This is a genomic window from Methylophilus sp. DW102 (assembly GCF_037076555.1).
Lineage (GTDB): Bacteria > Pseudomonadota > Gammaproteobacteria > Burkholderiales > Methylophilaceae > Methylophilus > Methylophilus glucosoxydans.
In genome coordinates this window covers 2,243,947-2,705,319 of sequence record NZ_AP029023.1, presented here as the reverse complement: position 1 = coordinate 2,705,319, position 461,373 = coordinate 2,243,947, and the positions used below count along the sequence as shown (strand labels likewise).

The 461,373-nt window shown below is 51.4% G+C and carries 456 protein-coding genes, 9 tRNA genes and 3 riboswitches (2 of these 468 cut by a window edge); of the genes, 300 read left to right on the top strand and 165 right to left on the bottom strand.

All coding sequences use genetic code 11. The annotated features are described in order from the left end of the window. Positions 1-527 carry the start of a TonB-dependent receptor gene (locus AACH41_RS12855; protein ID WP_338655523.1) on the bottom strand. 1,405 nt of this gene lie to the left of the window's left edge, so only the first 527 of its 1,932 coding nucleotides appear in the window; the start codon lies at positions 525-527; its stop codon lies beyond the left edge, outside the window. 136 nt (positions 528-663) lie between these two features. Continuing rightward, positions 664-876: riboswitch (cobalamin riboswitch) on the bottom strand. Positions 877-966: 90 nt separating this feature from the next. On the opposite strand from AACH41_RS12855, the gene AACH41_RS12850 reads away from it, so the two are divergent. Next, complete coding sequence (locus AACH41_RS12850) at positions 967-1,203, top strand: hypothetical protein (protein WP_194748837.1); 237 nt, start codon at positions 967-969, stop codon at positions 1,201-1,203. Positions 1,204-1,205: 2 nt separating this feature from the next. Then, complete coding sequence (locus AACH41_RS12845; protein WP_338655521.1) at positions 1,206-1,508, top strand: cell division protein ZapA; 303 nt, start codon at positions 1,206-1,208, stop codon at positions 1,506-1,508. 283 nt (positions 1,509-1,791) lie between these two features. On the opposite strand, the gene AACH41_RS12840 is transcribed toward AACH41_RS12845, so the two are convergent. Further along, a complete protein-coding gene (locus tag AACH41_RS12840; RefSeq protein WP_275357727.1) occupies positions 1,792-2,151 on the bottom strand; it encodes a DUF2237 domain-containing protein in 360 nt (119 codons plus the stop codon). A 68-nt stretch (positions 2,152-2,219) separates the two neighbouring features. On the opposite strand from AACH41_RS12840, the gene AACH41_RS12835 reads away from it, so the two are divergent. The 5 genes from AACH41_RS12835 to AACH41_RS12815 all read left to right on the top strand — a co-directional run bounded on the left by AACH41_RS12835 (position 2,220) and on the right by AACH41_RS12815 (position 7,764). After that, complete coding sequence (locus tag AACH41_RS12835; RefSeq protein WP_194748834.1) at positions 2,220-2,684, top strand: EVE domain-containing protein; 465 nt, start codon at positions 2,220-2,222, stop codon at positions 2,682-2,684. Between the two features lie 34 nt (positions 2,685-2,718). Continuing rightward, the gene (locus AACH41_RS12830) at positions 2,719-3,891 is read left to right on the top strand and encodes a diguanylate cyclase (protein ID WP_338655518.1); all 1,173 of its coding nucleotides are present in this window, start codon (positions 2,719-2,721) and stop codon (positions 3,889-3,891) included. A 58-nt stretch (positions 3,892-3,949) separates the two neighbouring features. After that, positions 3,950-4,828: an alpha/beta hydrolase gene (locus AACH41_RS12825; protein ID WP_338655516.1), complete on the top strand. Its 879-nt coding sequence runs from the start codon at positions 3,950-3,952 to the stop codon at positions 4,826-4,828. After that, on the top strand, positions 4,815-6,389 hold the full coding sequence (locus tag AACH41_RS12820) for an FAD-binding domain-containing protein (RefSeq protein ID WP_338655514.1): 1,575 nt from the start codon (positions 4,815-4,817) through the stop codon (positions 6,387-6,389). The genes AACH41_RS12825 and AACH41_RS12820 overlap by 14 nt, the downstream gene beginning before the upstream one ends. 367 nt (positions 6,390-6,756) lie before the next feature. Continuing rightward, positions 6,757-7,764 (top strand): serine protease, encoded by a 1,008-nt coding sequence (locus AACH41_RS12815; protein ID WP_228518842.1) that lies wholly within the window; start codon positions 6,757-6,759, stop codon positions 7,762-7,764. An 83-nt stretch (positions 7,765-7,847) separates the two neighbouring features. On the opposite strand, the gene AACH41_RS12810 is transcribed toward AACH41_RS12815, so the two are convergent. Continuing rightward, positions 7,848-7,997 carry a hypothetical protein gene (locus tag AACH41_RS12810; RefSeq protein ID WP_194749138.1) on the bottom strand — a complete coding sequence of 50 codons (150 nt, stop codon included), beginning with the start codon at positions 7,995-7,997 and terminating at the stop codon, positions 7,848-7,850. 226 nt (positions 7,998-8,223) lie between these two features. Further along, a riboswitch (S-adenosyl-L-homocysteine riboswitch) is annotated at positions 8,224-8,306 on the top strand. A gap of 93 nt (positions 8,307-8,399) precedes the next feature. Between AACH41_RS12810 and ahcY the strand changes: the two genes are divergently transcribed. The 3 genes from ahcY to metF all read left to right on the top strand — a co-directional run bounded on the left by ahcY (position 8,400) and on the right by metF (position 11,148). Beyond that, the gene (gene ahcY, locus AACH41_RS12805; RefSeq protein WP_194748830.1) at positions 8,400-9,809 is read left to right on the top strand and encodes an adenosylhomocysteinase; all 1,410 of its coding nucleotides are present in this window, start codon (positions 8,400-8,402) and stop codon (positions 9,807-9,809) included. A 102-nt stretch (positions 9,810-9,911) separates the two neighbouring features. Beyond that, a complete protein-coding gene (locus AACH41_RS12800; protein WP_338655505.1) occupies positions 9,912-10,262 on the top strand; it encodes a phage holin family protein in 351 nt (116 codons plus the stop codon). A gap of 58 nt (positions 10,263-10,320) precedes the next feature. Beyond that, positions 10,321-11,148 carry a methylenetetrahydrofolate reductase [NAD(P)H] gene (gene metF, locus AACH41_RS12795; RefSeq protein WP_194748828.1) on the top strand — a complete coding sequence of 276 codons (828 nt, stop codon included), beginning with the start codon at positions 10,321-10,323 and terminating at the stop codon, positions 11,146-11,148. Positions 11,149-11,219: 71 nt separating this feature from the next. On the opposite strand, the gene AACH41_RS12790 is transcribed toward metF, so the two are convergent. The 3 genes from AACH41_RS12790 to AACH41_RS12780 form a co-directional block, all read right to left on the bottom strand. Further along, positions 11,220-11,687 carry a DUF494 domain-containing protein gene (locus AACH41_RS12790; protein ID WP_338655503.1) on the bottom strand — a complete coding sequence of 156 codons (468 nt, stop codon included), beginning with the start codon at positions 11,685-11,687 and terminating at the stop codon, positions 11,220-11,222. Positions 11,688-11,765: 78 nt separating this feature from the next. Further along, the gene (gene dprA, locus AACH41_RS12785; protein WP_338655501.1) at positions 11,766-12,878 is read right to left on the bottom strand and encodes a DNA-processing protein DprA; all 1,113 of its coding nucleotides are present in this window, start codon (positions 12,876-12,878) and stop codon (positions 11,766-11,768) included. A gap of 11 nt (positions 12,879-12,889) precedes the next feature. Beyond that, positions 12,890-13,927 (bottom strand): LysM domain-containing protein, encoded by a 1,038-nt coding sequence (locus AACH41_RS12780; RefSeq protein ID WP_194748825.1) that lies wholly within the window; start codon positions 13,925-13,927, stop codon positions 12,890-12,892. Positions 13,928-14,093: 166 nt separating this feature from the next. Here AACH41_RS12780 and def point away from each other — a divergent pair, with 166 nt between their 5' ends. The 7 genes from def to AACH41_RS12745 all read left to right on the top strand — a co-directional run bounded on the left by def (position 14,094) and on the right by AACH41_RS12745 (position 21,899). Continuing rightward, on the top strand, positions 14,094-14,609 hold the full coding sequence (def, locus tag AACH41_RS12775; RefSeq protein WP_194748824.1) for a peptide deformylase: 516 nt from the start codon (positions 14,094-14,096) through the stop codon (positions 14,607-14,609). 14 nt (positions 14,610-14,623) lie between these two features. Further along, positions 14,624-15,544, top strand: a complete 921-nt coding sequence (gene fmt, locus AACH41_RS12770) for a methionyl-tRNA formyltransferase (RefSeq protein ID WP_338655500.1) — start codon at positions 14,624-14,626, stop codon at positions 15,542-15,544. Between the two features lie 84 nt (positions 15,545-15,628). Beyond that, positions 15,629-16,498, top strand: a complete 870-nt coding sequence (htpX, locus tag AACH41_RS12765) for a zinc metalloprotease HtpX (protein WP_194748822.1) — start codon at positions 15,629-15,631, stop codon at positions 16,496-16,498. Between the two features lie 119 nt (positions 16,499-16,617). Next, entirely contained in the window at positions 16,618-17,907 is a 1,290-nt protein-coding gene (gene rsmB / locus AACH41_RS12760) for a 16S rRNA (cytosine(967)-C(5))-methyltransferase RsmB (protein WP_338655497.1), read from the top strand. Then, entirely contained in the window at positions 17,885-18,460 is a 576-nt protein-coding gene (locus AACH41_RS12755; RefSeq protein ID WP_194748820.1) for a DUF4390 domain-containing protein, read from the top strand. Before rsmB ends, AACH41_RS12755 begins: the two co-directional genes overlap by 23 nt. Before the next feature lie 4 nt (positions 18,461-18,464). Continuing rightward, positions 18,465-20,627 (top strand): ATP-binding protein, encoded by a 2,163-nt coding sequence (locus AACH41_RS12750; RefSeq protein WP_313985275.1) that lies wholly within the window; start codon positions 18,465-18,467, stop codon positions 20,625-20,627. Positions 20,628-20,636: 9 nt separating this feature from the next. Further along, on the top strand, positions 20,637-21,899 hold the full coding sequence (locus AACH41_RS12745) for a response regulator (RefSeq protein ID WP_194748818.1): 1,263 nt from the start codon (positions 20,637-20,639) through the stop codon (positions 21,897-21,899). 39 nt (positions 21,900-21,938) lie between these two features. Here AACH41_RS12745 and AACH41_RS12740 read toward each other — a convergent pair whose 3' ends face one another. Next, positions 21,939-22,319 (bottom strand): DoxX family membrane protein, encoded by a 381-nt coding sequence (locus AACH41_RS12740; RefSeq protein WP_338655491.1) that lies wholly within the window; start codon positions 22,317-22,319, stop codon positions 21,939-21,941. 84 nt (positions 22,320-22,403) lie between these two features. Here AACH41_RS12740 and AACH41_RS12735 point away from each other — a divergent pair, with 84 nt between their 5' ends. The 3 genes from AACH41_RS12735 to AACH41_RS12725 all read left to right on the top strand — a co-directional run bounded on the left by AACH41_RS12735 (position 22,404) and on the right by AACH41_RS12725 (position 23,920). Continuing rightward, on the top strand, positions 22,404-22,844 hold the full coding sequence (locus AACH41_RS12735) for a GNAT family N-acetyltransferase (protein WP_338655489.1): 441 nt from the start codon (positions 22,404-22,406) through the stop codon (positions 22,842-22,844). Positions 22,845-22,891: 47 nt separating this feature from the next. Next, positions 22,892-23,434: a formaldehyde-activating enzyme gene (gene fae, locus AACH41_RS12730; RefSeq protein WP_313985285.1), complete on the top strand. Its 543-nt coding sequence runs from the start codon at positions 22,892-22,894 to the stop codon at positions 23,432-23,434. A gap of 84 nt (positions 23,435-23,518) precedes the next feature. After that, positions 23,519-23,920 carry an RDD family protein gene (locus AACH41_RS12725; protein WP_338655486.1) on the top strand — a complete coding sequence of 134 codons (402 nt, stop codon included), beginning with the start codon at positions 23,519-23,521 and terminating at the stop codon, positions 23,918-23,920. Positions 23,921-23,938: 18 nt separating this feature from the next. Here AACH41_RS12725 and lptG read toward each other — a convergent pair whose 3' ends face one another. Together lptG and lptF are read right to left on the bottom strand one after the other, a co-directional pair. Beyond that, positions 23,939-25,033: an LPS export ABC transporter permease LptG gene (gene lptG, locus AACH41_RS12720; protein ID WP_338655485.1), complete on the bottom strand. Its 1,095-nt coding sequence runs from the start codon at positions 25,031-25,033 to the stop codon at positions 23,939-23,941. Beyond that, the gene (gene lptF, locus AACH41_RS12715) at positions 25,030-26,139 is read right to left on the bottom strand and encodes an LPS export ABC transporter permease LptF (protein ID WP_194748808.1); all 1,110 of its coding nucleotides are present in this window, start codon (positions 26,137-26,139) and stop codon (positions 25,030-25,032) included. Before lptF ends, lptG begins: the two co-directional genes overlap by 4 nt. 88 nt (positions 26,140-26,227) lie before the next feature. Between lptF and AACH41_RS12710 the strand changes: the two genes are divergently transcribed. From AACH41_RS12710 to AACH41_RS12700, 3 genes are read left to right on the top strand one after another with little or no spacing between them, the layout of a single operon-like run. Beyond that, positions 26,228-27,709: a leucyl aminopeptidase gene (locus tag AACH41_RS12710; RefSeq protein ID WP_194748807.1), complete on the top strand. Its 1,482-nt coding sequence runs from the start codon at positions 26,228-26,230 to the stop codon at positions 27,707-27,709. 5 nt (positions 27,710-27,714) lie between these two features. Then, positions 27,715-28,143, top strand: a complete 429-nt coding sequence (locus AACH41_RS12705) for a DNA polymerase III subunit chi (protein WP_194748806.1) — start codon at positions 27,715-27,717, stop codon at positions 28,141-28,143. A 12-nt stretch (positions 28,144-28,155) separates the two neighbouring features. Beyond that, positions 28,156-29,109, top strand: a complete 954-nt coding sequence (locus AACH41_RS12700; RefSeq protein WP_338655482.1) for a hypothetical protein — start codon at positions 28,156-28,158, stop codon at positions 29,107-29,109. Here AACH41_RS12700 and xth read toward each other — a convergent pair. Then, a complete protein-coding gene (xth, locus tag AACH41_RS12695; protein WP_338655481.1) occupies positions 29,106-29,882 on the bottom strand; it encodes an exodeoxyribonuclease III in 777 nt (258 codons plus the stop codon). The genes AACH41_RS12700 and xth overlap by 4 nt on opposite strands. Before the next feature lie 277 nt (positions 29,883-30,159). Here xth and AACH41_RS12690 point away from each other — a divergent pair, with 277 nt between their 5' ends. Then, entirely contained in the window at positions 30,160-33,849 is a 3,690-nt protein-coding gene (locus tag AACH41_RS12690; RefSeq protein WP_338655480.1) for an EAL domain-containing protein, read from the top strand. Between the two features lie 164 nt (positions 33,850-34,013). On the opposite strand, the gene AACH41_RS12685 is transcribed toward AACH41_RS12690, so the two are convergent. Then, positions 34,014-34,904: a TorF family putative porin gene (locus AACH41_RS12685; protein WP_338655479.1), complete on the bottom strand. Its 891-nt coding sequence runs from the start codon at positions 34,902-34,904 to the stop codon at positions 34,014-34,016. Between the two features lie 385 nt (positions 34,905-35,289). Between AACH41_RS12685 and AACH41_RS12680 the strand changes: the two genes are divergently transcribed. Continuing rightward, positions 35,290-36,276: a helix-turn-helix domain-containing protein gene (locus tag AACH41_RS12680; protein ID WP_338655478.1), complete on the top strand. Its 987-nt coding sequence runs from the start codon at positions 35,290-35,292 to the stop codon at positions 36,274-36,276. 15 nt (positions 36,277-36,291) lie between these two features. On the opposite strand, the gene eutC is transcribed toward AACH41_RS12680, so the two are convergent. From eutC to dapF, 15 genes are all read right to left on the bottom strand, one after another. Beyond that, positions 36,292-37,092 carry an ethanolamine ammonia-lyase subunit EutC gene (eutC, locus tag AACH41_RS12675; protein ID WP_338655477.1) on the bottom strand — a complete coding sequence of 267 codons (801 nt, stop codon included), beginning with the start codon at positions 37,090-37,092 and terminating at the stop codon, positions 36,292-36,294. A 1-nt stretch (position 37,093) separates the two neighbouring features. Continuing rightward, positions 37,094-38,491, bottom strand: a complete 1,398-nt coding sequence (locus tag AACH41_RS12670) for an ethanolamine ammonia-lyase subunit EutB (RefSeq protein ID WP_338655476.1) — start codon at positions 38,489-38,491, stop codon at positions 37,094-37,096. Positions 38,492-38,557: 66 nt separating this feature from the next. Then, positions 38,558-39,904 (bottom strand): ethanolamine permease, encoded by a 1,347-nt coding sequence (gene eat, locus AACH41_RS12665; protein ID WP_338655474.1) that lies wholly within the window; start codon positions 39,902-39,904, stop codon positions 38,558-38,560. Positions 39,905-40,178: 274 nt separating this feature from the next. Further along, the gene (locus AACH41_RS12660) at positions 40,179-40,496 is read right to left on the bottom strand and encodes a multidrug efflux SMR transporter (RefSeq protein WP_049637670.1); all 318 of its coding nucleotides are present in this window, start codon (positions 40,494-40,496) and stop codon (positions 40,179-40,181) included. Between the two features lie 405 nt (positions 40,497-40,901). Next, positions 40,902-42,704, bottom strand: a complete 1,803-nt coding sequence (gene atzF, locus AACH41_RS12655) for an allophanate hydrolase (protein ID WP_338655472.1) — start codon at positions 42,702-42,704, stop codon at positions 40,902-40,904. A gap of 11 nt (positions 42,705-42,715) precedes the next feature. After that, positions 42,716-46,315, bottom strand: a complete 3,600-nt coding sequence (gene uca, locus AACH41_RS12650; protein ID WP_338655470.1) for an urea carboxylase — start codon at positions 46,313-46,315, stop codon at positions 42,716-42,718. A 209-nt stretch (positions 46,316-46,524) separates the two neighbouring features. Beyond that, the gene (locus tag AACH41_RS12645; RefSeq protein ID WP_049637673.1) at positions 46,525-47,160 is read right to left on the bottom strand and encodes an urea amidolyase associated protein UAAP2; all 636 of its coding nucleotides are present in this window, start codon (positions 47,158-47,160) and stop codon (positions 46,525-46,527) included. Between the two features lie 13 nt (positions 47,161-47,173). Then, entirely contained in the window at positions 47,174-47,902 is a 729-nt protein-coding gene (locus AACH41_RS12640) for an urea amidolyase associated protein UAAP1 (protein WP_338655467.1), read from the bottom strand. An 11-nt stretch (positions 47,903-47,913) separates the two neighbouring features. Further along, on the bottom strand, positions 47,914-48,696 hold the full coding sequence (locus AACH41_RS12635) for an ABC transporter ATP-binding protein (protein WP_338655465.1): 783 nt from the start codon (positions 48,694-48,696) through the stop codon (positions 47,914-47,916). Further along, positions 48,693-49,508, bottom strand: coding sequence for an ABC transporter permease subunit (locus tag AACH41_RS12630; protein WP_313985328.1), 816 nt, complete (start codon positions 49,506-49,508; stop codon positions 48,693-48,695). The genes AACH41_RS12635 and AACH41_RS12630 overlap by 4 nt, the downstream gene beginning before the upstream one ends. An 11-nt stretch (positions 49,509-49,519) precedes the next feature. After that, a complete protein-coding gene (locus AACH41_RS12625) occupies positions 49,520-50,581 on the bottom strand; it encodes a putative urea ABC transporter substrate-binding protein (RefSeq protein ID WP_338655462.1) in 1,062 nt (353 codons plus the stop codon). Positions 50,582-50,638: 57 nt separating this feature from the next. Next, positions 50,639-50,736: riboswitch (guanidine-I (ykkC/yxkD leader) on the bottom strand. A gap of 403 nt (positions 50,737-51,139) precedes the next feature. Further along, positions 51,140-51,721, bottom strand: coding sequence for a Fe-Mn family superoxide dismutase (locus AACH41_RS12620; RefSeq protein ID WP_194748789.1), 582 nt, complete (start codon positions 51,719-51,721; stop codon positions 51,140-51,142). A gap of 184 nt (positions 51,722-51,905) precedes the next feature. Continuing rightward, positions 51,906-52,787 (bottom strand): tyrosine recombinase XerC, encoded by an 882-nt coding sequence (gene xerC, locus AACH41_RS12615; RefSeq protein WP_194748788.1) that lies wholly within the window; start codon positions 52,785-52,787, stop codon positions 51,906-51,908. Between the two features lie 189 nt (positions 52,788-52,976). After that, on the bottom strand, positions 52,977-53,630 hold the full coding sequence (locus tag AACH41_RS12610) for a DUF484 family protein (RefSeq protein ID WP_194748787.1): 654 nt from the start codon (positions 53,628-53,630) through the stop codon (positions 52,977-52,979). Between the two features lie 33 nt (positions 53,631-53,663). Then, positions 53,664-54,494, bottom strand: a complete 831-nt coding sequence (gene dapF, locus AACH41_RS12605) for a diaminopimelate epimerase (RefSeq protein WP_338655459.1) — start codon at positions 54,492-54,494, stop codon at positions 53,664-53,666. A 165-nt stretch (positions 54,495-54,659) separates the two neighbouring features. Here dapF and metK point away from each other — a divergent pair, with 165 nt between their 5' ends. Together metK and AACH41_RS12595 are read left to right on the top strand one after the other, a co-directional pair. Next, the gene (metK, locus tag AACH41_RS12600; protein ID WP_194748785.1) at positions 54,660-55,823 is read left to right on the top strand and encodes a methionine adenosyltransferase; all 1,164 of its coding nucleotides are present in this window, start codon (positions 54,660-54,662) and stop codon (positions 55,821-55,823) included. Between the two features lie 113 nt (positions 55,824-55,936). Further along, complete coding sequence (locus AACH41_RS12595; protein ID WP_338655456.1) at positions 55,937-57,190, top strand: HD-GYP domain-containing protein; 1,254 nt, start codon at positions 55,937-55,939, stop codon at positions 57,188-57,190. Between the two features lie 49 nt (positions 57,191-57,239). Here AACH41_RS12595 and topA read toward each other — a convergent pair whose 3' ends face one another. From topA to AACH41_RS12575, 4 genes are all read right to left on the bottom strand, one after another. Next, entirely contained in the window at positions 57,240-59,792 is a 2,553-nt protein-coding gene (gene topA, locus AACH41_RS12590; RefSeq protein WP_338655455.1) for a type I DNA topoisomerase, read from the bottom strand. 111 nt (positions 59,793-59,903) lie between these two features. After that, the gene (ttcA, locus tag AACH41_RS12585; RefSeq protein ID WP_275357675.1) at positions 59,904-60,845 is read right to left on the bottom strand and encodes a tRNA 2-thiocytidine(32) synthetase TtcA; all 942 of its coding nucleotides are present in this window, start codon (positions 60,843-60,845) and stop codon (positions 59,904-59,906) included. Between the two features lie 68 nt (positions 60,846-60,913). Beyond that, positions 60,914-61,234 (bottom strand): hypothetical protein, encoded by a 321-nt coding sequence (locus tag AACH41_RS12580; RefSeq protein ID WP_338655454.1) that lies wholly within the window; start codon positions 61,232-61,234, stop codon positions 60,914-60,916. A gap of 7 nt (positions 61,235-61,241) precedes the next feature. Then, a complete protein-coding gene (locus AACH41_RS12575; RefSeq protein WP_338655453.1) occupies positions 61,242-61,994 on the bottom strand; it encodes a pteridine reductase in 753 nt (250 codons plus the stop codon). A gap of 40 nt (positions 61,995-62,034) precedes the next feature. Here AACH41_RS12575 and AACH41_RS12570 point away from each other — a divergent pair, with 40 nt between their 5' ends. Then, entirely contained in the window at positions 62,035-63,204 is a 1,170-nt protein-coding gene (locus AACH41_RS12570) for an SAM-dependent methyltransferase (RefSeq protein WP_338655452.1), read from the top strand. Positions 63,205-63,377: 173 nt separating this feature from the next. Then, positions 63,378-64,088, top strand: a complete 711-nt coding sequence (gene trmB, locus AACH41_RS12565; protein WP_313985367.1) for a tRNA (guanosine(46)-N7)-methyltransferase TrmB — start codon at positions 63,378-63,380, stop codon at positions 64,086-64,088. Between the two features lie 36 nt (positions 64,089-64,124). Here trmB and yihA read toward each other — a convergent pair whose 3' ends face one another. Continuing rightward, complete coding sequence (gene yihA / locus AACH41_RS12560; RefSeq protein ID WP_194748777.1) at positions 64,125-64,760, bottom strand: ribosome biogenesis GTP-binding protein YihA/YsxC; 636 nt, start codon at positions 64,758-64,760, stop codon at positions 64,125-64,127. A 110-nt stretch (positions 64,761-64,870) separates the two neighbouring features. On the opposite strand from yihA, the gene AACH41_RS12555 reads away from it, so the two are divergent. From AACH41_RS12555 to tatC, 28 genes are all read left to right on the top strand, one after another. Next, positions 64,871-65,497 (top strand): c-type cytochrome, encoded by a 627-nt coding sequence (locus AACH41_RS12555; protein ID WP_338655451.1) that lies wholly within the window; start codon positions 64,871-64,873, stop codon positions 65,495-65,497. 203 nt (positions 65,498-65,700) lie between these two features. Continuing rightward, positions 65,701-67,620, top strand: a complete 1,920-nt coding sequence (locus tag AACH41_RS12550) for a cytochrome c biogenesis protein ResB (RefSeq protein WP_338655450.1) — start codon at positions 65,701-65,703, stop codon at positions 67,618-67,620. 24 nt (positions 67,621-67,644) lie between these two features. Further along, positions 67,645-68,787: a c-type cytochrome biogenesis protein CcsB gene (gene ccsB, locus AACH41_RS12545; RefSeq protein ID WP_194748774.1), complete on the top strand. Its 1,143-nt coding sequence runs from the start codon at positions 67,645-67,647 to the stop codon at positions 68,785-68,787. A 204-nt stretch (positions 68,788-68,991) separates the two neighbouring features. Next, a complete protein-coding gene (locus AACH41_RS12540; RefSeq protein ID WP_338655448.1) occupies positions 68,992-69,630 on the top strand; it encodes a prepilin-type N-terminal cleavage/methylation domain-containing protein in 639 nt (212 codons plus the stop codon). Between the two features lie 129 nt (positions 69,631-69,759). Continuing rightward, positions 69,760-70,563 carry an ABC transporter ATP-binding protein gene (locus AACH41_RS12535; RefSeq protein WP_194748772.1) on the top strand — a complete coding sequence of 268 codons (804 nt, stop codon included), beginning with the start codon at positions 69,760-69,762 and terminating at the stop codon, positions 70,561-70,563. Next, positions 70,563-71,357, top strand: a complete 795-nt coding sequence (gene mlaE / locus AACH41_RS12530; protein ID WP_194748771.1) for a lipid asymmetry maintenance ABC transporter permease subunit MlaE — start codon at positions 70,563-70,565, stop codon at positions 71,355-71,357. Before AACH41_RS12535 ends, mlaE begins: the two co-directional genes overlap by 1 nt. 34 nt (positions 71,358-71,391) lie before the next feature. Next, positions 71,392-71,937 (top strand): outer membrane lipid asymmetry maintenance protein MlaD, encoded by a 546-nt coding sequence (gene mlaD / locus AACH41_RS12525; protein ID WP_338655445.1) that lies wholly within the window; start codon positions 71,392-71,394, stop codon positions 71,935-71,937. A gap of 24 nt (positions 71,938-71,961) precedes the next feature. Then, positions 71,962-72,564: an ABC transporter substrate-binding protein gene (locus tag AACH41_RS12520; RefSeq protein WP_275357659.1), complete on the top strand. Its 603-nt coding sequence runs from the start codon at positions 71,962-71,964 to the stop codon at positions 72,562-72,564. A 31-nt stretch (positions 72,565-72,595) separates the two neighbouring features. Next, the gene (locus AACH41_RS12515; protein ID WP_313985385.1) at positions 72,596-72,889 is read left to right on the top strand and encodes an STAS domain-containing protein; all 294 of its coding nucleotides are present in this window, start codon (positions 72,596-72,598) and stop codon (positions 72,887-72,889) included. A gap of 69 nt (positions 72,890-72,958) precedes the next feature. Then, positions 72,959-73,879, top strand: a complete 921-nt coding sequence (locus tag AACH41_RS12510) for an ABC transporter ATP-binding protein (protein ID WP_338657609.1) — start codon at positions 72,959-72,961, stop codon at positions 73,877-73,879. Then, a complete protein-coding gene (locus AACH41_RS12505; protein ID WP_194748767.1) occupies positions 73,876-74,682 on the top strand; it encodes an ABC transporter permease in 807 nt (268 codons plus the stop codon). The genes AACH41_RS12510 and AACH41_RS12505 overlap by 4 nt, the downstream gene beginning before the upstream one ends. 54 nt (positions 74,683-74,736) lie before the next feature. Then, positions 74,737-74,982 (top strand): BolA family protein, encoded by a 246-nt coding sequence (locus AACH41_RS12500; RefSeq protein ID WP_338655442.1) that lies wholly within the window; start codon positions 74,737-74,739, stop codon positions 74,980-74,982. 30 nt (positions 74,983-75,012) lie between these two features. After that, positions 75,013-75,321, top strand: coding sequence for a Grx4 family monothiol glutaredoxin (grxD, locus tag AACH41_RS12495; RefSeq protein WP_194748765.1), 309 nt, complete (start codon positions 75,013-75,015; stop codon positions 75,319-75,321). Between the two features lie 2 nt (positions 75,322-75,323). Then, positions 75,324-76,589 carry a UDP-N-acetylglucosamine 1-carboxyvinyltransferase gene (gene murA, locus AACH41_RS12490; RefSeq protein ID WP_275357654.1) on the top strand — a complete coding sequence of 422 codons (1,266 nt, stop codon included), beginning with the start codon at positions 75,324-75,326 and terminating at the stop codon, positions 76,587-76,589. Positions 76,590-76,591: 2 nt separating this feature from the next. Continuing rightward, positions 76,592-77,233 (top strand): ATP phosphoribosyltransferase, encoded by a 642-nt coding sequence (hisG, locus tag AACH41_RS12485; protein ID WP_275357652.1) that lies wholly within the window; start codon positions 76,592-76,594, stop codon positions 77,231-77,233. 13 nt (positions 77,234-77,246) lie between these two features. Beyond that, positions 77,247-78,542: a histidinol dehydrogenase gene (hisD, locus tag AACH41_RS12480; RefSeq protein ID WP_338657608.1), complete on the top strand. Its 1,296-nt coding sequence runs from the start codon at positions 77,247-77,249 to the stop codon at positions 78,540-78,542. 9 nt (positions 78,543-78,551) lie between these two features. Further along, positions 78,552-79,616, top strand: coding sequence for a histidinol-phosphate transaminase (hisC, locus tag AACH41_RS12475; protein ID WP_338655437.1), 1,065 nt, complete (start codon positions 78,552-78,554; stop codon positions 79,614-79,616). Positions 79,617-79,832: 216 nt separating this feature from the next. Beyond that, on the top strand, positions 79,833-80,717 hold the full coding sequence (gene hxlA / locus AACH41_RS12470) for a 3-hexulose-6-phosphate synthase (protein ID WP_194748761.1): 885 nt from the start codon (positions 79,833-79,835) through the stop codon (positions 80,715-80,717). Positions 80,718-80,869: 152 nt separating this feature from the next. Continuing rightward, the gene (gene hisB, locus AACH41_RS12465; RefSeq protein WP_194748760.1) at positions 80,870-81,460 is read left to right on the top strand and encodes an imidazoleglycerol-phosphate dehydratase HisB; all 591 of its coding nucleotides are present in this window, start codon (positions 80,870-80,872) and stop codon (positions 81,458-81,460) included. Positions 81,461-81,474: 14 nt separating this feature from the next. Further along, on the top strand, positions 81,475-82,119 hold the full coding sequence (hisH, locus tag AACH41_RS12460; RefSeq protein ID WP_338657607.1) for an imidazole glycerol phosphate synthase subunit HisH: 645 nt from the start codon (positions 81,475-81,477) through the stop codon (positions 82,117-82,119). A 53-nt stretch (positions 82,120-82,172) separates the two neighbouring features. Then, positions 82,173-82,916: a 1-(5-phosphoribosyl)-5-[(5-phosphoribosylamino)methylideneamino]imidazole-4-carboxamide isomerase gene (gene hisA / locus AACH41_RS12455; RefSeq protein ID WP_194748759.1), complete on the top strand. Its 744-nt coding sequence runs from the start codon at positions 82,173-82,175 to the stop codon at positions 82,914-82,916. Positions 82,917-82,918: 2 nt separating this feature from the next. Further along, a complete protein-coding gene (hisF, locus tag AACH41_RS12450) occupies positions 82,919-83,683 on the top strand; it encodes an imidazole glycerol phosphate synthase subunit HisF (protein ID WP_338655434.1) in 765 nt (254 codons plus the stop codon). Continuing rightward, positions 83,680-84,063 (top strand): phosphoribosyl-AMP cyclohydrolase, encoded by a 384-nt coding sequence (gene hisI / locus AACH41_RS12445; RefSeq protein ID WP_338655432.1) that lies wholly within the window; start codon positions 83,680-83,682, stop codon positions 84,061-84,063. The genes hisF and hisI overlap by 4 nt, the downstream gene beginning before the upstream one ends. Next, positions 84,056-84,376, top strand: coding sequence for a phosphoribosyl-ATP diphosphatase (locus tag AACH41_RS12440; RefSeq protein WP_194748756.1), 321 nt, complete (start codon positions 84,056-84,058; stop codon positions 84,374-84,376). Before hisI ends, AACH41_RS12440 begins: the two co-directional genes overlap by 8 nt. Beyond that, positions 84,373-84,702, top strand: a complete 330-nt coding sequence (locus tag AACH41_RS12435) for a histidine triad nucleotide-binding protein (RefSeq protein ID WP_194748755.1) — start codon at positions 84,373-84,375, stop codon at positions 84,700-84,702. Before AACH41_RS12440 ends, AACH41_RS12435 begins: the two co-directional genes overlap by 4 nt. A 25-nt stretch (positions 84,703-84,727) precedes the next feature. Next, a complete protein-coding gene (gene tatA / locus AACH41_RS12430; protein WP_194748754.1) occupies positions 84,728-84,910 on the top strand; it encodes a Sec-independent protein translocase subunit TatA in 183 nt (60 codons plus the stop codon). Between the two features lie 13 nt (positions 84,911-84,923). Further along, on the top strand, positions 84,924-85,445 hold the full coding sequence (gene tatB / locus AACH41_RS12425; RefSeq protein ID WP_338655429.1) for a Sec-independent protein translocase protein TatB: 522 nt from the start codon (positions 84,924-84,926) through the stop codon (positions 85,443-85,445). A gap of 31 nt (positions 85,446-85,476) precedes the next feature. Continuing rightward, on the top strand, positions 85,477-86,214 hold the full coding sequence (tatC, locus tag AACH41_RS12420) for a twin-arginine translocase subunit TatC (RefSeq protein ID WP_275357640.1): 738 nt from the start codon (positions 85,477-85,479) through the stop codon (positions 86,212-86,214). Positions 86,215-86,227: 13 nt separating this feature from the next. Here tatC and AACH41_RS12415 read toward each other — a convergent pair whose 3' ends face one another. Next, positions 86,228-87,385, bottom strand: coding sequence for a Do family serine endopeptidase (locus tag AACH41_RS12415; protein WP_338655425.1), 1,158 nt, complete (start codon positions 87,383-87,385; stop codon positions 86,228-86,230). A gap of 68 nt (positions 87,386-87,453) precedes the next feature. Between AACH41_RS12415 and AACH41_RS12410 the strand changes: the two genes are divergently transcribed. The 53 genes from AACH41_RS12410 to rplQ all read left to right on the top strand — a co-directional run bounded on the left by AACH41_RS12410 (position 87,454) and on the right by rplQ (position 124,867). Continuing rightward, positions 87,454-88,200: a Nif3-like dinuclear metal center hexameric protein gene (locus tag AACH41_RS12410; RefSeq protein WP_338655423.1), complete on the top strand. Its 747-nt coding sequence runs from the start codon at positions 87,454-87,456 to the stop codon at positions 88,198-88,200. A 116-nt stretch (positions 88,201-88,316) separates the two neighbouring features. Beyond that, positions 88,317-88,937, top strand: coding sequence for a ubiquinol-cytochrome c reductase iron-sulfur subunit (gene petA / locus AACH41_RS12405; protein ID WP_275357634.1), 621 nt, complete (start codon positions 88,317-88,319; stop codon positions 88,935-88,937). Between the two features lie 5 nt (positions 88,938-88,942). Next, on the top strand, positions 88,943-90,229 hold the full coding sequence (locus AACH41_RS12400) for a cytochrome b N-terminal domain-containing protein (protein ID WP_275357632.1): 1,287 nt from the start codon (positions 88,943-88,945) through the stop codon (positions 90,227-90,229). Then, positions 90,229-90,939, top strand: coding sequence for a cytochrome c1 (locus AACH41_RS12395; protein ID WP_194748747.1), 711 nt, complete (start codon positions 90,229-90,231; stop codon positions 90,937-90,939). Before AACH41_RS12400 ends, AACH41_RS12395 begins: the two co-directional genes overlap by 1 nt. 65 nt (positions 90,940-91,004) lie before the next feature. Beyond that, on the top strand, positions 91,005-91,604 hold the full coding sequence (locus AACH41_RS12390) for a glutathione S-transferase N-terminal domain-containing protein (RefSeq protein WP_194748746.1): 600 nt from the start codon (positions 91,005-91,007) through the stop codon (positions 91,602-91,604). Positions 91,605-91,664: 60 nt separating this feature from the next. Next, positions 91,665-92,072 (top strand): ClpXP protease specificity-enhancing factor, encoded by a 408-nt coding sequence (locus AACH41_RS12385; RefSeq protein WP_194748745.1) that lies wholly within the window; start codon positions 91,665-91,667, stop codon positions 92,070-92,072. 128 nt (positions 92,073-92,200) lie between these two features. Further along, a tRNA-Thr gene (locus tag AACH41_RS12380) sits at positions 92,201-92,276 on the top strand. A 62-nt stretch (positions 92,277-92,338) separates the two neighbouring features. Further along, positions 92,339-92,423: transfer RNA gene (locus AACH41_RS12375), tRNA-Tyr, on the top strand. Positions 92,424-92,493: 70 nt separating this feature from the next. Continuing rightward, positions 92,494-92,569 (top strand) — tRNA-Gly (locus AACH41_RS12370). 20 nt (positions 92,570-92,589) lie between these two features. Further along, positions 92,590-92,664: transfer RNA gene (locus AACH41_RS12365), tRNA-Thr, on the top strand. 122 nt (positions 92,665-92,786) lie between these two features. Further along, on the top strand, positions 92,787-93,977 hold the full coding sequence (gene tuf / locus AACH41_RS12360; protein WP_194748734.1) for an elongation factor Tu: 1,191 nt from the start codon (positions 92,787-92,789) through the stop codon (positions 93,975-93,977). A 58-nt stretch (positions 93,978-94,035) separates the two neighbouring features. Further along, a tRNA-Trp gene (locus AACH41_RS12355) sits at positions 94,036-94,111 on the top strand. 43 nt (positions 94,112-94,154) lie between these two features. Then, positions 94,155-94,502 (top strand): preprotein translocase subunit SecE, encoded by a 348-nt coding sequence (secE, locus tag AACH41_RS12350; protein ID WP_275357986.1) that lies wholly within the window; start codon positions 94,155-94,157, stop codon positions 94,500-94,502. Continuing rightward, a complete protein-coding gene (nusG, locus tag AACH41_RS12345; protein ID WP_194748743.1) occupies positions 94,502-95,038 on the top strand; it encodes a transcription termination/antitermination protein NusG in 537 nt (178 codons plus the stop codon). The genes secE and nusG overlap by 1 nt, the downstream gene beginning before the upstream one ends. A 90-nt stretch (positions 95,039-95,128) precedes the next feature. Then, positions 95,129-95,560, top strand: a complete 432-nt coding sequence (rplK, locus tag AACH41_RS12340) for a 50S ribosomal protein L11 (RefSeq protein ID WP_338655418.1) — start codon at positions 95,129-95,131, stop codon at positions 95,558-95,560. Position 95,561: 1 nt separating this feature from the next. Then, the gene (gene rplA, locus AACH41_RS12335) at positions 95,562-96,248 is read left to right on the top strand and encodes a 50S ribosomal protein L1 (RefSeq protein WP_194748742.1); all 687 of its coding nucleotides are present in this window, start codon (positions 95,562-95,564) and stop codon (positions 96,246-96,248) included. Positions 96,249-96,524: 276 nt separating this feature from the next. Continuing rightward, on the top strand, positions 96,525-97,022 hold the full coding sequence (gene rplJ / locus AACH41_RS12330; protein WP_194748741.1) for a 50S ribosomal protein L10: 498 nt from the start codon (positions 96,525-96,527) through the stop codon (positions 97,020-97,022). A 33-nt stretch (positions 97,023-97,055) separates the two neighbouring features. Further along, complete coding sequence (rplL, locus tag AACH41_RS12325; protein ID WP_194748740.1) at positions 97,056-97,433, top strand: 50S ribosomal protein L7/L12; 378 nt, start codon at positions 97,056-97,058, stop codon at positions 97,431-97,433. 243 nt (positions 97,434-97,676) lie between these two features. Next, on the top strand, positions 97,677-101,849 hold the full coding sequence (rpoB, locus tag AACH41_RS12320; protein ID WP_194748739.1) for a DNA-directed RNA polymerase subunit beta: 4,173 nt from the start codon (positions 97,677-97,679) through the stop codon (positions 101,847-101,849). 23 nt (positions 101,850-101,872) lie between these two features. After that, entirely contained in the window at positions 101,873-106,132 is a 4,260-nt protein-coding gene (gene rpoC / locus AACH41_RS12315) for a DNA-directed RNA polymerase subunit beta' (protein ID WP_194748738.1), read from the top strand. Between the two features lie 207 nt (positions 106,133-106,339). Continuing rightward, positions 106,340-106,723 (top strand): 30S ribosomal protein S12, encoded by a 384-nt coding sequence (rpsL, locus tag AACH41_RS12310; RefSeq protein WP_194748737.1) that lies wholly within the window; start codon positions 106,340-106,342, stop codon positions 106,721-106,723. 98 nt (positions 106,724-106,821) lie between these two features. Beyond that, the gene (gene rpsG, locus AACH41_RS12305) at positions 106,822-107,292 is read left to right on the top strand and encodes a 30S ribosomal protein S7 (protein ID WP_194748736.1); all 471 of its coding nucleotides are present in this window, start codon (positions 106,822-106,824) and stop codon (positions 107,290-107,292) included. Positions 107,293-107,347: 55 nt separating this feature from the next. Next, a complete protein-coding gene (gene fusA, locus AACH41_RS12300) occupies positions 107,348-109,441 on the top strand; it encodes an elongation factor G (protein WP_194748735.1) in 2,094 nt (697 codons plus the stop codon). A gap of 36 nt (positions 109,442-109,477) precedes the next feature. Further along, positions 109,478-110,668: an elongation factor Tu gene (tuf, locus tag AACH41_RS12295; RefSeq protein ID WP_194748734.1), complete on the top strand. Its 1,191-nt coding sequence runs from the start codon at positions 109,478-109,480 to the stop codon at positions 110,666-110,668. Positions 110,669-110,726: 58 nt separating this feature from the next. Further along, the gene (gene rpsJ / locus AACH41_RS12290) at positions 110,727-111,035 is read left to right on the top strand and encodes a 30S ribosomal protein S10 (RefSeq protein WP_018986280.1); all 309 of its coding nucleotides are present in this window, start codon (positions 110,727-110,729) and stop codon (positions 111,033-111,035) included. A gap of 137 nt (positions 111,036-111,172) precedes the next feature. Next, complete coding sequence (gene rplC / locus AACH41_RS12285) at positions 111,173-111,823, top strand: 50S ribosomal protein L3 (protein ID WP_049637763.1); 651 nt, start codon at positions 111,173-111,175, stop codon at positions 111,821-111,823. Further along, positions 111,823-112,449, top strand: a complete 627-nt coding sequence (gene rplD / locus AACH41_RS12280) for a 50S ribosomal protein L4 (RefSeq protein ID WP_194748733.1) — start codon at positions 111,823-111,825, stop codon at positions 112,447-112,449. Before rplC ends, rplD begins: the two co-directional genes overlap by 1 nt. After that, the gene (gene rplW, locus AACH41_RS12275; RefSeq protein WP_018986277.1) at positions 112,446-112,760 is read left to right on the top strand and encodes a 50S ribosomal protein L23; all 315 of its coding nucleotides are present in this window, start codon (positions 112,446-112,448) and stop codon (positions 112,758-112,760) included. Before rplD ends, rplW begins: the two co-directional genes overlap by 4 nt. A gap of 11 nt (positions 112,761-112,771) precedes the next feature. Next, entirely contained in the window at positions 112,772-113,605 is an 834-nt protein-coding gene (rplB, locus tag AACH41_RS12270; RefSeq protein WP_194748732.1) for a 50S ribosomal protein L2, read from the top strand. Between the two features lie 5 nt (positions 113,606-113,610). Next, complete coding sequence (rpsS, locus tag AACH41_RS12265; RefSeq protein ID WP_018986275.1) at positions 113,611-113,886, top strand: 30S ribosomal protein S19; 276 nt, start codon at positions 113,611-113,613, stop codon at positions 113,884-113,886. A 10-nt stretch (positions 113,887-113,896) separates the two neighbouring features. Then, positions 113,897-114,235, top strand: coding sequence for a 50S ribosomal protein L22 (gene rplV / locus AACH41_RS12260; protein WP_194748731.1), 339 nt, complete (start codon positions 113,897-113,899; stop codon positions 114,233-114,235). A 1-nt stretch (position 114,236) separates the two neighbouring features. Then, entirely contained in the window at positions 114,237-114,953 is a 717-nt protein-coding gene (rpsC, locus tag AACH41_RS12255; RefSeq protein ID WP_194748730.1) for a 30S ribosomal protein S3, read from the top strand. Next, positions 114,937-115,353, top strand: coding sequence for a 50S ribosomal protein L16 (gene rplP / locus AACH41_RS12250; protein WP_055827127.1), 417 nt, complete (start codon positions 114,937-114,939; stop codon positions 115,351-115,353). Before rpsC ends, rplP begins: the two co-directional genes overlap by 17 nt. An 11-nt stretch (positions 115,354-115,364) precedes the next feature. Beyond that, positions 115,365-115,559 (top strand): 50S ribosomal protein L29, encoded by a 195-nt coding sequence (rpmC, locus tag AACH41_RS12245; RefSeq protein ID WP_194748729.1) that lies wholly within the window; start codon positions 115,365-115,367, stop codon positions 115,557-115,559. Next, complete coding sequence (gene rpsQ, locus AACH41_RS12240; protein WP_275356359.1) at positions 115,556-115,813, top strand: 30S ribosomal protein S17; 258 nt, start codon at positions 115,556-115,558, stop codon at positions 115,811-115,813. The genes rpmC and rpsQ overlap by 4 nt, the downstream gene beginning before the upstream one ends. Before the next feature lie 211 nt (positions 115,814-116,024). Continuing rightward, positions 116,025-116,393: a 50S ribosomal protein L14 gene (gene rplN / locus AACH41_RS12235; RefSeq protein ID WP_018986269.1), complete on the top strand. Its 369-nt coding sequence runs from the start codon at positions 116,025-116,027 to the stop codon at positions 116,391-116,393. Positions 116,394-116,410: 17 nt separating this feature from the next. Beyond that, positions 116,411-116,728, top strand: a complete 318-nt coding sequence (gene rplX, locus AACH41_RS12230; RefSeq protein WP_194748728.1) for a 50S ribosomal protein L24 — start codon at positions 116,411-116,413, stop codon at positions 116,726-116,728. 8 nt (positions 116,729-116,736) lie between these two features. Further along, entirely contained in the window at positions 116,737-117,276 is a 540-nt protein-coding gene (gene rplE / locus AACH41_RS12225) for a 50S ribosomal protein L5 (RefSeq protein ID WP_194748727.1), read from the top strand. Between the two features lie 3 nt (positions 117,277-117,279). Next, positions 117,280-117,585, top strand: a complete 306-nt coding sequence (gene rpsN, locus AACH41_RS12220) for a 30S ribosomal protein S14 (protein ID WP_194748726.1) — start codon at positions 117,280-117,282, stop codon at positions 117,583-117,585. Between the two features lie 14 nt (positions 117,586-117,599). Further along, complete coding sequence (gene rpsH / locus AACH41_RS12215) at positions 117,600-117,995, top strand: 30S ribosomal protein S8 (protein ID WP_194748725.1); 396 nt, start codon at positions 117,600-117,602, stop codon at positions 117,993-117,995. An 11-nt stretch (positions 117,996-118,006) separates the two neighbouring features. After that, complete coding sequence (gene rplF / locus AACH41_RS12210) at positions 118,007-118,540, top strand: 50S ribosomal protein L6 (protein ID WP_338655403.1); 534 nt, start codon at positions 118,007-118,009, stop codon at positions 118,538-118,540. A gap of 74 nt (positions 118,541-118,614) precedes the next feature. Beyond that, a complete protein-coding gene (rplR, locus tag AACH41_RS12205) occupies positions 118,615-118,968 on the top strand; it encodes a 50S ribosomal protein L18 (protein WP_194748723.1) in 354 nt (117 codons plus the stop codon). 14 nt (positions 118,969-118,982) lie between these two features. Then, complete coding sequence (rpsE, locus tag AACH41_RS12200; protein ID WP_018986262.1) at positions 118,983-119,492, top strand: 30S ribosomal protein S5; 510 nt, start codon at positions 118,983-118,985, stop codon at positions 119,490-119,492. A gap of 2 nt (positions 119,493-119,494) precedes the next feature. Beyond that, positions 119,495-119,689 carry a 50S ribosomal protein L30 gene (gene rpmD, locus AACH41_RS12195; RefSeq protein WP_019881237.1) on the top strand — a complete coding sequence of 65 codons (195 nt, stop codon included), beginning with the start codon at positions 119,495-119,497 and terminating at the stop codon, positions 119,687-119,689. A gap of 2 nt (positions 119,690-119,691) precedes the next feature. Then, positions 119,692-120,129, top strand: coding sequence for a 50S ribosomal protein L15 (rplO, locus tag AACH41_RS12190; RefSeq protein ID WP_275356358.1), 438 nt, complete (start codon positions 119,692-119,694; stop codon positions 120,127-120,129). Between the two features lie 24 nt (positions 120,130-120,153). Then, a complete protein-coding gene (gene secY / locus AACH41_RS12185) occupies positions 120,154-121,467 on the top strand; it encodes a preprotein translocase subunit SecY (protein ID WP_018986259.1) in 1,314 nt (437 codons plus the stop codon). 3 nt (positions 121,468-121,470) lie between these two features. Beyond that, positions 121,471-121,689: a translation initiation factor IF-1 gene (gene infA, locus AACH41_RS12180; RefSeq protein WP_194748721.1), complete on the top strand. Its 219-nt coding sequence runs from the start codon at positions 121,471-121,473 to the stop codon at positions 121,687-121,689. 24 nt (positions 121,690-121,713) lie between these two features. Next, positions 121,714-121,827, top strand: coding sequence for a 50S ribosomal protein L36 (gene rpmJ, locus AACH41_RS12175; protein WP_081620790.1), 114 nt, complete (start codon positions 121,714-121,716; stop codon positions 121,825-121,827). Positions 121,828-121,935: 108 nt separating this feature from the next. After that, positions 121,936-122,298 carry a 30S ribosomal protein S13 gene (gene rpsM / locus AACH41_RS12170; RefSeq protein ID WP_194748720.1) on the top strand — a complete coding sequence of 121 codons (363 nt, stop codon included), beginning with the start codon at positions 121,936-121,938 and terminating at the stop codon, positions 122,296-122,298. A gap of 39 nt (positions 122,299-122,337) precedes the next feature. After that, a complete protein-coding gene (gene rpsK / locus AACH41_RS12165) occupies positions 122,338-122,727 on the top strand; it encodes a 30S ribosomal protein S11 (protein WP_018986256.1) in 390 nt (129 codons plus the stop codon). 47 nt (positions 122,728-122,774) lie between these two features. After that, on the top strand, positions 122,775-123,404 hold the full coding sequence (gene rpsD, locus AACH41_RS12160) for a 30S ribosomal protein S4 (protein WP_194748719.1): 630 nt from the start codon (positions 122,775-122,777) through the stop codon (positions 123,402-123,404). 56 nt (positions 123,405-123,460) lie between these two features. Beyond that, complete coding sequence (rpoA, locus tag AACH41_RS12155) at positions 123,461-124,447, top strand: DNA-directed RNA polymerase subunit alpha (RefSeq protein ID WP_194748718.1); 987 nt, start codon at positions 123,461-123,463, stop codon at positions 124,445-124,447. A 33-nt stretch (positions 124,448-124,480) separates the two neighbouring features. Beyond that, positions 124,481-124,867 (top strand): 50S ribosomal protein L17, encoded by a 387-nt coding sequence (gene rplQ / locus AACH41_RS12150; protein WP_194748717.1) that lies wholly within the window; start codon positions 124,481-124,483, stop codon positions 124,865-124,867. Positions 124,868-124,909: 42 nt separating this feature from the next. Here the strand turns inward: rplQ and AACH41_RS12145 are convergent, their stop codons facing one another. Then, entirely contained in the window at positions 124,910-125,158 is a 249-nt protein-coding gene (locus AACH41_RS12145; RefSeq protein WP_338655395.1) for a glutaredoxin family protein, read from the bottom strand. A 78-nt stretch (positions 125,159-125,236) separates the two neighbouring features. On the opposite strand from AACH41_RS12145, the gene mgtE reads away from it, so the two are divergent. Together mgtE and AACH41_RS12135 are read left to right on the top strand one after the other, a co-directional pair. Beyond that, on the top strand, positions 125,237-126,694 hold the full coding sequence (mgtE, locus tag AACH41_RS12140) for a magnesium transporter (RefSeq protein WP_338655394.1): 1,458 nt from the start codon (positions 125,237-125,239) through the stop codon (positions 126,692-126,694). 10 nt (positions 126,695-126,704) lie between these two features. Next, entirely contained in the window at positions 126,705-127,997 is a 1,293-nt protein-coding gene (locus AACH41_RS12135; RefSeq protein ID WP_338655391.1) for a mechanosensitive ion channel domain-containing protein, read from the top strand. Positions 127,998-128,065: 68 nt separating this feature from the next. Here the strand turns inward: AACH41_RS12135 and rpmG are convergent, their stop codons facing one another. From rpmG to coaBC, 5 genes are all read right to left on the bottom strand, one after another. Continuing rightward, positions 128,066-128,221 carry a 50S ribosomal protein L33 gene (gene rpmG, locus AACH41_RS12130; RefSeq protein WP_013441158.1) on the bottom strand — a complete coding sequence of 52 codons (156 nt, stop codon included), beginning with the start codon at positions 128,219-128,221 and terminating at the stop codon, positions 128,066-128,068. A 31-nt stretch (positions 128,222-128,252) separates the two neighbouring features. Then, the gene (gene rpmB / locus AACH41_RS12125) at positions 128,253-128,489 is read right to left on the bottom strand and encodes a 50S ribosomal protein L28 (protein WP_018986249.1); all 237 of its coding nucleotides are present in this window, start codon (positions 128,487-128,489) and stop codon (positions 128,253-128,255) included. Positions 128,490-128,584: 95 nt separating this feature from the next. Continuing rightward, positions 128,585-129,037, bottom strand: coding sequence for a dUTP diphosphatase (dut, locus tag AACH41_RS12120; protein WP_194748713.1), 453 nt, complete (start codon positions 129,035-129,037; stop codon positions 128,585-128,587). Between the two features lie 122 nt (positions 129,038-129,159). After that, positions 129,160-131,232: a TonB-dependent receptor gene (locus AACH41_RS12115; protein WP_338655374.1), complete on the bottom strand. Its 2,073-nt coding sequence runs from the start codon at positions 131,230-131,232 to the stop codon at positions 129,160-129,162. A gap of 102 nt (positions 131,233-131,334) precedes the next feature. After that, on the bottom strand, positions 131,335-132,531 hold the full coding sequence (coaBC, locus tag AACH41_RS12110; RefSeq protein ID WP_338655372.1) for a bifunctional phosphopantothenoylcysteine decarboxylase/phosphopantothenate--cysteine ligase CoaBC: 1,197 nt from the start codon (positions 132,529-132,531) through the stop codon (positions 131,335-131,337). A 100-nt stretch (positions 132,532-132,631) separates the two neighbouring features. Between coaBC and AACH41_RS12105 the strand changes: the two genes are divergently transcribed. Further along, complete coding sequence (locus AACH41_RS12105; protein WP_338655369.1) at positions 132,632-133,399, top strand: hypothetical protein; 768 nt, start codon at positions 132,632-132,634, stop codon at positions 133,397-133,399. Positions 133,400-133,417: 18 nt separating this feature from the next. Continuing rightward, positions 133,418-134,092 carry a DNA repair protein RadC gene (gene radC, locus AACH41_RS12100; RefSeq protein ID WP_338655367.1) on the top strand — a complete coding sequence of 225 codons (675 nt, stop codon included), beginning with the start codon at positions 133,418-133,420 and terminating at the stop codon, positions 134,090-134,092. A 24-nt stretch (positions 134,093-134,116) separates the two neighbouring features. Here radC and AACH41_RS12095 read toward each other — a convergent pair. Together AACH41_RS12095 and AACH41_RS12090 are read right to left on the bottom strand one after the other, a co-directional pair. Next, positions 134,117-134,192: transfer RNA gene (locus tag AACH41_RS12095), tRNA-Val, on the bottom strand. Positions 134,193-134,339: 147 nt separating this feature from the next. Beyond that, a complete protein-coding gene (locus tag AACH41_RS12090) occupies positions 134,340-134,540 on the bottom strand; it encodes an ANTAR domain-containing protein (protein ID WP_228518840.1) in 201 nt (66 codons plus the stop codon). 286 nt (positions 134,541-134,826) lie between these two features. Between AACH41_RS12090 and AACH41_RS12085 the strand changes: the two genes are divergently transcribed. The 6 genes from AACH41_RS12085 to AACH41_RS12060 all read left to right on the top strand — a co-directional run bounded on the left by AACH41_RS12085 (position 134,827) and on the right by AACH41_RS12060 (position 140,762). Further along, positions 134,827-136,881 carry a carbon starvation CstA family protein gene (locus AACH41_RS12085; protein WP_338655365.1) on the top strand — a complete coding sequence of 685 codons (2,055 nt, stop codon included), beginning with the start codon at positions 134,827-134,829 and terminating at the stop codon, positions 136,879-136,881. Between the two features lie 12 nt (positions 136,882-136,893). Beyond that, positions 136,894-137,082 (top strand): YbdD/YjiX family protein, encoded by a 189-nt coding sequence (locus AACH41_RS12080; RefSeq protein ID WP_275356349.1) that lies wholly within the window; start codon positions 136,894-136,896, stop codon positions 137,080-137,082. Further along, a complete protein-coding gene (locus AACH41_RS12075; protein WP_228518839.1) occupies positions 137,055-137,339 on the top strand; it encodes a TIGR03643 family protein in 285 nt (94 codons plus the stop codon). The genes AACH41_RS12080 and AACH41_RS12075 overlap by 28 nt, the downstream gene beginning before the upstream one ends. A gap of 103 nt (positions 137,340-137,442) precedes the next feature. Beyond that, positions 137,443-139,299: a dihydroxy-acid dehydratase gene (gene ilvD / locus AACH41_RS12070; protein ID WP_338655363.1), complete on the top strand. Its 1,857-nt coding sequence runs from the start codon at positions 137,443-137,445 to the stop codon at positions 139,297-139,299. After that, the gene (locus AACH41_RS12065; protein ID WP_194748705.1) at positions 139,299-140,234 is read left to right on the top strand and encodes a D-hexose-6-phosphate mutarotase; all 936 of its coding nucleotides are present in this window, start codon (positions 139,299-139,301) and stop codon (positions 140,232-140,234) included. Before ilvD ends, AACH41_RS12065 begins: the two co-directional genes overlap by 1 nt. A gap of 204 nt (positions 140,235-140,438) precedes the next feature. After that, positions 140,439-140,762, top strand: coding sequence for a c-type cytochrome (locus tag AACH41_RS12060; RefSeq protein ID WP_194748704.1), 324 nt, complete (start codon positions 140,439-140,441; stop codon positions 140,760-140,762). 75 nt (positions 140,763-140,837) lie between these two features. On the opposite strand, the gene AACH41_RS12055 is transcribed toward AACH41_RS12060, so the two are convergent. From AACH41_RS12055 to AACH41_RS12020, 8 genes are all read right to left on the bottom strand, one after another. Continuing rightward, on the bottom strand, positions 140,838-142,232 hold the full coding sequence (locus tag AACH41_RS12055) for an amino acid permease (protein ID WP_275356348.1): 1,395 nt from the start codon (positions 142,230-142,232) through the stop codon (positions 140,838-140,840). Between the two features lie 68 nt (positions 142,233-142,300). Then, positions 142,301-143,605 carry a M18 family aminopeptidase gene (locus tag AACH41_RS12050; RefSeq protein ID WP_313985528.1) on the bottom strand — a complete coding sequence of 435 codons (1,305 nt, stop codon included), beginning with the start codon at positions 143,603-143,605 and terminating at the stop codon, positions 142,301-142,303. Position 143,606: 1 nt separating this feature from the next. Further along, complete coding sequence (hemF, locus tag AACH41_RS12045; protein WP_194748701.1) at positions 143,607-144,521, bottom strand: oxygen-dependent coproporphyrinogen oxidase; 915 nt, start codon at positions 144,519-144,521, stop codon at positions 143,607-143,609. 6 nt (positions 144,522-144,527) lie between these two features. Beyond that, positions 144,528-145,796, bottom strand: a complete 1,269-nt coding sequence (purD, locus tag AACH41_RS12040) for a phosphoribosylamine--glycine ligase (RefSeq protein WP_338655361.1) — start codon at positions 145,794-145,796, stop codon at positions 144,528-144,530. 110 nt (positions 145,797-145,906) lie between these two features. Continuing rightward, entirely contained in the window at positions 145,907-147,511 is a 1,605-nt protein-coding gene (gene purH, locus AACH41_RS12035) for a bifunctional phosphoribosylaminoimidazolecarboxamide formyltransferase/IMP cyclohydrolase (RefSeq protein WP_338655360.1), read from the bottom strand. Between the two features lie 93 nt (positions 147,512-147,604). Next, a complete protein-coding gene (locus tag AACH41_RS12030; RefSeq protein ID WP_194748698.1) occupies positions 147,605-147,841 on the bottom strand; it encodes a helix-turn-helix domain-containing protein in 237 nt (78 codons plus the stop codon). Next, positions 147,841-148,884: a tRNA dihydrouridine synthase DusB gene (dusB, locus tag AACH41_RS12025; RefSeq protein ID WP_194748697.1), complete on the bottom strand. Its 1,044-nt coding sequence runs from the start codon at positions 148,882-148,884 to the stop codon at positions 147,841-147,843. Before dusB ends, AACH41_RS12030 begins: the two co-directional genes overlap by 1 nt. Positions 148,885-148,963: 79 nt before the next feature. After that, a complete protein-coding gene (locus AACH41_RS12020) occupies positions 148,964-149,590 on the bottom strand; it encodes a TetR family transcriptional regulator (protein ID WP_194748696.1) in 627 nt (208 codons plus the stop codon). Positions 149,591-149,788: 198 nt separating this feature from the next. Here AACH41_RS12020 and AACH41_RS12015 point away from each other — a divergent pair, with 198 nt between their 5' ends. The 5 genes from AACH41_RS12015 (at position 149,789) to lgt (ending at position 157,915) form a co-directional block, all read left to right on the top strand. Continuing rightward, positions 149,789-150,967, top strand: coding sequence for an efflux RND transporter periplasmic adaptor subunit (locus AACH41_RS12015; protein WP_338655354.1), 1,179 nt, complete (start codon positions 149,789-149,791; stop codon positions 150,965-150,967). An 82-nt stretch (positions 150,968-151,049) separates the two neighbouring features. Continuing rightward, positions 151,050-154,187, top strand: coding sequence for a multidrug efflux RND transporter permease subunit (locus tag AACH41_RS12010; RefSeq protein WP_313985541.1), 3,138 nt, complete (start codon positions 151,050-151,052; stop codon positions 154,185-154,187). Next, complete coding sequence (locus AACH41_RS12005) at positions 154,184-155,644, top strand: efflux transporter outer membrane subunit (RefSeq protein WP_275356342.1); 1,461 nt, start codon at positions 154,184-154,186, stop codon at positions 155,642-155,644. The genes AACH41_RS12010 and AACH41_RS12005 overlap by 4 nt, the downstream gene beginning before the upstream one ends. Positions 155,645-155,755: 111 nt before the next feature. Continuing rightward, the gene (locus AACH41_RS12000; protein WP_338655352.1) at positions 155,756-157,021 is read left to right on the top strand and encodes an MFS transporter; all 1,266 of its coding nucleotides are present in this window, start codon (positions 155,756-155,758) and stop codon (positions 157,019-157,021) included. A 99-nt stretch (positions 157,022-157,120) separates the two neighbouring features. Continuing rightward, entirely contained in the window at positions 157,121-157,915 is a 795-nt protein-coding gene (gene lgt / locus AACH41_RS11995; protein ID WP_338655351.1) for a prolipoprotein diacylglyceryl transferase, read from the top strand. 24 nt (positions 157,916-157,939) lie between these two features. Here the strand turns inward: lgt and AACH41_RS11990 are convergent, their stop codons facing one another. The 7 genes from AACH41_RS11990 to AACH41_RS11960 form a co-directional block, all read right to left on the bottom strand. Further along, positions 157,940-161,056 (bottom strand): DEAD/DEAH box helicase family protein, encoded by a 3,117-nt coding sequence (locus tag AACH41_RS11990; RefSeq protein ID WP_338655349.1) that lies wholly within the window; start codon positions 161,054-161,056, stop codon positions 157,940-157,942. Continuing rightward, positions 161,053-161,736, bottom strand: a complete 684-nt coding sequence (locus tag AACH41_RS11985; RefSeq protein WP_338655347.1) for a hypothetical protein — start codon at positions 161,734-161,736, stop codon at positions 161,053-161,055. The genes AACH41_RS11990 and AACH41_RS11985 overlap by 4 nt, the downstream gene beginning before the upstream one ends. Positions 161,737-161,751: 15 nt before the next feature. Beyond that, complete coding sequence (locus AACH41_RS11980) at positions 161,752-162,294, bottom strand: hypothetical protein (protein ID WP_338655345.1); 543 nt, start codon at positions 162,292-162,294, stop codon at positions 161,752-161,754. 141 nt (positions 162,295-162,435) lie between these two features. Next, on the bottom strand, positions 162,436-163,755 hold the full coding sequence (locus AACH41_RS11975) for a restriction endonuclease subunit S (RefSeq protein ID WP_338655344.1): 1,320 nt from the start codon (positions 163,753-163,755) through the stop codon (positions 162,436-162,438). Between the two features lie 17 nt (positions 163,756-163,772). Next, complete coding sequence (locus AACH41_RS11970; RefSeq protein ID WP_338655342.1) at positions 163,773-165,614, bottom strand: class I SAM-dependent DNA methyltransferase; 1,842 nt, start codon at positions 165,612-165,614, stop codon at positions 163,773-163,775. Between the two features lie 72 nt (positions 165,615-165,686). Further along, on the bottom strand, positions 165,687-165,944 hold the full coding sequence (locus AACH41_RS11965; protein ID WP_338655340.1) for a YkgJ family cysteine cluster protein: 258 nt from the start codon (positions 165,942-165,944) through the stop codon (positions 165,687-165,689). 6 nt (positions 165,945-165,950) lie between these two features. Beyond that, positions 165,951-166,691: a molybdopterin-binding protein gene (locus tag AACH41_RS11960; RefSeq protein WP_338655338.1), complete on the bottom strand. Its 741-nt coding sequence runs from the start codon at positions 166,689-166,691 to the stop codon at positions 165,951-165,953. A 212-nt stretch (positions 166,692-166,903) separates the two neighbouring features. On the opposite strand from AACH41_RS11960, the gene AACH41_RS11955 reads away from it, so the two are divergent. Continuing rightward, on the top strand, positions 166,904-168,577 hold the full coding sequence (locus AACH41_RS11955; protein WP_338655337.1) for an MHYT domain-containing protein: 1,674 nt from the start codon (positions 166,904-166,906) through the stop codon (positions 168,575-168,577). A gap of 29 nt (positions 168,578-168,606) precedes the next feature. On the opposite strand, the gene AACH41_RS11950 is transcribed toward AACH41_RS11955, so the two are convergent. The 3 genes from AACH41_RS11950 to polA all read right to left on the bottom strand — a co-directional run bounded on the left by AACH41_RS11950 (position 168,607) and on the right by polA (position 172,040). After that, complete coding sequence (locus AACH41_RS11950) at positions 168,607-168,846, bottom strand: GlsB/YeaQ/YmgE family stress response membrane protein (protein WP_194748688.1); 240 nt, start codon at positions 168,844-168,846, stop codon at positions 168,607-168,609. A gap of 151 nt (positions 168,847-168,997) precedes the next feature. Further along, positions 168,998-169,216, bottom strand: a complete 219-nt coding sequence (locus AACH41_RS11945) for a hypothetical protein (protein ID WP_228518837.1) — start codon at positions 169,214-169,216, stop codon at positions 168,998-169,000. 58 nt (positions 169,217-169,274) lie between these two features. After that, positions 169,275-172,040, bottom strand: a complete 2,766-nt coding sequence (gene polA / locus AACH41_RS11940) for a DNA polymerase I (protein ID WP_338655334.1) — start codon at positions 172,038-172,040, stop codon at positions 169,275-169,277. Between the two features lie 96 nt (positions 172,041-172,136). Here polA and AACH41_RS11935 point away from each other — a divergent pair, with 96 nt between their 5' ends. The 4 genes from AACH41_RS11935 to AACH41_RS11920 all read left to right on the top strand — a co-directional run bounded on the left by AACH41_RS11935 (position 172,137) and on the right by AACH41_RS11920 (position 175,097). Further along, entirely contained in the window at positions 172,137-172,862 is a 726-nt protein-coding gene (locus AACH41_RS11935; protein ID WP_194749104.1) for a TIGR00730 family Rossman fold protein, read from the top strand. A gap of 103 nt (positions 172,863-172,965) precedes the next feature. Continuing rightward, entirely contained in the window at positions 172,966-173,310 is a 345-nt protein-coding gene (locus tag AACH41_RS11930) for a DUF2782 domain-containing protein (protein WP_194748686.1), read from the top strand. Between the two features lie 40 nt (positions 173,311-173,350). Further along, a complete protein-coding gene (locus AACH41_RS11925) occupies positions 173,351-174,277 on the top strand; it encodes a homoserine kinase (RefSeq protein ID WP_313985567.1) in 927 nt (308 codons plus the stop codon). A gap of 22 nt (positions 174,278-174,299) precedes the next feature. Beyond that, on the top strand, positions 174,300-175,097 hold the full coding sequence (locus tag AACH41_RS11920) for a BPSS1780 family membrane protein (RefSeq protein ID WP_275356333.1): 798 nt from the start codon (positions 174,300-174,302) through the stop codon (positions 175,095-175,097). A 19-nt stretch (positions 175,098-175,116) separates the two neighbouring features. Here AACH41_RS11920 and AACH41_RS11915 read toward each other — a convergent pair whose 3' ends face one another. The 4 genes from AACH41_RS11915 to trmL form a co-directional block, all read right to left on the bottom strand. Further along, a complete protein-coding gene (locus tag AACH41_RS11915; protein ID WP_194748683.1) occupies positions 175,117-176,886 on the bottom strand; it encodes a GGDEF domain-containing protein in 1,770 nt (589 codons plus the stop codon). A gap of 84 nt (positions 176,887-176,970) precedes the next feature. Then, positions 176,971-178,752 (bottom strand): Wzy polymerase domain-containing protein, encoded by a 1,782-nt coding sequence (locus AACH41_RS11910; RefSeq protein ID WP_338655329.1) that lies wholly within the window; start codon positions 178,750-178,752, stop codon positions 176,971-176,973. Positions 178,753-178,765: 13 nt separating this feature from the next. Next, a complete protein-coding gene (gene uvrD / locus AACH41_RS11905; protein ID WP_338655327.1) occupies positions 178,766-180,946 on the bottom strand; it encodes a DNA helicase II in 2,181 nt (726 codons plus the stop codon). A gap of 245 nt (positions 180,947-181,191) precedes the next feature. Then, entirely contained in the window at positions 181,192-181,656 is a 465-nt protein-coding gene (gene trmL / locus AACH41_RS11900) for a tRNA (uridine(34)/cytosine(34)/5-carboxymethylaminomethyluridine(34)-2'-O)-methyltransferase TrmL (protein ID WP_194748681.1), read from the bottom strand. 141 nt (positions 181,657-181,797) lie between these two features. Between trmL and AACH41_RS11895 the strand changes: the two genes are divergently transcribed. From AACH41_RS11895 to AACH41_RS11825, 15 genes are all read left to right on the top strand, one after another. Continuing rightward, the gene (locus tag AACH41_RS11895) at positions 181,798-183,450 is read left to right on the top strand and encodes a GspE/PulE family protein (protein WP_338655325.1); all 1,653 of its coding nucleotides are present in this window, start codon (positions 181,798-181,800) and stop codon (positions 183,448-183,450) included. Between the two features lie 5 nt (positions 183,451-183,455). Next, the gene (locus AACH41_RS11890) at positions 183,456-184,670 is read left to right on the top strand and encodes a type II secretion system F family protein (RefSeq protein WP_338655323.1); all 1,215 of its coding nucleotides are present in this window, start codon (positions 183,456-183,458) and stop codon (positions 184,668-184,670) included. 122 nt (positions 184,671-184,792) lie between these two features. Then, positions 184,793-185,236 (top strand): type II secretion system protein, encoded by a 444-nt coding sequence (locus AACH41_RS11885; protein WP_194748678.1) that lies wholly within the window; start codon positions 184,793-184,795, stop codon positions 185,234-185,236. A 12-nt stretch (positions 185,237-185,248) separates the two neighbouring features. Next, the gene (locus AACH41_RS11880; protein ID WP_338655321.1) at positions 185,249-185,707 is read left to right on the top strand and encodes a GspH/FimT family pseudopilin; all 459 of its coding nucleotides are present in this window, start codon (positions 185,249-185,251) and stop codon (positions 185,705-185,707) included. Between the two features lie 80 nt (positions 185,708-185,787). Continuing rightward, positions 185,788-186,363, top strand: coding sequence for a type II secretion system protein (locus AACH41_RS11875; protein ID WP_338655319.1), 576 nt, complete (start codon positions 185,788-185,790; stop codon positions 186,361-186,363). Further along, positions 186,347-187,138, top strand: coding sequence for a prepilin-type N-terminal cleavage/methylation domain-containing protein (locus AACH41_RS11870; protein WP_338655317.1), 792 nt, complete (start codon positions 186,347-186,349; stop codon positions 187,136-187,138). The genes AACH41_RS11875 and AACH41_RS11870 overlap by 17 nt, the downstream gene beginning before the upstream one ends. Positions 187,139-187,224: 86 nt before the next feature. Next, positions 187,225-187,584: a hypothetical protein gene (locus AACH41_RS11865; RefSeq protein WP_275356325.1), complete on the top strand. Its 360-nt coding sequence runs from the start codon at positions 187,225-187,227 to the stop codon at positions 187,582-187,584. A gap of 6 nt (positions 187,585-187,590) precedes the next feature. Continuing rightward, complete coding sequence (locus AACH41_RS11860; protein WP_338655314.1) at positions 187,591-190,641, top strand: DUF6701 domain-containing protein; 3,051 nt, start codon at positions 187,591-187,593, stop codon at positions 190,639-190,641. A 296-nt stretch (positions 190,642-190,937) separates the two neighbouring features. Beyond that, complete coding sequence (locus tag AACH41_RS11855; protein WP_194748675.1) at positions 190,938-191,876, top strand: hypothetical protein; 939 nt, start codon at positions 190,938-190,940, stop codon at positions 191,874-191,876. Further along, positions 191,873-192,739 carry a PilN domain-containing protein gene (locus AACH41_RS11850; protein WP_338655312.1) on the top strand — a complete coding sequence of 289 codons (867 nt, stop codon included), beginning with the start codon at positions 191,873-191,875 and terminating at the stop codon, positions 192,737-192,739. Before AACH41_RS11855 ends, AACH41_RS11850 begins: the two co-directional genes overlap by 4 nt. Before the next feature lie 3 nt (positions 192,740-192,742). Continuing rightward, entirely contained in the window at positions 192,743-193,456 is a 714-nt protein-coding gene (gspM, locus tag AACH41_RS11845) for a type II secretion system protein GspM (RefSeq protein WP_338655311.1), read from the top strand. 13 nt (positions 193,457-193,469) lie between these two features. After that, positions 193,470-193,841, top strand: a complete 372-nt coding sequence (locus tag AACH41_RS11840) for a hypothetical protein (protein ID WP_338655310.1) — start codon at positions 193,470-193,472, stop codon at positions 193,839-193,841. 61 nt (positions 193,842-193,902) lie between these two features. After that, a complete protein-coding gene (gene mshL / locus AACH41_RS11835; protein WP_194748671.1) occupies positions 193,903-195,681 on the top strand; it encodes a pilus (MSHA type) biogenesis protein MshL in 1,779 nt (592 codons plus the stop codon). An 8-nt stretch (positions 195,682-195,689) separates the two neighbouring features. Then, the gene (locus tag AACH41_RS11830) at positions 195,690-196,580 is read left to right on the top strand and encodes an AAA family ATPase (protein ID WP_194748670.1); all 891 of its coding nucleotides are present in this window, start codon (positions 195,690-195,692) and stop codon (positions 196,578-196,580) included. Between the two features lie 19 nt (positions 196,581-196,599). Further along, complete coding sequence (locus tag AACH41_RS11825; protein ID WP_338655306.1) at positions 196,600-197,784, top strand: tetratricopeptide repeat protein; 1,185 nt, start codon at positions 196,600-196,602, stop codon at positions 197,782-197,784. A gap of 10 nt (positions 197,785-197,794) precedes the next feature. Here the strand turns inward: AACH41_RS11825 and AACH41_RS11820 are convergent, their stop codons facing one another. Then, entirely contained in the window at positions 197,795-198,574 is a 780-nt protein-coding gene (locus AACH41_RS11820; RefSeq protein ID WP_338655304.1) for a ComF family protein, read from the bottom strand. A 103-nt stretch (positions 198,575-198,677) separates the two neighbouring features. Here AACH41_RS11820 and bioB point away from each other — a divergent pair, with 103 nt between their 5' ends. From bioB to AACH41_RS11790, 6 genes are read left to right on the top strand one after another with little or no spacing between them, the layout of a single operon-like run. Next, on the top strand, positions 198,678-199,670 hold the full coding sequence (bioB, locus tag AACH41_RS11815; RefSeq protein WP_275356401.1) for a biotin synthase BioB: 993 nt from the start codon (positions 198,678-198,680) through the stop codon (positions 199,668-199,670). Then, entirely contained in the window at positions 199,671-200,855 is a 1,185-nt protein-coding gene (gene bioF / locus AACH41_RS11810; protein ID WP_275356317.1) for an 8-amino-7-oxononanoate synthase, read from the top strand. It abuts the gene before it with no gap. Further along, a complete protein-coding gene (bioH, locus tag AACH41_RS11805) occupies positions 200,852-201,643 on the top strand; it encodes a pimeloyl-ACP methyl ester esterase BioH (RefSeq protein WP_338655302.1) in 792 nt (263 codons plus the stop codon). The genes bioF and bioH overlap by 4 nt, the downstream gene beginning before the upstream one ends. Beyond that, positions 201,644-202,522: a malonyl-ACP O-methyltransferase BioC gene (gene bioC, locus AACH41_RS11800; RefSeq protein ID WP_338655300.1), complete on the top strand. Its 879-nt coding sequence runs from the start codon at positions 201,644-201,646 to the stop codon at positions 202,520-202,522. Continuing rightward, positions 202,522-203,166, top strand: a complete 645-nt coding sequence (gene bioD / locus AACH41_RS11795) for a dethiobiotin synthase (protein WP_338657606.1) — start codon at positions 202,522-202,524, stop codon at positions 203,164-203,166. Before bioC ends, bioD begins: the two co-directional genes overlap by 1 nt. Next, positions 203,167-204,219 carry a rhomboid family intramembrane serine protease gene (locus AACH41_RS11790; protein ID WP_338655298.1) on the top strand — a complete coding sequence of 351 codons (1,053 nt, stop codon included), beginning with the start codon at positions 203,167-203,169 and terminating at the stop codon, positions 204,217-204,219. A gap of 4 nt (positions 204,220-204,223) precedes the next feature. Here the strand turns inward: AACH41_RS11790 and AACH41_RS11785 are convergent, their stop codons facing one another. After that, entirely contained in the window at positions 204,224-205,354 is a 1,131-nt protein-coding gene (locus AACH41_RS11785) for a glycosyltransferase family 4 protein (RefSeq protein WP_338655296.1), read from the bottom strand. 30 nt (positions 205,355-205,384) lie between these two features. Between AACH41_RS11785 and waaC the strand changes: the two genes are divergently transcribed. Further along, positions 205,385-206,335: a lipopolysaccharide heptosyltransferase I gene (gene waaC, locus AACH41_RS11780; RefSeq protein ID WP_338655294.1), complete on the top strand. Its 951-nt coding sequence runs from the start codon at positions 205,385-205,387 to the stop codon at positions 206,333-206,335. Positions 206,336-206,374: 39 nt separating this feature from the next. Here waaC and AACH41_RS11775 read toward each other — a convergent pair whose 3' ends face one another. Then, the gene (locus tag AACH41_RS11775; protein ID WP_313985624.1) at positions 206,375-206,881 is read right to left on the bottom strand and encodes a type II secretion system protein; all 507 of its coding nucleotides are present in this window, start codon (positions 206,879-206,881) and stop codon (positions 206,375-206,377) included. A gap of 250 nt (positions 206,882-207,131) precedes the next feature. Between AACH41_RS11775 and grpE the strand changes: the two genes are divergently transcribed. From grpE to AACH41_RS11755, 4 genes are all read left to right on the top strand, one after another. Continuing rightward, positions 207,132-207,668 (top strand): nucleotide exchange factor GrpE, encoded by a 537-nt coding sequence (grpE, locus tag AACH41_RS11770; protein WP_275356311.1) that lies wholly within the window; start codon positions 207,132-207,134, stop codon positions 207,666-207,668. A 100-nt stretch (positions 207,669-207,768) separates the two neighbouring features. Beyond that, on the top strand, positions 207,769-209,685 hold the full coding sequence (gene dnaK, locus AACH41_RS11765) for a molecular chaperone DnaK (RefSeq protein WP_338655290.1): 1,917 nt from the start codon (positions 207,769-207,771) through the stop codon (positions 209,683-209,685). 94 nt (positions 209,686-209,779) lie between these two features. Then, positions 209,780-210,910, top strand: a complete 1,131-nt coding sequence (gene dnaJ, locus AACH41_RS11760; RefSeq protein ID WP_338655288.1) for a molecular chaperone DnaJ — start codon at positions 209,780-209,782, stop codon at positions 210,908-210,910. 496 nt (positions 210,911-211,406) lie between these two features. Then, positions 211,407-212,201 carry a ParA family protein gene (locus AACH41_RS11755; RefSeq protein WP_338655286.1) on the top strand — a complete coding sequence of 265 codons (795 nt, stop codon included), beginning with the start codon at positions 211,407-211,409 and terminating at the stop codon, positions 212,199-212,201. A 6-nt stretch (positions 212,202-212,207) separates the two neighbouring features. Here the strand turns inward: AACH41_RS11755 and corA are convergent, their stop codons facing one another. Next, positions 212,208-213,296 (bottom strand): magnesium/cobalt transporter CorA, encoded by a 1,089-nt coding sequence (gene corA / locus AACH41_RS11750; protein ID WP_338657605.1) that lies wholly within the window; start codon positions 213,294-213,296, stop codon positions 212,208-212,210. A gap of 119 nt (positions 213,297-213,415) precedes the next feature. Between corA and aroC the strand changes: the two genes are divergently transcribed. Then, a complete protein-coding gene (aroC, locus tag AACH41_RS11745; protein ID WP_275356308.1) occupies positions 213,416-214,507 on the top strand; it encodes a chorismate synthase in 1,092 nt (363 codons plus the stop codon). 55 nt (positions 214,508-214,562) lie between these two features. Beyond that, complete coding sequence (locus tag AACH41_RS11740) at positions 214,563-215,735, top strand: MFS transporter (protein ID WP_338655283.1); 1,173 nt, start codon at positions 214,563-214,565, stop codon at positions 215,733-215,735. Between the two features lie 65 nt (positions 215,736-215,800). On the opposite strand, the gene folE2 is transcribed toward AACH41_RS11740, so the two are convergent. From folE2 to AACH41_RS11695, 9 genes are all read right to left on the bottom strand, one after another. Then, positions 215,801-216,607 carry a GTP cyclohydrolase FolE2 gene (folE2, locus tag AACH41_RS11735; RefSeq protein ID WP_275356307.1) on the bottom strand — a complete coding sequence of 269 codons (807 nt, stop codon included), beginning with the start codon at positions 216,605-216,607 and terminating at the stop codon, positions 215,801-215,803. Positions 216,608-216,656: 49 nt separating this feature from the next. After that, positions 216,657-218,501 (bottom strand): 1-deoxy-D-xylulose-5-phosphate synthase, encoded by a 1,845-nt coding sequence (gene dxs, locus AACH41_RS11730; protein ID WP_275356306.1) that lies wholly within the window; start codon positions 218,499-218,501, stop codon positions 216,657-216,659. A gap of 2 nt (positions 218,502-218,503) precedes the next feature. Further along, a complete protein-coding gene (locus tag AACH41_RS11725; RefSeq protein WP_338655281.1) occupies positions 218,504-219,394 on the bottom strand; it encodes a farnesyl diphosphate synthase in 891 nt (296 codons plus the stop codon). Between the two features lie 26 nt (positions 219,395-219,420). Next, positions 219,421-219,666 carry an exodeoxyribonuclease VII small subunit gene (locus AACH41_RS11720; RefSeq protein ID WP_194748651.1) on the bottom strand — a complete coding sequence of 82 codons (246 nt, stop codon included), beginning with the start codon at positions 219,664-219,666 and terminating at the stop codon, positions 219,421-219,423. 74 nt (positions 219,667-219,740) lie between these two features. Next, entirely contained in the window at positions 219,741-220,403 is a 663-nt protein-coding gene (locus AACH41_RS11715; RefSeq protein ID WP_338657604.1) for a dienelactone hydrolase family protein, read from the bottom strand. A 56-nt stretch (positions 220,404-220,459) separates the two neighbouring features. Then, positions 220,460-220,816 carry a prepilin-type N-terminal cleavage/methylation domain-containing protein gene (locus AACH41_RS11710; protein WP_338655279.1) on the bottom strand — a complete coding sequence of 119 codons (357 nt, stop codon included), beginning with the start codon at positions 220,814-220,816 and terminating at the stop codon, positions 220,460-220,462. 87 nt (positions 220,817-220,903) lie between these two features. Then, on the bottom strand, positions 220,904-221,245 hold the full coding sequence (locus AACH41_RS11705; protein ID WP_338655277.1) for a prepilin-type N-terminal cleavage/methylation domain-containing protein: 342 nt from the start codon (positions 221,243-221,245) through the stop codon (positions 220,904-220,906). Positions 221,246-221,690: 445 nt separating this feature from the next. Next, positions 221,691-222,236 carry an SRPBCC family protein gene (locus AACH41_RS11700; RefSeq protein ID WP_275356303.1) on the bottom strand — a complete coding sequence of 182 codons (546 nt, stop codon included), beginning with the start codon at positions 222,234-222,236 and terminating at the stop codon, positions 221,691-221,693. 187 nt (positions 222,237-222,423) lie between these two features. Beyond that, positions 222,424-223,482, bottom strand: a complete 1,059-nt coding sequence (locus tag AACH41_RS11695; protein WP_338655275.1) for a YncE family protein — start codon at positions 223,480-223,482, stop codon at positions 222,424-222,426. Between the two features lie 138 nt (positions 223,483-223,620). On the opposite strand from AACH41_RS11695, the gene AACH41_RS11690 reads away from it, so the two are divergent. Next, complete coding sequence (locus AACH41_RS11690) at positions 223,621-224,169, top strand: RNA pyrophosphohydrolase (protein WP_275356300.1); 549 nt, start codon at positions 223,621-223,623, stop codon at positions 224,167-224,169. A 14-nt stretch (positions 224,170-224,183) separates the two neighbouring features. On the opposite strand, the gene msrA is transcribed toward AACH41_RS11690, so the two are convergent. Continuing rightward, positions 224,184-224,699: a peptide-methionine (S)-S-oxide reductase MsrA gene (gene msrA / locus AACH41_RS11685; protein ID WP_338655273.1), complete on the bottom strand. Its 516-nt coding sequence runs from the start codon at positions 224,697-224,699 to the stop codon at positions 224,184-224,186. A gap of 163 nt (positions 224,700-224,862) precedes the next feature. Between msrA and gap (AACH41_RS11680) the strand changes: the two genes are divergently transcribed. Next, a complete protein-coding gene (gap, locus tag AACH41_RS11680; RefSeq protein ID WP_338655272.1) occupies positions 224,863-225,864 on the top strand; it encodes a type I glyceraldehyde-3-phosphate dehydrogenase in 1,002 nt (333 codons plus the stop codon). Between the two features lie 99 nt (positions 225,865-225,963). Next, complete coding sequence (locus AACH41_RS11675) at positions 225,964-227,157, top strand: phosphoglycerate kinase (RefSeq protein WP_338655270.1); 1,194 nt, start codon at positions 225,964-225,966, stop codon at positions 227,155-227,157. A gap of 48 nt (positions 227,158-227,205) precedes the next feature. Here the strand turns inward: AACH41_RS11675 and AACH41_RS11670 are convergent, their stop codons facing one another. Next, positions 227,206-228,198, bottom strand: a complete 993-nt coding sequence (locus tag AACH41_RS11670) for a GGDEF domain-containing protein (RefSeq protein WP_338655268.1) — start codon at positions 228,196-228,198, stop codon at positions 227,206-227,208. A 149-nt stretch (positions 228,199-228,347) separates the two neighbouring features. Here AACH41_RS11670 and gap (AACH41_RS11665) point away from each other — a divergent pair, with 149 nt between their 5' ends. From gap (AACH41_RS11665) to ppa, 4 genes are all read left to right on the top strand, one after another. Next, positions 228,348-229,409, top strand: a complete 1,062-nt coding sequence (gap, locus tag AACH41_RS11665) for a type I glyceraldehyde-3-phosphate dehydrogenase (RefSeq protein ID WP_194748644.1) — start codon at positions 228,348-228,350, stop codon at positions 229,407-229,409. 103 nt (positions 229,410-229,512) lie between these two features. Further along, complete coding sequence (locus AACH41_RS11660; RefSeq protein ID WP_338655266.1) at positions 229,513-230,412, top strand: phosphoribosylaminoimidazolesuccinocarboxamide synthase; 900 nt, start codon at positions 229,513-229,515, stop codon at positions 230,410-230,412. Positions 230,413-230,433: 21 nt separating this feature from the next. Next, complete coding sequence (locus tag AACH41_RS11655; RefSeq protein ID WP_194748642.1) at positions 230,434-230,730, top strand: DUF1232 domain-containing protein; 297 nt, start codon at positions 230,434-230,436, stop codon at positions 230,728-230,730. A 72-nt stretch (positions 230,731-230,802) separates the two neighbouring features. Continuing rightward, positions 230,803-231,351: an inorganic diphosphatase gene (gene ppa, locus AACH41_RS11650; protein WP_194748641.1), complete on the top strand. Its 549-nt coding sequence runs from the start codon at positions 230,803-230,805 to the stop codon at positions 231,349-231,351. A gap of 92 nt (positions 231,352-231,443) precedes the next feature. On the opposite strand, the gene AACH41_RS11645 is transcribed toward ppa, so the two are convergent. Both AACH41_RS11645 and AACH41_RS11640 read right to left on the bottom strand, forming a co-directional pair. Then, positions 231,444-233,474, bottom strand: a complete 2,031-nt coding sequence (locus tag AACH41_RS11645) for a sodium-translocating pyrophosphatase (protein WP_338655263.1) — start codon at positions 233,472-233,474, stop codon at positions 231,444-231,446. Positions 233,475-233,670: 196 nt separating this feature from the next. After that, complete coding sequence (locus AACH41_RS11640) at positions 233,671-234,171, bottom strand: DUF721 domain-containing protein (RefSeq protein ID WP_228518830.1); 501 nt, start codon at positions 234,169-234,171, stop codon at positions 233,671-233,673. 42 nt (positions 234,172-234,213) lie between these two features. On the opposite strand from AACH41_RS11640, the gene AACH41_RS11635 reads away from it, so the two are divergent. From AACH41_RS11635 to AACH41_RS11625, 3 genes are all read left to right on the top strand, one after another. After that, positions 234,214-235,116, top strand: a complete 903-nt coding sequence (locus AACH41_RS11635) for a M23 family metallopeptidase (protein ID WP_194748639.1) — start codon at positions 234,214-234,216, stop codon at positions 235,114-235,116. 101 nt (positions 235,117-235,217) lie between these two features. Continuing rightward, positions 235,218-237,950, top strand: coding sequence for a preprotein translocase subunit SecA (gene secA / locus AACH41_RS11630; RefSeq protein ID WP_338655259.1), 2,733 nt, complete (start codon positions 235,218-235,220; stop codon positions 237,948-237,950). 23 nt (positions 237,951-237,973) lie between these two features. Next, complete coding sequence (locus AACH41_RS11625; RefSeq protein ID WP_194748637.1) at positions 237,974-238,159, top strand: DUF1289 domain-containing protein; 186 nt, start codon at positions 237,974-237,976, stop codon at positions 238,157-238,159. 164 nt (positions 238,160-238,323) lie between these two features. Here AACH41_RS11625 and AACH41_RS11620 read toward each other — a convergent pair whose 3' ends face one another. From AACH41_RS11620 to rsxB, 10 genes are all read right to left on the bottom strand, one after another. Continuing rightward, positions 238,324-238,791, bottom strand: coding sequence for a MarR family transcriptional regulator (locus tag AACH41_RS11620; protein ID WP_194748636.1), 468 nt, complete (start codon positions 238,789-238,791; stop codon positions 238,324-238,326). A 196-nt stretch (positions 238,792-238,987) separates the two neighbouring features. After that, positions 238,988-239,740 (bottom strand): putative DNA-binding domain-containing protein, encoded by a 753-nt coding sequence (locus AACH41_RS11615; RefSeq protein ID WP_338655256.1) that lies wholly within the window; start codon positions 239,738-239,740, stop codon positions 238,988-238,990. Continuing rightward, positions 239,740-240,618, bottom strand: coding sequence for a DUF692 domain-containing protein (locus AACH41_RS11610; protein WP_194748634.1), 879 nt, complete (start codon positions 240,616-240,618; stop codon positions 239,740-239,742). The genes AACH41_RS11615 and AACH41_RS11610 overlap by 1 nt, the downstream gene beginning before the upstream one ends. Positions 240,619-240,631: 13 nt before the next feature. Next, positions 240,632-240,979 (bottom strand): hypothetical protein, encoded by a 348-nt coding sequence (locus AACH41_RS11605; protein WP_275356287.1) that lies wholly within the window; start codon positions 240,977-240,979, stop codon positions 240,632-240,634. Between the two features lie 36 nt (positions 240,980-241,015). After that, positions 241,016-241,264 (bottom strand): zf-HC2 domain-containing protein, encoded by a 249-nt coding sequence (locus AACH41_RS11600; RefSeq protein ID WP_338655253.1) that lies wholly within the window; start codon positions 241,262-241,264, stop codon positions 241,016-241,018. A 22-nt stretch (positions 241,265-241,286) separates the two neighbouring features. Then, the gene (locus AACH41_RS11595) at positions 241,287-241,829 is read right to left on the bottom strand and encodes a sigma-70 family RNA polymerase sigma factor (RefSeq protein ID WP_338655251.1); all 543 of its coding nucleotides are present in this window, start codon (positions 241,827-241,829) and stop codon (positions 241,287-241,289) included. Positions 241,830-241,912: 83 nt separating this feature from the next. Further along, positions 241,913-242,560: an MOSC domain-containing protein gene (locus AACH41_RS11590; protein ID WP_338655249.1), complete on the bottom strand. Its 648-nt coding sequence runs from the start codon at positions 242,558-242,560 to the stop codon at positions 241,913-241,915. Between the two features lie 105 nt (positions 242,561-242,665). Continuing rightward, a complete protein-coding gene (locus AACH41_RS11585) occupies positions 242,666-243,115 on the bottom strand; it encodes a DUF1841 family protein (protein ID WP_275356285.1) in 450 nt (149 codons plus the stop codon). 2 nt (positions 243,116-243,117) lie between these two features. Beyond that, positions 243,118-243,777: an endonuclease III gene (gene nth / locus AACH41_RS11580; RefSeq protein ID WP_338655247.1), complete on the bottom strand. Its 660-nt coding sequence runs from the start codon at positions 243,775-243,777 to the stop codon at positions 243,118-243,120. Between the two features lie 28 nt (positions 243,778-243,805). Next, positions 243,806-244,525, bottom strand: coding sequence for an electron transport complex subunit RsxB (rsxB, locus tag AACH41_RS11575; RefSeq protein WP_338655245.1), 720 nt, complete (start codon positions 244,523-244,525; stop codon positions 243,806-243,808). 200 nt (positions 244,526-244,725) lie between these two features. Here rsxB and dapA point away from each other — a divergent pair, with 200 nt between their 5' ends. Genes dapA through AACH41_RS11560 form a run of 3 tightly spaced genes read left to right on the top strand, consistent with a single transcriptional unit; the run spans position 244,726 to position 247,683 of the window. Continuing rightward, the gene (gene dapA / locus AACH41_RS11570) at positions 244,726-245,607 is read left to right on the top strand and encodes a 4-hydroxy-tetrahydrodipicolinate synthase (protein ID WP_194748626.1); all 882 of its coding nucleotides are present in this window, start codon (positions 244,726-244,728) and stop codon (positions 245,605-245,607) included. A 39-nt stretch (positions 245,608-245,646) separates the two neighbouring features. Continuing rightward, positions 245,647-246,903, top strand: a complete 1,257-nt coding sequence (bamC, locus tag AACH41_RS11565; protein WP_338655242.1) for an outer membrane protein assembly factor BamC — start codon at positions 245,647-245,649, stop codon at positions 246,901-246,903. Between the two features lie 12 nt (positions 246,904-246,915). Continuing rightward, the gene (locus tag AACH41_RS11560) at positions 246,916-247,683 is read left to right on the top strand and encodes an MBL fold metallo-hydrolase (RefSeq protein ID WP_275356280.1); all 768 of its coding nucleotides are present in this window, start codon (positions 246,916-246,918) and stop codon (positions 247,681-247,683) included. Between the two features lie 42 nt (positions 247,684-247,725). Here the strand turns inward: AACH41_RS11560 and AACH41_RS11555 are convergent, their stop codons facing one another. From AACH41_RS11555 to AACH41_RS11500, 12 genes are all read right to left on the bottom strand, one after another. Further along, positions 247,726-248,058, bottom strand: a complete 333-nt coding sequence (locus AACH41_RS11555) for a P-II family nitrogen regulator (RefSeq protein ID WP_275356279.1) — start codon at positions 248,056-248,058, stop codon at positions 247,726-247,728. Between the two features lie 45 nt (positions 248,059-248,103). Continuing rightward, positions 248,104-251,205 (bottom strand): efflux RND transporter permease subunit, encoded by a 3,102-nt coding sequence (locus AACH41_RS11550; RefSeq protein WP_313985728.1) that lies wholly within the window; start codon positions 251,203-251,205, stop codon positions 248,104-248,106. 3 nt (positions 251,206-251,208) lie between these two features. Further along, entirely contained in the window at positions 251,209-252,360 is a 1,152-nt protein-coding gene (locus AACH41_RS11545) for an efflux RND transporter periplasmic adaptor subunit (RefSeq protein ID WP_338655236.1), read from the bottom strand. A gap of 10 nt (positions 252,361-252,370) precedes the next feature. Then, positions 252,371-253,615: a TolC family protein gene (locus AACH41_RS11540; RefSeq protein ID WP_194748620.1), complete on the bottom strand. Its 1,245-nt coding sequence runs from the start codon at positions 253,613-253,615 to the stop codon at positions 252,371-252,373. 93 nt (positions 253,616-253,708) lie between these two features. After that, positions 253,709-254,062, bottom strand: coding sequence for a hypothetical protein (locus AACH41_RS11535; RefSeq protein WP_194748619.1), 354 nt, complete (start codon positions 254,060-254,062; stop codon positions 253,709-253,711). A 220-nt stretch (positions 254,063-254,282) separates the two neighbouring features. Further along, the gene (gene clpA / locus AACH41_RS11530; protein WP_194748618.1) at positions 254,283-256,538 is read right to left on the bottom strand and encodes an ATP-dependent Clp protease ATP-binding subunit ClpA; all 2,256 of its coding nucleotides are present in this window, start codon (positions 256,536-256,538) and stop codon (positions 254,283-254,285) included. Positions 256,539-256,812: 274 nt separating this feature from the next. After that, positions 256,813-257,124: an ATP-dependent Clp protease adapter ClpS gene (gene clpS, locus AACH41_RS11525; RefSeq protein WP_194748617.1), complete on the bottom strand. Its 312-nt coding sequence runs from the start codon at positions 257,122-257,124 to the stop codon at positions 256,813-256,815. An 81-nt stretch (positions 257,125-257,205) separates the two neighbouring features. Next, positions 257,206-258,477 (bottom strand): CNNM domain-containing protein, encoded by a 1,272-nt coding sequence (locus AACH41_RS11520; RefSeq protein ID WP_338655231.1) that lies wholly within the window; start codon positions 258,475-258,477, stop codon positions 257,206-257,208. An 81-nt stretch (positions 258,478-258,558) separates the two neighbouring features. After that, a complete protein-coding gene (gene secF / locus AACH41_RS11515) occupies positions 258,559-259,503 on the bottom strand; it encodes a protein translocase subunit SecF (protein ID WP_194748615.1) in 945 nt (314 codons plus the stop codon). A 44-nt stretch (positions 259,504-259,547) separates the two neighbouring features. Then, on the bottom strand, positions 259,548-261,377 hold the full coding sequence (gene secD / locus AACH41_RS11510) for a protein translocase subunit SecD (protein WP_194748614.1): 1,830 nt from the start codon (positions 261,375-261,377) through the stop codon (positions 259,548-259,550). 60 nt (positions 261,378-261,437) lie between these two features. Next, positions 261,438-261,752: a preprotein translocase subunit YajC gene (yajC, locus tag AACH41_RS11505; RefSeq protein WP_194748613.1), complete on the bottom strand. Its 315-nt coding sequence runs from the start codon at positions 261,750-261,752 to the stop codon at positions 261,438-261,440. Positions 261,753-262,197: 445 nt separating this feature from the next. After that, positions 262,198-263,388 carry a tRNA guanosine(34) transglycosylase Tgt gene (locus AACH41_RS11500; RefSeq protein ID WP_338655228.1) on the bottom strand — a complete coding sequence of 397 codons (1,191 nt, stop codon included), beginning with the start codon at positions 263,386-263,388 and terminating at the stop codon, positions 262,198-262,200. Positions 263,389-263,544: 156 nt separating this feature from the next. Between AACH41_RS11500 and pssA the strand changes: the two genes are divergently transcribed. From pssA to AACH41_RS11480, 4 genes are all read left to right on the top strand, one after another. Further along, positions 263,545-264,333, top strand: a complete 789-nt coding sequence (gene pssA, locus AACH41_RS11495; RefSeq protein WP_275356274.1) for a CDP-diacylglycerol--serine O-phosphatidyltransferase — start codon at positions 263,545-263,547, stop codon at positions 264,331-264,333. 125 nt (positions 264,334-264,458) lie between these two features. Continuing rightward, complete coding sequence (locus AACH41_RS11490) at positions 264,459-265,991, top strand: 2-isopropylmalate synthase (protein ID WP_194748610.1); 1,533 nt, start codon at positions 264,459-264,461, stop codon at positions 265,989-265,991. An 83-nt stretch (positions 265,992-266,074) separates the two neighbouring features. After that, entirely contained in the window at positions 266,075-266,968 is an 894-nt protein-coding gene (gene yedA, locus AACH41_RS11485) for a drug/metabolite exporter YedA (RefSeq protein ID WP_338655220.1), read from the top strand. A gap of 24 nt (positions 266,969-266,992) precedes the next feature. Further along, the gene (locus tag AACH41_RS11480; RefSeq protein WP_338655218.1) at positions 266,993-267,664 is read left to right on the top strand and encodes an HAD family hydrolase; all 672 of its coding nucleotides are present in this window, start codon (positions 266,993-266,995) and stop codon (positions 267,662-267,664) included. Between the two features lie 34 nt (positions 267,665-267,698). Here the strand turns inward: AACH41_RS11480 and ccsA are convergent, their stop codons facing one another. Beyond that, the gene (ccsA, locus tag AACH41_RS11475; protein WP_313985825.1) at positions 267,699-268,532 is read right to left on the bottom strand and encodes a cytochrome c biogenesis protein CcsA; all 834 of its coding nucleotides are present in this window, start codon (positions 268,530-268,532) and stop codon (positions 267,699-267,701) included. 138 nt (positions 268,533-268,670) lie between these two features. Between ccsA and ffh the strand changes: the two genes are divergently transcribed. Both ffh and AACH41_RS11465 read left to right on the top strand, forming a co-directional pair. After that, positions 268,671-270,032, top strand: coding sequence for a signal recognition particle protein (gene ffh, locus AACH41_RS11470; protein WP_338657603.1), 1,362 nt, complete (start codon positions 268,671-268,673; stop codon positions 270,030-270,032). Positions 270,033-270,171: 139 nt separating this feature from the next. Beyond that, positions 270,172-270,247, top strand: a tRNA-Lys gene (locus AACH41_RS11465). 319 nt (positions 270,248-270,566) lie between these two features. Here the strand turns inward: AACH41_RS11465 and AACH41_RS11460 are convergent. After that, a complete protein-coding gene (locus tag AACH41_RS11460) occupies positions 270,567-271,226 on the bottom strand; it encodes a hypothetical protein (protein ID WP_338655216.1) in 660 nt (219 codons plus the stop codon). Positions 271,227-271,518: 292 nt separating this feature from the next. Here AACH41_RS11460 and AACH41_RS11455 point away from each other — a divergent pair, with 292 nt between their 5' ends. From AACH41_RS11455 to AACH41_RS11440, 4 genes are all read left to right on the top strand, one after another. After that, positions 271,519-271,986, top strand: a complete 468-nt coding sequence (locus tag AACH41_RS11455) for a hypothetical protein (RefSeq protein WP_338655214.1) — start codon at positions 271,519-271,521, stop codon at positions 271,984-271,986. Between the two features lie 416 nt (positions 271,987-272,402). Further along, positions 272,403-273,515, top strand: a complete 1,113-nt coding sequence (locus AACH41_RS11450) for a hypothetical protein (RefSeq protein WP_338655212.1) — start codon at positions 272,403-272,405, stop codon at positions 273,513-273,515. A gap of 374 nt (positions 273,516-273,889) precedes the next feature. After that, positions 273,890-274,714 (top strand): hypothetical protein, encoded by an 825-nt coding sequence (locus AACH41_RS11445; RefSeq protein ID WP_338655210.1) that lies wholly within the window; start codon positions 273,890-273,892, stop codon positions 274,712-274,714. Positions 274,715-274,919: 205 nt separating this feature from the next. After that, a complete protein-coding gene (locus AACH41_RS11440) occupies positions 274,920-275,261 on the top strand; it encodes a PilZ domain-containing protein (RefSeq protein WP_194748605.1) in 342 nt (113 codons plus the stop codon). A 74-nt stretch (positions 275,262-275,335) separates the two neighbouring features. Here the strand turns inward: AACH41_RS11440 and AACH41_RS11435 are convergent, their stop codons facing one another. After that, the gene (locus AACH41_RS11435; protein WP_313987427.1) at positions 275,336-275,572 is read right to left on the bottom strand and encodes a hypothetical protein; all 237 of its coding nucleotides are present in this window, start codon (positions 275,570-275,572) and stop codon (positions 275,336-275,338) included. Positions 275,573-276,055: 483 nt separating this feature from the next. On the opposite strand from AACH41_RS11435, the gene AACH41_RS11430 reads away from it, so the two are divergent. The 4 genes from AACH41_RS11430 (at position 276,056) to AACH41_RS11415 (ending at position 279,317) form a co-directional block, all read left to right on the top strand. Then, the gene (locus AACH41_RS11430; protein WP_338655205.1) at positions 276,056-278,410 is read left to right on the top strand and encodes an EAL domain-containing protein; all 2,355 of its coding nucleotides are present in this window, start codon (positions 276,056-276,058) and stop codon (positions 278,408-278,410) included. Between the two features lie 121 nt (positions 278,411-278,531). Further along, complete coding sequence (locus AACH41_RS11425; protein WP_194748602.1) at positions 278,532-278,741, top strand: hypothetical protein; 210 nt, start codon at positions 278,532-278,534, stop codon at positions 278,739-278,741. A 15-nt stretch (positions 278,742-278,756) separates the two neighbouring features. Then, positions 278,757-279,029 carry a hypothetical protein gene (locus AACH41_RS11420; protein WP_275356208.1) on the top strand — a complete coding sequence of 91 codons (273 nt, stop codon included), beginning with the start codon at positions 278,757-278,759 and terminating at the stop codon, positions 279,027-279,029. A 57-nt stretch (positions 279,030-279,086) separates the two neighbouring features. Then, a complete protein-coding gene (locus tag AACH41_RS11415) occupies positions 279,087-279,317 on the top strand; it encodes a hypothetical protein (protein WP_338655202.1) in 231 nt (76 codons plus the stop codon). Between the two features lie 81 nt (positions 279,318-279,398). On the opposite strand, the gene AACH41_RS11410 is transcribed toward AACH41_RS11415, so the two are convergent. Continuing rightward, positions 279,399-279,773 carry a MarR family transcriptional regulator gene (locus AACH41_RS11410; protein WP_228518828.1) on the bottom strand — a complete coding sequence of 125 codons (375 nt, stop codon included), beginning with the start codon at positions 279,771-279,773 and terminating at the stop codon, positions 279,399-279,401. A 306-nt stretch (positions 279,774-280,079) separates the two neighbouring features. Here AACH41_RS11410 and AACH41_RS11405 point away from each other — a divergent pair, with 306 nt between their 5' ends. After that, positions 280,080-281,471: an exonuclease domain-containing protein gene (locus tag AACH41_RS11405; RefSeq protein ID WP_338655201.1), complete on the top strand. Its 1,392-nt coding sequence runs from the start codon at positions 280,080-280,082 to the stop codon at positions 281,469-281,471. A gap of 48 nt (positions 281,472-281,519) precedes the next feature. Here AACH41_RS11405 and ccoG read toward each other — a convergent pair whose 3' ends face one another. Both ccoG and AACH41_RS11395 read right to left on the bottom strand, forming a co-directional pair. Next, complete coding sequence (gene ccoG / locus AACH41_RS11400; RefSeq protein ID WP_338655200.1) at positions 281,520-282,929, bottom strand: cytochrome c oxidase accessory protein CcoG; 1,410 nt, start codon at positions 282,927-282,929, stop codon at positions 281,520-281,522. Positions 282,930-283,041: 112 nt separating this feature from the next. Beyond that, complete coding sequence (locus tag AACH41_RS11395; protein ID WP_338655198.1) at positions 283,042-284,445, bottom strand: PLP-dependent aminotransferase family protein; 1,404 nt, start codon at positions 284,443-284,445, stop codon at positions 283,042-283,044. A gap of 112 nt (positions 284,446-284,557) precedes the next feature. Here AACH41_RS11395 and AACH41_RS11390 point away from each other — a divergent pair, with 112 nt between their 5' ends. The 7 genes from AACH41_RS11390 (at position 284,558) to AACH41_RS11360 (ending at position 289,755) form a co-directional block, all read left to right on the top strand. Continuing rightward, complete coding sequence (locus tag AACH41_RS11390; protein WP_338655196.1) at positions 284,558-284,902, top strand: hypothetical protein; 345 nt, start codon at positions 284,558-284,560, stop codon at positions 284,900-284,902. Positions 284,903-285,036: 134 nt separating this feature from the next. Further along, entirely contained in the window at positions 285,037-285,351 is a 315-nt protein-coding gene (rplU, locus tag AACH41_RS11385; RefSeq protein ID WP_018986099.1) for a 50S ribosomal protein L21, read from the top strand. A gap of 47 nt (positions 285,352-285,398) precedes the next feature. Next, on the top strand, positions 285,399-285,656 hold the full coding sequence (gene rpmA / locus AACH41_RS11380) for a 50S ribosomal protein L27 (protein ID WP_049637894.1): 258 nt from the start codon (positions 285,399-285,401) through the stop codon (positions 285,654-285,656). A 212-nt stretch (positions 285,657-285,868) separates the two neighbouring features. Then, positions 285,869-286,921, top strand: a complete 1,053-nt coding sequence (cgtA, locus tag AACH41_RS11375) for an Obg family GTPase CgtA (protein WP_338655190.1) — start codon at positions 285,869-285,871, stop codon at positions 286,919-286,921. A 4-nt stretch (positions 286,922-286,925) separates the two neighbouring features. After that, positions 286,926-288,047 (top strand): glutamate 5-kinase, encoded by a 1,122-nt coding sequence (proB, locus tag AACH41_RS11370; RefSeq protein ID WP_338655188.1) that lies wholly within the window; start codon positions 286,926-286,928, stop codon positions 288,045-288,047. Positions 288,048-288,115: 68 nt separating this feature from the next. Continuing rightward, positions 288,116-288,610 (top strand): 5-(carboxyamino)imidazole ribonucleotide mutase, encoded by a 495-nt coding sequence (gene purE, locus AACH41_RS11365; RefSeq protein ID WP_338655186.1) that lies wholly within the window; start codon positions 288,116-288,118, stop codon positions 288,608-288,610. Continuing rightward, positions 288,607-289,755 (top strand): 5-(carboxyamino)imidazole ribonucleotide synthase, encoded by a 1,149-nt coding sequence (locus tag AACH41_RS11360; RefSeq protein WP_338655184.1) that lies wholly within the window; start codon positions 288,607-288,609, stop codon positions 289,753-289,755. The genes purE and AACH41_RS11360 overlap by 4 nt, the downstream gene beginning before the upstream one ends. A gap of 65 nt (positions 289,756-289,820) precedes the next feature. Here AACH41_RS11360 and AACH41_RS11355 read toward each other — a convergent pair whose 3' ends face one another. Further along, positions 289,821-290,285 (bottom strand): PH domain-containing protein, encoded by a 465-nt coding sequence (locus AACH41_RS11355; protein WP_338655182.1) that lies wholly within the window; start codon positions 290,283-290,285, stop codon positions 289,821-289,823. A gap of 151 nt (positions 290,286-290,436) precedes the next feature. After that, positions 290,437-290,808, bottom strand: a complete 372-nt coding sequence (rpsT, locus tag AACH41_RS11350; RefSeq protein WP_338655180.1) for a 30S ribosomal protein S20 — start codon at positions 290,806-290,808, stop codon at positions 290,437-290,439. Positions 290,809-291,017: 209 nt separating this feature from the next. Between rpsT and murJ the strand changes: the two genes are divergently transcribed. The 5 genes from murJ (at position 291,018) to AACH41_RS11325 (ending at position 297,294) form a co-directional block, all read left to right on the top strand. Then, on the top strand, positions 291,018-292,562 hold the full coding sequence (murJ, locus tag AACH41_RS11345; RefSeq protein ID WP_338655178.1) for a murein biosynthesis integral membrane protein MurJ: 1,545 nt from the start codon (positions 291,018-291,020) through the stop codon (positions 292,560-292,562). Next, positions 292,562-293,464 carry a bifunctional riboflavin kinase/FAD synthetase gene (locus AACH41_RS11340; protein ID WP_338655176.1) on the top strand — a complete coding sequence of 301 codons (903 nt, stop codon included), beginning with the start codon at positions 292,562-292,564 and terminating at the stop codon, positions 293,462-293,464. The genes murJ and AACH41_RS11340 overlap by 1 nt, the downstream gene beginning before the upstream one ends. 94 nt (positions 293,465-293,558) lie before the next feature. Next, entirely contained in the window at positions 293,559-296,417 is a 2,859-nt protein-coding gene (gene ileS / locus AACH41_RS11335; protein WP_338655174.1) for an isoleucine--tRNA ligase, read from the top strand. Continuing rightward, positions 296,410-296,889: a signal peptidase II gene (gene lspA, locus AACH41_RS11330; RefSeq protein WP_338655172.1), complete on the top strand. Its 480-nt coding sequence runs from the start codon at positions 296,410-296,412 to the stop codon at positions 296,887-296,889. Before ileS ends, lspA begins: the two co-directional genes overlap by 8 nt. A 45-nt stretch (positions 296,890-296,934) precedes the next feature. Next, entirely contained in the window at positions 296,935-297,294 is a 360-nt protein-coding gene (locus AACH41_RS11325; protein WP_338655170.1) for a DUF1905 domain-containing protein, read from the top strand. 24 nt (positions 297,295-297,318) lie between these two features. On the opposite strand, the gene AACH41_RS11320 is transcribed toward AACH41_RS11325, so the two are convergent. Beyond that, entirely contained in the window at positions 297,319-299,532 is a 2,214-nt protein-coding gene (locus AACH41_RS11320) for a bifunctional diguanylate cyclase/phosphodiesterase (RefSeq protein WP_313987373.1), read from the bottom strand. 131 nt (positions 299,533-299,663) lie between these two features. Beyond that, entirely contained in the window at positions 299,664-300,560 is an 897-nt protein-coding gene (locus tag AACH41_RS11315; RefSeq protein ID WP_338655167.1) for a DUF808 domain-containing protein, read from the bottom strand. Between the two features lie 64 nt (positions 300,561-300,624). On the opposite strand from AACH41_RS11315, the gene AACH41_RS11310 reads away from it, so the two are divergent. The 6 genes from AACH41_RS11310 to AACH41_RS11285 all read left to right on the top strand — a co-directional run bounded on the left by AACH41_RS11310 (position 300,625) and on the right by AACH41_RS11285 (position 307,671). Beyond that, on the top strand, positions 300,625-301,059 hold the full coding sequence (locus tag AACH41_RS11310) for a DUF2946 domain-containing protein (RefSeq protein ID WP_313987366.1): 435 nt from the start codon (positions 300,625-300,627) through the stop codon (positions 301,057-301,059). A 64-nt stretch (positions 301,060-301,123) separates the two neighbouring features. Then, a complete protein-coding gene (locus tag AACH41_RS11305) occupies positions 301,124-301,372 on the top strand; it encodes a helix-turn-helix transcriptional regulator (protein ID WP_194748582.1) in 249 nt (82 codons plus the stop codon). Between the two features lie 77 nt (positions 301,373-301,449). Next, positions 301,450-302,199 (top strand): FxDxF family PEP-CTERM protein, encoded by a 750-nt coding sequence (locus tag AACH41_RS11300; protein ID WP_338655162.1) that lies wholly within the window; start codon positions 301,450-301,452, stop codon positions 302,197-302,199. Between the two features lie 63 nt (positions 302,200-302,262). Continuing rightward, positions 302,263-302,982: a PEP-CTERM sorting domain-containing protein gene (locus AACH41_RS11295; RefSeq protein ID WP_338655160.1), complete on the top strand. Its 720-nt coding sequence runs from the start codon at positions 302,263-302,265 to the stop codon at positions 302,980-302,982. 45 nt (positions 302,983-303,027) lie between these two features. After that, entirely contained in the window at positions 303,028-305,289 is a 2,262-nt protein-coding gene (locus AACH41_RS11290; RefSeq protein WP_338655158.1) for a TonB-dependent receptor, read from the top strand. Between the two features lie 30 nt (positions 305,290-305,319). Further along, the gene (locus tag AACH41_RS11285; RefSeq protein WP_338655156.1) at positions 305,320-307,671 is read left to right on the top strand and encodes a TonB-dependent receptor; all 2,352 of its coding nucleotides are present in this window, start codon (positions 305,320-305,322) and stop codon (positions 307,669-307,671) included. A 38-nt stretch (positions 307,672-307,709) separates the two neighbouring features. Here AACH41_RS11285 and AACH41_RS11280 read toward each other — a convergent pair whose 3' ends face one another. Together AACH41_RS11280 and AACH41_RS11275 are read right to left on the bottom strand one after the other, a co-directional pair. Further along, positions 307,710-308,987: an HD domain-containing phosphohydrolase gene (locus AACH41_RS11280; protein WP_313987350.1), complete on the bottom strand. Its 1,278-nt coding sequence runs from the start codon at positions 308,985-308,987 to the stop codon at positions 307,710-307,712. Next, entirely contained in the window at positions 308,980-311,919 is a 2,940-nt protein-coding gene (locus tag AACH41_RS11275; protein WP_338655151.1) for an EAL domain-containing protein, read from the bottom strand. The genes AACH41_RS11280 and AACH41_RS11275 overlap by 8 nt, the downstream gene beginning before the upstream one ends. Positions 311,920-312,014: 95 nt before the next feature. Here AACH41_RS11275 and AACH41_RS11270 point away from each other — a divergent pair, with 95 nt between their 5' ends. The 5 genes from AACH41_RS11270 (at position 312,015) to AACH41_RS11250 (ending at position 317,391) form a co-directional block, all read left to right on the top strand. Then, positions 312,015-313,247 carry a sialidase family protein gene (locus tag AACH41_RS11270; RefSeq protein ID WP_338655150.1) on the top strand — a complete coding sequence of 411 codons (1,233 nt, stop codon included), beginning with the start codon at positions 312,015-312,017 and terminating at the stop codon, positions 313,245-313,247. Positions 313,248-313,364: 117 nt separating this feature from the next. Continuing rightward, a complete protein-coding gene (gene clpB, locus AACH41_RS11265) occupies positions 313,365-315,947 on the top strand; it encodes an ATP-dependent chaperone ClpB (protein WP_338655148.1) in 2,583 nt (860 codons plus the stop codon). A 122-nt stretch (positions 315,948-316,069) separates the two neighbouring features. Continuing rightward, positions 316,070-316,606 (top strand): hypothetical protein, encoded by a 537-nt coding sequence (locus AACH41_RS11260; protein WP_194748574.1) that lies wholly within the window; start codon positions 316,070-316,072, stop codon positions 316,604-316,606. Between the two features lie 30 nt (positions 316,607-316,636). Next, positions 316,637-317,056 (top strand): secondary thiamine-phosphate synthase enzyme YjbQ, encoded by a 420-nt coding sequence (locus AACH41_RS11255; RefSeq protein ID WP_194740530.1) that lies wholly within the window; start codon positions 316,637-316,639, stop codon positions 317,054-317,056. A 35-nt stretch (positions 317,057-317,091) separates the two neighbouring features. Then, positions 317,092-317,391, top strand: coding sequence for a hypothetical protein (locus tag AACH41_RS11250; RefSeq protein ID WP_338655140.1), 300 nt, complete (start codon positions 317,092-317,094; stop codon positions 317,389-317,391). Positions 317,392-317,438: 47 nt separating this feature from the next. Here AACH41_RS11250 and AACH41_RS11245 read toward each other — a convergent pair whose 3' ends face one another. Together AACH41_RS11245 and gpmI are read right to left on the bottom strand one after the other, a co-directional pair. Then, positions 317,439-318,818, bottom strand: a complete 1,380-nt coding sequence (locus AACH41_RS11245) for a peptidoglycan DD-metalloendopeptidase family protein (RefSeq protein WP_338655138.1) — start codon at positions 318,816-318,818, stop codon at positions 317,439-317,441. A 16-nt stretch (positions 318,819-318,834) separates the two neighbouring features. Then, positions 318,835-320,385: a 2,3-bisphosphoglycerate-independent phosphoglycerate mutase gene (gpmI, locus tag AACH41_RS11240; protein ID WP_338655136.1), complete on the bottom strand. Its 1,551-nt coding sequence runs from the start codon at positions 320,383-320,385 to the stop codon at positions 318,835-318,837. 146 nt (positions 320,386-320,531) lie between these two features. On the opposite strand from gpmI, the gene AACH41_RS11235 reads away from it, so the two are divergent. The 4 genes from AACH41_RS11235 to AACH41_RS11220 all read left to right on the top strand — a co-directional run bounded on the left by AACH41_RS11235 (position 320,532) and on the right by AACH41_RS11220 (position 322,846). Beyond that, positions 320,532-320,951 (top strand): rhodanese-like domain-containing protein, encoded by a 420-nt coding sequence (locus AACH41_RS11235; RefSeq protein WP_194748570.1) that lies wholly within the window; start codon positions 320,532-320,534, stop codon positions 320,949-320,951. 11 nt (positions 320,952-320,962) lie between these two features. Further along, the gene (grxC, locus tag AACH41_RS11230; RefSeq protein ID WP_194748569.1) at positions 320,963-321,220 is read left to right on the top strand and encodes a glutaredoxin 3; all 258 of its coding nucleotides are present in this window, start codon (positions 320,963-320,965) and stop codon (positions 321,218-321,220) included. A 95-nt stretch (positions 321,221-321,315) separates the two neighbouring features. Beyond that, positions 321,316-321,792, top strand: coding sequence for a protein-export chaperone SecB (gene secB, locus AACH41_RS11225; RefSeq protein WP_194748568.1), 477 nt, complete (start codon positions 321,316-321,318; stop codon positions 321,790-321,792). Positions 321,793-321,853: 61 nt separating this feature from the next. Next, positions 321,854-322,846, top strand: coding sequence for an NAD(P)H-dependent glycerol-3-phosphate dehydrogenase (locus tag AACH41_RS11220; RefSeq protein WP_338655133.1), 993 nt, complete (start codon positions 321,854-321,856; stop codon positions 322,844-322,846). 20 nt (positions 322,847-322,866) lie between these two features. Here the strand turns inward: AACH41_RS11220 and AACH41_RS11215 are convergent, their stop codons facing one another. The 5 genes from AACH41_RS11215 to AACH41_RS11195 form a co-directional block, all read right to left on the bottom strand. Continuing rightward, complete coding sequence (locus AACH41_RS11215) at positions 322,867-323,289, bottom strand: cupin domain-containing protein (RefSeq protein WP_275356177.1); 423 nt, start codon at positions 323,287-323,289, stop codon at positions 322,867-322,869. 148 nt (positions 323,290-323,437) lie between these two features. After that, complete coding sequence (locus AACH41_RS11210) at positions 323,438-324,049, bottom strand: FKBP-type peptidyl-prolyl cis-trans isomerase (RefSeq protein ID WP_275356176.1); 612 nt, start codon at positions 324,047-324,049, stop codon at positions 323,438-323,440. A gap of 155 nt (positions 324,050-324,204) precedes the next feature. Beyond that, positions 324,205-325,056, bottom strand: a complete 852-nt coding sequence (locus AACH41_RS11205) for a hypothetical protein (RefSeq protein WP_338655131.1) — start codon at positions 325,054-325,056, stop codon at positions 324,205-324,207. Between the two features lie 201 nt (positions 325,057-325,257). Further along, on the bottom strand, positions 325,258-326,898 hold the full coding sequence (gene groL / locus AACH41_RS11200) for a chaperonin GroEL (protein WP_194748563.1): 1,641 nt from the start codon (positions 326,896-326,898) through the stop codon (positions 325,258-325,260). A gap of 46 nt (positions 326,899-326,944) precedes the next feature. Continuing rightward, on the bottom strand, positions 326,945-327,232 hold the full coding sequence (locus tag AACH41_RS11195) for a co-chaperone GroES (protein WP_194748562.1): 288 nt from the start codon (positions 327,230-327,232) through the stop codon (positions 326,945-326,947). A 467-nt stretch (positions 327,233-327,699) separates the two neighbouring features. Here AACH41_RS11195 and AACH41_RS11190 point away from each other — a divergent pair, with 467 nt between their 5' ends. Continuing rightward, positions 327,700-328,593, top strand: a complete 894-nt coding sequence (locus AACH41_RS11190) for a choice-of-anchor A family protein (RefSeq protein ID WP_338655127.1) — start codon at positions 327,700-327,702, stop codon at positions 328,591-328,593. 253 nt (positions 328,594-328,846) lie between these two features. On the opposite strand, the gene AACH41_RS11185 is transcribed toward AACH41_RS11190, so the two are convergent. Beyond that, on the bottom strand, positions 328,847-329,455 hold the full coding sequence (locus tag AACH41_RS11185) for a TetR/AcrR family transcriptional regulator (protein WP_275356174.1): 609 nt from the start codon (positions 329,453-329,455) through the stop codon (positions 328,847-328,849). 134 nt (positions 329,456-329,589) lie between these two features. Between AACH41_RS11185 and AACH41_RS11180 the strand changes: the two genes are divergently transcribed. From AACH41_RS11180 to AACH41_RS11160, 5 genes are all read left to right on the top strand, one after another. Continuing rightward, on the top strand, positions 329,590-330,387 hold the full coding sequence (locus AACH41_RS11180; RefSeq protein WP_313986945.1) for an SDR family oxidoreductase: 798 nt from the start codon (positions 329,590-329,592) through the stop codon (positions 330,385-330,387). 48 nt (positions 330,388-330,435) lie between these two features. Further along, positions 330,436-331,341 carry an alpha/beta hydrolase gene (locus AACH41_RS11175; RefSeq protein ID WP_338655122.1) on the top strand — a complete coding sequence of 302 codons (906 nt, stop codon included), beginning with the start codon at positions 330,436-330,438 and terminating at the stop codon, positions 331,339-331,341. A gap of 75 nt (positions 331,342-331,416) precedes the next feature. Then, positions 331,417-332,832, top strand: a complete 1,416-nt coding sequence (locus AACH41_RS11170) for a DHA2 family efflux MFS transporter permease subunit (protein ID WP_338655121.1) — start codon at positions 331,417-331,419, stop codon at positions 332,830-332,832. A gap of 16 nt (positions 332,833-332,848) precedes the next feature. After that, complete coding sequence (fabF, locus tag AACH41_RS11165) at positions 332,849-334,123, top strand: beta-ketoacyl-ACP synthase II (protein WP_338655120.1); 1,275 nt, start codon at positions 332,849-332,851, stop codon at positions 334,121-334,123. A gap of 88 nt (positions 334,124-334,211) precedes the next feature. After that, positions 334,212-335,087, top strand: a complete 876-nt coding sequence (locus AACH41_RS11160; protein ID WP_338655118.1) for an alpha/beta hydrolase — start codon at positions 334,212-334,214, stop codon at positions 335,085-335,087. 89 nt (positions 335,088-335,176) lie between these two features. On the opposite strand, the gene AACH41_RS11155 is transcribed toward AACH41_RS11160, so the two are convergent. Next, positions 335,177-335,485 (bottom strand): hypothetical protein, encoded by a 309-nt coding sequence (locus AACH41_RS11155; RefSeq protein ID WP_338655116.1) that lies wholly within the window; start codon positions 335,483-335,485, stop codon positions 335,177-335,179. Positions 335,486-335,645: 160 nt separating this feature from the next. On the opposite strand from AACH41_RS11155, the gene AACH41_RS11150 reads away from it, so the two are divergent. From AACH41_RS11150 to AACH41_RS11120, 7 genes are all read left to right on the top strand, one after another. Further along, positions 335,646-336,260 (top strand): TetR/AcrR family transcriptional regulator, encoded by a 615-nt coding sequence (locus AACH41_RS11150; RefSeq protein ID WP_338655114.1) that lies wholly within the window; start codon positions 335,646-335,648, stop codon positions 336,258-336,260. Between the two features lie 453 nt (positions 336,261-336,713). Continuing rightward, a complete protein-coding gene (locus tag AACH41_RS11145; protein ID WP_194748555.1) occupies positions 336,714-337,646 on the top strand; it encodes an NAD(P)-dependent alcohol dehydrogenase in 933 nt (310 codons plus the stop codon). A gap of 2 nt (positions 337,647-337,648) precedes the next feature. Further along, on the top strand, positions 337,649-338,350 hold the full coding sequence (locus AACH41_RS11140; RefSeq protein ID WP_275356162.1) for a YafY family protein: 702 nt from the start codon (positions 337,649-337,651) through the stop codon (positions 338,348-338,350). A 241-nt stretch (positions 338,351-338,591) separates the two neighbouring features. Next, positions 338,592-338,762: a hypothetical protein gene (locus AACH41_RS11135; RefSeq protein WP_228518818.1), complete on the top strand. Its 171-nt coding sequence runs from the start codon at positions 338,592-338,594 to the stop codon at positions 338,760-338,762. Positions 338,763-339,123: 361 nt separating this feature from the next. Continuing rightward, positions 339,124-339,291 carry a hypothetical protein gene (locus tag AACH41_RS11130; RefSeq protein WP_194748553.1) on the top strand — a complete coding sequence of 56 codons (168 nt, stop codon included), beginning with the start codon at positions 339,124-339,126 and terminating at the stop codon, positions 339,289-339,291. A 116-nt stretch (positions 339,292-339,407) separates the two neighbouring features. Continuing rightward, positions 339,408-339,611: a hypothetical protein gene (locus AACH41_RS11125; RefSeq protein ID WP_194748552.1), complete on the top strand. Its 204-nt coding sequence runs from the start codon at positions 339,408-339,410 to the stop codon at positions 339,609-339,611. A 138-nt stretch (positions 339,612-339,749) separates the two neighbouring features. Further along, the gene (locus AACH41_RS11120; protein WP_194748551.1) at positions 339,750-339,968 is read left to right on the top strand and encodes a hypothetical protein; all 219 of its coding nucleotides are present in this window, start codon (positions 339,750-339,752) and stop codon (positions 339,966-339,968) included. 103 nt (positions 339,969-340,071) lie between these two features. Here the strand turns inward: AACH41_RS11120 and AACH41_RS11115 are convergent, their stop codons facing one another. The 8 genes from AACH41_RS11115 to AACH41_RS11080 all read right to left on the bottom strand — a co-directional run bounded on the left by AACH41_RS11115 (position 340,072) and on the right by AACH41_RS11080 (position 347,097). After that, positions 340,072-340,479, bottom strand: coding sequence for an amidase (locus tag AACH41_RS11115; protein ID WP_228518817.1), 408 nt, complete (start codon positions 340,477-340,479; stop codon positions 340,072-340,074). A gap of 28 nt (positions 340,480-340,507) precedes the next feature. Next, entirely contained in the window at positions 340,508-341,836 is a 1,329-nt protein-coding gene (gene atzF, locus AACH41_RS11110; RefSeq protein WP_338655107.1) for an allophanate hydrolase, read from the bottom strand. 44 nt (positions 341,837-341,880) lie between these two features. Continuing rightward, positions 341,881-343,443 carry a hypothetical protein gene (locus AACH41_RS11105; RefSeq protein ID WP_338655105.1) on the bottom strand — a complete coding sequence of 521 codons (1,563 nt, stop codon included), beginning with the start codon at positions 343,441-343,443 and terminating at the stop codon, positions 341,881-341,883. 34 nt (positions 343,444-343,477) lie between these two features. Beyond that, the gene (locus tag AACH41_RS11100; RefSeq protein ID WP_338655103.1) at positions 343,478-344,161 is read right to left on the bottom strand and encodes an isochorismatase family cysteine hydrolase; all 684 of its coding nucleotides are present in this window, start codon (positions 344,159-344,161) and stop codon (positions 343,478-343,480) included. Between the two features lie 185 nt (positions 344,162-344,346). Next, a complete protein-coding gene (hpxZ, locus tag AACH41_RS11095) occupies positions 344,347-344,715 on the bottom strand; it encodes an oxalurate catabolism protein HpxZ (RefSeq protein ID WP_194748548.1) in 369 nt (122 codons plus the stop codon). 14 nt (positions 344,716-344,729) lie between these two features. Continuing rightward, entirely contained in the window at positions 344,730-346,079 is a 1,350-nt protein-coding gene (locus tag AACH41_RS11090) for an AtzE family amidohydrolase (RefSeq protein ID WP_338655099.1), read from the bottom strand. 5 nt (positions 346,080-346,084) lie between these two features. Beyond that, positions 346,085-346,354, bottom strand: coding sequence for a hypothetical protein (locus AACH41_RS11085; RefSeq protein ID WP_338655097.1), 270 nt, complete (start codon positions 346,352-346,354; stop codon positions 346,085-346,087). A 44-nt stretch (positions 346,355-346,398) separates the two neighbouring features. Then, entirely contained in the window at positions 346,399-347,097 is a 699-nt protein-coding gene (locus tag AACH41_RS11080) for a GntR family transcriptional regulator (protein ID WP_313986852.1), read from the bottom strand. A gap of 498 nt (positions 347,098-347,595) precedes the next feature. On the opposite strand from AACH41_RS11080, the gene AACH41_RS11075 reads away from it, so the two are divergent. Next, the gene (locus AACH41_RS11075) at positions 347,596-349,503 is read left to right on the top strand and encodes an EAL domain-containing protein (RefSeq protein ID WP_338655094.1); all 1,908 of its coding nucleotides are present in this window, start codon (positions 347,596-347,598) and stop codon (positions 349,501-349,503) included. 53 nt (positions 349,504-349,556) lie between these two features. Here AACH41_RS11075 and AACH41_RS11070 read toward each other — a convergent pair whose 3' ends face one another. Further along, a complete protein-coding gene (locus tag AACH41_RS11070) occupies positions 349,557-350,738 on the bottom strand; it encodes an EAL domain-containing response regulator (protein WP_338655092.1) in 1,182 nt (393 codons plus the stop codon). A 326-nt stretch (positions 350,739-351,064) separates the two neighbouring features. Further along, the gene (locus tag AACH41_RS11065; protein WP_338655090.1) at positions 351,065-352,207 is read right to left on the bottom strand and encodes a diguanylate cyclase; all 1,143 of its coding nucleotides are present in this window, start codon (positions 352,205-352,207) and stop codon (positions 351,065-351,067) included. 578 nt (positions 352,208-352,785) lie between these two features. Here AACH41_RS11065 and AACH41_RS11060 point away from each other — a divergent pair. The 32 genes from AACH41_RS11060 to AACH41_RS10905 all read left to right on the top strand — a co-directional run bounded on the left by AACH41_RS11060 (position 352,786) and on the right by AACH41_RS10905 (position 392,885). Beyond that, entirely contained in the window at positions 352,786-353,289 is a 504-nt protein-coding gene (locus AACH41_RS11060; RefSeq protein WP_194748541.1) for a sigma-70 family RNA polymerase sigma factor, read from the top strand. Between the two features lie 25 nt (positions 353,290-353,314). Beyond that, positions 353,315-354,367 carry a FecR domain-containing protein gene (locus AACH41_RS11055; RefSeq protein ID WP_338655087.1) on the top strand — a complete coding sequence of 351 codons (1,053 nt, stop codon included), beginning with the start codon at positions 353,315-353,317 and terminating at the stop codon, positions 354,365-354,367. A 345-nt stretch (positions 354,368-354,712) separates the two neighbouring features. Beyond that, on the top strand, positions 354,713-358,153 hold the full coding sequence (locus AACH41_RS11050) for a TonB-dependent receptor (protein WP_338657602.1): 3,441 nt from the start codon (positions 354,713-354,715) through the stop codon (positions 358,151-358,153). A gap of 230 nt (positions 358,154-358,383) precedes the next feature. After that, positions 358,384-359,382 (top strand): hypothetical protein, encoded by a 999-nt coding sequence (locus AACH41_RS11045; protein ID WP_338655086.1) that lies wholly within the window; start codon positions 358,384-358,386, stop codon positions 359,380-359,382. Between the two features lie 160 nt (positions 359,383-359,542). Beyond that, a complete protein-coding gene (locus tag AACH41_RS11040) occupies positions 359,543-360,544 on the top strand; it encodes a hypothetical protein (protein ID WP_338655085.1) in 1,002 nt (333 codons plus the stop codon). 76 nt (positions 360,545-360,620) lie between these two features. Further along, positions 360,621-362,780, top strand: a complete 2,160-nt coding sequence (locus AACH41_RS11035) for a calcium-binding protein (RefSeq protein ID WP_338655084.1) — start codon at positions 360,621-360,623, stop codon at positions 362,778-362,780. A 66-nt stretch (positions 362,781-362,846) separates the two neighbouring features. Further along, entirely contained in the window at positions 362,847-364,562 is a 1,716-nt protein-coding gene (locus AACH41_RS11030; protein WP_338655082.1) for a type I secretion system permease/ATPase, read from the top strand. Further along, the gene (locus AACH41_RS11025) at positions 364,559-366,295 is read left to right on the top strand and encodes an ATP-binding cassette domain-containing protein (protein WP_338655080.1); all 1,737 of its coding nucleotides are present in this window, start codon (positions 364,559-364,561) and stop codon (positions 366,293-366,295) included. The genes AACH41_RS11030 and AACH41_RS11025 overlap by 4 nt, the downstream gene beginning before the upstream one ends. Positions 366,296-366,297: 2 nt before the next feature. Continuing rightward, positions 366,298-367,647: an HlyD family type I secretion periplasmic adaptor subunit gene (locus tag AACH41_RS11020; protein WP_338655078.1), complete on the top strand. Its 1,350-nt coding sequence runs from the start codon at positions 366,298-366,300 to the stop codon at positions 367,645-367,647. 2 nt (positions 367,648-367,649) lie between these two features. Continuing rightward, positions 367,650-369,059, top strand: coding sequence for a TolC family outer membrane protein (locus tag AACH41_RS11015; protein WP_338655076.1), 1,410 nt, complete (start codon positions 367,650-367,652; stop codon positions 369,057-369,059). A 13-nt stretch (positions 369,060-369,072) separates the two neighbouring features. Next, positions 369,073-369,528 carry a type II secretion system major pseudopilin GspG gene (gene gspG, locus AACH41_RS11010; RefSeq protein WP_338655074.1) on the top strand — a complete coding sequence of 152 codons (456 nt, stop codon included), beginning with the start codon at positions 369,073-369,075 and terminating at the stop codon, positions 369,526-369,528. Positions 369,529-369,559: 31 nt separating this feature from the next. Further along, a complete protein-coding gene (locus AACH41_RS11005; protein ID WP_338655072.1) occupies positions 369,560-370,753 on the top strand; it encodes a type II secretion system F family protein in 1,194 nt (397 codons plus the stop codon). Positions 370,754-370,899: 146 nt separating this feature from the next. Then, on the top strand, positions 370,900-372,588 hold the full coding sequence (locus AACH41_RS11000; RefSeq protein ID WP_228518812.1) for a GspE/PulE family protein: 1,689 nt from the start codon (positions 370,900-370,902) through the stop codon (positions 372,586-372,588). Then, the gene (locus AACH41_RS10995) at positions 372,569-373,477 is read left to right on the top strand and encodes a hypothetical protein (RefSeq protein ID WP_338655069.1); all 909 of its coding nucleotides are present in this window, start codon (positions 372,569-372,571) and stop codon (positions 373,475-373,477) included. The genes AACH41_RS11000 and AACH41_RS10995 overlap by 20 nt, the downstream gene beginning before the upstream one ends. 11 nt (positions 373,478-373,488) lie before the next feature. Then, positions 373,489-374,001, top strand: a complete 513-nt coding sequence (locus AACH41_RS10990; RefSeq protein WP_338655067.1) for a hypothetical protein — start codon at positions 373,489-373,491, stop codon at positions 373,999-374,001. Then, entirely contained in the window at positions 373,989-374,591 is a 603-nt protein-coding gene (locus tag AACH41_RS10985) for a hypothetical protein (RefSeq protein WP_338655065.1), read from the top strand. Before AACH41_RS10990 ends, AACH41_RS10985 begins: the two co-directional genes overlap by 13 nt. Further along, positions 374,588-375,157 (top strand): hypothetical protein, encoded by a 570-nt coding sequence (locus AACH41_RS10980; protein ID WP_338655063.1) that lies wholly within the window; start codon positions 374,588-374,590, stop codon positions 375,155-375,157. The genes AACH41_RS10985 and AACH41_RS10980 overlap by 4 nt, the downstream gene beginning before the upstream one ends. An 8-nt stretch (positions 375,158-375,165) precedes the next feature. Next, positions 375,166-377,118: a type II and III secretion system protein gene (locus tag AACH41_RS10975; RefSeq protein ID WP_338655061.1), complete on the top strand. Its 1,953-nt coding sequence runs from the start codon at positions 375,166-375,168 to the stop codon at positions 377,116-377,118. A 21-nt stretch (positions 377,119-377,139) separates the two neighbouring features. Next, a complete protein-coding gene (locus AACH41_RS10970; protein WP_313986796.1) occupies positions 377,140-377,646 on the top strand; it encodes a prepilin-type N-terminal cleavage/methylation domain-containing protein in 507 nt (168 codons plus the stop codon). A gap of 3 nt (positions 377,647-377,649) precedes the next feature. Next, complete coding sequence (locus tag AACH41_RS10965; protein WP_194748526.1) at positions 377,650-378,021, top strand: prepilin-type N-terminal cleavage/methylation domain-containing protein; 372 nt, start codon at positions 377,650-377,652, stop codon at positions 378,019-378,021. Continuing rightward, entirely contained in the window at positions 378,008-378,496 is a 489-nt protein-coding gene (locus tag AACH41_RS10960; protein WP_313986792.1) for a type II secretion system protein, read from the top strand. The genes AACH41_RS10965 and AACH41_RS10960 overlap by 14 nt, the downstream gene beginning before the upstream one ends. Before the next feature lie 169 nt (positions 378,497-378,665). Beyond that, positions 378,666-379,190 (top strand): sigma-70 family RNA polymerase sigma factor, encoded by a 525-nt coding sequence (locus tag AACH41_RS10955; RefSeq protein WP_275356135.1) that lies wholly within the window; start codon positions 378,666-378,668, stop codon positions 379,188-379,190. Beyond that, positions 379,180-380,157, top strand: a complete 978-nt coding sequence (locus tag AACH41_RS10950; protein WP_338655057.1) for a FecR domain-containing protein — start codon at positions 379,180-379,182, stop codon at positions 380,155-380,157. The genes AACH41_RS10955 and AACH41_RS10950 overlap by 11 nt, the downstream gene beginning before the upstream one ends. A 159-nt stretch (positions 380,158-380,316) precedes the next feature. Continuing rightward, positions 380,317-383,910 (top strand): TonB-dependent receptor, encoded by a 3,594-nt coding sequence (locus AACH41_RS10945; RefSeq protein WP_338655055.1) that lies wholly within the window; start codon positions 380,317-380,319, stop codon positions 383,908-383,910. Positions 383,911-384,145: 235 nt separating this feature from the next. Further along, positions 384,146-384,784, top strand: coding sequence for a MotA/TolQ/ExbB proton channel family protein (locus AACH41_RS10940; RefSeq protein WP_313986782.1), 639 nt, complete (start codon positions 384,146-384,148; stop codon positions 384,782-384,784). A 4-nt stretch (positions 384,785-384,788) separates the two neighbouring features. Further along, entirely contained in the window at positions 384,789-385,202 is a 414-nt protein-coding gene (locus AACH41_RS10935; RefSeq protein WP_194748521.1) for a biopolymer transporter ExbD, read from the top strand. A 6-nt stretch (positions 385,203-385,208) separates the two neighbouring features. Beyond that, positions 385,209-386,027 (top strand): TonB family protein, encoded by an 819-nt coding sequence (locus AACH41_RS10930; protein ID WP_338655052.1) that lies wholly within the window; start codon positions 385,209-385,211, stop codon positions 386,025-386,027. 395 nt (positions 386,028-386,422) lie between these two features. Further along, positions 386,423-386,983 carry a hypothetical protein gene (locus AACH41_RS10925; RefSeq protein WP_338655051.1) on the top strand — a complete coding sequence of 187 codons (561 nt, stop codon included), beginning with the start codon at positions 386,423-386,425 and terminating at the stop codon, positions 386,981-386,983. 9 nt (positions 386,984-386,992) lie between these two features. Beyond that, the gene (locus AACH41_RS10920) at positions 386,993-387,589 is read left to right on the top strand and encodes a hypothetical protein (protein WP_338655050.1); all 597 of its coding nucleotides are present in this window, start codon (positions 386,993-386,995) and stop codon (positions 387,587-387,589) included. Positions 387,590-387,723: 134 nt separating this feature from the next. Next, a complete protein-coding gene (locus AACH41_RS10915) occupies positions 387,724-388,233 on the top strand; it encodes a sigma-70 family RNA polymerase sigma factor (RefSeq protein ID WP_338655048.1) in 510 nt (169 codons plus the stop codon). Then, positions 388,233-389,213: a FecR domain-containing protein gene (locus tag AACH41_RS10910; protein ID WP_338655046.1), complete on the top strand. Its 981-nt coding sequence runs from the start codon at positions 388,233-388,235 to the stop codon at positions 389,211-389,213. Before AACH41_RS10915 ends, AACH41_RS10910 begins: the two co-directional genes overlap by 1 nt. Positions 389,214-389,303: 90 nt before the next feature. Beyond that, positions 389,304-392,885, top strand: a complete 3,582-nt coding sequence (locus AACH41_RS10905; protein ID WP_338655044.1) for a TonB-dependent receptor — start codon at positions 389,304-389,306, stop codon at positions 392,883-392,885. Between the two features lie 101 nt (positions 392,886-392,986). Here AACH41_RS10905 and AACH41_RS10900 read toward each other — a convergent pair whose 3' ends face one another. The 4 genes from AACH41_RS10900 to AACH41_RS10885 form a co-directional block, all read right to left on the bottom strand. Continuing rightward, positions 392,987-393,844, bottom strand: a complete 858-nt coding sequence (locus tag AACH41_RS10900) for a DUF6279 family lipoprotein (protein ID WP_338655042.1) — start codon at positions 393,842-393,844, stop codon at positions 392,987-392,989. Between the two features lie 163 nt (positions 393,845-394,007). After that, positions 394,008-394,535, bottom strand: coding sequence for a YMGG-like glycine zipper-containing protein (locus tag AACH41_RS10895; RefSeq protein WP_338655040.1), 528 nt, complete (start codon positions 394,533-394,535; stop codon positions 394,008-394,010). 9 nt (positions 394,536-394,544) lie between these two features. Next, a complete protein-coding gene (locus AACH41_RS10890) occupies positions 394,545-394,982 on the bottom strand; it encodes a hypothetical protein (RefSeq protein WP_338655038.1) in 438 nt (145 codons plus the stop codon). Positions 394,983-395,098: 116 nt separating this feature from the next. After that, positions 395,099-396,535, bottom strand: a complete 1,437-nt coding sequence (locus tag AACH41_RS10885; RefSeq protein WP_338655036.1) for a diguanylate cyclase — start codon at positions 396,533-396,535, stop codon at positions 395,099-395,101. Positions 396,536-396,833: 298 nt separating this feature from the next. Between AACH41_RS10885 and AACH41_RS10880 the strand changes: the two genes are divergently transcribed. From AACH41_RS10880 to pqqA (AACH41_RS10860), 5 genes are all read left to right on the top strand, one after another. After that, entirely contained in the window at positions 396,834-397,391 is a 558-nt protein-coding gene (locus AACH41_RS10880) for a hypothetical protein (RefSeq protein ID WP_338655034.1), read from the top strand. Further along, a complete protein-coding gene (locus AACH41_RS10875; protein ID WP_338655032.1) occupies positions 397,391-398,449 on the top strand; it encodes an aldo/keto reductase in 1,059 nt (352 codons plus the stop codon). The genes AACH41_RS10880 and AACH41_RS10875 overlap by 1 nt, the downstream gene beginning before the upstream one ends. Positions 398,450-398,474: 25 nt before the next feature. Then, the gene (locus AACH41_RS10870) at positions 398,475-399,590 is read left to right on the top strand and encodes a phospholipase A (protein ID WP_338655030.1); all 1,116 of its coding nucleotides are present in this window, start codon (positions 398,475-398,477) and stop codon (positions 399,588-399,590) included. A 43-nt stretch (positions 399,591-399,633) separates the two neighbouring features. After that, positions 399,634-400,791, top strand: coding sequence for a Na+/H+ antiporter NhaA (gene nhaA / locus AACH41_RS10865; protein WP_338655028.1), 1,158 nt, complete (start codon positions 399,634-399,636; stop codon positions 400,789-400,791). Positions 400,792-400,929: 138 nt separating this feature from the next. Continuing rightward, complete coding sequence (pqqA, locus tag AACH41_RS10860; protein WP_081624291.1) at positions 400,930-401,001, top strand: pyrroloquinoline quinone precursor peptide PqqA; 72 nt, start codon at positions 400,930-400,932, stop codon at positions 400,999-401,001. A gap of 117 nt (positions 401,002-401,118) precedes the next feature. Here the strand turns inward: pqqA (AACH41_RS10860) and AACH41_RS10855 are convergent, their stop codons facing one another. Next, positions 401,119-401,322: a hypothetical protein gene (locus AACH41_RS10855; protein ID WP_194748506.1), complete on the bottom strand. Its 204-nt coding sequence runs from the start codon at positions 401,320-401,322 to the stop codon at positions 401,119-401,121. Between the two features lie 297 nt (positions 401,323-401,619). Between AACH41_RS10855 and AACH41_RS10850 the strand changes: the two genes are divergently transcribed. Next, complete coding sequence (locus AACH41_RS10850) at positions 401,620-401,856, top strand: DUF2171 domain-containing protein (RefSeq protein WP_194748505.1); 237 nt, start codon at positions 401,620-401,622, stop codon at positions 401,854-401,856. Between the two features lie 201 nt (positions 401,857-402,057). Here the strand turns inward: AACH41_RS10850 and AACH41_RS10845 are convergent, their stop codons facing one another. After that, entirely contained in the window at positions 402,058-402,525 is a 468-nt protein-coding gene (locus AACH41_RS10845) for a PA2169 family four-helix-bundle protein (protein WP_338655027.1), read from the bottom strand. Positions 402,526-402,807: 282 nt separating this feature from the next. On the opposite strand from AACH41_RS10845, the gene AACH41_RS10840 reads away from it, so the two are divergent. Then, a complete protein-coding gene (locus AACH41_RS10840) occupies positions 402,808-403,407 on the top strand; it encodes a Yip1 family protein (protein WP_338655026.1) in 600 nt (199 codons plus the stop codon). Here the strand turns inward: AACH41_RS10840 and AACH41_RS10835 are convergent. From AACH41_RS10835 to AACH41_RS10820, 4 genes are all read right to left on the bottom strand, one after another. After that, a complete protein-coding gene (locus tag AACH41_RS10835) occupies positions 403,394-403,681 on the bottom strand; it encodes a LuxR C-terminal-related transcriptional regulator (RefSeq protein WP_338655025.1) in 288 nt (95 codons plus the stop codon). The genes AACH41_RS10840 and AACH41_RS10835 overlap by 14 nt on opposite strands. Beyond that, entirely contained in the window at positions 403,671-404,099 is a 429-nt protein-coding gene (locus AACH41_RS10830) for a response regulator (RefSeq protein WP_338655023.1), read from the bottom strand. Before AACH41_RS10830 ends, AACH41_RS10835 begins: the two co-directional genes overlap by 11 nt. A gap of 92 nt (positions 404,100-404,191) precedes the next feature. Then, entirely contained in the window at positions 404,192-405,604 is a 1,413-nt protein-coding gene (locus tag AACH41_RS10825) for a sorbosone dehydrogenase family protein (protein WP_338655021.1), read from the bottom strand. A gap of 74 nt (positions 405,605-405,678) precedes the next feature. After that, positions 405,679-406,956, bottom strand: coding sequence for a cyclopropane-fatty-acyl-phospholipid synthase family protein (locus AACH41_RS10820; RefSeq protein WP_338655019.1), 1,278 nt, complete (start codon positions 406,954-406,956; stop codon positions 405,679-405,681). Positions 406,957-407,414: 458 nt separating this feature from the next. Here AACH41_RS10820 and AACH41_RS10815 point away from each other — a divergent pair, with 458 nt between their 5' ends. Beyond that, complete coding sequence (locus AACH41_RS10815; RefSeq protein WP_338657601.1) at positions 407,415-407,999, top strand: cytochrome c; 585 nt, start codon at positions 407,415-407,417, stop codon at positions 407,997-407,999. Between the two features lie 116 nt (positions 408,000-408,115). Next, positions 408,116-408,418 carry a hypothetical protein gene (locus tag AACH41_RS10810; RefSeq protein WP_313986739.1) on the top strand — a complete coding sequence of 101 codons (303 nt, stop codon included), beginning with the start codon at positions 408,116-408,118 and terminating at the stop codon, positions 408,416-408,418. Between the two features lie 159 nt (positions 408,419-408,577). Here AACH41_RS10810 and AACH41_RS10805 read toward each other — a convergent pair whose 3' ends face one another. Next, positions 408,578-408,886: a BON domain-containing protein gene (locus tag AACH41_RS10805; protein WP_194748498.1), complete on the bottom strand. Its 309-nt coding sequence runs from the start codon at positions 408,884-408,886 to the stop codon at positions 408,578-408,580. A gap of 161 nt (positions 408,887-409,047) precedes the next feature. Between AACH41_RS10805 and AACH41_RS10800 the strand changes: the two genes are divergently transcribed. Together AACH41_RS10800 and pqqA (AACH41_RS10795) are read left to right on the top strand one after the other, a co-directional pair. Next, complete coding sequence (locus AACH41_RS10800) at positions 409,048-409,842, top strand: alpha/beta fold hydrolase (protein WP_338655014.1); 795 nt, start codon at positions 409,048-409,050, stop codon at positions 409,840-409,842. Between the two features lie 123 nt (positions 409,843-409,965). After that, entirely contained in the window at positions 409,966-410,037 is a 72-nt protein-coding gene (gene pqqA, locus AACH41_RS10795) for a pyrroloquinoline quinone precursor peptide PqqA (protein ID WP_081624291.1), read from the top strand. Positions 410,038-410,103: 66 nt separating this feature from the next. Here the strand turns inward: pqqA (AACH41_RS10795) and AACH41_RS10790 are convergent, their stop codons facing one another. Further along, the gene (locus tag AACH41_RS10790; RefSeq protein WP_338655012.1) at positions 410,104-410,637 is read right to left on the bottom strand and encodes a carboxymuconolactone decarboxylase family protein; all 534 of its coding nucleotides are present in this window, start codon (positions 410,635-410,637) and stop codon (positions 410,104-410,106) included. Positions 410,638-410,741: 104 nt separating this feature from the next. On the opposite strand from AACH41_RS10790, the gene AACH41_RS10785 reads away from it, so the two are divergent. From AACH41_RS10785 to pqqA (AACH41_RS10750), 8 genes are all read left to right on the top strand, one after another. Next, the gene (locus tag AACH41_RS10785) at positions 410,742-411,560 is read left to right on the top strand and encodes an AraC family transcriptional regulator (protein ID WP_338655010.1); all 819 of its coding nucleotides are present in this window, start codon (positions 410,742-410,744) and stop codon (positions 411,558-411,560) included. A 181-nt stretch (positions 411,561-411,741) separates the two neighbouring features. Continuing rightward, a complete protein-coding gene (locus AACH41_RS10780) occupies positions 411,742-412,290 on the top strand; it encodes an RNA polymerase sigma factor (RefSeq protein ID WP_338655008.1) in 549 nt (182 codons plus the stop codon). Between the two features lie 8 nt (positions 412,291-412,298). Then, positions 412,299-412,736 (top strand): cupin domain-containing protein, encoded by a 438-nt coding sequence (locus AACH41_RS10775; protein WP_049638005.1) that lies wholly within the window; start codon positions 412,299-412,301, stop codon positions 412,734-412,736. Then, positions 412,736-413,860 carry an alpha/beta fold hydrolase gene (locus AACH41_RS10770; protein WP_338655002.1) on the top strand — a complete coding sequence of 375 codons (1,125 nt, stop codon included), beginning with the start codon at positions 412,736-412,738 and terminating at the stop codon, positions 413,858-413,860. Before AACH41_RS10775 ends, AACH41_RS10770 begins: the two co-directional genes overlap by 1 nt. 429 nt (positions 413,861-414,289) lie before the next feature. Then, complete coding sequence (locus AACH41_RS10765; RefSeq protein WP_338655000.1) at positions 414,290-415,177, top strand: DUF4394 domain-containing protein; 888 nt, start codon at positions 414,290-414,292, stop codon at positions 415,175-415,177. 325 nt (positions 415,178-415,502) lie between these two features. Beyond that, positions 415,503-415,862 (top strand): DUF6516 family protein, encoded by a 360-nt coding sequence (locus tag AACH41_RS10760; RefSeq protein WP_275356113.1) that lies wholly within the window; start codon positions 415,503-415,505, stop codon positions 415,860-415,862. Continuing rightward, entirely contained in the window at positions 415,859-416,212 is a 354-nt protein-coding gene (locus tag AACH41_RS10755; protein WP_338654998.1) for a helix-turn-helix domain-containing protein, read from the top strand. The genes AACH41_RS10760 and AACH41_RS10755 overlap by 4 nt, the downstream gene beginning before the upstream one ends. A 130-nt stretch (positions 416,213-416,342) precedes the next feature. Next, entirely contained in the window at positions 416,343-416,414 is a 72-nt protein-coding gene (pqqA, locus tag AACH41_RS10750; RefSeq protein ID WP_081624291.1) for a pyrroloquinoline quinone precursor peptide PqqA, read from the top strand. Between the two features lie 369 nt (positions 416,415-416,783). Here pqqA (AACH41_RS10750) and AACH41_RS10745 read toward each other — a convergent pair whose 3' ends face one another. Then, positions 416,784-418,751 (bottom strand): NB-ARC domain-containing protein, encoded by a 1,968-nt coding sequence (locus tag AACH41_RS10745; protein WP_338654996.1) that lies wholly within the window; start codon positions 418,749-418,751, stop codon positions 416,784-416,786. Positions 418,752-418,888: 137 nt separating this feature from the next. Then, positions 418,889-418,965: transfer RNA gene (locus tag AACH41_RS10740), tRNA-Met, on the bottom strand. A gap of 164 nt (positions 418,966-419,129) precedes the next feature. On the opposite strand from AACH41_RS10740, the gene AACH41_RS10735 reads away from it, so the two are divergent. Further along, positions 419,130-419,741 carry an HD domain-containing phosphohydrolase gene (locus AACH41_RS10735; protein ID WP_338654994.1) on the top strand — a complete coding sequence of 204 codons (612 nt, stop codon included), beginning with the start codon at positions 419,130-419,132 and terminating at the stop codon, positions 419,739-419,741. Between the two features lie 53 nt (positions 419,742-419,794). Here AACH41_RS10735 and ychF read toward each other — a convergent pair whose 3' ends face one another. Further along, positions 419,795-420,880 carry a redox-regulated ATPase YchF gene (ychF, locus tag AACH41_RS10730; protein ID WP_194748399.1) on the bottom strand — a complete coding sequence of 362 codons (1,086 nt, stop codon included), beginning with the start codon at positions 420,878-420,880 and terminating at the stop codon, positions 419,795-419,797. A 217-nt stretch (positions 420,881-421,097) separates the two neighbouring features. On the opposite strand from ychF, the gene AACH41_RS10725 reads away from it, so the two are divergent. Beyond that, a complete protein-coding gene (locus AACH41_RS10725) occupies positions 421,098-423,872 on the top strand; it encodes an EAL domain-containing protein (protein WP_338654992.1) in 2,775 nt (924 codons plus the stop codon). 13 nt (positions 423,873-423,885) lie between these two features. Here the strand turns inward: AACH41_RS10725 and pth are convergent, their stop codons facing one another. The 8 genes from pth to AACH41_RS10685 form a co-directional block, all read right to left on the bottom strand. Continuing rightward, positions 423,886-424,458, bottom strand: coding sequence for an aminoacyl-tRNA hydrolase (pth, locus tag AACH41_RS10720; RefSeq protein ID WP_338654989.1), 573 nt, complete (start codon positions 424,456-424,458; stop codon positions 423,886-423,888). A 99-nt stretch (positions 424,459-424,557) separates the two neighbouring features. Beyond that, the gene (locus tag AACH41_RS10715) at positions 424,558-425,166 is read right to left on the bottom strand and encodes a 50S ribosomal protein L25/general stress protein Ctc (protein ID WP_338654987.1); all 609 of its coding nucleotides are present in this window, start codon (positions 425,164-425,166) and stop codon (positions 424,558-424,560) included. A 112-nt stretch (positions 425,167-425,278) separates the two neighbouring features. Then, entirely contained in the window at positions 425,279-426,214 is a 936-nt protein-coding gene (locus AACH41_RS10710) for a ribose-phosphate pyrophosphokinase (RefSeq protein WP_194748486.1), read from the bottom strand. A gap of 124 nt (positions 426,215-426,338) precedes the next feature. Then, positions 426,339-426,415, bottom strand: a tRNA-Gln gene (locus AACH41_RS10705). Positions 426,416-426,427: 12 nt separating this feature from the next. Further along, positions 426,428-427,330: a 4-(cytidine 5'-diphospho)-2-C-methyl-D-erythritol kinase gene (gene ispE / locus AACH41_RS10700; RefSeq protein ID WP_338654985.1), complete on the bottom strand. Its 903-nt coding sequence runs from the start codon at positions 427,328-427,330 to the stop codon at positions 426,428-426,430. Between the two features lie 38 nt (positions 427,331-427,368). After that, positions 427,369-428,802 (bottom strand): carbonic anhydrase family protein, encoded by a 1,434-nt coding sequence (locus AACH41_RS10695; protein ID WP_338654984.1) that lies wholly within the window; start codon positions 428,800-428,802, stop codon positions 427,369-427,371. A 116-nt stretch (positions 428,803-428,918) separates the two neighbouring features. After that, complete coding sequence (gene lolB, locus AACH41_RS10690) at positions 428,919-429,545, bottom strand: lipoprotein insertase outer membrane protein LolB (protein WP_338654982.1); 627 nt, start codon at positions 429,543-429,545, stop codon at positions 428,919-428,921. A 7-nt stretch (positions 429,546-429,552) separates the two neighbouring features. Beyond that, a complete protein-coding gene (locus AACH41_RS10685) occupies positions 429,553-431,259 on the bottom strand; it encodes a tetratricopeptide repeat protein (RefSeq protein ID WP_338654981.1) in 1,707 nt (568 codons plus the stop codon). Between the two features lie 284 nt (positions 431,260-431,543). Between AACH41_RS10685 and AACH41_RS10680 the strand changes: the two genes are divergently transcribed. From AACH41_RS10680 to mutM, 5 genes are read left to right on the top strand one after another with little or no spacing between them, the layout of a single operon-like run. Beyond that, positions 431,544-432,485, top strand: a complete 942-nt coding sequence (locus tag AACH41_RS10680) for an ATP-binding cassette domain-containing protein (protein WP_313986673.1) — start codon at positions 431,544-431,546, stop codon at positions 432,483-432,485. 22 nt (positions 432,486-432,507) lie between these two features. Further along, positions 432,508-433,251 carry an ABC transporter permease subunit gene (locus tag AACH41_RS10675; protein ID WP_194748387.1) on the top strand — a complete coding sequence of 248 codons (744 nt, stop codon included), beginning with the start codon at positions 432,508-432,510 and terminating at the stop codon, positions 433,249-433,251. Positions 433,252-433,281: 30 nt separating this feature from the next. Beyond that, on the top strand, positions 433,282-434,676 hold the full coding sequence (locus tag AACH41_RS10670) for a GldG family protein (protein WP_194748386.1): 1,395 nt from the start codon (positions 433,282-433,284) through the stop codon (positions 434,674-434,676). 33 nt (positions 434,677-434,709) lie between these two features. After that, on the top strand, positions 434,710-435,606 hold the full coding sequence (locus AACH41_RS10665) for a DUF4340 domain-containing protein (protein ID WP_338654978.1): 897 nt from the start codon (positions 434,710-434,712) through the stop codon (positions 435,604-435,606). Position 435,607: 1 nt separating this feature from the next. Then, positions 435,608-436,462, top strand: a complete 855-nt coding sequence (gene mutM, locus AACH41_RS10660; protein WP_338654977.1) for a bifunctional DNA-formamidopyrimidine glycosylase/DNA-(apurinic or apyrimidinic site) lyase — start codon at positions 435,608-435,610, stop codon at positions 436,460-436,462. A gap of 10 nt (positions 436,463-436,472) precedes the next feature. On the opposite strand, the gene AACH41_RS10655 is transcribed toward mutM, so the two are convergent. The 7 genes from AACH41_RS10655 to AACH41_RS10625 form a co-directional block, all read right to left on the bottom strand. Further along, positions 436,473-437,930, bottom strand: a complete 1,458-nt coding sequence (locus AACH41_RS10655) for a diguanylate cyclase (RefSeq protein ID WP_338654975.1) — start codon at positions 437,928-437,930, stop codon at positions 436,473-436,475. 155 nt (positions 437,931-438,085) lie between these two features. Further along, a complete protein-coding gene (locus AACH41_RS10650; protein ID WP_338654973.1) occupies positions 438,086-439,552 on the bottom strand; it encodes a sodium:solute symporter family protein in 1,467 nt (488 codons plus the stop codon). Between the two features lie 137 nt (positions 439,553-439,689). Further along, positions 439,690-440,133, bottom strand: a complete 444-nt coding sequence (locus tag AACH41_RS10645; RefSeq protein WP_338654972.1) for a DUF2147 domain-containing protein — start codon at positions 440,131-440,133, stop codon at positions 439,690-439,692. 11 nt (positions 440,134-440,144) lie between these two features. Then, positions 440,145-441,692 carry a ubiquinone biosynthesis regulatory protein kinase UbiB gene (gene ubiB / locus AACH41_RS10640; RefSeq protein ID WP_338654970.1) on the bottom strand — a complete coding sequence of 516 codons (1,548 nt, stop codon included), beginning with the start codon at positions 441,690-441,692 and terminating at the stop codon, positions 440,145-440,147. Further along, a complete protein-coding gene (locus tag AACH41_RS10635; RefSeq protein ID WP_338654969.1) occupies positions 441,692-442,249 on the bottom strand; it encodes a hypothetical protein in 558 nt (185 codons plus the stop codon). The genes ubiB and AACH41_RS10635 overlap by 1 nt, the downstream gene beginning before the upstream one ends. A 43-nt stretch (positions 442,250-442,292) precedes the next feature. Continuing rightward, complete coding sequence (ubiE, locus tag AACH41_RS10630) at positions 442,293-443,060, bottom strand: bifunctional demethylmenaquinone methyltransferase/2-methoxy-6-polyprenyl-1,4-benzoquinol methylase UbiE (protein ID WP_194748378.1); 768 nt, start codon at positions 443,058-443,060, stop codon at positions 442,293-442,295. Next, positions 443,044-443,439, bottom strand: a complete 396-nt coding sequence (locus AACH41_RS10625; protein WP_194748377.1) for a DUF971 domain-containing protein — start codon at positions 443,437-443,439, stop codon at positions 443,044-443,046. Before AACH41_RS10625 ends, ubiE begins: the two co-directional genes overlap by 17 nt. Before the next feature lie 230 nt (positions 443,440-443,669). Between AACH41_RS10625 and AACH41_RS10620 the strand changes: the two genes are divergently transcribed. Continuing rightward, the gene (locus AACH41_RS10620; protein WP_194748376.1) at positions 443,670-445,625 is read left to right on the top strand and encodes a dynamin family protein; all 1,956 of its coding nucleotides are present in this window, start codon (positions 443,670-443,672) and stop codon (positions 445,623-445,625) included. A gap of 86 nt (positions 445,626-445,711) precedes the next feature. Here the strand turns inward: AACH41_RS10620 and rpoH are convergent, their stop codons facing one another. The 3 genes from rpoH to AACH41_RS10605 all read right to left on the bottom strand — a co-directional run bounded on the left by rpoH (position 445,712) and on the right by AACH41_RS10605 (position 448,544). Continuing rightward, positions 445,712-446,566 (bottom strand): RNA polymerase sigma factor RpoH, encoded by an 855-nt coding sequence (gene rpoH, locus AACH41_RS10615; protein ID WP_194748485.1) that lies wholly within the window; start codon positions 446,564-446,566, stop codon positions 445,712-445,714. A gap of 545 nt (positions 446,567-447,111) precedes the next feature. Beyond that, a complete protein-coding gene (locus AACH41_RS10610) occupies positions 447,112-447,561 on the bottom strand; it encodes a hypothetical protein (RefSeq protein ID WP_194748375.1) in 450 nt (149 codons plus the stop codon). Positions 447,562-447,917: 356 nt separating this feature from the next. Next, positions 447,918-448,544: a hypothetical protein gene (locus AACH41_RS10605; protein ID WP_338654965.1), complete on the bottom strand. Its 627-nt coding sequence runs from the start codon at positions 448,542-448,544 to the stop codon at positions 447,918-447,920. A 158-nt stretch (positions 448,545-448,702) separates the two neighbouring features. Here AACH41_RS10605 and AACH41_RS10600 point away from each other — a divergent pair, with 158 nt between their 5' ends. The 14 genes from AACH41_RS10600 to AACH41_RS10535 form a co-directional block, all read left to right on the top strand. After that, positions 448,703-449,887: a porin gene (locus AACH41_RS10600; RefSeq protein WP_194748373.1), complete on the top strand. Its 1,185-nt coding sequence runs from the start codon at positions 448,703-448,705 to the stop codon at positions 449,885-449,887. 41 nt (positions 449,888-449,928) lie between these two features. Next, positions 449,929-451,152, top strand: a complete 1,224-nt coding sequence (gene fmdA, locus AACH41_RS10595; protein WP_194748372.1) for a formamidase — start codon at positions 449,929-449,931, stop codon at positions 451,150-451,152. A 54-nt stretch (positions 451,153-451,206) separates the two neighbouring features. Next, on the top strand, positions 451,207-451,545 hold the full coding sequence (locus AACH41_RS10590) for a zinc ribbon domain-containing protein (protein ID WP_275356083.1): 339 nt from the start codon (positions 451,207-451,209) through the stop codon (positions 451,543-451,545). Between the two features lie 61 nt (positions 451,546-451,606). After that, positions 451,607-452,845: an urea ABC transporter substrate-binding protein gene (gene urtA, locus AACH41_RS10585; protein WP_194748370.1), complete on the top strand. Its 1,239-nt coding sequence runs from the start codon at positions 451,607-451,609 to the stop codon at positions 452,843-452,845. Between the two features lie 130 nt (positions 452,846-452,975). Then, on the top strand, positions 452,976-453,893 hold the full coding sequence (gene urtB, locus AACH41_RS10580; RefSeq protein WP_194748369.1) for an urea ABC transporter permease subunit UrtB: 918 nt from the start codon (positions 452,976-452,978) through the stop codon (positions 453,891-453,893). Positions 453,894-454,005: 112 nt separating this feature from the next. Continuing rightward, positions 454,006-455,295 carry an urea ABC transporter permease subunit UrtC gene (gene urtC / locus AACH41_RS10575; protein WP_194748368.1) on the top strand — a complete coding sequence of 430 codons (1,290 nt, stop codon included), beginning with the start codon at positions 454,006-454,008 and terminating at the stop codon, positions 455,293-455,295. Continuing rightward, entirely contained in the window at positions 455,292-456,035 is a 744-nt protein-coding gene (gene urtD / locus AACH41_RS10570) for an urea ABC transporter ATP-binding protein UrtD (RefSeq protein ID WP_194748367.1), read from the top strand. Before urtC ends, urtD begins: the two co-directional genes overlap by 4 nt. Positions 456,036-456,063: 28 nt before the next feature. Then, entirely contained in the window at positions 456,064-456,753 is a 690-nt protein-coding gene (urtE, locus tag AACH41_RS10565) for an urea ABC transporter ATP-binding subunit UrtE (protein WP_194748366.1), read from the top strand. A gap of 130 nt (positions 456,754-456,883) precedes the next feature. Beyond that, a complete protein-coding gene (locus AACH41_RS10560; protein ID WP_338654963.1) occupies positions 456,884-457,750 on the top strand; it encodes an urease accessory protein UreD in 867 nt (288 codons plus the stop codon). Between the two features lie 36 nt (positions 457,751-457,786). Beyond that, positions 457,787-458,089, top strand: a complete 303-nt coding sequence (ureA, locus tag AACH41_RS10555) for an urease subunit gamma (protein WP_018985924.1) — start codon at positions 457,787-457,789, stop codon at positions 458,087-458,089. Positions 458,090-458,290: 201 nt separating this feature from the next. Then, complete coding sequence (locus AACH41_RS10550) at positions 458,291-458,599, top strand: urease subunit beta (RefSeq protein WP_275356077.1); 309 nt, start codon at positions 458,291-458,293, stop codon at positions 458,597-458,599. A 9-nt stretch (positions 458,600-458,608) separates the two neighbouring features. Then, the gene (gene ureC / locus AACH41_RS10545; RefSeq protein WP_338654962.1) at positions 458,609-460,312 is read left to right on the top strand and encodes an urease subunit alpha; all 1,704 of its coding nucleotides are present in this window, start codon (positions 458,609-458,611) and stop codon (positions 460,310-460,312) included. Between the two features lie 43 nt (positions 460,313-460,355). Next, positions 460,356-460,856: an urease accessory protein UreE gene (gene ureE / locus AACH41_RS10540; RefSeq protein ID WP_338654960.1), complete on the top strand. Its 501-nt coding sequence runs from the start codon at positions 460,356-460,358 to the stop codon at positions 460,854-460,856. After that, positions 460,853-461,373 carry the 5' portion of an urease accessory protein UreF gene (locus AACH41_RS10535; protein ID WP_275356074.1) on the top strand. It continues 178 nt past the right edge of the window, so only the first 521 of its 699 coding nucleotides appear in the window; its start codon is at positions 460,853-460,855; the stop codon falls past the right edge of the window. The genes ureE and AACH41_RS10535 overlap by 4 nt, the downstream gene beginning before the upstream one ends.

The following is a 461,373-nucleotide window of genomic DNA, read 5'->3' as shown; positions in this document are numbered from 1 at the left end:
ATAGCATGATTGCGTTGCCCATAATTACCAGCACTGGTCATGACAGAGGCCCCGTTTCGGCTTTTCGTGTAAATCTGTATGGCGCCTGCTGTTGCGCCATCACCGTAAAGTACTGACCCACTCCCTTTGCTGATCTCTATTCTTTCAATGTTTGCAAGAGGAATGCCAACCAATAGTTGTGGGCTCATGTCGATATTATTTAAGCGTTGACCATCAACGGTAATCACTACATTTTGATAGCCATTTTCACTCCCATAGCCGCGTAAGTTTATGCTTGGTGTGGCTTTGCTACCGAAGTTGGAGCTAATGTTCAATGAGCTCTGTTGTGCAAGATAGTCGAAGAGAGTACTGGCTCCTGATGCTGCAATTTGTTTTGCTGTATGAATTTCGCTGGCATAAGTGGTTTGTGATTCTTTGCGCTCAAAGCCCGAAGATTTAACACTCACTGAGTCTAGTTCTAAATCTTCAGCAAAGACGGGTGATGCGAATAGCGTAGCCATGACGCTATAAAAAAGCTTTTTTTTCATTTTCTTATCCCTGTATCACATGCGACCCCGCATGTGGGTTTACTTTCAATACCGGGGAATCGACAGAAAATGAATAAATGCATCGCTTGTTGGCAAGCCATGCATTCATTATGATCAGACACCGTCACCCCGCGGTATTGCAATTGGGTTGTAAGGCCGGTCTCCGGGCTGGCAAGTCTTGGTCTATCGCCTTCCCAAGTTTTTACTCAGTGGCATATGGATAGACCCGCACTTGCTTACCGTTGCGGGGGCAGCACAGGCATTGCGAACGAGGTTCGCGCACCTGTTTCCCAGTTTCACCCTTGTCTGCAAGAACGCAGACGCAGGCACCTGACAACTGTTCGGCATTCTAGTCTAAAGCAGTGACTTTGACCAGTTGCATGGTATCTTGCGAGGGGCTTCAAATTCTTAATTTACTTTGAAAAAATGCGCTTAGCTATTGACCACACTCGTTTTTTTAAAAGATAATGGACTGATGGATGCCGATTTGAAAAGTCTTGAAGAGCGTGTGACGAAGCTGATTGCTTTGTGCAGCCAGCTGCGTGACGAAAACGTGGAGTTACGTCAGGAGGTCACGCGTTTGCATCAGGAGTCACAATCTCTAAAGCTGAACATGACGCAAGCCAGTGTACAGCTGGAGCGGTTGTTGTCGGCATTGCCTGAGGAAGGTCGTTAGTCATGGCCAAGCAGCCGATTGATATCGAGATCATGGGCCGCGCGTTTAGCGTGACCTGTACCGACGAAGAGCGCGACATTTTATTGCAGGCGGTGGGTTACCTTGATGGTAAAATGCGCGAAATTCGTGATGTGGGCAAGATGGTGAGTGTGGAGCGCATTGCGATCATGGCCGCGCTGAACATTACCCATGAGTTGTTGAATACGCGTAGCGGCGGGGTTGATGTGGGCGATGTGAAAAAGCGCATTTCTACCATGCAGCAGCAGATCGATGATGTTTTGTCCGGCCAGCACAAATTATTGTAATCCGCTTCATTTCACAAAATTTTAACCGTCATTAGTATTAAATGACGTATCATAAAAGTGGTGTGCTAAGGCGTTGCCTGAGTCCAAAATTCCTTGAACTAGTCTTTGTTATAGGTTTCGGCTCATCAGGTGCGGTGCGATCGCACTAAGTTGGGCGGTCTTTTAAGACGCCCTTGGCGTGCGAACCTAATGTACCTTAGGCTGTTACCACCTGAACTTTTTTGGTTCAGGATTAGCGGCTCAGGTAACCCCTTAGCACATCCCCTCTCGCACCTTTGTCTTGTTATCTTAAGGCATGGTATTTCAAGTCCGCCAGGCTAATGATTTCCAGGCAGTTTTCGTGGCAAGACTCCAGAATCACTGGCGGCGCGTAACCGGCTTCACTGGCTTCCAGCCATCTTCTCGCACACAGGCACCACCGATCACCAGCCTTGAGCCCGGGAAATGCATAGTCTGGTCTGGGGGTGGACAAGTCATTGCCTTGCGCTTGCGAAAACGCCAGAAACTCATCTGTCATTTCTGCGCAGACGGTATGTTTACCTAAATCTTCCGGGTGGTGACTGCAACAACCATCACGCATAAAGCCTGTGACTGGTTGCATACTGCAAGGGATCAGAAGAGTGCCTAAAACGTTTTTTGTCATGATTTTCAACTGTGCTCTAACTTGGTTTATGATACTGGCATTTGGATGTGTAAAGAAAGTTTTCAGGCATGGCGCGTTACTGGTTAATGAAATCCGAACCCTCGGATGTCTCCATTGATGATTTGGCGGGATTCCCCAATCAAACTGTAGACTGGTATGGGATACGCAATTATCAGGCGCGAAATTTCATGCGTGACCAGATGAAGGTGGGCGATGGCGTGTTGTTTTATCACTCCAATTGTGCTGAGCCTGGCATCGTCGGCATTTGCGAGGTCAGCACCTTGGCCTATCCCGACCGTTTTCAGTTTGTGCAAGGGCACAAGTATTTTGATCCCAAGTCTACACCGGAAAGTCCACGCTGGGTGAACGTAGATGTCAAGCTCGTGCGCAAAACGCGATTGCTGAGTTTGAAAGAGATGCGGGAAACGCCTGCCCTGGCCACCATGCGTGTCTTGCAAAAAGGGAACCGCTTGTCTATTACCCCGGTCGATCCCAAAGAGTGGGCGTTTATCACGGCTCTGCTCAGCACTTAACCTTTTCTTTGGCGACTTTGGTGGCGTACATGATATGAGTATCAGGCGTAGAAAAGCAGTCTTGTATATCCTTGTCGCCGGTTTTATGATCGTTCTGATCGGTGTGCTGCTGTTCCTCTGGATTTATTTTTCCAGTATGCGGGAGATGCACCAGACCACTCGCAATTTCTATGAGCAGTCTTTTACGGTTTCCAACGCTGCGCAGGCGCTGGAGTCTCAGCTGCATCAGATCCGAAGCGATTTGCTCTATGCCACGCTGATTCAGGCAGACAGCGTGCATTTGATCAATACCGTGGCGGCGATTAAGGGGCATGAGGCTGCTGCCCAACAAAAAATCGCCAGCATAGAACATAATTATTCGGGAGATCGCGCGCCATTACCGCTGCTCAAGCAGAATATTCAAGCGCTGGACGAAATGACAGCCTCGGTAATCAAGCAATTGGCTGAGGGACAGTATGCCGAAGCAAGCACCCTGATTGAGACGGCCTGGAATGCGCGCTTTGCCAAGGTGGCAAAACTCAACGAAGCCATCCTCGCGCATGCGGACTTGCGCGCCAATGAGTATGTGGCCGAGAGTGAAAAGCGCATGGAGCGGCACACCCATCAAGGCATCACTTACGCAGCGCTGCTGGTGACCCTGTTTTTGCTGGTAGGCCTCTTTGTTGGGGGCCGCATATACCATTTGCATCTTGAAGCAGACAAATTTGCCTTTACTGACTTTTTAACCGGGATCGCCAACCGGCGGCACTTCATTCATGAGTTGGAGTCCGAAATCCGGCGCTATCAGCGTTACGGCTCCTCGTTTTCATTTGCCATGGTGGACATCGATTTTTTTAAAAAGATTAATGATCAATACGGTCATCATGCTGGAGACCTGGTTTTGCAGAATTTTTGCCTGCGCTGCGTGAGTGCCTTGCGCACCAGCGATATGGTTGGGCGTCTGGGGGGCGAAGAGTTTGGCATTCTGATGCCGATGACGGATCTGCATGAAGCGGCACATGTGATTGAGCGCTTGCGCTCGGAAATCGATCACAGTGTGATGAGTGAGCAAGGAGAGCAAATTCACTACACGGCCTCTTTTGGCTTGGTATCTACCGCGCAATTGGGGACGCAGGATGGCTTGACGCAGCTGATGAAAATGGCAGATTTTGCTTTGTACACGGCCAAGCAGCAGGGCCGTAACCGCGTCTATATTGCCAATCATTAACGATAGCGATCATTATTGCGACGGGAATTTTCTATCTTGGGCATGGTCATCAATGCCTATGAATCTGCAAAATCCTCAATTGACGCGGCGTAGCTGGTTGACTGGCTTGGCCGGTCTGCTGCTTTCGGCCTGTCGGCCAGTCACTTTGTTAAACGCGGTGATTCCCGATAAAGGTATGCGCATCCATCGCGATATCGCTTTTGGGCCGCACAGCAGGCAGCGCCTGGATATTTATCAGCCACGTGACCATGCTGCAACACCACGCCCTGTGGTGTTGTTTTTTTATGGCGGTAGCTGGGAGTCTGGCAGCAAGCAAGATTACCTGTTTGTGGCGGAGGCGTTGACGTCACAAGGCATGCTGGTTGTGATTGCCGATTACAGGCTCTATCCCGAACTTAAGTTTCCGCAATTGATGCAAGACCCCGCTCTGGCATTGCAATGGGTCAAGCAACACGTGGTCGAGTATCAAGGCGATGCGTCGCGTGTCTTCTTGATGGGGCATTCTGCTGGCGCACATCTGGCCGTTATGCTGACCTTGAATGCTGCCTATCTGGCGGCTGTCGGATTATCACCCGCCGCGATTAAAGGCACCATAGGCCTGGCCGGACCTTATGACTTTTTGCCGCTCACCTCGGATACCTTGCGCGCGATTTTTGCACCTGCTGAGCAGGAGTGGCAATCACAGCCTATCCATTTTGTCAGCGGCCAACATCCGCCTTTACTACTGCTGGCCGGCCTGAAAGACCAAACTGTTTGGCCTAGAAACTCGATCAATCTGGCGCGTGCGCTTGAGGCGCAAGGCAGCGAGGTCAAGTTGCTGACTTATGCCAACTACAACCATGTGGATATGGTCGCCAAGCTGGCCAGACCCCTGCGCGGCAACAGTCCATTGCTGCAAGATATTTGCGACTGGATTGGCCAGCATGCCTCTGCGTGATGTGCATGTGGTCTGGTTTAAGCGCGATTTACGTGTCGCGGATCATGCCGCGCTGTCTGCCGCCTGTGAGGCTGGGCCGGTTTTGCCGCTCTTTATCTGGGCTCCACAAGTGTGGTCGGCAGAGGATGCCAGCCTCAGTCAGGCCATGTTCGTGCGCGACTGTTTGCAGGACCTTGCACATGCCTTGCAACAGCTGGGATTGCATTTGCATGTCTATCATCACGACCCCTTGACGCTGTTACAGAGGCTGCATGCAAAATTCGGGATCGCCGGACTGTATAGCCATGAAGAAACCGGGAATCAACACACCTACACCATCGACCAGCAGGTACAAGCGTGGTGCAGGATGCAAGGAATCGTCTGGCAGGAATGGCCTCAGAATGGGGTGGTGAGACGCCTGTCAGACCGGCAACAGTGGCAAGCGCAGTGGGCGTTACGCATGCAGGCCCCTGTCATTGCGGTGCCTGCATCCGGACTTGCTGTTCGGTTACCGGATCATGGCTTGGAGCGGTTGCCAGCAGTGGCTGGCCACGCGCAAGCGGAACGTCAGGTTGGCGGTATAGTAGTGGCTGAGGCGGTGATGGCGGATTTTTTGACGCGCCGCGTACATGGTTATCAGCGGGGGATTTCCAGCCCGCTCAGTGCTGTCCAAGCCTGTAGCCGCCTGTCACCTTATCTGGCATGGGGCGCTGTGAGCCTGCGTACCGTGGTACAGGCTACCCGGGCCCGTGCGCAGCAGACTGAAAACGTGCAACAGCGCCGTCAGCTGCACAGTTTTGAAAGCCGCTTGCACTGGCATTGCCATTTTATGCAAAAGCTTGAAAGCGAACCACGGATTGAACACCAGAGTTTTTACCGGGGCTTCGAGGCACTACAGTCCCGGTTACCCGATGCTGGGGTCGCCTTACGTTTACAAGCCTGGCAGGCTGCCCAGACTGGCTGGCCACTGGTAGATGCCTGCATGCAGATGCTCAATCAAAGCGGGTGGCTGAATTTTCGCATGCGCGCCATGCTCATGAGTACCGCCAGCTATTTGTTGCAACTGCCCTGGCGGCCAAGCGGGTTGCATCTGGCCAGAGCTTTTGTTGATTACGAGCCGGGGATTCATTGGCCGCAAGTGCAAATGCAGTCTGGCACGACCGGCATCAATACATTGCGCATTTACCATCCGGTTAAACAAGCCTTGACTCAGGACCCTCAGGGGGTGTTTGTCCGCCAGTGGCTGCCTGTTTTGCGACAGGTGCCAGACAGCTGGATTTTTGAACCCTGGCGCATGCCTCCGAGTTTACAGCGGCGGTATGGCTGCCTGATTGGCCGCGACTATCCTGCGCCCATGGTTGATATTGGCGAGGCCATCCAGACAGCCAAGCAGGATTGGTTTGCAATCAGGCAGACCATGCCAGCGCATGCTGTCGCAGATATTTTGCAGCGGCATGCTTCGCGCAAATCGCGCCATTTTCCCAAGGTAGACCGTGGCAGTCTCCGCAAAAAATCAAATCGGAGTACGGCTTCCGTGAGTGCACAAAGCCCGGCAGCATCCCAGCTTTCACTGCAGTTTTAGCCTTTCACCCGTTGCTGATGTTTGCGAAACCGATAAGGCGTGCGACTCGGTAGTGCATGCACTGATTTTGCGCACTGATTTTGTGCGTGTGCTGAGCGGTCTGCTGCGGCACTTCTGGCCGCTCGCTCAAGCAGTCGACTGAGCGACTACAGTGATACGACAGTTATTTTTCCGTATCTAATTGATTTTTATATATAAATATAAAATCTCTCCTTTCTTTCTCATGGTCTCCCCATGGTCTGGCGGTAAATGAGGCCGCATTCTCCAGCTTGGAATACGTTTTGCTATTAACAGTTTAAGAAGCTTTCCAAAACGTATTACAGGTAGTGCATTCCTTGTTGCCTACCTTCGCAGATTGGAGCAAGACATGGCAAAATGGTTGATCGGATGTTTGTTAGGTTGCCTGGCAATCCCATTGATGGCAGAGCCTTCTGCCGAGCTCATGCAGGCGTTGAACAGCCGCGTGCTACGTGTGCAGGTCGGCCTGAAAAATGGGCAATACGGGCTGGGTTCAGGCGTCGTGGTGGCTGAAAATCAGGTCGTGACCAACTGCCATGTGGTCGCCAATGCCACCAGTATCAGCGTGGTCAGTGGCGGGGCGGCTTACCATGCCGTGGGTGTCAAACCGGACTGGAAGCATGATGTTTGCATGCTGCAAATGGATGACCTGCCGATTAGCCCAGTCACTATGAAGTCCAGCCGCGATCTCAAATACGAGCAAGCAGTGTTTAATATCGGCTATCCGAGTTTTGTCGCCGCGCCTGTAAGCAGCCAAGGGGTGGTGAAGGGGCTGTTTGCCATGGATGACTCCGTGATTGTGCGTGCGACCAGCAGCTTCAGGCAAGGCGCCAGTGGTGGCGGTCTGTTTGATGAGACGGGCGCATTGGTCGGCCTGATTACACTCAAGAGCCCTGGTAAAGATGCCTACTACTATTACATGTCGATTGATTGGGTTCAGGCTTTGATCGCGCAGCCAGCGGGCCCGATTGTGGTCAAAAGCGAGCTGCCTTTCTGGGGCAAGCCGGCAGCTGAATGGCCTTATTTCATGAAAGTGGTGTTTCCTTACCTGCACAAGGACTGGGATGGCCTGAAAGCGATTGCCCAGCAATGGACGACTCAGGAACCTCATAATACAGAAGCCTGGTTTTATCTGGCTGCAGCTGAATATGAAACCAAGGATCTCACCATGGCTGAGCAACACTTGCACCGTGTCGTCAGCATGAACGATCAGCATAGTCAGGCTTTTTATTACCTGGGACTGATTGCGGAGTCCAACGGTAAACATATCGAAGCCTTGGCCAATGTGGATACACTGACACAGTTGGATGCCGAAAAGGCTGAAGAGCTCAAAGTGGCGATGAAAACCTTGCCTTGATGCGAGGCTGGCGGTGTTGTGTCAGCCCCAATAAAAAAGCGCCTTAACTGGCGCTTTTTTCTTTTGATGTCGGGACGGTTTGCTTAGGCGACGGCCAGATCCAGCTCTTCGACATGATAGTAATGTTCATCATCCCACAGGGTGAAGTCTTGTGCGGTATACATGGCTTCCTGAAAATGATGAAAGGTTGCGATGCAATGATTTTCTTCATCCATTACTTGATACATGGTCATAGTAATCACCTTTCTATACTAAATGAGGATATTTGAGAACGTGATGTCATCATGGCACAGGCGGGTGAAACTGATTTGACAGAGTAGCAGCATGTAATTCGGTCAATTTAATGAATCGGTAAAGAGGGTATTTCTAGGCAGCTATTTGAGCAGGTTTTCAGTGGTTGTTCTTTGATTGCTCAGGATTTGTTTTTTGTAAAATCCTTGGGTTCGCGTATAATTCGCAACTTCTGAGGAACGCTGCGAGAGTCACTCGACTCCCAGGCTCAGAGCATTTGCTGTAAAGCATCTCAACGGCGTTCACTTTTCACTGTGCGAGCACGGAAAAAAGGTGAACAACGTTGCCACCGGTTCTTATCGAACTTTTCCTGCTCAGTTTTCATTTTTTTAAGGATTTGAAACATGAATACTGTAGCTGATATCAAAGATTATGTAGTCGCAGACATGGGCCTGGCCGCCTGGGGTCGCAAGGAAATTGCGATTGCCGAGACTGAAATGCCTGGCCTGATGGCAATTCGTGAAGAATATGCTGCTCAACAACCGCTCAAAGGCGCCCGTATCACTGGCTCCTTGCATATGACTATCCAGACCGCTGTACTGATTGAAACCCTGAAGGATTTGGGTGCTGAAGTGCGCTGGGCTTCTTGCAATATTTTCTCAACCCAGGACCATGCCGCCGCTGCGATTGCCGCGACGGGCACTGCCGTGTTTGCCGTGAAAGGCGAAACGCTGGAAGAGTATTGGGATTACACCCACCGTATTTTTGAGTGGACGGATGGTGGCTACTCCAACATGATTCTGGATGATGGTGGCGATGCGACCCTGTTACTGCATTTGGGTAGCCGTGCCGAAAAAGATTTGTCTGTGGTGGCGAACCCCACTTCAGAAGAAGAAATCTGTCTGTTCAACGCCATCAAGGCCAAGCTGAAAACAGACCCGACCTGGTACTCCGTACGTTTGGCCGCGATTAAAGGTGTGACTGAAGAAACCACCACGGGCGTGCACCGTTTGTATCAAATGCATAAAGAAGGCAAGTTGGCTTTCCCTGCGATTAACGTGAATGACTCTGTGACCAAGTCCAAGTTTGATAACTTGTATGGTTGCCGTGAGTCTCTGGTGGATGGCATCAAGCGTGCGACCGATGTCATGATTGCAGGCAAGATTGCCGTTGTTGCCGGTTACGGTGACGTGGGTAAAGGGTCTGCACAAGCGTTGCGTGCTTTGTCAGCCCAGGTTTGGGTGACCGAGATTGACCCGATTTGTGCCCTGCAAGCCGCGATGGAAGGCTACCGCGTTGTGACCATGGATTATGCGGCTGAACATGCGGACATTTTTGTCACAGCGACGGGTAACTACCATGTGATTACGCATGAGCACATGGCCAAAATGAAGGATCAGGCGATTGTGTGTAACATTGGTCACTTCGACAATGAAATCGATGTTGCCAGCATCGAAAAATACCAGTGGGAAGAGATCAAGCCACAAGTCGATCACGTGATTTTCCCGGACGGTAAGCGCATCATCTTGCTGGCCAAGGGCCGTCTGGTCAATTTGGGCTGCGGCACAGGTCATCCAAGCTATGTGATGAGCTCCAGCTTTGCCAACCAGACCATTGCGCAGATTGAGTTGTTTACCCAGACCGACAAGTATCCGGTTGGCGTTTACACCCTGCCTAAACATCTGGATGAAAAAGTGGCGATCTTGCAGTTGAAGAAACTCAATGCGCAATTGACCACCTTGACCGATGCACAAGCAGCCTATATTGGCGTAAGCAAAACCGGCCCATTCAAACCTGAGCATTATCGCTATTAATCACGCGCTTTTCAGCGTGCGCTAAACCATGCCGCCCTGCGCCAGATGTTCTGGCGCAGATTTGGTGTACACTTTGCCTCATCTTTCATCCAAGGAGGCGGCATGTTTAAACTACTGGTTGTTTGGGTACTCAATGCATTGGCACTGATGGCCGTGGCTTATCTGGTCCCAGGCATTCAAGTGGCCAATTTCAGCGCTGCGCTGGTGGCTGCTGTCGTGATTGGTCTGGCCAATATGCTGGTGAAGCCGATTCTGGTGCTGTTGACCTTGCCGATTACCTTGCTGACGTTGGGATTGTTTCTGTTAGTCATCAATGGCCTGCTATTCTGGTTTGTCGGCCACCTGTTGCAAGGCTTTGTCGTCAGTAGTGTGATGACTGGCGTCATAGGCGCCCTGGTGTATAGCGTGATTGCCTGGATCCTGAGTGCGATTGTGTTCAACGAAAAAGACTGACACCTGACCATCCCCGCATCTGCCTGAAATCAAGCGTTTAGAAATAAAAGAGAAAACAGTGAATCAAAAAATCGCTTACAGTTTTGAGTTTTTTCCGCCTAAAACGGCGGAAGGCATGGCGAACCTGCGTCAAGTACGCAAAGAGCTGGCCGTATTTTCTCCCGAGTTTTTCTCCGTCACGTTTGGTGCGGGGGGCTCAACCCGCGACCGTACCATGGACAGTGTGCTCGAAATCCAGGCTGAAGGCCATGGTGCAGCCCCACATATCTCCTGTATTTCTTCCAGCAAAGAAGAAATCCGCGAATTGCTGCAAGCCTATCAGGCGAAAGGCATCAACAGACTGGTGACCTTGCGTGGCGATATTCCTTCAGGCGAAGTGAGTGCGGGGGACTTTAAATATGCCAATGAGCTGGTGAGTTTTATCCGCGCCGAGACCGGCGACTGGTTTCACCTGGAGGTGGCGGCTTACCCCGAGTTTCACCCGGAAGCCGGCTCGGCACAAAAAGACCTTGAAAACTTCAAGCGTAAAATCGATGCTGGCGCAGATTCGGCCATTACACAGTATTTTTACAATGTGGATGCCTATTTCCGTTTTGTAGAAGCGGCGCAGAAGCTGGGTGTCACTGCACCGATTATTCCCGGCATCATGCCGATTTATAACTACACGCAACTGGCGCGCTTCTCCAGTGTCTGTGGTGCCGAGATTCCACGCTGGCTGCGTATGCGGCTGGAAGCCTATGGCGATGATATGGCTTCATTGCGCGCTTTTGGCGCAGAGGTGGTCACTGATATCTGTACCAAACTGATTGAGGCAGGCGTAGATAAAATGCACTTCTACACCCTGAACCAGGCGGGCATTATTGGCCAGATTATTCGGCAACTGTAGTCGTAACAATACGGGCAAACAAAAAAGCGCGGACTGAATCAGCCGCGCTTTTTTTGTGTCGCTCTGTTGGGTTATTGCAATGACAAACCTTGCGGGTTAAACAAGGCATCTTCAACAAACAGGTAATCCTGCTTGCGCGTTTCGTCCCACAGCACCATCATGGTGATCCAGCGGATATCTTCCATGCTCAAGGTTTCTTGCGGCAAGACCATGGCACGATCAATAATCAGGTCGCGCTCATAAGCCGTGATGATGTCGCTTCTTTGTAGCAAGCCCAGAAAGTTCAGACTGTCGTCACTAATCTTGTTGCGTTCCATCTCGCAAAATACGCGAATCGCAAACGGGTCGTGCTGGTATTGCGGCTGTTGCACCGAGCGACGCAGGTCTTTCACCCAGCCCACGGCGTGTAAAATATCCTGGTGGTTAAACCCGGCCTGGGAGAGCTCATAGGCCATGATGGTTTCGTCTGTTTCTTTCAGCTCAAGCGCATCATGCTTATCCCAATAATTTTGATAGATAAATATCAGTACTTCCAACATGTCTAAATTCTCCTCAAACACGCTGCTCCGCTATTAGTAGTGAATAGCAGCGATACTGGGGTGGGTCTGAACCGAGCTTTAAACCAATCGCTGGAATTGGCCGTTGGCGAGATGGCTGACCACACCTTCTAATTCAAGTAGTGTTAGCATGGTGGAAACTTGTTCGGGCGTCAACCCGGCGCGGGCCGCAATGAGCTCTGCAAAGATGGGGTCAAACCCCATGCAAGCCAGGACAGGACTGGCTTCGGCGGGTAGATTAGTCCAATCGGGTAGTGACCCATTCGGGCTAATCGAAAGTGCGGGGTTGGGCAGGCGGACATGCTTCAATTCGCTGACAATGTCCTCGGTGGACTCGACAAGCTTTGCCCCTTGTTTGATCAGCGCATGGCACCCTTTGGACACCGGCGAGTGAATAGAGCCCGGAATGGCGAAGACTTCACGGCCCTGTTCGATCGCTAGTCGAGCAGTGATGAGTGAGCCGCTATCAATATTGGCCTCTACCACCAGACAGCCTTCAGACAGGCCGCTGATAATACGGTTGCGTCTGGGAAAGTTGTGCGTCAAAGATGGCGTCCCTAGCGGGTACTCGGAGAGCAACAAGCCATACTGCACAATCTGGTGGGCCAGGGCTTTATGCCGTGCCGGATAGACAATATCCAGCCCGGTGCCGACCACGGCAATCGTGGCACCATCTGCTTTGAGCGCGCCTCTGTGTGCGGCGCCGTCTATGCCTAATGCTAGCCCGCTGACCACGGCAAATCCGGCCCGGCACAAGCTTTCGGCAAACTGCTCGGCGGTAGACTCGCCCGGCGGTGTGGCGTGGCGGCTGCCGACAATGGCCAGGCCAGGCCGCTTGAGCATTTGCAGGTTGCCTTTGGCATAGAGCACGGGCGGCGGCTGGTCTATGCTGAGCAGGCGTTGCGGATAGTAGGCATCCGCCAGTGTGATCAGGTGGTTATCTGGTTGTGAGAGCCAGTCTAGTGTCTTGGCAATATGCGGGTCTTCTGGCGCTTTTTGTATCCCTTCGGCGACGTCTTTGCTGACCAGTTCGCACAAGCTGCTGTAGGAGGCGGCCAGAATCGCCTGCGGGGTTTTAAAGTGCAGCAACAGCTGGCAATAGGTGACACTGCCCAGCCCTTCGACCAGGCTTAAGGCAATCCAGGCTGCGCTCTCTTCAGGATCTGTGACCATCAGTGCGGAGATCAGGGGGTACGCACCACGTCTTCCACATGGATAGGTTGCGAGGCCTGCATGACGAGCGCGTATGACAGTTTGGGAAAGGTTTTGAAGACCATCACCAAGCCGACAGGCTCATCCGGCAACTGGATCATGACCGGATGTTTAGGGTCTGCTGATTCGGGGTCTACCATGCTGGCGCCTTTGCGCAGCACCGAAAGCACGTGACCGCGCTCCAGGCCTTGCGCTTCGCCGCGATTGAGCACCACCACACGGCCATAGCCAGTCTCGTTGATGCCTTCGCTCACGCGTGCAATCTGGCCTTCAATCTGGCCTTCGGGCGCATGTGGCAGATAAGGCGGGCTAAGGGAGTCTTCCATCGCAATCAGTTTGTCTTTAACCGCAATTTCCTCTTTGGCCTGGGTTACGGTCAAGGTGGCAGGCTGGCCTGAGCGCAGCAGTTTGGCCTCCCCCAGATAATGCGCTTCTGTGCCCAGCAGCTCACCATTTTCAGGGTTTTTGATCGCCTCCCCCTCGCGGTAGATTGCCCAGGCGTTGCGTGGAGCGTCTGGCAGGCCCTGCACATAAATGCGTGTGCCTGGGCTCAGAATCTCACGTTCTTCCTGCGCCGCCACAATTCTGGGTGCTGACTTGAGCGCCTCTGGCGCAATCAGCATGGGCTTGGTCAAAAACGGCTGGATGATGTTGGGTTGTATGGCGGGGATGGCATCGCCTTTGATTGGCGTGACGATCATGCCAGGCTCCAGGGTGACAGATTCGCGCACCAGTTTGAGTACGGGTTGCCCGCTGCTGGTGTCGAGCACGATGATATCCCCCGGATAAATCCAGTGCGGATTTTTAATGCTAGACCGGTTTAATTGCCAAATCTGTGGCCATTGCCATGGATTTTTCAGAAACTTGGCCGAAATATCCCACAAGGTATCGCCTTTGACGACGACATGCCGGTCGGGGTGCTGCGGCCGCAACGGAATTTCTTCTGCCTGTAACAATAAGCTGCTACAAGCCAGCGCAAGCGAGGTTATAATTTGAACAATTTTCGTCATGTGGCGTCTCTGTTTTATGCGACACAAATGGATGGGCTGTACCTGCGCACAGCCACTGCGCAATATCAACCAATCTAGCATGGCTTTAAAGTTCTGATCAAGGTGAAAAAGCAGGCGTTTTGCCCTGTTTTTGCACAAACTATTTGAATGGAAAGATTTGTAGAGCATGGCACTACTTCCAATTTTGCAATATCCGGATCCACGCCTGCATACGGTGGCCAAACCGGTGCAAGTATTTGATGAGGCATTACAGCAACTGGTCAGCGATATGGCTGAGACCATGTATGATGCGCCAGGCATAGGCTTGGCTGCTACGCAGGTCGACCAGCACATCCAGTTGATCGTGATTGACTTGAGCAAGGAAAAAGACGATTTGCTGGTGCTGATCAATCCTAAAATCATTGCCCAGTCAGGTAGCCAGGATTATGAAGAGGGTTGCCTGTCAGTGCCCGGCATCTATGAAAGTGTGACGCGCGCTGAATTTATTACCGTCGAAGCGAAAGATGTGCATGGCAACACTTTCAGGTTGGATGCGGATGGTTTGCTGAGCGTCTGTATCCAGCATGAAATGGATCATTTGCTGGGCAAGGTGTTTGTGGAGTATCTCTCCACGCTCAAACGTAACCGTATCCGGACCAGAATGGTCAAGCACGCGCGCGAAATCGAGCGCAACAGTTATTAAGTCAGGAAGGTTGCATGCGTATTATTTATGCCGGGACCCCGGAGTTTGCAGTACCGGCTTTGCAAGGACTCATAGACGCGGGCCATGACATTGTCATGGTGTTGACGCAACCAGACCGCCCCGCGGGCCGTGGCATGCAGTTAAAAGCGAGTCCGGTCAAACAGCTCGCCTTGCAACACGGCTTACGTGTTTTTCAGCCAGAAAGCCTTAAGCCCGCCGAGGTGCAGTCCGAGATTGCAGCGGTCAACGCCGAGGTGCTGATCGTTGCGGCCTATGGCCTGATTATTCCGACCGCGGTGCTGAACATCCCGACGCGAGGCTGTTACAACATCCATGGCTCCTTGCTGCCACGCTGGCGCGGGGCTGCGCCCATCCACCGGGCCATTCTGGCCGGGGACACCGAGACGGGTGTCACCATCATGGAGGTGGTGCCCAAGCTGGATGCCGGCAATATGATCAGTAAATGGTCGGTGGCGATTACTGCGGCAGATACCACGCAGACCTTGCATGATGCGATCAGTCGCGAAGGCGCGCGCTTGATGGTCGAGGCGATGCAGACCTTGCAAGATACCGGTTGCCTGGCCTCTGAAGTACAGGACGAGACGCTGGTGACCTATGCGCACAAGCTGGAAAAAGCCGAGTCTGCCATTGACTGGACGCAATCTGCCCAGCAACTGTCTCGTCAGGTTCGTGCATTTAATCCCTTTCCGGTGGCTACAGCCAAATTTAATGATCAAGTCTGCAAACTGTGGTTTGCTCAAGCCGTGGCGGGTCAAGGCGAGCCAGGCACTGTGTTGCAGACACATCCGCTACAGGTGGCCTGTGGCGAAGGCGCATTAGAACTGCATGAGTTGCAGATGCCGGGTGGCAAGCGCCAAACGGCACAACAGTTTGTGCAAGGTCAGCATGTGCAAGTGGGCGACCGCTTTTTCTAGTCAATCTGGTGCAGGCATTGAAAAATGCCTGTCATCCCCGCATATTAAAGTCGATATTACTCACCGAATTGTGAAGGAGTCACTATGTTAGGTAACTGGACCAAAACCTTTGTGTTGATGGCCGCGATTACTGCCCTGTTTGTTGCGGTGGGCGGCGCGCTGGGTGGCCAGGGCGGCATGTTGCTGGCGCTGTTACTGGCAGGCGGCATGAACTTCTATGCCTACTGGTTTAGCGACCAGGCGGTGCTGAAAATGTATGGCGCAGTTGAGATCAATGCTGAAAATAATTTTGGTAATGGGCAGTTCCGCAACTATTACAACATGGTCAAAGAGCTGGCCGAGCGGGCCCAACTACCCATGCCGCGTGTGTTCGTGATCAATGAAAGCCAGCCGAATGCGTTTGCTACCGGCCGCAACCCCGAGAACGCTGCCGTGGCAGCTACTACCGGCATCATGCAGATTTTGAGTGAGCGCGAATTGCGCGGTGTGATGGCACATGAGCTGGCGCACGTGAAACACCGCGATACCTTGATCTCTACTATTTCCGCCACCGTGGCCGGGGCCATTTCATCGATTGCGCAATTTGGTCTGATGTTTGGCGGGCATCGGGAGGGCGAAGACCGACCCAATCCCATTATTGGTATTTTGATTATGATTCTGGCACCGTTGGCCGCTTCGCTGATCCAGATGGCGATTTCACGGTCGCGCGAATATGAAGCAGACCGCATGGGGGCTGAGATCAGCCGCGACCCGAAAGCCTTGGCAGCCGCGCTGGAGAAAATCCACAATTATGCGCACCAGATTCCCAATATGACTGCCGAGCAACACCCGGAAACCGGGCAGATGATGATTATCAACCCCTTATCAGGCGCAGACCTGGCGGGGTTGTTCAGCACCCACCCGCAGACCGAAGAGCGGATCCGCCGTTTGCTGGCGTTGGCTAACCAGTATTAAACGCGATTTCAACAGACAAAAAAGGCTTTCGCAAGAAAGCCTTTTTTATTGCGTGAGTTTTTGTCTGTGTATTTTGGGCGCATCAAGTAGAATAGTCTTTTTTTCACCAGAGTATTCTTTTGCAAGTTGCCCAGCTCATAGCCGCATCTGCGGTGGCCGAAGTGTTGGCCGGACATAACCTGACTGTTTCCATGCCCAAGGCATTGCGCAGGGTCAAGTCGGCGACGCCGCAACAGCAGGCGGCTGCACAGGATTACAGCTACCTCACCTTGCGCTTGTATGCCGAAGCCGCGGCTTATTTGCAGGCGCTGACGGCCAAGCCAGTGACGGATGCACGTGTACATGCGCTGTTGCTGGTTGCCCTGTCGCAGCTGTTGCATGGGGCAGAAGATGATTTTACGGTGGTCAATCAGGCTGTGGAAGCTGCGGGCAAAACCGGGCTGCGCTGGGCAAAAGGGCTGGTCAATGCGGTATTGCGTAATTTTTTGCGCCAACGGTCAACCTTGCAGGCGCAAGTGAGCCAGTCGGAAACGGTGCAATTTAACTATCCGCAATGGTGGATTGATACCCTCAAACAACAATATCCTCAGCATTGGCAGTCGATTCTGACCGTAGGCAACAGCCACCCACCCATGACATTACGCATTAATCAGCGCAAAACGGATGTCGCCAGCTACATGCAGGCGCTGGATGATGCGGGGATTGCGGCGCAAGCGTTGGGCGGTACGGCGATTCAGTTGCAGCAGCCGTTGCCGGTGCACAAGCTGCCGCATTTTGATCAAGGCTGGCTCAGTGTGCAGGATGCCGGCGCACAGTGGGCGGTTCCTTTGCTGGATGTGCAAGCAGGCATGCGCGTGCTGGATGCCTGTAGCGCGCCGGGCGGTAAAACTTGTCACTTGCTTGAAGCCAGTGATATTGACTTGCTTGCCCTGGATGTGGAGGCAGAGCGCCTGCGCCGCGTCCACGACAACCTGCAGCGTCTGGGCTTGCAAGCCAAGGTCAGGACAGGCGATGCGGCAAAAGCCGACTGGTTTGATGGTCAGTTATTTGACCGCATTCTGGCTGATGTGCCCTGCAGCGCCTCAGGCATCGTGCGCAGGCATGTCGATATGAAATGGTTGCGTCGGCCACAGGATTTGACGGTATTTGCCCAGATGCAACAGCAAATATTATTGAATTTGTGGCATATGCTGGCAAAAGGCGGTAAATTGCTGTACGTCACCTGTTCGATTTTTCAACAAGAAAATGAAATGCAGATTCAACAGTTTTTAACCATGCATGCAGATGCGGTCAGGTTGCCAGTGCAGTTTGATGCCTCGGGCCTCCCTTGCCAGCAGTCAATTGGCGGGCAATTGCTGCCCACTGCCGCGCATGACGGATTGTTTTATGCGCTTTTACAAAAACATTAAATATTATTCGGCGCTTTTTTTTCTGCTGACCATGACAGCATTGGCACTGGCTGCCAATAACAATCATGCCCATGTCAAAAGTGCCGAGCTGGTATTGCGTGAAGATACCTGGGCGCTGGATGCGGATCTGGACATCCATTTTGGCCGCGCGCTTGAGGAAGCGTTGAGTAAGGGCATCGCCCTGACGTTTTTGTATGAATGCCAGATCATCAAACCCATGAAGTACTGGTTTGATGATGAGGTGGTGACCGAGCGTCGCGCCGTCACGCTCAACTATCACGCGCTGACCAAGCAATATCTGCTTAATTATCCGCAACAGCAAAAAGGATTCGACAGCCTGGCTGAAGCCAGGCGTGAGTTGGGCCTGATCCGCGACTGGCGCTTGACGCCGCATGCCACACTAGAAAAAAATCAGCCCTATCAGGCGGCGCTGAAAATGCATCTGGATACCAGCAAGCTGCCTAAAGCCTTGCAGCTGGATGCCCTGGGCGAAAGTGACTGGGAGCTGGTCACGCCGACGTTTAGCTGGTGGGTAAAGGACACCCAGCGTTAGCCCTATGCGGTATGTCCTGATTTTGTCCATTCTACTGGCGGCAGCCCTGCTGTACCTGCTGTCTCTCGCCAGTGCCAACACCGCCATCAGTGGGGATTATTACCTGATCCTGCTGTATATCAATGCTGGCCTCGCCGTGTTGTTGCTGGGGGTGATTGCCTATCAGTTACGCCATCTTTACCAGACCACCAAAGCCAAACAGGTAGGCAGCAAGCTGAATTTCAGATTGCTGGTGTCTTTTGCCCTGATGGCGTTGATTCCAGGCATGATCGTTTATCTGGTTTCCGTGAATTTTCTATCACGCTCGATTGAGTCTTGGTTTAACGTCAAAGTCGAATCCGCACTCGATGGGGGGCTGAATTTGGGGCAACGGGCGCTGGATATCATGCTGGAGGACGTCAAGGAAAAGGCGCAAAGCATGGCGGTCTCGCTATCACTGCAAACGGCCCGCTCACATTATGGACAACTGAACGATCTGCGTGAAAAAGCCGGCGTTCAGGACGCGGCATTACTGACCCCGCAAGGTGCGATTCTGGCTGTCAGCAGCTCTGACCCCAGCAGCTTTTTACCTGAGCTGCCTTCTGTGCCGCAGTTGCGCCAGGCACGTAGCCGTATCTACGGCAAAATCGAGCCTATCCCCGGCAAAGGCCTGTACATGCGTGTGCTGATTCCGGTGGAGTCCTTGGGGATCACGGGCGAGATGCGGATTCTGCAATTGATGCAACCGGTGCCCAAGGCGCTCTCGAATACTGCCGAATCGGTGCAGGAGGTCTACCGCGAGTACCAGACCTTGTCGTACAGCCGGCAGTCACTCAAAGACATTTTCATGCTGACGCTGACCATGATTTTGCTGCTGTCCATGCTGGGCGCATTGACCATCGCATTTGCACTGAGTCGGCGCATGGCGCAACCCTTGACGGTGCTGGCAGAAGGGACGCGGCTGATTGCCAGTGGCGATTATTCGCAGCAGCTGCCCTCATTTGGCAAGGATGAGCTTAGTGTGCTGGTGAAGTCGTTCAACAGCATGACGCGACAGTTGCAGGAAGCGAAAAATGCCTCCGAACAGAGCCGTCAGCATGTGGAGTCTGCACGTGCCTACCTGGAAGCTATTTTGTCGCACCTGAGCTCAGGCGTGATGACCATTAATGAACAGGCGGAGCTGCGTGTTTACAATCTGGCTGCCACCAATATTTTGGGGATTTCGCTGGTGGGCTTTAAAAACAAAGTCTTTACCGACATTGCGGCCGAAAATGATTACCTCACGCCTTTTACAGCGTTGGTGATGCAGCACTATGAAGATACGTTGCAATTTGACCACCATGAGCGGCATTTAAGCAGCCAGATCGAAATTGAAGGGGTGCATGGCAAGCAGATGCTGATGCTGCGGGTGACGCGGTTGCCGGAAGGGGCGGGGCACGGCCTGGTAGTGGTGTTTGATGATGTGACCGCCATGGCGCAAGCCCAGCGCGATGCCGCCTGGGCCGAGGTAGCCAGACGGCTGGCGCACGAAATCAAGAATCCGCTGACACCGATACAGCTGTCTGCCGAGCGCTTGCAGCTGAAGCTGCGCGACAAACTGGAAGAAAAGGATGCGGAGATGCTGTTTAAGTCTACCGATACCATCGTCAACCAGGTGCAGGCGATGAAGAATATGGTCAACGAATTTAGTGAGTATGCCAGAACGCCTGCCGCCCAACTGGTAAGGCTGGATTTGAATGCCTTGATCCGCGATGTGAGCCGCCTTTATAACGCCTCTGTGGTCAAGCTGGTACTGTCCCTGCATGAGCAGCTGCCCGAGATTTATGCCGATGCCACCATGATGCGCCAAATCCTGCATAACCTGCTGCAAAATGCCCAGGATGCATTGGTGCAAACTGAACAACCGCAAATTGTGATCTTGACCGATTATGATGGCGAGCGTATAAAATTGTCAGTGACGGATAACGGCAGTGGTTTTCCAACCGAGGTGATGGCGAGGGTGTTTGAACCTTACGTCACAACCAAGTCACACGGTACCGGGTTGGGATTAGCCATTGTCAAAAAAATGATAGAAGAGCAGCGTGGACAGATACGCATTGATAATCTGCCACAAGGGGGCGCCAGCGTCACCATCAGCTTGCCGGTCGATAAACAACAACAACGTCGGCGCGTTGAGCGCATCGTGTAAGGAAGTACCATGGCTTCACGTAATATTTTGGTCGTCGATGATGAAATCGGCATCAGGGAGTTATTAAGCGATATCTTGCGGGATGAGGGGCACGTCGTGCGCCTGGCAGAAAATGCACAAATTGCCAGGGACGAGCGGCTCAAGCAGCGACCGGATCTGGTGTTGCTTGACATCTGGATGCCCGATTGCGATGGCATCAGCCTGCTTAAAGAATGGGCCAATGCCGGCTTGCTGACCATGCCGGTGATCATGATGTCAGGGCATGGCACCATAGATACCGCGGTCGAGGCCACTCGACTCGGAGCGTTCGACTTCCTCGAAAAACCGATTGCCTTGCAAAAGCTGCTCAAAACCGTAGGCGCAGCGATCAAACATACCGAGCATCTGGCGCATACCGAAATTAACCTGTCCAGCTTTGGCAAAAGTGCCGTCATTCAGGAGCTCAAGCAGCGCTTGGAGCAGCTGGCGCGCCATAAAAACACCTTGTTCCTGATTGGTAAAAAAGGTGGCAGCGTGCCATTGTGCGCCAAGTTTTTGCGTCCGCAGAATACGCCGTGGGTGGCCTTGACCGAGTATGAGAAGCTGGTCACCGCACCGATGGAAATTCTCGAGCAGGCCCGTGAAGGCGTGGTGTTTGTCGATGAAGTCACCAGACTGGGCAAGACCGAACAAAAAGGCCTGCACCTGCTCATCAATAAATCCGAAAAATACGGGGTACGCGTGATTTGCGCCAGTGAGCATGGCTTGCCGCAACTGATTGAAAAAGCCATGCTGGAGCAGGCCTTGCTGCAAACGCTGGCCGGGTCAGCGGTGAAGGTGCCTTGCCTGGATGAGCACAAAGAGGATATTCCCGATCTGGTCAATGCGATGGCGACCCTGATGGTTGAAGCCAGCAAGATTGACTACAAGGCGTTTGATGTGGCGGCGCTGAATGCGCTGCGCAATGCTGACTGGCCAGGTGATTTGGACGAGCTGGAGTCCGTGGTACAGAACCTGCTCATGACGAGTTTGGGTGAAAGCATTACCCAGACCGATGTGCAGCGTGTTCTGGCCAATTTTCAAGGACAGCGCGGCGAGTCGTCCGAGCAGCATATGCCGCTTAATCTGGATCAGCCCTTGCGTGAAGCGCGCGATGACTTTGAGCGTTTTTACTTCCAGTACCACATGCGGCTGGTCAAAAATAATATGAGCCGGTTGTCAGAAATTTCGGGGCTGGAGCGGACACACCTCTATCGCAAGCTCAAACAGCTGGGGATCAAAATCAAGGGATAAAAAAAGCCGGGCTAACCCGGCTTTTTACGACTGAATCGTTTATTTTTTGCGGTTATCCAGACTGCAAGCAGTTTGCGGATAAATACTCAACAACCACATGCCACCGGCGATGCCCAGGTAGGCAAAAAACGCGTCCAGCGAAGCCTGGCCCAGCACCAGTGCCATAAATACCGCCAACACGCCTAAAACGCGCGCAGAGAGTTGGGTTTTGTACCCCACGATCAGCAACAGGCCAAACACAAACTGAATGAAAATCAGCAGTGGTGCAAAGACGGCTGGCAGGCCAAATTGCCCTAACATCATTTGGTATTGCAGATAACCATCAGGCGTATTTAAAATGGCCATCAGCTTTAAAATCACCACCCCAAAAAACACCAGCCCCAGTAAAATTCTGGCCGCTGCGGTTTGAAAACGACACATAACTTTTCCTCAAATCCTGTTTTAATAAAGGATGTATGATGCCTGCGGGCTGTGACAATTGCAATATTTGCTCTGGAGACTGTCATGTCTGTAAAGCGCGTTGAGCTCCGAATCAGTACACTGAGTAAGCAAGATCCTTTATGGGCAGACTGTAGCCGGATACGGCAACAGGTCTTCATAGATGAACAACAGGTGCCCGAAGCGCTGGAGTGGGATGCTGCGGATGACACTGCAGTGCATCTGTTAGCGCATTACGCGCATGATGCCGTGGCGTGCGCCCGCGTTCTGCCCGGGGGCTATATAGGCCGCATGGCGGTATTGCCCGCATGGCGGCGGCGAGGAATTGGCGAGGCCATGCTGTTGCAGGCAATACAGATCTGTCGGCAATGGGAGCTCAGCGATGTGCGCTTGTCGGCGCAGAGGCATGCAATTGGTTTTTATGAGCAAGCCGGGTTTGTTGTTTGCAGCGAGCCGTATCTGGATGCCAATATCCTGCATGTCGATATGCAGCTTGAACTGATATAATCACGGTTTGAATTTTCTCCAACATCCAGACATACAAAGGAATTCTCATGTCAAAAATCGTATTTAAAGCGGGTGAAGCTACCGTGTTTTCCGAAGGCAAGGACGTGACTGCCGCGATGCCAGAAATCGTGATCGGTGCCGTGGACGGCCCAGTGGGTACGGCTTTCGCGAACATGATGGCGCAAACCAAAGGCCACACAGCCATGTTTGCCGTGCGTGACATCAACCAGATGGTGCGCCCAGCGACCATGATGGTGCCAAAAGTCACCTTGAAAGACTCCTTGAATATCGAACTGTTCGGTGGTGTGGTGCAAGCCGGTGTGGCTGATGGCATTACCGATGCAGTGATCGAAGGCATTGTTCCTAAAGAGCTGGTCAATGATCTGTGCATTATTGCCTTGCTGTGGATTGATCCGGGCTGTGCCAAAGAAGCCAATCTGGACAAAGCCGATCTGTACAAAAACAACTACGAAGCGATCAAGCTGGCCTTGAAACGCGCGTTGAACGACGAGCCTAGCATTGATGAGCTGATTGCTAACCGTCACAAAATCAAGCACTGCATGTGGGAAGATAGCTGGGATCAGAAATAAGTCAGGATCCCCCGTTTATCCTGTGTGAGATAGGCCCCGCATGTGCGGGGTTTTTGTTATCCGGCGAAAGTGGGCAGACGCGCAATGAAATATTTAATTAAACGATATCTGGCCGTGATTTATGAAGCCTTGTTGATGCTGGCCTTGGCCTTGGCACTGACCGCCGCTTATGTGCTGGTGGTGGGGGATGCCAGTCATGGCTGGCGGCGTTTAGGTTTGCAGATGCTGTTGTGGCTGTCGATAGGCGCTTACTTTGTGCGCTGTTGGGTGGTGACCGGCCAAACGCTGGCCAGCCAGACCTGGAAGCTGAAAGTGGTAGATGCCGAGGGCCGTTTGCTGGACTGGCGCGTGGCTTTGCTGCGCTATGGGGTGGCAACACTGTTGTTGCTCCCGGCTGGGCTGACATTGTGGTGGGCAGTACTGGATCGCGAGCAGCAGTTTTTGCATGACCGGCTGCTAGGCACGCGGATAATCCGCATCACATAAGCACGAGTCAGGCGCGTTTTAACGCCGCTCTACGTAGTAAAGCATGCCCAGGCCGACCAGCAAAAACAGTAGCGTCGGGCTGATGGCACTCACCAGCGGTGGCCAGTCATTGAGCACACCCAAATGCACGAACACGCGGTTCATGATCTGGTAGACCACGCCCAGAAAAATACCGGCAAAGATTTTGGCGCTGATGCCACCGGCACGCTGTTGCAAAAAGCCAAATGGTAAGGCCAGTACCACCATCACCAAACAGGCCAGTGGATAGACCAGCTTAGCCCACAGTGCGACCTGATAGCGGGTACTGCGTTGTCCATTTTGATGTAAGTATTGAATGAAGCTATACAGGTTCCAGGCCGACATTTTTTCTGGCAATACCAGCAGCACATTCAACAGTTCTGGCCGGATCAGTGACTCCCAGCGCGTCTGCTTGAAAAACTGTGAGGTGATCGAGTTATCCTGAATCTGTTTGCTGTGATTGATATTGGTCTGGGTGACGTTAGACAGCACCCAGTGGTCATCCTGAAAGTAGCCTTTCTCTGCATGGCTGATGTGCTTTAACTTAAACTGGGGGTCGAAATCATAAATGCGGATATCGACCAGGCTGGTGTCTGGCATGACCGAGCTGACATTGACAAAACTGCTGCCGTCTTTAATCCAGAGGCCGGATTGAAAGTCCTGCGCGACGACGGAATCAGTGGCTTGAATACGGATGCGCTGCGCCAGTTTTTCACTGATGGGTGCAATGATCTCGCCAATCAGAAAGGTCACAAATGCAAACACTAGGCCGATTTTAAGCAGAATCATGGCAATCGATTGCAATGAAATGCCGCTGGTGCGCATGACAATCAGCTCCGAGTTCCCGGCCATCGCGCCCAAGGTGTAAACGATGCCCAGCAACACGGCGACTGGTGCCACCTCATATATATGGCCAGGGATACTGAGGGCGACATAGGTGAGCATGCTGTTGATGCCATAGTGACCTCGTCCCAGGCTGTCCAGCTCCTGTAGCAGGTCAAAGAACGAAAACATGGCAAGCAGGCCCAACAGCACCAGCATGATGCTGAAGCTGATCTCTTGCCAGAAATAACGGTTTAAACGGGTCAGGGTCATGGCTTAGCGATTTTTGGAGTGCGTTTGAGCCAGCCCGGCATCAACGGTTTCAGATGTTTGCGTCGGTGGTAAAGATACCAGCCGAGCAGGATAAAACTCAGATGCACGGGCCACAATCCCACCAGTACCGAGATTTTTCCTTGCGTAATCCAGGCCTGAAAAATGCTGAGCAGGTTGTTGTAGATGATAAAGATCAGGATCGCAAACATGATGTTGAGCGAGCGGCCTGCGCGTGGATCGACAAAACTGAGCGGGATGGCAAGCAGGACCATGACGATGGTTGAGATCGGAATCGCCATGCGCCAGTGCAGCTCGGCATGGTCTGCGGCGCTGGCATCGCTCAGCAGCGATTGCGTGGACTTAATCTGCGCGGTGGTGGTGGCGGGCGCAGTCTCTTTGGCTTCGACCCGGATATCATAGCGCTCAAACTCTGTGGTCATGACCTCCAGACTGTTGGGCGTGGTTTCATAGCGTCGGCCATGTTCCAGCCGTAAAAAATTATCACCGTTGCTGGCTTTGTAGCGGCTGCCACGATTCGCAGTAATAATGCCAATTTTGCCGTTTTGTTTGGATTGGACGAACACGTTTTTGACTTCGTAGCCAAGCTTGTCAAAGCTCTCAATAAAGTAAATGCGATCGCCCGCGCTCGACTCCTTAAAGGTCCCGGGGCTGATTGATGACAGTTCATCCCGTTTTTTGAGCTGCTCGCGGTAGCTGTCAGCCTTGCCACTGGCCCAAGGCATAATTATCAGGCTGAACAGACTGATGATGAGCACAATCGGCGCCAGAAACCGCATGATAGGCAAGACCCATTGTCTTAAACTCAGCCCTGCGGACATCCAGATCACCATTTCTGAGTCGCGGTGCCAGCGTGTCAGCGTCAATAGCACGGCCAGAAAAACGGCGAGCGACATCATCATGGGCATGAATTGCACCAGGCTAAAGGTCAGGATGGTGCCAATGGCATCGTTAGGTAAAATGCCTCTGGAGACCTGGCGTACGATATTGCCAGCGCGCTGAGCGACAACGATGCCGAGGATAATCAGGAAGATGGCAGAGGCAGAAGACATGAGCTCTGCAGACAATGCACGTTTGAAAATTTTCAATTTAAATGCACCGCTTTGAAATCAGCATAAAACACTAGATAATACAACCATCACTTAAGCTAGTTGCATGGAACCAAAAAGGATAAAGATGGAATTTAGCATAAAAAGCACTTCCCCGGAAAAATTGCGTACAGATTGCTTGCTGGTGGGCATTTTTGAAGGCCGTAAACTCAGCGATTTAGCCAAGCTGCTGGATGGCGCCACTGAGAAAGCCATCTCGGCGGCCGTCAAGTCTGGCGATATGGAAGGTAAGGCTGGTACCACTCTGATGTTGCGCCAGTTGGCAGGCGTCGCGGCGCCCAGGGTGCTGCTGGTCGGCCTGGGTAAAGCCGATGAGCTGAATCTCAAAGGATTGCGTGCCAGTTTCCGCGCCGCGATTAAAGCGTTGCCAGCAGGCGTAGACCATCTCGCCACTGACTTTGCCGCGCTTGCGTTGAAAAAAGTCAGTGTGCAGCAAAAAACGGCAGCTTTGGCCGAGGTGGCGCTCGATGCCACTTACAAAGTGAATGCGGTCAAAGAGAAATCGGTGGAGCCGCATCCGCTGCAATCCGTCAGCGTGTTGCTTGAAAAATCCGCACAAGCCGAGGCTGAGCTGGGGCTGAAACAAGGGCAGAGCGTTGGCCAGGGCGTGGCGTTGGCCAAAGATCTGGGCAATTTGCCACCAAATATCTGTACGCCCAGCTATTTGGGCAAGCAGGCTGAAAAGTTAGCCAAGGAATATGGCTTCAAGGTCGAAGTGCTGGATCAGGCTGCGATTGAAAAACTCAATATGGGCTCATTTTTAGGCGTGACCCGTGGCAGCGAAGAGCCGCCGCGCTTTATTGTCATGCAGCATTTGCACGGTAAAAAATCGCAAAAACCGGTGGTGCTGGTGGGTAAAGGCATTACGTTTGATACTGGCGGCATTTCACTCAAGCCAGGGGCTGAGATGGATGAGATGAAGTATGACATGTGCGGCGCGGCATCCGTGTTTGGCGTGTTCAAGGCCTTGGGTGAGTTGAAGCTGCCACTCAACGTGGTTGGCTTGATCCCGACCTGTGAGAATATGCCAAGCGGCCGCGCGACCAAACCTGGCGATATTTTGACCAGTATGTCTGGCCAAACAATAGAAGTATTGAATACCGACGCCGAAGGCCGTTTGATTCTGTGTGATGCCTTGACCTATGCCGAGCGCTTTGAGCCTGCCGCGGTGATTGATATTGCAACCTTGACCGGTGCCTGCGTGATTGCACTCGGCCATCATGTCAGTGGCTTGTTTGCCAATAATGACCAGCTGGCCAAAGCGTTGCTGGAGGCGGGTGAGCAAGCCGGTGACCGTGCCTGGCAAATGCCGCTGTGGGATGACTATCAAGCGCAACTGGACAGTAATTTTGCAGACATGGCCAATATTGGCGGGCGCGCCGCCGGCAGTATTACTGCCGCCTGCTTCCTGTCGCGCTATACCAAAAAGTATGACTGGGCACATCTGGATATCGCAGGGACTGCCTGGAAATCTGGCAAGGAAAAAGGCGGCACTGGCCGGCCAGTGCCTTTGCTCATGAGTTATCTGTTGGCGCAAGCCGCACAATAAAAGGCATGACCAAAATTCGTTTTTATACGGATGTGCCGGATACGCCTGCATTGATGCAACATTTAATATCGCAGGCGTTTTCCAGGCAGCGCAGTGTCACCGTCTATTTGTCAGATCGTCAGCAGGCTGAGCAGTTGAGTACTCAGCTTTGGCAGCAGCCGGTTGAAGGCTTTTTACCGCATGTGCTCGCCGATGCCGACCATGCAGCGCTGACGCCTGTGCAGATTGCCTGGGCGCCTGAGCAGATCCGGCAGGATGATTTATTGTTTAACTGCCAAACAGCATTGCCCAAGTTTTTTAGCCGTTTTCGGCATGTGTTCGAAATCATTGGGCAAGACGAAACTGAAAAAGCGGCTGGTCGCCAGCGCTGGGCGTTTTACCGTGATCGGGGCTATGAGATTCAGCATATCAAGTCCATGCAGTCACAAGCATAACGGGGAGGGTGTGTGGAAACTTCAGAAATTCCGGTGTTAACCAAAGTTGTTCAAAAATCTGCGGCGCCAGTGGCCGAGGTGGTGATGCCAGACATGAACGAACTGGTGGCACAGCTCAAACAGGCTTTATTGCCTGAGATCACGCAACTCATCACGACGCAGTTGGCCGAGCAGTCCAGTGAGTCGCTCGCGCAGCACCAGCAAGGGCTGACCCAGTATGCCAACGCGTTGCAACAGACCGTGTTGTCACAGGCACAAACCCAAATCGGCGAAAGCATACAGTCGATTGAGCAAGCTTTTCGTGAAGCGATGGGCAATGTCAGCAAGCAACAGGTGGACGGTTTGGAGGCGCGCCTGAGCGCGCTGACAGAGGGGCAGCTCGCGCAGATGCAACAACGTGAACAAGCGTTTACCGAGGCGCTGGAAAGTCAGTCCGAGCAACAGTTGCAGGTGGTCGAAGATAAGCTGGTCCAGCTGAATGCGTCGCAGCAGGCCACATTTGCCGCTACCGAACAAACACTGCTTGAGCGGTTGGAGGCCAATAGCCAGCAATGGCTGGATGAACGGCTCGCCAGTTTGTTGGCGCAACAACAAACCGAACTCGAAAGCAGAGTATTGGCATTGCGTAGCCAACTGGAAGCAGCGTTGGAGACGCATTTGCAGCAATTACAGGAACAAGCCAAGTCTCGCTTGTCCGCCAGCCATGAGCTGGCTGCGGCGACTCTGGCTGCAGACTATAAACAATCGTTGCAGCAAGTGTTTAACGAACTGTCTGCACAACAACTGGAGGCCTTCAAGCAGGGCATGCAGGACGACTTGTCGGTCAATGCTGCCAGCATGCAAGAAAAAGTCGCTGCCTTGGTGGCGATGCAACTGCAGGCGATGGAAGGCGACATGAACAAACGGCTTAAGTCACGCATTCTGGAGGTGTTGCAGGGCATCAAGTTTGTGATGCCAACGGTTTAAGGGATTGCGTTGGCCAGGGTCAGCACCACGGGCGTATGGTCGCTGGGGCGTTCGAGCTTGCGTGGTGTTTTATCTATCACACAGCTTTCGCAGTGTGGTTTGAGGGCGTTGCTGACGAGAATGTGATCAATCCGCATGCCCATATTGCGGCGAAAGGCGGCCATGCGGTAATCCCACCAGCTAAACTCGCCTGCCTGATCATTAAACAACCTGAAGCTATCATGCAAGCCTAAGGCCAGCAATTGCTGAAAGGCGGCCCGCTCCGCCGGGCTTACCAGCACCTGGCCCAGCCAGGCCTGCGGGTCGTGGCAGTCACGGTCGTCTGGTGCAATATTGTAATCGCCAAGAACTATCAGTTTTTCATGTTGACTCAGTTCTGCTTGAAGCCAGCTTTGCAGTCCATTAAGCCATGCCAGCTTGTAATGGTATTTGTCCGAGTCTACTGCCTGGCCATTGACGACATAGGCGCAAATCACCCGAATGCCTTGTATGGTGGCCGCAATAATGCGTTTTTGCGTGTCAGCATAGTCTGGCAAGTCCAGGTGAACAGCCTCTATTGCATGCGGGCTTAGGATCGCCACGCCATTATAGGTTTTCTGGCCGTTATGCACGGCATTGTAGCCAGCCTCTTTGAGCGCCGCATACGGAAACTTGCTATCTTCCTGTTTGGTTTCCTGCAAGCACAGTACATCCGGTTGATTCGCACTGAGCCAGTCCAGCACATGCGGCAAACGCACGGTCAGCGAGTTAACATTCCAAGTAGCGAGTTTCAACCATCTTCCCCTTAAATTCAGTGCAACAAGCCGTGCTGGCGTTGATTTGCCGCTATTTTACACGAGCAACTGAGATCACAGGCAATGCCTGCATGTCGGTCTAAACCGGCTTGTTAACTCACACCCAGAGCATTGATGAGATCAATTCTCCGGATACCTCATGGATTCTGTGTTTATTTCTGCAATCTGTTTGCATATCACTGCCGTATAAATACAGTTGGGCCTGACAGAACACCTCGCATCCAGTCAGGATATCTTTCATGTTGTCTGGATCCGCATGACACGCCGATGGATTGTTTTAGTCTGCACCGCGCTGCTGGCCATGGTTTGGTCAGCATTCGCCTATGCGGCACCCCCGACTGCGCCTATCCGCTTACAACTCAAATGGCATCACCAGTTTCAATTCGCCGGTTATTACGCTGCCTTGCAACAGGGTTACTACCGTGATGAAGGATTGGCGGTCGAGATTATCGAGGGTAACCAGTCCATCGATCCCTTAAAGCAGGTCTTGTCTGATCAAGCAGATTACGCCATCGGCGATTCCGAAATTCTGATTTCACGCTTGTCTGGCCAGCCGCTAATCGCACTGGCCGCCATTTTTCAGCACTCCCCGTATGTGTTACTGAGTTTGCAAAACAGCGGAATCAAGCGGCCTCAAGACCTGATCGGCAAACGTATTATGCTTTCGGGTGAACATGGCCGTTTGCAATTTCAGGCCATGCTATTCAAGCAACATCTGGATATTCATCAAATGACCCTTCTGCCTTATCGCTCAAATCTGGATGATTTGATTGAGGGGCGCGTGGACGCCATGATGGCCTATGCGATGGATGAGCCCATGCAATTACAGCAAAGAGGCTATGCCCCCGCTATTCTTAGCAACCAGGCCTATGGCGCAGATTTTTATGGCGATGTACTGTTCACGACTGAACAGGAGCTGTTGCAACATCCCGCACGGGTTGAGGCTTTTTTGCGCGCCACCAAAAAAGGCTGGAAGTACGCGTTCAATCATCAAGAGGCCATGGCCAATGCGATAGCCAGCATGCCTGGCGTTGCGCAACGCGACATCAATCAACAGTCTCTGTTGCAGGAGGCGCGTTTAATGGCGCCTTATGTGTTGTCTGAGGTGGTGCCCTGGGGACATATGAATGAAGAGCGCTGGCAGTCGATTGCCCAGACCTATGCCGCGCTGGGGCTGGTTCCTGCCAATGCGCAACTACAAGGCTTTATCTACCACCATGATGTTTCTATAGAACGCCCCTATGTGAACTGGCTAATACGCGGGGTGTTTACACTCGTGCTGGTGGTGGCTGTCACCGTGTTGTGGAACCTGCAAATGCGCAGGCAGGTCTCTGAGCGAACGCGGGCCTTGCAAGAGGAAATAGATCAGCGGCGCCAGACTGAGTATTTGCTCAAAGTGGCGGGCAATGTGGCAAAAATCGGTGGCTGGGTCATAGACCTGCCCACAAAGCGCATGCGCTGGTCTGACGAAGTGGCAGCCTTACATGAATTGCCACCTGGATACTCTCCCAGCCTTGAGGAAGGCATGGGCCTTTTTGTGCCAGCCTATCGGGCGATCATGTCCAGCGCGCTTGAGAAATGCATGTCGGAGGGAACCCCCTATGATCTGGAGCTGGAAAAGGTCACCGTGCATGGCCGCCGGTTCTGGGTGCGCGCAATGGGGCAGGCGTTGCGCGATGAGCACGGCCGGATTGTTCAGGTGCAAGGCTCGTTACAGGATATTACGGCACAAAAACAACTCGAAGCGATCAAGCAGGGACAAGACAAAATACAGGCGATGCTACTGGCAGATATCCCGTTACCTGAAATTTTGCATGCGGCCGTGCAGCTCATCGAGGCGCATTTTTCCGAGGTCTATTGTGTGATTTTACAGATGGACCAGGATGGGCGGCATCTGCATCATGCTGCCTCGCACCGCTTGCCAGCCAGCTACGCACAAGCGATGAGCCAGCTGCCTGTTGCAGGCTATGGCATGCTCAGTTTGACCCAGAACCGGGTGATAGCCGAAGACATCAGCACGCATCCGCTATGGGCCGACTATGCGGACCTTGCGCTGAAACATGGCTTGCGTGCCTGCTGGAGTTTGCCCATCTTCTCACGCAGCCAACGGGTGCTTGGCATGCTGGCGATGTATCGTCAGTCTCGCCACCTGCCAGAGACAGCCGAGCTGGACATGGTCGAGAGTTATGCCCATATTCTGGGGTTGGCGATTGAGCGCGAGCAGGCCGATGAACAATTGAAGCTGTTACAAAGCGGTGTGTCACGGCTGAATGATATGGTGATGATTACTGAGGCGCCGGTACACACCCCTTTACAGCAAAAAATTGTCTTTTTAAATGAAGCGTTTACACGTATCACCGGCTTGGCCGTGGACCAGTACAATCATCTTTCGCCGTTTGAGCTGTTTAAAAACAGTACGCCTGCCAACGATTTGCAACGCATTAAGGAAGCCTGGCAACAGCAATTACCGATTAAAACGGAAGTGGTGACTGTCGACCATCAAGGCAACGGCATTTCATTGGAAATGGATGCCTTGCCGCTGCATGACAAGCGTGGCCGTGTGACGCATTGGGTGGCTGTACTCAGGGACATCAGCGAACGCAAGCGCACCGATGCGCAAATTCGCCAATTGGCCTACTACGACACCATGACCGGCCTCCCCAACCGGCTGTTGCTGCAAGACAGGCTGGCGGCCCATATCCATAAATCCCAACTTAAAAAAACCGGCGGCGCCTTGATGTTTATCGATATTGATAACTTCAAAACACTCAACGATACCCATGGGCATGCGGTAGGTGATGCCTTGCTGATTGAGGTCGCCAAACGCATTAAACACTCTGTGCGGCGGCAGGATACGGTTAGCCGCCTGGGCGGCGACGAGTTTGTGGTCGTGCTCGATAGTTTGGCATCCGCGACGGACCAAGCGGAAAAGCAGGCGCGCAAAATTTGTGAAAAAATCGTAGGCGCCTTTAAAAAGCCGTTCAAACTCAATCACTACCAGCATTACACGACCCCCAGCATTGGCGTCGTCTTGTTTGATCCTGACATGAGTCAGACCGATGAGCTGCTCAGACGCGCCGATATGGCCATGTATAAAGCCAAAGAGGCCGGCAGAAATGGCTACCGGTTTTTTGATGCGCAGATGGAAATCGAGCTCCGTCAGCGCGTGGCGCTGGAGGCGGAGTTGCATGAGGCCATAGAAAAACAGGAGTTTGTCTTGCATTTGCAGCCACAATATAACAGACAGCACCAGATGGTCGGTGCAGAAGCACTGTTGCGCTGGCAACATCCTGAACGTGGCCTGATCATGCCCGGTGAGTTTATTGCCCTCGCCGAGTCTAGCGGACAAATTGTCGCCCTGGGACGCTGGGTCTTACAGCAGGCCTGTGCCTTATTGCAGCAGTGGGCATTTCATCCGCAACTCAGTCAAATGGTGCTGGCCGTGAATGTCAGCCCCAAGCAGTACCTGCAATCAGCATTTGTCACGGAGGTGCAGCAGTTGCTGACGGAGGCCAATATTGCCCCGGGCCGACTGCAACTTGAGTTGACGGAAAGCATGTTGATCGACAATGTGGAAGATATCATCGCCAAAATGACCGCGCTCAAAGCGGCGGGTGTCAGTTTTTCGCTGGATGATTTTGGCACGGGCTATTCTTCCCTGTCTTATCTCAAGCGCTTCCCGTTTGATCAGCTCAAGATCGACCAGTCGTTTGTACGCGACATGTTGCAGGGCCAGGATCATCAAAGTATCGTCAATGCCATTATTTCACTAGGGATCAGCCTGCAACTCGACGTATTGGCCGAAGGGGTGGAGACCGAGGCGCAGCTCGACCTTCTCACCCGTTTGGGATGTAATACGTTCCAAGGCTATTATTTCTCAGTCCCGCAGCGTACGCAGGATTTTGAACGTTTAGTCGCAACCGGACGGTCTGTCATGACAGGCTGATGCTTAGCAGCGCCAGCATCTAACGCACCTTACATAAAAAAACTCCCGGTCAACCGGGAGTATGAGAGAGGACTGTGTGTGGTCGCTAACGGCCTGGAGTGGCGCTCCAGGCTGCGCCAGTCGCATCAGACTGACGCGCGACCACGGATCAAACGCGGCGTTGATCAGAAGGTAGAACTTACTGTGACCATCCAGCGATTATCAGTCAGGTCTTTGGATTTTGTGCCGCCATTAAAGCTGGAGCCACCAAATCCGCGGCTGCTCCAGTAACCGGTATCATCCGCGCCAACGTAGTAAAGACCCAAGTTAATGCCATTGGTATTCGCAATTGCGATATTCTTGCTCAAGCCGATTTTATAGTCTTTGTTATCCGGCACTCCTTTGCCTGCGTCATAGGTACCATATGCGCCTGGCGTTACCCTGGTTGACACATCCAGGATGCCAATATGCCCAACAAGTATCAAATCATAAAATGGCAGTGGATAATTTGCATTCAACTCTAGATAGGTCGTACCTTTGCTCCCACTTTCAAAGCCGGTATTTCTATTAGCACCAAACCAGTCGGTCAGTGTGACCGAGGCTTTTGCACTGATCCAGTCATAGCTGAGTCCCACGTTTGCCTCAACTGTTTCAAATCCCTGATTGGCTGTGACTTTGGTAGTGCCATCACTTAAGGTACAAGTGGGACATTTGTTCCAGTTCCCGCCTGGATAGACATAGCCAATTACACCCGCTGACCAGGCGAGCTTTTCAACTGCAGCAAAACTGCCGTTGTAGCCCGTGTAAATATCAATTTCAGTTGTACTATCGACATAGGTTTGTGGCGAAATACTTGAGCCCCAAACGCCTGCATAAAAGCCGCTCTCATGGGCAATATCAATCCCCGCCTGCACGGCAGGCATGTGCCATGACTGAGAAATACCCCGGGAATAGTAGTCCGACACAAAGGCAATATTTCTGGACAATGTCCAGGCAGATTTTTCTTCTGCTTGGCTAAGCGTGGAGACGAAACTTGCAGAGACGAGTGCAAGAGCAAAAAGGATAGATTTACGCATAAATAGGGTCCCTGTTAATAAATAATGTGAGCTCATTCTGCGGATTGCAGTGCCCTGCGGCTATCCCAAATCGGCAAAGATGCCTATAAAAATGGTGATGCGAGGTTTGAGGATTAGGTGAGCAACCGCATGCGCAGACAGTGCTTTTTGCGCCCATGCAATGCACTAAAAATAGGCGCAGTATGCCTAATTGCACCTGGATTGATAACTTTGTGATGGGGGTAACCACTGCTACGAAATAAAAGCGCACAGGAAATGCTTTGTAAACCTGCATGGCAAGCTGAATGCTGGGCGGTGTGCTAAAACAGGAGAGTTGGAATGTTATTTGCTAACACAGCACTACAGTTAGCTCACACAATAATAAAGCAGACTCAGGGATACCATAATGTTAGAACACTGCGCGCGCACTGCGGCATTATTGACGCTGCCACAGTCAAACTATTTGCATAGGGAAAGTCAGGATTTTGATGAGCAGTCTCAGTTCCTGCAAGGCTGGCATCAGGATTACTCACAGCTCTCGGCCGGGCACTTTAATGGCTTTTTGACCCATGTACACTTGCCTGAGGTGTCATTATTCCTTGAGTTTACTAATCAGCAACTCCATCAACAAGGCTATCTGGATGAAGAGAAAATCTCCATCGGGGTGCCGATGAATAGCATTGAAAAGGGCATGTTTTGTGGCAGCCTCTGCGAGCAGCAGGCAGTGCATATTTTTTCTGGCAGAAACGGTTTTGAGTTTGTCTCGCCCGCAAAACTCACCATCGGCCTGATTGTGATTTCGAGAAAATTTCTGATGCAGTACTTGTCAGATGACGATCAGGAGCGACTGGACCAGCAGTGCAAGAGTGCCAAGATTTTATATTTGAGCCAAACAAAGTATCAGAACCTGGTCCGATTTGTGCGTTCTGTTTTCACGACGCTCAAGGCCCTGCCTGGCTTTATTCAATACCCTACGCTGGTGCAAGAAACACAAATGATGGCTTTGCAAATGGTAGCCGATACATTGCTCTGTGACGATTCGGCGCCAAGGACGGTTTATTATCAGAATCAATCCTGGCAAGTGGTCACCAAAACCAGAAAAATCGTGCGTGAACGCCAGGATGATCCTATCACTGTCGTCGAGTTGTGCGAGTCTTTGGCCATGAGCCACCGTACCTTGCAATATCACTTTCAAAGAACCCTGGAGAAAAGTCCGATCGTCTACCTGCGCACCGAGCGGCTTAATGGTGTCCGCCAAATGCTGAGGCACGCCAATTCTGTGACGGAGGCAGCCACTTCATGGGGCTTCTGGCATTTTGGACATTTTTCGCAGGAGTATAAAAAGATGTTTGGTGAAGCGCCCTCTACCACCTTCAAGCGCTTTCATGGATGAGGTGGCAGTTTAGCGTCATTGGCCGGAAGGCGCGTCTTGAACCATAACGACATCGCTTTCATCTTTGAGTGCAACGCCGGACAATTTTAAACGGTTGGCTTCTTTTGCCAGCCATAACAATTTTTTTGCGGCGGCAGCATAACCCAGGCCATCTGGCCTGACATTGGAAATACAGTTCCTGTCCGCATCACTCCGGCCACGCCGTGGCTGATGCGTCAAATAAATCCCCAGACTATCCGGCGAGCTGAGTCCAGGCCGCTCACCAATCAGCATGGCTACCATGTTTGCGCCAAGCATTTCGCCCACTTCATCGGCCAGTGCAACCCTGGCCTGGGAGGCAATCACCACCGGCCCCAGATGCCATTCCGCAGGGGCTTGCGCATGAATTTCTTGCAATAACGGCAGCGCGTGATTTTTGATTGCCAGTGAAGACAAGCCATCCGCCACCACCAGTAATAAATCAATCGCTTGTTTTGGTTTGGCTGCTTTGAGGAGTAGCCCGCTGTCTTCACTCAGTTGACGGCCCCAATCGGGCCTTAATAAATAAGAAGCCCGGTCTGGTGCCTTGCTCTGAACCTGATGGACATCGACTGACAATGTCGCTTGAATTTGCGCCATCAACGCCTGGGTATCCAGGCCAAGATGAACCGCATCCCTGGCCAATGCATGGCTCAAGCTGAAATCCAGGACTTCTTGCGTAGGCAGGCTGCTACCTACCCTGCCGAGTGCAATCCGCGCTTGCGTAAAGCTTTTAAGCTGTGACCAGGGATCTTCGCTGACGATGCCTGTGCTAGGGGCTGCAGGAGGCTGATGCATATTAAGGGGCACTCATTAATTGCTTGGGTTTATTTTGTAACAAGGCATGGCTATTGTCTACCGGGCGGATCATGCCGGTGTGATCCATCAGGTTCATGCGTTGTAGCCACTGCTCAAACTCCGGTGCTGGCTTCAGGTTGAGTGTTTTACGCAAATAGAGGGCGTCGTGAAAGGAGGTGGTCTGATAATTAAGCATGATGTCATCCGCCCCTGGAATGCCCATGATGAAGGTAATACCAGCCACAGACAGCAAGGTCATCAAGGTGTCCATGTCGTCTTGATCTGCCTCGGCATGGTTGGTATAGCAGACATCACACCCCAACGGCAGGCCCAGCAACTTACCGCAGAAATGGTCTTCCAGACCGGCGCGGATGATCTGTTTGCCATCGTACAGGTATTCAGGCCCGATAAAGCCCACCACCGTATTGGTGAGTAAGGGAGAAAAGTGGCGGGCGACGGCATAGGCACGTGCCTCGCAGGTTTGCTGGTCCATGCCAAAATTGGCGTTGGCCGACAGTGCCGAGCCCTGGCCGGTTTCAAAATACATGACGTTTTGGCCTACCGTGCCGCGTTGCAGTGACAAGGCTGCAGAATAAGCTTCATCTAGAATGGAAAGATTAATGCCAAACGTTTTATTGGCTTGCTCGGTGCCGGCAATCGATTGAAACACCAAATCAATCGGCGCGCCTTTTTCAATGAGTTGAATCTGGTTGGTAACATGGGTCAGGATGCACGACTGGGTGGGAATCTCATATTGGTTAATGACTTCATCAACCAGGTAATATAAGTTCATCAAGCCAGGAATGCTATCGGTGGCCGGGTTGATGCCGATCACCGCATCCCCGGAGCCATACAGTAATCCGTCTAGCAGAGAAGCGGCAATGCCGCGGGCATCGTCGGTCGGGTGGTTGGGCTGCAAGCGCACAGACAGCCGACCCGGCAGACCGATGGTATTTCGGAATGCGGTCGTCACTTGGCATTTTTTGGCGACCAGGATCAAGTCCTGGTTGCGCATTAGTTTGCTGACCGCTGCCGCCATTTCCGGCGTGATGCCTTTGGCAACCCGTGTCAGCGTGGCGGTATCCGTGGTATCCAGCAATAGCCAATCTCGAAAGTCGCCTACGGTGAGATGGCTGATTTCACTAAATGCCTGCGCATCATGCGTATCAATGATCAAGCGCGTCACTTCGTCTTGTTCATAAGGCAGCAACAACTCCTCTAAAAAGCGTTTGAGCGGCACACTGGCGAGGCACATTCTGGCGGCCATCCGTTCGACATAAGTCTCTGCAGCCACGCCTGCGAGAAAGTCGCCAGAGCGCGGCGGTGAGGCTTTTGCCATCACTTCTTTCAAGTCTTTAAACTGATACTGGTGTACGCCGACGCTGTAACTGTAAGCCATCTTTTTCTCACTCTCCAAGGAATCAACAGGGGACTCCTTTACGTACCTTGCATGGATTGTCCGCGTTTAATGGTCAGTCGCGGTGTCGCGTTGCCCTTTTGTCAGGCTGAAATAAATATAGCCCACTGCCATCAGCACGGCAAACACCAGCGCCAATGCCTGATTGTAGTAGACCATGGTCAGCAAACTGATCACGGCAAGGCTCAAGGCAATGGCCGGAAACAGCGGATAACCCATGGTACGGAACGGGCGATCCAGCGCAGGCTCGTTTTTTCTTAGCGCAAAAAAGCTCAGCATCGAAACGATATACATGACGATGGCCCCGAATACCGCCATCGTGATCAAGTTTGCCGTGAGCGTCATGCCATTAAACTGTAAGTCATCACTCAAAATAGCTGCCAGGCCGACCACGGCCCCAGCGATCAACGCGCGATGTGGGGTTCTAAAGCGCGCATGCGTGGCTTCAAAGTATTTGGGCATAAATCCGGCGCGTGCCAGGGCAAAAATCTGCCGTGAGCAACCAAGCAAAATTCCGTGAAAAGAGGCAATCAATCCTAGCAAGCCAATCCAAACCAGCATATGTAACCAGCCACTGTTCTCACCCACCACCACTTTCATTGCCTGTGGAATAGGATCGTTGACATTGGCCAGGGTTCTCCAGTCACCTACGCCACCTGCATATAACATCACGCCTATGGCCAGAAACACCAGCGTCAGAATCCCGGCAATATAGGCTTTGGGGATCGTTCTTCTCGGATCTTTGGCTTCTTCTGCCGCCATGGCCACGCCTTCAATGGCGAGAAAAAACCAAATGGCAAATGGAATCGCCGCCACCATGCCTGGAATCGCTGCGCTGCTAAAAACGTCATTACCTGCCCAGCCATGTGCGACAAAGTTTGTCATCGAGAAACCGGGGGCAACCACGCCCATAAACACCAATAACTCAATAATCGCGAGCAAGGTGACCAGCAGTTCAAAGGTGGCCGCGATATGCACCCCAACAATATTCAAACTGACAAATACAATATAAGCACCCACGGCAAAAAGCTTGGGGTCTATGCCCGGATATTGCACATTCAGATAGGCGCCAATCGCCATCGCAATGGCCGGCGGTGCGAATAAAAACTCAATCAAGGTGGCATAACCGGCAACATACGCCATCTTAGGACCAAAAGCCCGTCTGGCGTAAGCAAACGGCCCACCGGCATGTGGAATAGAAGTAGTGAGTTCGGTAAAACTGAAAATAAAGGTGGTGTACATCAGCGCGATAAAGAGCGTGGTCACCAAAAAACCCAAGGTTCCCGCTTTATCCCAGCCGTAACTCCAGCCAAAATATTCGCCAGAAATCACCAGCCCGACGGCCAGTCCCCATAAATGCCAACCATTCAGCGTTGGCTTTAACGATACGCTCATGACAGCTTCCCCTAGCAATTAAAAATCATGGTCGTATCATGCGAGTTTCGTGTGAATTCAACTATCCCATTTTCGCAATGATGGGTTGCGCGCTGTAGATTGCCTAAGGTTGGGCTTGAATCGTATAAGCTTGGGCAATGGCAACGAAGTAAGCTACATCAGCAAAGTCTGCTTGATCACAGACGTGCTGTTAAAAGAATAAATACGTCGTCTCACGCAAGGTGAGCGTTAAGTGAGCGACCCTTTAGGGCGAGTGCTGTTGCCATTTCATGGTTTATGATCCGGCAACTTTCATGAGTATCAGCCCAGAAATGATTAAGGTTGCCGCAAGCAATCGCAACATTGTGATGGGTTCAGAGAGCACCGTGATGCCAACGATAAATGCACCAACGCCACCAATCCCCGTCCAAACAGTGTAAGCAGTGCCCATGGGGATGGTGCGCATCGCTGAAGACAGCAACCAAAAGCTTCCTATCACTGTAAGCAGCGTCATAAGTGATGGTAGCAGTTTTGAAAAACCATCCGACTCTTTGATCGCGTAAGCGAAGATGATTTCCAGAATGCCAGCGGCGAAAAGTTGTAACCAAGCCATAAACTATCCTAAAGTGAAGCCAAGCTGTCTTGTGAAAACGCAATGGCTGGAGGGCCTCCCCACTGCGCGTGATTACTACAGTACTTTGCCTGGACGATTGTGTACCCTCTGATCAAGCTGGGTACTTTTTTATAATATTGAATACAGCGTCCAGCGCTTTTGCAGAGTGCTCTGCTCAAAGCGAAAACCATTCGACTGTCATTCAAGTTCTTAACCTCCCAAAGCCCGTTGCTGTTAGTTCTGCCGGCGCTTGAACTTCTCCCCAACGTTGAGGCTGAAACGAGGGCGCTTAGCCACGCTGCTCTAAAAATAGTCATCTTTTTGTGTAACATCCTTATTAAAAGCAAAAAAGATTTTTGAATGGATAAGGGAAACGTCAGTGGTCAGCTGACAGACCCAGCAAAGCTATTGGTGTTGCAAGTAATCTCGCCATCCAGAAAACTGAGAGATTTGATCTGCCGTTTCCAGTGCGTAGTCCTCACAAATAAAGCCGGTGACCCACGACCCATCCATCAGTTCAACCTTGCCGAGTCCTAATGGTGCCGGAATATCATTTAGAAAGGCACCTAGCTCTTGGGTGGGGATTTCCCAGATTTCCACCTCAAATGACCGGCCCCCTGTTGCAACTCTTCTTAACCCTGGTCGTTTGGGTGGTGAGCCCGCCAAGGCATAAAACTGGTAAGCAGAGGAGGTCTGTGTTTTCTTGAGCAATTGCCCGCCTTTGTCTTTTAATTGCCAATTCAAGGGCAAACCGTCTAAATGTGCGCCACACACCAGCAGCTGTGAGCGATCATTTTTTGCCAAGGTGGTTGGGGGCGCGGCCATGTGTTCGAATTGACCAATCAGCGGTAGTTTTGAGGTGCGCTGAAAACTGTCAGCAATACTTAAAAGATATTGGTCACAGAATGCCCGCCCAAACAAAGTCACCCCTGAAGGCAGGCCATTCCGCATGAATCCAGCCGGAACCGCTACCGCCGCATAGTCCAGCAGATTCATGAAGTTGGTGTAAGTCCCCAAATCAGAGTTGCGTTTCACAGGCTCTGCCGCTAGCTCAGCCAAGGTGACCGGGCGCGGATAGGCTGGCGTGATAATAAAATCCAGATTGGCAAGAATGGCATCCGTCTTGACTTTTAGCGCTTGTAATTTGTATTGTGCTCTAAACGCTTGCACCGCTGTAGCAGTTGGTGCTTTCTGTAGCACATCTCTGATGACGGGCAGCACCGCTTCAGGAGTGTTCTCAATCAACTCGCCAACGACGCTGTATCTTTCAGCGACCCAAGGGCCCTCGTAAAGAAGCTTCGCAGCCTCCAGAAAGGCACTGAAGTCTATTTCAATGGCGATGCCTCCCATGGTCTCAAGGGTGGAGACTGAGCGCTCAAAGAGGGCCTGACTTTCAGCGCAACCTAGAAACTCTAATTGTTTAGGGACGCCAAACTTAAATCCAGTGGCGGGGATGCCAAACGATCTGCCCGTGTTCCAGCCAACATTGGCACGACTGTATTCGTCATCTGGATCCTTATGCGCAGTGAGTGCTAGCAGTTTGCTTGCTTCCAATGCAGTCGCGGTAAAAAAGGTCGTGCAATCCAGTGTGCGACAAGCTGGCACCACGCCAGCTGTTGAAATTAAGCCCTTGGTGGCTTTCAATCCAATCAGGTTGTTGAGCGTTGCCGGAACACGCCCGCTGCCTGCGGTATCCGTCCCGAGTGCAAACGATGCCAGTCCCAATGCCACTGCCAGCGCGGAGCCTGCACTGGAGCCGCCACTGGGATATTCAGCAAGGACGCTATTGCGGCAGAGTCCATAGGGGGAGCGGGTGCCGTTCAGGCCAGTTGCAAACTGATCAAGATTCGTTTTACCGATGGGGATCGCGCCTAGTGCGATCAACTGCGCAACAATGGTGGCATTTTTTGCCGGGATGTAACTAAACGCAGGACATGCCGCCGTGGTCGGGACACCGGCCAGGTCGATGTTATCCTTGACCGCAAATGGGACGCCATACAGCGGTAAGCTTTCCGGCCCGGTTGCCTCTAGATTTGCCAGATAAGGCGCTAATTCTTCTTCGGTCAGAATGTGGATGAAGAGCTTGTATTCTGGATTTAACTGGAGGGCTCTTTCGCGCAATGCTTGAATGAGTTCACGGGGTGAGAGTGCATGGTTGGCATACGCACTTTTAAGGGCATCCAATTGCAGGTTATATGGGTGTTTCATTTCAATGTCCTTTAAGCTTCGTTAATCACGACCACACACTGCCCGGCTTTGACTGGTGAGCCAGGGGAGACACGTATCTCTGCCACGACACCATCGACAGGTGCTTGGATTTCAATTTCCATTTTCATGGATTCAAGAATGACTAAAGATTCGCCAGCGGTCACCTGTTGCCCAATCTGCACAACGACTTGCCACAAATTCCCAGCAATATGACTCTCCACGCCGATCTGCCCCTCGGCCAAAGTGGATTCTTCAGTATCACTGGCTAAATTTTCATCTATTTCAAAATGGGCCTGGCCAGTGTCAATCCAGCGCTGACGCTCCGCATCGAATGCGGTTTTTTGATGGGTCCTGAACGCTTGAATCGATGATGCTTCCCGCGCCAAGAAGGACTGATATTGCGAAAGATTGAGGCTGGTCTCTTCAATCTTTAATGGATAGCGACCGAGTGGAAAATCACGCCGGATGACAAGTAATTCTTCGGCCGACACTGGGTAAAAGCGAATCTGGTCAAAGAAATTCAATAACCATGGCTTTCCTTCAAACGCAGCTACCTTTTTATAGCGACTCCACATTTGCAGGGTGCGGCCCACAAACTGGTAACCCCCTGGGCCCTCCATACCGTAAACGCACATGTAAGCGCCGCCAATGCCGACGGAGTTCTCGGCCGTCCAGGTTCTGGCCGGGTTGTATTTGGTAGTGACTAATCGGTGCCTTGGATCCAAGGGGGTGGCGACTGGCGCGCCAAGGTAAACATCACCCAGCCCCATGACCAGGTAACTGGCGTCAAAAACGATTTCCTGCACTTTTTGAATATCCGGCAATTCATTAATGCGGCGGATGAACTCCAGGTTGCTCGGGCACCAAGGCGCATCTTTACGCACGGTGGTCATATATTTTTCGATCGCCAATTGGCAAGCGGGATCGTCCCAGGACAATGGCAAATGCACTACCCTGGATGGCACGGTAATGTCTTGCGTTGAACTGAGTTTGCCCCAAATTTCTTGGATCAACGCCAATAATGTTTTTAATGGCAGCTGTTCAGGCTGGTAATGCACTTGCAAGGAGCGTATGCCAGGGGTGAGGTCAATAATGCCGGCAGGATTACTTTGTTCGATGGCTTGCATCAAAGCATGCGCTTTGAATCGCAAAACAAGGTCTAGCTCAGGCGCGCCGATCTCAATCAACAAGTGCGTATCGCCAGATAGTCTTGCGACGAGCTTGGCATCCTTTTCCCCAATTTCCAGCACGATAGGGGTCTGCAGTTCTGCCGCCTGCCAAGATGCAGTGATTGGACTCAGGCCTGCGATTTGTTGCTGTTGTTCTTTAAAAGCCTGTCTGGCGGTGGCGATGGTCACCGGGATAAAGCGAACTTTGTCACCTGCCTTGAGTTGTCCCAAGTGCCATAAATCTGCTTCAATCATCGTCACCGGGCAGACAAAGCCGCCCAGGCTGGGCCCATCAGGCCCGAGAATCACCGGCATGTCACCGGTGAAATCAACCGCACCAATCGCATAGGGGTTGTCGTGAATATTGGATGGGTGTAAACCCGCTTCACCGCCACTCTCTCTGACCCACTCAGGTTTCGGTCCAATCAGGCGAACACCGGTTCTGCTGGAGTTGAAATGCACTTCCCAATCTGTGTTTAAAAACTGATCGATGTAGCGCTGGGTGAAATATTCCGGGGCGCCATGCGGCCCATAAATGACTCGGATCTGTCTGGTCTCAGCAAGGGGAGGGTAGAGGTCTGGCGGTAGCGCGATGCCCGCAGCAGCATCCTCTAATGCTGGCAGGTGGATGACATCCCCGGCCCTTAAAGCGCGCCCCGCATGCCCGCCGAATTGGCCCAGCGTAAACGTACTTTTACTGCCCAAATATTCAGGAATCTCCAGGCCGCCCCTGAAAAGCAAATAGCTGCGGGCGCCTGTTTCGGCAATTTTGCCTAAGGTTAACGTTGACCCTCGCTTGATGTGGAGAGAAACATGTTGTGGCGCCTGCTCGCCATCCACTTTTACCGGGATGTTTGCACCCGTGATAGCGACAACGGCATCCGTATTGAAGCGCAAGGTGGGACCACTCATGGTGATTTCCAATCCGGCGGCACGTTCTTCGTTCCCCAGCAAACGATTCCCCAAACGGAAAGCCAGGCTATCCATTGGGCCTGATGGCGGAACACCGACGGCCCAATATCCCTGGCGACCAGGATAATCCTGAATGGTGGTTTGCGTGCCTGGAACAAGGACTTCAAATGTGTGAGATTGATAGGCTAAACCCTCAAGACAGCGCGTCCAGGGATGGCCTTCTGAAAATGGCTGGTCGGATAATATTTGTCTGAGGTAGTCACGGTTGGTCTCTACGCCGTATAGCACGGTCTCTGCGAGCGCGTCATCCAGACGCTTTCTGGCCTCCTCCCTGGTGGTTGACCAGCTAATCACTTTTGCAATCATGGGGTCAAAATAGGGCGGCACTTCGCAGCCTGCCTCAACCCATGTGTCTACACGCAATGCTTTTCCATCCGCATGTGGAAACGCAACATTGGTCAACAAACCAGGGCTGGGTTGAAAGTCTTTTCCAGGATCTTCCGCATACAGGCGGGCTTGTATTGCGTGGCCATGGGGTTGCAGTGTTTGGCGAATGTCTGACAAAGGCGGTAAGTCGCCAGCCGCCAATTCAATCATCCAACGCACCAGGTCAACACCCCATACTTGCTCGGTAACACCATGCTCTACCTGTAAGCGGGTATTCACTTCGAGGAAATAAAATTGCTCGGCAAGGCTGTCATACACAAATTCTACGGTGCCCGCACTGCGGTAATTAACCGCTTTTGCTAATTTAATCGCCGCTTCACATAGCGCCTGCGCCATGCCGTCCGGCAAGTTGGGCGCCGGGGTTTCTTCTAATACTTTTTGGTTTCTGCGCTGCACAGAGCAATCACGCACCCCCAAGGCAATGACCTCACCTTTGCCATCCCCAAACACCTGAACCTCTAAGTGTCTGGCGCGTTCAATGTATTTTTCAATAAACACGCCAGAGTCACTAAAGTTGTTCTGTCCCAAGCGCCTTACGGCTTCAAACGCTTCGGCAAGGTCGCGTTCGTTCCAGCACACGCGCATACCTATGCCACCACCCCCTGCGGTACTTTTCAGCATGACCGGGTAACCTACCTGCTTGGCTGCAGCGGTCGCCTCGTGCACGCTCTCCAACAACTCAGTGCCCTCCAGCATGGGCACCTGATGGGCTTTTGCAATGGCCCTTGCCGTGTGCTTAAGCCCGAAAACGCGTAATTGTTCCGGGGTTGGGCCAATAAAGGCGATGCCTGCTTGTTCGCAGGCTTCTGCGAACGCTGCATTCTCAGATAAAAAACCATACCCAGGATGAATGGCAGTCGCCCCTGTGGTTTTTGCGACTTCAAGTATTCGCGCTACATTGAGATAAGTATTTGCAGCGGGGCCATCACCTAGGCTAATCGCCTCGTCGGCCTGCTGAATATGTAAACTGGCAATATCCGATTCTAAATAAACCGCCACCCCTTTCACGTTCAGGGCTTTTAGGGTGCGGAGGATGCGGCAAGCAATCGCCCCTCGATTTGCAATCAGTAGTTTATTGAACATACAAATGATCTTCTGAGGGCGGGTCGTCCCGCATGTAAGAAACCACGCTGAGGTCGTCCACAGCGGGATCCACTGGCTAGGTGATCGTTTGGGTAGCCGGCGTGACTTGCTAAAAGCGCACTATTTGGAAAAGTCTGCTCTTGCAACCATTCCTTGATAGAGCGTCGTGAGCATTTTTCTAAAGACAGTGCGCATACTTTTTTTCAGCCTTAATTCCATACAAACACCTCCGCTTGGGTTGGGTTCCATCCATTACATGGGTTGTTAAGTTGTGGGCAATTCGAGATCAACACAATTAGATCCTGGTGCGCTTTTAATTCCACATATTTGCCTGGTGCTGAAATGCCATCTGCAAAGGTCAAGCCGCCCTCCGGAGTGACCGGAACGTTCATGAAGAAGTTAATATTTGCGCCAATATCCCGCTTGTTCAATCTGCCATCATGCAAACATGCACACATGAAATTGTCTCTGCAACTATGCATGTAGCGCTTGTCGAGTGAATAACGCACGGTGTTGCTTTCCTGAGCGCATGCGCCTCCCAGCGTGTCGTGGCGACCGCAGGTATCTGCCACAATCGTGGCTAATGGATTGCCCAGGTTTGAGTACAGCGTTGTACCCGTCGTCAGGTAAACCTTATTCTGATTGCGCATGGTCCGTTGCGCGTCATAACGCTCTCTTGGATTGCTCGCGCTATAAAAAAGGGTATCCACGGCCTGGTTACCTTCACTGTCTAACAGCCTGAATGTCTGTCCTGCTTTGACTTCAAACAAGTAAGGTTCGCCTGCCGGAATGACATGGTGGAAAAAGGCGTTTTCAGCAACTAATTGGCTTGAGATGATGTTCATATTCATTCCTTCCTCACAGGTAGAAGCGTTCAGTGTTATGAAAAGCTCTACCGTTTTCCGGCCGAGACTGTCGACACACTTCACTGATACTTTCACTCTCCGCGTTGCGCCATGACAGTTGCACAGGGCGGGGGTGGTATTCAGGATTGGGATCCAATGGATGTTGAATGGCGGTCAGAATCACCAAGGTGTCCATCGGGGCATACAACTCAACGTAATTGCCTGCACTAGAATGGTTGGGCTCAAAGAACAGGGATCCCTCGTCATCCACGGTCACTTTGCTAAAAAAGTTGACGACCATGAGCAAGTCTTGAAGATCAAGGTTCCATTTACCCATCTCAACCAAAAGATTATCCGTGCCATTGCGATAGAAATTATTTCTGAGTTCCTGATAGCGGCCAACGCCATATTTCGTTAGGACTTCTTGAGCGTTTAATACCCCGCCCAAACTGTCATGCCAGCCGCATGTATCTTCTGTGATGGCGGCGAGTACTCTCCCCATGTCCGAGTAAAAGCAATGTCCTTTTGTGAGCTTGGCCGTGTGTTGTGCTTTTAAGGTGTCTGGTAAGTTCAGCCGCTCGCTGTGTTGATGTGCATTCAACATCATGAGGCTGACATTGGCGTGACCTTCGACGTCTGTCATGCGCAAAACCTGGTCTTTTTTCAGAATGAAGGAGGTGTGACCGCCGCCTGGAACAAGCTCTTCATAGAGGATGTTGGATGTATTTATATCGTTGTTCATGGGTAAACCTTTTAATTCGTTTGATTAAGCACATGGGTGGGCAAGGTCGCCACCTGTGCTTGTTGCTGGTGTCTGTCCTGATTGAGCTTGATGTCGTAGGTGATACGCGCACCGTAGGCTTTGGGTGCATGTGGATCGACTCTGACCTTATCAAATACCATCAATCGGGTGCCCAAATGAAAGCCCTCAGACAAGTCATGGGTGACCATGAAGACCGTCAATTTTGTCTCTTTGCATAGCTCTAACATGAGTGCATGCATATCTTTGCGAATGCCGGGATCCAGCGCGCCAAAGGGTTCGTCCAGCAACAGGATGCGAGGTTGAGCAATCAATGCCTGCGCGATGGCGAGGCGTTGCTGCATGCCGCCCGATAGCGCAGAAGGGTATTGATGTAAATGGTGATCCAGACCGACACGGGTGAGTATTTGCGTGGCCCTCAGTCTTGCTTCTTTCTTTTTAGCTCCCCACAGGCGCCCCCAAAAAGGCGATGCTAAAAACTCCATACCTATGACTACATTTTCCAGAACCGTCAGGTGCGGGAACACCGAGTATTTTTGGAATACCACCCCGCGGGATGGGTCTGGCTCTGCCCGGAGTTTTTGCCCATCCAAAAGAATCTCACCTTTGGTGGGGGTTTCCTGGCCCAGCAACATGCGCAGGAATGTAGATTTTCCGCATCCGGAAGCGCCTACCAGCGTGCAAAACTCGCCTTCTTCAACCTTCAGATTCAGGCCTTCTAAAACGACATGGTCTCCGTAGCTTCGCCACACATTCTTAAACTCTATAAAACTCATGCGTCCGCTCCTTCAGCCCAAGGAAAGCAGACTTGATGCAGTTTTTTGAGGGCATAATCTGTCAGCCAAGCGAGCAAGGTGATCCACAAAACATAGGGCAAGATCACATCCATTGCCAGATATCTACGCACTAGAAAGATGCGATATCCCAGGCCTTCTGTGGATGAGATAGCTTCCGCAGAAATCAGAAACAACCAGGCTGAGCCCATCAGTAAGCGCAGGGAAGTCATCAGTCTAGCCAGCAATTGCGGTAGTACCACCCGTATCATTAACGTCCATGAGTTAGCGCCTAATGTCTGTGCTTTAATGATGATTTCCTTGGGCAATTCTCGTGCCCGTTGTTCGAGGTCGCGCGCCAGCATGGGCGTGAGTCCGATCACGATCAGCATGACTTTAGAGAGCTCATCCAGGCCAAACACGATAAACAGGATGGGAAGAATCGCCAGCGGCGGCACCATGGAGATGATCGCGACCAAGGGGGAGAGTGATGCCCGTAACAACGGGATCGACCCTAATAAAATACCGAGCGTTAACCCAAGCGATGCAACAATGGCTAAGCTCATCCCTAGTCGCTTCAAACTGGACAAGGTGTCATCCAGCATCAGAAAGGTCCCTGTGGAGGGATCTTCTGTAAAGGCCATCAGCTTCAGGGCTTCCCACATTTGAGAAACACTAGGCAGGAGCTTGTCCTCTGGATTTTCAACCAGGCGAAGATGTGAGTTCACCAAATACACAACAATGATCAAGATCATTGGTATTGCGGCAAGCATCCATCTCGTCCCCCTGCTGGGGTGTTGATTAATTAATCTCATGATTGACCTGTTTAGAGCTTGCCATCAACCGCCATTTGCAGATACGTGTCAGTGAATCTGAGTTTGATATTTTTGCTATTACCGATGACGACGCCGTTGGGATATTCAATGCCAATGGCGGTTGCGGATTTTGCTGCAGGCCCCAGCAATCCATTCTCGAAAGAAAAACTAGAGACCTTTTGCATCACCGTTGGCAGTTTCGCGTCCCTGACAAAGGCCAGTGAGGCAGCAGGTTCATAAAACAGGGCGGTGGTGGAAATTTGCTGCATGTATGAATCCAGGGTTGTGCCAGAGTGCTTTGCCATGTATTGCAACGCCTCTTTATCTTTTGCTTTCATGAGTGCCATCACTTCAAACCATGCGCCCGTTAAAGCTTTCCCTAGCGATGGGTTTTTTCGTAAAGTGTCTGTATTGACGACCATCAAGTCGATGATTTCGCCAGGAATCTGGCTGGAGGTGAATGCTTTTGAGGTATTTGGCAGCGCGGCTAACTCAGAGAGTTGAGGGTTCCAAGTTGCCATTGCTTTCACAGAGGGTGTGCTAAAGGCGGCGACAACATCTGCATCTGAGACATTGACTAACTTCAAGTCCTTTTGGGTGAGTCCGGCCTGTTCCAGAGCCCTTGCCAGTAAGTAATGCGATACAGAATATTGAACCAAGTGTACGCTTTGCCCCTTGAGGTCCTTGATCTGTTTATTCGCGCCTTTAATGACAATACCGTCGTTACCGTTTGAATAGTCGCCGACAATTAATGCGGTGGAGTCAACGCCACCCGCCGCTGGCACAACCAACGCATCCAGATTGGCCATACTGCAACCATCAAATTGCCCCGCGGTGTATTGATTAATGGACTCAGCATAATCGTTCAACTGAGTGACTTTAATCGTGATGCCGTATTTCTTTGCCCATTTGGCAACGATGCCTTTAGCTTGCGCATAATCCCATGGCATCCATCCAGCATAAATGGTCCAGCAAATATTGAATTGTTTTTTTGAGTCAGCAGCGAATGCTGTGGTATTGAACAAAGAAAAGCAAAGCAGCGTCAGTGCGATTGTAAAGCGTCGAACTAGCATAGGAGAACTCCAAGTAAATTATTCGGCAAGGGAGCAGCTAACATTCAAAATGTTGCTATCTCCCGGGCTTTTATCCCGCCGTGTAACCTCTTGGAGGTCGTCAGCTCTCGGACCAGCACTCACTCACGTAAGCCGGAACCCTAGCCAACCATTAGGTAATGCAGCGTTCATACCTGCTGCCCCACATGACTAAACTAGCAACTAATATGCCAGTCAGTAAATCCTTGTTTTAAATGGAATTCCTATAAAAGTGATCAATATTTATGCACTTTGATAGTGCGTTAAGTCCAAGTTTGGGCGTGATTAAAATCGTGCAATACGATAAAAATGCAATCATTCACTTGTAAATGACAGAGAAAATACTTTCAGAGAAAGTCAGCCTCACCTCACAAAGGCATGATTACCAAGCGTCTCTATTCAAACTGATCAACCAGGAAAAAATAAAGCCCCAGAAGGTCCGGGGCTTTAGCGCAGGTGTTTGGTATCACCAAACAACGCTTTTAATATACAGGTTAATGTTTGCGACTTTTAGTTTATTGTCGCCAACGACTCTGCGAATTAAGCAAAGTTTTTTGCTGCAAATTCCCAGTTCACCAGATGATTAAGGAATGTTTCCACGAATTTAGGACGGGCATTGCGGTGGTCGATGTAGTAGGCGTGTTCCCAAACGTCGATGGTCAACAATGCAGTGTCGCCTGTGGTCAATGGGGTGCCCGCGGCGCCCATGTTGACGATGTCTACAGAACCGTCGGCTTTTTTCACCAACCAGGTCCAGCCTGAACCAAAGTTGCCGACTGCTGAAGCTTGGAAAGCTTTTTTGAACTCTTCATAAGAGCCCCATTTGGCATTGATGGCTGCAGCCAATGCACCTGTTGGCTCACCACCACCGTTTGGAGACAGGCAGTTCCAGAAGAAGGTATGGTTCCAGATTTGTGCAGAGTTGTTGTAGATGCCAGCAGAAGATTTTTTCACAATCTCTTCCAGGCTGGCATTTTCAAACTCGGTGCCTTTGATCAGGTTGTTGAGGTTGGTGACGTAGGCTTGGTGGTGTTTGCCATAGTGATAGTCAAAAGTTTCTTCAGACATGTGTGGGGCTAATGCATTTTTTGCAAAAGGCAATGCTGGTAAGACGTGTTCCATGGAATTTCCTTTTTTAGGTTTGATTGAAATAACTGCCTGTCATGACTAAACGCAGGCGATGTGACTTTAGAGTCACGAGACTGGTAGAAAGTTTACCAATTTAGTAGGGTTATTTTGCCACAATTTATGCACTTGCAAAACCATGTGAGGACTAGGGTAAAGGCTAGGCCATTGATTCAGCCATTTATTTTTTTTTGGCACGCGGGTGTGCAGCGTCATACACTTTGCTCAAATGCTGAAAATCCAGATGTGTATACACCTGGGTGGTGCTGATATTGGCGTGCCCAAGCATTTCTTGTACGGCACGTAAGTCACCGCTACTTTGGAGTACGTGACTGGCAAAGCTGTGACGCAGCATATGAGGATGCACCTGGTTATGCAGGCCCTGCTTGATGGCCCAGTCACTGATGCGCTTTTGGATGCTGCGACCATTGAGGCGGCGACCTTGCTGGCTAATGAAGACCGCGGGTTGCTGTGGCTGTTTGAGCAGCCACAGTGGTCGCTGGGCCAACCAGGCCTTCAGTGCAGCAACGGCTTTGCTACCCAGCGGGACCATCCGTGTTTTATTGCCTTTGCCGGTGACGGTGACCATGCCTTCATTTAAATCCAGCCTGTCCAGGTTGAGGCCGACTAGTTCGCTCAGTCGCAAGCCTGAGGAGTAGAACAGTTCCAGCATGGCGCGGTCGCGCACAATGATGGCGGTATCGCCCTCCAGTTCGACCAGTTTGATGGTTTGCTCGATGGATAACGCGTGTGGCAGCGTTTTGGCGGCTTTGGGTGCGCGCAAGCCGATGACAGGATTGGAGGGGAATTGGTGATGCAGGACCAGATAACGGAAGAAGCCGCGCCAGCTGGAGAGCATGCGCGCGATGCTGCGGCCACTCAGGCCTTGGCTATGCAGGGTGGCGATGCTTCGACGGATGTGTTGCGGGGTGATCGATTGCAGCGTGTGCCCGTGTTGCGCGAGCAGTTGTTCTAGGTCACGCTGGTAGTTGTTGCGGGTGTGTTCACTGAGACCACGCTCGAAATGCAGAAAATCGAGGTAGTCATCTAGCAATTCATGCATGCGAGTATCCGCAGTACTTTAAATATGAGTCAGCGGTAGCCAGTGCCCGCCGCAGTTGGAGTGACCATGCTTGTTCATGCGGACTCTGGGTCACAGCCAACGCGGCAATCTGGCTGCGTTGCCATGGTTGATTTACGCTGACAATTGCCGCAAGAAGATCCCTCTTGGCGGAAACCTCAGCGGGGGCTTTCATACGATATAGCGTGCCAGCGAGGCGCTGACCAGTTCACCGATTCGGTTAAGGAACAACGTGCCCATGCCCGCATAAAAGCGGCTGCGTTGCTCGCTGGGGATGGCCATCAGACCAAACGTCACTTCCTGGTAGCGCATCGGAATCACGGCCAGCGAAGCCGGGGTTTCACTAAACCAGCCAGCAATATCCATGGTCGGCAGCGTGCCACAGTAAGGTTGGCTCAAGTCTTTGGCCCAGTTTTTGAGCGAGTCTTCTGCCGCAATAAACAGGCTGTCTGGCGCATGGGCGTCATTGGCCCATAGTTTGAGTTGTGTATTTGGCAACTGAAACTGGCTGGACAAAAACTCGACCAGATGCGCATGCAAGGCCGGCACGTCTTTGGCATACAGCAAGCCTAAAGTCAGCTCGTGCACCTTGTTGGCCGTGGTTTCGTTTTCTTCAGCAGTCAGGATCAGCTCGGTGAATCTGGATTCCAGTACACGAATTTTGTCGCGCTGGGCGATTTGCTGGCGTTCAGCCAGTGAAATAGTGCCTTTGCCATGTGGACTGGGCAGGAACAGCTCTGCCAGTAGGTGGGCATGACGCTCAAAGAAGTCAGGGTGTGCTTTGAGGTAATGCTTGATGTCGTTTTCGTTAATGCTTTCTTCCATGATACTGCTGTTCTTTATCTTAAGTTCTTTGTTTTAAATTTCAATTTCGCCGTCAAATACAATCTCTGCCGGCCCGGTCATCAAGACGGGCGACTCTCCGCCTGCCCATTGGATAGTGAGGATGCCGCCACGGGTATGGACTTTGATCGGGCTTTGTAGTGTACCCAGTTGGATGCCACTGACGGCTGCCGCGCAGGCGCCAGTGCCGCAAGCCAGCGTTTCACCACTGCCGCGTTCATAGACACGCAAATTGATCTCATGCTCGTTCAGGACCTGCATAAAACCAGCATTCACGCGTTGCGGAAATTGAGGATGCGATTCTATTTGCGGACCAAGGCTGGCGACTTCAGCCGTATGCACATTGTCTACCAGCATGACTGCATGCGGGTTGCCCATGGATACTGCGCTGACTGTGATGGTTTCGCTCGCCAATGGCAATTCATAAGTGGTTGCTTGTTGCTCAGCCTCAAAAGGGATCTGCGCGGGTGTAAAACGAGGCGCGCCCATATCCACGGTGACTTGTCCGTCTTCTTGTAATTTGAGCGAAATCACGCCACTGGCGGTTTCGACCTTGATTTCGTGTTTGTCTGTGAGCCCTTTATCCACGACAAATCGCACAAAACACCTGGCCCCATTGCCGCATTGCTCAACTTCGCCACCATCTGCATTAAAAATGCGGTAACGAAAGTCCACGTCAGGCGTGGTCGTCGACTCGACCATCAATAACTGGTCGCAACCCACGCCAAAATAGCGGTTGGCGATGTGCTGGATTTGGGCATGGGAGAGGTTGACGGGTGCTCGTGTCGCATCAATGACGACAAAATCATTGCCGGCGCCCTGCATTTTGGTGAATCTTAATTTCATAGCTCAAGATAATACCTTATCGGGCCGTTGAAGGCATCTATGGACATTATATTTATTCCTAGTTGTTTTTAAACTCGGGTAGAATCAGCCATCCCACGATTTGTGGCGGGCTTTAGCCTTTAGTCCGCTGCTTTTATTAACTTTATACTTTTCAAGGCGTCAAACATGAGTGAATATCTTTTTACCTCGGAATCCGTTTCCGAAGGTCATCCTGACAAACTGGCCGATCAAGTTTCTGACAGCATTCTCGATGCCATTCTTGCCCAAGATCCGACAGCACGTGTGGCGGCGGAAACTCTGGCAAATACCGGCCTGATTGTGTTGGCCGGTGAGATTACAACCACAGCCAATGTTGATTACATCAAAGTGGCCCGGGATGCAGTCAAGCGTATCGGCTACGACAATACCGATTACGGCATTGACTACAAAGGTTGTGCGGTACTGGTGGCTTATGACAAACAGTCCCCGGACATTGCGCAAGGCGTCGATAACGCCAATGATGATCCTCTGGATCAGGGCGCGGGTGATCAGGGTCTGATGTTTGGCTATGCCGTGAACGAAACGCCACAACTGATGCCTTTGCCCATCTGGTTGAGCCACCGTGTCATGGAGCGTCAATCGCAACTGCGTAAAGATGGCCGCTTGCCTTGGCTGCGTCCGGATGCCAAATCACAAGTCACTATCCAGTATGTCGATGGCAAACCGCATAAAATTGACACCGTGCTGGTGTCTACCCAGCATGCCCCTGAGATGACTTTAGAAGCCATTCGTGAAGCTGTCATTGAAGAAATTATCAAACCGACTTTGCCCGCAGAATTGATCAAAGGCGAGATCAAGTATCTGGTCAATCCGACCGGTCGTTTTGTCATAGGCGGCCCGCAAGGTGATTGTGGTCTGACTGGCCGAAAAATTATTGTGGATACCTATGGTGGTGCTGCACCCCATGGTGGTGGCGCGTTCTCTGGCAAAGATCCTTCCAAGGTTGACCGTTCAGCCGCTTATGCAGGTCGTTATGTCGCCAAAAATATTGTGGCGGCAGGCTTGGCTGACAAGTGTCTGGTGCAGGTCAGCTATGCGATTGGCGTGGCGCAACCGACCTCTATCATGGTCGAGACCTATGGCACTGGCAAGGTGTCTGATGAACGACTGACACAATTGGTGCGCGAGCATTTTGACTTGCGTCCCAAAGGCATTGTCAAAATGCTGGACCTGTTGCGACCCATTTACAGCAAAACAGCAGCATATGGTCACTTTGGCCGCGATGAACCTGAGTTCAGCTGGGAAAATACCGACAAGGCGGCAGCACTGCGCGCGGCGGCAGGATTGTAAACAACATTCACGTAAAAGTAATTTTGAAGAGGGCATTTGCCCTCTTTTTTTATGGCTATTTGACCTGAATCAATTGTAAAATTGTTAGCAGTTGTATGGGGGTTGTAAACGGGATGCTTAAAACAATTAAAGTGAAGGACGTGCGCCTAGGCATGTACATTCATGAGCTCAAGGGGCCGTGGATGGATCATCCATTTTGGCGCAGCAAGTTTGTGCTCAAGGACCCGGAAGACTTGCAGAAGCTTCTTGCCAGCCGCATCCAAGAAGTGGTGATTGATGTCAGCCAAGGCCTGGATGTTGCTAAGGCCAAAAAAACCTTATCCGAGCCCCCTCCGCAGCCAGCCTTGTCCGATAAGGAGCTGGTCATGCTTGAGCTGGATGGTCCGGCACCGTCCCCACCGCCCGCCTCACCTGATCCGAATAGACACACCCCGACCACGATTGAGGCTGAGCGAGAGCAAGCGGTTAAGATCATTGCTTCTTCGCGCAAAGCCATTAACTCAATGTTTCAGGATTTGCGCCTGGGTAAAGCAATAGAGGCGGAAGCAGTGATGCCCATCGTGGAAGAAATTTCTGCCTCTGTTACGCGTAATTCGCATGCGCTGATTAGTCTTGTACGGCTAAAAACGGTAGATGATTACACGTATATGCACTCGGTGGCGGTATGCGCACTGATGGCGGCCTTGGCAAAAGAGCTCAAGCTTTCTGATGCAGAGATCCGTAAAGCCGGATTGGCCGGATTAATGCATGATATGGGCAAAGCTGCGATTCCGCTGGATATTTTGAATAAACCTGGCGCACTCTCTGATCAGGAGTTTGATATCGTCCGCCAGCATCCGCAGTTGGGCTATGAGATGTTGCTTAAAGCGAATGTTGCCGATGAAGTCACGCTCGATGTTTGTTTGCATCATCATGAGAAAGTGGACGGAAGCGGCTATCCCAAGCGACTGTCTGGAGACCGCATTAGTATTTTTGCCAAGATGGGCGCTATTTGTGACGTGTATGACGCCGTTACGTCGACCCGTTCATATAAACCGGCTTGGGAGCCAGGTATGGCACTCAAACGTATGGCCAGTTGGGCCGGGCATTTTGATCCGGTCATCTTTAAGGCTTTCGTCAAGAGTTTGGGTATTTATCCTGTGGGGACTGTGGTAATTTTGAAGTCTGGCCGTTTGGCTGTCGTGGTCAGGCAATCGCCTGACAGTTTACTCAAGCCGGTCGTGAAGGTGTTTTTCTCCACAAAATCCAAAACGCGTATTCCCGTGGTTGAATTAGATTTATCCAAGGGAATGGATGAGATTGTAGGCAATGAGTCCGCTGCAGCCTGGGGCGTAGACAACATTGATCATTTATGGACAAATCATTAGTCCTCGCCATCGCAGCAACAATAAATAAAGGGAGCTTAGCTCCCTTTATTTATTCTGCTTCGGTTTTTTTTGTGCGTTTGCTGGTGGTTGTCTTGGTTGTTGTCTTTTTGGCAGGCGCTTTTTTAGCTGTCGTTTTTTTACCAGTTTTAGTGCCGCCGTCTTTCGCTGCCTTTTCGGCCAATAACTCTAGCGCTTGCTCAACGGTTAACTCTTCCGGCGTCACACTCTTTGGCAGTGTGGCGCGGATCCCGCTATGTTGTACATAAGGACCATAACGTCCTGAGAATACCTCAATACGCCCCTCGCCTGAAGGGTGCGCCCCCAAATCAGCCAGCGGTGCCGGGCCCCCGGCAGCCGCCAACAGTGCGACTGCGCCTTCCAGCGTAATGCTGAACACGCTTTCAGTTTTTGGGATGGACTTGAACTTGCCGTCGTGATTGACGTAGGGGCCAAAGCGGCCAATATTGGCGACGATTTTTTTACCGGTTTCCGGGTGTGCGCCCAGGTCCCGAGGCAGACTGAGCAGCATGTGCGCCGTATCAATATTGATCTGGCTGAGGGGAATCTCTTTGGGGATGCTGACGCGTTTTGGTTTTTTCTTTTCGCCTTCCACAGGCTGACCTACCTGCAAATAGGGGCCATAAGGGCCGTTCATCAGGTAAATGTCTTTTTGGGTTTCCGTATCCTGTCCGATGACGACCGGTTCGGCGGCGGCGTTGGTTTCACCATCCAGGCTGCGTTTGTAGTCACATTTGGGGGTGGCGTTGTAGCCGGTACACCCAATAAAGCTACCATAGCGGCTCAGTTGTTTCTGCAACTGGCGGCCACATTTGGGACATTGTTCATCGATGAGCTCATTGCCCGGACGTTCGACATCGGCCTTGACCTGAATCTGCTGGTTAAACCCTTGCCAGAACTTGTCCATGACGGGCACCCAGTCTAAATTCCCCTCCGCAATTTCATCGAGCTCGTTTTCGAGTTTGGCGGTAAAGTCATAATCCACATACTGGGTAAAGTGCTCGGTCAAAAACTTGTTGACGACACGACCTACGTCCGTAGGGGTAAAGCGTTTCTTATCCAGTAGCACATACTCGCGGTCTTGCAAGGTGGAAATAATGCTCGCATACGTCGAGGGGCGGCCAATACCGTATTCTTCCAGTGCTTTGACCAGGCTGGCCTCAGAGTAACGCGGCGGCGGCTCGGTAAAATGTTGCTCGCCATAAATACGCTCTACGTTCAGCACTTCGCCTGTTTCCAGGTGCGGTAGTTTGGCCTCGGCATCTTCGTCGTCTTTGTCGTCGTCCTTGCCTTCCATATAGACGGCAATAAAGCCAGGGAAGACCAGCGTTTGCCCACTGGCCCGGAACAGGTTGGCTTCGGAGCCGACGGCCAGATCAACACTGACTGCGTCATATTTGGCCTGTGTCATCTGACAAGCCAGCGTGCGCTTCCAGATCATTTCATACAGTTTGAACTGCTCGTCATTGAGATATTGACGCACACTGGCTGGCGTCCGTGTAATGTCGGTAGGGCGGATCGCCTCATGCGCCTCTTGAGCATTCTTCGCTTTGGTTTTGTACATGATGGGCGCTTTAGGCAGGTAGTCTGCGTCAAAATGCTTTTTCACGTAGTCGCGGATTTGCATGACGGCTTCGGTGGCCAAACTGAACGAGTCGGTACGCATGTAGGTAATCAAGCCGACGGTGCCGCTACCCACGTCTACCCCTTCATACAGTTGTTGTGCAACACGCATGGCGCGGCTGGTGGTAAAGCCCAGCTTGCGCACGGCCTCTTGTTGCAAGGTTGACGTGGTAAAGGGGGCGGCCGGACTCCGGCTGCGTTGTTTTTTCTCAACGCGGGTGACCGTTGTTTTGCCGGCAGATGCCAGCAGCAGTTTGCCGACGATATCGGCTTGCTGGTCATGATTGATGACGGTGAACTGTTCGACTTTTGCCCCATTGAGCTGCACCAGCTTAGCTTCAAAACCATGCGCATGCTTGAGCGCACCCATATGGATGCTCCAGTATTCCTGACTGGTAAAGGCTTCGATTTCGAGCTCGCGTTCGACAATCAGGCGCAAAGCAGGGCTCTGCACGCGGCCAGCCGAGAGGCCGCGGCGGATCTTTTTCCATAGCAGTGGCGATAAATTAAAGCCAACCAGATAGTCCAGCGCGCGGCGCGCCTGCTGCGCATTGACCAGGTCCATCGAAATGTCGCGCGGATGATCAATCGCATACTTGACGGCGGTTTGCGTGATTTCGTTAAACTCAACGCGTTTGAGCAATTTGTTCTTGATCAGCTTTTTCTCAGCCAGAATCTCGGCAATATGCCAGGAGATGGCCTCGCCTTCGCGATCCGGGTCGGTTGCCAGATAAATGCTGTCTGCATTTTTGACTGCTTTGGCAATCGCATCTACATGCTTGCTGTTGCGGTCGATAATGCCGTACTTCATGGCAAACTGCTGGGTTGGATCGACGGCGCCATTTTTTGGAATCAGGTCTCGTACATGCCCGTAAGAGGCCAAGACTTCAAAGTCGCCGCCCAAATACTTTTTTAGGGTTTTGGCTTTGGAAGGGGATTCTACAATCAGTAGTTTGGACATTGCGTAGTCTGTTTAAGCGTTGGCTAGATAATAGCAAGCGTTGCAACGGCTAGACAACCTTCCATACAAGAAAGTGCCGTTTTATACACCTGCCATCCTCAAATAGTTGTTTTATTCTTCAGTGGACACCGCAACTGGAAACGGTTTGCGTGCAAAGGCAATATGTTTTTCGTCTTGCGTGGCAATGGTCAGTGCCATGTCGTTGCTCGAAAATTTCTCATGGTCAAACATGGGATCTTCATCCTCCTCTTTGGCCTGGCTCAAATGCTTGAAGTCATACAAGTCAAAATCTGCCAAGTGTGAGGGCTCTACATTACCAATGGCACGGAAAATATTATTGATGCGACCGGGTTGTTCACGCTCCCAGTTGTTAAGCATGTCTTTCACTTTTTGCCGCTGCAAGTTTTCCTGGCTGCCGCACAAATCACACGGAATAATCGGAAACTGCATGCCGCGTGCATAAGCGGCAATGTCTTTCTCGGCACAATAGGCCAGCGGGCGGATCACCATGAATTCGCCACGGTTGGTCGCCAGCTTGGGCGGCATCGCCTTCATCTTGGCCCCGTAAAACATGTTTAAGAACAAGGTTTGCACAATGTCATCGCGATGGTGTCCCAGCGCAATCTTGTTAGCACCCAATTGCTGTGCCGTGGTGTAGATAATGCCTCGACGCAGGCGTGAACAGAGGCTGCAAGTGGTTTTACCCTCAGGGATTTTTTCCTTGACGATGGAATAGGTGTCGGCCTCGACGATGCGATATTCAACACCCAGTTTTTCAAAGTAGGCCGGCAGAATGTCGGCTGGAAAGCCCGGCTGCTTCTGGTCCAGATTCATCGCAATCAGTTTGAAGTTGATCGGCGCGCGTTCTTGCAGCGCCAGCAGAATCATGAGCATGGCATGGCTGTCTTTGCCGCCACTCATGCACACCAGCACGGTATCGCCTTCCTCAATCATGTTGTAGTCACCAATGGCTTTACCGGTGGCACTAATCAACTGGTTGCGCAGCTTTAAAAAATTCTGGCTGACATCGTCAGGGTAATGTTTGATCTTCATAGGCGCGCATTATAGCGGAAAGCCGGGCGTAAAAATGGTAAGTGTTTGATTATTTGAGGTGATTTTGTTTATTCCAGCGTAACATCTGCATCGCATCGCGTATCTGCAGCAATCCAGCGTCTGAATAATCGGCTGGCCGCACGGTTGAGCCTGGTCGGTAGCCAGCTTAAAAATTGCGCCGGCGCACTGACCATGCCGCAAAAATAACGTTTTTCAACTTCACTCCAGATCAGGGCGCGGCACGGGGTTTGATGCGGCAAGAGCAGGGTCAGACTCACCGGGCAGGGCTCGGCCGCACAACAGACACCACAGCCATTACAGGCTGCCCCCAATTCGGGTTTGGGGGGCGCAGCAGCATGGATAGTGATGGTCTGCTCTTTAATCCGCATCGCTGAGTTACATACTTAAATGGCGGCCGCCATCCACGGCCAGCACATGGCCGGTGATAAACGGCGCGTCATACACCAGAAACTTGACCGCCTTGGCAATGTCATCCGGTTCGCCTGTGCGCTTAAGCAGGGTCTGGTTGACGACCTGTTGCCGGTAGGTTTCATCAAACTCCTGATTGTCTTCTGGCCACAACACTGGCCCTGGTGCAACCGCATTGACGCGTACATTAGGCGCCAACTCCTGCGCCAGCGATTTGGTCAGGTTGACCAGGCCGGCTTTTGCGGCACTGTAAATGATGTAATGCTTTTTGGGGCGCTCTATGTGCATGTCCGTGATGTTGACGATGCATCCCTGGCTGGCGAACAGGGCATCGGCGGCGGCCTGGCTTAAAAATAAGGGTGCTTTAAGGTTGCTGCCGGTGAGTTCATCCCATTGTGCTTCGCTAATGCCACCGAGGGGTGTCGCATAATAGCTGGAAGCGTTGTTGACCAGTGCATCGAGTCGGCCGAATTGTTGCAAGGTGGCTTGGATCAGTTTGGGTAAATCTGCCGTTTGCAGTAGGTTGGCCTGCATGATCGCTACACTGTCGGCACGCGTCTGGTTGAGCTCTGCTTGCAGTGTTTCGGCTTCTTGCTGACTGGTGTGGTAGTGCAACATCACATTGGCCCCTTGCTGGTGCAAGGCGCGGGTGATGGCTGCGCCTACCCGCTTGGCACCGCCAGTAATCAATACTACTTTATTGTTAGGGCTGAATTTCACGTTGTACTCTTTTCTAAACGGCTCACATTATAATGATTGAATGACTGTTCAACCCACTTCTTCCCGCTTGCCTGTGCCGGATGCGCTGATGCAGGCGCACAGCGACGCCCTGCACCAACAGATCAAAGCGCATATTGAGCAACAAGGCGGCTGGATTTCCTTTGCGGATTACATGCAGCAAGCCTTGTATACGCCACACCTCGGATATTACAGCGGCGGCGGCAATAAGTTCGGTATAGGCGGCGATTTTGTGACTGCTCCCCAAATTTCGCCTCTCTTTGCGCAGGCCATCGCCAACCAGCTCGCCCCTGTGCTGTTAGAAACCGGGGGGGCTATTTTGGAGCTAGGCGCAGGCACCGGCAGATTGGCGCAAGGCTTGCTGCAAGCGCTGCATACCCAGCACCAGCTACTCCCACACTACTCTATCCTTGAGGTAAGTGCCAACTTACGGATGCGCCAGCAAGAAAGCTTGCAGGCAGGCTTGCCAGCCGAGCTTTATGCACGGGTGCAATGGCTGGATCGTTTGCCTGAACAATTCACGGGCGTGGTGATTGGCAATGAAGTGCTGGATGCGATCCCGGTACAGCTGGTGGAGTGGCATGGCGGCCGCTGGCTAGAGCGCGGGGTTGGCTATGAACATGGGTTTGTATGGCAAACGCGCCCTTTGCAAAATGAGGCAGGCGTCGCACACATCGACGCCGCTCAGTTGCCAGAAGGATATCTCACCGAAGTTAATCCTGCGGCACAAGGATTGATCGCCAGTCTCGCCGCGATGTTGCAGCAAGGATTGATCTTGCTGCCTGATTACGGCTTCAGTGCCCGCGAGTACTATCACCCGCAGCGCAACCAGGGCACGCTGATGTGTCATTATCAGCACTATGCGCATGATGATCCGTTGCGGTATCCCGGCTTGCAAGACATCACCGCCCACGTCGATTTTACCGCCATGGCCGAAACGGCATTGGCACATGGACTCGATTGCGCGGGATACACCAATCAAGCCCAGTTTTTGATCAATTGCGGCATTCTGCAATTGCTACAGCAGATCAATCCCGAAGACAGTGCCCATTATTTGCCGCAGGTGGCTACGGTGCAAAAGCTGTTGTCACCGGCGGAGATGGGCGAATTATTCAAGGTATTGGCTTTGAGTAAAGGGATCTCATTGCCATTGCTGGGCTTTTTGCAAGGGGATAAGCGTCATCAGCTTTAAGTTTGGGCTGGTTGATGGCGGCCGTGTATGCTTGAATCAGCCATGTTTGCGCTTGAGTGCACGCAACCTTGATTGACACATTGTTGTACTCGCGACTGGTTGCAATGAAGCTGAAAGCACAGACCGTAAAAATCACAAAATCAAAAGCATGCCTCTCAAGTATAATGCGCCCCATGAGTGAATTAGACCAAACCCTCCCGATTGACGAAGCGCCTTATCAACGCCGTATCCGCAGTTTTGTGCTGCGTCAGGGCCGCTTGACCAAGGGCCAGGAGCGCGCATTACAAACGGCCTGGCCGCAATTCGGGATCGAGTATGCAGCGCAGCCGCTCGATCTGAATCAGGCATTCGGGCGTAGCGAGAGCAAAAAAATCCTTGAGATCGGCTTTGGCATGGGGGATGCGACGGCAAAGATTGCACAAACCTTGCCTGACTATGACTTTCTGGCAGTCGAGGTGCATACCCCAGGCGTGGGGAGTCTGCTCAAGTTGATGCAGGAGGGGGATATCCAGAATATCCGTATTATTCAGCATGATGCGGTTGAGGTGTTACAGCAGATGTTGGCAGACGGTTCGCTGGATGGCGTACACATTTTCTTTCCCGATCCCTGGCACAAAAAACGTCATCACAAACGTCGATTGATCCAGGCTGAGTTTGTAAAACTGTTGTGCTCAAAATTGAAAGCGGGCGCTTACATTCATGTGGCGACTGACTGGCAGGAGTATGCCGAGTGGGTACTTGAGGTATTGCGCGCAGAGCCACAGTTGCAGAATACTGCGGCAGATTATGCCGAGAAACCGGCCTACCGTCCGCTCACCAAGTTTGAAAACCGGGGTCTCAAGTTGGGACACGGGGTGTGGGATTTGGTGTTCAGGCGCGTTTAAGGTCCACTAAAAAGGCAGACTGTGCGTCTGCCTTTTTTATTCGCTGGCTGGCGCCACCGCTTCCGTTTGGGTGTCACCACCGAAGAACCATTCGCCCAGCACTTTTTCTGCTTCATCAACCCCTTGCTTTTTCAGGCTGGAAAAGAGTTGCACGGAGATGGCATTTCCCCAGTTGGCTTGGAGCTCTTTGCGGACTTTACCTAAGGTGATGGTAGATTCGCTGCGCGACAATTTGTCGCTTTTAGTCAGCAGTACGTGCACCGGTTTGCCGCTGGGACAGAACCAGTCCAGCATTTGCCGGTCTAGTGGTGTGAGTGGGTGACGGCTATCCATGACCAGTACCAGGCCGGCCAGGCTGCTGCGTTCGCTCAGGTAGCGGGACAGCACGTTTTGCCAATGCATGCGCATGGCTTCAGGCACCTTGGCGTAACCGTAGCCAGGCAGGTCAACCAGGTGCTTGTCATCGCCCAGGGTGAAAAAGTTAATCAGCTGTGTGCGGCCTGGTTGCTTGCTCACAAACGCGAGCCGGTTGTGGTTGGCCAAAGTGTTCAGCGCGCTCGATTTTCCGGCGTTAGACCGGCCGGCAAATGCTACTTCAATGCCACTGGCTGGGGGCAAGTCCCGCAGGTGGTGTGCAGAGAGGTGAAAGCTGGCATTTTGGAAAACAGGCATGATGGCGTTGAGCTGACTCAAGATTTGTGGACTATTCAGGCTTGCATGCTATCACGAACAGGCTTTGTTTGATAAAATGCTGCAGAATAAAAACGTTGGGGCATTCAGATATGTTAAAGAGTTTTAAAGCGGGATTGTTTTTATTGCTGGCAACTGGCTTGCAGCCTGTTTTTGCTGAGGAAGCGGCCCCTGCGGCGGCGGCGGCGGTCAATGGCCCTGAGAAAATCGTGCAGAACGTCTGTGCGGCTTGTCATGGCGCAGATGGTAACAGTGTGATTACGACCAACCCCAAGTTGGCGGGTCAGCATCCTGAGTATCTGGTCAAGCAGTTGACTAACTTTAAAGAAGGCACGCGTGCCAACGCAGTGATGTCCGGCATGGCCGGTGCCTTAAGCCAGGAAGACATGGAAGGCCTGGCAAAATACTTTTCTTCCCAAAGCATCAAGCTGAACAAGGCGAAAAGCAATGGTAAAGGCTCACTGGGTGAGAAGATCTATCGCGGCGGGATTGCTGCAACGCAAGTGCCTGCCTGTGCAGCTTGCCATGGCGCGACGGGTGCCGGATTGCCCAAGCAGTTTCCGCGCTTGGCCGGGCAGCATGCAGATTACACCTTGCAGCAACTGCGTACTTTCCGCACTGGTGAGCGCGCCAATGCACCAATGATGATGACCATCGCCGGTAAAATGAGCGATGCCGAGATGCAGGCTGTTGCAGACTATATCCAAGGCTTGCGTTAATTTTTGACTGCTCGAAAAAGGTGGCTTTGGCCACCTTTTTTACTGTAGCCGTATGCAACCTTTGCAGTTTTGTGTCGTCCACAACAGCGGGCCTTGCGTTAAGACCGTGACTGACCAGCAACCAAACTTATCCATCTTTTGACGAGAACGATTTGAAATCTCCAGCTTCATTTTCCCTGCGTGTTTATGAGTTACTGAGTTCCATGCGTTTTGCCGTGAGCTTGTTAACGCTGTTGGGCGTTGCGTCGATTATTGGTACCGTACTCAAGCAGAATGAGCCCTATACCAATTACATCGTCAAGTTCGGTCAATTCTGGTTTGAATTGTTCGAATTGCTGGGGTTGCTGGATGTCTATCATGCGGCGTGGTTTTTGGTGATTTTACTGTTTTTGGTGATTTCAACTACCTTGTGCGTGCTGCGGAATACACCGCTCATGCTCAAGGAATGGAAAACCTATAAAGAGCATGCGACTGAAAAGTCCTTACGTTTATTTGAGCATCAGGCCAGCCTGACGACGGCTTCGGCAGCAACCGCCTTACAGTCACAGTTGTCCGCCTGGTTGACGGCAGAGCGTTACACGTTCAAGGCGACGCCACAAAGAAATGGCGATGTGCTGATTGCGGCCAAATTGGGGACGCATCAGCGCTTGGGCTATATCTTTACGCATGCCGCGATTGTGGTGATTTGTTTTGGTGGCCTGCTCGATGGCAATTTGCCGTTCAAGATTCAGGAATTGCTGGGTTATAAAAAGGTTGAGACGCGCGATATTCCTTCACGCCAGGTGCCGCCTGAGAGTCGGCTGGGGGTGGGCAACCTTTCATTCCGCGCCAATATGACCTTGCCGGAAGGCGAACGGGATAACGTGTCTTTCTTGCGGGTGCGTGATGGCTATCTGGTCCAAGAATTACCTTTTACGGTCATGCTCAAGGACTTCCGTATCGAGCATTACCCGACCGGGATGCCGAAATCGTTTGAAAGCGATATCCTCATCACTGATTCAGACCTGAAGCAACCGATTGAGGCGACGGTCAGAGTGAATCATCCTTTTATTTACAAAGGGATTGCGATTTATCAATCTGACTTTCAGGATGGTGGCTCACAGCTCAAATTCAAACTCTGGGATTTGGCCGCTAATCAGCAGGATGGATTTGATGTGGATGGCGTGATCTTGCAAAAAGGCTCACTCGGTGACGGCGCGCAAAAGCTGACAGTCGAATTCAACGAGTTTCGCCAGTTTAATATCCTGAATCTGTCGGCGGATGGTAAAGGTAAGCCGCACAATGTGGGTCCAAACACCACGTTCAAATTGCGCAATGCCAGTGGCCAGGCACGTGAGTATGTCAATTACATGCAGCCTCTGATACTGGATGGCCGCGCTTATTTCGTCTCTGGCATGCGTGAGACCGTGCAGGAGGACTTCAAGTACTTGCGCATTCCCGCAGATGACGACATGGAAATCACCGGTTTTATGCGATTGCGCCAAACCTTGCGCGATGACAAGTCGATTCAGGCGATCGCGCAGCAGGTGGCCGCGCAAATGCCAGGTAATAACCCCACATTACGAGCGCAGTTTGAGCAAAGCTTGCAGCAATTGCTAATGACCTTCAAGCGTGGCGGCTACAGTGAGTTGTCGCGCATTATTGAAAGCGCTGTGCCCAAAGACCAGCGCGAGCAAGCGGCACAAACTTATCTCAAATTGTTGAACCGTGCAGCGATGCAGGCATATCAAATGAGCCGTGCACAACGTCACTTGCAGCCTATCGCAGAGGATCAGACCAGCGCCATCTTTATACAGGATAGCCTGAATGCCATGAATGACTTATTCTTTTATGGCACACCGTATTATTTTCAGCTCAAGAATTACACGCTGAAACAAGCCAGTGGTTTCCAACTGACGCGCTCGCCTGGGCAGAATTGGGTATATCTGGGTTCGGTGATGTTGGTACTGGGTATTTTTGCCATGTTCTATATTAAGGAACGTCGCTTGTGGTTATTGATCAAACCTGCACAGCACGAAGTCCTGGTGGCCATGTCGTCTAACCGTAAAAATATGGACTTGGATCAGGATTTTGCGCGTGCGCGCCAGCAACTTTCAACGCTGTTGCAAGCACCTTCAGCATAATGCGTTATTGAATCGGGGAATAAGATGAATACGTCAACGTTATCCAAGCCAGTATCCTTCTGGCAGTCGTTAAGCAAGTTTGATTGGGTCTATGCCATTCTGTTGCTGGCGGGTGCGGTGTTTTCGTATCAGCGCTATGCAGGCTTCATGGATATTTACGAGGTCAGCTTTCTGTTTGGGGCAGTCGCGGTATTTAGTTATTTGGGCTGGCGCTGGTCAGCCATTGCCCGCCTGGTCTTGGGTGTGGCTGTGCTGAGCCTGATTGGCGTCTACGTTTATCAGGGCGACTTGAGTCAGGGTGGTCAACGCTTCTTGCTCAAGTTTCTGTTGGCCAGCCAGTCTGCCATCATGTGGATGAATGTGCTGTTTGTATTGGCTATGCTGACCTATTGGCTGGCCATGTTCCAAAAATCAGAGTTCACCGCCAAAGTGGCCTCGGCCCTGACATGGACGGCGACCTTGTTTGGGTTTGTCGGCCTGATGGTGCGCTGGTATGAGTCCTACCTGATTGCACCCGATATCGGCCATATTCCGATCAGCAATTTATACGAAGTGTTTATCCTGTTTTGCCTGATCACGGCTTTGTTGTATTTGCACTATGAGCAATTGTTTAAAACGCGCCAATTGGGTGGTTTTGTGCTGGTGGTGATCAATGCCGCGGTGGGCTTTATTCTCTGGTATACCTTCGATCGTCATGCCAACGAGATTCAGCCATTGGTGCCTGCCTTGCAAAGTTACTGGATGAAAATTCATGTGCCCGCCAATTTTATTGGCTATGGCGCCTTCTCGCTGGCGGCGATGGTTGCCGGGGCTTACCTGCTGGCAAAGCGGGGCATTCTGGCGAGTCGCTTGCCCGCGCCGCATGTGCTGGATGATCTGATGTATAAAGCGATTGCGGTCGGTTTTGCATTTTTCACGATTGCAACGATTTTAGGGGCAATGTGGGCCGCAGAGGCTTGGGGAGGCTACTGGTCATGGGACCCTAAAGAAACCTGGGCACTGATTGTCTGGCTAAATTATGCGGCCTGGCTGCATTTGCGTCTCATGAAGGGCTTGCGCGGCAGCATGTTGGCTTGGTGGGCGCTGGTGGGGCTACTGGTGACAACGTTTGCATTTTTGGGCGTGAATATGTTTTTAAGCGGGCTGCATTCTTACGGTACGCTTTAATTTTAAGTAGCCATTTCAACGGGCAGATGTTTACACATCTGCCCGTTTTCTTTGGTCTTTTTGCTAGATTCCTGGTGTTTTATTTGTTAAATATATTTAATTAATGTTAAAGTTGTTGCTGTGCCGGTCTATTCATAGCATCGGTGCAGATGCGTCTTGGGTCATGCTTTTAACAACAGGTTTAAGCTATCAGGAGGATTTAACATGAAAACACAACAAGGGTTTACTTTGATTGAATTGGCGATTGTGCTGGTGATCGCCGGGTTGCTATTGGCCGGGGTGATGCGCGGGCAAGAATTGATTGCCAACGCCAAGGTGAAAAGTCTCGCCAGTGACTTTAGAAATATCCCCACTTATTTTTATGGCTATCAAGACCGTTTTCGCGTCTTGCCCGGGGATGATCATGCGGCGGATATCCATGTCAACGGCACCAATGCGACTACGAACGGGCAAACACAAAATGGCTTGATTCAGGGTGCTTGGAATTCAAACACGGATACGGATGAATCATTTTTAATCTGGCAACACCTGCGATTGGCGGGCTTGGCTACCGGATCAACCGACCCCACCAGTACGCAGTATGTGCCACGTAATAGCGAAGGCGGGCAGTTGGGTGTCAGCAACGTGACAGCTTTGACAGCGGTCACCGCAGGCGCGTTTAGCAGTGCGCACGCCATGTGTTCCGATGCGATTTTAGGACGTTATGCGGCGCAATTGGATACCATGCTGGATGACGGTGTAGGCAATACTGGCGCCATGCGTGTTGTCCTAAATGGCACACCTAGTGCCGGCGTTGCCACACCGCTACCCGGCACGGCCTACTTAGTGTGCATGAGTTTTTAGTGTAGAATACAACAGATTGCTGATACAAAAAGCCTGGTTTTTCAGGCTTTTTGTATTATGAGGTTTACATACATCTTTTCAATTTGAATCTGTTTTAGAATAAGAGCCGATTTACAACTCCCACTTCCTATGGCGAACGCAATTGTAGAAATTCAAGACCTGTCTTTCGGCTACAAAGGCCGATTGTTGCATAAAGGCATCAACATGACGTTTCCCAAAGGTAAGGTGGTTGCCATCATGGGCGGCAGTGGCAGCGGTAAAACCACATTGTTGCGTTTGATCGGTGGGCAGTTAAAGCCGACCAAGGGGCAAGTCAAAGTGGTTGGTGAGGTCGTTCATGAGCAAGATCGTGAAGGCATTTACCGACTGCGCCGAAAAATGGGCATGTTGTTTCAACATGGTGCCTTGTTCACCGATTTATCCGTGTATGAAAATGTTGCGTTTCCGATGCGCGAGCATACCAGCTTGCCCGAAAGCATGATTCGTGACCTGGTGCTGATGAAGTTGAATGCCGTTGGTTTGCGGGGTGCGCATGCCCTGATGCCTACAGAGCTGTCAGGCGGTATGGCCAGACGTGTTGCACTGGCGCGCGCAATTGCCCTGGATCCCAGCATTATCATGTATGACGAGCCATTTGCCGGACTGGATCCGATTTCCATGGCCGTTATTTGCGACCTCATTCGCAGTCTGAATGACGTGCTGGGGGCAACTTCTATCATCGTCACGCATGATGTTGAAGAGACGTTCCAGTTTGCTGACTACGTCTATTTCGTCGCCGACGGCATTGTCGCTGCCGAGGGCACGCCCGATGAGCTGCGTCAGTCCGAGTTGCCGTTTATCCATCAATTTGTGCATGGTGAAAAAGACGGTCCGGTTCCTTTCCATTATGCGGCGCCTGAATATCATGCCAGTTTGTTAAGAGGGGCGCGTTAATGATTGTGCATAAAATCAAGCGGCTGCTGACCAAGCTGGGGGCGGGCTTTATCAATAAAATCTGGCGTCTGGGAGCGGGTGGTCGCTTGTTGTGGTTAACGCTGATTTCCTCCGGCGAGAGTTTTCGCCGCTTTCGGCTCACGATCCGCGAAGTTTATTTTACTGGCGTCCTCTCGCTGATCATTATTCTGGTCTCCGCGTTTTTCGTCGGCATGGTGCTGGCCTTACAGGGCTATAACACGTTGCAAAAATACGGCTCGTCGGAAGCGATTGGCGTATTGGTTTCGTTGGCCCTGGTGCGCGAGTTGGGGCCGGTGGTTACGGCCTTGTTATTTGCCGGACGTGCCGGTACCGCCATTACTGCTGAAATCGGGTTGATGAAGGCGACAGAGCAGCTTTCTGCCATGGAAATGATGGCGGTCAGTCCCATCGCACGCGTCATTGCCCCGCGTTTCTGGGCGGGGGTGATTGCCATGCCGATATTGGCGGCCTTGTTCTCGATGGTGGGTATTTTGGGCGGCTATTTGGTGGCAGTGCCTTTGATTGGCGTTGACGCTGGCGCATTCTGGTCACAGATGCAAGCCAATGTGGACTGGCAGTATGACATCCTGAATGGCGTGTTGAAGAGCCTGGTGTTTGGCGTGGCTTGTACCATGATTGCCTTGTTTGAGGGCTATGATGCACCGCCGACCGCTGAGGGGGTCAGCCGGGCCACAACACGCACAGTGGTGAGTTCGTCACTGGCGGTATTGGGGCTGGATTTTATATTAACCTCGTTCATGATCGCGGTTTAGCAGGACAACGTACGAGATATTTGCGGGAGCAGCAATGGAAAGAACAACAATTGATTTATGGGTAGGGATCTTTGTGGCATTAGGATTGGCCGCTTTATTGGGCTTGGCCATGAAAGTGGGCAATCTCACCACCAGCAATATCGGCCAGACCTATACCGTGACGGCGAACTTTGAGAATATTGGCGGCCTCAAACCTCGCGCCCCTGTGAAAAGCGCAGGGGTGGTTGTCGGTCGCGTCAATGATATTGTGTTTGATCCTAAAACTTATGAGGCCGTCGTGAGTCTCAATATTGATTCCCGTTATGCATTCCCCAAAGATACGTTCGCCAACATTTACACTGCAGGCTTGCTGGGTGAGCAATACGTTGGGCTCGAAGCCGGTGGTGACGAGATCAACCTCAAAAATGGGGACAAGATCACACAGACCCAGGATGCGGTTGTGCTGGAAAAACTGATTAGTCAGTTCTTGTATAGCAAGGCGACAGAAAGTAACGACAATGGAAATAAAACGGCAGCTGCATCAACCGAAAGTACAGTTGATGCGTTAGATGCCAGCCCGCTTGATAAAGTGGGCAAATAACTCAAACGATATAAAGGGATAGCGATGAAAAAGTGGTGGATGGCAGCAGCCATATGGTTGGTCAGTGGTGTAGCAATGGCAGCAATGGCACCCGATCAACTGGTGAAAAAGACCGCCGACGATGTGATTGAAGTCATCAAAAGCGATAAGGATATTCAAGCGGGCAACCAGCAAAAGATTTTCAGTCTGGCAGAAGAAAAGATACTGCCAAACTTTGATTTTGAGAAAGTGTCACGTCTGGTGTTAGGTAAAAACTGGACCAATGCGAGCCCAGATCAGAAAACAGCTTTCCAGGCTGAGTTCAAGACGCTGCTGTTACGCACTTATGCTACTGCATTGTCTAAATATAAAAATCAGGTAATTGAATACAAGCCTTTCCGCATGGAGTCCGGGGCGGATACAGCAACGGTCAAAACGGCGATACAGCAGCCTGGTGGCGATCCGATTGCCGTTGATTACACGTTGGGTAAAAAAGGCGACGACTGGAAAGTGTTTGATATTGTCATTGAAGGTGTGAGTCTGGTCACTAACTACCGTAGCCAGTTTGCTCAAGAAATTCGCCAAAATGGGCTGGATAGCCTGACGAAAAAACTGGCGGACAAGAACAAGGCAGCCACAGGTAAATAACTGTGTGGTCTGAAAAAATCGGGAGAAACGGGTGGCTCAACTGACGCAACAACAAAATAGTTTGCACTTTAAAGGTGATTTGCTGATTGCCAATGTCAGCGAAACTTTAGCTGACTTGCAAAAATTGCAGCTGGCCTCGCCACTGACCCTGGACTTTTCAGGGGTGAAAGAGGTGGATACGGTGGCGATCAGTATGATTCTTGAGATACAGCGCAGACTTAATCATGACTACACGCACCCAGGTAACATGTCAGTCGTCGGGGTGCCAGACAATCTGCGAAGTTTAATGCAGCTATACGGTGTCGATGGATTCTTGTTGAATTAACCACTCACAAAATCGAACAGCCCCAGCTCGGACGAGGTGGGGTTTCGTTTTTTTTGGGATAGCGAAAGGATAGACGTGGCCGCTGCCATAGAAATCACAGGAATTACCAAACGGTTTGGTCAGTTTGAAGCCCTGAGGGGCGTGGATTTGCAGATTGAGCAAGGCGAGTTTTTTGCCTTACTTGGCCCTAACGGGGCAGGTAAATCCACGCTGATCAATTTGATGGCGGGCTTGTTGCAACCCACGAGCGGCAGCATCCGCATCATGGGGCACGATGTGCAGTCTGATTATCAGCGTGCGCGTCAGGCATTGGGCGTGGTGCCGCAAGAGCTGGTATTTGATCCGTTTTTCAATGTGCGTGAAATGCTGCGTTTCCAGGCTGGTTATTTCGGGCATGGCCCCGAGAATGATGTCTGGGTCGATGAGATTATCGAAGGGCTGGGGCTCACTGACAAAGCCTATACCAATATGCGAAAACTGTCAGGCGGCATGAAGCGTCGGGCCCTGATTGCGCAGGCGTTGGCGCACAAGCCCCCCGTCATCGTGCTCGATGAGCCAACCGCGGGGGTGGATGTCGAATTGCGGCAAATGCTGTGGGCCTTTATTCAAACACTGAATCAGCAAGGGCATACGATTATTTTGACCACGCATTATCTCGAAGAGGCTGAGGCTTTGTGTCAGCGCGTGGCAATGATGAAGCAAGGCCGCGTTGTGGCGCTAGACAGCACGCGCGCTTTGCTCAAGAGCCATGCCGCAAAGCAGTTGTCGTTACGCTTGTCGGCGGCCTTGCCTGCCGTGTTACAGCCGCTACTCAAGCAGCAAAACGGGGAGGAGGTCGTCCTGGCGATCACGGAGTTAACGCAGGTGGAAACGGTGCTGACTGCGTTGCGTCAGGCGGGCGTGAATGTGCTGGACATGCAACTGCAGGAGGCGGATCTGGAAGATGTCTTTCTTAACCTGGTGGGGAATCAGCAAGGAGTGCTGGCATGAAGTGGCTGAATCCATTTTTTTGGCTGGATGACAAAATCAGCCCGCAGCGGCGCGGTGTTTATACGCTGTTTAAAAAAGAGCTGTTGCGTTTTTGGCGCGTGGCATTTCAAACCATTGCTTCGCCCATTCTGACGGCATTGTTATACCTGCTGATTTTTTCGCATGTGCTGGAGTCCCACGTCAAAGTCTACGATCAGGTCAGTTATACCGCGTTTCTGGTGCCCGGTCTGATGATGATGTCCTTGTTGCAGAATGCCTTTGCCAATAGCTCATCGAGCCTGATCCAGTCTAAAGTGATGGGTAACATTGTCTTTCTGCTGCTTACGCCGCTGACGACCATGGAGTTTTTTATCGCTTTTCTGGCGGCATCCATGATCCGTGGTTTAGTGGTTGGGTTGAGTATTTATCTGGTTGCCTTGTGTTTTGTGTCGGTACCAACAGTGCATCCCGGGTGGATTATCACGTTCGCCCTTTGTGGTAGCGCATTGCTGGGCACGTTTGGTGTGATTGCCGGTATCTGGGCGGACAAGTTCGACCAGATGGCCGCTTTTCAAAACTTTGTCATCATGCCGCTGACGTTTTTATCCGGTGTTTTCTATTCGATTCACTCGCTCCCCCCTTTCTGGCAGGCGGTCTCGCAATTGAATCCATTTTTTTACATGATAGACGGTTTTCGTTATGGCTTCTTCGGGCAGGGAGACGTGTCGCCATGGCTGAGTCTGGCAGTGGTGGCTAGCTTCTTGCTCGGATTGGCGTGGCTATGCCTAAAGATGTTAAAATCCGGTTATAAATTACGCAGTTAGCTGGCCAGACCCCTGGCTAGATTCAACTGTATTTTGTAGAACAAGAGAGGTTTTGTGTTAACAGCAGCGCAATTAGAGGCTTATATCCGCAACGGGTTGGAGTGCGATTACCTGAAAGTCAATGGCGATGACGGCACGCATTTTGATGCGGTGATAGTCAGTCCGGCATTTGAAGGTAAACGCATGGTGCAGCAGCACCAGCTTGTCTATGCCGCACTGGGAGACCGGATGCGCGCTGAAATCCATGCGCTGTCTATGCAAACCTATACCCCGACGCAATGGCAGCAACTGCAGACCTGAAGCGTTCTTAACACGATGGAGTGATTAATCATGGATGTACAAGCAAAAATCAAAGAGACAGTGACCAGCAACAAGGTGGTGCTGTATATGAAAGGTAGCCCCAAGTTTCCGCAATGCGGTTTTTCAAGCGTGGCTGCGCAAATCCTCAACGCCTGTGGTGCCGAGTTTGTTGCGGTAGACGTGTTGCAAGACATGGAGGTGCGTGAAGGCATCAAACAATTTGCTAACTGGCCGACTATTCCGCAACTGTATGTAGGCGGGGAGTTTATCGGTGGTGCCGACATTATGCGCAGCATGTACCAGAGTGGTGAATTGCAAGAACTGTTGGCGAAAGCGTAATTTTGGATAAACTGATTATTGAAGGTGGCGTGCCTTTGCACGGCGAAGTCGTCGTGTCTGGCGCCAAGAATGCCGCGTTGCCAATTTTGTGCGCTGGCTTGCTGGCGGAAACGCCTTTTACGCTCACGGGGGTGCCTGAATTACGTGATGTGGCGTCTACGCTGAAGCTGCTGGACACCATGGGCGTCAAGGTCAGCAAACAGGCGGATCAGGTCATACTGGATGCCAGCGATGTCGCCTCGTTTGAAGCCACCTATGACATGGTAAAAACCATGCGTGCCTCGATTCTGGTACTGGGGCCATTACTGGCCCGTTTTGGCACTGCCCGCGTGTCTTTGCCCGGCGGATGCGCCATTGGTTCGCGTCCGGTCGATTTGCATATCAAAGGGCTGCAAGCCATGGGGGCTGCCATGCACATCACGCATGGCTACATCCAGGCCAGCACCTTGCACTTGCCTAACCGCCGCCTGCAAGGCGCTAAGTATTATATGGATCTGGTGACTGTCACCGGCACAGAAAACCTCATGATGGCCGCTGCGCTGGCGCAGGGCACGACAGTGCTGGAAAACGCCGCCAAAGAACCTGAGGTGGTTGATCTGGCCGAGTGCCTGAATAAAATGGGTGCCAACATTAAAGGCGCTGGCACAGACACGATTACCATCGAAGGGGTGGAGCGTTTGCTTGGCGCACAGCATCATATTGTGTGTGATCGTATTGAAGCCGGCACCTATATGGTAGCCGCTGCCATGACCGGTGGTGAAGTGACCTTGAAAAACGCACGTCCTGATTTGCTGGAGGCGGTGATCGAAAAACTGCGTGAAGCTGGCGCCCAAATCAGTCATGATGCGAACAGTATTACGGTCAAAAGTGATGGCAAACTCAAAGCCGTCAATGTGCGTACGGCGCCGCATCCTGCCTTTCCTACCGATATGCAGGCGCAGTTCATGGCCATGAATACGGTGGCAGAGGGCGTATCTACGGTGATTGAAACCATTTTTGAAAACCGCTTTATGCATGTGCAAGAGTTGCAGCGCATGGGTGCCAATATTGATGTGCAGGGCAATACTGCCTTGGTGAAAGGTGTCTCCGTACTGGAAGGCGCAAATGTGATGGCCACCGATTTGCGTGCATCTGCCGGCTTGGTTCTGGCTGGCCTGGTCGCTGAGGGGGAAACCGTGATAGATCGTATTTACCATCTGGACCGCGGCTACGAAAAACTCGAAGAAAAATTGAATCAACTGGGCGCCAAAGTGCGCAGATCGAATTAATCATGATTACTATCGCACTCAGCAAGGGGCGTATTTTTGAGGAAACCACGCCCTTGTTGGCCGCAGCAGGGATTCAGGCATTAGAAGACCCTGAGTCCTCACGCAAACTGATTTTGCCTACCAACCGTGAGGATGTCCGGTTGGTGATCGTCCGTGCGACCGATGTGCCCACTTATGTGCAATATGGTGCAGCAGATATTGGTATTGCCGGTAAGGATGTCCTGGATGAGCATGGTGGAGAAGGCCTGTATCAACCGCTGGACTTGAATATTGCGCGCTGCAAAATGATGGTGGCGGTGCGTGATGACTTCGATTATGAAGCCAGCATCCGTCAGGGCGCGCGCCTCAAGGTGGTGACCAAGTATGTGAAAACTGCACGCGAGCATTTTGCCGCCAAAGGCATGCATGTGGATTTGATCAAGCTTTATGGCTCGATGGAATTGGGCCCGTTGGTCGGCTTGGCCGATGCGATTGTGGATTTGGTCAGCACCGGTGGAACTTTACGCGCCAACAAGCTCAAAGCAGTAGAAGAGATTGGCGCCATCAGCTCACGGCTGGTGGTCAATCAGGCCTCTTACAAAGTGAATCGGCCTTTGTTGCAGCCGATTATTGATAGCTTTGCGGGCGCTGTCCGCAAAGATTAATGTTTAGAAAATGATGAAGATTAAACGCTTAAATACACAGGATCAGGGCTTTGATGCCGAATTGAAGGCATTGCTGGCTTTTGAGACCGCGCAAGATGACAGCATAGACCTGGTGGTCGCCAACATTCTCAAGGATGTGAAGGCACGCGGCGATGCAGCTGTGCTTGAATATACCAACCGCTTTGATAAAACCAATGCCTCCAGTCTGGCTGCATTGGAAATTCCTCAAGCGGAGTTGCAAGCGGCCTTAACCAGCCTGCCGGCGGCACAGCGCGAGGCTTTGCAGGCAGCAGCTGACCGGGTGCGTAGCTATCACGAAAAGCAGGTCATGCAGTCCTGGCAATATACCGAGGCTGATGGCACCTTGCTTGGTCAACAGGTGACGGCGCTGGATCGCGTGGGCTTGTATGTGCCTGGCGGTAAGGCGGCTTATCCCTCTTCTGTGCTGATGAATGCGATCCCTGCCAAGGTGGCGGGTGTGCAAGAGTTGGTGATGGTTGTGCCTACGCCGAATGGCGAGAAAAATTCATTGGTGCTGGCTGCGGCAGCGGTCTGTGGCGTTGATCGCGTGTTCTGTATTGGCGGTGCACAAGCCGTGGGGGCGCTAGCATATGGCACTGAAACCGTGCCACAGGTAGACAAGATTGTCGGGCCAGGCAATGCCTATGTGGCTGCGGCCAAGCGTCGGGTGTTCGGGGTCGTCGGCATTGATATGGTGGCAGGCCCTTCTGAGATTCTGGTCATCAGCGATGGCAAGAGCAATCCAGACTGGACAGCCATGGATCTGTTCAGTCAGGCGGAACATGACGAGTTGGCACAGGCGATATTGCTGTCGCCAAGCGCAGAATTTCTGGATCAGGTGGAGGCCAGTATTGCCCGTCAGGTGGTCGACATGCCGCGCCAGGAGATTATTCGTACCTCGCTGCAAAACCGGGGTGCACTGATACAAGTAAAGGACCTGGCTGAGGCCGCCGAGATTTGTAACTACATCGCGCCAGAACACCTGGAGTTATCCATGGATGATGCCTTGGCCTTTAGCAAGCAGATCAAGCATGCCGGGGCGATCTTCATGGGGCGTGACACCTGTGAGGCGCTGGGCGATTATTGCGCCGGCCCAAACCATGTGCTGCCGACTTCACGTACCGCCCGATTCAGTTCGCCGTTGGGGGTCTATGATTTCCAGAAGCGTTCCAGCCTGATTATGGTGTCGTCTGCGGGGGCGCAAACACTGGGCAAGATTGCTGCGACGTTGGCGTATGGCGAAGGCCTGCAGGCGCACGCGCGTAGTGCTGAGTATCGCTTGAAATAAGAGGCAGCCATGAGTCAATATTGGAGCAAGATTGTTCATGAGTTGACCCCTTATGTGCCGGGCGAACAGCCCAAGTTGCAAAATCTGGTCAAGCTTAATACCAATGAAAATCCTTATGGTCCCAGCCCCAAGGTGATTGCTGCCTTGCAGGCAGAAGCTGCAGACAGTTTGCGCCTGTATCCCGATCCGGATTCCAGTCGCCTCAAGGCGGCGTTAGCTGAATATCATGGGCTGCAAGCCAATCAGGTGTTTGTCGGTAACGGTTCCGATGAGGTGTTGGCGCACGTGTTTCAGGCCTTGCTCAAGCACGACTTGCCTTTGTTGTTTCCTGATATTAGTTACAGTTTCTATCCGGTCTACTGCGGCTTGTACGGCATCCACTTTGAAACCATTGCGCTCAATGCGCAGTTTGAAGTGGCGATAGACGATTATTTGCGCCCCAATGGCGGGATTATTTTTCCTAACCCCAACGCGCCAACCGGCATTCCGCTGGCATTAAGCGAAATTGAGCGCTTGCTGGCCCACAATACGCAATCTGTGGTGGTGGTCGATGAGGCCTATGTTGACTTTGGCACCGAGTCCGCGGTCGCACTGATTCATCGTTACCCAAATCTGCTGGTGACGCATACCTATTCCAAATCACGTTCGTTAGCAGGCTTGCGCGTGGGCTATGCGTTGGGCAATGCAGCGCTGATTGAGGCATTAATCCGGGTCAAGGACAGCTTTAACTCATATCCGATTGATCGTTTTGCCGAGGCGGGTGCCATTGCGGCATTGCAGGATGAACCTTACTTTCAGCAAACGCGTCAACAGGTCATGGCATCGCGTACTAACCTGGTCAGTGCGCTAGAAGCATTGGGATTTGAAGTGTTGCCTTCCGGGGCAAACTTTATTTTTACCCGTCACCCAGCGTATGCGGGTGAGCAGTTGGCCGCAGGGCTGCGTGAACGCGCCGTGATCGTCCGCCATTTCAAAAAACCAGCCAGAATTTCTGATTTTTTACGGATTACCATCGGCAACGAGTCGCAAAATCAGGCCTTGATGCAGGCAATACGTGCGCTTGTGCAAGCCTGATGTCGTCAAAAGCGCGGGATTTGTACTAAATTACGGGCTAATCGCGGTTAATTGATTGTAATCGCACATAAAAATATCCAGCGAATATTGTCATTGTGTGGCAAATCCGGTTATGATGCACCCTATTGTACATAATGTGCAGTGACGGTTGCGTTTGCATGATTGCTGCGCATAGATTCATTGGATTGAAAATAGAGCAAACTCGGAGGAAGAAAAATGGCACAAACCCAGATGGCATTGGACTCATTGGATTTTGACGCGACGATCGCTTTAGCAGCTAAAGTGGCGCCACACGTTGATATCTTGGAAATCGGTACCCCTTGCATCAAGCACAACGGTATCGAACTGCTGAAAGCACTGCGTGCAAAATTCCCTAACAACAAAATTTTGGTTGACCTGAAAACCATGGATGCTGGCTTCTACGAAGCTGAGCCATTCTACAAAGCAGGTGCTGACATTTGTACCGTTTTGGGCACTGCTGACATCGGTACCATCAAAGGCGTGATTGATGCTGCCAACAAATATGGCAAAGAAGCGCAAATCGACCTGATCAACGTAAAAGACAAAAAAGCCCGTACGCTGGAAGTTGTTAAGTTGGGTGCACACATCATCGGCGTGCACACTGGCTTGGACCAACAAGCGGCTGGTCAAACTCCATTCGCTGACTTGGGCTTGGTGTCCGGTCTGAAAACAGGCGCTAAAGTGTCTGTGGCTGGTGGTGTAAAAGCTGCAACGACTAAACAAGTGGTTGACGCTGGTGCTGATATCGTCGTTGCTGGTGCAGCGATCTACGGTGCTGCTGATCCTGCTGCTGCTGCAACAGAAATCACCAAAATTGCACACGGTGCAGGTGCTGGTGCTGCTAAAGGTGGTAACAAGTTGCTGCCATGGATTATTGCTGCAGTTGCTGCAGTATTGGTATTCTCTTTGTTGGGTAAAAAATCTGAAGAAGCTGCGCCTGCTGCAGAAGCACCAGCTGCTGAAGAGGCTGCCCCAGCTGCTGAGGCGCCTGCTGCCGAAGCACCTGCTGCTGAAGAAGCTGCTCCAGCCGCTGAAGCGCCTGCTGCAGAAGCTGCACCAGCGACTGAAGAAGCAAAATAATCCGCTTTTATTTCTGATAAATGCACGATTCAAAAAAGCAGTCCATTGGGCTGCTTTTTTGTTTTTCACAACTGGTTTTGCCTGTCTGCCAAGACTTGCTGTAAAATGCGTGTAATACTTGCAAACTCTCAGTGATCACCTTCCTCTCTCATATGTCACGTCAAGCCGAAGTTACGCGTAATACGCTAGAAACCCAAATTACTGTGTCGATTAATCTCGATGGTACAGGGCAGTCTGAACTGGACAGTGGGCTGGGCTTTTTGGATCACATGCTAGATCAAATCGCCCGTCATGGCATGATAGATTTGAAAGTGCATGCCAAGGGGGATTTGCATATTGATGCCCACCATACGGTTGAAGATATCGGGATTACCTTGGGTCAGGCATTCAGCAAAGCGTTGGGCGACAAAAAAGGCTTGACGCGCTACGGGCATAGCTATGTCCCGCTGGATGAAGCCTTGAGCCGTGTGGCGCTGGACTTGTCCGGTCGTCCGGGCTTGGCGTTTGATTGCACCTTTACGCGTGCCATGATCGGTGAGTTTGATGTAGATCTGATTCACGAATTTTTCCAGGGCTTTGTCAATCATGCACTGGTCACGCTGCACATTGATAATCTCAAAGGCCAAAACGCTCATCACCAGGCGGAAACGATTTTTAAAGCGTTTGGCCGTGCCTTGCGTATGGCGGCCACCCAGGATCCTCGCATGGCCGGCTTGATGCCATCAACCAAAGGTGCGTTATAGCCCGATTGTTTATGATGAATCGTTTGCAAGTCGCCATTGTTGATTATGGCATGGGAAACCTCCGTTCAGTTGCCAATGCTTTCAAAGCGGTAGCGCCTGATACCACGGTTGCAGTCACCAGCGATCCTGCGCAAATTGCCCAGGCGGAGCGGGTAGTGTTTCCGGGGCAGGGCGCCATGCCGGATTGCATTCGTGAATTGGATGCGCGCAGTTTGCGTCAGGCAGTGATGGATGCAACACAGCAAAAGCCTTTCCTCGGCATATGTATTGGTTTGCAAATGTTGTTTCAGCATTCTGAAGAAGGCAATGTGCCTGGGCTAGGCGTGTATGCCGGCGAGGTCAAGCGCTTTCCTCAGGCAAAAATGGTGGATGTGCATGGTGAAAAGCTCAAGGTCCCGCACATGGGCTGGAGCCAGGTACATCAGACTCAGCCGCATGCCTTGTGGCAAGAGATTCCTGACCAGGCCCGTTTTTACTACGTGCATAGCTACTATGTTGTCCCGGATGAGACGGCATTGACCGCTGCGACTACCGCCTATCCATTTGATTTTACCGGTGCGATTGCACGTGACAATGTATTTGCCGTGCAGTTTCACCCGGAAAAGAGCGCCAGTGCAGGCTTGCAACTTTTACGTAATTTTGTAAACTGGAAGCCCTAAGACGGGCTACAGTCGTTTTAGTCACTACTCGTTATTTATCTACTGAAAACAACATGTTAATCATTCCAGCAATTGATTTAAAAGATGGCCACTGCGTGCGTTTGAAGCAGGGACTGATGGAAGAATCCACCGTATTTTCCGAAGATCCTGCAGCGATGGCCAGACATTGGGCAGATAAAGGCGGTAAGCGTTTACACCTGGTGGACTTGAATGGGGCCTTTGCGGGCAAGCCTGTCAATGAAGGTGCGATCAAGTCTATTGTGGCTGCAATAGGTGGGGATATCCCTATTCAATTGGGCGGTGGCATCCGTGATCTGGATACGATAGAGCGCTATCTGGATGATGGTATCAGCTATGTCATTATTGGGACCGCCGCTGTGAAGAATCCGGGCTTTCTGCATGAGGCCTGCTATGCTTTCCCAGGCCAGATCATGGTGGGGCTGGATGCCAAAGACGGCAAAGTAGCTGTGGATGGCTGGTCCAAGTTGACGGGGCATGATGTGATTGACCTGGCGAAGAAATTTGAAGATTACGGTGTGGAAAGTATTGTTTACACGGATATCGGCCGGGATGGCATGTTGACCGGCGTGAATATTGAAGCGACTGTAGCATTGGCGCAGGCATTAACGATTCCGGTGATCGCCAGTGGCGGGGTGACCAATCTGGATGATGTGCGCAACTTGTGCGCCGTGCAGGATGAAGGCATCATGGGTGCCATTACCGGCCGCGCCATTTATGAAGGGACACTGGACTTTTCTGCTGCGCAAGCATTAGCTGACCAGCTGAGTGGTCAATAAAAATGGGCTGCGCCAAACGCATTATTCCTTGCCTGGATGTGACTGATGGTCGTGTCGTCAAAGGCGTGAATTTTCTGGAATTGCGCGATGCAGGCGATCCGGTGGAAATCGCACAGCGCTACAACGACCAGGGCGCGGACGAACTGACGTTTCTGGATATTACCGCCAGCTCAGACAATCGTGACTTGATTCTGCACATTATTGAGCGTGTGGCCGAGCAGATCTTTATCCCGTTAACCGTCGGTGGCGGCGTGCGCAAGGTTGAAGATGTGCGGCGGCTACTGAATGCGGGGGCCGATAAAGTAAGCATCAACACCACTGCCGTGGTCAATCCGCAAGTGGTTGAGGATGCTGCCGGACGTTTTGGTTCGCAGTGTATAGTGGTCGCGATTGATGCAAAAAAAGTAGATAACCAGCCGTTTGAGTGGGAAGTGTTCACCCATGGCGGGCGTAATCCGACTGGTCTCGATGCCGTCAAATGGGCGCAAAAGATGGTGAGTCTGGGGGCCGGTGAGTTGCTGGTCACCAGCATGGACCGCGATGGAACCAAAATCGGATTTAATAACCCGCTCAACAAAGCGATCAGCGAAGCAGTGGATGTGCCATTGATTGCTTCCGGCGGCGTGGGGAATCTGCAACATCTGGTGGAGGGTGTCACCGTTGGTGGCGCCGACGCTGTTCTGGCTGCCAGTATTTTTCACTATGGCGAATTCACTGTACAGCAAGCGAAAGACTATATGCGTGAACATGGGATAGAAGTGCGATGAACTGGCTGGAGCAAGTGGCCTGGACGGCAGAAGGCTTGGTGCCGGTCATCGCCCAGGAAAAAGACACCGGTAAAATTCTCATGTTTGCCTGGATGAACCGCGAAGCCTTGCAGTTGACTAGGGACTCTGGTCATGCGGTTTACTATTCACGCTCGCGCAACAAGCTGTGGCATAAAGGTGAAGAGTCTGGGCACACGCAAATCGTGCACGACATTCGTCTCGATTGCGATAATGATGTCGTGCTGATCACGGTCGAACAATTGGGTGGCATCGCCTGTCACACAGGTAGGCATAACTGTTTCTTTCAGCAATTACAGGGCGATACCTGGGTGACTGTAGAGCCTGTGCTCAAAGACCCGAAAGCGATTTACCATGAGTGATGACGTATTAAGCCGCTTGTCTGAGTTGCTGGAAGCGCGTAAAAGTGCCGATCCGGCCAGCTCCTATGTCGCCAAACTCTATGCCAAAGGCATGGACAGCATTCTCAAAAAAGTGGGTGAAGAAGCGACGGAAACAGTGATTGCGGCCAAAGGCGGCAACAAGGAAGAGCTGATTTATGAAACCGCCGATTTATGGTTTCATACCCTGGTGATGTTAAGTCATGCCGGCTTGCAGGCGCAGGATGTGCTTAATGAGCTTGCGCGGCGTGAAGGGCTGTCGGGCATCGTTGAGAAAGCGAGCAGAAAAGAATGAGTGCAGACTGCATTTTTTGTAAAATTGTTGCTGGCACTATTCCGGCGAAATTGCTGTATGAAGATGACGAGGTCATCGCATTTCATGATATTCGGCCACTGGCGCGGGTGCATTTTCTGATTGTCCCCAAAGCACATATTGAAACGCTTAAAGAATGTACTGCTGAGCATCAGGCGCTCCTTGGTAAAATGATGTTGCTGGGTGCCAAGCTGGCTGCTGAGCAAGGGTTGGTTGGCTATAAAACAGTGATGAATGTCGGGCGTGAGGGTGGCCAGGAAGTGTTCCATATCCATCTGCATGTCTTTGGTGGCGGGCCTGCCGCTTAAAAGTTGACGCGTTAAGGAGATTGCAATGGGTTCATTCAGTTTATGGCATTGGCTGATCGTGTTACTGATCGTGGTGCTGGTGTTTGGTACCAAAAAGCTGCGTAATATTGGCGGTGATGTAGGTGGCGCGGTCAATGAGTTTAAAAAAGCAATGAATGACGGCAAAGAAGGTTCTAAGCCTGATGAGATTTCTGACAAAAGTAAGTAACTACTGACCGATTGTGTTTGATATTTCGTTTTCAGAATTACTGGTGATTGCGCTGGTTGCCTTGGTGGTGATCGGGCCGGAAAAACTGCCTAAAGTCGCCCGCACTGCGGGCGCTTTTTTTGGGCGCATGCAACGTTTTGTCAGCCAGGTAAAAGATGAGGTTAATCGTGAAGCCAGATTTGCCGAGTTGCAACAACTGCAAGATGAAGTAAAGTCGGGCTTGCAGTCGGTATATGACGATGCGGCACAGCATATTTTGCCTGAGAATTCTATCGCCGAAACCAGTGTCCAGCCAGAGAAGGTTGTTGAGCCGGTTAAACCGCCACGCAAACCACGTCAACGCAAGTCAACACCGGTGAACGATGAACAGCCTGCTGAAGCAGCAGTGCCTAGCGCATTGGTGGCTTTTGAACCTGCACCAGCGCCACAAGCCGAGTTATTTGCAGAAGCCCCTGCGGCAAAGCCGAGACAGCGCCGCGCACGGCAGGCGGCGAAGGCGGCAAACGATACGCCACCGAATGAACCCATCCTCTAAGCGTTTGTAGTTTGATCGCGCTGTATAAATTATGACGCCTACTGAAAGTTTTATTTCCCACCTGATTGAGCTGCGTAACCGTTTGTTGCGTGCGGTTGCGGGCTGGCTGGTCATTTTTGTGGCTTTGTTTCCGTTTGCTGACCGCATTTATCATTTGCTGGCGGCACCCTTGCTGGCAAAGTTGCCGCAAGGGGCGCAAATGATAGCGACAGCAGTCACCACGCCCTTCTTTGTGCCGATGAAAGTAACCATGATGGCGGCCTTTTTGATCGCGTTGCCATGGATGATTTATCAGTGCTGGGCATTTATCGCACCGGGGTTATACGCACATGAAAAACGATTGATTCGGCCCCTGCTTGCGGCGGCCATCGGGTTATTCTTTATGGGCATGGCCTTTGCCTATTTTGCCGTGTTCCCGGTTGTGTTTGGCTTTCTGGTGGGTAGTGCGCCGGCGGGTGTCGCGGTGATGACAGATATTGCTGAGTATCTCGACTTTGTCATCGGCATGTTTCTGGCGTTTGGCTTTGCGTTTGAAGTGCCCATCGCCGTCATATTGTTATCATTGATGGGGTGGGTGACTTTGGCGCAACTCAAGGAGGCGCGCTCTTATGTAATCGTAGGCGCTTTTGTGTTGGGCGCCATTTTTACGCCCCCTGACATTGTCTCACAATGCATGCTGGCCATCCCGTTGTGGTTGCTCTATGAGCTGGGCCTGCTGGTGGTGCGCTGGTTGCCGCAATCGCCAGCGGACAATGCTACGCCCACATAATTCTACTTTCTAGTTATTGCGCTACCTTGCTTGGTAGTGGGCGCTTACCTACGATCAGGCTGATCTCCATTTTCTTGCCTGCGCGCAAGATTGCCAATGTTGCCTTGTCACGTGGCTTGAGCATGGCGATTATATTTAGCATTGCCTGGCTGTCAGACACAGGTTTGTTGTCGATGGCAATCAGGATGTCGCCAGGACGCAAACCGGCGCGATCAGCCGGGCTGTCTAACAACACACCGGCAATTAAGGAGCCGTTGACATTCTTAAGGTTAAAGGATTCCGCCAGTTCTGGCGTAATGTCTTGCGCTTCTATGCCTATCCAGCCACGCGTCACCGACCCATTAAAGGTAATTTGTTCCATGACCTGTTTGGCGATGCTGACCGGAATAGCAAAGCCTATCCCCATGCTGCCGCCATTGCGGGAATAAATGGCACTATTGATGCCTATCAGGTTGCCGTTGACGTCGATCAGCGCGCCACCGGAGTTGCCAGGGTTAATGGAGGCATCGGTTTGAATAAAGTTCTCAAATGTATTGATGCCCAGATGGTTGCGTCCCAGTGCGCTAATAATGCCTTGGGTCACGGTTTGTCCAACGCCAAACGGGTTGCCAATTGCCAGGACGACATCCCCTACCTTCATCTGGTCACTATTGCTGAATGTGATGGCAGGGAGTTGTTTGCGGTCTATTTTGAGCACGGCCAGGTCGGTCTCGGGATCGGTACCGACCACTGTGGCTGAGGACTTGCTGCCATCGCTGAGCGCAACTTCAATTTGATCGGCCGAGCTGATCACATGGTTATTGGTCAGGATCAGGCCATCGGCACTGACAATCACGCCGCTACCGAGGCTGTTTTCAGGTTGCTCATCCTCTTCTTCTACTTCATCACCGAAAAAATGACGAAACAATGGGTCATTCTTCAATGCGCGGTGTGGATCCTGACTCATGCGGGCCGTGGTGAAAATATTCACCACTGAGGGCATGGCCTTGCTGACGGCATTGCGGTAGCCGGACTTCGCGACCATGGCCTGGCTAGTGGCGGCCGTTTCCTTGATCACCAGGGTTTTGTTCACGGGTTGCGTGAGCAGGGTGGGATAAAAAAGTTTTAAGACAAACAAAATGCCCAGACAAACGGTGACTGCTTGTGAGAAGATAGACCAGAGATGTCGCATAGATGCCAAAAGAGAGAATGTGCAATAAGTGAATATCTTTAACAACGACTAGTATATGAGACTCAGAGATGGAATTGAATCTTCTTGTTAGTGAATTGGCTAATTTTTTGCAAGTAAGCAAATTCCAGGACTATTGCCCCAACGGCTTGCAGGTGGAGGGGCGGCCGCAAGTGCGGCGCATTATCAGTGGCGTAACTGCCAGTCAGGCGCTGATTGAGGCGGCCATTGCCGCCAATGCGGATGCGATTCTAGTGCATCATGGTTATTTCTGGCGTGGCGAGTCAGCCGAGGTGACTGGGCTCAAGCGTCAGCGCCTCAAGCGCTTGCTCACACATGATATCAGCCTGCTGGCGTATCACCTGCCGCTGGATGCACATCCGCAGGTGGGAAACAATGTGCAACTGGGACAGGTGTTCGGCTGGCCGGTGACACGCTATCTCGATGATAAGAATATGCTGCCTGTGACCACCTTGGCGCAACCGATGTTGCTGGCGCAGGTGGCAGAGCATGTTGCACAACGATTGGGGCGGCAGCCACAAGTGCTTGGGGCCCCTGATAAGTTAGTACACACTGTCTCCTGGTGTACTGGCGCTGCCCAATCTTATATTCAACTGGCGGTCACTGCTGGCGTGGATCTGTTTATCAGTGGTGAAGTCTCCGAGCAAACCTGGCATACCGTCTGCGAATCAGACACGGCTTACCTCAGTGCCGGTCATCATGCCACTGAGCGTTATGGCGTGCAGGCGCTAGGGCAGTGGCTTGCACAAACGCATGGCTTGGAACATGTTTATGTTGAGTTGGGCAACCCTGTTTAATTGATTAATATCAATGACTTATTGAAATAAATTTGGCTTGTTTCTGCGAAAAATGTATAATCGCGACTCAAGTTTTATACTCACTGTTACCTCAAAAGGGTAGATTAAGGAAGCCAATGTCAGAAAACAAAATTGACAACAACTGTTTGTCGTTTTGCCAGCCATCTGAGGTGGATTTGCAAAAACGCGATTTTTTGGTGAAAGCGACTGCCGCCACCGGGGCTGTTGGGGTTGCTGCAGTAGCGGTGCCGTTTGTTGGTAGCATGCTGCCAAGTGAACGTGCCAAAGCGGCGGGCGCACCTGTCGAGGTGGATATCAGCAAGTTGAAGCCGGGCGAGAAAATGACGGCTGAATGGCGTGGTCAACCGGTGTGGATCGTGCGTCGTACGCCAGAAATGCTGGATAAGTTGGTCAAGCATGATGACCAGTTGTCGGATCCGAATCTGGAGGTGCCGCAACAGCCTGAGTATTGTAAAAACAAGGATCGTTCTATCAAGCCAGAGTTCGGGGTCATGTTGGGGACCTGCACGCATCTGGGTTGTTCACCAAACGACAACTTTGCAATGACAGCAGACTGGGATGGTGGTTTTGTCTGTCCTTGCCACGGCTCTAAGTTTGACTTGGCTGGCCGTGTGTTCAAAGGCTCTCCGGCACCAAAAAATCTGCTGGTGCCGCCGCATCAATATCTGACTGACACGACCTTGCTGATTGGCGAAGACAAAAAGGCGGAGGCTTAACTATCATGGCAACGACTAAAAAAACAACTGCCACTGGTTTATTGGGCTGGTTTGATGCCAGATTCCCTCTGACCAGTACCATCAAGGGACACCTTACCGAGTATTACGCACCGAAAAATTTCAACTTCTGGTATTTCTTCGGGTCATTGGCTTTGTTGGTGCTGGTGCTGCAAATTGTCACCGGTATTTTTCTGACCATGAACTACAAGCCAGATGCCGAGTTGGCCTTTGCTTCGGTGGAATACATCATGCGGGACGTATTTGGCGGCAACATTATCCGTTACATGCACTCGACCGGCGCCTCCATGTTCTTTGTGGTGGTCTATTTGCATATGTTCCGTGGCCTGATTTACGGATCTTATCGCACGCCGCGTGAGTTGATCTGGTTGTTTGGTGTGGGCATTTTCCTGGTGCTGATGGGCGAAGCGTTCTTTGGCTACCTGCTGCCATGGGGTCAAATGTCTTACTGGGGTGCGCAGGTGATTGTGAATCTGTTCTCAACTGTGCCGTTTATTGGTCCTGACTTGTCTGAGTGGTTGCGTGGTGACTATCTGGTTTCCGATGCTACCCTGAACCGTTTCTTTGCTTTCCACGTGATCGCCTTACCGCTGGTGTTGCTGGGGCTGGTTGCTGTGCATATCGTGGCTTTGCATGAAGTGGGCTCTAACAACCCTGATGGCGTTGAAATCAAGGCCTATAAAGACAAGGCAACCGGTATTCCATTGGATGGCATTCCATTTCACCCTTACTACTCTGTGAAAGATCTGGTGGGTGTAGTTGTCTTCCTGATGGTGTTTTTTGCGATTGTGTTCTTTATGCCTGAAATGGGTGGTTACTTCCTCGAAGCGAATAACTTTATTCCGGCAGATCCTTTGAAAACACCGCCGCATATTGCGCCAGTCTGGTATTTCACGCCTTACTACTCCATTTTGCGTGCAGTGCCGCCTATCGGTATCTCGCAATTCCCTGGTGTGGTAGCCATGGGCTTGTCAGTCGTGGCCTTTGCGTTCTTGCCGTGGTTGGACAAGAGTCCGGTGAAGTCTATTCGTTACCGTGGCAAGTTGTACAAACGCTGGTTGGCTGCTTTTGTGATCAGCTTCGTGATCCTGGGTTATTTGGGAACCGTGCCAGGTGATGTCTGGGGTCAATTTGGACCATGGATGGGTCGTGCAGACCGCGCGACTGTGTTGGCTCGTATTTGTTCAGTGGTGTACTTTGCATTCTTTGTCTTGATGCCTTGGTATACCAAAAAAGATCAAACCAAGCCTGTGCCAGAAAGGGTGACATACTAATGATGAAAAAATTGTTTTTGCAGGCCTTTGCAGGTCTGGCCCTCTTGGCGTCAGTGATGGCGTTTGCAAATGAGGTGCATATTGATGTCAAGGCGCCAATCAAGATGACGGATAAAGCGTCATTGCAGCGTGGTGCCAAGATCTTTGTAAATTACTGTCTGAATTGCCACAGCGCCAACTACATGCGTTACAACCGCTTGCAGGACATTGGCCTGACCGACAAAGAGATTAAAGACAATCTGTTGTTTGCCGGTGAGAAGGTGGGCGAAACCATGCGCATTAGCATGAATCCTAAAGATGCGAAAAAATGGTTTGGTGCTGCACCGCCTGATTTGAGCGTTGAAGTGCGTGCGCGTGGTGCGGATTGGGTGTATGCCTATCTGCGCAGCTTCTACAAGGATGAGTCACGTCCCACTGGCTGGAATAACCTGGTGTTTGACAAGGTGGCCATGCCGCATGTGTTATATGAGTTGCAAGGCGTGCAAGTACTCGATCACGAAACACACACCCTTAAACTGGACAAAGCCGGTAAGCTCAATCCGCAAGAGTATGACCAGTTTGTCGGCGATCTGACTAACTTCCTCGCATTTATGGCAGAGCCAGCCAAACAATCCCGTTTGTGGATTGGGGTGGCAGTGTTGCTGTTCCTGTCAGGATTGTTCTTCTTGGTGAAAAAAATCAAAGCCGAATACTGGAAAGATATTCGCTAATTGCCAACCAAGTCTGACACCAAGGCGTGAGGCCTTGGTGTCTTTTTTTATAGGGAAAATAAATTATGATGAGATTGTATTCGGGTACCGTTGATCCTTACAGTCACCGTTGCCGTATCGTGCTGTTCGAGAAGGGCATGGACTTTGAAGTCATTGATGTGGACTTGACCAATAAAACTGAAGATCTGGCCATTTTGAATCCTTATGGTGAAGTGCCGGTGTTGGTCGAGCGTGACCTGGTCTTGTCAGAAGCCAATATCATCAATGAGTATATCGATGAGCGTTTTCCTCATCCTCAACTCATGCCAGCTGACCCGGTCATGCGCGCACGTGCAAGACTGTTCTTGTATAACTTTGAAAAAGACTTGTTCAGTCATATCAAGGATGTTGAATCTGATAATCAGGAAACCGCGGATCGTGCACGCAAGGTCATTCGCGATAACCTGACGCAGTTGGTGCCGATTTTTGGCAAGCAAAACTACCTGATGGGCGACGAGTACTCCATGCTGGATGTGGCGATCACGCCATTGTTATGGCGGTTAGGGCATTATGGCATTGAGTTGCCAAACCAGGCTTCGCCATTGCTCAAGTATGCCGAGCGTTTGTTCTCTCGTCCAATGTATGCAGAGGCTATGACACCCTCTGAAAAGGCGATGCGTAAATAACATCAGTCATGCATAAACAGCGCGAATCCATATTCGCGCTGTTTTTTAAGGAAGTCCAACATGAGTACATTGATTCCGACCACGGCTTATTTGATTCGCGCCATACATGAATGGTGTCTGGATAATAATCTGACGCCGCATTTGCTGGTCAAAGTGGATGCGCAGACGCGTGTGCCGATGGCTTATGTCAAAAATGGCGAGATTGTGCTAAATGTGAACTACACTGCTGTCAAAGATTTGCATATTGATAATGATGCGGTTGTGTTCTCTGCGCGCTTTAATGGCGTTGCGCAACATATTTATGTCCCGATCAACCGGATCGGAGGCGTATTTGCCAGGGAGAATGGGCAGGGTATGTTTTTTGAAGTTGTGGATGGCGTGCCGCCAGCGCCTGAAAAAATGGTGTCCCCGGTAGCGTCTGCGGTGGATGCGCAAGCGAAAAAGTCACACCTTAAAGTAGTGAAGTAAGGGTGCTGTGCTCGGTGTTTAGCCGATGCTTCATTTTGAATGCAATTTTTTCAACAAAAAATAAAAAAAATCATAAAAGCACTAGATCACATCCCAAAAAAAGTGATATAGTTGCGCCTTCCTGAAATGCCGGGTTAGCTCAGTTGGTAGAGCAGCGCACTTGTAATGCGAAGGTCATCAGTTCGATTCCGATACCCGGCACCAAATTTATGTCAGTTGACATTGACGTTGATGACATAAACCGCGATAATCGCGGTCGATTTTTTGGAGGGGTGGCCGAGTGGTTAAAGGCGACGGACTGTAAATCCGTTCTCTCTGAGTACGCTGGTTCGAATCCAGCCCCCTCCACCAAAAAATGATTGCCTGTAGGTGTTGCTGTAAAGCGGGTTGGTGAGAGCCTTCCTTGGGTGTTCTGCATAGTGCGGGTGTAGCTCAGTTGGTAGAGCACTTGCCTTCCAAGCAAGATGTCGCGAGTTCGAACCTCGTCGCCCGCTCCAACAATAACAAAAGGCAAAACGCCCATGTGGCTCAGTGGTAGAGCACTCCCTTGGTAAGGGAGAGGTCGCGGGTCCGATTCCCGCCATGGGCACCAGATGCGCTCTGTAGTGATATGGGGCTTGGTAAGTAGTCGCGCAAGGGTGCTGTCATCCGCGTCGCATAATTTGTGAAAACAATATTATTGGCTTTATTTAGTACTAATAAAGGAAAAACATCATGGCAAAAGGCAAATTTGAACGTACCAAGCCACACGTGAACGTTGGTACGATTGGTCACGTTGACCACGGTAAGACAACATTGACAGCGGCGATCACCACAGTGTTGACCAAGAAATTTGGTGGCGAAGCAAAAGCTTACGACCAAATTGACGCGGCACCAGAAGAAAAAGCACGTGGTATTACCATCAACACAGCACACGTTGAGTACGAGACTGCAAGCCGTCACTACGCACACGTTGACTGCCCAGGCCACGCCGACTACGTTAAAAACATGATTACCGGTGCTGCCCAGATGGACGGCGCGATCCTAGTATGTTCCGCTGCTGACGGCCCTATGCCACAAACACGTGAGCACATCCTGTTGGCCCGCCAGGTTGGTGTACCATACATCGTTGTATTCCTGAACAAAGCCGACATGGTTGACGACGCTGAGTTGTTGGAACTGGTTGAAATGGAAGTGCGTGACTTGCTGAGCAAGTATGACTTCCCAGGTGATGACACCCCAATCATCAAAGGTTCTGCTAAATTGGCCCTTGAAGGCGACCAATCAGAAATCGGCGAACCAGCGATCTTCGCATTGGCTGACGCATTGGACAGCTACATCCCAACGCCAGAGCGTGCCATCGACGGTACCTTCCTGATGCCAGTAGAAGACGTATTCTCTATCTCTGGTCGTGGTACTGTAGTTACCGGCCGTGTTGAGCGTGGTATCGTTAAAGTCGGCGACGAAATCGAAATCGTTGGCCTGAAGCCAACTTTGAAAACCACCTGTACTGGTGTTGAAATGTTCCGTAAACTGCTGGACCAAGGTCAAGCAGGTGACAACGTAGGCGTACTGCTGCGCGGTACCAAGCGTGAAGAAGTTGAGCGTGGTCAAGTGCTGGCTAAATCCGGTTCTATCAAACCACACACCAAGTTCACCGCTGAGATCTACGTGTTGGGTAAAGATGAAGGTGGTCGTCATACACCATTCTTCAACGGCTACCGTCCACAGTTCTACTTCCGTACCACTGACGTGACTGGTGCAGTTGAATTGCCAGCAGGTACCGAAATGGTGATGCCAGGTGATAACGTATCTATCACTGTGACATTGATCGCGCCTATCGCGATGGAAGATGGTCTGCGCTTCGCGATTCGTGAAGGTGGTCGTACCGTTGGTGCTGGCGTCGTTGCCAAAATCATCGAGTAATTGTTGATGTAGGTGAAAGCTGCGCTACAACCCGTGCAGCTTTCGCTTTAAAGAGTACAGGCCAATAGCTCAATTGGTAGAGTATCGGTCTCCAAAACCGAGGGTTGGGGGTTCGAGACCCTCTTGGCCTGCCAAACACCCAGAATAGTCTGTGGTGTTAATCATAAAGTTAAGTATATGATCGATAAAATCAAACTGGCTTTATCCCTGTTGTTATTAGCTTTGGGGATTGCCGGTTTTTATCTTTTTGAAGATAAAGCAATGGTTATCAGGATACTTGCCGTGTTGGCAGGTATTGTCGCGTCTGTAGCGGTCGCGTGGACTGCGCCACAAGGTAAGCAGGCGCTGGTTTTCTTTAATGAGTCTGTTGCTGAAGCCAAGCGTGTGGTGTGGCCAACGCGTCAGGAAACTATGCAAACGACACTGGCTGTTGTGGTGCTGGTTGTGATCATGGCTGCTTTCTTGGCGTTGGTAGACATCAGTTTTGCCTACATGGTGCAATGGATTATGGGTAGGGGGGCTTAATGGCTATGCGTTGGTATGCAGTTCAGGCCTTCTCCGGCATGGAGAAATCCGTCAAGGCCGGTTTGGAAGAGCGCGTCGCAAGATCGAATATCCCGGATCAGTTCGGTGACATTCTGGTGCCGGTAGAAGAGGTGATTGAGCTGAAAAATGGTCAGAAGACCATTTCTGAGCGTCGCTTGTATCCCGGTTACGTGTTGGTGCAAATGGAAATGACTGACGAAAGTTGGCATTTGGTGAGAAGTACACCAAGGGTGACTTCATTCATCGGTGGCACTGCACAACGTCCAACCCCGATCAAGGATAAGGAAGTCGAAATTATTCTGCGTCGCATGGATGACAGCAAATCTAATCCGACACAGAAGATGACCTTTGAAAAGGGCGAGAGTGTTCGTGTGATCGATGGTCCATTCAAGGACTTCTCTGGCAGCGTAGAGGAAGTGAACTACGACAAAAACAAACTGCGTGTTTCAGTGGTCATTTTTGGCCGTGCGACACCGGTTGAACTGGATTTTGCACAAGTAGAAAAAGAAGTCTAGTTGTGCATTGTGTCGACGGCCTGACTGGCAGTCGATATTTTTTAACGGGGAGCCTGCGACAGGCGCTATTACCCATTCAAGGAGTCAAACATGGCAAAGAAAGTCATTGGCTATATCAAGCTGCAGATCCCTGCAGGTAAAGCCAACCCAAGCCCACCAGTCGGTCCAGCACTGGGTCAACGTGGTCTGAACATCATGGAATTCTGTAAAGCGTTTAACGCGGCAACACAAGGCGTTGAACCAGGTCTGCCTATTCCAGTGGTGATCACTGCGTTTGCAGACAAGAGCTTCACATTCGTGATGAAAACCCCTCCTGCAACTGTGCTGATCAAAAAAGCAGCCAAGCTGGAAAAAGGGTCTCCACGTCCTCATACGGACAAAGTTGGCAAGATTACTCGTGCACAAGCCGAAGAAATCGCCAAAACAAAAATGCCTGACCTGACCGCTGCCGACATGGACGCAGCCGTTCGCACCATCGCTGGTAGCGCACGCAGCATGGGTATCGAAGTGGAGGGTCTATAACATGGCTAAAAGAATTGATGCGTTGCGTGCAAAGATTGACCGCAACAAGCTGTACCCGGTAGTTGATGCGCTGAGCCTGGTAAAAGAAGGCGCAACTGCCAAATTTAACGAATCTGTAGACGCAGTGATTAACTTGGGTATCGACCCACGTAAATCTGACCAGCTGGTGCGTGGCGCGATCGTATTGCCTAACGGCACTGGTAAAACAGTGCGTGTGGCTGTGTTTGCACAAGGCGCACAAGCTGAAGCTGCAAAAGCAGCTGGTGCTGATATCGTTGGTTTTGAAGATCTGGCCGAGCAAGTCAAAGGCGGTATGTTGGATTTTGATGTAGCCATTGCTACACCTGATGCGATGCGTATCGTTGGTGCGTTGGGTCAAGTGTTGGGCCCACGTGGTTTGATGCCTAACCCAAAAGTGGGTACCGTGACACCAGACGCAGCGACTGCAGTTAAAAATGCTAAAGCTGGTCAAGTGCAATACCGTACTGATAAAGGCGGTATCGTTCACTGCACCATCGGCCGTGCTTCATTTACTGTTGAGCAACTGCAAGGCAACCTGTCTGCTTTGATCGAAGCATTGAACAAAGCCAAGCCAGCCAGCTCCAAAGGCGTATACCTGAAGAAATTGTCCGTCTCCAGCACCATGGGTCCTGGCGTACGTGTTGACCAAGCTTCAGTCGCTGCTTAAGCATTGAATCAAGTCCCGGTCCGTTAATGGATCGGGCAAGTACTTTGGGCTTGAGTGTTTATGCAATTATGTAAGCACTCAAGAACATCAAAGACCGTTGGTGTTTTACTTAATTGAAAATTGAATGCAAATGGGTGAGCAATCCTCTGTTTGCAGCAGTTTGAAACCAACGCAGATGGCGATCCCCAACACAGGATATATCCATGCCCTGCACAAGGACGCCGTGAGTGGCCCGGTGATTTAACCGGGCTTTCATTAACGGAAGGAGAACAGACCTTGAGTCTTAATCTTACAGAGAAAAAAGAAGTCGTTGCCGAGGTTGCTGCGCAAGTAGCAAACGCACAAGCAATCGTACTTGCTGAGTATCGTGGTATTGGCGTAGCCAATATGACGAAACTGCGTGCTGATGCACGTAATGCAGGTGTGTATCTGCGTGTGTTGAAAAACACCTTGGTTCGTCGTGCAGTAGAAGGTACGCCTTTTGCCGCATTGGCTGACGACATGGTTGGGCCACTGGTGTACGGTATTTCTACCGATCCAGTTGCAGCCGCCAAAGTCATGAACAATTTCGCAAAAGATAACGAATTGTTCGTACTGAAAGCGGGCGCGATGCCTAATGAGCGTCTTGATGTGGCTGGCGTGCAAGCGTTGGCATCTACATTGAGCCGTGATGAGTTGCTGTCCAAATTGGCTGGCACACTCAACGAAGTCCCAACCAAGTTTGCTCGTGCCGTTGCTGCAATACGCGACGAAAAAGAAAAGCAAGCGGCTTAATTTTTAATCAAATTATTTTAGGAAATTTATATCATGGCAATTTCTAATGCTGACATCTTAGATGCAATCGGTGGCATGACCGTATTGGAACTGACTGCGTTCATCAAAGAAATCGAAGAGAAGTTTGGTGTTTCTGCTGCTGCTGTTGCAGTGGCTGCTGGCGGCGCTGCTGCTGGTGCTGCTCCAGCTGCTGCTGAGCAAACTGAGTTCAACGTCATCTTGAACGGCGCTGGCGACAACAAAGTGAGCGTGATTAAAGCAGTTCGTGAACTGACAGGTTTGGGCTTGAAAGAAGCTAAAGACCTGGTAGACGGCGCACCTAAAGCGGTTAAAGAAGGCGTAAGCAAAGCTGACGCTGAAGCCGCTGTGAAGAAATTGATTGAAGCGGGCGCTACTGCTGAGATGAAATAATTCACAATTGTGAATCTGGCTGGGCTGACGGGAGACCGTCGGCCTTCGCCATTTCTGGCGTTGCAGATTGTAAATAAACTGTAATTGTCTGGAAGCCTGTTGTAAAAGCGGTATTGTGGCCACATATAGATAAGCTAACCGGCTAATTTAAGTGGCTGATTTTAAATGCGAAGTTAGATGTCAAAACATTGCAGTGGATGAAAAGTGTTTTGTCTTCTACCCTCAAAAATTTCAGGAGACGCTATGAGCTATTCCTTTACCGAAAAGAAACGCCTTCGCAAAAGCTTTGCCAAGCGTGACAGCGTTCAAGAGGTACCTTATCTGCTGGCCATGCAGCTGGAGTCCTATAAATCATTCCTGCAGGAAAATGTACCAGCGGACCAACGTAAAAACGAAGGTCTAGAGTCGACTTTCCGTTCCATTTTCCCGATTGTGAGTCATTCAGAGAATGCCCGTCTGGACTATGTGAGCTACCAATTAGGCGCAGAGCCATTTGACGTGAAAGAATGTCAGCAACGTGGCCTGACTTACGCCGTGCCACTGCGTGTCAAGGTGCGTCTGACCATTATGGACCGTGAAGCGTCCAAACCAACTGTCAAAGAAGTCAAAGAACAAGAAGTCTACATGGGTGAATTGCCGCTCATGACCGAAAATGGCTCTTTCGTGATTAATGGTACCGAGCGTGTCATTGTGTCCCAATTGCACCGCAGCCCTGGCGTATTCTTTGAGCACGATCGTGGTAAAACCCACAGCTCCGGTAAGTTGTTGTTCTCTGCACGGATTATTCCTTACCGTGGCTCCTGGTTAGACTTTGAGTTTGACCCTAAAGATTATCTGTACTTCCGTGTGGATCGTCGCCGCAAGATGCCAGTGACCATCCTGCTGAAGGCATTGGGCTACACCCCAGAACAAATTCTGGAAACCTTCCACGACACCGACACTTTCCACATCGGCCCGAAAGGCGTGGAGTTTGAGTTGGTGGCAGACCGCCTGCGTGGTGAAGTGGCCAAATTCGACATTACTGACAAAGACGGTAATGTGCTGGTTGCCAAAGACAAACGTATCACCGTTAAACATATCCGTGACATCGAAAAAGCGGGCGTAACCACCATGGCGGTACCGACCGACTTTATGATGGGTCGCGCAGTTGCCAAAAACATTATTGATACTGAAACCGGTGAGCTGATTGCTAACGCCAATGATGAAGTGACACCATCATTGCTTGAAAAGTTGGTCGCGGCAAAGATTTCAGAAATCGACACCATTTACACCAACGACTTGGATCATGGTAATTTCATTTCGCAAACATTGCGCAGTGATGAGATTCCTGATCAGTACAGTGCACGTGTAGCGATTTACCGCATGATGCGCCCAGGCGAGCCGCCAACCGAAGAGGCTGTAGAGGCCTTGTTTAATGGTTTGTTCTTCTCTGAAGATCGCTATGACCTGTCCGTAGTCGGTCGTATGAAATTCAACCGCCGTGCTTATCCAAGCAAGCTGGAAGACCGTTCAGCAACCTGGATGCGTCGTTTCTACGAAAAAGTCGGCCCACAAGGCGATACCGGTAGCAATGTGCTATCCAACGAAGATATCCTCGCTGTCATTGGCGTGCTGATTGAGCTGCGCAATGGCCGTGGCGAGATTGACGATATTGACCACTTGGGTAACCGTCGTATCCGTTCCGTGGGTGAATTGGCCGAGAACCAGTTCCGTGCCGGTCTGGTCCGTGTTGAGCGTGCCGTCAAAGAGCGTCTGTCACAGGCTGAGTCCGAGAACCTGATGCCGCATGACTTGATCAACGCCAAGCCAGTCTCCAGTGCGATTCGTGAGTTTTTCGGTTCTAGCCAGTTGTCGCAGTTTATGGACCAGACTAACCCATTGTCCGAGATTACGCACAAACGCCGTATCTCCGCTTTGGGCCCAGGTGGCTTGACCCGTGAACGTGCTGGTTTCGAAGTGCGTGACGTACACACTACCCACTATGGCCGTGTGTGTCCAATTGAAACGCCTGAAGGTCCAAACATTGGTTTGATCAACTCACTGGCGCTGTACGCCCGTACTAACGAATATGGTTTCCTGGAAACCCCTTATCGTCTGGTTGAAGGCAACAAGGTGTCGGGCAAGATTGATTTCCTGTCAGCCATTGAAGAAAGCCAGTATGTGATCGCACAGGCTAACACCGAACTGTCTACAGACGGTGGCTTCAAGGAGGAATTGGTCTCTGCGCGTTTCCACAACGAATTTACCATGACGCAACCTGAGCGCGTACAGTATATGGACGTGGCACCAGGCCAGATCGTGTCTGTTGCGGCTTCATTGATTCCTTTCCTGGAACACGATGACGCGAACCGTGCCTTGATGGGTGCCAACATGCAACGTCAAGCCGTGCCTTGTCTGCGTGCTGAAAAAGCCGTAGTCGGTACAGGCATTGAGCGTACAGTCGCGGTGGACTCCGGTACTGTCGTGACTGCCCGTCGTGGTGGCGTGGTTGATTACGTCGACTCAGGCCGTATTGTGATTCGTGTCCACGATGCTGAAGCGCAAGCCGGCGAAGTGGGTGTGGATATCTACAACCTGACCAAGTACACCCGTTCTAACCAGAACACCAATATTAACCAGCGTCCGCTGGTTAAAGTAGGCGATATCATTAGCCGCGGCGACGTGGTGGCGGATGGTGCTTCTACGGATATGGGTGAGTTGGCGCTGGGTCAGAACATGCTGGTTGGCTTTATGCCTTGGAACGGTTACAACTACGAAGACTCGATTCTGATCTCCGAGCGCGTAGTGGCTGATGACCGTTACACCTCCATCCACATTGAAGAGCTGTCAGTGGTGGCACGTGATACCAAACTGGGACCTGAAGAGATTACCCGCGATATTTCCAACCTGTCCGAGCGCATGCTGGGCCGTCTGGATGACTCCGGGATTATCTATATTGGTGCCGAGGTGGAAGCGGGTGACGTGCTGGTAGGTAAAGTGACCCCTAAAGGTGAAACCACTTTAACGCCAGAAGAAAAGCTGCTGCGTGCGATTTTCGGTGAAAAAGCGTCTGACGTGAAAGACACTTCACTGCGCGTGCCTTCTGGCATGACCGGTACTGTGATCGACGTACAAGTGTTCACACGCGAAGGTATCGACCGTGATGCCCGTGCGCAACAAATTATTGATGACCAGTTGTCTCACTACAAGAAAGATCTGGGCGACCAGATGCGTATTGTAGAAGACGATACTTTTGGCCGTATCAGCCGTCTGTTGACGGGTAAAGTGGCCACAGGTGGTCCGAACAAGCTGAAAAAAGGCGACACCCTGACTCAGGAATATCTGGAGAGCGTGGGTCGTTATGACTGGTTTGACATCCGTTTGAGCGATGAAGAGGCTGCCCGTCAACTTGAGCAGTTGAAAGACAGCTTGAGCCAGGCCCGCATCGAATTCGATAACAAATTCGAAGAGAAGAAGCGTAAACTGACACAAGGTGACGAACTGCCACCAGGTGTACAAAAAATGGTCAAAGTCTATCTGGCTGTGAAACGCCGTATTCAGCCTGGTGACAAGATGGCCGGTCGTCACGGTAACAAGGGTGTGATTTCAAAAATCTGCCCGGTCGAAGACATGCCATACATGGCTGATGGTACACCGCTGGATATCGTGTTGAACCCGCTGGGCGTGCCTTCACGGATGAACATCGGTCAGATTCTGGAAACCCACCTGGGTTGGGCTGCCAAAGGTTTGGGCAAACGCATTGGCGATATGCTGCAAGCAGAAGCCAAAGTGGCTGAAATCCGAGGCTTCCTGGACAAGATCTATAACAGCAGCACTGGCAAGAAAGAAGACATTGCTGGTCTGACAGATGTGGAAGTGATTGACCTTGCGCAGAACCTGAAACACGGCGTGCCGTTCGCGACACCAGTGTTTGACGGTGCCGCTGAGTCTGACATTAAAGCCATGCTGGATCTGGCTTTCCCTGATGATGACGAGCACACCAAGAAATTGCAGTTCCACGCTGGCAAAACACAGGTCAAACTGTTTGATGGCCGTACCGGTGATGCGTTCGAGCGACCAGTGACTGTCGGTTACATGCACGTGCTGAAACTGCACCACTTGGTCGACGACAAGATGCACGCACGTTCTACCGGTCCTTACAGCCTGGTGACGCAGCAGCCGCTGGGTGGTAAAGCCCAGTTCGGTGGCCAGCGCTTCGGTGAGATGGAAGTGTGGGCACTGGAAGCCTATGGTGCGTCATACACCTTGCAAGAGATGTTGACCGTGAAATCAGATGACGTGAATGGCCGTACCAAAGTGTACGAAAACATCGTCAAAGGTGAGCACAAAATTGATGCGGGTATGCCTGAATCATTCAACGTGCTGGTGAAAGAAATCCGTTCACTGGCCATTGATATTGATTTGGACCGTAACTAAGCCCCGCCATTAGGAGAGTCTCTATGAAAGCGTTATTAGATTTATTTAAACAGGTTACGCAAGAAGAAGAGTTCGACGCGATCAAGATCGCGCTGGCTTCACCTGAAAAAATCCGTTCATGGTCCTATGGCGAAGTGAAAAAGCCAGAAACCATCAACTACCGTACCTTCAAACCTGAGCGGGACGGTTTGTTCTGCTCCAAAATCTTTGGCCCGATCAAAGATTACGAGTGCTTGTGCGGTAAATACAAGCGTTTGAAACACCGCGGTGTGATTTGTGAAAAATGTGGCGTTGAAGTCACACTGAGCAAAGTGCGTCGTGAGCGCATGGGTCATATCGAGCTGGCCTCACCTGTCGCCCACATCTGGTTCCTGAAATCCTTGCCTAGCCGCTTGGGCATGGTGCTGGATATCGCCTTGCGCGACATCGAACGTGTGTTGTACTTTGAAGCATTCATCGTGATTGATCCAGGCATGACGCCGCTGACCCGTGGCCAGTTGCTGACTGAAGATGACTACCTGGCCAAGGTGGAAGAATACGGTGACGAATTCAACGCCGTTATGGGTGCTGAAGCTGTGCGTGAATTGTTGCGCACCATGGACATTGAGCGCGAGATTGAAACATTGCGTAGCGAACTGTCCGCGACCAGCTCTGAAGCCAAAATCAAGAAGATCGCCAAGCGTCTGAAAGTCCTGGAAGCGTTCCAGAAATCTGGCATCAAGCCAGAGTGGATGATCCTGGAAATCTTGCCAGTGTTGCCACCAGAGCTGCGTCCATTGGTGCCACTGGATGGTGGCCGCTTTGCGACCTCGGATCTGAACGACCTGTATCGCCGTGTGATCAACCGTAACAACCGCTTGAAGCGTTTGCTGGAGCTGAAAGCGCCTGAAATCATCGTCCGTAACGAAAAACGTATGTTGCAAGAGGCTGTTGACTCTCTGCTGGATAACGGTCGTCGCGGTAAAGTGATGACCGGCGCCAACAAGCGTCCGCTCAAATCACTGGCTGACATGATCAAAGGTAAAGGCGGTCGTTTCCGTCAAAACCTGTTGGGTAAACGTGTGGACTACTCCGGCCGTTCCGTGATCGTGGTCGGTCCGCAGTTGAAACTGCATCAGTGCGGTTTGCCTAAGAAAATGGCGCTGGAATTGTTCAAGCCTTTCATTTTCCACAAGCTGGAAGTGTTAGGCTTGGCAACCACCATCAAGGCTGCCAAGAAGAAAGTGGAAGAAGAAGGACCAGAAGTTTGGGATATCCTGGAAGACGTGATCCGCGAGCATCCGGTGTTGTTGAACCGTGCGCCTACGCTGCACCGTTTGGGTATCCAGGCATTTGAGCCCGTGCTGATCGAAGGTAAAGCGATCCAGTTGCACCCATTGGTGTGTTCAGCCTTTAACGCTGACTTTGACGGTGACCAAATGGCGGTACACGTTCCATTGAGCCTGGAAGCACAGATGGAAGCCCGCACCTTGATGTTGGCTTCCAACAACGTACTGTCTCCAGCCAACGGCGAGCCTATCATTGTGCCTTCGCAGGATATCGTGTTGGGTCTGTATTACATGACTCGCGAAAAAGTGGCTGCACGTGGCGAAGGTATGATCTTCAGTGACATCAAGGAAGTACAACGTGTGTACGACCAGGGGCTGATCGATTTGCACGCCAAGATTACGGTGCGTATCCGTGAGTTCGAGATGGATGTGACCGGTCACAAAACCGAGAAATTCAATCGGTATAACACCACCGTTGGCCGTGCTTTGCTGTCTGAAATTCTGCCACCAGGCATGCCATACAGCTACATTGACAAGGCACTGAAGAAAAAAGAAATTTCACGCCTGATCAATGCCAGCTTCCGTAAGGTAGGCATCCGTGAAACCGTGATCTTCGCGGATAAACTGATGTACACCGGTTACTCATACGCAACCAAAGCCGGTATCTCTATCAGCATCAATGACATGTTGGTGCCACCAGAGAAAGAGCAATTGATTGCGGCTGCCGATGCTGAAGTGAAAGAGATCGAAGACCAGTATGTATCCGGTCTGGTGACACAGGGTGAGCGTTACAACAAGGTGGTCGACATCTGGGGTCGTGCTGGTGACAAAGTGGCTGAGGCCATGATGAAGCAGTTGCGCGAAGAAGATGTCAAGGACGCTGACGGCAACGTGGTCACCAAAGACGGTAAAGCTGTTCGTCAGGAATCCTTTAACGCGATTTACATGATGGCCGACTCCGGTGCGCGGGGTTCCGCAGCGCAGGTGCGTCAGCTGGCTGGTATGCGTGGCCTGATGGCGAAACCAGATGGTTCCATTATTGAAACGCCGATCAAGGCGAACTTCCGTGATGGCTTGAACGTGTTGCAATACTTTATTTCAACCCACGGTGCGCGTAAGGGTCTGGCCGATACGGCGCTGAAAACAGCGAACTCCGGTTACCTGACACGCCGTCTGGTAGACGTGACACAAGACTTGGTTGTGACCGAGACCGATTGTGGCACCACCGAAGGCTTGGTCACCAAGGCGCTGGTTAAAGGCGGTGAAGTGGTTGAGCCCTTGCATGACCGTATCCTGGGTCGTACCTCTGCTCTGGATATCTTGCATCCTGAAACACAGGAAGTGGTATTCGCAGCCGGTACTTTGCTGGGTGAAGACGAAGTCGAGAAAATTGATGCGTTGGGCATTGATGAAGTCAAAGTGCGTACTGCCCTGACTTGCGACACACGTTACGGGATTTGTGCCAAGTGTTATGGTCGTGACTTGGGTCGTGGCAAGCTGATCAGTATCGGCGAGTCTGTCGGCGTGATTGCGGCACAGTCCATCGGTGAGCCTGGTACACAGTTGACCATGCGTACATTCCACATTGGTGGTGCGGTATCCCGTGCAGCTTCTGTGTCACAAGTAGAGAGCAAGTCTAACGGTACTGCTGGCTTCACATCGACCATGCGTTACGTGACCAACTCACGTGGTGAGCAAATCGTGATTTCCCGTAACGGTGAGGTTGTGATTTCTGACGACAATGGCCGTGAGCGTGAGCGTCATAAAGTGCCTTACGGTGCGACACTGACCATCAATGATGGTAAGACGGTTAAAGCGGGTCAGGCCTTGGCGACTTGGGATCCACATACTCGTCCGATTATTACCGAGTATGCGGGTCGCGTGAAGTTCGAGAACGTTGAAGAAGGCGTCACGGTTGCCAAGCAGGTGGATGAAGTCACTGGCTTGTCCTCACTGGTGGTGATTGATCCTAAACAAAGAGCGGGCTCGACTAAAGGCTTGCGTCCACAGGTGAAATTGCTGGATGCAAATGGTGTGGAAGTGAAAATTGCCGGTACTGAAACGCCGGTAAACGTCACCTTCCAGCTGGGTTGTATCATTACCGTGAAAGATGGTCAGGAAGTTGGTGTGGGTGAAGTGCTGGCACGTATCCCGCAAGAATCCTCCAAAACACGGGATATTACCGGGGGTCTGCCACGTGTGGCTGAGCTGTTCGAAGCACGTTCACCCAAAGATGCCGGCATGCTGGCAGAAGTGACCGGTACTGTGTCATTTGGTAAGGACACCAAGGGTAAGCAGCGTCTGGTCATTACTGACCTGGACGGTATTACCAGCGAGTTCCTGATTGCCAAGGACAAGCACGTGACCGCGCACGATGGTCAAGTGGTCACCAAGGGTGAAACGATTGTCGACGGCCCGGCAGATCCGCAAGACATCTTGCGTCTGCAAGGTCGTGAGGCACTGGCACGTTATATCATTGACGAAGTGCAAGACGTGTATCGTTTGCAGGGCGTGAAGATTAACGACAAGCACATTGAAGTCATTGTGCGTCAGATGTTGCGCCGTGTGAAAGTGCAAGATGCCGGTGATACCAGCTTCATCCCGGGTGAGCAGGTAGAACGTGCAGACTTGTTGACTGAAAACGAACGCGTCATTGCCGAAAACAAACGTCCGGCAACATTCGAGTACGTATTGCTGGGGATTACCAAGGCATCGCTGTCTACGGACTCCTTCATCTCTGCCGCATCCTTCCAGGAAACGACAAGAGTGTTGACCGAGGCTGCGATCTTGGGCAAACGCGACGATCTGCGTGGCTTGAAAGAAAACGTGATTGTCGGCCGTCTGATTCCAGCCGGTACCGGTTTGGCGTATCACGAGTCTCGCAAGCGTGCAGCAATTGCGTCGTTGACGCCAAATGTCGCTGAGCCTTCAGAAGCGATGTTGGCCGCTGAAGCGATGTTTGCACCAGAAGAAGTGGTTGAAGAAACCGCAACGGACGACAACGCGACCGAGTAATTTTAGGCTTTTCCGGTCGTCAGGCCGGGTAATAAAACAAGGGGTGTTCAAGTGTGAATAATGCTTGACACCCCTTGACTCGTTTATTAAAATGCTGGGTTTCTCAGAATAGCCTTATTGTCTCAATGAGGTGTTATTGTTGATATGCCGCCAGTCCTGAGTTTCCTGCTCAGTTGGTGGATTTTTTAAGGTGAAGAGGTTAAGGCAATGCCAACCATTAATCAGTTAGTACGTAAACCACGCGTTAAAGTGGTAACCAAGAGCAAGGTTCCAGCCCTGGAATCCTGCCCACAAAAGCGTGGTGTATGTACCCGTGTGTACACCACTACTCCTAAAAAGCCAAACTCCGCCTTGCGTAAGGTTGCCAAAGTGCGCCTGACTAACGGTTACGAAGTCATTAGCTACATCGGCGGTGAGGGCCATAACCTGCAAGAGCACTCTGTGGTGCTGATTCGCGGTGGTCGTGTAAAAGACTTGCCAGGTGTGCGTTACCACATGGTGCGCGGTAGCTTGGATACGGCTGGTGTGAAAGATCGTAAACAGTCACGTTCCAAATACGGTGCTAAACGTCCTAAAGAAGCTAAAGCTTAATTTGTTAAGTTGGTTTCGGACATTGGTCCAATTTTTAATAGCGGCTGAAATGCCTTGCAGTGTTGTAGCTAGCAAAATTTAATTGAAAGAGAATAGTTATGCCTAGACGTAGAGAAGTCCCCAAACGTAATATCTTGCCGGATCCAAAATTTGGTAGCCAGGAAGTATCCAAATTCGTAAACGTACTGATGACAGGTGGTAAGAAATCTGTTGCTGAACGTATTGTTTACGGTGCATTTGATCAAGTAGCCAGCAAGAGTGGCAAAGATCCGCTGGAATTATTCACCACAGCGTTGAACAATCTGCGCCCTATCGTTGAAGTGAAAAGCCGTCGCGTCGGTGGTGCTAACTATCAGGTGCCTGTTGAAGTGCGTCCTAGCCGCCGTAGCGCCTTGGCGATGCGTTGGTTGCGTGATGCAGCGCGCAAGCGTGGCGAAAAGTCCATGGGCTTGCGTCTGGCTGCTGAGTTGCTTGAAGCCTCAGAAGGCCGCGGCGCCGCAATGAAGAAGCGTGAAGAAGTTCATCGTATGGCAGAAGCCAACAAGGCTTTCTCACACTTCCGTTTTTAATTAAACGACCTCGTTCTTTAATAATTAGTTGAATTGATAGCAAAGGTAAAGCATCGTGGCACGTAAAACCCCTATTGAACGCTACCGTAATATTGGTATTTCTGCGCACATTGACGCAGGTAAAACAACCACGACAGAACGTATTCTGTTCTACACTGGTGTGAACCATAAAATTGGTGAGGTGCACGATGGTGCAGCGACCATGGACTGGATGGAGCAAGAGCAGGAGCGTGGGATTACCATTACTTCCGCTGCGACCACCTGTTTCTGGAAAGGCATGGACCTGTCTTTGCCTGAGCATCGATTCAACATTATTGATACCCCTGGGCACGTAGACTTCACGATTGAAGTTGAGCGTTCCATGCGTGTGCTGGATGGCGCCTGCATGGTGTACTGTGCCGTGGGCGGTGTGCAACCACAATCTGAAACTGTTTGGCGTCAGGCCAACAAATACAAAGTGCCTCGCTTGGCCTTTGTGAATAAAATGGACCGTTCTGGTGCCGACTTCTTCAAAGTGGTTGAGCAGATGAAAACGCGTCTGCGCGCAAGCCCAGTGCCTGTGGTGATCCCAATTGGCCGTGAAGATACTTTCACTGGCGTCGTTGATCTCATGAAAATGAAAGCCATCATCTGGGATGAGGCTTCTCAAGGCATGAAATTTACTTACGGTGAGATTCCGGCTGATCTGGTTGAGACTGCTAAAAAATGGCGCGAGCAGATGGTTGAATCTGCGGCTGAAGCCAGCGAAGATCTGATGAACAAATACCTGGAAAACGGTGATCTGGAAGAGAAAGACATCGTGTTTGGTCTGCGTACGCGTACCATTGCGGGTGAAATTCAGCCGATGCTGTGCGGTTCTGCCTTTAAAAACAAAGGCGTGCAACGTATGCTGGATGCGGTGATTCAGTTCCTGCCATCTCCAGTAGATATTCCTGATGTGACCGGTGAAGACGATGATGGCAAACCAGCCAGCCGTAAAGCCGATGACAAAGAAGGGTTCTCTGCACTGGCATTTAAATTGATGACAGACCCGTTTGTCGGTCAGTTGACCTTTATCCGTGTTTACTCTGGTGTGTTGAACAAGGGTGATACCGTGCTCAACTCTGTGAAGGGTAAAAAAGAGCGTATTGGTCGTATCGTGCAGATGCACGCGAATAACCGTGAAGAAGTGGATGAAGTGTTGGCAGGCGACATTGCAGCCTGTATCGGTTTGAAAGAAGTGACCACAGGTGAATCTCTGTGCTCTCCAGACAAGCCTATCATCCTTGAGCGCATGGTATTCCCTGAGCCAGTGATTCACGTGGCTGTTGAGCCAAAAACCAAGAGCGATCAGGAAAAAATGGGCTTGGCCTTGGGTCGTTTGGCACAAGAAGACCCTTCTTTCCGCGTGCGTTCTGACGAAGAATCTGGCCAGACCATTATTTCCGGTATGGGTGAATTGCATCTGGAGATTCTGGTTGACCGTATGAAGCGTGAATTCAACGTTGAAGCCAACGTAGGTGCGCCACAAGTGGCTTACCGTGAAGCGATCCGTAAAGCGGTTGAGGTTGAAGGTAAATTCGTTAAACAGTCCGGTGGTAAAGGTCAGTACGGTCACGTATGGCTCAAAATGGAGCCAAATGAGGCTGGTAAAGGTTACGAGTTCGTGGATGCCATTAAAGGCGGTACTGTGCCACGTGAATTTATCCCTGCAGTAGATAAAGGGTTGCGTGAAACGATTCCAGCAGGTGTTCTGGCAGGCTTCCCAGTGGTCGACGTAAAAGTGACCCTGTTTGATGGTTCCTACCATGACGTTGACTCGAACGAAAACGCGTTCAAGATGGCTGCTTCTATCGGTTTCAAAGATGGTATGCGTAAAGCAGATCCAGTCTTGCTGGAGCCAATGATGGCGGTTGAAGTTGAAACGCCTGAAGAGTACATGGGTGATGTGATGGGTGACTTGTCATCTCGTCGTGGCATCATTCAGGGCATGGATGATATGCCTGGTGGCGGTAAAGCGATTAAAGCTGAAGTGCCGCTGTCAGAGATGTTTGGTTACTCCACTGTCGTGCGTTCCTTGTCACAAGGTCGTGCAACCTACAGCATGGAATTCAAACACTACGCAGATGCGCCGAAAAACGTTGCTGATGCAATCATCAACAAAAAATAATTGATTTTTAAAGTATTGAATTAAAGGAAAAACATCATGGCAAAAGGCAAATTTGAACGTACCAAGCCACACGTGAACGTTGGTACGATTGGTCACGTTGACCACGGTAAGACAACATTGACAGCGGCGATCACCACAGTGTTGACCAAGAAATTTGGTGGCGAAGCAAAAGCTTACGACCAAATTGACGCGGCACCAGAAGAAAAAGCACGTGGTATTACCATCAACACAGCACACGTTGAGTACGAGACTGCAAGCCGTCACTACGCACACGTTGACTGCCCAGGCCACGCCGACTACGTTAAAAACATGATTACCGGTGCTGCCCAGATGGACGGCGCGATCCTAGTATGTTCCGCTGCTGACGGCCCTATGCCACAAACACGTGAGCACATCCTGTTGGCCCGCCAGGTTGGTGTACCATACATCGTTGTATTCCTGAACAAAGCCGACATGGTTGACGACGCTGAGTTGTTGGAACTGGTTGAAATGGAAGTGCGTGACTTGCTGAGCAAGTATGACTTCCCAGGTGATGACACCCCAATCATCAAAGGTTCTGCTAAATTGGCCCTTGAAGGCGACCAATCAGAAATCGGCGAACCAGCGATCTTCGCATTGGCTGACGCATTGGACAGCTACATCCCAACGCCAGAGCGTGCCATCGACGGTACCTTCCTGATGCCAGTAGAAGACGTATTCTCTATCTCTGGTCGTGGTACTGTAGTTACCGGCCGTGTTGAGCGTGGTATCGTTAAAGTCGGCGACGAAATCGAAATCGTTGGCCTGAAGCCAACTTTGAAAACCACCTGTACTGGTGTTGAAATGTTCCGTAAACTGCTGGACCAAGGTCAAGCAGGTGACAACGTAGGCGTACTGCTGCGCGGTACCAAGCGTGAAGAAGTTGAGCGTGGTCAAGTGCTGGCTAAATCCGGTTCTATCAAACCACACACCAAGTTCACCGCTGAGATCTACGTGTTGGGTAAAGATGAAGGTGGTCGTCATACACCATTCTTCAACGGCTACCGTCCACAGTTCTACTTCCGTACCACTGACGTGACTGGTGCAGTTGAATTGCCAGCAGGTACCGAAATGGTGATGCCAGGTGATAACGTATCTATCACTGTGACATTGATCGCGCCTATCGCGATGGAAGATGGTCTGCGCTTCGCGATTCGTGAAGGTGGTCGTACCGTTGGTGCTGGCGTCGTTGCCAAAATCATCGAGTAATTCTTTTTATGAGCGGCAGGCGTATCCTGCCGCTTTTTGCTCTTTTTAAGGAAAAAACATGGCAGCTCAAAAAATTCGTATCCGTCTGAAAGCATTTGACTATCGTTTGATCGACCAATCTGCTTTGGAAATTGTGGATACTGCGAAACGTACTGGTGCAGTTGTAAAAGGTCCAGTGCCATTGCCAACACGTATCGAACGCTTTGACATTCTGCGTTCACCACACGTGAACAAAACCTCCCGTGACCAGTTTGAAATCCGTACCCATCAGCGTTTGATGGATATCGTTGATCCTACAGACAAGACTGTAGATGCATTGATGAAATTGGATTTGCCAGCTGGCGTAGATGTAGAAATCAAGCTTTAATTTTTAAAGTTGTCATTAGAAATAACCTTTTCGAAAGAAAAGGTTATTGTCAAATCAAGAATAGTTCGGTATAATCCGCGCTCTTCGGTGGACGGTCAATTGTAATCGTTCACTTTAACTATTATAAGGAACTGATCATGAGCTTAGGGCTTATTGGTCGCAAGGTGGGCATGACCCGCATTTTTACAGAAGAAGGCGCAAGCGTTCCTGTGACAGTGCTGGAAGTGATTCCTAACCGCGTGACACAAGTAAAGACAGTCGCAACTGATGGTTATACTGGCCTTCAGGTTGCTTATGGTGAGCGTCGTGCTAGCCGTATCAACAAAGCGTTGACTGGTCATTATGCCAAGGCTGGCGTTGCTGCCGGTGCTGGTATTAAAGAATTCAATGTGGCTGAAGATGTATTGGCTAACTTCCAAGTGGGCGGCAATGTCACTGTAGACATTTTCTCCGTTGGTCAGTTGGTTGATGTGACGGGTACGTCCATCGGTAAAGGTTTTGCCGGTGCGATCAAGCGTCACAACTTCTCCTCTAACCGTGCATCTCACGGTAACTCACGTTCACATAACGTACCAGGTTCTATCGGTATGGCGCAGGATCCAGGTCGAGTATTCCCTGGTAAGCGCATGCCTGGTCATTTGGGGGATGCTAAAGTCACAACCCAAAACCTGGAAATCGTCCGTGTAGACGTAGAGCGTAACCTGTTGTTGATTAAAGGTTCCGTGCCTGGCTCCAAAGGTGGCAATGTCGTTGTACGTCCAGCCATCAAAGCGAAAGGGGCTAAATAATGGAACTGAAACTTATTGATCAAAACGGCAAGGTTGCTAAAAAAGGCGTAGATGCCTCTGATGTGACGTTCGGTCGTGAATTTAATGAGTCATTGGTGCATGAAGTGGTTGTTGCTTATATGGCAAATGCCCGAACCGCAACCCGTGCTCAAAAAACACGTGCTACTGTAGCTCACACGACACACAAGCCATATGCACAAAAGGGCACTGGTAACGCCCGTGCCGGTATGGCATCCAGCCCGATTTGGCGTGGAGGCGGTCGTGCATTCCCAAACAGTCCTAACGAAAACTATAGCCACAAGGTGAACCGTAAGGCTTACCGTGCTGGTATGCAGACGATTTTGTCTGAACTGGTGCGTCAGGACCGTTTGAAGGTGGTAGACAGTTTCACTGTTGATACGCCAAAAACTAAACAATTCGTACAGAAAATCAATGCTCTGGGCATCGATGGCGGTGTTTTGCTGTTGACTGATGGTTTTGATGAGAATTTGTACTTGTCTTCCCGTAACCTGCCAAACGTATTGGTGGTTGAAGCGCAATATGCTGATCCAGTAAGTCTGGTGCGTTTCCCTAACGTTTTGGTCACAGCCGGTGCTGTGAAGAAACTTGAGGAGATCTTGGCATGATTACCGCAGCTACAAAAACACAAGATCGTTTGTTGCAAGTGATTTTGGCTCCACAAATTACTGAAAAAGCAACATTCATTGCTGACAAGCATCAGCAAATTGCTTTTAAAGTGCGTACTGATGCGACCAAGCCAGAAATTAAGGCGGCTGTTGAATTGGTGTTCAAGGTCGAAGTGGCTTCTGTGTCTGTGATTAATGTCGCAGGTAAAGTGAAGCGCGCTGGTCGTCGCATGGGTAAGCGTAGTGACTGGAAAAAAGCTTATGTGAGCTTGAAGCCAGGTCAAGAAATTAACTTCGCAGCTGGCGAATAAGGAGAGAAGACATGGCATTAGTTAAAGTCAAACCAACTTCCCCCGGTCGTCGCGGTGTATTGAAAGTCATTACACCAGATTTGCATAAAGGCAAGCCTTACGCGCCGCTGTTGGAAAGTCAAAGCAAGAACGCAGGTCGTAACAATAATGGCCGTATTACCACTCGTCATCAAGGTGGTGGTCATAAGCAGCATTACCGTATTGTCGACTTCCGCCGTAACAAAGATGGTATTCCTGCAACTGTTGAGCGTATCGAATACGATCCAAACCGTACAGCAAACATTGCTTTGTTGTGCTACGCGGATGGTGAGCGTCGTTACATCATTGCGCCACGTGGCATCGCTGCCGGTGCGCAACTGTTGAGCGGCTCTGAAGCGCCTATCCGTGCTGGTAATGCTTTGCCGCTGCGCAATATTCCAGTTGGTAGCACCATTCACTGCATCGAGATTCAGCCAGGTAAAGGTGCCCAAATCGCCCGTTCAGCTGGTACTTCTGTACAGCTGTTGGCACGTGAAGGTTCTTATGCTCAGTTACGTTTGCGCTCTGGTGAAGTTCGCCGTGTGCACGTGGATTGCAAGGCAACCCTGGGTGAAGTGGGTAACGAAGAGCATTCATTGCGTTCTATCGGTAAAGCTGGTGCGATGCGCTGGCGCGGTATCCGTCCAACCGTACGTGGTGTGGTGATGAACCCGGTTGATCACCCGCACGGTGGTGGTGAAGGCCGTACTGCTGCCGGTATGAACCCTGTGTCACCATGGGGTCAGAAAACTAAGGGTTATCGTACTCGTAAGAACAAGCGTACCGATAACATGCGCGTAAGTCGTCGTCCGAGAAATGTAAGGTAATCGCTATGGCACGTTCTATTAAAAAAGGTCCATTTGTGGATGCACATTTGGCGAAGAAAGTCGAAACCGCTGTTGCGGGTCGCGATCGCAAACCAATCAAAACTTGGTCACGTCGCTCGACAGTTTTGCCAAATTTCATTGGTTTAACCATCGCAGTGCACAACGGCAGACAGCATGTGCCTGTGTTGATTTCTGAAAACATGGTTGGTCACAAGCTCGGTGAATTTGCGTTGACACGCACATTCAAGGGTCACGCGGCTGATAAAAAAGCGAAGAAGTAAGGGGCTGATAATGCAAGTGACTGCAGTTTTAAAAGGCGTACACCTTTCTCCGCAAAAAGCGCGTTTGGTGGCTGACCTTGTGCGTGGCAAAAAAGTTGATCAAGCGCTGAATATCCTGGCATTCACGCCCAAGCGTGGTGCTGAGATCATCAAAAAAGTGGTTGAGTCAGCCATTGCTAACGCTGAACATAACAATGGTGCTGATATCGATACGTTGAAGGTGACTTCAATTTATGTCGATAAAGGCTTGGTGATGAAGCGTATCCGTGCACGTGCAAAAGGTCGCGCTGGTCGTATTACGAAGCCAACCTGTCATATTCATGTGACAGTCGGTGACTCAAAGGAATAATATGGGACAGAAAATTCATCCAATTGGGTTCCGTTTGAGCGTTCAGAAAAACTGGGCCTCACGTTGGTACTCTAACAGCCAGAACTTCCCTGCGATGTTGCAAGGCGACATCAAAGTGCGTGAGTTCTTGAACAAGAAACTGGCAAGCGCTGCTGTAAGCAAAATTATTATCGAGCGTCCGGCTAAAAACGCAAAAATTACAATTCACAGTGCCCGTCCAGGTGTTGTGATTGGTAAAAAAGGTGAAGACATCGAGTCTTTACGTTCTACTCTGCAAGGGTTGATGGGCGTGCCTGTTCACCTGAACATTGAAGAAGTGCGTAAGCCAGAGTTAGATGCAACATTGATCGCACAGTCGATTGCTCAGCAATTGGAAAAGCGTGTGATGTTCCGTCGTGCCATGAAACGCGCCATGCAAAATGCAATGCGTTTGGGTGCACAAGGCATCAAGATTATGAGTTCCGGTCGTTTGAACGGTATCGAAATTGCACGTACAGAGTGGTATCGCGAAGGTCGTGTGCCTCTCCATACACTGCGTGCTGATATCGACTATGGTGTGGCAGAAGCTTCTACCACCTACGGTATTATCGGGATTAAAGTTTGGGTATTCAAAGGCGAGATTTTTGGTGACAACGCTGCTGCTAATGCTGCGGTTGCCGATGCTGAGCCAGAGAAAAAAGTAAGAAAGCCGAGGGCTAAAGATGCTGCAACCAGCTAGACAGAAATACCGCAAGATGCAAAAGGGTCGTAATAAAGGCATTGCGACTACTGGTAACAAGGTAAGCTTTGGTGAATTTGGTTTAAAAGCGATTGGTCGTGGTCGTTTGACCGCACGCCAGATTGAAGCTGCCCGTCGTGTGATGACTCGTCACATTAAACGTGGTGGTCGCGTTTGGATCCGTGTGTTTCCTGACCAACCAATCTCTAAGAAACCAGCTGAAGTGCGTATGGGTAATGGTAAAGGTAGTGTTGATTACTACATCGCTCAAATTCAGCCAGGCAAAATGTTGTACGAGATGGATGGCGTGAGCGAAGAGTTGGCTCGCGAAGCTTTCAAATTGGCTGCTGCTAAGTTGCCAATTGAAACTACATTCATGACCCGTCAAATTGGCAGTTAAGGAGTAGTTAAATGAAAGCTTCAGAATTCAGAGCAAAATCGGCAGATGAGCTCAATAACGAGTTGGTAGAGTTGCGTCGTGCGCAGTTTTCATTGCGTATGCAATTGGCGACTCAACAATTGAACAAAGTGGATCAGCTGGCTAAAGTGCGCAAAGATGTTGCTCGCGTCAAGACCGTGCTGGCTGAGAAGGCGAAACAGGCATGATGACTGAAAAAGCGAAAGTTGTACGCAGTTTGACTGGCCGCGTCGTAAGCAACAAGATGGATAAAACCGTGACTGTGCTTGTCGAGCGTAAAGTGAAACACCCTTTGATTGGTAAAGTGGTTGTGAAATCGAACAAGTTCCATGCACATGATGAAAACAATGCATGTAACGAAGGCGATGTTGTGACGATCACAGAAACCCGCCCATACTCCAAGACCAAAACTTGGATCGTAAGCAAAATCGAAGCTAAATAAGGCTTCAAATATATAAAACCGGAAAAACGCTTGTCATAAGCGTTTTTTTGGTTGTATAATGTTGGACTTTTCGGTGCCCGCCTTAGTTGGCATGTAGCTGGCACCCCAATACTGACCGTGGTCTATTGGCCTTAACGTGTTTTTTGGGCGCAAGTTCAAAAAGCGGGCGGCTGGTAGTGGTTATAACGGATTAAGTTGGAGATTATTTCTCATGATTCAAATGCAATCTCGGCTGGAAGTGGCCGATAACACTGGTGCGCGTTCCGTTCAGTGTATCAAAGTTTTGGGTGGTTCCAAGCGTCGTTACGCCAGCATTGGCGACATCATCAAGGTCAGCGTGAAAGATGCTGCGCCGCGTGGTCGCGTCAAGAAAGGTGAAATCTACAACGCTGTGGTTGTGCGCACTGCTAAAGGTGTTCGCCGTCCAGATGGTTCGTTAGTTAAATTTGATGCCAATGCTGCAGTGTTGTTGAACAACAAGCTGGAGCCGATTGGTACACGTATTTTTGGCCCTGTGACACGTGAATTGCGTAGTGAGCGCTTCATGAAGATTGTTTCACTGGCGCCTGAAGTGTTGTAAGGCTTGGAGACAATCAAATGAGCAAAATTCGCAAAGGTGACCAGGTCATTTTGAATACAGGTAAAGATGCAGGCAAAACAGGTACTGTTTTGAGCGTCTTGCCAAGCGGCCATGTAGTGGTTGAAGGTTTGAATGTAGTGAAAAAACACACTCGTCCTAACCCCATGCGTGGTATCACTGGTGGCATCATCAGCAAGGAAATGCCGGTTGACGGCTCCAATGTGGCGATTTACAACGCTGCAACACAAAAAGCTGATCGTGTTGGTTTTAAGGTACTGGAAGATGGTCGCAAGATTCGTGTATTCAAATCTAGCGGCGAGTCTATCGACGCATAGGAATAAATATGGCACGTTTAAAACAGTATTATAACGATACAGTAGTGGCCAAATTGACAGAACAATTTGGTTATACCTCTCCAATGCAGGTGCCTCGTATCGAAAAAATTACCCTGAACATGGGTGTGGGCGAAGCCGTTGCTGACAAGAAAGTCATGGAAAATGCGGTGTCTGATATGCAGAAAATTGCCGGTCAGAAACCTATTGTGACCAAGGCTAAAAAGTCTGTGGCTGCATTTAAAATCCGTGATGACTATCCTGTTGGTTGTAAAGTAACTCTGCGTCGTGAGCGCATGTATGAGTTTCTGGATCGCCTGATCACTGTGGCTATTCCACGTATCCGTGACTTCCGTGGTATTTCCGGCAAATCATTTGATGGCCGTGGTAACTACAACATGGGTGTAAAAGAGCAGATCATTTTCCCGGAAATCGAGTACGACAAGATCGATGCGCTGCGCGGGATGAATATCACAATTACCACAACAGCAAAAACAGACGAAGAAGCGAAAGCTCTTTTGGCTGCGTTTAGTTTCCCTTTCAGAGGTTAAGTCATGGCAAAAGTATGTATGACAGAGCGCGAGCAAAAGCGTCGCGAAACCGTTAAAAAATTTGCAGCTAAACGAGCTGAATTGGTTGCTACTGTGAATGACCAGTCTGCCAGTGTTGAAGATCGCATGGCTGCACGTTTGAAATTGCAAAGTTTGCCACGTAATTCCAGTCCTGTTCGCACACGTAATCGTTGTGCTTTGACTGGTCGTCCACGTGGTGTGTTTAGTAAATTTGGTATCGCACGTAACGAGTTGCGTAAATTGATGATGGCTGGTCACGTACCAGGTGTCACCAAGGCCAGCTGGTAACGGAGGAATAGAACATGAGTATGAGTGATCCGATTGCCGATATGTTGACCCGTATTCGTAACGCGCAACGTACGAATAAAACAACCGTTTCAATGCCTGCTTCCAAGTTGAAGGGTGCAATTGCAAATGTGTTGAAAGATGAAGGTTATATCGACGATTTCAACGTTCAAAACAATGACGGTAAGCCAGTTTTGAACATTAGCCTGAAATATTACGCAGGTCGTCCAGTGATTGAGAAGATCGAGCGCGTATCCAAGCCAGGTTTGCGTGTTTATAAAGGTAGCGAAAATCTGCCTAAAGTAATGAACGGTTTGGGTGTGACGATTGTTTCAACATCCAAAGGCGTGATGACCGATCGTAAAGCACAAGCTGCCGGTATTGGTGGCGAAGTTCTGTGCATCGTGGCCTAAGGAGAATCAATATGTCACGTGTTGCTAAAAATCCGATTGCAATTCCTGCGAAAGTAGAAGTTGTAATCTCAGCCTCAGAAGTCGCGGTGAGCGGCCCTTTGGGTAAGTTGACTCAAGCGTTGTCTGCTGATATTTCAGTGGTTCGCGATGGTGAGCAGTTGTTGGTTCAAACGAATGGTGAAACACAGCATGCAAGAGCGATGTCAGGTACAACCCGCGCATTGCTGGCCAATATGGTGCAAGGTGTTTCTGCCGGGTTTACCCGTAAGCTGTCACTGATCGGTGTGGGTTACAAAGCCAATGCTCAGGGTTCTACCTTGAACCTGGAGTTGGGCTATTCCCACCCAATCAACCATAAAATGCCTGAAGGCGTGACTGTACAGACACCTACTCCTACTGAAGTAGTGTTGACAGGCGCCAACAAGCAAGTGGTTGGTCAAGTGGCTGCTCAAATTCGTGCTTATCGTGCACCAGAGCCTTATAAAGGTAAAGGTGTTCGTTATGCGGACGAAGTGGTGGTCATCAAAGAGACCAAGAAAAAATAAGTAAGACACTTGTAGGTTACAGCTCCTAATTAGAAGCTCGCCTGAACAGTGATTCAACATTAAAGGTAAATTCAATGAAAAACGTAAATAACCGCTTGCGCAGAGCACGTAAAACCCGTGCCAAAATCGCCGAGTTGAAAGTGACACGTTTGAGTGTACATCGCACCAACACCAATATCTACGCACAGATTATTGCTGAAACTGGCGATCGCGTGTTGGCGAGTGCATCCACCGTTGAGGCTGAAGTGCGTCAACAACTGAAAAATGGCGGCAACATCGAAGCTGCAACCCTGATTGGTAAGCGTATTGCTGAAAAAGCAGCAAAAGCAGGTATTACCACTGTTGCATTTGATCGTTCAGGCTACAAGTATCACGGTCGTATCAAGGCTTTGGCTGACGCTGCCCGTGAATCTGGTCTCAAATTCTAAGGGTGAGATAAAGAATGGCTAAAGATATTGAACAACAGCAGCAAACTGACGGTTTGCGCGAAAAGATGATTACCGTTAACCGTGTAAGTAAAACGGTTAAAGGTGGTCGTATCATGAGCTTCGCTGCGCTGACCGTGGTTGGTGATGGTGATGGCGCCGTTGGTATGGGTAAAGGTAAAGCACGTGAAGTGCCTGTGGCTGTACAAAAAGCCATGGACGAAGCCCGTCGCAGTATGGTTAAAGTGAACCTGAACAATGGCACATTACACCATGCAGTGACCGGTGTTCACGGTGCCGCTAAAGTGCTGATTCAGCCAGCTTCTGAAGGTACCGGTATTATTGCTGGTGGCGCAATGCGTGCGATCTTCGAAGTAATGGGTGTGACTAACGTCGTTGCAAAGAGTATTGGTTCAACCAATCCTTACAACCTGGTTCGCGCGACCTTGAATGGTCTGGCATCCATGAATACACCGGCTGAAATCGCCGCTAAACGTGGTAAGACCGTAGAAGAAATCAGAGGTTAATCATGGCTAAAGCAAAAAAAGAAAGCGCTACTTTGAAAGTGACGCTGGTAAGAAGTTTGATTGGTCGTATTGAAGCACACAAAGCTACTGTTCGTGGCTTGGGTTTGCGTCGTATGCACCACACTGTAGAAGTGCAGGACACTCCTGAAATTCGCGGCATGATCAACGCTGTGAGTTATCTTTTGAAGGTTGAATAATCATGCAATTAAACACGATTAAGCCTGCTGCAGGCGCAAAAAAAGCACCTCGTCGTTTAGGTCGTGGGATTGGTTCTGGCTTGGGTAAAACTGGTGGCCGTGGTCACAAAGGTCAAAAATCCCGTGCTGGCGGTTTCCATAAAGTAGGTTTTGAAGGCGGTCAAATGCCTTTGCAACGTCGCTTGCCTAAACGTGGTTTTAACTCCCTGACTCATGCAGACACCGCACGTATTCGTACTAGCGAGTTGGCTTTGGTTGATGCTGAGGTGGTTGATATCTTGGCATTGAAAGCAGCGAAATTGGTTCCAGCTGCTGTGAAGGCAGTGAAAGTCTATCTGTCTGGTGAAGTTTCAGCCAAGGTTCAAGTGCAAGGGTTGTTGTTGACCAAAGGTGCTAAGGCAGCCATTGAAGCAGCTGGCGGCAAAGTGCTGGAAGTATAAACGTAGTCAAAAGAGAGTATCAGCTTGGCACAGGATAATATCTTAAGTTCCGTTGGCAAACTTGGCGAATTAAAAAGCCGTTTGTGGTTCTTGTTGGGTGCATTGGTGGTTTACCGCCTCGGAGCACATATTCCAGTGCCAGGCATTGATCCTACAGTGTTGAAGCAGTTGTTCGACACGCAGAAAGATGGCATTTTGGGCATGTTTAACATGTTCTCTGGTGGGGCGCTGTCGCGTTTTACCGTATTTGCCCTGGGGATCATGCCCTACATTTCTGCGTCGATTATTATGCAGTTGCTCACGGTGGTTTCACCACAGTTGGAGCAGCTGAAAAAAGAAGGTGAAGCTGGTAGACGCCAGATCACGAAGTACACGCGTTACGGCACGGTATTGTTAGCGACTTTCCAGGCGCTGGGTATTGCGATCGCACTTGAAGGTCAGGCTGGTCTGGTATTGGATCCTGGCTTTGCTTTCCGCATCACTGCAGTTACCACACTGGTGGCCGGGACGATGTTCCTGATGTGGTTGGGTGAGCAGATTACCGAGCGTGGCATTGGTAATGGTATTTCTATCATTATTTTTGCCGGGATTGTAGCGGGCTTGCCGCATGCAATTGGTAGCACCTTGGATTTGGCTAAAACAGGCGCATTCTCTATTCCATTAGTGATGTTCCTGTTTGTGGCAGTGATTTTAGTGACAGCTCTGGTGGTTTTTGTTGAGCGCGGTCAACGCAAAATCACAGTGAATTACGCAAAGCGTCAGGTTGGTAACCGCATTTACGGCGGTCAATCGACGCATTTGCCTTTGAAGCTAAATATGTCTGGTGTGATTCCACCGATTTTTGCTTCAAGTATTATTTTATTCCCGGCTACTTTAGCTGGTTGGTTTGGTAGCAGTGAGCACATGTATTGGCTCAAGGACGTCAGTGCAAAACTGTCGCCTGGTCAGCCCTTATACATCTTGTTGTTTGCTGCAGCGATTTTGTTTTTTGCTTTTTTCTACACGGCATTGGTGTTCAATCCCAAGGAAACTGCAGATAACCTGAAGAAGAGTGGCGCATTTGTGCCAGGTATTCGCCCAGGTGAGCAAACCGCAAAATATATTGACCGCATCATGGGTCGTTTGACATTGATTGGTGCGCTGTACATTACGCTGGTTTGTTTATTGCCAGAGTTTTTAGTGTTGAAATTTAATACCCCGTTCTATTTTGGTGGAACTTCATTGTTGATTATCGTTGTTGTGACGATGGACTTTATGACGCAGGTGCAATCTCATCTGATGTCGCAACAGTATGAAGGCTTGCTGAAAAAGGCAAACTTTAAGGGGACGGGTAAGTAGAAGATGGCAAAAGAGGATCGCATTGAGATGCAGGGGGAGATTGTTGAAAATCTCCCGAATGCAACTTTTAAAGTGAAACTGGAAAATGGTCATACAGTACTTGGTTACATTTCAGGCAAAATGCGTATGCATTACATCCGTATTCTGCCAGGTGACAAAGTCACGGTTGAGATGACCCCTTATGATTTAACCCGTGCGCGAATTACATTCCGCGCAAAGTAAGTGAATTAATTAAAGGAAAGTAAGATGAGAGTTCGCGCATCAGTTAAAACATTATGCCGTAACTGTAAAGTCGTAAGACGTCGCGGTGTTGTTCGCATTATTTGTACTGACCCACGTCATAAACAACGTCAAGGTTAATGGTAAACAATTGCTTGTGAGAGCATAGTGAAGCTGATATAATATGCGGCTTTTCTTTTCTACGCACAAGTTTGATCGTGAAAAACGATTGATTATTGGAGTTTAAGTATGGCTCGTATTGCCGGGGTAAATATCCCAAACCACAAACATGCAGAAATTGCGTTGACCTCTATTTATGGTATTGGTCGCGATACTGCGCAGAAGATCTGTGCTGCAGCTGGTGTTTTAACTACTGTAAAGGTTAAAGACTTGAGCGATGCAGAAGTAGAGAAGCTGCGTGACGAAGTGGCTAAATACACTGTAGAAGGTGATTTGCGTCGTGAAGTGACCATGAATATCAAACGTTTGATGGACTTGGGTTGCTACCGCGGTATTCGCCATCGTCGTGGTTTGCCAGTGCGCGGTCAGCGTACCAAAACCAATGCGCGTACACGCAAAGGTCCGGTTAAAGCGATCAAACAAGCTAAATAATCTTTATTGAACAAAAGTAAATATTAAGGACAGTACAACATGGCAAAAGCTAATGTACGCGTTAGAAAAAAAGTTAAAAAGAATATTGCCGAGGGTATTGCCCACGTGCACGCTTCTTTTAACAACACGATTATCACGATTACCGATCGTCAAGGCAATGCATTGTCATGGGCTACTTCCGGTGGTCAAGGTTTTAAAGGTTCACGTAAGAGTACTCCTTTTGCTGCTCAGGTAGCTTCTGAGGTGGCTGGTAAAGCCGCTCAGGAGTCTGGTGTGAAGAATCTGGAAGTGCGTATTAAAGGGCCAGGTCCAGGTCGTGAATCTGCTGTGCGTGCGTTGAATGCTGCTGGTTTCAAAATCACTAGCATTACGGATGTGACCCCGGTACCTCATAACGGTTGCCGTCCACCGAAAAAACGCAGAATTTAATTCATTTCGCTGTCACAGATTAGCGAATCGATTACTGGAGAACTATTTTGGCTAGAAATTTAGACCCTAAATGCCGTCAATGCCGTCGTGAAGGTGAAAAGCTGTTTCTGAAAGCAGAAAAATGCTTTACAGACAAATGCGCGATCGAAAAGCGCAACTTCGCACCAGGTCAGCATGGTCAACGCCGTAACTCACGTTTGTCAGACTATGGTGTCCAACTGCGTGAGAAACAAAAAGTACGTCGTATCTACGGCGTATTGGAAGGTCAATTCCGTACTTACTACGCTGAAGCTGACCGTCAAAAAGGCATTACTGGTGAGAGCCTGTTGCAGTTGCTGGAGTCCCGTTTGGACAACGTTGCATACCGCATGGGTTTGGCAGGTTCTCGCTCTGAAGCACGTCAAGTGGTCCGTCATAACGCTATTTTGGTTAACGGCAAGCGCGTAAACGTTCCTTCCTATCAAGTGAAGGCTGGTGACGTGATTTCTGTGGCTGATAAAGCAAAAACACAATTGCGTATTAAAGCAGCTGTTGAAGCAGCTGAACAGCGTGGTTTCCCTGAGTGGTTGGAAGTCGACGTCAAAGCATTGTCTGGTAAGTTTAAGGCTAAACCTCAGCGTGATGAGTTGCCTGCTACCATCAATGAATCATTGATCGTTGAATTGTATTCTAAGTAATCGCTTAGTCTAGGCTAAGGTTTATTTTTTAATACCCAATTACTTCAAGGAATTGTATGCAAAATAACCCTACAGATTATTTGAAGCCACGTGTTGTTGACGTTGAAGTGATAACGCCACTCCGCGCACGTGTGACTTTGGAGCCAATGGAACGTGGCTTTGGCTATACCTTGGGTAATGCGTTAAGAAGAGTCTTGCTCTCTTCCATTCCGGGTTTTGCCATTACTGAAGTAAAAATCGATGGTGTCGTACATGAGTACTCCACGATCGAAGGTGTGCAAGAAGATGTTGTTGATATCTTGCTTAACCTCAAAGGTGTTGCTTTAAAACTGCACAACAAAACTGAAACCATTCTGGTTTTGAGCAAAAGCGGTGAAGGGATTGTGACAGCTGGTGATTTTGAAGTGGGTCATGATGCTGAGATTGTGAACCCAAATCATATCCTTGCTAACATCACTAAAGGCGGTAAGTTGAATCTGGAAGTGAAAGTTGAAATGGGTCGTGGTTATCAACCTGTTCCAGCGCGTCAAAAAGCCAACGATGAAGACCGTGTGTTGGGCTTCATGATGGTGGATGCGTCTTTCAGCCCGATCAACAAAGTCAGCTATCATGTTGAAAGTGCCCGTGTTGAGCAGCGTACTGACCTCGACAAGCTGATTATGGATGTGGAAACCAACGGTATCATCGAGCCTGAGCAGGCGATTCGTGATGCTGCACGTATCCTGATTGGTCAGTTGTCAGTATTTGCGAACCTGGAAGGTGCTTCTGCTGACGTTGAAGTGAAAGCAGCTCCACAGGTAGATCCTATCCTGTTGCGTCCAGTAGATGATCTGGAATTGACAGTACGTTCTGCCAACTGCCTCAAAGCAGAAAACATTTTCTACATTGGTGATCTGATTCAGCGTACTGAAAACGAATTGCTGAAGGCGCCTAACCTGGGTAGAAAATCATTGAATGAAATTAAAGATGTGTTGGCCTCCAAAGGCTTAACACTGGGAATGAAGCTGGAAAACTGGCCACCTGTTGGCTTGGAAAAAGCTTAATTTCTAATAAGATAAATACTTAAGGAAATTACTATGCGTCACGGTAATAGCAATCGTAAATTGAACAGAACCAGCAGCCACCGTGCTGCCATGTTCCGCAACATGGTGACCTCTTTGCTGCGTCACGAAGTGATCAAAACAACTTTGCCAAAAGCAAAAGAGCTGCGTAAGTACGCTGAGCCTCTGATCACTTTAGGTAAAACACCTACACTGGCAAACCGTCGTTTGGCGTTCAGCCGTCTGCGTGATCGTGACATCGTTGGTAAACTGTTCGGTGAACTGGGTCCACGTTACAATGCACGCAATGGTGGTTATCTGCGTATTCTGAAATGTGGTTTCCGCAACGGTGACAATGCGCCTATGGCGTTTGTTGAGTTGGTAGACCGTCCAGAAGTTGCAGAAGCACCAGCTGCAGAGTAAGTTCTGACGCATCAATAAAAAAGCCAGCAATCGCTGGCTTTTTTATTTGGTACGATGCGATAACAGCCATTGACTGACTTGTTCGCTATTAAAAGGCCAAGCCAGTATATTCTCCTGATCTGACGTGTTTTCTAACAATACTGGAATGCTGATTTGATAGCGTTCTAGCAATTTTTCATCTTCAATAATGTCTACGTATTGGTAAGGCAGTTTTAAGGCCTGCAAAATACGCTCTGCATCCTCACAGAGATGGCACCCAACGGTGCCAAATAATATCAATGGCTTTTGCATAAAAGTCTAGGTAGTGTCATCAACGCTTTGTACAATAATACCTGCAAAAAATAACGGCTGCTCAATATTGGATCCTGCATGACAGAAATTCACGAACATGATGAAAAAGTAATTGAAGGCAAAGAAAGCCTCAGTGAGACTTTGCAGCAAGTGATCCATTTATTGGGTAAACACAAGCTGGTTGAGCATGTCGTGCATAGGCAGGATATGCCGAATCATGATCTGGTTGAGACGCTGGTACACAGGCAGAATTTGAATGTGCTGCAGCACAAATTGGATCAGCTACATCCGGCCGACGTTGCCTATATTCTGGAGTCGCTGCCATTAGACGATCGTTTAATGGTTTGGGATCTGGTAAAAGCAGAACGCGATGGCGAGATCTTGCTCGAAGTGTCGGATGCGGTGCGCCAGACACTGATCGCCGACATGGATAGCGAAGAGTTGCTGGCAGCCGCCGAGCAGCTTGACACCGATGAGCTGGCTGATCTTGCGCCTGATTTACCTAAAGATGTATTGCAGGATCTGCTGTATAGCCTGGATACACAGCATCGTGAGCGTTTGCAGTCTGCGCTGTCTTATCCCGATGATACTGTCGGTTCGATCATGGATTTTGATATTGTGACCATTCGGGACGATATCACGCTGGAAGTGGTCTTGCGCTATCTGCGCAGATTGCCTAAGTTTCCCGACCATACCGACAAGTTGTTTGTCATTAATCGCGATGACATCCTGCAAGGGGTGTTGCCACTCAAGCGTATTATTCTGAATGATCCGGAGACCAAAGTCGGCGATATCATGTCTACCGATGCTGTGGTGTTTCACCCTGAGGATATGGCGGACCAGGCGGCGATGGCGTTTGAACGTTATGACTTGGTAACTGCCCCGGTGGTAGATAATAATCGCAAGCTGGTCGGCAGGATTACCGTGGATACGGTGATGGATATCATTCGTGAAGAGGCCGAGGCGGAAATGCTGTCTTTGGCTGGTTTGCGCGAAGAAGAAGACTTCTTTGCTTCTATCTGGAAGTCGGTGCAAAACCGTTGGGCGTGGTTGGCAATTAACTTGGTGACGGCGCTGGTTGCTTCCCGAGTCATTGGCTTGTTTGAGGGTAGTATTGAGCGAATTGTAGCGTTGGCTGCACTGATGCCGATTGTTGCCGGCATAGGCGGCAATTCCGGTAACCAAACCACCACCATGATTGTACGCGGTCTGGCTTTGGGGCAAATTTCTGGCTATCACATGAAGTCTCTGTTGCAAAAAGAGATGGGCGTGGCTTTGCTGAATGGCTTAATCTGGGGCAGTGTGCTCGGCCTGATCGCTTTTTGGCTCTATCATAGCGCGGCCTTGGGGCTGGTCATGATGTCGGCGATGACACTTAATTTGTTGTTGGCGGCCATTATTGGCGTCACCATTCCTTTGGTGATGAATAAACTGGATCGTGACCCCGCCGTGGGATCCAGCGTCCTCATTACGGCAATCACCGACAGCGGCGGCTTTATGATTTTTCTCGGCCTGGCCACCATCTTCTTGTTATAAGCGGTAATACATGGATAGCGATATTGATATTCTCTGGAAAGAAATTGCGCACGACCTGAGCTCGGTGTCGGCGTTATGGCAATTATTTATCATTGGTGCCGTGCTTGCTGTCAGCGGGCTGTTAAATCTGCACTTACGCAAGCAAATTGCGGCAGGGCGCGTAAACATCGTGTACAAAATACTGCTGGGCGGAATTGAGCGGCTGTTTTTTCCTCTGGTCGCATTTTTAATGTTACTGATTACCCGGCTCAGCCTGGAGCATTGGATGCATGTGGGGCTGATCAAGCTGTCAGTGCGCATGCTGCTGGCGATGGTGGTGATTCGCAGTTTTGTTTATGTATTGCGTTATGTCTTTTCACCTGGCGCCTGGCTGCATTCGTTTGAGCGCGTGATCGCCTGGTGTGTCTGGGTCATTGTTGCTTTGCATATCAGCGGTTTTCTCGATCCGGCATTGCAGATTCTCGAAGACGTGAAATTCACTGTCGGCAGGCAAAAGCTGAACCTGTTGTTGCTGCTTCAAGGCAGTCTGACCATCGTCATTACCATGCTGGTGGCATTGTGGCTGAGCCGCATTATTGAGATGCGCTTGATGGCTGCTACCAATATCAATGGCAACTGGCGCGTGATTATGGTCAAGCTGGTGCGCATGGTGGCGATTGTGATTGCCTTGCTGATGTCCATGGCGGCGGTGGGCATAGATGTCACCATGTTGTCCGTCTTTGGGGGCGCGCTCGGTGTTGGGTTGGGGTTTGGCTTACAAAAGATCGCCAGTAACTACGTGAGCGGCTTTATCATTTTGATGGATAAGTCTCTGCACATGGGTGACCTGATTACCATTGGGGAGCATCATGGTGTTGTGCAAGAGTTGCGCTCTCGCTACATGATCCTGCAGAAGCCCGATTCGACAGAAATCATCATTCCTAACGAGAAGATGATTACGGATGTGGTAATCAATCATACCTCTGCAGTACATACAGCCAAGGTGCCTATTCCTATTCAGATCTCCTATGAAAGCGATCTTGATCTGGCGATACAGTTATTAAAAGAAATCGGCAGAACACATGAGCGCACCATACAGGATGATACGGCGGTAGATGTGACAATCAAGTCATTTGGTCAGAATGGCATTGATTTAGTATTAGCGGTTTGGGTTCCCAACCCTGAGGAAGGTACAGCCAAATTACAAAGTGACATTTATTATGAGATTTGGCGGCGCTTCAAAGCCAATAATATTCGGATTCCATACCCACAGCAGGAGGTCCGTATTATTTCCTCTTCAAACGCTGTTAATGGCGATGAATAAACGATGAATCACGGCCAATAAAAAAGCCTGCATATGCAGGCTTTTTTATTAAACACTTGAAACTGAAATTATTTCAATTTAGTTTCTTTGTACATGACATGCTTGCGAGCAACTGGATCAAATTTTTTGATCTCCATTTTCTCTGGCATGGTACGTTTGTTTTTAGTGGTGGTATAGAAATGACCTGTACCAGCACTGGATTCCAATTTGATTTTTTCACGCATGATATTGTCCTTTGCTCACTAGTGCTGCGAGTTAGATTTTTTCGCCAGCAGCGCGCAAATCAGCCAATACTGCATCGATACCATTTTTGTCGATGGTACGCAAAGCGGCGTTAGTAATGCGCAGGCTTACCCAGCGGTTTTCGCTCTCAACCCAAAACTTACGGTTTTGCAAGTTAGGCAAGAAACGACGTCTTGTTTTGTTTTGTGCGTGGGAAACGTTGTTGCCCACCATTGGTTTTTTACCGGTTACCTGACATACACGTGCCATGGTTGTCTCCAAATACTTTTATCTTTTCAGAAAGAGCGAGATTATAGATTGAAATCTATGATCAAATCAAGCAATTATTGCAACTTTTCAAATAATTAGTGCTTGCCTGTGCTGCCAAAGCCGCCTTCACCGCGTTCACTGCTGGTAAATTCATCCACGATATGAAAATCTGCCTGCACTACCGGCACAATCACCATCTGCGCGATACGTTCCATCGGGTTCAAAATAAACGGTTCTTTACTGCGGTTCCAGCACGAGACCAGCAGCTGCCCCTGATAGTCAGAGTCAATCAGGCCGACCAGGTTGCCCAATACGATGCCATGTTTATGGCCCAAGCCAGAGCGCGGCAGAATCATGGCAGCGTAATAAGTGTTATCGATATGAATCGCCATACCGGTCGGGATCATGATGGTTTCCCCCGCTTGTATGGTTTGCGTATGTTCAATACATGCTCTTAAATCCAGCCCTGCAGACCCAGGCGTCGCGTAGCTTGGCATCATATGATGCAAACGAGGATCAAGGATTTTAAGGTCTACGGTAATTGACATGCGGCTGGCTCCAGAAACTGATTGCGCTATTAAACACGAAATGGCGTCGAAAATCACTAATCGCGGCAAGGCTATTCAATAAAAAAGCCAGCGGATGCTGGCTTTTAAGAAGAGATTCTTCTTTAGAACTTGTATTGTGCATTTATTCCAACGAGGTAATTGCGACCTGCAGCAGGCTCATAAAAACGTGCATTGGTATCATTGACGCGAACAGCACCTATGTACTCGCGATCAAACATATTTTCTAATCTAATATATTCTTTAAAATTCCAATGACTGAGATTTTGTTCGAGGCCTGCGCGCAGGTTAAAAATTGTATAAGAAGATGCGCTTTGCGAGTTAATATCATCAACATAAACTTTGCTGTTATATCTTCCCTCTAACGCTGTATAAAATCCCAAAGGCTGATATTTCCAAGCCACCTCGCCGTAAAGTTGATTTCGATATGTACCAGGGATGTAATTACCCGATTCAATCAGTCCGTTATTTCCAACATAGGACGAGCTATATTTCGCATTGAGAAATGAGTATGAAAAGTAAGTGGTGATATTGTTTTCATAACGGGTATCAAGGGATATCTCGGTACCGTAACGTTTAGTATTGTTCGCATTCGCGTAAACTGATCGCCCATTACTGTTTGCAGAAACAACGAGTTCATCTTGGGTGTTAATCCTGAATGCAGTTAGTGTAAGTAAGGAGGAGTCAGTAATATATGCTTTGGCACCTACTTCATAATTGTTACTTTGACTCGGTTTGAGCGTTAAATTTGGTGTCGCAGAGGCGGCCGTACTATTGTAAGCAGCTTCAATAAAAGTGGGTGTCTCAAATCCTTTGCCAAAATTTGCATAAAGATTGAGCGCTGGTGTAACTTTCCAGGTGGCTCCCAAAACAGGGTTAGTCTTTTGGTAGTCAACTGAGCCGCTATTATCAGGTGGAGTTAACTGGTCATTTACTTTTAGAGTGACTTTTGTATGACGAACACCAGCATGCACGTCAAAATTATCGGTTAACGCAAGTTTTCCTTGAATGTATTGGTCGAAGTTATCGACAATATTATCTTCGATTCTATTAGGGCCTAAGCCTGTTCCCTGAATATTGGTGTCTTTGCGCGCATCAGTCGATTTTCCATAATTCAGTCCAAGGCTGATATTGTATTGTTTTCCTGCTACCTCACCTCTATTGTCCCAGCGTAAGTCTGAACCATAGAACTCTCTGGAAATTTGACTTGATCTAGCATTCGATCCTGTCGCATTTGTTGCCAAAATCTGGTTGTTTTCGCGCGTGCCAACATAAGTAATCAAGTTGATTGTATTGTTTGGGTTGATTGTATGTTCAAAATTAAAACCAACTTGCGTGTGGCTGCGAGATACTCTTGTGTTCGCGTTCAGAGTAGCTGGAACGACCCCTTTTCGATCACTTGCAACATCAGCTTTCGTCAATCCACCAGGATCCTGGGCATCTTGATCAAACCAGTTAACTAAAGTGGTGACTTTGGTATCTTCTGTGAGGTTGAATTTGAATTTGGCAGTGGCCATCTGCTTGTTGCTTCTACTATGGTCACGGTAACCATCAGACTCAAAGTTAGAAACATTCAGCATGTATTCCATCCCTTCAAGCTGGCCGGAGGCTTCCAAGATGTTGCGTTTGGTGTCATAGCTGCCAAACATTGCGGTTGCACCTAGTGTTGGCGTTGCAGGGGCATCTTGGGTGAACATTTGAATTACGCCACCGGACGAGTTGCCGTAAAGCGAAGAGAATGGCCCGCGCATGACTTCTATACTTTTAATTGCTGACAGGTCAACTACGCCGGGTTGGCCTTGGCCATCTGGCATGGTCAGCGGAATGCCGTCGACATAAATACGAATGCCACGCACCCCAAACGATGAACGTGCACCAAAACCCCGGCTGGAAATTTGTGGATCTTGTGCCTGCTGCGTGCGATTTTGCGCGGTAATGCCGGGTACGCGAATCAGACTTTCCGAGAGGTTGATTTGCAGTTGGCCATCTTTGATGTTTTTTTGCTCTACGACGTCAATCGCGACAGGGAGGTCAAAGCTGTTTTGTGCTTGTCGGGTGGCTGTGACCACAATCGGAGACAGGGTGACGGCTTTTTCTTCATCTGCCAATCCGCTGGTGGGGGCGATGAAGGCGGTTGCGATAGCCATCGATAAAGGCGTGAGGCGGAATACGCGCATGTTCTAACTTTCTACTTAAAATCGAATCGCGCGATTGTAAGCTGTGCGTAAGCTTTCGCTCCTCAGTATTTTCATGAAAATACTGAGGAGGCCTGAAGATATTTAATGTGGATCAAGTCTCGCATGCAGATGGCACAGAATCTCGAACGCGATATTAATTTTTTCATCGGCTTGCAGGGGCGTTTCAGCTTGGTCATCTATGATGGTCACTGTGTTGCGGTCACTGCCCAAGGCGGAATTGGCATGATTCGCCACAATCATGGGAATCCGCTTCGCCAGCCGTTTTTGTCGGGCGTGTTCGAGTATTTGTTCTGACTCTGCTGCAAAACCGACACAGTAAGGCGGATTAGGCAAGGACGCGACATCTGCCAGAATGTCTTTGTTTTTGATCAGCGCTAAGGTGAGTGTAGACTCACTCTTTTTGATTTTTTGCTCTGATATTTGTTGTGGTCGGTAGTCGGCCACGGCGGCGACGGCAATAAATACATCTTGGTTGGCAATATGCTGCATCACGGTTTGATACATCTCACCGGCGCTGCCCGCGAAGCAGGCTTGGCTGACTTCGGGAGGCGTGACTTGATGGTGGCCATAGACGAGCGTGACCGTTGCGCCCATACGGGTGGCGGCTTGCGCCAGAGCAAAGCCCATTTTGCCACTGCTCAGGTTGGTGATGCCACGCACCGGATCCAGCATTTCCATGGTCGCACCTGCAGTTATCAGGATGTTTTTTCCAGCCAATAACTTGGGTGTGAAAAAACGGGTGAGGGCCTCCAGCAGGTGATCTGGTTCCAGCATTCTACCTTGCCCGACTTCGCCACATGCCTGCTCACCGCTGTCCGGCCCCAGGACGGTGACGCCATCTTGCCTGAGTTGTTGCACGTTGCGCTGGGTCGCCGCACTCTCCCACATTTGTCTGTTCATGGCGGGTGCAACCAGAAGTGGGCACTCACGTGCAAGGCATAAGGTGGAGAGCAGGTCGTTGGCAAAGCCATGCACCAGTTTGGCCATAAAATCGGCACTGGCTGGTGCAACCAGGATGGCATCTGCCTGACGGCTGAGCTCAATGTGCGGCATGCCATTGGCGATACGCTGATCCCAGCTATCGATAAAAACGGGTTGCCCGGACAAGGCTTGCAAGGTGGTTGGGGTGATAAAGTGGGTGGCTGCTTCAGTCATCACCACTTGTACACGGTGGCCTTGTTTAATCAGCAAGCGCACCAATTCTGCTGTTTTGTAAGCAGCGATGCCGCCAGTGACGCCCAGCAGAATATTCAAAGGTTTTGCGTAGATCGCATTCATGGCAAGTATTTTAACTGCAAAAGCGCGCATCGAAGCATTTTTGAGCGCCGCCGGCTGTCTTTAAACATGTTAACATCTATCCATCCTTTGGGTGGCAGGCATGATAAAGACAGTCCGAATTTTCTTCTGGGTAGTAGTGGTGAGTGCGGCTTTATTGCAGCTTTGGCAAGAGTACGAAGTCCTGCAATGGCGGCATCCGCTCAAGGTAGCTTTATATCCGGTCAATGCCGATGGCTCTGCGACTTCAGCCGCGTATATTGCAAGCTTGCGGGCTGAGGATTTTGAACAGTTGGCGGCCTTTTTCTCGCGGGAGGCTGCCAAATATCAATTGCCCTTGAGGCGGCCAATCACGTTTTATCTTGGCCCGGAAATTCATGAGGTGCCACCTGCGCCACCTGCAGTGAGTGCGCCGTTGCATGAGATTATTTTGTGGAGTCTGCAATTTCGCTGGTTTGGCTGGCGGCATCAGCCGGAGGTTGGTGTCCCGCTAGACATCAAGTTGTATTTGCTCTATCACGATCCGGCCCGGCAACGGCATTTACGTCACTCCACCGCCTTGCACAAAGGCCGCATCGGCCGTGTCAATTTGTTTGCCGAAAACAGCCAGCACTCTGTGAATGCTGTCATTGTGGCCCATGAGCTGCTGCATACCCTGAGTGCCACAGATAAATACGACCTCAACACCCATCAGCCCCAGTTTCCGCAAGGATATGCAGAGCCCTATGCCCAGCCGCTGTATCCGCAATCCATGGCCGAGCTGATGGCGGGCCAGATCCCTCAATCTACGCAAACCTCGCGCATGGCAAAAAGTTTGGATGAAGTGGTGATTGGTCGACCGACAGCACGTGAGATCGGTTGGCTGCATTAGGCGATAAAGGGGGGCAACATGGCAATTACAGATTGGCCGGAACAGGAACGGCCACGCGAAAAATTGCTGCGCACCGGCGCAGTGTCATTATCGGACGCAGAGTTATTGGCGATTTTCTTACGTGTTGGGGTGGCTGGTAAAACCGCTGTGGATTTGGCGAGAGAGTTGTTGCAACATTTTCATAGCCTGAATGGCGTGTTTTCAGCAGATCTTAAACAGATGTCACGGGTGTCTGGCATGGGGGTGAGTAAATATTGCCAGTTGCAGGCGGTGCTGGAAATGAGCAAGCGAGCCTTGGGCGAAACCTTGCAGCAAAATGACAGTTTTCGCTCGCCACGCCAGGTGAAGGATTATTTGCAGTTACAACTGTCGGCCTTGCAGCGCGAAGTGTTTGGTATTTTGTTTTTAGATGCGCAAAATCGGCTGATCGCCTATGAAACCTTATTCGAAGGCAGCTTGATGCAAACCAATGTTTATCCGCGTGAGGTGGTTAAACGTGCGCTGGCGCTCAATGCGGCCGCGGTGATCCTGAGCCATAATCATCCCGGTGGGGTCGCCAGTCCGAGTCGAGCCGATGAGCAATTAACCCACAGTTTGAAAGAAGCGTTGATGCTGGTGGATGTGAAAGTGCTGGATCACATTATCGTCGCCAAGCAGGAGACGTTTTCTTTTAGCGAGCAGGGGATGATTTAAAGCTGATCTGCTGAAGGCTGGGAGTGGTGGGTGCTAACGGGGTCGAACCGCTGACATTCGCCTTGTAAGGGCGACGCTCTACCAACTGAGCTAAGCACCCGTGCCTTGCAACGAAGCGCGCATTATACCGAAACTCTTTTTTAGTGCAAGCAGTTACCCGGAATAAATGTGAAAGACTGCAGATGTTGACGCGGCTGATGGATCGCCAGAAACCGTCAAGGACGATTCTGGTTCAAGGATGGTGGCTTTAGGTGGTGAGTCGTTTGGTGATGTTGACTAACTGTAGCGAAATATCGGCGATGCCGGTTTTACGCTTAAAAGCCATTTCAGCCAGGAGTGAATAAGCCTGGTCTTCGCTGAGATCGCGCTGATGCATGAGAATGTCACGCGCGCTATCCACCAACTTCTGGTCTTCAAGACTCAGAATGTCGCGTGGAACGGGAGGCATGCCAGAAGCCATAACAGAATTGGGTGGTCTCATTGATCGTTTAATCAGATTATTACTGCTAGAGTTTTAGCAAACTGTATGCCAGCTGGATAAGCTTTGATAACAATATGATTCTAATCAGGAAACAGGCGGGACCTTTCTTTTTTGATGGCGGCGCTGTTCTAACTAGTCTGCACCACCACAGTGCAGTTGCACCAGTTCGCTAGGAGGAGTGGGCCTGTGTAGAGTTTTGCGCAGATGAGCGCTTTTTGTTACAGTGCAGAGATTAAAAAAAGGAAGAAATGGCATGTTAAAAGGGTTGTTGGGGCAGGTGTTTTGGGGATTGCTGGCACTCTTGGGGGCTACCGCTTTTGCACAAATTGCCTGGTGGCGTGGAGAAACATTGAATGCACTGTGGCTGATCACGGCGGCAGTGTGTGTTTACCTGATTGCCTATCGTTTTTATGCGGCCTGGATTGCGGCCAAAGTGCTGAGTATTGATGCCACCCGGGCCACGCCGGCCGAGCGGTTGAATAATGGCCGCGATTATGTGCCCACGCATCGCTGGGTGGTCTTCGGTCATCACTTTGCGGCCATTGCCGGACCAGGTCCTTTGGTTGGGCCTACCCTGGCGGCACAATTCGGATTTTTGCCAGGCACCTTATGGATACTGATCGGGGCTGTGCTGGGCGGCGCAGTGCAGGATATGGTCACGCTGTTTTTATCTACCCGCCGCGATGGCCGCAGTCTGGGGCAAATGGCGCGAGATGAAATCGGCGCTATTGGTGGAACCGCCGCCATGATTGCAACGTTGGTCATCATGATTATTTTGATCGCAGTGCTGGGTCTGGTCGTGGTCAACGCCATGAAACACAGCCCCTGGGGCACGTCGACGGTTGCCGCGACCATTCCTATTGCCATGGTCGTCGGTGTCTATATGCGTTATCTGCGTCCGGGTCGTGTGCTTGAGGCGTCGTTGTTGGGCGTCGCTTTGCTGCTTGGTTCAGTGGTGTTGGGTGGCTGGGTTGATCATCATCCGACCCTGGCGGCGCTGTTTGACCATGAAGGCTTGCCATTGGCGTTTAGCGTGATTGCCTATGGCTTTGCCGCGGCTGTGTTGCCGGTGTGGTTGTTGCTGGCCCCCCGCGATTATTTATCGACTTATATGAAGCTGGGCACGGTCATGATGCTGGCTGTGGCGATTTTATGGTTACGGCCCGAGATACACATGCCCGCGATCACGCCGTTTATTGATGGCACGGGGCCGATTTTTGGCGGCAAGTTGTTTCCGTTTGTGTTTATTACGATTGCCTGCGGCGCGATTTCTGGCTTTCATGCCTTGATTGCCAGCGGTACCACGCCCAAGCTGATTTCCAGTGAGGGCGATATCCGCATGATCGGTTATGGCGCCATGTTGCTAGAGAGTTTTGTTGCCATCATGGCCATGATCGCGGCAACGGTGTTGGAGCCTGGTGTCTATTTTGCGATTAACAGCCCGGCAGGCGTGGTCGGTAAAGAGGCGCTGGATGCTGTGAATACCATCAGCAGTTGGGGCTATCCAGTCACGGTGGAACAGATGCAGCATCTGGCAAGTGCGATGGGAGAAACGACCTTGTTTGCCCGCACCGGGGGCGCACCTAGCCTGGCGGTGGGCATGGCCAGTATTCTGGGCACGGTCTTCGGAGAGCATTTGCTGGCCTTGTGGTATCACTTCGCCATCATGTTTGAGGCCATCTTCATTCTCACCACGCTCGATGCAGGCACACGCGTGGGTCGCTTTATGCTGCAAGATATGTTGGGTAACTTGCATCCCAAGTTAGGGGAAACCTCCTATACGCCGTCAGTGGTGTTAACCAGCGCGTTGATCGTCGCTGGCTGGGGGTATTTCCTCTATATCGGGGTGATTGACCCGAATGGCGGCGTCAATATTTTATGGCCGCTGTTTGGGATTGCCAACCAGATGCTGGCCGCGATTGCCCTGTCGGTTGCCACCGGGATCTTGATCAAGTCTGGCCGCGCGAGCAAGGCCTGGATCACTGCGTTGCCCTTGGTCTGGTTGCTGGTGGTGACCACCAGTGCGGCTTACGAGAAGATTTTTAGTCAGGATGTCCGGGTCGGTTTTTTTGCGGCCGCGAATGATTTGGCGCAGAAGCTGTCTACAGGGGTATTGCCGCCAGAAAAGGCGGCTGTTGCGCCGCAACTGATTTTTAACCAGCAGTTAGATGCCTGGCTCACCTTGTTTTTTGTGACCATGCTGTGGGTGGTGGTAGTGGATATGGTCAGGATGAGTAGACGTAGCCTGGCCGGTTTGCCCGTGAGTGCAAGTCATGAAGCGGCGTACGTGGCGACTAAACTGGGCTAGAGGAGGAACATCATGCGATTGCTCAAGCAAATATGGCAGCGTGTCAGACAGCTTTCTGGTGATGATGCCTATGAACGCTATCTGGCACATTATGCCGAGCATCATGCGCATTTGCCTGATGCGCCGCCTCCGCTAGGGCGGGCAGCATTTTTCAAACAATGGCAGGATCAGAAATGGACAGGCGTCAAACGGTGTTGCTAGCTGAAATGGATCCAGGGGATATTTCGCGCATTATTGAGATGGCATGGGAGGATCGTACGCCGTTTGAGGCAATTGCCAGTCAGTTTGGGCTCAGGCAGGCAGACGTGATTATCCTCATGCGGCAGCAACTAAGTTCGGCTGCATTTATTGCCTGGCGTAAACGTACGCGTGGCCAACATACCAAGCACCAGGCGCTACGCAGCCCGGCGGTGAGCCGGCATTGCTCGTCCTATCAACACAAGCAATACCGTCCTTAGCATTTTTTATCGCGCGCCGCGAATGTAACAAAGCTGTTTCAGCCGCACATGCGGCTACGGATTCAGTTAAAATAGGATTTTAACGTCAATCCTAGTGTTTCCCATGCCTAAATACCGTTCTCACACGACTACCCAAGGTCGTAACATGGCTGGTGCCCGCGCCTTGTGGCGTGCCACTGGTATGAAAGATGAAGATTTTTCCAAGCCGATTATCGCGGTGGCTAACTCGTTTACGCAGTTTGTTCCTGGCCACGTGCATTTAAAAGATCTAGGCCAACTGGTTGCCCGTGAAATTGAAAAAGCGGGTGGCGTAGCCAAGGAATTTAACACGATTGCTGTCGATGACGGTATCGCCATGGGGCATGGAGGCATGCTCTACAGCCTGCCTAGCCGTGATTTGATTGCTGACAGTGTTGAGTATATGGTGAATGCGCACTGTGCGGATGCGCTGGTGTGTATCTCCAACTGTGACAAGATCACGCCGGGCATGTTGATGGCGGCATTACGCTTGAATATCCCTGTCGTATTTGTCTCTGGTGGGCCGATGGAAGCCGGTAAAGTGAACTGGCAAGGCCAGATACGCAAGCTGGATTTGGTCGATGCCATGGTCGAAGCCGCGGATAGTCATGTCAGTGATGAAGAGGTGGCAGAGGTAGAACGTTCTGCGTGCCCAACCTGCGGTTCCTGTTCGGGCATGTTTACCGCCAACTCGATGAACTGTCTGACTGAAGCCCTGGGCTTAAGTTTGCCAGGCAATGGTTCTACGCTCGCCACCCATGCTGCGCGCAAGCAGTTGTTCTTGCAAGCTGGTCGACTGATTGTTGAGCTGGCAAAACGCCACTACGAGCAGGATGATTACAGTGTGTTGCCACGCAATATCGCGACCATGCAAGCGTTTGAGAATGCCATGAGTCTGGATGTGGCCATGGGCGGCTCTACCAATACCGTCTTGCATTTGCTGGCGGCTGCGCATGAAGCCGGTGTCGATTTCACCATGAAAGACATCGACCGCATCTCACGTCAGGTGCCGTGCGTTTCCAAAGTGGCACCTGCAACCAGCAAATATCACATGGAAGATGTGCATCGTGCCGGTGGTGTGATGGGCATCCTGGCCGAACTGAATCGTGCCGGTGTCATCCATACGGGCGTGCCAACCGTTCATAGTGCAACCATGGGCGAAGCGCTGGCCAAATGGGACATTATGACCACGCAGGATGAGGACGTGAAAAAGTTTTATCGTGCTGCGCCTGGTGGCATTTCAACCACCATCGCGTTTAGCCAGAGCATGCTGTGGCCAGAGCTGGATAATGACCGCGAAAACGGCTGTATCCGCGACAAGGCGCATGCCTACTCGCTGGATGGGGGGCTGGCCGTGCTCTATGGCAATATTGCGCAAGATGGCTGTATCGTGAAAACAGCAGGCGTGGATGACAGTATTCTTAAATTCACCGGGCGCGCCCGTGTATTTGAAAGCCAGGACTCTGCCGTGGACGCCATTCTTAACGACAAGATTGTGGCCGGGGATGTCGTGGTGATTCGCTATGAAGGGCCGCGTGGCGGGCCGGGCATGCAAGAAATGCTTTATCCGACCTCTTACCTCAAGTCCAAAGGGTTGGGTAAAGCCTGTGCCTTGCTGACTGATGGCCGTTTCTCAGGCGGTACATCCGGCCTGAGTATTGGGCATGCCTCGCCAGAAGCTGCTGAAGGCGGTGCGATCGGCCTGGTGCAGGAAGGCGATACCATAGAAATTGATATTCCGAATCGCACCATACACCTGGCGGTGACTGATGAAGAAATGGCGCACCGCCGTGCAAACATGGAGGCTAAAGGCGCCCAGGCATGGAAACCGCTGAACCGTGAGCGTCTGGTATCGCCTGCCTTGCGCGCTTATGCCGCCATGAGTACCAGTGCCGCCAAAGGCGCCGTGCGTGATGTGACCCAGATCGAAAGGGGAAGATAATGAACGACGAATGTAGCATCCTCGCCAAAAGCATGGAAATGACCAAGCGCATGAAGTTGCATGCGCATGTCAATCAATGGCAAGACGAAAACGGTCTGCAATATCTCGAGATTGATAATCCGCTGGCGACCGGCAAGATTGCCTTGCAGGGCGCACATGTTATGCACTGGCAACCAAAGTTCCTTTCTCACCCGGTTTTATGGTTGTCTAGCAATGCGCGTTATGTCAAAGGGCGTTCTATCCGCGGTGGCGTCCCCATTTGCTGGCCGTGGTTTGGCGCACATCCTACCGACAGCACTTTGTGTCCGCATGGCTTTGCGCGCGTGATTCCCTGGCGAGTCATGGATATTGATGCGACGCCGACCGGTGCCACCCGCATCATTCTCGAAATGCAGCAAACGCCAGAAGCACAACGTCAGTTGTCCTATCCTTATGAGCTGACGCTGACCATTACTATTGGCCGCCGCTTGCGGATTGATCTGGCGACCACCAATCTGGCTGAGCATCCATTTGTGATTAGTGAAGCCTTTCACACCTATTTTAATGTCAGTGATTTATCCAATATCAAAATTACCGGCATGCAAGATTTGGTTTATCTGGATAAGCTACTCAAATACGAGCGCAACGTCGAGCACAACCCATTGAGCTTTGACGGCCACGAATATGACCGTGTTTATGTCGATCACAGCTCTGATTGTTCTATCCATGACAGCGGCTATAACCGCATCATCCATGTGTCCAAATCCGGCAGTGATACCACGGTTGTCTGGAATCCTGGTGCCGATAAGGCTGCGACCATGGGCGATATGGGCGTGGGCGAAGAGTGGCGCAAGACCATTTGTGTGGAAACAACCAACGCGCTGGATAATATGGTGGTGATTAATCCTGGCCGCAAACATGTCCTGAGCGCCGAGTATTCGATCGAGACCCTGTAACCTTGTTGTGACACGTGTCAACCATCTTGTTTCACGTGCGTTTTTAGGGTGTTGGCAAAACGCCAAACTGGTTCAAATTATCAATACGGCCTCGTATTTTAGCGGTTTTACTATTGTAGATTTTGGCTGGTCAGGTAAGATGCCACATGCACGAAAATTGCATTTCGGGGTTCTATTTATTTAGAGGATATTCAAGGAGATCGCATGAAAGTTTTATTATCCGCAATCGCAGCAGCGACCATGTTGATGGCTGGTTCTGCTCACGCTGTTGACGCTGCCGCTGCTAAAGCATTGGCACAAAAAAGCGGCTGTTTGGCTTGCCACAGTGTGGATGCTAAAGTATTGGGCCCAGCTTACAAAGATGTTGCTGCTAAATACAAAGGCGACAAAGGTGCTGAAGCTAAATTGATCGCTAAAGTTAAAGCGGGTGGTAGCGGTGTTTGGGGCAATATTCCAATGCCAGCAAACAGCCCACAAGTGAAAGACGAAGACATTAAAACCATTGTTGAATGGGTATTGTCTCTGTAATTCCAGCGTTGCTGTGAATCAAAAAAGCCGACTCAAACGTCGGCTTTTTTATTGCTGCTCGCGCGGGCTAAATGATTAGCGCAAGCGGCTGTGTCTGAGTGAGTAAACAAAATAGAACACCACGCCCACCACCGCCCACAAGCCAAAGCGATGCCAGGTTGAGGCGGGTAAAAACGACATCAGCGCACCGCAGGTGATGACACCTCCGAGTGGGATCAGCGGATTAAAAGGATTTTTGAACGGCCGCGGTAAGTCTGGATGGGTCTGACGCAAGCGGATCACGCCAATGCAGACCATAATGAAACTGGCTAGCGTCCCGATATTGACCGTTTCTGCCAATTCGCCGAGCGGGATAAAACCGGCCACGATGGAAACCACCGTTCCGCAAAGCAAGATAATTTTACTGGGTGTTTGGCGGTCAGGATTCACTGCTGAAAATACCGGGGAAATCAGGCCGTCGCGGCTCATGGCAAATAAAATACGTGTCAGGCCGTAGAGCAGCACCAGCAGCACAGTAATCAAGCCAGCCAGCACGCCAGTCGCCACCAGTGTGGATGACCAGGTATAACCCAGTTTGGTCAATGCATAAGCCACGGGTGACGAGGTATTCAGCTCGTGATAAGGAATCACACCGGTCAGCGTGCCAGAGACGATGATATAAATAATGGTACAAAATGATAGTGAAGCGATCAGCCCAATCGGTAAGTCGCGTTGTGGCAGTTTGCATTCTTCGGCCGCGGTTGACACAGCATCAAAGCCAAAATAGGCAAAAAAGACCAGCGAGGCGCCAGCCAGTACGCCAATATTTTTGCCATTGTCCAGCGTTTCAAACCAGCCAAACGGCATAAATGGCAGCCAGTTTTCGGTGTGAATATGACCCACGGACAAGGCGAGAAAAATCGCAATCGTGGACAGTTTGATAATCACCATCAGGTTATTGGCTCGCGCACTTTCCTTGACGCCGACCATGAGTAGCAGGGTCAGTACCCAGATAATGGCAAAGGCTGGCAGGTTGATGGTGCCGCCTAACACCGGTGCCTTGGTCAGGTGCGCTGGCAAGTGTAGCCCGAGGTTGCTCAAGGTGTTTACAAAGTAACCTGCCCAGCCATTGGCAACCGCTGCAGCGCCAACGCCATACTCCAGTAATAGCATCCATCCCATCATCCATGCAGCAAACTCGCCAAACGCGACATAGCTGTAACCATAGGCGCTGCCAGAGCCGCCAACTGAAGACGAGAGTTCGGCATAAGATAACGCCGCAAATCCTGCAGCGATGGCCGCAATAATAAATGAAAGGACGACGGCAGGGCCAGATTGGGTCGCGGCCGCGATACCGGTCAGGACAAAAATGCCGGTACCGATGGCGCCACCGATGCCTAGCAAGGCCAGGTCAAAGGCGGTTAAACATTTTTTCAGGCCGGTATGCGCATGTGGTTGGATAGGTTTTTTGCGCAATAATTGTTCTAGCATTGATTGTTTCTCCCCATGTCTGCCTAGGGTAAAGCAATCGTTGTACCAGCGTCAATGCTGCTGATGGATTAGCTCGCGTAATGCCGGCTGAGTGTGGCAATCATGTAGCCATGATCGAGCACACCCGCACTTTCGCGCAGGCTGTGCATGGCCCACATCGGGTTACCGACATCGACGGTGGCGATGCCTAATTGCGCTGCCATGATGGGCCCTATGGTGCTGCCGCAGCCTAAATCGGTGCGGTGCGCATATTGTTGATAGGGGACCTCCGCTTGTTCACACAAGTGGATAAAGCGCGCAGCCGTGACGGCATTGGTGCTGTAGCGCTGGTTGGCATTGGTTTTAATGACCGGGCCCTGGTTGACTTGCACATGGTGACACGGTTCATAGCTGCCGGCATGATTGGGGTGAAAGGCATGCGCCATATCGGCACTGATAAAAAAACTGTTGGCAAAGCTGCGCAGCTTGTCTTCTGGCGTGAGATGAGTGCTATGACAAATTCGCTCAATCACATCCAGCAAAAAACTGCCACCCGCCCCCGTGGCGCTTTCAGAGCCCACCTCTTCGTGGTCAAACAGTGCACAAATAGAGGTCGCCTGCGGCGTTTCGGTGCCTAACAGGGCTTCCAACGCGGCATGGCACGAGGCCAGGTTGTCCAGTTGGCTGTTGGCAATAAATTCTTGTTCCATGCCCCAGAAACTGCCGCGCTGGGTGTCATAAAAAGTGAGATCCCAGCCAGCAATGACGTCTGCGGGCACGGCCAGTTTGCCGGCGAGTGTATCAATCAGCAATTGTTTGGCTTCGGTGCTGTTGGCTGCGTGACCAAAAATCAGGGGCAGACCGGTTTGCTTGTTGAGTACCAGGCCTTTTTCATTCACTTCGCGGTTCATGTGTATGGCCAGATTGGGCAGACGCGCCATCGGCTGCTCCAATTTGACCAGACGCGTTTGCAGGCCCTCAGGGGTGCGGAGCACCACACGACCGGCCAGACTCAAGTCGCGGTCGGTAAAAGTGGCCAGAATGGGGCCGCCATAGACTTCTACCCCTAGTTGCGCCAGACCTTCTGTGCTGTAAGCTGCATGCGGTTTCAGGCGCAGGCCGGGTGAGTCGGTATGCGCGCCGACAATGCGCAGGCCGCTGTCGGGAAGGGCTTGTTGACCAAGTACAAAGGCAATGATGGAGCCGCCATCACGCACTACGAAATATTTACCCCCTGCCTTGAATTGCCAAGGTTCGTTTTCACGCAGGTTTTTAAAGCCATGCGCCTTGAGTCGGCTTGCGACCGTGTCTACCGCGTGCCAAGGGCTGGGGCTTTGATCAATAAAATCCAGCAGGGCTTGCGCGTGTTGTCTGGCTTCTACTGAAACTCGCATATTAAACCCAGTCCTTTTCAATCAAAAAGTCAGTATACAGTTTGGCCTCTGCGCTACGGGCTTCAGGTTTCCAGTCATAGCGCCATTTAACGATGGGCGGCATAGAGAGCAAGATGGACTCTGTACGGCCATTGGACTGTAACCCAAAGATCGTGCCGCGATCAAAAATCAGGTTGAACTCAACATAACGGCCTCTGCGATAAGCCTGGAAATCGCGTTCGCGTTCGCCATAAGGCGTCTCTTTACGCCGTTGCACAATGGGCAAATAGGCATTGATAAAGGCATCACCCACCGCACGTTGCAAGGCAAAGCTTTTTTCAAAGCCCAATTCACTAAAGTCATCAAAAAAGACACCGCCGATTCCGCGCGGCTCCTTGCGATGCTTGAGGAAAAAGTAAGCATCACAGTCTTTTTTGAATTTGGGGTAATAATCGGCGCCAAAGGCAGCCAGCGCTTCTTTATTAACGCGGTGAAAGTGGATGCAATCGTCTTCAAAGCCATAGTAAGGCGTCAGATCCATGCCGCCGCCAAACCACCAGATATCCTCTTCACCCGCCTGTTGCGCCCGCGCGACAAAAAAACGCACATTCATGTGTACGGTCGGCACATAGGGGTTGTGCGGGTGAAACACCAGGGAGACGCCCATGGCCTCCCAGGGGCGGCCCGCTGCTTCGGGATGTGCGACGCTGGCCGCAGGCGGCAGCTTGTTGCCGAGCACATGTGAAAAGCCAACCCCAGCCCGCTCAAACACGTTGCCGCCTTCCAGCAGGCAAGAGTTCCCGCCCCCACCTTCAGGGCGCTGCCAGCTATCCTGCAAAAAGGTTTTGCCATCGACGAGTTCAATGGCTTCGACAATACGGGCCTGCAAGCCTTGCAGGTAATCAAAGACGGCCTGGGGTTGGATCTGGTTTGTCATGACAGCTTAGTTTTTGATGGCGCGGTAACCGATATCTTTACGGTACTGAGCACCGTCGAACTGGATTTGTTCCAGTACTTTATAAGCTTGCTGTTGCGCAAACTTGACCGTTTCGCCCAAGGCCGTCACACACAAGACGCGACCGCCACTGGTGACTACCTTGCCGTCCTTGAGGGTGGTGCCAGCGTGGAACACATGACCATCCTGTACGTCTTTCGGCAAGCCATGAATTTCATCGCCCAATCTGGGGGTATCCGGGTAATTGGCGCTTGCCATCACCACACCCAAGGCAAAACGTCTGTCCCATTCTGCTTGTGCCTGGTCCAGCGTGCCATTGACTGCGTGTTCAGCCAGTTCGACCAGGTCTGATTTCAGGCGCATCATGATGGGCTGCGTTTCGGGGTCACCCATGCGGCAGTTGAACTCCAGTGTTTTCACATCGCCTGCCGGTGTAATCATCAACCCGGCGTACAGAAAGCCGGTATACGGGATGCCATCTTTGGCCATGCCTTCAACAGTAGGCACAATAATCTCGCGCATGGCTTTGGCGTGGATCTCTGGCGTCACCACTGGCGCAGGCGAGTAAGCGCCCATGCCGCCGGTGTTGGGGCCTTGGTCGGCATCAAGCAGGCGTTTGTGGTCCTGGCTGGTGGCGAGCGGCAAGATGTTTTTGCCATCGACCATGACCATGAAGCTGGCTTCCTCTCCAGTCAAAAATTCTTCAATGACTACGCGTGCACCGGCATCGCCAAGCTTATTGTCAGCCAGCATTGCATCGACTGCGGCGTGGGCCTCTTCCAATGTCATGGCAACCACCACGCCTTTGCCGGCCGCCAGGCCGTCCGCCTTGATAACGATGGGTGCGCCATTGGCATCAATGTAGGCATGCGCTGGTGCGACCTCGCTGAAGGTCTGGTATTTGGCGGTAGGGATGTTGTGGCGGACCATAAATGCTTTGGCAAAATCCTTGGAGCTTTCCAATTGTGCCGCTGCTTTAGTCGGGCCAAAAATCTTCAGGTCAGCGGCGCGGAATGCATCGACCACGCCTTGCGATAACGGGGCTTCCGGGCCAACAATGGTCAGGGCAATCTGCTCATCTTCGGCAAATTTCACCAACTCATCGATTTTGGTTATCGGCACATTGATCATGTCAGGATTTGTCGCGGTGCCTGCATTACCGGGACCAACATAAACGCGGCTCACTGCTTTGTTTTGTGCGGCTTTCCAGGCCAGTGCGTGCTCACGACCGCCAGAACCAATCACTAAAATTTTCATCTTTTATTACCTGATTAAGTTTGAGCCATAGAGAACTCAGAAGACACAGAGTAGCACTCAAAGACGGAATGCTTTGAAGATGTTCTTTGTGTTCTCTGTGGCAAATAGAATTAATGTCTAAAGTGGCGAATGCCGGTCACGACCATGGCCAGGCCACGTTCATCAGCCGCCGCAATCACTTCCTCATCGCGCATGCTACCACCGGGATGGATCACGCAACTCGCGCCTGCATCGGCCAGTACGTCTACGCCGTCCCGGAACGGGAAAAATGCGTCAGAAGCGACCACTGAACCTTGCAGGCTCAAGCCGGCATTTTGCGCCTTGATGGCGGCGATTTTGGTACTGTCGACACGGCTCATCTGGCCTGCGCCCACGCCTAAGGTCATGCCATTGCCACAGAATACGATGGCGTTGGACTTGACGTATTTAGCCACATTCCAGGCAAACAGCAGGTCTTGCATTTGTTGTGGCGTTGGTTGCAGTTTGGTGACCACTTTCAGGTCTGCCATGTGCATCTCATGGTTGTCGGCAGATTGCAGCAAAATACCTGAACCCACACGCTTGGAATCGACGGCATTGCGGCCTTGTTCCCAAGCGTTATTGCCTCCTTGGGGCAAGGCGATTTTCAGCACGCGTACGTTGGCTTTGGCGGTGAAAATGGCCAGGGCTTCTGGCGTAAAATCGGGGGCAATCAGCACTTCGACAAATTGTTTGGAAACGGCTTCGGCAGCTGCGCCATCAAGCGTGCAGTTGAAGGCAATGATGCCGCCAAAAGCCGAGGTCGGATCGGTTTTGAAGGCTTTGCTGTAGGCTTCCAGTGCGTTCACGCCCAGGGCTACACCGCAAGGGTTGGCGTGTTTGACAATCACGCAGGCCGGGCCGGTGAAAGATTTCACAGCTTCCCAAGCCGCATCTGCATCGGCGATGTTGTTGTAACTCAATTCTTTGCCCTGCAATTGTTGCGCGGTGGCCAGGCTGCCTGGGGCAGGGTAGAGGTCACGGTAGAAGGCGGCTTGCTGATGGCTGTTTTCACCATAACGCAGGTCTTGTACTTTGACAAAATTGCTGTTCATCTGGCCTGGGAACTGGCTCAGGACTGGCTTGCATGCCGCTTCGGTTTCGGTGAAGTCAATGGCGGACAAGTAGTTGCTGATGGCGGCATCGTATTGGGCAATGCGGTTAAATGCGGCCACAGACAATTTGAAACGTGTCGCTTTGGACACGGCGCCCTGATTGGCTTTCAACTCGTTGATCACTTCAGCGTACTGGGCAGCGTCTGTCAGTACGGCGACATCGTTCCAGTTTTTGGCTGCGGAACGCACCATGGCCGGACCGCCGATATCAATGTTTTCAATCGCATCTTCAAGCGTGCAGTTGGGCTTGGCCACCGTCGCTTCAAACGGATAGAGATTGACGGCGAGCAAGTCGATATTCTCAATGCCATATTGCTGCATGGCCGCCACATGTTCAGGCAGGTCGCGGCGTCCCAGCAGGCCACCGTGCACCTTGGGGTGCAGCGTTTTGACACGGCCATCCAGCATTTCTGGAAAACCGGTAAAGTCGCTCACTTCTTTGACGGGAATGTGGTTGTCACGGAACAGTTTTGCAGTGCCCCCCGTGGAAAGGATTTCTACACCCAGTTGGTGCAGGGATTGTGCCAGTTCCAGCACACCGGTTTTATCGGAAACACTGATAAGCGCGCGTTTAATCGTCATAATGAGTTTGAATGGAGTTGCTAAATAAAAAATGAAAAGGCTTAAAAAATGAAAAAGGTCTGATGTTGAGATGTCATCAGACCGGGGTCATGCTTATTCTAGGCCGTAGGCGGCCATTTTTTTTCTTAGGGTGTTGCGGTTAATGCCCAGCATGTCGGCGGCTTTGCTCTGGTTGCCGCCCACTTTGTTCAGTACGTATTCCAGCATGGGCTTTTCCACGCAGCCAAGCACCATTTCGTAAATCGCATGCGGCGGTTGCCCATCCAGATGCATGAAATAGTCGTCCAGAGACTCGCGTACCGCGAGACTTAATTTACTATCGGTTTGCATTAGGCTGCGAGCTCCTGGGTGCCTGGGTGTTCTTGATCCAGTTCAGTCTCCTCGGCGTAGACCAGACGGTCGTTTTTCGCACGGAGCTCGGCAAAGAAGTCATTGATGGCTTGTAATTGTAATTCTATGGTTTGCAAGGTATTCATATTGTGACGGAAGGCCGCAGAGCCAGATAAGCCCTTGGTATACCAGGAAATATGCTTGCGTGCGACGCGCATGCCGGTGAGGTCACCATAAAAAGCATATAAGTCATGCAAGTGCTCCAGCATCACCTGGTGAATTTCATCTACGGTCGGCGGCAGCATGTGCTCGCCAGTCTTCAGAAAGTGCTCGGTTTCGCGGAAGATCCAGGGGCGGCCTTGGGCTGCACGGCCGATCATGACGGCGTCGGCCTGGGTGTAATCAAGCACAAATTTGGCTTTTTCTGGCGTGGTGATATCGCCATTGGCAATCAGCGGAATCTTGATTTGCTGCTTGACGGCGGCAATCGTGTCATATTCGGCGTCGCCATGGTAAAGGTCATTACGCGTGCGGCCATGAATCGTCAGCGCCTGAATGCCGATGTCTTCTGCCATTCTGGCAATCTGGATGGCGTTTTTATTTTGTCTATCCCAGCCGGTACGGATTTTCAGGGTGACTGGCACATCCACCGCATTGACCACGGCCTTGAGGATTTGGGACACCAGCGGTTCGTCTCGCAGCAGGGCAGACCCAGCCATGACGTTACAGATTTTTTTGGCCGGGCAACCCATGTTGATGTCGATGATTTGTGCACCATTGTCGACGTTATGTTTGGCGGCCTCGGCCATCATGGCCGGTTCTGCGCCGGCAATTTGTACCGAGATCGGGCTGACTTCGCCTTCATGGTTGGCGCGGCGCTTGGTTTTTTCACTGCCATACAATAAGGAATTGGAGGTGACCATTTCGGAGACGGCCAGCCCTGCCCCCATTTTTTTGCACAACATGCGGAAAGGACGGTCGGTCACGCCCGCCATAGGGGCAACCACCAGGTTGTTCTTGAGTTGATGCGGTCCGATTTGCATGCTTGGATAAGTCAGTGAAAAGACTGACTATTTTAACTGCAAATCGCAGACGAGGGAATGTTTAAAGTAGCATTTTTGCTTATTTTTTACGCAGATTAATGTGTGTGTTGATTAGTTGCATGGCGCGGTCGCGGAATAACGTTCCTTCGGTGTCTTTGACCCACATGTGCATTAGGCCTGAGAAAAACAGGTGGGTGTCCCAGGCGAGTTCTTGCGGACTAAGCTGGGTGCCGACCTGGCCGATTTCCTGTGCTTTGGCGTAGGCCTGTTCCATTTTGTGCACGAGTCCGCTACAGTTACCTAAAATAGATTTCAGTACATCGGCAAACTCATCCACGTATTCACACTTGGTCATCATGACTTCATAAGTTGCGCGCGTGGTGGTGTCGTCATTAAGAATCTGTACGGTGTTTTCGAGGTGTTTGCGAATGCGGCCCAGTGGATCAATATTGGACTCTTCCGCGTTCCCGAGTAGGGTGTCATCCATGCGGTCTATCAACGGCAAATACACTTCTTCGCGCATGGCATGAAACAAATCTGCCTTATTCTGGAAATGCCAATAGACGGCGCCGCGCGTAACATTGGCATGGGAGGCAATCTGTTCCAGGCTGGTGCGGCTAACCCCTTTTTGCAGAAACATCTGTCGCGCAGCATCAATAATGTGTTGGCGCGTGATGGCGGCATCTTCTTTGGTTTTACGTACCATAAGTATTTATCGCTCTTTCATAAATTCATGAATGTTTCATTTGAATGTCGTATTTTATCAGCGGTCACTGGCAACTTGTGACGGCTCGAGATGGGCAAATTTTTTGCAAAACCCATTTACATACATTCTTGTTTGTATATAATATACATCCAATGATGTATGTAATCAAGTCTATTTTAAAACTAAACAGAGGATAACATGTTGATTTCACAGACTATCCAGCCTCGTCATGCCTTGCTCGTGCTTGCTTTAAGCCTGGGATTGAGTGCTTGCGGAAAATCTTCACAGCAGCAAAATCCAGCCGCAGGCGGCATGCCTGCGATGCCAGTCACCGTGCAAACCGTCGCCGCTGAAACCATCCCAGTGCAGACTGAGGTGGTTGCGCAAACCGAGGGCGCCAAGCAAATTGAAGTGCGTCCCCGCGTCGGTGGTATTGTGCTTAAACGCCTCTATCAAGAAGGGGATGCGGTCAAGGCCGGGCAGGATATGTTCTTGATTGATCCTGTTCCTTACCAGTTGCAGGTAGATCAGTCCAAGGCGCTGATTGCACAGCAAAAAGCCCGCATTGAGCAAACGGCACGTGAGGCGCAACGTCTTAAGGGTTTGCTGGAGAGCCACTCTATCAGTCAGCGTGAATATGATAATGCGGCCTCTGATAACTCTGTTGCCGCAGCGACTTTGTTGCAATATCAGGCGCAACTGCGTGAGGCAGAGCTGAATCTGTCTTATACGCATGTCAAAGCGCCAGAGAGTGGGATTGCCGGTCGCTTTGTGTTGTCAGAAGGGGCGTTGGTCAGTGCCAACACTACCTTGTTAAGCACCATCGTACAATTGTCGCCGATTTGGGTCCGCTTCAGCCTGTCCGAGTCCGAGCTCACAGCGTTGGGCGGGCATTTGCGCCCAGGCCGCGTGCAGGATGTACGATTGATCCTGGCAGACAATACTGAATATCGTTATTCAGGCAAGATTAACTTCTCTGCCAGTCAGATTGACCCGGCATTGGGGACGCAGCAACTGCGGGCCGAGTTCCAGAATGCGGACAGTGCCTTGTTGCCAGGTCAGTTTGTCCGTGTGCGCCTGACCACTGGCAAGCGTGATGGCGTCTTCCTGATTCCGCAAACGGCCGTACTGACTGGTCAGCAAGGCAAGTTTGTCTTTGTGGCCGAAAAAGATAAAGAAGGCAAAACGGTGGCCGCGGTCAGGCCGATTGTCGCGGGCGGCTGGTTTGACAACCGCTGGACGGTGTTGGATGGCTTGAAAGCCGGCGATCAGGTCATTGTCGACAATCTGATCAAGGTGAGACCTGGTGCACCGGTGGCACCACATGCACCAGACGCTGCGCCAGCCCAAACGGCACCGGCAGCAGCCAAGTCTTAACGCATTCACCGTCTTTGTTGAATAAGCCCATTATGTTACCAAGGGCCTGGGCATGTACCAGGCCCGTCTCAGGGAAAACGATATGACCCGATTTTTTATCACACGCCCGATTTTTGCCAGCGTGCTGTCTATCATCATCGTGTTGGCAGGTCTCGCAGCGGCATTCCAGTTGCCGATTGCCCAATATCCGCAAATTGCACCCCCTACGGTGCTGATTACAGCCAGCTATCCTGGTGCCAGCGCAGAAACACTGTCAAAAACCGTGGCTGCCCCGATTGAGGAGCAGCTAAGTGGTGTGGAAAACCTGCTTTACTTTAACTCTAGCTCTGACAGCAGTGGTACTTTAACCATTACCGCCACATTTGATGTCGGTACCGATGTCAACCAGGCGACCTTTAACGTTAGTAACCGCGTGAACATTGCGTTGCCGCGTTTGCCCGAAGATGTACGCCGGACCGGGGTTGTGGTTCAAAAACGTTCGAATGACATCCTGCTGGTCGTGATGCTCACCTCGAAAAACAAAGACCATAATCGTTTGTTCCTGAGTAACTACGCCACCTTGAATTTGCTGGATGAATTCAAGCGCATCAAGGGCGTGGGCGATGTCACCATTTTTGGTGGGCAAGATTACTCCATGCGTGTCTGGTTACGTCCTGACCGCATGGCGCAACTGGGGGTGTCTACCAGCGATGTTTCTGCGGCCATCAGCGCACAAAACGCGCAGTATGCCGCAGGCAAGATCGGTGCCGAGCCCGCTTTGCCTGATCAGCAATTGTCATTTACCGTGACAGCTAAAGGACGGTTGATTGACCCTGAAGAGTTCGGCAACATTATTTTGCGTGCGCAAGGCCCGAACGGTGTCTTGCATCTGAAAGATGTGGCACGCATTGAGTTGGGCGCCCAAAGCTATAACGTGACCTCTGCACTCGATGGCCAGGCTGGTGTGGCAATGCCGGTCTTTTTACAGACCGGTGCCAATGCACTGGATACCGCCAATGCCATCAAGGCCAAGGTGGAAGAGTTAAAAGCCAAATTCCCGCAAGGCATGGAATACAACATTCCTTATGACACCAGTGACTTTGTGAAAGCCACCATCAAAGAAGTGTTCCATACCTTTGGTGAGGCGCTGGTACTGGTCGTGATCGTGGTGTTCCTGTTCCTGCAAAGCTGGCGCGCAACCCTCATTCCGATGATTGCAGTGCCGATTTCGATTGTTGGTACATTTGCCGGCTTGTATGTGTTCGGCTTCTCGATCAACCTGCTGACTCTGTTTGCCATGATTCTGGCCATCGGCATTGTGGTGGATGATGCGATCGTGGTGCTGGAGAATACCGAGCGTTTGATGAAAGAGGAAGGCTTGAACCCGCTGCATGCGGCGATTAAGTCTATTGCACAAGTGCAAGCGGCAGTGGTGGCGATTGTACTGGTCCTGTGCGCAGTGTTTGTTCCTGTGGCATTCCAGGGCGGCATTGCCGGGCAGCTCTATCGTCAGTTCGCGGTCACTGTGGCCATTGCTGTGGTCATTTCAGGCGTGGTGGCGTTAACGCTGACCCCTGCTTTATGTGCCATGATTCTGAAGAGTGGCGGTCATCACGAAAATGCTTTTTTCAGAAAGTTTAACCAGGGCTTTGGCCGGTTGACAAACTTGTACACGGGCACCGTCCGCTTGACCCTTCGTCACAAATTGATTGGTGCCGTCGTGTTTGGGGCCATGCTGGTGGTGATGATCTTCCTGTTCCGTACCGTGCCCGGTGGATTTGTGCCGCCAGAAGATCAGGGCTATGTCATTAGCATTGTGGTGATGCCAGATGGTGCCACCTTGAAGCGGACTTCCCAGACCATGGAAAACATCCGGTCAGCGGTCGCGAAAGATCCTGCCACTGCGCATGAGTTTGCGGTGAATGGGTTTGAATTGCTCACCGGCGCCAACAAAACCAATGCGGCGACCATGTTTGTCCGTATGACGGATTGGGAAAAGCGTACGACCAATGCTGACCAGATGGTTGGAAAGTTGATCGGCATAGGCATGAGTCAGCCGGATGGCATGGGCTTTGCCGTGAACCCGCCAGCGATTCGTGGCTTGGGTTCTGCGGGTGGTTTTGAGGTCTATGTGCAGAGTCATGGGGATACGGATCCCATCAAGCTGGCGCAAGTCATGAACAACTTTATGGATGCAATGCGTGCCAATCCGCAACTGACACAGATTAATAGTTTCTTCCGGCCGACCGTACCGCAGTTGTACATCGAGGTAGATGAAGCCAAAGCCTTGTCACAGAATGTGAAAATTGCGGATATTTACGCGACCTTGCAGAGCACCATGGGTTCGCTCTATGTCAACGACTTTAACCGTAATGGCCGGACTTACCGCGTGCAGTTGCAAGCCGAGGCGGGTTACCGCATGAAGCCTGAAGACCTGGGCAAAGTGTATGTACGTAGCCAGCCGACGGATGATAATCCGAATGGCAATATGGTGCCGATGTCTGCATTGGCAAAAGTCAGCAACATCGTCGGTGCCGAACAGCTGGAACGCTACAATGGCCTGCTGTCTGCCAAAGTGTTCGGTAGCGGTGCGCCCGGCGTGAGCTCTGGCGATGCGATCAAACTGGTGGAAAAAATCGCCAAGGAAAACTTGCCGGATGGTTACCAGATTGCCTGGACCGGTCAGGCTTACCAGGAAAAACGGACAGGTTCTGCTGCGCTGGTGGCTTTTGGCTTCGCCACCATCATGGTGTTCCTGATCCTGGCGGCACAGTTTGAAACCTGGTCCTTGCCACTGGCAGTGATCATGGCGATCCCGTTTGCCATGACAGGCGCCTTGCTGGCAGTGTTGACGCGTGGCATGAACAACGACATCTACTTCCAGATTGGCCTGATTACGCTGATCGGTCTGGCGGCCAAAAACGCCATCCTGATTGTGGAATTTGCCTCGCAAAAAATGGAAGAGGGCATGCCGTTGGCTGAAGCTGCGCTTGAAGCCGCCCGCTTGCGCTTCAGACCGATTGTGATGACGTCCATGGCGTTTGTGCTGGGGATTATTCCACTGGTATTTGCGACCGGTGCAGGTGCTGCAGCGCGTCAATCCATGGGGACGGGCGTCTTCGGCGGCATGTTGCTGGCAACCTTTATTGCCACCATCTTTATCCCATTGTTCTTTACCTGGCTGACCAGTGAGAAAAAAGTGCGTCACCATGGTCATGTTGAAGAAGAGGAAGCGGTATGAAACCGACAGTAAAACAACTGGTGTGGGCACAACGCCCGCTCATCATCGCGCTGGCAGCCTTGTCGTTGGCAGGTTGCCAGTTACTGGGCCCGCTATACAGCCGCCCTGACAGTCCGCTGCCACAGGGGTATGTCGAGCCCCAAGCGGCGACGTCGACGGCGGTGCCTGCGGCACAAATGCAGCAATGGTGGTCCTTGTTTAATGATCCAGTGTTAACCAGGCTGATTGATACTGCGCTGGTCAACAACAGTGATGTGCAGCTCGCCGTGGCACGCATTGAACAATACGATGCCGTGGCGCGTGAAACCTCTGGCAATGTGCTGCCGACCATCACGCTGGACAACAACAATACCCGTACCAGAATTACCGGGGCAGGGCCTAACCCGGTTTTCGGGGTCAACCCGCGTAATGACAATAAACTGGCGTTAAACGGCAGTATTGAGCTGGATGTGTGGGGCAAGTTGAGAACGGCCAATGTCGCGGCACGGGCCAATCTGCTGTCGACCGAGTATGCCCGTGAGGCAGTACGCTGGTCATTGGTAGGGCTCGTGACCAATCAATACCTGATAATCCGTAGTCTGGATGGACAGCTGGCCGTCAACGCCGAAAACATCAAAACGGCGCAAGAAAGCCTGGCCATGACACAGCGGCAGCTGGATGCAGGCGTCAATACCGCGCTGGATGTTAATCAGGCTGAGCTGGTGGTGACCAATTTACGCGCGCAATCGCTGGAGTTGCAGCGCCAACGTTCAATCAGCGAGCATCAGCTCGGAGTGTTGACTGCAGACTTAAGCGTCAAAATCCCGGTCGGCGGTTTAATGTCCATGCCGATACCGCCGATGCCTCCCGCAGGCTTGCCATCCACCTTGCTGGAATCACGTCCGGATATCCGCCAGACTGAGCAGGATTTGATCGCTGCACATGCGAATGTGAAATTGGCAAAAGCAGCCCTGTATCCGACCTTGTCACTGACCGGGGCTTATGGTGGCGAGAGTAAAATCCTGAGTGACCTGTTTACGGCGCCAGCCAAAATCTGGACACTGGGCTTTGCAGCAAGCTTGCCAATATTCAATGGTGGACGCTTGAACGCCAGGGTCGATCAGGCCTCTGCCTTGCAGAAGCAGGCCGTGATTAACTACCAGGCTGCCTTGCGGACTGCGTTTAGCGAAGTGAATGATGCGCTGGTGAATGCGCGCCAATACCGTGAACAAGAAGCGGTTGCAGAGTCCAAGCAAAAAACCACTGCCAACATTTTGCGTATTTCGCAAAATCGGTATCAGGCGGGTTACTCCAGCTATCTTGAAGTGCTGGATGCGCAACGTAACCATAATGAGGCGACACAAGCCTTGGTTCAGAGCCGACAAAACACGCTGACAGCCACCGTGTCACTGTTTAAAGCCCTGGGCGCGGGTTGGGATCCAGAGCCACTAAAGAAAAAAGCCGAGGCTTCCAAGTAAGTCATGGCTTTATTCAGCGCGCCGGGAGTAATTATCTCCCGGCGTTTTTATTTGGCCGGCCGCATGCTGGCGAGGCTTGGAGATTTACGGTCTGCCAGCTAAGATGCTGCGATGTCTAGCCCCTCACTCAAGCACATTGCCTTTGCCAGTTTTATTGGTACAGCCATCGAATTTTACGATTTTTATATTTATGCCATGGCGGCAGCGCTGGTCATTGGTAAGGTCTTTTTCCCCGCCAGCGCGCCAGCGGTGCAATCGTTAAATGCCTTGCTCACCTTTGGTCTGGCGTTTATTGCACGGCCACTGGGCGCTTTGCTGTTTGGTCATTTTGGTGACCGTATCGGACGCAAATCCACCCTGGCCGCGTCATTGCTGGTCATGGGCTGCTCGACGTTTCTGATTGGCGTCTTGCCAGGCTACGATCAATGGGGGCTGTGGGCGCCGGCGCTGCTTTGTCTGTTACGGTTTGGTCAAGGCATAGGCTTGGGCGGCGAGTGGGCAGGGGCTGCCTTGCTGGCAACCGAATATGCGCCCGTACATCGTCGCAGCTGGTTTGGCATGTTTCCGCAACTGGGGCCTTCGATCGGCTTTTTACTCGCAACCTTGACCTTTTTGGCCTTAACTCTGGGGCTAACGGAGACACAATTTGAGCAGTGGGGCTGGCGCGTGCCGTTTATCGTCAGTGCGGCGCTGGTCATGGTCGGGCTGTATGTCCGCTTCAAGCTGGCTGAAACGCCCGCATTTGCGCAGGCACAGTCTTCAAAAGAGTTGCATCGCTGGCCGCTTAAGGCATTGTTGGTCAGGCATGGACGTGCCATTGTGCTCGGTGCGCTGGCCATGGGGGTGTGTTATCACCTGTTTTATACGGCGACGGTGTTTTGCCTGAGTTATGGCACGCAAACCTTGCACATTGCTCGCCCGGTTTTTCTGGGGATGCTGTGCATCGCTGTGCTAGGCATGGCCACCGCGACGCCACTGGCTGCCTGGTGGTCAGACAAGGTTGGCCAGCGACCCGTGCTGATGCTCGGGCAAGGTCTGGCCGTATTGCTGGGATTTGCCCTGGCGCCGTTACTAGGCAGTGCGGATAGCGGGCTGATCCTGGTTTTTCTGTTTGCCGCGCTGTTTTTAATGGGCATCACCTTTGCCCCCATGGGCGCTTTTCTGCCACAGCAGTTCCCGGTTGCTGTGCGTTACAGTGGGGCAGGGCTCAGCTATCAGCTGGGTGGTATTCTGGGTGCCTCCTTCGCACCGGCCATTGCTCAATCTCTGGTCAATCAGGGCGGCTTGACCTGGGTAGGGGCCTATCTTTCCAGCATGGCCTTGATCAGTTTGCTGGCCGTCTGGCGCATGTCGCCAAGCACCTCCAATCCGGATTGAATGGTGGGTGCATTCAGTGATTGAGTGGGTTTTAGTCTCTGTTTGCCTGCGCTGGTCGGGTCAGCAGTTATAATGCAGTTTTTTTCACGGTGATACGGCATGTTTACCCATCCGGGCTTTAACCCCATCGCATTACAAATCGGCAGTTTCGGTATCCACTGGTACGGTTTGATGTACCTGATCGGTTTTTTTGGTGGCCTGTGGTTGGGGCAGTACCAGGTCAACCGGTTGCGTAAACTGGACCCCAACTCGCCCTGGCAGGCGCGTGACCCGGACGACATGCTGTTTTACATCGCGCTCGGTGTCGTGCTGGGTGGCCGGTTGGGCTATGTGCTGTTTTACCAGCCCAGTTATTTCCTGCAACATCCGCTGGAAATCTTTGCCCTGTGGCAAGGGGGCATGTCATTTCATGGTGGCTTTATTGGCGTCATGGTGGCCATGGCCTTGTTTGCCCGCAAGCGCGGCGTGATTTGGTTGCAATTGATGGACTTTGTGGCGCCGCTCGTGCCGATTGGCCTGGGGGCAGGCAGACTGGGTAATTTTATCAATGGCGAGTTATGGGGGCGGCCTACCCATGCGGATTGGGGCATGGTGTTCCCAGCCGTCGATCAGTTGGCAAGGCATCCTTCGCAGCTCTACGAGTTTGCACTAGAGGGGGTCGCGCTGTTTGTGATTCTCTGGTGTTTTGCGGGCAAAAAACGACCCATCGGTGCAGTGTCCGCCATGTTCTTGCTCTGTTACGGCAGCTTCCGTTTTCTGGTTGAGTTTACGCGCGAGCCAGATAGCTTCTTGGGCCTGCTATCGCTGGGGCTCAGCATGGGGCAATGGCTCTGCGTGCCTATGATTCTGGCAGGGCTCTGGCTCATGCGCAGGGCTTATCGCAAGCAGGTTTAATTCAGCAAGCTGGATCAGCAGGCTTTAAACACGCGATCCATCTGAAATCCCGCGGTCAGATTTTGCCCTGAGCGCTTGATATAGCTGCCCCGGCCCAAGCAATATATCAAGTAACGCTTCCCTCACACGGGTGGAGTTAAGTGCCTGTGTGCTCATCAGTTGATGCGCCTCGTGCGTGTCCATGATGGCATGCATCAATGCTTCTTTCAGGTCTGGCGAGCTGTCAAACTGTGATTTACTGTTGCTGGCTGCTTGCTTAACCAGCGTGTCATTTTCCAGCAACTTTCCTTTAAGCACGCCATTCACGTAAACGAGCTGGTCGTCATCGGTGAGTTCACCCACAAACAAACCATTCACCTTATCAATAATTTCAGCAAGATAGGCCTGTTGTTTTTGCTGCACACTCCCACTGCCCACAGCATCTATGGGTGCCAATTTATAGCTGCCGTCGGTATGCAGGCTCATCGGCTGTTTGCCACGGTTTTTTAAGGTGTGGTGGGTCAGCACTACTTTGGATAAGTCCACTGTGTCTCGCTCACGGCCAAACTCAAGCAATGGCATTAGACGTTTATAAAATAAAAACCGCTTTTCAATCGCTGTGTTGCCGTAATCAAAAATCTGACTTAAAAAAGCATACAGGCGGATATAAGCACCCATATCGTTCTTAAATAACAACAGGGCATCCAGTTGCTCTTTAGCCGTTTGGGCTGCCTTATCGTTTTGTTGTTCCTCCGCGGCAGCTTTGTCCTGCTGTGCAGCCTTGTAACGTTTCAACAGGCGCTCAGCCACGGGTGCAATCGCAGCATCCAACTGCTTTTGAGTGCCGCCGGGGTCCAGGTCGACTTTGGCAACCCGCTCCACTTCAAACTCATCGTAATAGCCGGTGGCATCAAGTTTGGCACGCAGGTCATAGACTTGATGCGGATCAGTGACTGCTTCAAGTTCTGCCGTATCAAAGTAGGTTTTAAACGCTTTGAGGATTTCTGCCGGTTCATTCACGAAATCCAGGATGTAAGTCGTGTCCTTACCTGGATGTGCGCGGTTCAAACGCGATAAGGTTTGTACTGCCTGAATCCCGCCCAGCATTTTGTCTACATACATGCCGCATAGTAGCGGTTGGTCAAAACCGGTCTGGAACTTGTTTGCGACCAGTAAAAGGTGATAACTCGGTTCTTTGAACACTTCGCGGATATCGCGGCCACGCAAGCCTGGATTGAGCTGTTGGCTAGTCTCGGTGACTGCCTCGGGGAAGCTTTCTGGGTCATTCACTTCGCCTGAAAAAGCAACTAGTACGCCCAGCGGGTAATTCTGTTTGGCAATGTAAGCGCGGATGGTTTTCTGCCAGCGTACCGCTTCACGGCGTGAGCCCACCACGATCATGGCTTTGGCCTTGCCTGCCAATAGCGGCTGTACGTTCTCGCGAAAGTGCTCAACCACAATCTGCACCTTGCTGGTGATATTATAAGGATGTAGCCTCACCCATTGCATCAGGCCCTTCATGGCTGTGCTGCGTTCGACCTGTTTGTCATCCCACTCCTGACCATCATGAGCCAGTTTGAACGCTAGTTTATAGCTGGTGTAATTTTTCAGTACATCCAGGATAAACCCCTCCTCAATGGCCTGACGCATAGAGTAGACATGAAACGGCTGCGGTAAACCATCCTCGCCTTTGCGGCCAAATAACTCCAGCGTTTTCGCTTTGGGCGTCGCGGTAAAAGCGATATAGGTCAATCCTTTGACGCCCGCGCGGGCTTCCATTTGCGCAGTGAGCAGTGCCTCGGTATCCACTTCGCCGCCATCCTGCAGCTCTGCCCATTCTTCTGCCGATAATAATTGCTTGAGCTTGGCCGCCGCTTCGCCCGTTTGCGAGCTATGTGCCTCATCTGCAATCACAGCAAAACGTTTGCCATCCGTGGCAGCCAACTCTTGGGCAGCAGCCATGGCAGCCGGAAAAGTTTGAATCGTGCAGACGATAATTTTCTTGCCAGCATTCAGTGCTTCTCTTAACGCCGAACTCTTACTGCCATGCTCATTGTTAATGCTCGCCACCACGCCGGTCGTGCGTTCAAAGTCAAAAATCGCCTCTTGCAACTGAGCATCCAACACCGTGCGGTCACTTACCACCAGCACGCTATCGAATAACTTGTTGTGCTGCGCATCGTGCAAGTCCGCCAGAAAATGCGCTGTCCAAGCAATGGAGTTGGTTTTACCAGAGCCTGCAGAATGCTGGATTAAATATCGCTCACCGGCACCGTTCTCCAGCACATCGGCCACCAGTTTGCGTGTGGCGTCCAGCTGGTGATAGCGCGGAAAAATCACACTTTGCAATTGCTTTTTATCATCGCGCTTGCCGATTAGGTAACGATGCAAAATATCCAGCCAGCTTTCGCGTGCCCATACTTCTTCCCACAAATATGCCGTCGCAAAACCTTCAGGATTCGGCACATTGCCAGCCGCACCGTTGTTGCCACGGTTAAACGGCAAAAAGAAAGTGCTCGGGCCAGCCAGCCGCGTGGTCATCATCACCTCGCTCTGGCTCACGGCAAAATGTACCAGTGCCCCACCAGGAAAGCCCAATATAGGTTCTGGCACACCGCCTTTTGGCTGCGGGTGGCGGTCATAGCGGTATTGGTCAACCGCATCCTGCACACTTTGGGTGAAGTTGCTTTTTAACTCCGCCGTGGCCACGGCAATACCGTTGAGAAATAACACCAAATCGAGTGCGTCATGCGGGTGATTGGGTGAGTGCTTTACCTGTCGCACGATGCGTAAGCGGTTGGCCGCATACTTCGCTTGAATCGCCGGGTTAATGGCTAATGCAGGTTTAAACTGGGCCAGCGCCAGCGGCTCACGCAAACCCAGCATTTCCACTCCTCGGCGCAACACATCCAGCGTGCCGCGCTCATTCAGGTTTTTGCGGATGCGCTCGGCAAGCACTTGCGGTAACGCGGCACCATGGGTTTTGCTCAGGCGCTGCCAGCTTTCAGGCTGTGTACTCTCCACCCAGGCTAACAAATCGGGCAAAAACAAGCCATTGGTTTGGTCAAACTGCGCGGCATCGCCTTCGGCATACAGCCAGCCGTTTGCAGCTAAATGCGCACAGATTTCGCGCTCAAAGTGGTGTTCCTGATGCAAATTCATACACTTAATTCCTTCAAGCGCATAAGTACAATTTCAGCGCGCTCAGGCTCGGCAATCAAGCCGGGCAGAGCGTTCAAGAAGTTTTCGTTTGCTAAAAGCGTTGCAAATATCCCTGCTACTGCCTCTCTTAGCGCAGCAGGTGCCGCGGCCATTTCCGCAACAAGTTCTTCACGGCCATCCACAATATTCAGCACATCTTCCAGGTCGTGGCTGCTCATAAAGTCCCAAGCGCCTCGGCTGGTAAAGGCCTCTAGCTTGGTGGCAACAAAGGCAGTGGCGCTCACCAGGCGGATGCTGGTGCCATCACCCAAATCAACCGGCTCAGCCGTCTCTACTGCATAAGCATACCAGCGGTTAGAAAAGCCCAGTACTTCAGGCTGCACGGGCATCAGGTCAAACACAACGCCGGACGCCTTGTGCAACCAGCGGCAAATCACATCGCTACTGGCGTCGCGCACAAAACCACGTGCTGCCACTTGTTGCTCAATACGGTAAAAGGCAGCACGGTTGGCATTGACGATGGCATCCACATCTCGTGTAGCGCGCACGCTGTCAGCGAGCGGGTCGGTCACTAGCAAGCCAGCGACTGCGCCACCCACAAACACCACCTCTTGGCGCAAATCCCCCAAGGCTGCGGCAATCAGGCGCAAGTCAGGCAAGTTAGGGTCGCTAGTCCGCATTATTAGTCCGCATCATTAGCTCACATCGTTGCTGCTGCCCAACTGCATCAGTTCTGCCTCTATTAACTCGGCGGCCAGTGCACGTTCGCGTGCCCGCCCGGTGCGTAGTGCATCCAGCAAAGCAAGCAGGCGATGCAACGCCGGATCAGCCAGCGCGGCGTGAGGCGCGGTGCGGTAGAGCGGCGATAGGGTAGGGCCTTTTGCATTGCCTGCTGGGTGCGCCCACACGGGCGCTTCACCGGCGGTAACCGAGAGTTTGCTCGCCAGTGGCTCGGCACCAAACGCAGTGAGGACACCGCGCTTGACTGGTCCGGGCGTGGCAGGCCACACATAGCGCACACCATGTAAGATAAACTCAAGCAAATTGGCGCGCACTGGCGACCATTTGCCGCGTGCAGGCGCTACTGCCAGGCCCGCAGCCACGGCACGCTTAACGCTGGCATGCGTCTCAGAGGCGCTCATTGAGAGGGCCTCACCCAGCGCAGCATAGGTCCATGGCTGTGACGGATTTGCCGCCACTTTCAATAACACCAGCAAGTCTTGAGGTTTGAGTTCCATGAAAGCCAATATTCGTAATTCGCGAATTGCGAATATTGCATATAAACAGAGGGTTGGCAAGCTTTACGGTGCTACGTGGTTTTGTGTGTTGCGCGTTTGGCAATGGTTGTTGCCGAAAAGGCAACGTATATAACCGCTGGGTTAATTTGGTCGAGATTCAACCAATCCGCGCACATCGATCTGGCCAGTGACGGCAGCGGTGATCAGGGCGGAGCGGCGTTCCTTGAGTAGATTGATGGCTTTGTCAGCCTCTATTTTTAGGCAAGCAATTCGTGAAACTTCCAAATCGATATAGGACACTATCTGAGTCTGCTCTTCTAACGGTGGGAGGCAGATGCGAACTTGACCAATCTTGCTTCCTTTTATACCAAGTGCAGTTGAACCAGTGGCAAGCAACTCTAAGTTAAATTGACATGCACTTCCCATAATCCAGGATTTTAGATATTGATTTAGCAGATACTTAGAGTTGGCGCGGAATTTAATGACGCGCTGCGCAAGTGCAATGTCTTCCCTGTCAATTAATGCGACTTGCCCTAAAGGAGCTTCCGTTGTGAACAGTACATCGCCGAGAGCTGGCTGGCCTCTACGCATCACATCCTCATACTCATTTTTCGCGATGTATTCTTGAGATGCTTCATAGTCGATGGCTCCGTCTCGAATGTTCTTCGCAGTAACGAGGAAGATGCCTGCATCTACTTTGGTCGGAGTTCGTCCTCGATAGTCTACTACTGACTCTATATATTTTGTGAGACCGACCACCTCCCAATGTGCTGGCACCTCACCCAGCCAAGCCACGCCGGAATCCTTCATCGGGGCGTTGGGGTTGAGGCCGCGGGTGACGGCGTGGGAGATGGTGGCCTGGCGTTTTTCGGCCAGCAGGGCGATAAGCTTTTCCTGCTCGGCAATCAATGCGTCGATTTTGGCTGTTTCTCGGTCGAGGAAGGCCACTATGGCGGTTTGCTCGCAGAGTGGTGGCTTAGCAAGCTTGAAATTGCCTATCTGCCCCTCGTTTAGTGAGGGTACTGCGCCAGGATTCGCAATTAGGTCAAAGCATACGAGTTCCATTGCGTAACGGACGAATTTTGTATCATTTCCATCTCGTACCACTAGCCCCATCATATTATTGTCGATGCACGCTGGACTGGGGATTTCTCGCACTCTACCCAATAAGAGAGCAGCACCAACCTTTGCAAACGTGATTGTATGTGCAGGAAAAATAAATGCACCGAGCTGTTTTGCAGTGCTGCGAGAGATGGTGTTTTCTGCTCGCGTGAGAGTGCCGTCATTGTTAGCCGTAGCCAGCGAGTTGACTTTAAAAAATTCCAACTCTTCGTCGTCAACTCCTTGCTGGTCATGAGGGAAGCCTGCGCCACCCTTTAACTGACCAAGTACTTTTATAGGCGTGATAGTCCAATGAGTAGGAATGGTGTTAAGCCATTCAATTCCACTATCTTTGTACACCGTATACCTCGGCAAACTCATTCCGCCAACTCCCCCAACATCTTCATGATATTGGCCGACACTGCTTTCAGTTCTTCATCAATCTCGTGCAAGCTGCGTGGCGGCTCAAACACGTAAAAGTGGCGGTTAAAGGGGATTTCATAACCGACTTTGCTTTTTTCTTCGTCTATCCAGGCATCGGGCGCATGGGGGAGCACTTCGCGTTTAAAGTAGGCCTGGATATTTTCATTGAGCGGTACGTTCTCGGTATCACGCAGTGCGCTGTCTGGTTGTGGTTTGCCTTTGAGTTTGCCTTTGCTGCCTAATATGGGGTTGCCTGACTCGTCTTTGAGTGGGCGCTCGACGGTGATTGTGGTGTAGCCAAAGTCCTGGTTTTTGAAAATGCGTGAGATGGGTACGCGTTTGAGTTTGCCACCTTCTGGTACTTTGGGCAGCGCGCTGCCTGTGGCGACTAACTGCGGCTCGCCAACGAGCTTGCCTTGCGCGTCAAACACGCTGACTTGCTCGGCCTCAATAAAGTCGCCGAATAGTTTGGTCACGGTGGCGATATGGTCATCGCTCATCTCTTTGCGTTTTGAGCCCAAGCTTTTGCGCATTTTTTGCCAGTAGCTGCTGGCATCAATCAACTGGAGTTTGCCTTTTTTAGCAGCTGGTTTTTTGTTGGAGAGTATCCACACATAAGTGGCTATGCCGGTGTTGTAAAACATATCGGTTGGTAGGCCTATGATGGCTTCCACCAGATCGTTTTCAAGCACATAACGGCGAATTTCGCTCTCGCCACTGCCTGCGCCGCCGGTAAATAATGGCGAGCCGTTAAGCACGATGCCAAAACGGCTGCCGCCTTCTTGTGCCGGGCGCATTTTGGAGAGTAGGTGCAGGAGAAACAGCATGGAGCCATCACTCACGCGTGGCAGGCCAGGGCCAAAGCGGCCATCAAAGCCTTTTTGCTCGTGCTCTTGCCGCACGGCTTTTTCGACCTTTTTCCACTCCACACCAAACGGCGGATTGGAGAGCATGTAATCAAACTTGGTGTGCAGGTGGCCGTCTTCACTCAGCGTGTTACCAGACACAATGTTTTCTACTGGCTGGCCTTTAATCAGCATATCGGCCTTGCAGATGGCGTAAGACTCGTCGTTGAGTTCTTGCCCAAACATGTTAAGCCGCGCTTGCGGGTTGTGCGCGAGCAGGTGCTCACTTGCGGTGGAGAGCATGCCGCCGGTGCCCGCCGTGGGGTCATAAATGGTACGGACGACAGCCTTGCCGGGCGTGAGCACATGGTCATCTTCAATAAAAATCAGGTTGACCATGAGGCGGATGACTTCGCGCGGCGTAAAGTGCTCACCGGCGGTTTCGTTGGAGATTTCAGCAAACTTGCGAATCAGCTCTTCAAACACGCCGCCCATACTGGCGTTATCGACCGCCTCTGGGTGCAGGTCGATATTGGCGAATTTTTCGGTGACCAGGTAAAGCAGGTTAGCCTTGGCCAGGCGCTCAACTTGCGTATAAAAATCAAAGCGCTCAAAAATATCGCGTGCTGCTGGTGAAAAGGCTTGCACATAGGCGTAAAGATTTTGGCGGATATGGTCTTGGTCACCCAGCAATTTCACCAGGTCGAGCGGGGAGGTGTTGTAAAAGCTTTGCCCGGCTTTGCGTAACAAAAACGGCTCTGGATTAATGCCCGCCTTGGTTTTGGCATCAAACTCGGCCAGTACCGCAGGCTTGGTCGCTTCTAGCACGCAATCCAAGCGACGCAATACTGTAAAAGGCAAGATCACGCGGCCATATTCGGATTGTCTGTAGTCGCCACGAAGCAGGTCGGCGACCGACCAGATAAAGGAAGATAGTGCTTGATGGTTCATGCTTGCTACTGACTGAATAATTTTTTGAATGGCTGCAATATACCATTGATCAGTCTGCGGGCTGAAACTGCTTTACCTTGGCTGCGTTTCGGCTTCAAGCCAGCTTAGCCAGCCAATCGCCTGCTCACGCGTTTCTCCGCACATTTCGAGGCTTGGACTAAGGCCGCCGCAAAACGTCGGCCGCTCCGGCTTGCCAAACAATTTGCATCGCAACTGGTCATCAAGCTGTATGCAGGGTACACCCGCGGGCTTGCCCTGTGGCATGCCGGGAATCGGGCTGTTGATAGACGGGGCAATGCAGCAGGCTCCGCAGTGAGGGCGGCAGTCCATCCGGGATTAAACATCTACCCAGGGGTAGCCTAATTCAGACACGCCAGCCTTCAGCTCCAGCATGGCTGCAAGCACATACGCACTTTCGCCTTTGAGACCAACTTCCGTGGTGCGGCGCTGGTTGGTGCGCGGCAAGCTGAACAACTTGAGCATGGGATAACGGCTCAGTATGCTGTTCATCAAGTCAATCAAGTCGCTTTCGCCTGCCTCAGTGACGACAATGGCTTGCTCCAGATAGTCCTGGCCATGAAACAGGTGACTGTAATAGGTCTCCAGCACCCATTCCACCATCGGGTGCGCCATTTCTGGAAAGCCGGGTACAAAGTAATGCTCGTGAATGCTGAATCCGGCGACGCGGTTAATCGGGTTGGGGATGAGCTCACAGCCTTGCGGAAAGTCAGCCATGAGTACGCGTTTAGGGTAAGCCGCTTCCCCATATTGCGCTTCAATATTGGCAACGGCGCCTGCATGTCGCTCAATCGGTACCCCGGCAGCCGCGGCTGCACATTGGCGGGTGTAGTCATCCGGGGTGGCGCCGATGCCGCCAAAGCTAAACACAATCTCGCCGCGCGCCATACTGGCCTTGAGTAACTGCGTGATTTGCTCGGGGATATCGCCGATAAAATGCGCCCAGCTCAGTTGCAAGCCGCGGGCAGACAGAAGCGCAATGACCTTGCTGAGATGGGCATCCTGGCGCTTGCCGGACAGGATCTCGTCACCGATGATATAAATCCCAAATTGGCGCATGTTATATTGAGTAAATTACTTTTGAGTGAGCGTTTTAACAGCAGCATAATACCAAGCAATTGCTGAAAATTCACAGCATAGCCATTGCGGCAGCACTTTTGCGGTCTGGTGAGCGCGTCAGTGTGCAAGTGCTTTGATGTGGTTTTGACCCATTGCGTGCTGGCCTAGCCAGCTTTTCAGTCAGTGATCAGTACATTATCGAAAGAAATCCATTGAACAGTTTTCTCTTTGATTTTGTGAGTCCAGCAGACACCATCCTTTCATCTCGCTATGAACCCTCGATGGTCGCCTTGTCCTACCTGATCGCACTCACGGCCTCTGTGATTGCCATCCATCTGGCCGAGGTCTCCCAGCAATTCAAACTTAAGCGCGACCGTCACTTGACCATGCTTGGCGGTGGCCTGGCAATGGGTGCCGCGGTGTGGGGCATGCATTTTATTGGCATGCTGGCTTTCGAGCTGTGTGCCACGGTGCGTTACGAGCTGGTCATCACCTTGCTCTCCTTGTTGCCGGCATTTGTTGCCTCCTGGGCATCCATGCAATGGGTGGCGCAAGCAAGAAAATCTCCTTACGATTTAACCATTAGCGGCGCCTTGATCGGCTTGGGCATCGGGGTGATGCATTACACCGGTATGCTGGCCATGCAAACGGCTGCTGTCATGGCGTTTAATCCATGGCTGGTACTGGTGTCCGTCTTCTCAGCAGTGATGCTAGCCATTCTGGCGTTGTGGTTTCATCAACGCTGTACCCGTTTGCGGCGACTGCGGCCCTGGCGTCATTTGTTCAGTGGTCTGGTCATGGCGGCTGCCATTACCAGCATGCACTATCTGGGCATGGCTGCGGCCAGCTTTAGTGGCCCCATACAGTTTGATGAGCCTGTGCCCACCGTAGACCGGCTGTATTTGTCCTTGCTGGTCACCATGGGCTTGGTGACCTTGCTAGGCGCTATTCTGGCGCAAACCATGATTAGTCGGCAGCGGCAATTGGCCCGCGAGTTACAGTTCAGGGAGCATCAAATGCGCGTGATCTTTCAGCACGCGATAGACGCCATTGTGATTACGGATGCCAAGGGGCATATCCAGATGGTGAATCGCGCTTTTGAGGCGATGTTTGGCGTTCAGTTGCAGGCAATCGTGGGCCGTTCGCTTGGCAAAATGATCCCCGACTGGAAGCAGCTCAGCACGCTCTCGCGCAAACGCAGGCAACATGACCAGGCTGGAAAAGTGGTCGCTGAGCGTCACGGGATACATGCGGATGGGCGCGAAATTCCATTGCGGATTGCACTGACCCGTGTGATTGAAGATGAGCTGGATTTTTGTATCAGCTTTTTGATGGATTTAACCGTATTTCGCCAGCAGCAAAACGCCCTAGAGAAACTGTTGACCGAAGATCCGCTGACCGGCTTGTTCAACCGGCGCGGCATGCTCAGTATGATGCATGGCATTGTCAGCCAGCTTCAAAGCAGTCAGCCGCAACGGGGCATTATTTTATTATTTGTAGATCTTGATGGGTTTAAAGCTGTCAACGATACCCATGGTCATCCTGTGGGTGATGAAGTGTTGATGGCCATCGCACAACGATTACCTGATGTGTTGCGCGAAGAAGATATGGTGTGTCGTTTTGGCGGGGATGAGTTCGTGATTCTGCTGACCTTTGCCTCCCAGCCGGAAGAGCTGGCCCGCATGGTTGCAGGCAAGCTGGTCGAAAGCATCAGTCAGCCCATCAAATTGCAATCAGGTCAGGAGATCGCGGTAGGCTGTAGTATCGGTATTGCTTATGATTGGCCTAAAACGGCCGACGACATCGAAGCCTTACTGCAGAAGGCGGATAATGCGATGTATCAGGCCAAAAAAGGCGAAGCTGGAAAAGTCATCTTTTCCAGCTAGGCTGTACTGCAGTAAGGGTGAATGCTGCTTTATGCCGACCTGAGCAGGCGGGAAATAAAAATCAGGAAGACGGCACCGATAGTGGCGACGATAATGCTGCCTATCATGCCGCCACTGGCACTCAAGCCCAGCAGGCCAAACAGCCAGCCGCCGACCACTGCACCGGCAATACCAAGCACCAAATCCCAAATCAGCCCAAAGCCATCGCCTTTCATGATCAAGCCTGCCAACCAGCCCGCGATAATCCCTACAACAATTGTCCAAAGCATGTGTGTACTCCCCTGTTGTTATGATGAAGCTCTATGCTAAGCACAGTTGCGCCTGTCATCTGTCAGCCCATCTAGGAAAAACCTGTCAGATTCAGCTGACTCACTCACTGCAAACGACCAGATAGCGCCGCGCCTACCCTGACTTGAGGATTTATTTTTTTAGACCGATGATTAACAAGGCTGCCCCCGCCGCAATCACAATCAGGCTAAGCGCTTGCGGGACTTCCACCTCTTTGGTGATCTCTGCATTAGCCTCTAAAGAGCCGATTTTTGCCACGGTCTCTTTGCTCTCGTAACTAAACCCTTTGAAAATCAGACCAGCTGCGCCGACTGCAATCAATATAATGCCTACCATCGCTAATGATTTCATGCCCAAGCTCCACAGTTAAAAAAGATAGGCTCATATTGACCGTAAGTCAGGCGACTGTCTAGTGGGCGCTCTCCCAATTGTTGCCTACGCCGACCTCGGCTAGTAACGGCACTGATAAGGTTGCCACTTCTTGCATGAGCACGGGCAAGGTCTGTTTGACTAATGCCAGTTCATGTTCAGGCACTTCCAGCACCAGTTCATCGTGCACCTGCATGATGAGTTTGGTCTGCAGTTTTTGCTCGGTCAGCCATTGGTCGACGGCGATCATCGCCAGTTTGATCAGGTCGGCCGCCGTGCCTTGCATGGGGGCATTAATGGCGGCGCGTTCGGCGCCGTTTCTTCTTTGTACGTTAGCGCTGTTGATTTCAGGCACCCATAAGCGTCTGCCGAAGTAGGTTTCGACATAGCCTTGCTGCTTGGCCAGTGCGCGCGTGTTTTCCATATAGGCTTTGACACCGGGGTAACGCGCAAAATAGCGTTCAATGTAATTGGCCGCCGCGCCGCGCTCGATATTGAGGTTTTGCGCCAGGCCAAACGCACTCATGCCGTAGATGAGGCCAAAGTTAATCACTTTGGCGTAGCGTCGCTGCTCGTTGTCTACGGCGGCTTTGTCCACGCCAAAAATTTCTGCGGCCGTGGCGCGATGGATGTCTTCGTTATTGGCAAAGGCCGTCAGCATCCCGGCATCTTGTGAGAGATGCGCCATGATGCGCAGCTCAATCTGCGAATAGTCCGCCGAGATGATCTGGCTACCGGGCGGGGCGATAAAAGCTTCGCGGATGCGTCGGCCTTCGGCGGTGCGCACCGGAATATTTTGCAGGTTGGGGTCAGAGCTGGCCAATCGCCCGGTAATCGCCACCGCCTGGTTGTAGTTGGTATGCACGCGCCCGGTTTGCGCGTTGATCATTTTCGGCAACTTGTCGGTGTAGGTGGATTTCAGCTTGGCCAAGCTGCGGTGCTCCAAGATTACCTTGGGCAACGGGTAATCCAGCGCCAGTTCCTGCAATACATCTTCGTCGGTACTGGGGGCGCCAGAAGGCGTTTTTTTCAAGGGTTTGATGCCCAGTTTGCCAAACAGGATTTCTTGCAACTGCTTGGGCGAACCCAGGTTAAACGGTTGTCCGGCCAGCTCATACGCCTGTTTTTCAATCTCCATCAAACGCAGGCCAATTTCATTGCTCTGGCGGTTGAGCATGTGGCTGTCGATCAACACGCCGTTGCGCTCCATGCGTTGCAACACTTGCATGCTGGGCATTTCCACCTGCTCATAAATAAAGCGCAGTTTGTCCGAGACTGTCACTTGCGGGTACAGGGCCTGATGCAGTTGCAGCGTGATGTCGGCGTCTTCCGCGGCATATTCGGCAGCCACCTCGACGGTGACCTGGCTGAACGACACTTGTTTTGCGCCTTTGCCCGCCACGCTTTCGTAGCTGATGGGGGCAATGCCCAGATGGCGCTCGCTGAGCTCATCCATGCCATGCCCTTTGTGGCTCTCAAACACATACGATTGCAACAGGGTGTCGTGCGCAATGCCTTGCAGCGTGATGCCATGATTGGCCAGCACATGCATATCGTATTTAAGGTTCTGGCCGACTTTTTTAATGTCCGGGTTTTCAAGGATGGGTTTGAGTTTGGCCAGGGTCGCCGTCAAAGCCAGTTGTGGAGGCGCATCAAAGTAATCATGGGTGAGCGGGATGTAAGCCGCTTCCCCCGGCGTGACGCTGAACGAGACGCCGACAATTTTGGCTTGCATGGGGTCCAGTGAGGTCGTCTCAGTGTCAAAGCAAAGCAGGGCGGCTTGTTCCAGTTTGGTGAGCCACGGTTCCAGTTCACTGTCCGATAAAATGGTCTGGTAAAGCCGTCGCGTATCCGGCGAGTAATCGCCACCGGCTTGCCCGCTAAGCTCCTCGACGGTCGGTAGGACTGAATTTTCAATCAATGGTGCTGTGGCACCGTCTGGCAATTTGTCTAAGTCACGCTTCAAGCTTCTGAACTCAAAATGGTCAAACAGCGCGAGTAGTGCAGGCTTGTCCGGGGCTTTGGGGATCAGTTCATCAAAATGCTCACGGATACCGATATCACAGCGGATGGTGATCAATTCGCGTGCCGTGGGTAACCAGGGTAGGGCTTTGCGCAAGTTCTCGCCGACCACGCCTTTGATGTTGTCGGCATTGGCAATGATATTGTCGAGAGAGCCATATTCTGTCAGCCATTTGACCGCCGTTTTTGGGCCGACTTTTTCGACCCCAGGCACATTGTCTACACTGTCACCGACCAATGTCAGGTAGTCGATAATTTTGCTGGGCGGGATGCCAAATTTATTTTCTACGCCGGCAATATCCAATACATCATCGGTTTTACGGAAGGCATCACGCATGGTGTTGACCACGGTAATATTTTCATTTACCAGTTGCGTGATGTCTTTATCGCCAGTCGAGATAATGGTGCGGATACCTTCTTTTTCGGCCTGCTTGGCCAGTGCGCCAATCACATCGTCGGCTTCAACGCCTTCTTCAATAATCAGCGGCCAGCCCATCGCGCGGATGGTTTCGTATAGCGGTTCAATCTGCACGCGCAAATCGTCCGGCATGCTGGCGCGGTTGGCCTTGTATTCGGGATAGAGATCGTCGCGGAAGGTTTTGCCCTTGGCGTCAAACACACAGGCGCTATAGTCAGAAGGATAGTCCTTGTGCAGGCGCCGTAACATATTCAGCACGCCTTGAATCGCCCCGACCGGTTCGTTGGCCGAGTTGCGTAAATCCGGCATGGCGTGAAACGCGCGGTATAAATAACTGGAGCCATCGACCAGCAGCAGGGTTTTCATCGTGTGTTCTCAAGAGTCAAATCAATGGCGTATTTTACGCATTTCAAAGCCACTTCATGTACACTAATTTGGTTTTGATTGTTGAAGGACTGAATGATGACCACCCCCAAGCTGCCAACCATGGTCGAGCCTGAGTTGCTCAATGGCGATAGTGCCAGCCATGAATCCTGGCATGCCTTTGAAATCATGGCCGAGTTTGTCGGCGCCACTGAAAACCTCAAGGCGATTACGCCCGCGGTGTCGATTTTTGGCAGTGCTCGTACCAAGCCTGACCATCCGTATTATCAACGCACCGAAGAAATTGCCCGACTATTATCAGACTCCGGCTTTAGTGTGATTTCTGGCGGCGGGCCAGGCATTATGGAGGCGGCCAATAAAGGTGCTTTTCCAGGCCGTGGCGCCAGTGTCGGGCTGAATATCAAGTTGCCTTTCGAGCAGCACGGTAATCCCTATCAGGATATCGGCATCAGTTTTAAATACTTTTTTATGCGCAAGGTGATGTTCGTTAAATATGCCAGCGCATTTGTCGTCATGCCGGGCGGCTTTGGCACGCTGGATGAACTGATGGAAGCGATCACGCTGGTGCAAACGGGCAAAAGCCGCAAGATTCCGATTATTCTGGTCGGCAGCCAGTTTTGGGCAGGCTTGATAGACTGGTTGCGCAATACGCTGGTGGCAGAAGGCATGGCTTCGCCGACCGATATGCATCTGGTGCAAGTGATTGATGAGCCGCAACAGATCGTGGACGCGATTTTCAAACATTATGAAACCACTGGCTTCGAATTGACGCCAGCGGAGCGCAAGATGCAGTTGTACCTGTAATCGCTGCGCGCAAAGCCAGGATATTTAAAGTTTATTCAGCGCTGGATGTCCGCCACGGCACGGCTTTTTGCTAGAATAGCGATCACTGACTAAGGAGTCTTCCATGCGTAATGTTTCCCGTTTTATGCTGGCCACACTGTGCCTTGCGAGTTTTTCCATGCTGGCTAGTGCTGCGGCCCCCAAAGATGCCGAGTTGCTGGATGACATTCCCTCTCCGCCCAAAGTCATTGAAGGACAACCCATAGACCAGCCGACCATCTCCAAGCGCAAGGATGGTGATAACGAGGTTGAGGAATATAGCCTCAATGGTGAGGTCTATATGGTGAAAGTGACACCGCCGAGCGGCAAGTCTTACTACCTGCACCGGGAAGACCGTAATGGTGAGTGGGTGCATGATGGTCCTTCTCGCCCGGTGTCCGTGCCCAAATGGATTCTTTTCCGCTTCTAAATGTTTTTGACCTGCCCGTAAGGGTAGGGTTGTCACCCACATGTCTGTTTTTACCACTCTGAGTCTGGATGAAGTGCGCCTATGGTTGGCGCCTTTTAATGTTGGCGAGCTGCAAACTTTGCGCGGCATTGCGGCTGGCATTACCAATACCAATTATTTTGTCGAAACCAGCGAGTCACGCTTTGTGCTGACTGTGTTTGAGAAAAATGATTTTGACGAGCTGCCTTATTTTGTGCACTTAATGACGCATTTATCGCAGCACGGCATTCAATGCCCAAGCCCGATTGTCGATAAAGACGGCGTGGCCTTGCACCGGATTCATGGCAAACCTGCCCTGATGGTGAGCTGCTTGCGTGGCAGTGATGTCAGTCAGCCTAACCTGACCCAGATTGAAGCCGTGGCACAGACGCTTGCGCGTATGCATCTGGCGGGTATGGCGTTTCATGAGCAATCACACAATCAGCGCGGTCAGGGCTGGCGCGTGATGACAGCGCAGCAGGTGATGCCCAAGCTTGCACCCGTACAGCAGCATTTGTTGCAAGAGGAATTGCAGTTTCAGCATGGCCTGGATTTGTCTGGTCTGCCACATGGTGTGATACACGGCGATTTGTTCCGCGATAACGTGTTGTTTGACGGCAATGTGTTGGGCGGCTTTATTGATTTTTACTATGCCTGCCATGATGTACTGGCCTACGATGTGGCCATTGCGGTGAATGAGTGGTGCGTAGACGCCAACGGTGCGTTTGTCGATGACAAGCTGGCCGTGTTCATGAATGCCTATCACGCGGTTCGCCCGTTCACTGCAGAAGAAAAATCCTTCTGGCCGGCCTTGTTGCGCCGCGCTGCCTTGCGCTTTTGGCTATCGCGCCTGTATGATTTTTACTATCCTGTGGCGGGGGAATTGACCCATGCCAAAGACCCGGCTCATTTCGAGCGGGTATTGCTGAATCGTCAAGCGCTTACTTAGTCGCGCTATAAAAGGGAGTCACATGACAGAAACAAACAGCCAGCGCGGGATTCGCTGGGTCAAAGAAAGCCTGGCTTTATTTAAAACGCAACCACATATCTGGATGTTGTGCTCGCTGGCCTACATCTTCATTTTTATGGTGTTGCCATCCTTGCCATTGCTGGGGTTTCTAGGCATGGTGAGTGTGGTGATCTGGCCCGTCTGCATGGCCTGGATTGTGATGCTCTACCGTCAGGTGGATATGCACGGTGAAATGTCGCCCGGTGACGCCTGGCAACATCTCAAGCTGCATCTGAAACCTTTGTTGCTGTTGGGCGCTAGCTGCCTGATTTATGCCGTGTTGGCGACTTATCTGCTCAGCAGCGAACTTGCTTCGCTCATTTCGCATGCGCCGACCAAAGCCGGCATGAGTGATTCACATATGACCAAGTTTCTTGAAAATGCGTTGTCATTTATTGTGAAGTTGTTGTTATTGCTCTTGCCTTTGTTTATTGCCACCTGGTTTTCCCCCATGCTGATTGCCCTCAATGGTTATCCGCTGGTGAAAGCGATCAAATCCAGTATCGCCGGCATGCTGCAATATACCGTGCCCATGGGCGTAGCCTGGCTAGTCATGATGCTGGGCATGCTGGTGGTAATGCTGGGACTGGGGCTGGTGATTGGCATTTTAGGCGTGCTGATTCCAACGGTCACGCAGCTGCTGATGCCGCTGCTGGTATTTATTGCCTTGCTGGTCATCAATGCGCTGATGTTTGCCTTTCAATATATCAGCTACAAAGATGCCTTCAGGGCCGCACCACAAGTCGAGGCCAGCGTTTAATGGCTTGCTGCTTGCAACGTTATCGCTTGCGGCGCTCGGTAAACAGGCTGTTACCGACAATCTTTTTGGCTTGCTTTTTGGCATGACTCATGGCGCCAGCCACTTCATGATGGCTGGCAAAAAACTCGGCGCTAACTCTCACTGCGCCAATGGATAAGCTGCCAAACGGGAAAAAGTGTTCATTGCCCAAGCGGTCTTCAATATGAATGCCACCTGACTGCACATCCTTGAGGTCATAAAAGTCTGGCATGACCTTCGCCACCGTGTCCAGAATGTCGCGGCATATCCGTTCCCAGTCTTCACTCTGAAACACAATCACAAAGTCGTCACCGCCGATATGGCCGACAAAGTCATGCTCATGGTTCACCATGCTGCTCAGCATGCGCCCGACAAACTGTATCACCTCGTCGCCGCGGCGATAACCATAGGCATCGTTAAATGGCTTGAAATGATCAAGGTCACAATAACAGGCGACAAACGCTATGCGCCGTTCCAGCAGCTTGTCGATATGGGCATTAATTGGCACATTGCCCGGGAGCAGGGTGAGGGGGTTGGCATAACGTGCGGCATGAATCTGCATGTTGGTCACTTCGCGCAATAGCGCGTGACCACTGCCCATGCCCACATAACGCTCGCCGTCGACAATAATAAAGCCGTTCAGTAAATACTTGGGATCGGCTTGCAGGATCAGCTCGCTCAAAGCCAGGATGTGCATGTCCTTTTGGATGATGAGGCATTGCGTATCCATAAATGTGGTGCAGGATTTCTTGCCATGTAATTCTTTTTGGTAACGCCGCGCAAAGCGGTCTATGGTGTCATAACGGCTGATCAGCCCCAGCGGCTTGCCTTTATGGTCGGTGACCGGGATAGAGTTGAGATTGTTGTCATGATGAAACCAGTCATAGACTTCTTCATTGGTCATTTCAGGTAGCGCCGCCACTTGATAGCTGGTGAGCCCGGACACGGTCGCTTGTTTGGAGACCATGGTTTGCTGGTCCGCAAATAAACGAATAATGTTTTTGTTGAGCAGGGTGCTCACTTCCTCGGACAAAGTCGCCTGAAATTTTGGGAACGGACGGCCCAGCAGGTAGCCCTGGGCATAGTCTATTTTCAAGTCTTTGATGACCGCCAGTTCTTCTTTGGTTTCTATGCCTTCGGCTATCGTCAGCGTGTTAGACTCCAGCGCAATTTTCTGAATGCCGCGGACAAATTCCAGCTTGATCGGATCGTTGTGGATGTTGGCAATAAAATGCTTGTCGATTTTGACATAGTGCGGTGACAGCTCAGACCACAAACGCAAACTTGAAGTCCCTTCACCCAGATCATCGAGCGCGATTTTAAACCCGAGTGCCTTGAGTTTGGTGACCGCCTCTTTGAGTTCGGCGTAATCGCGTATGGTGGAACTCTCGGTGATTTCGATAACAATATCGCTGGCTGCAAGCTGATAGTTCTCCAGCTGCGCCAAGCTTAATGACCAGTCACTTTCGCTGTGCAGCAAGGCATCCGGGCTAAAGTTTACAAACAGTGGCATGGCATGGTTCGCCCGGCGATATTCTTCAAAAATCACATCGCGCGCGATAGACTCCATCTCGATATCCCGCCCACATAACTTGGCTGCATTGAGCAAGGCAATCGGCGCATGTAGTTTGGACTCCAGTGGTCCGCGAATCAGCGCCTCATGCGCAAACACCTGCGCTTGCTTGATATCAATAATGGGCTGAAACAAGGGCAACAGGTTTCTCTGTGCCAGGATGGCTTCAATTTCGGTATTGGGGGCAGCATAAATCATGCTAGCAGTATCGACGAAGCGTGAAGATTCTTGATCAAGGAAATGTCAAGATTGGATGAAATATTTATGACTATCTGAATGTTGTTAGGGCGCCGTGGCAGTGGCGTCAGCGCTTTTTTGCTGGATCACCATCTCCCTCAGTATCCGTGCTTCTTGATTCGGCAGCTGTTGTATGTCCTGCTCCAGGTTTCCATTTGTAACGCTGAGCAGACGTCTCAAGTGCGCGCTGGCTTGATCATGTTTTTCAAGTAGCTCCAGCAATAGAATGAAATGTAAACATGGTCTTCGCAGCGGAATGAAGCGAATCGCGTTTTCTGCGATCGATCGTTGAAGCTCTGCTTGAGTTGGATTGGGGGCTAAATAGGTGGCCAACACCAGCTCAGCATAAGGAGCAAGCAGTGTATTTTGATTGACCCAAAGCATCTCATTCACAAAGTCTTGCTTTTGAGCAAGCGACATTTCTGGCTGGCTGGCAAACAGAATTTGTTTTTCAAGTTTTTGATAGCCGATCTGCATGAAGGCCAGTTGCCAGAGGCCATACACTAATACGCCTGCCAGTGATAGCCTTAATAACTTACGGGCGGATTGAGAAAAATTGGCGAGGGTAACTGTTGAGGCTTCCCCCATTCCGAGCAAAAAAGCGAAGATCCCAAGAAAGTAGCTATACCACAAAGGATATTCAACCATGCTGTGTATGAAAATGATGCCCAGGCACCCAAGCAACCACCAGGTTTCCACTGTCGTGACATGGTGCCTGAAAAATGCCCTTGCCCATAACAATAATCCGCCCAATGCCGTGAGTAAGCCAAGTAGGCCCATTTCTGCCATCAGGTTTAAAAACAGGTTGTGGGCATGCTCAAAGAACATATGGGATGGGTTTATGCTGGGGGTCGCGGCCAGAAGATAAGTTTGCCAGCGCATTTGCCCAACGCCCATGCCTAGTAGGGGAGACTGACTAAACAAAGCCAGGCTGGTTTGCCAGAACTGCAGGCGTAACGAGGCTGAAGGGTTGCTGATCCCGTCCATGGCACGCGTAAGAGGGGTCTGGATAAAGGTCTCAGGAAGCCAGGCATTCATTGCTAATTGAAGCATGAGAAAACTGGGCAGTAACATGAGGCTGATCTTGAGTAGACGCTCGGTGGTTTGAATTGAGCGTTTTTGATACTGCAAGGTTAAATGCAACAACCCGCACAGCAATGCAATCGCGCCCAAATAAAGCATTGCACTGCGCGAGCCAGAAAAAGACAGCATTACTAAAGCCATCGCCAGGCTAATGACAGTCCATCGATTCTGGATTGCGCGTTTGGCATGTAAATACATTAATGACACGATGCCAAGGCTGATGAAATTTGCAAAGTGATTGCGTTGTGCCAACATGCCGTAGCTTTCCAGCCTTGGGATAGGAAGGACGATGCCGCTGTGCTGTAAAAGTTGCATTACAACAAATAACCCATTGATTGCACTGCCGATGAGTAGTGACCAAGCAAGCACAATGGAAACAGCTTCCCAGCCATGCTGTTGGCGCAATTGATACCCCAGCGTTGTAAGCAAAAAGCCCCAGATCAAGTACCCTTGAATCAAAGGCAAATGGGGGGCAGTAGCCCCAGTCAGCATGGCTTGTAAGTAAGTGAGTAGCAGGAGTACTAAAAAGATGAAGCTTGATCTGGGAAGCGTGGGCGATTGCCAGAACGGCTTGGTGATCAAGGGCCAAAGTGCCAGTAATCCAAGCAGCCCGGCGATCCACTCATTGTAGAAGTTCGGGATTGGGACGTCGTGGTAGGCAATGACGAATGGCAGACAAAACATGCCACCTATCAGATAAAGACTCATTTTTGAGCCACCCAATTTTTCTGCATAGGTTTTCAATGGTTTGGTCTGGCTAGATCTTTTCCAGCTTGGCGTATTCGAGCATCAGTGTTTTTAATCCGGTGCTGCCAAAATTCACTTTCACCGCCAGATCGCTGGCGTTCCCCTCATAGCTAACCACAACCCCTTCGCCAAATTTGCTGTGGCGCACACTTTGACCAATCTTGAACGGATAGTTGGACTGGGTGCTTGCCGGTTGTGCAGCTGGCATGGTGTATTGACCGCCTGCCGCATAAGGTTTGGCAGCTGGTTTGCTATTGAGGCGTTTGGTGAGTTCGGCAGGGATTTCATCGACAAAGCGTGAAGGGATGCCGTAGCGAACTTGTCCATGTAGCATGCGGCTTTGCGCATATGTCATATACAAGCGCTGGCGCGCGCGCGTGACGGCGACGTACATAAGCCGCCGCTCTTCCTCAAGGCCACCATTTTCATAGGCGGCCTGCTCGTGTGGGAACAGGCCTTCTTCGACGCCGCTGATAAACACACTCTGAAACTCCAGACCTTTGGCGGCATGCACGGTCATCAGTTGCAGGGCCTCATGACCAACGTCGGCCTGATGGTCGCCTGCTTCTAGGCTGGCATGGTTCAAAAACTGGGTCAGCAGGTCGGCATCTTCCTCCATGTTGTGATGGTTACCCAAGTCCTGCTTGCTAAAGGCGACCGCAGCCGTCACCAGCTCTTGCAAGTTTTCAATGCGGTCTTCGCCTTCTTTGTCGTTTTGGTAGTGCGCCATCAGGCCACTCAGGTTGATGACCATTTCTGCCATTTCACCCAGCGTGATGCCGTAGCCTTGGTCAACAATTTGCCGGATCAAGGCGACAAAGCCATCTAAGCCTTTGCTGCCTAGCTTGCCTTCACCCACTTTGTTGGTGGCGGCCTGCCATAAGCTGCATTCATTTTGGCGCGCAGCTTCTTGCAGTTGCTCCAGTCCACGCGCACCGATGCCGCGGGGCGGGAAGTTAATAATACGCAACAAGGCCGTGTCGTCGTTGGCGTTGGCAATCAGCCGCATGTAGGCCAAAGCGTGTTTGATTTCAGCCCGCTCGAAAAAGCGCAGACCGCCATACACGCGGTAAGGGATGTTGGCCGAAAACAGGGTATGTTCGAGAATGCGGGACTGCGCATTGCTGCGGTAGAGTAGGGCCATCTCGCCCAAGGGTACGCCTTCTTTTTGCAGCATATTCACTTCATCTAGAATAAACTGCGCTTCGTCGGTATCGTTGTAAGCCTCATAAATGCGAATCGGCTCGCCTTTACCCGCCGAGGTCCACAGGTTTTTACCCAAACGGTTGCGGTTGTTGGCAATGATGGCGTTGGCGGCATCGAGGATGTTGCTGTGCGAGCGGTAGTTTTCTTCGAGCTTGACGATATTTTGTACGTTGAAATCGCGCTGGAAGTCATTCATATTGCCGACGCGTGCGCCACGGAATGCGTAAATGCTCTGGTCGTCATCCCCGACGGCAAAAATACTGTTATGTGCGCCGCCTAACAGTTTTAGCCACAGGTATTGCAGACGGTTGGTGTCCTGAAACTCATCGACCAGGATATATTGAAAGCGTTGCTGATAATGCGCACGGATGTGCGGTTCGCGCTCAAGCAGCTCGTAGCAACGCAATAATAACTCGGCAAAATCGGCCACGCCTTCCCGGTTACATTGCTGATCATAGGCCGCATAAATTTCGCGCAATTTCTGGCTATGGCCGTCGTAAGCATCGACGCTATCCGCACGCAGGCCTTCCTCTTTGCAGCTATTGATATAGCCCATCACCTGCTTGGGTGGATATTTTTCATCATCCACATTCATCAGTTTCATCACGCGCTTGATGGCAGAAAGCTGGTCGGCGGTATCTAAAATCTGAAAGGTATTAGGTAAGCCCGCTTCACGGTAATGCGCGCGCAACATACGGTTACACAAGCCGTGAAAGGTGCCTGCCCACATGCCGCGTGTATTGATCGGCAACATGCTGGTGAGGCGGGTCAGCATTTCCTTGGCAGCTTTGTTGGTAAACGTCACTGCCATCAGGCCCATGGGGGAGGTTTGCCCGGTTTGGATCAACCAGGCAATCCGCGTGGTGAGCACGCGGGTTTTGCCACTGCCGGCCCCGGCTAGAATGAGTGCCGAGACATGCGGCAGGGTGACCGCTTGCAGTTGTTTATCATTCAGGCCCTGTAACAGATTATTTTCAGAATACATGCCGTTATTATCGCATGATGCAGCGTTTCAGGCGCAGTCTAAGCATGCGCTTGTAGTCGGCAAATCGTTGCACTCAACATTTTTCTGGAACTTTTTAAAACCTCTCACACTCATACTTGCACGATGATGATGAATCATCTTTCCGCTTCTTTCCTCCCTGAGCGGAAGCCTTTACGATGAGGCCTATTGCCCCGATTTACCCCTTAATCGGGGCTTTTTTTGTCTATAGGTTTTAGAAGGTGATTTTAAACACCACCGGTAAACCCGACTTGTCGCCAGGCTTCATACAGCAAAATTGCGGCTGAGTTGGATAAATTCAGGCTACGGCTATGCGGCAACATTGGCAATCTGACACGATGCTCTGCTGCAAATTGGGCGCGAATTTCTTCTGGCAAGCCACGTGACTCTGGTCCAAACACAAATACATCCTCGTCTTTAAACTGCAAATCGCTGTGGCGCGTGCTGCCTTTGGTGGTCAAGGCAAACATGCGTTTTCCATGCAGCGCTTGCTGGCATTCCGCCCAGTTTTCATACACGGTCAACGCTGCATATTCATGGTAGTCCAGTCCAGCCCGCTTTAACTGTTTATCTGAAAGTTCAAAACCCAGTGGTTTGACCAGATGTAGCCTGGCACCTGCATTGGCACAGAGACGGATAATGTTGCCTGTATTGGGCGGGATTTCGGGTTCGAAAAGCACGATATGAAACATGTTTGGCTGCTTGTTTGCTTACGCAAGGATAGTATGACGGTGATATGATAGTCGAGAAAGTATCTCAAGATAAATAATTACAACGCCATGGCTCGTCCCGAGAAAATTAGATTAGGTGAAATTCTGGTCAGACAGAATTTCATGACGCAAGCTGAACTGGATCAGGCGCTGGAAGAGCAGCGCAAGACAGGCCGCCGCCTTGGACGGGTGATTGCTGAAAAAGGCTATGCCAACGAGCGGCAAATTGCTGAAGCCGTTGCACATCAGCTCAATATCCCTTTCCTGGATCTTGGCCAGTATGAGCTGGATCCCAAGCAGGTTCAAAAACTCCCTGAAGTGCAGGCACGTCGTTTCCGTGCCATTTTGCTCGAAGAGCGTCCAGACAGCATTCTGGTGGCGATGGTTGACCCTTCGGATGTCTATGCCTATGACGAATTGGTCAGGCTGCTCAGGCGTGATATTGATATCGTCGTGGTGCAAGAGAGTCTGCTCATGCAGACCATTGATCGTTCCTATCGCCAGACTGAGCAGATTTCTTCACTGGCGCTTGAGTTGCAAGAGGACCTGGCAGACAGCAATGCCGATCTCTCAAGCATGATGGGTGTAGACCTGGGCGTGGACGATGCGCCCGTGGTCAAGCTGTTGCAGACGATTTTTGAGGACGCGGTGCAAGTGCGAGCGTCTGACGTGCACATTGAGCCGCAAGACAACAAGCTGCTGATCCGCTTTCGGATTGATGGTGTCATGCATTTTCAAACCCAGGCAGATATCAAAATTGCCACTGCGTTGGTCATGCGTCTCAAGATCATGGCTGGCTTGGATATCTCTGAAAAGCGCCTGCCACAAGATGGTCGTTTTGGCTTCTCGGTCAAAGGTAAGGCGGTCGATATGCGTATTTCGACCATGCCAACGCAGTATGGCGAAACGGTGGTCATGCGTCTGCTGATTCAGAACACTGCCCATTTTCAGCTCGATAAACTGGGTATGCCGCCGGCTTTGCTGGCACGCTTCCGCAAAATGATTAATCGACCCAGTGGCATGGTACTGGTTACCGGGCCTACCGGGAGTGGTAAAACCACCACCCTCTATTCAGCGCTTAGCGAGCTAAATACGCCTGAGACCAAAGTCATTACGGTGGAAGACCCGGTGGAGTATCGTTTACCCGGCATTATTCAGACGCAGGTGAATGAAAAAATCGAGCTGGACTTCCCCAAGTTGCTACGTGCCATTTTGCGGCAGGATCCCGATATTGTGCTGGTGGGCGAGATGCGGGATGAAGAAACTGCGCAAACCGGTCTGCGTGCCTCCATGACGGGTCACCTGGTGCTTTCCACTTTGCATACCAACGATGCTTCAACTGCTCCGGTGCGTTTGATTGACATGGGCGTGCCGCGCTTTATGGTGGCCATGTCCTTGCTCGGTGTTATGGCGCAACGTCTGGTAAGGCTAATTTGCCCGCACTGTGCTGAAGAGCATGCACCTACAGAGAGTGAAACAGTGTGGCTCAATCAGGTGTTGCCGGATGCAACCTTACCGACCAACTTCCGCCATGGCAAAGGCTGTCAACATTGCAACCGCACCGGTTATCTGGGGCGGGTGGGCTTGTATGAGTTTCTTGAAATGACCGATGAGCTGGCAATGGCAGCCAACATGCCGGATACCAACATCTTTATCAAAAAAGCGCGTGAACGTCTCAAAGGTAAAACCCTGCGCGACCAATCGCTGCAATTGGCGATTGAAGGTAAAACCACGCTGGAAGAAATCATGCGTGTCGATAACCAGTTTGAAGAATAACGCCTATGCCATTATTTGAATACAAAGGGCGCACCGAAGATGGCATGGTGGTGACTGGGGTACAAGAAGCCGCCGATGCCGATGCCTTGGGCGCCGCGTTAATTGGTACCCGAATTACGCCAGTTGAGATTAAGCCCAAGAAAACGGGTGCTGTTGCGATTAACCTGTTTGAAGAGAAAATTACCAGTCTTGAGGTGATGATTTTCAGCAAGCAAATGTATACGCTGCTTAAAGCCGGTATCCCGATTATGCGCGCCCTCTCTGGGATTCAAAGCTCCGTAGGTAACCCTAAGCTGGCGCAAGTGGTGGGTCAACTGCGCGTGAGCCTGGACTCAGGCCGTGAATTGTCGGTTGCCATGACTGAGCACCCCAAGGTATTCAATGGCTTTTATATCAGCATGATCCGCGTGGGGGAGACCACAGGTAACCTGGACAATATTTTTCTGCGTCTGTCCGAGCATATCGAGTTTGACCGCTTTATGCGTGGACAAATCAAGTCAGCCTTGCAATATCCTATGTTTGTGATTACCGCCATGGCCATTGCCATTGTGGTGATCAACGTCATGGTGATTCCTCAGTTTGAAAAAGTGTTTGCCAGCATGCATGCTGATTTGCCGTTCATCACTAAAGTGCTGATTGCGTTTTCAAGCTTTATGCGCAACTACTGGTTTGTGCTGATTGGCATGATAGCCGCCGCAGGTTGGTCTTTTAAAGCTTATGTTAAAACGGCAAGTGGTCGGTCAAATTGGGACCGTATCAAAATGCGTATCCCGATTGCCGGCAAAATTATTTTTAAAGGCACCATGGCCCGTTTTGCCCGTAGCTTTGCGTTGTCTACACGCAGTGGTTTGCCCATTCTGTCAGCTTTAAGGCTAGTGTCACAAACAGTCGAAAACGACTATATTTCAGCAAAAATCCTAAGCATGTCTGCTGGCATTGAGCGCGGCGAAACCATACTAAGAACCGCTACGCAAACCGGCGTGTTCAACTCACTCGTTTTACAAATGATCGCCGTTGGCGAAGAGTCAGGCTCGCTGGATACATTAATGCAGGAAATTGCCGATATGTATCAGGCAGATGTGGAGTATGACGTCAAAACATTGGGTGCGCAGATTGAGCCTATTTTGATTATCTTTTTGGGAGCCCTCGTCCTAGTGCTTGCATTGGGGGTATTTTTACCAATCTGGGACATGAGTTCTGTGATGCTAAAAGGTAGCTAGTTTTGGGTGTCGTGGAATGGACCAAAATTGTCTGGCATAGTATTTGCTAATGACAATTTAACGCAGTGTTAACCTGCCACTGGGATAAGAACGACAGGGCATTTTGATTAGGAGTTTTAGTAATGAAAAAACAAGCTGGTTTTACATTGGTTGAATTGGTTGTTGTGATTGCAGTGCTTGGTATTTTGGCGGCTACGGCGTTGCCAAGATTTGTGAATGTGCAATCAAACGCAAGGGTTGCTGCTGGAAATGGGCTGGCGGCATCTTTACGATCTGCTGCTAATTTGGCTAGAGCTTCCTGGGTTGCGGCTGGTAGTAATGCCGCTGCATTGCAAGTAACGATGGATGGTCAAGCGGTCACAGTAAATAACTCCGGATATCCTACCGCTGATGCTGCAGGCATTGTTGCTGCATTGCAGAGTTTAGATGCTCAATTTACAGCGAGTCACAATAACGGAGTATCAACTTTTCAAGTGGGTACTTTCAACACATGTACAGTTACTTATACTGCCGCGACGGGTGTTGTTAGTACTGCAAATTTAAGTGCTGGTAACTGTGGAGGCTAACAAAAAGTACTTATGAAATCTGATGGCTTTACGCTTGTCGAGTTGGTTGTGGTAATTGCTTTGACAGGCGTTATGGTGGCTGTGGCAATGCCCAGATTCGCAAACGGCGATATCTTCGAAACCCGCGGTGACGCGGGTTTACTTTCATCTACATTACGCTATGCGCAAAAAACAGCGATTGCCCAGCGTCGGAATGTGTATGTGATTCTCAATAATGCGGTGCCAGATACGGTTAGCTTATGTTTCGATACCGCGTGCAATCAGGCAGTGATCAATCCTGAGACGACTGCTGCATATGTATTTACCAGCAGCAAGAATGTGGATATCACCTCAGACAACGTAAGCGTGGGCTTTGACGCACTCGGGCGGGTGGTGCCTAATTCTACGGTTAACTATAAAGCGACCAACAAGAAAAATAATGCGCAATCTGTGACCGTGACTGTTGAGGCGGACACCGGATACATACACTGATCAGTCCACCAGTGACAGGCTGGATAATAACAATGCATCACAACAAACATCACTCTTACAGACAACCAGGCAAACCTTGCATGCGCTTGCAAGCAGGTTTTTCATTGGTGGAGATGGTGGTGTTTATGGTGATTGTCACCACCGCCATCGCCGGTGTTATCGGTGCGCTCTCATTTATGGGACGTCATTCTGCAGATCCGCTGGCGCGTAAGCAAGCAATCGCCATTGCTGAATCCCTGATGCAAGAAATTCAACAAATGCCTTTTACATTCTGTGACCCGGATGACACGAATGCCTCTACGGCGACGAGTTATGCAGATTGTACCAATCCACAAAACGCGAGTTTAAACGGGCCTACGCCCTCTACTGAAAGCCGTTACAGCGCGACCGATCCCTTTGATAATGTGGCCGATTATGGTGGATTTGCCATGCCCGGTGGTGGGTGTGCCGGCATTTGCCGCATTGGTAACGCGACGGCGTTACCGGGCTTAAATCCTTACGCGGCATCCGTTACAATTACTCAGGCGGGCGGGAGCGGCGCTTTTGCTGCGCTGCCAGCCGATGCGGTGTTACAGATTGTGATTACGGTGACAGGTCCAGCCGACACGACAGTCCGGCTGACTGGATACAGGGTTCGTTATGCGCCGAGAATTTAACCAACCCAAATCTGCTGTATCAGGCTTCACCTTGGTGGAGTTGGTCATTGTTATTGTGGTGATGGCAATTCTGGGTGGCATTTCTGTCACCTTTATCAAAAATTCCGTTTTAGCTTATGTGAATTCCGAGGCTTATTATGAGCTCGCCGATCGCGCCGATATCTCATTGCGCCGTATGTCACGCGATATCCGCAATGCTTTGCCCAATAGCGTCTGGGTGGCCGCTGATAATTCCTATGTAGAGTTTGTGCCGATCAAAGCTGGCGGCCGCTACCAGCAGGATACGCTGGATTTTGTCAGTGCGAATGACACTTTTAACGTACTTGGCGACCCGGTGCCTTCAGTGGTTGCGGGTGATCAGCTAGTCATTTATAACCTTGGCATCCTAGCGGCGGATGTGTATGCAGGTGATACGATTCGCTCCCTAACCAGCACAGGCACTAATCTCAGCACGCTTACATTTAGCGGTTCCGCCTTTCCATTGCCTTCTCCAGGGAGCCGTTTTTATGTGGTGAACGGGGCCGTGTTCTATGTATGCGATTTAGCCAACCGCCGCCTATTGATGTATTCAAATTACGCGATTCCCTCTGCACATCCTTCAAACTTTGCCGGACTCACCCCAAGTATCGTGGCGCAAGATGTCACAGGGTGCAGTTTTACTTATACAGAAGGCGTCATGCAGCATAGCGGCGTGGTAATAGCACAGCTAGAGCTCAGTAAAAATGGTGGCGTTGTACGCCTGGTTAACCTGATTAATGTGGTGAATTCGCCATGAAAAATACGCTTCATCGCATAAAAGGATTTATGTTGCCTGTGGCAATCTTCTTAATGGTGATATTGGCGTCGCTTGTAGGGTATTCTATGCGGCTGTCATTGTTGGCCAATCAAGGCACGATACAGGATGTGCAAGGTGCACAAGCTTACCTGGCTGCCAAGGCTGGCGTCGAGTGGGCGGCTTATCAGGTGATTGCGCCAGGGACGACATCAATGCAATCATGCCCAACACCGCCTAATCCGTTTACGATTAATGGCTTTAACATTGCATTGACATGTAATCAGACAAACCCGATGCCGCAAGATCGTGCAGGGACACAGAATATCGGCATGTATACCATTACCGCTACCGCCTCAAAAGGGGCAGCTGGCGCGCTTGATTATATTGAGCGCAAAGTCACAGTGAGCTTGAGTCGTTGCCTGATGGGTACAGAAGAGTGTAGTTAGAGGAAAATGACCGTGTTTAGATGGAAGCATGCAACAGTGATATGGCTTTTGTGTCTGGTCAGCTTGTTTTCTGCTGAAGCGACAAAAGCGGCAACCGTTACTTTAAACGCCAACGGCGGTTCTGACTCTTCAAATGGGTTGAAAATCTTCATCAATGATAACTCCCAAATTCAGGTACAAAGGCTCAATAGTAGCGGCCAGCTTTATCAACCTGATCGAACGCCAGCTAATAGTCGGTTAGATAACGGGATTTATATTCGTGGCAATAATACTATTTATGGCCCTGATCACTTTGCCTACAACGCGCCAGGAAGCTATACAGCGCAAGCAATGACAGCGGTGACGCCAGCTAACGCATCCGCTGGAAATGCGCAGACAACCCGTTCGCAGTTCACTGTTCCTGCGAACAATATCGGCGGCGGTCCACAAATCACTATCGATTGGAGTTATACCTATCCCTATGACTTTGTGACTGCAAAGGTCACGATTAATATTCCTTTGTTGTATCCAGTCAGCTCCAGTAATCCAGTGCGTTATTATCATGTGGTGGATACCTATTTGGGTGGCTCTGACTGTGGATGTGGTGTTCGTTACGTCGATACCAACGGCAAACAGGTCGCCGGGACTTATCCTTATGCAGGTAGCTGCTCTTCAGGAAGTGGAAATACGAATGTTCAGTGCCCTTCTAGTACAAGTTTGCCTGCCAACCTGGATGTGGTTGAGAGTTTCAGGGAGCGGGATGGGAAATTTGGCCGTTATTGCGTAGGCAATTACCAAACATTCTGGTCCAATGACAATTCCGTCGCCTGTGCGATCGCCAAAACAGGCCAATTGGGGAATACAGTCAATACCACTTTAACAGACACAGGCGCTGCGATTGAATACGACTTTACATCGCCTGGAACATACACATTCAGCTATGACTTTGTGGTTGGCTCAACCCTGGTGCCTGATTATGATCACCTGGAAATACGCCACCCTGGCAGTTCCTCTTTATGTCCGGTCGATATTCAGGTCATGGCTTGTTTGGTTTCTACCATGCCTTGTCCGGATAACCAGTTAATCAATTCAGGTAGCCTTACGGGGACGCTGACCATTTCTCCCAACTCTCCAACCGTCACGGTGACACCGGACGCCCAGTTCGACGTTGGGAGTGACCGCACCATTGACACCATTACCTTACAAGGTAGCGCTGCAGCTACTTATACCTTGGGAGCGACGGGCCTCAGCAAAGGGCCGATGAATGGCATCAAGTGCTGGAACACGGCAAATAATTCGCAAAGTTGTAGTTTTACCATGACGAACACGGCGTGTGTGAATACGTTTGAGTGTATGGAAAGTGCCCCCATTAAATATAACAACCTAAAAGCTGACTCATCTAAGCGTAACCCACTCTACACCAAGGTGCTTGGTCAGTCTTTTGATGTTGAGGTGGTTGCCGTACTTGCCAATGGTGAACAGTCCAACGGCTACAATTCGTCTGGTTTAAAAGTTGATTTGGTCACCGATAGTAATAACACCTGCAGTACGAACATCATCGCGACCAAGTCTGTTAGCTTCATGGCTTCGGATGGCGGGCATAAAACAGTGACATTCAACGCCTCAGATGTGAAGCAAGCATATACCAAGGTGCGTTGTCAGGTGAGTGACGCCGGTCAGAACAAATCGGGTTGTTCTTCTGATAACTTTGCCATTCGGCCGCAGTCCTTTACAGTTTCAACTACCAACACAAGCCTCTCGTCTACTACCCCCTCGCCGACCTATACTTACAAGCTTAAGGCAGGCACAGATAGTTTTAACTTAACAGCTGTGACTGGTGAAAGCGGCTATAACGGAACACCTTCTATAGATACGTCAAAAGTCTATCAGCATGATGGTGTAGTGACGATGGGGCAGATTAGCTATGACCCTATAACTCCTAACAAATTTCCTGCGGCCAGTAGTGGCACCAGTAGCAGTGATAGTTTTAAGTACAGTGAGGTTGGCTTTTTTCAATTTGCAGCCCAAGGGGTCTATGACGATACTTTTACCGCTGTAGATAAAGCTAATGGAGATTGTGATAATGGCGGATTTGATAATACGGGCACGGGTACCCCCAAGAAATATGGCTGCAATTTTGGCAATACCGCTGCAAGTAGTTTTTTTGGTAGATTCATTCCGAATAAGTTTGTGATCACTACAGGGGGGAGCAAGCAAGCTTGTAGTACTTTTGTCTACTATAATCAGGATACCAGCACCAAAGCTGGTTTGGAGATACCATTTACCATTACTGCCCAGAATGGGTATGGGGCGACCACGACATATTACACAGGCACGGGACCCAGCAGTTATGCCAAGTTCAATAATCCAAGTGCTTGGGCAAACTTTAATTTCTCAACTAATCCTCCGCTGGTAGGTGGGACATTAAGTCAAAGTGTCCATAGTCCTGCGCTACAGGGGGGGTGGTCTGGCGGGAAAGCGGCGATGACCGCAAGATTTAACGTGACACGTCCTGCAAGCCCTATTGCAGAGCAAACCTTTTCGGTGACGACGCGCGTACAGGATTCCGATGGCGTTGCAACCGATCCTGCCACGATTACTTTATCAAGTGCCACCTACCGTTATGGACGAGTTGCCATTACGCCTGCGCATGGCTCTGAGTTATTGCCGTTGATTGTTCCCGTTGAAGTGCAGTACTGGGGTGGCGGTGGGTATCGCCGCAGTTCAGACGATACGTGCACCAGCTTTCCACTGAATACCATCGCCATGAAAAACTACAGAGGCAATCTTAATGCCTGTGAAACCGTGTTGAGCGTGAACAGTGCCATGAATAATGGGGTTATGAGTTTGCGCTTGAGCGCTCCGGGCGTGTCGGGCACAACACCCAATACAGGGAGTGTAGATCTGGATCTCAATTTTGGCAGTGCCGGCGGAGATCGTACTTGTACCAGTAGTGTTCAGTCTAACGCCGCTGACGGGACAGATGGTTTGGGGGGATGGTTTGGCGCAGACCCTAGTGCGCGCGCCACCTTCGGTATTTATAAGGCACCTATCATATACATGCGCGAGAACTTTTAGTTGATATCCGTCCTCGCCTATACAAAACCACCTAAATCAGGTGGTTTTGTCGTCTTATTCCTGCATTTGATCTCCCGTTTCAGGCACTAAAGTTGCTCGCATATATGAGGCGTGGCCGGATAGCGGGATTGTCTGGTGCCACGATGGCGCATGGCCACTTAAGTCATTTTGCGCATAAGAAGATGATTTGATGTGCGACTTTTTTGTGTATACTAATTTGCGATTGTGCTTGAAGTAAGTATTATTATTCTTTGATTTTAAATGATAAAGTGACTCTGAAAGACTGGCGACTCTCTATGCAATGGTTTAAAAGACAAAAAAACAAGCAGCAGGTAGGGGTGAGTTTTACCGACATGCATGTGAGTACTGTTGCCTTGACGCCGCCTGCAGAAGGGACCAAGCCGGTGGTTTCGTTTGCGGCGGTTGAGCAAATACCGCTGGATGCTACTTCCACATTACGTCACTTTGTGACCAAAAATGACCTCAAGTCTTTACCCTGCAATCTGGTACTCAATGTCGACCAGTACAACATTGTGCAGATCGACAAGCCCAATTTGCCAGAGGATGAAGTAAAACCGGCGTTACGCTGGAAACTCAAGGGATTGCTTGATTATGCGGTAGAACAAGCGGTGGTTGATGGGATTGATCTGCCTTCGGATCCCTCTGTGGCAAATCGCCAAGCGCTGATGCTGGCGATTTGCGCCAAAAAAGCTACGGTAACCGGTGCGGGTAATCATTTGGTCGATGCCGGATTTAACCTGCGTTCGATTGATGTGCACGCGCTGGCACAACGCAATATTGCCCATTTGCTTGAACACGAAGATCGCGCGCTGGTGATGGTGAGCATCCTGCCACGCGGTTGCCTGATCACGTTTACGGCAAAAGGTGAGCTTTACCATACGCGTCTGATTGAGCTGGATCGCGACTTTTTGAACGATAGGGACGAAATCTTCAGAATCAATTTTGATAAATTGGTGCTTGAGCTGCAACGCTCGCTGGACAGCTTTGACCGTCAGTTTCCTTTCCTGAGCTTGAACCGTATGGTGGTGGCGCCGGTCGTGCATCGCGATTATCTGGTGAGCGGCCTGAGTTCCAGCCTCTATGTGCCGGTCAATGTTTTTAACCTGGAAGATGTTGTTGAGCTGCCTGCCAACCAGGATTTTTCCAGCCTTGAAAAACAGGCCATGTTGATGCCTGCCCTGGGTGCTGCCTTGCGTCAGGAGGCGGCCGTATGAGTCAGCAGATTAACCTGTATGAAGGTGGAGGCGTCAAGGCCAAAGAGTGGTTCACGCTGCCTATGGTGGTAGCAGTGTACCTGCTGGCCGCAGTGGTGATGTATTTCTTCTACACCGGCCTCGCAGATGAAAATGCGCAGCTACAGGTGCAACGTAACCAGGCCGTTGCGCAGTACGAAATGATGCAGAAGAAAGTGGAAGAGTTCTCGAAAAAAGCCGCGCCAATCGATAACAGCAAGCTCGAGGCAGAATTAAAAGCGCTCAAGGGGCGTTTGGAAATGCAGTCGCAAATTCTGGCTATTTTTCAGCAGTCGATTTCAGAGCAGTCTGCTCATTTGATCGACTATTTACGGGCATTTACAGGGCAGCAGCAACCTGGTGTCTGGTTGACCGGGTTCAAGGTCGAGCCTGCCGTCCAGCATCTGTCACTCACCGGCCAGGCCTTGCAATCACAAGATATTCCGGCTTATCTGGATTTACTCTCCAGCCAGTCTGTCTTTGCAGGCACCGAGTTTTCCGGCATACAGTTTAAGCAAGTCGAGTTGCACAAACCGCAGTCACGCACCAGCGCTAACCCTGCAAGCCCGGCATCAACCCCGACGCCAGATCCGGTAGCGGCTGCGCCTGCTGGTAAAGAGGGTGCGGGAGCCGATCCAGCCGCTGTGCCAGCTGCTTCAACACCTGCGCCGTCAGCCCCTGGCAGCCCGGCAGCCGCTGAAGTGCCTGGACTCAAAGTGTATACATTTGAAGTCAAGGGGCGTGATACGCAAGCCACGAACAAATTGGTTAATGGCATGAGTTGGGACGAATTTGTGCGCCAGACGGTGCCACCTCAGCCCGGCAACCAGAGCGGGAGACAGTAAGTCATGCGATCTGAAAAACTACAGGCAATCAGCGATAAATGGCAAGCGTTCTCGATGCGCGAACGCTGGATGCTGTTTGGCACCGGATTGTTTGCCGTGGTGGGCCTGATGGATACCTTTTTGCTGGAGCCACAGCGGGTGCAACTGGCCAGCACCCAGCAGGAAATCCTCAAAATACAAAACGATACGACCACCCTGACCGAGCAGCTGACCAAGATTGCTGCCCAGGCGGCGCCACAGCCCGCCACGCAGGCGCTTCAGCATGAGATTGAAGAAACCAGGCAAAAAATGGCCAGCCAGACAGAGGAATTACTCAAGGTGTCTGCATTTATGGTTTCGCCACAAGCCATGGTGGATATGTTGAAGAAACTGCTGGAAAAACATACCGATGTGCAAGTGATCGAGATACAGTCCTTGCCCGTGGTGGATTTTATCGAAACGCAAAGAAAGCGATTACAGGCACAAACCGCATCAGGGGCTGATTCTACTGCGGCCTCGGACGAGGTCTGGAAGAATGTGCCGCATGTCTATCAGCATGCTGTGAAAGTCCATTTAAAAGGGCAGTATTTTGCGTTGATGGCGTATAGCAAGTCACTGAAAGCGATCGGCCGTAAACTGGCATGGGAAAATGCCGAGCTTAAAGGCGGCTACCCAGAAAGCGAATTGATTTTTCAAGTGTATACCCTGAGTGGGGAAAACGCCTGGTTGGGGATATAGCATGCGCATATTCATGATTTGGATGGTATTGGTCAGCATGGCACATAGCCAGGCCGCCGAGCAAATGATAGACCCTACGAAGCCGCCAGCTGCCGTATTGCCTTATCTGCCAGAGGCACAAACGGAGACTGCGCAGGCTTGGCAAGTCACGGCCATTCAGGACAACGGCAAGCATGGGTTTGCTGTGGTCAATGGCGAGCTCGTTAACTTGGGTGAGCGTTATCAAGGTTTTAAACTGGTTTCGGTCAAGCACCAGCAAGCGGTGTTTATCAATCAAAACGGTGAGAAAAAACTGTTGGGCTTGGGGTTGACCAGTGTTGTGATGCAGGCACCGCCGCCTGCGCAGATAAAAAAAGCCAAACAGGCAAAAACGGTTAAAAAATAAAGTGAAAATGCCTGCGATTGGCTGAAGTGGCCGCCAGGTGAATATCAATAGAGAGACTGCTATGAAAACTTTTGTGAATACCTTGGGTGTGATGATGATAGGCGCCGGGTTGGCTGGATGCACCAGTAACCCGTTCACGCCGACCAATCCATCAATTCAGCCAAAAATACAAAACGAATTGGCGACCTCTGCGGCCAAGGCGCAAGCACAAGTGGTGCCGCCGCCTAAAGAAGTGACGGATGAGTTGTTTGAGCCACTTAAAATTGAGCCACCCAAAGCGCTGGCCAAACGTGTCGAGCCGCGTTTTGACCTTGTGGTTAACAAAGCCCCGGCTAGCCAGGTGCTGATGGGCATCGTCTCTGGCAGTCCTTACAGCATTGCCTTAAGCCCGGAGCTGAAAGGCGAGATTACGATTAACCTGCGCGATGTCACGCTGTTTGAAGCGCTCAATGCCTTGCGTGACTTGTATGGTTATGAGTACAAAATGAACGGCAAACAGATTTTTGTCGAGCCACAAACCCTGCAAACCCGGGTTTTCCAGGTTAATTACATTACAGGCGCTCGCAGAGGGTCTTCTGCCACCCGTGTCACGTCCGGGACGGCCAGCGGTTCGGGTGCGGGCGGTGCCGCAGGCGTGGCCGGGCAGGCCGCCGCCATGAACGGCGCCATGGGCGTTGGCTCTGGCTCAACCGGGACAGGCACAGGCAACCAGGCGGCCTCGGGCGCCTCCAACCTGCAAGTGTATGCTTCAGATGTGAGTATGCGTACCAATAATGACTTTTGGGACGAGATTGCAGGCTCATTGAGTAGCCTGATTGGCGAAGAAAACGGGCGCAAGGTAGTCATTAACGCGCAGTCTGGCCTGATCATGGTCAAAGCCATGCCCAAGGAAATCCGCCAGGTGGAGAAATTTCTGAGTCTGATGCAGGTGACCGTGGATCGTCAGGTGATTCTGGAAGCCAAGATTATCAAGGTGCAACTGAATAGAAACTCGCAACAAGGGATTAACTGGGCGGCGGTCAGAAACATTCGCGGCCGCGATTACACCTTTGGTAACGTCAACGGTAATACCACCCTGGGAGAAACCGGTACCCTGACCAACGGCACGCTGACCAGCACCGTACCTGGCGCTTTGAGTAACAGTGACCCGGTGTCGATAGGCGGCTCAATGTTTGCGTTAGCGGTACAAGGCAAAAACTTTTCTGCGCTGCTTAACTTTCTCGAAACGCAGGGTAATGTAGAAGTCCTGTCCAGTCCGCGCATTGCCACCATCAACAACCAGAAGGCGGTACTCAAGGTGGGGAATGATGCGTTCTATGTGACCAATGTGCGTACCAATGTCACCACCACCACGGGTGGTGCCGTAGTGACGCCAGATATTCAGCTGCAACCGTATTTTTCTGGTATTTCACTGGATGTGACACCGCAAATTGACAAGGACGACAACATTATTCTGCACGTCCATCCGTTTATCAGTGAAGTCACCCAGGTCAACCGTACTGTGAGTTTGTCCAGTGCCAACGGTGGCACCTACACGATTCCAACGGCCTCCTCCAACATCAATGAAACCGATAGCATCGTGCGTACCCGCGATGGCAGTGTGATTGCGATCGGCGGGCTGATGTCAGAGTCCGTGGATAATACACGTACAAAAGTACCTGGTTTGGGCGATGTCAAATTTTTGGGTAACCTGTTCCGCCAGAAAGACCAAAGCTCCACCAAAACAGAACTGGTCATTCTGCTCAAATCCACCGTGGTCCGCAGTGGCGATAACTGGGCGCAAGATATGCTCGACAGCCAGGACCGGGTAGAAAAACTCAAGTCAGACAACGCATTTTAGGAGCGGGCATGTACCTGCAGCATTTTGGCTTAAAAGAGTTTCCATTTTCGATCACGCCGGATACGAGCTTTTATTACGCCACACGCACGTTGCAAGAAGCGCTGAATACGCTATTGATTGCGATTGAGTCGGGTGAAGGCTTTGTCAAAATCACAGGTGAAGTTGGCACCGGTAAAACATTGCTCTGCCGGCGCCTGCTCAAAGCCTTGGAACCCGGTTGCCAGATTGCTTACCTCCCCAACCCCTATCTTGACCCGCACGCCTTACTGATGACGCTGGCCACCGAGTTTGGCGTCGCCTTCAAGCCTGAGTTTACCCACCATGACATGATAGATGCGCTGCATCGCACATTGCTGACCTTTGCTGAAAAAGGCACGCATGTGGTGGTCTGCCTTGATGAAGTGCAAGCCATGCCGCTGGAAACGCTGGAAGCCTTGCGCTTGCTGAGTAACCTCGAAACCGAAAAGCGCAAGTTGTTACAAGTGGTCATTTTTGGCCAGCCTGAGCTGGAAGAACGTCTCAACCATTCGTCTATTCGCCAACTGCGGCAGCGCATTGGCTTTGAATATCACCTCAAAGGCCTGCAATGGGAAGAATTAGCGTTTTATTTGAATCATCGCATGCATGTGGCTGGGTATCAGGGCGGCATGGTGTTTAGTCCGGCTAGCATGCGATTGCTATACCGGTATGCCAACGGCATTCCACGCTTGTTGAATATTCTGGCGCATAAAGCATTATTGTCTGCGTTTGGCCGTGGTCAGCACAGGGTTACAACCGAGGATGTGAAAGCGGCGATTCTTGATACACAAGCCAGTGTCAAAGCACAGCATCGTTGGCTGGAGCATGGGTTTAAATGGTGGTTGACGTTGCATGCCACCCTGGCCGGGTTTGGTCGTTAGCAGGCGACGGAGGAATCAAATGAGCTTGATTAATCAGGTGTTACAAAACGTAGAGGCCCGTCAGGGCAACACCACTGATGGTTGGACCGGGCAGGTCAAGCCAGTGTTGTCTGCACAGACAGCACCGCCTGGCCGTTGGTTGAATCGCCTGATCGGCGGCGGGCTGCTGCTTGCGACAGCCGGATGGGTGTGGATGAATTCGCCCATGTTGATGGCGTATTTTTATCCGCAGCATGTGACTGCGATACCACAGGCCGCGCCGCAGGCTCAAGGCCAAAAACCACGCGTAGAGACTGTTTTAGCCCCGGCAGCCGCAGAGGCAGGCACGGTGGCGACTTGGGCGCCACCGCAGTTGACCAGGTCATTGTTCAGTGCCTGGCAGTCCGAACCTGCTCCTACAAAGCCCAGTGCGCGCGCTGTCGTTGCTCAAGTGAAGCCCGTGGCTAATGTTGCTGCACCACAAGTCGAGGGTGAGTTCAGCATGAAGACCGCGGATACGGCGGCAATCACTGTTGCCACCATCGCGCCTACGTTGGAGACACACGCGGACCAGGGCCAGGGCAAAAGTGATGAAAAGTCAGCCGAAAAAGGCATGGTCAATAAACATGTCAGACCTGAGCAGGAAGTGAATGTCTTGATCCAGCGTGCCGTCGATCATGAGCAAAAAGGTCGTTTGAACGAGGCGTTGGCAATGCTCAGGCAAGCGCTGACGATTTATCCGCAGTCTGAAGATGCACGCCAGCTGTTGGCCGCCTATTTGTTTGAGTCCCGGCAAGAGGCTGAGGCTGTCTCGGTCTTGCAGGCCGGCATCAAGCAGTTTCCGGCTCAAGCGGGTTTGCCAAAATCACTCGCCAGATGGCAGTTGGCACATGGTCAGGCAGAGGCGGTGTTACAAACATTAAAACCGGTGGCCAGTGCGCTGGCGCAAGATGCCGAATCGCAATGGATGCTGGCCATGGCTTATCAGCAAACCGGGCAGCATGCCGCTGCCTTGCCACATTTTGAACGCGCGACGCTGCTGCGGCCAGGGCATGCACAATGGATGGTGGCGTACGCCATTTCATTACAAGCCGTGGGCCAGAATGCGCAAGCCTTGCAGCACTTGCAACAGGCGCAAAGCCTGCCGTTAAGCGAGCGCTTGCTCGAATTTGTTACGCAGCGCATCCGTCAACTGGGTGGCAGCGTACAAGCCAATGCCGAATAATCTGTGCTAGCTAGTCCTGTTTGAGGGTGCGTGCCAGCACGAGCGCCGTCACCTGTGCAGCTCCCGCCTGTTTAAAAACTTTTGCCAGCGCATGCATGCTGGCTCCTGTCGTCATCACATCATCCACGATCATCACATGCTGACCTTGCCATCGCTGCGAGGTCGCAAAGGCACCGCGTAGATTGCGGGTTCTTGTTTTCATGTCCATCGCTGCTTGCGCTGGGGTGTCTATCAATCGCTCACAGCCGTCTATCCTTAACGGAATTTGCCACTGCTTTTGCAAGTGCTTGGCTAATTCAAGCGCATGATTAAAACCACGCTGTTTGATGCGGTTCAGGTGCATGGGCATCGCCACCAGAACGGGTGGCTGCTGGCTCGTAGTTAACACTGGCAGGCGGGATAGCCAGGCCTGTGCCAATAGCGCCCCCCATGGCAATTGCTGGTGGTATTTAAATTGATGCAAGAGTCGATCTAGCGGATAGGCATAGCGAAAAACGGTCAGCGTCTGGTCAAAGGCGGGGGCGTGCTGTAAGCAGATGCCGCACAACTCACCTCGCGTATTTGGCAAGGCACATTGTGGGCAACGCGGCGATTCGTACCAGGGCAGGCTGGCCTGGCAGTCTAAACAAAGTCCGTTTGGAGGCGAGATTGGCTCGTCAGTCGCTGAAGGTTGGCGAGCGCCTGGGGCTTGATGGCACAGCGGGCAGGGCAGCGTCGTTGCCAGCCACTGCGACAACCAGTGAGTGGTGTTGATTTGTTTAAATTTTAAGCTGTTGTAAAATTTTTTCACGTATGATTTTAAACAACATATAATTCGGCCGGATTATTCATCTATTTTTTAATGCGTGGGACTTATGGAACAACACACCTCTGCTACTGCTTGTGGCACCGAAATGCAAACCTCCGTCATTAATCTGGATGGCTTGAAGCCTGCAGCTTCCTGTCATCCAACGGTTGAGCGCTGGCGCGTTGCAGATATCATGGCACTGTTTGAATTGCCGTTCAATGATTTGCTGCACAGAGCGCACACTGTGCATAGGGAGCATTTTGATCCAAACGCCGTGCAGGTCAGCACACTGCTGTCGATTAAAACGGGCGGCTGTTCCGAAGACTGCGGCTATTGCCCGCAAGCTGCGCGTTATCATACCGAGGTTGAAAACGAGCCCTTGATGCAGTTGGACGAGGTGCTGGCCGCAGCCAAAGCGGCCAAAGAAAGCGGTGCCAGCCGTTTCTGTATGGGAGCCGCCTGGCGCGGACCCAAGCAGCGCGACCTGGAGCCTGTACTCAAAATGATCTCTGAAGTGAAGGCGATGGGGCTGCAAACCTGTGCCACGCTGGGCATGCTCAAGGATGGGCAAGCCGAGCAACTGAAAGAGGCTGGGCTGGATTATTACAACCATAACCTGGATACCGCGCCCGAGTTCTATGGCGATGTGATTACCACGCGGACGTATCAGGACCGTCTGGACACCCTGGACCGCGTGCGCAGCATGAATATCAATGTGTGCAGCGGCGGCATTATTGGCATGGGCGAAACCCGTGCGCAGCGCGCGGGCCTGATTGCCCAGTTGGCCAATATGGAGCAACCGCCGGAAAGCGTGCCCATCAACTTGTTAACCCAAGTGGAAGGCACGCCTTTGCATGGCACCGACCCATTGGATCCGCTGGAGTTTGTGCGTACCATCGCCATCGCCCGCATCACCATGCCGACCAGCTTTGTCCGCTTGTCAGCGGGCCGCCAGAGCATGGGCGAAGCCGTGCAGACCTTGTGCTTCCATGCCGGGGCCAACAGTATTTTTTACGGTGAAAAATTACTGACGACCGGTAACCCTGAGGTTGAGTCTGACAATGCCCTGTTTGCCAAATTAGGCTTGAAGAAAATCTAAATGAGCGATCTGCTGGAGTCTTTACGGGCCGATCTGGAAAAACGGCAAACACTGGGCCTGATGCGTCAACGCCGCTTGCTGGATTCACCACAGGCCGAGCATATCACCGCCAATGGCCAGCCATTTTTGTCGTTTTGCAGCAATGATTATCTGGGCCTGGCCAACGATGCTGCGCTGGTGGCCGCTTTGCAACAAGCCGCTGCCGAAGCGGGCGTGGGCAGTGGCGCCTCCAATCTGATTACCGGTCATCACCGCTATCATGATCAGTTAGAGCAGGCGCTGGCGGCTTTTGTCGGGCAACCGGCAGCCTTGCTGTTTTCCACCGGATACATGGCGAATATTGGCGTCGTCAGTGCCTTGATGGGGCGTGAAGATGCCGTGTTCTCGGACAAGCTGAATCATGCCTGTCTGAATGATGGCGCATTTTTGTCACGTGCCACACATCATCGCTTTCCGCACAATGACGTGGCAGCCTTGGAAAAATTATTGCAAGCCAGCACGGCCCGTCACAAACTGGTTACCGCTGATGCGGTGTTCAGTATGGATGGCGATATTGCGCCGCTGGCTGAGTATCTTGCGCTCTGTGAACGCTACGATGCCTATTTGTATGTGGATGATGCGCACGGTTTTGGTGTGCTCGGTCCGCAAGGGCGTGGCTCGCTCAAGCATCTGGGGCTGCAGTCACCACGCCTGATCATGATGGGCACCCTTGGCAAAGCCGCGGGTGTGGCGGGTGCTTTTGTAGCAGGCCAACAAATCGTGATTGATTACCTGATTCAGCACGCCAACAGTTATATCTACACCACGCCTGCGCCACCACCGCTGTCCGCCGCCTTGCTGGCTTCAGTGAAAGAGATAGAGCAGGGTGATGCGCGCAGAAAGCAATTGTTTGACATGATTGCGCTGCTCAAGAGTGAGCTTTCACTCACCCGTTGGCACTTGCTGCCGTCAGAAACCGCTATCCAGCCACTGGTGGTGGGCGATAACCATGAGGCGCTGGCATTGAGCCAGTATTTGCAGGCGCGTGGCATTCTGGTGCCGGCAATCCGGCCCCCAACCGTGCCGGTCAATACTTCCCGCCTGCGGATTTCCCTGTCGGCAGCCCATCGTGAGTCCGACGTCAGGGCGCTGATTCAAGCCTTGCACGATGCTGAACGCGAGTTAGCTATCGGGGCGGTGGCATGAGTTGTTTTATCGAAATCATGGGGCAAGGCAAACCGCTGGTAATGCTCCATGGTTGGGGCATGAACAGTGCGGTATGGGAACGGGTTACCAAGCGGCTGTCCACCCATTTTCGACTGTTTCTGGTGGATTTGCCCGGCATGGGCCAGAGCCGTCCGGTTTATCCTTATCACTTGCATAGCCTGGCCGAAGCGGTCGCTGAGGAAATCCCCGGCGTGTCCACCATTTTAGGCTGGTCGCTGGGCGGCCTGGTTGCGCAGCAAATTGCCCTCAATCAACCCGACCGGGTAGAGAAGCTGATTCTGGTGGGGACCAACCCCTGTTTTGTCAGTAAACCAGACTGGCCACATGGTATTGCAGCCCGCCATTTTGAGCAGTTCAACGAGCGGTTTGCGCAAGACTTTAATGCCACCTTGCTCAATTTCTTGACCCTGCAATGCATGCATGCCAAAGATGCGCGCAGCACGGTACGCCAATTGCGTATTGCGTTTGGTGCCAAACCTAGCCCTACCCAGGATAGCCTGAATCAGGCCCTGGATATCTTGATGCAGACGGATCTGCGCGAAGAGGTCGGGCGCTTGTTCCAGCCCGCGCTGATCATTCACGGGGATAGAGACACGCTGGCGCCGGTCTCGGCAGCGCACTGGCTGGCCATGCATTTGCAGCGTGCCCATTTGCGCGTGATCGCCGGGGCGGCACATGCGCCCTTTTTGTCACATGCGGAAGCTTTTTGCGAAGCGGTGGAAGCCTTTATGGCGGATGAGCCCGCTGTGCGCGCCGGGGAGCATTAAATGCAGGATGTTTATCAGATCGACAAGACGCGCATGCGCCAGTCGTTTCACCGTGCGGCCAAACAGTATGATGCCGCCGCCATTTTGCAGCGCCAGGTACGTGAGGAAATGTTGAGCCGTCTGGACGTGGTCAAGCTGGCGCCTGCGGTGATTCTGGATGCAGGTTGCGGCACCGGTCATGGCTTGTATGCCTTGCTCAAACACTTTAAGCAGGCAAGAGGGGTGGCGCTGGATATTGCCGAAGGCATGCTGGCCCGCACGAAAACGCTGTTTCCCTGGTATCGCTTCTGGCAGGCCAAACCACAAATGGTGTGTGCCGACATTGAAGCCATGCCGTTGGCGACCGCCAGTGTTGATATGGTATGGTCCAACCTGGCCGTGCAATGGTGTAACGACATGGACACCGTATTGCAAGAATTCAGGCGTGTGCTGAAACCCAACGGGCTGCTCATGTTTGCCACCTTGGGACCGGATACGCTGAAAGAACTGCGTGCAGCCTCTGGTCATGGGCACACCCATGTCAGCCGTTTTATTGACATGCATGATATTGGCGATGCACTGACGCGGGCTGGCTTTAGCGCGCCGGTGCTGGATGTGATGCATTACACCCTGACCTACGATACGGTGGAATCTGTGATGCGCGACCTCAAAGCGATTGGCGCACATAATGCGACGGCGGGGCGTGCCAAGGGCTTGAGTGGCAAGGGCTTTTTGCAGCAATTGCGTCAGGGCTATGAGGCTTTTCGCCACCAGGGTAAATTGCCCGCCACCTATGAAGTGGTGTTTGTACATGCCTGGACCGGGAGCCAGCCCTACACGGCACCCGGGACCAGTCCGGTGCAATTCATGTCGCGCAAACCCGCCACGCAGGGAGCATGATGCAGCCGCTGCCTTCACGTTTTTTTGTCACTGGCACCGATACCGGTGTCGGTAAAACCACAGTCACCGTTCGTTTGATGCAGCAGTTGATTGCGCAAGGCAAGACGGTGATCGGCATGAAGCCGGTGGCTTCCGGTTGCGAGTGGCTGGATGGCCGCTGGCAAAATGAAGACGTGCGTTTACTGACTGCCGCCTCCAACGTGACAGCACCTGCTGAACTGATTAATCCCTACCGCTTTACACCGGCCATTGCGCCCCATATCGCCGCTGCGCAAGCCGGCGTGGAGATTCAGTTTGAGGTCATTCAAGCTGCCTATGCACAACTGACCACGCTGGCCGATGTGGTGATTGTGGAAGGCGCAGGGGGCTTGCTGGTGCCTTTAAACCAGACGCACAGCATGGCCGATTTGATTCAGGCCCTGCAATTGCCTGCGCTGATGGTGGTCGGCATGCGCCTGGGCTGTATCAATCATGCGCTGCTGACGGCAGAGGGGCTCAAGTCGCGGCAGATAGCGTGTTGTGGCTGGGTCGCGAACAGGATTGATCCGCAGATGTCTATGCCAGAAGAAAACCTGCAAACCTTAATCGACAGCTTGCAACAGCCGCCCTTGTTGCAGGTGCCTTTTCAGGAGTCACTCGCCTAGATGCTCGCTTCACCCACCCCTCGCATTGAGCTGCGCGCACCTGTGCCGCCGATGACGCGCACCTTGATTGCGCTTAATGTGCTGGTGTTCGTGCTCATGCTGTTTGGTGGCGCCGGGTTTTGGCACTCGCCCAATACAGTACAGCTGACCTGGGGCGCCAATTTTGCCCCAGCCACGGCCGATGGTCAGTGGTGGCGCTTGGGCAGCGCGATGTTTTTACACTTTGGCGCCGTGCATCTGGGCATGAATATGCTGGCCTTGTGGGATGGCGGCAAGCTGGTCGAACGCATGTTCGGCTCTGCACGCTTTCTCTTGATTTACCTGATCAGCGGCATAGGCGGTAATCTGTTGTCGCTGGTGGTTCAGGGCAATCAGGCGGTGTCAGGTGGGGCCTCTGGGGCGATTTTTGGCATCTATGGCGCGTTGCTGGTCTATCTCTGGGTTGCCAGACACCAGATGCAGCAAGTTGAATTTCGCTGGTTGTTCTGGGGAGGCATGCTCTTTTCAGCGTTGACCATAGGCATGGGCTATGTGATCCCCGGCATTGATAACTCTGCGCATATTGGCGGGTTTTTGACCGGCGGCGTGCTGGGCTTGCTCATGTTGCCCGCTTTTTTACGTGGCTCGCCCGCTATCACTATATCGCAAGCTTTGGCAGGGCTGGCCTGGGCGCTGGTCGTGCTGGGTTTGCTGACGCATTTGCCGGCACCCAAATATCGCTGGCGGCAAGAGGTGGCGATTCAAAAGCAATTGCAAAAGCTGAATCAGGTTGACCAGCAGGCTCAGCACAAATGGCAGCAGATCATGCTTGAAGGGCGTGAGGGCAGTGTCAGTTTTGATGAAATGGCAGCACAGATTGACGCACAGGTCGCCACGCCTTATGAAGAAAGCTTTGAAAAACTGTCCCGCTTGTCTGAGGACCCCAAGCTGCCTTCTGCGGCCTTACTTGAGCAGGCCAAAGCCTATGCCTTGAAGCGCAGTGAAGCCAGCAAGGCGGCGGCGGACCAGCTGCGGCATCTGCCGTTTAAGGCCGGGCGACCCGCTGCGCCTTAATCGGTTAAAGCGGGCGGCGGGTTGAAGAAGCCTCAATGATACGGGCTTCAGGCGCTGAGACCTGTTTGGCGGCCAGTTGGGCGACGTATGCGCGGGCCTGTTGGCCCCAGCGTTGTTGCGGCAAGCTGGTGAGCATGGTCTGCAAAGTGCGGTTCATCACGGCATGATCAAACGGTTCAGGCAATACTTCTCCTGCCCCGGCGGCGGCAACATAGCTCGCATAGCCGCACACACTGGTCACCAATTGCGGCAAACCGGCCGTCATCGCTTCAATGAGGACGATCCCGGCCAGCTCTGAGCGCGCGGCGTGTATGAGCACATCGCAGCCTAGCATGAGCGCCGGGATATCCGGGCGGCCCCCAGCTTCAATACAACGGTCGGCGACACCACGCTCGGCGGCATAGGCCTGCATATTGCTGCTGGATTCAAACTCTCCGACGGCGATTAGCCAGCAACGTTGCTTGAGTGTCTCTGGCAGGCTGCTCAAGGCGTTGATTGCACGGTCTACGCCTTTGCGCAAAAAAGCCGAGCCGACGGTGAGCAAGACGATGGCGTCTTCTGGTAACGCAAACGTCTGGCGCACGTAGGCGCGGTGATCCCTGGTGGGCATGTCAGCAAATCGCTGCAGCGGGATATTGGGCGGGATCAGGTGAAAGCGCGCCTGGTCGGTACCATACCAACGCTGAAAAATCGCCTGGTCATGCTGGTTAAGCAGCAAAATTTGTGTGCCTGCCTGGGGGCTAAACACGGCTTGCTCCATGGCAGAAAAAAAACGGTAACGACCAGACAGTTTTTTATACCAGGGTTCGCGTGACATACGTTCGGCATAGCAGGGATCGGCGGCGAAATAGACATCCAGCCCCGGCATGCGGTTAAAGCCGACAATACGGTCAAACTGGCCTTGCGCAATCTTTTGCTGCATCTGGCGGATCAGCGAGGTGTGTCGGTGATGATTGAGCCAACCGCGGGCCTTGAGCAAGCGGATGTGTATGCCTGATGGTTGTTCGCCACGCCATTCGCCGGTAAAAATGGTGACTTCGTGTCCCAATGCCACACAGTCGCGGGCAATACGCAGCATGTCGCGCTGCACACCGCCGTAGGGAAAGTATTTGAATATGAGAAACGCAAACTTCATGCGCTGGCATTGTATGCGAAAATAGCGGCCATGAAACGCATCTTGATCGTCAAAACCACCTCTATGGGGGATGTTATCCACGCTTTGCCGGTGGTGGAGGATCTCTTGCAGCATCATCCCGATGCGCAGATTGACTGGCTGGTAGAAGAAAGTTTTGCCGATATTCCAAGATTGCACCCGCAGGTAAAACAGGTGTTTACCGTCGCGGTGCGCCGCTGGCGCAAGCAGTGGTGGCGTTGGCAGACCTGGCGTGAAATTTCGGTAGTCAAACAGGCTGTCGCGGCTCAACCTTATGATGCCGTGCTGGATTTGCAAGGCCTGCTCAAAAGTGCGGTGATGGCCACCTGGGCGCGTGGTCCGCGCCATGGCTATGATCGACATTCCATTCGTGAGCCCCTGGCCAGCCGCTTTTATCAGCACACCTATGCGATTCCCTACCGGCAGCATGCCGTGATTCGGATGCGCACCCTGGCGGCCAGCGCACTTCATTATGCGATGCCATTGGAAAAACCCAATTACGGACTGTCTGCGCAATGTCCAGATGCTAATAGCATGGCATTTCTCGCTCTCCATGCTACCAGCCGCGATAGCAAACTATGGCCAGAAACTCATTGGGTTGCCTTGGGGCAGTATTATGCGCGGCAAGGATTGCAAATGTGGCTGCCTTGGGGCAACGACATGGAGCATCAACGTGCATTACGCATTGCAGGGCAAGTGCCAGATGCGCTGGTACTGCCCCAAATGGATCTGCAAACACTCGCTCGTCGCATGGTTCATGTGCGGTTCGCTGTTGGTGTTGATACCGGGCTTTCTCACCTGGCCGCGGCATTAAATGTGCCTGTTGTGGCCCTGTATACGGATACTGAGCCAGCTTACACGGGAGTGGCAGCAGGGCGAGTTTCACCTGCGATGAATCTCGGTGGGGCTGGGTTAATGCCGTTAGTGAACGATGTGATAGCCATGCTGGCTCCAATTGCGTGATTCGTGCCGGACGCATTATCAACACCGATGGCCGGGCTATCAACAGCCGCTGGTGACTAAGCTGACGGACATCAATGGTGGCTGGCCATCTGGGCTCAATTGATAAATCACTTTGCAATTTTGTGGGTCTGTTGCACCATCTTTGGTATATACAGTCTGGAAAGAACCGCCTTGATGCTGTGTGTAACTGAAGCCCGTGATATCCATTAAATCTCTAAGACTACCGACACCATCGTCTACAAAAAAACGACCCCATCCCGTCGGATATCCATAATGAAAATAAATCGTCTTGCCTTCTATCACCGTGGTCGGAAATTGCCCACCATCTGCGTTCATATTGCATTCAGGATCCAAAAAACACATGCTTCTACCCATTGTAGCCGCCTGTATAATTGTGCCCTTAAAAGCATATAAAGTCGAAATTCGGGCACTGCTTGCAACATTCGCAAAGCGTGGAAGCGCAGATGCAGCAAGAATACCCAAAATGGTAATGGTGCAAACAAGCTCGACCAGAGTAAATCCTCGATGTTTAAATATCGATGACATGGTGGCAGCATCTCATATCAAATACACGTTTGATTCTATCTTGGAAGCCGCCAAGCAATCAGCCAAGAAGATGCAAGATATATTGCTACTTCTTGGCTTGAGTCAAATCTCGATTTTTCTTTTGGGCAAGGATGACGTTTCAAGCACATCAACCCAAGATAGCGCCCTAAATTTTATCTGATGGCCCTTGAAATCTCTGCGACTGCTCCCCATTTGCAAAAAATACCGTAATAAATCTTAGGGGAGCAATATGCAAGAAGAAAATAACGCATCAGCGGCTGAGCCAATCAACAGCCAGCCTGATGGCCAAACCACACCAGATCTCACGAACGATACTCAAGATGCCCGCATTGCCGAACTCGAATCAGCGCTGGAAGAAGCCAAGGCGCAGGTGCTGTATGTGAAAGCCGAAGGCGAGAATATTCGTCGCCGCGCTGCTGACGATATTGATAAGGCGCGTAAATTTGCGCTCGAAAAATTCAGTGGTGAGTTGCTGGCAGTGAAGGACAGCCTGGATGCCGCGTTGGCGGTAGAGAACGCCGATGTGGATAGCTACAAAAATGGCGTAGAACTGACTGCAAAACAACTATTGAGCGTATTTGAGAAATTCAATATTGCTGAAATCAACCCGGTGGGTGAGAAGTTTGACCCGAACAAGCATCAAGCCATCAGCATGGTGCCAGCAGAGGGTGAGCCCAATACGGTATTAAGCGTCTTGCAAAAAGGCTACAGCCTGAATGAGCGCGTGTTGCGTCCAGCGCTGGTGACCGTGATTCAGGCAAAATAATCCATATTGTGAACAGGGACTTGAAATCTGTAGAGATGTCCCAATGTTCAGTGCATCAGAGATTGAGATTAACCAAATTTAAAGGATAAGGATAACGACTATGGCAAAGATTATCGGGATTGACTTGGGGACCACCAACTCCTGCGTGGCAGTGATGGAAGGCGGGAAACCTCGTGTGATTGAAAACGCTGAAGGTGCGCGTACCACACCTTCTATCATCGCTTATCAGGAAGATGGCGAGATTCTGGTCGGTGCCCCTGCTAAACGTCAGGCCGTGACCAACCCGAAAAACACCCTGTTTGCGGTGAAGCGTCTGATTGGCCGTCGCTTTGACGAAAAAGAAGTGCAAAAAGACATCGACCTCATGCCTTACACCATTGCCAAAGCCGACAATGGTGACGCTTGGGTCGAAGTACGCGGCAAAAAACAGGCGCCGCCACAAATCTCCGCAGAAGTGCTGCGCAAGATGAAGAAAACTGCTGAAGACTATTTGGGCGAAGAAGTGACCGAGGCCGTGATTACCGTGCCTGCTTACTTTAACGACAGTCAGCGTCAGGCCACCAAAGATGCAGGCCGTATTGCCGGTCTGGAAGTGAAACGGATTATCAACGAGCCAACCGCTGCCGCATTGGCATTTGGTTTGGATAAACAGGAAGGTGACCGCAAGATCGCGGTGTATGACCTGGGTGGTGGTACGTTCGATATTTCGATTATCGAAATTACTGAGATTGATGGCGAGCACCAGTTTGAAGTGTTGTCCACCAACGGTGACACGTTCCTCGGTGGTGAAGACTTTGATAACCGCATCATCGACTTCTTGGCCGATGAGTTTAAAAAAGAAAACGGTCTGGACCTGCGCAACGACTTGCTGGCTAAACAGCGTCTGAAAGAGGCAGCTGAAAAAGCCAAGATCGAGTTGTCCGGCGCACAACAGACAGAAGTCAACCTGCCGTACATCACGGCAGATGCAACGGGTCCTAAGCACTTGGTGGTGAAAATCACCCGCGCCAAACTGGAATCCCTGGTGGAAGACCTGATCGAGCGCACCATGGCGCCTTGCAAAATGGCATTGAAAGACGCAGGCGTGTCGCCTTCTGACATCTCTGACGTGATTTTGGTTGGTGGTCAGAGCCGTATGCCTAAAGTGCAAGAAAAAGTGAAAGAGATTTTTGGCAAGGAGCCACGTAAAGACGTGAACCCGGATGAAGCCGTGGCGGTAGGTGCTGCGATTCAGGGCGGCGTATTGAAAGGCGATGTCAAAGACGTATTGCTGCTGGATGTGACCCCATTGTCACTGGGTATTGAAACCCTGGGCAGCGTGATGACCAAGCTGATCAAGAAAAACACCACGATTCCGACTAAGGCTTCGCAAGTGTTCTCTACGGCTGAAGACAACCAGAATGCCGTGACCATTCACGTGCTGCAAGGTGAGCGTGAAATGGCCTCAGGTAACAAGAGCTTGGGTCAGTTCAACTTGAGCGATATTCCACCCGCACCGCGTGGCATGCCACAGATTGAAGTGACTTTTGATATCGATGCCAACGGTATTCTGCATGTGTCTGCGAAAGACAAGGCGACTGGCAAAGAAAACAAAATCACCATCAAGGCAAACTCCGGCTTGTCTGAAGAAGAAATTCAGCGCATGGAAGAAGATGCGGCCAAATATGCAGACGAAGACAAGAAACTGCGTGAACTGGTCGATGCCCGTAACCAGGCTGACAGTGTATTGCACAGCGTGAAAAAATCGCTGGGTGAGCATGGCGACAAGATGGAGGCAGATGAAAAAGCCAAGATCGAAGACGCAATCAAGGCGCTGGAAGATGTCGCTAAAGGCGATGACAAAGCCGACATTGAATCCAAAACCAACGCATTGATGGAAGCTTCGCAAAAACTGGGAGAGAAGGTATACGCTGAGCAACAGGCTCAAGCTAATACCGAGAGCGCACAGCCCCAAGGTGAAAAAACCGTGGAAGGCGATGTGGTCGATGCCGAGTTCGAAGAAGTGAAAAAGGACTAATTCGACACGGCAGGCGAATAGTCGTTAGTCCTCTTGCAGGCTAACGACTTTCGCATTTCTAGACGCTGTTAACTGGACATGAAAAAGGCAAGCAATGGCAGCTGCAAAAAAAGACTATTATGAAGTACTCGGTGTGAACCGGGACGCCAGCGATGAGGAAATTAAAAAAGCCTTTAAAAAGCTGGCGATGAAGTTTCACCCGGACCGTAACCCGGATAACCCTAAAGCCGAAGAGAGCTTTAAGGAAGCAAAAGAAGCCTATGAAGTGCTCAGCGATGAGCAAAAGCGCGCCGCTTACGACCAATATGGTCACGCCGGGGTAGACCCGAGCATGGGCAGCGGCGCTGGCTTTGGCGGCTTCGGTGGCGGTGGATTCAGTGATGCTTTTGGCGATATTTTTGGCGATATTTTCGGCGGTGGACGCAATCAGCGTTCCAACGTCTATCGTGGTGCAGACTTACGGTATAACCTCGAAATTTCGCTTGAAGAGGCGGCGCGCGGCACCGAAACCAAAATCCGTATTCCGGTGCAAGCCACCTGTGAAACCTGTCATGGCTCTGGCGCACGGCCTGGCACCTCTCCTGTCACTTGTACTACTTGTAACGGGCATGGTCAGGTGCGCATGCAGCAGGGCTTTTTCTCTGTGCAGCAGACCTGTCCCAAGTGTCACGGCACCGGCAAGATGGTGAAAGACCCGTGCCCAACTTGCCATGGCAATGGACGCGTCAAACAGAACAAGACACTGAACGTGAAAATTCCGGCCGGTGTGGATGAAGGCGACCGCATTCGTTTAAGCGGTGAAGGGGAGGCTGGCGTCAACGGGGGGCCAACCGGTGATTTGTATGTGGTGGTCCACCTCAAGGAACATCCGATCTTCCAGCGCGATGGCGCAAACCTGCATTGCGAGATGCCGATCAGCTTCAGTACCGCTGCCCTTGGCGGCGAAATCGAAGTGCCAACTCTGGATGGCGCTGCCAAAATGAAGATTCCAGCAGAAACACAGACCGGCAGCGTGTTCCGTTTGCGTGGCAAGGGCATCAAGCCTTTGCGCTCTAGCGAGCATGGCGATCTCATGGTGCATGTGGTGGTTGAAACACCGGTGCGCCTGACCGAGAAGCAAAAAGAGTTGTTGCGCGAGTTTGAGAACAGCACCCAGGCGGATGCGGGCAAACATAGCCCGAAGAACAAAAGTTGGGTCGATAAAGCACGCGATTTTTTCAGCTAATTCTTGTCTTTGATCAAAGCCGTTAGTCTGGCGAGCCGCCTTCTGTTAGACTAACGGTGATTCCATTTTTGACTGTTTTATTTAAAACAGTTTTTCAAGCGATTCTTGCAAGTTGTTGTTTTTATTAAAGTTACAATTTAATAACAATTGAATTTTCAGTTTTACAATTCAGTTACAGCTTGGTCAAATTACTGCAATAACTCCTCCCTATACTGAACACATCTTTAAACGAAACACAAAATGTTTTGTTTGATGGCTAGGTTTAGTTGATTTTCAACGACTAGCATTGATTTCCTCCTGATCCAAACCCCCTTTTAACCCGCTTTTGCGGGTTTCTTTTTTTGTACTGTTTGCTTTGTGCGCCCGGCTTTGTGGCTTACGCAGACGGTGCGGGGTGGTCTCTACTGGCAACATCGTTTATGATAGTGCGCATCTAGGTCTGAAATATCCAGGTCTGAAATGATTTCCTCAAGCACGACTTTGCATTCATACCCTCATGTTAAAAATTGCCATTCTTAATCAGAAAGCCGGAGTTGGGGCGACGACGACTGCGCTAAATCTGGCCGCCGCTTACCAGCGCAAACAACGTCCAGCGTTGTTGCTGGATATGGATCCGCAGGCAAGATTGACCGAGATATATAAGCACACAGGGTTGAATGTTCAGTCCAGCCTGCTCGATTTTTATGAGCGTGGCACCGCTGTCGCCAACCTGGTTCAACCGCTACGTAATGGTTTGCAAGTGATTACGGCCAATCATGCGTTAAGCAAGCTCGATTCGCAATTTGGCCGTGGACCGGCGACCCTGAGTAAGTTGAATGCGGGCTTGGACACCCTGGCACAACAGCAGCCTGCGTTAACGGTGGTGATGGATTGCTGCCCTTACATGGGGGTGATTTCATTAAGTGCCGTGTTTGCCAGTGACCTGGTCGTGGTCCCTGTGACCACGGATTATTTATCGATTCATTCTGCGGTCAGAATGGACAAGGCGCTCAATGCCTTGCAGCCCGTGCTCAAGCGCAAGATCGCACGCCGCTACCTGCTCACGCGTGCCGAGTCACGCAAGAGCATGACCACTGAGGTGGAGCAGGAAATGCGCCGCCTGTTTGGTCAGGAGCTGCTCATGACCAAAATTGGTGAGCATGCTGCCTTGAGCGAAAGTCTGCGTATGGGGCAGCATGTGTTTGAGTATGACGCACAAAGTGCCGCCGCCCATGACTATCTGGCGCTTTACTTCGAGCTGCAGGATGTGTTCAGGCAATTGAACCGGCAACCGCTGGCGACGCTTGCCTGAGCGCCACTAAGCTTCACGGCGGCTGCTTAACCACTGCCGCCGCCAGAAAACTAGCAGCATGGCCAAGGCAATGCCCAGCATCATCAACATCGCCCACCAAAAGCCGTTTGGCTCCTTGAGCCAGGGCATTTCATTGAAGTTCATGCCAAAAATCCCCGCAATCAGTGTCGCTGGCATAAACAGCATGGCGACCACGGTCAATGCCCGTACTTCCAGGTTGACGCGCTGACTCAAGCTGGTCATGTAAATATCCATGAGTCCACTCAAGGTGTCGCGGATCGCTTCCAGCGACTCGGTAAAATGCACGGTGTGATCATACAGGTCGCGCAGGTAAGGCACGGTTTGCGGACTAAAGAATCCGTGTTCATTGCGGATCAGGCTATTGAGCACTTCTCGCAAGGGCCATACTGCCCGTCTGAGCTGGATGGACACATGTTTGAGGCGGTGGATATTCTGCAGGTCTTCCGGCGTGGGCTGGTTAAGCAAATGGGCTTCGAGTTGTTCGGCATCCTCATTTATGGCCTCCAGCACCTGAAAGTAACGTTCCATCAGGCTATCTAGCAGGGTATAGCACAAGTAGTCCGGGCCACTTTGACGCAGCAAGGCCTGGCCCTGCCGCAAGCGCTCGCGCACGGGCTCAAAACTGCCAGAGGGCCTTTCCTGAAAAGTCAGCAGCCACTCACGACCCAAGGCCATGCTGATTTGCTCGGAGCTCACACTCATGCTTTCAGCATCATAGTAAAACAGGCGCGTTTCCAGAAACAGGTAGTCGGGGTAGGTATCCAGTTTGGGACGCTGTTCGGTGTTTAAAATATCGTCCAGTACCAACGGATGCAGCTTGAAACGACGGGCGACGGCTTGTAGCAGGGGAATATCCAGTACGCCGTGCACATTAATCCAGGCCACATGCCCGCCAGGCGCCTGCCAATCAGTGATCTCCTGCATGGTCAGTTGCTGCGCGACTAGCGCTTGCGCGTTGTAGCAAATTTTGTGAATGCAGGCGGCGGTTGACTCTGTTTGCGTGTTCGTGTCGATGCCGGTTTGCGGCTTGCCTAACAGGCGATGTTTGCGGTGCGGGTGCTTGCGTTTAGCCATCATGGTCCCAGATCAATAAGCCGTTTCAGCATAAGCGTTCAAGGCCCGGAAATCAACCCGTGGGCGGGGTCGCAGGCAGTCTATGATAAAATAAACAAAATTATTCAGTGAGAGTTCACATGTCTGGCAATACCATCGGCACCCTGTTTACCCTGACCTCATTCGGCGAATCGCATGGTCCGGCCATTGGCGGGATTGTGGATGGCTGTCCACCAGGGCTGGAGTTGAGCGCGGCCGATTTGCAAGTCGATCTTGATCGCCGCAAACCAGGGACTTCACGCCACGTCACACAACGGGCTGAAGCCGATGAGGTTGAGATTTTGTCTGGCGTGTTTGAAGGCAAAACGACTGGTACACCGATTGGTTTGCTGATTCGCAATACCGATCAGCGCTCGCAGGATTACAGCAAAATCATGGACACTTTCCGTCCTGGGCATGCGGATTATACCTATGCCCAGAAATACGGCATTCGCGATTACCGTGGCGGTGGCCGTTCCAGTGCGCGTGAAACTGCGGTGCGTGTAGCCGCCGGCGCCATTGCCAAAAAATGGCTCAAGCAACAATACGGCGTAGAAATCCGCGGCTATTTGAGCCAACTCGGTGAAATCAAGGTGCCGTTTGTGGGCTGGGAAGCGCTGGCACATGAGGGCAATGCTTTCTTTGCCCCCAATGTCGAGATGTTGCCGCAACTTGAAGCTTATATGGACCAGATCCGTAGCGAGCGCGATTCTGTCGGTGCTCAGATTACTGTGGTGGCCGAACGCGTGCCGGTTGGTCTGGGCGAACCGATTTTCGACCGTCTGGATGCCGATATTGCGCATGCGATGATGGGCATTAATGCCGTTAAAGGCGTGGAAATCGGTGCCGGGTTTGATTCGATTGCCCAGCGCGGCAGCGAGCATTGTGATGAGTTGACGCCAGAAGGGTTTGCCACCAACCATGCCGGGGGCATTTTGGGCGGCATTTCCAGCGGTCAGGACATTGTGGTCAATGTCGCGTTCAAGCCCACGTCCAGTATCCCGCAAGCGCGTCGTTCAATTAATCAGTCTGGCGAGGCGATCATGATGCAAACCACGGGCCGTCATGACCCTTGTGTCGGCATCCGGGCCACGCCTATCGTTGAGGCGATGCTGGCATTGGTGCTGATGGATCATGCCCTGCGTCATCGCGGCCAGAATGCGGACGTGCATTCAAACACGCCTCGTCTGTAATTTCACCCGCCCATGGCCTGCGCCTGGGCGGTGACCTTTAAAGCGCACAACTGTCATGAGCCACGCCTTACACTTTAATCTGTCGCGCTTTTATTTCATCTACTACTTTTTCGTCGGTGCGTTCGTTCCCTACTGGGGGCTTTATCTGACGGCCGAATCCTTCAGTCCTGCGGATATCGGCATCCTCATGTCGCTGTTTCAGTTGAGCCGGATCGTCGCGCCCAATCTGTGGGGCTGGCTGGCTGACCATACCCGGCAACGTGTACGCTGGATACGCGTGACCGCGTTTCTCGGCTTGCTGGGCTTTGTCGCCATCTTTTGGGCCCATGATTTCAAGACCATGTTTATTGTCATGGTCGCCTTAAGTTTATTTACTAGCTCCACCTTGCCGCTGTCGGAGTCGCTGGTACTGGCGCATTTGGCCAGCACCAACGGCCATTACAGCAAAATCCGTTTGTGGGGCTCCTGGGGCTTTATTGTGGCCTCAGTCTTACTCGGTTACCTGACGGACTGGTTTGGCATAGGCAGCCTGCTCTGGTTTATTCTGCTGGTGCAATGCAGCTTGTTTGGCCTGACCTGGTTATTACCTGAGGCGCATGTCCCACCGCATGCGCAGGATGATTTTTCAGTGTGGCAAATTCTGAAGCAGCCAGCCGTGATGTCGCTGCTGATTGGCTGCGCCATGATGGTGACCGCGCATGGGCTCATGTATAACTTTTATTCGATTTATCTGGTCGAGCATGGCTATAGCAAAGGCATGATCGGCTGGTTATGGTCGCTAGGCGTGATTTGCGAAATTGGCATTTTCATGAAAATGCCCTGGATCATGGCACGCTTTAAACTCAAAACCATTTTGCTGGTGAGCCTGCTGATTGGCGTGGTGCGCTTTACCATGATGGGTCTGGTGCCAGATCAACTGTGGTTGTTATTACTGGCGCAAACCCTGCATGCGTTTACCTTTGGCAGTTTTCATGCGGCCTCGGTCGAGGTGGTGACGCAATATTTTAATGGCCGTCACCAGGCCAAAGGGCAGGCCATATATAACAGTGTGGCGTACGGGGTAGGTGGCGCGCTGGGTGGCTTACTTGGCGGTTTTGCCTTGCAGTATTTAGGCGGCCAATTGACCTTTACGCTAGCGGCTCTGTTTCCGCTCCTTGGGGCCGTGATCGTGGCGGTGGGGCTGCATCTGCACCAACCTTATGCGCGCAATGGCATGTTTAGTCATTAGCGAAGGTGGGCACATCAGCAGGTATAAAAAAACGGCCTGATGGCCGTTTTTATTTGCATGTGCGGTTATGAAAGACGTTTGTCTTTCTCAATTAATGCATAAGCCGAGTGATTGTGGATAGACTCGAAATTTTCAGATTCAACAACGTATTTGATGATGCGTTTTTCATCATTGAGTTGTGCTGCGACGTCACGCACCATATCCTCGACAAATTTTGGATTGTCATAGGCACGCTCGGTAACGAATTTTTCATCTGGACGCTTGAGCAGACCATACAACTGGCAAGAGGCTTGTTCTTCAACCAGAGTCACCAAGTCTTCCAGCCACATAAACTCGCTCAATAATGCAGTCACAGTCACATGTGAGCGCTGATTATGTGCGCCGTAGTCAGAAATTTTCTTGCTGCATGGGCACAGGCTGGTCACTGGTACCATGACCTTGACGGTAATCTCGAACTGGCCGTTTTTGATTTCACCGATAAACGTTACTTCATAATCAAGCAGGCTTTTCACACCAGATACTGGCGCCGCTTTGTTGATGAAGTAAGGGAAACGCATTTCCACATAGCCTGATTCAGCCTCCAGGCGCTCAACCATTTGGCGCAAGATGGTTTCAAATGAATCAATCGAGATGGCACGCTCGTTCATGTTCAATATCTCGACAAAGCGAGACATATGCGTGCCTTTAAAATTGTGCGGCAAGTGCACAAACATATCAAACATCGCTACGGTATGTTGTTCGCCGCCCGTTTTGTCTTTGACAATCACAGGGTGACGGATAGATTTGATGCCGACTTTGTTGATGTCCAGACGACGCACGTCAGGCGTATTTTGTACGTCTTCAATCGTTGTGGGGATCACGGGTTGATTCATTAGGGTTCCATAGCGGTGATGCCCGCCTGTTAGTTAATAGTTGAGTTTACTACTCGGAAATTAATTTCTCAATAGCCAAGCGTATACCGGTCTCGTCTAGACCACAATCCGCAAGCATAGTTTCATGTTTGCCGTGATCAATAAAACGGTCAGGAAGTCCCAGACAGCGGATGGCTTTCACTACGCCATGCGACTGCAAGCACTCCATGACGGCAGCGCCAGCTCCACCCTGTACAGCGTTTTCTTCCACCGTGACCAGGTAGTCGTGGGTTTGCGCCATGTGCAACACCATCGCTTCATCCAGCGGCTTGATAAAGCGCATATTCACCACGCTGGCATTCAAAGCTTCTGCAGCTTGTAACGCAGGCTGCAGCATGCTGCCAAACGCCAGAATTGCCACTTTTACGCCCTGTCTGACTTGGCTGGCTTTGCCGATTTCTAGCGTCGCTAACGTGGGCGACACGGTGGCACCGATGCCACTGCCGCGCGGATAGCGGACAGCCGCAGTCCCAGGGTAGTGGTAGCCGGTAGACAGCATCAGCCGGCACTCGTTTTCATCGCTGGGCGCCATGATGACGATCTCCGGGATGCAGCGCAAAAAGCTTAAATCAAAGCTGCCAGCATGGGTGGGGCCATCGGCACCGACCAGCCCGGCACGGTCAATCGCCAGTAACACATCCAGTTTTTGCAGCGCAATATCGTGGATCAATTGGTCGTAAGCGCGCTGTAAAAAGGTCGAGTAGATCGCCACTACGGGCTTAAGGCCATCGCACGCCATGCCAGCAGCAAAGGTCAATGCGTGTTGTTCAGCAATGCCGACATCAAAATAGCGTGCCGGATACGTCTCTGCAAAACGATTGAGTCCGGAACCGTCACACATGGCAGGCGTGATGCCTATCAGTTTGTCATCTGCCGCGGCCATGTCTACCAGCCAATCACCAAACACTTGCGTATAGGTTGGACGGTCGCTGTGGCTCAGGCTGTGGCCATTTTCCGGATCAAACTTGCTTACCCCGTGGTATTTGTTCGGGTTATCTTCGGCCGGGCTGTAGCCTTTGCCTTTTTGTGTGACCACATGCAAGAACTGCGGCCCTTGCAATTGGCGGATATTGCCCAGCGTATCCACCAGCGTGTCTATGTCGTGGCCATCAATCGGGCCGATGTAATTAAACCCGAATTCTTCAAACAGGGTGCCGGGCGTGACCATGCCTTTGGCATGTTCTTCCGCGCGTTTGGCAAATTCTTTGACGGGCGGCATGATATCCAGCACTTTTTTACCGCTACGGCGTACGCTGTCATACAACTTGCCCGACATGAGGCGAGCCAGGTAATTGTTGAGCGCCCCCACATTGTTGGAAATGCTCATGTCGTTGTCATTGAGGATCACCAGGATATTGGTATCCATGTCGCCCGCATTATTGAGCGCCTCAAACGCCATGCCTGCGGTCATGGCACCATCACCGATAATGGCAACACTGCGGCGATCGAGTCCTTGCGCTTTGGCCGCTACTGCCATGCCTAGCGCTGCAGAAATCGAGGTGCTGGAGTGGCCGGTGCCAAAGGTGTCGTACTCACTCTCATCACGCTTGGGAAAACCGGCAATCCCGCCCGCCTTGCGCAGGCTTGCCATGGCTTCGCGTCTGCCGGTCAGAATTTTGTGCGGATAGGTTTGATGGCCCACGTCCCACACTAAGCGGTCATCCGGCGTGTTGTAAATGTAATGCAGCGCAATGGTTAGTTCGACGACGCCAAGGTTAGAGGCCAGATGCCCCCCTGTTTGCGAGACGCTTTGAATCAGAAATGCTCGCAGCTCTGCAGCCAGCACTTTGAGTTGTGTGCGCTCGAGTGCGCGTAACTCAGTGGGGGATTGAATACGGGACAACAGTGAAGTCATGATTAAAAAGGACGCTCACAAATAAATTTGGCAATCCCGCGCAGCGGATCCGCCTGGGCACCATAGCCTGCCAATAATTGCAGCGCTTCAGCATAAAGTGCTTCTACCAGTGTTTTTGCCTCTTCCAGCCCCAGCAGGCTGACGTAGGTAGACTTGTCTTGCAGCGCATCCTTGCCAGCCGTTTTGCCCAGGGTTTGTGTATCTGCCGTTGCATCGAGAATGTCATCGACAACCTGAAATGCCAGCCCCATCTTTTGGCTGTATTGCTCAAGACACTGAATTAACGCGGGTGCGGTGTCTGGCGCCGCGTAAGCGCCAAGCAATGTCGCGGCTTGGATCAGCGCGCCAGTTTTATATTGATGCATGGTCTCTAACTCAGCGCGCGTCAGCCGTTTGCCCGTACTCTGCAAATCGATGCTTTGGCCGCCACACATGCCACGTGAGCCGGTCGCTTGTGCCAATACCTGCACTTGCTTGAGCGCTTGTGGTGCCTGAGTCTCGGCGATGCATTCAAATGCCAGACTTTGCAAGGCATCACCGACCAGCAGTGCGGTGGCATCATCATATTGCTTATGGCAACTCGGCTTGCCACGACGCAAATCGTCGTCATCCATGCATGGCATATCGTCATGCACCAATGAAAATGCGTGAATCAACTCGACAGCTGCCGCACTGGCATCAGCCGTCATTCTGGAGGTGCCTGCCAGTTCTGCTGCGGCATAACTCAATAACGCACGCACCCGTTTACCTCCACCGAGCACCGCGTAACGCATGGCTTCGTGCAGGCGTTCAGGCAATATTTGCTCACCAGGCAAAAGGCGAGCCAGCACCTGCTCCACATGTTGTTGATGTGCGCGTGCCCAATGATCAAAGACAAAAGCAGAAGTGGTCATGAATAAACAGGAAAGTGGCTGGCGGGTTAATTCGCTTCGAAGGGCGTCAGTTGCTGTTGTTGGTTAAGCAGCATCACGGTTTGTTCTGCTTGCTCTAAAGAGGTCTGGCAAGCTTGTAACAATTGCACGCCCTCAGTATAGGCTGCCAGTGAAGCCTCTAGCGGCAGTTCGCCTGACTCCATGCGCTTGACGATGGTTTCTAGCGCCGCTAGGCGTTCGGCAAAACTTGGTTGATCACTCACCGCAGACGGTGTTTTTTTGGGAGCACTCATGAAAATAGGCCTATGAAAACGCTGGCTATTTTAACAAAACTCCCCCTGCTTGCGGGATTATTCTCAAGATAGGGTTATTGCGCTGGCGGAAGCACCTTGAGCAAAAATTGGCGGATATCGTTGATCTCTTCGTCGCAAACACTATGCGGCATATCGTATTCATGCCATTCCACCGCATAGCCTGTGGCCTCCAGTGTTTGCCGCGAAGCTTGCGCGGTTGCCATGGTAATTACGCTATCAAAACGGCCATGCGCCATCCAGATCGGGCACTGCTGGTTGGCTGGGTGTTTTTCTTGGGAGAGTTGACTCTTTAAGGGTAAGTATGTGGAAAGCGCCAGAACGCCTGCCAACGTTTGCGGAAAACGCGTTGCCGTATGTAAAGCCATCGCGCCGCCTTGCGAGAACCCTGCCAGTAAAATGCGGTGCGCCGGGATGCCCTGCGCAATTTCGGCTTCTATCATCGCAATTAATGTCGCTTGCATGCCTTTAATCCCAGCTTCATCTTGCGGGCTGTCAGGCTGTAGCCCAAAAATGTCATACCAGGCACGCATCTCGTAGCCGTTATTCAGAGTAACTGGACGATAGGGGGCGTGGGGTAAGATAAATTTTATGTGGGGCAGGTTGAGCATCTGTACCACAGGCTCAAAGTCATGTCCGTCGGCACCTAGGCCGTGGAGCCAGATGATGATGGCAGTGGAAGAAGTTGACGTATGATTAACCAGAATATGCTCTAACATTACAGTGAACTTTTTAAAACGGGTCGTTAGTATAACAACTTGCTTTCTTTTGTCATTCATGGTGCAACCATAGTACAGGTGGCTCCATTATTTAAATCGCAGGTAATTGATGCATTTCCGGGTGGTCTAGCAATGGAAATAAAGCTTGTAACTGCTGTAACCTTTGCGCCATTGTTAATATTCGTGCAGGCTTTAGCGAGAGGAAATGGAATATTAGAGGGACTCTTGTTGAGTTGAATATCAGCATATACTTTTCTTGCGTAAATGCTTGATTCTGCCAAGCATGCGTTGTTCGATGCTTCTCTAGTGTAGTTCTGATATGCTGGAATTGCCACCGATGCCAAAACACCAAGAATAGCCATGGCAACCATTAATTCGATTAAAGTGAAACCGCAAATTTGCTTTATTTTCATGAGGGCCCCAAAAAATAAAGCCCTGCACTGGCAGGGCTTTATTTACTATTCAATTTGTTAACTGAACTCTCAAAATCTCAGATTCAGTTATGAACAGGTGCCGCCTGCACTTAAGTCACAAGTCCAAACTTTGCTACCAGGGCTTTTAGATGTTGCAGTGAATGTGGCTGTAGCTGATGCTGGAGCAGCGATCCCTGAACAGGCTTTATTTTGAGGTTGGGTCAGGTTTGCTTGCGCGACGCCTCTGGAGAAGTCAATAATGACGCGATCAGCATAAGCTTTGGCTTCCAGCTGGCATGAGCTTTCAGCAGCTTCTTTTGTATAGTCCTGATAAGCCGGAATCGCCACAGAAGCCAAAATACCAATAATCGCTACCACGATCATCAATTCAATCAGGGTAAAACCTTGTTGTGCGTGTTTTTTCATCATGTTTTCCTTCAAGTCAAGTTTAAAGTCAGTTACTTCTTTGTTTAAGTCACTGCTTTTTCAACAGTGTTGGCTAACCCTAAAGCAACAGGCGTGCCAATCCTCTTTTGTGGTTTGTAACTGATTGAAAAATATGAATTAAAGGGTTTTTATGCTTTATTTCTTCGAATTGAATTTAAAAAGTGAGGGCTTGGTTGCGATTAGTTAAGCTGACAGAAAGTGACAGGCTTTGCCCATCTTTGACAGGATAGGTGATGGTTTTGGGCAGGTGGTTTGGCTAAATGCAAAAAAGGGATTGTGTGGTACACAATCCCTTTACTTGGTGCCAGTCGCTTGCTTTTGGCCGTGACTGATTTGCAAAAACAGTGTTGTTTACAACGTAAGACTTACCAGAATTTCCACCAGGGTTTACTGTTGCCTTGCGATTTTTTTCCAGAACCCTGGCTAATTACTTTCCCGATTCGGCAACCTTTTTCAGGCTTTCGAGACCTGGATCAAAAAAGTCGTCGAGCGCCTTGGTCGCGGCATCATCATTTTGCTCAGGCTTTGGAATGTTGGAGGAATCGGCGCGAGTGTAGCTGCCTTTGACTGAAACGACAGTGTCATTGCCGTTGGCAGTCACTGTGATCATTGGGTAAAAGTTAGCAAACTGTAATGTACTTTTTTCATACACATATTCATATTTAACGCGCATGCCAGCGTCGTCAATAAAACGCAGTTTTTCGTACATGACGCCGCCGTTTTTCAGTTTGACGGTGCGGTAGGTGGCATCGTCGCCGTTTTCATCTTTTTTCTGCTCTACGGTGGTAGACACAACGCCTGAATGCCAGGCTTGTTCGTTCCCAAAATCTTTGACCAATGCCCATACTTTTGCAGCAGGCGCTTTGATGGTGACGCTTTTTTCAAAGCGTAAGGCTGCTGCACCGTGTGCACCAGCGGTGAGGGGGATCAACGGCAATAAAGAAACAGCAATCATGCCTAGAAATTTTTTCATTACATATCTCCTGAAATTTACAGACTTTTAAAACTAAAGCTCGGCGTGGATCGGTAAGCGGTCAAAGTGTTTTAAAAAACAATCCGAGACTTTACCCAAAAATAAACTTCTTTGCGACTAATTCATTGGTCATCCTGTGAAAAAATCAAAAAATAGATTGCTTTGGCTCTGCACAGCCCTTTTCTTGCTATTTCGCTTCGAGAATAAATTGCCCGAAAGAGCGGCATAACTTGGGACTGCTGATCGTTTGCGTCACGGTATTGGTGAGTGCGTCTATGATGGAGACATTGTCAGTCCCCCAGTTGACGACCAGTACCTGATTGCTGGCCTTGTCGTATTCAATGCCCTCGGGATATTCGCCCACAGCGATGGTTGTGATGGTGTTGCCATTGGTCAAATCAATTACCGACACGCTTTCGGCGTGATTGTTGCTCACGTAAGCACGACGGCCATCTGGGCTGATCGCCACGCCATAAGGGTGCTGCCCGGTTTTGACGGTGCTGGCCTGATAGGTCTCTACATTCAGCAAGGTGAGCGTGTTGCTGACCACATTAACGACAAACACGGTTTTACCATCCGGGCTCAAGCTTAGTGCAAAGGGATGCAGGCCAACGGGCACTTGTGCAATGGTTCTCAAGGTTTTGGTATCGACCACGGTGACATCGTTACTGTCGCGGTTGGCGATAAACAGCTTTTTGTTATCCGCACTGACCAGCAAGCCGGAAGGGGTTTTGCCCGCTTTGAAGGTTTGCTGTTTTTCAGGATGCGCAGTATCCACTGCAATCACTTGCTCGCCGCCCCAATCGGCCACGTACAAGGTTTTCTCGTCGCGGCTTAAAGCAATGCCAACGGCTTGGGCGTTGACCGGAATTTCTTGCACCGTTTGTTGGGTGGCGCTATTGATCACTGACACGGTTTGGCTATTAGCGTTGCTGATATACACGCGCTGCTTTTTAGGTGCGATAGCCACCCCGACTGGGGCTTTGCCCACCGCAATGGTACGCGTGACTTGCTTGCTGGCGATGTCCAGCACGGATACGCTGTCACTGCCTTGATTGGTGATGTAAGCGAGGTTGCCCGCTAACGCGAAAATGGGCACACCAAGCAAGAGGGGGGCAAAAAACTTCATACTTGCCAACGGGAGACGGATCGAGAGCCCGGTCGTAAATCTGGTTGAAAATCGCTTGAGCATGGGCAAACAACGCATGGTCTTGTCTCTGGTTGACAGTGTTTTCGTGGGGCGCATGATGGATTTTAAATAAATTGGCGAGTCTGCTTTTGAATTTTATACACCTTGCCGGGCTTGCGCATGCTTTTGACGGTTGTCCTTTCATTAAAGGCTAAAGTGTGAAAAAATTGCATGAAATATTGAAGGCAGTTTTTTATGTTAGATCGTGATGGATACCGTCCAAACGTCGGAATTGTGCTTTGCAATACGCACAATCAGGTGTTTTGGGGCAAGCGTATCAGGGAACATGCATGGCAGTTTCCGCAAGGCGGCATCAAATATGGTGAAACGCCTGAGCAAGCCATGTATCGTGAATTGATGGAAGAGGTTGGCCTCAAGCCTGAGCACGTTAAAATTCTGGGCCGTACACGTGACTGGCTGCGCTATGACGTGCCTACCAGCTGGGTCAAGCGCGAGTGGCGCGGAAGCTACAAAGGACAAAAACAGATCTGGTTTTTGTTGCGCCTGATCGGGCGTGACAGTGATGTGTCATTGCGCGCGACCGAGCATCCCGAGTTTGATGCCTGGCGCTGGAGTGAGTACTGGGTGCCGCTGGAGGATGTGATCGAATTCAAGCGCGAGGTCTATCAATTGGCCTTGAATGAATTGGCGACTTTTCTGCATCATCCTGCTAGGCGCCATTATCCTAAAGCACGCAAACCCTCGGCCGTGACCAAGCAGCCGCCCACCGTAACGCCAGAGTAATGTTCATGCCTGGTTTATAACCAGCTTGCTGTTGCGCGATCTTGCGGTAATATCCACTGCGGTCTCAGGCCGTGGCAGGTGTAGCCGTTTGGGTAACGCAGCAGATAATCCTGATGCTCCGGTTCTGCCAGCCAGAAATCTGTTGCGGGCGTAAGCTCGGTGACAATTTTGCCGGGCCAGATGCCTGAGGCGTTCATTTCAGCGATCAATTGTTCGGCAACAGCTTGCTGTTCTGCTGATGCATAAAAAATGGCCGATCTGTAAGAGGGCCCCAAATCGTTCCCCTGGCGGTTAGGCGTGGTCGGGTCGTGAATCTGAAAGAAAAACACAAGTAATTGCCGCAGGCTGATCTGCGCGGGATCAAATACAATCTCAATCGCCTCGGCATGGTTGCCATGATTTTTGTAAGTGGCATGGGGCACCTCTCCGCCGGTATAGCCTACCCGTGTGCTAATGATGCCTGGCAGTCTTCTGATTAAATCCTGCATGCCCCAAAAGCAGCCACCCGCCAGAATAATGTTGTCTTGCATAACCTTCCTCTTTCATCACAAGCAGCCCTGCGTGGTCAAAATGACCGGGTTTTAAATATGGGAATGCTTGAGTCGTGTATCAAATCAAACACTTACTGTCTGTCCAGTATAGTGTGTTTAGGTTAAAATACTTCATTTTAGTTCTAACAATGTTGGGGAGCATATGTCAGTCAAGGTAGGCATTAACGGGTTTGGACGGATAGGTCGCATGGCTTTGCGTGCGGCAATTGAGCAGCCAGAGTTCAGCAATATTGAAGTGGTGGCGATTAACAGCTCATATGATGTTGAATACATGATGTATTTGCTCAAGTATGACTCAGTCCATGGTCGGTTTAATGCCAAAGTAGAAGCTGACAATGGCGCGTTGGTGGTGAATGGTAAGCGTATCCATTTGACGGCTGAGCGTGACCCGAACAATATTGACTGGCGCAAAGGCGGTGCAGAGATTGTGGTGGAGTCCACCGGCGCCTTTTTGACTCAGGAAGCCTGCCAGCCGCATATTCAAGGCGGTGCCAAAAAAGTAGTGCAATCTGCGCCGGGTAAAGATGATACTCCCATGTTTGTATTTGGCGTGAATCACCATGAGTATGTTGGTCAGGCCATTATTTCAGCGGCTTCGTGTACCACCAACGGCTTGGCGCCTTTAGCCAAAGTCTTGCACGATAGCTTTGGTATCAAGCGTGGCCTGATGACCACCATTCATGCCGCCACTGCATCACAACTCACGGTTGATGGCACCTCCAAAAAAGACTGGCGCGGCGGTCGCAGTGTGTTTGAAAACATTATTCCTTCGAGTACAGGCGCGGCCAAGGCGGTGGGCAAGGTGATTCCTTCCCTCAACAAAAAACTCACCGGCATGTCCATGCGCGTGCCTTCTGCCGATGTGTCTGTCGTTGATCTGACCGTGGAGCTCAATAGCGAAACGACTTATGAGGCCATTTGTGCAGCCATGCAACAAGCTGCTGACGGCGCGCTGAAAGGCGTACTGGAATACACTAACGAGAAGGTGGTTTCCAGTGACTTCCGTAGCAGCCCAGCCGCCAGTGTGTTTGATGCCGATGCCGGCATTATGCTGGATCCGACCTTTGTTAAAGTGGTCGGCTGGTATGACAATGAATACGGATATACCTGTAACCTGCTGCGTCTGGTTCAACACATTGCTTAATCATGCACGGGGCTTTATGCCCCGTTTGCTTTTGCCAAACAGCTTTTTATCCTTACCAGTTTATATTCAAGCGGCGCCGACCGCTCAAGGGAGACCTTCATGAAATTCATCAAAATGACCGACCTCGATTTACGTGGCAAGCGCGTTTTCATCCGTGCGGATCTCAATGTGCCGGTGAAAGATGGCGTGGTGACCAGTGATGCCAGAATTGTGGCCAGCATGCCCACCATAGAATATGCATTGAAAGCTGGCGCCAAAGTGATGGTGACTTCACACTTGGGCCGTCCTGAAGAAGGCGTGTATACCGAAGAAAACTCCCTGAAGCCCGTGGCCGATGTCATGAGCAAGCTATTGGGTCAGCCGGTCCGCCTGGTGAAAAACTGGCTGGCACCAAATGCGCCTGAAGACAGTTTGACCACCGAGGACGGTCAGTTGATTTTGCTCGAAAACTGCCGTTTTAATGTGGGCGAGAAAAAAAACAATGATGAGCTGGCCAAAAAGTACGCCGCGCTCTGCGATGTATTTGTCATGGATGCCTTTGGCACCGCACACCGCGCCGAAGCCTCCACCCACGGCATTGCCAAATTTGCGCCTGTCGCCTGTGCCGGTATTTTGCTGACCGAAGAGCTGGATGCCTTGAGCCAGGCCTTGCTGGCCCCGGCACGTCCGCTGGTGGCGATTGTGGGCGGGTCTAAAGTCTCTACCAAGCTCACCGTGCTGGAAAGTTTGTCTGACAAAGTGGATCAACTGGTGGTAGGCGGCGGCATTGCCAATACCTTCCTCAAGGCGACGGGTCATGAAATAGGCAAATCTCTGTGCGAAGACGACCTGGTGGAAACGGCCAAAGGCCTGATGGGGAAAATGGCTGCCCGTGGCGCTTGTGTGCCGATTGCTAAAGATGTGGTGGTAGGTAAGCAGTTTGATGCGAATGAGCCTGCCGTGAAAAAAGCCGCAACTGAGGTCGCTGCCGATGACATGATTTTTGATATCGGCGCGCAATCCGCGGCTGAGTTGGTCGATATCATCATGAAAGCCGGTACCGTGGTCTGGAATGGCCCGGTTGGTGTGTTTGAGTTTGACCAGTTTGGCGAAGGCACCAAAACCATTGCCAAGGCGATTGCCGAAACCAAGGCGTTTACGCTGGCTGGGGGCGGTGACACCATTGCCGCCATTCAAAAATACGACATCTATGACAAAGTGTCTTACATCTCAACTGCCGGCGGCGCGTTTCTGGAGTTTCTGGAAGGCAAGACCTTGCCTGCGGTGGCCATGCTGGAAGCGCGTGCTGCCTAGTTTTTGCTCACCGCGGTGGGCTGCTCGCGGACTTAGCCCACATTTGGGCTACACCGAGAGCGGCACCGTCAGTCTGTGGTGTTTGTCGTACACTTCAACGCGATTACGGCCCTGTTTTTTTGCCACATACAGGGCCTTGTCCGCTTGTTCCAGCAGCAAATTACCGTCTTCACTAAAATTGAGCCACTGGGTGCGTGCGGGTTGTTCCTTTGCTGATTGCGCATGATGGGCGCCCAGTGAGGCAATGCCTATGCTCACTGTCATCAAGCGGTGTCCGGCAAAACGGATATCCAGCGCCATGATTTTTTGCCGGATGCGCTCGGCAATTTTGACGGCTTCCGCCTGCGTGGTCTGGCCCAGTACCAACACAAACTCTTCTCCACCGTAGCGTGCAGCCAGATCTCCTGGCCGGTTACTAAAGCCTTTCAGAATGGTGGCGACTTGGCGCAAACAGTCATCGCCAGCGGCATGCCCCATGCTGTCATTGAGTTGCTTGAAGTGATCCGCATCGACCATCATCACACTCAGACTGGATTGATGGCGAATCGCGCGTGACCACTCATCCCGCATGAATTGCTCAAGTCGACGGCGGTTGGCGAGGCCGGTGAGTGGGTCTGTCAGTGTGAGGGCAGAAATTCGGTCTTCGACCTGCTTGTGATGCGTGATATTGGTGAGGGTCAGCAAAAAGCACGGGCCTTGCTCTGCGAGGCTGCTTTGCATCGGCTGCAAATTCAAGGTCAGCCAGGTCGGCTCCTGGGTTGGGGTGTGGCAGAGGTAATCAATACTGAAATGGTCACGTGCCCCACTTAATACCTGTTGAACGCCCTCCAGCAAGGCTGGCTGGTTGGTGTCTTCATTAGCCTTGCAAATATCGAGATAGGCGATGCCAAACCAGTCTGTGTCAAGTTGCAGCCCGTAAAACAGGCCAAAGCTGCGCCAAGCCTGATTCACATAGAGAATGCTGCTTGCTTCATCAATCACTGCCACTTGCAATGATAATGTATCCAGAATACCACTCAGTAATTGCTCTGCAACGTTCACAAAATATCCGATGGGCGGGGGGGCTTGAATGATTTAAAGTTTTCAACTCTATTCTATTCAAGGCCACGATGACTGTCTAACGCTAACTGCTCAAAATGAGCATCAAAATTGCTTGTTTTAGGATATCCACGACAAAAGGAGTCCAAAAAATGACTGTTCGGATCGGCATAAACGGGTTTGGCAGAATTGGGCGCATGGTGCTCAGAGCCGCTTTAAATCAGGCAGAGTTCAAAGATGTGGAGGTGGTGGCGATCAACGGCATCGAGGCGCCCGAGCAGATGTTGTATATGCTCAAGTACGATTCGGTGCACGGTCGTCTCGCATACGATGCACAGTTAGAGGGCGAATCGCTGGTGGTGAATGGCAAGCCCATCCGGTTGACGGCACATCGTGATCCGGCGCAGATTGACTGGGCCAGTGCAAACGTGGATGTGGTGGTGGAGTGTACTGGTGTCTTTCTGACCAAGGAAACCTGTGCTGCACACATTAATGGGGGCGCGCGCATTGTCGTCCAATCAGCGCCAGGGAAGGACGACACGCCTATGTATGTGTATGGCGTCAATCATTACCATTATCGCGGTGAAGAAATTGTTTCTGCCGCCTCTTGCACCACCAATGGCCTGGCGCCTATGGCCAAGGTGTTGCATGATCATTTTGGCATCAAACGTGGATTGATGACCACTATTCATGCGGCCACGGCGACTCAAAAAACGGTGGATGGGACGTCGAACAAGGATTGGCGGGGAGGTCGTGGCGTCTTTGATAACATTATTCCTTCAAGTACCGGGGCGGCCAAGGCCGTCGGTAAAGTGATTCCGGCCCTCAACAAGAAGTTAACCGGCATGGCCATGCGTATTCCGTCGGCAGATGTGTCGGTGGTTGACCTGACGGTCGAGTTGCAGCAAAAAACCACTTATGAAGACATCTGCGCCGTGATGAAGTACGCCGCAGAGCGAGATTTGAAAGGGGTGCTGGGGTATACCGATGAGGCCGTGGTTTCCAGTGATTTCAGAGGCTACCCAGCTGCCAGCGTGTTTGATGCATCGGCTGGCATTATGCTGGACCCCTCTTTTGTGAAGCTGGTAGCCTGGTACGACAATGAGTATGGTTATACCTGCAATTTGCTGCGTCTGACGCGCTATGTGGGCTATGCCAAGCTGTGCATGACCAATTTGCCTGATCCGGTCGAGATTGAAGAGGTGGCTGCTTAGCGAGACGGCCTCCATTTGCGGGCTGAGTCTTTACCGGACAATTTATTCGCCTGCAAGGGCGTGGCGCATTTATAATGCGGTTTTTACTTTTGTGATCACGATTATGTCAGCGCCATTGCTCGAAACTTCTATCAAGAGTCTGAAAAAACTGCACCAGGGGAAGGTGCGTGATATCTACGATATCGACGCGCAGACCATGCTGCTGGTCAGTACAGATCGCTTGAGTGCTTTTGATGTGATTTTGCCCACGGGGATTCAACACAAGGGCGCGATGCTGACGCAAATGGCTAACTTCTGGTTTGAGCAATTGCAGAATGTGGTGCCTAACCACTTGACCGGGATCGCGCCGGAATCTGTAGTCGCGCCGGATGAAGTGGCTCAGGTCAAAGGCCGTGCCGTGGTGGTCAAAAAACTCAAAGCCTTGCCATTGGAAGCGATTGTGCGCGGGTATCTGGTGGGCAGCGGCTGGAAAGAGTATCAGGCCAAGGGCACGGTATGTGATGTTCCCCTGCCAGCAGGCCTGCAACTGGCGCAGCAGTTGCCACAACCTTTGTTTACCCCTTCGAGTAAGGCGGCGGTAGGTGAGCATGACGAAAATATCAGCATTGCCCAGGTGGAAGCTCTGATTGGTAAAGCGCTTACGGCCCAGGTCGAGCAGGCGGCAATTGCGCTATATACGCGTGCGGCCGAGTATGCGCGTACCAAAGGCATCATCATTGCCGACACCAAGTTTGAATTTGGTGTGGATGCGCAAGGGGTATTGCATGTGATGGACGAGGTATTGACGCCTGATTCTTCACGCTTCTGGCCTGCAGACCAGTATCAGGTGGGCAGCAACCCGCCCAGCTACGATAAACAGTATGTGCGTGACTGGCTGGAAAGTTGCGGTTGGGACAAGACGCCGCCAGGCCCGGAATTACCTGCTGGCGTAGCTCAACGCACCTCGGACAAGTACATGGAGGCATTTGCCAAACTCACCGGTCGCACGTTGCAGGTGGATTGACTGCTGAATCGGTCAAGGGCGATGGGGTTTCGTGCACAACTGGTGACGCTGGGCCAACGCTTTAAACAAGAGGTCTTGTTTTATCGCGCATTGCTTGCACATCCGCAAACGCCCTGGTTAGCCAAAGCGTTATTATGGCTAGCCCTGGCGTATCTGGTGTTGCCGTTTGATCTGATTCCCGACTTTATTCCGCTGATTGGCCAGCTTGATGAATTGGTGATTATTCCGCTGTTGCTGTATCTCGCGCTCAAGCTGATTCCTGTGACGATCAGGCAGGCATGCCGCGATGCGGTCGCGGCTGAGCAGGATCAAAAATAGTGTTGTTTGCCAGCAAATGTTCATATTAATCGCCTATAATGGCGATTTTTTTATAGGGATAGGTTTAAAAACATGTCTTTGAATTTGGTGCCTAGCGGCAAAGATTTGCCCCACGACTTTAACGTCATTATCGAGATCCCAGCCAATGGTGATCCAGTGAAATATGAAGTAGATAAAGAAAGCGGTGCGCTGTTCGTCGATCGCTTTATGGGCACCTCCATGCAGTATCCATGTAACTATGGTTACATTCCACATACCCTGGGCGATGATGGAGACCCGGTGGATGTGCTGGTGATTACGCCAGTGCCTTTGTTGCCAGGTGTGGTCGTGCGTTGCCGTGCATTGGGCATGCTGAAAATGACAGACGAAGCGGGTGGTGATGCCAAAGTGCTGGCGGTGCCGGTTGAGAAAGTCTGCGGCCTCTATGCTTATCAAAAAACATTGACCGATGTATCGCCTTGGCGCCTGGATATGATTGCGCACTTCTTTGAACACTACAAAGATCTGGACAAGGGTAAGTGGGTGAAAATTGAAGGTTGGGTGGGGATTGAAGATGCCCACAAGGAAATCGTGGATGGGGTTGCCCGTTACAACAAGGCCGAAGTGAAGCCAGCGTTTTAAAGTGAAGCCAGCGTTCTAATTTGTTGCAACGCGCACAACAAAGCCGGGTCGTTCGCCCGGCTTTTTGCTTTATGAACGCTTAAAATCCAAGGTCAATGTAATAAGGGCACGATCAGCAGCGCAACAATATTGATGATCTTGATCAGTGGGTTCACAGCTGGGCCCGCCGTATCCTTGTAAGGGTCGCCAACGGTATCGCCTGTCACGGCCGCCTTGTGCGCATCAGATCCTTTGCCGCCATAATGGCCATCCTCAATGTATTTCTTGGCGTTATCCCAGGCGCCACCACCAGTACACATCGAGATGGCGACAAATAAGCCGGTCACGATGGTGCCCATCAACAAACCGCCCAGTGCGACCGGCCCCAGAACCAGTCCGACCACAATCGGTGCGGCCACCGGCAGCAGAGAGGGCAACATCATTTCCTTGATGGCTGCGCTGGTCAGCATATCCACGGCTTTGCCGTATTCAGGCTTGGCTGTGCCCTCCATAATCCCTTTGATTTCGCGAAACTGGCGGCGGACTTCTTCAACCACACTGCCTGCGGCACGACCTACCGCTTCCATGGCCATGGCGGCAAACAGATATGGAATCAAGCCGCCGATAAACAAGCCTATGATGACTTTGGGGTCGCTCAAATCAAAGCTGGCAGTGATGCCGGCGCTTTCAAGCTTGTGTGTGTAGTCTGCAAACAGGACTAACGCTGCCAGGCCTGCGGAGCCAATAGCATAGCCTTTGGTGACCGCTTTGGTGGTGTTGCCTACAGCATCCAGCGGGTCAGTTACATCGCGGACACTGCTAGGTAATTCAGCCATTTCGGCAATCCCGCCTGCGTTATCGGTGATCGGGCCGTAAGCATCCAAAGCCACGACAATGCCTGCCATGCTGAGCATGGCCATGGCGGCAATGGCCACCCCATACAATCCTGCCAGGTGAAAAGCGACATAAATCGCAAGACACACCGAGAGTACAGGCAGGCCGGTGGATTTCATCGAGACGCCTATCCCGGCAATAATATTGGTGGCATGGCCGGTGGTAGAGGCTTGCGCCACGTGTTTGACCGGCGCGTAATCGGTCCCAGTGTAGTATTCGGTAATCCATACCAGTGCCGCGGTCAGTCCCAGCCCTACCGCACAGGCGCCAAACAGGGCCAGGCTGGACACCGTGACTTCACCATGGGTATAGCCTTGCGGAAATACATATTGCGTGACAAAGTAAAACGCAATTAGCGAGAGGACGCCAGCGACCGCCAGGCCTTTGTATAGCGCGGGCATCACATTCTTCATACCGGGCGAGGCTTTGACAAAAAAGCAGCCAATAATTGAGGCGACGATGGAAACCGCACCTAGCAACAAGGGGTAAATGATGCCATTGGCACCTGCTTCTGTTGCCATCAGTCCCCCCAGTACCATGGTGGCAATCAGGGTCACCGCGTAAGTTTCAAACAGGTCAGCCGCCATGCCAGCGCAGTCACCCACATTGTCGCCGACATTGTCCGCAATCACAGCCGGGTTGCGGGGGTCATCTTCAGGAATACCAGCTTCTACCTTACCTACCAGGTCGGCCCCGACATCGGCGCCCTTGGTGAAAATGCCACCGCCCAAGCGCGCAAAGATAGAGATCAACGAGGAACCAAAAGCCAGGCCAATCAGTGGGTTCAGATCAGTCGCCTGCTCAGCACCCAGGTAGATATAAAACCCTGCCACCCCTAACAGCCCCAGGCCAACGACGAGCATGCCAGTGATTGCGCCGCCTTTAAATGCGACATCCAGAGCCGCCCCTATGCCATGCGTCGCGGCTTGGGCGGTCCGTACGTTTGCTTTCACCGAGACGTTCATGCCTATAAATCCGCAGGCCCCGGAGAGAACCGCGCCAATCACAAATCCGATGGCAGTTTGCGGGTTTAGAAAAATACCGATCAAGATCGTCAAAACAACCCCAACCAGGGCAATCGTTTTGTATTGTCGGGAGAGATAGGCAGCCGCCCCTTGTTGAATGGCGCCGGCAATTTCTTGCATGCGGGCGTTCCCCGCGGGCAACCCTGAAATCCATTGACTCATTACGACGCCATACACTACCGCCAGAACGGCGGCACCAAGCGCTAACATTAGTGCAACTGACATGACTTCTCCTGTTCCTGATGAAACTACGTTGAAGATAATGACTGCTCACCACCCTGTTGCCAGATTTGTTAATGGAATGTAACAGGTTGGGGCATTATTGCACTATTAGTGTGCACCTACAATAGCGTGTAATAGCGGAGCATACGTACTCTGATTGCAGAGATGGCCGGGTTCCCGGCTAACAGGTGAGGTTGGCTCAGTCTTGACGCTGGTGATCGACAAACTCAAGCAGGGCCGCTTCCAGCGCAGGATTGTCGATTTGTTTGGCGCAACGTTCGAGTGCCGTTAAGGCGTGCTTGGACGGGGATTTGATGCGTTTGGTTTTGCTAGGCGGGCGAGATTTTACTTGCACTTTGACCTTAATTGCGTTAAGGTTTAAAGCCTTGATTTTCCGGGAGTTTTGACTAAATTCCTGGATTTTTCGCAGTAATTGGGCTTCCATTAGCCTGATTCTGCTGGCCACAGCGCCTGATTGCACTGCAATCGTTAGCGCCCCCTCTTGTAGGGCTAGCACATGCGAAAGCCTGGAAAATTCCGGGGCAACTGCAGACCAGCATTGTTGTAATTGCTGACGGTCATCCGCTTCTTGTAGTAGCGGTTTGAGCGCTTGATGATGTTTGAAAATCTGGTTGATTTTGAACATGGCCGGTTGTCCACAGAATGCTTGAATATTGTACACCACATCGCTGTCATGCATGTTTAGTCGGCATGCGGCGGGTGCATCGCGAGAGTTCGTAGCATGATTAATATCATTATTGTTTCAGAAAAAATGGCCAAGCCCAAAACATTGGGCGTGTTTGAAAGTGTCGGCTTGGTGCTGGCGCTGATTTTGGTGCCTATCGTGTTGACGCTGTTGTTTATCACACCGCAGCAGGTCATTAAATCACAAGGCGTTAAAGCTATGCTGCCGCCTCACTTGCGTGGTGCCATGTTGTCTACCCAAAATCACCTCGATGCTTATGCCAAGCAAATTGGCGAATTGCAGGCGCGTATTTTGCGGCTGGATGCGCAAAATCAGCGCTTGTCCAAATTGGCAGGCGTCAAATCGACTGCCGAGCCGATTAATGAAAGAACGCCGGTCAACGACATGATGGGCCGCGGGGGGCCGCTGGTAAAAGATTCTCCGCTGAGTGAGGAAGACCTGAAAGCAACCATCGAGCAAATGTCTGCAGACCTCGATTTGCGTGATGAGTATCAGGGCAAGCTTGAGGCCAAGTTGTTGCAAAAGAGCGTATTGCGCGAAATGCTGCCTAATAGTAGTCCGGTGGAAGCCGCGTATAGTTCGTCCAGTTATGGCTGGCGGATTGATCCCATGAGTGGCCATCGCGCTTTCCACGAAGGCCTGGATTTCCCAGCCTCGGTGGGGACGCCGGTTTATGCTGCCGCAGACGGTATTGTGACCACCGCGGTACAAACCGCAGACTATGGCAATTTGCTCAAGATTGACCATGGCGCGGGTCTTGAAACGCGCTATGCCCACAATTCGAAGTTATTGGTGAACCCGGGAGACCGTGTTACCAAGGGTCAAAAGATTGCCTTAATTGGCAGTACCGGACGCTCAACCGGGCCGCATTTGCATTATGAAATTCGTCTCAATGGCAACCCGCTGGACCCGCGTGAGTATCTCAAAAATCATTCCTGACCCAGTCAGGCAATACAATAATTGAGACAATCGCCCTCTATATCTTATACAATCTCTGTTTATTTCAATTAACACCGCGTCAGCGGAAATCGGTGTGACTCATGTTAGCCTCGTTGTTTAAAAAAGTATTTGGTAGCCGCAATGATCGGCTCGTCAAGCAGTACCAGCAAATCGTCAAACAAATCAATGCATTAGAGTCAGAAATCGCCGCACTCTCGGATGAGCAGTTGCGGGCCAAAACTGAGGAGTTCAAACAGCGTTATGCTGGCGGTGAGAGCCTGGAAAAGCTGTTGCCAGAAGCTTTTGCAGTTGTGCGTGAGGGCGGCAAGCGCGTGTTGGGGATGCGTCACTTCGACGTACAGCTGATCGGTGGCATGGTGCTAAACGCAGGCAAAATTGCCGAAATGCGTACCGGTGAAGGTAAAACCCTGGTGGCGACCTTGCCGACTTATTTGAATGCCTTGACCGGTAAAGGCGTACATGTGGTGACGGTCAACGACTATCTGGCCAAGCGTGACGCCGAATGGATGGGCAAACTGTATAACTTCCTGGGTCTGAGCGTAGGCATTAACCTGTCTCAAATGACGCATGATGCCAAGCAGCTGGCCTATGCGGCAGACATTACCTACGGGACCAATAACGAGTTCGGCTTTGATTACCTGCGCGACAACATGGTGTTTAGCAAAGAGGAGCGCGTACAGCGTCCTTTGCATTATGCGCTGGTGGATGAGGTGGACTCTATCCTGATCGATGAAGCGCGTACGCCCTTGATTATTTCCGGCCAGGCGGAACACAGCGTGGATTTGTATGGCGCCATCAATGAAGTGGCCAAGCAATTGGTGCGTCAGCAAGCCGAAGAGGGTGAAGGCGACTTCTGGGTAGATGAAAAAGCCCAGAGTGTGACCATGAGTGAAGCCGGGCATGAGCATGCCGAGCAATTGCTGGAACAAACCGGCTTGCTGGCGGCGGGTTCAAGCCTGTATGAACCGGCGAATATTACGCTGGTGCATCATTTGTATGCCTCCTTGCGCGCACAAAATCTCTATCATCGCGATCAGCATTATGTCGTGCGTAACGGCGAGATCGTCATCGTCGATGAGTTTTCTGGCCGCATGATGCCGGGCCGCCGCTGGTCTGATGGCCTGCATCAGGCAGTCGAAGCCAAAGAAGGCGTGACCATCCAGAAAGAAAACCAGACCCTGGCTTCGATCACGTTCCAGAACTATTTCCGCATGTATCAAAAGCTGAGCGGCATGACCGGGACGGCTGATACCGAGGCCTATGAGTTTAACCAGATTTATGGCTTGGAAACCGTGGTGATCCCAACCCACAGACCGGTACAGCGCCTGGACGCGATGGACAAGGTCTACCGCACGGCGATGGAAAAATACAAAGCCGTCATTGAGGATATTAAACAGTGTCAGGCCAAAGGTCAGCCTGTGCTGGTCGGGACCACTTCGATTGAAAACTCCGAACTGATTTCCAAGCTCCTGACTCAGGCCAAGCTTGAACATCAGGTATTGAATGCCAAACAGCATGAGCGCGAAGCAAGCATCGTGGCAGAGGCCGGTCGTCCAGGCGTGATTACCATTGCCACTAACATGGCTGGCCGCGGTACCGATATTGTGCTCGGCGGTAATTCGGAAAATGAAATTCATGCTATCCAGCAGGATGAAAAACTGTCTGAGGCAGAAAAAGCTGGCAAAATTGCCCAGCTCAAAGCCGAGTGGCAGCAGCGCCATGATGCCGTACTGGCCGCGGGTGGTTTGCATATCATCGGTACCGAGCGTCACGAATCTCGCCGTGTAGATAACCAGCTGCGTGGCCGTGCAGGCCGTCAGGGCGATCCAGGCTCCAGCCGCTTCTATCTGTCGCTTGAAGATCCATTGTTGCGTATTTTCTCCGGTGAGCGTGTGGCGGCGATTATGACCCGCCTCAACATGCCGGAAGGTGAAGCGATTGAACATGCCATGGTGACGCGCGCCATTGAAAACGCGCAACGCAAGGTTGAAGGCCGTAACTTTGACATCCGCAAGCAATTGCTGGAATACGATGATGTCTCCAATGACCAGCGCAAGGTGATATACGAACAGCGCAATGAGTTGCTAGAGTCTATTGATGTCGGCCAAACGATTCATGCCATGCGCGAAGACGTCATCAACAGCTTGTTTAATACTTACGTTCCCCCAGGCAGCGTGGAAGAGCAATGGGAAGTCCCAGCGCTCGAGCAGGCTTTGCAGGCTGAGCTTGGCTTGACCTTGCCAGTGGCGGAATGGCTGGAAACCAACCCTGACCTGCATGAGGAAACCTTGCGTGAGCGTATCCTCAATGCTGCCAACGAGTTGTATGGTGCCAAGGAGGTACTTGCAGGTAATGACAACATGCGTAATTTTGAGCGATCAGTCATGTTGCAAAGCCTGGATAACCACTGGCGCGAGCATTTGGCGGCACTGGATCATTTGCGCCAAGGCATTCATTTGCGTTCTTATGCGCAAAAGAACCCCAAACAGGAATACAAGCGTGAAGCGTTTGAGCTGTTTGAGTCGCTGTTGAATACGGTGAAAAGTGAAGTTACCAAGATCACCATGCAGGTGCAGATTCGTTCCCGCGAAGAGCTTGAAGCCGAAGAGCGCCGCGCAGAAGAAGCCATGCGCGCCGCCGAGGTGGCAAATGTGCAGTATCAACACACGGATTACGACTCTGCATTGGCGACTACAGATGCAAGCGCCGCAGAATCTTTGAATGTGCCTGAAGGCGTACGTGTTGGGCGTAATGACCCTTGCCCATGTGGCTCTGGCAAAAAATATAAAAATTGCCACGGTGCTTTGAGCTAGGGTAAGTTTGAAAGGAAATCAGCATGTCAGAACAGGAAATTGCCTCACCATGTGTCGGGGTGTGCAGCATGGACGAAGTGAGTGGTTTTTGCCAGGGCTGCTTTAGAACGCTAGAGGAAATCCGCCAATGGTGGGATCTGGATAATGCGGCCAAAGCCGAAGTCATCAAAACGGCAGCGGCACGTGAGGCGGCAGTATTTGGCGAATAACTCAATTTTGCAGGATTCAAGACACAAATAAAAAAGTCGGCAGTTGCCGACTTTTTTATTTGTGTGCGTTGTTTTGAGCTGATTGAGGGCTGGGTTCAGCGTAAGCCAGGTGAATAATCCGTGACGCAACCAGTGATTCTCAGTCCACAAATCAAGCGATGCTTTTACATATCACCCATTGGCTGGTCGGCGAGTGCTTTGGATTGTGCGTCCAACTTGGTAATGACCATGTTCAACGAGGCATTTAACTCTTTTAAAGCTTCGATATCCAGTGTGTGCAAGACTTGCGGCAGAATGCCATCTACTGGTTTCGGTGCCTTGGCGAGCACCGCGTGCCCAGCATCAGTCACAATCAGGCCGACTTTGCGTTGGTCTTCGCTTTGACGCTGTTTTTGCACCAATTGTTTTTTGACCAGTTTTTCGACGAGCAAGCTACAGGTGGATTGATGGATGGCCAGATTTTCAGCCAGACGAGAAACACCTAATTCTGGGTGCGTGGCGATTTCGTGTAATAACCACAATTGCGAGCCTGAAATGCCACAAGACACTTCAATCTCCCTGAAGTGTTGCCTCACGGTTCCAAAAATAATCCGAAATTGTTTTAAAGCTTCTTTGGCAAGAGTATTTTGCATGGTTAATTTAATGTAAATATTTATTTTTTTATTGTATCAGCTTCCCTGAATGTCCACCTGTTATGAGGTGGCGAATGTCGGGAAAAAATCCCGAACTGGGTTTATTTTAGACAAAAAAGTCCTTTTCACGATAAATATTAATTGTATTTATACTTTAGAGGTAATTATTTACGTGGATTAATGAGTCCGGTGCGTATTAGTCCTGTGCTGGGGTAACGTCGATCGCTTGCGCCGCGGCCAGGGTCTGCAAGGTCTCTATTCCAAATTGAAGCAAAGTCTCGCGCGGCAGATCTGGCAGATGTCGGGACAATTCTAGCAAATGTTGTTCTGCAGTGGCTGGATGCAGATGTATCTGTTGTAACAATTGGTAGGTGATCACGTTGAGTTGGATAAAGCGTATCTGAAAATCTGGCGTACGATACACGAGCAGGTAAGTGTCAGCGGCAGGGAGATGTCGTTGCTTGCGCGACAGTTGATGCACCGGAAAAGCATAATGCAGCAGGCGATGCACGGCGGTCAGGCTGACGCGATGGGTGAGTCCAGGTACCAACGCTGTTTGCTCGGCCGCTGGCAATGGTGCTTCTGCCAGCTCGCGACTAAGCGCCAGTTCTATCCATTCATAATGGGCCAATTCAGTCGTGTATGGGGGCAGGTCAGCGGCTTGATGGGTGCTTAAAAAATCGACAAATCTGGCGGGAATATCCTGAAACAAGGGATTGGCAAATGTTTGCCCGGAGAAGCACTGCCGCGCCAGGCGTTGAAAGATGCGCTTGCCCAGGATGGACCTGAGCACAGGAAAACAGGCTTGCAGGCTAGTCAAAAACTGGTTAAAGACGATCTCCGTGTAAATGCGCATGCGTTTGCGGTCTACCCCATGCGGAGGGGCATGCTGCGCTGGCTGACGCAAATGGGCGGTAAAGTCGGCCTGGTAATCCTGAAAGGCAGGCATCAGGCCACCTCTGGCAGCATGTTTGCGTCGGTCAGCAATTGCGATTGCTGTGATTGCGCAATCCGCTTCACTTCAAGCATGACTTCGTTGAGTGCCGGAATATTGCTATCTCGCTCCAGCAGCGTTGGGAAGATCTTCAAGTTGCGATAGGCATGGGTGAGTAATTGCCACACCGGTTCAATGACCGCTTCGCCATGGGTGTCTACCAGTAAGTCAGGTTGCGCTTGCCAATGGCCGGCCAAGTGCCCGTACACCACACGCTCGGCTGGGATCTGGTCCAAAAAGGCATAAGGATCAAACTGAAAGTTGACGCTGTTGACATACAGATTGTTGATATCCAGATGCAGGTCGCAATTCGCCTCGGTCAATACGGCATTGATAAAGCTGATTTCATCCATGTCTGACATTGGTGCCGCCACGTAAAACGAGGTATTTTCAACGGCGATGCGCTGCTCCAGAATATCCTGCGTTTGCCGGATGCGTTGCGCCACATATTTCACCGCTTCATGCGTGAAGGGGATAGGCAGTAAATCATAAATATAACCATTGCTCAGGTCGCTGCAATAACTCAGGTGCTCGGTATAGAGTGGAATCTCGAAGTCTTTCAGAAACTGCTTAAGCTGTTTGAGAAAAGCGATGTTGAGCGGGTCTGGACCGCCCAACGATAAACACAAGCCGTGACACACCATGGGATAGCGTTGAACAAACCAGTCCAGCTCAGCCGCGTATTTGCCGCCAGCCTGTAACCAGTTTTCCGGGGCAATCTCTAAAAACTGCAGCGCGCTGAGCTGTGGCTCCCCATGCTGCCGCATCAGTTGGGGAATCAGCTCACGCTTGAGCCCCAAGCCCGCACCCTGAATCTCTGAGCGTAACGCCATGCGCTAGGGTCCCTCAGGATTTGCTGGCGTGACACGCACCTTCTTTCATTTTCTCGGCAGAGCAGCCACCCTCCTTCATTTTTTCTGCTGAACAGCTGCCCTCTTTGCTTTTATGGTGGTGGCAAGAACCCTCTTTCATTTTCTCGGCAGAGCAGCTGCCTTCTTTCATCTTTTTCTTGTGTGCCCCACATTGGCCGCTCGCACATTTGCCTTCCTTGGCTTTGCTGTCTGTGGCTTCTGCCACCTGGTATCCTTGCGCGAGCGGTTTGATTTCAAACGGGTTGCTGGCGGCATGCGCGCTGACCGCTGCAATTGACAAGGCCACTGCACCTGTCATTAATGCCACATTTTGCTTTTTCATGATTTTTTCCTTCTTGCTCAGATTGAAAAGCGGACATCAGTAAAACTTGTCCAGTTGTTGTGTGATTCGTTCCTTGGCTGGTGCAGAAAGTGTCAGTGACTGATCATCCGCCGCCTGTTGCTGCCAACTGGCGAGGTGACGGCGCATCCACAGCAGTTGCTGTTTAAAACGCCTGCAATAGACGCAAATGAGCAAATGCACTCTCACCGCCCACCGCTCACGCCAGTTGAGTGGACGGTCCAGTGATTGCGAGACCAGCAGGCTGGTTTGTTTGCAACTCAACATTTATTTTCTGTGCTACCTATGGTTACCAGTTCATCTCAAGACATTTTCGCAGACCCATGCGGGCGCGGTATAGCATGACCCAAGCATTGGTCGCGCTGATCTCGAGTACCTTACAAATTTCTTCATTCTCCATGTCATCGACTTCGCGCATGGTGAAAATCGCCGCCAGTTTTTGTGGCAGCCGCTCCATGCATTGTTGCAAGATGGTCAGGAACTGGCTTTGTTGCAAGGCTTGCTGTGGCATATCCCACGCCTGCGGCTTTTCTGCCCAGTGCCCTGTTTCATCAAAAAACTCATCCATATTGGCATCTTCTTCGCGCATGAGTTCCGAGGCGGGCACTTCACGCAGTTGTTTGCGCAGACAGTCTATGATTTTATGCTTGAGGATGCCGGTCAGCCAGGTGCGTGGGCTGGAGTGTTCGGCAAAGTTTGGATTTTTGATGGCTGCAAGCAAGGTTTCCTGCACGACATCTTCAGCTTGATGACTGTCGCGCAAGCGGGCGAGGGCAAAACGGTAAAGATAGTCGCCATGTTCATTGAGCCAGTCATGCGGATTCGGTTTCATGGCGGCTATTGAATCATAGATTCAAGGGCGGTGGAATAGCGTTTGCAGGAGAGTGACGTAAGCTCCCATGGGTGTGACACAAACTATCCCAGTTGCGACAGTCGTTCAGAATAGACTTTGCGTAGCAATGGCGCCAGCGTACTGACCTGCAAGGCTTTTTGCAGCAGCTTCTGGTCTCCTTCCCCGAGTTTTTGCAGTCCTAATGCGGTGCGTATGCTGATGCCGTGCACGTCGCGCTGCAAAATCTGGATGTCGTCACCGGCTTGAATGAGGCCGACTTGCAGCACACGCAAGTAAAAACCGCTGTAGCCGCTACGCAAGAACTCATCGAGCATGTCGGGCTTGCCCACTTTGTGGCCGAATTTAAAGCACGGAATGCGCGGCATGGTCACTTGTACCTGCACCACATCCCCGATTTGCAGGATATCGCCGATACAGACGTCACTTTCGAGTAATCCTTGTACGGTGAGGTTTTCGCCAAAAGTGCCATACGCGAGTGTACTTTTTTGCCAGCGGTTTTGCCAATGCGCATAATGCTCAAACGGGTAGGCATACAAGGCCTGGTGTTCGCCGCCATGCACGGTCAAATCGGCCTGACCATCGCCCTCCAGGCCCAGCGCTTGCACGGTAACCTGGCCTGTCAGGGGTGTTTTATAAATGCCAGTGAGGACGGGTTTGCCGTTGATGTGAACGGTTTGCGGCATGGCCGCATTGACTGAAAGTAGTTTCATAGCAAGCTAGAGAGGGGAGTCGGTGATCTTGTCATGCTCGCATAAATCGTCTTGTGCTTTAATAAGTGATTCAACTTATCTTCCAGCATAAGCGCATGCCAGGCCTTATTGACTGGGTGGCATGTCTGCGCGTTGTTCTATCAATTGCAAATAATGCGCGGCATCGAGACCGGTTTGATTGCGCTGCGCCAGCCAGATGGTTTCTGCCAGGCATTCGAGCAAGGCATGTTGGGCGGCGTGCTCTTCCTGAAAGCGTGTACACAGTTTGCCGTAGGCTTGCGTAATGCCGATCGGCTGGTTGATGCTGATTTGTTCCTGGATGGACAGGTGCAAACTCATATGCAAAAACGGATTGGTCTCTCCCATTTCAGGGTAGTAAGCCTGTTGCAGGTAATGGGCTGGCTGGTCCAGGATGTCGTGGTATTCGGGATGCATATGCATGATGCCCACGGCCATTTTTTCCAGCTCGGTCAAGGCTTGTTGCTGTTTGAATTTTGCCCAGGCATCAAAGAAAAACTGCCTCACTTCATCGCGGCTGGGATTAAACAAGGCCATGGCTAAACTCCTGCCGGTGGGGCAACCGGCTGTATCTGTTTGTCGTGAAATTCACATAAATCGGCGATGCAACATTCACCACATTTAGGGTTGCGGGCTGTGCAGGTATAGCGGCCATGCAGAATCAGCAAATGATGCGCATCTTTTAAAAAGGCTTTAGGTGTCGTGCTCAAAAAACGCTGTTCGACCTCGAGTACATTCTTACCCTGGGCCAGTTTGGTGCGGTTGCCGACGCGGAATAAATGGGTATCGACCGCAATGGTGGGTTGGCCAAAGGCGGTATTCAGGATCACATTAGCGGTTTTTCGGCCAACCCCGGCCAGGGCTTCGAGCGCTTCTCGGGTATCTGGAACTTCACCGTCATGCAAGGTCAGCAATTGCTCGCAACATTTGAGCACGTTTTGGGCTTTGGCATGATACAAGCCTATGGTTTTGATATAACTTTCCAGGCCTTCGACCCCAAGTGCCAGGATGGTTGCCGGCGTATTGGCGACCTTGAACAGCTTGCGCGTGGCGATATTCACGCCTTTGTCTGTCGCTTGTGCAGACAAAATCACCGCAATGAGCAACTCGAAGGTAGAGCTATGCTCGAGTTCTGTGGTGGGGTTGGGAATGGCCTGCGCCAGTCTTTCAAAAATGGCCTGTCTTTTTTGAGCATTCATCACAAGATTTCAATCTATTGGGGCAGCTTTAGCCTGCTTGCCTGGCTTTAATACGCGCCAGTGCGGCTGCAATTGCCGCCTGTTTGAGCGCCTCGGTAGCGGTCGGGGTTGGCTGCGCGGTGTCGCTTGCTGGCCTCGTTTCCATCCGGGTCTGGTCTTTGGCATAGGTGTGGGCTGTTGCGTGATTTTCAAGCGCCAAGCGTTTTTGCCGCTGTTGATGGCGGCGTCTTGCCAGGTCGGATTCTGCGGGAGACATTGCCATCTGCCGCCCCGGCACGGCTTGCAGGCTGATGCAATCGACCGGACAGGGCGGCAGGCACAATTCACAGCCGGTGCATTCCTGCGCGATCACCGTATGCATTTGCTTGGAGGCGCCGACGATGGCATCAACCGGGCAGGCCTTGATACACAGCGTACAGCCAATGCAGGCGTCTTCATCAATCACGGCCACCAGTTTGCCTTTGGTAACGCCATGTGCGGGATTGAGCGCTTGGTAGGGTTGGTTGAGCAAGGCGGCCAGTGCGTGTATGCCAGCGTCGCCGCCAGGCGGGCACTGGTTGATGTTTGCCTCGCCGTGAGCAATGGCGCCAGCGTAGGGTCGGCAGCCGTTATATCCACATTGGCCGCACTGGGTTTGTGGCAGCAGGGCGTCAATTTGACTGATCAATGGCTCCAGTCTGGCAGGGTTTTCTGGCGCGGTTGCGCCTGTCTGCGTGAGGTCTGCTGGTGGCTGTGCGGAAGGCGGCATGGAGCTTGGACGAGCGTTAATCCGAATGGATTGATTATAACTGAAAGGGTGCGTTACTCAGGACTTTATGCCGTATCCCCACTGTTTAAATCTATGCTGCTGGCAGGATTATGGAGTTACACAGGCCTTGCAAGTGGTTCTTTGGCGTTCATGCGTATAATCAGTTAAAATATTGGCTTTATTATTGAATGGCGTTAGGTATGTTGACGGGCAGTTTGGTCGCAATTGTGACCCCGATGTTTGAAGATGGTCGTTTGGATCTGGACGCACTCAAAAAGCTGATCGACTTTCATGTCGATGCCGGTACGGACGGTATTGTGATTGTCGGGACGACCGGTGAGTCGCCCACCGTAGACGTAGACGAGCATTGCCTGCTGATTAAAACCACGGTGGATTATGTCGCCAAGCGGGTGCCGGTGATTGCCGGTACTGGTGCTAACTCTACCGCTGAAGCCATTGCTTTAACTGCCAAAGCCAAAAGTTTGGGGGCGGATGCCTGCCTGCTGGTCGCGCCTTATTACAACAAACCTTCACAAGAGGGCTTGTATCAGCACTTTAAAGCAGTGGCTGAAGCCGTCGATATCCCGCAAATTTTATACAATGTGCCTGGCCGCACCGGGTGCGACCTGAGCAATGACACGGTGTTGCGCCTGGCGCAGCTCCGCAACATCGTCGGCATCAAAGATGCGACAGGGGGCATTGAGCGGGGCACTGATTTGCTGCTGCGCGCACCATCAGATTTTGCGGTCTACAGTGGCGATGATGCCTCAGCACTGGCGCTGATGTTGCTGGGTGGCAAAGGGGTTATTTCCGTGACGGCGAATGTGGCACCGAAACTGATGCACGAAATGTGCGTGCAGGCCTTGAGTGGCAATCTGGTTGCCGCCAAGGCGGCCAATGCCAAACTGTTTGCACTGCACCAGAAACTGTTTGTTGAGGCCAACCCCATCCCCGTGAAATGGGTATTGCAACAAATGGGCTTGATCGGTACCGGGATTCGTCTGCCGCTGGTCAATTTGTCGGGCCAGTATCATGAAGTATTGCGTCACGCCATGCAGCAGGCAGAAATCGCCGCTGTTTGAGCGTGCAAAGACTAATTTAGGATAAGGCTAGTGAAACACATGAGTCATGTATGGTTACAACGCGCAGTGCTGTTCAGTCTGGTGACTGTGTTGGCCGCCTGCGATTCTATCCCGTTTATGAACAACAGTTCGGACTACAAGGGGGCCAGTCGTTCCAAGCCACTTGAAGTGCCGCCTGACCTGACGTCGGTCCGCACCAGCAGCACCTACAATGTGCCAGGTGCCACCAGCTATTCGGCTTATAGCCAAAACCAGGAAGCGCAAGAGCAGAATGGTCCGCAGCCCGTGCTGGCTGACATGAAAAATGTGCGTATGGTCAAAGCGGGGTCCCAGCGCTGGCTGGTGGTGAATGCGCCACCGGAAAAAATCTGGCCGCTGGTGCGTGATTTCTGGCTGGATCAAGGCTTTGCCGTCCGTGTCGAGAATCCTGAGCTTGGGGTAATCGAGACAGAGTGGTTGCAGTCGGATGCCATCAAGCCCAAAGAAGACAACCGTGGGTATGGCGAAAAGTTTGATGCCTGGTTGGATAAGCTCTCCGGCTTTGCTGACAGACGTAAGTTCCGTACCCGTTTGGAGCGTGGCGAAAAAGAGGGTACCACTGAAATTTATATGACGCACCGTACCGTTGCCGGTGCGCCAGATGATGGCAAAAACTACGTCACCACTCAGTTAGGGGTGATTGATACCGGCTATCGTCCGAATGCGGCCGATAACAAGAATAATGCAGGGAAAGAGTTTGATGCTGATCTGGATGCGGAGTTGTTGCGCCGGATGATGGTCAAGCTTGGTCTGGATGAGCAAAAAGCCGATCAGGTCATGACGCAGGCGGTTTCGGACAAGCGCGCCGATGTGGTGAAAGAGCCGGACCAGAGCGTGACGCTCAAACTTAATGAGCCGTTTGACCGTGCATGGCGCCGTGTGGGCCTGGCGCTGGACCGTATTGGTTTTGTGACCGAGGATAAAAACCGCTCTGAAGGTATTTTCTATGTGCGTTATGCGGATACGGATGCTGAGGACCCGATCAAGCAGAAAAAAGGCTTGCTGGAGCGCTTGAAATTCTGGAGCAGTGACGATGACGAGAAGAGTAATGCACCGACCGAGGTTAAAGCCGGTGATAAAAGCAAATTCTGGAAAGGCACGTCCGATGGTGACAAGTCGAGCAAGCAATACCATATCCAGGTGCTGGAAAATGCCGATGACACCACCGATGTGTATGTGTTGACGCCTGACAACAAACGCAATACCTCCACTACGGCAAACCGCATTATTTCGCTGTTGTATGATCAATTGAAATAAGCGGGTCCGCGCGTGCGATTTGCATCATTGGGCAGTGGCAGCGCAGGCAATGCCACGCTGGTAGAAGCCGGGGAAACCCGGCTTTTGCTTGACTGCGGCTTTAGTGTCAAGGAAACCGTGCAGCGTCTGGCGCGCTTGCAGTTGGCCCCTGAGCAACTGACAGGCATCCTGGTGACGCATGAGCACGACGATCATGCGCGAGGCGCGTTTAAACTGGCTGCACGCTACCAGATCCCCGTCTGGCTCACGCATGGCACCTACCGCATGTGCGAGCGCTATTTGCCTAGCCAGGCGGTGAAGATACAGCTGATTGATGCCCATACGCCATTTGCCCTGCAAGACATAGAAGTCCATCCCTATCCTGTGCCACATGATGCCCGCGAACCCGCACAATTTGTGTTTACGGATGGCGCGCACAAGCTGGGGGTGCTCACAGATGTCGGCAGTGTGACCCCGCATATCGTGGCCATGCTACAGGCGTGTGATGGCTTGCTGCTTGAGTGCAATCATGATCTGGAGATGTTGCGCACCGGGCCTTATGCACACTCGCTGAAAAAGCGGGTAGGTGGCTGGTTGGGGCATCTGGACAATCAATCCAGTGCCCAACTACTGAGTCAGCTGGACAACCGCCGCCTCAAGCATCTGGTTGCTGCGCATTTAAGCGAGAAAAATAATACGCCTGCCTTGGCCAGGCAGGCGTTGAGTGAAGTCTTGCATTGTGCCAGTGACTGGATAGGCATTGCCCATCAGGCTGAGGGACTGGACTGGCGCGACTTGTAAGGCGCGCCAGTCCAGTCCGCCTAACTTAGTGCCACACGACCACTAGTCTAGCACCATGATTTGCTCTGAGAGCCTGATCATGCGTTCCACGGGCGTCACCCAGACAATGCCATCTCCCACATTGCCGGTATGGGCCACCTCGACGATGGTTTGCAAGATACCCTCTACCAGGTCATCCGGCACCACCATATACAGATAGACTTTAGGGCTGTAATCGGTGAGCTCCTCACGTACCCCTGCACTTGGTTTTTGCAGGTGTGGACCGCAGCCTTCCATTTTGTGGACGGACATGCCGGGGAAGCCTTTGATATTGCGCAAGGCCGAGCGGATTTTAGGTAATCTCGCTGGTTGTACAACCGCTTTGATTTCTTTCATAAACAGTCACCCTGAATATTTTTACGTCGCTTGTTTCGGCATGGATTATGCCTCTATTTTGCTTTCTTCAAACTTACGGTACAAGGTTGGCACCACAATCAGTGTCAACAAGGTTGAAGTGATCAAGCCACCAATGACCACGATCGCCAATGGCCGCTGTACTTCTGAGCCTGGGCCGGTGGCAAACAGAAACGGCACCAAGCCTAGCATGGCCACCGTGGCCGTCATCATGACTGGTCGGAACCGTTGCGCGCAGCCCTTGCGAATCGCCTCCAGTTGACTCAGGCCTTCATCACGCAAGGTGCGGATATAAGACACCAGCACCACGGCATTGAGCACTGCAATCCCCCACAGGGCAATAAAGCCGACAGAGGCCGGGACTGATAAATATTCGCCGGTGACAAACAAGGCAATCACGCCGCCAATCGAGGCGAATGGCAGCACCAGAATTATCATGGTGGCAAAGCGTATCGACTGGAACAGCAAGAAAAGCAAGAAGAAAATCGCCGCAATGGTGACTGGGATAATAATCATCAGGTGACCCATGGCCCGCTCCATGTTCTGGAACTGGCCACCATACTCAAGGTAGTAACCATCGGGCAATTGCAGGCGCTGATCCAGCACTTGTTGCAGCTCCGCCACAAAACCACCCAGGTCACGGTCTTTCACGTTCACCCCGATGACAATACGGCGTTTGGCCAGTTCACGGCTGATCTGCGCCGGGCCATCCTTCACTTCAATATCGGCCACATCGTCCAGCGCCACGCGCGAGCCGTTAGGGGAGGTCAACATAATGTTGCGGATGGCTTCTTCATTATTACGGAAAGATTCTGGATAGCGCACTGCGGCTGAAAATCTGCGTTGTCCCTCAAAAATCTCGGTGGCGATTTTGCCGCCTATGGCTGTTTCAACGATGTCATGCACATCGGCAGTGTTGATGCCATGACGGGCAATCGCCTGACGGTCAATCGTAATATTCAGGTATTGTTGCCCGGAGACTTTTTCTACCTTGATTTCTGTCGCGCCTTTGACTGTGCCGGCAATCTTGGCAATTTCGTCCGCTTTTTGTTTCAGCATATCCAGATCTTCACCGAAGATCTTGACGGCAACATCGGCCCGTACCCCAGTCAGCAACTCATCCACGCGGTCAGAAATAGGCTGCGCCATGATGATTTGCACGCCCGGGATGTACTTCTCAAGCACTTGTCGCATTTTTTCCGCAATATCATCCTGTGTCCAGCCTTCCGGCCATTCATCACGCGGTTTCAGGCTGATAATGGGGGTGGACTCGTTTTGAGCCTGCGCGTCGGCCGGACTTTCACCACGGCCGAGGCCGGAGATGGCAGACTTGACGCCCGGCACTTGCTCCATGATCAGCTTCATCGCCTTGTTTTCCATTTTCATGGATTCTTCGAGCGAAATATTAGGGACACGGTTAATGCCCGGCACAATCGAGCCTTCTTTCATTTCTGGGATAAAAGAAGTCCCCAAAAACGGGAATAGCGCAATGGTGCCAATAAATAAAAGCGCCGAGAAAGTAATGGTTTTTTTCTCGTTATTGAGTACCCAGTTCAGAGCGGATAAATAGGGTTGCTTGATCGTCTGTATCAGCTTGGTATCTTCACCGCTCCCGCCTTTTAACACATAGGAGCACAGCGCTGGCGTCAGGGTCAGCGACAAGATCAGCGACACAAACAGGGCAATGGCAATGGTGTAGGCCAGAGGCGCGAACATTTTGCCTTCCATGCCTTCCAGTGTCATCAATGGCAAGAACACCAGGATAATAATGCCTACGCCAAACAAGACGGGTGTCGCCACTTCCGTGGCAGCTTCCAGTGCCACGCGAATCCGGCTTTCGTCTTTACGGTGCCCCAGGTGGTGAAACGTATTTTCAACCACCACGACTGATCCATCGACCATCAAGCCAATGGCAATCGCCAGTCCGCCCAATGACATCAGGTTGGCAGAAATCCCGTAATGGTTCATCACCATAAAGGTAATTAGTGGCGTCAGCACCAGCGTGCCGACCACAATCAGGCTGGAACGCACGTCGCCCAGGAACAGGAACAGAATCACAATCACCAGAACAATGCCTTCAATCAGCACTTTGGTAACAGTGTGTAGTGCCGCATCCACCAGTTCGCTACGATCATAATAAGGCACGATCTGCAAGCCATGCGGCAGCATGCCTTTGCTGTTGATTTCTTCTACTCGCGCCTTGATGCGGCTGACCACTTCCTTGGCGTTGCCGCCACGCATCATGATGACAATGCCACCCACGGATTCGGTATCACCATTTTTCAGCACCACGCCGACGCGCACTTCATGGCCTATGGTGACTTCTGCGACATCGCGGATATAGACCGGGATGCCGTTTTCTTCCTTGAGCACCATATTGCGGATATCGTCCAGGTTTTGCACCAGGCCCACACCGCGGATCAGGTATTGCTCGGCATAGTGGGGCAGAATGCCGCCGCCACTGTTGGCGTTATTACGCGCTAACGCTTCATACACATCTTTGAGCTTGATCGAAAAATGCGTCATGCGGTCAGGATTGACCAAGACCTGATATTGTTTAACGTAACCGCCTTGAGAGTTAATCTCGGCCACGCCGGGGATACCGCGCAGCAATGGGCGCACGACCCAATCCTGGATGGCGCGTCTTTCGGTCAGGTCTTCACGCGTCAGTTCTTTTTTGCCATCACTGGGTTTGTCCAGCGTGAATTGATACACCTCCCCCAAGCCAGTGGAGACCGGCCCAAGAATAGGCGTCACGCCTTGAGGCATACGCTCCATGACTTCCATCAGGCGTTCCATCACCAATTGTCGGGCGAAATACACATCGGTGCTGTCAGTGAAAACCAGCGTAATCAGCGACAGGGCGTTTTTATTCACCGATCGCATTTCAGTGAGGCCGGGCAGGCCGGTCATGGCGATTTCCAGCGGTACGGTGATAAACCGCTCAACTTCTTCCGGAGATTTTCCGGTGGCCTGTGTCGCAATCATGACCTGAACGTTGGTCACATCAGGAAATGCGTCGACAGACAGTTTTTTAACGGCAAATAAACCGGCGCCAATCAGGGCGATGGCAAGCACCAACACAATCAGGCGCTGCTTGAGCGCGCTGCGAATTAAAGACTCAATCATGCCTTACTCCATTTCTTTGCGCTTACGCTCGTTATTGACGTGAAAAGCGCCATCCAGCACGATTTGGTCACCAGCTTGCAAGCCCTGTAATACTTCCCGGTAACCCTGATAGGTTCTACCGAGGGTGACAGGCATCAGTTTGTATTGCGTTGGTTTCATGGTTTGCACAAAAACATGGTCTGCATTGTTTTCACGCACCACAGCCGTCGCGGGTACAGCCACAACTTTTTCCGGTTTAGCCTCGAGTAGGATGGTGATCAGCATGTCTGGCTTTAACAGCATTTTGCTATTATCGATATTGGCACGCGCCATCACGGTCCGTGTGGCCGGATTAACAATATCGCCCACAAACGCCAGCTTGCCGGTCAATTCGGCATCGCCCAGAGCCGGTACCTCAATATTGATGGTTTGGCCTTCGCTGATATGTGCAATTTGCTGTTCAGGAATCTCGGCAACCGCCCAGACATGCGATAAGTCTGCAATCACAAACAGTTCTTCGGCCGGGGCGACGACTTGCCCCAGTCTGGCATTACGCGCGATGACCGTGCCGGTGATTTTTGAATTGACCTGGCTGGTAGACATGCCGCTATTGGCCAGACCCAGCTGTGCGATGGCATTAGGCGCCATGCCAAGGACCAGTAACTGGTCGCGGGCAGCATTGACCTCTGCATTGGCGGCATTGAGCTCACCTTCACGGCGCTGCAATTCGGCCGGGCTGATTACGTCGGCTTCAAGCAATTGCTTGGCGCGGTCAACGGCCTTTCTATGCAATTGCATCTGCTGGCTGGCTTTAATATAACTTAGTTGATACTGCGCCAGCTCTGTACTTTTGATGGTGGCCAGGCGCTGGCCTGCTTTAACTTCGTCGCCCAGATTGACATCGAGTGTACTGATACGACCGGTAATCGACGCCCCTGCACGCGATTCATATTGTTCATCCACCTGGATACGGCCAGGGATGCGCAAAGTATCGACGAACTGTACTTCGGTGACCGGACCGGCCTTGACGTTGGCTTGTAATTCTTTGGTCAAGGTGACCAGGCTAGGGTCGACGACTTCTTTTTTTTCTGCAACCGGGACAGGTTTTTCTGAGCACGCGGTAGACATCACAGCCAGCGCGGCGACCAGTAAAGTTGAAAATAACACACGAGACATGACCATCCCCTTAAGGTTGTACCAAATCGGAACCGATGAAACGTTCGATTTGCAAGACACTGAAAAAATAATCGAATTTGGCAATCAGGTAGTCCCGTTTGACTTCACGATTGACGCGTTGTGCATCCAGATACTCCAGAATGCCGCGTTCTCCGAATTTATAAGCCGCTTCAGCGCGACTCAAGGTTGCCTGCGATTGTTGCAACAAGCCGTTTTCAAACGCTTTTAGCTGGTTGCTGGCAATCACGGTCCGTTGATAGGCGCTGTCTATCTCCTTACGCAGCAACAGTTGCTGCTGCTTGATGTTGGCATTGGCTTCCTCAATCCCCGCCACTGCTTGTGCTATCTGGCCTTCGCGCCGGTTCCAGACCGGTAAAGGCACCACCACGCCTACTCTTAAGGTATTCAGGTCAGGGTCTTGCGTGAAGTCTGACTTCACGGTCACCCCGGGGAAACGAAGCGCCTGCTCCAGCTTGAGTTTGGCTTCAGCACTGTCCCTGGCGCTCTGCAGCTGTTGCAGGTAAGGATTGTTCTCCGCCGAACGTCTCAATTCGGTGATGTCGGGTAGGTTCGAGATGGTAGGTAACTGCCGCTTGATCTCAAACGCGTCAGGCATATTGCCGATCATGCCATGCAACATGGCTTTGGCTTCGTCAATTCTGGTTTGTGCACTGGCATAGTCACGTTCAGTAGCCAGTAATTCAGTATCCGCCTTGATCAATTCATATCTGGCAGCTTCGCCTATTTCAACTTTGCGTTTGACGCGGCTTTGTACTTGCTGCAGTAACGCAAGGTTTGCGCCCAGCATTTCCATAATCTGCTGGCGGAGTAAGACATTCAAATAAGCCGCTTTAATCTGGTTACGCAAGTCAAAGCTGGTAGTGTGGATGCCTTTCTCGGCGTAATTAAACTGCTGCTCAGCATATTCACGACGGGAGGCGCGTGTGCTAAGAAAGTCCAGTGGCTGGGAAATGGTCACGCCATAGTTCTGGTTGGTCGTACCTGGGGCATTACGATATCTGGCAGGTCCCGCCATGATTTCCAGGTCTGGATTATAGTAAGAACGCGACACGGTGACGCCAGCGGCAGCAGCTGCCGTTTGAGCTTTACTCACTGCAATGGTGGGATTCTCAGCCACGGCTTTGTCCAGCAGCATTTGCAAGTCAAAAGTTTGGCCTTCGGCCAGTGCGAGGGCGGGCAGGCTACACAGCCATCCCAGCCAGTATAAGGTTCGCCAACGAATACAAGACAACATAATGATCCTCATGACAGCGTGCTGTTGACAGCACTCTGTGAATACATATGACACCTGCGTCACATCCTGAGGATGCGCGCAGGCACGACGTCTTTAAACGGATTGCGGAGGCCGGTCTAGCCAGAAGGATAAGAGCAAGTGATAGGAAGAGGATTGATGTTCGGGAGGATGGAACTGGGTTTTATGTAATGGGTAACTGAATCCGGGGAGCAGGATTTTATCAATGTCGATTTCGGCAATCTCAAGCATGTCTACCGAGTTGCTCACCTCTCCAAAGTCCGCAGACAACGCGTCATCGGATGCATTAGCCAGGCTCGCGACTGTAGTGACGGCGTTGTCAAGCAAGCCGGTCTCGAGCAAGGTAGTGGTGGCCGCCGGTTCGGCGGCCGTTGTTTGCAGTGCAAACAGCAAACACAACACATGTAGAAAATAAAAAATCTTTTGCATGTACAAAATCAGTTCTGTCAGGCAATTCATTGATAGCAATAACTATACCAGCAATTTGCATATCCCTAACGTATTGATTTTAAGCCTGGCTGAAACAAAACACGGGGGCCAGGCAGCAATCGCATGACTCGTGTCCATGGTTTTTTTGCACTAAAGCAGTGCAAGAAACACAAAAGCCACCGTTTAGAGTGGCCTTTGTGCGATGAAAGTTCAATCCAAATCAGGCTGAAACAGTTTCCTCTTTAAAATTCAACTGAATCTGGTCATGTTCATCAATATCAATATGGACCTGACCACCATCATTTAGCTTACCAAACAGCAATTCATCGGCCAGCGCTTTGCGGATCGTATCCTGGATGAGGCGTGCCATCGGACGCGCACCCATGAGTGGATCGAAGCCTTTTCTGCCCAGATAAGCCTTAAGCTCATCACTGAAGGTGACATCCACTTTTTTCTCATGCAACTGATCTTCAAGCTGCATCAAGAACTTGTCTACCACGCGCAGTATGACTTCCTGGTTCAAGGCACTGAACGACACGGTCGCATCAAGACGGTTACGGAACTCAGGGCTGAACAAGCGCTTGAGGTCAGCAGCTTCATCGGTGCTGTCCTTGCTGTTGGTAAAGCCTATGCTGGCTTTGGACATGCTTTCTGCACCCGCGTTAGTCGTCATGATAATGGTGACATTGCGGAAATCCGCCTTGCGGCCATTGTTATCTGTCAGTGTGCCATGATCCATCACCTGCAACAGAATGTTGAAGATGTCAGGATGGGCTTTTTCAATTTCATCCAACAGCAATACGCAGTATGGTTGCTTGGTGACCGCCTCAGTCAACAAACCGCCCTGGTCAAAGCCGACATAGCCCGGAGGCGCACCAATCAGGCGGGAGACGGCGTGACGCTCCATATACTCGGACATATCAAAGCGCAGCAACTCAATGCCCAGGATGTAAGCCAATTGTTTGGCCACCTCGGTTTTACCGACCCCGGTGGGACCCGCAAACAGGAAGCTGCCAATCGGCTTGTTGCCATTGCCCAAACCGCTGCGAGCCATTTTGACGGCAGAAGACAATACTTCGATCGCCTTGTCCTGACCAAACACCACTGCTTTGAGATCGCGTTCCAGCGTTTTGAGCGCATTGCGGTCATCACTGGAAATATTTTTGGGCGGAATGCGCGCAATCTTGGCAATAATTTCTTCAATCTCTTTATTACCAATAATTTTTTTCTGCTTGCTCTTGGGCAGAATACGCTGGGCAGCTCCTGCTTCGTCAATCACGTCAATCGCCTTGTCTGGCAAATGACGGTCATTGATGTATTTGGCAGACAATTCAGCGGCCACGGTCAAGGCGCTGGCACTATATTTCACGCTGTGATGCTCTTCGAAGCGAGTTTTGAGGCCTTTGAGAATTTCAATGGTCTCAGCCACGCTAGGCTCTTGCACGTCGATTTTCTGGAAGCGACGAGACAAGGCGTGGTCTTTCTCGAAGATGCCACGGTATTCCTGATAAGTGGTCGCACCTATGCACTTGAGTGAACCGTTGGAGAGCGCTGGCTTGAGCAGGTTGCTGGCATCCAGCGTGCCACCACTGGCAGAGCCGGCGCCAATCAGTGTGTGGATTTCATCAATAAACAAAATCGCATCCGGTTTCTCGGACAATTGTTTCATGACGGCTTTCAAGCGTTGCTCGAAATCACCACGGTATTTGGTGCCAGCCAACAGCGCGCCCATGTCGAGCGAGTACACGGTGGCATTTTCCAGCACTTCTGGAATTTCTTTGTTGACGATGCGTGAAGCCAGGCCTTCTGCAATCGCAGTTTTACCTACGCCTGCCTCACCCACCAGCAGCGGGTTGTTTTTGCGGCGACGGCACAATGTCTGGATCACGCGCTCAAGTTCCAGGCCACGCCCAATCAGCGGGTCAATTTTGCCCGCAACAACTTGCGCATTGAGGTTCAGGGTGAAGTTTTCGAGAGCGCCGGTGCTGACACTTTCACCTTCAGTTTCCTGTTCGCTGCTGCTGGATTTTTGCTCGTTTTCCTGGATTTTTGCCACGCCATGTGAAATGAAGTTGACCACATCCAAGCGAGTCACACCTTGCTGATGCAGGAAGAACACGGCATGCGAATCTTTTTCGCCATAGATTGCGACCAGGACATTGGCCCCCGTCACTTCTTTTTTGCCGGAGGACTGCACATGCAGCATGGCGCGCTGGATGACGCGTTGAAAGCCAAGCGTCGGCTGCGTGTCAACCTCATCGCTGCCAGCCACTGTCGGCGTGTGTTCTTCAATATATTGGCTGAGTTCGCTACGCAGGGTATCAAATTTGGCACCGCAAGCACGCAGGACTTCAGCGGCTGTCGGGTTATCTAACATAGCCAATAACAGATGCTCAACCGTAATCAATTCGTGACGCTTTTGTCTCGCGTCCATAAAAGCCATGTGCAGGCTAACTTCAAGTTCTTGAGCAATCATGATGACTTTCCTTAATACACAACACTACAAAAAACGCCGGATTCACAACAGCAACCCTTCGCTAACTGGCAAAAACGATTTGTTTTCTTGTTATCGTGCTTTTTTCAAAAAAATTCAATGCCCCAATCGTACTATTTGCTCAAGTTTAAATGAGTCAAACTGAATGAAACCATGTATTCACATGCTACCACTGCTGCTGATGCTTTGAAGCGCAAGAATGTCAGCGTATTTGCCCGATATTCTTGCGATGCTTAACTCCGGCTCCAACCCTGTGTTACGCCGCTTCAATGACGCATTGCAAGGGATGTTGCGCTTCTCTGGCTGACTCCAGCACCTGGTGCATTTTGGTTTCGGCTATGTCTTGTGGGTATACACCGCATACGCCCACACCCTCGGTATGTACTTTGAGCATGATTTGCGTCGCTTGTTCGCGGGTCTTGCTAAAAAAACGCTCAATCACTGCCACCACAAACTCCATTGGGGTGTAGTCATCATTGAGTAACAACACCTTGAACAGTTCGGGAGGTTTGGGTTTGGCAACTTGAGGGGCTACCGCCAAATCACTATCACGCTTGGGTCTTGCCATAGTTTCGTATACCTGTCTTAGGACTTATTTTGCGCCTTGTATTAAAAAATTCAAGTGCTGGATACGGAAGTTAGCCGTGTTTTAAAGATAAATTTTGACGCGCTTGACGATACGGTCCTGCGCTTCCAGGATTTCGAGCCGGTGATCACCGATCTTGAAGCTGGTATTCTGCTCGGGAATATCCTCAAAGTGCTCCAGAATCAGTCCATTCAATGTACGTGGACCATCGGTAGGCAACGAGAGTTTCAATTTGCGGTTGAGATCGCGCAACAGACTGCTGCCATCAACCAGCCAGCTGCCATCTTCATGTTGATGAAACTGGCGTTCATGTTCTGGCGTTTGAGTGGTGAACTCACCGACCACTTCTTCCAGAATGTCCTCCAGTGTCAGCAGGCCTTTGAATTCGCCATATTCATCTACCACCAGCGCAATGCGTTCATGGTGCTTCTGGAACTGCTGTAACTGGGTATACAGTGGCGTGCCAGAAGGGATGTAGTAGGGCAGACTCATGGCTGCCTGCAGCAACGCTTTGGTGGGCGCCTGGCCGGTATGGAAGTCGCGCAGGAGCGGCAGTACTTTGCGCACATGTAAAATGCCAACAATGTCTTCATGATCGCCCTGGCGTACTGGCAGCCGAGAGTGGTGGCTACGCACCAGTTGTTCCATGATTTGCTCAATCGGATCATCGAGGTCGATGAATTCCACCATGGTGTGCGCCGTCATTGCATCGTCGACAATAATGTCTTCCAGATCAAGCAAGTTGAGCAAAATGGTCCGGCTTTGTGACGGGATATATTGTCCGGCATCGCTGACAATGCTGCGTAGTTCTTCAGAGGTTACCGCTTGGGCCTGCTCGTCAAAGTTAACGCGTACCCTGAGTATTTTCAGGAAGGCTTTGACAAACAGATTGACAAACCAGACCACGGGCGTGAATAACCATAATAGCGGGTAGAGCAGGTAACTGCTGGCAAAGCCCAGTTTTTCGGCATGGGCAGCGGCAATCACTTTTGGCGAAATCTCACTGAACACCAGAATGGCAAAAGTGATGGCCAGCGAGCCAAACATCAACACATAGTCGCCCTCACCAAACAGGCGCTCGGAAATAATCACTTCCAGCGTCGAGGAGCCCACAATACAAAACGTGTTGCCCAGCAGGATGGCACCCAGAGTTTTGTCGGTTTGCGCAATCAAGCGGCTTGCCAGTTTAGCCCCGCGGTGACCTTCTTTGGCCAGATGTCGCATGCGGTAACGGTTCAGCGACATCAAACTGGTTTCGGCAATAGAGAAAAAGGCCGTAAAAGCCAGCAACAGCAGTAGCAGGAAAATCTGCCAGCTTAAGGGGATATTGTCCAAGGGGGCGACGATAAAAACAAGAAGCCACTAGTGTACTCACCAGTGGCTAAAAATCAAGGGAAACTGGGACTAGGCTACGGCTTAGGGGGCGAGGGCGGCTTCGTCTTCTTTCGGTTTTTTCTCGCTGTCACCAATCAGGTTGGCACGGTTAACGCCCAGCCACATGGCAATCGGGCAGGCAACCAATACGGATGAGTAAATGCCGAACAGAATGCCAATGGTCAAGGCCAGTGAGAAGTTGTGCAAGGTTTCGCCACCAAAAAACAGCATGGAACAGACCATGGTTTGCGTCATGATATGGGTGATGATGGTGCGTGACATGGTACGCGTAATCGCATTGTCAATCACTTGCACTGCGCTAGCTTTACGCATTTTCTTGAAGTTTTCACGCACACGGTCAAAGACCACCACAGATTCGTTCACCGAATAACCCAGCACGGCAAGAATCGCGGCGAGCACCGTCAGGTTGAATTCCCACTGGAAGAACGCAAAGAAGCCCAAGATAATAATCACGTCGTGCATGTTGGCGATGATGGCAGCTACCGCAAAACGCCATTCAAAACGCAAGGCCAGGTAACCCATGATGCCTGCGCAGACCAGCAGCAAGGCCAGCGCCCCATTTTCATACAACTCTTCACCCACTTGTGAGCCGACAGACTCCACACGACGGATTTCAGCACCTGCATCCGCGCCTTTCAGGGCCGTCGAGATTTTTTCAGAGAGCTGGGCAATCGATAATTCTTTTTTGACGGGCAGGCGGATCAGCACATCCTGGCTAGAACCAAAGTTTTGCACCGTGACATCTTTCAAGCCAACCGCATCCATGACCTGGCGAATTTGCTCGATATTGGCAGCGGCCGGGTAATGTACTTCCATCACGGTCCCGCCGGTAAAGTCCACCCCATAATTGAGGCCGCGGTGAAACAGGAAGAAAATTGCCAGCACAAACGTGATCAGCGAGATTGAAGTGGTCAGACGCCCGTAACTCATGAACGGGATGTCTTTTTTAATTCTGAATAATTCCATAATGTGTTCTCTTAAATGCGTTTCTAGTCGTGGCAGGTCACGGATTAGCCGATCCGCAGGTGCTCAATCTTGCGGCGATAGCCATACAAGAGATTCACCAGTGCACGAGAAACCAGCACGGCACTAAACATAGAGGTCATAATGCCCAGCACGTGAACCACAGCAAAGCCTTTGATCGGGCCGGTCCCGAACATGAACAGTGCCAGACCTGCAATCAAGGTCGTCACGTTGGAGTCCAGAATCGTATCAAACGCGCGATCGTAACCGGCATGGATACTGGCTTGCGGCGTATTGCCGTTACGCAACTCTTCACGGATACGCTCGTTGATCAGTACGTTGGCGTCAATTGCCATCCCCAGAGCCAGTGCAATCGCGGCCAGGCCAGGCAGGGTGAGTGTGGCTTGCAACATGGAGAGTATGGCGACCAGCAATAGCAGGTTGACGCCCAAAGCCATCACCGAGACGCCCCCAAACACCATGTAGTACACAATCATCATGACCGCAATCGCGGCAAAGCCCCACAGGGTAGAGTGCACACCACGTTTGATGTTTTCTTCACCCATGCTTGGACCGACGGTACGCTCTTCAATGATTTCCATCGGTGCGGCCAATGCCCCGGCACGTAACAGCAATGAAATGTCTGTGGCTTCCTGTGCGTTGGCCATGCCGGAAATCTGTACGCGGCCACCGCCAATTTCTTCATTGATCACCGGCGCCGTAATGACTTCGGTGCTACCTTTTTCAATCAGCAAAATCGCCATGCGTTTGCCAACGTTTTCACGGGTGACATTTTTAAAGATTCCGGCACCACGGCCATCCAGCGTAACATTCACGACTGAAGCGCCATTTTGGCCATTCACGCCAGGCCCTGCATCGGTAATCCGGTCACCGGTCAGCACCACATTCTTTTTCACCAGTACGGGGCGACCTTCACGGTCAGTGAACATCTCATCGCCAAACGGCACCTGTCCGCTTTGCGCTTTTTGCAAGGTCGCCATGTCAGACTTCTCTTCGTCTACCATGCGGATTTCCAGGGTCGCGGTCCGGCCCAGGATTTCCTTCGCCTTGGCGGTATCTTGCACACCAGGCAATTGCACCACAATGCGGTCCATGCCTTGCTGTTGCACGATAGGCTCAGCCACACCCAGCTCGTTAATCCGGTTGTGCAGCGTTTGCAGGTTTTGCTTGAGGGCGAATTCCTGAATGCGTTTTTGCGCCATCACGCTCATGCTGGCTGTCAGGTTGAAGTCCTTGTCGCTGCCCGTAATTTTATAAGTCAGGTCAGAATAGTCCTTGGCCAGCAGGTTGCGAGCCTTGGTGGCTTCTGCTTCGGATTCAAATTTCACCACCACCACTTGGCCCTGGCGCTCAATGCCGAAATAATTGACTTTCTCTTTACGCAAGGCCATGCGGAAATCGCCCATGGTGCTTTCTGCGGCTTTATCCAGCGCGGCTTTCATGTCTACTTGCAGCAGAAAGTGCACGCCGCCACGCAAGTCCAGACCCAGATACATCGGCTTGGCGCCTATGCTTTGCAGCCAGTTTGGTGTTTGTGGCACCAGATTGAGCGCGACGGTATAGTCTTTACCCAGGTTGGCGACCAATTTGTCTTTTGCCAGCAGTTGCGTATCGGTATTGGCAAAACGTACCTTCACGCCGCTCGCATCCATAAACACGCCATCAAACGGAATATCCGCGAGCTTGAGCGTATCCTCCACTTTGCGCAGCAAGCCCTCATCCAGCTTGAGCGAAGTTTTGGCCGGACTGATTTGTACCGCAGGCGACTCCCCAAAAAAGTTGGGGATCGTGTACAGCAGCCCAATCACAATCACGGTGCCAATCAGCACGAATTTCCATAACGGATAACGGTTCATAACAAACTCTTGTTCAGAATGAAAGGCAAGCGCTTTGCGCTTGCACTAAATGGATAACAGTTAAATCGATTTTAAAGTGCCAGCAGGCAGCAAGGTCTGCACAGTGTGTTTCTGTACATGCACCACGGTATTGGCCGCGATTTCGATGCTGACAAAATTTTCACTGACTTTAGTCACTTTGCCGACAATCCCGCCGTTGGTCGCCACTTCATCGCCTGCCTTCAGTGTTTCGAGCATGGATTTATGCTGCTTGGCCTGCTTGACTTGTGGGCGGATCAGCATGAAATAAAACAACACAAAAATGACCACCATAGGCAAAAAGCTCATAAAGTCGGTGGCTGGCGCGCCAGCGGCATAGGCATTGCTGATAAACATAATACTTGTTCCTGAATGAATCTAATAAGTAACTCGCGATTCTAGCACAGGCAAGAGAAGAATAAATGGCGGGGTGTGATTCGAGGATGAAAGGGCGTTATTTGCTGAAATGCGTTTTATGAGCGTTGTCGTTCTGGCGGAGGCCGGAATCTAGACGAGGGTAATATTAGCTTGGTTATGATTGAAGCATGAGCGTTAGTAAAGGGAGTGACTGTTCGAGTCACGCAGCGGCTCACGCATTTTGTGAGCTGCGAGGTCGAGTTTCGTGACTGCTTGTTTTGGCGAGCAACGGAGGGGATAAGCGGAAGCTAGGGTGTCGTTTTCTTTGCCTTCTTTTTGATGGACAAGCATAAGAAAGAGCAGTCGCCTAAAGGCGAAGTAAATCGATCATCGATTAAGCTTATGCCTCAGTGTTTCATTCACCTCTACAAGCATGGAGTTGTTCTTAACGCTTCTCTGCCCGTTTCCGGGCAAATTCCGCCTTAAACGCCTCAAAGCGGTTTTCTTCGATCGCCGCCCGCATGCCTTGCATCAACACCTGGTAATAATGCAGGTTATGGATGGTGTTCAAACGCGCGCCAAGAATCTCGCCGATGCGGTGCAGATGATGCAAATAGGCACGGCTAAAGTGCTGACAGGTATAGCACTCACACTCATCATCCAGTGGGCGTGTATCCGTTTTGTAACTAGCGTTCTTGATCTTCACATCGCCGTATTGCGTGAACAGCCAGCCATTACGGGCGTTACGGGTGGGCATCACACAGTCAAACATATCAATGCCATAGCTGACGGCATCCACTAGGTCTTCAGGGGTGCCGACGCCCATCAGGTAGCGAGGTTTGTCTTTAGGCATTTGTGGCGCAGTATGTGCCAGGATGCGTAACATGTCTTCTTTGGGTTCGCCGACCGAGAGGCCGCCAATGGCATAGCCATCGAAGCCAATAGCTTCCAGGCCCTGGCGCGAAATATCGCGCAGGTCTTCGTACATGCCGCCCTGAATAATGCCGAAAAGTGCATTGCCGTTGGTGGGCAGATGCTCGGCACGCAGTTGTGCGACCTGTTCCTGGCCACCCTGCAGGGTCAGGGTATGCGCGATGGTGTGTGTCTGGTAGACATTAAATGCATCGCGACTGCGTTGTGCCCAGCGCAGGCTGAGCTCCATTGACTTGCGTGCCTGGTCGTGACTGGCCGGGTAGGGTGTGCACTCGTCAAAAATCATGACGATGTCACTGTTGAGTACGCGCTGGATGCGCATGGACTCTTCCGGCGTCAGAAAACAGCGGTCGCCGTTAATGGGGGACTGGAACTTGACACCTTCTTCGGTAATTTTGCGCAAGTCGCCCAGGCTCCACACCTGAAAACCGCCTGAGTCTGTGAGGATAGGCTTGTCCCAACCCATAAACTTGTGCAGACCATCATGCGCTGCAATCACTTCCAGGCCTGGCCGTAACCACAAATGAAAAGTATTGCCGAGCACAATATGGGCTTGAATCTCATTGAGCTCCTGTGGAGACATGGCTTTAACCGTGCCGTAGGTGCCCACAGGCATAAAGGCCGGCGTTTGTACTTCACCATGGGGCAGGCTGACGGTGCCGCGGCGAGCTAGGCCGTCGGTATTGTGTAAGGAAAACTGCATGAACGCGCGATAACTGGCTTAAATAAAGCGCTATTTTAGCACAGCCGGGATACTTGCTTCTTGCGGAGAAAACCCGCTTGCATGCAGGGGGCACGCTTGCATTTTTTGTGATTGCCCGCAACAATGCAGGTATTCTGCAATTCTGAAAAGTTCCTTATGGTTGAATCACAAAACCGCCAGTCTAGACGCGAACAACACACCACCTTGCGGCAGCGCGGGATTTACCTGCTACCCAACCTGTTTACCTCAGCTTCGCTATTTGGCGGTTTTTACGCGATCGTGCAGGCGATGAACCAGCACTTTGAGCAGTCAGCGATTGCGATTTTTATTGCCATGGTGATGGATGGCCTGGATGGCCGTGTGGCACGCATGACCAATACCCAAAGTGCCTTTGGCGCTGAATATGACAGCCTGGCAGACATGGTGTCGTTCGGGGTCGCCCCGGCGCTGATCATGTATGTGTGGGCCTTGCAGCCCATGAACAAGCTGGGCTGGATTGCGGCGTTTATTTATGCGGCCTGTGCCGCCTTGCGCCTGGCCCGGTTCAATACCAAGCTGGATGATCCCTTTCAGGACAAGCGCTACTTTCAGGGCTTGCCAAGTCCGGCCGCCGCAGCCTTGATTGCCGGCTTTGTCTGGGTGTCTTATGAATACAATATCGATGGCCGCGAGATTTTTTTTGGCGCCTTGCAGGTGAAATGGATTGCCTGGTTTATCACTATTTTTGCCGCAGGCTCTATGGTCTCTGATCTCAAGTTCTACAGCGGCAAGGATATCAACCTTAGACATTCGGTGCCGTTCGTAGCCATTTTGGCGGTGGTGATGGCCTTTGTGCTGATTTCATACAGCCCGCCAGAAGTGTTGTTTAGCGTGGTGTTCGTGTATGCCTTGTCTGGCTATTACATGTGGGCACGCGAGCGGCTGCAATCCAAAAATACTGCCTAGTGCAGAGTCTTCTCTAAAACGCGCTTGGCTAAGCGCGTTTTTTATTTGACGCTTGCGGTGTGGGCGCGGTTATAGTCATTTAAAGGACAAGCGGGTAAAATCCGGCTGTCAGATTAGGAATATTCATGGAACAAATTATTATTTTTGATACCACGTTGCGTGACGGAGAACAAAGCCCCGGCGCGGCGATGACTAAAGAAGAAAAAATCCGCATTGCCCGCCAGTTGGAGAAATTGGGCGTGGATGTGATTGAAGCCGGGTTTGCTGCGGCCAGCCCCGGTGATTTTGACGCGATTTCCGAGATCGCGAAAGTGATTAAAACCTCTACCGTTTGCTCCTTGGCACGAGCCAGTGAAAACGATGTGCGCCGTGCCGGCGAGGCGATCAAGCATGCCGTCCGTGGCCGTATTCATACCTTTATTGCCACCAGCAAAATCCATATGGAAAACAAGCTGCGCATGACGGAAGACCAGGTGGTTGAGCGTGCTGTGCAAGCCGTCAAATGGGCGCGTGAGTATACTGAGGATGTCGAGTTTTCTGCGGAAGATGCGGTACGCTCAGAGATTGATTTTCTGGTGCGCGTGTTTGAGGCCGTGATTGAAGCAGGCGCCAAAACCATTAACGTCCCGGATACGGTGGGTTACAGCCTGCCGGCGGTGTGGGGCGAGCGCTTTGCCACCTTGATCCAACGCGTCAAGGGTGCGGATAAAGTGGTCTGGTCTACCCATTGCCATAACGACCTCGGCATGGCGGTCGCCAACTCGCTGTCAGCAGTCATGAATGGTGCACGTCAGGTCGAGTGCACAATCAACGGCCTGGGCGAACGCGCCGGGAATGCCAGTCTAGAAGAAGTCGTCATGGCAATTAAAACCCGTAGCGATATTTTTAACCTGAACACGCGCATTGATACCACGCAAATCGTGCCGTCGTCCAAGTTGGTGTCAACCATCACCGGCTATCCTGTGCAGCCGAATAAAGCCATTGTCGGTGCCAACGCGTTTGCGCATGAGTCTGGCATCCATCAGGATGGCGTGCTCAAGCATCGCGAGACCTATGAAATCATGCGTGCTGAAGACGTGGGCTGGGGTGCAAATAAATTGACGCTGGGCAAACTGTCTGGTCGCAATGCGTTTAGAACCCGGTTGAAAGAGTTGGGCATTGAGCTCGAAAGTGAAGACGCGCTCAATGCGGCGTTTGCGCGCTTTAAAGAGCTGGCTGACAAAAAATCGGAAATCTTTGACGAGGATTTGCACGCGTTGGTCAGTGATGAAGTGGTGCAGGAAAGCCGTGAAATGTTCAAGCTGAGCTACTTGCAAGTGGCCTCGCAAACCGGCGAGATCCCGCACGCGATTTTGACCCTGAGTGTGGATGGTAGCGAGCAGCGTACCGAAGCCAATGGTGGTGGTCCGGTTGATGCGACCTTCAAGGCGATTGAAAACGTGGTGCAAAGTGATTCCGAGTTGCTGCTGTATTCCGTCAACAACATCACCAGTGGTACCGATGCGCAAGGGGAGGTGACCGTGCGTTTATCCAAGGGTGGGCGCATCGTGAATGGTCAGGGCGCCGATACCGATATTGTCGTCGCCTCCGCTAAAGCTTATCTGAATGGCCTCAACAAGCTGTATGCAAAAGCAGAAAAATTGAACCCGCAAGTGTAAGCAGGCTCTGAACCAACGCTTGTTGCCTGCGGGTGGCAAGCGTTTTCTTTTTTAACCATGACAAACAGGAAAGGCAAGCCGCAATGACACAAAAAAATCATTGGTTGCTGGTGATCATTGCGCTGTCTTGCACCTATCTTATCTGGGGCTCCACTTATCTCGCGATTAAGTATGCGATTGAGAGTTTTCCACCCTTTGTGATGGTGGGGCTGCGTTTTACCATTGCGGGAAGCCTGTTGTATGTCACTTTGCGCTTGCTTGGGCATGCGGCCCCCACACGGTTGCAGTGGCGTGGTGCGGCTTTGGTCGGCCTGCTGTTGCCCGTGCTCGGCAATGGGACGGTGTCACAGGTGCAACTGCATGTCTCCTCCAGCGTTGCGGCCTTGGCGATTGCGACTGCGCCCATCTGGATGGCGATTTTCTCCAGCCTGTGGGGGCACAAAATCAGCCGCCGCGAATGGTTGGGCATTGCGATTGGTCTGATTGGGATTTTGTTGCTGAATACCCGTGGCAGCCTGCAAGGCGACTGGGTCAGTGCCTGCTTGCTGATGTTTGCAGCCGCATGCTGGTCATTGGGATCGGTCTGGGGCAAACATTTGTCTATGCCTTCCGGGCTCATGGGTGCCGCTAGCCAGATGTTGTGTGGCGGGATCATTGCGTTTTTATTCAGTATCGCCTTTGGCGAGCATATGCCTGCGCAGGTGTCGCCCCGGGCATGGGGGGGCCTGGGCTTTATGATCGTGCCTGGGTCTATTATTGCTTTTTCTGCCTACCATTGGTTATTACATCATGTGCGTCCCCTGGTCGCCAGTAGCAACACCTTTGTCAATCCGGTGGTCGCCTTTGTCGTCGGCGTCTGGTTTGCCGACGAACAGATATACCTCATGGAATATATTTCGCTGGCCGTGATTCTGGTCGGCGTCTTTTTAGTGCTGACGGCAACCAAAGAAGCCGTGCCCGATGAACAGATTGTTTAATGTTGATTAAAGAAATGAAGCGTGATGAAACAAAACCTGGCCTTATTTGACTTGGACAACACCCTGCTGGCAGGGGATAGCGACTATAACTGGAGCGTGTTTTTGATTAGTGAAGGCCTGCTGGATGGCGCACAACACAAGGCGCGCAACGAGCAGTTTTACGAAGACTATAAAAACGGCTGTCTGGATATTTATGCTTTTCTCAAGTTCCAGTTGCAGCCTTTGTCGCAACATCCCAAAGCGTTTCTGGATGAGCTGCACAAAAAATATATGACCAACGTCATCCGCCCGATGATGACGCAAAAAGCACAAAACCTGGTCAACCAGCACAAAGCCAACGGTGATTTGTGCATGATCATTACCGCGACTAACAGTTTTGTCACCAAGCCGATTGCCACCGCATACGGCATCGAGCATCTTATTGGCACCGATCCTGAAATGGTGGATGGGCAATATACTGGTGGCGTCAGTGGCACGCCCAGCTTTCAGCAAGGCAAGGTGACGCGTCTGAACGAGTGGCTGGCTGCACGTGGTCAGCGCTTGGCCGATTTTGAGAAAAGCTATTTTTACAGTGATTCACACAACGATTTGCCACTCATGAAACTGGTGACCAATCCGGTCGCTGTGGATGCGGACCCTACGCTTACCGCCTACGCGCAAGACCAAGGCTGGCCTATCATCAGTCTGCGAAACTAAGTAAGAGCCGTGTATGCTGGCAGGCGCTTAATAGTTAGCGCCCCAGCACCACGTGTAACACAAAACGGCTACCTATATACGCCAGCAGCAGTAACACAAAGCCCACCAGCGTCCAGCGCGTGGCGACTTTGCCCCGCCAGCCATATTTAAAGCGCCCAAACAGCAGCCAGGCGTAGATCATCCATGAAGCAATCGAAAACACGGTTTTGTGGTTGAACTGCAAGGGTTTGCCAAAAATTTCTTCGCTGAACAACATACCGCTGATCAAGGTAATCGTCAGCAAGACAAAACCCACGTGCAACACTTTAAACAGCAGCGCATCCAGCACCAGTAACGGTGGAAAGCCTTGCAGCGCCAGCCAGCTGTTTTTTTGGTGCAAGGCGCGCTCGGCCATGCGCATCAGGCACGCATGCAGCGCCGCAAAGGTAAACAGGCTGTAAGCCAGTATGGCGATCAGGATATGCAGGTTAAACAGGGTGAAGCCGTGGGTATCCACATAATAGTCTGTCACCGCAAAGCCTGGCATCAGCACGCAAAGCGCGGCAGGCGGCAAGACGAAGGCCTGCAAGCTGTGTAATGAATGTTTTAAATCGGCCACCCAGTAAATCAACACCGTCAGCCATAAAATCGCCGACAGCGCGTAATACACCCCCAAATTGACTGAGCCGATAGCAAACATATCCCGGTAGAGCAGGCCGCCATGCATGACCAGCCCCAGCGCCACCATCGCGCCGTGCAGTTGAAACGGAAAAGCATTTTCATCGACCGGTTTGCCCTGTTTGGCAATGCGCCAGTAATCGAGCGCCACCGCCATATAGACAAACGCGACAATCAGGTAAGGGAGCAGGTGTTGAGTCATGCTTGGCATTATGGCAAAACTCATTGCATTCGCCTAGGGTTACTGCCGCGCAAACGCCGGATGCATGCGCTTTATTGCAAGGGTTGCCCCACCATGATGTAAAATCACTTTATACAAACTTCATGAATGATGAAAGAAAGGCCTTCCATGCTGGAAAACCTGACCGGCCGTTTGCAGGGCGTGATTAAAAACCTGCGCGGCCAAGCCCGATTGACTGAAGACAATATTGCTGATGCCATGCGCGAAGTCCGCATGGCCCTGCTGGAGGCCGACGTGGCCCTGCCAGTAGTTAAAGACTTTATTGCCCGCGTGAAAGAGCGTGCTAATGGCCGCGACGTATTGCAAAGCCTCACCCCCGGCCAGGCCGTGATTGAGGTGGTAAATGAAGAACTCACCGAGCTCATGGGTAAAGCCAACGTCGGCCTTAACCTGGCCGCTGTGCCGCCTGTGGTGATTTTGATGGCAGGTTTGCAGGGGGCAGGTAAAACCACCACCTCAGGCAAGCTGGCCAAGCTGCTCAAAGAGCAAAAGAAGAAAGTCCTGCTGGCCAGCGCCGACGTTTACCGCCCTGCGGCGATTACCCAGCTGCAAACGCTGGCCAAACAGCTCGAGATCGACTGCTTTGATTCCAACCCACAGCAAGAGCCGCTGGACATTGCTGCGCAGGTCATGGATCAAGCCAAAAAGAATTACTACGATGTGGTGATTTTTGATACGGCCGGTCGTTTAGCCATTGATGAAGCCATGATGGCCGAAATCAAAGACCTGCATGCCTACCTCAAGCCCACTGAGACCTTGTTTGTGGTCGACGCCATGCAAGGCCAGGATGCCGTCAACACCGCCAAAGCGTTTGGCGAAACACTGCCACTCACCGGTGTCATCGTCACCAAGCTGGACGGCGATGCACGCGGCGGTGCTGCGCTCTCGGTGCGTCACGTCACCGGCAAGCCGATCAAGTTTATCGGTGTGAGTGAAAAAGTGGATGGCCTGGAGCCATTCCATCCAGACCGCATGGCGGGCCGTATCTTGGGCATGGGCGACGTCTTAAGCCTGATTGAAGAAGCGCATAAAAAGGTCGACATGGCCGAGGCGCAAAAAGTCGCCGACAAAATCAAGTCTGGCGCCAAGTTTGACCTCGAAGACTTTAAAGCGCAAATGCTGCAAATGCGCAAAATGGGCGGCATGGCCTCACTCATGGACAAAATGCCCAGCCAGATTTCCGGCATGGCGCAAAAAATCAACACCGACGACGTGGATAAATCCATGCGCCGCATCGAAGGCATCATTAATAGCATGACGCCAGAAGAGCGCCGCAAACCCGAGCTGATAAAAGCCACGCGCAAAAAACGGATCGCCGCCGGTAGCGGTGTGCAAGTGCAAGACGTCAACCGCTTGCTCAATCAATTTGAAGAAACGCAAAAGATGATGAAGATGTTCAGCAAAGGCGGCATGGCCAAGCTGATGCGGGGCATGGGCGGCATGATGGGCGGAAAATTCCCCGGAATGTAAAGCAAAAAATCGGGATGAATAAAAAAATAAACTTTTTATACAAAAAAAGCCAAAACAGCATTGACCAAATTTAATTCATCCCCCATAATCGCGTTCTTTCAAATTTGACGCAAAACAAAGCGGCAGACAAGAAACAGATGGGGTGTTAGCTCAGCTGGTAGAGCAGCGGACTTTTAATCCGTTTGTCGTGGGTTCGATCCCCGCACACCCTACCAAAATACAAAAGACGGCTCGCAGAAATGTGAGCCGTTTTTCTTTTCTCGATACTAAACAGCGGTTCAGTTTTCAGCATTTCGCAAATTTCAAAAAAAGTAGTGGAGTTCAAGGTTCTCAGAATTCCGCCGTTTCAGTAATTTTAGTCGGTGGTCCTGTTCAGCTTTACCCGAAGCTCATCCAATTGCTTTCCTAAAAACTACATATAGTCGTATGTCTTGAGCTATAGGCAGACAAGCAAACAGTGGCTGACTGATACGACGGTAATCTCAGTTGAGATAGGTGGCAATTATGTTGACCAGTCCTCAGGACAGAATGGGCTTAAAGTTTGCGATTAAGATTTTGAAGATATTTCTTAATGATTACATCGATATTTCGAAAAATAACAAAAAGATAAAATAATCCAAACAGCAGAATTAACAAAGAAATTACCAAAAGGTTTGCATTAATAAGGGCCCCGATAGCCGATGTGTATTCATTCAATAAGTAAAAATTATCTGATCTTGATGGCCTACCTAGAGTTGGCCCCAAATTGTTCGACAATACGCTAAACAAAATACCGGCTATTGGTAGCAATACCGTTTTGAATATCACGCGATATAGCATATCTATGTTGATACCCTGTTGTCCTACTCTTAAAGTAAACAATGAGAATGTCATTAGCAGCCAAGGAATGGGAAGTATCCAACTGTATAGGCACTGTAAATAGATGAATTTTTCAACATGAAAGCCAAATAGGCTGTGAAGATTGTCAATCCAAGGGAAAGCGCTCACTGTCCTACTGACTAGTTGCTTTGCTTCAGGAGAGTCTTGCAAAATAGTACTTGGTACCATAAATACACCCCACAGCAGTAGGCCGATGAGTGTTAAAACGCAGGCAATATCAAGATGTTTTCTTTTGCTTGGTTCTCCAAACCAATCCATGATTGCTTCAAGTTTAAGCAGTGATTTAGGAATTTGATGTTTTGATATTTTTACCATTTCAATAATTTAAAAATGGTATGTTATCGAATTATGAATGCAGAATTAAAGTCTGACTTCCCCCACGTCCAAAAAAGAACTTACCCGCAACTTCCACCCCTGCCCATAATCGCTGGTGTTGAGCCATAGCCAAGCAATCAGGGGCTGGCTGATACGACGGTAATCCCGGCGGCAATCGATGGCCGTTATGTTGGCTTGGTGTGATGGTTGAGATTTGTCCAGTTTATGGATGTCTACTCTTTGTTGATTTCTTTCCTATTATGTTAGTCTGCGTTTCATACTGAGTTTAGTAATGAACTTGGGTGTATTGAATCAAACAGATTCAGCAACAAATTTACCCCAGCTGATCTTTCATAAAGCAGTCGCTGTTTGTGCTAAGCAAAATAAAAACAAGGATGCTGCTATCTTGTTTGCATTAGCTGGCGTCTATGGTCGTTTTGATACCCTGCGCGTTAGTGATAAATCTGCACATCAAGCTGTTACAGTACTGAAAATGCAAATGTTTAGTAGCTTAACTCCAGAACAGCAAAATGCTTTTCGAGAGGAAGCCACCAAAACTCTTTCCAATCCTAATGAGATAGCTTCTAAGTGCAAAGCCATCAAGCATGTCGGCCCTCCTAGGTACAGTCCTATCTATATGATTCAACATGGGATGGCAGCATTTACAGGAGGTAAATCTGGAAACGGCTTAGTCAAAGATTTTGATCCTCAAGCAGCTTGGCAACAATCACTTGATGGATACCTTCATTGTCCAAGTTGAAAACGTATCTTTTTTGCTCATTAGCAGGGGAATCAGTAATTAATTACGTGAAAATCTTAACGGTCATTGGCGAGCGTTGGCGGTTAAATATCAATAATAATCAAATATTTAACGAAACTTTTAATCCGTTTGTCGTGGGTTCGATCCCCGCACACCCTACCAAAATATAAAAGACGGCTCGCAGAAATGTGAGCCGTTTTTCTTTTCAGCATACCGAAATATTTAATGAGAGCGCCGGACTCATAATCCGTTGATGCTGTGTTCGACTCACAGAAGCGCCACCATTTCTAGAGAGGCTCAAGGTTAACGCCTTGGGTCTTTTTTGTTTTCTAGGCTGGTTTCACAATCTTTTCACTTTGATATTTCATTATTTCAAATAAATTCTAAAGTTCAATAAGAAGTAATAAGGAAGAAATGTGCTTGACCAAGTTAAAAATTTTTCTATCTTTGTAGCATTTGCAGTAGTCAGTTCATCGGTGAGTGCAGGTAATTACAGCATCAAAGATTTGGGACTTATAAATAATCCACTACTACATAACGTTGATTTCTTAGTGAGTGATATCAATGACAACGGTGTGATATCGGGTACGGCTGTTGTTTCACAAGGCAATTCTTTTTTTCGAATAGCAACAGTTGTTGATTCGAAAGGTATTACAACGCTTTCGGGTATGGATGGTTCCACTTATGCGGGTGGTATAAACTCATCAAACCAAGTAGCCGTAACGTATGACAGGCAAGGGTTTTACCTTGTACCGACAGTTTGGGCTTCAAGTACAACTAATACCATCACAATTTTGAATGAGCCTTTTGCAACTGGGGTTGCAATTAATGATCAAGGAAGTGTTGCTGGTTCAGTGGATATTTCCGGTAAGCAAACGGCAGCGGTCTGGAAAAATAATCAGTTAAATATTCTTGGTTCCTTATATGGTGATACGTCACAGTCTGCTTCAATTAATAATCAAGATTGGGTCGTTGGTCACTCATTTAGATATGATGGTGGAAATGCATCTCACGCAACACTCTGGCGAGATGGCGAAATGATTGATTTAGGAACGCTTGGTGGACGTTATAGCTATGCAAATAGCATTAACGATTTAGGTGATATCGTTGGATATTCTCAATATAGTTTGCATGATTACCTTGCCAACGCGACTCTTTGGAGTAATGGTCAAACGGTTGATTTAGGCAGCCTTGCCAATGCAGGCAGTAAAGCACTTGATATTAATAATCATGGATTAGTTGTTGGTAGTAGTTATCTCGACCAGAATTCAAATGACACTGCTGCAGTCTTATGGGAAAACGGCGTTTTAAAAGATATCAATACATTAGTTTCACCAGGCTCAAATTGGTATCTAAGCTCAGCAATCGCAGTTAATAACTCTGGCCAAATAGTGGGCGAAGGATTCTACAATGGAGAAAAAAGAATTTTTATGTTGAGTATGGTTCCTGAGCCTGTAAACAATGGAATGTTGCTAGCTGGCTTAGGTTTAATTGGTTTAGTTCGATTGCGGAAGAAGCTAAACGCGTAATTCGTTTGCCGTGGATTCGTCTCCCGCACACCCTCCAAAATATAAAAGACGGCTTGCAGAAATGTGAGCCGTTTTTATTTTCTCTATGCCGACCGGCGACCAAGAATCTCAGATTTCAGTTTTTTAGCATTACCCGATTTTTGAGATTTTCGGGCTGGTCGCCCTCAAGTCGCCCCAAATCCTGCCAATAGTCGCGCGCCTTGAGCTTTAGGCAGGCAATCAAGGGCTGTCTGATACGGAGTTTTGGCAATAATCGTGGACCGTTCGTTGGCGTGGCATGGGAGTCGAGGTTTGTTTGGGTTTCTAGTCATTTTTAATAAAGAAGACATAAATTTGTAGTAGCTTGGAGACCAATATTTAATAACTAAAACTATATGGAAAAAGAATTTTCTATAAGCATTAAGTGGATAGTTATTGTACTGAGCACTTCATTAGTAGCTTGCGAGTCAAAGCCACCTCCTCCCCAAGAGTCTGTTATGGCCCAATATGGATGTCTGCCAGAACTAGAGGCAAATGACCAGACTGATAAGAGGCTGGTAGACAGTGGGATTTTAAAGTTATTTTTGAGAGAGAATCCTGAATATCATGTATCGACCCTCAAGGACATTTCAGATCATCCAGATATTTTTCGCTGGTGTTTGCATAGTCAACAAGAGCAAAAGTTTCAGCAGAAATTCAAAGAAGAATTCTTTAGACCGATGGTATCTGCGGATACTAACCAGGATGGTTATTTAGATTTCATAGTTGTTTTGGTAAGCAACGCTAAATTTAGTGTAGTGGTTTTTAATGGACTCGAGAATGAGCAACACTCGAAGCCATATTGGTTAATTCAAAATGACCCAGAAATTATTTTTGGAGTTGAAGTCAACGAGAGTGAGTTCATTATGCCTATGTATTGTACTGGATGTGATTCAAATCCAGTGTTCCATTGGGAAGGTGACGACTACGATCTCTATGGGCATATAAAAGACGAATCAGTTTGTTTAGCAGAACACACTCAGGCATATATTAAACCCGATCCGAGCTCAGATATTGTGTGGAGTGCTGAACGCGATCAAATGGTAGTGATTACAGATATAGGACCCAGAAATAATAACGAATATCGTTGGTATCAAATCAGCCTCCAGGATGAGCTTGAAGCCATTGGATATGTCCAAAGTAATGGATTTCAAGATGAGCCGGGTTCCTGTCCGTTATAAAGAGGTCAGTCGCAGTTAGTCTCAGAAAAGGCTTAAGACGAGTTTTTCTTTAAATCAAGTTTATTATTACAGTAAGGGCATTTAGTGTTTATGCTAAATCCCGCCTATTTAAAATTTTTCTTTAAATAAAACCCTCTTGTTCAGAGCAAAAATCCTTAATAAAATATTGGTCAATTAAGTAAATGTTTTTGACGTTTTTTGCATCATGTCTATCAGTAGTTTGTACAACAATTCATCTGACGTAAACCGTCGTTTGTGGCGCAAAAAGTCTCAGTTAATTGATAGTACTGGACGCGCCTATACTGCAGTTACCCACGATATTTCCATGAGCGGCATGAGCCTGTTTGCGGATAAGTATTACAAGCCCGGGCAGGTGTGTGATGTGGAGATTCCGGTGGCGGCTGAGTCTGGCTTGCGCAAATACAGGTTTAACTGCCGGGTGGTTTTTTCATCCTTGTGCGGGATGCGGGGATTCAGGACTAATTTGGAGTTTCTGGATGTGCCGTCAGAAAATAAACACTTGATTCAGTCAGTGATGTCCAGATAAGCCGTGTGGGCGGTTGGTCGCCACGAGAGATACAAAGACCCAGGGTGTGTGCCTTGGGTCTTTTTGTTTTTGGCTCACTGCTTTTTGCTCAGGGTGCACTTTTTCCAGGTGTAGGCGCCGCAGGTCATCAAGTAGAGGATGGCGGAGAAGATGTTGAGGACAGGCACCATGCTCCTGAAGGTGAGGAAGAAGGCTTTGCCCAGGGCGTGCCTGGGGGTGTTGAATTCGCAGTTTCTGAATTCAATCAGCGAGCCGATGGCGGAGATAATGAGTGGTACCAAATAGAATGCCGAGAATACTTTAAAGTCCATTGTGTGCCCCCGAGTTGTTTTTATGATTATAAATATATCTGGTTTAATGCGGTTTGGGGATGATTCCCGCGCTTGAGGTCTAGTGGTGACATGTGTTGCATGCAGGGGATGGGCTGGTTATTTTTAAACGCTTGTATTAGCATCTTTGCTGGGGTAATTGTTGGTCTGGTGATGTTTGTATTTTGCGCCATACCCCTGTCTTAAACTTGTCTGGTCGTGTTGATGTCTGGCCGGTCTGTATCACTGATTCATCTGTATCAATCAATTTGTCGGATGTTTATCTGTGTAATTGGCGAATTGATTTTAGTCACTTCCCTTAAATTAATGTGCGGGGGCTTAAGCTGGACATCCATGACTGCACAAAAAAACATATTCGCAGGGCAGGGCGCGCTTATCAGACTGATATGGCTGATAGGCTTGTGTGTTCTATTGTGTTGCCTATATTTGGCGACGGGCGATGATTTTTCTGCCGAGGCAGGCGCTGTGAGTTTGCTTCTGGTAATCGGCCTGGTGGTGTGGAGTGTGGGCGGCTGGTTGGCCTGGCGCCAGCAAGTACTCTTCAAGCGACGTGTAGAGGCACAGCAGGCTGAAGCCAACGCGCAGCATAGGCAGCTGAATCAGCTCTACATGGCTTTAAGCCAGTGTAATCAGTTAATTATTCAAAGCCAGAATCAACAGGCGCTGTTCGACCAAGTTTGTCGCATTATTGTACATCTGGGCCACGCGAATCTGGTCTGGGTCGGTGAGCTGGATCATGATACCAAGCAGGTTCGGATGGCGAGTGCTTATGGTTCAGGGCTTGAATATCTCGATCAGCTGACCATTACGGCAGATCCTTCACAGGTCAGTGGCAGAGGACCTTGTGGGTTGGCGATTGTGTCAGACCACCCTTACTGGGTACAGCATTTCCAAACGCATCCGGTCACTGTGCCCTGGCATGACAAAGCCAAGGAGTTCAATTGGCAGTCAGCCGCTTTTTTACCGTTGCATACAGAAGGCCGGGTGATAGGTTGCCTGGCATTGTATGCCCAGCAGCCGCAGGCGTTTCATGAAAACATCCAGCATTTGCTCAAGGACATGGCGGCCAATATTGATTTTGCGCTGGACCGCTTTGCGGTAGAGGCGCAGCGCACGGCTTTTAGGCGGGATTTGCAGATCAGTGAGCAGCGCGCGCAGCTTGTGCTTGAAAACGCGCTGGATGCGATTGTGAATATTGATCAGGCCGGGCGGATTGTAGAGTGGAATCGGGCGGCCAGCCAACTGTTTGGCTATGCGCGGGCTGATGTCATGGGACGCGATCTGGGCGAGGTCATTGTCCCTTCCGCTTACAGGGAGGCGCATCATCAGGGCATGCTGCGCTTGCAGCAAACCGGCCAATCTACACTACTGGGCAAGTTGATTGAGATCACGGCGATCCGGCGCGATGGTCAGGAGTTTCCAATCGAGCTGACGATTGTTGAAATCGAGCGCGACGATGATCGTTATTACAGCGCGTTTATCCGCGACATTACCACGCGAAAACAGGCTGAGGAACGCATTCGATTTCTGGCTAATTATGACGCCTTGACCGGGCTGCCGAATCGCAACCTGCTCACCGAGCGCGTGATGGCTGAAATCGAAAAAGCCTGGGATCAGGATGGGCAGTTTGCGTTGATGTTTCTCGACCTGGACCACTTTAAGGACGTGAATGATAGTCTGGGCCATCGCTACGGAGATAATCTGCTGGTGGCACTGACCAAGCGCTTTCAGGCCATGGTGCGCCCGCAAGATACGATTTGCCGCCTGGGCGGTGACGAGTTTGTCTTTCTGCTGACTGAGGCCGATCAGGCGATGGCCAAGGACATGGTCGAGCGCCTGCTCAAGGTGGTTGAGTTGCCTGTGATTATTGACCAGTATGAGTTAACGATCACGGCCTCGATTGGTGTGGCGATTTATCCTGATGACGGGCTGGATATGGAAAGCCTGCAACGCAATGCGGATGTTGCCATGTACCGTGCCAAGCAGGAGAGTCGTAACAGTTTCCGTTTTTTTAGTAATCATATGCAATTGCAAACGGCGCGCAATTTGCAATTGGTGAATGGCCTGCGTCACGCCATTGCCTTGGGGCAATTGGCAGTGTATTACCAGCCACAAATTGCACTGGAGAATGGGCAGTTGGTTGGCGTGGAGGCATTGTTGCGATGGCAGCATCCACAGTTGGGCTTTATCTCGCCTGCAGAGTTTATTCCACTGGCGGAGTCTAACGGGCTGATTATTGCCATTGGTAGCTGGGTACTGGAACAGGCGACGCAGCAAATTAAGCGTTGGCAGCAGTTGGGATTAGACAAGATGACGGTCTCGGTCAATCTCTCCAGCATTCAGTTCCGTGATCCAAAATTACCTGCGCTGGTGAAAAGCACGCTTGAGCGCTATGACGTGGCACCAGATTGTCTGGAGCTTGAACTGACCGAAGGTGTAGCCCTCGAGAACCCCATGGGGGCGGTGACCATGATGGATGCGCTCAACGCGCTAGGCGTACGGCTGTCGATTGACGACTTCGGGACTGGCTATTCGTCTTTAAGTTATCTCAAAAAATTCAAGGTCTATAAGCTCAAGGTCGATCAGTCTTTTGTGCGCGACCTCACCACCGATGATGAAGACAAGGCCATTGTCATTGCCATCATTCAACTGGCGCGCAGCCTGGGCCTGAAAACCATTGCCGAAGGGGTGGAAACGCCTGAACAACAAGCCTTTTTGCAGGCGCAAGGCTGTGATGAAATGCAAGGCTACCTGTTAAGCAAACCCATGCAAGTCGAGGATGCCACCGCATTCTTGCTGGCCTACCCGCACCATCACTAATCGCTAATCGCACGATCTCTGGCCCTTATTTACCACCGCTATCACGCCTGCTGTCATTTTGGTTGACTTTATAAATGATAATCATTATCATTTAATTTCAATCAGCTAAAGGAGGCTTGTGATGAAACGTCAAACTGTTGTGGGTAAAACCATGCTGGCCGGCAACACCGCATGCAAAGTACTTTATCACCAGTCATCAGACATGGTGGAGCTCGAAGTGGGCGGAACTACGCTCAAGTTTGAAGCAGACAGCTTTATTGTGATTAATGAAATGTTGCGCAAGGCGGCGGCACGGATTGTGATGCAGACCGAGATTGCGATGACGGTTTAGAGAGGAGAACACACCATGCAAACCATGACTATGCCTGCCATGCGGTATGACCCCAGCTTGCCCGATGCCGAGTCTGTGATGGCCTCGCTGCTATATGTGGCGACGTTATATATCAAAAAACCCACCTATGACCTGGCCAAACAGGCGTTGCGGCTGGCTGAAACATTGGCTGCGCCAGAATACGCGGATTCCGACCTGATTTGTCACGTGTCGCGCCGCATGTGCGTGCACTGGACCCTGCTAGTCAATGAACATGAGCAGGCCAGCCCTGCACTGGCGACCAGCTAAGCGCGCGCTTTTGGTGCTGCTGGATGAATTCTGATCGACGAATGGTAGAAAGAAAACATGATGTGTAAAAGAATATTATTGTCCGGCCAAAGCGGGTTTCGCGTGCACTATTGTGAAACCCACCGTACGGTTGAACTGGAAATAGGTGCCATGAGTTTGCGGCTTGATGAAGACGCGCTGGCGGTGATGAGTGATGCGCTCTCTGAGTCACTCAGTAAACTACAGGCGTTACAAGCGTCTCAAGGATCATTTCGCGCCTTTATGCGCCAGCTCAATATGCCTGACTAGGCGGTTATCCCTGGCGGCAATAAAAAAGCTGTGATGAATGTCATCACAGCTTTTTTGTTTGGGCGAGGGGCCGGTGTGCGCTTAGCCTGGGATTTTGGCAGAAACGTTTTTAGTCAAATTGCTCAATGTTTTGTTGAGCCCATCAAAGTCATCATTAGACAGGCCGGTATCGCAGGCCACGCGCTTTTGCACGGTTGACAGTTTGCTACGCAAGGCTTGACCTTCTTCAGTCAGGCTGACAATCACTACGCGCTCATCATCTTTCTGGCGGGTACGCTTGGTCAGTTTTTTGACTTCCAGTCGTTTGACCACAGGCGTAATCGTGGCAGGCTCCAGTAATAGCTTCTCTGCAATTTCTTTAATTGAGAGCTGTTTGTATTGCCACAAGGCGACCAGAACCAGATATTGCGGATAAGTCAGATTTAACTTATCAAGGTCAGGCTTATAAGACCGCAATAAGGCATGAGTAGCGGAATACAACGAAAAACATAATTGATTTTCTAAGTATAAATTTGGCATAGTTAAAATTATATTGTCATTAATATGTATAAAGACAATTACAGCACCATTTATCGAGGGTGTCCATAGTTGTCGTGTAGGAGTATGTAACTAATGTTACATAATAATCGTTAAATCTTATCGTAGTGAGCTTACAGCAGCCTTGCAATGCGTCTCAATTGAAACCCGCTAAAACACTCTTTCTGGGCTAAAATAAAGGCCATGAAATTTCTTATGTTGCATTTGTGATCGTTTGTCTGCCTGATGTTGCCCTCTGTCACTTTTCTTGACCTCGAAACCACCGGGGCCACACCACTCAAAGACCGGATTACCGAAATTGCGCTGGTACGCTTTGACCACGGCGTTGAAACGGCACGTTGGCAAACACTGGTCAACCCGCAACAGCCTATCCCGCCGTTTATTCAATCGCTGACAGGCATCAATGACGGCATGGTGGCAGAGGCGCCAACGTTTGCCGAGGTCGCAGACACCTTGCTTGCTTTTCTCGAGGGCACGGTGTTGGCGGCACACAATGTACGCTTTGATCATGGGTTCTTAAAGACCGAATTCAAGCGCATTGGCATCACCTTGCGGCAAAAAGTATTGTGTACGGTCAAGCTGTCACGATTGCTTTATCCGCAACATTATAGTCATGGCATAGATGCGATTGTGGCACGCCACCAGATCACTGGCCTGGCCAGACACCGCGCCATGGGCGATGTGGAGGCGATACTGGTCATGCTCAACGATGCGCGTCGAGAGCTTGGCGAAGAGGCCGTGAAAGCTGCCGCGCTTAAACTCATGTCAGCCCCAACCCTGCCACCGCATATTGATGCCAGCCTGGTCGGCGAGTTGCCTGAGGCGCCGGGTGTCTACCTGTTTTATGGCGAGAATGACTTGCCCCTGTATATCGGTAAAAGTGTCAATCTGCGCGCACGCGTGCTGTCGCATTTTAGCAGCGATCATGCCTCCACCAAGGAGATGCGCATGACGCAGGAGATGAAGCGTTTTGAATGGATCGCGACCGCCGGTGAGTTCAGTGCCTTGTTGCTGGAGTCGCGCCTGGTCAAGGAGCGGCAGCCCATTTATAACCGTCAGCTTCGCCGAGAACGCTCTTTATGCAGTTGGCAGATTGATCCGGCCGCGCAACCTTTAGTCAGGCTGGTGCATGAGGATGAGATTGATCCTAGCCAGATGTCCCATTTGTTTGGCACCTTTAGAAGCAAGCGCCAGGCTGTAGAAACCTTGCGCAAGATTGCTGAGCTCAGTCATTTATGTGTCAAGGCCCTGGGGCTGGAGCCCGGCCGCAGCGGGCCTTGTTTTGCCTTTCAGCTCAGGCGCTGCAAAGGTGTATGCTGCGGACAGGAGTCTCCTGAAATGCATGCTCTGCGCGTACAACAGGCGCTCATGGCACACAAGCTGAAAGTCTGGCCCTATCGTGGCAAGATTGGCATTGAGGAATATGACCTGGAGCATGATCTGCGTCAGATTCATGTGTTTGAGCACTGGGTCTATCTGGGCGTGGCAGAAGACGATGAAAGTTTAAATGCCTTGCGTGCGCAAACCACAGCGCTCAAGTTTGATCTGGATAGTTACAAACTGCTACTGAAAATGCTGGCGCATAAAAAGACCCGCGTACTCGATTTGGCTGACTAAGCAGAGGGTGGGCTCAGCCATGGTACGCGGGCAAGGGGTGCTGTCAGGTCAGGGCTGATAGAAGGTGCTGTCCGTGCTGACTTTTTCGCCGCTGGATAAGGCAGTCACTTCTATCTGGATGCGTTGGCTGCCACGTTGGTTGCCGGCAGGGGCCAACAGGCTCATCGGCACCAGGATTTCTTCCGTCGGCTGCGCAGTCAGTGTTTGCTCACTTTCGATCTGCAAGCCATCCAGGCCAATTGCACGTAACTGATAGCTTTCGCGGTGCTCGGTGGCATTGGTCAGGTGCAGCTGGTAAGCGTTTTCGATGCCCTGGCTGGTTTCTCGGTATAGGATGTTGCGGTCACGCATGATATCGACCTTGAAATCCGGTTTGTGTAGCAAGCCGTATCCCAGCCAGGCGATCATCAAGACAAATAAACTGCTGTAAATCAGTACGCGCGGACGCAATAAATGGGAACTGAGCGCGTGCTGGTCTGTGGCGCCGGCCGCAGAAAAACGAATCAGGTCACGCGGATAGTGCATTTTGTCCATCACGTCATTGCAGGCATCAATACACAAGCCGCAACTGATGCATTCATACTGCAGTCCATTGCGGATATCAATGCCTACCGGGCACACCTGTACGCAGATACTGCAATCGATGCAAGCGCCCAGTCCCTGTGACTGGTAGTCCTGACTCTTGGCGCGGTGACCGCGCGGTTCGCCACGCGCACTGTCATAGGCGACGATCAGGGTGTGGTTATCAAACATGGCACTCTGAAAACGCGCATACGGGCACATATGTTTGCATACCTGTTCGCGCAAGAAGCCTGCGTTGCCATAGGTCGCCAGGCTGTAAAAGCCAAGCCAGAAGCAGGACCAGCCACCCAACTGCCAATGCGTGAGGTCAGTGACAAGCTCGCGGATGGGCGTAAAGTAACCGACAAAACTCAAGCCGGTGATCAGTGAAAAGCCGAGCCAGACCGAGTGTTTACTTAATTTGAGGCCAGTTTTGCGTAGCCCCCAGGGTTGGGCATCCAGCTTTTGCCTGGCCAGGCGGTCGCCTTCTATGCGGCGTTCCATCCATAAGAAGATTTCGGTATACACCGACTGCGGGCAAGAAAAGCCACACCAGAGCCGGCCTGCCACCGCTGTAAACAAAAATAATCCGACCGCACAAATGATCAGTAGCATGGCCAGATAAAACAGGTCCTGTGGAAAGATCACCAGGCCAAACAGATAAAAGCGATGCGTATCAATATCGAGCAAGAACGCCTGGCGGCCGCCATATTGCAGCCAGGGTAAGCCGTAAAACACCAGTTGTGTGGCCCAGATCATGAACCAGCGCCAGTTTTTAAAATAGCCGCTGACACTGCGCGGGTAGACTTTGCTGGTTTTCTGGTACAGCGAAATCGTTTGTTCGCTGGCAGGGGCAGCCACAATCGGGATCACGGGTTTGCTACGGGAGACGGTCATACAGGCACTCAATCTTGATGAAGACCTGTGCAGTGTAGAGGCTGGAGGTTATTTTAAACAGATTCAGTTTTTAAATAAAAAACCATATCAGAAGGGCTGGCTTGTTCGTTGGCTATTGCATCCACTGCCCCAGAGTCTCTATCGCCTGCCTGTGCTCTGCATTGAGTGGGTGGCCATAGTTCAGGCGCACATATCCGGCATATTGCTGTTGCGAGGAAAACAAGTGTCCAGGGGCGAGGCTGATATTGTGCTGGATGGCTTGCTGAAACAACGTCAGGCTATCCTGGTGACCGGGCAGTTGCAGCCATAAGAAATAGCCGCCTTGCGGCAGGGTGTAGCGCACTTCAGCAGGAAAGGATTGATGAATGGCTTGGGTAAACTGCAGTTGTTGCAACATGAGCTGGTGACGCAGTTGGCGCAAGTGTTTGTCGTAACCGCCTTTCGCCAGATAGCTGGCCAGGGCCAGCTGTGCCGGAATCGAGGTTGCCAGGGTTGTGGAGAGTTTGAGGCGCGTGATGGTTTCGCTGAAGCGCCCGGCTGAAACCCAGCCGACGCGGTATCCGGGCGCGAGCGATTTTGAAAATGAATTGCAATGCATGACCCAGCCGTCGTTGTCCCAAGTCTTGGCCGGTAAAGGCCGCTGTTTGCCAAAATACAATTCGCGGTAGACGTCATCCTCAATCAGCGGTAACTGGTGGCGGGTAATCAGGGCCACCAGCGCCTGTTTTTTCGGCTCCGGCATCAGGCTGCCGGTCGGGTTCTGAAAATTGGTCATGAGCCAGCACGCTTTGGGGTGATGCTGAAGGATTGCTTGCTCAAGTGCCACCAGGTCTATGCCCAGCTCAGGGTCACTAGGCACCTCGATGGCTTTCAGCCCCATGCGCTCGATGGCTTGCAGCGCGGCATAAAAACTGGGGGACTCGATGATCACACTATCGCCCGGCTGCGTGACCGCGGCCAGGCACAAATTCAGCGCTTCCATGGCGCCATTGGTCACCACGACCTCATTCGGATCCGTCGGCTTGCCGTCCAGCTGGTAGCGTAATGCAATCTGCCGCCGCAGTTCGACATCACCCTGGCCGATATCACTGACGGTCAGTTGTGGCTGCATGCGGCGCACCGTGCTGGCCATATGGTCGGCCAGTCTGGCAAGCGGGAACAGGGAAGGGCTGGGAAACGCCGAGCCAAACGGGATTTGTTGCGGGTCTTTGATACGCTCCAGCAACGTGAACACCAGGTCACTGACTTGCAGTTTGGTCGGGTGGCTGGCATTGTGAGCTGCTTGTGGCAGCAGGCGCTCGCTGCGTAACGGCCCCGCCACATAGTAACCAGAGCGCGGGCGCGTCACAATCAGGCCGCGGGCCTCCAGCAGATAATATGCCTGAAACACGGTCGAAGCATTCACCTGTTTGCTGGCCTGGATGTGCCGGATAGAAGGCAGTTTGTCTCCCCGCTTGAGCAAGCCTTGCTGAATCGCACTGGCGATCTCTTCGGCAATCATTTCGTATTTTTTCAAGCCATGGTCCTGACAGGGAGGTTATCTGATATGGTCAATTTAAAGCAAACTGCCTCTGTGATGCAACCAGCGTAGGCGTTAAGCTTGACCTTTTCAGCAGGCGGCAGGGCGAATGACTGACACAGGGAAAATTAATACGGGGGTTGAGCAAATGACTCAGCACAACAAAAAGCTGTACGGCGTCACATTGCGAGATGGTCAGTCGTTACAGCTTGCCGTGCAAGATATGTTTAACGTGCAATTAATGCAACACAGCCGGGTTCTGCTCAATGTGCGATTTCAGCCTTTGAGCTCGCTGAATAATCTGGAAATGCAACCGGTGTATCGGGTGGCGGACATGCAAATGGACAAGCAGATTGATCCCGTGCTGGAAGAGGAGTTGCTCATGTGCGTGTTTGCAGTCTACCGCTATTACACACGTGGCAGTATTCGTCCCTGGCGATCTAGGGTAAACTAGCCGCTTTGGTGCCAGCGCTGGCTGCCATCCACCGTTCCTGCACGCGATTGAAATGATGCATAAATATATTTGCATTCCCGAATAAATTGCGTATAATTGCGGGTTCTTTAAAAGGCGATGTTTAAGGCATTATTATGTACGCAGTGATTAAAACAGGTGGCAAACAGTACAAAGTAGCCGCTGGTGACAAAGTAAAAGTTGAGAAATTGACTGGCGACGTTGGCTCCACAGTAGTGATCGACAAAGTGTTGTTGATTGCAGACGGCGAGACAACTACGATTGGTGCACCGTTGGTAGCTGGTGCAAAAGTGAATGCCACAGTGGTTTCACATGGCCGTGGTGACAAAGTGATGATCTTCAAAATGCGTCGTCGTAAGCACTACCGCAAGACGCAAGGTCATCGTCAGAGCTACACAGAAATTCAAATCGACACTATTTCAGCAAAATAAGCACGTTCTGCTTGAGTAGAGCAGATTGCTAGAATAAGGAATCAAACATGGCACACAAAAAAGCAGGCGGTAGTTCACGTAACGGTCGCGACTCACAAGCCAAACGCCTGGGCGTTAAAGCCTTCGGTGAAACGGTTGTCAACGCTGGTAGCATCATCGTGCGTCAGCGCGGGACTAAAATGCACGCTGGTGAAAACGTTGGCATGGGCAAAGACCACACCCTGTATGCACTGGTAGAAGGCAAAGTAAAATTTGCTGTAAAAGGCGCATTGAAGCGTCATACCGTGAGCATCGAAGCGGTCTAATCGCACTTTTATGAAAAAAGCCCTGTCGCTTGACGGGGCTTTTTACTTTATAGTTATCAGATTGTAGCCTTGTATGGTTGTGCGCTGGATTGTCCGCGCGCAGTGAGAAATTTTAAGATGCAGTGCAAGGCGCACGGTAGGCCCAAGCTTGCAATACACACAGGTTTTGAGCACCGAGTTACGCAGTAATGCGCTTAAAGGCAAATTGAATCATGAAGTTTATTGACGAAGCGACCATCAAAGTCTACGCCGGTGACGGCGGCAACGGTGTTGCCACGTTCCGCCGTGAGAAATACGAGCCTATGGGCGGTCCCAATGGTGGCGACGGTGGCCGTGGTGGTTCCATCTTTGTCATTGCAGATCGCAACATCAATACCCTGGTCGATTACCGTTACACGCGGACCTTCAAGGCCGAGCGTGGCGAAAACGGCAGCGGTTCCGATTGCTATGGCAAGGGGGGTGACGACATGATACTGCGTGTGCCTGTCGGCACGACCATTAGCGATAAGGCCACTGGACAGATGATGGTGGACTTGAATACTGATGGCCAGAAAGTGCTGATTGCCAAAGGCGGCAATGGCGGTCTGGGGAATATCCATTTTAAAACCAGTACCAACCGTTCTCCACGTCAATGTACCAAGGGTGAGCCTGGTGAAGCTTTTGAGTTATATTTCGAACTGAAAGTATTGGCCGATGTGGGCTTGCTGGGGATGCCTAATGCCGGTAAGTCGACGTTTATTCGCTCGGTGTCTGCCGCCAAGCCAAAGGTCGCCGATTATCCTTTTACCACATTGCACCCTAACCTCGGCGTGGTGCGGGTCGATAGCAATCGCAGCTTTGTGATTGCCGATGTGCCTGGCCTGATTGAGGGCGCGGCAGAGGGGGCCGGACTGGGACATCAGTTCCTGCGTCATTTGCAACGCACCTCCTTGCTGTTGCACTTGGTTGACATTGCGCCGTTTGATGAGAGCGTCGATCCGGTGCAGGAAGCCAAGGCCATCGTCAACGAGTTGAAAAAATACGATCAGGAACTCTACGACAAACCCCGCTGGCTGGTGCTGAATAAAATCGATATGCTGGAAGACAGTGCGCAAAAAGTGGCTGACTTTATTAAAGCCTATGGCTGGAATGGTCCGGTATTTCCTATCTCCGCCATTAGCGGTGTTGGTTGCCAGGCCTTGACCTACGCCATCATGGATCATATAGACCAGACGCGTGCGCAACGTGACCTTGAAGAGACTCCCGTCCAACCGATCACAGAATAGTTTTATGAGCGTTTCACTCATACAAGACAGTAAAACCCTGATCGTCAAGGTGGGTTCCAGCCTGGTGACTAACAATGGTCAGGGCCTGGATAAGACGGCGATTGCCGCTTGGGCACAGCAAATCAGTGCCTTGGTCAAGCAGGGCAAACAAGTTGTGCTGGTCTCCAGTGGTGCGGTTGCCGAAGGCATGCAGCGACTGGGCTGGAAAAAACGCCCGGTAGAGGTCAATGAGCTGCAGGCCGCTGCGGCCGTTGGTCAAATGGGCCTGGTGCAGATGTATGAACAATGCTTTGCGCAACACGGGTTGCACACGGCGCAATTGCTGCTCACCCACGAAGATCTGGCCGACCGCAAGCGCTACCTCAATGCGCGCTCCACCTTGCGCACACTGCTAGACCTCAATGTCATCCCGATTATCAATGAAAACGATACGGTGGTGACTGAAGAAATCCGTTTCGGCGATAACGACACCCTGGGTGCGCTGGTGGCGAATCTGATTGAAGCAGATGCGCTGATCATCCTGACTGATCAAAAAGGCCTGTATTCCGCCGATCCGCGTAAAGACCCGAATGCCGTGTTTATCAATTTTGAAACTGCAGGCAATCCTGCGCTCGAAAGCATGGCAGGCGGCGCAGGCAGCTCAGTGGGTACTGGCGGCATGTTAACCAAGATATTGGCCGCCAAGCGCGCCGCCAACAGTGGCGCACATACCGTGATTGCATCAGGGCGCGAGCCGGAAGTGCTGGTACGTTTGAGTCAGGGCGAGGCGATTGGGACGCACCTGCAAGCCGTGAGAATGAAAACGCTGGCTAAAAAGCAATGGCTGGCGGATCATCTGCGCGTGGGTGGTAAATTGGTGTTGGATGACGGCGCGGTGAATGTCCTGACCAAAGAGGGTAAAAGCCTGCTGCCGATTGGCGTGGTCGATGTGCTGGGCCAGTTTGAGCGCGGCGATGTGGTGGCTTGCGTCGATGCCACGGGTAAGGAATGGGCACGCGGCATCGTCAATTACAATGCCAATGAAGTGCGACGGATTAAACGTAAGCCCAGTAGCGAAATAGAAAGCGTGCTGGGGTATGTGGAAGAGAAAGAATTGATACACCGGGACAATCTGGTGTTGTTATAAGCAAACGTAGCTGGCTGTAGAAGCCAGATACGCATGACAAGTGAACACATTGATTAAAAGGTAACGGGATGAGTAAACCTTTGGTAGCCATTATTATGGGGTCGGACAGTGACTGGCCAGTGATGAAAAATGCTGCACAAATGCTGGCAGACTTTGGTGTCGCTTATGAGGCGCGTGTGGTCTCTGCCCATCGTACGCCAGACCTGATGTTTGAGTTTGCCGAGTCTGCCGCAGGCAATGGCTTTCAGGTGATTATTGCCGGGGCTGGGGGCGCCGCACATTTGCCTGGCATGGTTGCAGCAAAAACCACCTTGCCAGTGTTGGGTGTGCCTGTACCTTCCAAGCATCTGCAAGGGCAAGACTCCCTATTGTCCATCGTGCAAATGCCCAAGGGCATCCCGGTGGCGACATTTGCCATTGGCGATGCCGGTGCGGCCAATGCCGGTTTGTTTGCGGTGGCGATGCTGGCCAATCAAGATCCGGCGTTAGCAGAAAAATTAACTACCTTCCGCAAAAAACAAGCTGAAAAAGTGCATGCAATGGAGTTGAGCGAAAAACCATGACATCATCCGTGATTCAACCTCCTGCCATGTTGGGCATGTTAGGCGGCGGCCAGCTGGGTCGCTTTTTTGTGATCGCAGCGCACGAGATGGGCTATAAAGTCACTGTGCTGGACCCTGACCAGAACAGTCCGGCAGGCATGATTGCCGATGTGCATTTATGTGCAGCCTATGACGATGCGGCCGCGCTGAAAACCATGGCGGAAACCTGTCAGGCCATCTCTACCGAATTTGAGAATGTACCGGCCGAGACGCTGGCTACCTTGGCTAAGTCTACCGTCGTGCATCCGAGCGCGGATGCGGTGGCGATTGCCCAGCATCGTGTGAAAGAAAAAACGTTCTTTAAAGAAGCTGGCTTGCCGGTGGGTCCGTTTGTGCCGGTGATGGCGGAGAGCGACTTGCCTGCGGGTGGCGAGATGTATCCTGCCGTGCTCAAAGTGGCGCGCTTCGGTTACGATGGTAAAGGTCAGGCGCGTGTTGCCAACCGTGAGCAAGCGGTCGCTGCCTTTCAGGGCTTTAAGCAAGAAGTCTGCGTGCTGGAGAAAATGCTGCCTTTGGACCTGGAAGTGTCTGTTGTGCTGGCGCGCGATGCGCACGGCCACATTGCAGCTTTCCCCACGGCAGAAAACAGCCATTTGAATGGTATTCTGGATGTGAGTATCGCCCCGGCGCGCTGTTCTGAAGTGATCAAAGCCAATGCGCAAGAGCTGGCCAAAAAACTGGCGACCAAACTCAACTATGTCGGCGTGCTGGGGGTGGAGTTCTTTGTGGTCGGCAACCAGTTGCTGGTGAATGAGATTGCGCCACGCCCTCACAATTCTGGTCATTACACCCTTGATGCCTGTGTCACCAATCAGTTTGAACAGCAAGTGCGCGTGATCACCGGCCAAGCCTTGGGCAGTCCGCGCTTGCATAGCGATGCGGTGATGGTGAATATCCTGGGCGATAGCTGGCTGTACAGTGGTAAACAGGTAGAGCCAGCTTGGGATAAAGCCTTTGCCCACGGCAACCTCAAAATGCATTTGTATGGCAAGCATGAGCCGCGCAAAGGCCGCAAAATGGGACATTTCACGGTGATTGGCGATGATGCGCAGGCCGTGCTGAATGCCGCTAAAGTGGCGCGTAGCGAGTTACATATTGGTGAATAACTGTTTGCCAGCGCCATCAAAAAAAGCCCGGTTATCCGGGCTTTTTTGTCTCTGAAGCAGGCAGCTTAGGAGAGGTTTGCCTGTACCTGCTTTCTAAATTCAAGCGGTGCAGCAATTTGGTCAAACGTTTCTTTGGTGCCGCCTGTGCCTGTGACGGTAATCGTCCCAAAGCCGAATACTCTGCCGAGGATGCTTTGATTGACGCCTATGCCTTCCACCTTATGGAGCAATACTTCCAGCGAGTGGCGTCTGATGAAGCCAATCTTGATCAGTACGCGTTTGTTGGTAATGGCAAATTCAGAGGTCTTGTAGCGGATATAGCTGTTGATGCCACTGATCAAGGCCAGTAAGAAGCCGAGCAGGCTGATCGCCCATAATAGCTGGTTGGATTGTGCCAAGCGCAGATTAAATGCGCATGCCAATACGCTCAACAATAAGTAGATGAAGGTATTCAGGAAGATAATCCAGTGCATCTGCGCGCGGTAAATCACCACTTCATTCTCAAGCAAGTTTTTGTCAATAAAACTCAAAGGGCTCTCCTGGGCAAAGATTGCATTTTCAGCTGTGATCATAACAGCAACAGCGGTTTCGATAATGCGCTAGATCATCGTAATCAATAGATCAAGGCAATAAAAAAGCCGGACATCAGTCCGGCTTTTTTAGTATGCACCCCTACTGAAATTATTCAGCGGCTTTTTTCGCGCGAGGCTTGGCAGCTTTTTTAGCTGGTGCAGCTTCGGCTTTAGGGGCTGCTGCTTTTTTCACAGAAACCAAAGTTGCAGGTGAGTCACCGGACAATGCTTTGATTGCTGCAGTCAAACGGCTCTTGTGACGAGCAGCTTTGTTTTTGTGAATGATTTTTTTGTCAGCGATACGGTCGATCACGCTGACATTTTCTTGGTAAGAAGCCACAGCAGCAGCTTTGTCACCAGATTGAATCGCTTTGATTACTTTTTTGATCGCAGTACGCAAAGTTGAACGTAACGCAGCGTTGTGCGCGTTAACTTTGACGGATTGGCGCGCGCGTTTGCGAGCTTGTGCGGTATTTGCCATATTCGTTTTATCCTGTAACTTTCAAAAGGGGTGTGATACGAAACCGTGCATCATACTGTTTTCGCTTTGTTTTTGCAAGATAAAAACGCATTTTCCTCGACTGCGGATGCCTGCATGGTAAAATCGGCCAAATTTTTAATCAGTCAGCCGTTCGTTGGGAGCGGCTCACGATCAAAAAAATAAACCAGGGCCTATATTTTCCACCATTTATGAATTTGCTGAAAGCATTGGCCACCGTGGGTGGCATGACCTTTATTTCGCGCCTGCTGGGATTTGTGCGTGACACCTTGATTGCCCGTATTTTTGGCGCGGGGATGGCCACCGATGCTTTTTTTGTCGCTTTCAAGATTCCTAATCTATTACGCCGGATCTCGGGCGAAGGGGCGTTTAGCCAGGCCTTCGTGCCTATCCTTTCCGAATATCGCAAGCAACGCACGCCAGAAGCGACCCGGGCCTTGATCAACCATGTTGCCAGTTTGCTGGGCCTGTTTCTGGTCGGGATCACCATTGTGGGCATGCTGGCAGCACCGCTGATCGTGCGGCTGACCTCGCCTGGCTTTGTGAGCGACCCGGCCAAATTCGCACTCACCACGGAGCTGTTGCGCATTACCTTTCCTTATATCCTGTTTATCTCGCTGGTTTCGATGGCGGGGGGCGTGTTGAATGCCTTCAGCAAGTTTCAGGTGCCCGCATTTACGCCCGTCTGGCTCAATTTGAGTTTTATCACCGCTGCGATTTTTATTGCCCCGCATTTTCACAACTCGGTGTATGTACTGGCTTGGGCCGTGTTTGTCGGCGGGATTATTCAGTTGCTGTATCAACTGCCTTACTTACAACAGATAGGCATGTTGCCGCGCTACGAACTGAATTTGCAAGATGAAGGCGTGCGCCGCATCCTTAAGCTCATGGGGCCCGCGATTTTTGGCGTTTCTGTCGCGCAAATTTCGATTGTGTTGAATAACATTTTTGCCTCATTCATGCCCACAGGCAGTGTGTCCTGGCTGTATTACGCTGACCGTCTCATGGAGTTCCCGACCGGGGTGCTGGGCGTGGCATTGGGCACGATTTTGTTGCCCAGCTTATCCAAGGCGCATGTGGATAAATCCAGCGCCGAGTTTTCGCAATTGCTGGACTGGGGCCTGCGCCTCACCTTTATGCTGGCCATTCCGGCGGCTGTGGCGATGGCCGTGCTGTCCAAACCATTGGTGGCGAGTCTATTTTATTACGGCAAATTCACACCGGTCGATGTGGCGCAAACCGAGCGCGCCCTGATTGCGTATAGCCTGAGCCTGCTGGGCCTGATTATGGTCAAGGTGCTGGCCCCTGGCTTTTATGCACGCCAAAATGTCAAAACGCCGGTCAAAATTGCGATTTTTACCTTGGTGATGACCCAAATTCTCAATGTGGGCTTTTTGCTGTTTACCTCATTGCAGCATGCCGGGCTGGCGCTGGCCGTGGGCTTGGGCGCTTGCCTGAATGCGACCATGCTGTGGGTTATGTTGCGAAAAAGTGGTGCGTTCGAGCCGCAGCCAGGATGGGGCCGCTTTCTGTTCAAGCTGCTCGTTGCGGTCACCCTGATGGCCTTGGCATTGCACGCCACAGATCGTTGGGTGGGGGATTGGTTAGCCATGCCAGCCTTGACGCGCATGCTGCATCTGGCAGGTGTGGTAGTTTTGGGTATGGCGGTTTATTTTTCAGCCTTAGGTTTGCTAGGCTTTAGGCCTCAACATTTTATGAAGCGGGTGGCCAAATAATGCAAATATTTCGTCATTTTCCAGCGGCTCAAACGCCGCAGGCGATTGCCATCGGTAATTTTGATGGCATGCATTTAGGGCATCAGGCCTTGCTGAGGCAGCTGATTGCCTACACGCAAACCTACAAGATTACGCCAGCGGTCATGACCTTTGAGCCGCATCCACGTGAATTTTTTACACCACAAAACGCCCCCGCACGTTTGGCCTCCATGCGTGAAAAGCTGGAGTATTTTGCCGAATGTGGTGTGCAGGATGTCTATGTGCAGCGCTTTAACCAGGCGTTTGCAGGGCAGAGTCCAACCGCTTTTATGCAAGTGTTGCGTGAGCAACTCAATGCCAATGTGGTGATGGTGGGCGAGGACTTCTGTTTCGGATCCAGGCGGGCGGGCAGTGTGCAAACCCTGATTGAGCACGGATTTAATGTGATTCCCTTACCAGAAGTGCAGCTGCAAGGTGAGCGTGTGTCGAGCACCTTGGTGCGCGATGCGCTGGCGGCTGGCGAGTTGCTCAAAGCGCAGGCCTTGCTGGGACGGCCTTACAGCATCAGTGGCAAGGTCGTCCATGGCGCCAAGCTGGGCCGGCAACTGGGGTTCCCCACTGCCAATGTCCATATGCGCCACGAACGGCCTGCACTGACAGGGGTTTATGCGGTAAAATTGAACAATTTACCGGCTGTGGCCAATTTGGGCAATCGCCCGACGCTGGAAGGCATCCCCAAGCTTAAACTCGAAGTGCATGTGTTTGATTTTAATGGTGATCTTTACGGTCAACATGTGCATGTGCAGTTTTTTCACAAACTGCGCGACGAGCAAAAGTTTGCCGGACTGGATGCGCTGAAAGCGCAAATTGCGCTGGATACTGCAGCAGCAAAAAGCTATTTTGCCACAGATACACACAGATAAACGCAGATAAAAACCAAGCAATTGCTGGGAGCCTACGCAGAATATCTGTGTGCCTTTGTGTTTATCTGTGGTTAAAACGATTTGAGAATTTTAAATGACTGACCAAAACAAAGATTCAAAATATAAACTGAATTTACCTGAAACCAGCTTTCCCATGCGTGGTGATTTGTCCAAGCGCGAACCCGCCTGGTTAAAAAGCTGGCAGGAGCGCAAGGTCTACGAGCGTATCCGCGCCAAGCGCAAAGGTGCGCAAGCGTTCATCCTGCATGATGGCCCTCCCTATGCCAACGGCGATATTCACATTGGTCACGCCGTCAATAAAATCCTGAAAGACATCATCATCAAGGCCAAAACCATGAGTGGTTTTGACGCGCCTTATGTGCCAGGCTGGGATTGCCACGGCCTACCCATTGAGTTGGTGGTCGAGAAAAACCATGGCAAAAATATAGACCCGGCCAAGTTCCGCGAGCTGTGCCGCGCCTATGCCGCCGAGCAGGTCGAGAAGCAGAAAAAAGACTTTATTCGCCTGGGGGTGCTGGGCGATTGGGATCACCCATACCTGACCATGGCGTTTAATACCGAGGCCGATATCATGCGTGCCTTGGGCGAAATCTACCAGAATGGCTATTTGTACCAGGGTTCCAAGCCCGTGCACTGGTGCGTGGACTGCGGTTCTGCGCTGGCTGAAGCCGAGGTGGAGTATGAGGACGTTAACTCACCTGCGATTGATGTGGGTTTCAAAGTGGTGGACAACGCTGCGTTAAGCAAAGCATTTGGTACAACAGTGAATGGTGATGTTTATGCCGTGATCTGGACCACGACGCCATGGACCTTACCTGCCAACCAGGCGGTGAGTGTCAATGCTGAACTCGAGTACGATTTAATCCACACCAGCAAAGGATTGTTGATCCTGGTTCGTGAATTGGCTGAAAAGACCTTGGCTAGGTATGCAGAGGAAAATAGTTCTGTGTTAGCCAGTTGCAAAGGTGAAGCTTTGCGTGGGTTGTTGCTACAGCATCCATTCGACAACCGCCAGGTGCCGGTGATCACCGGTGACCACGTGACGACTGATGCAGGTACAGGTCTAGTGCATACGGCCGCTGCGCACGGTAACGATGACTGGCTGGTCATGCGCGCTAATTTCCCTAACGAGAAGCCACGCGTCTTGATTGGTGGCGATGGCAAATTTTTTAGCAGTGAACTGGTTGAGCTGGCTGAGATCCGTGGCCTGAGCCGCCAGGATGCGAATAAAGTGATTCTGGCTAAACTGCAGGAAAACGGCGTGCTGTTTGCCTCTGCGCGTTTAAACCACAGCTTCCCGCATTGCTGGCGCCATAAAACGCCATTGATGCAATTGGCAACGCATCAGTGGTTTATTGGCATGAACTCTGTTGGCAAAGATGGCAAAGCTTTGCGTGAACATGCCAACACAGCGGTAGACGCGACCCAGTTCTTCCCGAGCTGGGGCCGTGCACGCCTGGAGGCCATGATTAAAAACCGCCCAGACTGGTGCGTCTCTCGCCAGCGTAACTGGGGTGTGCCTATGCCGTTCTTTGTGCATAAAGAAACTGGTGAACCACATCCACAGACCATGCAGTTGCTGGAAACCGTGTGCAAACAGGTGGAGCAGCAGGGCATAGAAGCCTGGTTCAGCCTCGATGGCGCGACTTTCCTCGCGCAGCATGCGCCTGAAAATGCCGAGCAATACAAAAAAGTGACCGATACGCTGGACGTGTGGTTTGACTCTGGCGCCACGCATTATGCAGTGGTGCGTTCAGCGCATCATGCTAGCCTATCTGCGGCAGCTAACCAGCGTGAGGCTGAACACCAGCCTGTGGCTGACTTGTATCTGGAAGGCTCTGACCAACACCGTGGCTGGTTTCAGTCCAGCTTGCTGACTGGGTGCGCCATTGATGGCAATGCGCCTTACAAAGCCTTGCTGACACATGGTTTTGTGGTGGATGGAGCAGGTCACAAAATGAGTAAGTCCAAAGGCAACGTGGTTGCACCGCAAAAGGTGATGGACACCTATGGTGCTGATATCCTGCGCTTGTGGGTTGCCTCAACCGACTACTCAGGTGAGCTGACCATCAGTGACGAGATCCTCAAGCGCGTGGCCGATGGCTATCGCCGTATCCGCAATACCTTGCGCTTCTTGCTCTCTAACCTGGCTGACTTTGATGCCAGCAAAGACTTGTTGCCGGTTGATCAGTGGCTGGAAATTGACCGTTACGCGCTGCATCTGACCCATCAATTGCAAACGGGTATTCTGGCCGATTACGACAAATACGAATTCCATCTGGCCGTACAGAAATTTGTGAGTTTCTGTTCTGAAGACTTGGGCGGTTTCTACCTCGATATCCTCAAAGACCGTTTGTACACCAGCGGTGAAACCTCGCATGCGCGACGTGCGGCTCAGAGCGCCCTGCATCACATCACGCATGCCATGATGCGTTTGATGGCTCCAATCTTGAGCTTTACTGCTGATGAAATCTGGCAGACCTTGGGACTGGATGCTGTGGCGACCGTGTTTGAAGAAGACTGGTATGCATTGCCTGCCCATGGCTTGAGTGACACGCAATTACAGCACTGGCAAACTGTTATTGCCTTGCGCGCGCAAGCTGCCAAAGAGATTGAAGTGTTGCGTGGCGAAGGCAAGGTGGGGTCTTCATTGCAAGCCGAGCTGGAGTTTCATGTTACCAGCGAGGCATTTGAAGCCCTGAGCAGCCTGCAGGATGACTTGCGCTTTGTCATGATCACCTCCAGTGCGACCACCTACAAAGTCGCTGATGCATCAGCGCAGAAAATCCTGGTGAAGCCGAGCGCACATCAGAAGTGCGACCGCTGCTGGCATTACCGTGCGGATGTCGGCATTGATCTCGCACACCCGACCCTGTGCGGCCGTTGTGTAAGCAACCTGTTTGGCAAAGGTGAAGTGCGCAACTATGCTTAATGTTCGCTCGGCTCTGCCATGGCTGGTGTTAAGCGCCATTGTCATCGCGCTTGATCTCTACACCAAGCACCTGATCCAGCGCATGTTTGTCTATGGCGAGCATTTGCCCGTCACCGGTTTTTTTGATCTGGTGCGTTACCACAACACCGGCGCGGCCTTTAGCTTTTTGGCCAATGCCGGCGGCTGGCAGCATGGCTTTTTCACCGCGGTCTCGACGCTGGCTTCTGCCGTGATGGTGTATTTGCTGGTCAAACATCCGCAGAAAAAGTTATTCTGTTTGGGGCTGGCGCTGGTGTTGGGCGGCGCCTTGGGCAATCTCTATGACCGCCTCACGCTCGGCTATGTGGTGGACTTTTTGCTGTTTTATTATCAGCAATGGGCCTGGCCTGCGTTTAATGTGGCAGACAGTGCCATTTGCGTCGGTGTGGGTATGTTGATGCTGGATAGTTTTAAACAACCCACGGCCTCCTGAAACCGTGTTCTGCAGTCAGGTGAACGCGGGTTCTGGTGACTTGCGATGAGTGAGGCAGCGATGGATGGACTGGAGTATACGTTTAATGATGTGATCAGGCTTTGGCAAGGCAGCAAAAGCACCTGGCATTACGTCAGCTTGCCGCCAGATATCTCTGACGAAATTCATACCCTTAGCCAATACCATCAAACCAAACGCCGCGGCTGGGGGGCGGTCAAGGTCACTGCGAGTATCACTTCCAACCGCGCCCCATCTATTCCAGCCCCAGCCTTGACGTGGCAAACCTCGATTTTTCCGGCATTTGATCACAAGCGCTATGCCTTGTTTTTAAAGGCAGAAATTCGCAAGCAGGCGAGTGTGCGGGAAGGTGATGCCGTGACTATACAGCTCAAACTGCAGTTTTAAGCCGTAGGCTGACAGCGTCAAAGATTAAGCGCTCAGCGTTTGTGTCTTGGCCGCGACTAACAGGGGCGGAATGCCTTGGATATCCATCGGGCGGCCCAGCAGAAAGCCCTGGATGCAATCGCAGCCGATCTTGCGTAGAAACTCAAGCTGCGCTTCGGTTTCAATGCCTTCTACCACAACGGACAAGCCCAGAATGCCGGCTGTTTTGATAATGGTGCTGACAATTTCGCTGTCGGCGCTGCTTTCCGGTACATCAATCATAAAGGCACGGTCAATTTTGAGTTCATCCAGGGGCAGGTGTTTGAGTTTAAACAGCGATGAGTTGCCTACACCAAAATCATCGAGCGACAGGCGCACGCCAATGGCCTTGAATTGTTTTAAGGTTTCCAGCGCCTGTTCTTCATGTTCAAAGACGGCGCTTTCGGTGATTTCCAGGGTCAGCAAGCGGGCCGGCAGGTGATAGCGTTGTAGTTGCCCGGCAATGCGCAGTGGCAAGCTATGGTCACGGAATTGCCGCGGGGAGATGTTAATTGAAAGGCCCACCTCATGACCACTGTCTTTAACCAGCTTGGCCCAATGCTTGAATGCTTCTGCAATAATCCATTCGCCCATGGGTAAAATCAGGCCAGACTGTTCGGCGTAGGGGATAAATTCAGCCGGGGAGACCACCTCTCCCTTGTTGGTTTTCCAGCGGATGAGCGCCTCAATATTGCAGATGACCGGTTGTTGTTTGCCCAGGCTGAAAATCGGTTGAAACTGCAAAAAGAATTCTTGTTTTTTGATGGCTTTGCGCAGTTGCACGTCGAGCTTGAAGCGGTTTTGAGCCAGCCTGGTATGTTCTTTGCAATAGAATAAATACGGATGTTGGGTGCCGTGCTTGGCATGCGCAAGTGCGGTGTTGGCATTGCGTGCCAGCTGCTCTGCATCTTCTGCATCACGCGGAAACAGGCTGATGCCGATATAGGCATCCAGAATCAATTCATGTCCTTCAATCAGCACGGGCTTATGCACAATTCTGCATAAATTGTTTGCCAGATGAACCAGTTCGGCATCGGTTTTCCGCGAGGTAATCAGGGCAAATTTGTCGCCATGCACACGGCCTAACTCGCCGGATTCATGCGTGATATATTGCAGGCGCTGGGCGATCTCCAGTAAGTACAAGTCGCCGGTATGGTGGCCGAAGCTGTCGTTAATGCTTTGAAAATGCTTTAAATCAATCATGAGCAGGGCGACGGTGTCGCTGGCATCGGCTGCCGTGATGATGGCGTGTTCTAGCAGTGTGTGTATGGCCAGCCGGTTGGGAAGCCGCGTGAGCGGGTCGTTGCGCGACAACTGCTGGAACTGGCGTTCTTTTTCGGCCAGCAGATTTTCGGCGAGTAGCAGTTTTTCACTCTCACGCAGCAAGATACTTTGCCGCAGGGCCGAGAACACCAGAATCATCATGACTGAGCCGATGGCAATGTAATAGGCATAGGGGTGCGGGCCGCTTTGCCACCAGATGAGCGCCAGTGTACACATGCTAAAAATAAAGGTAATGGCTGGAATCAAGCCGCGAACGCGTCTGCATTGCCTGTGATAAGACACGCGCTTGGCAATGCGGACTTGCCAGCCATACAGCCCGCTGCCGATCAACAGGTCTGCCGCTGAAAAACCGTAATTGGTCCAGAGGCTAGTTTGAGGCACGTGGTTGAGTGCGTTCAGATTCCATTGCATCCAGCATGCGCCCAGCAAGGTCAACCCCGCGCTGAGCATAAGCCAGGGCATCATCCATGCCGGTCGCAGGTATGGGATCAATAGCAGGGAAACCAGCGCAGCACTGAGTAAACTGGCAGGGTAGGCACTGAGCACGGCCAGCTGTAGCGGGCTGACTTCGGACGATTGTGGCAAATATAAAATTAGGATGTAGCTGAGAACAGCAATGCTGAATGAAATGGTGTCAATCGAGAATGCCCAGGTTTTGGCTGCAGAAAGCTGGCTGCGTAAGGCGGTGATAAAGCCGATGATGAGGCATACGCCCATGAGAGGGTAAAAAATATCGGACTGGGCGGGGAAATTGGTTTGTTTGGTGAGGACTTCAAATATCCAGAGCACGCCGCCGGTAAAATAGGCCAAGGTACCAAACACAAACCAGCGTTTACAGGGGCGGTGTGAGAGATGGCTGCGGTAATAACCCAGTAGCGCCAGAATCAGGCAGGCCGCATTGGTGACAAACCAGTGCACATTATCCAGCCATAACATTTTAGCGGGTGTTGCTTGCAAAGAACCGAGCAAGCAAGCAACGGAAACCGATAAAGCAACCACTATTACTTTGCGCGAAAGTATCATGAAGCCCCCTTTTTAGGTAATTCTAACAAGGGCTTAGAAAAAAACTAGTGTTTCTTTCTAAATATCATCGCGATATGGATTAAGACGAAGCAGATAGCGCCCGCCAATATGCCGATCAAGGCGTTCCACAACAGCGTCCACTGTGGAGATTGCTCAATCAGCGCATGCAAGGGGGGGATGCCATGGGCGAGAATGCCACCGCCGACCAGAAACATGGCCGCGGTGCCGACGATGCTGAGCAAGCGCATCAGGTAGGGGACCGTTTGCACCATGCCCCAACCTGTTTTGCGTGCGGCAGAGGCCAGAAGATGATGACCGCTTCGTTGCATCAGCCATAAGCCGATATCATCCATTTTGACGATCAAAGCGACCAGGCCATACACCCCCAGTGTCATGACGACTGCAATGAGGGAGAGCACCAGAATACGCTGCGTGATCGCTGCATCGGCGACAACGCCCAGGGCAATCACAATAATTTCGGCGGACAGAATGAAGTCCGTCCGAACAGCGCCTTTGATTTTTTCCTGCTCCAGGGCGACCAGGTCTGTCTCAGGTTGCTGCATGGCGGCGTGGATCGCTTGTTCACTGGTGTCCGAGTGCTTGTCATGGCGCAGTTTGTGCCAGACTTTCTCAAAGCCTTCAAAGCACAGAAAGGCCCCTCCCAGCATCAGCAAGGGGGTGATCAGCCAAGGTAAAAACGCACTGATCAACAGCGCTGTAGGCACCAGAATCAGTTTGTTCAGCAGCGATCCTCGCGCCACCGCCCACACCACTGGCAGCTCTCTCTTGGCGGCAATCCCTGTGACTTGCTGGGCATTGAGCGCAAGGTCATCGCCCAGCACCCCCGCTGTTTTTTTGGCCGCGAGCTGGCTCATGACGGAAACGTCATCCAGCATGGTGGTAATGTCATCTAGTAGTGCCAGCAGGCTGGGAGTGGCCATGGTTTGTCCTGTGTCAATGAAGAGGCTATTGTTTATTTTAAAGGATTGCCGTTAAAATGGCGGCATGGTGACGCGCAAATTTCAACGTTGGATGGCACGCATGGCCTTGATGGCTATCATGCTGGCTGCGCTCGTGCCGACGTTGAGCCTCGCGTTTCCCATGCAAACAGGCAAAAGCTTTATTCAGGAGGTGTGTTCCTCGCAGGGCAGTAAACTGGTCATTCAGGTGATCACCACGCAAGGAAAATTGCGCGCCACCCTGATTGACTATCAGCCTTCACAAAAACCGGTTTCACTGGGACATCATCTCAATCATTGTCCGTTCTGCCATATGGCGATGGATGATGTGGTATTGCCCCAGCCCAATCCGGCTTACATTCTGTTTCAACAAGCCCAGGCCGAGATTGCTTTAAGCAGCTATCAGGCCCCGGTTGTCGCAAGTGTTTACTCCACCGCGCACCCCACGCGCGCACCCCCACTGACTCCACGCTCAATCTAGCACCGTCTGTCGTCTAGACGGTTTATGGGTATGCCTGTGATGCAGGCACATATGGAGTCATGACATGATCGTCATCAACCTTCAGGCAATGATATTTGCCAAACAGGTGGAGTGGAAACGCCACATCACCCTCAAAGAAATCGCTGAGTCTACCGGCATCAGCCGCATGACCTTGCATCGCATGGTCAAAAATCCTTCTTACAACGCATGCACCGAGCATCTGGGCAAACTTTGCTCTTATTTCGCTTGTGACATCAGCGCGCTTATCCGCTGGCAACCCGATCGGGATGCCAGGCAAGTCTTCGCCGCCTGATGTGTGATGCTCACCCTGCTGGTAGCTGACCAGTAGGGGGCATGCCGTTTACAAAAAATATTTCTGAGGAAAAGTATATGAAAAAAACCTTCTTGGCCCTGGCCTTGCTGGGACTCACTCAACCTGCCTGGGCGCATTTAAGTTATACCGGGCGTGACTTTGGCACATTCTCTGGCCTGGTGAATGCCAGCAATAGCATTACCACCACCGTCAATACCAACTATGGCTGGGCCGGCGCCGCTGACGGCAATCTGGGCGACAGCCATATTGGTCGTGCTTTCCGTTTCACCCTGCAAAACAATGCCTGGGTGGATTTCAGCGTCGATGCAACCTCTGCCGATCTGTTACCTGCTTTCTCTATTTACGGTGGACTGGCGGCAGTCAGAACCGGTGGCGTTTTTCCAGGCACGCAAACCAGTGCCGATTACGATAGTGCCAACGCTTCTATCGTCTGGCGCTACAGCTGGGCGCAAGCCAACCTGGGCTCCAACAAGTCTTATACCGACACCGATGGCAGCTGGAATGCATTGGGCAACTGGAAAATGGGCGGTGACGGCGATGCGATTGGCATCGACAGCGAACTGAGCAGCTTTATCTACAAGGGCTCTGCGACCACAGCGACCGATGTGGTCACCGGCAAGTTTCTGCTGGGGGCAGGGGATTACACCATCATGATTGGCGGTAACAACGCCGCAAACCAGCTGGCGACTAGTTTTGGCTACACCGCCTCACTGAATGTCAGCGCAGTCCCAGAGCCGGAAAACATGGGCCTGTTGCTGACAGGTCTGGCCTTGGTCGGCTGGCAGGTGCGCCGTCGTAGCAAATAACCCCATGACATGAATCGTTGGAGAGTGTGCTTAACGCCCTCACCAACATGATAGGAGAAGATAATGAACGTATTGAAAAAAACATTGGCAATCGCGGCCATGACCTTGGTAACCAGCCCAGCATTTGCTGCGCTTGCAACCTATAACGTGACCACCAAGTTTATTGAGCCAGATACTGATCCGGCCAATACCTGGTTTGTGGGGACATTCACTTTTGATACTGTCAGCAAGACGGTTTCTGGTTTGCAGGGCTGGCTCAGTGAATCCATGACCGGCTCTATAGACTACAACCCTGCCACTGGCATCAATGGCACTGATGACATGAGTTGGGTGCATTTGACTCATCAGCTGGATGCGACTTATGACGCTGCGCTGGGCGGGTTTCTCGTTACCACTTTTCTTAACTCAACCACCAGCACGTTTACAAGCGGCGATGGATGGACCCCTGGCGTGGGAATGACCAGAAACAATGGTAGCAACAATGCCTACGCCAGAGTGTTTGTGAACACGACTGATCCATTGGCCGCGCTGACTTCTGCGCAGATCAACAAGCTGGCCTATGCGGATTGTACGGCGGGCGGCATGATGGGACCAACCTGTATGACGGGGACTTCTGTCGCTGGCTATGGGCGTGTTGGAACCATGAGTGGTTATCCCGTTTCGCAAAGCGTTAGCTTGCTGTCTGTGACGCTACCTGTGCCTGAGGCTGATCGCTCTGCAATGATGTTATTAGGACTTGGCCTATTGGCTTGGGCTCAACGTCAACAGCGTCGTTCGATGTAAGCAACATGTGGCGAGCAGGCGTGCTCGCCACGCTTAAAGACATATATGTACATATTCGAACAAAGACTATCGTTGCGATTCCGACAGTACTGGCCGCTGGTATTCATCGCGCTTTATGCCGTCTCACCGCTGGCAGTGGCCGCGGACGCAGAGCCATCTCTGCCGAAATCAGATCAGACACTCGGTTTGCCTGAGATTGAAGTGGTAGAAAAGAAACCGCGTGCAATTCCCTTGTCGGCGACAGAGCTGGAGGCTGAAAGCCTCCGATCCCATGCTATGGAAATGGACACAACCAGAATGCTGGAAGATGTGCCTGGATTGAGTGTGTATTCGGCAGGTACGATTTCTGGATTACCTGCGATTCATGGCTTAGCCGATGAACGTTTGCGCACACAGGTGGATGGCATGGATTTATCCTCCGCATGCCCCAATCACATGAATTCCATACTCTCATATATTCACCCTAGTCGAGTGGGCAAGATTAAAGTGTTCAGCGGGGTCGTGCCAGTGAGTGAAGGCGGCGATAGCTTGGGCGGGACCATTCAAGTCAGTGCCGCCTCTCCAGTGTTTGCCACGGGTGAGCAACCCCTGGTCACCGGCAATTTAGGGAGTTTTTACAGAAGTAATGGCTATGCCCATGGCTGGAATGCCGCTGCTGGCTTTGCAAGCAGGCAGTTCAATCTCCAGTATTCAGAGTCCAGATTGGACGCCTCCAATTATCGTGCAGCTAAAGACTTCAAGGATCTCAGCCGCTGGCCCTCTGCGGACTGGATCAAGGCGACTGATCTCGATGTAGTTGCCTCCAGTGCCATTTCCGGCGCCATTAACCGAGCGCTTGATCTCGCCTTCAAACAGGACTCGCATTTGCTGCAACTGGGTATCAGCCAGCAGACCGTTGGTTTTGAGGGCTTTCCGAATCAACGCATGGACATGACGGATAATCAAAACACCAACATCAACTTTCGCTACAACGGTGAGTTCGACTGGGGGGATATTCAGGCCAGGCTATACCGTCAACGGGTCAAACATGCGATGGATATTGGTGCAGAACGTGCAGATCAACTGATGCCCATGTTATCCAAAGCGACAACCGTTGGTGGTGGGTTAAAGTTAAGCATCCCGTTTTTGACGGACCATATTTTCAAACTCGGGAGTGAGTTCGTTTCCTATCGTCTGGATGACTGGTGGCCACCGGTTGGGTCGGCAGTCGGCTCTATGTGCTGTAATGATTTTCAAAATATCCGTAACGGGCGCCGCGATCGTATTGGCCTGTTTGCTGAAATGGACTCACACTGGGGAACTGCATGGCAGACCTCTCTGGGCTTGCGCTCGGATATTGTGAGTACGGATGCGTCAGATGTACAGGGCTACAGTAATACAGCTTCCTACCGAAATGATGTTAGAAGCTTCAATGCGCTGAGTCATGATCGTCGGGACCATAATTGGGACTGGACCGCACTAGCCCGTTATATGCCAACCCAGCAGGCCACTTACGAACTTGGCTTGGCCCGAAAGTCCAGATCGCCTAACCTGTATGAGCGCTATCCCTGGGCGACCTTCTCGATGGCTGCGCTCATGAACAATTTTGTCGGCGACGGCAATGGTTATGTTGGCGACGTCAATTTGCAACCTGAAGTCGCGCACACCCTGAATCTCGCAATGGATTGGCATGATGAAGCACAGTCTGTGTGGGCAGCCAAAATAAATGCCTACCTGACCTACATCAGTGATTATGTCGATGCTAAACGCTGCAACAGCGGCAGGTGTTCGCCAGCCAATCGGACCAACAATGATGCCTACGTTATTTTGCAGTATGCCAATCAAAGCGCCAGGCTGCATGGTCTTGATTTCTCCGCCTATCGTGTCCTGAATCCTGAGCAGAAGTCTTGGGGGGAGTTCAGGGCAAAATCCCTGATCAGTTATACCCGAGGTGAAAACACCACCAGCGGCAATGATCTGTATCACATCATGCCCCTCAATGGACGATTCTCGCTAGAGCATGCCGTCGGCGGCTGGTTGTCGACCGCAGAGCTACAGCTTGTGAGTGGAAAGACGCATGTGTCAGCGGTCCGCAATGAAACGCAGACCGATGGGTATGGCTTGCTCAATCTGCGTACCAGTTACAGTCGTAAACATTTCAGGGTGGATTTCGCCGTGGAAAATGCCCTGAATAAGCTTTATTACTCGCCACTAGGCGGGGCCTATCTTGGTCAAGGAGACCCCATGAGCCTCGGCACAATTCCATGGGGCATCAACTTGCCCGGCATGGGGCGGTCGGTCAATGTGGCTTTTAATCTATTTTATTAACCATCTACTTAAATGCACAGGGAAGAAGTCATGAAGCAGTTTCGTTTACCAGGCAGCCTATACTGGGGTGCCAACCTAGTGTTGGGGTTGGCATCCATGCCAGTGTATGCCGATCATAATCAGGTTGAGCTGGATGATGTCGAGGTATCGGGTACGGTGGATAGCCGGATTGTCGATTATCCGGCCACCGTAGAAAGCTTTAACAAAAAACAGATTCAGGAGAGTGTGAATGCCACCACGGCCGCGCAGGCGATGAAGTTTTTGCCCAGTTTGCAAATCCGGGAGCGCTATATTGGCGATAGAAACGGCATTATTGCCGGGCGAACCGTGGGGACACTTTCAAGTGCGCAAACCATGCTGTACGCAGATGGCGTATTACTCTCCAATTTGCTGGGAAACTCGTTTGCCTTCCCGCCACGCTGGGGCATGATTAGTCCGGATGAGATTGAGCAGATTAGCATGATGTATGGACCTTTTTCTGCCATGTTCGCCGGTAACTCGTTTGGCGGTGTGGTCAGTGTAAAAACCAGGATGCCGACCAAGCTGGAGGCGCATACCAATGTGCAGTATTTCCGCCAAAATTTTGATTTATACCATTCAAAACTCAATCTTGAAGGCCAGCACCTTTCTGCTTCCCTTGGTGACAAATGGAATGACCTGAGCCTGCTGCTCAGCGCTGATTATCTGAATAATGAAGGCCAGCCCATGGATTTTGTCGTCCGCGATTTGAGTGCTGGGAGCCGCACATCGGGCGGGGTCGCCGTTACCGGTGCCTCTGTCGACAAAAACGATAGAAATTTGCCGCGTAATGTGTTTGGGGCAGTGAGCATGGAGCGGCCGGAGCAAACGAATCTGCGGTTCAAGGCCGCATACGATGTAACGGATACCGTGAAAGCCACCTATACCCTGGGGTTATGGCATTTGAACAGTCATACGGATGTGGCGTCGTATCTCAAGGACGCTAATGGAAACACGGTGTATAACAACCGCGTACAGCTCAATGGCCTGCGCTATGATTTGAGCGGATTTAATCCGTCAAAAGCCGACGCGACGCATGTCATGCAGGCCATTGACCTCAAGTCGGACAGCAAAGGCTTTTTTGACTGGCAACTGACTTTTTCAGACTATGACTACCAGCAGGACAAAAATAGCCAGTCAAATATTGCTACCTCGACAACGACACTTGCTGCGGGGAATCCCTACATCAATCGTGCCGGGCGCGTGACAGACATGTCAGGCACGGGCTGGACCACCTTTGATGCGCGTGCAACCTTCAGGCCGGCAGAGGCTGGCTGGGGGCGGCATGTTGTGGATGTGGGCTACCATATTGATGAGTACGATCTTGGCAGCACCACCTTTGATACGGCAGACTGGCAAGTGGGAAACAAAGGCACCTTGAATAGCAGCTCACGTGGCAGCACGCGTACGCAAGCATTGTTTATTCAGGATAAATGGCAATTGCACCCGCAATGGTCGCTCACGTTGGGCGGACGTGCAGAGCGCTGGCAGGCTATGGATGGCCGTAACCAGGCCGTGACTGGCGGCGTGTTGTCTACGGCCAATTATGCGACGGCAGAGGCTAATCGGTTTTCGCCCAAGGTTTCATTGAGTTTTGAACCCATGCCAGAATGGGGATTCCGTGCTTCATTTGGACAGGCATTCCGTTTTCCGACGGTGAGTGAGCTCTATCAACAGGTTACGCAGAGCAGCCAGATTGTCCAGAACAACCCGAATCTCAAACCGGAGGAGGTGCTATCAGCTGAAATCACCGCCGAAAGGCGGTTTGCTAACGGCCTGATTCGCGCCAGCGTGTTTAACGAAGAAAAATATGATGCCTTGATCTCACAGACCATTGCCAATGGCCGCGCGATTCCCTATGGCACAGGGGTGTGTACAGCCGGGGCGGGTGGCTGTTCCTTTATCCAGAATCTGGACCACGTCAGGACCCGGGGGATAGAGTTGTCCACAGAATGGCAGGATGTCTGGATTCATGGCCTGGATATTTTGGGCAGTGCCACGTTTACCGATGCAGAAATACTCCGTAACCGGGTGGACCGAAGTATTGAGGGCAATAAGGCCCCGCGGATTCCACGCGAAATGTTCAAGCTGGTGACGACCTATCATCAGGGCAGTCAGATTACCTACAGTGTGAGTGCCCGGTATAGCGGCCGTCAATACAACTTGCTGGATAACAGCGATGTCAATGATGACACCTACATCGCTGCGAGCAAGTTCTTTTTCGTGGATGTGAAGGCCAACTATCACATGAGCAAGCGCTGGACCGCCAGTGTGGGGATCGATAATCTGAACAACGATCAGGCCTATGTCCGCCACCCCTACCCGCAACGCACGGGGTATGTACAAGTCAAGTTTGATTATTGACCCGCGCCATTTTTACCGCGGGTCATCTTTCAACCGGGTCAAACGGTCGCGTACACCTTATCCAGAAAGTAGCTGGTGCGCTGTTTGAGCCGCATACGTTTTTGCAGGATATCGGGCAGCTGCTCTGGTTTCAGACACTGGATGATGTTGATGTCCAGCGCTTCCCTGAGGTCAAAAGTTTCACCTTCTTCCTCAGGATCATCGTTGAGGATCTGGACGAAAGGCCTTAAGGGTTGCTGCGGGTTGGTGGAGATCACCGTTGCCAGTTGCTGATCTGAAAGGCGCACCACACTGCCTGGCGGATAAATGCCCAGGCATTTGATAAAGCGGCGCAAAATGGTCTGGTCAAACTGGTGACGTTGCTGCGCAAACATCATGCTGAGCGCTTCGTAGGGCGTTTTTGCCAACGCCGGGTTAGAAGGGTTGCATAGGTTGTCATACACATTGGCGATGATCAGGATATGCGCCAACGGGTCAATCTGTTCTGCACGCAGGCCTTGCGGGTAACCGCTGCCATCTGCAAATTCATGATGCTGGGCAATCAGGGTCATGATTTTTTTGGGTACGGCCACCTCTTTGAGCATATTCAGGCCTAAGGCGACGTGGGTTTGATAAATCGCAACTTCGCGCAGGTTAAGGGGGTCCTTTTTCAACAGGATTTTGTCACTAATTTGCCGCTTGCCAATATCATGCAAAATGGCCGCCATGCCCAGTATCACCGCATCCTCATCGCTGATATTCAGGTTCTTGGCCAGGATCAGGCTGGCCACCAGGGTATTCAGCTCATGCTGGTAATGCTGATCGCCGACACGGTGTCCGCTCATGGCGTGGATCGCAATATCACCTTCAGTCAGTGTGCTGCTGACCAGGTCTTGTACCAGGGTCTGAGCCAGTCCATAGGCCTGGTCAGGATGCTCGGTTGAGAGCTTCTGAATGTTTTTGACCTCGGCACTGGTGCGCATAAACTTTTGCTCACTCTCGTTGATGACTTGCTTGAGCACCTGTCGTTTTTGCTGAGCAGCATTGAGCGGCGTTGTTTCTTTGGCGGGTTCCGGCTCCGGGAACAACGCTTTTTTCACCAGAAACTCCACGACATTGGCATTTTTTTTCAGCGGGTGACTGGTGCTTCGTCGCGGGTCATAGCGAAGCTGCTTGAGTCCCAGCGATTTGATCGTGTCAATTTGCGCATCTTCAGTGATCTTGAAGTTGCTGACCGAGAATGGATGATCCATCCAACCGAGATCAAGGTGGATATATAACCCCACTTGCAGTTGGTCTGGGCTAATGTAATAAGTGTCGGAGGCTTGATTATGCATGGCGTTTTATTTTTCTTTGATTGTTTAATGTTAACAGTTTTACAAAATCGTCCGCATTGACCGGATAGGCGTACAGATAGCCTTGGGCTGTCTGGCACCCCAGTCGCTGTAAAAATTTTTCCTGCTCTTCTGTCTCTACGCCCTCAGCCACTACAGTAAATCCCAGCTGGGTCGCCATGGCGTAAATCGCACTGGTAATCGCAGCATCGTCCTTGTCGTTTGGCAGGTCTTTGACAAAGCTGCGGTCTATCTTGATCTGGTCCAGCGGCAACCGTTTCAAGTGTGAGAGTGAAGAGTAGCCGGTGCCAAAATCATCAATCGCAATGCTGATTCCCAACAGCTTGAGTTGATTGAAGGTGTCGACCACATGTTGCGTATGCTGCATCAAGGTGCTTTCGGTGATTTCAAGCTCAATGATGGATGGGTCACATTCGCTTTCCATCAGGATGCCGTAGACCGTGTCGGCAAACTTGCTTTTCATGATCTGCACAGCAGAGACATTAATCGCAATTTTCTTGAATTCCGGATGCTGTTGATGCCAGGCATGCGCTTGCCGGACCGACTGAGCGAGGGCCCATTCCCCTATGCTCAGAATCAGGCCGGTTTCTTCTGCCAGCGGGATGAATTTGGCTGGCGAGATAATGCCCTGAGTCGGATGCATCCAGCGGATGAGCGCTTCCGCGCCAATAATCATGCCTGTCTTGAGGTCAATCTGGGCCTGATAGAACATATTCAGCTGGTTTTTATTGAGCGCCTGCCGCAACTCGGTTTCCAGCTGGAAGTGCTCAACGGCGTCGCGGCTCAGTGCAGCGTCGTAAAACGCGACATGGTTTTTACCGTTGTTTTTGACCTGATACATGGCGAGGTCGGCGGCTTTGATCAGGCTCTCGACATCCTGCCCATCCTGCGGGTACATCGAGATACCAATGCTGCCACTGACAAAAATCTGGTGGTGATCAATATTGAATTCAACTCGCAGGGCTTCCAGAATATCATGCGCTTTTTGTGACGCATCGGCCTTGCTGCGCAGATTTTCCAGCATGATGATGAATTCGTCACCACCAAGGCGGCCAACGATGTCAGACTCACGGACGGCCTGACGCAGACGTTCGGTTACGCTCAACAATAACTGGTCGCCTGCATAATGCCCCAGGCTGTCGTTGATATTTTTAAAGCGGTCGAGGTCGATAAACAGAATGGCCGCTTGCTGCTCATTGCGGCCGGAGCGCTGAATCGCATGCGCGAACAGGTGATTAATCAGACGGCGGTTAGGCAGGCCGGTCAGTGGATCGTGATTGACCAGAGAGTTCAACTGGCGTTGCGAACGTTTCATTTCCGAAATATCCGCAAACACGCCCACATAGTTGGTGATGGCATTGGCGTGGTTACGCACCGCCGTGATGGTCATCCACTCGGTGTAGCTCTCACCGTTTTTGCGGACATTCTCAATTTCGCCTGACCATTTGCCATGACGTTTGAGCGCACCAAACAAGCCGCGCGGACGCTGTTTGAAGATTTGCGGTTTGCTGCCCAGCACCTCTTCTTCTGCGTAGCCGGTAATCAAAGTGTAGCCCTGGTTGATCCCCACCAGCTCCCCGGCCGGGTTCACAATCATGATGCCTTCAGTGGTGCTGTCAAAGGCGATTTTTGCCAGCTTGAGATGTTTGCCGGTTTGTTCGCGGTTGATGGCCACGCTCAAGGTGCGGCCGATGGCCATCAGTGAGCCCAGTTCTTGTGAACTGGTCGGCTCTGCATCAAAACAGCGTTCAATGACCATGGAGCCCCACCAGTCATCGTCCAGCATCAGCGGCACAATGACCAGGTTGACCGTGTCGTGCGACTTGAGCAGGGCGCGCTCGGCCTCTGGCAGGCTCAGGGCATCACACATGACCGGCTGGCCCTGCGCCAGCAGGGCATGCCAGCGTTGTAGTTCTGGCGTGAGGAAAGACACTTTTTCCCAGTGCTCATACGTGGCATGAAAGCCGTTCATGGCCCAATGAAACAGGGCCTTGGAGCGCATTTCTGTCTTGTTGCGCGTATGGATATTCTCATGCTGCAGCAGGGTGGCGCGACTGAATCTGAAGGACAGGCAGCATTGTTGCAGTACGTTTTCTGCCACCGTTTGCCAGCGTTCAGTCGAGTGCAGCATCCAGTCGCATGAGATCAGGGTATCCAGCACGGCACTGCGGTTGTTGAGTTGGGTTTGAATAAACTTTTGCTCGCTCACATCGCGGGCGACCGTGATCAGGTGGCTTGGAAGGTCTTCGCGGTCGTAGTAGGCGACTTTATGCACCTCTAGCGTTTTATGACCGCCTTGTGGCAAATGCACCAACTCTTCATTGTGGTAGGGCTGGCGCGTTTGCCAGACTTGTTGGTCTGATTTTTCGTGATGTTCAAAACTGTTGCGGAATACCGGGTGCAGGGTTTGCGCAATTTGACGGTTATTCAAAAACTCGAAGTCGAAACTATCGATCTGAAAGGTGTTGAGCATTTGCTCGTTGGCCATCATCCAGCGGTTGTCGCTATCCTTGATGCAAATCAGGTCCGGGCTCATTTCGATCAGTGAATGCACGATGGATTGCATATGCAGCAACTGGTCGGTCAAGGTCTTTTCTTCCTCCTCCAGCATGAGGCCGACGGCGCGACGGGTGTGTTGCGGATAGAATAGTCTGCATTTGAAATCGCGCTTGAGGCCTTTGAGGGTAAGCGTGATGTTTAGCTCGGTTTTGCCTTCGCGCATGGCTTCGATGAGCACCTGACGTGACTCTTTGGGTAATTCCTCACCCACGGGGGCGAGCAGAGACAATGCCTGTTCGTTTGCCGCCAGGCTCACTGCACGGCGATTGATGGCCAGCATAGCCATATCGGGCATGGTGACGGCAAATGGCTGCAACCATGCTGTGCTATGATGATCAAAAACGGTGGGTAACATAATTCAGTCTGCTTGATTCCAGGCGTCTATCTGGGACGATTAAGTGGGTTAACGGCGCAGTTGGCGCTAAACTTTAGCGAGTTTCACTTGTGTTAATGAACGTCAATTTTATACATAAAATCAATCTGCTCAGGCATGGGTTAAGCGTGGTTTTAGGGCTGTTTGTCCTGATGACAAGCTGGGTGGATTGTGCGCAAGCGCACGAAGGTCATGAGGGCCATGCCGAGCAGGCGCCCAACGCCCTGGCCGTCAGTGTCACGCCCGAGGGTGCCGGCCGCATCTGGCTGGCTCAGGCCAGGCAGGGTCAGGTCTGGGTGTCTTTGCTGGATGCCACGGGCAAACCCCTTGGTCGGGAAACCGTGGTCAATCCGTTGCCGATGAAAGTGGCCGCCGATGGCGAAGCCAGGCCCAAGATTGCGGTTGGCCTCAATGGCCATCTGTATGTCACCTGGACCGAATCGCTGAAAAAGCCTTATGCCGGCTATATCTGGTTTGCACGCTCTACCGATGGCGGCAAAAGCTTTGAGGCCCCTTATATCGTGCACCAGCACCGCGATGAAATCACCCACCGTTTTGACAGTTTGCACGTGGTCGCCAATGGCATCATCACCGTGGCCTGGGTGGATAAACGCGATTTGCTGGCCGCCAAGGCTGCGGGCAAACCGTACGACGGTGCGGCCATTTACTACGCGGTTTCAAGCGATCAAGGCAAAAGTTTTGCTCCAGAACAAAAATTGGCGGACAGCAGCTGCGAGTGTTGCCGGATTGCCATGACCAGCAAGCCGGATGGCACGGTGGCGGTCTTGTGGCGGCATGTCTTTGAGGGCAGTGAGCGCGACCATGCCATGGCCGAAATTGGTGGCACCGGCAAACCGGTGCTGGTGCGTGCCAGTTATGGTCACTGGAAACTGGATGGTTGTCCGCATCATGGTGCTGCGATTGCGGTTGGTGAAGGCTTTGGCTATCACCTGGCCTATTTTGATGGGGCAGGGGACAAGCCCGGCTTGCGGCTGGCGCGCATGGATGGCCAAGCCTGGGTGAGCTCACCGCCGAAACGGATTGGTGACCTCAAACGCAATGCCAGTCATCCGGCCTTGTTGAGCGTGGCCGATAAAGTCTGGCTGGCCTGGCAAGAGCGGGATGGCAGCGGTTTTGATATTGTGGCCATGGTCTCTGTGGATGGTGGCCGTACCTGGGGCGCGCCCAGTGTCATGCTGCATAGCACAACCAAGCTGGATTACCCGCAATGGCTCAATTTGCAAGGCCAGGTGTCGCTGGCCGTGAATACCAGTGATCAAGGCTTGAAAGTCCTGCCATTCGCAAAATAGCCAGCTCAAAAACGCTGTCATTTGATCTGGCGCTATTGAAAACGCAAAAACCCGCCGCATTATATGGGTATCCAGCCGCAAGCGTGCGGCGATACTTTAATCAAGAAAGGGTTTGCCATGCGTTTTGATAAACTCACGACTAAATTTCAACAGGCCCTGGCCGATGCGCAGAGCATGGCCGTCGGGGCGGACCATCCCACCATAGAAGCGCCTCACTTGTTGCTGGCCATGCTCAACCAGGACGACAGTGGGGTAGCGGCGCTGTTGTCTCGCGCAGGCGCGCAAGTCAGCGCACTTAAAACCGGGTTGCAGCAAGCCATAGACAACCTGCCCAAAGTCAGCGAAAACAGCGGCGATGTCAGCGTGTCGCGCGACCTCAATAATTTGCTCAATGTCACTGACAAGCTTGCGCAAAAGAGTGGCGACAGCTATATCGCCAGCGAAATGTTCTTGCTGGCGCTGGCCGAAGATAAAGGCCCCACCGGGCAACTGCTCAAGCAACATGGCTTGAGTAAAACTGCACTTGAGCAGGCGATTAAAGCCGTGCGCGGCAATGATTCCGTCAACAGCCAGGAAGCGGAAGGCCAGCGCGAAGCGTTGAAAAAATACACGCTGGACCTGACCGAGCGCGCCCGTGCTGGCAAGCTGGATCCGGTGATTGGCCGCGATGACGAGATTCGGCGCGCCATTCAGGTTTTGCAGCGCCGCACCAAAAATAATCCGGTATTGATCGGTGAGCCCGGCGTGGGTAAAACCGCGATTGTAGAAGGCCTGGCGCAGCGTATCGTCAATGGCGAAGTGCCTGATTCGCTTAAAAACAAAAAAGTATTGAGCCTGGACATGGCTGCCCTGTTGGCCGGGGCCAAATACCGCGGCGAATTTGAAGAACGTTTGAAAGCGGTGCTCAAGGAGCTGGCGCAAGACGAAGGCCAGACCATCGTCTTTATTGACGAGATTCATACCATGGTCGGTGCCGGCAAATCTGAAGGCGCGATGGATGCCGGCAATATGCTCAAGCCTGCATTGGCCCGGGGTGAGCTGCATTGCGTGGGCGCGACCACGCTGGATGAATACCGTAAATACATCGAAAAAGATGCGGCCTTGGAGCGTCGCTTCCAGAAGGTGCTGGTGGATGAACCTAGCGTCGAGGCGACCATTGCCATCTTGCGCGGTTTGCAGGAAAAGTACGAATTACACCACGGTGTGGAAATTACCGATCCGGCCATTGTCGCGGCGGCAGAACTGTCTAACCGTTATATTACGGACCGTTTTTTGCCGGATAAGGCCATCGACCTGATCGACGAGGCGGCTTCGCGTATCAAGATGGAGATCGACTCCAAGCCGGAAGTGATGGATAAGCTGGATCGCCGACTGATTCAGCTTAAGATTGAGCGTGAAGCCGTGCGCCGCGAGAAAGATGAAGCCAGCCAGAAACGCTTTGGCCTGATTGAAGAAGAAATCAGCAAGCTCGAAAAAGAGTATGCCGACCTCGAGGAAATCTGGAAAGCGGAGAAGGCTGCCGTACAAGGCTCGGCAGGCGTGAAAGAGGCGATTGAAAAAATTAAACTGGAGATGGAAGCCGCCAAACGCAAAGGCGACTGGCAAAAAGTCTCAGAGTTGCAGTATGGCAAATTGCCGCAACTCGAAGCCCAGTTGAAGCACGCGTCAAGCGCTGAAGCGAGTGGCACGGTCAAACATAAAATGTTGCGTACCGAAGTCGGTGCCGATGAAATTGCTGAAGTGGTCAGCCGGGCTACCGGCATCCCGGTCAGTAAAATGATGACCGGCGAGCGCGAAAAACTGCTCAATATGGAAAACAGCCTGCATGCGCGGGTGGTGGGGCAGGACGAAGCGGTTCGGCTGGTCTCGGATGCGATCCGCCGTTCACGCAGTGGCTTGAGTGACCCTAACCGTCCGTATGGCAGCTTTTTGTTCCTGGGGCCGACTGGCGTGGGTAAAACCGAGTTGTGCAAGGCGCTGGCCAACTTTCTGTTCGATAGTGAAGACCATCTGGTGCGCATCGACATGAGTGAGTTTATGGAAAAACACTCGGTCTCGCGTTTGATTGGTGCGCCCCCCGGCTATGTTGGCTATGAAGAAGGTGGCACGCTGACCGAAGCCGTGCGCCGCAAGCCTTATTCAGTCGTATTGCTGGACGAGGTTGAAAAAGCGCATCCGGATGTGTTTAACGTGTTGCTGCAAGTGCTGGACGATGGTCGCCTGACCGATGGCCAGGGGCGGACGGTAGACTTTAAGAATACCGTCATTATCATGACCTCTAACCTGGGTAGCCAGATGATCCAGAGCATGAGTGACCAGGATTATCAGGTGGTTAAACTGGCGGTGATGGGTGAGGTGAAGACGCACTTCAGGCCAGAGTTCATCAACCGGATTGATGAGGTGGTCGTGTTCCATTCACTGGGAGAAGCGCATGTGAAGTCGATTGCCAATATCCAGTTGCAATTGCTGGCCAAACGGCTGGCGGCCATGGAGATGCAACTCGACGTCACCGATGCGGCGCTGGCCGAAATTGCCAATGCAGGCTTTGATCCCGTTTATGGCGCACGTCCGCTCAAACGCGCCATTCAAAGTGAAATTGAGAATCCGCTGGCACGTGAAATCCTGGCTGGGCAGTTTGCGGCCAAAGACACGATACAGGTGGATTTTCAGGGTGGGAAAATGCAGTTCCGCAAAGCCTGAGTGTCAGCGCGCGCATCTTGGGCGCAGCGTGGTCATCTGCCTGCAGGCTGAACCTGTGGTGCAAGCAAAGGGTCATATTCGTATGACCCTTTTTTATTGTGCGGGTGTAAAATGGAGCAACTATGCGAGACTCACAAGCTTGGCGTTTGTCCTTGATCATTTTTTTGCTCGGTTTGATGAGCGGATGCGCGACACAACCACCGCAACCGGTGCAGATTGACCGTATTTCTCCCGAGCAACTCGCTGCGCTGGTGCCACCGCCGCAGTCGACGTTGAGTTTGGATGAGATTGTGACCATGAGCAAGCAGGGCAAGACGGATGCCGAAATTATTGATGCAATCAAGCAGTCGCAATCGCGTTATGCATTGACCCCTTCAGAGGTGCTGTCATGGCATCAAAAAGGTATTTCCAAAGGCGTGCTTGATTATATGCAGCAGGCGAATGCGCTGGCGCAGCAAAACGCCATCGCCGATGAGATTAACAAGCGTGAAAAAGCGCGCGCCGAGGCAGAAGCCAAGTTAAAGCGTGAACGGGATTATGCCCGGTTGCGCAGCATGGATCCTTGGTTTTACGGGCCAGGTTTTTACGGCGGCCCCGGTTTTTATGGTGGCCCTTGGGGACCCAGGCCCTATTGGGGCGGCGGCTGGCGTTACTGGTAAACTGACGCTGATTTACGGATAGATTGATGGATGCGACAACAGCACGAAACCCTCTCTATTAATGCCCAAGGTCGGCGTTTGTATGACATCACGCCGCAGGTATTGCAATGGGTGCAGCAATCCGGCATTCAGTCCGGCTTGTTGACGCTGTATATCCAGCACACTTCAGCCAGCCTGCTGATCAATGAAAATTATGACCGCGATGTGCTGGTGGACCTGGAAGCCTTTTTTAACCGGCTGGTACCGGATGGCGATGACCTGTTCATTCATACCGTGGAGGGCCCGGATGACATGCCTGCACATGTGCGTACCGCGCTGACACAAACCAGCTTGTCGATTCCTGTGCTACAAGGCAGGGTTGCCCTGGGCCAGTGGCAGGGCATTTTTTTGTTTGAGCATCGGCACCTGCCTGCCCGCAGACGCGTCCTCATGCATGTGATGGGTGAATAAGATTTTTGAGTATTTGATAGAAGTGTCGTATCGCCGTGCGTTATTCTGAACTGTTTTTATCTCTGACCTGTAGTTTTTTGGTGGTGGCTTGTAGCGAAGATGCGCCCAGCCAAGTGTCTACAGCGCTTCCCCTGCCACCCAGTGATGTGTCGTCCAATGATCTGGCGCCGCCAGCGGATGCCATGCCAGCAGCGGGGGGCACACGCCCCGTGCAACTCATGCAGGTCTCTAACACTACGCTTACCATGTCGCAAGCTGAGCTCGACAAGTTGTATCTGGAAGCCAGGCAGCATGTGTGCGAGGCCGTGGATTCACCAACAGAAGAACGGTACTAGGACCGCGCGCCGACCAGGACACCGGGGTGCGCAAGGCGGGCCAACGCCTAACGTACACTACTCCATTGCAGCGGATCAAACGGCACACTGTTGCGGCGCAGTTCGTAATAAACCCCATTTTCAGCATTGCCACCGCTATTGCCCACCGCGGCAATCGTATCGCCCGCTTTAACACTTTGCCCTGACGATTTGTACAAGGCCTCGTTGTTACCGTACAGGCTCATGTAGCCGTTGCCGTGGTCAATCACAATCAGGTTGCCAAAGCCACGCATCCAGTCGGCAAACACCACTTGCCCGCCCGCGACCGATTTCACTTCGCTGCCCTCCTTGGCGCGGATGAATATGCCTTTCCAGCTTACCCCGGTCTCTGCACGCGCCGTGCCAAAACGGTTGATCACGTCGCCACGCACCGGCAGGCGCAAGCGTCCCCGTAACTGGGCAAAGTTTTCCTTGTTGGCATTGTATTCAGGTAGCGTTTCGTTTTTGGCAATCACGGTGCTGCTTTGCGTGTCGCTGCCTGATTCATCGACTGTCGCTTGCGGCGTATGCTCAAACGTGCGGCCGCCGGATTTCTTTTTGCGCGTCGCCAGTTCAGCGGCTTTTTTAGCCGCCGCTTCTTTCTCGCGCTTGGCTTTTGCCAGCGCTTCCTGCTCACGTTTCTTGGCCTCGGCCAGCAAACGCTGGAACAACTGAGACAGCGCTTCTTCGTCTTTTTTCAGCCGGACCATCTGCTGTTCTTGTGTTTCGATCTGTTTGGACAGCTCTTTTAACGCCTCGCTACGCAGCGATTTTTCGTTTTCCAGTTTTTGCGTTGTGTCGCTGTATTGGCTGGCCAAGCGTTCGGTTTCGTGTAATTGTTCGGTGGTTTGCGTGCGGACGCGGTCTATGGCTTCCTGGTTGGTTTGCAGCGACTGAATCTGCTGCTGGTGCGCCGCCGTTAGATAGCCCAGGTATTTAAGATTGCGTGCCGTGTTGTTGGGGTCCTGTTGTTGCAGCAGCATTTGCAGCGGGCTATGGTTGCCATGCCGGTATTGCTGGTTTAGCTGCTCGTTGAGCGATTGTTTTTGCTGGTTGACCTGACGTTGCAGGCCATTGAGTTGTTTTTGCAAGTCTTGTAACTTGCTGCGGTTTTCCAGCTGCGCATCCTGAATCTCGCGCAATTTTTTGCGGGATGCGCTGATGGCCGTTTCCGAAGCCTTGAGCGCTTCATGTGCATCCTGTTTGGCCACGCGCGAGGCTTTAAGCGCATTGGCCAGTTGCTGGATTTTCTCTTTGACCTGTTCGAGATCGCCTTTGGTCGTTTCTGTTTTGTCCGCAGGCGCGGCCTGCGCTGGCAGGCTCACGGCGCCACAGAGCCAGAGGCCTGCCAACAGGCTAAAACACTTGATCGCTGGCTTTGCCAGCTGCTTAACGATGATCGGAGTCATGCACCTGAGCGGCCACTCAGGCCGCTGCATTCAATTGGATCAGCGACTGGCCGGTCATTTCTGCAGGTTGTGCGACCCCCATCAGCGATAACAAGGTCGGTGCAATGTCTGACAGTGCGCCGCCGCTACGAATCACCGCCTGGCGGCCAACGTAAATAAAGGGCACCAGGTTGGTGGTGTGCTGGGTGTGTGCCTGCGCACTGGTGTGGTCAAACATGCTCTCGGCATTGCCATGGTCGGCGGTAATAATCACTTCAGCGCCGGTTTTTTGGGCAGCCGCCACAATCCGGCCGACACAGGTGTCCAGCGTTTCTACCGCTTTAATGGCCGCTTGCAAGTTGCCGGTATGGCCCACCATATCGCCATTGGCATAATTGCAGATCACGGCCTGATATTGCTGCGATTCAATGGCGGCGACCAGTTTGTCGGTGACTTCTGGCGCACTCATTTCTGGTTGCAAGTCATAGGTCGCAACTTTGGGCGAAGGCACCAGAATGCGGTCTTCACCAGCAAAAACGGTTTCTTCACCGCCGTTGAAGAAGAATGTCACGTGTGGATATTTTTCGGTCTCGGCAATGCGCAATTGCTTGAGCCCGAGTTTGGAGACGTATTCGCCAAAGGTATTGGGCACGGTGTAGGGCGCGAAAATCGGTTCTGCCAGCGTCTGGTTTTTGTCGTACTGGGTCAGCGTGAAATAGTGGCTAAAGCGTGGCACCCGGCTGCGCTCAAAGCCTGCGAACTGCTGGTTGAGCAGGGCATCGGTCAGCTGGCGGGCGCGGTCACTCCTAAAGTTCATGAACACCAGGCAGTCACCGTCTTCCATACGCACGGGGGCTTCGTCAGCCGCGCGAATCGCCGTGCACTTCACAAACTCGTCGCTTTCATCGCGGGCATACGCTTGCTGCAAGGCGGTCAGGCTATCTGCCGCCACATATTCGGCCGTGCCATTGACCAGTAACTCATAAGCCACCGAGACCCGCTCCCAGCGCTTGTCGCGGTCCATGCCATAAAAGCGACCGCCCACAGAGGCCACCCGGCCAACGCCCAGCTGCTGGAGATGGTCTTCGAGCGCTTGCAGGTAAGGCTGTGCGCTTTTGGGCGGGGTATCCCGGCCATCCAGAAAGGCATGCACATACACCTTGCTCAGGCCCTGTTGTTTGGCCATTTCGAGCAGGGCGTGAATATGCGGCTGGTAGCTATGCACGCCGCCATCAGACAGCAGGCCCAGGATATGCAGCGCTTTGTCACTGGCTTTGAGGGCCTGCATGGCATTGACCAGGGCTGGTAACTTGAAAAACTCACCACTGCTGATGCTGTTATTAATACGCTCAAAGTCTTGAAAGACAATGCGTCCCGCCCCAATATTCAGGTGACCCACTTCAGAATTGCCCATTTGGCCGTCTGGCAGGCCGACATAGTGTTCGGAGGCGTTGATCAGGCTGTGGGGGTAAGTGGCTTTGAGCCGGTCGAGGTTGGGCGTGTTTGCCTGTAAAACAGCATTGTGTTCGCGGGTCTCGCTGTGGCCAAAACCATCGAGGATCAGCAATATGACAGGTTTGATAGACATGGCTAACAATCTTTAAAAGTGGTGACGAAATGTCGGATTGATGAATTCGTCTATTATAATCGCAACCGCTGGTCACGCCTACCCAAGCGGCCAGTCTCCTGAAGACCGCACACCGGTCGTCATAACCCAACAAAGTGAGTAACGCTGTGGAATTTTTAAAACATAATGTGTTGTTAATTGGACTGGCGGTGGGCTCTGGCCTGGCGCTGATCTTGCCCATGCTGAGCCGTTCTGCGGCGGGGGCAACTGTGCTCTCAGTCACTGAAGCCGTGATGCTGATGAATAGAAAATCTGCTTTGGTACTGGATGTGCGCGAGGCGGACGAATTTGCTCAGGGGCATTTGCAGGGTGCGCGCCATATTCCGCTTGCGCAACTGGCTGACCGCATAAATGAAATTCAAAAATTCAAGGAAAAGCCGGTGTTGCTGGTTTGCCAGCGCGGCAGCCGCGCCAACGCCGCCGCCAAATTGCTCAAGGCACAGGGCTTTACCACGTTGAATGTGCTCAAAGGTGGCATGGCCGCCTGGGTGGAGGCCAAGATGCCAGCCACCAAGTCATCCACTTGAAAGGAATCATGATGGCAAAAGTAGTGATGTATACCTCGGCAGTCTGCCCTTATTGCATCAATGCTGAACGGTTATTGAAAAACAAGGGCGTGACCGAAATTGAAAAAATTCGTGTCGATTTGCAGCCAGAGTTACGGGCCGAAATGATGGAAAAAACCGGCCGCCGTACGGTGCCACAGATTTTTATTGGCGAGCACCATGTTGGCGGCTTTGATGACTTGCATGCCCTGGATGTGCAGGGCGGTCTGGACCCGTTGCTGGCCGCTTGAAGTGACCTGTCCGCTGTCATAAAAAACCCATAGTCAGGCCAGGGATGTCCGGTTAGAATAGCGCCTTTGTGTATTGATAATTTTAAGGACGATTCATGGCTCAGGAACCACAAAACCAAGCGGACCAAAACGCAGCACCGATTTTCAGCATCGAAAAATTGTATGTGCATGATGCTTCTATCGAAGTGCCTAACGCACCAGCGATTTTCACCGAGCGCACGACGCCACAGATCAATGTAGAGCTGGGCAATACGGCACAACAGGTGGAAGACGGTATTTTCAACGTCTCCATCAAAGTGACTGTGACCGCGAAAATCGAAGATAAAACCGCATTCCTGGTAGAAGTGAACCAATCCGGTATTTTTGCCATCCGCAACGTGCCACAAGAAAACATGGAGCCTATCCTGGCGGTGGCTTGCCCTAACATCTTGTTCCCTTATGCACGCGAAGCTATCTCCGATATGGTTACCCGCGCTGGCTTCATGCCCGTGTTGTTGAACCCGATCAACTTCGAAGCCTTGTATCTGCAACAGCAGCAACAAGCTGCGCAAGCGGCTGGCGCCCCTAACTAATTTCGTCTCACTTTGTCAGTCACCGCAGACAGCTCGCGGTGACTGATCAGGATCCATCCAAATGAGTAAAGTTGCCGTTCTTGGTGCAGGTGCCTGGGGTACTGCACTTGCCATGCATATTGCCTTGCAGCACGATGTGGTGTTGTGGGCGCGTAATAGCGGGCACGTTTCTGGCATGCGCAAGGCGCGTGCCAATCCGCTGTATCTGGGTGACTTTGCTTTTCCTGAAAAACTCTCGGTAGAGGATGATCTGGCTGCAGCGATTGACGGTGCCGATTTGATTTTATCAGTAGTGCCTACGGCGGGTTTCCGGCCGATTTTGCAGCAACTCAAAAGTTTGGGCATACAACAACCCTTGATCTGGGCCAACAAAGGCCTGGAGCCGCAAACGGCAAAACTGCCTTTTGAAGTGGCGCAAGAGGAGTTGGGCGCAGAGTATCCATGGGGCGTGTTAAGCGGCCCCAGCTTTGCCGCCGAACTGGTGCGAGGCCTGCCAACGGCAATTACACTCGCCGCCAATCACCGCGAGCTGGCGCAGCAATCGGCACAGCTGATTCATGGCGGCTGCTTGCGCGTCTACGATAGCGTCGACGTGGTCGGCGCTTCGGTGGGTGGGGCGGTTAAAAACGTGATGGCGATTGCCGCCGGTATCTCTGACGGCATGGGCTTTGGTAACAATGCGCGCGCTGCCATGATCACGCGGGGCTTAGCCGAAATCACCCGCTTTGGCATGGCGCTGGGCGCCAAGGCCGAGACCTTTATGGGCTTAGCGGGGGCGGGCGACTTGATCCTGACCTGTACCGGTCAATACTCGCGTAACCGTGAAGTCGGCTTGCAGCTGGCTTCGGGCAAATCACTTGAAAGCATCCTCGCCGGTTTGGGCCATGTGGCAGAAGGCGTGAATACGGCGCGTGAAGTCATGCGTCGTGCCGAAACCATAGACGTCGAAATGCCCATCACTTTTGAAGTCAATCAACTACTCACTAACCAGAAAACGGCGCAAGCAGCGGTCAGCGCCTTGTTGGGTCGCGGTCAGAGACAAGAGTCCGTCTAGGTTTTTTGCCAGCGGCTTGATCAGCCAAGCACAGTGGCCTGAGCCGCATAGACCCGCACACTTTCCTGCTCATTGGCATCGTTACGTGCCACGAGCGCAATCGCTTCGGTATCAGGGCTCAAATTGACTGGCTGATGCGGCACCCCTGCCGGGATGAAAATAAAGTCGCCCGCTTGATTGATACAGGACTTGCTCAAATTTTCACCATAAAACGTTTGCACTTCACCCTTTAGCAGGTAAATCGCCGTTTCAAAGCCTTGATGGTAATGCGGTTGCGCTTTGGCCGCTGGCGGGATCACCACGATATTCATCGAAATGCCCCTGGCCCCCGCGGTCATTTGAGAGATGCCCACATAATTGGGCAGGTGCTGAATGGTATCTATGCTGTGTTCAGGGCGCACAGTCACGATTTCACCGGTTAAGTTTAATTGAGGATCTTGCATCTGTGGCGCTCGACAATGTGAAAGATTCACAAAGTCTAACAATAGCGCAGGCAGGGAGGCAAGCCGGGAATCGGCGGCCCCATGAAAAAGGGCACCCGACGGGTGCCCTGAATCTGTATTGCCTTGAATCTGTATCAATAAGACCGGTTTATTCGATAGCCAACAACTCAACCTGAAATACCAGCGTCGCATCCGGGCCAATCACCGGGCCGCTGCCGTTTGCGCCATATGCCAGGTGCGATGGAATGGTCAGCTCAAACTTGCTACCTACGTTCATCAACTGCAAGCCTTCTACCCAGCCTGCAATCACGCCAGTCACCGGGAACACAATCGGTTCGCCGCGCTGATAAGAGCTATCAAACACCGTGCCGTCCGTCAGTGTGCCGTGGTAGTGGACTTTGACACGGTCGCTGGTGGTAGGCTTCGCGCCATTGCCTGCGACCAGTTGTTTATACTGCAAGCCACTCGCTGTCGTGGTTACGCCTTCTTTTTTCGCATTGTCTGCCAGATAGGCTTCGCCCGCCGCCTTGTTTTTCGCGTGGGCAGCCATCTGTCTGGCCTGGCTCTCTTGTTGTACTTGTTCCACTGTGCTGCGTTTTTCGTCGTCGGTCATGCGTGAAGCATTGCCGGCCATCACATCGCTCACTGCCAGCGCCACGGCCGCAGCATCCAGCTCCAGGCCGTCATTTTGCAATTGGTGAGCCATATTTTCGCCGACGATATAGCTCAGGCGTTGAGTGAGAGTGTTTAGAGTAGTCATAAAACTTCTTTCTTTAAGTGTATTTGATGCCAGCATAAACCATAACGTAAGATTATGAATTAAACAGCGACATAACACAAAGCCACATGAAGTTTCTCAGTGTTTAAAATGCCGACATTAAATTTTGGCAACGTTACGTCGAAAAGATCATTTATTTAATTTATTTTATTAGGGAGTATTTCCCATCCCTCTGTTGACCATATGAAAAGCTTGTCGCTTAGTGGATTGGGTGATTCTCTAATGACTTGATTTGTTAATGTTTGTAGCGCATCAATTGCGACCGGCGATGTTTCTGCGATATAGAGTGCCGTATCGGTTGTTGGTATAGAAACAATAAGCTTGCCGGCTTGAGCTTGGGCAACTGTTGACCAGCTTTGATGATTTATCAGTCTAGACGGAGCAAAAATGCTTCCTCGAATTGTACCTATTTCTCCTGGTTTCACAGGCTTCACATTCTTGCCCGTGTCATTTATTTGTTGATCCAAATTTTTTTTGGCTAACTCAAATAACTGAGCCTCAGTCAAATTTAACAATTTCAAATCTTTTTCACCAACATTGCGTAAGCTTGTTGGGCTGTCCAAGATTGGCAGTATCACGAATCCTTGTAGAAAGGGCTGGTTGAGTACTTTAGTTCCAGACAGCGTTGCATTTTTTAGATATTCATTCGTGCGTATGATAAGTCCTATTGCACTTTTGTTAGGCGGAGTGTTGATATCTTTATATGCCTGAATCATTTTGTTGATGAATGGGTCTAGGTAAGCGTTACACTCTTTTTCATTGTTTTTGCAGAATGTATAGAAGCGATGTAAATTGACATCAAAGTCGCCAACAGAGAGCGTAAGCGGTGATTTAACGTTCACAGACACATCACTAAGTCTGGATTGGATTTTTGCTTTGATGACTTCTGTAAAGGAGTCTTCAGATTCGGTTATATTGGCACCATAAAGATGCGAGGAAACGGTCAGGGCAAATAAAGCAATCAATAGATGTTTTTTAATAAATGGCATGGTGAGTGAGATTTATAAAACTGATGGTGGCCTGAGTATCATAAACAAAAAACCCGCCGAAGCGGGTTTTGTTTTTTTGATGGTACTTAGAGCGTTTTTGCGTTAAGCAGAAAAGTGTAACAAAGCAGCTATCCGTAGGCAGTACAACAAGTACGACAAGGATAAGCAACGCAGTATCACTGAACTGCTTAAATGCAAAAATTACATCATACCGCCCATGCCACCCATACCGCCCATATCACCACCCATTGCTGGTGCATCTTCTTTAGGCAGTTCAGCCACCATGCAGTCAGTGGTCAGCATCAGGCCAGCCACAGAAGCCGCGTGTTGCAAGGCGGAGCGGGTCACTTTAGTTGGATCCAGTACGCCCATCTCAACCATGTCGCCATAGGTTTCGTTGGCTGCGTTGTAACCGTAGTTGCCTTTACCGGCAGCCACGTTGTTCACCACGACTGATGGTTCAACGCCAGCGTTTTGAGTGATCTGACGCAGTGGTTCTTCAACCGCACGCAGAACGATCTTGATACCGGCTTCTTGATCCAGGTTGTCACCTTTCACTTTGGCAATCGCTTCGCGGGCACGAATCAATGCCACGCCACCGCCAGCCACAATACCTTCTTCAACCGCAGCACGTGTCGCGTGCAATGCATCTTCCACGCGGGCTTTTTTCTCTTTCATTTCGATTTCAGTCGTCGCGCCAACCTTGATCACGGCAACACCGCCAGCCAGTTTGGCCACGCGCTCTTGCAGTTTTTCACGGTCGTAGTCGCTAGAAGCTTCTTCGATTTGTGTTTTGATTTGAGTGATACGTGCCTTGATCGCTTCTTCGTTGCCAGCACCGTCAATGATGATGGTGTTTTCTTTGCCCACTTCGATGCGTTTGGCTTGACCCAGATCGTGCAGTTGTACGGCTTCCAGTTTCAGGCCCACTTCTTCAGAGATCACAGTACCGCCAGTCAGAATCGCGATGTCTTCCAACATGGCTTTACGACGGTCACCAAAGCCTGGGGCTTTAACTGCAGTCGTTTTCAAGATGCCGCGGATGTTGTTCACTACCAGGGTTGCCAGCGCTTCGCCATCGACATCTTCAGCGATGATCAGCAATGGACGGCCAGCTTTCGCTACTTGCTCCAAGGTTGGCAGCAAGTCACGGATGTTGGAGATTTTTTTGTCGTGCAACAACACGAATGGGTTGTCCAGCAACGCGATTTGGCGCTCTGGGTTGTTGATGAAGTATGGAGACAGGTAACCACGGTCAAACTGCATACCTTCAACCACATCCAGCTCGTTGCTCAGGCCTGAACCGTCTTCAACAGTGATCACGCCCTCTTTACCCACTTTGTCCATTGCATCCGCAATGATCTGGCCAACAGAGGCGTCAGAGTTAGCAGAGATCGCGCCAACTTGGGCGATTTCTTTGCTGGTAGTACAGGGTTTGGATTGTGCTTTCAGGTCAGCTACAGCAGCTTCAACTGCTTTGTCGATACCGCGCTTCAGGTCCATTGGGTTCATGCCGGCAGCGACAGATTTCATGCCTTCGCGGATAATGGCTTGTGCCAACACAGTCGCAGTCGTTGTACCGTCACCAGCGATATCATTGGTTTTAGAAGCAACCTCTTTCACCATCTGTGCGCCCATGTTTTCGAACTTGTCTTTCAGTTCGATTTCTTTAGCCACAGACACACCATCTTTAGTGATGGTTGGCGCGCCAAAAGAACGCTCCAATACCACGTTACGGCCTTTAGGGCCCAAAGTTACACGAACAGCGTTAGCCAATACGTTAACGCCATTTACCATTTTTTGGCGAACGTCATCACCAAATCTTACGTCTTTAGCTGCCATTTAAATTCTCCTAAATTACAAATGTGTGGGATTGAGTTGCGAGTGATTACTCAACAATCGCCATAATGTCTTCTTCGCGCATCACCAACAGCTCTTCGCCGTTGACTTTCACTGTTTGGCCGGAGTATTTGCCGAACAATACTTTGTCGCCGACTTTCACGTCCAAAGCGATAGCCTTGCCGTTGTCATCTTTTTTGCCATTGCCAACTGCCTGAACCACACCTTGGTCTGGTTTCTCTGTTGCACTGTCAGGGATCACAATGCCAGAAGCAGTAGTGCGCTCTTCAGCAGCGCGTTTAACAATTACACGGTCGTGCAACGGACGAATGTTCATGAGATTCTCCTTGGAGTTTTCCTAAAGTGTTATAGAGATAACGTTAAAACTAAAACAATCAAAGCGGTACGCATTTTAGCACTCGCGCACCTTGATTGCTAATTTGGGGCGGGATTTTTTGATTTCAAGGGCTAATACATAAAAATTTTATGGGTTTTTGTCGTTTGTAATTCAACTTGAGATTTTTGCAATTTAAGTCGAGAGTGTCATTTCAGTAAACTCAGAGAGTTACAACAACAGTCAAGGGTAATACCAAGCAACATTTACACTAAGAAAGCCTGCAATACAAGCTTTCTTATTTTATAGCTATTGTTTTCGATATCTATTTATCATGAGTAGTGGCGATTCATTAATCCCTTGAAGATGGGATGAGGTAAAATACCAGTCTGGGCTAATGCACATCACTGCATTTTAATGTTAAATGCAACAACGACAATCTAAGATTGAATTGAGCTTTTGGAGTACAGATGAAATTAATTAATGGTTTGATACTTACCGCAGCCTTTTTCGCTAACCAGTCCTTCGCTAACACTATTGATTTAGGTGTAGCACGTGACTATAACGTATTTGTTTTTGGCAACTATGAAAGCAATAACTGGAACTCAATTTCTGGAGCCGTGGCAGTTGGTGGGAATGCAAACATCAGTACTTCTACCATTTCTAATTCAGCAAAGAATAGTTATGGCCTTGTTGTTGGTGGAAATCTAACCAAATCATATGGCAATGTTACTGGTACGACGTGGGTCGGCGGTAGTGTTACTAAGCCCCAGTACGATTACTACAATAGCTATTCAACTGCCGCAACTTCTCCAATTGATTTTGTATCAGCTAAGACTCAATTAAACGCTCTCTCTGACAATCTTGCGGCAACAGCTTCGACCGGTTCCGTAAGTTACAACTATGGAACCAATGGATATCTGTCAGGTACAGGGAGCAGTGTCGAATATTTCACGCTTTCGGGTTCTGATTTATCCAATATCAACAACTGGAGTTTCTCTAACATTGCATCAGGTTCAACATTGATCCTGAATGTCTCTGGAAGCTCGGTTAATCTTACCGGTGGGTGGTCTGCATTCAGTGCTTATAATGTATTGTTTAACTTTTACGATGCCACATCCTTGACTCTTAACAACATCAACTTCAGTGCAAGCATCCTAGCAACGGATGCGACAATTTACGGTAGCAGCGGAAATGTGACCGGAACTGTAGTGGCTAATAATTGGAATAACTCTCTCACATTAGGAAATAGCAAATTTTCTTCTGTAGCTGTGACAACGCCTGTTCCAGAGCCTCATAACTATGCTTTATTGATGATGGGGTTGATAGTCATACTCGGTTTTAGGGCGAGGAAAATTAACTAACATTTATCACTGATATAAAAAAATAAAGGCCGCATATGCGGCCTTTATTTTTGGACTTACTTAAGACTTGATAAGTAGGCAGTGTATTAAATTTGGCTGTGTTTACTGATGTGTGGGCTAGTTTGTTAGGGTTAAATCTCAACTTATGTTACAAATAATTTGGAAAGTCTGTTTGCAATAAATTTTATAAGTATTTGATTTATATATATTATATTTTGTTAAATTGCAGACGGCACCACAGTTATAGATACCCTTATTTGCTCGGCCAATTCAACATGGCTACATTAACCATTCTTTTAAGTTCTTCTTGAGTGGCGCCATTGACCGCTTGCACTGACATTCCTTGATGTAGAGTAGCTAAATATTTAGATAAATCAACGGCATTTACGTCAGGCGATAAATCACCTTCAAGTTGTGCCAACTCAAATCGCTCAGTCAACAAGCCCTCATAATGTTTTCTATACTGAATAAGCTGTTCTTTGATGATCTGTGCGCCTTCACCGCATGAAAGGGCGCCTTGCACGATCATGCATCCCTTGGGATGTGCTTCACTAGTTAGAAACTCCGCGCTACTTAATAAAAACTTTTCTGCGACTTTGCGCGCTGTTGGCTCTTTCATCACCATCCTCACAAATGAAGCTGGACCGGAGACATACTTAGAAAGCGCTTGCCTAAACAATTCTTCCTTATTGCCAAACGCAGCATACAAACTTGGCTTATTCACACCGAGCGTGGAGGTTAACTCGGCCATTGAGGCGCCTTCATAGCCCCTTTCCCAAAAGACTTTCAAAGCCTTGTCCAGGATCACCTCGTTATCAAACATTTTGGGGCGACCTCGTGTCTTTTTTAACTCTTCAGTCATCTCAATTTTCTTCACTTAAGTAATTTATACCAATTGTTACAAAAAAATGTTGACAGAGCAAATTTTGTTGCATAGTATTTATGTACCGATTGGTATTTATATACATAACTGTTAAACCGTAAAGAGGTGAAAAAATGAATGCAGTGAATAAACTTGGGACAGCATTGATCACAGGTGCATCAACTGGGATTGGGGCTGTGTATGCAGACCGACTAGCAAAGCGAGGTTATGACTTGATTTTGGTGGCACGTGATCAAGCAAAGCTGCAAAAAGTAGCAGATGGTATTAAGAGTGCATCTGGAAGTCAGGTAGAAATCATGCCGGCCGACCTGACCCTCAAGGCTGATTTATTAAAAGTCGAAACACGCTTACGGGAAGATAGCAGTATTACCCTGCTGGTGAATAATGCCGGGGGTGGTGCGTCTACGACGTTGGTTGAGTCTGATATGGATGCGATGGAGACCATGATCCAATTGAACATCACCGCGCTCACACGACTCTCCGGCGCAGCTGCCAAACGATTTTTTGCTGAAGGCAAAGGGGCCATCATCAATGTTGCCTCAGTGCTTGCCTATATTCCTGAAATGTTCAATGGCGTTTACAACGCAACTAAGTCTTATGTGGTGATGTTTAGCCAATCCATGCAGCATGAACTTGGTGACAAAGGGGTGCGCATTCAGGTGGTGTTGCCAGGTGCGACCGATACGCCGTTCCTGGACAAAGTGAATATGCCAGCAAGTCACTTGCCGCCTGAAATGGTGATGAAAACTGATGATTTGGTAGATGCCGCGCTAAGAGGATTTGATTTGGGCGAGGTGATCACTATTCCATCTTTGCCAAATATTGAGGATTGGCAAGCATTTGATGCGGCAAGAAAAGCATTGGGGCCGCATTTGTCATTAGCTAAACCAGCGAATCGTTACCTGAGCTAATCACCACCTAAGAACCCAATCATCCATTTGACTGAACAGGAGATATTCGTGAATAAAATTTTAAGATCATTGTTACTCATCGCCACTACCTTATCCATCATAGAGTCAGGCACGGCCTTGGCTGCAGATAAACTGGAGACAGCGGCCACAAAATTTGTAGAGGCCAATGGCATTAAATTCTCTTACCGCACTTTAGGCTCTCAATCAGGTACTCCATTAGTGCTCCTTCAGCACTTCACTGGCAATATGGATGCCTGGGATCCGGCGGTAGTGAATGCCTTGGCCAAGCATCGTCCAGTGGTTGTATTCAATAACAGAGGCGTTGGTGCTACGAATGGAGTGGTTGCCGACAACATTGCACAAATGACCACAGATGCTTATGCGTTTATTCAAGCGCTGGGCTATAAGCAAGTGGATGTGTTGGGGTTTTCGATGGGTGGGTTTGTTGCCCAAGAACTTGCTGCGCAACATCCAGAACTGGTTCGAAAAGTGATTCTCGCCGGGACTACCCATCAAGGCGGTGGCAATCATCTGATGAAAGTATTGGGTGAGGCTTTTTCCAGAGCCAATGCGCCAGATCCTCGCGACTATCTGTTCTTCTCTCAAAGTGATGCAGGGAAGCAAGCCGCCGCTGCATTTTTGTCTCGCGTCTATGCCAGAAAAGAAGGGCGTGACCCTGAAAGTGGTAAGGAGATTGCAGATGCACATGGCAAGGCCTTAATTGTATGGACGAGCACACCTGATCCTGAATTCAAAACGTTAAAAGCCATTCAACAACCGGTTTTGGTGGTGACGGGTAGCAATGACACCATGTTACCAACCGAGGGTTCGATTACCCTATATAAGCAGCTTAAAAATGCGCAATTGCTGTTATATCCAGACTCCAATCACGGTTCGATTTTTCAGTACCATGATTCGTTTGTAAACACAGCTGAGTTCTTTCTGAGTCACTAAGCGAACACTGGCCGCAACGAATCAAGGCGTTGTGGCCAGTATTACTAATACGCCTAAGTCAAATCAGAGAATGTCATGAACTCAAACATACAGCAGTTAGTGTCTGCAAATAAAGCAATCCCGGCAGCTTGGCGGGTATTCGCAATCGCCAGTATTGCGATTTTTATGTCCTCCCTGGATACGACGATTCTGTATGCTGGGTTCAATAATATTCTCAGTAGCTTTCCGGACTCTACTGCCGCTGATCTATCCTGGGCGATGAGCGGCTACTCTATTGTCTATGCTGCCATGCTGATCCCGGCGGGTGGTATTGCAGATAAATTTGGGCGTAAAAAAATATTCACATTAGGCACCTTGTTATTTATCAGCGCCTCATTTGCATGCGGTGCCGCCCCAAGTGTCTCATGGCTTATTGTCGCCAGAGTTTTTCAATCTATCGGCGCTTGTCTGCTGACCCCCTCTGCATTGGCGCTGGTATTGGAGGCGTTTCCTCGCGAGAGGCGGTCAGTCATCATGGGTGCTTGGGGCGCTGTTGGTGCTTTGGCCGCGGCATTAGGTCCGGGGATTGGTTCCTGGATTATTGATGTAGGCGGCTGGCAGTGGGCATTTTTTATCAACATCCCGATTGGATTATTCTGCATATGGCAAAGCTTAGCTGTATTGCATGAGTCGGTTCAGCCAAGAGCGCATATGCGGCTTGATCTCGTCGGCATGTTGCAGTTGGTCGTCGGTGTGGGAGCAATTGCGTTTGCGATTGTTGAGATGAAGTCGCCTAGTTGGAATCCCTATGAGTTAACAGCCATTCTGATATTAGGTTGGGTGTTGCTGGCAAGTTATATTCCTTGGGCGAAGTTTTACCCAGAACCATTGTTTGACCTCAGCCTGTTTAAAAACAAAACCTTTTTATTTGCAAACCTGGCAGGCATCACCTTCGGGATTGCGTTTTCCATCATGTTTTTTTCATTCTTTTTTTGGATGAAGAATATATGGCATTTAAACCAGTCCTTAGCCGGTGCGTCTGTCATGCCAGGGCCACTGATGGTTGTGCCTACCGCATTGGTTGCAGGGAAAATAGCCTCCAAAGTGGGACATCGTCCTTTGCTTATCACAGGCACCATGACCTACGCCCTCAGTGGGCTGTGGTTTTTAATGGTCCCCGATACCACCCCTAATTATCTGGCTACATGGCTACCGGGTTTACTATTAAGCGGCATCTCTGTCGGCTTGGTCATGCCCTCTTTATCCGCTGCTGCCATGTTTGGTTTGCCGCAAAAAGACTATGCCGTTGGTTCTGCCATCAATCACGCTGCCCGCCAAATTGGCACGGTGATAGGTGTGTCCATCACCGTGTTATTCCTTGGTAAAGCACTGCTCAAGCCGGGTGACTTTATCCCAACGTACAGCATACATATTGCATTGGCACTCATCACGGCCATGTTATGTATCCCGATCAATACCCACCCAAAACAACTTGCCAATTTAACTCAATAGGCCTTTAGGGAAATTTATGATGAAACGTATTGTGATTACTGGGATGGGCGTAGTCAGTCCGCTTGGAACAGGCGTTGACTTGGCATGGAAACATTTGTTGGAGGGAAAGTCTGGGATCTCTGCGCTCCCTGATGCGTTGGCAGAAGGCAGCCCAGTCAACATCGCCGGTTGGGTTAAGCAATCAGAACTTGATCCGAGCATGGGGCTCAATTTGTCTGAATATCTCGATGCAAAAGAGTTAAGACGCTCTGACAGATTTATTCAATTTGCTCTGATTGCCGCTAACGAGGCCATTCAGCAAGCCCAGTGGCTACCGATGACTGAGATTCAAAAACAACGCACTGCCACCATTGTCGCTTCAGGGGTGGGTGGTTTCCCAGCCATTGCACATGCAGTCCGCACAGGCGAAGCAGTGGGTGTGGGTAAGCTCTCGCCATTTACGATTCCATCATTTTTGGTCAATTTGGCGGCTGCGCAGATAGCACTTAAACACCAATTCCAAGGACCACTCGGTGCTCCGGTTACCGCCTGTGCAGCAGGCGTACAAGCGATTGGCGATGCAGCCAGGATGATTCATGCCAATGAAGCCGATATCGCAATCTGTGGGGGGACAGAAGCTTGTATTGATAAAGTCAGCCTCGGCGGGTTTGCAGCCGCAAAAGCACTGAGTACAAGATACGCGGCAAGCCCTGAGTTAGCCTCAAGACCGTTTGACACACATCGTGATGGGTTTGTGATGGCAGAGGGGGCTGGTATTTTGGTGATTGAGTCCTATGAACACGCCATGGCGAGAGGTGCAAAACCGCTTGCTGAATTAGTGGGATATGGAACCACTTCTGACGCCTACCATATCACCTCCAGCCCCGAGGAGGGTTCCGGTGCTGCCAGGGCAATGATGATTGCCCTTAATCAAGCACACATATCTCCCGAGGCCGTTGACCATATCAATGCGCATGCCACGTCTACCCCCATGGGAGATGCAAGTGAACTGGCAGCCATCAGAACTGTGTTTGGTCAGCGTCATGCCCAACCTGTGATCAGTGCCACAAAGTCTTCCACTGGACATTTGCTGGGCGCAGCGGGCGGTCTAGAAGCCATTTTTACCATTAAAGCAATTGAAGCGCAGTGTTGCCCACCCACAATCAATTTGTACGCGCCAGATGCGCGGGCAACTGGGCTGGCGATTACGACACAAGCTCCCATTCATCGACATCTTGAATATGCCCTTTCGAATGGGTTTGGATTTGGCGGGGTTAATGCATCTGTCATTTTTAAACGTTTTAACGGTTGAGCATGATGGATCAAACCTGGGGGTGATCACTTAAATATCACTTCACTCGAAATGATAAGTACTAATTAATTTGATAAGGGAGAATGAAATGAGTGATGCACCAACAGATCTTAAATTTAACGGAGAGGAATTTTTTGTCACGCTTAAAGATGGAGAAACGGTTCGAGTCATTAAAACAGGGAGTGGAGAACCGCTGCTTTTAATGCATACGATCAGAACGCAAATTGAGTTGTTTAGCGAGATGATTCCATTTTATGCGAGCAAATTTACCGTCTATGCCATCGATTTGCCTGGCCACGGTCAATCGTCCATCAATAAGAAAATCAACTACGACGAGCCCTATTTGAGAGCCTCTGTGCTTGATTTAATTGATCAGCTGAATTTGACCAATCTCACCTTAATTGGTGAGTCTATTGGCGCGACACTGTCTCTCACGGTCGCTGCACAAATCCCAGATAAGATTAAGCAGGTGATTGCGGTCAATACATACGATTATGAAACCCGTTACGCAGATGGCATCCGGCGTGGCAACTTTATTGCCAACTTCATGATGTGGAATTACTCAATTCCCATCAATGGGGCGATTTTTGCTGCGCTTGAGAATCGATTTTTCTTGAGCCTGGTGATGAATGGCGGCGTCACAAAAATCAAAAAAATCCCAACCTGGTTAATGACAATGTTTGATAAAACAGGACATCGGCCGGGCTACAGTTTTCTTGGCAGGAACATATTAAAAAACTGGCGCAGTTGGGCGCAGGCCACTGATCAATATCATAAGATCAAAAGCCCTGTAATGCTGATATACGGAGAAAATGACTGGTCAACACAAGCCGAAAGATATTTGACTTGGAAGAAAGTACCAAACGCAAAGCTTGAGACTATCACGGGTTCTGGGCATTTCCTCAGCGTGGATAATCCAGAGGATTTAAAAAAGACCATATCCCAATACTTGCAGGCAAATTAAGTGAAACCTCAGCCTGAAAATGTGACATTACATTTTCAGGCTTAAAGCCCATTGCCTAAGCAATGGGCTTTATTTATTGCTAAATATGTTTAGGACTTTTTAGCATGTTCGAATTGCTCTGTATATCGCTTTAAGGAGTTATCAACACTTTTTTCAGCAGTATTATTTTCCTTCGTTACGATTTTAAATTTCCCAAGAATGTTATCCATAAAACGGTCCTTGGATACATCTACATTCCGTACCTCATCATTCTTTGATACGGTTTGTGCTTTCCAGTTACCCAGTAAGGTTTTATTGATAAATTCAGACTCAGACTTCAAGCTGTCTGCGTGGGCTAAAGAAGCGTTTGCAATTGCAAAGCCGGTGATAGTTGCGATCAATACTTTTGAATAAAACATTTTGTTTCCTTCCACGTTGCAAAAAAGTTAGATTCACATTAATAATGTAACCTGGATTACATTATTGGTTGAAGGCTTGCTTTTGTCAATATAATTATGTAATCTGAGTTATATAATTATTTTTTTACTACAATTATTAAAGATTTAAGGGGAAATATTTATGGCACCTGCAGGAAGGCCGCGATCATTCGACAAGTCTTTAGCATTGAGAAACGCTATGTATGTTTTTTGGGCTAAGGGTTACGAGGGAACTACAATGTCTGATCTTGTTGAGGCGATTGGAGTCAAGGGCCCAAGTGTTTATGCTGCATTTGGGAATAAAGACTCAATCTTCGTTGAAGCTGTGAAAGCTTATTCTGAGATGATACTTAACGGACCGCTCAGTTCCCTGACTGAAGAGCCTGATATTTATATCTCAATCAAAAAACTTTTAGAGTCCAATTTGAGTTTTTTTATGAATTCAGCCAATCCTCGGGGATGCCTAATCATGACTTCTGCAATTAATGCGACTCCCGAACATTCCGAGCTAGTAGATTTGGTTCGCTCTTATAGAGAAGAATATAAAGAACTGTTGATCAAGCGGTTCCAACTTGCAATAGATCAAAAGCAAATTAGAGAAGAGTTCAATTCACTTGACTTGGCTGAGTATTACTTAATGGTTATTCATGGGATGGCTTTGAGAGCGAAAGATGGATCGAACTTTAAACAACTCTCCAAGGCTGTAGAAATGTCTTTGTCAGGGCTGAGAGAGTGTCTCAAAGTGCCCCACAGTTAGGTGGATGATCGTAACGATTCATTTCGAATTTGCACTTCAACCTAAAAGATTGGGCCTTAAAAGTGGTCAATATACCAAGCAAAATTAAGGTTCGGGTTAAATCTCAAGAGTCAAACGCATGTGAGTCTAAAAAAGGGTTGCGAGGATCGTAACCCTTTTTTCATTGAGGGGTTCTCATCTCACGCATGTATTGATTTCGTGCAAAATCAGACCCCTGTGTCATTCTGGCTGGGGCAGTTACGCTGCGAATACCAATCCCTGAGTTATCTCTCAAGTTAATTTCAAAAAAGCTGCTGAATCTTGACTCGGATAACTAACGACAGAACGTTGGATGTGTCTGGATGAAGATGGTGACAAAATCTGGCATGTGCACTGTTTATAGTAAGCATTTCAATACGCCATCGAAATGAATATGAACAAGTGTATAACTATCCAGAAACAAAGCGTGTCCGCATGAAGCGCATTCAGTACCATCAATATGGCGGGGCAAGTATGATGCGCCTGGAGGAGTTTGAAGTGGAAGCTCCCGGCAAGGGCCAGCTACTTGTGAAGGTGAAATATGCTGCAATCAACCCCATCGACTGGAAGTTACGCAATGGCACGATGAAAATCCTGACCGGAAACACCTTCCCTCGGGCAATGGGTTTGGACTTCTCGGGGACGGTGATTTCAACTGGTAGAGGGGTGACACGCTTTGCTCCAGGCGACCATGTGTTTGGCATGGCACGACTGAAACAGGCCGGCGCGTTCGGCGAGATGCTAGTCACCAATGAGTCCTTTGTGACACACAAACCGGATACAGTCTCGTTTGAGGATGCAGCCTGTTTGGCGACGCCTGGCATTATGGCGTGGAGAGGGTTGGTGGAAAAATCCCGCCTGAGGGCTGGTCAACATGTATTTGTGAACGGTTGTGCCGGGGCTGTTGGGATAGCAACGATTCAGATCGCGCAGATGCTGGGGGCCATCGTCTCTGGCAGCTGCCGCCGTGAAGATATGGAAAAAATGCAAAAAATGGGATTAGCCCATGTCTACGACTATCGAAAAGTGGATTTGCATGCCCTGACGCAAAAGTTCGATATTGTCTACGATACCTCAACAACCATTTCCGCAAGCACAGGGATGAAGCTGCTCAAGAAAAATGGTGTATTTCTTGACCTTGACCCGAAACCAATGAAATTCCTGCGGGCGATTTTCTCGAAAAACTACCAGGTGCTGATAGGCAGTCCGAGCGAGTATACTTTGGGCAAGGTCGCAAAAGCGGCGGAACTCGGAAAGCTCCAATTACCGATTGGCAGAATCGTATCGCTCATCGATGGTGTAAATCTGATGAGTGAAATTGAGGGTGGACTCAAAATAGGGGGCAAAGGTGTTATCGCCATGGAGTAACAATGTCTCGTAGCCATCGCCTCAACGAACTGATGCAAGTGTTGCGTCGACATCGCGGGAGTGTTTCCGGCGCAATGCTGGCGCAAGAAACCAATGTCTCGTTGCGAACAATTCGCCGTGATATTGCAACGTTGCAGGCCATGGGTGCCAAAATTGATGGCGCAGCAGGCGTAGGGTACATGTTAAAGCCTGGATTTTTGCTGCCGCCGATGACATTCAATGAAGACGAATTGCAAGCTTTGGTCGCAGGTGCGCAATGGGTGAGTCAACAAACAGATCAAGCGCTCGCGCTTGGGGCTCAAAATGCACTGGCAAAGATTGGAGCAGTCATTCCTGCGGACATGAAACTATTCATGGAGGATGACATGCTTTATGTCGGCGAAAGACCATTTGTCGTAGATTTTGATTCAGGCGTAGTGCGTTATGCCATGCGCGAGCAAAAAAAACTCAAAGTGGCTTATATCAACAAAACGGGTGACACTTTGGCGTATGTGATCTGGCCGCTTATTTTAGGGTTCGTCGATTCGCGTTGGTCCATTGCCGCGTGGTGTGAGTTACATCAGGCATTTAGAATCTTTCTGGTGGATCGTATTGTGGAGATCAGTGGCCTTGAAGATCACTATCCTGGCAATCGGCGCCACTTGTCAAAAGAATGGCGTAATAGCGTCTGCCAAAGTGCCGACAAAAATCAGTATATTGAATAACACATGCCTGGCTTAAGTGCGTGCATCGAGCGCGCCTTGAGTGTTTTGTGAATGGTGGTTGATGACTACAAAGGCATTATCTCCTCGCGCAGTATGTCAACCTTGTTTATTGCGAGCTCCATCGCTCAGCGCCCCATTCTGAAGTCTCAAATCGAGGTGTATCGCCTATTCATGCTGGATAAAGTCTAGAGCGAGTATGGAATGGAGCGAGATACAAGCGGACTAGAAGGCGCTGGAAACGGTGATTCTCGGCAAATGGGGGCGTCTGACCCAGGACAATATTTATGACATTGCGGGCAAGCGGGAGATTCTCGTAGAAAAACTGCAGCAAATTTACGGCATCAACAAGCAAGAGGCCAATCAGCAAATCAATGCGTTTGCCCAGTCGGTACAGGAGATCAAACACCATTGAACCGCATGACCTGGTCTTTCAACTGGTAAAGGCCACCTGTTCGTGATCTGCCTCCTGAAGTGGGCCAGTTCGGCGAGCTCTTGCTCACCCTCTGTGGCATGACGCCGCGCTTAGGAAATCGTGATGCATGGATATATGCAGAATCTTCATCAAGCCACTTTGCTGAATACAGATTTCAGGATGAATACAGACTGCAGGCGGGTGGTATCCACAGGACAGTATAGCCAGTTGCTTCTGGTCACACTCAAACCGGGCGAGGAAACCGGCTTTGAAGTATAGATGCAAGACCAGTTTTTACGCGTGTAAAAGGGCGCACATCATCATCCATGGCTTCACCGCAGAAGTTGAACAAGGATATGCGATGATGGTGCCAGCCGGGGGCCATCATCACCTGATCAATACGGGCAAACTGGACTTGAAACTACACAGCCTCTACTCGCCACCCAGTCATCAAGAGGGCACCGTCTGTCATCTGCGCGTGTATGCAGATGTCTCGAAGCTGCCCTTTGACGGGGTCACGACTGAATAAGCCAGACCGTGTTGGCTAGCGAACAAACAGCCCCTTGCGTGCCCGGTAGACTGCAAAGAATGGTTGTTGAATTTCCAACGGCCAGACACAGATCGACCACATAAAGGATTTACGCCATGTCAATTTCCAATCAAGCCAGTGGATTACATCAACAAGCTGCGACGGATCATGAAGCGGCCGCCAAACATCATCTCAATGCATCAGAGAGCTATCATAAAAATAATGTTTCAGAAGCCAAAGAAAGTGCAAAAAAAGCGATGGAAGCCTGCAACTCGGCCCAGCAGAAAACGCAGTCTGCCTGCAATTGCCATGAAAAATGAGTCAGGCATTTATGCAATGCTGACCGCAACAATCCCGCTTAGGCGGGATTGCTGACGCTGGTGTCTCCGTATGCGGCCAACCGGCGATACGACGGATACTGCTTATGTTTATGCACACGCTTATGAAAGGCCCATTCCATGCGCTTTGATCATCAGCCCACCACACAGTTAATCCGCATCTTGAAGGCCGGATTGGGCTTCAAGCTTAACCGCCGGCAACGCTCCGCACACGAGATCGCACAACTGGATCAGATTGCGCACACCAGCGGCGCGCACATTACCTGGATAGAGCCACAGGCACGGACTGCTCGAGCAGCGCCCGACGAATGCCATCAGTCAATGGCAAAAGAACATTGAGTGTGCCAATCTCCCTATTAAATCAATGGCTTGATCTGCACTGATTCGCCGTTACGACCAGATGAAAAATGAATTGGTTTTTCATGCGGCCTGGAGGCGGGCGCTATTTATTGCTGCCCTGGCTTTGTGCATGCAGATAAGCCCGCCAGCCGCCAAAGACCGAGATATCCGTGGCGGTTGCGCTGGCGTAGGCTTCACACAAAAAACCGGCCACTTGTTGGCCATCTTGCAGCGTAAGGGTGCCAAAGCCGAGCGGGGCCGGGACGCTGGCAACCAGTTTGCCGTAGTTCTCCAGCGGCAGTTGCCAAATCTCCAGGGCGATTGCGCTGCCGCCTGTATTGACTCTGACCAGGCCGGGGCGCGGTGGGTGAAAGCCGGCCAGGTGGTAGAGTTTGTAGTCGGCCGAGGTATGCGTGGCGCGCACAAAAGTGGCCTGCAATGCCTGCAATTGCGGGTTGAGTGGCAGGCCTTGCATATGCGCGCCGCAGACGGCGACTTCTATCATGGACATGCGTGTTTCCTTGTATTTTTTAGCGCGGTTAGCGGCCTAGCCGTTGCGCCAGTTCAACCAGCGCAAGGTCATGAAAAGCCGGTGAGCAGAGCGTAATGCCAAACGGCAGGCCGTTGTGCTGGAATCCAGCCGGGAGGGCGATAGCAGACAAATCCAGCAGGTTCATAAAGTTGGTGTAATAGCCCAGGTTGCTATTAGTCTGGATCGGGTCCTGTTCCACTTCTTGTATGGTGTAAATCGTGCCTGCCGTCGGCGTGACCAGCAGGTCAACCTCATCCCAGCATTGCTGGGCCTGCGCCTGGTTGGCTTTGAGCTGGTATAGCGTGGCATAGGCGTCGGCTGCACTGAATTTGCTGGCCCCCTGAATGATGCTACGCGTCACCGGGTGCATGGCCTCTGCGTGTGATTCAATAAAGGGCTGGATGGCGGCATAGCGCTCGGCGACGATGGCGCCCTCATAAAGCAAGCGCGCCGTGTTGAGAAATACCGAAAAATCTATTTCGACGGCTTGCCCGCCTATCGCGGTCAGTGCTTGTACGGCGTGGGCAAACAACGCGGGCGTCTCGGGGTTGCCAAAAAAATTCAGTTGCTCAGTCCGGGGCACGCCAAAGCGAAAGCGGGGTGGAAAAGTGTGCACTGCCTGCGCGGGTGCCCGCCGTGAATAGGCATCCTCGTGGTCTTCTCCTTGCGCGACTTGCAACACGGCGCGTGCCTCTTCGGCGGTACCGGCAAAAATAGAGACGCAATCGAGTGAACGGCAGGCCGGCACCACCCCATGCGTGCTAAGCAGGCCGCAGGTCGGTTTGATGCCAACCAGATTGTTAAACGCGGCCGGGATCCGTCCAGAACCTGCCGTGTCTGTGCCCAGGCTAAAACTGGCCATGCCCAGCGCAACTGCCACGGCAGAACCCGAACTGGAGCCGCCGGAAATGTAGTCAGGATCAATGCTGTTTTTGCAGGCGCCATACGGCGAGCGTACGCCGACCAGGCCGGTGGCAAATTGATCCAGATTGGTTTTGCCGACCGGGATCGCGCCCGCGGCAATCAGTTTTCTGACCACCGTGGCATGTTGGTCGGCCGTGTTGGCAAAGTCCGGGCAAGCGGCCGTGGTAGGATATCCGGCCAGGTCGATATTGTCTTTGATGGCAAACGGGATGCCGTACAAAGGCAGGCTGGTCGGGTCCATCGCCTCCAGTTGGCAGGCGTAGATCAGCATCTCTTCCAGGCTGATCCGGTCAATCCAGATATGGTGCGTATCTTCGGCATGGATTTTTTCTGCCAGCTGCCGGACCAGCTGGCTGGGTTTCAGGCTGCCAGCGCGATAAGCGGCGCTCAGATGCGAAATGTTCAAATTCATGTGGGGGCAGGGCTCCGGCATTGGTCGGGGTGGCTGGCACGGGGTTAGTGCTGGCTGCTGAGGCCGGTGGGCAAGGCCTCAATGCGCGCATATTTACTGCTTAGCCACAGCATGATCGCCACCACCAGATAACTGGCGGCAATCGGTAGCGATTGGCCAATGCCGATCGCCTCGCCATGCATGAGGCCAAAAAAAGTAAACAGCGCCGCTGCCAGTGCAAAGCCAGCGGCTTTTGCCAGTTTGCGGTCTATGACCAGGGCGGCAATCGCACCCAGCATCAAGCCGCCTAAAATGGCGCCACCACCCAGCACCTCCAGCCCGTGGTAGAGCACGCCCACCTGGCCGAGTTTATCCAGCCCCAAGGTGGCGGCATTGGTGCCAGCGACGGCGAGGACGTTGTCAATTTGCAATTTCCCCCAGGCCGCAACATGTGGCAAAAAGGCCAGAATAATGGCAGGCGCGTGGCTCTTGGGCGTTTCTTGAAATGCTTGTGCGCCAATCAGCATGCCGATATAGAGCAAGATAGGCGAAATGGCGACCACCGGAATCAAGGAGGCCATGAGGGCGATGATGCCCAGCCAGGAAAGCAGCAAAACGATGATCCCGGTCGCCGCTGAGTAGCCGATGCGGCCGCCCATGGCCTTCCAGCCGGGATGCCCAATGTAGACCGCATTGATAAATGGGTTGCCCATCAGGCAGCCAATCAGGCTGATCACGCCGTCGGCCGTCAACACCCTTGTTGTCGGAAAGCTGTCACCACCGGCGGCGGCGCTCTCAACGTTGTCCATTGCCTCAACCAGGTCATAAATGCCAAACGGGATGGCGGTGACCAGAATCACACCTAAAAATTCAAAGCCTGAAAACACATGGTTGATGGCGGGTAGCGGGATGGAAAAGCCAAAGTTGGCAAGGGCGGCGCTGACGTGATTCAGGCTCATGTGGGCATAATCGAGCCCGAACAGGTGAGAACCCCAGGCGATGAGCGTCCCGGCGGCAATCGCCACCAGCCCGGCCGGGATGCCTTTGAAATAGCGCACGCCGCCAAACCAGCTGGCCAGAATAATGGCGAAGCAGACCACGCCTACCATGGGCGTCATGAACATCTCCAGCGCCGGGCGCAAACTGATAAACGCGACGGAGACGCCTGCCAGCGTGCCCAATAAGGCGGCACGTGGGGTGATTTTGCGGATCACCGGCGCAATAAAGCCGCCCAGCATCAGCACAAAGCTCTGGATAAACACCCAGGCCAGTCCGGCCTCCCAGCCTTTGACCGGGTCGCCACTGACCAGCGAGATGGGTAGCATGATCACAAACACCACCACAAACATGTGCGGTACGCTGACGCCAGACGGCAGCGCACACACATCATTGCGACCGGTCTGCCTGGCGAGTTGATAGGCGAGCCAGGCGTAATACATGGTGCTCAGAAACAGCATGAGCCCGGTGGCCGGCAGGATGCGGCCGAACACCATCTCGTCCGGCATTTTGAGCACAAACCTGAGCAGGCCGGTGAGCACCAGCAGATTGACCAGAATATTGGTGCCAAAACCAAAGAGCGCGTTCCAGTCGCCCGGTGACCAGAGTTTGATGCCTGAAGCGGTTTTCATGATGGGGATTCTCCTCAAATGGCGGGATGCCTGATTATTTTTGCAATGCGTGTACCAGTGGCAGGCTATCGGTGACCCAGCCAAAAATCGCGCCTTGGGCGGCAAACATGCGCAGGCTGACGGCGTGAAATTCGGGGTGGTATGAGGCGCAACAATCGCCAGGAATCAGGCAACGGAAACCGCGGTCATTGGCTTCGCGCACCGTGGTATGCACGCAGACTTCGGTCGTCACGCCACAGACAATCAGCGCTTCAATGTTGCGCTTGCGTAATAGCAGTTCGAGGTCGGTGGCATAAAAGGCGCCTTTGCCTGGCTTGTCGATAATGGGTTCGCCAGCGATGGGTGACAGCGCCGGGATAATCTCGTGCCCCGGTTCGCCACGAATCAGGATACGCCCCATGGGCCCCTGATCGCCGATGCGCAGTTTTGGCGCGCCCCGGTCCACTTTGGCTGGAAAGGCGTCAGACATGTCTGGTCGGTGGCCTTCACGGGTATGGATTACTAGCATGCCCTGCGCCCTGGCCGCCGCCAACACGGCCTGGCAGGGGGCAATTGCCGCTTTGAGCAAACGCACATCATTGCCCAGACTTTGCCCAAAGCCTCCTTCTTCAATGAAGTCGCGTTGCATATCGATGAGCATGAGTGCAGTGCGTGCAGGATCAAAGACAAAAGCTTCGGGCGTGGCTGGGACGGTGACTGTTTGCAGGGTGGCGATCATCTGAAAGGACTTTATAAAATGCATCAATGTATACAACAAAGCAAATCACATGCCTGAGTTGCGTCTATGCCTGGTTGAAAAAAAGGCTTTTAAAACAAGGGAATTATTTTTTAATCTGCTTGGTCTGGATGCGGAAAATCAGCCAGTGCTCGCCAAAAGAGTGCGGCTCGCACCAAGCGAGCGCATTAGTCCGGCATCAGGGACACATGCGCCGCTGCGATTTTCCAGCCTTGTTCAGTGCGTATCCAACTCTGGCTTTGCCGGCCTGTGCCATTGTCGCGCCTAAACTCGGTGCTGGCGTTGGCATAGTCAAGGCCATAGGTGGTGATGACCGTATTAAACAGGGTGCGTGGCGGCGGGGGCGTGCGTTGTTTTCTGAAGGCGACAATCTGCTCCCAGCCATACAGGTTTTCGGCAGCGCCATAGCGCACGGCGAGAGGGCTTTGCCAAAAGAAATGGATCAGGGCTTGTACGTCATTGTTGACCAGGGCACGTTCGTAGTCAGCAAATACCGCTGTGACTTCGGCGAGGACAGGGGGATGATTAATCAGCATGGGTCACCTCTGTATCAGTTTCTAACCACGGGAGACTGGCAGACTGACAACGACTGTAAATGGTGTGCCAGTTGCAGCAGCTGCGCCTCCTTGCCGGGCGCACCTATCAGTTGTACCGCAATCGGCAGCTGGCCGGGCAAATGCACAGGCACCGCGACGACAGGCAAGCCAATAAACGAAATCGGCTGGGTAAACATGCCCATGTTGGGTCGCAACGGCATACGGTTGCCGTTGATCACCATGTCTTCTTGCCCCAGCGGTTGCGCGCAGCAAGGGGTGGCCGGTGCAATCAGCACATCCGTGCTCGCAAACACTTGCATGGCTTGCTCAAAAAACCAGCGCCGCAGGCGTTGTGCCTGCAGATACCAGGCGGCTGGTAGCGTGGTGCCTGCCGCCAGCCTGGGGCGAGTCAGCGGGTCAAAGTCAGCGGCCTGTATGCGCAAGCGGGTCAGGTGGCGGTTGCCGCCTTCACTGGCGGTAATCAGATAGGCGGCTGAGCGGGCGCGCGCCACTTCGGGTAACTCGACCACTTGCGTCACCTGCAAGGCGTGGCACACGGCGGCGACGGCGGCCTGTGCTTGCGCATCGCCTTGCTCAAAATAGCCGCCCAGGCGGGCGAGGCGTGGCGTGTCTGAGACTAATCGTGGCGTTGCGTCCGCGCTGGGGTTGCCTTGCAGCACGTCAAAGCAAAGCAACAAGTCTTGCGCGGAGCGCGCAAAAATCCCGGCATGATCAAAACTGTGCACAAACGGAAACATGCCGTCCAATGAGAGTGCGCCATACGTCGGTTTGAGGCCAAACAGGCCGCACATGGACGAGGGCACCCGTACTGAGCCATTGGTGTCTGAGCCTAGCGTAAGCGGCACCAGCCCGGCAGCGACGGCGGCGGCTGAACCGCCAGAAGAGCCGCCAGCGCTACGTGTCGGGTCATGCGGATTGCGGGTGGGGCCAAAATGGTGGTTTTCTGTGGTGAAGCCATAGGCATACTCATCCATATTGAGCGCGCCGAGCAAGATGGCTCCCGCTCGCTGCATGGCCTGCACTAGCTGCGCATCGGTGCTGGCGGGGGCATGACTTTGGTTGATTTTGGCCCCGGCCAGGGTAGGCAACCCTGCAATATCAAACAGGTTTTTCACCGCATACGGCACGCCCGCCAGGGGTGGCAGCAGTTCGCCACGGGCACGTGCCGCATCCACGGCCGCGGCCTCTTGCAACGCACGCCCCGCAGTTACGGTGGTAAAGCTGTTGTAGCGGCCATCATGGCGCGCAATGTCGGCCAGCGCCGCCTCGGTCACGCGCAGGGCTGAGACGGTTCCCAGGCGGATTGCGTTGGCAATCTCGATTGCATTCTGAGTTCCATCCATGGCGCTTAGCTCGCTGCCTGTGGGCGAAACTCTGGTGCGGGCTCAATGTGCTCGTCCAGCGGCCAACTCATGACACGTTCGGCATGGCTGAATAGCAAGCGGTAATGTTGCGTGGTTTGCAGCAGGTCCTGTTCGTCAAGCGTGATACCCTGTAATTGCAATTGGCTGGCAACAAATGCCGGTGTGATTTCGGTGTCTTGCAGCATGGCGTGTGACAAAGCAAACTCCTTGGTGAGGTTTTTTTGATATGCAATATTGTATACAACAAAAGCCAAGCAAGTGCCGTACCAGTGCGGCGGACTGGGTGGCTTTCAGGCGGTCAGGCAGAGGGGGTGGATAAGAACTTTTGCCGTGCCAAGGCAGTCAGCGTCAGGGTTTTAGCGAATTCTCGACTGCGCTGGATATGTCGCTTCATGGCTTGTTTGGCCTTGGTCGTGTCGCGCTCTTTAATGAGCTGCAGTATCTCATAATGCTCTTTATAGGTGCGCTGGCTACGATTGTCAGCGTTCAGGTCCAGGCGACGAATGACGCGGATGCGGTGGTTAATGTTTTTTAAAATCGAGGCCAGCACTGGTTTGTCACTGGCCAGGGCCAGCCCGACATGAAAAGACTCATCTTTTTCGCCAAGGTCTATACCCATCTGTAATTCCGCATCATGCTTCTCCGGCTGCCACAGTGCCATCATCTGCTCCACTTGCTTGTCACTCATGGCGTTGACCGCAGATTCGACGATGAGCAACTCCAGAGCGATGCGTGCCTCGTAATACTCCATCAGTTCGTTCACATCCAGCTCACGGATAAAGCAACCCTGCTTGGGACGTATGCTCAAAAAACCCTCTATTTCCAGACGTTGCAGCGCCTGCCGGATCGGCGTGCGGCTGACACCAAACATCTCTGCCAGCGCCAGTTCGGTAATGCGCGTGCCCGGATAGAGCTCAAAAGAAATAATTTTTTGCTTGAGCTGGCTATACAAAGCGTCGACAGTAGAGCTTTTTGCAGGTTTTTCTTTTTTGATCATGACCTTGAATCTGACTGGGGATGCGATTAAAGATACTTGGATAATGGCCTTTCGGCAACCGTTACACTACGTATGCGTGGTCACTACGCCTGCATTTTACGTGCACCTGGCTTGAATAGTCCGATTGGGCTATGAGTAATTGCGGGCATCGCTTTTATAATGACAGGCGTTAATTCGGGTTGGGTCATTCATCAAGGGAACAGGGCTGATTGCAACGGCTTCGATGGCCAGGGTTGCATCGCTTGTTGCCTGATTCTCAAAAAAACCGGACATTCGTGATACGAAATCTTCGGTAAATAAACATAGCAAGTCGTGTCCAGCATGGCAAAAGCAGTTGCCGGGCTGGATGCATCCAGATCAACCGCGGTTGATCCTCTCTATTTTTGCATTATTTAACAAAACCCCCGGCCTATTTGCCAATATACTCACCTGCTGCAAATAGGGCGTGTTTGCGGCTGTTCCGGCAGGGCCGAATTTTGAGATTTTGATGTGTTACCCATGATTGACCTACGATATTACCGTCATTTTGACGAAAACATCCTTTACGCCAGATACTTTTCGTTGCTGCCTTATGTGCCTGTAGTGATTGTGGCTGCAGTGGTGGCGATGCTGACACAAATCTCGGTGTTTCACCGTAATGAGCCCTTTGTCTGGTCCTTTGTCGTGCCTGCCTTGCTCACGCTGGTTTCGGCCGCAGTGTTTGTCTACTGGTTTATTCACCGCAAGGAAAAGCCGCACACGGATGTGGTTCGCAAACGCTTGCAGTTTTTCGCCAGTTTGCTGCTTGTGGCGGGCATCACCACTGTGATTTGCGACCTGCATCTGCTGCAAGACTCATCAGGCTACAGCCGCTACTTTTTGGTCGTGCAGATGACGCTATATGGCATCTGTTTCCCGTTTCTGCTGGTCAGCCTTGGTCGGCCGGCCTACCTTTACAATCTGATGCTGATCGTCACCACGCTTGCTTACGTGCTGTATGCCGACATTGAATATAGCCATTCATTTGCATTCATGATCCTGATTTTTGAGATTGGCATGTTGATTGCCATGTACCGCCGCAACAAGAGCTTTGATTCCCTGGTCTACAGTTCGTTACACGCTCAAAATCTGGCCGCCGAAAATGCGCGCCTGGCCAATGTGGACATGCTGACTGAACTGCCAAACCGCCGCCAGTTTTTTGCCACGATTAAAGCGCAATCGCTGGAGCATCTGAAAACAGAAGGCAAAAAATTTGCGATTGGCATTATTGATCTCGACAAGTTCAAGCAGGTGAATGATGCACATGGGCACCGCATTGGTGACCTTGTGCTGGTGGAAATCGGTCGGCGTCTCAAGCATTACCCGCGATGTCAGCATCCTATTCACTTCTACCGCTTGGGCGGCGACGAATTTGCCTTTCACAAGCATTTTGCTGGCGATGAAGCGGCGCTCAAGCAGCTTGGTCAGTCTTTGATTGCGCTGATTGAAGAGCCGGTAGCCGTAGAGGGGATGTTATTCAATTTGAGCGCCTCTATCGGTATTGCGGTGTTTCCTGAGGTGGATGATACGTCTGAGAAACTCTATGAGTATGCGGATTATGCGCTCTACCATGCAAAGAACACGGGGCGCAGCCATACCGAGCTGTTTTCGGCCCGTCATCTTGAACGGCTGCAAAGCCGCCTGCAAATTGAGCGGGCGTTACGTTCTGCGGATCTGGTTCAAGAATTTTTCCTGGTCTTTCAACCGATGGTGGATATCCCCTCTGGTCGTACCATCGCCTTTGAATGTCTGGCGCGCTGGAACAGTCCGGCACTGGGGATGGTCAGCCCGTGTGTATTTATCCCGGTGGCTGAAAGTATAGGCATGATCTCCAGTCTGACGCTGACTTTGTTTTCTCAGGCCTTGCAGGCCGTGCAGGCCTGGCCTGCCCAGATTGGCTTGTCTTTTAATCTGTCGGCGTTTGATATTATCAGTGATAAGGTGGTGCAGGATCTGGTGGCGATGCTCTCCGCCAGTGGTGTCGATCCTGCACGGATTACCTTTGAGTTGACTGAGACTGCCTTGCTTCAGGATTTTATTGTGAGCAGAAACAATATCGAGTTGTTACGGCAAACTGGTGTTTCCCTGGCGCTGGATGATTTTGGGACCGGTTACTCCAGCCTGAGTCACGTGCAAGGTTTGCCGCTTAACAAAATCAAGGTGGACCGCAGCTTTGTGCATGATATGGAAACCAATCCGAAGAGCAAAATGATCGTGCGTTCGATTCTGGCCTTGTCTCATGGCATTGGCGTTGATTGCGTGGTGGAAGGCGCCGAGACACAGCAGCAGGTCGACTTGCTATCCTCCATGGGCTGCAAGATTATCCAGGGCTTTTACTATGCCAGCCCGATGGTTGAACCCGAGATCGTCAGTTACCTGCGTACCTGACCGGCATCGGGTCAGGCGCTGCCTTGGCCATATGCCGGGGCCAGCTGCTGCGGTCAGCGTTGTCCGTTCCAGTGGCTTAGCCAGACTTTGCTGGCGGCCGCATCCATGGGTCTGGCAAAAAAATAGCCTTGCCCGAAGCGGCAGCCCAGCTCCCGTAAACCGATGGCGGCCATACTGTTTTCTATGCCTTCGGCAATCGTCTCCAGCCCCAGGCTTTCTGCCAGTTTGAGCGTAGAGGCAATCACCTTGCGTGATTTGGAAGAGGCCTCCATGGTAGTGACAAATGATTTGTCAATTTTGAGCTCGGTAAATGGCAACGCCGCTAATTGCGACATCGAAGAATAGCCCGTGCCAAAATCATCAATACTAAGCTTAAAGCCTTGTTCACGTAAGTGAGTCAGGATTCTTTCCGCCTGTTGTGTATCCAGCATGGTGGCGGTTTCGGTCAATTCCAGAATCATGCGTGCGGGATCGAAGGCAAACCGTTGGCAGACTTGTTCCAGCATCTTGATCAAACGGTCATTGTGCAGGCTTTTGGCTGAAATGTTGACCGACAAGCATAGGGTTGAACTGATGGATTGGATAAACTGGATGCCTGTCACAACCACGTATTCAGTCAGGGCTTCTATTTGCCCAGTGTCTTCTGCCACATGAATAAATAATTCGGGTAACTGGATGCCCTGCTGTGGGTGTTGCCAGCGCAGCAATGCCTCAAAGCCTATCACCTCGCCGGTAAATAACTCGATTTGTGGTTGATAATAGACGACGAATTGCTGCTGGCGGATCGCCTCGTTTATGCTCTCGTGGTCTATGCTGAGTGGTTTGATGACTTCTGTATGATCCGTGGCATGCAAATCGACGGAAGGATGGTCCGCCAGCAATTTTTGCAGCAGATGCGGTAAGACCGGGTGATGCAAAATGCCGCGGATATTCAATTGATGTTCCAAGGCGGTCAGTTGCGCCAGTGGCAGTAGCGCTGAACCGATGCCGCTGGTCAGGATAATGCTGCTTTGGCAGTCCATACGCGCCAGCGTTTTCAGAATCTCAATGCCATCAATACTCGGCATGACCAAATCGATGGCCAGGTGCGATGGCTTCCAGGCGAGGATGGCATCGATAAATTGCCTGCCATCTTCACAGTGTTTGACCTCAAACGCCAAGTCTCTCGCGACGGCAGTCATCAGGGTCGTCAGCGTGACATCATCATCCAGAATCAATAGCGTATTTGTACTCATTGCACCACCTCCTTTTATCGGCATTCATTGCCGTTCTTGTTGTTGCTGTGTTGCAGGGGTGAAACTAAATGGGTTCGCTGAGAATAAACCTCAACACATTGGGCTGTTTAGACTGAGTAAAGTTTTATGGTAATGTAATTTGCTTAAAAAATGAACATGGTTTTGGCTGAAAACAAACGGAAATGTGCTGGTTTGGTTATAAACAGCCAAATTTTGAGGCGGAAAAAGTGTTAGCACCGCCAGCGCATGCGGCGGTGATCGGTCAATAATGATGCGTTAGCAAGATTAGAAAGTGCATTGAGATAAAAGGGCAGGGCTAGTATAAGTTATGCCATTTTTTTAAGGTCCAGGGGCTCGCTGTATATCTGCAAGTGACCGCGGCCGGCACGCTTGACCTGATACAGCGCCTGATCTGCGTGTTCATACATGGTTTGTGCAGAGAGTTTGGCGTCACAGGTGGAGCAGGCGCCGATAGATGCGCTCACCGTCAGTACCCGTTCGTCGATATGCATGGTTTGAGACAGTGCATGGCTGATTTCTGCACACACTTGCTTGAGGCGCAGATGCTCGCAATCAGACAATAAATGAAATGCGAACTCATCGCCACCCAGTCGGTAAAACTGCACGTCTGCTGTGTGAATCGCAGCCAGCCGCTTGCCCACCTCGCTTAATACCAGGTCGCCAATATGGTGACCGTATTGATCGTTGATCGGTTTGAAATGGTCAAGATCCAGAATGCAAACAACAAAACAATGCTCCCCCAGGCTGGATTCGGCTTGCTGTTGTGCCGCTTGCAAAAAGAACTGACGCCGGTTAGGTAGCGCGGTTAACACATCCTGTTGTGCCAGCCGCTGATTTTCCTTAAGCAGGCTTTGCGTTTCAAAGGTTGCATTCACCCATTGGTCAAAGGTCTTGTTGCTGGCGCGCATGGTTAACAGCATGCCCACTTCAAACACCAGAATCAGCATGGCGACCAAATAGGGATGTTCAATGTCGTCACGAAACACGCAGGTCACCGCCGCCCCAATCAGCAACACATTGTAGGCATAAGCCGCCGCCCCCAATTTGCTCAGGATAAAGGCAAAGCACAAGCCATACAGCGTGTTGTGCACGATTAAGAAATAATGCGAAAAACTACCCGTGATTGGAAACAGGTACAAACTGCGCCAGAAGGTAAACAGGCCTGCCAGTATCAGTAGGGTAGAGGCGGTATCCAGGCGTTTGCGGATATTCTCAATCGGTGGCTGGTCATGCCTGTGCTTGTACCAGAACCACAGCAAAATCACCCCTATCACCAAGCGCAACATGGGTGGCAAAATGGCAAATTTCCAATCAATCTCACCCTGCAACGCCACCATTTGGATTGTCAATGCGCTAATCGCGGTAAAAATGACCACGGGCACGTCGTTTACCAGGCTGTGGTAGCGGGCGCGCAATAAGTTAGCATCAGGTTTCTGGAGCAGTGACATTAAAATCGGTACAGGTTTCAGGAATAGCTTATCTTATGCAAGAGGCAACCGGCTTGATCATCAAAATATCGCTTTGTTTTATTCTTTATTAAGCGTTTTACTTCAGATGAAAGCAGCCATGTCCGAACCCGCATCCATTTTTCAGGCGATGGATGCCAGTTAGTTGGCGCTATTATCGAAAACTTTGAGCTTCTAGGGGGAGAGCATGGATTCAATTTATCGCTAATTTTTGCAATTTATTGTGAACTTGGGGTATGGCCGTGCCGCGCAATATTTTTGCGGTTTGGCGCTTCCCGCTGTGATGCCGGCATGATTCGATGCCTATTCATGACGGATAAACAAGTGTTAGCGTTGCAGGCCTCACGATCCAGCGGAGCGGTCGCTGGATGTTTCATAACCAAATTGGTTTTTATCAGCCATTTTTTATTAAATGTGGTTGTTTTAAACCTGTTTTATGTCAGGAAATTTTCCCTATTCATTTTTTTTATAATTGAGAATCAGTCTCTTATACGTGGTTGTGTCATGTGGCATGCGTTTTGCACTCTATGAATATAAATCTAAAAGTAGGGTGGCAGGATATGAGCGAGACACTGGCATGGTGCGGGATCGATTTAAAATGGGCTTACACGGATGTGTTGCGTCGCATTGGTCGGCGAACAGCCTGTGTGCAGCGGGCCAAAGATATTTTGCATGATGCGCTGGTGTTTTTTGCCGTTTCCAGCCATCCGGCACGTGAAGAGTCGCCACAGGCCTATTTAAACGGCATCGTGAATCATCTGCTGGTCGATGAGTTCAGATACCGCACCCGCTTTGTCGATGAGGAGCAGATGGACGAAACCGCCCTGATCCTCGACTGCACGCCAGAGCAGCTGTATGAAACTCGGCAAAAACTGCATCATTTGCAACGTATTGTGGATTTATTGCCAGAAAAATGCCGCCAGGTATTCTGGCTCTATCACGTCGATGAAATGAAGCAACGCGAAATCGCCTTGCATCTGGATATCAGTACCAGCATGGTAGAAAAACACCTGATTCGAGCCATGCTGGATATCCGTGCATTTCAGCAAAGCCTGAACCATTAAAGGTGTATTGACCTCAACTGCTGCCATGTCAAAACCCGCCCAGTCCAAGCCACTCAATGCCAAATCGCTCACCTTGAGCGAGATGGCGGCGCGCTGGTATTTACGGTTGCGTGAGCAGGAGAAAAATGCACGTGGTAGCGAGCAGCAAGCGTTTGAGGCGTGGCTGGCCGATGATCCGCGCCATGCAGCTGAATACGACAGCATTGCCCGTGCCATGCGGCAACTGGATTCTGCAGAGAGCCTCTCTAGCCTGGCCGATGCCGCCGAGCAGCGAATGTTTTTAGCCAACGAGGCCAAACGCAAAACCCGGCAGCGCCGGCTCGGCCAACTGCTCATGATAGGTATGATCAGTATCATGGGTTATTTCTCTCATCAGCAATACCAGGTTTGGCAGGCCCAGCCCGTCATGCAAATGGCCGCGCAAAACCCGGTTGGGCAGATCGTCACTAAAACGCTGGATGATGGCAGCAAAGTCACCCTCAGTGCCAAGAGCGACATGCAAGTCACTTACTACCGCCACGAGCGCCATGTGCTGCTCAAAGAAGGCGAAGCCATTTTTGAAGTGACCAAAGACCCAGAGCGCCCCTTCATCGTTGAAACCGATACCGCCAAAGTCACTGTGTTAGGCACACGCTTTGCAGTTAACCGGCTGCAACAACTGGTTCGTATCAGCGTGGATCATGGCCGGGTCAAGGTCGAACCAAATCTCGACTCTAAAGCTGAACTGGCCACCTCAACCGCTGAAGGCCAGCCCGCCATCGCCAGGGAGATCACCAACGGCCAGGTGCTCGAGGTCTACCCCAATCACGCCATGGCACTGGTCAATCGCCCCGCCTCGGACGCCTTTGCCTTCATGAAAGGCCGCCTGGTATTTGACCGCGCCGATATCGACGAAATCGCCTACACCGTTTCGCGCTACCGCGTTAAACCCGTGCAAGCACAGGGCAAGCAGGTGCGCAATATTTCTGCGGATATCAATATCCAGGATATCGACCATTTCCTGCGCGGCCTGCCCAATATTGCCCCGGTCAAACTGCAAGAAACGCCGCAATATACTTTGCTCAATAGCGCGCACTAATCACTTGATGCGTGAGTGACCTTGCCCTGAGTAAGGTCGTTATCAATTAAGTTGCTTCAGCCATTACTCGCAGCAAATGAGTCTTTGCAAATACGCATACGATTAAGCCTTCTCGCCAATTCCTGATCCCCAGTCTCGCCATATTTGGCTTTTCATCGGCTTTTATTAAAGCGATTTTCTAGCGCTCAAAAAACATATCTAAACCTATTGTGTAAAGTTAAGTTAACAACGTCAGGGTTTTGTCGCGCTCACAGATGAGTCAATAGGACAGGAGAAGAATCTGTGATTAGAAATACAAAAATACACAAAAGAGGACTACACACAGCGCTCACTGCATTGAGCGTGATGGCAACACAGCCCACTTGGGCAGAAGCACTGAACACCCAATTGCCAACACAGCAAGAGGAGACTTTTAGCGTGCCAGTGAATGTGGATATTCCAAAACAGCCTTTGGCGAACTCTTTGCACGACCTGGGCAAAGCCACCGGGATGAATATCTCATTCCCGAACGACATCGTCTCTGGCAAAACTGCGCCAGAGGTACATGGCCGTATGACGAGCGCGGAAGCCTTACGGCGGATGTTGGGCGAAAGCGGCCTTGTCCCAAAGGTAGAAGGTAATAACATCTTTATTCAAAAAGCCACAAAAGACGCAAAGAAAGATGTTCAGCTCGATAAAGTTGAGGTCCGGGCAAAACGCTTTTATGAAGTTGGGCCTTTGCCTGGCCTTGGTCTGACGAAAGAGGAGATCCCAGGTAACGTACAAAGCATTTCTGCCAAAGAAATCAAAGAAGCCCATTCGTTGAGTCTGACTGATCTCATGAATCGCAAGCTGCAATCAGTCACAGTCAATGACTACCAAGGCAACCCGTTTCAGATGGATGTGCAATACCGTGGTTTTACCGCAGGCCCGCAAATTGGAACTCCTCAGGGATTGAGCGTTTTCTTTGATGGTATCCGCGTTAATGAGCCGTTTGGTGATGTAGTGAACTGGGACATGATACCCATGAACGCTATTGCAAATCTCGATGTATTCCCAGGTTCTAATCCCATATTCGGATTAAATACATTAGGTGGCGCTTTTACCCTAAAAACCAAGGATGGATTCAATCATGCTGGTGTTGATGCTGATGTTTTGACTGGTTCATTTGGACGTAAACAATTGCAAGCTGAGGGTGGATGGAATAATGGAACAGTAGGGCTTTTCGCAGCGGGCAACTTTTTTCTCGAGGATGGGTGGCGACAAAACTCACCTAGTAAGGTAAATCAGTTATTTACTAAGGCTAGCTTCCGCGGAGATAAAGTCGACCTTAATTTAAGCACTTTGCTAGTGCAAACAGACTTGGTAGGAAATGGATTATTACCGTCACAAATGTATGAGCAAGACCGGAATAGTGTTTTTACCTCTCCTGATAAAACCAAAAATCAATTAGCACAGTTTCAATTGTCTGGCAGTTACTTTGTGAATGATACATTTTCAGTCACTGGTCAGGTCTATCGCAGAAATAGTAAGCGTCATCAAGTTGGCTCGGACGTGGTTAGGGAGTGGAACGATAACTTCCGGGGGAAAAGAACTCCTGCTGCTGGTGAAGAGTTTACATGCTTGCTAGCAAGTACGGGGTCGCAGAAGGGCATTCCAGATATGTATGTTATACCTAGTCCAGCCGATCCTTCGAATGGTTCAACAGACATTACATCCACTGATTTTTATCAAAACCTTTCAGATAATGTTGGAAATACGGGCTTATATACGGTGGACGCAGCTCAGTTTGCCAATCTTAAAAACACTGGTATTCCAGACGATATGGCTCAGGCGCTGCGAGACACTTTTGATTTCTGGAAAAATAAAGAGGAAAGAATACTTTATAACCAAAATCAAGCAACACCCAAATATTCAGGTAATGCTTTTATCGATAGTAATGGCAATCAAATAACGGACGGCAACGGTCAACCCTTACCAAGTTATTATATTGGGAGTAGCTTGATAGGTGATTTTCAGCCACTTGGCTCAGGGGACACTGTTTACTATCCTAATTTGGATGATGTTTATTTTTACAAGTATGTGAATGTGAATGGGGTAGACACCCTTTATAGGTTTAATGTTGTTTTGCTAGCCCCAACCAACAATGATAAATGTGCTGCAGCAAAGGCTGCTGAAGATGCATACCCGTTTGAGCCTATTGATGGTGCAAATGGTAATAGGCCTGGTGTTGTTGAGGGTACACCAACCGCCATTATTAATGACAATACCATTAATCAAATAGTCGATGGTGGATCAATCCAACTCAACTGGAATTTAGAACATCACAAATTTATGGTTGGCGCTTCAATTGATAGCGCGAGCGCTGATTACAGCAATTACACGCAACTTGGATTCTTTGATGCGGAAAGAAATGCATATATTGACCCAGCGCAAGCACACCCACAATTTATTGGAGCCTATCAACAGATTCCTAATAATAACTTTAGTGGCACTAATACAACGCAGAGTATTTATTTCAGTGAAACCTGGACGCCTGTTGAGACATTGCACTTTAATGTCTCTGGACGCTATAACCAAACCTTCACAAAAAATAAGATTGCAGCAAGATACGGATACAGTACCTATGAAATTACCGATTTAATCGGTTATCCAGATAGAGTCGGTGTATGTGATGGTGATTGCACAACTAACAAACCACCTACCTATTATCGCCCAATAAATCTCTTTAATGCACTTGATCCCGCAGAAACAGAGAAATTTAGCTTTTACTCTTTTAACCCTTCACTCGGTGCGACCTGGCAGGCGACTGACCAGATAAATATATTTGCAAATGTAGCGCAGGGCACTCGGGTGCCCAGTGTGATTGAGTTAGGCTGTGCTTTTGATAATACGCCAGTTCTGGTCGCTGGTAGAAGCATCCCTAAAAGTCTGGCCGAAAATCGACAATGCACTTTGCCAACGGCGCTTTCCGGTGATCCTTTCTTGCCACAAATTCGATCAACTAGTTATGACTTAGGATTAAGAGGTAACTGGGGTGAAGGTGTGCGCTGGAATCTTGGCGCGTTTCAGACTGATCTTCGAGATGACATCTATTTTGTTGCCGTAGGTAATGGGCGAGGCTTTTTTAATACGATTGGCGACACAAGGCGTCGTGGCATTGAAATGGGGCTTGCCGGTCAAAAAGACAAATGGAACTTCAACGTGAATTATGCGCTGACAGATGCTACGTTTGAAGACAGCTTTCGTATGATTAGCCCTGACAATAGCAGCTCTACAGATAAGAATGATGGTTACGGACAAGCCATTGATGTGAAACCCGGTAGTCGTATTCCTGGAGTATCTCTACACAACCTTAATGCCAGTGTTAATTATGCAGTCACCGATAAATGGACAGTTGGTTTATCTGGTGTTGCGCATTCTGATAGCTATGTTCGAGGCAATGAAAATAACGAGCATAAAGTAGGGGTGATTCAAGATCGGGGGATGGGTGCGGCAGGTAACGCATTGTTACGTCCAACAAGTAACCCAGGAACTGTCCCCGGTTTTGCCGTATTCAATTTTCAAACCAGCTATAAGCTCAGTAAAGAGTGGACGGCGACCATGATTGTAAACAATCTTTTTGACAGAGAGTATTTCACTGCTGGTCGCTTGGGGCGTAATCCTTTTTCACCAAGTATAAATGGCGCAATTGGCCCTGATGGCTACAACCATAATTCTAATGACTGGCTAAGCACAAACTTCATCTCACCAGGCGCGCCGCGTGGTGTCTGGTTTAGTTTGAATTGGCATTTTGTTCCAGATTAATTTGTATTAAATCTCGGGAAGAAATCCCAGTAGTAAAAGTATAAGAATTGGTTAATTTAGCTTCTGTAATAAAGCTTGATTATGTAAACCCGAAGAGGGGGCATTTTTGATCTCCTCTTCAACAACGAAATTCAACGGCAACCTTTTTAGAACTCACGGGCGACTATTCGTTGTGCGAGTTTGGGCAGCAGGCCCCCTGAATGTCTGCTAATGGATCATTGGGAGTAACTATGCTTAAGTACTATATGATTTTAACTGGGGCGGTTACATTGACAGTAGCGTCGATATCTGCTTTTGCAGCAGGGTCATTTTGCATGCTCCCAGCATCACCTTCAGGTTCTGCATATATCAACCTATATAACGATGGACGAGTGATTCCACCTTTGGCCGGCCCCCCGGTATCATCTTTGCTCTCACGAACCAACTTTGGAATTGATTTGCCGAATGGTGGATCTGCAGGTGTTTGCCAAATTAGCGGATTGGCGAACAATTCAACAGCTCCTTTACCAGGCTATGGTTTGCAGGTTACTGCAAATACTCAAAACATTTATGCTGTTGATGGCACCACTATTATTGGCGGTGTTACTGAGAGAATTTGGCGTAAAACATCCACTAGCCCTGCGATGTGTATCCTCGGTACTTCTGTCGCATTAACTTCAAACGCTTATTACAATGGTTCTAGATACTTTGAGTTAAATGATATCGCTCGTGGTGGTTTTGCTAATGTTGGAGCTGTAAATGTAGGCTACTTTACAGTTCCAACAACACCGGCGTTATATCCGGTTTATCGCGCAGGTAGAACATTTACATCGGTTCAGCATCGGGCATATAAGTACGATGGTTTTCAAGCAGAAAAGCAGAATAATGGAATTGGTTACTTGGATCTTCCTACAATCGGCGGATCCTCTACTTTGAATATTAATGGAGTGAATGTCGGTATATTAGGAAATACAGTTGCATCCGCTTCTGCAACTCAACAACAAGCACAGGTGAATACTAACTGGGTGGATTTTACCTTACATGCGGTTTTTCTAGATGGAGATATTACCGACCCAATCTCTGCTATGACTTATATAGAGTTCCCGTGTAATAACGATAGTGCTGCAGTAATTAATACGGCTTGGAGGAAGTCTGGAGCTTTAAGATTGCGGCAGACAGGTCAAAAAAATTCAACTTTTCATGAAATTATTATGACAGGCTATGCTCCACCTGGGGCAATATTGCCTTGACGCTTTCGTCGACTCTACTGATAGGGGCATTTGTGACGAACCTTAAAGTATTCAATTACGATCGACTTAGAACTGACAGGGACTAACGATTGTAGTGAATTGGTAATGCAGGCAGCCACAAATGCCTGCTAATTGTATCTTCTTTTTGTAAGGAGTAAAAATGTATAAGACTACTATTAAATTAGCAGTGATTGGAGCGCTTGGTTTTGTTTCGTCAGCCGCATTTGCCGCCGGATCTTTTTGTGCTTTATCGTCTGCGCCAACTGGCTCTGCTTATATCAATCTTTATAACGATGGTAGAACCGTACCTCCATTAGCGGGCCCAGCAGTGACCTCTTTACAGTCAAGGCTTAACTTTGGGAGTGACTCCCCATATGCTGGCGCGGCTGGATCATGCCAAATTACAGGCTTATCTAATGATGCAACGGCACCACTCTCAGGGTACGGTTTGCAAGTGACATCTAATACGCAGAATATTTTCGCAACTGATGGAGTAACCGTTATTGGTAATGTTACGCAACGTATTTGGAGAAATACAAGTACGAGCCCGGCATCTTGTATTTTAGGTACAAAAGTGACATTGGGTACTAATGCGTTTTATAACGGATCACAATATTTTGAGTTAAATGATATTGCTGTGGGTGGGTACAGCGGCTCCGGTTCTGTAAATGTTGGTTATTTTGCAGCTTCATCAACTCCAGCATTATCGCCGGTTTATAGAGCGGGTAGAACGTTTACTTCCGTTCAACACCGGGCGTATAAATATGGTGGCACTCAAGCGGAGCGCCAGAATAATGGCACGGGTTATTTAGACTTGCCAACTATTGGCGGTTCATCAACATTAGCCATCAATGGCGTTAACTCAGGCATTAGTGGTACGACAGTTGCTACTGCTACCGCTGCTCAACAAGATGCTCAAGTGAACAGTAATTGGGTTGACTTTACTGTTGATGCTGGCTTTCAGGATGATGATGGCGGTACTAATCCCATCTCTTCAATAGCGTATGTTGAGTTTTCTTGCAATAGTGACAGTGCCTCGACAATTAATAGTACATGGCGTAAAGCCGGTGCGTTAAGACTTCGTCAGACTGCTCAAGAAAATACTACCTTCCATGAAATTTCATTGACTGGATACGCTCCTCCTGGGGCAACAGTACCTTAATCGCTCGTAAGTTAGTCAATCTAGCGAAGCGGGTTCCCCGCTTCGCTATTCACTCTCATAAATGTAGGAGTCTAGTATGGCTATTAAAATATTCAACTCAACAGAAACAGAATATACCGGTTCTGAAAGTAACGATTTAATTGTTGGTAACAATTTAGGCAATGTTATTGACGGAGCGAACGGAAATGATGTCATTATCGGTGGATCTGGTGACGATTATCTAGTTGGTGGAAATGGCAATGATGTGATTTTCGGTGGGGCTGGGAACGATACTATAGACGTCGGATCTGGTAATAATTTCGCTCATGGTGGCGATGGTATTGACAATATTTTCGGTGGTAGTGGCAATGATATATTGCTTGGTGGTGCTGGAGATGATGAAATTTACGGCGGTGATGGCGATGATATTCTATCTGGTGGCGCTGGCTCTGACGTTGTTCGTGGAGAAGGCGCTACTGCTGGCGATGAAACCGTGAATGGTAATGTTTATCTAGCCTCATCTAATGATATTTTATTGGGTGCTGAAGGTAACGATACATTTGTGATCGGTTCCGAGGACGATAGCGGGAGTATTGTTATTGTAGGTGGCGTTTCCAATCTCGATAATAGTGGTAACGAGGCCCGTTATACTGATGTTGATGAGGACGAAGGTACTGAAGAGGTTGTCGCTGTCGACTCAACCACTGGGCTTACTGTCCCTCTTGACGATCAGGAAATGTCTGAAGAAGCAGAAACCGATGTTCGTTTGAACATCGTAACCCGTCCAGGATCTTCTGCAATTAGCACCTTTGCTACTACAGTCGCAGGCTACAACGCAGTGGATACACTTGAATTTACTCAATCAGGTGAGTTTGAGGGTATCCAATTCACTGGCATTGAGCGTATTGAACTGGCTAGTGGTGTAAGCATCACTTTGGAAGCTGAGCAACTTGAAGAGAATGGTGAATCTCTAAGCTTGGGTGAATTAAACCCTGGCTACCAAATTCATGGTGTTGCCGGTGGCGATGTTGAAAACGTCACTGTTGAACTTGAGTTTGAAGAAGCCACTTTTGAGCCAGCTTCTACCATTGTGGGTGCTACACCAGTCACATACGACAAGGCTGCGTTTGAGGTAGATGACTTCTCTGTTGCTCACCTTTACTACAATGTGGATGTGACTTACGACGCTTCAGAAGGTGAAGCTGGTAGCTTCACCCGCATTGACGGTGCTAACGAAGGTAGCGATGCACACGAGATCGTACTGGGTAGTGAAGGTGTTGATTACGCAACCATGCGTTTGGGTGATGACACGGTTTACGGTAACGGCGGCAATGACCTGTTGATCGGTCATGGCGGTGCTGACTACCTGGATGGTGGCGAAGGCAATGACATTTTTGTGATCGGCGGTTTTGGTAGTGGTGTGCAAGGCACAACTTCTAAGGCAGATGACGGTAACAAAGAGTGGATTGCGACTGGCGACAAGCATGATGTGATCGTGGGTGGTGATGGCGTGGATACACTGCGCATTACTACTGGCATCGGTGCTAATACTAAAGCCAACGGCACTGTTGTGCTCAACAACGACAACTTCCAGTCTATGGAAGTGGTGCAGGTGGGTGGCACTGTCGGTCGTTTGAATGTTGAAAACACTGACCTGCAATTGCTCAACGATCATTACTACTTCAAAGCCAACGGCACGGTATCTGATCTCTCCAACACCTTGGGTAACAACGGCGGGACCATCAACAATGTGGTGGTAGATGCTTCTGGCTTGACCACCAATGGTCTGCGTTTTGAAGGTAATGCTAACCAGCAAACCTTTATCGGCACCAGCAAGGCTGACGTATTTGTTGGCAATGGTGGTAACGATACGCTGACAGGGAATGGCGGCGCGGATACGTTTGTGTTCGGCAAAGTCTACGAGCAAGTCGTGACTGGTTCATCTACCAGTGTGCAAACCTATACCAACACGGCGTTTAACCTGACCGGGGTAGACACCATCACTGATTTCACCCGTGGCACCGACAAAATCGAGTTGCACCTGGATCAGTACAGCCAGTTGGCAGGGTTTAACAGCAGCATGTTGCGTGTGAACAGCACCGGCACTGCGCAAGACGCCAATGATTACCTGATTTACAACACCACCACTAAAACCCTCAGCTATGACGCAGATGGTAATGGTAGCGGTGCCAAGGTAGACATTGCAGTGTTGACAGGCGTCAGCACAGTGTCTGTGTCGGACTTTGTTGTCGTTTAAGTAGCGGCGGATAGGCGGGCAGGGAAACCTGCCTGCCGATACGCTCTATCAAAGTCCTTAGTCGTGATGAAGTTGTCGCAAGCTGAAACCATCAAGCAAGCATTGCCCGCCCTGTGGCCGTTGTGGCGCCGGGTATGGTTGTTTGGGGTGGTGACCAATTTGCTGATTCTGGTGCCCTCCTGGTATATGCTGGAGGTGTACGACCGCGTCATTAATAGCCGTAATGTTTCGACCTTGCTGATGCTGACCGTGATGGCGGCCTTTGCCTATCTGGTGATGGAAGCACTCGAGTGGCAGCGCCGCAACTTGTTGCAGTCAGCGGCCAAAAAATTTGAATCCCTGTTGCAGCAACGCGTATTTGAACGCGTATTTGCGAGCAGGTTGTCCATGCCTGAATTCCCTGCCAGCCAGGTATTTTCTGATTTTTCTACCCTCAAGCAAGCGTTGCATTCTTCTGCCTGTTTGAGCCTGATTGATGCCCCGTTTTGCCTGATTTTTTTAGCAGCCGTGTTCTGGATTCATCCGGCACTGGGTTTGCTTACCCTGGCCGGGCTCAGCATCCAATTGATTTTGACCTGGCATAACCAGTCTCGCGTGGCCCCGCTGATGGCGCAGGCCAACCAGCATGCAATCGAGTCACACCGTTATTTTGCCAGCATCAGCCGTCATGGCGATGCCATGCATGCCATGGCCATGCTGGCGCCCATGCAGCAGCGTTGGCTGCAACACCAGCACGGTTTTTTGTGGCAGCAGGCGCAAGCCTCGGCGCTGGCGGGCAAAAGCGCTGCCGCTGCCCGCTGGCTGCAAACCCTGCAAACCAGCTTGATTCTGGGCCTGGCCTGTTACCTGTTTATTGCAGGTGATTTGTACAACGGCGGGGCCATGATGATTGTGGCCTCGATTCTGGCTGCCCGCGTGCTCGCACCGCTGGTGCAATGTGTGGGCCATTGGAAAACCTATGAGCAAGCCTGGACCGCGTATCAACGCATAGACAGTTTGCTGGCGGGCGCGCCAGCCACTGCGCCCGGCATGGTCTTGCCGCCGCCAGTGGGTGAGTTGAGCGTAGACCAGCTGGGGTATGCCATGCCGCAAGCAGGCAAAGCAGCTGCCGAAGCGTTTATCCGCCAGGTGCAGTTCAAGCTTGCGCCGGGGCAGGTGCTGATTGTCGCTGGCGCCTCGGCGTCAGGCAAAACCACGCTGGCCAAATTGCTGGTCGGCTTACTGGCCCCCACCACCGGCCGGGTACGCCTGGATGGGGTGGATATTTACCGTTGGGATAAAAACCAGCTCGGCCCTTCGCTGGGATATCTGGCGCAAGAGGTCGATGTGTTTGATGGCCGCCTGGTGGATAATATTTGCCGTTTTCAAACACCTGACCCTGCCGCCCTGGCCGAGGTACTTGATCTGCTGGGCCTCAGCGAGTGGGTGCAGCAGTTACCAGAGGGGCTGAATACCGTGATTGGTGCATCTGGCATGCACCTGTCTGGCGGCGAACGGCAGTTAATTGGCCTGGCCCGCGCTTTTTATGGCAAGCCGCGTTTTGTGGTGCTCGATGAGCCCAATGCCAACCTCGACACAACCAGTGAGCGATTGTTACAGCAGGCGATTGCACGCATGAAGCAACAGGGCACTACCTTTGTCATCATCAGCCATTTGCAACACATTTTAAGCATCGCCGACTGCATGCTGGTGATGTGCCAGGGCCAGATGATCCGCTTTGGCAAACCGGCCGAGGTGCTGGCCAGTTTTCAGCCGGAGTCTGGCAAGGTGGCGAGTTTATGATGGCTTTAGCGGGCGGATGGCGGCAGTCGCCGATGTGGGCATTTATGCAGCCTTTTCAGGGTGCATTTTTGCAGATGTTCTGGCTGAGTTTTTTAACCAATGTACTGATGCTGGTGCCCACGCTGTACATGCTGCAACTGTATGACCGGGTCATGCTCAGCCGTAATACGCTGACGCTGGTGGCGATGACGCTGCTGACGGCTGGCTTGCTTGTGTTCATGGCGGGGGCTGACTGGTTGCGCAGTCTGTATGCGGTAAAGACCGGGGTGCAGTTTGACTTGCGCTTTGGCAAACAGGTGTTTGCCGCCACCTTTGATCCAGGTCGCCCGGCGTCCAATGTGCCGCAACAGGCCTTGCAGCAATTGACGGCGGTCAGGCAGTGGCTGACCGGGCAGGGCTTGTTTGCCTTGCTGGATATTCCCTGGAGCCTGATTTACATCGCCGTCCTGTTTGCCCTGCATCCGCTGCTGGGTATGACCGCAATTGCATTCTGCCTGGTGCAGTGTCTGGTGGCCTGGTGGCATCAGCATGTATTGGCGCAGCCTGGTCAGGAAACCCACGCCGCCCGCCAGCGTACCGAGCATTTTTTGCAACAGAAAATTCAGCACGCACAGACCAGCCATGTGCTGGGCATGATGCAGACCTTGCGCCAGCACTGGCAACAGTTACTGGCACAGCAAGCCGAGTCCGAAGACCACTGGCAACGCCAGAGCGATCGCAGCCAGTTTCTCAACAAATGGGTGCGTTACTGCCTGCAATCGCTCATGCTGGCTGTCGCGGCGTGGTTGACCATTGAAGGCGAGATCAGTGTCGGTTCCATGGTGGCTTCCAATGTGCTGATTGCGCGTGCGCTGCAACCGTTTGATGTCATGGTGCAAAGCTGGCGCCAGTGGCTGCAAGCCAAGACGGCCGCCGGTGAGCTTCAGCAAATGATGACAGGTGTGCCGATGAAAGCGGGGGCTGAGGCGCAAACAATGGAAACCGTCGCCGCTGCGCCCCTGTTGCGGCCCTATACCTTGCAGTTGACGCAGGTCGGGGTCAGTCATGGGGCCCGCCCGTTGCTGCAGGCGGTGGATGTCAGCATTCTGCCGGGCCGCCTGTTATGCGTGATGGGCCCCTCCGGGGCAGGCAAAAGTACCTTGGCCCGATTGCTGGTCGGGGCGGTATTTGCCGAGCGCGGGCGCTATGAAGTCAACCAGACCTTGCTGACGCCTGCCAATGTGCGGCAGTCACTCACCAGTGTTGGTTATCTGCCGCAGCAAGTGTCTTTGCTTGAAGGCACCATTGCCGAGAATGTGGCACGTTTTGGGCCACTTGAGACGCCGCATATCTTGCAGGCTTGCCAGCGTGTCGGTTTGCACGAGGCCATTTTGCGCTTGCCGCAAGGCTACGATACTCGGCTGGATGCCCAAGGCTTGCCCTTGTCGGGTGGCCAGCGGCAACTGCTCGGTCTGGCCCGCGCCATTTACAAAGAGCCCGCCTTGCTGGTGCTGGATGAGCCTAATGCCAGCCTGGACGAGTTTGGAGAAGCCAGGCTGCTGCAGCTATTGCAGGCGCTGAAAACCCTTAACACGACAATCGTCGTCATTTCTCACCGTTCCGGCATCCTCAAGATCACCGACGACCTGCTGGTGCTCAAGCGCGGCGAAGTATTGCATCACGGGCCGCGTGATGCCGGCATCGTCTATTTAAACCAGTTACAAGCCGCCAGTCCTCTGGCTACTACGGAGTAAACATGTCGCTGATGTCGACCAGCCCTGTCCCTGACAATGTCCATGCCATTGAAGACTATGCGCATAACGCAAGGCCTGCACGCAAAGGCGCCCTGATTTTGCTGGCGGGCCTGGCCGGGTTTGTGCTGTGGGCCGCGCTGGCGCCACTGGATGAGGGCGTGCCGACCGAAGGCGTGATCAGCGTGGAAAGCAATCACAAGGTGGTGCAGCATTTGTCGGGCGGCATGGTGAGTGAACTGTTGGTGCACGAAGGCAAGGAAGTACATGCCGGCGAGGTATTGTTCAAGCTGGATGCGCAGGCCAGCAAGGCGCGGTATGAAGAGGTGCGTCACCGTTATGCCGGGTTGCGCGCGCAGGAAGACCGCCTGCGTGCTGAGCAGACCCAGCGCACGCTGATTGATTTTCACCCGGATTTGATCAGCCAGCAGACCGATCCGCTGATTCAGCAACAGATGCGTAACCAGAGCCAGTTGCTGCTGGCCAAAGTGTCGGCGCTGGCGGCGGATATTGCGGCCAAGCAAGAGGCCATTGCCGGCTATCAGGCATTGATAGAAGGCTATCGCGGCGTGTTGACCAGCCATGAGTCGCAACTGCGCCTGCTCGAAGAACAACTGCAAGGCGTGCGCGCGCTGGCGGCCGAGGGCTATGCGCCACGCAACCAGCAAAATGACCTGGAGCAACGTGTGGCGGCCCTGTATGGTGACCGGGCCAACACACAGGCCAATCTGTTACGCGCGCAACGGGCCATTCTCGAGCTGCAACAGCAAATTTATCAGCGCAAACAGCTGGAGAAAAAAGACATTGATGCAGAAATGGCGCAAGTCAAATTGCAAGTCGAGGCCGATGCCCAAAAAGTCCGCGCGTTGCGCGAAGAACTGGGGCGGACTGAAATCCGCGCGCCAGCCTCAGGCCAGGTGGTGGGCTTGCAGGTGCACACCGTGGGCGCCGTGATCCAGCCTGGGCAAAAACTCATGGATATTGTGCCCTCGGGCGAAGCGCTGATTGTGGACGCACAGATTCCGCCACACCTGATCGACAAAATCCATGTTGGCCAGGCGGCCGATATCCGCTTCTCTACCTTTGCCAACAGCCCGCAACTGCTGGCAGAGGGCCAGCTCAAATCGGTTTCCAAAGACCTGCTGAGCAAACCGGCTGCTACGCCTGAAGGCAGCCAGAGTTATTACCTGGCCCGCGTCAAGCTGACGGACAAAGGCGTGCAAGCCTTGCAAGGCCGCCAGTTACAGCCGGGCATGCCAGTACAGGTGGTGATCAAGACCGGGGAACGCACGCTGTGGAATTACCTGATGCATCCGCTGAGCAAGCGGTTAGCCGCCTCCATGAAGGAAGAATAACCTTGTCTGTTGTATCCGTATTTGTTGCTGTTACTCGTGAGTCTGTGCATCTCAAGGCTTTAAGCCGGTTGCTTATCATGAGCATGCACCAGTGTCTGTATCTGCTAGCTGGCTTGCTGCTGACTGGGGTAGCTATCGCCGAGGCCGACCTCAATAGCCTGTATCAACTGGCGGCGACCCATAATGCAGACTACCGGGCTGCGCTGGCCAATACCGAGGCCGAGCGTGAAGAGTTGACCAAGGCGCGCGCAATGTTTTACCCCAAGGTACAACTGGGCTTGCTTAAGGGGCGCGGCAATACGGACCGCACGACGCAAACCACGCAGGGGGCCGTCAATAGTGAACTTGATTATTCGCTCGAAAATTACAGCCTCTCGGTCAGGCAACCGCTGTACAACAAAGAGACGCTCGCCATGTATGGTGGCGCCAAATCTTATGTGAGTGCGCAGGAGTCATTGCTGGAGCAGGAAACCGCAAAGCTGATCCTCAAGCTGGTGTCGGTTTATCTGGAGACGCTCTACGCGCAAGACCGCCTAACGGTGCAGGCACGCAAGCTGGAGGCGGTCGGCCAGCAATTGCAACAGGCGGAACAGCGCTATACGCGCGGCAGTGGCACCGTGGTCGAGGTGAGTGAGGCGCAGTCCAACCTGGATGTGGCTAAAGTGGAGCACTTGCAAGCCAATAATGATTTGCAGGCCAGTCAGCAAAGCCTGCAGATTCTGACAGGCAGCACGCATGTCTTGTCTGCCGAGCTGTTGGTCGATGGCTTGAATCAGCTCAGCCCGGCCGAGCATCCGCTGGAAACCTGGCTGGCGCTGGCCCGGCAACACCACCCTGAGCTGGCGGCGGCCTACCAGAATATTGAGGTTGCCAAAAAGGATGTCGAGAAAAAACAGGCCGGGCATTATCCGACGCTGGATTTGGTCGGTGTGCGCTCTTACAGCCAGAACGACAGCAATAACACCTTGGGCTCGCGTTTTGACACGACCACGCTGGCCTTGCAAATGAATGTGCCGCTGTTCGCGGGCGGGTATGTGAGTGCCAATGTGCGCCAGAGTGCCAGCCGCCTGACCGCCAGTGAAGAAACCATGACCGCCAAGTTGCGCGAGGTGGAGTTCAATGTCCGCAAGTACTACCAGAGTCTGCACGCACAACAACAATCCGTCACTGCCTACCAGCAGGCGGTGCAGTCGGCCAGGGTGGCCCTGGATGGCACGCAAAAAGGATTTTTGGCCGGATTTAAAACCAACCACGAGGTGCTGGAAGCCCAGCAAAAGCTGTTTAACAACCAGCTGGCACTGACCAAGGCCTATTACAGCCTGATTAGTGACTGGGTGAACTTGCAGTTCAGCAGTGGTTTGTTGTCACTGGACACGCTCAATCGCGTGAGCCAATTGTTTATGACCAAGTAGTCGGGGGTAAATCATGTCCAAAAAAAATCAATCTGCAATCCGTCCAGTGGCCACGCCTGCGCCAAACACACACCGGGGGTTTACCTTGCTGGAACTGCTGGTGGTGATGGTGATTATCGGTCTGCTGGCTGGCTATGTCGGCCCCAAGTACTTTGCACAGATCGGCAAGTCTGAAACCAAAACCGCCAAAGCACAAATCGAGGCCTTGTCGCGTGCCTTGGACACCTACCGGCTGGATACCGGGCATTACCCATCGACTGAGCAAGGGCTGGCGGCATTGAATCAGGCACCGAGTGGCGAGACCAAGTGGCAGGGGCCTTATCTGGCCAAAGGCGTACCCGCTGATCCTTGGGGGCGGCCTTACCTATACCGCGCGCCCGGCGAGCATGGCGATTACGATGTCTGGACCTTGGGCAGCGATGGCGCGGCGGGTGGCCAGGACGCCGATAGCGATGTGGGTAACTGGTAAAGCAGCCATCCTGTAGAGCAGGCATATCGTCATGAAGTTTGAGCTCAAGGTATTGCAGGGCAGCGAGGTCAGCTGGTTGTCGCTGGAGGCAGCCGACCCGCAGGCGGCACGTCAGCAGGCGCAGGCGCGTGGATATGGCGTCTTGCAGGTGCGCCAGCCGCGTCGGGCATGGGTGCTTCCGCAATGGCCAATCAAGAAAAACAGCTTTCAGCTCAGCTTGTTCAGCCAGGAGTTGCTGGCCTTGCTGGAGTCTGGCCTGAGTTTGATTGAGGCGATTGAGGGACTGGCCGAGAAAGAGCAGCAAGAGACCTCAAGAGCCGTGCTGACCGCTTTACGGACAGCCTTGTATGAGGGTTTGCCGTTGTCGCAGGCGCTGGCCTTGCAACCCGCGGTCTTCAGCCCTTTGTATGTGGCCTTGATCCGTGCCAGCGAGCGCACCGGCGACATGGCGCAGGCGCTCAAACGCCATGTTGCTTACCAGGCGCAGGTCGATGCCATCCGTAAAAAAATCATCTCAGCGTCGATTTATCCGGTGTTGCTCATCGTGGTCGGTGGGCTGGTGGTGCTATTTCTGCTGGGTTATGTGGTGCCGCGCTTTAGCACGATTTATGAAAGTGGTGGCGACAAGCTGCCCTGGGCCAGCCAGATGCTGCTGCGCTGGGGGCAGTTGCTACAGGGGCATGGTGAGCTGGTGTTATTAAGTACCATCAGCGGTATCGCCATGCTGTGGTTGCTGTTTTCGCGTCCGGCTTGCCAGGCCTGGATCATGAAAAAAATCTGGCAGATCCCGAGTTTGGGCGAGGCCTTGCGCATTTATCAACTGGCCCGCTTTTACCGCACGCTGGGGATGTTGTTGCAGGGAGGAATTCCCTTGTTGACGGCCCTCGGCATGGTGCAGTCTTTGTTACCGCTAGAAATGCAACGCGCTTTGCAGCAGGTGATCGCTGACGTGCGTGAAGGCAAGCCGCTGTCTGGTGCCATGGAGGTGCATGGTTTGACCACTTCTATCGCCAACCGTATGTTGCGCGTGGGTGAGCGTAGCGGCCAGCTGGACGAGATGCTGGGGCGGATTGGGGTGTTTTACGACGAGGATACCGCGCGCCGCGTCGAGTGGTTGAGCAAGCTGCTGGAACCGGCACTGATGGTCATCATCGGCCTCATTGTCGGGCTGGTGGTGGTGTTGATGTATATGCCGATTTTTGAGTTGGCCGGCGCGATTGAATAATGAGCGCCGCATATTACAAGTTTCGATTGAGTCATGAACACCCAAAAAAGAGGTGCGGTTTAGTAGGCGTGGTAGAGGATGGTCGTGTCAGAGGATAGAGGTTGTAGACGGGATGCAAGCTTAAAATGAATATGCAGGATTTATCCATGTTGGAGCAGCCCCTGGGCGAGGCCCCCGTGTTGTCCGGCGACTTGCTGCAGCAGGCGCGACTATTGGCCGCGCAAAGCGGCCGGCCGCTGGTCGAGGTGCTGGAATCACTGAGTGGCTTGGCCGCCGATGCCTTTGTCGAGGCCTTGGGCCGCTGGCTGCACTATCCGGTCAAGACCGCGCTGGCCATGCATGCCATGCAGCCCATGTTTGACACCTTGGGCCTCAATGACGCCAATGCCTGGCACGTGATCCTGATGCAAGCGGAGGATCAGTCTTTGCATATGCTGATGGCCGACCCGTTTGACGAGGCCTTGCAGGTACGCTTGCAGCATCTGGTGCGGCAACCGGTGCAGTGGTCACTGGCGCATCGCAATGATATTGCGGCCTGTTTGCAGTTTCACGAGGCGCAAATGCGGGCGATGGATCAGGTGCATGCGGGTGATGCTACCAGCCATGAAGAAGAGGCGCCGGTGGAAGAGCTCTCGCTCAAATCCATCAGCGAAGACAGTAGCCCGGTGGTGCGTTTTGTCCGCTCTACCTTGTACGACGCGCTCAAGGCCGGGGCCAGTGATATCCATCTCGAATCAACGCTGCAAGGCTTGCGTGTCAAATACCGCATTGACGGCGTGCTCACCGAAGTCGGTGGTTTGAATGGCGTGATGCAGGCCGAGCAGGCCATTTCGCGCATCAAGGTCATGTCCGAGCTCGATATTGCGGAGCGCCGTATTCCGCAAGATGGACGCTGCAAGGTGCATGCCCTGGGCCGCGACATTGACTTGCGTGTCTCCATCATGCCCAGTGTGCTGGGCGAGGATGCGGTGTTGCGCGTGCTCGACCGCAAAGCCCTCAGCGAGGCGCAGGGCATCAGCCTGGAAGTCCTTGGATTTGCCCCGGCCTTGCTGGCGCAAATCCGCGCCCAGGCCGAGGCGCCGTATGGCATGTTACTGGTGACCGGCCCCACCGGCAGCGGTAAAACCACCACGCTTTACGGCATGATCTCCGAGATCAATCAGGGCCAGGACAAGATCATCACCATTGAAGATCCGGTGGAATACCAGCTGCCCGGGGTCTTGCAAATTCCGGTCAATGAGAAAAAAGGCCTGACCTTTGCCCGTGGCTTGCGCTCGATTTTGCGGCATGACCCGGACAAAATCATGGTGGGCGAAATCCGCGATGGCGAAACCGCCCAAATTGCCGTGCAATCGGCGCTGACCGGGCATTTGGTACTGACCACGGTGCATGCCAATAATGTGTTTGATGTGATCGGCCGCTTTACCAATATGGGCGTTGATGCCTACAGCTTTGTCTCAGCGGTCAATGTGATTCTGGCGCAGCGCCTGATCCGCGTGATTTGCCCGTATTGCAAGGTGGACGACCACCCTGATGCCGCCTTGCTGACTAAATCTGGCCTCACACCGGCCACCGCCAGTCATTACCAGTTTAAAAAAGGCCAGGGCTGTGGCCAGTGTCACGGCAGCGGTTACAAGGGCCGTAAGGGCATTGCTGAATTATTGTTGTTTGATGACCGCATGCGCGAGCTCATCGTATCCAAAGCCCCCATCAGCCAGATCAAGGCACTGGCAGCCACCACCGGCACCCGTTCCATGCGTGAATCCGGGCTGGCCCTGGTGGCCGCGGGCGAAACGACCTTGCAGGAGATTAACCGTGTTACATCATTGGCCTGAGCCCGGCGTCGATTGCCATGCCGCCGCCAGCCGCCGCTGGTGGCAAGCCTACACTGCGCCAGAGTTGCGCATAGTGATCACGCATGACCGCATTGTCGCCTTTGAGTGCTCTCGGCGCGGACGATTTGGTGGCGCTGCGCAATGCCTGCAACACACGGTGCATACGGTGGATGATCACAGTGATGCCCATGCAGCATCCCCATCTGCGCCATTGTGGGAGACCTTGCGCCTGGTGTTATCAACCTATGCCGGGCAACGCTGGCATGTGGTGGTCGTGCTCTCTAATCAATTTGTGCGCTGGCTGGCCTTACCCTGGCAAGATCAGATCCGTAGCCGTGCGGATCAGCAAGCCTATTTTGCTCATGGGTTGCAGCAGGCGTTTGGGTCTCAGACGCAGCCATCGCAGCTACGTAGCCAGTGCCCGGGCTATGGCAAGCCATTTTTGATCAATGCGATTGCCGAGGACTTGCCGACGCAGTTACATCGCGAGTTCGATGCGGCAGGATTGCCTATCGGCCAACTGCTGCCAGCCTGGCAACTTTCGGCTAACCAAAGCCTGACGTGGATGCGAAAGCAGGGCAGTGAAGCGGCTGGCTGGATCGTCTGCCGTGAGTCAACCAGCCTGACACTGGCTTGCCTGCAACACGGTGCCTGGCAGCAGATCCGCACGTTGCCCGTAGACCGCCATTCCCCTGAGAGCGATTGGCGGCATACCTTGCGCCAGGTGTTGTTGCGCGAGCAGGCCCTGCATCCTGAGCGGGCGCAGTTGCCGGTTTATCTGGCGCAGACCGCACTCGCAGGTCTGCGCCCAGAAGATTTCTCGCCGTTTAACGTCATTGTTTTACCTACGACTGAGCCAGCGGGCCAGCCGATGTGGAGTCTGGCCTGATGCGTGCCGCCATGCCAATTTTGGACTTTAATCATGCCGCCGGTCGTCTGCCTGGCCCGGTCGCTTGTGCGCTCGGCCTGATCTCGCTGTTGCTATTGCTGGTGCTGGTACCGCTTTATCAGCACCTTAACCAGCAAAATCAGGCTTTGCAGCAGCAGTGGCTGGCCAGGCAGTCTGCCAGCCGCCCAGCCACGGTGGTGCAGCTTGCGCCTATTAGCCCGGCCTTGCAGGCCGAGTTGACGCAGGCGCAGGCGCAGATTGCCACGCCGTGGTTGCCTTTGCTGCATGACCTCGAACGCGCGCAACAGGCTGAGCTCTACTGGATGCAGCTGGCACCCGATGCCAAGCGCAAACTGGTCAGGATGACGGTGCTCGCACACAAACGCCAGCAGGGCTGGGCCCTGGTCGAGCGTTTGCGTCAGCAAGCCTCGCTGGCGGCCGTCAAACTCAATAGCAGCGAAAGCACCGAGGTCAATGGCGAGCGCATGACCAGCTTGCAACTGGAGGCCGCATGGCAATTTTAAATTCTGGGCGTAATGGTAGCGAGGTTCTGAGCCGCGTGTGGGCACGCCTGCAGTTTGCCTGGCAGCACAGCCCCTGGCGTCAACCCTGGTTACTAGGCCTGCTGGCATTGACGCTGGCAGTGGTGATCATGCTGGCGCAAGCCTGGTGGCTGCAGCAAGACTGGCAACAGCGATTGCGTGCACCAGCGGCCGGGCATGGCCCCCAGACGCAAACGGCCAGGCCGTCCACGTCCTCAGCCAATCAGACCTTACCGCAGCCCATGCCAGTGTTGGCACAATGGCCAAGTGAAGAAGACGCCGACCGCGTCAGTGCCGAGATTCTGGCCCTGGCCGATGCCATGGGCATGGTGTTTGAGCGCGCCGAGTTTCAATCCGGCGCGACTGCGCAAAGTGATTTATATGTGCAGCGCATCAAGCTGCCTTTGAGTGGCGATTATGTGCAACTGCGGCATTTTCTGGCGCTGGTTTTGCAACGCTACCCCAGCCTGGCGCTGACGCAATGCAAGCTGCAACGCACCGATGTGCAGCAAGCCGGGCTGGAGGTCTATATTGAATTCAATCTGTATACGCGCAAACGGAGGCCAGCATGAACCGGCAAATCGGCTTAGTGGCCGCGCTTGCCATGACCTTGTTTGCCTGCTGGTGGGTGAGCCAGTCTGACACCGAGACCGCGCCCACGCCGGTCACTGCGACTGCCATGCCAGTTGGGGCGGCCAAGCAGCGCAAACCTTTGTCGCAGGCGCTGCCTGCATTACATGCCGCGCTGACCGATGCGCAACCCGCCACAGGCTTGCCGCCTGCGTTGAATGCAGACATCCCGGGGCGAGATAAGGCAAAGATGGATACGCCGACTAGCGATGAAGCAAAAATGGATGAACCGGTAGTCAACCTGTTTGCGGCACTCCCGCCGCCAGCAGTGCCTGCAGAAGCGTTAGCCGCAGCTGGGCCGGTCAACCCGTATACCTATGCCGGCCGCCTGCTGCAAGAAGGCCGCTGGCAGGTGTTTTTAAGTGATGGACAACAACAATATGTGGTGCGTGAAGGTGACCGGTTTGCCGAGGGGTGGCGGGTCACGCGGCTGGATCAGCACAGGCTGGTGCTGCAACATGCCGGAGAGCGCTTTGAAATGATGCTGGAAAATGGGGGAATGCTTTGAGCAAACAGATGAAACAAACAGGCTGGCGTTGGATGTGGCTACTCGGCAGCCCGCTATTATTGCTCAGTTGCAGTCACTGGCAAGCGGCTGAAAAAAATGGCGATGCGGCCTTGGAGCAAGCACGGCTCTACGCCGCGCGTGGCCAGGATGACGAAGCGATCCGGCTGTTGCAGCCACTGGTAGAGGCAAACCCACGCCAGCCGCAATATAAAAACTGGCTCAGTTTGCTGCAGGAGAAAAAACTGCAAAAGCAATTGCAGGAAGCTGATAGCTTGTTGCAGGCCAAACAATACGATGCCGCCATGACGGGATATGAACAAGTGTTGCAAGCAGCACCGAATAACCGCGCGGCCAGTGATGGCTTGCAAAAAGTCACGCAAGCCCGCCAGCACGACCAGCAATTAATGCAGGTTAAAAGCGCGATTGCGGCCGAGGATTGGGCCGGTGCCGAGTTTGGCTTGCGCACCGTATTGGCCGAGCAACCTGCGCAGCCGGAAGCGCGTCAGTTATTTGAACAGCTGGAACAAAAGAAAAACGAGCGTAGCAGTGTGGTGCGGCCGTTGCAGTCATCGCTCAAAAAGAAGGTGACACTGGAGCTTAAAAACGCTCCGATCAAGCAGGCGTTTGAATATCTGGGCAAGGCCGGTGATTTGAATTTCTCGTTTGACCAGGAGCTCAGTGATGGCATCCGCGTCAATGTGCTGCTGCGGGATACACCGATTGAACAGGCGCTGGAGGTGATCTTGACAAGCCACCAGCTAGGCAAAAAAATCCTCAACAGCAATACCTTGCTGATTTACCCGCAATCGCGTGCGGCGCAATATGAAGAGCTGTTTGTGCGCAGTTTTTACCTGACGCACATGGATGCCAAGCGCGCGCTCAATATGATGAAAACCGTGTTGCGCGCCAGCGATGTGTATATGGATGAAAAGCTCAATACGCTGGTGATCCGTGACACCCTGGACCGCATCAAGGTGGCCGAAAAACTGATTGCCTCGCAAGACCTCAATGAGCCGGAAGTCATGCTGGAGGTGGAAGTGATGGAGATCAACCGCCGTAACCTGGAAAACCTGGGCATCCAGTATCCCAGCCAGATTGGGGTGGGTGTGCAGGGCAATGCTGCGGGCAGCACGAGTGGCACGCAGCCACAGGCGGGCAAATTAACGCTGACCGAATTGCGCAACTTTAACGGCAAGCTGGGCGTGTTTTCCATCAACGATCCGGCTGTGGTGCTGAATTTGTTGCATCAGGATACCGACACCAATTTGTTGGCCAGTCCCAAAATCCGCGTCAAGAACCGTGACCGTGCCAAGATTCATGTCGGTGACAAGATCCCGGTGCTGACCAGTGTCGCCAGTGCGCAAGGCTTTGTCAGCCAGAACGTGAATTATATCGAGGTCGGCATCAAGCTCGATGTGGAGCCCGTGATCCAGATGCAGGACCAGGTCAGCATCAAGGTCGGCATGGAGGTCAGCAATATTACTGACCAGGTCACCACCAGCTCCGGTGTACTGGCTTACACCATCGGCAGCCGTAACGCCAATACCACCCTGCAATTGCGCAATAACGAAACCCAAATCCTGGCGGGCCTGTTCCGCGATGATGAGCAGCGCACCCAGCGTAAAGTGCCTGGACTGGCCAATTTGCCCTTGATCGGCAGGCTGTTCAGCAACAACAACCAGGACAAGCGTAAAAACGAAATTGTGCTGCTCATCACGCCGCGCATCATGCACAACCTGAGCCCGGCCAATGCGGTGTACAGCCTGATTCCATCCGGGGTGGCGGCGACGGCGAATCCGGTCGGGGCAGGCGGCGCGCGTACGGTGCAAGCGGTAGACACCGCGCCGCCCGCTGCGCCCGTGGTGACACCACAAAGCACACAAAACAGCAATGTGCGTAATGACAGCGGCTTTGCCAACCAGATGATGAACAGCACCGATGGTGGCGCGGTGCAGCCCTGATGGCATTGAGATAGGTTGACCATGTTTGCGTTGCGACTGTTTTCTGCCAACCCCGCCCACGCCAAACGCAGCAAGGGCTTCACCCTGGTCGAGCTGCTGGTGACGCTGGTATTGCTGGCGTTGCTGGTGACGGCGGCCAGTCCGGTGGTGCAACTCAACGGCAAGCGCGAAAAAGAGCGCGAACTCAAGCGCGCCTTGTGGCAAATCCGCGACGCTATTGATGCCTATAAAGATGCAGTGGACCAGGGACTGATTAAAAAAACCGCAGAGAGCAGTGGCTATCCGCCGAACCTGGCTATCCTTGTCACTGGCGTCGAAAATGCCCAGGATACCAAAAAGAAAAAAATGTTTTTTTTACGCCGCATCCCGCGTGACCCGTTTGCCACCGACCAACAGCTCAGCAATGCCGATACCTGGCGTATCCGTGCCTATGATGGTGCCATCGACGACATGGCCAAGGATGTCTACGACGTTTCGTCGCGCTCAACAGCCATTGGCATCAACCAGCAACCTTACAGCGAGTGGTAGGCAATGAAACGTGGATTTACCTTGATCGAGATGTTGGTGGTGTTGGCGATTCTGGCCATGTTGCTGACCATCGTGTCGCCACGCTTTATGCACATGTTGCAGCGCGCCAAAGAGACCACTTTGCGTCATGACCTGGTCACCATGCGTGACGCCATCGACAAGTTTTATAACGACAAAAACCGTTACCCGGAAACGCTGGACGAACTGGTCGAGCGGCAATACCTCAAGTCTGTGCCACCCGACCCGATCACCGAGCGTGCCGATACCTGGGTGATTACACTGCCGCCCAATATCGACGAGCAGGGCAGTGTGTTTGATGTGCATAGCGGCTCGGCACTGCTGGCAGAGGACGGGACCCCGTATGCCTTGTGGTAGGCGAGCGCAGGGCTTTATCCTGATCGGCATGTTTATGCTGATCATGCTGAGCGGCCTGATCTTGTCGGAGGCTGCCACACGCTGGCAGACGCAGGTAATGCGCGAGCGTGAGCAGGAATTGATCAAAGTCGGCCTGGCCTACCGCGATGCTATTGGGCGGTATTACAACCAGACGCCGGGTGTGATTAAAACTTTTCCACCGACGCTGGAGGCTTTGTACAACGATGAGCGCTTCCCGTCGCCGCGCCGGCATCTACGCAAACCCTATCAGGACCCGATCACGCAGCGTGAAGGCTGGGGCATCGTCGAAGCGCCGAGTGGCGGCATTATGGGCATATACAGCCTGTCGGACAAAGTGCCTTTTAAAAGCAAAGGCTACCGCGGCGAGTTGCAGCATCTCAATGACAAGCGCTATTACGGTGAATGGTATTTTGTCTATCTGCCACAACCCATCAGTGGCCGTAATGCGCTTTAAGCTTTTAGCACTGAAGTTGATTTAACTGGTGGTTGTAAACGATTTTATTTGGTTGCGTGCAGCCAGTTTTACAACCGGGAATTATTGAAAAAACCAATCAATTCAATTTGTTAGCTGGCTGGCATTAATATTGCCACTCATAGACCTAAACACCGATAAGAGAGTTGCCATGTCCAGTCAGTTATCTAACCCGCAAGGCTTGATTCGAGGGCTCTACCTTGAGCACCATGCGTGGTTGCGCGCCTGGATACAAAAGCGCCTGGGTTGCCCCAACTGGGCGGCAGACCTCACGCAAGACACCTTTGTCAATCTGTTGCTCAAACACGAGCTGCCGGTATTAAACGAGCCACGTGCCTACCTGAGCCGCGTCGCGCATGGCCTGATGGTAGACCATGTGCGCCGCCGTGATCTTGAACGTGCCTACCTCGAAGCACTGGCCTACATGGCCCCGGCTGAAGTTGGCTCGCCAGAAACGCGCGCCATCATGCTCGAGCTGCTGGTACGGCTCGATATCATGCTCGATGGCTTGCCGCACAAAACCCGCACCGCGTTTTTGCTGGCCCAGCTCGAAGGTGCCAGCTATCCGCAAATTTCCGAGCGTCTGGGCGTCTCCGTGCGCACCGTTGGCAGTTATGTTTCTACCGCCATGCTGCAATGCATGACGCTGTTGCAAGAGCCTCCGCATGCGGCCTGAACTCGCACAACAAGTCACCCCGGCTATGCAGCAAGCCAGCGACTGGTATGCGCGTTGGCTCTCAGGCGAGATGGATGAAAAAGCCAAACGCGCCTGGCAAACCTGGCTGGAAGCCGATGAAGAACACAGCCGTGCCTGGCAACAAATTGAACGCGTGCAGCTTTACTTTGGCAAAGTCCCCGGTTCGCTGGCACTCGCCACGCTGCAGGCACCGCCTTCGGCCGAGCGCAGACGCCTGCTCAAGCAGCTGATTCTGCTGCTCATGGTCAGCGGCAGTGGCTATTATGCCTACCGCGAACAACCCTGGCGCGGCATGCTGGCCGACATCAGCACCGAGGTCGGCGAACGCCGCCAGTTAACGCTCGAAGATGGCACGCTGGTGCACCTCAATACCCACTCTGCCATTAACGTGGTCTATAGCAATACTGACCGGATTGTTGAGCTGGTACGAGGCGAAATCCTGGTTGAAACTGCCCTCGAAAACCTGCGCATTTATCGCCCATTCAGCGTGGTGACCAAACAAGGGATGGCCACTGCGCTGGGCACACGTTTTAGTGTGCGCGAGTGGCAACAGCAGCAACGCGACTACACCAAAGTGAGTGTCTTTGACGGCATGGTCGATGTGCGTGCGCTTGGCCGCAAACAATCCCCGGTGCGCGTCAACGCCCGTGAGTCTGTGGTCTTCTCCGCCAATCAGGTCTATGCCAAAACCAAACTCAAAGCCACCGAAATGGCTTGGGTCAATGGCCTTATCGTGGTCTACGCCATGCGCCTGCAAGACTTTGCCGCAGAACTCTCACGCTACCAGTCCGGCGTGTTGCGCTGCGACCTGGCCGTGGCCGACTTGCAAATCTCCGGCTCGTTCCCGCTCAACGATATCCCCGCCATTTTGCAAACCCTGGAGCAAACCCTGCCCGTCAAAGTCGAGCGCTTCACACGCTTCTGGACCACCCTCAGTCCTGCCTAGCCCGCAATGCCGTCGTGGAGGAGCGCTTCACAACCTGTTCGCGCATGCGGTCTTTGCAGGTTTTTTTAAAAAAACGCAATTTTATCTTCCGGTTTTTATTTCTCGTTCGGCATAGCAGTAATCACACAGATTATGCGTATGCAGAAAGTGCTTACCCACATGAAAAATAAAACCGCATCAGGATACACAACACCCCATTGGCTCGCGCTTGGCCTGAGCATGGTGCTCTCTGCCTGGCAGGCACAGGCAGAAACACTCAATGTGAGCCTGCCTAAAAAGAGCTATCAAATCCCGGCCGGGGACTTAAGCGACACCTTGCCCGACTACGCCGCCGAATCCGGCATCCTGCTCGGCTTTGACCCCATCCTCACCCAAGGCAAACGCAGCCCAGCGCTCAAAGGCCAATACGGCGTGCAAGAAGGCTTTGAGGCATTGCTCAAAGACAGCGGCCTAGAAGTCGTGCAAGACAAATCCGGCCGCTACCAACTCCGCCGCGCTGCACCCAAAGCCAAACCTATCCCCGGCGCACCAGAAAAAGAAGATAAAGCACTCAAACTGGAAGGCATTGAGGTTCGGGCTAAACGCTTTTACGAAGTTGGCCCCTTACCTGGTTTAGGTCTCACCAAAGAAGAAATCCCCGGCAACGTACAAAGTATTTCCGCCAAGGAAATTAAAGAGGCGCATTCTCTAAGTATCACCGACCTCATGAACCGCAAGCTTCAGTCAGTGACGGTCAATGATTATCAAGGCAACCCATTTCAGATGGATGTGCAGTATCGAGGCTTTACTGCTGGTCCGCAAATTGGCACGCCGCAAGGTTTAAGCGTTTTTATTGATGGTATTCGAGTCAATGAGCCATTTGGCGATATTGTTAACTGGGACATGATTCCCATGAATGCTTTGGCAAGCGTGGATGTATTCCCAGGATCTAACCCTATCTTTGGTTTAAATACTCTGGGTGGAGCTTTTTCCTTGAAAACGAAGGATGGCTTCAATAATGCAGGTGCTGATGCCGAGGTATTGACAGGCTCTTTTGGACGTAAGCAATTACAAGTAGAAGGTGGTTGGAATAACGGTACAGTAGGTCTTTTTGCTGCCGGAAACTTTTTTTTGGAGGATGGCTGGCGTCAGAATTCCCCTAGCAAGGTGAATCAGCTTTTTAGTAAAGCAAGTTACAGAGGCGATAAGCTTGATCTGAATTTAAGTAGTTTATTGGTTCAAACCAATTTAGTCGGCAATGGGCTTTATCCCAGTGAAATGTACGATCAAGATCGGAAGGGGACTTTTACCGCTCCTGATAGAACAAAGAACAAGCTTGGACAGTTTCAACTGAGTAGCAGTTATTTTGTGAGTGATAATTTTACAATCACTGGGCAGGTTTATCGCAGAAACAGTGATCGACACCAAAAAGGGGCCGATGTTTACATGGCTGATCGGACTCTTGATCAGCTAGAGTTCGGCTATGCCCGCAAGATACCATTAGCTGGAGCGCAATATACGTGTCTACATAAGAGCAGTTCTGGCACGGGGCTGCTAGATTATTATGTACTTAGTGTTGACGTCACTAATGCAGATCCAAATTTTGTAGACGGTGGTTTTTACGGTGATTCATTTGTAAATAGCGGAATCACAGACCCTAGCCAAATCCCATCAAATACACCAAATCTTACATTTAACTCTGAGTTGCCGTCACAGTTTGCACAAGCCCTTAAAGAAACATATTTTACCTTGGGTGCCGCTGGTGGAAAACTATACTTACAGGACAAGGCGAAACCAACGCCCACTGTAGGCGATGCCTCACCTGAGACTTTTGGTGAGGTCAGCTATTTTTTGTCAGCTCAGACTGATGGGTTTGTCCCTCCAAGTGTGGGCGATGGTCAGTTGGATGTTTTTAACGCGACAAATAACTTCTTCTATAAAACTGTTCAGACCACGTTGAATGGTGTGACAACTAACACACTTACAAAGAATTATGTGATCTTTGTATCGCCTGTTAACAACACAGCATGTCAAGCTGCACAGCCCGCCAATGGTAATGAAGCGTCAAATCCATCTGCGCTAAGGCCATATATGTACAAAGGTCCGAATGGAAACTATGTCACTTTGGATGGTGCTTATGACGGAAGTGGCGGTGTGATTTATGAAATTGATCCGAATACCGGTGAAAAACGGTATACCCCGACGGCAGTATTCACTGATAACCGAATTGAACAGACCACTGATGGTGGATCGATCCAGCTTAACTGGAATCTTGAACATCATAAATTTATGGTGGGGGCTTCTATTGATGCTGCCAAAGCCAGTTATACAAACTCTCAACAATTAGGGTTATTGGATGCAAACAGGAATGCTTATCTGGCGCCGGATCAAATTCATCCCATGTTTACCGCTGCTGACCAAGCGATTAGTAATAATGATTTTAATGGTACCAATACCACTAAGAGTATTTATTTTAGTGAAACCTGGAGTCCAATAGAAACATTGCATATCAGTACCGCAGGCAGATACAACCAGACTAGAGTTAAAAATACCATGGCAACACGGTATGGTGAGGGTTCGTTCCGTTACGATGAAGTGCTTAATTTGCCAAGAACTTGGGATACTTGTACCAGTGACGCTGATTGCCAAAACTATGTACAAGGCTATCGTAAGCCTGACCTCTCCAGCCAGTTAGATCCAGCTGAAACTGAAAAATTAAGTTATTACTCATTTAATCCATCCTTGGGCGTGTCCTGGCAGGTCTTACCGACTCTCAACCTTTATTCAAATTTTGCTCAAGGCACCAGAACGCCAAGTGTTATTGAGCTTGGTTGTGCCTTTGACAAAACACCCGTGCAGAAAGGTGGGTTAATTATGCCGAAAAGCCTTGCAGAAAATAGGCAGTGCAGCCTGCCTACTACCCTCTCTGGAGATCCATTTCTTCCGCAAATCCGTGCGACTACCTACGATATTGGCATGCGTGGCAATTTCTGGGGCGAATGGCAATGGAACTTGGGCGCCTATCAAACCGATCTCAAAAACGATATTTATTTTGTTTCAGTCGGTAATGGTCAAGGTTTTTTTGACAGCATCGGCAACACTCGTCGACGTGGCTTGGAGGCCGGTTTATCAGGTGCGGTCGGTAAAGCTAAATTAAGCTTGAACTACTCAATGACTGACGCGACTTTTCAAGACAGATTCCTGATGTTTAGTGTGGACAACAGTAGTGCCTTTCAGCTAGATGGCTATGGTAACGGCATTATTAGGGTTGATCCAGGTGACAAAATGCCTGGCGTTTCTTTGCACAACCTTAATGCAAATCTCACATATGACATTACGGATAAGTGGAATGTTGGTTTAACTGCGGTTGCTCACTCTGATAGTTTCTTGCGAGGTAATGAAAATAACGACCATCAAAAAGGAATTGCTAGTACCCGAAATGTTGCCGTTCCTGGTGGCGGCTTTATTCAAGTGCAAAGGCAACCTACAAATAATCCTGGAAAAATCCCTGGCTATGCCACGTTTAATTTTCAAACGAGTTACAAATTAGCAAAAGAGTGGACGGCTACAATGATCGTCAGCAACTTGTTTGATAAGGAATACTTTAGTGCGGGCAGGCTAGGCATCAATCCCTTTTCACCAAGTATCAACGGAAATATTGGCGTGAGTGGATACAACCATAATTCAAGTGATTGGTTGAGCACTAACTTTATAGCGCCTGGAGCGCCAAGAGGCATCTGGTTTAGCCTGAACTGGCATTTCACCCCCGATTAACTTCTCAAAGTAATCAATTTGACGCCCTTTGAGTAAAGTTATGTTAACGACGTCAGGCTTTTTGCGTCGCCAGCGATTAAACAAGTAAGAGGGTGTAAATGTGAAAAATTCCCGTTGTGTGTATGGAATTTTCCCGATTGGTTTTTGCGGTAGTAATTTTCGGTTGCGCTTGGCCTTGATCCGGTAATTTGCATTTGAGCAGTTTTTATTGATAAGTCTATTTTTGGAGCGAGCTGTGGATTTGGTGCCTGATATTGTTGATCTCGTGTTGTATTTGCTGGGTGCGCTCTCGGTGCTGGTGTGGTCCATCATCATCGTCAAAAGCTGGGTGTGGTTCAAGTTGCGCAGTGAGTCCAACAGTTTTTTGTCTGAGTGGCAGCAGGTGAAAACCATTTATGAGTTGCCGCGCATTATTTCGCACAGTAACAGCAGCTTTGCACGTTTGTGTGATGCGGGGATGCGGGCGATGAATGAGGTGATGGCGAATTCGGTGTTGCGTCGCAACGAGCGCCAGGAGGTGATTTTGCTCTCGCTCAAGCAACAGGCTTATCTGGAGCAAAAGCGGATGGATGGCGGCGTGGCGGTGTTGGCTAGCATTGGTTCTACCGCCCCGTTTATCGGTTTGTTTGGCACGGTGTGGGGCATTATGAATGCGCTCAAGACGATCACAGCGACGGGCTCTGCCGGTTTGGATGTGGTGGCCGGGCCGATTGGTGAGGCGTTGATTGCGACGGCGATTGGCATTGCGACGGCGGTGCCTGCGGTGTTGGCCTATAACTATTTTATGCGCAAGCAAAAAGTGCACAGGGCCGATATGGAGCAAGTGGCGAGCCGTTTTCAGTCCTTGCTGACACAATCTGGCGTAGAGGGTTAATGCCATGGCGATGTTTAGTGATGGTGAGAGCGAAGATTTGGTCAGCGAAATCAATGTGACGCCGCTGGTCGATGTGATGCTGGTGTTGCTGACGGTGTTTATTGTGACGGCGCCATTGCTGATGAACGCGGTGAAGGTCAAATTGCCGCAGGCCAGTGCCGAAGTGGCGGTGACTGTGCCTAAAACCGCCCACATTAGCGTGACCGATGCCGGGGAGGTGTTTCTGGACCAGCAAAACATGCCGCTAGACACCTTGACCAAAGAGCTGGGCGTGCTCAAGCAGAAGCATGACCCGGCGGTGGAGATTTATGCCGATGAGCATGCGCAGTATGGCGTGGTGGCCAAAGTGCTGGCCGCGATTCAGCGCGCGGGCATCAGCAAGTTCAGTTTTGTGATGTCACCTGAGTCACGAAAGTAACGCGCCATGACCACCCTGATTTATCCTCAAGCTCAGCATGACTCTCTGCTTTGGCGGGCCGTTGTGCTTTCGCTGGGGTTGCATCTGGTCGTGGTGTTGCTGTATCCAACATTAAGCCAGATTCAGTTGCCTGCCATCCCCGAGCGCATGGAAATTGAGTTTTTTTCGACCAAAGCGCCAGCCCCAGCTGTGCAACAGGTGTCACCGCCCGTGGAGACGCCCAAGCCTGCTGAGCCACCCAAGGCTGAACCCAAGCCGATGATAAAGCCTGTGACGCCTGTAGAGACACCCAAGCCGGTATTGGCAGCGCCCAACAGCCATGACGCAGATTACCGTGTGCAAGAGCAGCCTGTACAGCCGCCCGCCAAGGTTGAGCCCAGCCCGGCGCCGCCTGCGCCCAGCAATACGACCGAGAGTGCGCCGCATGCGACAAACTCAAGCACTGAAAACACCGCCAAAGATGCCAAGCCCAGCGCTGCCGCAGTCGCCACCGCTGCTGCATCAACCGAGTCTGATGAGCTCAGTGCGAGTGATAGTGATGCCTGGGGGGATTATGGCGAACAACTGCGCTCACTGGTAAATAAAAGCAAACAATATCCGGCCATTGCCATCCGCCGTCACCTCGAAGGCGAGGCCACGGTGGTCGCGCAGTTTGTGCGTGGTGAGTTGGTCAATGTGACGGTCGCAGATAGCAGTAAACATGTCCCCCTCGATGAAGAAGCCATGCGCATGGTGAAAAAGGCCATTGCGCAACTCGGCGTTAAAGAGAGCCTGAAAAAGAAGAGCTTCAAAATAACAATACCGGTCTCGTTCAAGCTGGAATAACGCGCGGTTTCATGAAGTCAGGCATGCTCAGAAAGTTTATCCCTCACTTTCGCTAACAGGTATGTCTGCTCTCCAACCCCTGTACCTGCCACTTTCCTCCGGTGGGTACAGGGTCTTTTTTTAAGTGAATATTGAGCGGCGTCAGTGGTGATCAATCGTGGTAGCGCTGGTGACCGTTTAATCAAATAAACATAAGCTTTGGGAGAAGCATAGTGATATCAAACACCATTAAGGATTCGCCGAATAAATGTCTGCGCGAGCGAATTGCTTCGTTGCGCGGTACTCGCAACCTCGCTGTATACCGCATACTATCTCGGTTTCTAAGTTCCGTGCGCCTTGCACTTCATCTCGATCAACGACTGATTCCGTGCATCCTTAAAACAATGTTGCTAGTGATGGTGCTTTTGATCAGCCCGCATGCCCAAGCCAAGCTACAAACATTTGAAGAGGTTTTTAAGGGGACTTTGCCTTCGGTTAAAAGCTCGGAGTTTGGTTTTTATGACGAGGTGGCTACGCTGTTGAGCAAGGATGCGACATTGACTTTGTACTATCAGGTGGTGTCAGACGACCCTTTCAGTTCTATTAGTAGTGGGACGTTTACCAGGACAGATGCGCTGGGTGCGTTTTCTGGCAATTTCTTTTTTTATGTATCCATGAACGATTATTTATCTTCAAATGATCAGGGAATATCACTCTCAGGTTTTTTTGATCAGGACCGGGATTCAGTATTACCCAACGCGGGCGCTTACAAATATGCATGGGCATTTGGAGATGCCGGGGTATATGGTAAAGGTGGAGGAGGCATCACAGACCAAGGCGATGTGACTTTAAACATTCACTGGCAGATTCGTACGCCTGAGCCTTTTCCTCCAATACCAGAACCAGAGATGGCTTGGTTGTTTTCTCTCGGCCTAGTCACGCTGTGTTTTAAGCGGGCTAAAACAATAATCAAATAAGGATTCAATATGATAAAAATCATCAAACAGGGATTATTACTGTGTACATTGCTTGGGAGTCTGCAAGCACAGGCAAAGGTTGAAACCTACCAGCAAAGTTATGCTGGTTATTTGGCTATGAATAACATGGTGGATGCGGATTACTACGTCGATGCCACGAGTTTTAGCAATGCAGGACATACACTCTCGCTTAACTATGAGGCAATAAAGCTGGTGTCTGATCCCGAAAATGCTTTTTATATCGTGTTTGGCAGCTACACCAGAAGTGGCGGGCATCCGACCATCTCCGGGACTTTTGACTTTAGTCTGAATTTATATGATCCCATGGTCCCCGTTGACCCGTACGCGGATCCTTTACCCATCATAGGTACTTTCAACTTGCAGGACCTGAAAGACTTGCCGGATGGCTCATATGAGGTGCTTTATGGTGAGACAGGCACACTCAAAGGCTATATTTCTAAAGATGACTATGTTTCATTCACCATCGATTGGGTCATTTATACGCCTGATAGTGTGGCTGCAGTGCCCGCCCCACCTGCCTCATGGTTGTTTGCTTGTGGCTTGTTATTGATCGGTGGAATGCGTTTAAACAAACGTAGCGCGTAAGACATTGTTTGGTTGTTTATAGCCAAAGTGGTGGCTGAAATCACTCTATTTTGTGAGATTAGGCCCGAATCGGCCATTTTTACCGCTCAAATAGCATGGCACAAATTTTGCGAAATCTTTGCATGGAAAAAACAATGCATTGGTGTGGCATTAATCTGCAGTGGGCGTATACCGACTTGCTCGGTTATATCCGCTTTAAGGTGGCTTGCCCGCATGTGGCTAAAGATATTCTGCACGATGCATTTATCCGCTATACCGTCTCCACCAGCCTCAACAAAGACCAAGAGCCGCATGCTTACATGCGTAGCATCGCCAAAAACCTCATCGTGGATAGCTATCACCACCAGCAGCGTTTTATTTCGCTTGAAGCCGAGGTGGGGCTTAACCGCGAGTGGCTGGAAGCGCCAGCCTTGTCGGTGGAACATCTCAACGACATCAAACAGCGGCTGGAGATGATTCAGCAGATTCTTGAGCAGTTGCCACCGCGCTGCCGCCAGGTGTTTTGGATGTATCGCGTTGAAGGGTATACCCAACCTGAAATTGCTGCCAATCTTGGCATCAGCAAAAACATGGTCGAGCGCCATGTGATGCGTGCGATTATGGACCTCACCAGTGCGCGTGAGCTCATGTTGGTTGAAATGTGATGCACAAGCACGACGAGGCGATCAGACAGGCTGCCGTGCGCTGGTATATGCGCATGCGAGAGGCTGCCCCAGATGCGCCTGAGCGCACGACATTTGAAGTGTGGTTGATGACGGACCGCAGGCATCAGGCCGCTTACCAGATGGTGGAATCCACCATGGAAGACTTTAGCTCGACCGAGCGGCTCAAGGCGCTTTCTAGTGCCATGTCGCAAAAGCAATACTTTGAACAAAGCGCGCGCCGCAAAAAACTCAGCAAGCTGGGTTCAGGCCTGGCAGTCATGCTGCTATGCGTAGGCTTGGGCTTTTTCGGTCGCAGCCAATATGTGCAGTGGCAAGCACTGCCTTTGTCGACGCAGGTGCACACTACCAGTGTGGCACAGCTCTCCAAACAAACCCTGGCGGACGGCTCGGTGATCACCGCGAATGCCAACACGACCATGGAAATTGTCTACTATCGCCATCAGCGCCTGATCAAACTCAGCCGTGGTGAAGCCATCTTCGAGGTGACCAAAGACGCTCAACGTCCATTCGTGGTCGAAACCCCGCAAGCTAAAGTCACCGTATTAGGCACACGCTTTTCCGTCAATCAGCTCAGCAAAAAAGTGCGCATCAGTGTGGATCATGGCCGCGTGCAAGTCGGGCGTAGTGATGGCAGCGCCCCCACCTTGATTCTGCACAACGGTGAAGTGGCCGAGATTGAGCCAAATAGCACCCCGCACAAAGTCAATCGCCAGGCGGCAGACAGCTTTAGCTTTATCAGTGGCCGCATCGTGTTTGACCGTGCCGATATGTTTGAAGTCGCCGATACGCTATCACGCTACCGCAACCCGCCCGTGCATGCGGCCTTTGCAGCAGAGACGCCCAAAGTGAATGCCGTGCTCAAAATTAGTGAGCTGGAGCGTTTTATCAGCACCTTGCCGCAATCGGTGCCCGTCACCGTCAAACCCAAAGAGGATGCCCTGGTCATCGCCCCTAAATAATCTTTACAAGTATTTTTAATCCCGCATATCAGGCATTTTGCCTGCTCGTCAGTTACCTCTCTATCAACCTCTGTAACTGACGGATGCACTATGCAAAATCATAAAATCACACCCGCCATTATCGCCGCGCTCATCGCGGCCGCGTTACCCTTTGCCAGCCGCGCAGAACTTAACACCCAACTGCCCGCCGAGCAAGATGACAGTTTTGCCTTGCCGCTCAACCTCGACTTGCCCGCACAACCGCTCGCGGCCTCGCTACGACAGTTCGCCATACAGTCCAACCTCTCGCTCACGGTAGACAGCGCCCTCATCGTCGATAAAAAAGCCCCTGCAATCAAAGGCCGCATGACGCGCAAAGAAGCCATCAAACGCCTGCTGGATGGCAGCGGCTTGCAAGGCAAAATCAATGGCGAAAGTATTGTGATACAACGCGCGGTTAAAGCTGAGGCTAAAGAAATGCAGCTCGATAAAGTAGAGGTCCGTGCCAAACGCTTTTACGAAGTAGGCCCATTGCCTGGCCTTGGTCTGACGAAAGAGGAAATCCCCGGTAACGTACAAAGTATTTCTGCCAAAGAAATCAAAGAAGCTCATTCGTTGAGTCTGACTGACTTGATGAATCGCAAATTGCAATCAGTCACAGTCAATGACTACCAAGGCAACCCATTCCAGATGGATGTGCAATACCGTGGTTTTACCGCAGGTCCGCAGATTGGCACGCCGCAAGGCCTGAGTGTGTTTATTGATGGCATTCGAGTCAATGAGCCGTTTGGCGATGTGGTGAACTGGGACATGATTCCTATGAATGCCTTGGCAAGCGTAGATGTTTTTCCGGGATCTAACCCTATATTTGGTTTAAATACTCTGGGAGGTGCTTTCTCCTTGAAAACCAAGGATGGCTTTAATAATGTGGGTGCTGATGCCGAAGTGTTGACAGGCTCTTTTGGGCGTAAGCAATTACAAGTAGAAGGTGGTTGGAATAACGGTACAGTAGGTCTTTTTGCTGCCGGAAACTTTTTTTTGGAAGATGGCTGGCGTCAAAACTCTCCTAGTAAAGTAAACCAGCTTTTTAGCAAAGCGAGTTATCGCGGTGACAAACTTGACCTGAATCTAAGCTCTCTGATTGTACAAACCAACCTAGTCGGAAACGGGCTTTATCCAAGCGAAATGTATGAGCGTGATAGGAACGGTATTTTCACTGCCCCTGATAGAACGAAAAACAAGCTTGGTCAGTTTCAGTTGAGTGGTAATTATTTTGTCAGCGACAACTTCACTATCACTGGTCAAGTTTATCGTAGAAACAGTGACCGACATCAGAAAGGTGCTGATGTTTATATGGCAGACCGAGCGCTAGAGGATTTGGATAAGAGTTACGCAAGAAGAATTCCACTTGAGGGCGAGCCATATACTTGCTTGTATAAAAGCACAAATGGTAAAGGTATCCCAGATTACTTTCTACTTACTATAGATAATCCTCCAGATGACACGGGCAACGAATACCTAAGTGATTCTTTTGTATTCAGTGGGATTACGAACGCTAATGATTTAGCCGCAGCTCAACAGTCAGGTCAATATTTGAATGTTCAATTTAATGGCTCGCTCGACCCAGAGTTTGAAAAAGCATTTAAAGCCTATTTTGATACTTTTGCTAATCCAATGAACAACTTCTTAACGGATGCAAATGGCAGGTTGCCCCCAACTAATGGCGCCATATCCTCTGAGTTAAATGGCGCTTATAGCTATTCAACTTCGTCTTTGGCTCAAGGCCTTTTTATGTTGGGTATACCGGATGGCGAGCCTGACTACTTCAATGTACCTTTTGGAAGCTATTTTTATACGACCACTAAAGATGCTGCAGGAAATGTCACCAGTATTCATAAAAATTATTTCATCCCTTTTGCTCCAATCAATAATACAGCTTGCCAAGCAACAAAAGATCTCGATGGCGGAGGTAATCCAACGACTAATTTCAGACAATATTTGTATCGCGATGCCAATGGTAATCTTGCAACTTTAGATGGCGCATATAGTGGAACAGGAGGAGTTGTCTATGAGGTGGATCCTAACACGGGCAAGCGCTATTACACGCCTACAGCAGTTTTTACTGATAACCGAATAGAGCAAGTGATTGATGGAGCTTCGTTTCAATTTAATTGGAATCTTGAACAGCACAAATTTATGATAGGCGCCTCAATTGATGCCGCCAAAGCGAGCTACAACAATAAGCAGCAGTTAGGTTTGCTGGATGCAAACCGTAATGCATATCTCGCACCTGATGATATTCATCCCATGTTTACAGCAGCAGATGAAACTATAAGCAATAATGATTTCGATGGTACGAGTACAACAAAGAGTATTTATTTTAGTGAGACATGGACTCCAATAGAGACTCTACATTTCAGTGCAGCGGGTCGCTACAATCAAACAAAGGTCAAAAATACAATTGCCACAAGGTATGGTACAGGTGCTTTCTCTATTGGGGAAGTTCTAGGACTGCCTGATTTTTGGGATACATGTACCACAGATGCAGAATGTCAAAATTATGTTCAGGGATACAAAAAAGCAGATTTATCCCGGCAACTAGATCCAGCGGAAACTGAGAAATTCAGTTACTACTCATTTAATCCATCTTTGGGCGTGTCATGGCAAGCAAAGCCTAATTTAAATATGTATGCCAATTGGGCGCAAGGTACGCGTACACCAAGTGTGATTGAATTAGGTTGCGCATTTGATAAAACGCCAGTGAATACAGGTACGGCAGCCAATCCTAATTTCGTACCGAAGAGCCTACTAGAAAACCGCGAGTGTAGTTTACCTACAACCTTGTCGGGCGACCCTTATCTGCCTCAAATACGTGCAACAACCTATGACATTGGCATGCGTGGCAATGTCTGGGGGGAGTGGCAGTGGAATCTAGGCGCCTACCAGACCGATCTCAAAAACGATATTTATTTTGTCTCTGTTGGTAATGGGCAAGGCTTCTTTGACACCATTGGCAACACTCGTCGGAGAGGGCTGGAGGGTGGATTGTCTGGCTCAATCGGTAAGGCTAAGCTTGGGGTGAATTACTCCCTTACCCAAGCCACGTTTGAGGATAGTTTTAATATGTTTAGCCTGGATAACAGTAGTGCAACTACTGTAGATGGTTTAGGTTCAGGGGTTATTCGTGTAGAACCAGGTGACAAAATGCCGGGGGTCTCTTTGCATAATCTAAATGCCAACGTGAGCTACGACCTTACAGACAAATGGACAGTGGGACTCACTGCGGTAGCTCATTCTGAGAGTTACTTAAGAGGCAATGAAAATAACGATCATCAAAAGGGCGTTTCCAGCATCAGAAATATAGCTGTTCCTGGCGGTGGTTTTATTCAAGTTCAACGACCGCCAACCAATAATCCCGGAAAAATACCTGGCTATGCCACGTTTAACTTCCAGACGAGTTACAAATTGAACAAAGAGTGGACGGCCACGATGATCGTTAGCAATTTGTTTGATAAAGAATATTTTAGTGCCGGTCGACTCGGTATAAATCCGTTTTCGCCGAGTATTAACGGCAATATAGGTGTTAGTGGATATAACCATAATTCAAGTGACTGGCTCAGTACAAACTTCATCGCTCCAGGGGCGCCAAGGGGCATCTGGTTCAGCTTGAATTGGCATTTTGTGCCAGATTGATTCTACGACCAAGTGTATTTGAGTGGCAGAGTTATGATCCGCAGTTTCGGAGGGTAATCCACTAAAGTGAGTGTGACATAGGTAGCTCCAACGCTCTCATATCAGTGGTTTTGCAACTGTGTAAATTGCATCTTGTAATCCTCCACCCATTGCTGCGCATGATGGCGTTGTTTAGCGGTTGTACTGGCATGAAGGCTCGCAATGGTTTCACAGGTTTGCTGCGTGACTTTATCAATATGAGTTTGGTAAGCTGGATTCGGGCTGTTTTGCATACGTTCAAAGCCTGCGCGGACCATTTGCGATTTTTCTTCGTTTGACGAGGCGGGATTTCTTAATGCCTTGAGGATAGTCAACGCATCTTCGTCGCGCCGCAAAATTTCGGCATAGATGATAGCCGGATCAATGTCACTCTTGGCAATGGCTTGTTTTAATAGGGTTATTTGTTTTTCGTTCAAGTCGCCATACACTTTTTCAGCAAAATCTGTGGATTTCTCTAACCTCACTTCTCGCTGTTCTTCTAACGTTTCCTGCCACCATTCCTCTTTCCATTCCTGGTTACGTTTTTCCAGTTTTTTCTCGAAATGCTGTAGTTGTTTTTCACTCAGCGTGTCGGCGACTTCGACGATGATAGGGATGACTTTTGTTTGAAGTATCTGCACATTGGATTTGATGGATTCAATGCGCTGGCAGGCCGTTTGTGCGCTCACATCATGGCTGAGGTCATCATGTATTTCATCCAGCAAAGACACATACCGCGGTAACTCATTTTTACGATGCCAGGCATGCAAGTCCCGCAGGGCGGGTTTGAGTTTGGCTTTTTGCGCTGCACTAAAATCAAAATAATCATCCAGCCGCCATGCGATCAGTGCAGGTGCGTTGTTGTAGGCGGTCTTGACCAGGCTACAACTCATGAGTGAAAGAGCGAGGGTGAGGATTAAAATTTTTTTGATGATTCGCATGTTTCTACGACCAGGATTGCCGGACTAAGTTTGCGATACTGGCTATTTGTATTAGCACTGTTTTCAGTGCTAATACAAAGGCGCTTTCGGCCTGCCTCTCTCGGGCTCGGTCTGGCAAGGGAATGAGGCGTGTCAGGCAGCACGCCACTGCCTGATGGCTGGACTAGCGTTGATAACCCGGAGGGGGAGGTGGGGGCGGTGGATAATAGGTTGGAACACTTGCTGATGAGGCGCGCTGGCTGTCTTGTGAATAGGTCCTTGCCATGCTGGCAGGCACCGGAATTTTATGCCCAGCCGCATACATGCATTGATAGTAGGCATTATCGTATTTGTCTTGGGCGTTCATGCCACTGACGGTTGCTGTATTGGCGCCGATGGCTCCACCAGACAGCGCACCCATGCCAGCACCAATGGCTGCGCCTTCGCCGCCACCAGTTGCAGCGCCAATGGCTGCGCCTATGGCAGTACCTACAGCGGTCGTGGTAGCGAGACTGGCGTTATATTGCTGGTTAACGGTCTTGCCGCCAATTTGCGTCAGCGCAAAATCCCGGCAAGACAGGTCATCTGCCCTGAAGGCTTTGAAGTCTTTGCCGGTGCCTGGCAGGGCCATGCTGCTGGGGCCTGTGGGGTTAGTCGCGCAGGCAGTCAGGCTCAGCATAAGTAGCAAGGTCATGTGCCTATTGAGATGCATGACAGTCTCCTATTTGGCTGGTGTGTTTGTTGGCGGCGTCGGTGTGACTTGTTTCCAGCCGGCGGGACACTCTTTAACATAGGGGTAATAGCCGTTAGCAGCCTCGCAGTAATACCAGTAGGCAGTATTGTTGCTGGCGCTGGTTGCTGGCGCTGTGCTGTTGCCTGGGGCTGCATTCGTGGCATTGTTGCTGTCCTGCTCGATATACACCTGTGACTGCGGCTGGGTAATCACCACGGGCGGTGGGCTGTACACATACGGGTAAGGGTAGGCGTAGGGTGCGTAGGCATAAGGAAAAAACGGGTAAGGGGCGCCAAAATACAGACCAACGCCGCCATGCCAGCCGCGGCCAGGCGGATGTGCGTATGCAAGTTGGCTGGCGAGGGCGCAGAATACGCCCAGGCTAAGGTAAATCATCTTTTTGAGTGTGGATGTGAGCGGTAGCATAAGCCCTCTAGAAAACGTTATGTACATAACAATTCTGACAGAAGGACTTGCAAAACCCTCCCGATGAGCGGGCTTGGTTTTGTAACGGAGTGTATCTTTAAAACAACTGAGCGGGGCTATTGACGGTGCGGATGGTACACAACGCAGGTATTTTTGCCGGACTCCTTGGCTTCGTACATGGCCTGATCTGCGTGACGAATCAACGTATCGACTGTGCAACCATGGTCGGGGAAGATGGCGATACCGATACTGATGGAGACAGACGCAGCATAGCCATTGAGCGGGATGGGATCTTTCACCACTTGCAGGATTTTGTTGGCGTGCAACAGCATGTCTTCGCTATTGCTGATATTGATCGCTAGAATGGCGAACTCATCCCCGGCGAAACGGGCGAAGGTATCCGCTTGTCGCGACATTTTCTGGATACGACTGGCAATCTCAATCAGTAGCTGGTCGCCTGCCAGGTGGCCATGGAGGTCATTCACTGCTTTGAAACCATCCAGATCCATAAAAAACAGCGCAAATTTTTTCTGTTCACGCTGACTGCTGTAAATGGCCTGTTGTAAGCGATCCAGAAACAATCGGCGGTTGGGCAGACCGGTGAGGTTATCGGTGTGTGCCTGCTGCCAGATGGATTGTTCAAGCAGTTTAGATTGCGAGATATCGGTATGCGTCCCTATCATGCGCTTGGGGGTGTCTTCGGCGGTGCGTTCCACCACCATGCCGCGAGAGAGTACCCATTTGTAATCGCCATTTTTGCAGCGAATCCGATATTCGATTTTGTACTCCGGCTGTTGGCCATAGAGGTAGGCATTGAGAGAGTTTGTGAAGCGTTCCTGATCTTCTTCGTGAATCAACGCACGTAGTGTCTCTAGTTGCGGGAGCAGCGGCTCACTTTGGTAGCCCAGCATTTTGCGCCAGTTGGGGCCAAAAAAGTAATGCCCAGTGATGAGGTCATAATCCCACACCCCATCGCCGACGGCATCCATGGCTTGTTTCCACAGCTCCTGACTTTTGGCTTGCTGTTCATAAAACACTTGTAACTGCTTGCTCAGTTCCGTACGCTGAACGATCTCTCTGCGCAACTCCATCAGCTTCATGGCCTGGTTCGCCAGGATGGTCAACAAAGTAAGTTCGGCCTCGCTAAAGTGGCGAGGTACATGGTCCATCACGCAAAAAGTGCCGATGGCATAGCCTTGATCATTAATCAGCGGTATTCCGGCATAGGCACGAATATACGGCGCCTGAATGACAAGCGGATTATTCTTGAACAATGCATCCTGCAGTGTGTCTTCAATCACCAGCCGTGTTTTTTGTTCCACCGTCAGTTGGCAAAAGACATCTTCACGCGGGGCTTCGCAGAGATCTAGTCCTTTGGCAGATTTAAACCATAAGCGGTCCTCTGCCATCACTGTCACGCTTGCAATCGGTGTTGAGAAGAAGGTCGAGGCCAGGGCGACTAACTGATCAAAATCAGCTTCGGGCGCAGTGTCAAGAATGCGGTAACTTTCAACGGCCGCCAGACGTGCCAGCTCTGTATTATGGGTTAGCAAGTGTACGGACTCCATTAATGCAGATATTAAGTTGGTCGCTAACAAGATGAGTTAGTTCTTGAAACAATAATACGCTTATTCATCTTAATAGATTCGGTGAAATACTTAACCTTTTGGCCTTTGTTTGATAAATGTTGTCGCGATAATTTATTTTGAGATTAATGCTCGTTTTTTTGATTCAAACATGTTAAATGCATACCATTACATGCCGTATGGCTAAAACTCTGCATGCTTAGTGGTAGGCAGTTGCGGATCAACACGGTATGCTAATACCTATCCCGTCATAGGTTAAATCCGCATGCAACCGCAATCCATACAGCAAATCAATCTTTCTTATGACCAGCATCAAGACCGCCTGCTCATGCGGGCCGCGGTGAGTGACGAACAGGAAATCCAGGTCTGGATTACCTACCGCGTGGCAAGGCAGATTTTCAAGGTATTTAATCAGGAGGCGCATTTGCCGGTGTCTGGTCCGTTGCCCTTGTCTGAGCAAAGCCTGCCGGAAGCCACCCAGCAGTTTGCACAAGAGGCGGAAGCAGTAGAGGCACTAGATGATCTTGACTTTGAGACGGCCTATCAGGCGCCCAAAAGTGTGGTCACCGAGCAAACCCTGCTGGCGGTGGAAACGCGTTTTGTCTCGGTCAACGACCAACTTAATCATGTGCAACTGGTGTGCGCCAATGGCATTAACGTGAATATCAATGTGAACCATGAGCTGGTGCTGGCGATTAGCCGCATGTTGCTGTTGGCCAGCAAAGAGGCAGGCTGGACACTGCCATCCGCGCCAGCCAAGGAACCTCAGTCCGTTTCGAGTATCGTAATGGACATCCCGGTAGAAAAACAGGTATTACATTGATGGATCAAATTACGCTGGGAGACAGCGGTATTCGCGTCTCCAGAATCACCTTGGGCACCATGACTTATGGTGACCAGAACACCCAACAGGATGCAGAACACCAGCTGGATTATGCGCTGGCAAATGGCATTAATTTTATTGATACGGCAGAAATGTACCCGGTGCCGCCCCGTGCAGAAACGGTGACGCGTACCGAAACCATGCTGGGGCACTGGATCAAGAAGCAGTCTCGCGACCGGTTTGTGCTGGCTAGCAAGGTGGCCGGACCCCGCCGCGGCATGCACTGGATCCGCGGTGGCCCGAGTGGTATGGACCGTGCCAATATCCGCCAGGCGGTGCATGACAGTTTGCAGCGCTTGCAAACCGATTACCTGGATGTCCTCTATCTGCACTGGCCCGAGCGCAATGTGCCCATGTTTGGCCAATATCAATTTGACCCGCATGCGGAACTGGATGCAGAAGGTCAGGCGATCAACTGGGTACCTATCCAGACCCAGCTTGAAGTTCTGGATGAGTTGGTGAAGGAAGGCAAAATCCGTGCAATCGGACTCAGTAACGAGCAACCCTGGGGGTTGATGGAGTTTTTGCGTATTGCGCGCGAGCAGGGCTTGCCGCGCATTGCCGTGCTGCAAAATTGCTATAACCTCATGAACCGCGGTATGGAGTTTGGCATGACCGAAGTGCTTTACCGGGAAGGGGTCGCGCTGGCGGCCTACTCGCCCTTGGCCTTTGGGCACCTCACGGCCAAGTATGTCGATGATCCGGCCACGCCCGGCCGCGTGACTTTGTTTGAAGGCTATGCCAAGCGCTATAAAAAGCCCGCGGTGCCGGCGGCGGCCAAAGCCTATGCCGAGTTGGCCCGTAGTCATGGCCTGACGCCGGTACAGCTGGCCTTGAGTTTTGTCTATCACCGCTGGTTTGTTGGCACCACCATTATCGGCGCGACCAGCCTGGGACAGTTACAAGAAAATGTGGCGGCTTATCAGGTCCACCTGAGCGAAGAGGTGCTCGCGGCCATCGAGCAACAACATCTCGTCATGATGAATCCAGCCCCTTAAGTTGGGCGCATAGAAGGGAATCCATATGCTATTTTTTCGCAGACTGCGCAGCCAGTGGCGACATGAGCGGCTGTTGAATGCGCTACTGGTGAGTGGCCTGCTGCTGGCAGGTCAAGCACAGGCAGCCCTGGTGAACGACATGCAAACCGCCTTGCGTACTTGCCAAACCGAGTTTGCAGACGATGCTTCTCGGCGACTGGTGTGCTTTGATAAAGTGGCCCAGCAATTCGCGCCCAGCCATGTGGTGGCGCCTATCTTGGCGCCCAGCCAGGAAGCACTGGTCAAAAGCGTGAGTGCTGACACCGGTTACCTGTCACGCAAGTGGCATTTGAATAGCCAGGATGAGTTGCATTTTACCGACCTTGAAACGCACCAGCTCAATTACATTGTCACCAGCTATTCGAGCAACCCTAACGAGGTCCCGGTTTCGCCATCACGCCCCAACACGCAAAACCGTGACCTCGGACACAACGACCTGCATTTTCAGATCAGCCTGAAAACCCAGCTGATGAATATGTCAGACTGGCTGCCCAAAAATCAGTGGGTGCAGAGCGCGCGCTTATGGGGCGCTTATACCCAGCAATCGTTCTGGCAGGTTTACAACGAGGCACAATCTCGGCCCATGCGCGATCATAACTATTCGCCCGAGCTGATTTTGTCGCTGGGGCTCAACAAGCCGGCAGAGGGAGGGCTGTGGACCGCCATGCCTAATATGCTCAATCTGGGCCTGGTGCATGAGTCGAATGGCCGCTCACAACCGTTGTCGCGCAGCTGGAACCGCTTCTACCTGCAAGGGGGCTGGCAATTGAATGAACAATATAGCCTGCTGGTCAGGCCATGGTGGCGCATCCCCGAGAACAAGTCAGACGATGACAACCCGGATATCAGCAAGTATATGGGCTATGGCGATGTGACCTTGCACTGGGATAATGAACCCCACACCCTGGCCGCCAGCGTGACCTTGCGTAACAACATGCGCAGTGACAACAAGGGCTATATCCGCACCGATGTGCAATACAAGCCGTTTAAAAACGAGAGCGTGAAGTTTTATGCCATGCTGGCCAGTGGCTATGGCGTCTCGCTCCTGGACTACAACCAGGCACAAAACATGTTTGGCATCGGCTTTGCCATTGGCGAATAGCTCGCCGCAGCTGACGGCCAAGTCCAATCAGGGTTATTGAATTATGTTACTGATCACCAAAACCTTTCAACGCTTTTTAGACTCGGAGCAGGCCAGCAGTGTCTTGCTGATGCTGGCTACCGTGCTGGCACTGCTGATCGCCAATAGTGTGTTTGCCAGCCACTATCATGCGTTCTGGCATCTGCACGGCTTGGGGCTCAGCCTGGAAGAGTGGGTGAATGATGGTTTGATGGCCGTGTTCTTCCTGCTAATTGGCTTGGAGCTCAAGCGCGAGTTATATGTAGGCGAGCTTTCCAGCGTCAACAACGCGCTGTTACCGACGATTGCCGCCTTGGGCGGTATGATTGCCCCTGCCTTGATCTTTTGGCAGATGAATCATGGCACGGCTTACCAGTCCGGCGTGGGTATCCCGATGGCCACCGATATTGCGTTTGCCCTGGGCGTGCTCTCCATTTTAGGCAACCGTGTGCCGGCGCCGTTAAAAGTGTTTTTAGTCGCTTTTGCCGTCATTGACGATCTTGGCGCAGCCATCATGATCGCCGTGTTTTACACCGCCTCAATCTCGCTCCCGCACTTGCTGGCCGCGCTCACTGTGCTTGCCTTGCTGTTTGCGCTCAATCGCTTGCGCGTGCTGTCTATGCTGCCATACCTGCTCGGCGGGGCCTTTATGTGGTGGCTGACCCTGAAATCAGGCGTGCATGGGACGCTGGCGGGGATCGCGCTGGCGTTTGCCATTCCCTTTCAGCAGCTGGCCGAAGACGAGGATTCGCTTTCGCAACGGCTGGAGCATGCCTTGCACTTGCCCGTTGCGTTCTTCATTCTGCCGGTTTTTGCCTTTGCCAATACCGGTGTTCATTTGGCAGCGGACAGTGTGCAATCGGTGTTTACGCATAGCAACAGCCTGGGCATTATGGCTGGGTTGATTGTGGGCAAGCCGGTGGGCATTATGCTGGCAGTGTGGCTTTCAGTGGTTTTCGGGCTGTGCAAGTTACATCCGCCTTTGCGCTGGGCGCACATTTTGGGCGCTGGCATGTTGGGTGGTATCGGTTTTACCATGTCCATTTTTATTACCAACCTGGCTTTTGCTGGTATGGACGAGGCAATCAATCTTTCAAAAATGGCGATTTTGACCGGTTCGCTGCTGTCTGGACTCCTTGGCTGGGGATGGCTGAAGTGGACGCTGGGTCGCAGCCCGCACTGATTTTTGGCAGCAGGTGGTTCTCAGTAAAATCATGAGCTGTTTTTAAGCCAGCTACGCAAGTGCTTTCTTGCCCTGCGGCGTATAGTGATTATTAACGAGATGCCCATTGCCTCTCTTAATCATTCAAGGAGATTTATTATGTGGACTAAACCAGCAGCGACTGAAATGCGTTTTGGCTTTGAAGTCACCATGTATGTGATGAACAAATAATTCTGACCAAGGTTTTATTGCAAAACACCCGGTGTTAACCGGGTGTTTTGTTTTGGGCCGACGTTTTGTTGTGGTCAGGCTAAAAAGCAACGCGCAATACCACCGTTATCGCGGCGGTTAAATCTCTATAGATTTTGTGACGCTATCGCCTTCAGCCAGAAGGGTCAGTTTCGTCAAGTCCCAGTCAGGCTGTTCTGCTGCCAGGCGGCTACGGCCAAGACGGTAGGCTTCTTCTACACTCAGCGCCAATACATTGGTTTCCCAGACGCGCTCACTGGCATCGGGTGCGCCTTGCCAGGCGCTGATATAAAAAATGGCCATACTCACTCCTTGATTAACATGCCACAGACCACAGACCGTCTGCATGCGGTTGAGACACATAGAACGTGTCAGTAAGAATATCAGCAAAGTATCGCGCTGCCCGGTCAGACGCTCGTGCGATTTTACCTGTGACTTTCGCTGTGATGTCCCCTGGCCCATGCCCGCTGACCAGCGTTATCGGGGCTCACAATTCTTACAGCAAACTCAGTCTTGCCGCGATAGTGAGGGGAACCCTCGCCAGCCACACTCTCCGCTTAAGGTCACTGCATGAACCATCACCGTTGAGAGGAGACAGACATGATAGATGCCCGTGAAATTAAACCCGATATGCCCGTCACCACCGCCCAGTCCGAGCATGTCGCTGTGGTTGATCATATGGTCAGCGACGACCTGATCAAACTTAAACAAGACACGTCTGGCGTGCATCACTTTATCCCGGTGAGCTGGGTGATTTCGACTGAGGGCGGTATCGTGAAAATTAACCGGACGCTGGCGCAGGTGACCACAGACTGGGCCACTGAGGCATCATCCTGAGTTTGCCCTGCATCAAGGCTTAGGCGATGTGCACACGTGGACGGCGCTTGCCTGGACTTGCCCGTGAGCTCAATGTGTTGGACGTGAAACATCGCTAAAAATCCGCTTCTAAGCCGCGCACACAGCCAAAACAAAAACCTGCGGTAAGCAGGTCTTCGCTATCAGGGTGCGCCAGTGCAGGGTGTGACTTTCTGGCCTGGTTTAAGAATGCGCATCGGCCTCTGCCTGCGCGGCATCCCGCAATTTCTTCACCTCGTCATGATTGCGTTTTGCGCCTTCAAGCTGACGAACAACCACAGTACGGATATGGGTTGGCAAATCCATTTCAGCGGCTTCTTGGTAAGCCTTCAGCGCCACATCCTCGCCACGTTCGGTTTCATTAAGCACCGACAGCGTATTGTTGCTGGTGAGGGCTGTTTTAAGATCTATCCAGTGTCTGTGCAGCGCGCCGCCCAAGCTGGTTGAGGCGGCGGGTTCGCCCCCCTGCGAGCGCACCAGCCCTTGCAACTCTTGTACGCTGGCCGCCACCTCTTGCGAGCGCCGCATGAAAAAAGCCTTGAGTTGGGGATGATCTACATTCTCAGCCGATACGCGAAACCCTTCTTCGCCATCGCGGGATACCTCAATCAAATCGTTCAGGGTAGCAATGAAATCGTCTCTGTCTGTCATGTCTCAGTCTCCAAAAGCGGTTGTTGATGGTGAGAAGATCTGAGTATGCGACAGCACAGCCTGGCCCCCCATCGGATGAATGCGCAAGCTGGTGTAAGAATGGCTATCTATAGGCACGCTTATCTGGGCAGATAGGCCCATTTCTCTCACCTGGCCACGCCAAGGGGCTGCTTATGTTTCCGTCGGCCAACGTAAATTCTGACAGTCAGATCAGCCTGTTGCGGGTATGGATGCGGCTGTCCTGCTTGCATAATGGCGCATCGTTCTTTACAGGAGATGATGATGAATCCCATCCGTTTATTCGACTATGTGACACCGCGTAGTGAGCAGCCCAAGGTGCTCGCGATGCCAAAACCTGGTGTCACGCAGTTGCTGATATTTTATATATTGCCACTGTCCTTGATCCCATGTATCACGATGTACTTGCGGCTGGATCATCAGGTGCCCAAATTGTTTTTTGACCAATTACCAGGTAACCGCTTGCTCATGGTGAGCATCGAGTTGTTGTTTCTGCAATTGGTGCTGGTGCTGGCATGGATTACACAGCATCTGGCGCAGATGGTGGGTGTGAAGCCTGGCTTCCGGGATGCTCTGTTGTTAATCACGCTGGCGACAACCCCGCTGTGGCTGACTTCGCTGTTTTACCTGGTCCCCAGCCTGAGCGTTAATGTGCTGGTGCATGGGGTGGCGGCGCTGATTGCCGTTGCGCTGGTCTACCGCGGTGTGCGCTATGTGTTTGGCATCCGTGAGCGTGGGGCACTGTTCTCACTCACCTTGGCCATTATCTGCACCGCAGGGTTGGGCTTGGGCGTGATTCTGATCGGCTCGTTGATTTCGTGGGAAACCATTGAGCAACTCCAATTTGCAGTCAAAAAACTTTAGCCAGGCTGCCGGTGTTATTTGAATCCGTCTGGGCAGGGTTCTGCCGGGTCTGACGGCTCAATGTGGTCGGGGCAGGGATCAGGCCATGTGTCAGGGCATAACGGATCAACGCCGCATTATTGGGCACGCCCATTTTGCGCAAGATTTTGGCGCGGAAGACACTGACAGAACCCGGCGCGATGGCAAGCTCGTCTGCCACGGCGTTGACCGGTTGGCCCTTGATCAGCTTGAACAAGACCTGTAACTCCCGCAACGATAACTGCTCATGCCGCATGGGTTGTGACTCCGTCAACAGTTGGTAGTGGCTGGCGCGGCATCAGGCAGGATTTTCCGCATGCAATGCTGCGGATGGCTGGTATCACCTGCGAACTTTGCGTGGTGTAAGGCAGATAGCCCTGACAGCCCAGACGGATAAAATGAATCATGCGGTCAGGCCGCTCACTGCCATTAATCACCAGAATCGGCAGCCCCGGTGCAGCATGTTTGAGATCGCACAAAACTTCAAGACCATTTTGGTTGGGGGCCGAAATGTCCAGAATAATCGCATCCAGCGGTTGCTGATGGATCAGGCGAATCGCTTCGCGCACCGTGGGCACTTCGTAAAGCAACTGCAGGCGCAGGTCATTTTGTAACAGGGTGTGTAATGCGTGATGGCTCAGGGCATGACCATAAAGCAGTAATAATTTTTTCATGGCGGTCTCGTCTCGTTTCTGTGTGATCAAAACCGGCACGCGAATACCGGGGCTTAAAACGCCTTCCAGTTATTTTTTAATGTTTTTAATTTTTAATCGTGTGCGGCTACGGTCGCATGCACACCGCTGGTTGCTTCCCTATTCTCAGAGGCGTTCGAGTCGGTATGTCGGGCAGTTTTATGGCTGCCTTTGACATTCCAGATCACATTGCCGACATCATCTGCCACCAGCAACTGCCCTTTTTTATCAACAATCACACCGACGGGACGCCCCCGGGCTTGTCCGTCTGCATTTAAAAACTCGGTCAGTACGTCAATGGGTTGCCCAGCGGGCTTGCCTGCTTCAAATGGCACAAAAATGACTTTATAGCCGTTGTAAGGCTGACGGTTCCAGGAGCCGTGCTGGCCGACAAACATGCCGTTTTGAAATTGCTCGGGCAGCTGATTGCCTTTGGCCGGGAATAGGCCCAGTGAAGCCGTGTGTGTGCCCAGTGCATAATCAGGAGGGATCGCTGTGGCAACCAGATCTAGGCGGGGCGGTTGTACCCGCTCATCTACATGTTGGCCGTAGTAGCTGTAGGGCCAGCCATAAAAGCCATTCTGTTTGACCGAGGTCATGTAATCCGGCACCAGGTCACTGCCGAGTTCGTCTCGCTCATTGACCACGACCCATAAGTCGCCAGTATGCGGTTCCCATACCATGCCATTCGGATTGCGCAAGCCGGAAGCATAGATGTGATGCTGGCCAGAGACTGCATCGACCTCCCAAATAGCCGCCCGCTCTTTTTCTTCGTCCATGCCGTTTTCACCGACATTGCTGTTGGAGCCGACCGTGACATACAGTTTGCTGCCATCGGGGGTGGGTAAAATATTTTTGGTCCAATGATGATTGCGTTCTGCGGGCAGGTCGGTGACTTTGGTGGGGGCGGCGGTAATTTCAGTCTGGCCTGGCTGATAAGGGAATTTGATCAAGGCATCAGCGTTGGCCACATAAAAGGTGTCCCCAATCAGGGCCATGCCAAACGGCGAATGCAGGTCTTTGATAAAGACATGTCGTTCTTCTGCCACGCCATCGCCGTCATTGTCGCGCAGCAGCATGATGCGGTTCATGCTCTCAGCCCCTGCGCCGCCGTCTTTCATAAACAGGCTGGCAATCCAGCTTTTGAGGCTGAACCCTTCTTTGTTAGGCGGGTGATTGGTTTCTGCCACCAGAATATCGCCATTAGGCAACTCATACAGCCAGCGCGGGTGATGCAGGTCGCTGGCAAACGCGACCACATGGGTGCCTGGCGCAGAGGCTGGTTTTTCACCTTGCGGCCAGCCAACCGCTTTTGCCACATGGACGGTGGGAAGCCAGCTGGCATGATAGGAGGACAGATCTGGTGCTGGCCCATAGCTGGCCGACTCAGGCAGTTGGGCCGGTGGCGAACAGGCACTCAGTCCCAGCAGGCAACCGCTGATCAGGGACAGTTGAAAACGGGGCGGACGGTCTGTGGCGGTATGCATCGTGTACTCCTCTCTATCATCTGTTTCTGGTCTTTGCCAGACTGGTTTTCATGGCATGGCCTGCCAGATGGCAGCTAGCGCCGGGTCGCCACAATCTGGTGAATGCCGGTGAGTCCCTGTTCAAACTGGATCAGGCTGGACATCAGATACAGTCGCCAGGCACGGTAACTGCGTTCGCCCAGGGTGCGGGTGATGTCCTGGTGTTGCGACGTCAGTCCACTCAGCCAGTGGCGCAGGGTCTGAACAAAATGCTGGCGCAGTCCCTCAATGTTAAACACCTCAAACTGGGCGGCATCCATACACTGCAGTAGCTGTGGAAAGGTGGCCAACTTGCCTTGCGGGAACAACTGCTGATTCACTAGCGTATGGGCGGGGTCCTCAGGCTGCCAGGCTGCGCGCTCGTTGGTCATGCCATGGCTCAAAAACAAGCCGCCCGGTGTCAGCGCGGCATGGACTGTATTCAAGAACGCAGGCAAATGCGGTTCACCTACGTGTTCGGCGACCCCGATACAGACGGCTTTGTCGTACTGGCCTTGTGCCGCCACAGCGCGATAGTCGCCAGGGATCAGTGTCACCAGATGGGTGAGTTGTTCGCTTTGGATCAGCTGGCTGGCATAGGCATATTGGGCAGGGTTCTGGATATAAGCATGCACAAAGACCCCGTAATGCTTGGCGGCCCAGCAGGCCAGTCCGCCCCAGCCGCCACTAAGGTCGAGCAAATGGTCACCGTGTTGCAAACGCAGCTTCAGGCAAATCAGTTCCAGCTGGTTTCGTTGCGCCTGCCCGAGCTCACGCGTTTGGCCACAAAAATAGGCGCAGGAATGCAGCATACGTTCATCCAGCCAATGGCGATAAAACTCAGCCGGCACATCGTAGTTGAGTGGCAACAGACCAGACTTTGGTACAGCGCCGTGGCGAGGTGGTAATGGTGCCAGCGCACGTAATGCACGTGCAAGTGTGGTGGCCAAGGGGATAGGCAGAGACTGGAAGTATTCCAGGCATTGCAGTGCGGCATGAAAGTCGCCCACGACCTGGATGTGACCGTCTATATACGCAGTCATCCAGGGGACGGGTGTGGTCAACAAGTGAGGATCACGTACCAGTTCTGCAGACAGTGACAGCGTAAATGCCGGTGATTGCTCGCCCACATAAATCAACTGGTCATTCCATAAACGCAGGGCAAACGCATCTGTATAGTCTTCAAATAGCTGATTCAGCAGTAATTGGGCCTGGGTCAAGGCCTGTTGATCTTCTTGTTGCCTGGCCTGATGCCAATGCCAAAACTGCTCCAGCGTCAGGGCATCCAGTGGGCGTGCCTCCAGAGGCAGCACATTAATAGGGCGGTTGTACATGGGTGACTCCTCACAGTTGTCCGTGTTTCCGTCAAAAAAATAAAGCCCCGCTTTGACTGCTGCGTTGCGTCAACATGAAGATGTCGATGAACTTTCGCGTCGCCGCCGCAGTAAAAAAGCAGGTGGTTTGAATGTGTCTTCAGGCCTGAAGTGTAAGAAAAGCGCCCAAGCAGCCAATATAGGCACATGACTGATTGTCATGTCAGACCTGTCTGACAGTGTAGGCGGGGTGTCTTTTGCGGGCGGAATGCCTCGTCCCGTCATGCTTGTCTCAAGACCGTGACACCCATGAATGTTGCCCGTTTCCCTGTCCGACAACTCCTACAATAAATTGCGCCGTTGTGACATGGGCACTGGTTTCGCTTTTCTCCATAATCGTTTACACATTCATTTTTCCAATCACCCTTACCATTGAGGAGACCATCATGAGATTAAAAACTGGCCTGGAAAATCGTCCAATGGCTACCTTGCCTCAAGCAAGCCCGAATGCAACATTGCGTGCTAAAACAAGTCTGGCCTTGCTGGTGTTAGTCACCGGCCTGTCTGCCTGCGACAAACAAACCACTGCTTCCGGCGATCCCTCTGCTAAAACCGAGGCGGCTGCCAGCACTGAAACGATCAAGTTTGTCACCACCCAGGATGGCTCGCCATTGGAAATCAAGCCTGAATTGTTTGATACGCCAGCCGCCAAAGAATTTTTAGCGACAGGTAAGAACCCTTATGTCGGTAAAGAAGATGCGATTGCAGCAGGTAAAAAAATCTTCCAGCTGTATTCTTGCACCCAATGCCACGGCCCGGAAGCGGGCGGGCAAGTGGGCCCTGCGCTGACCGGCCCCAACTATAACTACGCCAAAGACGCCACCAATAAAGGCATGTTTGAAACCGTGTGGCATGGCACCAATGGCGGCATGGGGGCCAAAGGTAAAGGCTTGATGGACCCTTCAGACCCTAATAACGGCATCACCCCGGATGAGTTACTTAAAGTGATTGCCTGGATCCGTAGCCACGGCCAACTGACCGGCAATGAAGAAGCCGCTTCGTGATAATCCTACAAATTTGAGGTCGCTAGGCTGACATACAGCCTGCCCGTGCATCCTTAGCATAGAAGCATGCCTGTCTGACCAGACAGGTTTTCTTCTTCTTTGATAAGGATGCCCCTATGAACAATCCCCTTTCTTTTTTGATCGCAGCCCTGTTGGTGGCTAGCAGTGTGCCCAGCCTGGCTGCGGATCATGTCTCTCCCGATGCCGTGCCTCCGGCGCAAAAACAAAAAAACCAGGTGCCGGATACCACCAAAAACGGTAACTATCTGGAGCCGCAGCAAGATAATAATAATCTGCCGCCCAACACCAAAGACACCGCCAGCCAGCCGCAAAATGCCCAGTCTTCCAAGCCTGGCAATATGGAAAAAAGCAAACGCTTTCAGCAGGATCCGAAACAGGGTGGCACCGACGTCAAGTAACGATCACGAGCTTAAGCCCCTTGCTGCATACTGAGTGTCGGTAGCAACAGACCAGTGCGGCCCCGAACCTATCTTCATCCATGGGTTACGCGGCATAAAAAAATGCCCCTGGCCATGGCTGGCACAGGGGCAACGGAGAGAAGATCGTAGCGTGGGGACTTATTGTGCGACCACAATATCGTCTTTCACAGCAGTCACACCTTTGACATTTTTAGCCAATTGCACTGCTTTATCTGCTTCGGCCTTAGTTTTAGCCACGCCAGATAATTGCACCAGGCCATTGCTGTCGGTTTCAACTTTGATATCGGTGGCACTCACGGCTTTGTCCTTGGCCAAGGCCGCCTTTACTTTGGCCGTGATCACGGTGTCTTCTACCTTGGTACCAATGGAGTCGCCATCCGCGGCAAAACTTGCCATCGGCAACAATAAAGCACTTACCAGCAAAATGGATTTCAATGTCGTTTTCATGTGCAGTCCTTTCAAAATCATCGAGTTCTCATTATTCAAAAAACGCGCAGGGCCAGCCATACACCGGATTCTGATCCTGCCGTAGGAGTTGACTGACGAAGTTTGTAAGTACGATAAGATAGCGCTTTAGCGCTTCACTAACCGTTGAAATCTTTTTTACCATGACCACCACTTTTCCGTTGCTACATCATCAAGTCTTGAACGCGTCCACTGAATCCAGTGGCACGCCTTTGTTATTGCTCCATGGTCTGTTTGGCTCCGCCGACAATTGGGGCAGTATTGCCAGGCATTTCGCCCAGAAGGGGCCGGTGATCAGTGTCGATTTGCGTAACCATGGCCGCTCACCGCACCAGGACTCGCAAACCTATGCAGAAATGGCAGCGGATGTGCTGGCGGTGTGTGAGCATTTGAACCTGGCAAAAGTGCATGTACTGGGCCATTCACTGGGCGGCAAGGTGGCCATGCAGTTTGCCATGCAATGGCCGCAACGCGTGAGCAAGCTGATGGTGGTGGATATGGCCATGCGCGCTTATGCCGACGTGCACACGCCGCTCATAGACGCCATGCTGGCGGTAGACTTGCACCAGTGTGCCTCTCGCAGTGACGTAGATAAAGCGCTCGCTCCCGCTATCCCTAACCTGATGGTGCGCCAGTTCTTGCTCACCAATCTGCATAAGGTGGATGATCGCTTGCAGTGGCGGCTCAATCTCGCGGCCCTCAAAGCCAATTATGGGCAACTGCAGTCAGCACTTTTGCCGCCAGAGGCCACTGGCCTGACGATGCCTAGTCTGTTTATTCGCGGGGAGCGGAGTGATTATGTCAATGCGCAAGACATTCACACAATTAGCCAGCACTTCACTCAAGCCCGCTTTGTCAGCCTGCCCACCGATCATTGGGTGCATGCAGAACAGCCGCAATTATTTATGCAAACAGTAGAAGCGTTTCTGGCGGAATAATGCTTGAGTCTCTACTGGTGAAAATCATGAGCCTGATTCAGGTAAAACTGCGCTCAACAATATTCAAGCAGGCGCACATACTAGTCACATGTTTGATTGTTAACTTTATCTAGGAGATCTACCATGTGGACTAAACCAGCAGCGACTGAAATGCGTTTTGGCTTTGAAGTAACAATGTACGTCATGAACAAATAATTTTAGCTGAGGCTAAAATGACAAAAGCCCGACTAGACGTCGGGCTTTTTGTTTGCGAGGGCAGGGTTAAACAGTCACAACTGGAAAATCGATTTCAGTTTGCACAATATGATTGGTGTAATTGGTCAGGGTGTTTAAAGCCACATGCGCAATCACCTCCAGCAGCAAGCCATTATCCACGCCAGCGGCATAGGCTGCCGCGATATCTGCCTCCGACAAGATGCCGCGTTGGTTGACGATCTTAACCGCCAATTTCAGTAAACCGTCAGTCACGGGGTCGACGGCCTCGCCCCGGCGGGCAGCCTGAATCGCTTCTGCATTCAGGCCGGTGCCGCGGGCCACCAAACTATGTGCTGACAGGCAATATTGGCAGCTGTTAGCCTGGCCGATAGCGAGTGCCAGCGATTCACGCTGTTTTGCCGTTAAGCGGCCATGGCTGAGCGCTTCGCCAAAAGCCAGTTGGGCCGTTAACACCGCGGGTGCTTGGGCAACGGTGGCATACAAATTAGGCACTTTACCCAATTTGGCTTGCACAGCGTCTAATGTGGCGTTCACTTCTGCGCTTGCGGTTTGACGGTTAATTGGTTGAATACGGGCCATGATAAGTCTCCTTAGTTTAGTAAATTGGAACGCTTGGTGCGTTGGAGATATCATGCAATACTCATGATTATTAAAGGTCTCGGTATGTTGATCAGGAGTCTCGTTTGGACCCGTTGTTGCCACTATTGAATCAAATCTCACTCTCGGCCCAGGTATTTTTCACCGGTGATCTTTGCCAGGTCGTGAACTTTGATGGCACTGGAGCGGTAGGGCACATTCATTTGTTGCGGGCGGGAAAGCTAGACCTGATGTTTCGGGATAACCCTCTCGCTCGTATAGACCAACCAAGCGTGGTGTTTTTCCCTAAGCCTAGCAGTCACGTGCTCAGCCCCGTGGCTGGCGAGCCGTGTGAGCTGGTATGCGCCATGATTAACTTGGGCGCCAACGTACGCAGCCCGCTAGCCACAGCCTTGCCTGAATATGTGATTGTGCCTTTAAGCGACATGCTACAAATTGCGCCGACCTTGCAGCTATTGTTTCATGAAGCCTTTGCGCAAGACTTGGGGCGGCAACCCGCACTGGATAGGCTGGCAGAATATTTCCTGATCCAGGTTCTGCGGCATGTGATTCAGCACGGGCAGTTGCAGCAAAGTATTTTTGCCGCATTGGCCGATACCCGGTTGGCGTTAGCCGTCAAAGCCATGCATGAGAACCCATCCCATCCGTGGACATTAGAAACTCTGGCGGATGCGTCCGGCATGTCACGTGCCAGGTTTGCCGCCAACTTTAAAACCACGGTAGGCACCACACCGCTGGATTACCTGACCGACTGGCGGCTCTCGATTGCACAAAACCTGATCCGGCAAGGCAAACCCCTCAAAAGTATTGCCACACAAGTGGGCTACCAAAGTGCCGCTGCGTTTAGCCGTGTATTTGCAAAACGGCTGGGGGTAACGCCTGCCGAGTGGTCACAGATGAGCTAGTTAAAAATATTTCAGCCTTCATACAATATTTCCATCTGTCAAACGTTTTTAGCTCACTCGACAGTGATCTTGGTCATGCAGGGATGTATTTTATTTCTCTAGACTGCATCCAATCAGAGCTGTTCGTCGTACATTAAAATTGGGTGCAATTTAAATATCAAAAGAAAATTTGGAATGAATTGTGAGAGATGACATCGAGGATTTGATAGCTCGAATAATAGATAGGGATGAGGATGCTTTTAACGAGTTGTATGAAGCTACTTTTAGCAAAATCTATAGTTTGGCTTTGAAAATTACCAAAGATCCAAGTACTTCTGAAGAAGTGGTTGAAGATACTTATTATCAGGTATGGCAGGAAATATATCGCTACGATTTCAACAAATGCCCGCTGTACAACTGGATGTTAATCATTTGCCGTTCTCGTGCCATTGATGCGGTAAGAAAGCGTAATGCAGTGCCTGAAATGGTCGTTAATTTCGATTGGGCAATAGAGTCAACAGACTTGTCAGCAGACGATAAGCTGCAGGGCAAACAGGCGTCGCTGGCAGTCGTGAAAGCTTTGTCAGAAATTAAACCCTTGCAAAGGCAGCTGTTGCATCATGTTTTTTATTATGGATTATCGCATCAAGAAATATCTCAGTTGATGAATATGCCGCTCGGATCCGTGAAATCAACCATTAACCGAGCACAAAAATCATTAAGAGAGAAACTCAAAGGTGAACAGTTTTGAATAAAGAGATGACAACCAATAAACCTGAATCATTGGATTTTGATTTATTTCTTGAGCTGTTTGAGGCGACGCCAGATTTGGCACCTAAGCACGAGACGAAAAACCAGATCAAAAAGAAATTGATGCAACGGGTTTCACAAAGCCGTGACGCACAATTTTTTGTATTTTCAGAGCAGGGTCAGTGGAAATCTATCAAGCATGGCATTCAAATCAAAGTATTGAAAAGCGATGACGAGGCCAAGTCATTTCTGCTCAAACTCGAACAAAATACGAGTATTCCTTATCACGATCATCAAAAAAATGAAGAAACGTTTGTGATTGATGGCGAGGTATGGCTGGACGGGATTCATTGTAAAAACGGTGATTATCACTTTGCAGGAGCTGGGACCTATCACAAAGAAATCCGCACTGAAAACGGCTGCACATTGCTGATCAAGACTTATTGATGCGCCAGCCACCTAAACTAATGAGGGTAATTTATTTAATCCTGACCATGGCAGCATGTATATTTTCTGCTTCAACCTGCTTGGCAGCCAATGAATTTAAGGCGCCGATATGGCAAGTCGGAGGGCATCTGCAAACCATCGTTCCCTCACTGTTCCCGCAGGTTGCAAAGCAGTTGTATGTCAGGGAGCGCTGGGAATTGCCGGATGGAGACTTTGTGGATGTTGATTGGACCGAACCGCCCGAGAAGTTGGATCGCACGCAGAATAAACCAGTATTGGTGTTATTTCATGGCCTGGAAGGGAGCTCGCAAAGTCATTATGCGCGGGTGATCATGTCCTCTGCCAAACAACGCGGATGGATTGGCCTGGTTGTACATTTTCGCGGTTGCTCTGGCGAGCCCAATCGGCTGCCCCGCGTATACTATGCCGGGGATGCTGAAGAGATCAATACCTTCATTTCAATCATTCATCAAAAACTCCCCGAAAAGACTCTTTATGCGGCAGGCGTGTCATTGGGAGGCAATGCACTCTTGAAGTGGCTAGGTCAATATCCGAATGAGGCGCGTCAGTTAGTCAAAGCGGCGGCGGCCATTTCAGCGCCTATCGATTTGAAACAAACAGCTCACAGCCTTGATAAAGGCGTTAATTATTTGTTATACAGCAAACACTTTGTCGCGACGATGAAGCCAAAAGCATTGCTAATGGCCGAGCGCTTTCCGGACTATTTGGATGCCAGACGTATACGGGCAGTCAGTACAGTTCAAGACATGGATAACGCTGTTACCTCAGTGCTGTTTGGTACAAAGAGTGCAGACGAATACTATGACGTGAATTCCTCCAAGCCCTGGTTGCATGCCATACAAACGGAGACGCTCATTTTAAATGCCAAAAATGATCCTTTTGTCCCCTTTGAAAGCTTACCCTTAGAAGCAGAGGTATCAAGCATGGTTCACTTGGATTATCAAGCTGAGGGTGGGCATGCAGGCTTTTACGGGCGTGGCGATAAAGAATCGCCATGGCTTGCAGAGCGCATCTTCAATTTTTTTGATGCCGCAGACCATACGCAATTAGACGCTGTGGTCGATCCACTAATGTACTTTCATCCTGCCTCGCTTTATCAGTAATCTCTCAAAATCAACAATCTCGCGCACCGATTCGCGAGGTCATCTGTTTGATCTCATTTTCTAACGATTAATCAATACTCGGCTAAATAATTCAGGGCTGAGTGCATCCATTTTCAGACACATTACGTATATCAAGTACGAGAAAAGTTTTTCACTTTCGAAGTAAGCATAAGGTGAATGAGCGGATTTAAGCGCACGATTACAGCTAATTTGTTAATGCGATAATTTATTACGTGAGAATCTTTCTTGAACGTAGTTGCTCTAAGCCGTTCAGGAATTGATATGAAAACGGTTTTTTGTAGTGATTGTTGGGAGCGTAAGTGCTGTGTTTCCTGGCTTGGTTGGCTTTTGATAAAGCTAGTCCCCGTTTAGGTCACACGGTTTTGTAAGTCATTTTAATAACTGAAAATATATTTTTGAGAGGTTAGCATGAAGAAAAGTGTAATTTACAAGGCAATATTGGGCACGAGTTTGCTAGTGGCGGCTTCACAGGTAAATGCGGATACATTGTACGGCGTGAACAGCAGCAGTATTGCTGTGATTGACACCTTGAATGTAGGCGCAATTTCCTACATCAATATTTCAGGGTTGGCAGCGAATGAAAGATTGCTGGGCGTTGACCTCAGACCAACTGATGGCTTGGTTTATGGGCTCACCAGCCAGAACAGGTTGTATACCCTCAATACAACTACTGGGGCAGCAACCTTCAAGAGCAACCTCACCGGGGCTTCCCTGGCTGGGCAATCTATCGGTATCGACTTTAACCCGGTTGCAGATTTTGCTGGGAATACTTCACTACGTGTCGTCACGGGCACTGGCAACAACTATGCAGTTAATGCCAATACAGGCGTGGTCGGCAATACTGCGGGTGTAAACATTGGCAGTGGGTATACCGCCGTTGCTTACACTAATTCAAATCCTGGCGTTACCCCTGCTAGCACTGGACTGTATTACGTGAACTCAACCACAGACTCATTGAACTTTCTAGCGAGTGGGTTTAATAATCCAGCCGGTGCGGGTGGTATCCAGACCGTCGGTGCATTGGGCGTAGATGCGTTGTCTGCCAGTGGTTTTGATATTCTTGGCAACGGCAAGGCCTATGCCTTGTTTAATCTGGATAATGGCACCCTGGATTCTCAGTTGTTTTCGATTAACCTGATGACTGGCGCTGCGACATACATCACTACTCTAAACGGTACTTTCAATGGTTTGACCGGCGTAGCCGCTGTACCTGAGCCGACAAACTTTGCATTCCTGCTGGCAGGCCTTGGTCTGATGGCTGGTGTGGTCACCCGTCGCGCTCGTCAACGCGCATAATACATAGCTAAATCATTAAGCCTTAACAGGTCGATGCTTACTGGCATCGGCCTTTTTTTATGTGAATGTGACAAAGTTTGTAGCAGTGCAGATGCTTAGTTTCTGTATATCTATAAAGCAGCAGAGGTTAGGCTGCCCCTATTGGTTCTTCTTGTGTCATGAACAAATAATTTTGCTGAGGCTAAAATGACAAAAGCCCGACTCGCTGTCGGGCTTTGTTGTATTCTAATTTGATAACTTATGTTAATTTTATACTGCTGATTTGCCCTAAATTTTAGAGAGTAACAGTTGGCTAACTTTACATTTATCATCTGATGATATATAAATGCAAGACGATCATACATTAAATACATTGCTGGAAATGCATGACACCCTCTATGTCTTAGAAGGGGGATACTGGCTCAAGTTTGAAGTATGGCAAGTGCGTGTATCTGATGCCATTCCCCACGGCATCCGCTATTCACTCACATTGCATGATAAGCACGGAAAGCGGCTCATGGGTTATGACAATAGTCATGCCGTCAAACCGCCCAAAAAGTTTAAATATGCGGGGCAACGCCTGCCTTATGACCATCAGCACAGACACGCCACTGATCAAGGTGTGCCCTATGCATTCAAAGATGCCGGGCAATTGCTCACTGATTTTTTTGCGGAAGTTGAGCGCCTGTTAAAGGAACTGAAATGAATCATCGAATCAACATTGGTATCATGTCTGAAGTGCAGTTTCGTGAGCGCATGCTGGCGATAGCGCGTGGTGAATACCAGCCCGCCGCAGATGAACCCAAAATCTGGTTTTCATCTATGAAGTCGCTGGCTGAAGTATTGAGTGACGAGAACCGTGCATTATTGAGAGTCATCCATGAGTCGCAGCCCGCATCGATTACCGAGCTCGCCATCATTACGGGCCGAAAACAAAGTAATTTATCGCGCACTTTAAAAACCATGTCCCGTTATGGACTGGTGGAAATGTTACGCGAAAACCGTCAGGTAAAACCTGTTGTAAAAGCAACAGAATTTCAAATATTAGCTGCCTGAAATTTTACCCTGCGCTGGTGAAAATCATGAGCCAGATCCAAGTAAAACAGCCCTGAACAAACATCAAAACGCAGCGCATACTGTGCACACGTTGTACAGATTACCCCCCAACAAACTCAGGAGAAACACCATGTGGACTAAACCAGCAGCGACCGAAATGCGTTTTGGCTTTGAAGTAACCATGTACGTCATGAACAAATAATTTTAGCTGAGGCTAAAATGACAAAAACCCGACCAAGTGTCGGGTTTTTTGTTTGAAGGAGGTGCCTGTTTTACTATAAGACATGAGAGTTCTCCATCATGATTTTAAGATCGATAACAGAGTTCACCATCAGGTGGTAAGCCAAAGCAGTAGCTCCTCAAACAGAGAGAGCACGATTGATTGTACGTTAAACTAGTTGTATCCTTTGGTGATAAAAATCGTTAGATCACTTAGTGATTTGATAACAAATTTAATAATAAGGATAACAATAATGTCTGGCCTCATCTCCCAATTTAACTATTTTATCGTTGTACTTGCAGCCTCTATACTGACCAGTTGTGCAAAGGACATTTAAGTACGGTCAGAAAATCATTGAGGTTTTAAATTTTTTAGTAAGCAACTGGCTAAAGTTGCGACTTTATTTTGACTATTTTCAAATTGATAGTTAAGAACTCTATCAGCATCTAAAATGTATTTATCGGATCTTAAGATTACTGAATTAACGACATCAAAGTTTCTCAAATCATTCAGTACGTTTTCAGGATCATCATTGACATTAATACGACTTTTTGCAGTTAACTTGACCAGCCTCTTAATTTTATTGTCTCTATTTAATTTGGTTGTCGACGTTACAAGTGGATCTTTCTTGGTAGCTAATATATCAATGATATCTTGGAATTTATTCCCTGATTCGAAGTAGAAGAACCTTTGCTTATCCCCTACATGAAAAAGTCCGATTCTGTGGAAATAACTTTCATCAAGAGACCCATCGAGGAAGCTATGGATGTTTTTATCTGTGGCTCTGGCAATATATATTTGCTTTGAAAAAGTAAGCGTTTTTCTCAGTTGCAAACTTTCGTTGGAGATTTTTGTGTTCATACCCTTGTAGGTGTTTGAACAGTATTCCCTGAAGGACTCCGCCATAGGTGCAACAAAAACTTCTCTGAATATGGCTGGTTCAATATCATAGATTTGTTCAATAACGTTTGAAAATTTACTGAGATCTTCAGATGCCAATATTTCATTAAGAATTTTGGTCAGCTCAGATTTACCCTCAGTACAGAGAAATTGAGCAGCAAAGTATTCAGAAAGTGATTTATGCGACCATCTATAGTTGGTTCCCTCTTGAATCAGTACAGGTACGGCTCGAACGCAGTCATCAAGAAAATCACTTTCAGAAAAAGTTAAATCTGAACATATTCTTTTCGACTCTCGAATCCAATCAAGAACAGTATCTTTATCAGCTTCAAATTTGCCGTGCATCACTGAAATGAATCCTACAAGCCTTAATACTCTGTGAAAGCTGTCTAGGTCTAGCTTGGAAAGCTTTTGTCGAGTGTTGTAACCATCTTTAGTTGCGTCATGCCAATCAAATAGGGCATCGAACACTTGCCTGTAAAAAACATGTTTTTTTAATGGTAGATTCTGTTTGTATTCATAACACCTGTACAAAAGGGTACAAAGTAACGGATTTTTCAAATATTCGTTTATTCCCGAATATTCTTTGTTCTCCAATTTTTCAATTAACTGAGAGGACTTCTCACCATCATTGTCATATTTTCTTATTAATTGATATGACTCCGTCTTTTTTAATGGTCTTATTGAAAAGCTATCAAAGCCTGAAAAAGAAGCTAGCCCACTCTCTTTTCGTGAACTTATAACAAATATATTTCTTTGATTTTTGGAGATGAATTCTTTAATAGCTACTGTTATTTCCTCTCTATCTTTGAATGGAATTTCATCATAACCATCAAAAAAGAAAATAAAGTCTCCGTTTTTTATAATTCGCTCAATGTAGGATTTTGACAGTTCAAGTTCATCACTATATTTTTTTGTTGTTGAGACTATATTTAGTTGATTAATTATGGTGTCGATTATACTTTTTGAAGAGGCAAGATGACGTAACTCTAAAAAAACTGGTATAGCATATTCAGACTCAATACATTTCAATAATAGAAATTTGAGTATTGTTGATTTTCCCATTCCTGCGTTATCAGTAATTAGAACTCTAGGGTGTTTCGGCAAAAAGTCCAAATCAAATTTTGATACTGGAATTTCTTTTCTTTTTCCATTCAAATCCTCAACTTCCGACACTAGAGTAAGGGGAATATAAATTTCTTCGAGAGATATTTTTTGATTAAAAACAATCGTATTCAGACACTTATATCTGTCCTTTTGAAACTCGATATAGTCTTGTAGCCTGTATCCTAAAGCCTCTTTTATTGGCTCAATATTTTTCTTTAATCCTTTTAAGCCTTTTTCGACTGCGCTTTTTATCAAAGTATTAATCGCAGTTTTAGCATATTCATTATTGAAAATTTCTGTGAACTCAATCATCAAGCACCTCACACAAAAGAATTTATTTTTAAAATATATTGTTGCGATTAGAATATACGAATGGCTACTACGTGGCTACTAATGTGAAGAAGTGTATAAAAGAAAACGGCCCCCATCTCTGGAGGCCGCTTAGGTATTGGTGGTGAAAGAGGGACTTGAACCCTCGACCCCAGGATTATGAATCCTGTGCTCTAACCAGCTGAGCTACATCACCAGATTTGAAAGACCGCGATTATAGCAGTTGTATCAGGGCACGACAACATTCCTTTGTGACCTTTTTTACTACGCATTTTCTTGAATTGCGGGGTGGTAGGGTTTTCATCCGTTTAGTTTTGGGAGTATGCTAAAACTTAAACCTATTAAAAGACCGGGAAAAGGATGAGCGAGCCTGCAAGCAAGCATAGCGGCGTATTGCATTTGAGCAAGGTATTTGCCGATGCGTTGCGACTGCGCGATGCTTATACACGTTTGCATAGTGACCGGGTAATGGCGCTTTCGAGAGGGATAGGGCTGGATATTGGCTTAACCAGCCAAGAGCTGGATGCGTTGGAGCTGGGGGCTTGTTTGCATGATATTGGCAAGATTGTGGTGCCAGATGCGGTGTTGATGAAGCCAACCCGGCTGGATGCTGATGACCGGGCCATCATGCAGGTGCACCCTGAGGTGGGGGCCAATCTGATTGCAGCTTATGCGCATAATGAGGCGAATAAGGTTGCGCAAGTCGTGCGTCATCACCATGAGTGGTTTGATGGTAGCGGTTATCCTGATCGTTTGGCTGGAGAGGCGTTCCCGTTATTGTCACGCATTGTGACGGTGGTGGATAACTATGATGCAATGGCGGTGCGGCGCGTGTATCAGGAGGCGCGGCCACATGATGAAATTTTGCGCATTATGGAGAGTGAGTCTGGCAGCAAGTTGGATCCCGATTTGTTCCAGCGGTTTGTTAAGGTGATTCATGATCCACGCTATGCCGAGTTCAAGGCGTCGTGAGGCATAAAAAAGGCTGGAAATCTCCAGCCTTTGATTTTTTGCCTGATGCTGGGTTAGACGTTGAATCTGAAGTGCATGACGTCGCCGTCTTGCACAATGTACTCTTTGCCTTCGAGGCGCATTTTACCGGCTTCTTGTGCGCCTTTTTCGCCTTTGTATTGCACGTAATCATTGTAGGCAATCACTTCGGCGCGGATAAAGCCACGTTCAAAATCGGTGTGGATGACGCCAGCGGCTTGTGGGGCGGTCGCGCCTTTTTTCACAGTCCAGGCGCGCACTTCTTGTACGCCGGCGGTGAAGTAGGTTTGCAGGCCCAGCAGGTCATAGGCGGCGCGAATGACGCGGTTGAGGCCGGGTTCTTCTTGTCCAAGTTCTTGTAAGAATTCGAGTTTATCGGCATCGTCCAGCTCAGCGATTTCGCCTTCAATTTTGGCGCAGATGGTGACAACGGGGGCTTTTTCGGTTTTGGCCAAGGCAAGCACTTTGTCTAAATGCGGGTTGTTTTCAAAGCCGTCTTCGGTCACGTTGGTGATGTACATCACGGGTTTGACGGTAATCAGACACAACGGTTTGAGCAGGTTGAGTTCTTCGGCATCCAGATTGAGGGTGCGCACAGCTTTGGCTTCGTTGAGGCAGGGCAGCACTTTATCCAGCACTTTGATCAGGGCAATGGCGTCTTTGTCGCCGCTCTTGGCTTTTTTGCCTTCGCGTTGCATGGTTTTTTCGACAGTTTCCATGTCGGCCAGTGCCAGTTCGGTGTTGATGACTTCAATGTCGGCGAGTGGGTCTACCTTGCCTGCGACGTGAATGACGTTGCCATCTTCAAAGCAGCGCACCACGTGGGCAATGGCGTCGGTTTCACGGATATTGGCGAGGAACTTGTTGCCCAGACCTTCGCCTTTGGATGCACCAGCCACCAGGCCGGCAATGTCGACGAACTCTACAATGGCTGGTTGAGTTTTTTGTGGTTTGACGATGTCGATCAGTGGTTGCATGCGCTGGTCGGGGACTTCTACGATGCCGACATTCGGCTCAATCGTGCAGAAAGGATAGTTCTCTGCGGCGATGCCCGCTTTGGTGATGGCGTTAAACAGGGTGGATTTGCCTACATTAGGCAGGCCGACAATACCGCATTTCATAATGGATGAACCTTAGCGTGAGAATTGCCGCAGTGTGAAGTTGCGGCAAAGAGTCAATAAAACCAATATTTTACCGTTAGTCACAAGATAGAGCTAGAAACAATCTTGATTTGACTTAAATCCTGAACAGGATTAACTTTTAAACTCAAAAATAAATTCATCGCATGACCGGGGGATGCTGGTGTGTGTCATGCGACTTCCTGACGAAGGAGGATAGATGTTTCGTATTCGAATTGCATCATGGCAGCAACTGCTGACCTCGCGCTGGCTGGCACTGGTGATTTTGGCTTGCGGCTTGCAGCTGACTGTTTTGCTGTGGATGAATGCTCGTGAGCATGCGGAAGCCTTGCAGGCGGTCAAGTTCCGGCAGGCGGTGTTGTCAGCGTCCGAGGCTGTCCAGCACCGTATGGACGCTTACCGCGAGGTGTTGACCGGGGTTGAGCATCTTTATCTTTCTTCGCAGTTTGTTTCTTCCAAAGAATTCCGCGAGTATGTCAATGATTACACGCAAAGTGACCAGTACGGCAGCTTGAATGCAATAGGCTTTATCAAGTACATCCACCTCAATTATCCAGAGACGTTTAAAGACCTGGAAACGCCTGTGAAAAGCCTGCTCGCCAGGCTTGAGTTTGTGCAGGGCGATGATGAGCTGGCGCCGGTGCTGTATATTGAGCCGCGGAATGACCAGAATCAGGAAATTTTGCTTAAGAATACCTTTCTGGATGCGCGGCTGCGTGCTGATTTGCTGCAAGCCAGCGAAACTCAGCAAATCGTGATGTCGGGCCAGTCTACGGGTAGTCCGCAGATGGGGCATCCGTATTTCTTGCATGCGCCGGTGTACCACGGGCGGCCGGATGAGATTTCTGAGACGGATCGCCGTCGCATGTTGAACGGCTGGGTGTTTTTGCGCTTTGATGTCCATGCCTTTTTGGCTGAGGCCTTGCAGGTGGTCGAGCTGCGGCAAGTGCATTTTGATGTGTTTGATTTGAATGGCAAAGAGGGGCAGACACCGCTTTACCATAGCCCGAGCGAGGAGGAGGCACATCCCCATGAGCATGCCGCCCGCTTTAGCGCCGCACAAACCATGAATATGCATGGCCATTTGTGGAGTATGCGCGCGCGGTCTACCCCGGCCTTTGAGGCGGTCACTGATTTGCGCGAGGCCAATCAGGTCGCCGTGATGGGCGTGCTGACCAGCGTGTTGCTGGCGGGGCTCGCCTATTTATCCATGGTGCGCAGCCGTGCACGTGAAACCGTTGAAAAATATAGCCAGGCCTTGACCAGTAGTGAGCAGCGCTGGAAGTTTGCCATGGAAAGCACCGGCGATGGTGTCTGGGACTGGAATGTGACCGAGTCGCGCGTGGTGTTTTCTGATCACTGGAAAAGAATGTTTGGTTTTGCGCCGCATGAACTGGCGCATAACCCGGCCACCTGGCAACAGCGGATTCATCCGGAAGATATCGAGTCAGTACAAGCCCTGCAACAGCAGGTGCTGGATGGCGAACGTGAGCAGTATGCGATTGAATACCGCATGCTCTGCAAGGATGGCAGTTGGAAGTGGGTGTTTGACCGGGGCATGGTACTGATGCGTGACGAGGCGGGCAAGCCGACACGGATTCTGGGCACGCTGGCCGATATCTCCAAGATCAAGCAATCAGAAGAGGTGGTCTGGCAGTTCGCCAATGTGGATACGCTGACTGGCTTGCCTAATCGGCGCATGTTTTTCGAGCGCCTGGAGCAGGCGCTGTTAACGATTAAAAGCAGCAGCCAGAAGTTGGCCATTATCTTTCTCGATTTGGACCGGTTCAAAGAGGTCAATGATACACAGGGGCATGATCAGGGCGACCGTTTGCTGATGCAGGCGGGTAAACGCTTGTCGGCCTGTGTCGGCAACAAGGATCTGGTTGCTCGCCTGGGCGGCGATGAGTTTGTGCTCATGCTCGGCGATGCCACTGCGGGCTATGTTGAGGCCCTGGCGCAGCGTGTATTGCAGACCTTGTCGCAACCGTTTCAGCTGGATGATACGCTGGCTTATGTGTCTTCCAGTCTGGGGATTGCCATTTTTCCGGATGATGCCAGCAATAAAGAAGATCTGATGAAGCGGGTGGATCAGGCCATGTATGCGTCCAAGCAAAAAGGCGGCAACTGCTTTACCTACTTTACGCCACGCATGCAGCAGCACGCTGAAAACCGCATGCGCTTGTCGCACGACTTGCGCCAGGCGATCACCAACCAGGAGTTTTTTCTTGAGTACCAGCCTGTGGTGAATTTGCAAACCAACCAGGTGGTCAAGGCCGAGGCGTTGTTGCGCTGGCAGCATCCGGTCAAGGGACTGATTCCGCCCATGGAGTTTATTGGCATTGCCGAAGATAACCTGCTGATTGCGCCGATTGGGGAGTGGGTATTTAAAACCGCCATTGCGCAATGCAAATCCTGGCGACTGTCCTTGCATCCGCAGTTTCAGATGGCGATTAACAAGTCGCCTGTGCAATTTGCGCCGGATCATCGCAAGCAGGAGGACTGGTTGTCAGAGATGGGGCAGCACCCTGAATTCAATGGCATGGTGGTGATTGAGATTACCGAGCGCTTGCTGTTGGATGCCAACACGCACGTCAGTGAGCGGTTGGCGCAATACCGGCAAGCGGGGGTGCAAGTGGCTCTCGATGATTTTGGTACCGGCTATTCTGCGTTGTCCTACCTGAAAAAATTCTCCATTGATTACGTCAAGATTGACCGTTCATTTGTGCGTGAATTGGGGGTTTCCAGTCAAGATGGTGCCTTGTGCCAGGCCATTATCGTCATGGCCCACAGCCTGGGCATGCAGGTGATTGCCGAGGGCATCGAAAACCTGCGCCAGTTACGCATCTTGCAGGAGATGGGTTGTGATTTTGGCCAGGGCTATTATTTCTCACCGCCATTGCGCACTGAGGATTTTGTGGCCTGGTATCAGGCATGGCAACGCCAAACCGTCATTTCTACACGCCATCCATAGATTGGCGTCAGAGTTATTTGCTGTGCAACTGCAGCATGGCTTTTTCAAACTGGCCTTGCGCCAATAATTCGCTGATGCCACTGGCTTTAATCAGGCTGTCATCGATGGCTTGCTGCTCATCCTTGCTGGCGGCTTTTAATACAAAATTGACGACTTCTGCCTTGTTGCCAGGGTGGCCGATCCCCAGACGTAAACGCCAGTAATCCGGCGTGCCTAGCGCAGCATGAATATCGCGCAAGCCATTGTGACCGCCATGACCGCCGCCGAACTTGAGCTTGGCCTGGCCAGGCGGCAAATCCAGTTCGTCATGCACGATCAGAATTTCGGCCGGGGAAATCTTGTAGTAATGGGCGATGGCGGCGACAGCTTTGCCGCTGGCGTTCATAAACGTGGTTGGTTTCAGTAACCATTTGTCGCCATGCGGTTGCCATTTGCCGGCGATACCAAACAGTTTGGCCTCGGCCGTCAGGCGGCTACCGGATTGTTGTGCCAGCAGGTCTACAAACCAGAAGCCCGCATTGTGGCGGGTCATGGTGTATTTATCGCCAGGGTTACCAAGGCCTGCAATCAGTTTTATTCCACTCATATTCACACGCTAAGCAAATGTAGGAGGGTGCGATACGCACCAAAAAAAACGCGCACATGACTGTGCGCGTTCATTGTAGCGGATAACCGCCTGAGCCACTTAAGCAGCAGGGGTTTCTTCTGCTGCTTCGTCGCTACCACCGCGTGGTTTGGCAATGGAAACCACAGCCGCGTCATCACCGTGAGCCAGTTGTACAAACTCGATGCCTTTTGGCAGTTTGATTTCTGACAGGTGGATGGCGTGACCCGCTTCCAGGTTGCCCAGGTCCACTTCGATAAACTCTGGCAAATCTTTAGCCAGGCAGCTAACGTCAGCTTCAGTCTGGATGTGTGAAATGGTGCCGCCGCCTGTTTTAACGCCAGGGGCCACTTCTTCGTTCACAAAGTGGAAAGGCACTTTCACGTGGATTTTCTCAGTCGCGGATACGCGCTGGAAATCGATGTGCTGAATGGTATTGCGTACTGGGTGCAGTTGGTAGTCACGCAACAAAACGCTTTCAGCTTTGCCATCCAGCACCAGGCTCAGGATGGAAGCGTGGAACGCTTCGTGACGGAATTGCATGAACAATTCTTTGTGGTCCAACTCGATAGACACAGCAGCTTGATCGCCACCATAAACAACACCAGGCACGTTGCCAGCGCGACGCAGGCGGCGGCTCGCACCCGTACCTTTAACGTCACGTTTGACGGCTTTAATTTCGATACTCATATGAGACTCCTAAAAACGCCCGAAGGCGGTACTGCACTAAAAACTGCAAGCCGCGACCAGCTTGCAGCACAAAAACTTAATTCATGTATCAAGAAAAATAATTTATAGACGGTTAATCCATAAACAGGGAAGACACAGATTCTTCCTGGCTAATCCGTTTGATGGTTTCTGCCAGCAATGGTGCCGCACTCAGTTGGCGGATTTTGCTGCAGGCTTGCGCCTCTGCATTCAGCGCGATGGTGTTGGTAACGACCAGCTCATCCAGTGCTGAAGCAGAAATGCGCTGACCCGCGCCCCCGGACAAGACCGGGTGGGTGGCATAAGCCACCACCTTGGTCGCCCCGCGATCTTTCAATGCAGCGGCAGCTTCACACAAGGTGTTAGCGGTGTCTACCATGTCGTCCATGATGACGCAGGTGCGGCCTTCAACCTCGCCGATAATGTTCATCACCTTGGCCACATTGGCCTTGGGGCGGCGTTTGTCGATAATTGCCAAATCCGCATTCAGCTGTTTGGCCGCAGCACGCGCGCGCACCACACCGCCCACGTCTGGCGAGACCACGACCAGGTTTTCGTGATTCAGCGTGACCAGATCATCAAGCAAAATCGGCGTGGCATAAATATTGTCGACCGGGATATCAAAGAAGCCCTGAATCTGATCAGAGTGCAAATCCATCGTCAGTAAACGGTTCACACCGACACTGGTCAGCATGTTGGCCACTACTTTGGCCGTAATGGCAACACGGGCAGAGCGTGGGCGTCTGTCCTGGCGTGAATAACCCAAATAAGGAATGGCAGCGGTAATGCGGCCGGCGGATGAGCGGCGCAGTGCATCCACCATGACCATGACTTCCATCAGGCTGTCATTGGTCGGGTAGCTCGTGGATTGCAGCACAAACACATCGCGGCCACGCACGTTTTCCAGCAGTTCCAGCATGATTTCACCGTCAGAAAAACGGCCGACATCGGCACGCCCCAATTCAATGCCCAAATGCTGAGCCACTTCTTGTGCCAGTACCGGATTGGCGTTGCCGGTAAATACCATCATGTTGGCGTTACTCAACGTTGTACCCTTTTTGCGATGACGATGTCTTGAAACCTGCGCCCATGCGCTTGGCTGGGCGCTATAAAAAATTTAAGCGTGTAAATCGTAAAATCTACACGCTTATGTTTGGCTGAGGAGGAAGGATTCGAACCTTCGCATGCCGGAATCAAAATCCGGTGCCTTAACCAGCTTGGCGACTCCCCAAAAAACTTGTCTTTAACACACTTGTTGTGTGGCTTGGTCACCGTCAGTGACCGAAGCAAAAAGCGGATGGTATTCTAACCCTTTTGCCCAAAAACCAGAAGTGTTTTCTGGTCTATTTGCAATTAACTGCTCCGCTTTTTCTGCACTATCCACGGCCACAAACACTGAAGCGCCGGAACCACTCATACGGGCATCGCCGTATTGTTTTAACCAGGCCAGCGTTTCGCCAACTTGAGGATAAAGCATACAAACAACCGCTTCCATATCGTTTCTGGCTTGCTGCCAGAACGCGCTGGAATTAGCGCCGTTTGAAAAGTCCGCTATTCTCAATGGTTTCGAGTCTCTTGTCAATGCTTGATGTGCAAAAATTTGTGCGGTGGGCACGGCCACCTGCGGCGTGAGTACCACGTAATATTGGTCGAGCAGCGGAGGCGGCAGTGAAACCGCAGATAATTGTTCGCCGATACCCTCGGCCCAGGCGGGCTGGCCAAAGATAAACACGGGCACATCTGCACCCAGGCTAACGCCAATCTGCATCAACTGCTGCCGGGTGTAGCCCAACTGCCATTGCTGGTTGAGTGCCATGAGGACGGTGGCTGCATCCGAGCTGCCGCCGCCTAATCCACCGCCCATGGGCGTACGTTTATCACAGCCAATGTCGGCACCCAGAGTGCAGCCGCTGACTTGCTGTAAATGGCGGGCAGCACGGATGCTAAGGTCTTGTTCATCCGGGACGCCAGCCAGCGGATTCATGTGGAGAATTTGCCCGTCCTGACGTGGGCGGATGTGCAAGGTGTCGCCGTGGTCTAGCAGTAAAAACAGGCTTTGCAGGCTATGGTAGCCATTGCTGAGGCGACCAGTAATGTGCAAAAACAGGTTGATTTTGCAGGGGGCAGGGTAGCTCAAGGTATGCATGGCCGCTATTGTAAAGCATGCCCGCCTGCTTGGGAGGCTTATTCAAGGACCATGCGGCCTTGGCTGTCCTGTAGCGGGCGCTGGTTGGGCGCACCGATGGCTTGTTGCAGGCTGGCCAACTGGAACTTGGAAACCTTGAGCGCTTCTTTCATGATCACCCATTGCACCCCTTCAGTACAGGGCGGGGCTGTCAGCGAGCCACTGTAGCGGTAGTAGGCAGGCTTGACGGGCATCAGGTCGGCCGGTGTCACACGGATGGTCAGCGGTTTGCTTTGCTCTTTGTCTTTGGGCAGGCTGCCTAACAGCTTCTCTATACCAGCATGGGCGTTGCCTTCTTCTATCATGATGGCAATAATCACACGGTGTCCGGCTTTGTCTTCATGCACCATTTGCATCTCGGCGGCATAAGACTTTTGTTTGATCTGGTGTTCGCCAGGCATGTGCACACTAATATATTTGAGCTGGTAGGGTTTCTGGTCTAGCACCATCATGTTGCCGCTGCCCGCATCCAATACCAGGCTGTGGTCCTTGAGTGCAATATTCTTGATCGGGAATTTTTGCAGTCGCTTGATCGGTTTGAGGGCGGCTGTGATCGTATTATCCACGTGGATAGGCGATTGCTGGCTACCTGCATTGCAGACGGCAAATTCAGGATTCAGGTTGCCCCATTTGTCTGGACCGTGCTCACCACTGTAGGCCCAGGACTTATCATCCGCGGCGCCGGTTTTGCTCTTGTCTTTAGGTTTCTGATGATCAGTTGCCGCCTCTGCTTTTTCAGGCTTGCCCGTTTTCGCAGCGTCTTCTTTGGGCTTGGCAGTGGTTTCCTTGGATTTGGTCGCATTGGCTTCCGTAGCCGTTGCGTCTTTAGCCGGCTTGCCGTCAGCCTTTTTGTCGGCCGGTTTGGCAGGTGCTGCATCTGGTGCAGGGGCAGGCTCGGCCACGCTGTCTGGTGCAGCGGGCTTGTCTTTGCTGCTGGCAACGGCAGGCATGACCGGGTTGGCGGCACGTTTGGCTGCCGCTTCAGCGCGTTGCTTCTCTTTGTTCTGCCATTTGCAGACGTACTGCTGCGTGATCTCTACCTCGGAATCCGGCAAGGGCTCAATAAAATCTGCCTGTTTGGCAGTAATGCCTGCAGAGTAGACCAGCTCTTCACCTTCGTACTGGAACACCTGGATGGTCGCTGCCTTGCGCTTGTCGCAATCAAAGTACCAGAGCGCTTTTGCATGGGTGTAAACGCGGTCTACAGACTCTATGTTTTTTTGAGGTTGGCGGTAATCGACCTTGATCCAGGCTTTGACATAGGGTTTTTCTTCGAGCAGGGACTGCTTGTCTATCATGAGTTGGCTATCGTCCGTTTTTTTGATCGACAGCCATTGTGCGGCCACGCTGTACCCAGGCAAATTCAGGCCCAGCCACAGGCAGGCCAGCAGCCAAATTCGAAACGAGAGAGGGGTAAACAGATTGCAGCGCATACTGGCATTATCGACGGCATGGCCTGAATCTTTAACGCGAAAGCTGTTAAGGGCGCTTGTCGGTTTGCCTGTCAATCGCGGCGTGAATCCGCGCCGTCATTGCTGCGTGGCGTAGCTTACCAGTGTTGAATGACCAGCTTTAGCCGGACATCTTGCTGCTGCAAGCGTGTGATGTGCGGTAGGGATGACTGCACGCCTTGCAATTGAACCTCACGGTAATCGTCGTAATCGATTTGCCATTGGTCCTGCATGAGGCGGGCAGGCTCACCCTGCGCAAGATAGCTGGCCTGGAACGGACTATTGACGTGCGGAGCTCCCAAAATCCATTGGCTTAACCCGGTCAAAGGCAGGCGCCAGCCTAACAACTGCGCTGTCAGGCTGGAAACATCCGCCGCCTGATGCGTGTTGCCACTTTGGTCGGTGAGGGTGACGCTGTGCGCACTGCGCTCGATGAGGGCCACTTGCTGACCGAGCGGGCTAAAAATACGCAGGGTATCCAGTGCCGGGCTGTGTTGCCATTCCAGCCTGGCAGTGTAGCCTTTGCCCGCATATTGCACGGCCAGCTTCGCCTCCACGTCAAAGGATTGCACGACTTGCAGTGTGGCAAACCTGTGCTGGGCCGCGGGCGGCACGCTGGTTTGAGTAGGGGCGATGGCCTGGCTGGCACAGCCGGCCAGCAGACTCAGTAATAACCAGATGGCAAAAGCTTGGGCCAGCCTCGCTAGCGCAGGTGTGGACGGCATACAAACACTACAGGGCGGATTTCAGTTTTTGCGCGACTGCGACCAGAATCTCGTTGCCGGGGTTGGCCGACAAGGCCTGATCCAGAATGCGTTGTGCTTCGTCACGCTGGCCTTGTTTCCAAAGTACTTCGGCCAGGTGGGCCGCAATTTCAGGATCTTGCTGAATGGCATAGGCGCGGCGTAGCTCTTCGGTGGCACGCGACAAGTCGCCCAAACGGAAATACACCCAGCCCAGACTGTCCATGATGTAATGATCCTCCGGGGAGAGCTTGGTGGCGGTTTCAATCAGGCTCTTCGCTTCGATCAGCTTGATATTGCGGTCTGCATAGGAATAGCCCAGTGCATTGTAGGCAGCGGCAAAGTCTGGCTTCATTTTAATGACCCGGGTCAGCGTGTCTTCCATGATGTCATATTTGCCCTTACGCTCGGCGCTTAGGGCGTAGTCGTACTGCAACTCGGGGCTTTCCGGGAAAGTTTTGGCGGCTTTTTCAAGCAGGGTGTAGGCTTCATCGCCACGTTTGGCCTGGCTCAGCATGAGTGCCTGGTTTTGGATCACCAGCGCCTGTTGCTCGGGCGTCAGGCCATCCACATTGTCCAGCATGGTAATCGCAGCATCGACACCGTCGCGGCGGGCAATAATGCCGGCGGCGGCCATGCGTGCGGCCAGGTATTGTTCGCCATCGGTGATTTTGTCAAACCATTGCAAAGCGCGTGCATCGTCTTTTTGCTCGATGGCTGAGCGGCCCAGGTTGAAGTAGACCTTGTTCGGCTCCTTGAAACCGACTTCGAGCGCGTGTTCCAGATAACGATCGGCGAAAGTGTATTCTTTGGCGTCCAGTGCCAGCAGGCCCACAATCACGTTCATGTCAGGGTTGTTCTGGTGGCGTTCGAGCAGCTTGGAGAACTCTACCTTGGCTTCGGTGGTGTTTTTTTGCAAGAGCAAGGCGCGCGCTAACGATAAGCGGATCTGATCGGACTCAGGATAGGTCTTTAAAAAGTCGCGGTAAAACGCCAGGCCTTTCTGGACATCTTTTTCCATCAGCATTTGCCCGTAAATCTGCGCGGGCGGTTCCCAGCCGGGGCGCAGCTTGGACGCTTGTTTGAGCTCCGCTTTCATGAGGCTCTCGTCGTGCGCAAAGTAAGCGGCTTGCGAAATGGCAAAGTGGGCTTCAGCCAGCTTGGGATAAGGCTTGGCCAGCTGTTGTATGGTTTTGAGCACGCTGGTTTTGTCGGTGATACGCACCATCAGGCTGTTGAGTTCCATAAAGGCATTGGCGCGAATGTTTTCATTGGCCAGCACTTTCTGGATCTGTGGAATCGCTTTTTCGAGGTTACCATTGGCAATCAGCAATTGGCTGGCGGTTTGGGCTGCCGGGATAGAATCCGGGGCCAGCTCAGACCATAGCTCGGCAGAGGGCAGTGCCAACTGTGGTGTGCGGGCAATGGTTGCTGCCTGCGTGGCGCGCTCGGCGAGCAAGGGGTCACGCGTTTGCTTGGCCAAATCCAGAAACAGCTGCCCGGCCAGTACAAATTCGCCACGTTGCGCGGCCACTTCACCGAGCAGGTATTTGTAGACAAACTCTGCAGTGGGGGTGGTAATGGTGGGGGTGCCGCTGGCAGACCAAGCCGGGCTGCTCATCAACGCCAGCCATAATGCCAGTGTCGGACGGCGTAATGACGGGGTTTTCAAGTTGAGGCGGCGGGTAAGAGGCATACTGGATTCCTGTTTAAAAAGAGGTTGCATGAATGATGTCGTCACTGGGGCAGAAGGGGCGCTTAATCCGTCTGGAATTTTAGTTTAGTCCGTGACAGTTGCTGCAAGTTCATCCATAATGTGCAATTTGTAACTAAATTGTAATCGGCGTTTAAACACAGGTGAAAGCGTCGTCTACAGCACTATAACTTTTTGGTGAAATATTTGTCTAGGGATTTGCGGTCTGGCGCTGTAAAGTCAGGCTTGAAAGCATCTTTCCCAGTCGCGAGGTATGTGAAGAAATCATGGCAAATTTGACAGTTGAAGCAATTGAATTGACCCGTTTGTATGGCGGACGTGCTGCCGTCAGTGATGTGACGTTCAGCCTGCAGCAAGGCCAGGTGCTGGGCTTTTTGGGGCCAAATGGCGCCGGTAAGTCCACCACGATGAAAATGTTGACGGGCAACCTCGCGCCGAGTGCAGGCAGCGTCAAAATCTGCGGCATCGACATGATAGAGCAGCCCAAAGAGGCAAAAGCCTTGATCGGATACCTGCCGGAAATGCGCCCTTTATATAAAGAGTTTACGGTAGACGAGTACCTGACCATTGCGGCCAGACTGCACAACGTCTCTGGCAAGCACATTAAAAAAGCGGTGGAACATGCCAAAGAGCGTTGTGGGTTGACCCACATGAGCAAACGCTTGATCGAAAACCTGTCCAACGGCTATCAGCAACGCGTAGGGATTGCCCAGGCCATTATTCATAACCCCATGGTAGTGATTCTGGACGAGCCGACCGTGGGCCTGGATCCGATCCAGATTCGTGATATCCGCGCCTTGATCAAGGAAATCGGCCAGGCGCACAGCGTCATTGTCTCTACCCATATTTTGCCCGAAGTGGAAATGGTCTGTGACCACGTGCAAATTATTGACAAGGGCAAGCTGGTGTTTAATGGCGGCATTGATGTGCTCAAGCAGCAGCGTATTGGTAACAAATTGCTGGTTGGCCTGCGTAACCCGCCGCCAGTAGCACAATTGGCTGCAATTGCAGGCGTGGCTGAAGTTGAGCCTGCCGAGGGCATGTGGCGTATCCGTTTTCATGAAGGCAGCCAGCCGCACGAAGCGATTGTGCAGGCGGCTGTGCAGCAAGGTTGGGGCCTGTTCCACATTGCGCCCGATCAAACCAGCCTTGAGGATGTGTTTGTACAATTGACTTATCATGAGGCAGACGTTGCAAAAGCAGCTTAAGTCGATTTAGAGAGCATAAAGTATGTTGAATATTGCAAGAAAAGAACTCAAGAGTATGTTCGCCTCGCCCATGGGGTGGATTATTCTGGCCCTGCTGACGTTTTCGTTTGGCACTTACTACCTCAATGGCGTGAATAACTACTTTGAAGTCATGTCCGGCTCCATCCGTCCGGCTGAGCGGATTGGGGTCACACAGTTTGTTGGGCAAACTGTCTACGGCCTGGCCTCCTTCATTATGTTATTTGCCGTGCCTTTGCTTTCCATGCGCCTGATTTCAGAGGAGCGCCGCAGCCAGACACTGCCATTTTTGTTCAGCGCGCCGTTGTCCATCAGCGAAATTGTGATGGGCAAGTTTTTAGGCCTGGTGGTGTTCCTGAGCATTCTGGTGGTTTACATCGGCGTGATGCTGACAACCTTGAATATCTGGTCAGATATTGATTTTGGCTATATTTTTGCAAATTCGCTGGGGCTGTTGCTGCTGGTCTCCAGCTTTGCCGCGCTGGGCCTGTATTTCTCCAGCTTGACGGCACAGCCGATCATTGCCGGCATTTTGAGTTTTATTGCCTTGTTTGTGCTCATGATTCTGGACCGCTTTTTTGCCGGCGACCCGACCAGCACCATGCTCAAGTTTTCGTTGATGCGTCATTTTCAGTCATTTGCCGGTGGCTTGATTGATACGGCTGACCTGGCCTATTTTGGCTTGTTTATCCTTACCTTTATTACCCTGACGATCCGTCGTCTGGATGCAGATCGTTTGCGCGGCTAAGCCCGCGTTGTTGTCGAGTTTGAAAGCACTATGAAAATTAACAGTAAGTTTAGATGGCAGCTGCTGGCACAAAACTGGATGTTTGTGCTGGTGTTTCTGGCGCTGGTGGTGATGTTGGGCTACTTGTCCAGCCAATACCGCTGGGCCAAGGATATTACCCAGGCCAACCGCAACATCCTGACCCAGGGCAGTGTCAATGTGCTCAAGCAGATGGATGGCGATATCAACATCACCGTGTTTGCCACCAATGATGACGCCAACAACGGCGACACTTTCCGTAAAGGCATGCTGGATTTTGTTGCACGCTACCAGCGCGAAAAGAAAAATGTATTCATCAAGTTTATCAACCCGTCTGAAGAGCCCAAGATGGCGCAGGAGGCCGGGGTAAAAGTTGACGGTGAAACCATCGTCGAATACAACAAGCGCAGTGAACATATCACGCCACCGTTTGCCGAGCAGGAAATGACCAATTTGCTGGTGCGCCTGTCGCGTACCAACAACCAGCCGGTCATGTATCTGGATGGTCATGGTGAGCGCCTGTTGCAAGGCGTCAAGAATCATGATCTGGGCGAGTTTGGCAAGCAACTGGAAAGCAAAGGCTTCAAGTTTGCCAACCCAGATCTGACTATTGCCCAGGACGTGCCCGCAAATGGCGCCATGCTGGTGATTGCGGCACCGCAAGTGGATATTTCTGCGGTAGAGGCCAAAAAAATCAAGGCGTATATTGAGGCAGGCGGTAACGTGTTGTGGCTGCTGGATGACGATAATCTGCATGGCTTGCAAGAAGTGGCTGACTATCTGGGCATCAAAGTGTCTGCGGGGATTGTGGTTGACCGCGCTGCCGAGCAGTATGGTGCCGATCCGAAAATGGCGTTTGCCAGCCTGTATGGCGATCATCCGATCACCCGCAACTTTATGCTGCGCACCGTGTTCCCGGAAGCGCATGAAGTCGATGGCCAGGCCTCAGATGATCTGGGCTGGAAGGTCGGGCGCCTGATTGATGTGGCACCGAATGGCTGGCTGGAGTCAGACAAGATTCCTGCCGGAGCACAGAACCTCAAGGTGCGCTTTGATCAAGGCAAGGATAAAGCCGGTCCGATCAATGTGGGCGTGGCGTTAGAGCGCCAATATGGCAAAAAAGGCCAGCGCGTCGTGGTGATAGGCAATGCCAACTTCCTGGCCAATACCTTTATCACCAACGGCGGCAATCTCGATTTGGGCATCAATATTATCAACTGGCTGGCAGGCGATGACCGTTTGATCACCATTCAGCCGATGCCGCTCAAGGATATCAACGTCACGATTCCCGCCACTGATCAGGGACGGCTGGTGGCCTGGAGCGTCTTTCATGCCTTCCAGTATTTCATTCCGGTCGGGTTGTTTGTGGCAGGTTTGTTCTTGTGGTGGAGACGCCGCAAGGCTTAATGCCTGGTGAGCTGAGGGTGGAGTAGGTCAGTCATGAAAAAAAGATGGTTATTGAATCTGTTGTTACTGGCGGTGGTAGTGGGCATTGCGGTGTTTTTGCATTTGCAACCGCAAGCGCAGGCGCCCGCGGCCAAGTTTGAAGTCTCCACGCTCAAGATGGCAGATTTTGATGCCGTCAAAGCTGAGTTTCCGGCCAAAGCGCCCACGGTCTTTGAAAAGCAGAATGGCTACTGGATGATGCGTAAACCCTATGCGGCGCGTGCCGACCAGGCCTCGGTGCAGCGCATCATTTCGATTATCGCCGCTACCACGGCCACCAGGTTGCCACTACAGGATGCGTCTAAATATGGTCTGGATCAGCCCATGTTGAAGCTGACGCTGTCCGGCGCCAAAGGCGACCAAGTTTTTAGTTTTGGCACCTATAATCCGGTAACCGAGGAACAGTATGTGGGCTATGCCGGACAGGTGTATTTGCTGGCTGGTCAGTATAGCGAGGCCGCGTCTACCCAACCGATTGAGATGGTCGATAAAATGCCTTTGGCACCCGCTGAGCGCAAACAGTTGGCTGGCTTTGACCTGGCGCATCTGGAGCAGTGGGAAGCAAATGCCTTGAAAGTGCAGTTGGCGACTGACGGCAAATGGGCGGTGAATGACCCCAAGGCCAAACCTACGCAAAATGAGTTGAATGAGTGGATGGATTTTAGCTGGGTGCAGGCGCAGGCGGTCTCGGTCGAGTTTTATACCCCAGACCGCAAGCAAACTTATCCTTCTTTTGAGGTGTTGCTGCGGGATGGCAAGAAAATCCACTTTGAAAAATTGCAGGAATCCCCTGAGTACCAACTGGCACGTCCGGATGAAGGCATTATTTATCACTTTAGTAACGACACGGGCTTTACCATGGTGAACCCGCCCATCAATCTCCAGAAGTAGCATGCCTGAATTACCCGAGGTTGAGGTCACGCGCCGCGGCTTGTTGCCGGTAGAGGGCGCGTTGATTGAACAGGTCACCATACGGCATCATGGCTTGCGCTGGCCGATTCCTGCCGACTTGCCGCAGCACCTGCAAGGGCAGCGCTTGCTCAAGCTGACGCGCCGGGCAAAATATATTCTGGCCGAGATCGGCACCGATGCGACCGCGGGCGTGTTGTTATTACACTTGGGCATGTCTGGCCGCCTGTGCCTGCTAGAGCGCGATTTCCCCGCAGAAAAACATGATCACTTTGATATCCGTTTTGCCGATGGCCGGGTGATCCGTTTGCGTGATCCGCGCCGCTTTGGTGCCGTGTTGTGGTTGGGGCAGGATCCGCTGCAACATGCGCTGCTGAACCGTCTTGGACCGGAGCCGCTTGAGGCTGGATTTAACGCCCAATATCTCTACAAGCAATTACGCACGCGCAATGCGCCGATCAAGACCACTATCATGGATGGACATCTGGTGGTGGGGGTCGGCAATATTTATGCGAGTGAATCACTCTTCCGTGCACGAATTCATCCCGAAACGCCCGCCAAGGCCTTGACCGAGGCGCAGTGTGCCTTGCTGGTACAAGAAATCAAGGCGACGTTGCAGTCGGCACTCGCGGCGGGGGGCAGTAGTTTGCGCGATTTTTTTGGCGCAGACGGCAATCCAGGCTATTTCCAGCAAACCTATACGGTCTATGGACGCACCGGAGAGCCCTGCCGTATATGCGCCCGCCCGATTCAGAATATCCGCCTTGGGCAACGTTCAACGTTCTATTGTGCGCATTGTCAGCCCAGACCAGCGGAGCTGGGCTTGATAAAGCCTTGATCAAGCAGCCTTAGGCTTCATCCGTATCTGGCCCTGGCCGGATGCAGTTGCGCCCGGCGCGTTTGGCGGCATACAAATGATGGTCAGCCCGTTCAACTACTTGTCCCAGCGTTTCATCATTGTGCATCTCGGCCAGGCCGGCACTCACCGTAATTTGCACCACCTGGTTGCTAAAGTGAAACTGCAATCCGGCCACCGCGGAACGGATCAACTCGGTGATGTCGCGCGCATGCTGCATATTGCATCCCGACAGCAACAGTAAAAATTCCTCGCCGCCCCAACGGCACACCACATCCTCTTCGCGCACATGCGATTTGATCAGTTGTGCCACGCGAGACAGCACACGGTCACCTGCTTCGTGGCCATAGGTGTCATTCACCTGCTTGAACAGGTCAATATCAATCAGAACCAGCGACAAGGCTTCATCGCGGCGCTTGCGGCGGGCCACGGCCTGCTTGAAGTAAAACTCAAATACCTGGCGACTGGTGACCCCGGTCAGTTTATCCTGCGTGGCCATGGTCTCCAGTTTGTCGTGGTAACCGCGTACTGCGACATGGGCGAGGAACAACACAATGGCACTAATCACCAGTGCCACGGCCAGGTTAATCATAAACGCGGTTTCAATACGCTCGGAACTTGGGTCGTTCACTTGCTCCACAATCAGATACCAGTCAAACTCCGGCACCAGACGGCTATTCAGATAAAGCATGCTGCCATTGTTGGCTTTGAATGAGAATGATGCGCTGGGCGAGGTCAGCACTTTCAAAAACGCTTTGTCCAGGCCAGACTTGTTTTGCAAGTGTAACTCGGAGTGGTAATGGCTGCTTTGCAGCATTACCTCGCCCTGGCGATTGACGAAATAAATTTCGCGCCCATAGCGTTTCTGGTAGTTTTCTATCAGTTCGACCACCGTCTGCAACGACAAGCCGACACCGATCACGCCAATAAATTTGCCGGATTTATCTTCGATACGGTAATTGACGAAAATGCTGAGGCGTTTGTGGTCAGCGGTATCGCGGTCAATATTGATGACATAAGGATGCGGTGAATCTTTGGCTGTGAAATACCAGCTGTCGTCCGGATTACTTCTTGAAACCCGCTTGATCACGCCGGTGGGGTGGTAGTAGTTCAGCGAACTGTCAGAGACAAAGAATGCCGTGATGGTGTTATATTTTTTCTGGATTTGTGCCAGGTAACTGGTCATTTTGCTGGCATCCTGCTCGCCATCATTAACCCAGTCAAACACAAATACGTCATTCGCCATCAGCGAAGAGATCAGCAAGGGTTGCAGCAGGTCGCGCTGGATTTCAGAGTAGATATTGTCGCTGGTCAGCGGCAGCATTTCCTGCTCCAAGCGTTCAGTCAGCGAGTCCTTGGCCACGAAATAGCCGATCAGGCTGGTCGCCACAAACCCCGCCAGCACGATCGCGCTGAGAATAACGGTATAGAAACGCTTGTTTACGACCATAACGACCAATGACCTGAAGATGCTTGAACAGCCAAAGGCTGAGTTAACTGTGGATTATCACAAAATCCCCGTTCTACTGTTCGGCTGAATAGTCCGCTTTTTAATGCCGTATTCATACAATTGGCATGAATGATTCACCATGGTGCCTGGCGAGGCTAGTGCGGATGGGATCTGGCAGCATGTTCATGTAAGTAGCCAGCGGCAGGGGCAGGCGTGCCGCCCAGTTTTTGTGGCAACAGGGAGCCGATGACCATGGCGACGGTACTGACCATGAGACCGATCAATTGTGCCGGAATCAGGCTGTCCTTGACCATCACCTCTGTCAGGATCCAGCTGGTAATGCCTAGTAAAATGGCAGCCAGCGCCCCCTGGCTGGTGGCACGCTTCCAAAACGCACCAAACAGCAGCGGCACAAAGGCCCCGGCCAGCGTCACCTTGTAGGCGCTTTCTACCATGCCAAAAATAGATAGCTCAGAGTTAAGGGCATAAAACAGCACCATGGCCGCAAAGCCGACCAGGCACAAGCGCATCACGCGCAAGAAGTGATGATCGCTCATCTGTGGCATAAAGCCCTTGACCACGTTTTCGGCAAAGCTGACTGAGGGGGCGAGCAAGGTGGCAGAAGAGCAGCTCATGATGGCAGACAGCACTGCCCCAAAGAAGATGGCCTGCGCCAGCAGGGGGGTATGCGTTAACACCAGTGTCGGCAGCACGCGTTGCGAGTCAGTGGCGACCAAGGTGCCAAAAGTCGCCGGGTCTATCAGTGTTGCGGCATAGGCAATAAACATGGGCACAAAGGTGAAGCAGAAATAAATGCTGGCACCCAGTAGCGAGCCCCACAAGGCGATTTTTCCGGTTTTTGCCGAGGTGATGCGTTGAAACACATCTTGTTGCGGGATAGAGCCCAGCATCATGGTCAGCCAGCCCCCCATAAAGGTCAGCCATACGCTCCAGTCTGTGCTTTGCGGGAAAAAATGCAGCTTGCCCGCGTCACGCGCATGGGCAATGACTGGCGCAATGCCGCCGGTCTGGCCGGAAACCAGATAAGCGATAAACAGCAGGCCGCCAATGACCACGATCATCTGTACAAAATCGAGGATAGCCACAGACAACATCCCGCCGAGTGTGGTGTAGGTGAGGACAATGGCCGTCCCCAGCATCATGCCTGCCTGCTCTGAAATGGCGCCATGACTGATCAGGTTAAAGATCAGGCCCAGGGCTTTGATCTGTGCCGCTACCCAGCCCATGTAGGAGACGACGATGGCCAGGGTGGTCAGCACCTCTACGCTACGGTTGTAGCGCATGCGGTAAAAGTCACCCAAGGTCAGAATGTTGAGTTTATACAGGCGGCTGGAGAAAAAAATCCCGGCCAGAATCAGGCACATGCTGGAGCCAAACGGGTCTGCGGCCACCCCGGTCAAGCCCTCACGCACAAAGGTGGCGGACACGCCAAAGACCGCTTCTGCGCCAAACCAGGTGGCAAATACGGTGGCGGTCACCACCGGCAAGGGCAGGTGGCGGCCAGCGACTGCATAATCCTTGGTGCTATGTACATTTCTGGCAGCGAACAGGCCTATCCCGATAGAGACAAGTAAGTACGCCACCACAAACCAGATCAGCACAGTCCGTTTCCCTTGATTCAGTTGCAAAACGCCGATTTTAAAACAAAACCTGGCCTACACAGGGGTTCTCAATCTGGCTGTAGTAAAAAAGGCCCGAAAATCAGGCCTTTTTTACAAATCTGCACGTTTGATTGCCACTATTCCACCCGTTTCCAGGTTTGCGAACGGCCAATCAGTGAAATCCCGATAAAGCCACGCACCTCCAGTTCGTTGCCGTTGGGGCTCAGTGTCATTTTACATTGGTAGGTTTTGCCGTTTTCCGGGTCCAGAATCTCGCCATTTTCATACACATAGGGTTTGCTACCGGCTTTGAGGTGTTTGGCGATGGTCATGCCTATGATTTTTTGCCCTTTACGCTCGTCAGTACATTTGTCACACACCGCATCGCCGGTGTCTGTGGCTAGCAAGCCTTTTTCGACAACGGCATGGTATTCCCCGCCGGATTCGGCAATGCGTACCAGTGAGCGGGGTTTGCCGGTTTTATCGTCCGTCGTTTGCCATAGACCGCTCAAGTCGGCTGCCTGCAAGGCCATGGGTAACATCATCAATACTGCAACAAGTAGCTTCTTGGGGGATGCCATCAAGTACTCCTTTAGTGAGTGAACAGTAAAAACAAGCTGGCAAATTGTAGCAATACCAGCACGAGAATGGCCATCGTCGCCCATTTTTGCCAGGTGGCCTGCTTGTGCTGGCTGTTTAGCAAGGTATCAATATGGGTTTGCTGTTTGGCCAGCTCGCTTTGATTGCGCAGATATTGCTCCAGCAGGCGTGGCATTTCTGCAGCATGGGCAAGTACATAGGGGAGCTCACGTTTTGCAGATTTAAGCAGGCTGCGCCAGCCGATCTGCTCGCTCATCCAGCGCTTGAGAAATGGTTTGGCGCTTTGCCACAAGTCGATATTCGGGTCCAGTTCACGGCCCAGGCCTTCAATATTGAGCAGGGTTTTTTGCAACATAATCAGTTGCGGCTGAATATTCACGCCAAAGCGGCGTGACATCTGAAACAGGCTGAGCAGGGTGCGGCCAAATGAAATTTCCTTGAGCGGCTTTTCAAAGATCGGCTCGCAAATGGCGCGCACGGCTGTTTCGAGGGCTTCTACATTGGTATCTGCCGGCACCCAGCCAGACTCAATATGCGCCACTGCCACATCCCGGTAGTCACGGTTGAAAAAAGCGAGGAAGTTCCGCGCCAGATAATACTGGTCGGTAGGCGTGAGGCTACCCATGATGCCAAAATCCAGTGCAATGAATTTACCTTTATCCGGCCCCTCGGTCACCACCTGGATATTGCCCGGATGCATGTCGGCATGAAAAAAACCATCACGGAATACCTGCGTAAAAAACACCTCTACACCTTCGTGAGCCAATTGGGTCAGGTTGATACCATAGGCTTGCAACGTGGCGGTTTCACGGACAGGCGTGCCAAACATACGCTGCATGGTCATCACTTGCTTGCGTGAGTAGTCCCAGTAAACCGTAGGCACCAGCAGGCGGCGGTCACTGAAATTGCGGCCAAGCTGTGCGCACTGTGCAGCTTCCAGGGTCAGGTCCAGTTCGTGCTCGGTGTGACGGGCAAATTCATCCACCATTTCATCCGGCTTGAGACGGCGCCCCTCACGGGAGAGTTTTTTGACCCACCAGGCCAGCGTGCGGAGTAAGGCGATATCTCTATGAATAATGGCGGCAATATTGGGACGCAACACTTTAACAGCTACCTGTTCGCCACTATGCAGTTTGGCAAAATGCACCTGGGCCACCGAAGCGCTTGCGACCGGAACCGCGTTAAACTCGGCATAGACCGTCGTCAGCGGGGCGTCAAAGGCCTGCTCAATAATACGCTCCACTTCAGCGTAGGCAAATGGCGGCACCTGATCCTGCAGTTTGGTCAGTTCATCGGCCACATCCGGTGGCAGCAAGTCGCGGCGTGTAGACAGCATCTGGCCAAATTTGACGAAAATTGGGCCGAGTTTTTCAAGGGCCAGCCGCAAGCGGACGGCCCGTTTCTCCGGCGCATGGCGCCAGAATAACAACCCGTTGAGCAGTCGCGAACCCAGACCTGGTTGATTGTGACGGACAAAGAAAATATCCAGCCGATACCAGATCAGCATGCCGATAATGTGAAAAAAGCGTATCCAGTGCATCAGGGCTGACTTTCTGCGGGGGCGTTGGCAGCTAACAGTTTTTCTACGCGTTGCTGCAAGCGGTCTGTGTCTTCCCTGAGCTGGTCGACGGCCTGGTTAAATTGCGTGATGCGGGTTTTTTTTGCCAGCAACGGCTGCTCTTCTTGCCAGTATTCCACCAGCATTTCTCCCAGGTTTTTGGCCTGGCCTTGCAAGCGCTGCATGGTTTGCTGACCGAGTTGGACGACTTCAAAAGCCGCCACATCGCCGACCACTTTACTCAAGTCTTCTTCGACATCCCAGCGGATGGCCGCCAGAATCTTGCCGACTTCCATGCCTAGCGCACTGTCGCCATCAATTTTAATCAGGCTATGCGCCTGCGGATCTTGCCTCAGTAGCCGCATGGCCAGGCTGGGCGGCAAGTGAATGGTGGCATCTGCCATGGCGGTATCGCCTGCAACTGCCAGCTCACCATTGCTTAACACTGTCAGCATGACACGGGCCACTTTAAAGTCTAGACAAAGATGACTGTGCGCATACGGCTGTAACCTGGGAGCGGTCCAGCGGTTTTGCTGCATCAAGTGCTGCAGCACGAATTGAATCAAGGGCTTGAACATGGGGTTAGAGTTTGATGCCTTTGTGCAGCGCGACCACGCCTGCAGTCAGGTTGTAGTAATCGACTTTTTCAAAGCCTGCTGCATGCATCATCTGTTTCAAGGTTTCCTGGTCAGGGTGCATGCGGATGCTTTCTGCCAGATAGCGATAGCTGGGCTCATCGTTGGCGATCCATTTACCAAACTTAGGCAGCAGTTTGAAAGAGTAGGTGTCATAAAGTTTCTCCAGTGGTTGCCAAACCTTGGAAAACTCAAGTACCAGCAGGCGTCCGCCACGCTTGAGCACACGTTGCATTTCTTTGAGCGCAACGTCTTTATGTGTCATGTTGCGCAGGCCAAACGCCACAATGACACAGTCAAAGGTTTCATCAGCAAACGGCAGTCCTTCGGCATTACATTGGGTGGCCGGAATGGTCAGGCCGGCATCAATCATGCGGTCTCGGCCCACGCCCAGCATGGAGGCGTTAATGTCGGTCAAAATGACCGTGCCGGGATTGCTGGGAGACTGGGTCGCCACTTTTTTGGCAAACAGGCGCGACAGGTCGCCGCTGCCGCCGGCAATATCGAGTACTTTGTCACCCTGCCCAACGCCGCTGACATCCACGGCAAAGCGTTTCCACAGCCGATGCATGCCCGCAGACATGACGTCATTCATGATGTCGTATTTTTGCGCCACCGAATGAAAGACTTCGCCCACTTTTTTCTGTTTTTCCCGTTCATCGACGGTTTCAAAGCCAAAGTGGGTGGTTTTTTGCTGCTCAGTGTTGGATTGCATGCTTGGGTTCCTTGCGCGTATGGCCTGCCATGGTGAGTTTGGCGATGTAGTCTTGCCACAGGCTTTCATAATGTTGTGCCAGATAATACAGATAATCCCATGAATACAGCCCGGTATCATGACCATCATCAAATATCAGTTTGATTGCATAGCGGCCAACCGGTTCAATGGCGCTGATGTTCACATCCTGCTTGTCCAGTTGCAGCACTTCCTGGCCTGCGCCATGCCCGCGGACCTCGGCAGAGGGCGAGTAGACACGTAAAAATTCGCATGACAGCATGCATTCCGTCTGGTTATCGAAATGAATTTCCAGCAAGCGCGAGCCCTGATGCAGTTGGATCAGGGTAGGGATGGGGCAATCAGGATGTAGACCGCTCATATGATTGAAGAAAACCGTGTTTGGGGCCGTTAACTTGAATATTGCGCATGATAGCAGATGCACGCATCTACCGCATGGCAAGCAAATGTTTCATGTTAGGGTTGATAATTCATTTTATTTGTGAATTAATAGCTGTACTTGCATGATTTATTTGATCTTTTAACAATTCATGTTAGATTATAGAAAAATAACAACAAGTAGGTCACCTTAATAAAATTGCAGCAGGTCCTATGGAAAATAACCGACTGGCACAACAATTTGATTTGTACACACGCTGGCGTCAATCGATTGCTGATGTACTGGGAGAGTATCGACGCTGGATTGCGGACAAGCAGCTCAGTGATGTGCAGTTAGATGAGCGCATACAGCAGCAACTCAACCGCTTGCGTGAAGACAAGCTCAATGTCGCTTTTGTTGCAGAGTTCTCGCGCGGCAAGTCAGAGCTCATCAATGCCATTTTCTTTTCAGGGTATGGTCACCGGTTGTTGCCATCCGGTGCAGGCCGTACCACCATGTGTCCCACCGAACTGCGTTATGACACTGGCAAGCCCGTTAGCCTGTCACTGCTACCGATTGAAACCAATACCCACCAGATTTCCATTACTGAATATCGCCGCATGCCGCAAGCCTGGTCTGTGGTGGAGTTCGATGCTCATTCGCGCGACAGCATGGTTGAAGCCTTCAAGGAGGTTAGTCGTACCCGTCGCGTGACAGTGCAAGAGGCGCAGTCGCTAGGCTTGTATCATCCTGACAATTCTGACGATGCCATGTTGATCGGCGCAGATGGCCTGATGGAGATTCCATGCTGGCGCTATGCCATGATTAATTTCCCGCATCCCTTGCTCAAGCAGGGCTTGGTAATCCTTGATACGCCCGGCCTCAATGCCATCGGTGCCGAGCCTGAGTTAACCATGAGCATGCTGCCGAATGCGCATGCCGTGCTGTTTATTCTCGGCGCGGATACCGGGGTTACCAAATCCGAGATGGAAGTCTGGCGCCGTTATATCAGTGGCGCACGCTGGAAGCAAAAAGGCCGCATGGCGGTGCTCAACAAGATTGATGGCTTGTGGGATCCGCTCAAGACAGATGATGAGGTGGAGGCAGAGCTTTATCGTCAATTGCAACATACTGCTGAGTTATTGGGCTTGTCGCGCGACCAGATCTTGCCAACCTCTGCCCAAAAAGGCTTGCTGGCCAAGGTCAAAGGTGATGTGGCCTTGCTGCAAAAGAGCCGCTTGTTGCAGCTGGAGAAAAATCTCTCGGATGAGTTGATCCCGGCCAAACAGGAAATTGTGCGCGAGAGCCTGCAGGGTGAGATTGACGACATGATGCAGCAAACGCGGGTGACCCTGGAAACCCGACTGCAAAGCGTGCTAGACCAGTCGGACGAGTTGCGTTGCCTGCAAGGTAAAAATGAAGACGTTATTGCGCAGATGATGCGCAAGGTCAAACAGGATAAGGTCAATTTTGAAGTCGGCTTGCAACGCTACCAGGCTTTGCGTAGTGTGTTTTCCGTGCAATCCAACCAGTTATTTCACCATCTCGGCATGCCAGCACTCAAGAACAAGGTGCGTGAAACGCGTGAGACCATGATGAAAGCGGCGTTTACTAAAACCATGCGTCAGGCCATGGATGACTTTTTCAGTGACCTCAAGCGCCGGATGATGGATGCAGACGTGCATGTGCTTGAGATCAAGAAAATGATGGAAGCCATGTATGAAAAATTCTCCAAAGAACATGGACTGTTGCAAAAGTCGCCCCCCCCATTTTCCACTTCACGTTACCTCAAGGCCCTGAATAAACTCGAAGCGATTTACCGCGATCAGTTCAATACCACCTTTAACATGATTGCGCATGAAAAGCTGACGCTGACCAGTAAATTCTTTGAGACCCTGGCCAGCCATGTCATTATCGAGTATGAAGCCGCCAACCGCGATACGGAAAGCTGGCTTAAAGCCGTGATGGCGCCTATGGAAAGCCAGATGCGTGAGCATCATGTGCAACTCAAGCGCCGGGTCGAAAGTATCAAACGTATTTATCAGGCCACCGATACCCTGGAAGAGCGTATTGCGGACCTGGAGCAGGTGGAACTCTCTATTCGCCAGCAGTTGGCAGATCTGGATCATTTGCATGCCAAAGCCATGACGGCGTTGATGCATGAAGAGGTCGTCGTGAAAGCTGCCTAAGCGGTGATTGAGGACAAGATTTTCGGGGGAAGAGGTATGACCTCTGAAGCACGAACATAAAAAAACGGGTGACTGGCACCCGTTTTTTATTTGCTTTCCAACATATAGGTTTTGATCTTTTGCATCGCCTTTTGCTCAATCTGGCGGATACGTTCAGCCGAAACACTAAATTCTGCGGCCAAGTCATGCAAGGTGGCTGTATTGCCCTCAGTCAGCCAGCGGGCTTGCAGTACACGACGACTACGCTCATCCAGCTGCTGCAAAGCCATGCTCAGGCCTTCTGTCTGCATGTGCTCAGTCTGCAGGTTTTCCAGCAAGGTAGAAGGTTCAGGACCTTCATCTTCCAGAAACGCGATTGGGCTGTACACTTCTTCGCCATCCTCGTCCACTTGCGCATCCAGAGAGATTTCCTGACCATTGAGGCGGTACTCCATCTCGGTCACGTCCTCTGGTTTCACATTGAGTTCAGTCGCAATGCGTTGAACATCTTCCTGGCTTAAGGTCTCAAACCCATTTTTCATGCTGCGCAAGTTAAAGAACAGCTTGCGTTGCGCTTTGGTGGTGGCGGTCTTGACCAAACGCCAGTTCCGCACAATATACTCATGAATTTCAGCCTTGATCCAGTGCATGGCAAAAGAAACCAGACGCACACCGCGATCGGGATCAAAGCGTTTAACTGCTTTCATCAAGCCAATATTACCCTCTTGGATCAGGTCTGATTGTGGCAGGCCATAACCGCTGTAACCACGGGCAATGCTGGCGACCAGACGCAAGTGCGACACAATCAGCGCACGCGCAGCCTCAAGGTCCCCGCTTTGTTTCAGGCGGGTCGCATAACCGTATTCTTCTTCAGCGGTCAGCACCGGAAACTGCTTGATGGTCTGCAGGTATTTATCCAGGCTGTCTGCCGATGCAACGACAGGTAATGTAAAAGCGTTGATAACAAACTCCTTGGTATCAAAAGAGATTTAAAACAATTTTAGCACTCAATGTATGAGAGTGCTAGTCTCTGGCAAAGTTCCAACTGGCTATCGCATTTTATAAAGTAAATCCGGCTCGAAAATCAGAATAAAACCCGGAATTCAACCTCAATTTTAGAGGATCAATCACTGCCGGAAGGCATTGGCAGGTAGATCGGGATAATGGGGGGATATTCATATGGCGGACAGGCAATACTGACGTTAGCAAGGGCATGGGGCAGTGGGGTAAATATGTTGTGCAACTTATTGGATCCTATGCAACACAAGGCGCAGAACCGGTTGCATGAAGCTGAACCTTAATAGTTACCGCTTGAAGCCAGTCACTGCAATCCGTTGTGATGTTGGGTGGGGCATCGCCGCTTATTACGCATGCGTGCTTTATCCTTCATCGCGGCACAGCGATGTGCTGAGCCTGATAAAGGATAAAGCATCATAATCGGTTTGGCTGACACTGTGCTTACAGTATCCGGTCTGTCATCAGGCTCACGGTATTGAATGGTTTCAGATTAATCCCTGCCGTGACCATGGCCACGTCCCGGGCCGCCAGGTCTGCCTCCTGGCCCTGGTGGGCCATCATGCCAGTGATCCCAACCGGGACCAGGCCCTGGTGGGCCAGGATGTGCCCGGTAATGTGGCACATAAACATTCTGATACCAGCCATCCTGTACAAAATAGACCTGACGACCACAAGCGCCATAGCCGCCGCAATAGCGTGCCCAGCGCTTCATATGGCCGGGTGGTACATGCAGATACATGGGGGGCTGCACCACCGCCACCGGTGGTGGCTGGATAATCACGGGTTGCGGGTAGACCACTTGCGGCACTGGATAAGCATCACCAAGCACTATCTGGCCGTAAAAGCCGGGTTGCCCCACGCTGACCGCGACACCGGCTTCTGCGGTCGTGGCCAAGGCAATTGTCCAACATAATGCACCTGCCATGAGTATTCTGAGCATGGTTACCTTCTTTCTGTCTGTTTCAGAAAAATGCAGATTGATTTGCATAGGCGGATTTTAGAAAGGCTATGCCCCGCAGAGCAGTCTGATTATTCTGATAGCGTTGTCAGAGGGTGCTGACAGTCATTGCCTGGGTTTTATGATGAATGATTTTTGAGAGAACTAATGGCATGGGGCGGATCAACAGGCTCAGGTCAGGGCACCTGGGCAGATGAGATGGTTAAATCAATAGCTTGTTAATTTCTGGCTTGCGATGCTTCTGTCTTGGCGCGTGTGTAAAGAGGTCTCCATTGACAGCCTCGCGTGCCTGCCAATGGCGCCATCCGATTGATGGACGGCGACTGGCAAGCAATTTTTTACTTCACATTGCGTACGGCCATCCAGCCCAAGTCATGCATACAGGAGACAAACGCACGTTTAAAAGTCTGTGTCTTGTAATCAGGCAGGTAGTTTTCCCCCAGCTTTTTCTCGCAGCTGGCTTGGTCACGAGATAGCTGGTTGGGGAAAGCCCCCATTTTCCACCATGAATTGATCGAATACGCTACATCGGGACCGTCATTCACTGTGCTGTGTGGCGCAGCAGGGGCTGATTCAGGTGCGTCGTCCGCTGGCGTTAAGGCTGTCGAGCTGGCTGGGGCAGAGGCGGCACTGGTTGCTGCCGGGCTCGCTTGTGGTTTTTTTGCAACAGCTGCAGCTTGCGCTTTCGCGGCATTCTCTTTGGATAAGTCTATAAAAGGACTGGGCTTGCTTTGCATGCCACCGCGGTTATCCGAAGCCTCTATGGTTGCAAATAAAGGATCAAACGCATCTAGCTTGGGTTTTTTCCAACCATGCTCGGCCAGGCATGCCGAGAGCTGATCGCCGCTGCCACGGCAGGCTTGGTGCGCCCGTTCGATGTCCTGCTGGTTGCCGCCTTGCTTGTAAGAAATCTGGCCACACCCTGCCAATAAGGCGGTTGTTAATAGGTAAGTTAAAAGACGCATTGCGAGTCCTGTTCGTGATTTGTTATGCGCAGTCTAGCGGGCTTTTCACGCCCTCGCCACTACGCAAATTGACGTATTTGTCCTACAACCCCCTCTCGTTAAGCTGAGCGCAAGTTTTGATCAACTGTGATTTGAATTTAACGAGAAAGGGAACTTAGATGATGAACTTGAAAAAATGTGCCTTGCATACTGCGGTAGCAATGGCTTGTGGCCTGGGTGCACAACTGGCAAATGCGGGTGCAACAATCAACTTTGGCGAAGATAAATATATTGGCCTTGGGTTTGGCTTTATCAGCAGCTATAACTCAAAAGAGGACGCTGTGAATCAAGGCAGCGATCGTTCAAACGACTTCGCTCTGGATAGTGCTCGTATTTATATCTCCGGTTCTTTTAACAAGTATATCAAAGGCATGCTGAACACTGAAAAATCAGGTGGCGGCTCTGCAGGCTCTAATGTTGAAGTGATTGATGCCAACGTGCAATTTCAGTTAACCCCTGAAGTGGCCATCTGGGCAGGTCGTTTCCTGTCTCCGAGTGACCGTGCCAACATGGCAGGTCCTTACTACTCCATGGGTGGTGGCTACTGGGCCAACATTGCTTCACGTTATGGCTGGAACGGTGGTGTGATTGGTCGTGATGACGGTGTGGCTATGGTTACCAGCTTTCTTGAGGATCATCTTAATGTTTCATTCGGTGCCTTTGAAGGTAACCAGATTTTCCGTTTTAGTGGGGTTGGCGCGCAGTCACAATCTTCAACACATAAAGATAACCTGATGTATGCCGGTCGTGTGCAATACGATTTCTGGGATGCAGAACCAGGCTACTACGGTACAGGCAACTACTTTGGTGCTAAAGACATTCTTGCCATCGGGGTTGCTGGACGTTACAAAAAAGATGGTGTTGTCAGCCCTACCAATGTGGTGGGTGATTACAAAGCTTACAGCGTGGACTTCCTGTTAGAGAAAAAAGATGTGGGTCCTGGTACCTTTTCTGCTGAAGCTGCTTACTACTACTACGGCACCGATGGTGTGTTTAAAGGTGAGCAAGGTCATGCATACTCCGCTGGCTTAGGCTACCTGTTCCAGGAACAAGTAGGCTGGGGCAAATTCATGCCTATCATTCGTTACCAGAAATTTAACGCCGATGGTGTGACAAGCTACAACTCGACAACGACAGCTTTTACCAATACCACCGGCGGTGGCGCAAGCAAACGCTTTGAAGTGGGCACCAATTACGTGATTGCACCTTACAACGCGACTTTGACAGCCACCTACGGCAAAGAAGATACCGCGACGGCTTCTAATAAAGATTTCGTCCGAGTCGCCCTGCAGATGCAGTTCTAATCAACACCTTATAACCCTTTCCCACAAAGGAGATGAGCGTAATGAAAACAATAGTGAAGTTGGATTTGGATAAAAAACCATGGGAGCAGGACGGCCAGATTCATAACCGCTGGCACCCCGACCTGCCAATGATTGCCATGGTCAAGCCAGGGGATGAGTTCCGTGTTGAGTGTATGGACTGGACCGGTGGTCAGATCGGTAACAACGATAGCGCCAATGATGTGCGTGACGTTGATCTGACCCAGGTGCACTACCTGAGTGGCCCGATTGGCGTGGAAGGTGCTGAGCCGGGTGACTTGATGGTGGTGGATATTCTGGATGTGGGTACTTTTGATGAATATCAATGGGGCTTTAACGGCTTGTTTGCCAAGGAAAATGGTGGGGGCTTTCTGACCGACCACTTCCCTGAAGCGAGCAAAACCATCTGGGATTTCCACGGCGTGTATACCACTTCCCGTCATGTGCCTAAGGTGCGTTATGCCGGCATTATGCACCCGGGTCTGATTGGTTGCCTGCCATCCAAAGAACTGCTCGAAACCTGGAACAAGCGTGAAGGCGACCTGATTGCAACGGATCCAGATCGTGTCCCGCCACTGGCTTGCCCTCCGACTTCACAATCTGCCGTCATGGGCCGTTTGAGTGGCGACGCTGCCAAAAAAGCAGCAGCCGAAGGCGCGCGTACCGTGCCACCACGTGATCACGGCGGTAACTGCGATATCAAGAACCTGACCAAAGGCTCAAGGGTGTACTTCCCGGTCTATGTGAAGGATGGCGGTCTCTCCATGGGTGACCTGCACTTCTCACAAGGCGACGGTGAAATCACTTTCTGCGGTGCGATTGAAATGGCCGGTTACCTCGATATCAAGGTTGGCCTGATCAAGGATGGTGTGAAGAAATACGGGATTAAAAACCCTGTGTTCCAGCCCAGCCCGATCACACCGACTTACCGTGATTACATGATTTTTGAAGGCATTTCGGTTGACGAAGCCGGCAAGCAACATTACCTGGATGTGCATATTGCCTACCGCCAGGCTTGCCTCAACGCGATTGAGTACCTGAAAAAATTTGGTTATAGCGGCGAACAAGCGGTATCCATCCTGGGGACTGCGCCGGTAGAGGGGCATATCAGCGGCATCGTCGATATCCCTAACGCTTGTGCCACCTTGTGGGTCCCGACCGAGATCTTTGAGTTTGATATCCGACCTAACGCGGATGGACCGAAGATCATGGTGCCGCCAGGCATAGATGTGTCCACTTGCACATAACAATGAGTGTTGATCGCGTGCAGTTTATTTGATCAGACTTGATAGGAAACCAAGATGCCTCTTTACGAATATGAATGTGACAGTTGTGGCGTATTTACTGCGCTACGCAAAATGAGTGAGTCGAGTTTGCCTGCCTACTGCGATTGTTGCGGGGCAGAGAGTCCACGGATTTTATCTGTGCCCAAACTGGCCATCATGGACAAAATGCAACGGTCTGCGCATGAACGTAACGAGAAATCTGCCAACGAGCCGCGTACAGCCAGACGTTCCAGCTGTGGCTGTACCGGATCACACACGTGTAAAACCAAGCCGCCGGTCAACCAGGATACAGGTAAACCGGGCTTGCAAATGCAGACCAAGAAAACGGCACGGCCGTGGATGGTCGGGCATTAATCAGCGACATCAATCCCTTAATTATTGATTTTATTGATTTATCCATAAAGGAGAAGAAGTAATGAGTACCTCAAACAGACGCGGTTTTATGAAGGGCGCATTGGTCGGTGCCATGATGGCCGCAGGCCTTATCAGCGGTCATGCATTTGCAGCGGATTATCCGACTGCAAAAGTGAATACGACTGGCTTGGCAGTGACTGACTCCACAGTAAAAGTAGGTATTCTGCACTCTGCCACCGGCACGATGGCGATTAGTGAAACCGGTTCTATCCAGGCTGAAAAGCTGGCGATCGAACAGATCAACGCCATGGGCGGTATTCTGGGCCGCAAGATTGAAATTATCCAGGAAGACGGTGCGTCTGACTGGCCAACTTTCGCAGAAAAAGCGAAGAAACTGCTGGAAAAAGACAAAGTGGCTGCTGTGATGGGCTGCTGGACGTCTGCTTCACGTAAAGCGGCTTTGCCAGTGTTTGAAAAAGACAATGGCTTGTTGTTCTACCCAACCTTCTACGAAGGTCTGGAGCAATCCAAAAACGTGTTCTACACCGGTCAAGAAGCGACACAACAAATTCTGGCAGGGTTGGACTGGATCGCTAAAGAGAAAAAAGCCAAGACTTTCTACCTGATTGGTTCTGACTACATCTGGCCACGTACTTCCATGAAGATTGCCCGTAAACACATCGAGCAACACTTGCATGGCACTGTGGTGGGTGAAGAATACATCGCCTTGGGTGACACCCAGTTCGGTTCTGTGATCAACAAAATCAAACTGAAAAAACCTGACGTGATCTACGCAGCGGTGGTGGGCGGCAGTAACGTGGCTTGGTTCAAACAATTGAACGCTGCTGGTTTGAACTCCAGCAAACAAACCATGTTGACGATCTCCGTGACCGAGGACGAAGTGTTGGGTATCGGCGGTGAAAACCTGGCTGGTTTCTACTCTGCGATGAAATACTTCCAGTCTCAAGACAATGAGGCTAACAAGAAATTTGTAGAGGCGTTCAAAAAACGCTGGGGTGAGAAGTCTGTGATCGGCGACGTGACACAAGCTGCTTACCTGGGTCCATGGTTGTACAAGGCAGCCGTTGAGCGCGCAGGTAGCTTCGATGTAGACAAAGTGCAAGCAGCATTGCCAGGCTACACTTTCAAAGATGCACCAGAAGGCCCTGTTACTGTGGAAGCCAACCACCACCTGACCACCAAGCTGCGTATTGGTCAGTGGGGTAAAGATGGCCAGGCCAAAGTGGTATACACCTCTGATTACATCAAACCTGATCCATTTCCAAAAGGCTATCAATAAGCTAGTCCTGTCGTAAATGCTTAAGCGGTAGCCGGTTACTCCGGCTACCGTTTGGCGCAAACAGCATTCAAGTTGTAAACAATTTCAAGCAGTCAGCAATTTTGAGAAGTTGCATTTTAAGGAGACCGATATGTTTGGTTATTCGATGGCAGATATAGGCAATATTGTGGTGATGCAAGGCTTTTCCGGCCTGAGCATGTTTACAGTGTTGCTACTCATGGCACTGGGTCTCGCGATTATTTTCGGGCAGATGGGTGTGATTAACATGGCGCATGGTGAGTTTATGACCATCGGTGCCTATACCACGGTCATGCTATCCAAGGTGGCTGCCACTTACGGCTTCACCAATTACTATTTTTTGTTTGCTATCCTCATTGCGTTCGGGCTGGCATTCGCGGTCGGCTATGTTGTTGAATACGGCATGATCCGGCACCTGTACAAGCGGCCACTGGATACCTTGCTGGCGACCTGGGGGCTAAGCCTGGTCATGCAGCAGATCTTCCGCTCTACCTTTGGCGCCAAAGAGGTGAGTGCCGAGTTGCCTGAGTGGATGTTGGGCTCTTTCAAGCCGACGCCAGACATTGATATCCCGATCAACGGTGTTTTTGTGATGGCCCTGGCTGCGCTGGTGACCCTCGGTGTATATATGTTTATGTATAAATCACGCTGGGGCCTACGTGTGCGTGCCACCGTGCAGAACCGTACCATGGCGGGTGCAGTGGGCATTAACACTGCAAAAGTCGACCGTGTGACCTTTGCCTTGGGGTGCGGCATTGCCGGGATCGCGGGCGCTGCGTTTACCACGATTGCTTCTACCGGGCCAACCACGGGTACGCTCTACATCGTAGACAGCTTTATGGTGGTGGTGTTTGGCGGTGCAGCCAGCATTGTAGGGACGATTGCCTCAGCCTTCGGCATCGCCCAGGCGCAATCTATCCTGCAGTTCTTTATGACCAGCTCCATGGGTAAAGTGTCCACGCTGCTTGCCATCGTCACAATCTTGATGATGAAACCTGAAGGTTTGTTTGCCTCCAAACTGCGTAAATAACAGATACGGCAACGTGTGAGCATGCTTCTCACGCGTTGCCATAAGTAAATAGACGTATTAGTACTTTGTATCTGTCGCACTAGAATCAACGCATCAATAGAGGAGATTTTTGATGACATTATGGGAAAAAATGAAAGCCAGTCCTGTACTGGGTGGTAAGGAAGGCGTGATCGGCCTGGCTGCGCTGGCCGCCCTGATCTTCGTCGTGTTGCCACTGGGGGTAGATATTTTCCGCCTGAACCTGATTGGTAAATACCTGACCTACGCCTTTGTCGCCGTTGGCCTGGTGATGTTATGGGGGCATGGCGGTATTTTGAGTCTGGGCCAGGGCATCTTCTTCGGTCTGGGGGGCTATGCGATGGCGATGTTCCTCAAGCTGGAAGCGTCCGATCCAGAAACCACTAAAATCCAGTCTACGCCAGGCATTCCTGACTTTATGGACTGGAACCAGCTCACGGCCTTGCCATGGTTCTGGGAGCCGTTCAAAAGCTTACCCTTCACGCTGATTGCTGTACTCACCGTGCCAGCCATCTTTGCCTACATCATCGGTTATGCCATGTTCAAGCGTCGTGTGGGTGGGGTGTATTTCTCCATCATCACGCAAGCGATTGCCCTGATCCTGAGTATCCTGATTGTTGGTCAGCAAGGCTATACCGGTGGTGTGAACGGCATGACAGACCTGCGTACCATGTTGGGCTGGGATATTCGCACCGATTCTGCCAAATATATCCTGTACTACGTGAATGGTTTGTTGCTGTTCGGGGCGATCTTCCTGTCCAAATACATCATGAGCAGCAAGTTCGGTATGTTGTTGCTAGCCATGCGCGACAAAGAAGAGCGGGTGCGTTTCTCTGGTTACGACGTTTCCAACTTTAAAATCTTTATCTTCTGCCTGGCGGCGATGATGTCTGCCGTTGGTGGTGCAATGTTTACCTTGCAAGTGGGCTTTATGTCACCGTCCTTTGTCGGCATTGTGCCTTCGATTGAAATGGTGATTTTCTGTGCCGTGGGTGGGCGTGCCTCGCTGATTGGCGCCGTATATGGCACCTTGCTGGTTAACTATGGTAAAACCGTGTTTTCAGAGACCTATCCAGAGTTGTGGTTGTTCCTCATGGGTGGCCTGTTTATCTCTGTGGTGATGTTCTTCCCGAATGGCCTGGCTGGTATCTGGGACAACCTGGCGACCAAATATGGCTGGTTCAAAGACAAGGCTGACGCAAAAAAGCCTGAGGTAAGTACTTCTGAGGTAGAAGCACAAGCAGTACTTACCGAATCTTCAACCACGGGCGCCGTAACCTCTACCGAAGCGGGCGTCAAGAAAACATCACGTAAGAAAGCGGCGGCCAGCACTGATCAGCCGTCCGCGATCGAAAGCAATAAAATGAGAGGAGCAGAAGCATGAGTAATACCGACTTCGTCTTGGCAGTAGAAGACCTGACCGTCTCCTTCGATGGCTTTAAAGCGGTGGATAGCCTCACCATGTATATCGACAAAAACGAACTGCGTGTGCTGGTGGGGCCTAACGGCGCCGGCAAGACCACGGTACTGGACCTGATTTGCGGTAAAACCAAATCTACAGCCGGTTCAATCAAGTTTAAAAACACTGAGTTGACCAAGCTGTCCGAGCACGAAATTGTGCGTTCCGGCGTCGGCCGCAAGTTTCAGAACCCGTCCATTTATGAAAACCTCACGGTTTATCAAAACCTGGAAGTGTCTTACCCCAAAGGCCGCGGCGTGTTTGGCAGCCTGACCTTCAAACGGACACAAGAGGTGGAAGACCGTGTACGCAAAGTGGCGGCAGACATCATGTTGACCGAGTTTCTTGAGATGGAATCTGCCTTGCTCAGTCACGGCCAGAAACAATGGCTGGAAATCGGCATGTTGCTCATGCAAGAGCCTGAGCTGTTGATGCTGGATGAACCTGTGGCAGGCATGAGCGCCAAGGAGCGCGACCAGACCGCCGATTTGCTCAACCGCATCTGCCAGAACCGCTCGGTGATTGTGATCGAGCACGATATGGAGTTTGTGAAGAAAATTGCGCACAAGGTGACAGTACTGCATCAGGGCAAAATCCTCGCCGAGGGGCCGATGGAGAAAGTCCAGGCAGACGAAAAAGTCATCGAAGTGTATTTAGGACATTAATTGGATTAGGCCATTCAAGGAGCACAGCATGTTTGAAATTGAAAATTTGCAGGTGAGTTATGGCCAAAGTCAGGTCATTCATGGCCTGAATTTCAAAGCCAACAAAAACGAAACACTGGCCATCATGGGCCGCAACGGCATGGGCAAAACCACGCTGTTCAAATCACTGATGGGCATTTTGCCAAGCAAAGCCAGCAAAGCCACCGTTGATGGGGTAGATCTGCAAGGCTCAGCTACCCATGAACGCGTCATGAAGGGGCTTGCCTATGTGCCACAAGGCCGCTGGATTTTTCCGAACATGACCGTACAGGAAAACATCGAAACCGGTCTCGAAAAATCGGCTTCAGGCGAGATCCCGGATGATATTTTCGCGTTGTTCCCGGTGTTGCATGAAATGCGTAAACGCAAGGGCGGTAACCTGTCCGGTGGTCAGCAGCAGCAATTGGCGATTGCCCGCGCGCTGGTGACCAATCCAAAAGTATTACTGCTGGATGAGCCGACCGAAGGGATTCAACCGTCCATCATCAAGGACATCGCCAAGGTGCTCAACGAAATCCGCAAAATGCGTGAAATCACCATCATCGTCTCCGAGCAGGTGTTGAGCTTCACCATGGAAGTGGCAGACCGTATTATCGTCATTGATAAAGGCCGTTTTATCCATGAGGATACGCGCGACAACGTGGATGCAGCTAAGGTAAAAAGTTATTTGTCTGTATAAGTGCTTTTTTAGCCACAGAGGACACGGCGTCCACAGAGCAAAACGAATTTGCCGTTCCTCTGTGTGCTGTGTCCTCTGTGGCAAGCATTAAAAAGTAATATTCCTGATTTGACTGTGGCATGATGCCGTTATGGATGATTTAAAGCATACGCCACCATCGCTAGCGCAAACGATCGCAACAAAACACTGGCAAGCTCGATTAGAGCTTGGCTTTGCCAAACGTGAAGCACGTTCTTACCTGGCACACCGCTTACATAAAGGCCCGTTGGTGGTGCAAAAAAGCCTGCATCCTGAAGGCGAAGCCATTTGCCATGCCGTCATTGTGCATCCGCCTGGCGGGGTGGCGGGGGGCGATGCGCTGCATTTGCAAGTGCACGTGGGGGAGGGCGCAAACGCCTTGCTGACCACCCCCGGCGCTGGCAAGTGGTATAAGGCCAATGGCACGATGGCTACACAAACGCTGCATTTTCAGCTGGCGTCCGGCAGTGGCCTCGAGTGGCTGCCGCAAGAAAATATCCTGTTTGATGCCGCTGAAGTTGGTTTTCATGCCGAGATTGATCTGGCGGGCGATGCCACCCTTGCGGCGTGGGACATCGTCTGTTTGGGCCGTCAGGCGCAGCAGGAACGCTGGCAGACCGGCGCCTATCAGCTCAATCAGCGCATCCGTCGCGATGGCCGCTTGATCTGGAATGAATGCGCCTGCATGCACGCTAACGACTTCTTAAAAAGCAGCCCTGTTGGCCTGGCTGGGTCGGTGGTGTTCGGTACTTTTCTGGTGTGTGCCGGGGCCGTGCCCGCAGAGGTGCTGCAAGCTTGTCGCGAGATTACTTTGCCTGATGCCAACACTGGCGTGACCGCTTTGCCAGAGGTGTTATGTATCCGTTATGTTGGCCAGGCCTCACAGCAGGCTAGGCAGTATTTTGAGCAGTGCTGGCAGTTACTGCGGCCATGGTATTATCAAAAAGACGCAGTCAGACCGCGGATTTGGAATACATAAGCTGCGTGCATAAAAATATAGTCAGAGAACAATCCTATGGAATTAACTCCCAGAGAAAAAGACAAGTTATTGATATTTACCGCGGCCTTGCTGGCTGAACGGCGCAAGGCGCGTGGCTTGAAACTTAATTATCCTGAGGCGGTGGCATTTATTTCCGCCGCCATTATGGAAGGTGCGCGTGACGGTAAAACCGTGGCCGAGCTGATGAGCTATGGCACCACGCTATTGAACCGCGATGAGGTGATGGAAGGCGTGCCGGAAATGATCCCGGATATACAAATCGAAGCCACCTTCCCAGACGGTACCAAGCTGGTGACGGTGCATCATCCGATTCCCTAATAGATACAAAAAATTTAACCGCCGATAAACGCCGATGCACGCCGATAAAATCAATATCATCTTTGGCCAGCACTGGTTTTGGAGTGGTGGGTTTGTGTAAACACCCTGTCGAAACCGGATGCACAAAATATCGGCGTTTATCTGCGTATATCGGCGGTAAAAAAAGGTATTAAGAATGCATATTAAAAACGAGGAAAGCATATGATTCCCGGCGAAATGCAGGTCGCAGCAGGCGACATCGAATTAAATGTTGGGCGTGAAACGGTCACGCTGGATGTGGCCAATACCGGTGACCGGCCGATTCAGGTCGGGTCGCATTACCATTTTTATGAGACCAACGATGCCTTGTCGTTTGATCGGGCGCTGGCTTATGGTTATCGCCTGAATATTGCGGCGGGTACTGCGGTGCGGTTTGAGCCGGGACAGACCCGTACCGTGCAATTGGTCAAACTGGCGGGTGCGCGCAAAGTGTATGGCTTTGCTGGCCGCGTAATGGGCGCCTTAAAGTAGGGAGTAGCAATGACAGTGAAAATGGATAAACGCGCATACGCGGAAATGTTTGGCCCCACCGTGGGGGACAAGGTCAGGCTAGCCGACACCGAGTTGTGGGTAGAAGTCGAACAGGATTTCACCATTTATGGTGAAGAGGTCAAGTTTGGTGGCGGCAAAGTCATCCGTGACGGCATGGGCCAAGGCCAGGGGCTGGCCGCCGAAGTGGCGGATACCGTTATCACCAACGCGCTGATTATCGACCACTGGGGCATCGTCAAGGCCGACATCGGCATCAAGGGCGGTTATATTTCTGCCATCGGCAAAGCCGGCAACCCGGATATCCAGCCCGGCGTGACCATTGCCATAGGCGCGGGCACCGAGGTGATTGCCGGCGAAGGCATGATCATCACGGCCGGCGGCATTGATACCCATATCCACTTTATTTGCCCGCAACAGATTGAAGAAGCCCTGATGTCTGGCGTCACCACCATGATAGGCGGCGGCACCGGGCCTGCAACCGGCACCTATGCCACCACCTGTACGCCCGGCCCCTGGCACATTCACCGCATGTTGCAGTCAGCCGATGCTTTCCCCATGAATCTGGGCTTTTTGGGCAAGGGCAATGCCAGCCTGCCTGAACCGCTCAGAGAGCAAGTGCGCGCCGGGGTCATCGGCCTCAAGTTACATGAAGACTGGGGCACCACGCCCGCCGCGATTGATAACTGCCTGAGTGTGGCGGATGAAATGGATATCCAGGTTGCGATCCACTCCGATACCCTGAATGAGTCCGGCTTTGTTGAGACCACCATAGGCGCGTTCAAGGGCCGCACCATCCATACCTTCCATACCGAAGGCGCGGGCGGTGGCCATGCGCCAGATATTATCAAGGCGGCCAGCCAGCCTAATGTGCTGCCATCCTCCACCAACCCGACGCGGCCATTTACCGTCAACACTATAGATGAGCATCTGGATATGCTCATGGTGTGTCACCATCTGGACCCGGCGATTGCCGAGGATATTGCCTTTGCCGAAAGTCGTATCCGTCGTGAGACCATCGCTGCCGAAGATATTTTTCATGACCTGGGCGCATTTTCCATGATGTCTTCCGACTCCCAAGCCATGGGCCGTGTCGGTGAAGTGATTATCCGCACCTGGCAAACTGCGCACAAAATGAAAATCCAGCGCGGGCCATTGGCTGAAGATGCGGCGGGCAACGACAACTTCCGCGTCAAACGCTATATCGCCAAATACACCATCAACCCGGCGCTGACACATGGTATCAGTCATGTGGTCGGCTCGATCGAGGTCGGCAAGCTGGCTGACCTGGTGGTGTGGAAACCCGCCTTCTTTGGCGTGAAGCCATTTACCATTATCAAGGGGGGCATGATTGCCGCGGCAGCGATGGGCGATCCGAATGCCTCTATCCCGACGCCTCAGCCCGTGCATTACCGCCCTATGTTTGGTGCCTATGGCGGCGGTCTCAAAACCGCCCTGACCTTTGTCTCGCAAGCCGCGCTCGAAAATCCTGAAATTAAAGCCCTTGGTCTGCAAAAGCCATTGGTAGCGGTCAAAGGCACGCGCGACGTCAAAAAGGCGGACATGGTGCATAACACCTGGATGCCCAAGATAGACGTGGACCCGGAAACCTATGAAGTGCTGGCGGATGGTATGCCGCTGGTGTGTGAACCGGCAGAAGTGCTGCCAATGGCGCAGCGGTACTTCTTGTTTTAATCATGGGCTGTGCGGGCACATTGATTGTGATTGAAATTAAAAAATGATTCATTTAACCGAACGCATCGCCCTCAGTGGCCATATTGACGACACGCTGGAGCTGCCGTTTGACCAGCGCCAGAAAAGCCGTTTGCGCGTGACCTTGGCTTCTGGCCGTGAGGCGGCGCTGTTTTTAAGTCGCGGGATTATTCTGCGTGGCGGCGACCTGATCCAGTCTGAAGATGGCAGTGTGGTGGTGCAGATCGTGGCGGCGCAAGAGCCGGTGTATAACGTGATTGCGCCCACCCCGCGCGACCTCATGCGCGCGGCTTACCACTTGGGCAACAGGCACGTGCCGCTACAAATTGGCGATGGCTGGCTACGGCTGGAGCAAGATTACGTGTTGCGCGACATGCTGCTTGGCTTGGGCATGCAAGTGAGCGAAGTCCAGGCGCCGTTTGAGCCGGAGGCCGGGGCCTATGGCGGTGGTCACCGGCATGGGCATGATGAGGACAGTTTGCAAGCGTTGCGTCCACGCGTGAAAAGTGGGCAGGGCAGCGAATGAGTGTCAGCCCGTTAAACGCGAGCCTGGCGCTCAGCCGCTTGCTGCAGCTGGCCAGCCCGCTGCTCCCTGTGGGCGCCTATTGTTACTCGCAGGGGCTGGAGTGGGCGATTGAATCCGGCCAGGTCAAGGATGTGCCGAGCGCACAAGCCTGGATAGGCGATAGCTTGCAGGTGTATCAGGCGCGTTTCGAGTTGCCGGTACTCTACCGCTTGTATCAAGCCTGGCAAGCCGATGACCTGGCGCAAGTGCAGGCGTGGGATGATTTTTACCAGGCGGGCCGCGATACCGCCGAAGGCTATGCTGAAACCCGGCAAATGGGCTATTCACTGCGTCGCCTGCTGTCCGAGCTCAAAGACACGCCACCTGCGTTGGTGGCAAAACTCAACACCCTGACGAGCCCGGCATTCCCCACCATGTATGCCGCCATCGCCCAACACTGGCAGATTGCGCCGGAGCATATGTTGCATGGCTACGCCTGGGGCTGGTGTGAAAATCAGGCCAGCGCCGCCATGAAAAC

Excerpts from the sequence above, each read along its gene's own strand:
- AACH41_RS12845 (WP_338655521.1), top strand. The coding sequence starts at position 1,206 with ATGGCCAAGCAGCCGATTGATATCGAGATCATGGGCCGCGCGTTTAGC.
- AACH41_RS12840 (WP_275357727.1), bottom strand. The coding sequence starts at position 2,151 with ATGACAAAAAACGTTTTAGGCACTCTTCTGATCCCTTGCAGTATGCAA.
- AACH41_RS12835 (WP_194748834.1), top strand. The coding sequence starts at position 2,220 with ATGGCGCGTTACTGGTTAATGAAATCCGAACCCTCGGATGTCTCCATT.
- AACH41_RS12830 (WP_338655518.1), top strand. The coding sequence starts at position 2,719 with ATGAGTATCAGGCGTAGAAAAGCAGTCTTGTATATCCTTGTCGCCGGT.
- AACH41_RS12825 (WP_338655516.1), top strand. The coding sequence starts at position 3,950 with ATGAATCTGCAAAATCCTCAATTGACGCGGCGTAGCTGGTTGACTGGC.
- AACH41_RS12820 (WP_338655514.1), top strand. The coding sequence starts at position 4,815 with ATGCCTCTGCGTGATGTGCATGTGGTCTGGTTTAAGCGCGATTTACGT.
- AACH41_RS12815 (WP_228518842.1), top strand. The coding sequence starts at position 6,757 with ATGGCAAAATGGTTGATCGGATGTTTGTTAGGTTGCCTGGCAATCCCA.
- AACH41_RS12810 (WP_194749138.1), bottom strand. The coding sequence starts at position 7,997 with ATGACCATGTATCAAGTAATGGATGAAGAAAATCATTGCATCGCAACC.
- ahcY (WP_194748830.1), top strand. The coding sequence starts at position 8,400 with ATGAATACTGTAGCTGATATCAAAGATTATGTAGTCGCAGACATGGGC.
- AACH41_RS12800 (WP_338655505.1), top strand. The coding sequence starts at position 9,912 with ATGTTTAAACTACTGGTTGTTTGGGTACTCAATGCATTGGCACTGATG.
- AACH41_RS12790 (WP_338655503.1), bottom strand. The coding sequence starts at position 11,687 with ATGTTGGAAGTACTGATATTTATCTATCAAAATTATTGGGATAAGCAT.
- dprA (WP_338655501.1), bottom strand. The coding sequence starts at position 12,878 with ATGGTCACAGATCCTGAAGAGAGCGCAGCCTGGATTGCCTTAAGCCTG.
- AACH41_RS12780 (WP_194748825.1), bottom strand. The coding sequence starts at position 13,927 with ATGACGAAAATTGTTCAAATTATAACCTCGCTTGCGCTGGCTTGTAGC.
- def (WP_194748824.1), top strand. The coding sequence starts at position 14,094 with ATGGCACTACTTCCAATTTTGCAATATCCGGATCCACGCCTGCATACG.
- fmt (WP_338655500.1), top strand. The coding sequence starts at position 14,624 with ATGCGTATTATTTATGCCGGGACCCCGGAGTTTGCAGTACCGGCTTTG.
- htpX (WP_194748822.1), top strand. The coding sequence starts at position 15,629 with ATGTTAGGTAACTGGACCAAAACCTTTGTGTTGATGGCCGCGATTACT.
- AACH41_RS12755 (WP_194748820.1), top strand. The coding sequence starts at position 17,885 with ATGCGCTTTTACAAAAACATTAAATATTATTCGGCGCTTTTTTTTCTG.
- AACH41_RS12750 (WP_313985275.1), top strand. The coding sequence starts at position 18,465 with ATGCGGTATGTCCTGATTTTGTCCATTCTACTGGCGGCAGCCCTGCTG.
- AACH41_RS12745 (WP_194748818.1), top strand. The coding sequence starts at position 20,637 with ATGGCTTCACGTAATATTTTGGTCGTCGATGATGAAATCGGCATCAGG.
- AACH41_RS12740 (WP_338655491.1), bottom strand. The coding sequence starts at position 22,319 with ATGTGTCGTTTTCAAACCGCAGCGGCCAGAATTTTACTGGGGCTGGTG.
- AACH41_RS12735 (WP_338655489.1), top strand. The coding sequence starts at position 22,404 with ATGTCTGTAAAGCGCGTTGAGCTCCGAATCAGTACACTGAGTAAGCAA.
- fae (WP_313985285.1), top strand. The coding sequence starts at position 22,892 with ATGTCAAAAATCGTATTTAAAGCGGGTGAAGCTACCGTGTTTTCCGAA.
- AACH41_RS12725 (WP_338655486.1), top strand. The coding sequence starts at position 23,519 with ATGAAATATTTAATTAAACGATATCTGGCCGTGATTTATGAAGCCTTG.
- lptG (WP_338655485.1), bottom strand. The coding sequence starts at position 25,033 with ATGACCCTGACCCGTTTAAACCGTTATTTCTGGCAAGAGATCAGCTTC.
- AACH41_RS12710 (WP_194748807.1), top strand. The coding sequence starts at position 26,228 with ATGGAATTTAGCATAAAAAGCACTTCCCCGGAAAAATTGCGTACAGAT.
- AACH41_RS12705 (WP_194748806.1), top strand. The coding sequence starts at position 27,715 with ATGACCAAAATTCGTTTTTATACGGATGTGCCGGATACGCCTGCATTG.
- AACH41_RS12690 (WP_338655480.1), top strand. The coding sequence starts at position 30,160 with ATGACACGCCGATGGATTGTTTTAGTCTGCACCGCGCTGCTGGCCATG.
- AACH41_RS12685 (WP_338655479.1), bottom strand. The coding sequence starts at position 34,904 with ATGCGTAAATCTATCCTTTTTGCTCTTGCACTCGTCTCTGCAAGTTTC.
- AACH41_RS12680 (WP_338655478.1), top strand. The coding sequence starts at position 35,290 with ATGTTAGAACACTGCGCGCGCACTGCGGCATTATTGACGCTGCCACAG.
- eutC (WP_338655477.1), bottom strand. The coding sequence starts at position 37,092 with ATGCATCAGCCTCCTGCAGCCCCTAGCACAGGCATCGTCAGCGAAGAT.
- AACH41_RS12670 (WP_338655476.1), bottom strand. The coding sequence starts at position 38,491 with ATGGCTTACAGTTACAGCGTCGGCGTACACCAGTATCAGTTTAAAGAC.
- eat (WP_338655474.1), bottom strand. The coding sequence starts at position 39,904 with ATGAGCGTATCGTTAAAGCCAACGCTGAATGGTTGGCATTTATGGGGA.
- AACH41_RS12660 (WP_049637670.1), bottom strand. The coding sequence starts at position 40,496 with ATGGCTTGGTTACAACTTTTCGCCGCTGGCATTCTGGAAATCATCTTC.
- atzF (WP_338655472.1), bottom strand. The coding sequence starts at position 42,704 with ATGAAACACCCATATAACCTGCAATTGGATGCCCTTAAAAGTGCGTAT.
- uca (WP_338655470.1), bottom strand. The coding sequence starts at position 46,315 with ATGTTCAATAAACTACTGATTGCAAATCGAGGGGCGATTGCTTGCCGC.
- AACH41_RS12645 (WP_049637673.1), bottom strand. The coding sequence starts at position 47,160 with ATGAACATCATCTCAAGCCAATTAGTTGCTGAAAACGCCTTTTTCCAC.
- AACH41_RS12640 (WP_338655467.1), bottom strand. The coding sequence starts at position 47,902 with ATGAACAACGATATAAATACATCCAACATCCTCTATGAAGAGCTTGTT.
- AACH41_RS12635 (WP_338655465.1), bottom strand. The coding sequence starts at position 48,696 with ATGAGTTTTATAGAGTTTAAGAATGTGTGGCGAAGCTACGGAGACCAT.
- AACH41_RS12630 (WP_313985328.1), bottom strand. The coding sequence starts at position 49,508 with ATGAGATTAATTAATCAACACCCCAGCAGGGGGACGAGATGGATGCTT.
- AACH41_RS12625 (WP_338655462.1), bottom strand. The coding sequence starts at position 50,581 with ATGCTAGTTCGACGCTTTACAATCGCACTGACGCTGCTTTGCTTTTCT.
- AACH41_RS12620 (WP_194748789.1), bottom strand. The coding sequence starts at position 51,721 with ATGGAACACGTCTTACCAGCATTGCCTTTTGCAAAAAATGCATTAGCC.
- xerC (WP_194748788.1), bottom strand. The coding sequence starts at position 52,787 with ATGCATGAATTGCTAGATGACTACCTCGATTTTCTGCATTTCGAGCGT.
- AACH41_RS12610 (WP_194748787.1), bottom strand. The coding sequence starts at position 53,630 with ATGGAAGAAAGCATTAACGAAAACGACATCAAGCATTACCTCAAAGCA.
- dapF (WP_338655459.1), bottom strand. The coding sequence starts at position 54,494 with ATGAAATTAAGATTCACCAAAATGCAGGGCGCCGGCAATGATTTTGTC.
- metK (WP_194748785.1), top strand. The coding sequence starts at position 54,660 with ATGAGTGAATATCTTTTTACCTCGGAATCCGTTTCCGAAGGTCATCCT.
- AACH41_RS12595 (WP_338655456.1), top strand. The coding sequence starts at position 55,937 with ATGCTTAAAACAATTAAAGTGAAGGACGTGCGCCTAGGCATGTACATT.
- topA (WP_338655455.1), bottom strand. The coding sequence starts at position 59,792 with ATGTCCAAACTACTGATTGTAGAATCCCCTTCCAAAGCCAAAACCCTA.
- ttcA (WP_275357675.1), bottom strand. The coding sequence starts at position 60,845 with ATGAAGATCAAACATTACCCTGACGATGTCAGCCAGAATTTTTTAAAG.
- AACH41_RS12580 (WP_338655454.1), bottom strand. The coding sequence starts at position 61,234 with ATGCGGATTAAAGAGCAGACCATCACTATCCATGCTGCTGCGCCCCCC.
- AACH41_RS12570 (WP_338655452.1), top strand. The coding sequence starts at position 62,035 with ATGACTGTTCAACCCACTTCTTCCCGCTTGCCTGTGCCGGATGCGCTG.
- trmB (WP_313985367.1), top strand. The coding sequence starts at position 63,378 with ATGAGTGAATTAGACCAAACCCTCCCGATTGACGAAGCGCCTTATCAA.
- yihA (WP_194748777.1), bottom strand. The coding sequence starts at position 64,760 with ATGCCTGTTTTCCAAAATGCCAGCTTTCACCTCTCTGCACACCACCTG.
- AACH41_RS12555 (WP_338655451.1), top strand. The coding sequence starts at position 64,871 with ATGTTAAAGAGTTTTAAAGCGGGATTGTTTTTATTGCTGGCAACTGGC.
- AACH41_RS12550 (WP_338655450.1), top strand. The coding sequence starts at position 65,701 with ATGCGTTTTGCCGTGAGCTTGTTAACGCTGTTGGGCGTTGCGTCGATT.
- ccsB (WP_194748774.1), top strand. The coding sequence starts at position 67,645 with ATGAATACGTCAACGTTATCCAAGCCAGTATCCTTCTGGCAGTCGTTA.
- AACH41_RS12540 (WP_338655448.1), top strand. The coding sequence starts at position 68,992 with ATGAAAACACAACAAGGGTTTACTTTGATTGAATTGGCGATTGTGCTG.
- AACH41_RS12535 (WP_194748772.1), top strand. The coding sequence starts at position 69,760 with ATGGCGAACGCAATTGTAGAAATTCAAGACCTGTCTTTCGGCTACAAA.
- mlaE (WP_194748771.1), top strand. The coding sequence starts at position 70,563 with ATGATTGTGCATAAAATCAAGCGGCTGCTGACCAAGCTGGGGGCGGGC.
- mlaD (WP_338655445.1), top strand. The coding sequence starts at position 71,392 with ATGGAAAGAACAACAATTGATTTATGGGTAGGGATCTTTGTGGCATTA.
- AACH41_RS12520 (WP_275357659.1), top strand. The coding sequence starts at position 71,962 with ATGAAAAAGTGGTGGATGGCAGCAGCCATATGGTTGGTCAGTGGTGTA.
- AACH41_RS12505 (WP_194748767.1), top strand. The coding sequence starts at position 73,876 with ATGAAGTGGCTGAATCCATTTTTTTGGCTGGATGACAAAATCAGCCCG.
- grxD (WP_194748765.1), top strand. The coding sequence starts at position 75,013 with ATGGATGTACAAGCAAAAATCAAAGAGACAGTGACCAGCAACAAGGTG.
- hisG (WP_275357652.1), top strand. The coding sequence starts at position 76,592 with ATGATTACTATCGCACTCAGCAAGGGGCGTATTTTTGAGGAAACCACG.
- hisD (WP_338657608.1), top strand. The coding sequence starts at position 77,247 with ATGAAGATTAAACGCTTAAATACACAGGATCAGGGCTTTGATGCCGAA.
- hisC (WP_338655437.1), top strand. The coding sequence starts at position 78,552 with ATGAGTCAATATTGGAGCAAGATTGTTCATGAGTTGACCCCTTATGTG.
- hxlA (WP_194748761.1), top strand. The coding sequence starts at position 79,833 with ATGGCACAAACCCAGATGGCATTGGACTCATTGGATTTTGACGCGACG.
- hisB (WP_194748760.1), top strand. The coding sequence starts at position 80,870 with ATGTCACGTCAAGCCGAAGTTACGCGTAATACGCTAGAAACCCAAATT.
- hisH (WP_338657607.1), top strand. The coding sequence starts at position 81,475 with ATGAATCGTTTGCAAGTCGCCATTGTTGATTATGGCATGGGAAACCTC.
- hisA (WP_194748759.1), top strand. The coding sequence starts at position 82,173 with ATGTTAATCATTCCAGCAATTGATTTAAAAGATGGCCACTGCGTGCGT.
- hisF (WP_338655434.1), top strand. The coding sequence starts at position 82,919 with ATGGGCTGCGCCAAACGCATTATTCCTTGCCTGGATGTGACTGATGGT.
- hisI (WP_338655432.1), top strand. The coding sequence starts at position 83,680 with ATGAACTGGCTGGAGCAAGTGGCCTGGACGGCAGAAGGCTTGGTGCCG.
- AACH41_RS12440 (WP_194748756.1), top strand. The coding sequence starts at position 84,056 with ATGAGTGATGACGTATTAAGCCGCTTGTCTGAGTTGCTGGAAGCGCGT.
- AACH41_RS12435 (WP_194748755.1), top strand. The coding sequence starts at position 84,373 with ATGAGTGCAGACTGCATTTTTTGTAAAATTGTTGCTGGCACTATTCCG.
- tatA (WP_194748754.1), top strand. The coding sequence starts at position 84,728 with ATGGGTTCATTCAGTTTATGGCATTGGCTGATCGTGTTACTGATCGTG.
- tatC (WP_275357640.1), top strand. The coding sequence starts at position 85,477 with ATGACGCCTACTGAAAGTTTTATTTCCCACCTGATTGAGCTGCGTAAC.
- AACH41_RS12415 (WP_338655425.1), bottom strand. The coding sequence starts at position 87,385 with ATGCGACATCTCTGGTCTATCTTCTCACAAGCAGTCACCGTTTGTCTG.
- AACH41_RS12410 (WP_338655423.1), top strand. The coding sequence starts at position 87,454 with ATGGAATTGAATCTTCTTGTTAGTGAATTGGCTAATTTTTTGCAAGTA.
- petA (WP_275357634.1), top strand. The coding sequence starts at position 88,317 with ATGTCAGAAAACAAAATTGACAACAACTGTTTGTCGTTTTGCCAGCCA.
- AACH41_RS12400 (WP_275357632.1), top strand. The coding sequence starts at position 88,943 with ATGGCAACGACTAAAAAAACAACTGCCACTGGTTTATTGGGCTGGTTT.
- AACH41_RS12395 (WP_194748747.1), top strand. The coding sequence starts at position 90,229 with ATGATGAAAAAATTGTTTTTGCAGGCCTTTGCAGGTCTGGCCCTCTTG.
- AACH41_RS12390 (WP_194748746.1), top strand. The coding sequence starts at position 91,005 with ATGATGAGATTGTATTCGGGTACCGTTGATCCTTACAGTCACCGTTGC.
- AACH41_RS12385 (WP_194748745.1), top strand. The coding sequence starts at position 91,665 with ATGAGTACATTGATTCCGACCACGGCTTATTTGATTCGCGCCATACAT.
- tuf (WP_194748734.1), top strand. The coding sequence starts at position 92,787 with ATGGCAAAAGGCAAATTTGAACGTACCAAGCCACACGTGAACGTTGGT.
- secE (WP_275357986.1), top strand. The coding sequence starts at position 94,155 with ATGATCGATAAAATCAAACTGGCTTTATCCCTGTTGTTATTAGCTTTG.
- nusG (WP_194748743.1), top strand. The coding sequence starts at position 94,502 with ATGGCTATGCGTTGGTATGCAGTTCAGGCCTTCTCCGGCATGGAGAAA.
- rplK (WP_338655418.1), top strand. The coding sequence starts at position 95,129 with ATGGCAAAGAAAGTCATTGGCTATATCAAGCTGCAGATCCCTGCAGGT.
- rplA (WP_194748742.1), top strand. The coding sequence starts at position 95,562 with ATGGCTAAAAGAATTGATGCGTTGCGTGCAAAGATTGACCGCAACAAG.
- rplL (WP_194748740.1), top strand. The coding sequence starts at position 97,056 with ATGGCAATTTCTAATGCTGACATCTTAGATGCAATCGGTGGCATGACC.
- rpoB (WP_194748739.1), top strand. The coding sequence starts at position 97,677 with ATGAGCTATTCCTTTACCGAAAAGAAACGCCTTCGCAAAAGCTTTGCC.
- rpoC (WP_194748738.1), top strand. The coding sequence starts at position 101,873 with ATGAAAGCGTTATTAGATTTATTTAAACAGGTTACGCAAGAAGAAGAG.
- rpsL (WP_194748737.1), top strand. The coding sequence starts at position 106,340 with ATGCCAACCATTAATCAGTTAGTACGTAAACCACGCGTTAAAGTGGTA.
- rpsG (WP_194748736.1), top strand. The coding sequence starts at position 106,822 with ATGCCTAGACGTAGAGAAGTCCCCAAACGTAATATCTTGCCGGATCCA.
- tuf (WP_194748734.1), top strand. The coding sequence starts at position 109,478 with ATGGCAAAAGGCAAATTTGAACGTACCAAGCCACACGTGAACGTTGGT.
- rpsJ (WP_018986280.1), top strand. The coding sequence starts at position 110,727 with ATGGCAGCTCAAAAAATTCGTATCCGTCTGAAAGCATTTGACTATCGT.
- rplC (WP_049637763.1), top strand. The coding sequence starts at position 111,173 with ATGAGCTTAGGGCTTATTGGTCGCAAGGTGGGCATGACCCGCATTTTT.
- rplD (WP_194748733.1), top strand. The coding sequence starts at position 111,823 with ATGGAACTGAAACTTATTGATCAAAACGGCAAGGTTGCTAAAAAAGGC.
- rplW (WP_018986277.1), top strand. The coding sequence starts at position 112,446 with ATGATTACCGCAGCTACAAAAACACAAGATCGTTTGTTGCAAGTGATT.
- rplB (WP_194748732.1), top strand. The coding sequence starts at position 112,772 with ATGGCATTAGTTAAAGTCAAACCAACTTCCCCCGGTCGTCGCGGTGTA.
- rpsS (WP_018986275.1), top strand. The coding sequence starts at position 113,611 with ATGGCACGTTCTATTAAAAAAGGTCCATTTGTGGATGCACATTTGGCG.
- rplV (WP_194748731.1), top strand. The coding sequence starts at position 113,897 with ATGCAAGTGACTGCAGTTTTAAAAGGCGTACACCTTTCTCCGCAAAAA.
- rpsC (WP_194748730.1), top strand. The coding sequence starts at position 114,237 with ATGGGACAGAAAATTCATCCAATTGGGTTCCGTTTGAGCGTTCAGAAA.
- rplP (WP_055827127.1), top strand. The coding sequence starts at position 114,937 with ATGCTGCAACCAGCTAGACAGAAATACCGCAAGATGCAAAAGGGTCGT.
- rpmC (WP_194748729.1), top strand. The coding sequence starts at position 115,365 with ATGAAAGCTTCAGAATTCAGAGCAAAATCGGCAGATGAGCTCAATAAC.
- rpsQ (WP_275356359.1), top strand. The coding sequence starts at position 115,556 with ATGATGACTGAAAAAGCGAAAGTTGTACGCAGTTTGACTGGCCGCGTC.
- rplN (WP_018986269.1), top strand. The coding sequence starts at position 116,025 with ATGATTCAAATGCAATCTCGGCTGGAAGTGGCCGATAACACTGGTGCG.
- rplX (WP_194748728.1), top strand. The coding sequence starts at position 116,411 with ATGAGCAAAATTCGCAAAGGTGACCAGGTCATTTTGAATACAGGTAAA.
- rplE (WP_194748727.1), top strand. The coding sequence starts at position 116,737 with ATGGCACGTTTAAAACAGTATTATAACGATACAGTAGTGGCCAAATTG.
- rpsN (WP_194748726.1), top strand. The coding sequence starts at position 117,280 with ATGGCAAAAGTATGTATGACAGAGCGCGAGCAAAAGCGTCGCGAAACC.
- rpsH (WP_194748725.1), top strand. The coding sequence starts at position 117,600 with ATGAGTATGAGTGATCCGATTGCCGATATGTTGACCCGTATTCGTAAC.
- rplF (WP_338655403.1), top strand. The coding sequence starts at position 118,007 with ATGTCACGTGTTGCTAAAAATCCGATTGCAATTCCTGCGAAAGTAGAA.
- rplR (WP_194748723.1), top strand. The coding sequence starts at position 118,615 with ATGAAAAACGTAAATAACCGCTTGCGCAGAGCACGTAAAACCCGTGCC.
- rpsE (WP_018986262.1), top strand. The coding sequence starts at position 118,983 with ATGGCTAAAGATATTGAACAACAGCAGCAAACTGACGGTTTGCGCGAA.
- rpmD (WP_019881237.1), top strand. The coding sequence starts at position 119,495 with ATGGCTAAAGCAAAAAAAGAAAGCGCTACTTTGAAAGTGACGCTGGTA.
- rplO (WP_275356358.1), top strand. The coding sequence starts at position 119,692 with ATGCAATTAAACACGATTAAGCCTGCTGCAGGCGCAAAAAAAGCACCT.
- infA (WP_194748721.1), top strand. The coding sequence starts at position 121,471 with ATGGCAAAAGAGGATCGCATTGAGATGCAGGGGGAGATTGTTGAAAAT.
- rpmJ (WP_081620790.1), top strand. The coding sequence starts at position 121,714 with ATGAGAGTTCGCGCATCAGTTAAAACATTATGCCGTAACTGTAAAGTC.
- rpsM (WP_194748720.1), top strand. The coding sequence starts at position 121,936 with ATGGCTCGTATTGCCGGGGTAAATATCCCAAACCACAAACATGCAGAA.
- rpsK (WP_018986256.1), top strand. The coding sequence starts at position 122,338 with ATGGCAAAAGCTAATGTACGCGTTAGAAAAAAAGTTAAAAAGAATATT.
- rpoA (WP_194748718.1), top strand. The coding sequence starts at position 123,461 with ATGCAAAATAACCCTACAGATTATTTGAAGCCACGTGTTGTTGACGTT.
- rplQ (WP_194748717.1), top strand. The coding sequence starts at position 124,481 with ATGCGTCACGGTAATAGCAATCGTAAATTGAACAGAACCAGCAGCCAC.
- AACH41_RS12145 (WP_338655395.1), bottom strand. The coding sequence starts at position 125,158 with ATGCAAAAGCCATTGATATTATTTGGCACCGTTGGGTGCCATCTCTGT.
- mgtE (WP_338655394.1), top strand. The coding sequence starts at position 125,237 with ATGACAGAAATTCACGAACATGATGAAAAAGTAATTGAAGGCAAAGAA.
- AACH41_RS12135 (WP_338655391.1), top strand. The coding sequence starts at position 126,705 with ATGGATAGCGATATTGATATTCTCTGGAAAGAAATTGCGCACGACCTG.
- rpmG (WP_013441158.1), bottom strand. The coding sequence starts at position 128,221 with ATGCGTGAAAAAATCAAATTGGAATCCAGTGCTGGTACAGGTCATTTC.
- rpmB (WP_018986249.1), bottom strand. The coding sequence starts at position 128,489 with ATGGCACGTGTATGTCAGGTAACCGGTAAAAAACCAATGGTGGGCAAC.
- dut (WP_194748713.1), bottom strand. The coding sequence starts at position 129,037 with ATGTCAATTACCGTAGACCTTAAAATCCTTGATCCTCGTTTGCATCAT.
- AACH41_RS12115 (WP_338655374.1), bottom strand. The coding sequence starts at position 131,232 with ATGCGCGTATTCCGCCTCACGCCTTTATCGATGGCTATCGCAACCGCC.
- coaBC (WP_338655372.1), bottom strand. The coding sequence starts at position 132,531 with ATGAATGCGATCTACGCAAAACCTTTGAATATTCTGCTGGGCGTCACT.
- AACH41_RS12105 (WP_338655369.1), top strand. The coding sequence starts at position 132,632 with ATGATAAAGACAGTCCGAATTTTCTTCTGGGTAGTAGTGGTGAGTGCG.
- radC (WP_338655367.1), top strand. The coding sequence starts at position 133,418 with ATGGCAATTACAGATTGGCCGGAACAGGAACGGCCACGCGAAAAATTG.
- AACH41_RS12090 (WP_228518840.1), bottom strand. The coding sequence starts at position 134,540 with ATGCCTCCCGTTCCACGCGACATTCTGAGTCTTGAAGACCAGAAGTTG.
- AACH41_RS12085 (WP_338655365.1), top strand. The coding sequence starts at position 134,827 with ATGTTAAAAGGGTTGTTGGGGCAGGTGTTTTGGGGATTGCTGGCACTC.
- AACH41_RS12080 (WP_275356349.1), top strand. The coding sequence starts at position 136,894 with ATGCGATTGCTCAAGCAAATATGGCAGCGTGTCAGACAGCTTTCTGGT.
- AACH41_RS12075 (WP_228518839.1), top strand. The coding sequence starts at position 137,055 with ATGGACAGGCGTCAAACGGTGTTGCTAGCTGAAATGGATCCAGGGGAT.
- ilvD (WP_338655363.1), top strand. The coding sequence starts at position 137,443 with ATGCCTAAATACCGTTCTCACACGACTACCCAAGGTCGTAACATGGCT.
- AACH41_RS12065 (WP_194748705.1), top strand. The coding sequence starts at position 139,299 with ATGAACGACGAATGTAGCATCCTCGCCAAAAGCATGGAAATGACCAAG.
- AACH41_RS12060 (WP_194748704.1), top strand. The coding sequence starts at position 140,439 with ATGAAAGTTTTATTATCCGCAATCGCAGCAGCGACCATGTTGATGGCT.
- AACH41_RS12055 (WP_275356348.1), bottom strand. The coding sequence starts at position 142,232 with ATGCTAGAACAATTATTGCGCAAAAAACCTATCCAACCACATGCGCAT.
- AACH41_RS12050 (WP_313985528.1), bottom strand. The coding sequence starts at position 143,605 with ATGCGAGTTTCAGTAGAAGCCAGACAACACGCGCAAGCCCTGCTGGAT.
- hemF (WP_194748701.1), bottom strand. The coding sequence starts at position 144,521 with ATGACAAACCAGATCCAACCCCAGGCCGTCTTTGATTACCTGCAAGGC.
- purD (WP_338655361.1), bottom strand. The coding sequence starts at position 145,796 with ATGAAAATTTTAGTGATTGGTTCTGGCGGTCGTGAGCACGCACTGGCC.
- purH (WP_338655360.1), bottom strand. The coding sequence starts at position 147,511 with ATGACGATTAAACGCGCGCTTATCAGTGTTTCCGATAAAACCGGTGTG.
- AACH41_RS12030 (WP_194748698.1), bottom strand. The coding sequence starts at position 147,841 with ATGCAAACCGATAGTAAATTAAGTCTCGCGGTACGCGAGTCTCTGGAC.
- dusB (WP_194748697.1), bottom strand. The coding sequence starts at position 148,884 with ATGCAAATCGGACCGCATCAACTCAAGAACAACCTGGTGGTTGCCCCT.
- AACH41_RS12020 (WP_194748696.1), bottom strand. The coding sequence starts at position 149,590 with ATGGTACGTAAAACCAAAGAAGATGCCGCCATCACGCGCCAACACATT.
- AACH41_RS12015 (WP_338655354.1), top strand. The coding sequence starts at position 149,789 with ATGTTGATTTCACAGACTATCCAGCCTCGTCATGCCTTGCTCGTGCTT.
- AACH41_RS12010 (WP_313985541.1), top strand. The coding sequence starts at position 151,050 with ATGACCCGATTTTTTATCACACGCCCGATTTTTGCCAGCGTGCTGTCT.
- AACH41_RS12005 (WP_275356342.1), top strand. The coding sequence starts at position 154,184 with ATGAAACCGACAGTAAAACAACTGGTGTGGGCACAACGCCCGCTCATC.
- AACH41_RS12000 (WP_338655352.1), top strand. The coding sequence starts at position 155,756 with ATGTCTAGCCCCTCACTCAAGCACATTGCCTTTGCCAGTTTTATTGGT.
- lgt (WP_338655351.1), top strand. The coding sequence starts at position 157,121 with ATGTTTACCCATCCGGGCTTTAACCCCATCGCATTACAAATCGGCAGT.
- AACH41_RS11990 (WP_338655349.1), bottom strand. The coding sequence starts at position 161,056 with ATGAATTTGCATCAGGAACACCACTTTGAGCGCGAAATCTGTGCGCAT.
- AACH41_RS11985 (WP_338655347.1), bottom strand. The coding sequence starts at position 161,736 with ATGCGGACTAGCGACCCTAACTTGCCTGACTTGCGCCTGATTGCCGCA.
- AACH41_RS11980 (WP_338655345.1), bottom strand. The coding sequence starts at position 162,294 with ATGGAACTCAAACCTCAAGACTTGCTGGTGTTATTGAAAGTGGCGGCA.
- AACH41_RS11970 (WP_338655342.1), bottom strand. The coding sequence starts at position 165,614 with ATGAACCATCAAGCACTATCTTCCTTTATCTGGTCGGTCGCCGACCTG.
- AACH41_RS11965 (WP_338655340.1), bottom strand. The coding sequence starts at position 165,944 with ATGGACTGCCGCCCTCACTGCGGAGCCTGCTGCATTGCCCCGTCTATC.
- AACH41_RS11960 (WP_338655338.1), bottom strand. The coding sequence starts at position 166,691 with ATGCGCCAATTTGGGATTTATATCATCGGTGACGAGATCCTGTCCGGC.
- AACH41_RS11950 (WP_194748688.1), bottom strand. The coding sequence starts at position 168,846 with ATGCTTTGGACAATTGTTGTAGGGATTATCGCGGGCTGGTTGGCAGGC.
- AACH41_RS11945 (WP_228518837.1), bottom strand. The coding sequence starts at position 169,216 with ATGAAATCATTAGCGATGGTAGGCATTATATTGATTGCAGTCGGCGCA.
- polA (WP_338655334.1), bottom strand. The coding sequence starts at position 172,040 with ATGAAAACCCTGCTGCTGGTCGATGGCTCCAGTTATTTATACCGCGCG.
- AACH41_RS11935 (WP_194749104.1), top strand. The coding sequence starts at position 172,137 with ATGACCACCCCCAAGCTGCCAACCATGGTCGAGCCTGAGTTGCTCAAT.
- AACH41_RS11930 (WP_194748686.1), top strand. The coding sequence starts at position 172,966 with ATGCGTAATGTTTCCCGTTTTATGCTGGCCACACTGTGCCTTGCGAGT.
- AACH41_RS11925 (WP_313985567.1), top strand. The coding sequence starts at position 173,351 with ATGTCTGTTTTTACCACTCTGAGTCTGGATGAAGTGCGCCTATGGTTG.
- AACH41_RS11920 (WP_275356333.1), top strand. The coding sequence starts at position 174,300 with ATGACAGAAACAAACAGCCAGCGCGGGATTCGCTGGGTCAAAGAAAGC.
- AACH41_RS11915 (WP_194748683.1), bottom strand. The coding sequence starts at position 176,886 with ATGATTTATGCTGCCCCCAATACCGAAATTGAAGCCATCCTGGCACAG.
- uvrD (WP_338655327.1), bottom strand. The coding sequence starts at position 180,946 with ATGTATTCTGAAAATAATCTGTTACAGGGCCTGAATGATAAACAACTG.
- trmL (WP_194748681.1), bottom strand. The coding sequence starts at position 181,656 with ATGTTTCATATCGTGCTTTTCGAACCCGAAATCCCGCCCAATACAGGC.
- AACH41_RS11895 (WP_338655325.1), top strand. The coding sequence starts at position 181,798 with ATGACGCAAGCTGAACTGGATCAGGCGCTGGAAGAGCAGCGCAAGACA.
- AACH41_RS11890 (WP_338655323.1), top strand. The coding sequence starts at position 183,456 with ATGCCATTATTTGAATACAAAGGGCGCACCGAAGATGGCATGGTGGTG.
- AACH41_RS11885 (WP_194748678.1), top strand. The coding sequence starts at position 184,793 with ATGAAAAAACAAGCTGGTTTTACATTGGTTGAATTGGTTGTTGTGATT.
- AACH41_RS11880 (WP_338655321.1), top strand. The coding sequence starts at position 185,249 with ATGAAATCTGATGGCTTTACGCTTGTCGAGTTGGTTGTGGTAATTGCT.
- AACH41_RS11875 (WP_338655319.1), top strand. The coding sequence starts at position 185,788 with ATGCGCTTGCAAGCAGGTTTTTCATTGGTGGAGATGGTGGTGTTTATG.
- AACH41_RS11870 (WP_338655317.1), top strand. The coding sequence starts at position 186,347 with ATGCGCCGAGAATTTAACCAACCCAAATCTGCTGTATCAGGCTTCACC.
- AACH41_RS11865 (WP_275356325.1), top strand. The coding sequence starts at position 187,225 with ATGCGGCTGTCATTGTTGGCCAATCAAGGCACGATACAGGATGTGCAA.
- AACH41_RS11860 (WP_338655314.1), top strand. The coding sequence starts at position 187,591 with ATGACCGTGTTTAGATGGAAGCATGCAACAGTGATATGGCTTTTGTGT.
- AACH41_RS11855 (WP_194748675.1), top strand. The coding sequence starts at position 190,938 with ATGCAATGGTTTAAAAGACAAAAAAACAAGCAGCAGGTAGGGGTGAGT.
- AACH41_RS11850 (WP_338655312.1), top strand. The coding sequence starts at position 191,873 with ATGAGTCAGCAGATTAACCTGTATGAAGGTGGAGGCGTCAAGGCCAAA.
- gspM (WP_338655311.1), top strand. The coding sequence starts at position 192,743 with ATGCGATCTGAAAAACTACAGGCAATCAGCGATAAATGGCAAGCGTTC.
- AACH41_RS11840 (WP_338655310.1), top strand. The coding sequence starts at position 193,470 with ATGATTTGGATGGTATTGGTCAGCATGGCACATAGCCAGGCCGCCGAG.
- mshL (WP_194748671.1), top strand. The coding sequence starts at position 193,903 with ATGAAAACTTTTGTGAATACCTTGGGTGTGATGATGATAGGCGCCGGG.
- AACH41_RS11830 (WP_194748670.1), top strand. The coding sequence starts at position 195,690 with ATGTACCTGCAGCATTTTGGCTTAAAAGAGTTTCCATTTTCGATCACG.
- AACH41_RS11825 (WP_338655306.1), top strand. The coding sequence starts at position 196,600 with ATGAGCTTGATTAATCAGGTGTTACAAAACGTAGAGGCCCGTCAGGGC.
- bioB (WP_275356401.1), top strand. The coding sequence starts at position 198,678 with ATGCAAACCTCCGTCATTAATCTGGATGGCTTGAAGCCTGCAGCTTCC.
- bioF (WP_275356317.1), top strand. The coding sequence starts at position 199,671 with ATGAGCGATCTGCTGGAGTCTTTACGGGCCGATCTGGAAAAACGGCAA.
- bioH (WP_338655302.1), top strand. The coding sequence starts at position 200,852 with ATGAGTTGTTTTATCGAAATCATGGGGCAAGGCAAACCGCTGGTAATG.
- bioC (WP_338655300.1), top strand. The coding sequence starts at position 201,644 with ATGCAGGATGTTTATCAGATCGACAAGACGCGCATGCGCCAGTCGTTT.
- bioD (WP_338657606.1), top strand. The coding sequence starts at position 202,522 with ATGCAGCCGCTGCCTTCACGTTTTTTTGTCACTGGCACCGATACCGGT.
- AACH41_RS11790 (WP_338655298.1), top strand. The coding sequence starts at position 203,167 with ATGCTCGCTTCACCCACCCCTCGCATTGAGCTGCGCGCACCTGTGCCG.
- AACH41_RS11785 (WP_338655296.1), bottom strand. The coding sequence starts at position 205,354 with ATGAAGTTTGCGTTTCTCATATTCAAATACTTTCCCTACGGCGGTGTG.
- waaC (WP_338655294.1), top strand. The coding sequence starts at position 205,385 with ATGAAACGCATCTTGATCGTCAAAACCACCTCTATGGGGGATGTTATC.
- AACH41_RS11775 (WP_313985624.1), bottom strand. The coding sequence starts at position 206,881 with ATGTCATCGATATTTAAACATCGAGGATTTACTCTGGTCGAGCTTGTT.
- grpE (WP_275356311.1), top strand. The coding sequence starts at position 207,132 with ATGCAAGAAGAAAATAACGCATCAGCGGCTGAGCCAATCAACAGCCAG.
- dnaK (WP_338655290.1), top strand. The coding sequence starts at position 207,769 with ATGGCAAAGATTATCGGGATTGACTTGGGGACCACCAACTCCTGCGTG.
- dnaJ (WP_338655288.1), top strand. The coding sequence starts at position 209,780 with ATGGCAGCTGCAAAAAAAGACTATTATGAAGTACTCGGTGTGAACCGG.
- AACH41_RS11755 (WP_338655286.1), top strand. The coding sequence starts at position 211,407 with ATGTTAAAAATTGCCATTCTTAATCAGAAAGCCGGAGTTGGGGCGACG.
- corA (WP_338657605.1), bottom strand. The coding sequence starts at position 213,296 with ATGGCTAAACGCAAGCACCCGCACCGCAAACATCGCCTGTTAGGCAAG.
- aroC (WP_275356308.1), top strand. The coding sequence starts at position 213,416 with ATGTCTGGCAATACCATCGGCACCCTGTTTACCCTGACCTCATTCGGC.
- AACH41_RS11740 (WP_338655283.1), top strand. The coding sequence starts at position 214,563 with ATGAGCCACGCCTTACACTTTAATCTGTCGCGCTTTTATTTCATCTAC.
- folE2 (WP_275356307.1), bottom strand. The coding sequence starts at position 216,607 with ATGAATCAACCCGTGATCCCCACAACGATTGAAGACGTACAAAATACG.
- dxs (WP_275356306.1), bottom strand. The coding sequence starts at position 218,501 with ATGACTTCACTGTTGTCCCGTATTCAATCCCCCACTGAGTTACGCGCA.
- AACH41_RS11725 (WP_338655281.1), bottom strand. The coding sequence starts at position 219,394 with ATGACCACTTCTGCTTTTGTCTTTGATCATTGGGCACGCGCACATCAA.
- AACH41_RS11720 (WP_194748651.1), bottom strand. The coding sequence starts at position 219,666 with ATGAGTGCTCCCAAAAAAACACCGTCTGCGGTGAGTGATCAACCAAGT.
- AACH41_RS11715 (WP_338657604.1), bottom strand. The coding sequence starts at position 220,403 with ATGTTAGAGCATATTCTGGTTAATCATACGTCAACTTCTTCCACTGCC.
- AACH41_RS11710 (WP_338655279.1), bottom strand. The coding sequence starts at position 220,816 with ATGAAAATAAAGCAAATTTGCGGTTTCACTTTAATCGAATTAATGGTT.
- AACH41_RS11705 (WP_338655277.1), bottom strand. The coding sequence starts at position 221,245 with ATGATGAAAAAACACGCACAACAAGGTTTTACCCTGATTGAATTGATG.
- AACH41_RS11700 (WP_275356303.1), bottom strand. The coding sequence starts at position 222,236 with ATGAAAAAATTTCTAGGCATGATTGCTGTTTCTTTATTGCCGTTGATC.
- AACH41_RS11695 (WP_338655275.1), bottom strand. The coding sequence starts at position 223,482 with ATGCGCCCCACGAAAACACTGTCAACCAGAGACAAGACCATGCGTTGT.
- AACH41_RS11690 (WP_275356300.1), top strand. The coding sequence starts at position 223,621 with ATGTTAGATCGTGATGGATACCGTCCAAACGTCGGAATTGTGCTTTGC.
- msrA (WP_338655273.1), bottom strand. The coding sequence starts at position 224,699 with ATGCAAGACAACATTATTCTGGCGGGTGGCTGCTTTTGGGGCATGCAG.
- gap (WP_338655272.1), top strand. The coding sequence starts at position 224,863 with ATGTCAGTCAAGGTAGGCATTAACGGGTTTGGACGGATAGGTCGCATG.
- AACH41_RS11675 (WP_338655270.1), top strand. The coding sequence starts at position 225,964 with ATGAAATTCATCAAAATGACCGACCTCGATTTACGTGGCAAGCGCGTT.
- gap (WP_194748644.1), top strand. The coding sequence starts at position 228,348 with ATGACTGTTCGGATCGGCATAAACGGGTTTGGCAGAATTGGGCGCATG.
- AACH41_RS11660 (WP_338655266.1), top strand. The coding sequence starts at position 229,513 with ATGTCAGCGCCATTGCTCGAAACTTCTATCAAGAGTCTGAAAAAACTG.
- AACH41_RS11655 (WP_194748642.1), top strand. The coding sequence starts at position 230,434 with ATGGGGTTTCGTGCACAACTGGTGACGCTGGGCCAACGCTTTAAACAA.
- ppa (WP_194748641.1), top strand. The coding sequence starts at position 230,803 with ATGTCTTTGAATTTGGTGCCTAGCGGCAAAGATTTGCCCCACGACTTT.
- AACH41_RS11645 (WP_338655263.1), bottom strand. The coding sequence starts at position 233,474 with ATGTCAGTTGCACTAATGTTAGCGCTTGGTGCCGCCGTTCTGGCGGTA.
- AACH41_RS11640 (WP_228518830.1), bottom strand. The coding sequence starts at position 234,171 with ATGCATGACAGCGATGTGGTGTACAATATTCAAGCATTCTGTGGACAA.
- AACH41_RS11635 (WP_194748639.1), top strand. The coding sequence starts at position 234,214 with ATGATTAATATCATTATTGTTTCAGAAAAAATGGCCAAGCCCAAAACA.
- secA (WP_338655259.1), top strand. The coding sequence starts at position 235,218 with ATGTTAGCCTCGTTGTTTAAAAAAGTATTTGGTAGCCGCAATGATCGG.
- AACH41_RS11625 (WP_194748637.1), top strand. The coding sequence starts at position 237,974 with ATGTCAGAACAGGAAATTGCCTCACCATGTGTCGGGGTGTGCAGCATG.
- AACH41_RS11620 (WP_194748636.1), bottom strand. The coding sequence starts at position 238,791 with ATGCAAAATACTCTTGCCAAAGAAGCTTTAAAACAATTTCGGATTATT.
- AACH41_RS11615 (WP_338655256.1), bottom strand. The coding sequence starts at position 239,740 with ATGCCTGCCTTTCAGGATTACCAGGCCGACTTTACCGCCCATTTGCGT.
- AACH41_RS11610 (WP_194748634.1), bottom strand. The coding sequence starts at position 240,618 with ATGGCGTTACGCTCAGAGATTCAGGGTGCGGGCTTGGGGCTCAAGCGT.
- AACH41_RS11605 (WP_275356287.1), bottom strand. The coding sequence starts at position 240,979 with ATGAAAAAGCAAAATGTGGCATTAATGACAGGTGCAGTGGCCTTGTCA.
- AACH41_RS11600 (WP_338655253.1), bottom strand. The coding sequence starts at position 241,264 with ATGTTGAGTTGCAAACAAACCAGCCTGCTGGTCTCGCAATCACTGGAC.
- AACH41_RS11595 (WP_338655251.1), bottom strand. The coding sequence starts at position 241,829 with ATGAAACCGAATCCGCATGACTGGCTCAATGAACATGGCGACTATCTT.
- AACH41_RS11590 (WP_338655249.1), bottom strand. The coding sequence starts at position 242,560 with ATGAAACTACTTTCAGTCAATGCGGCCATGCCGCAAACCGTTCACATC.
- AACH41_RS11585 (WP_275356285.1), bottom strand. The coding sequence starts at position 243,115 with ATGGCCTTGTTTAATCCCAGCCGCGATGAAGTGAGGCAGTTTTTCTTT.
- nth (WP_338655247.1), bottom strand. The coding sequence starts at position 243,777 with ATGAATGCTCAAAAAAGACAGGCCATTTTTGAAAGACTGGCGCAGGCC.
- rsxB (WP_338655245.1), bottom strand. The coding sequence starts at position 244,525 with ATGCCGCCTTCCGCACAGCCACCAGCAGACCTCACGCAGACAGGCGCA.
- dapA (WP_194748626.1), top strand. The coding sequence starts at position 244,726 with ATGTTGACGGGCAGTTTGGTCGCAATTGTGACCCCGATGTTTGAAGAT.
- bamC (WP_338655242.1), top strand. The coding sequence starts at position 245,647 with ATGAGTCATGTATGGTTACAACGCGCAGTGCTGTTCAGTCTGGTGACT.
- AACH41_RS11555 (WP_275356279.1), bottom strand. The coding sequence starts at position 248,058 with ATGAAAGAAATCAAAGCGGTTGTACAACCAGCGAGATTACCTAAAATC.
- AACH41_RS11550 (WP_313985728.1), bottom strand. The coding sequence starts at position 251,205 with ATGATTGAGTCTTTAATTCGCAGCGCGCTCAAGCAGCGCCTGATTGTG.
- AACH41_RS11545 (WP_338655236.1), bottom strand. The coding sequence starts at position 252,360 with ATGTCTCGTGTGTTATTTTCAACTTTACTGGTCGCCGCGCTGGCTGTG.
- AACH41_RS11540 (WP_194748620.1), bottom strand. The coding sequence starts at position 253,615 with ATGTTGTCTTGTATTCGTTGGCGAACCTTATACTGGCTGGGATGGCTG.
- AACH41_RS11535 (WP_194748619.1), bottom strand. The coding sequence starts at position 254,062 with ATGCAAAAGATTTTTTATTTTCTACATGTGTTGTGTTTGCTGTTTGCA.
- clpA (WP_194748618.1), bottom strand. The coding sequence starts at position 256,538 with ATGATTGCTCAAGAACTTGAAGTTAGCCTGCACATGGCTTTTATGGAC.
- clpS (WP_194748617.1), bottom strand. The coding sequence starts at position 257,124 with ATGGCAAGACCCAAGCGTGATAGTGATTTGGCGGTAGCCCCTCAAGTT.
- secF (WP_194748615.1), bottom strand. The coding sequence starts at position 259,503 with ATGGAATTATTCAGAATTAAAAAAGACATCCCGTTCATGAGTTACGGG.
- secD (WP_194748614.1), bottom strand. The coding sequence starts at position 261,377 with ATGAACCGTTATCCGTTATGGAAATTCGTGCTGATTGGCACCGTGATT.
- yajC (WP_194748613.1), bottom strand. The coding sequence starts at position 261,752 with ATGTTTATCAGCAATGCCTATGCCGCTGGCGCGCCAGCCACCGACTTT.
- AACH41_RS11500 (WP_338655228.1), bottom strand. The coding sequence starts at position 263,388 with ATGCAGTTTTCCTTACACAATACCGACGGCCTAGCTCGCCGCGGCACC.
- pssA (WP_275356274.1), top strand. The coding sequence starts at position 263,545 with ATGGTTGAATCACAAAACCGCCAGTCTAGACGCGAACAACACACCACC.
- AACH41_RS11490 (WP_194748610.1), top strand. The coding sequence starts at position 264,459 with ATGGAACAAATTATTATTTTTGATACCACGTTGCGTGACGGAGAACAA.
- yedA (WP_338655220.1), top strand. The coding sequence starts at position 266,075 with ATGACACAAAAAAATCATTGGTTGCTGGTGATCATTGCGCTGTCTTGC.
- AACH41_RS11480 (WP_338655218.1), top strand. The coding sequence starts at position 266,993 with ATGAAACAAAACCTGGCCTTATTTGACTTGGACAACACCCTGCTGGCA.
- ccsA (WP_313985825.1), bottom strand. The coding sequence starts at position 268,532 with ATGCCAAGCATGACTCAACACCTGCTCCCTTACCTGATTGTCGCGTTT.
- ffh (WP_338657603.1), top strand. The coding sequence starts at position 268,671 with ATGCTGGAAAACCTGACCGGCCGTTTGCAGGGCGTGATTAAAAACCTG.
- AACH41_RS11460 (WP_338655216.1), bottom strand. The coding sequence starts at position 271,226 with ATGGTAAAAATATCAAAACATCAAATTCCTAAATCACTGCTTAAACTT.
- AACH41_RS11455 (WP_338655214.1), top strand. The coding sequence starts at position 271,519 with ATGAACTTGGGTGTATTGAATCAAACAGATTCAGCAACAAATTTACCC.
- AACH41_RS11445 (WP_338655210.1), top strand. The coding sequence starts at position 273,890 with ATGGAAAAAGAATTTTCTATAAGCATTAAGTGGATAGTTATTGTACTG.
- AACH41_RS11440 (WP_194748605.1), top strand. The coding sequence starts at position 274,920 with ATGTCTATCAGTAGTTTGTACAACAATTCATCTGACGTAAACCGTCGT.
- AACH41_RS11435 (WP_313987427.1), bottom strand. The coding sequence starts at position 275,572 with ATGGACTTTAAAGTATTCTCGGCATTCTATTTGGTACCACTCATTATC.
- AACH41_RS11425 (WP_194748602.1), top strand. The coding sequence starts at position 278,532 with ATGAAACGTCAAACTGTTGTGGGTAAAACCATGCTGGCCGGCAACACC.
- AACH41_RS11420 (WP_275356208.1), top strand. The coding sequence starts at position 278,757 with ATGCAAACCATGACTATGCCTGCCATGCGGTATGACCCCAGCTTGCCC.
- AACH41_RS11415 (WP_338655202.1), top strand. The coding sequence starts at position 279,087 with ATGATGTGTAAAAGAATATTATTGTCCGGCCAAAGCGGGTTTCGCGTG.
- AACH41_RS11405 (WP_338655201.1), top strand. The coding sequence starts at position 280,080 with ATGTTGCCCTCTGTCACTTTTCTTGACCTCGAAACCACCGGGGCCACA.
- ccoG (WP_338655200.1), bottom strand. The coding sequence starts at position 282,929 with ATGACCGTCTCCCGTAGCAAACCCGTGATCCCGATTGTGGCTGCCCCT.
- AACH41_RS11390 (WP_338655196.1), top strand. The coding sequence starts at position 284,558 with ATGACTGACACAGGGAAAATTAATACGGGGGTTGAGCAAATGACTCAG.
- rplU (WP_018986099.1), top strand. The coding sequence starts at position 285,037 with ATGTACGCAGTGATTAAAACAGGTGGCAAACAGTACAAAGTAGCCGCT.
- rpmA (WP_049637894.1), top strand. The coding sequence starts at position 285,399 with ATGGCACACAAAAAAGCAGGCGGTAGTTCACGTAACGGTCGCGACTCA.
- cgtA (WP_338655190.1), top strand. The coding sequence starts at position 285,869 with ATGAAGTTTATTGACGAAGCGACCATCAAAGTCTACGCCGGTGACGGC.
- proB (WP_338655188.1), top strand. The coding sequence starts at position 286,926 with ATGAGCGTTTCACTCATACAAGACAGTAAAACCCTGATCGTCAAGGTG.
- purE (WP_338655186.1), top strand. The coding sequence starts at position 288,116 with ATGAGTAAACCTTTGGTAGCCATTATTATGGGGTCGGACAGTGACTGG.
- AACH41_RS11360 (WP_338655184.1), top strand. The coding sequence starts at position 288,607 with ATGACATCATCCGTGATTCAACCTCCTGCCATGTTGGGCATGTTAGGC.
- rpsT (WP_338655180.1), bottom strand. The coding sequence starts at position 290,808 with ATGGCAAATACCGCACAAGCTCGCAAACGCGCGCGCCAATCCGTCAAA.
- murJ (WP_338655178.1), top strand. The coding sequence starts at position 291,018 with ATGAATTTGCTGAAAGCATTGGCCACCGTGGGTGGCATGACCTTTATT.
- AACH41_RS11340 (WP_338655176.1), top strand. The coding sequence starts at position 292,562 with ATGCAAATATTTCGTCATTTTCCAGCGGCTCAAACGCCGCAGGCGATT.
- ileS (WP_338655174.1), top strand. The coding sequence starts at position 293,559 with ATGACTGACCAAAACAAAGATTCAAAATATAAACTGAATTTACCTGAA.
- lspA (WP_338655172.1), top strand. The coding sequence starts at position 296,410 with ATGCTTAATGTTCGCTCGGCTCTGCCATGGCTGGTGTTAAGCGCCATT.
- AACH41_RS11325 (WP_338655170.1), top strand. The coding sequence starts at position 296,935 with ATGAGTGAGGCAGCGATGGATGGACTGGAGTATACGTTTAATGATGTG.
- AACH41_RS11320 (WP_313987373.1), bottom strand. The coding sequence starts at position 299,532 with ATGTTATGGCTGGATAATGTGCACTGGTTTGTCACCAATGCGGCCTGC.
- AACH41_RS11315 (WP_338655167.1), bottom strand. The coding sequence starts at position 300,560 with ATGGCCACTCCCAGCCTGCTGGCACTACTAGATGACATTACCACCATG.
- AACH41_RS11310 (WP_313987366.1), top strand. The coding sequence starts at position 300,625 with ATGGTGACGCGCAAATTTCAACGTTGGATGGCACGCATGGCCTTGATG.
- AACH41_RS11305 (WP_194748582.1), top strand. The coding sequence starts at position 301,124 with ATGATCGTCATCAACCTTCAGGCAATGATATTTGCCAAACAGGTGGAG.
- AACH41_RS11300 (WP_338655162.1), top strand. The coding sequence starts at position 301,450 with ATGAAAAAAACCTTCTTGGCCCTGGCCTTGCTGGGACTCACTCAACCT.
- AACH41_RS11295 (WP_338655160.1), top strand. The coding sequence starts at position 302,263 with ATGAACGTATTGAAAAAAACATTGGCAATCGCGGCCATGACCTTGGTA.
- AACH41_RS11290 (WP_338655158.1), top strand. The coding sequence starts at position 303,028 with ATGTACATATTCGAACAAAGACTATCGTTGCGATTCCGACAGTACTGG.
- AACH41_RS11285 (WP_338655156.1), top strand. The coding sequence starts at position 305,320 with ATGAAGCAGTTTCGTTTACCAGGCAGCCTATACTGGGGTGCCAACCTA.
- AACH41_RS11280 (WP_313987350.1), bottom strand. The coding sequence starts at position 308,987 with ATGCATAATCAAGCCTCCGACACTTATTACATTAGCCCAGACCAACTG.
- AACH41_RS11275 (WP_338655151.1), bottom strand. The coding sequence starts at position 311,919 with ATGTTACCCACCGTTTTTGATCATCATAGCACAGCATGGTTGCAGCCA.
- AACH41_RS11270 (WP_338655150.1), top strand. The coding sequence starts at position 312,015 with ATGAACGTCAATTTTATACATAAAATCAATCTGCTCAGGCATGGGTTA.
- clpB (WP_338655148.1), top strand. The coding sequence starts at position 313,365 with ATGCGTTTTGATAAACTCACGACTAAATTTCAACAGGCCCTGGCCGAT.
- AACH41_RS11260 (WP_194748574.1), top strand. The coding sequence starts at position 316,070 with ATGCGAGACTCACAAGCTTGGCGTTTGTCCTTGATCATTTTTTTGCTC.
- AACH41_RS11255 (WP_194740530.1), top strand. The coding sequence starts at position 316,637 with ATGCGACAACAGCACGAAACCCTCTCTATTAATGCCCAAGGTCGGCGT.
- AACH41_RS11245 (WP_338655138.1), bottom strand. The coding sequence starts at position 318,818 with ATGACTCCGATCATCGTTAAGCAGCTGGCAAAGCCAGCGATCAAGTGT.
- gpmI (WP_338655136.1), bottom strand. The coding sequence starts at position 320,385 with ATGTCTATCAAACCTGTCATATTGCTGATCCTCGATGGTTTTGGCCAC.
- grxC (WP_194748569.1), top strand. The coding sequence starts at position 320,963 with ATGGCAAAAGTAGTGATGTATACCTCGGCAGTCTGCCCTTATTGCATC.
- secB (WP_194748568.1), top strand. The coding sequence starts at position 321,316 with ATGGCTCAGGAACCACAAAACCAAGCGGACCAAAACGCAGCACCGATT.
- AACH41_RS11220 (WP_338655133.1), top strand. The coding sequence starts at position 321,854 with ATGAGTAAAGTTGCCGTTCTTGGTGCAGGTGCCTGGGGTACTGCACTT.
- AACH41_RS11215 (WP_275356177.1), bottom strand. The coding sequence starts at position 323,289 with ATGCAAGATCCTCAATTAAACTTAACCGGTGAAATCGTGACTGTGCGC.
- AACH41_RS11210 (WP_275356176.1), bottom strand. The coding sequence starts at position 324,049 with ATGACTACTCTAAACACTCTCACTCAACGCCTGAGCTATATCGTCGGC.
- AACH41_RS11205 (WP_338655131.1), bottom strand. The coding sequence starts at position 325,056 with ATGCCATTTATTAAAAAACATCTATTGATTGCTTTATTTGCCCTGACC.
- groL (WP_194748563.1), bottom strand. The coding sequence starts at position 326,898 with ATGGCAGCTAAAGACGTAAGATTTGGTGATGACGTTCGCCAAAAAATG.
- AACH41_RS11195 (WP_194748562.1), bottom strand. The coding sequence starts at position 327,232 with ATGAACATTCGTCCGTTGCACGACCGTGTAATTGTTAAACGCGCTGCT.
- AACH41_RS11190 (WP_338655127.1), top strand. The coding sequence starts at position 327,700 with ATGAAATTAATTAATGGTTTGATACTTACCGCAGCCTTTTTCGCTAAC.
- AACH41_RS11185 (WP_275356174.1), bottom strand. The coding sequence starts at position 329,455 with ATGACTGAAGAGTTAAAAAAGACACGAGGTCGCCCCAAAATGTTTGAT.
- AACH41_RS11180 (WP_313986945.1), top strand. The coding sequence starts at position 329,590 with ATGAATGCAGTGAATAAACTTGGGACAGCATTGATCACAGGTGCATCA.
- AACH41_RS11170 (WP_338655121.1), top strand. The coding sequence starts at position 331,417 with ATGAACTCAAACATACAGCAGTTAGTGTCTGCAAATAAAGCAATCCCG.
- fabF (WP_338655120.1), top strand. The coding sequence starts at position 332,849 with ATGATGAAACGTATTGTGATTACTGGGATGGGCGTAGTCAGTCCGCTT.
- AACH41_RS11160 (WP_338655118.1), top strand. The coding sequence starts at position 334,212 with ATGAGTGATGCACCAACAGATCTTAAATTTAACGGAGAGGAATTTTTT.
- AACH41_RS11155 (WP_338655116.1), bottom strand. The coding sequence starts at position 335,485 with ATGTTTTATTCAAAAGTATTGATCGCAACTATCACCGGCTTTGCAATT.
- AACH41_RS11150 (WP_338655114.1), top strand. The coding sequence starts at position 335,646 with ATGGCACCTGCAGGAAGGCCGCGATCATTCGACAAGTCTTTAGCATTG.
- AACH41_RS11145 (WP_194748555.1), top strand. The coding sequence starts at position 336,714 with ATGAAGCGCATTCAGTACCATCAATATGGCGGGGCAAGTATGATGCGC.
- AACH41_RS11140 (WP_275356162.1), top strand. The coding sequence starts at position 337,649 with ATGTCTCGTAGCCATCGCCTCAACGAACTGATGCAAGTGTTGCGTCGA.
- AACH41_RS11130 (WP_194748553.1), top strand. The coding sequence starts at position 339,124 with ATGATGGTGCCAGCCGGGGGCCATCATCACCTGATCAATACGGGCAAA.
- AACH41_RS11125 (WP_194748552.1), top strand. The coding sequence starts at position 339,408 with ATGTCAATTTCCAATCAAGCCAGTGGATTACATCAACAAGCTGCGACG.
- AACH41_RS11120 (WP_194748551.1), top strand. The coding sequence starts at position 339,750 with ATGCGCTTTGATCATCAGCCCACCACACAGTTAATCCGCATCTTGAAG.
- AACH41_RS11115 (WP_228518817.1), bottom strand. The coding sequence starts at position 340,479 with ATGTCCATGATAGAAGTCGCCGTCTGCGGCGCGCATATGCAAGGCCTG.
- atzF (WP_338655107.1), bottom strand. The coding sequence starts at position 341,836 with ATGAATTTGAACATTTCGCATCTGAGCGCCGCTTATCGCGCTGGCAGC.
- AACH41_RS11105 (WP_338655105.1), bottom strand. The coding sequence starts at position 343,443 with ATGAAAACCGCTTCAGGCATCAAACTCTGGTCACCGGGCGACTGGAAC.
- AACH41_RS11100 (WP_338655103.1), bottom strand. The coding sequence starts at position 344,161 with ATGATCGCCACCCTGCAAACAGTCACCGTCCCAGCCACGCCCGAAGCT.
- hpxZ (WP_194748548.1), bottom strand. The coding sequence starts at position 344,715 with ATGCTGATTAATCATCCCCCTGTCCTCGCCGAAGTCACAGCGGTATTT.
- AACH41_RS11090 (WP_338655099.1), bottom strand. The coding sequence starts at position 346,079 with ATGGATGGAACTCAGAATGCAATCGAGATTGCCAACGCAATCCGCCTG.
- AACH41_RS11080 (WP_313986852.1), bottom strand. The coding sequence starts at position 347,097 with ATGATCAAAAAAGAAAAACCTGCAAAAAGCTCTACTGTCGACGCTTTG.
- AACH41_RS11075 (WP_338655094.1), top strand. The coding sequence starts at position 347,596 with ATGATTGACCTACGATATTACCGTCATTTTGACGAAAACATCCTTTAC.
- AACH41_RS11070 (WP_338655092.1), bottom strand. The coding sequence starts at position 350,738 with ATGAGTACAAATACGCTATTGATTCTGGATGATGATGTCACGCTGACG.
- AACH41_RS11065 (WP_338655090.1), bottom strand. The coding sequence starts at position 352,207 with ATGTCACTGCTCCAGAAACCTGATGCTAACTTATTGCGCGCCCGCTAC.
- AACH41_RS11060 (WP_194748541.1), top strand. The coding sequence starts at position 352,786 with ATGAGCGAGACACTGGCATGGTGCGGGATCGATTTAAAATGGGCTTAC.
- AACH41_RS11055 (WP_338655087.1), top strand. The coding sequence starts at position 353,315 with ATGTCAAAACCCGCCCAGTCCAAGCCACTCAATGCCAAATCGCTCACC.
- AACH41_RS11050 (WP_338657602.1), top strand. The coding sequence starts at position 354,713 with ATGGCAACACAGCCCACTTGGGCAGAAGCACTGAACACCCAATTGCCA.
- AACH41_RS11045 (WP_338655086.1), top strand. The coding sequence starts at position 358,384 with ATGCTTAAGTACTATATGATTTTAACTGGGGCGGTTACATTGACAGTA.
- AACH41_RS11040 (WP_338655085.1), top strand. The coding sequence starts at position 359,543 with ATGTATAAGACTACTATTAAATTAGCAGTGATTGGAGCGCTTGGTTTT.
- AACH41_RS11035 (WP_338655084.1), top strand. The coding sequence starts at position 360,621 with ATGGCTATTAAAATATTCAACTCAACAGAAACAGAATATACCGGTTCT.
- AACH41_RS11030 (WP_338655082.1), top strand. The coding sequence starts at position 362,847 with ATGAAGTTGTCGCAAGCTGAAACCATCAAGCAAGCATTGCCCGCCCTG.
- AACH41_RS11025 (WP_338655080.1), top strand. The coding sequence starts at position 364,559 with ATGATGGCTTTAGCGGGCGGATGGCGGCAGTCGCCGATGTGGGCATTT.
- AACH41_RS11020 (WP_338655078.1), top strand. The coding sequence starts at position 366,298 with ATGTCGCTGATGTCGACCAGCCCTGTCCCTGACAATGTCCATGCCATT.
- gspG (WP_338655074.1), top strand. The coding sequence starts at position 369,073 with ATGTCCAAAAAAAATCAATCTGCAATCCGTCCAGTGGCCACGCCTGCG.
- AACH41_RS11005 (WP_338655072.1), top strand. The coding sequence starts at position 369,560 with ATGAAGTTTGAGCTCAAGGTATTGCAGGGCAGCGAGGTCAGCTGGTTG.
- AACH41_RS11000 (WP_228518812.1), top strand. The coding sequence starts at position 370,900 with ATGTTGGAGCAGCCCCTGGGCGAGGCCCCCGTGTTGTCCGGCGACTTG.
- AACH41_RS10990 (WP_338655067.1), top strand. The coding sequence starts at position 373,489 with ATGCCAATTTTGGACTTTAATCATGCCGCCGGTCGTCTGCCTGGCCCG.
- AACH41_RS10985 (WP_338655065.1), top strand. The coding sequence starts at position 373,989 with ATGGCAATTTTAAATTCTGGGCGTAATGGTAGCGAGGTTCTGAGCCGC.
- AACH41_RS10980 (WP_338655063.1), top strand. The coding sequence starts at position 374,588 with ATGAACCGGCAAATCGGCTTAGTGGCCGCGCTTGCCATGACCTTGTTT.
- AACH41_RS10975 (WP_338655061.1), top strand. The coding sequence starts at position 375,166 with ATGAAACAAACAGGCTGGCGTTGGATGTGGCTACTCGGCAGCCCGCTA.
- AACH41_RS10970 (WP_313986796.1), top strand. The coding sequence starts at position 377,140 with ATGTTTGCGTTGCGACTGTTTTCTGCCAACCCCGCCCACGCCAAACGC.
- AACH41_RS10965 (WP_194748526.1), top strand. The coding sequence starts at position 377,650 with ATGAAACGTGGATTTACCTTGATCGAGATGTTGGTGGTGTTGGCGATT.
- AACH41_RS10960 (WP_313986792.1), top strand. The coding sequence starts at position 378,008 with ATGCCTTGTGGTAGGCGAGCGCAGGGCTTTATCCTGATCGGCATGTTT.
- AACH41_RS10955 (WP_275356135.1), top strand. The coding sequence starts at position 378,666 with ATGTCCAGTCAGTTATCTAACCCGCAAGGCTTGATTCGAGGGCTCTAC.
- AACH41_RS10950 (WP_338655057.1), top strand. The coding sequence starts at position 379,180 with ATGCGGCCTGAACTCGCACAACAAGTCACCCCGGCTATGCAGCAAGCC.
- AACH41_RS10945 (WP_338655055.1), top strand. The coding sequence starts at position 380,317 with ATGAAAAATAAAACCGCATCAGGATACACAACACCCCATTGGCTCGCG.
- AACH41_RS10935 (WP_194748521.1), top strand. The coding sequence starts at position 384,789 with ATGGCGATGTTTAGTGATGGTGAGAGCGAAGATTTGGTCAGCGAAATC.
- AACH41_RS10930 (WP_338655052.1), top strand. The coding sequence starts at position 385,209 with ATGACCACCCTGATTTATCCTCAAGCTCAGCATGACTCTCTGCTTTGG.
- AACH41_RS10925 (WP_338655051.1), top strand. The coding sequence starts at position 386,423 with ATGGTGCTTTTGATCAGCCCGCATGCCCAAGCCAAGCTACAAACATTT.
- AACH41_RS10920 (WP_338655050.1), top strand. The coding sequence starts at position 386,993 with ATGATAAAAATCATCAAACAGGGATTATTACTGTGTACATTGCTTGGG.
- AACH41_RS10915 (WP_338655048.1), top strand. The coding sequence starts at position 387,724 with ATGCATTGGTGTGGCATTAATCTGCAGTGGGCGTATACCGACTTGCTC.
- AACH41_RS10910 (WP_338655046.1), top strand. The coding sequence starts at position 388,233 with ATGCACAAGCACGACGAGGCGATCAGACAGGCTGCCGTGCGCTGGTAT.
- AACH41_RS10905 (WP_338655044.1), top strand. The coding sequence starts at position 389,304 with ATGCAAAATCATAAAATCACACCCGCCATTATCGCCGCGCTCATCGCG.
- AACH41_RS10900 (WP_338655042.1), bottom strand. The coding sequence starts at position 393,844 with ATGCGAATCATCAAAAAAATTTTAATCCTCACCCTCGCTCTTTCACTC.
- AACH41_RS10895 (WP_338655040.1), bottom strand. The coding sequence starts at position 394,535 with ATGCATCTCAATAGGCACATGACCTTGCTACTTATGCTGAGCCTGACT.
- AACH41_RS10890 (WP_338655038.1), bottom strand. The coding sequence starts at position 394,982 with ATGCTACCGCTCACATCCACACTCAAAAAGATGATTTACCTTAGCCTG.
- AACH41_RS10880 (WP_338655034.1), top strand. The coding sequence starts at position 396,834 with ATGCAACCGCAATCCATACAGCAAATCAATCTTTCTTATGACCAGCAT.
- AACH41_RS10875 (WP_338655032.1), top strand. The coding sequence starts at position 397,391 with ATGGATCAAATTACGCTGGGAGACAGCGGTATTCGCGTCTCCAGAATC.
- AACH41_RS10870 (WP_338655030.1), top strand. The coding sequence starts at position 398,475 with ATGCTATTTTTTCGCAGACTGCGCAGCCAGTGGCGACATGAGCGGCTG.
- nhaA (WP_338655028.1), top strand. The coding sequence starts at position 399,634 with ATGTTACTGATCACCAAAACCTTTCAACGCTTTTTAGACTCGGAGCAG.
- AACH41_RS10855 (WP_194748506.1), bottom strand. The coding sequence starts at position 401,322 with ATGGCCATTTTTTATATCAGCGCCTGGCAAGGCGCACCCGATGCCAGT.
- AACH41_RS10850 (WP_194748505.1), top strand. The coding sequence starts at position 401,620 with ATGATAGATGCCCGTGAAATTAAACCCGATATGCCCGTCACCACCGCC.
- AACH41_RS10845 (WP_338655027.1), bottom strand. The coding sequence starts at position 402,525 with ATGACAGACAGAGACGATTTCATTGCTACCCTGAACGATTTGATTGAG.
- AACH41_RS10840 (WP_338655026.1), top strand. The coding sequence starts at position 402,808 with ATGAATCCCATCCGTTTATTCGACTATGTGACACCGCGTAGTGAGCAG.
- AACH41_RS10835 (WP_338655025.1), bottom strand. The coding sequence starts at position 403,681 with ATGCGGCATGAGCAGTTATCGTTGCGGGAGTTACAGGTCTTGTTCAAG.
- AACH41_RS10830 (WP_338655023.1), bottom strand. The coding sequence starts at position 404,099 with ATGAAAAAATTATTACTGCTTTATGGTCATGCCCTGAGCCATCACGCA.
- AACH41_RS10825 (WP_338655021.1), bottom strand. The coding sequence starts at position 405,604 with ATGCATACCGCCACAGACCGTCCGCCCCGTTTTCAACTGTCCCTGATC.
- AACH41_RS10820 (WP_338655019.1), bottom strand. The coding sequence starts at position 406,956 with ATGTACAACCGCCCTATTAATGTGCTGCCTCTGGAGGCACGCCCACTG.
- AACH41_RS10815 (WP_338657601.1), top strand. The coding sequence starts at position 407,415 with ATGGCTACCTTGCCTCAAGCAAGCCCGAATGCAACATTGCGTGCTAAA.
- AACH41_RS10810 (WP_313986739.1), top strand. The coding sequence starts at position 408,116 with ATGAACAATCCCCTTTCTTTTTTGATCGCAGCCCTGTTGGTGGCTAGC.
- AACH41_RS10805 (WP_194748498.1), bottom strand. The coding sequence starts at position 408,886 with ATGAAAACGACATTGAAATCCATTTTGCTGGTAAGTGCTTTATTGTTG.
- AACH41_RS10800 (WP_338655014.1), top strand. The coding sequence starts at position 409,048 with ATGACCACCACTTTTCCGTTGCTACATCATCAAGTCTTGAACGCGTCC.
- AACH41_RS10790 (WP_338655012.1), bottom strand. The coding sequence starts at position 410,637 with ATGGCCCGTATTCAACCAATTAACCGTCAAACCGCAAGCGCAGAAGTG.
- AACH41_RS10775 (WP_049638005.1), top strand. The coding sequence starts at position 412,299 with ATGACAACCAATAAACCTGAATCATTGGATTTTGATTTATTTCTTGAG.
- AACH41_RS10770 (WP_338655002.1), top strand. The coding sequence starts at position 412,736 with ATGCGCCAGCCACCTAAACTAATGAGGGTAATTTATTTAATCCTGACC.
- AACH41_RS10765 (WP_338655000.1), top strand. The coding sequence starts at position 414,290 with ATGAAGAAAAGTGTAATTTACAAGGCAATATTGGGCACGAGTTTGCTA.
- AACH41_RS10760 (WP_275356113.1), top strand. The coding sequence starts at position 415,503 with ATGCAAGACGATCATACATTAAATACATTGCTGGAAATGCATGACACC.
- AACH41_RS10755 (WP_338654998.1), top strand. The coding sequence starts at position 415,859 with ATGAATCATCGAATCAACATTGGTATCATGTCTGAAGTGCAGTTTCGT.
- AACH41_RS10745 (WP_338654996.1), bottom strand. The coding sequence starts at position 418,751 with ATGATTGAGTTCACAGAAATTTTCAATAATGAATATGCTAAAACTGCG.
- AACH41_RS10735 (WP_338654994.1), top strand. The coding sequence starts at position 419,130 with ATGAGCGAGCCTGCAAGCAAGCATAGCGGCGTATTGCATTTGAGCAAG.
- ychF (WP_194748399.1), bottom strand. The coding sequence starts at position 420,880 with ATGAAATGCGGTATTGTCGGCCTGCCTAATGTAGGCAAATCCACCCTG.
- AACH41_RS10725 (WP_338654992.1), top strand. The coding sequence starts at position 421,098 with ATGTTTCGTATTCGAATTGCATCATGGCAGCAACTGCTGACCTCGCGC.
- pth (WP_338654989.1), bottom strand. The coding sequence starts at position 424,458 with ATGAGTGGAATAAAACTGATTGCAGGCCTTGGTAACCCTGGCGATAAA.
- AACH41_RS10715 (WP_338654987.1), bottom strand. The coding sequence starts at position 425,166 with ATGAGTATCGAAATTAAAGCCGTCAAACGTGACGTTAAAGGTACGGGT.
- AACH41_RS10710 (WP_194748486.1), bottom strand. The coding sequence starts at position 426,214 with ATGATGGTATTTACCGGCAACGCCAATCCGGTACTGGCACAAGAAGTG.
- ispE (WP_338654985.1), bottom strand. The coding sequence starts at position 427,330 with ATGCATACCTTGAGCTACCCTGCCCCCTGCAAAATCAACCTGTTTTTG.
- AACH41_RS10695 (WP_338654984.1), bottom strand. The coding sequence starts at position 428,802 with ATGCGCTGCAATCTGTTTACCCCTCTCTCGTTTCGAATTTGGCTGCTG.
- lolB (WP_338654982.1), bottom strand. The coding sequence starts at position 429,545 with ATGCCGTCCACACCTGCGCTAGCGAGGCTGGCCCAAGCTTTTGCCATC.
- AACH41_RS10685 (WP_338654981.1), bottom strand. The coding sequence starts at position 431,259 with ATGCCTCTTACCCGCCGCCTCAACTTGAAAACCCCGTCATTACGCCGT.
- AACH41_RS10680 (WP_313986673.1), top strand. The coding sequence starts at position 431,544 with ATGGCAAATTTGACAGTTGAAGCAATTGAATTGACCCGTTTGTATGGC.
- AACH41_RS10675 (WP_194748387.1), top strand. The coding sequence starts at position 432,508 with ATGTTGAATATTGCAAGAAAAGAACTCAAGAGTATGTTCGCCTCGCCC.
- AACH41_RS10670 (WP_194748386.1), top strand. The coding sequence starts at position 433,282 with ATGAAAATTAACAGTAAGTTTAGATGGCAGCTGCTGGCACAAAACTGG.
- AACH41_RS10665 (WP_338654978.1), top strand. The coding sequence starts at position 434,710 with ATGAAAAAAAGATGGTTATTGAATCTGTTGTTACTGGCGGTGGTAGTG.
- mutM (WP_338654977.1), top strand. The coding sequence starts at position 435,608 with ATGCCTGAATTACCCGAGGTTGAGGTCACGCGCCGCGGCTTGTTGCCG.
- AACH41_RS10655 (WP_338654975.1), bottom strand. The coding sequence starts at position 437,930 with ATGGTCGTAAACAAGCGTTTCTATACCGTTATTCTCAGCGCGATCGTG.
- AACH41_RS10645 (WP_338654972.1), bottom strand. The coding sequence starts at position 440,133 with ATGGCATCCCCCAAGAAGCTACTTGTTGCAGTATTGATGATGTTACCC.
- ubiB (WP_338654970.1), bottom strand. The coding sequence starts at position 441,692 with ATGCACTGGATACGCTTTTTTCACATTATCGGCATGCTGATCTGGTAT.
- AACH41_RS10635 (WP_338654969.1), bottom strand. The coding sequence starts at position 442,249 with ATGCAGCAAAACCGCTGGACCGCTCCCAGGTTACAGCCGTATGCGCAC.
- ubiE (WP_194748378.1), bottom strand. The coding sequence starts at position 443,060 with ATGCAATCCAACACTGAGCAGCAAAAAACCACCCACTTTGGCTTTGAA.
- AACH41_RS10625 (WP_194748377.1), bottom strand. The coding sequence starts at position 443,439 with ATGAGCGGTCTACATCCTGATTGCCCCATCCCTACCCTGATCCAACTG.
- AACH41_RS10620 (WP_194748376.1), top strand. The coding sequence starts at position 443,670 with ATGGAAAATAACCGACTGGCACAACAATTTGATTTGTACACACGCTGG.
- AACH41_RS10610 (WP_194748375.1), bottom strand. The coding sequence starts at position 447,561 with ATGCTCAGAATACTCATGGCAGGTGCATTATGTTGGACAATTGCCTTG.
- AACH41_RS10605 (WP_338654965.1), bottom strand. The coding sequence starts at position 448,544 with ATGCGTCTTTTAACTTACCTATTAACAACCGCCTTATTGGCAGGGTGT.
- AACH41_RS10600 (WP_194748373.1), top strand. The coding sequence starts at position 448,703 with ATGATGAACTTGAAAAAATGTGCCTTGCATACTGCGGTAGCAATGGCT.
- fmdA (WP_194748372.1), top strand. The coding sequence starts at position 449,929 with ATGAAAACAATAGTGAAGTTGGATTTGGATAAAAAACCATGGGAGCAG.
- AACH41_RS10590 (WP_275356083.1), top strand. The coding sequence starts at position 451,207 with ATGCCTCTTTACGAATATGAATGTGACAGTTGTGGCGTATTTACTGCG.
- urtA (WP_194748370.1), top strand. The coding sequence starts at position 451,607 with ATGAGTACCTCAAACAGACGCGGTTTTATGAAGGGCGCATTGGTCGGT.
- urtB (WP_194748369.1), top strand. The coding sequence starts at position 452,976 with ATGTTTGGTTATTCGATGGCAGATATAGGCAATATTGTGGTGATGCAA.
- urtC (WP_194748368.1), top strand. The coding sequence starts at position 454,006 with ATGACATTATGGGAAAAAATGAAAGCCAGTCCTGTACTGGGTGGTAAG.
- urtD (WP_194748367.1), top strand. The coding sequence starts at position 455,292 with ATGAGTAATACCGACTTCGTCTTGGCAGTAGAAGACCTGACCGTCTCC.
- urtE (WP_194748366.1), top strand. The coding sequence starts at position 456,064 with ATGTTTGAAATTGAAAATTTGCAGGTGAGTTATGGCCAAAGTCAGGTC.
- AACH41_RS10560 (WP_338654963.1), top strand. The coding sequence starts at position 456,884 with ATGGATGATTTAAAGCATACGCCACCATCGCTAGCGCAAACGATCGCA.
- ureA (WP_018985924.1), top strand. The coding sequence starts at position 457,787 with ATGGAATTAACTCCCAGAGAAAAAGACAAGTTATTGATATTTACCGCG.
- AACH41_RS10550 (WP_275356077.1), top strand. The coding sequence starts at position 458,291 with ATGATTCCCGGCGAAATGCAGGTCGCAGCAGGCGACATCGAATTAAAT.
- ureC (WP_338654962.1), top strand. The coding sequence starts at position 458,609 with ATGACAGTGAAAATGGATAAACGCGCATACGCGGAAATGTTTGGCCCC.
- ureE (WP_338654960.1), top strand. The coding sequence starts at position 460,356 with ATGATTCATTTAACCGAACGCATCGCCCTCAGTGGCCATATTGACGAC.